The sequence below is a fragment of the Roseivirga sp. AWQ4_251 genome (assembly GCF_056158225.1).
Genome location: NZ_JBSWSW010000001.1, coordinates 2,820,137 through 3,187,999, shown reverse-complemented (window position 1 = coordinate 3,187,999; position 367,863 = coordinate 2,820,137). Strand labels below are relative to the sequence as shown.

344 protein-coding genes, 4 tRNA genes and 2 pseudogenes (1 of these 350 running past the window's edge) are annotated in these 367,863 nt (G+C 39.4%); 157 read left to right on the top strand and 193 right to left on the bottom strand.

The features are described from left to right. The first annotated feature begins 106 nt into the window (after window positions 1-106). The 6 genes from ACXACJ_RS14010 to ACXACJ_RS13985 all read left to right on the top strand — a co-directional run bounded on the left by ACXACJ_RS14010 (window position 107) and on the right by ACXACJ_RS13985 (window position 6,518). The gene (locus ACXACJ_RS14010) at window positions 107-2,125 is read left to right on the top strand and encodes a BatA domain-containing protein (protein ID WP_475135055.1); all 2,019 of its coding nucleotides are present in this window, start codon (window positions 107-109) and stop codon (window positions 2,123-2,125) included. A 1-nt stretch (window position 2,126) separates the two neighbouring features. Beyond that, the gene (locus ACXACJ_RS14005; protein WP_475135054.1) at window positions 2,127-3,386 is read left to right on the top strand and encodes a dihydroorotase; all 1,260 of its coding nucleotides are present in this window, start codon (window positions 2,127-2,129) and stop codon (window positions 3,384-3,386) included. Beyond that, a complete protein-coding gene (locus ACXACJ_RS14000) occupies window positions 3,379-3,909 on the top strand; it encodes a DUF4199 domain-containing protein (RefSeq protein WP_475135053.1) in 531 nt (176 codons plus the stop codon). The genes ACXACJ_RS14005 and ACXACJ_RS14000 overlap by 8 nt, the downstream gene beginning before the upstream one ends. A 117-nt stretch (window positions 3,910-4,026) precedes the next feature. Further along, a complete protein-coding gene (locus tag ACXACJ_RS13995) occupies window positions 4,027-4,575 on the top strand; it encodes a DUF4199 domain-containing protein (protein WP_475135052.1) in 549 nt (182 codons plus the stop codon). A 3-nt stretch (window positions 4,576-4,578) separates the two neighbouring features. Then, complete coding sequence (locus ACXACJ_RS13990; RefSeq protein ID WP_475135051.1) at window positions 4,579-5,541, top strand: glycosyltransferase family 2 protein; 963 nt, start codon at window positions 4,579-4,581, stop codon at window positions 5,539-5,541. Next, window positions 5,538-6,518 carry a glycosyltransferase family 2 protein gene (locus ACXACJ_RS13985; RefSeq protein WP_475135050.1) on the top strand — a complete coding sequence of 327 codons (981 nt, stop codon included), beginning with the start codon at window positions 5,538-5,540 and terminating at the stop codon, window positions 6,516-6,518. Before ACXACJ_RS13990 ends, ACXACJ_RS13985 begins: the two co-directional genes overlap by 4 nt. On the opposite strand, the gene ACXACJ_RS13980 is transcribed toward ACXACJ_RS13985, so the two are convergent. Continuing rightward, the gene (locus ACXACJ_RS13980) at window positions 6,497-7,264 is read right to left on the bottom strand and encodes a class I SAM-dependent methyltransferase (protein ID WP_475135049.1); all 768 of its coding nucleotides are present in this window, start codon (window positions 7,262-7,264) and stop codon (window positions 6,497-6,499) included. The two genes, ACXACJ_RS13985 and ACXACJ_RS13980, sit on opposite strands and share 22 nt — an antisense overlap. 337 nt (window positions 7,265-7,601) lie before the next feature. On the opposite strand from ACXACJ_RS13980, the gene ACXACJ_RS13975 reads away from it, so the two are divergent. The 3 genes from ACXACJ_RS13975 to ACXACJ_RS13965 are packed head-to-tail and all read left to right on the top strand — an operon-like array spanning window position 7,602 to window position 12,033. Continuing rightward, window positions 7,602-9,113, top strand: coding sequence for an efflux RND transporter periplasmic adaptor subunit (locus ACXACJ_RS13975; protein WP_475135048.1), 1,512 nt, complete (start codon window positions 7,602-7,604; stop codon window positions 9,111-9,113). 8 nt (window positions 9,114-9,121) lie between these two features. Further along, the gene (locus ACXACJ_RS13970; protein WP_475135047.1) at window positions 9,122-10,498 is read left to right on the top strand and encodes an ABC transporter permease; all 1,377 of its coding nucleotides are present in this window, start codon (window positions 9,122-9,124) and stop codon (window positions 10,496-10,498) included. A gap of 14 nt (window positions 10,499-10,512) precedes the next feature. Further along, on the top strand, window positions 10,513-12,033 hold the full coding sequence (locus ACXACJ_RS13965; protein WP_475135046.1) for a TolC family protein: 1,521 nt from the start codon (window positions 10,513-10,515) through the stop codon (window positions 12,031-12,033). Between the two features lie 37 nt (window positions 12,034-12,070). Here ACXACJ_RS13965 and purB read toward each other — a convergent pair whose 3' ends face one another. Then, window positions 12,071-13,414, bottom strand: coding sequence for an adenylosuccinate lyase (purB, locus tag ACXACJ_RS13960; protein WP_475135045.1), 1,344 nt, complete (start codon window positions 13,412-13,414; stop codon window positions 12,071-12,073). Window positions 13,415-13,603: 189 nt separating this feature from the next. On the opposite strand from purB, the gene ACXACJ_RS13955 reads away from it, so the two are divergent. The 3 genes from ACXACJ_RS13955 to egtD all read left to right on the top strand — a co-directional run bounded on the left by ACXACJ_RS13955 (window position 13,604) and on the right by egtD (window position 17,083). Then, window positions 13,604-14,725, top strand: a complete 1,122-nt coding sequence (locus ACXACJ_RS13955) for a 2Fe-2S iron-sulfur cluster-binding protein (RefSeq protein ID WP_475135044.1) — start codon at window positions 13,604-13,606, stop codon at window positions 14,723-14,725. Between the two features lie 109 nt (window positions 14,726-14,834). Then, a complete protein-coding gene (gene egtB / locus ACXACJ_RS13950; protein ID WP_475135043.1) occupies window positions 14,835-16,109 on the top strand; it encodes an ergothioneine biosynthesis protein EgtB in 1,275 nt (424 codons plus the stop codon). Window positions 16,110-16,111: 2 nt separating this feature from the next. Further along, window positions 16,112-17,083 carry an L-histidine N(alpha)-methyltransferase gene (gene egtD / locus ACXACJ_RS13945; RefSeq protein ID WP_475135042.1) on the top strand — a complete coding sequence of 324 codons (972 nt, stop codon included), beginning with the start codon at window positions 16,112-16,114 and terminating at the stop codon, window positions 17,081-17,083. 29 nt (window positions 17,084-17,112) lie between these two features. Here the strand turns inward: egtD and paaD are convergent, their stop codons facing one another. The 5 genes from paaD to ACXACJ_RS13920 are packed head-to-tail and all read right to left on the bottom strand — an operon-like array spanning window position 17,113 to window position 20,586. Continuing rightward, on the bottom strand, window positions 17,113-17,610 hold the full coding sequence (gene paaD, locus ACXACJ_RS13940; RefSeq protein WP_475135041.1) for a 1,2-phenylacetyl-CoA epoxidase subunit PaaD: 498 nt from the start codon (window positions 17,608-17,610) through the stop codon (window positions 17,113-17,115). Window positions 17,611-17,636: 26 nt separating this feature from the next. Next, entirely contained in the window at window positions 17,637-18,392 is a 756-nt protein-coding gene (gene paaC, locus ACXACJ_RS13935; protein ID WP_475135040.1) for a 1,2-phenylacetyl-CoA epoxidase subunit PaaC, read from the bottom strand. Beyond that, entirely contained in the window at window positions 18,389-19,009 is a 621-nt protein-coding gene (locus ACXACJ_RS13930; RefSeq protein ID WP_475135039.1) for a phenylacetic acid degradation b, read from the bottom strand. The genes paaC and ACXACJ_RS13930 overlap by 4 nt, the downstream gene beginning before the upstream one ends. Before the next feature lie 4 nt (window positions 19,010-19,013). After that, window positions 19,014-20,000: a 1,2-phenylacetyl-CoA epoxidase subunit PaaA gene (gene paaA / locus ACXACJ_RS13925; protein WP_475135038.1), complete on the bottom strand. Its 987-nt coding sequence runs from the start codon at window positions 19,998-20,000 to the stop codon at window positions 19,014-19,016. A gap of 4 nt (window positions 20,001-20,004) precedes the next feature. Next, window positions 20,005-20,586, bottom strand: a complete 582-nt coding sequence (locus ACXACJ_RS13920; protein WP_475135037.1) for a TetR/AcrR family transcriptional regulator — start codon at window positions 20,584-20,586, stop codon at window positions 20,005-20,007. Window positions 20,587-20,652: 66 nt separating this feature from the next. Between ACXACJ_RS13920 and ACXACJ_RS13915 the strand changes: the two genes are divergently transcribed. Next, window positions 20,653-21,150 (top strand): hypothetical protein, encoded by a 498-nt coding sequence (locus ACXACJ_RS13915; RefSeq protein WP_475135036.1) that lies wholly within the window; start codon window positions 20,653-20,655, stop codon window positions 21,148-21,150. A gap of 63 nt (window positions 21,151-21,213) precedes the next feature. Here the strand turns inward: ACXACJ_RS13915 and ACXACJ_RS13910 are convergent, their stop codons facing one another. The 6 genes from ACXACJ_RS13910 to ACXACJ_RS13885 all read right to left on the bottom strand — a co-directional run bounded on the left by ACXACJ_RS13910 (window position 21,214) and on the right by ACXACJ_RS13885 (window position 27,572). Beyond that, complete coding sequence (locus ACXACJ_RS13910; protein ID WP_475135035.1) at window positions 21,214-22,161, bottom strand: hypothetical protein; 948 nt, start codon at window positions 22,159-22,161, stop codon at window positions 21,214-21,216. 30 nt (window positions 22,162-22,191) lie between these two features. Then, entirely contained in the window at window positions 22,192-23,082 is an 891-nt protein-coding gene (locus ACXACJ_RS13905) for an outer membrane beta-barrel protein (RefSeq protein WP_475135034.1), read from the bottom strand. 24 nt (window positions 23,083-23,106) lie between these two features. Then, window positions 23,107-23,904 carry a hypothetical protein gene (locus tag ACXACJ_RS13900; RefSeq protein WP_475135033.1) on the bottom strand — a complete coding sequence of 266 codons (798 nt, stop codon included), beginning with the start codon at window positions 23,902-23,904 and terminating at the stop codon, window positions 23,107-23,109. Next, on the bottom strand, window positions 23,894-24,475 hold the full coding sequence (locus ACXACJ_RS13895) for an RNA polymerase sigma factor (protein ID WP_475135032.1): 582 nt from the start codon (window positions 24,473-24,475) through the stop codon (window positions 23,894-23,896). Before ACXACJ_RS13895 ends, ACXACJ_RS13900 begins: the two co-directional genes overlap by 11 nt. Window positions 24,476-24,691: 216 nt before the next feature. Beyond that, the gene (locus ACXACJ_RS13890; protein ID WP_475135031.1) at window positions 24,692-27,226 is read right to left on the bottom strand and encodes a PspC domain-containing protein; all 2,535 of its coding nucleotides are present in this window, start codon (window positions 27,224-27,226) and stop codon (window positions 24,692-24,694) included. Window positions 27,227-27,236: 10 nt separating this feature from the next. Next, window positions 27,237-27,572 (bottom strand): PadR family transcriptional regulator, encoded by a 336-nt coding sequence (locus ACXACJ_RS13885; protein WP_475135030.1) that lies wholly within the window; start codon window positions 27,570-27,572, stop codon window positions 27,237-27,239. Window positions 27,573-27,848: 276 nt separating this feature from the next. Between ACXACJ_RS13885 and ACXACJ_RS13880 the strand changes: the two genes are divergently transcribed. Both ACXACJ_RS13880 and porU2 read left to right on the top strand, forming a co-directional pair. After that, a complete protein-coding gene (locus ACXACJ_RS13880; protein WP_475135029.1) occupies window positions 27,849-29,012 on the top strand; it encodes a putative type IX sorting system protein PorV2 in 1,164 nt (387 codons plus the stop codon). A gap of 3 nt (window positions 29,013-29,015) precedes the next feature. Beyond that, window positions 29,016-34,091, top strand: a complete 5,076-nt coding sequence (porU2, locus tag ACXACJ_RS13875) for a putative type IX secretion system sortase PorU2 (protein ID WP_475135028.1) — start codon at window positions 29,016-29,018, stop codon at window positions 34,089-34,091. Between the two features lie 21 nt (window positions 34,092-34,112). Here porU2 and ACXACJ_RS13870 read toward each other — a convergent pair whose 3' ends face one another. Together ACXACJ_RS13870 and ACXACJ_RS13865 are read right to left on the bottom strand one after the other, a co-directional pair. Beyond that, window positions 34,113-35,156 (bottom strand): acyltransferase family protein, encoded by a 1,044-nt coding sequence (locus tag ACXACJ_RS13870; RefSeq protein ID WP_475135027.1) that lies wholly within the window; start codon window positions 35,154-35,156, stop codon window positions 34,113-34,115. 6 nt (window positions 35,157-35,162) lie between these two features. Further along, a complete protein-coding gene (locus ACXACJ_RS13865) occupies window positions 35,163-35,762 on the bottom strand; it encodes an ankyrin repeat domain-containing protein (RefSeq protein ID WP_475135026.1) in 600 nt (199 codons plus the stop codon). 226 nt (window positions 35,763-35,988) lie between these two features. Between ACXACJ_RS13865 and ACXACJ_RS13860 the strand changes: the two genes are divergently transcribed. Both ACXACJ_RS13860 and ACXACJ_RS13855 read left to right on the top strand, forming a co-directional pair. Then, on the top strand, window positions 35,989-38,061 hold the full coding sequence (locus ACXACJ_RS13860; protein ID WP_475135025.1) for a helix-turn-helix domain-containing protein: 2,073 nt from the start codon (window positions 35,989-35,991) through the stop codon (window positions 38,059-38,061). Window positions 38,062-38,072: 11 nt separating this feature from the next. Then, window positions 38,073-38,333, top strand: a complete 261-nt coding sequence (locus ACXACJ_RS13855) for a hypothetical protein (protein ID WP_475135024.1) — start codon at window positions 38,073-38,075, stop codon at window positions 38,331-38,333. Here ACXACJ_RS13855 and ACXACJ_RS13850 read toward each other — a convergent pair. From ACXACJ_RS13850 to ACXACJ_RS13835, 4 genes are all read right to left on the bottom strand, one after another. Then, the gene (locus ACXACJ_RS13850; protein ID WP_475135023.1) at window positions 38,317-39,426 is read right to left on the bottom strand and encodes a PAS domain S-box protein; all 1,110 of its coding nucleotides are present in this window, start codon (window positions 39,424-39,426) and stop codon (window positions 38,317-38,319) included. The two genes, ACXACJ_RS13855 and ACXACJ_RS13850, sit on opposite strands and share 17 nt — an antisense overlap. A 125-nt stretch (window positions 39,427-39,551) precedes the next feature. Beyond that, window positions 39,552-39,638, bottom strand: a tRNA-Leu gene (locus tag ACXACJ_RS13845). A 68-nt stretch (window positions 39,639-39,706) separates the two neighbouring features. Continuing rightward, entirely contained in the window at window positions 39,707-40,003 is a 297-nt protein-coding gene (locus tag ACXACJ_RS13840; RefSeq protein ID WP_475135093.1) for a putative quinol monooxygenase, read from the bottom strand. Further along, entirely contained in the window at window positions 40,003-40,770 is a 768-nt protein-coding gene (locus ACXACJ_RS13835; protein ID WP_475135022.1) for an SAM hydrolase/SAM-dependent halogenase family protein, read from the bottom strand. Before ACXACJ_RS13835 ends, ACXACJ_RS13840 begins: the two co-directional genes overlap by 1 nt. A gap of 93 nt (window positions 40,771-40,863) precedes the next feature. On the opposite strand from ACXACJ_RS13835, the gene ACXACJ_RS13830 reads away from it, so the two are divergent. The 8 genes from ACXACJ_RS13830 to ACXACJ_RS13795 all read left to right on the top strand — a co-directional run bounded on the left by ACXACJ_RS13830 (window position 40,864) and on the right by ACXACJ_RS13795 (window position 51,890). Next, complete coding sequence (locus ACXACJ_RS13830) at window positions 40,864-41,835, top strand: PhoH family protein (RefSeq protein WP_475135021.1); 972 nt, start codon at window positions 40,864-40,866, stop codon at window positions 41,833-41,835. Next, complete coding sequence (locus ACXACJ_RS13825; RefSeq protein ID WP_475135020.1) at window positions 41,807-42,241, top strand: GNAT family N-acetyltransferase; 435 nt, start codon at window positions 41,807-41,809, stop codon at window positions 42,239-42,241. Before ACXACJ_RS13830 ends, ACXACJ_RS13825 begins: the two co-directional genes overlap by 29 nt. A 143-nt stretch (window positions 42,242-42,384) precedes the next feature. Further along, window positions 42,385-45,564, top strand: coding sequence for a TonB-dependent receptor (locus tag ACXACJ_RS13820; RefSeq protein ID WP_475135019.1), 3,180 nt, complete (start codon window positions 42,385-42,387; stop codon window positions 45,562-45,564). A gap of 81 nt (window positions 45,565-45,645) precedes the next feature. Then, the gene (locus ACXACJ_RS13815; RefSeq protein WP_475135018.1) at window positions 45,646-46,989 is read left to right on the top strand and encodes an alkaline phosphatase family protein; all 1,344 of its coding nucleotides are present in this window, start codon (window positions 45,646-45,648) and stop codon (window positions 46,987-46,989) included. Between the two features lie 99 nt (window positions 46,990-47,088). After that, window positions 47,089-49,176, top strand: a complete 2,088-nt coding sequence (locus tag ACXACJ_RS13810; RefSeq protein WP_475135017.1) for a ComEC/Rec2 family competence protein — start codon at window positions 47,089-47,091, stop codon at window positions 49,174-49,176. After that, window positions 49,173-49,946 carry an enoyl-CoA hydratase/isomerase family protein gene (locus tag ACXACJ_RS13805; RefSeq protein WP_475135016.1) on the top strand — a complete coding sequence of 258 codons (774 nt, stop codon included), beginning with the start codon at window positions 49,173-49,175 and terminating at the stop codon, window positions 49,944-49,946. The genes ACXACJ_RS13810 and ACXACJ_RS13805 overlap by 4 nt, the downstream gene beginning before the upstream one ends. A 280-nt stretch (window positions 49,947-50,226) precedes the next feature. Then, window positions 50,227-50,808, top strand: a complete 582-nt coding sequence (locus ACXACJ_RS13800; protein ID WP_475135015.1) for a TetR/AcrR family transcriptional regulator — start codon at window positions 50,227-50,229, stop codon at window positions 50,806-50,808. Between the two features lie 2 nt (window positions 50,809-50,810). Beyond that, window positions 50,811-51,890 (top strand): 3-oxoacyl-ACP synthase III family protein, encoded by a 1,080-nt coding sequence (locus ACXACJ_RS13795; protein WP_475135014.1) that lies wholly within the window; start codon window positions 50,811-50,813, stop codon window positions 51,888-51,890. 13 nt (window positions 51,891-51,903) lie between these two features. Here ACXACJ_RS13795 and ACXACJ_RS13790 read toward each other — a convergent pair whose 3' ends face one another. Then, complete coding sequence (locus tag ACXACJ_RS13790) at window positions 51,904-52,155, bottom strand: DUF4834 family protein (RefSeq protein WP_475135013.1); 252 nt, start codon at window positions 52,153-52,155, stop codon at window positions 51,904-51,906. 1 nt (window position 52,156) lies between these two features. Next, window positions 52,157-54,970 (bottom strand): carbamoyl-phosphate synthase large subunit, encoded by a 2,814-nt coding sequence (gene carB, locus ACXACJ_RS13785; protein ID WP_475135012.1) that lies wholly within the window; start codon window positions 54,968-54,970, stop codon window positions 52,157-52,159. 191 nt (window positions 54,971-55,161) lie between these two features. Here carB and ACXACJ_RS13780 point away from each other — a divergent pair, with 191 nt between their 5' ends. Both ACXACJ_RS13780 and ACXACJ_RS13775 read left to right on the top strand, forming a co-directional pair. Beyond that, a complete protein-coding gene (locus tag ACXACJ_RS13780; protein WP_475135011.1) occupies window positions 55,162-55,584 on the top strand; it encodes a hypothetical protein in 423 nt (140 codons plus the stop codon). 322 nt (window positions 55,585-55,906) lie between these two features. Further along, window positions 55,907-56,374 carry a hypothetical protein gene (locus tag ACXACJ_RS13775; protein ID WP_475135010.1) on the top strand — a complete coding sequence of 156 codons (468 nt, stop codon included), beginning with the start codon at window positions 55,907-55,909 and terminating at the stop codon, window positions 56,372-56,374. A gap of 78 nt (window positions 56,375-56,452) precedes the next feature. Here ACXACJ_RS13775 and ACXACJ_RS13770 read toward each other — a convergent pair whose 3' ends face one another. The 3 genes from ACXACJ_RS13770 to ACXACJ_RS13760 form a co-directional block, all read right to left on the bottom strand. Further along, complete coding sequence (locus ACXACJ_RS13770; protein WP_475135009.1) at window positions 56,453-59,503, bottom strand: efflux RND transporter permease subunit; 3,051 nt, start codon at window positions 59,501-59,503, stop codon at window positions 56,453-56,455. A gap of 4 nt (window positions 59,504-59,507) precedes the next feature. Continuing rightward, complete coding sequence (locus ACXACJ_RS13765) at window positions 59,508-60,563, bottom strand: efflux RND transporter periplasmic adaptor subunit (RefSeq protein WP_475135008.1); 1,056 nt, start codon at window positions 60,561-60,563, stop codon at window positions 59,508-59,510. A 106-nt stretch (window positions 60,564-60,669) separates the two neighbouring features. Beyond that, a complete protein-coding gene (locus ACXACJ_RS13760) occupies window positions 60,670-61,839 on the bottom strand; it encodes a hypothetical protein (RefSeq protein WP_475135007.1) in 1,170 nt (389 codons plus the stop codon). A 165-nt stretch (window positions 61,840-62,004) separates the two neighbouring features. Here ACXACJ_RS13760 and ACXACJ_RS13755 point away from each other — a divergent pair, with 165 nt between their 5' ends. Both ACXACJ_RS13755 and ACXACJ_RS13750 read left to right on the top strand, forming a co-directional pair. After that, complete coding sequence (locus ACXACJ_RS13755; protein WP_475135006.1) at window positions 62,005-65,142, top strand: efflux RND transporter permease subunit; 3,138 nt, start codon at window positions 62,005-62,007, stop codon at window positions 65,140-65,142. 189 nt (window positions 65,143-65,331) lie between these two features. Then, window positions 65,332-65,862: an FKBP-type peptidyl-prolyl cis-trans isomerase gene (locus ACXACJ_RS13750; RefSeq protein ID WP_475135005.1), complete on the top strand. Its 531-nt coding sequence runs from the start codon at window positions 65,332-65,334 to the stop codon at window positions 65,860-65,862. A 51-nt stretch (window positions 65,863-65,913) separates the two neighbouring features. Here ACXACJ_RS13750 and ACXACJ_RS13745 read toward each other — a convergent pair whose 3' ends face one another. After that, entirely contained in the window at window positions 65,914-67,701 is a 1,788-nt protein-coding gene (locus ACXACJ_RS13745) for an ABC transporter ATP-binding protein (protein ID WP_475135004.1), read from the bottom strand. A 152-nt stretch (window positions 67,702-67,853) separates the two neighbouring features. Here ACXACJ_RS13745 and ACXACJ_RS13740 point away from each other — a divergent pair, with 152 nt between their 5' ends. From ACXACJ_RS13740 to coaE, 7 genes are all read left to right on the top strand, one after another. Continuing rightward, window positions 67,854-68,957, top strand: a complete 1,104-nt coding sequence (locus ACXACJ_RS13740) for a Glu/Leu/Phe/Val dehydrogenase dimerization domain-containing protein (protein WP_475135003.1) — start codon at window positions 67,854-67,856, stop codon at window positions 68,955-68,957. 66 nt (window positions 68,958-69,023) lie between these two features. Continuing rightward, window positions 69,024-70,202, top strand: a complete 1,179-nt coding sequence (gene nusB, locus ACXACJ_RS13735; RefSeq protein WP_475135002.1) for a transcription antitermination factor NusB — start codon at window positions 69,024-69,026, stop codon at window positions 70,200-70,202. Window position 70,203: 1 nt separating this feature from the next. Continuing rightward, window positions 70,204-70,509, top strand: coding sequence for a YtxH domain-containing protein (locus ACXACJ_RS13730; RefSeq protein ID WP_475135001.1), 306 nt, complete (start codon window positions 70,204-70,206; stop codon window positions 70,507-70,509). Window positions 70,510-70,519: 10 nt separating this feature from the next. Further along, window positions 70,520-71,047: a DUF1573 domain-containing protein gene (locus ACXACJ_RS13725; protein WP_475135000.1), complete on the top strand. Its 528-nt coding sequence runs from the start codon at window positions 70,520-70,522 to the stop codon at window positions 71,045-71,047. 16 nt (window positions 71,048-71,063) lie between these two features. Continuing rightward, window positions 71,064-71,387 carry a preprotein translocase subunit YajC gene (gene yajC / locus ACXACJ_RS13720; protein ID WP_475134999.1) on the top strand — a complete coding sequence of 108 codons (324 nt, stop codon included), beginning with the start codon at window positions 71,064-71,066 and terminating at the stop codon, window positions 71,385-71,387. Window positions 71,388-71,393: 6 nt separating this feature from the next. After that, window positions 71,394-72,368: a YbbR-like domain-containing protein gene (locus tag ACXACJ_RS13715; protein ID WP_475134998.1), complete on the top strand. Its 975-nt coding sequence runs from the start codon at window positions 71,394-71,396 to the stop codon at window positions 72,366-72,368. Further along, entirely contained in the window at window positions 72,361-72,969 is a 609-nt protein-coding gene (coaE, locus tag ACXACJ_RS13710; RefSeq protein ID WP_475134997.1) for a dephospho-CoA kinase, read from the top strand. Before ACXACJ_RS13715 ends, coaE begins: the two co-directional genes overlap by 8 nt. Here coaE and ACXACJ_RS13705 read toward each other — a convergent pair. Then, window positions 72,936-73,196: a hypothetical protein gene (locus tag ACXACJ_RS13705; protein WP_475134996.1), complete on the bottom strand. Its 261-nt coding sequence runs from the start codon at window positions 73,194-73,196 to the stop codon at window positions 72,936-72,938. The genes coaE and ACXACJ_RS13705 overlap by 34 nt on opposite strands. Window positions 73,197-73,234: 38 nt before the next feature. Then, window positions 73,235-73,609: a hypothetical protein gene (locus tag ACXACJ_RS13700; protein ID WP_475134995.1), complete on the bottom strand. Its 375-nt coding sequence runs from the start codon at window positions 73,607-73,609 to the stop codon at window positions 73,235-73,237. Window positions 73,610-73,935: 326 nt separating this feature from the next. Here ACXACJ_RS13700 and ACXACJ_RS13695 point away from each other — a divergent pair, with 326 nt between their 5' ends. After that, window positions 73,936-74,766, top strand: coding sequence for a hypothetical protein (locus ACXACJ_RS13695; protein WP_475134994.1), 831 nt, complete (start codon window positions 73,936-73,938; stop codon window positions 74,764-74,766). On the opposite strand, the gene ACXACJ_RS13690 is transcribed toward ACXACJ_RS13695, so the two are convergent. Then, window positions 74,767-75,093, bottom strand: coding sequence for a hypothetical protein (locus tag ACXACJ_RS13690; protein ID WP_475134993.1), 327 nt, complete (start codon window positions 75,091-75,093; stop codon window positions 74,767-74,769). Between the two features lie 395 nt (window positions 75,094-75,488). Here ACXACJ_RS13690 and ACXACJ_RS13685 point away from each other — a divergent pair, with 395 nt between their 5' ends. After that, window positions 75,489-76,826, top strand: coding sequence for a phage integrase SAM-like domain-containing protein (locus ACXACJ_RS13685; RefSeq protein WP_475134992.1), 1,338 nt, complete (start codon window positions 75,489-75,491; stop codon window positions 76,824-76,826). A 248-nt stretch (window positions 76,827-77,074) separates the two neighbouring features. Then, window positions 77,075-77,287, top strand: a complete 213-nt coding sequence (locus ACXACJ_RS13680; RefSeq protein WP_475134991.1) for a hypothetical protein — start codon at window positions 77,075-77,077, stop codon at window positions 77,285-77,287. 1 nt (window position 77,288) lies between these two features. On the opposite strand, the gene ACXACJ_RS13675 is transcribed toward ACXACJ_RS13680, so the two are convergent. Further along, on the bottom strand, window positions 77,289-77,816 hold the full coding sequence (locus ACXACJ_RS13675; protein WP_475134990.1) for a hypothetical protein: 528 nt from the start codon (window positions 77,814-77,816) through the stop codon (window positions 77,289-77,291). An 89-nt stretch (window positions 77,817-77,905) separates the two neighbouring features. On the opposite strand from ACXACJ_RS13675, the gene ACXACJ_RS13670 reads away from it, so the two are divergent. The 4 genes from ACXACJ_RS13670 to ACXACJ_RS13655 all read left to right on the top strand — a co-directional run bounded on the left by ACXACJ_RS13670 (window position 77,906) and on the right by ACXACJ_RS13655 (window position 81,359). Then, a complete protein-coding gene (locus tag ACXACJ_RS13670; RefSeq protein WP_475134989.1) occupies window positions 77,906-78,847 on the top strand; it encodes a toprim domain-containing protein in 942 nt (313 codons plus the stop codon). A 258-nt stretch (window positions 78,848-79,105) separates the two neighbouring features. Then, on the top strand, window positions 79,106-79,309 hold the full coding sequence (locus tag ACXACJ_RS13665) for a hypothetical protein (protein ID WP_422006856.1): 204 nt from the start codon (window positions 79,106-79,108) through the stop codon (window positions 79,307-79,309). A 347-nt stretch (window positions 79,310-79,656) separates the two neighbouring features. After that, a complete protein-coding gene (locus ACXACJ_RS13660; RefSeq protein WP_475134988.1) occupies window positions 79,657-79,989 on the top strand; it encodes a plasmid mobilization protein in 333 nt (110 codons plus the stop codon). After that, entirely contained in the window at window positions 79,986-81,359 is a 1,374-nt protein-coding gene (locus ACXACJ_RS13655; protein WP_475134987.1) for a relaxase/mobilization nuclease domain-containing protein, read from the top strand. The genes ACXACJ_RS13660 and ACXACJ_RS13655 overlap by 4 nt, the downstream gene beginning before the upstream one ends. Here ACXACJ_RS13655 and ACXACJ_RS13650 read toward each other — a convergent pair. Then, on the bottom strand, window positions 81,356-81,610 hold the full coding sequence (locus tag ACXACJ_RS13650) for a hypothetical protein (protein WP_475134986.1): 255 nt from the start codon (window positions 81,608-81,610) through the stop codon (window positions 81,356-81,358). The genes ACXACJ_RS13655 and ACXACJ_RS13650 overlap by 4 nt on opposite strands. A gap of 62 nt (window positions 81,611-81,672) precedes the next feature. Here ACXACJ_RS13650 and ACXACJ_RS13645 point away from each other — a divergent pair, with 62 nt between their 5' ends. Beyond that, window positions 81,673-82,017, top strand: coding sequence for a hypothetical protein (locus ACXACJ_RS13645; protein WP_475134985.1), 345 nt, complete (start codon window positions 81,673-81,675; stop codon window positions 82,015-82,017). 8 nt (window positions 82,018-82,025) lie between these two features. Here ACXACJ_RS13645 and ACXACJ_RS13640 read toward each other — a convergent pair whose 3' ends face one another. Next, entirely contained in the window at window positions 82,026-84,470 is a 2,445-nt protein-coding gene (locus ACXACJ_RS13640) for a type IV secretory system conjugative DNA transfer family protein (RefSeq protein WP_475134984.1), read from the bottom strand. 646 nt (window positions 84,471-85,116) lie between these two features. On the opposite strand from ACXACJ_RS13640, the gene ACXACJ_RS13635 reads away from it, so the two are divergent. Then, the gene (locus ACXACJ_RS13635) at window positions 85,117-85,341 is read left to right on the top strand and encodes a hypothetical protein (protein ID WP_475134983.1); all 225 of its coding nucleotides are present in this window, start codon (window positions 85,117-85,119) and stop codon (window positions 85,339-85,341) included. Window positions 85,342-85,359: 18 nt separating this feature from the next. On the opposite strand, the gene ACXACJ_RS13630 is transcribed toward ACXACJ_RS13635, so the two are convergent. Then, window positions 85,360-86,511, bottom strand: a complete 1,152-nt coding sequence (locus ACXACJ_RS13630) for a hypothetical protein (RefSeq protein ID WP_475134982.1) — start codon at window positions 86,509-86,511, stop codon at window positions 85,360-85,362. A gap of 112 nt (window positions 86,512-86,623) precedes the next feature. Here ACXACJ_RS13630 and ACXACJ_RS13625 point away from each other — a divergent pair, with 112 nt between their 5' ends. Continuing rightward, entirely contained in the window at window positions 86,624-86,914 is a 291-nt protein-coding gene (locus ACXACJ_RS13625; RefSeq protein ID WP_475134981.1) for a hypothetical protein, read from the top strand. A gap of 147 nt (window positions 86,915-87,061) precedes the next feature. Here ACXACJ_RS13625 and ACXACJ_RS13620 read toward each other — a convergent pair whose 3' ends face one another. The 3 genes from ACXACJ_RS13620 to ACXACJ_RS13610 are packed head-to-tail and all read right to left on the bottom strand — an operon-like array spanning window position 87,062 to window position 88,154. Further along, window positions 87,062-87,613: a hypothetical protein gene (locus tag ACXACJ_RS13620; protein WP_475134980.1), complete on the bottom strand. Its 552-nt coding sequence runs from the start codon at window positions 87,611-87,613 to the stop codon at window positions 87,062-87,064. Next, complete coding sequence (locus ACXACJ_RS13615) at window positions 87,610-87,921, bottom strand: type II toxin-antitoxin system RelE/ParE family toxin (RefSeq protein WP_475134979.1); 312 nt, start codon at window positions 87,919-87,921, stop codon at window positions 87,610-87,612. The genes ACXACJ_RS13620 and ACXACJ_RS13615 overlap by 4 nt, the downstream gene beginning before the upstream one ends. After that, window positions 87,921-88,154: a type II toxin-antitoxin system ParD family antitoxin gene (locus ACXACJ_RS13610; protein ID WP_090256938.1), complete on the bottom strand. Its 234-nt coding sequence runs from the start codon at window positions 88,152-88,154 to the stop codon at window positions 87,921-87,923. Before ACXACJ_RS13610 ends, ACXACJ_RS13615 begins: the two co-directional genes overlap by 1 nt. 108 nt (window positions 88,155-88,262) lie before the next feature. Between ACXACJ_RS13610 and ACXACJ_RS13605 the strand changes: the two genes are divergently transcribed. Then, window positions 88,263-89,132 (top strand): hypothetical protein, encoded by an 870-nt coding sequence (locus ACXACJ_RS13605; protein WP_475134978.1) that lies wholly within the window; start codon window positions 88,263-88,265, stop codon window positions 89,130-89,132. Window positions 89,133-89,336: 204 nt separating this feature from the next. Continuing rightward, window positions 89,337-90,131 carry a hypothetical protein gene (locus ACXACJ_RS13600; RefSeq protein ID WP_475134977.1) on the top strand — a complete coding sequence of 265 codons (795 nt, stop codon included), beginning with the start codon at window positions 89,337-89,339 and terminating at the stop codon, window positions 90,129-90,131. On the opposite strand, the gene ACXACJ_RS13595 is transcribed toward ACXACJ_RS13600, so the two are convergent. Next, the gene (locus ACXACJ_RS13595) at window positions 90,128-90,685 is read right to left on the bottom strand and encodes a hypothetical protein (protein WP_475134976.1); all 558 of its coding nucleotides are present in this window, start codon (window positions 90,683-90,685) and stop codon (window positions 90,128-90,130) included. The genes ACXACJ_RS13600 and ACXACJ_RS13595 overlap by 4 nt on opposite strands. A 351-nt stretch (window positions 90,686-91,036) precedes the next feature. Between ACXACJ_RS13595 and ACXACJ_RS13590 the strand changes: the two genes are divergently transcribed. Further along, the gene (locus ACXACJ_RS13590) at window positions 91,037-91,321 is read left to right on the top strand and encodes a helix-turn-helix domain-containing protein (protein ID WP_475134975.1); all 285 of its coding nucleotides are present in this window, start codon (window positions 91,037-91,039) and stop codon (window positions 91,319-91,321) included. 63 nt (window positions 91,322-91,384) lie between these two features. On the opposite strand, the gene ACXACJ_RS13585 is transcribed toward ACXACJ_RS13590, so the two are convergent. The 5 genes from ACXACJ_RS13585 to ACXACJ_RS13565 all read right to left on the bottom strand — a co-directional run bounded on the left by ACXACJ_RS13585 (window position 91,385) and on the right by ACXACJ_RS13565 (window position 94,831). Then, window positions 91,385-92,302, bottom strand: coding sequence for a peptidase associated/transthyretin-like domain-containing protein (locus ACXACJ_RS13585; RefSeq protein ID WP_475134974.1), 918 nt, complete (start codon window positions 92,300-92,302; stop codon window positions 91,385-91,387). Then, entirely contained in the window at window positions 92,289-92,912 is a 624-nt protein-coding gene (locus ACXACJ_RS13580) for a hypothetical protein (protein ID WP_422006819.1), read from the bottom strand. The genes ACXACJ_RS13585 and ACXACJ_RS13580 overlap by 14 nt, the downstream gene beginning before the upstream one ends. Further along, window positions 92,909-94,045 carry a 6-bladed beta-propeller gene (locus tag ACXACJ_RS13575; RefSeq protein WP_475134973.1) on the bottom strand — a complete coding sequence of 379 codons (1,137 nt, stop codon included), beginning with the start codon at window positions 94,043-94,045 and terminating at the stop codon, window positions 92,909-92,911. Before ACXACJ_RS13575 ends, ACXACJ_RS13580 begins: the two co-directional genes overlap by 4 nt. 321 nt (window positions 94,046-94,366) lie before the next feature. Then, window positions 94,367-94,570 (bottom strand): hypothetical protein, encoded by a 204-nt coding sequence (locus ACXACJ_RS13570; RefSeq protein WP_475134972.1) that lies wholly within the window; start codon window positions 94,568-94,570, stop codon window positions 94,367-94,369. Between the two features lie 30 nt (window positions 94,571-94,600). Beyond that, a complete protein-coding gene (locus ACXACJ_RS13565) occupies window positions 94,601-94,831 on the bottom strand; it encodes a hypothetical protein (RefSeq protein WP_422006814.1) in 231 nt (76 codons plus the stop codon). A gap of 475 nt (window positions 94,832-95,306) precedes the next feature. Between ACXACJ_RS13565 and ACXACJ_RS13560 the strand changes: the two genes are divergently transcribed. The 6 genes from ACXACJ_RS13560 to ACXACJ_RS13535 all read left to right on the top strand — a co-directional run bounded on the left by ACXACJ_RS13560 (window position 95,307) and on the right by ACXACJ_RS13535 (window position 101,776). Then, a complete protein-coding gene (locus ACXACJ_RS13560; protein WP_422006812.1) occupies window positions 95,307-95,624 on the top strand; it encodes a hypothetical protein in 318 nt (105 codons plus the stop codon). 91 nt (window positions 95,625-95,715) lie between these two features. Continuing rightward, the gene (locus ACXACJ_RS13555) at window positions 95,716-96,177 is read left to right on the top strand and encodes a JAB domain-containing protein (protein WP_475134971.1); all 462 of its coding nucleotides are present in this window, start codon (window positions 95,716-95,718) and stop codon (window positions 96,175-96,177) included. An 11-nt stretch (window positions 96,178-96,188) separates the two neighbouring features. Beyond that, window positions 96,189-96,392 carry a helix-turn-helix transcriptional regulator gene (locus ACXACJ_RS13550; protein ID WP_475134970.1) on the top strand — a complete coding sequence of 68 codons (204 nt, stop codon included), beginning with the start codon at window positions 96,189-96,191 and terminating at the stop codon, window positions 96,390-96,392. A gap of 273 nt (window positions 96,393-96,665) precedes the next feature. Further along, entirely contained in the window at window positions 96,666-97,925 is a 1,260-nt protein-coding gene (locus ACXACJ_RS13545; RefSeq protein WP_475134969.1) for a tyrosine-type recombinase/integrase, read from the top strand. Between the two features lie 138 nt (window positions 97,926-98,063). Next, window positions 98,064-100,733: a hypothetical protein gene (locus ACXACJ_RS13540; RefSeq protein ID WP_475134968.1), complete on the top strand. Its 2,670-nt coding sequence runs from the start codon at window positions 98,064-98,066 to the stop codon at window positions 100,731-100,733. Then, window positions 100,730-101,776, top strand: coding sequence for a nucleoid-associated protein (locus tag ACXACJ_RS13535; protein ID WP_475134967.1), 1,047 nt, complete (start codon window positions 100,730-100,732; stop codon window positions 101,774-101,776). Before ACXACJ_RS13540 ends, ACXACJ_RS13535 begins: the two co-directional genes overlap by 4 nt. An 11-nt stretch (window positions 101,777-101,787) precedes the next feature. Here ACXACJ_RS13535 and ACXACJ_RS13530 read toward each other — a convergent pair whose 3' ends face one another. The 6 genes from ACXACJ_RS13530 to ACXACJ_RS13505 all read right to left on the bottom strand — a co-directional run bounded on the left by ACXACJ_RS13530 (window position 101,788) and on the right by ACXACJ_RS13505 (window position 107,662). Next, the gene (locus ACXACJ_RS13530; protein WP_475134966.1) at window positions 101,788-102,045 is read right to left on the bottom strand and encodes a hypothetical protein; all 258 of its coding nucleotides are present in this window, start codon (window positions 102,043-102,045) and stop codon (window positions 101,788-101,790) included. Continuing rightward, a complete protein-coding gene (locus ACXACJ_RS13525) occupies window positions 102,045-102,314 on the bottom strand; it encodes a helix-turn-helix domain-containing protein (protein ID WP_475134965.1) in 270 nt (89 codons plus the stop codon). Before ACXACJ_RS13525 ends, ACXACJ_RS13530 begins: the two co-directional genes overlap by 1 nt. Before the next feature lie 9 nt (window positions 102,315-102,323). Then, entirely contained in the window at window positions 102,324-103,406 is a 1,083-nt protein-coding gene (locus tag ACXACJ_RS13520; RefSeq protein WP_475134964.1) for an AlbA family DNA-binding domain-containing protein, read from the bottom strand. A gap of 4 nt (window positions 103,407-103,410) precedes the next feature. Continuing rightward, on the bottom strand, window positions 103,411-105,927 hold the full coding sequence (locus ACXACJ_RS13515) for a sacsin N-terminal ATP-binding-like domain-containing protein (protein ID WP_475134963.1): 2,517 nt from the start codon (window positions 105,925-105,927) through the stop codon (window positions 103,411-103,413). A gap of 260 nt (window positions 105,928-106,187) precedes the next feature. Beyond that, a tRNA-His gene (locus ACXACJ_RS13510) sits at window positions 106,188-106,263 on the bottom strand. A gap of 61 nt (window positions 106,264-106,324) precedes the next feature. Continuing rightward, a complete protein-coding gene (locus tag ACXACJ_RS13505; protein WP_475134962.1) occupies window positions 106,325-107,662 on the bottom strand; it encodes a dihydroorotase in 1,338 nt (445 codons plus the stop codon). A gap of 70 nt (window positions 107,663-107,732) precedes the next feature. On the opposite strand from ACXACJ_RS13505, the gene ACXACJ_RS13500 reads away from it, so the two are divergent. After that, on the top strand, window positions 107,733-109,043 hold the full coding sequence (locus ACXACJ_RS13500) for a DEAD/DEAH box helicase (protein ID WP_475134961.1): 1,311 nt from the start codon (window positions 107,733-107,735) through the stop codon (window positions 109,041-109,043). Between the two features lie 59 nt (window positions 109,044-109,102). Further along, window positions 109,103-109,978, top strand: coding sequence for a DUF4097 family beta strand repeat-containing protein (locus ACXACJ_RS13495; protein WP_475134960.1), 876 nt, complete (start codon window positions 109,103-109,105; stop codon window positions 109,976-109,978). A 39-nt stretch (window positions 109,979-110,017) separates the two neighbouring features. Here the strand turns inward: ACXACJ_RS13495 and ACXACJ_RS13490 are convergent, their stop codons facing one another. The 3 genes from ACXACJ_RS13490 to ACXACJ_RS13480 are packed head-to-tail and all read right to left on the bottom strand — an operon-like array spanning window position 110,018 to window position 112,462. After that, a complete protein-coding gene (locus ACXACJ_RS13490; protein WP_475134959.1) occupies window positions 110,018-110,716 on the bottom strand; it encodes a hypothetical protein in 699 nt (232 codons plus the stop codon). A gap of 36 nt (window positions 110,717-110,752) precedes the next feature. Then, a complete protein-coding gene (locus ACXACJ_RS13485; protein WP_475134958.1) occupies window positions 110,753-110,923 on the bottom strand; it encodes a hypothetical protein in 171 nt (56 codons plus the stop codon). Between the two features lie 51 nt (window positions 110,924-110,974). Then, a complete protein-coding gene (locus tag ACXACJ_RS13480; protein WP_475134957.1) occupies window positions 110,975-112,462 on the bottom strand; it encodes a M28 family peptidase in 1,488 nt (495 codons plus the stop codon). 190 nt (window positions 112,463-112,652) lie between these two features. Here ACXACJ_RS13480 and gcvP point away from each other — a divergent pair, with 190 nt between their 5' ends. Beyond that, a complete protein-coding gene (gene gcvP / locus ACXACJ_RS13475; protein WP_475134956.1) occupies window positions 112,653-115,556 on the top strand; it encodes an aminomethyl-transferring glycine dehydrogenase in 2,904 nt (967 codons plus the stop codon). 97 nt (window positions 115,557-115,653) lie between these two features. On the opposite strand, the gene ACXACJ_RS13470 is transcribed toward gcvP, so the two are convergent. Further along, window positions 115,654-118,623, bottom strand: coding sequence for a family 78 glycoside hydrolase catalytic domain (locus ACXACJ_RS13470; protein WP_475134955.1), 2,970 nt, complete (start codon window positions 118,621-118,623; stop codon window positions 115,654-115,656). Window positions 118,624-119,169: 546 nt separating this feature from the next. Here ACXACJ_RS13470 and ACXACJ_RS13465 point away from each other — a divergent pair. Beyond that, the gene (locus tag ACXACJ_RS13465) at window positions 119,170-121,056 is read left to right on the top strand and encodes a RagB/SusD family nutrient uptake outer membrane protein (protein ID WP_475134954.1); all 1,887 of its coding nucleotides are present in this window, start codon (window positions 119,170-119,172) and stop codon (window positions 121,054-121,056) included. 110 nt (window positions 121,057-121,166) lie between these two features. Continuing rightward, on the top strand, window positions 121,167-123,203 hold the full coding sequence (locus tag ACXACJ_RS13460; RefSeq protein ID WP_475134953.1) for an MBG domain-containing protein: 2,037 nt from the start codon (window positions 121,167-121,169) through the stop codon (window positions 123,201-123,203). A gap of 194 nt (window positions 123,204-123,397) precedes the next feature. On the opposite strand, the gene ACXACJ_RS13455 is transcribed toward ACXACJ_RS13460, so the two are convergent. Both ACXACJ_RS13455 and ACXACJ_RS13450 read right to left on the bottom strand, forming a co-directional pair. Further along, window positions 123,398-123,961 carry a hypothetical protein gene (locus tag ACXACJ_RS13455; protein ID WP_475134952.1) on the bottom strand — a complete coding sequence of 188 codons (564 nt, stop codon included), beginning with the start codon at window positions 123,959-123,961 and terminating at the stop codon, window positions 123,398-123,400. Then, window positions 123,958-124,299, bottom strand: coding sequence for a PadR family transcriptional regulator (locus ACXACJ_RS13450; protein ID WP_475134951.1), 342 nt, complete (start codon window positions 124,297-124,299; stop codon window positions 123,958-123,960). Before ACXACJ_RS13450 ends, ACXACJ_RS13455 begins: the two co-directional genes overlap by 4 nt. A 143-nt stretch (window positions 124,300-124,442) precedes the next feature. On the opposite strand from ACXACJ_RS13450, the gene ACXACJ_RS13445 reads away from it, so the two are divergent. The 3 genes from ACXACJ_RS13445 to ACXACJ_RS13435 all read left to right on the top strand — a co-directional run bounded on the left by ACXACJ_RS13445 (window position 124,443) and on the right by ACXACJ_RS13435 (window position 129,204). Then, complete coding sequence (locus tag ACXACJ_RS13445; RefSeq protein WP_475134950.1) at window positions 124,443-126,767, top strand: TonB-dependent receptor; 2,325 nt, start codon at window positions 124,443-124,445, stop codon at window positions 126,765-126,767. Then, the gene (locus ACXACJ_RS13440) at window positions 126,764-128,023 is read left to right on the top strand and encodes a DUF4374 domain-containing protein (RefSeq protein ID WP_475134949.1); all 1,260 of its coding nucleotides are present in this window, start codon (window positions 126,764-126,766) and stop codon (window positions 128,021-128,023) included. The genes ACXACJ_RS13445 and ACXACJ_RS13440 overlap by 4 nt, the downstream gene beginning before the upstream one ends. A 65-nt stretch (window positions 128,024-128,088) precedes the next feature. Further along, complete coding sequence (locus tag ACXACJ_RS13435) at window positions 128,089-129,204, top strand: PepSY-associated TM helix domain-containing protein (protein ID WP_475134948.1); 1,116 nt, start codon at window positions 128,089-128,091, stop codon at window positions 129,202-129,204. A gap of 70 nt (window positions 129,205-129,274) precedes the next feature. Here the strand turns inward: ACXACJ_RS13435 and lipA are convergent, their stop codons facing one another. Together lipA and ACXACJ_RS13425 are read right to left on the bottom strand one after the other, a co-directional pair. After that, window positions 129,275-130,156 (bottom strand): lipoyl synthase, encoded by an 882-nt coding sequence (gene lipA / locus ACXACJ_RS13430; RefSeq protein WP_475134947.1) that lies wholly within the window; start codon window positions 130,154-130,156, stop codon window positions 129,275-129,277. A 69-nt stretch (window positions 130,157-130,225) separates the two neighbouring features. Then, window positions 130,226-130,951 (bottom strand): hypothetical protein, encoded by a 726-nt coding sequence (locus ACXACJ_RS13425; RefSeq protein ID WP_475134946.1) that lies wholly within the window; start codon window positions 130,949-130,951, stop codon window positions 130,226-130,228. 60 nt (window positions 130,952-131,011) lie between these two features. On the opposite strand from ACXACJ_RS13425, the gene ACXACJ_RS13420 reads away from it, so the two are divergent. Further along, window positions 131,012-131,416, top strand: a complete 405-nt coding sequence (locus ACXACJ_RS13420; RefSeq protein ID WP_475134945.1) for an OsmC family protein — start codon at window positions 131,012-131,014, stop codon at window positions 131,414-131,416. Here the strand turns inward: ACXACJ_RS13420 and ACXACJ_RS13415 are convergent. Then, window positions 131,406-132,086: a hypothetical protein gene (locus ACXACJ_RS13415; protein ID WP_475134944.1), complete on the bottom strand. Its 681-nt coding sequence runs from the start codon at window positions 132,084-132,086 to the stop codon at window positions 131,406-131,408. The two genes, ACXACJ_RS13420 and ACXACJ_RS13415, sit on opposite strands and share 11 nt — an antisense overlap. Before the next feature lie 27 nt (window positions 132,087-132,113). Further along, window positions 132,114-133,793 (bottom strand): energy-dependent translational throttle protein EttA, encoded by a 1,680-nt coding sequence (ettA, locus tag ACXACJ_RS13410; protein ID WP_475134943.1) that lies wholly within the window; start codon window positions 133,791-133,793, stop codon window positions 132,114-132,116. Window positions 133,794-133,895: 102 nt separating this feature from the next. On the opposite strand from ettA, the gene ACXACJ_RS13405 reads away from it, so the two are divergent. From ACXACJ_RS13405 to ACXACJ_RS13390, 4 genes are all read left to right on the top strand, one after another. Then, the gene (locus ACXACJ_RS13405; protein ID WP_475134942.1) at window positions 133,896-135,134 is read left to right on the top strand and encodes a DUF349 domain-containing protein; all 1,239 of its coding nucleotides are present in this window, start codon (window positions 133,896-133,898) and stop codon (window positions 135,132-135,134) included. Between the two features lie 126 nt (window positions 135,135-135,260). Next, window positions 135,261-135,482: a DUF2795 domain-containing protein gene (locus tag ACXACJ_RS13400; protein ID WP_475134941.1), complete on the top strand. Its 222-nt coding sequence runs from the start codon at window positions 135,261-135,263 to the stop codon at window positions 135,480-135,482. A 185-nt stretch (window positions 135,483-135,667) separates the two neighbouring features. Then, window positions 135,668-137,419 (top strand): GMC oxidoreductase, encoded by a 1,752-nt coding sequence (locus ACXACJ_RS13395; RefSeq protein WP_475134940.1) that lies wholly within the window; start codon window positions 135,668-135,670, stop codon window positions 137,417-137,419. Window positions 137,420-137,423: 4 nt separating this feature from the next. Next, the gene (locus tag ACXACJ_RS13390; protein ID WP_475134939.1) at window positions 137,424-138,047 is read left to right on the top strand and encodes a gluconate 2-dehydrogenase subunit 3 family protein; all 624 of its coding nucleotides are present in this window, start codon (window positions 137,424-137,426) and stop codon (window positions 138,045-138,047) included. Window positions 138,048-138,121: 74 nt separating this feature from the next. On the opposite strand, the gene ACXACJ_RS13385 is transcribed toward ACXACJ_RS13390, so the two are convergent. From ACXACJ_RS13385 to ACXACJ_RS13340, 10 genes are all read right to left on the bottom strand, one after another. Then, window positions 138,122-138,853 (bottom strand): 3-keto-disaccharide hydrolase, encoded by a 732-nt coding sequence (locus ACXACJ_RS13385; protein ID WP_475134938.1) that lies wholly within the window; start codon window positions 138,851-138,853, stop codon window positions 138,122-138,124. A 1-nt stretch (window position 138,854) separates the two neighbouring features. Beyond that, window positions 138,855-139,904, bottom strand: coding sequence for a sugar phosphate isomerase/epimerase family protein (locus ACXACJ_RS13380; RefSeq protein WP_475135092.1), 1,050 nt, complete (start codon window positions 139,902-139,904; stop codon window positions 138,855-138,857). Window positions 139,905-139,909: 5 nt separating this feature from the next. Further along, window positions 139,910-141,055: a Gfo/Idh/MocA family protein gene (locus ACXACJ_RS13375; RefSeq protein WP_475134937.1), complete on the bottom strand. Its 1,146-nt coding sequence runs from the start codon at window positions 141,053-141,055 to the stop codon at window positions 139,910-139,912. A 33-nt stretch (window positions 141,056-141,088) separates the two neighbouring features. Further along, window positions 141,089-142,327 carry a nucleoside permease gene (locus ACXACJ_RS13370; protein ID WP_475134936.1) on the bottom strand — a complete coding sequence of 413 codons (1,239 nt, stop codon included), beginning with the start codon at window positions 142,325-142,327 and terminating at the stop codon, window positions 141,089-141,091. A gap of 39 nt (window positions 142,328-142,366) precedes the next feature. After that, on the bottom strand, window positions 142,367-143,149 hold the full coding sequence (locus tag ACXACJ_RS13365; RefSeq protein WP_475134935.1) for a 3-keto-disaccharide hydrolase: 783 nt from the start codon (window positions 143,147-143,149) through the stop codon (window positions 142,367-142,369). A gap of 52 nt (window positions 143,150-143,201) precedes the next feature. Further along, the gene (locus ACXACJ_RS13360; RefSeq protein ID WP_475134934.1) at window positions 143,202-143,870 is read right to left on the bottom strand and encodes a 2-C-methyl-D-erythritol 4-phosphate cytidylyltransferase; all 669 of its coding nucleotides are present in this window, start codon (window positions 143,868-143,870) and stop codon (window positions 143,202-143,204) included. A gap of 183 nt (window positions 143,871-144,053) precedes the next feature. After that, window positions 144,054-145,364: a dihydrolipoamide acetyltransferase family protein gene (locus ACXACJ_RS13355; RefSeq protein WP_475134933.1), complete on the bottom strand. Its 1,311-nt coding sequence runs from the start codon at window positions 145,362-145,364 to the stop codon at window positions 144,054-144,056. A 75-nt stretch (window positions 145,365-145,439) separates the two neighbouring features. Continuing rightward, a complete protein-coding gene (locus ACXACJ_RS13350) occupies window positions 145,440-146,687 on the bottom strand; it encodes a competence/damage-inducible protein A (RefSeq protein WP_475134932.1) in 1,248 nt (415 codons plus the stop codon). A gap of 12 nt (window positions 146,688-146,699) precedes the next feature. After that, window positions 146,700-147,878 carry a trans-sulfuration enzyme family protein gene (locus ACXACJ_RS13345; protein WP_475134931.1) on the bottom strand — a complete coding sequence of 393 codons (1,179 nt, stop codon included), beginning with the start codon at window positions 147,876-147,878 and terminating at the stop codon, window positions 146,700-146,702. 93 nt (window positions 147,879-147,971) lie between these two features. Continuing rightward, entirely contained in the window at window positions 147,972-148,283 is a 312-nt protein-coding gene (locus ACXACJ_RS13340; protein WP_475134930.1) for a hypothetical protein, read from the bottom strand. Window positions 148,284-148,385: 102 nt separating this feature from the next. Here ACXACJ_RS13340 and ACXACJ_RS13335 point away from each other — a divergent pair, with 102 nt between their 5' ends. Further along, complete coding sequence (locus tag ACXACJ_RS13335; RefSeq protein WP_475134929.1) at window positions 148,386-149,165, top strand: DUF6503 family protein; 780 nt, start codon at window positions 148,386-148,388, stop codon at window positions 149,163-149,165. 93 nt (window positions 149,166-149,258) lie between these two features. Here the strand turns inward: ACXACJ_RS13335 and ACXACJ_RS13330 are convergent, their stop codons facing one another. Next, window positions 149,259-149,759 (bottom strand): DUF4293 domain-containing protein, encoded by a 501-nt coding sequence (locus tag ACXACJ_RS13330; RefSeq protein ID WP_475134928.1) that lies wholly within the window; start codon window positions 149,757-149,759, stop codon window positions 149,259-149,261. A gap of 155 nt (window positions 149,760-149,914) precedes the next feature. Between ACXACJ_RS13330 and ACXACJ_RS13325 the strand changes: the two genes are divergently transcribed. The 5 genes from ACXACJ_RS13325 to ACXACJ_RS13305 all read left to right on the top strand — a co-directional run bounded on the left by ACXACJ_RS13325 (window position 149,915) and on the right by ACXACJ_RS13305 (window position 156,191). Then, the gene (locus ACXACJ_RS13325; protein WP_475134927.1) at window positions 149,915-151,114 is read left to right on the top strand and encodes a thiolase family protein; all 1,200 of its coding nucleotides are present in this window, start codon (window positions 149,915-149,917) and stop codon (window positions 151,112-151,114) included. A gap of 69 nt (window positions 151,115-151,183) precedes the next feature. Continuing rightward, complete coding sequence (gene truA, locus ACXACJ_RS13320; protein ID WP_475134926.1) at window positions 151,184-151,930, top strand: tRNA pseudouridine(38-40) synthase TruA; 747 nt, start codon at window positions 151,184-151,186, stop codon at window positions 151,928-151,930. Then, a complete protein-coding gene (locus tag ACXACJ_RS13315; RefSeq protein ID WP_475135091.1) occupies window positions 151,930-153,708 on the top strand; it encodes an ABC transporter ATP-binding protein in 1,779 nt (592 codons plus the stop codon). Before truA ends, ACXACJ_RS13315 begins: the two co-directional genes overlap by 1 nt. Next, complete coding sequence (locus ACXACJ_RS13310; protein ID WP_475134925.1) at window positions 153,705-154,232, top strand: hypothetical protein; 528 nt, start codon at window positions 153,705-153,707, stop codon at window positions 154,230-154,232. Before ACXACJ_RS13315 ends, ACXACJ_RS13310 begins: the two co-directional genes overlap by 4 nt. Before the next feature lie 366 nt (window positions 154,233-154,598). Next, a complete protein-coding gene (locus tag ACXACJ_RS13305) occupies window positions 154,599-156,191 on the top strand; it encodes a T9SS type A sorting domain-containing protein (protein WP_475134924.1) in 1,593 nt (530 codons plus the stop codon). A 122-nt stretch (window positions 156,192-156,313) separates the two neighbouring features. Here the strand turns inward: ACXACJ_RS13305 and murA are convergent, their stop codons facing one another. From murA to pyrE, 6 genes and pseudogenes are all read right to left on the bottom strand, one after another. Continuing rightward, window positions 156,314-157,621: a UDP-N-acetylglucosamine 1-carboxyvinyltransferase gene (gene murA / locus ACXACJ_RS13300; protein WP_475134923.1), complete on the bottom strand. Its 1,308-nt coding sequence runs from the start codon at window positions 157,619-157,621 to the stop codon at window positions 156,314-156,316. A gap of 3 nt (window positions 157,622-157,624) precedes the next feature. Further along, on the bottom strand, window positions 157,625-158,266 hold the full coding sequence (locus ACXACJ_RS13295; protein ID WP_475134922.1) for a DUF4290 domain-containing protein: 642 nt from the start codon (window positions 158,264-158,266) through the stop codon (window positions 157,625-157,627). 179 nt (window positions 158,267-158,445) lie between these two features. After that, window positions 158,446-160,732: pseudogene (locus tag ACXACJ_RS13290) on the bottom strand (ATP-dependent helicase). A 432-nt stretch (window positions 160,733-161,164) separates the two neighbouring features. Further along, window positions 161,165-162,088: a peptidase associated/transthyretin-like domain-containing protein gene (locus tag ACXACJ_RS13285; RefSeq protein ID WP_475134921.1), complete on the bottom strand. Its 924-nt coding sequence runs from the start codon at window positions 162,086-162,088 to the stop codon at window positions 161,165-161,167. 493 nt (window positions 162,089-162,581) lie between these two features. Further along, on the bottom strand, window positions 162,582-163,679 hold the full coding sequence (locus tag ACXACJ_RS13280) for a glycosyltransferase family 4 protein (RefSeq protein ID WP_475134920.1): 1,098 nt from the start codon (window positions 163,677-163,679) through the stop codon (window positions 162,582-162,584). Between the two features lie 7 nt (window positions 163,680-163,686). Further along, the gene (gene pyrE, locus ACXACJ_RS13275; RefSeq protein ID WP_475134919.1) at window positions 163,687-164,337 is read right to left on the bottom strand and encodes an orotate phosphoribosyltransferase; all 651 of its coding nucleotides are present in this window, start codon (window positions 164,335-164,337) and stop codon (window positions 163,687-163,689) included. Window positions 164,338-164,436: 99 nt separating this feature from the next. Here pyrE and ACXACJ_RS13270 point away from each other — a divergent pair, with 99 nt between their 5' ends. Further along, a complete protein-coding gene (locus ACXACJ_RS13270; RefSeq protein ID WP_475134918.1) occupies window positions 164,437-165,159 on the top strand; it encodes an NUDIX hydrolase in 723 nt (240 codons plus the stop codon). Here ACXACJ_RS13270 and coaD read toward each other — a convergent pair. From coaD to ACXACJ_RS13245, 5 genes are all read right to left on the bottom strand, one after another. Beyond that, entirely contained in the window at window positions 165,147-165,602 is a 456-nt protein-coding gene (coaD, locus tag ACXACJ_RS13265; protein WP_475134917.1) for a pantetheine-phosphate adenylyltransferase, read from the bottom strand. The two genes, ACXACJ_RS13270 and coaD, sit on opposite strands and share 13 nt — an antisense overlap. Window positions 165,603-165,629: 27 nt before the next feature. After that, window positions 165,630-166,091: a DUF3822 family protein gene (locus ACXACJ_RS13260; RefSeq protein WP_475134916.1), complete on the bottom strand. Its 462-nt coding sequence runs from the start codon at window positions 166,089-166,091 to the stop codon at window positions 165,630-165,632. Further along, a complete protein-coding gene (locus tag ACXACJ_RS13255) occupies window positions 166,039-166,488 on the bottom strand; it encodes a DUF3822 family protein (RefSeq protein WP_475134915.1) in 450 nt (149 codons plus the stop codon). Before ACXACJ_RS13255 ends, ACXACJ_RS13260 begins: the two co-directional genes overlap by 53 nt. Window positions 166,489-166,499: 11 nt before the next feature. Further along, complete coding sequence (locus tag ACXACJ_RS13250; protein ID WP_475134914.1) at window positions 166,500-167,084, bottom strand: hypothetical protein; 585 nt, start codon at window positions 167,082-167,084, stop codon at window positions 166,500-166,502. Window positions 167,085-167,162: 78 nt separating this feature from the next. Beyond that, entirely contained in the window at window positions 167,163-167,654 is a 492-nt protein-coding gene (locus ACXACJ_RS13245; protein ID WP_475134913.1) for an NUDIX domain-containing protein, read from the bottom strand. A 37-nt stretch (window positions 167,655-167,691) separates the two neighbouring features. Between ACXACJ_RS13245 and ACXACJ_RS13240 the strand changes: the two genes are divergently transcribed. Both ACXACJ_RS13240 and ACXACJ_RS13235 read left to right on the top strand, forming a co-directional pair. Next, window positions 167,692-168,141, top strand: a complete 450-nt coding sequence (locus tag ACXACJ_RS13240; RefSeq protein ID WP_475134912.1) for a PaaI family thioesterase — start codon at window positions 167,692-167,694, stop codon at window positions 168,139-168,141. Next, entirely contained in the window at window positions 168,142-169,542 is a 1,401-nt protein-coding gene (locus tag ACXACJ_RS13235) for an ATP-dependent DNA helicase (RefSeq protein ID WP_475134911.1), read from the top strand. Window positions 169,543-169,564: 22 nt separating this feature from the next. Here ACXACJ_RS13235 and ACXACJ_RS13230 read toward each other — a convergent pair whose 3' ends face one another. Beyond that, window positions 169,565-169,942, bottom strand: a complete 378-nt coding sequence (locus tag ACXACJ_RS13230; protein ID WP_475134910.1) for a DUF423 domain-containing protein — start codon at window positions 169,940-169,942, stop codon at window positions 169,565-169,567. Then, on the bottom strand, window positions 169,939-170,619 hold the full coding sequence (locus tag ACXACJ_RS13225) for a YggS family pyridoxal phosphate-dependent enzyme (protein ID WP_475134909.1): 681 nt from the start codon (window positions 170,617-170,619) through the stop codon (window positions 169,939-169,941). Before ACXACJ_RS13225 ends, ACXACJ_RS13230 begins: the two co-directional genes overlap by 4 nt. 117 nt (window positions 170,620-170,736) lie before the next feature. On the opposite strand from ACXACJ_RS13225, the gene ACXACJ_RS13220 reads away from it, so the two are divergent. Together ACXACJ_RS13220 and ACXACJ_RS13215 are read left to right on the top strand one after the other, a co-directional pair. After that, complete coding sequence (locus ACXACJ_RS13220; protein WP_475134908.1) at window positions 170,737-172,290, top strand: GH3 family acyl-acid amido synthetase; 1,554 nt, start codon at window positions 170,737-170,739, stop codon at window positions 172,288-172,290. Next, window positions 172,290-172,928: a LysE family translocator gene (locus tag ACXACJ_RS13215; RefSeq protein WP_475134907.1), complete on the top strand. Its 639-nt coding sequence runs from the start codon at window positions 172,290-172,292 to the stop codon at window positions 172,926-172,928. Before ACXACJ_RS13220 ends, ACXACJ_RS13215 begins: the two co-directional genes overlap by 1 nt. Here ACXACJ_RS13215 and ACXACJ_RS13210 read toward each other — a convergent pair. Genes ACXACJ_RS13210 through ACXACJ_RS13200 form a run of 3 tightly spaced genes read right to left on the bottom strand, consistent with a single transcriptional unit; the run spans window position 172,925 to window position 175,737 of the window. Further along, the gene (locus ACXACJ_RS13210) at window positions 172,925-173,974 is read right to left on the bottom strand and encodes a VWA domain-containing protein (protein ID WP_475134906.1); all 1,050 of its coding nucleotides are present in this window, start codon (window positions 173,972-173,974) and stop codon (window positions 172,925-172,927) included. The genes ACXACJ_RS13215 and ACXACJ_RS13210 overlap by 4 nt on opposite strands. Further along, complete coding sequence (locus ACXACJ_RS13205; RefSeq protein WP_475134905.1) at window positions 173,967-174,866, bottom strand: hypothetical protein; 900 nt, start codon at window positions 174,864-174,866, stop codon at window positions 173,967-173,969. Before ACXACJ_RS13205 ends, ACXACJ_RS13210 begins: the two co-directional genes overlap by 8 nt. Next, complete coding sequence (locus ACXACJ_RS13200) at window positions 174,859-175,737, bottom strand: DUF58 domain-containing protein (protein WP_475134904.1); 879 nt, start codon at window positions 175,735-175,737, stop codon at window positions 174,859-174,861. Before ACXACJ_RS13200 ends, ACXACJ_RS13205 begins: the two co-directional genes overlap by 8 nt. Window positions 175,738-175,878: 141 nt before the next feature. Here ACXACJ_RS13200 and ACXACJ_RS13195 point away from each other — a divergent pair, with 141 nt between their 5' ends. Together ACXACJ_RS13195 and ACXACJ_RS13190 are read left to right on the top strand one after the other, a co-directional pair. Further along, the gene (locus ACXACJ_RS13195) at window positions 175,879-176,229 is read left to right on the top strand and encodes a DUF4296 domain-containing protein (RefSeq protein ID WP_475134903.1); all 351 of its coding nucleotides are present in this window, start codon (window positions 175,879-175,881) and stop codon (window positions 176,227-176,229) included. A 14-nt stretch (window positions 176,230-176,243) separates the two neighbouring features. Then, window positions 176,244-178,622, top strand: a pseudogene (locus ACXACJ_RS13190) (endonuclease MutS2). Window positions 178,623-178,692: 70 nt separating this feature from the next. Here ACXACJ_RS13190 and ACXACJ_RS13185 read toward each other — a convergent pair. From ACXACJ_RS13185 to ACXACJ_RS13160, 6 genes are all read right to left on the bottom strand, one after another. Continuing rightward, on the bottom strand, window positions 178,693-179,166 hold the full coding sequence (locus ACXACJ_RS13185; protein WP_475134902.1) for a hypothetical protein: 474 nt from the start codon (window positions 179,164-179,166) through the stop codon (window positions 178,693-178,695). A 66-nt stretch (window positions 179,167-179,232) separates the two neighbouring features. Further along, a complete protein-coding gene (locus tag ACXACJ_RS13180) occupies window positions 179,233-179,853 on the bottom strand; it encodes an ABC transporter ATP-binding protein (RefSeq protein WP_475134901.1) in 621 nt (206 codons plus the stop codon). After that, entirely contained in the window at window positions 179,853-180,635 is a 783-nt protein-coding gene (lpxA, locus tag ACXACJ_RS13175; RefSeq protein WP_475134900.1) for an acyl-ACP--UDP-N-acetylglucosamine O-acyltransferase, read from the bottom strand. The genes ACXACJ_RS13180 and lpxA overlap by 1 nt, the downstream gene beginning before the upstream one ends. Next, entirely contained in the window at window positions 180,632-182,020 is a 1,389-nt protein-coding gene (locus ACXACJ_RS13170) for a bifunctional UDP-3-O-[3-hydroxymyristoyl] N-acetylglucosamine deacetylase/3-hydroxyacyl-ACP dehydratase (RefSeq protein ID WP_475134899.1), read from the bottom strand. Before ACXACJ_RS13170 ends, lpxA begins: the two co-directional genes overlap by 4 nt. 24 nt (window positions 182,021-182,044) lie before the next feature. Continuing rightward, window positions 182,045-183,064 carry a UDP-3-O-(3-hydroxymyristoyl)glucosamine N-acyltransferase gene (lpxD, locus tag ACXACJ_RS13165; protein WP_475134898.1) on the bottom strand — a complete coding sequence of 340 codons (1,020 nt, stop codon included), beginning with the start codon at window positions 183,062-183,064 and terminating at the stop codon, window positions 182,045-182,047. A gap of 17 nt (window positions 183,065-183,081) precedes the next feature. Continuing rightward, complete coding sequence (locus ACXACJ_RS13160; RefSeq protein ID WP_475134897.1) at window positions 183,082-184,317, bottom strand: HD domain-containing protein; 1,236 nt, start codon at window positions 184,315-184,317, stop codon at window positions 183,082-183,084. Window positions 184,318-184,368: 51 nt separating this feature from the next. On the opposite strand from ACXACJ_RS13160, the gene porX reads away from it, so the two are divergent. From porX to ACXACJ_RS13145, 3 genes are read left to right on the top strand one after another with little or no spacing between them, the layout of a single operon-like run. Next, window positions 184,369-185,934, top strand: a complete 1,566-nt coding sequence (gene porX / locus ACXACJ_RS13155) for a T9SS response regulator signal transducer PorX (RefSeq protein WP_475134896.1) — start codon at window positions 184,369-184,371, stop codon at window positions 185,932-185,934. Next, entirely contained in the window at window positions 185,934-186,365 is a 432-nt protein-coding gene (gene tsaE, locus ACXACJ_RS13150) for a tRNA (adenosine(37)-N6)-threonylcarbamoyltransferase complex ATPase subunit type 1 TsaE (RefSeq protein ID WP_475134895.1), read from the top strand. The genes porX and tsaE overlap by 1 nt, the downstream gene beginning before the upstream one ends. Beyond that, a complete protein-coding gene (locus ACXACJ_RS13145; RefSeq protein ID WP_475134894.1) occupies window positions 186,358-187,584 on the top strand; it encodes an alanine dehydrogenase in 1,227 nt (408 codons plus the stop codon). Before tsaE ends, ACXACJ_RS13145 begins: the two co-directional genes overlap by 8 nt. On the opposite strand, the gene ACXACJ_RS13140 is transcribed toward ACXACJ_RS13145, so the two are convergent. Continuing rightward, window positions 187,581-188,003, bottom strand: coding sequence for a BLUF domain-containing protein (locus ACXACJ_RS13140; protein WP_475134893.1), 423 nt, complete (start codon window positions 188,001-188,003; stop codon window positions 187,581-187,583). The two genes, ACXACJ_RS13145 and ACXACJ_RS13140, sit on opposite strands and share 4 nt — an antisense overlap. Window positions 188,004-188,048: 45 nt before the next feature. Continuing rightward, window positions 188,049-189,062, bottom strand: coding sequence for an AraC family transcriptional regulator ligand-binding domain-containing protein (locus tag ACXACJ_RS13135; protein ID WP_475134892.1), 1,014 nt, complete (start codon window positions 189,060-189,062; stop codon window positions 188,049-188,051). A 106-nt stretch (window positions 189,063-189,168) separates the two neighbouring features. Here ACXACJ_RS13135 and ACXACJ_RS13130 point away from each other — a divergent pair, with 106 nt between their 5' ends. Beyond that, window positions 189,169-189,612: an SRPBCC family protein gene (locus ACXACJ_RS13130; protein WP_475134891.1), complete on the top strand. Its 444-nt coding sequence runs from the start codon at window positions 189,169-189,171 to the stop codon at window positions 189,610-189,612. 22 nt (window positions 189,613-189,634) lie between these two features. Then, window positions 189,635-190,105 (top strand): 3-oxoacyl-ACP synthase, encoded by a 471-nt coding sequence (locus ACXACJ_RS13125; protein WP_475134890.1) that lies wholly within the window; start codon window positions 189,635-189,637, stop codon window positions 190,103-190,105. Window positions 190,106-190,127: 22 nt separating this feature from the next. Here the strand turns inward: ACXACJ_RS13125 and ACXACJ_RS13120 are convergent, their stop codons facing one another. Beyond that, window positions 190,128-191,723: a M1 family metallopeptidase gene (locus ACXACJ_RS13120; protein WP_475134889.1), complete on the bottom strand. Its 1,596-nt coding sequence runs from the start codon at window positions 191,721-191,723 to the stop codon at window positions 190,128-190,130. Window positions 191,724-191,903: 180 nt separating this feature from the next. Here ACXACJ_RS13120 and ACXACJ_RS13115 point away from each other — a divergent pair, with 180 nt between their 5' ends. Next, a complete protein-coding gene (locus ACXACJ_RS13115; RefSeq protein ID WP_475134888.1) occupies window positions 191,904-194,117 on the top strand; it encodes a DUF6851 domain-containing protein in 2,214 nt (737 codons plus the stop codon). A gap of 9 nt (window positions 194,118-194,126) precedes the next feature. Here ACXACJ_RS13115 and ACXACJ_RS13110 read toward each other — a convergent pair whose 3' ends face one another. The 6 genes from ACXACJ_RS13110 to ACXACJ_RS13085 form a co-directional block, all read right to left on the bottom strand. Beyond that, on the bottom strand, window positions 194,127-195,545 hold the full coding sequence (locus ACXACJ_RS13110) for an amidohydrolase family protein (protein ID WP_475134887.1): 1,419 nt from the start codon (window positions 195,543-195,545) through the stop codon (window positions 194,127-194,129). Window positions 195,546-195,614: 69 nt separating this feature from the next. Then, on the bottom strand, window positions 195,615-196,106 hold the full coding sequence (locus tag ACXACJ_RS13105) for a hypothetical protein (protein ID WP_475134886.1): 492 nt from the start codon (window positions 196,104-196,106) through the stop codon (window positions 195,615-195,617). Continuing rightward, window positions 196,081-196,779, bottom strand: coding sequence for a hypothetical protein (locus tag ACXACJ_RS13100; protein WP_475134885.1), 699 nt, complete (start codon window positions 196,777-196,779; stop codon window positions 196,081-196,083). Before ACXACJ_RS13100 ends, ACXACJ_RS13105 begins: the two co-directional genes overlap by 26 nt. A gap of 11 nt (window positions 196,780-196,790) precedes the next feature. Further along, window positions 196,791-197,135: a hypothetical protein gene (locus ACXACJ_RS13095; protein ID WP_475134884.1), complete on the bottom strand. Its 345-nt coding sequence runs from the start codon at window positions 197,133-197,135 to the stop codon at window positions 196,791-196,793. 11 nt (window positions 197,136-197,146) lie between these two features. Next, window positions 197,147-198,754 carry a hypothetical protein gene (locus ACXACJ_RS13090; protein WP_475134883.1) on the bottom strand — a complete coding sequence of 536 codons (1,608 nt, stop codon included), beginning with the start codon at window positions 198,752-198,754 and terminating at the stop codon, window positions 197,147-197,149. A 1-nt stretch (window position 198,755) separates the two neighbouring features. Next, window positions 198,756-199,148 (bottom strand): hypothetical protein, encoded by a 393-nt coding sequence (locus ACXACJ_RS13085; RefSeq protein WP_475134882.1) that lies wholly within the window; start codon window positions 199,146-199,148, stop codon window positions 198,756-198,758. A 258-nt stretch (window positions 199,149-199,406) separates the two neighbouring features. Here ACXACJ_RS13085 and ACXACJ_RS13080 point away from each other — a divergent pair, with 258 nt between their 5' ends. Both ACXACJ_RS13080 and ACXACJ_RS13075 read left to right on the top strand, forming a co-directional pair. Next, a complete protein-coding gene (locus tag ACXACJ_RS13080; RefSeq protein WP_475134881.1) occupies window positions 199,407-200,264 on the top strand; it encodes a sterol desaturase family protein in 858 nt (285 codons plus the stop codon). Further along, entirely contained in the window at window positions 200,264-200,761 is a 498-nt protein-coding gene (locus ACXACJ_RS13075) for an MOSC domain-containing protein (RefSeq protein WP_475134880.1), read from the top strand. The genes ACXACJ_RS13080 and ACXACJ_RS13075 overlap by 1 nt, the downstream gene beginning before the upstream one ends. Here the strand turns inward: ACXACJ_RS13075 and ACXACJ_RS13070 are convergent. Then, window positions 200,758-201,066, bottom strand: a complete 309-nt coding sequence (locus tag ACXACJ_RS13070) for a hypothetical protein (protein ID WP_475134879.1) — start codon at window positions 201,064-201,066, stop codon at window positions 200,758-200,760. The genes ACXACJ_RS13075 and ACXACJ_RS13070 overlap by 4 nt on opposite strands. A gap of 136 nt (window positions 201,067-201,202) precedes the next feature. Here ACXACJ_RS13070 and ACXACJ_RS13065 point away from each other — a divergent pair, with 136 nt between their 5' ends. Continuing rightward, on the top strand, window positions 201,203-201,919 hold the full coding sequence (locus ACXACJ_RS13065; protein ID WP_475134878.1) for a TIGR04283 family arsenosugar biosynthesis glycosyltransferase: 717 nt from the start codon (window positions 201,203-201,205) through the stop codon (window positions 201,917-201,919). 97 nt (window positions 201,920-202,016) lie between these two features. On the opposite strand, the gene ACXACJ_RS13060 is transcribed toward ACXACJ_RS13065, so the two are convergent. From ACXACJ_RS13060 to ACXACJ_RS13050, 3 genes are all read right to left on the bottom strand, one after another. Further along, window positions 202,017-203,555 carry a T9SS type A sorting domain-containing protein gene (locus tag ACXACJ_RS13060; RefSeq protein ID WP_475134877.1) on the bottom strand — a complete coding sequence of 513 codons (1,539 nt, stop codon included), beginning with the start codon at window positions 203,553-203,555 and terminating at the stop codon, window positions 202,017-202,019. A 199-nt stretch (window positions 203,556-203,754) separates the two neighbouring features. Further along, on the bottom strand, window positions 203,755-206,439 hold the full coding sequence (locus ACXACJ_RS13055; protein WP_475134876.1) for a valine--tRNA ligase: 2,685 nt from the start codon (window positions 206,437-206,439) through the stop codon (window positions 203,755-203,757). Between the two features lie 129 nt (window positions 206,440-206,568). Continuing rightward, on the bottom strand, window positions 206,569-207,930 hold the full coding sequence (locus tag ACXACJ_RS13050; protein ID WP_475134875.1) for a methyltransferase RsmF C-terminal domain-like protein: 1,362 nt from the start codon (window positions 207,928-207,930) through the stop codon (window positions 206,569-206,571). 72 nt (window positions 207,931-208,002) lie between these two features. Between ACXACJ_RS13050 and fahA the strand changes: the two genes are divergently transcribed. The 4 genes from fahA (at window position 208,003) to ACXACJ_RS13030 (ending at window position 211,311) form a co-directional block, all read left to right on the top strand. Further along, the gene (gene fahA, locus ACXACJ_RS13045; RefSeq protein ID WP_475134874.1) at window positions 208,003-209,277 is read left to right on the top strand and encodes a fumarylacetoacetase; all 1,275 of its coding nucleotides are present in this window, start codon (window positions 208,003-208,005) and stop codon (window positions 209,275-209,277) included. 64 nt (window positions 209,278-209,341) lie between these two features. Beyond that, on the top strand, window positions 209,342-209,743 hold the full coding sequence (locus ACXACJ_RS13040) for a DoxX family membrane protein (RefSeq protein ID WP_475134873.1): 402 nt from the start codon (window positions 209,342-209,344) through the stop codon (window positions 209,741-209,743). Window positions 209,744-209,792: 49 nt separating this feature from the next. Then, complete coding sequence (locus ACXACJ_RS13035) at window positions 209,793-210,680, top strand: flavin reductase family protein (RefSeq protein WP_475134872.1); 888 nt, start codon at window positions 209,793-209,795, stop codon at window positions 210,678-210,680. A gap of 34 nt (window positions 210,681-210,714) precedes the next feature. Beyond that, window positions 210,715-211,311 carry a porin family protein gene (locus ACXACJ_RS13030; protein WP_475134871.1) on the top strand — a complete coding sequence of 199 codons (597 nt, stop codon included), beginning with the start codon at window positions 210,715-210,717 and terminating at the stop codon, window positions 211,309-211,311. A gap of 83 nt (window positions 211,312-211,394) precedes the next feature. Here ACXACJ_RS13030 and bioB read toward each other — a convergent pair whose 3' ends face one another. After that, window positions 211,395-212,498, bottom strand: coding sequence for a biotin synthase BioB (gene bioB / locus ACXACJ_RS13025; protein WP_475134870.1), 1,104 nt, complete (start codon window positions 212,496-212,498; stop codon window positions 211,395-211,397). A gap of 128 nt (window positions 212,499-212,626) precedes the next feature. Between bioB and folK (ACXACJ_RS13020) the strand changes: the two genes are divergently transcribed. Together folK (ACXACJ_RS13020) and folK (ACXACJ_RS13015) are read left to right on the top strand one after the other, a co-directional pair. Beyond that, on the top strand, window positions 212,627-212,896 hold the full coding sequence (gene folK / locus ACXACJ_RS13020) for a 2-amino-4-hydroxy-6-hydroxymethyldihydropteridine diphosphokinase (RefSeq protein WP_475134869.1): 270 nt from the start codon (window positions 212,627-212,629) through the stop codon (window positions 212,894-212,896). After that, window positions 212,889-213,131 (top strand): 2-amino-4-hydroxy-6-hydroxymethyldihydropteridine diphosphokinase, encoded by a 243-nt coding sequence (folK, locus tag ACXACJ_RS13015; protein WP_475134868.1) that lies wholly within the window; start codon window positions 212,889-212,891, stop codon window positions 213,129-213,131. Before folK (ACXACJ_RS13020) ends, folK (ACXACJ_RS13015) begins: the two co-directional genes overlap by 8 nt. 64 nt (window positions 213,132-213,195) lie before the next feature. Here folK (ACXACJ_RS13015) and ACXACJ_RS13010 read toward each other — a convergent pair whose 3' ends face one another. From ACXACJ_RS13010 to ACXACJ_RS12985, 6 genes are all read right to left on the bottom strand, one after another. After that, window positions 213,196-213,984, bottom strand: coding sequence for a hypothetical protein (locus tag ACXACJ_RS13010; RefSeq protein WP_475134867.1), 789 nt, complete (start codon window positions 213,982-213,984; stop codon window positions 213,196-213,198). A 145-nt stretch (window positions 213,985-214,129) separates the two neighbouring features. After that, window positions 214,130-214,993: an alpha/beta hydrolase gene (locus ACXACJ_RS13005; protein WP_475134866.1), complete on the bottom strand. Its 864-nt coding sequence runs from the start codon at window positions 214,991-214,993 to the stop codon at window positions 214,130-214,132. Window positions 214,994-215,049: 56 nt separating this feature from the next. Beyond that, window positions 215,050-215,973 carry a sugar phosphate isomerase/epimerase family protein gene (locus ACXACJ_RS13000; protein WP_475134865.1) on the bottom strand — a complete coding sequence of 308 codons (924 nt, stop codon included), beginning with the start codon at window positions 215,971-215,973 and terminating at the stop codon, window positions 215,050-215,052. Window positions 215,974-216,243: 270 nt separating this feature from the next. Next, entirely contained in the window at window positions 216,244-217,116 is an 873-nt protein-coding gene (fabD, locus tag ACXACJ_RS12995) for an ACP S-malonyltransferase (protein WP_475134864.1), read from the bottom strand. 41 nt (window positions 217,117-217,157) lie between these two features. Continuing rightward, window positions 217,158-217,580: a thiol-disulfide oxidoreductase DCC family protein gene (locus ACXACJ_RS12990; protein WP_475134863.1), complete on the bottom strand. Its 423-nt coding sequence runs from the start codon at window positions 217,578-217,580 to the stop codon at window positions 217,158-217,160. Between the two features lie 26 nt (window positions 217,581-217,606). Next, entirely contained in the window at window positions 217,607-220,444 is a 2,838-nt protein-coding gene (locus tag ACXACJ_RS12985; protein ID WP_475134862.1) for a T9SS type B sorting domain-containing protein, read from the bottom strand. Window positions 220,445-220,628: 184 nt separating this feature from the next. Between ACXACJ_RS12985 and ACXACJ_RS12980 the strand changes: the two genes are divergently transcribed. From ACXACJ_RS12980 to ACXACJ_RS12965, 4 genes are all read left to right on the top strand, one after another. Beyond that, window positions 220,629-221,303: a succinate dehydrogenase cytochrome b subunit gene (locus ACXACJ_RS12980; protein ID WP_475134861.1), complete on the top strand. Its 675-nt coding sequence runs from the start codon at window positions 220,629-220,631 to the stop codon at window positions 221,301-221,303. A gap of 12 nt (window positions 221,304-221,315) precedes the next feature. Then, window positions 221,316-223,325, top strand: coding sequence for a fumarate reductase/succinate dehydrogenase flavoprotein subunit (locus ACXACJ_RS12975; protein WP_475134860.1), 2,010 nt, complete (start codon window positions 221,316-221,318; stop codon window positions 223,323-223,325). 45 nt (window positions 223,326-223,370) lie between these two features. Next, complete coding sequence (locus tag ACXACJ_RS12970; protein WP_475135090.1) at window positions 223,371-224,129, top strand: succinate dehydrogenase/fumarate reductase iron-sulfur subunit; 759 nt, start codon at window positions 223,371-223,373, stop codon at window positions 224,127-224,129. A 216-nt stretch (window positions 224,130-224,345) separates the two neighbouring features. Continuing rightward, on the top strand, window positions 224,346-229,751 hold the full coding sequence (locus ACXACJ_RS12965) for an Ig-like domain-containing protein (protein WP_475134859.1): 5,406 nt from the start codon (window positions 224,346-224,348) through the stop codon (window positions 229,749-229,751). A gap of 90 nt (window positions 229,752-229,841) precedes the next feature. On the opposite strand, the gene ACXACJ_RS12960 is transcribed toward ACXACJ_RS12965, so the two are convergent. Beyond that, complete coding sequence (locus tag ACXACJ_RS12960; protein ID WP_475134858.1) at window positions 229,842-230,084, bottom strand: NifU family protein; 243 nt, start codon at window positions 230,082-230,084, stop codon at window positions 229,842-229,844. A gap of 10 nt (window positions 230,085-230,094) precedes the next feature. After that, window positions 230,095-231,192 carry an Mrp/NBP35 family ATP-binding protein gene (locus ACXACJ_RS12955; RefSeq protein ID WP_475134857.1) on the bottom strand — a complete coding sequence of 366 codons (1,098 nt, stop codon included), beginning with the start codon at window positions 231,190-231,192 and terminating at the stop codon, window positions 230,095-230,097. Window positions 231,193-231,380: 188 nt separating this feature from the next. Between ACXACJ_RS12955 and dnaG the strand changes: the two genes are divergently transcribed. From dnaG to surE, 4 genes are read left to right on the top strand one after another with little or no spacing between them, the layout of a single operon-like run. Next, window positions 231,381-233,303 (top strand): DNA primase, encoded by a 1,923-nt coding sequence (gene dnaG / locus ACXACJ_RS12950; RefSeq protein ID WP_475134856.1) that lies wholly within the window; start codon window positions 231,381-231,383, stop codon window positions 233,301-233,303. Between the two features lie 36 nt (window positions 233,304-233,339). After that, a complete protein-coding gene (ribB, locus tag ACXACJ_RS12945) occupies window positions 233,340-234,503 on the top strand; it encodes a 3,4-dihydroxy-2-butanone-4-phosphate synthase (protein ID WP_475134855.1) in 1,164 nt (387 codons plus the stop codon). A gap of 51 nt (window positions 234,504-234,554) precedes the next feature. Next, a complete protein-coding gene (locus ACXACJ_RS12940) occupies window positions 234,555-235,196 on the top strand; it encodes a hypothetical protein (RefSeq protein WP_475134854.1) in 642 nt (213 codons plus the stop codon). Further along, entirely contained in the window at window positions 235,197-235,973 is a 777-nt protein-coding gene (gene surE, locus ACXACJ_RS12935; RefSeq protein WP_475134853.1) for a 5'/3'-nucleotidase SurE, read from the top strand. A gap of 15 nt (window positions 235,974-235,988) precedes the next feature. On the opposite strand, the gene ACXACJ_RS12930 is transcribed toward surE, so the two are convergent. From ACXACJ_RS12930 to ACXACJ_RS12920, 3 genes are all read right to left on the bottom strand, one after another. After that, on the bottom strand, window positions 235,989-237,185 hold the full coding sequence (locus tag ACXACJ_RS12930; RefSeq protein WP_475134852.1) for a DUF4221 family protein: 1,197 nt from the start codon (window positions 237,183-237,185) through the stop codon (window positions 235,989-235,991). A gap of 82 nt (window positions 237,186-237,267) precedes the next feature. Next, window positions 237,268-238,326 carry a hypothetical protein gene (locus ACXACJ_RS12925; protein WP_475134851.1) on the bottom strand — a complete coding sequence of 353 codons (1,059 nt, stop codon included), beginning with the start codon at window positions 238,324-238,326 and terminating at the stop codon, window positions 237,268-237,270. 167 nt (window positions 238,327-238,493) lie between these two features. Then, window positions 238,494-238,865, bottom strand: a complete 372-nt coding sequence (locus ACXACJ_RS12920; RefSeq protein ID WP_475134850.1) for a hypothetical protein — start codon at window positions 238,863-238,865, stop codon at window positions 238,494-238,496. 227 nt (window positions 238,866-239,092) lie between these two features. Between ACXACJ_RS12920 and ACXACJ_RS12915 the strand changes: the two genes are divergently transcribed. Together ACXACJ_RS12915 and ACXACJ_RS12910 are read left to right on the top strand one after the other, a co-directional pair. After that, window positions 239,093-241,051 (top strand): tetratricopeptide repeat-containing sensor histidine kinase, encoded by a 1,959-nt coding sequence (locus ACXACJ_RS12915; protein WP_475134849.1) that lies wholly within the window; start codon window positions 239,093-239,095, stop codon window positions 241,049-241,051. After that, window positions 241,048-241,695 (top strand): response regulator, encoded by a 648-nt coding sequence (locus tag ACXACJ_RS12910; RefSeq protein ID WP_475134848.1) that lies wholly within the window; start codon window positions 241,048-241,050, stop codon window positions 241,693-241,695. The genes ACXACJ_RS12915 and ACXACJ_RS12910 overlap by 4 nt, the downstream gene beginning before the upstream one ends. Window positions 241,696-241,741: 46 nt before the next feature. Here ACXACJ_RS12910 and ACXACJ_RS12905 read toward each other — a convergent pair whose 3' ends face one another. From ACXACJ_RS12905 to ACXACJ_RS12875, 7 genes are all read right to left on the bottom strand, one after another. Next, a complete protein-coding gene (locus tag ACXACJ_RS12905; RefSeq protein WP_475134847.1) occupies window positions 241,742-242,011 on the bottom strand; it encodes a hypothetical protein in 270 nt (89 codons plus the stop codon). Between the two features lie 515 nt (window positions 242,012-242,526). Then, the gene (locus tag ACXACJ_RS12900) at window positions 242,527-243,180 is read right to left on the bottom strand and encodes a response regulator (RefSeq protein WP_475134846.1); all 654 of its coding nucleotides are present in this window, start codon (window positions 243,178-243,180) and stop codon (window positions 242,527-242,529) included. Beyond that, window positions 243,180-243,959 carry a sensor histidine kinase gene (locus ACXACJ_RS12895; RefSeq protein WP_475134845.1) on the bottom strand — a complete coding sequence of 260 codons (780 nt, stop codon included), beginning with the start codon at window positions 243,957-243,959 and terminating at the stop codon, window positions 243,180-243,182. Before ACXACJ_RS12895 ends, ACXACJ_RS12900 begins: the two co-directional genes overlap by 1 nt. Next, window positions 243,941-244,582, bottom strand: a complete 642-nt coding sequence (locus tag ACXACJ_RS12890) for a hypothetical protein (protein ID WP_475134844.1) — start codon at window positions 244,580-244,582, stop codon at window positions 243,941-243,943. The genes ACXACJ_RS12895 and ACXACJ_RS12890 overlap by 19 nt, the downstream gene beginning before the upstream one ends. A gap of 8 nt (window positions 244,583-244,590) precedes the next feature. Next, window positions 244,591-245,478, bottom strand: a complete 888-nt coding sequence (locus ACXACJ_RS12885) for a hypothetical protein (RefSeq protein ID WP_475134843.1) — start codon at window positions 245,476-245,478, stop codon at window positions 244,591-244,593. A gap of 288 nt (window positions 245,479-245,766) precedes the next feature. Next, window positions 245,767-246,156, bottom strand: a complete 390-nt coding sequence (locus ACXACJ_RS12880; protein WP_475134842.1) for a glyoxalase superfamily protein — start codon at window positions 246,154-246,156, stop codon at window positions 245,767-245,769. Further along, window positions 246,153-246,500 (bottom strand): VOC family protein, encoded by a 348-nt coding sequence (locus ACXACJ_RS12875; RefSeq protein WP_475134841.1) that lies wholly within the window; start codon window positions 246,498-246,500, stop codon window positions 246,153-246,155. The genes ACXACJ_RS12880 and ACXACJ_RS12875 overlap by 4 nt, the downstream gene beginning before the upstream one ends. Before the next feature lie 152 nt (window positions 246,501-246,652). On the opposite strand from ACXACJ_RS12875, the gene ACXACJ_RS12870 reads away from it, so the two are divergent. Further along, complete coding sequence (locus tag ACXACJ_RS12870; protein ID WP_475134840.1) at window positions 246,653-247,378, top strand: membrane or secreted protein; 726 nt, start codon at window positions 246,653-246,655, stop codon at window positions 247,376-247,378. A gap of 4 nt (window positions 247,379-247,382) precedes the next feature. On the opposite strand, the gene ACXACJ_RS12865 is transcribed toward ACXACJ_RS12870, so the two are convergent. From ACXACJ_RS12865 to yidD, 3 genes are all read right to left on the bottom strand, one after another. Then, the gene (locus tag ACXACJ_RS12865; RefSeq protein WP_475134839.1) at window positions 247,383-248,066 is read right to left on the bottom strand and encodes a potassium channel family protein; all 684 of its coding nucleotides are present in this window, start codon (window positions 248,064-248,066) and stop codon (window positions 247,383-247,385) included. 11 nt (window positions 248,067-248,077) lie between these two features. Next, entirely contained in the window at window positions 248,078-249,874 is a 1,797-nt protein-coding gene (locus ACXACJ_RS12860) for a TrkH family potassium uptake protein (protein WP_475134838.1), read from the bottom strand. Between the two features lie 202 nt (window positions 249,875-250,076). Further along, entirely contained in the window at window positions 250,077-250,334 is a 258-nt protein-coding gene (gene yidD, locus ACXACJ_RS12855) for a membrane protein insertion efficiency factor YidD (protein WP_475134837.1), read from the bottom strand. 224 nt (window positions 250,335-250,558) lie between these two features. Here yidD and ACXACJ_RS12850 point away from each other — a divergent pair, with 224 nt between their 5' ends. The 4 genes from ACXACJ_RS12850 to ACXACJ_RS12835 all read left to right on the top strand — a co-directional run bounded on the left by ACXACJ_RS12850 (window position 250,559) and on the right by ACXACJ_RS12835 (window position 254,301). Continuing rightward, window positions 250,559-250,822 carry a hypothetical protein gene (locus ACXACJ_RS12850; RefSeq protein ID WP_475134836.1) on the top strand — a complete coding sequence of 88 codons (264 nt, stop codon included), beginning with the start codon at window positions 250,559-250,561 and terminating at the stop codon, window positions 250,820-250,822. Between the two features lie 197 nt (window positions 250,823-251,019). Then, window positions 251,020-251,733 (top strand): LytR/AlgR family response regulator transcription factor, encoded by a 714-nt coding sequence (locus ACXACJ_RS12845; protein WP_475134834.1) that lies wholly within the window; start codon window positions 251,020-251,022, stop codon window positions 251,731-251,733. A 241-nt stretch (window positions 251,734-251,974) separates the two neighbouring features. Next, on the top strand, window positions 251,975-253,276 hold the full coding sequence (locus ACXACJ_RS12840) for a hypothetical protein (protein WP_475134833.1): 1,302 nt from the start codon (window positions 251,975-251,977) through the stop codon (window positions 253,274-253,276). A 2-nt stretch (window positions 253,277-253,278) separates the two neighbouring features. Further along, the gene (locus tag ACXACJ_RS12835; protein WP_475134832.1) at window positions 253,279-254,301 is read left to right on the top strand and encodes a Kelch repeat-containing protein; all 1,023 of its coding nucleotides are present in this window, start codon (window positions 253,279-253,281) and stop codon (window positions 254,299-254,301) included. A 414-nt stretch (window positions 254,302-254,715) separates the two neighbouring features. Here ACXACJ_RS12835 and ACXACJ_RS12830 read toward each other — a convergent pair whose 3' ends face one another. Both ACXACJ_RS12830 and ACXACJ_RS12825 read right to left on the bottom strand, forming a co-directional pair. Further along, entirely contained in the window at window positions 254,716-254,865 is a 150-nt protein-coding gene (locus tag ACXACJ_RS12830; protein WP_475134831.1) for a hypothetical protein, read from the bottom strand. 633 nt (window positions 254,866-255,498) lie between these two features. Then, window positions 255,499-255,572: transfer RNA gene (locus tag ACXACJ_RS12825), tRNA-Ile, on the bottom strand. 131 nt (window positions 255,573-255,703) lie between these two features. Between ACXACJ_RS12825 and ACXACJ_RS12820 the strand changes: the two genes are divergently transcribed. After that, complete coding sequence (locus ACXACJ_RS12820; protein WP_475134830.1) at window positions 255,704-256,330, top strand: HAD family hydrolase; 627 nt, start codon at window positions 255,704-255,706, stop codon at window positions 256,328-256,330. On the opposite strand, the gene ACXACJ_RS12815 is transcribed toward ACXACJ_RS12820, so the two are convergent. Genes ACXACJ_RS12815 through ACXACJ_RS12805 form a run of 3 tightly spaced genes read right to left on the bottom strand, consistent with a single transcriptional unit; the run spans window position 256,327 to window position 259,320 of the window. Beyond that, on the bottom strand, window positions 256,327-256,626 hold the full coding sequence (locus ACXACJ_RS12815) for a rhodanese-like domain-containing protein (RefSeq protein ID WP_475134828.1): 300 nt from the start codon (window positions 256,624-256,626) through the stop codon (window positions 256,327-256,329). The two genes, ACXACJ_RS12820 and ACXACJ_RS12815, sit on opposite strands and share 4 nt — an antisense overlap. A 2-nt stretch (window positions 256,627-256,628) precedes the next feature. Continuing rightward, window positions 256,629-258,506 carry a T9SS type A sorting domain-containing protein gene (locus tag ACXACJ_RS12810; protein WP_475134827.1) on the bottom strand — a complete coding sequence of 626 codons (1,878 nt, stop codon included), beginning with the start codon at window positions 258,504-258,506 and terminating at the stop codon, window positions 256,629-256,631. A gap of 1 nt (window position 258,507) precedes the next feature. Beyond that, window positions 258,508-259,320 carry a PASTA domain-containing protein gene (locus ACXACJ_RS12805; protein WP_475134826.1) on the bottom strand — a complete coding sequence of 271 codons (813 nt, stop codon included), beginning with the start codon at window positions 259,318-259,320 and terminating at the stop codon, window positions 258,508-258,510. A gap of 220 nt (window positions 259,321-259,540) precedes the next feature. Here ACXACJ_RS12805 and ACXACJ_RS12800 point away from each other — a divergent pair, with 220 nt between their 5' ends. Then, window positions 259,541-259,933, top strand: a complete 393-nt coding sequence (locus tag ACXACJ_RS12800) for a hypothetical protein (RefSeq protein WP_475134825.1) — start codon at window positions 259,541-259,543, stop codon at window positions 259,931-259,933. Between the two features lie 81 nt (window positions 259,934-260,014). Here the strand turns inward: ACXACJ_RS12800 and ACXACJ_RS12795 are convergent, their stop codons facing one another. The 6 genes from ACXACJ_RS12795 to ACXACJ_RS12770 all read right to left on the bottom strand — a co-directional run bounded on the left by ACXACJ_RS12795 (window position 260,015) and on the right by ACXACJ_RS12770 (window position 266,234). Next, window positions 260,015-260,998, bottom strand: coding sequence for a bifunctional methionine sulfoxide reductase B/A protein (locus ACXACJ_RS12795; protein ID WP_475134824.1), 984 nt, complete (start codon window positions 260,996-260,998; stop codon window positions 260,015-260,017). Window positions 260,999-261,097: 99 nt separating this feature from the next. Beyond that, complete coding sequence (locus ACXACJ_RS12790) at window positions 261,098-262,243, bottom strand: glycosyltransferase family protein (protein ID WP_475134823.1); 1,146 nt, start codon at window positions 262,241-262,243, stop codon at window positions 261,098-261,100. Window position 262,244: 1 nt separating this feature from the next. Continuing rightward, window positions 262,245-263,093, bottom strand: coding sequence for a UDP-2,3-diacylglucosamine diphosphatase (locus ACXACJ_RS12785; RefSeq protein WP_475134822.1), 849 nt, complete (start codon window positions 263,091-263,093; stop codon window positions 262,245-262,247). Window positions 263,094-263,225: 132 nt separating this feature from the next. Continuing rightward, the gene (locus tag ACXACJ_RS12780; RefSeq protein ID WP_475134821.1) at window positions 263,226-263,468 is read right to left on the bottom strand and encodes an acyl carrier protein; all 243 of its coding nucleotides are present in this window, start codon (window positions 263,466-263,468) and stop codon (window positions 263,226-263,228) included. A gap of 50 nt (window positions 263,469-263,518) precedes the next feature. Further along, window positions 263,519-264,868 carry a sensor histidine kinase gene (locus tag ACXACJ_RS12775; RefSeq protein ID WP_475134819.1) on the bottom strand — a complete coding sequence of 450 codons (1,350 nt, stop codon included), beginning with the start codon at window positions 264,866-264,868 and terminating at the stop codon, window positions 263,519-263,521. Further along, entirely contained in the window at window positions 264,858-266,234 is a 1,377-nt protein-coding gene (locus ACXACJ_RS12770) for a sigma-54-dependent transcriptional regulator (protein WP_475134818.1), read from the bottom strand. The genes ACXACJ_RS12775 and ACXACJ_RS12770 overlap by 11 nt, the downstream gene beginning before the upstream one ends. 793 nt (window positions 266,235-267,027) lie before the next feature. Between ACXACJ_RS12770 and ACXACJ_RS12765 the strand changes: the two genes are divergently transcribed. The 3 genes from ACXACJ_RS12765 to ACXACJ_RS12755 all read left to right on the top strand — a co-directional run bounded on the left by ACXACJ_RS12765 (window position 267,028) and on the right by ACXACJ_RS12755 (window position 270,519). Next, complete coding sequence (locus ACXACJ_RS12765) at window positions 267,028-268,281, top strand: efflux RND transporter periplasmic adaptor subunit (RefSeq protein WP_475134817.1); 1,254 nt, start codon at window positions 267,028-267,030, stop codon at window positions 268,279-268,281. Between the two features lie 56 nt (window positions 268,282-268,337). Next, a complete protein-coding gene (locus ACXACJ_RS12760; RefSeq protein ID WP_475135089.1) occupies window positions 268,338-269,033 on the top strand; it encodes an ABC transporter ATP-binding protein in 696 nt (231 codons plus the stop codon). Between the two features lie 115 nt (window positions 269,034-269,148). Further along, window positions 269,149-270,519, top strand: a complete 1,371-nt coding sequence (locus ACXACJ_RS12755) for a TolC family protein (RefSeq protein ID WP_475134815.1) — start codon at window positions 269,149-269,151, stop codon at window positions 270,517-270,519. Here the strand turns inward: ACXACJ_RS12755 and ACXACJ_RS12750 are convergent. The 4 genes from ACXACJ_RS12750 to rsfS all read right to left on the bottom strand — a co-directional run bounded on the left by ACXACJ_RS12750 (window position 270,516) and on the right by rsfS (window position 274,640). After that, the gene (locus ACXACJ_RS12750) at window positions 270,516-271,352 is read right to left on the bottom strand and encodes a hypothetical protein (protein WP_475134814.1); all 837 of its coding nucleotides are present in this window, start codon (window positions 271,350-271,352) and stop codon (window positions 270,516-270,518) included. The two genes, ACXACJ_RS12755 and ACXACJ_RS12750, sit on opposite strands and share 4 nt — an antisense overlap. Beyond that, window positions 271,315-272,076 carry a UDP-2,3-diacylglucosamine diphosphatase gene (locus tag ACXACJ_RS12745; RefSeq protein ID WP_475134812.1) on the bottom strand — a complete coding sequence of 254 codons (762 nt, stop codon included), beginning with the start codon at window positions 272,074-272,076 and terminating at the stop codon, window positions 271,315-271,317. The genes ACXACJ_RS12750 and ACXACJ_RS12745 overlap by 38 nt, the downstream gene beginning before the upstream one ends. Before the next feature lie 95 nt (window positions 272,077-272,171). Further along, window positions 272,172-274,226 carry an ATP-dependent zinc metalloprotease FtsH gene (gene ftsH / locus ACXACJ_RS12740; protein WP_475134810.1) on the bottom strand — a complete coding sequence of 685 codons (2,055 nt, stop codon included), beginning with the start codon at window positions 274,224-274,226 and terminating at the stop codon, window positions 272,172-272,174. Window positions 274,227-274,292: 66 nt separating this feature from the next. Then, window positions 274,293-274,640, bottom strand: coding sequence for a ribosome silencing factor (rsfS, locus tag ACXACJ_RS12735; RefSeq protein WP_475134809.1), 348 nt, complete (start codon window positions 274,638-274,640; stop codon window positions 274,293-274,295). Between the two features lie 108 nt (window positions 274,641-274,748). Here rsfS and ACXACJ_RS12730 point away from each other — a divergent pair, with 108 nt between their 5' ends. The 3 genes from ACXACJ_RS12730 (at window position 274,749) to ACXACJ_RS12720 (ending at window position 277,627) form a co-directional block, all read left to right on the top strand. Beyond that, window positions 274,749-275,456, top strand: coding sequence for a biotin--[acetyl-CoA-carboxylase] ligase (locus tag ACXACJ_RS12730; RefSeq protein WP_475134808.1), 708 nt, complete (start codon window positions 274,749-274,751; stop codon window positions 275,454-275,456). Window positions 275,457-275,523: 67 nt separating this feature from the next. Beyond that, window positions 275,524-276,831 (top strand): adenosylhomocysteinase, encoded by a 1,308-nt coding sequence (ahcY, locus tag ACXACJ_RS12725; protein WP_475134807.1) that lies wholly within the window; start codon window positions 275,524-275,526, stop codon window positions 276,829-276,831. Window positions 276,832-276,925: 94 nt separating this feature from the next. Further along, a complete protein-coding gene (locus ACXACJ_RS12720; RefSeq protein ID WP_475134806.1) occupies window positions 276,926-277,627 on the top strand; it encodes an O-methyltransferase in 702 nt (233 codons plus the stop codon). Here ACXACJ_RS12720 and ACXACJ_RS12715 read toward each other — a convergent pair. From ACXACJ_RS12715 to ACXACJ_RS12705, 3 genes are read right to left on the bottom strand one after another with little or no spacing between them, the layout of a single operon-like run. Further along, window positions 277,624-279,279, bottom strand: a complete 1,656-nt coding sequence (locus ACXACJ_RS12715; RefSeq protein ID WP_475134804.1) for an ArnT family glycosyltransferase — start codon at window positions 279,277-279,279, stop codon at window positions 277,624-277,626. The genes ACXACJ_RS12720 and ACXACJ_RS12715 overlap by 4 nt on opposite strands. Window positions 279,280-279,284: 5 nt before the next feature. Further along, window positions 279,285-280,058 (bottom strand): glycosyltransferase family 2 protein, encoded by a 774-nt coding sequence (locus tag ACXACJ_RS12710; protein ID WP_475134803.1) that lies wholly within the window; start codon window positions 280,056-280,058, stop codon window positions 279,285-279,287. Continuing rightward, complete coding sequence (locus ACXACJ_RS12705) at window positions 280,058-281,158, bottom strand: glycosyltransferase (RefSeq protein WP_475134802.1); 1,101 nt, start codon at window positions 281,156-281,158, stop codon at window positions 280,058-280,060. The genes ACXACJ_RS12710 and ACXACJ_RS12705 overlap by 1 nt, the downstream gene beginning before the upstream one ends. Window positions 281,159-281,533: 375 nt before the next feature. On the opposite strand from ACXACJ_RS12705, the gene ACXACJ_RS12700 reads away from it, so the two are divergent. Further along, window positions 281,534-282,103, top strand: a complete 570-nt coding sequence (locus tag ACXACJ_RS12700) for a DUF3109 family protein (protein WP_475134801.1) — start codon at window positions 281,534-281,536, stop codon at window positions 282,101-282,103. A 112-nt stretch (window positions 282,104-282,215) separates the two neighbouring features. On the opposite strand, the gene accC is transcribed toward ACXACJ_RS12700, so the two are convergent. The 9 genes from accC to pdxA all read right to left on the bottom strand — a co-directional run bounded on the left by accC (window position 282,216) and on the right by pdxA (window position 290,021). Further along, the gene (accC, locus tag ACXACJ_RS12695; protein WP_475134799.1) at window positions 282,216-283,562 is read right to left on the bottom strand and encodes an acetyl-CoA carboxylase biotin carboxylase subunit; all 1,347 of its coding nucleotides are present in this window, start codon (window positions 283,560-283,562) and stop codon (window positions 282,216-282,218) included. A 58-nt stretch (window positions 283,563-283,620) separates the two neighbouring features. Then, a complete protein-coding gene (gene accB, locus ACXACJ_RS12690; protein ID WP_475134798.1) occupies window positions 283,621-284,091 on the bottom strand; it encodes an acetyl-CoA carboxylase biotin carboxyl carrier protein in 471 nt (156 codons plus the stop codon). 32 nt (window positions 284,092-284,123) lie between these two features. Continuing rightward, window positions 284,124-284,687 (bottom strand): elongation factor P, encoded by a 564-nt coding sequence (gene efp / locus ACXACJ_RS12685; RefSeq protein WP_475134797.1) that lies wholly within the window; start codon window positions 284,685-284,687, stop codon window positions 284,124-284,126. Window positions 284,688-284,738: 51 nt separating this feature from the next. Beyond that, entirely contained in the window at window positions 284,739-285,737 is a 999-nt protein-coding gene (locus ACXACJ_RS12680; protein ID WP_475134796.1) for a beta-ketoacyl-ACP synthase III, read from the bottom strand. A 189-nt stretch (window positions 285,738-285,926) separates the two neighbouring features. Then, window positions 285,927-286,118, bottom strand: a complete 192-nt coding sequence (gene rpmF / locus ACXACJ_RS12675; protein WP_475134794.1) for a 50S ribosomal protein L32 — start codon at window positions 286,116-286,118, stop codon at window positions 285,927-285,929. 24 nt (window positions 286,119-286,142) lie between these two features. Further along, entirely contained in the window at window positions 286,143-286,694 is a 552-nt protein-coding gene (locus tag ACXACJ_RS12670; protein WP_475134793.1) for a YceD family protein, read from the bottom strand. A gap of 188 nt (window positions 286,695-286,882) precedes the next feature. Next, entirely contained in the window at window positions 286,883-288,526 is a 1,644-nt protein-coding gene (locus tag ACXACJ_RS12665) for a SulP family inorganic anion transporter (RefSeq protein ID WP_475134792.1), read from the bottom strand. Between the two features lie 80 nt (window positions 288,527-288,606). Further along, window positions 288,607-288,930 carry a hypothetical protein gene (locus tag ACXACJ_RS12660; protein WP_475134791.1) on the bottom strand — a complete coding sequence of 108 codons (324 nt, stop codon included), beginning with the start codon at window positions 288,928-288,930 and terminating at the stop codon, window positions 288,607-288,609. Window positions 288,931-288,998: 68 nt separating this feature from the next. Continuing rightward, entirely contained in the window at window positions 288,999-290,021 is a 1,023-nt protein-coding gene (gene pdxA / locus ACXACJ_RS12655) for a 4-hydroxythreonine-4-phosphate dehydrogenase PdxA (protein WP_475134789.1), read from the bottom strand. A 147-nt stretch (window positions 290,022-290,168) separates the two neighbouring features. Here pdxA and rsmA point away from each other — a divergent pair, with 147 nt between their 5' ends. The 7 genes from rsmA (at window position 290,169) to ACXACJ_RS12620 (ending at window position 295,759) form a co-directional block, all read left to right on the top strand. After that, a complete protein-coding gene (rsmA, locus tag ACXACJ_RS12650) occupies window positions 290,169-290,951 on the top strand; it encodes a 16S rRNA (adenine(1518)-N(6)/adenine(1519)-N(6))-dimethyltransferase RsmA (RefSeq protein WP_475134788.1) in 783 nt (260 codons plus the stop codon). Continuing rightward, window positions 290,936-292,294, top strand: coding sequence for a magnesium transporter (mgtE, locus tag ACXACJ_RS12645; protein ID WP_475134787.1), 1,359 nt, complete (start codon window positions 290,936-290,938; stop codon window positions 292,292-292,294). Before rsmA ends, mgtE begins: the two co-directional genes overlap by 16 nt. A gap of 6 nt (window positions 292,295-292,300) precedes the next feature. Next, window positions 292,301-293,251, top strand: coding sequence for an NAD(P)-dependent oxidoreductase (locus ACXACJ_RS12640; protein ID WP_475134786.1), 951 nt, complete (start codon window positions 292,301-292,303; stop codon window positions 293,249-293,251). A gap of 194 nt (window positions 293,252-293,445) precedes the next feature. Further along, entirely contained in the window at window positions 293,446-293,922 is a 477-nt protein-coding gene (gene greA, locus ACXACJ_RS12635) for a transcription elongation factor GreA (RefSeq protein WP_475134784.1), read from the top strand. 4 nt (window positions 293,923-293,926) lie between these two features. Then, on the top strand, window positions 293,927-294,319 hold the full coding sequence (locus tag ACXACJ_RS12630; protein ID WP_475134782.1) for an HIT family protein: 393 nt from the start codon (window positions 293,927-293,929) through the stop codon (window positions 294,317-294,319). 134 nt (window positions 294,320-294,453) lie between these two features. Then, entirely contained in the window at window positions 294,454-294,999 is a 546-nt protein-coding gene (locus tag ACXACJ_RS12625; protein ID WP_475134780.1) for a hypothetical protein, read from the top strand. A gap of 103 nt (window positions 295,000-295,102) precedes the next feature. After that, window positions 295,103-295,759 (top strand): lysostaphin resistance A-like protein, encoded by a 657-nt coding sequence (locus tag ACXACJ_RS12620; RefSeq protein ID WP_475134779.1) that lies wholly within the window; start codon window positions 295,103-295,105, stop codon window positions 295,757-295,759. 12 nt (window positions 295,760-295,771) lie between these two features. On the opposite strand, the gene ACXACJ_RS12615 is transcribed toward ACXACJ_RS12620, so the two are convergent. Next, window positions 295,772-296,860 (bottom strand): PAS domain-containing sensor histidine kinase, encoded by a 1,089-nt coding sequence (locus tag ACXACJ_RS12615; protein WP_475134777.1) that lies wholly within the window; start codon window positions 296,858-296,860, stop codon window positions 295,772-295,774. A gap of 151 nt (window positions 296,861-297,011) precedes the next feature. Beyond that, window positions 297,012-297,575 (bottom strand): crossover junction endodeoxyribonuclease RuvC, encoded by a 564-nt coding sequence (ruvC, locus tag ACXACJ_RS12610; RefSeq protein ID WP_475134776.1) that lies wholly within the window; start codon window positions 297,573-297,575, stop codon window positions 297,012-297,014. Between the two features lie 35 nt (window positions 297,576-297,610). Between ruvC and ACXACJ_RS12605 the strand changes: the two genes are divergently transcribed. The 16 genes from ACXACJ_RS12605 to ACXACJ_RS12530 all read left to right on the top strand — a co-directional run bounded on the left by ACXACJ_RS12605 (window position 297,611) and on the right by ACXACJ_RS12530 (window position 316,771). Next, on the top strand, window positions 297,611-298,723 hold the full coding sequence (locus ACXACJ_RS12605) for a glycosyltransferase (RefSeq protein WP_475134775.1): 1,113 nt from the start codon (window positions 297,611-297,613) through the stop codon (window positions 298,721-298,723). 9 nt (window positions 298,724-298,732) lie between these two features. Further along, entirely contained in the window at window positions 298,733-298,987 is a 255-nt protein-coding gene (locus ACXACJ_RS12600) for a hypothetical protein (RefSeq protein ID WP_475134774.1), read from the top strand. Window positions 298,988-298,991: 4 nt separating this feature from the next. After that, window positions 298,992-300,212 carry a PP2C family protein-serine/threonine phosphatase gene (locus tag ACXACJ_RS12595; protein ID WP_475134772.1) on the top strand — a complete coding sequence of 407 codons (1,221 nt, stop codon included), beginning with the start codon at window positions 298,992-298,994 and terminating at the stop codon, window positions 300,210-300,212. Further along, window positions 300,199-300,819: a polysaccharide deacetylase family protein gene (locus ACXACJ_RS12590; RefSeq protein ID WP_475134771.1), complete on the top strand. Its 621-nt coding sequence runs from the start codon at window positions 300,199-300,201 to the stop codon at window positions 300,817-300,819. Before ACXACJ_RS12595 ends, ACXACJ_RS12590 begins: the two co-directional genes overlap by 14 nt. Before the next feature lie 38 nt (window positions 300,820-300,857). Continuing rightward, window positions 300,858-301,925, top strand: a complete 1,068-nt coding sequence (locus tag ACXACJ_RS12585; protein ID WP_475134769.1) for a glycosyltransferase — start codon at window positions 300,858-300,860, stop codon at window positions 301,923-301,925. Continuing rightward, window positions 301,904-302,695, top strand: coding sequence for a TatD family hydrolase (locus tag ACXACJ_RS12580; protein ID WP_475134768.1), 792 nt, complete (start codon window positions 301,904-301,906; stop codon window positions 302,693-302,695). Before ACXACJ_RS12585 ends, ACXACJ_RS12580 begins: the two co-directional genes overlap by 22 nt. Continuing rightward, the gene (locus ACXACJ_RS12575; protein WP_475134767.1) at window positions 302,692-303,741 is read left to right on the top strand and encodes an asparaginase; all 1,050 of its coding nucleotides are present in this window, start codon (window positions 302,692-302,694) and stop codon (window positions 303,739-303,741) included. The genes ACXACJ_RS12580 and ACXACJ_RS12575 overlap by 4 nt, the downstream gene beginning before the upstream one ends. An 89-nt stretch (window positions 303,742-303,830) precedes the next feature. Beyond that, window positions 303,831-303,917 (top strand) — tRNA-Ser (locus ACXACJ_RS12570). Between the two features lie 94 nt (window positions 303,918-304,011). Continuing rightward, entirely contained in the window at window positions 304,012-304,812 is an 801-nt protein-coding gene (locus ACXACJ_RS12565) for a MotA/TolQ/ExbB proton channel family protein (protein ID WP_475134765.1), read from the top strand. 26 nt (window positions 304,813-304,838) lie between these two features. Then, the gene (locus ACXACJ_RS12560; protein WP_475134764.1) at window positions 304,839-305,201 is read left to right on the top strand and encodes a hypothetical protein; all 363 of its coding nucleotides are present in this window, start codon (window positions 304,839-304,841) and stop codon (window positions 305,199-305,201) included. A 6-nt stretch (window positions 305,202-305,207) separates the two neighbouring features. Continuing rightward, window positions 305,208-305,870, top strand: a complete 663-nt coding sequence (locus ACXACJ_RS12555; RefSeq protein ID WP_475134763.1) for an ExbD/TolR family protein — start codon at window positions 305,208-305,210, stop codon at window positions 305,868-305,870. Between the two features lies 1 nt (window position 305,871). Next, window positions 305,872-306,333, top strand: a complete 462-nt coding sequence (locus ACXACJ_RS12550; RefSeq protein ID WP_475134761.1) for an ExbD/TolR family protein — start codon at window positions 305,872-305,874, stop codon at window positions 306,331-306,333. A gap of 308 nt (window positions 306,334-306,641) precedes the next feature. Further along, the gene (locus ACXACJ_RS12545) at window positions 306,642-309,620 is read left to right on the top strand and encodes a SusC/RagA family TonB-linked outer membrane protein (RefSeq protein ID WP_475134760.1); all 2,979 of its coding nucleotides are present in this window, start codon (window positions 306,642-306,644) and stop codon (window positions 309,618-309,620) included. A 14-nt stretch (window positions 309,621-309,634) separates the two neighbouring features. Further along, complete coding sequence (locus tag ACXACJ_RS12540; RefSeq protein WP_475134758.1) at window positions 309,635-311,221, top strand: RagB/SusD family nutrient uptake outer membrane protein; 1,587 nt, start codon at window positions 309,635-309,637, stop codon at window positions 311,219-311,221. An 11-nt stretch (window positions 311,222-311,232) separates the two neighbouring features. Continuing rightward, the gene (locus ACXACJ_RS12535) at window positions 311,233-313,008 is read left to right on the top strand and encodes a SusF/SusE family carbohydrate-binding protein (RefSeq protein WP_475134756.1); all 1,776 of its coding nucleotides are present in this window, start codon (window positions 311,233-311,235) and stop codon (window positions 313,006-313,008) included. Window positions 313,009-313,153: 145 nt separating this feature from the next. Beyond that, window positions 313,154-316,771, top strand: a complete 3,618-nt coding sequence (locus ACXACJ_RS12530; RefSeq protein WP_475134755.1) for a DUF4961 domain-containing protein — start codon at window positions 313,154-313,156, stop codon at window positions 316,769-316,771. A 27-nt stretch (window positions 316,772-316,798) separates the two neighbouring features. On the opposite strand, the gene ACXACJ_RS12525 is transcribed toward ACXACJ_RS12530, so the two are convergent. After that, window positions 316,799-317,536, bottom strand: coding sequence for an NUDIX hydrolase (locus ACXACJ_RS12525; protein ID WP_475134753.1), 738 nt, complete (start codon window positions 317,534-317,536; stop codon window positions 316,799-316,801). 235 nt (window positions 317,537-317,771) lie between these two features. Here ACXACJ_RS12525 and ACXACJ_RS12520 point away from each other — a divergent pair, with 235 nt between their 5' ends. Next, window positions 317,772-318,794 carry a carboxylesterase family protein gene (locus ACXACJ_RS12520; protein WP_475134752.1) on the top strand — a complete coding sequence of 341 codons (1,023 nt, stop codon included), beginning with the start codon at window positions 317,772-317,774 and terminating at the stop codon, window positions 318,792-318,794. Window positions 318,795-318,813: 19 nt separating this feature from the next. Further along, window positions 318,814-319,728, top strand: coding sequence for an alpha/beta hydrolase (locus tag ACXACJ_RS12515; protein ID WP_475134750.1), 915 nt, complete (start codon window positions 318,814-318,816; stop codon window positions 319,726-319,728). Window positions 319,729-319,783: 55 nt separating this feature from the next. Here ACXACJ_RS12515 and aroF read toward each other — a convergent pair whose 3' ends face one another. The 11 genes from aroF to ACXACJ_RS12460 form a co-directional block, all read right to left on the bottom strand. Continuing rightward, window positions 319,784-320,794, bottom strand: a complete 1,011-nt coding sequence (gene aroF, locus ACXACJ_RS12510; protein WP_475134748.1) for a 3-deoxy-7-phosphoheptulonate synthase — start codon at window positions 320,792-320,794, stop codon at window positions 319,784-319,786. Window positions 320,795-320,905: 111 nt separating this feature from the next. Then, on the bottom strand, window positions 320,906-321,679 hold the full coding sequence (gene trpA, locus ACXACJ_RS12505; protein ID WP_475134747.1) for a tryptophan synthase subunit alpha: 774 nt from the start codon (window positions 321,677-321,679) through the stop codon (window positions 320,906-320,908). A 74-nt stretch (window positions 321,680-321,753) separates the two neighbouring features. Then, window positions 321,754-322,935: a tryptophan synthase subunit beta gene (gene trpB, locus ACXACJ_RS12500; protein ID WP_475134745.1), complete on the bottom strand. Its 1,182-nt coding sequence runs from the start codon at window positions 322,933-322,935 to the stop codon at window positions 321,754-321,756. Window positions 322,936-322,939: 4 nt separating this feature from the next. Continuing rightward, a complete protein-coding gene (locus tag ACXACJ_RS12495; RefSeq protein ID WP_475134744.1) occupies window positions 322,940-323,368 on the bottom strand; it encodes a GNAT family N-acetyltransferase in 429 nt (142 codons plus the stop codon). 129 nt (window positions 323,369-323,497) lie between these two features. Beyond that, window positions 323,498-324,043: a hypothetical protein gene (locus ACXACJ_RS12490; protein WP_475134743.1), complete on the bottom strand. Its 546-nt coding sequence runs from the start codon at window positions 324,041-324,043 to the stop codon at window positions 323,498-323,500. Beyond that, window positions 324,043-324,636, bottom strand: a complete 594-nt coding sequence (locus tag ACXACJ_RS12485; RefSeq protein WP_475134742.1) for a phosphoribosylanthranilate isomerase — start codon at window positions 324,634-324,636, stop codon at window positions 324,043-324,045. The genes ACXACJ_RS12490 and ACXACJ_RS12485 overlap by 1 nt, the downstream gene beginning before the upstream one ends. Before the next feature lie 116 nt (window positions 324,637-324,752). Then, the gene (gene trpC / locus ACXACJ_RS12480) at window positions 324,753-325,559 is read right to left on the bottom strand and encodes an indole-3-glycerol phosphate synthase TrpC (RefSeq protein WP_475134741.1); all 807 of its coding nucleotides are present in this window, start codon (window positions 325,557-325,559) and stop codon (window positions 324,753-324,755) included. Window positions 325,560-325,610: 51 nt separating this feature from the next. Next, window positions 325,611-326,597 carry an anthranilate phosphoribosyltransferase gene (gene trpD, locus ACXACJ_RS12475; RefSeq protein ID WP_475134740.1) on the bottom strand — a complete coding sequence of 329 codons (987 nt, stop codon included), beginning with the start codon at window positions 326,595-326,597 and terminating at the stop codon, window positions 325,611-325,613. A 27-nt stretch (window positions 326,598-326,624) separates the two neighbouring features. Beyond that, window positions 326,625-327,002, bottom strand: coding sequence for a four helix bundle protein (locus tag ACXACJ_RS12470; protein WP_475134739.1), 378 nt, complete (start codon window positions 327,000-327,002; stop codon window positions 326,625-326,627). Between the two features lie 42 nt (window positions 327,003-327,044). Then, window positions 327,045-327,620 (bottom strand): anthranilate synthase component II, encoded by a 576-nt coding sequence (locus tag ACXACJ_RS12465; RefSeq protein WP_475134738.1) that lies wholly within the window; start codon window positions 327,618-327,620, stop codon window positions 327,045-327,047. Window positions 327,621-327,778: 158 nt separating this feature from the next. After that, window positions 327,779-329,188, bottom strand: coding sequence for an anthranilate synthase component I family protein (locus tag ACXACJ_RS12460; RefSeq protein WP_475134737.1), 1,410 nt, complete (start codon window positions 329,186-329,188; stop codon window positions 327,779-327,781). A gap of 303 nt (window positions 329,189-329,491) precedes the next feature. On the opposite strand from ACXACJ_RS12460, the gene ACXACJ_RS12455 reads away from it, so the two are divergent. Further along, window positions 329,492-330,337: a M28 family metallopeptidase gene (locus ACXACJ_RS12455; RefSeq protein WP_475134736.1), complete on the top strand. Its 846-nt coding sequence runs from the start codon at window positions 329,492-329,494 to the stop codon at window positions 330,335-330,337. A gap of 132 nt (window positions 330,338-330,469) precedes the next feature. Continuing rightward, the gene (locus ACXACJ_RS12450) at window positions 330,470-331,201 is read left to right on the top strand and encodes a hypothetical protein (protein WP_475134735.1); all 732 of its coding nucleotides are present in this window, start codon (window positions 330,470-330,472) and stop codon (window positions 331,199-331,201) included. A gap of 90 nt (window positions 331,202-331,291) precedes the next feature. Here ACXACJ_RS12450 and ACXACJ_RS12445 read toward each other — a convergent pair whose 3' ends face one another. The 4 genes from ACXACJ_RS12445 to ACXACJ_RS12430 all read right to left on the bottom strand — a co-directional run bounded on the left by ACXACJ_RS12445 (window position 331,292) and on the right by ACXACJ_RS12430 (window position 337,777). After that, window positions 331,292-332,503 (bottom strand): ABC transporter permease, encoded by a 1,212-nt coding sequence (locus tag ACXACJ_RS12445; RefSeq protein WP_475134734.1) that lies wholly within the window; start codon window positions 332,501-332,503, stop codon window positions 331,292-331,294. Then, complete coding sequence (locus ACXACJ_RS12440; RefSeq protein WP_475134733.1) at window positions 332,500-333,750, bottom strand: ABC transporter permease; 1,251 nt, start codon at window positions 333,748-333,750, stop codon at window positions 332,500-332,502. The genes ACXACJ_RS12445 and ACXACJ_RS12440 overlap by 4 nt, the downstream gene beginning before the upstream one ends. Window positions 333,751-333,927: 177 nt before the next feature. Further along, on the bottom strand, window positions 333,928-336,396 hold the full coding sequence (locus ACXACJ_RS12435; RefSeq protein ID WP_475134732.1) for an ABC transporter permease: 2,469 nt from the start codon (window positions 336,394-336,396) through the stop codon (window positions 333,928-333,930). Window positions 336,397-336,550: 154 nt separating this feature from the next. Continuing rightward, window positions 336,551-337,777, bottom strand: a complete 1,227-nt coding sequence (locus ACXACJ_RS12430; protein WP_475134731.1) for a DEAD/DEAH box helicase — start codon at window positions 337,775-337,777, stop codon at window positions 336,551-336,553. A 68-nt stretch (window positions 337,778-337,845) separates the two neighbouring features. Between ACXACJ_RS12430 and ACXACJ_RS12425 the strand changes: the two genes are divergently transcribed. After that, the gene (locus ACXACJ_RS12425) at window positions 337,846-338,076 is read left to right on the top strand and encodes a heavy-metal-associated domain-containing protein (RefSeq protein WP_475134730.1); all 231 of its coding nucleotides are present in this window, start codon (window positions 337,846-337,848) and stop codon (window positions 338,074-338,076) included. A 76-nt stretch (window positions 338,077-338,152) separates the two neighbouring features. On the opposite strand, the gene ACXACJ_RS12420 is transcribed toward ACXACJ_RS12425, so the two are convergent. From ACXACJ_RS12420 to ACXACJ_RS12405, 4 genes are all read right to left on the bottom strand, one after another. Then, window positions 338,153-339,625: a TrkH family potassium uptake protein gene (locus ACXACJ_RS12420; protein ID WP_475134729.1), complete on the bottom strand. Its 1,473-nt coding sequence runs from the start codon at window positions 339,623-339,625 to the stop codon at window positions 338,153-338,155. Beyond that, on the bottom strand, window positions 339,625-340,965 hold the full coding sequence (gene trkA, locus ACXACJ_RS12415; protein ID WP_475134728.1) for a Trk system potassium transporter TrkA: 1,341 nt from the start codon (window positions 340,963-340,965) through the stop codon (window positions 339,625-339,627). The genes ACXACJ_RS12420 and trkA overlap by 1 nt, the downstream gene beginning before the upstream one ends. An 82-nt stretch (window positions 340,966-341,047) precedes the next feature. Next, complete coding sequence (locus ACXACJ_RS12410) at window positions 341,048-342,181, bottom strand: mechanosensitive ion channel family protein (RefSeq protein WP_475134727.1); 1,134 nt, start codon at window positions 342,179-342,181, stop codon at window positions 341,048-341,050. A gap of 21 nt (window positions 342,182-342,202) precedes the next feature. Beyond that, entirely contained in the window at window positions 342,203-343,411 is a 1,209-nt protein-coding gene (locus tag ACXACJ_RS12405) for an S-adenosylmethionine:tRNA ribosyltransferase-isomerase (protein ID WP_475134726.1), read from the bottom strand. A 110-nt stretch (window positions 343,412-343,521) separates the two neighbouring features. Here ACXACJ_RS12405 and ACXACJ_RS12400 point away from each other — a divergent pair, with 110 nt between their 5' ends. Then, window positions 343,522-343,656 carry a 30S ribosomal protein THX gene (locus tag ACXACJ_RS12400; RefSeq protein ID WP_475134725.1) on the top strand — a complete coding sequence of 45 codons (135 nt, stop codon included), beginning with the start codon at window positions 343,522-343,524 and terminating at the stop codon, window positions 343,654-343,656. Window positions 343,657-343,708: 52 nt separating this feature from the next. On the opposite strand, the gene ACXACJ_RS12395 is transcribed toward ACXACJ_RS12400, so the two are convergent. Genes ACXACJ_RS12395 through ACXACJ_RS12370 form a run of 6 tightly spaced genes read right to left on the bottom strand, consistent with a single transcriptional unit; the run spans window position 343,709 to window position 349,054 of the window. Continuing rightward, entirely contained in the window at window positions 343,709-344,449 is a 741-nt protein-coding gene (locus ACXACJ_RS12395) for a ThuA domain-containing protein (protein WP_475134724.1), read from the bottom strand. 15 nt (window positions 344,450-344,464) lie between these two features. Continuing rightward, a complete protein-coding gene (locus ACXACJ_RS12390; RefSeq protein WP_475134723.1) occupies window positions 344,465-344,959 on the bottom strand; it encodes a VOC family protein in 495 nt (164 codons plus the stop codon). Window position 344,960: 1 nt separating this feature from the next. Beyond that, window positions 344,961-346,805 (bottom strand): NAD(+) synthase, encoded by a 1,845-nt coding sequence (gene nadE / locus ACXACJ_RS12385; RefSeq protein ID WP_475134722.1) that lies wholly within the window; start codon window positions 346,803-346,805, stop codon window positions 344,961-344,963. Next, window positions 346,806-347,537: a ribonuclease III gene (gene rnc, locus ACXACJ_RS12380; RefSeq protein WP_475134720.1), complete on the bottom strand. Its 732-nt coding sequence runs from the start codon at window positions 347,535-347,537 to the stop codon at window positions 346,806-346,808. Between the two features lie 2 nt (window positions 347,538-347,539). After that, window positions 347,540-348,790: a beta-ketoacyl-ACP synthase II gene (gene fabF, locus ACXACJ_RS12375; protein ID WP_475134718.1), complete on the bottom strand. Its 1,251-nt coding sequence runs from the start codon at window positions 348,788-348,790 to the stop codon at window positions 347,540-347,542. Between the two features lie 24 nt (window positions 348,791-348,814). Next, complete coding sequence (locus ACXACJ_RS12370) at window positions 348,815-349,054, bottom strand: acyl carrier protein (RefSeq protein WP_053223003.1); 240 nt, start codon at window positions 349,052-349,054, stop codon at window positions 348,815-348,817. Between the two features lie 121 nt (window positions 349,055-349,175). Between ACXACJ_RS12370 and ACXACJ_RS12365 the strand changes: the two genes are divergently transcribed. Then, window positions 349,176-349,604, top strand: a complete 429-nt coding sequence (locus tag ACXACJ_RS12365) for an IPExxxVDY family protein (RefSeq protein WP_475134716.1) — start codon at window positions 349,176-349,178, stop codon at window positions 349,602-349,604. A gap of 1 nt (window position 349,605) precedes the next feature. Next, on the top strand, window positions 349,606-351,042 hold the full coding sequence (gene pyk, locus ACXACJ_RS12360; RefSeq protein WP_475134715.1) for a pyruvate kinase: 1,437 nt from the start codon (window positions 349,606-349,608) through the stop codon (window positions 351,040-351,042). Here pyk and ACXACJ_RS12355 read toward each other — a convergent pair. From ACXACJ_RS12355 to ACXACJ_RS12335, 5 genes are read right to left on the bottom strand one after another with little or no spacing between them, the layout of a single operon-like run. Then, window positions 351,039-352,601, bottom strand: a complete 1,563-nt coding sequence (locus ACXACJ_RS12355; RefSeq protein WP_475134714.1) for an NFACT RNA binding domain-containing protein — start codon at window positions 352,599-352,601, stop codon at window positions 351,039-351,041. The genes pyk and ACXACJ_RS12355 overlap by 4 nt on opposite strands. Beyond that, window positions 352,601-353,362 carry an MBL fold metallo-hydrolase gene (locus ACXACJ_RS12350; RefSeq protein ID WP_475134712.1) on the bottom strand — a complete coding sequence of 254 codons (762 nt, stop codon included), beginning with the start codon at window positions 353,360-353,362 and terminating at the stop codon, window positions 352,601-352,603. The genes ACXACJ_RS12355 and ACXACJ_RS12350 overlap by 1 nt, the downstream gene beginning before the upstream one ends. Further along, entirely contained in the window at window positions 353,359-353,634 is a 276-nt protein-coding gene (locus ACXACJ_RS12345; protein ID WP_475134711.1) for a hypothetical protein, read from the bottom strand. The genes ACXACJ_RS12350 and ACXACJ_RS12345 overlap by 4 nt, the downstream gene beginning before the upstream one ends. After that, window positions 353,631-354,020, bottom strand: a complete 390-nt coding sequence (locus ACXACJ_RS12340; protein ID WP_475134709.1) for a response regulator — start codon at window positions 354,018-354,020, stop codon at window positions 353,631-353,633. Before ACXACJ_RS12340 ends, ACXACJ_RS12345 begins: the two co-directional genes overlap by 4 nt. After that, a complete protein-coding gene (locus ACXACJ_RS12335) occupies window positions 354,021-354,773 on the bottom strand; it encodes a response regulator (RefSeq protein ID WP_475134707.1) in 753 nt (250 codons plus the stop codon). It lies immediately after the preceding gene. 41 nt (window positions 354,774-354,814) lie between these two features. Here ACXACJ_RS12335 and miaA point away from each other — a divergent pair, with 41 nt between their 5' ends. Next, entirely contained in the window at window positions 354,815-355,759 is a 945-nt protein-coding gene (gene miaA, locus ACXACJ_RS12330; protein ID WP_475134705.1) for a tRNA (adenosine(37)-N6)-dimethylallyltransferase MiaA, read from the top strand. Here miaA and ACXACJ_RS12325 read toward each other — a convergent pair. Continuing rightward, window positions 355,733-356,179, bottom strand: coding sequence for a LemA family protein (locus ACXACJ_RS12325; RefSeq protein WP_475134704.1), 447 nt, complete (start codon window positions 356,177-356,179; stop codon window positions 355,733-355,735). The genes miaA and ACXACJ_RS12325 overlap by 27 nt on opposite strands. Before the next feature lie 140 nt (window positions 356,180-356,319). Here ACXACJ_RS12325 and ACXACJ_RS12320 point away from each other — a divergent pair, with 140 nt between their 5' ends. Further along, the gene (locus ACXACJ_RS12320) at window positions 356,320-357,633 is read left to right on the top strand and encodes a glycosyltransferase family 4 protein (protein WP_475134703.1); all 1,314 of its coding nucleotides are present in this window, start codon (window positions 356,320-356,322) and stop codon (window positions 357,631-357,633) included. Here ACXACJ_RS12320 and ACXACJ_RS12315 read toward each other — a convergent pair. After that, window positions 357,630-359,105, bottom strand: coding sequence for a lipopolysaccharide biosynthesis protein (locus ACXACJ_RS12315; RefSeq protein ID WP_475134701.1), 1,476 nt, complete (start codon window positions 359,103-359,105; stop codon window positions 357,630-357,632). The genes ACXACJ_RS12320 and ACXACJ_RS12315 overlap by 4 nt on opposite strands. 60 nt (window positions 359,106-359,165) lie before the next feature. Between ACXACJ_RS12315 and ACXACJ_RS12310 the strand changes: the two genes are divergently transcribed. Continuing rightward, window positions 359,166-360,779 carry a LamG-like jellyroll fold domain-containing protein gene (locus tag ACXACJ_RS12310; RefSeq protein WP_475134699.1) on the top strand — a complete coding sequence of 538 codons (1,614 nt, stop codon included), beginning with the start codon at window positions 359,166-359,168 and terminating at the stop codon, window positions 360,777-360,779. On the opposite strand, the gene ACXACJ_RS12305 is transcribed toward ACXACJ_RS12310, so the two are convergent. After that, the gene (locus ACXACJ_RS12305) at window positions 360,780-361,307 is read right to left on the bottom strand and encodes a class I SAM-dependent methyltransferase (protein ID WP_475134697.1); all 528 of its coding nucleotides are present in this window, start codon (window positions 361,305-361,307) and stop codon (window positions 360,780-360,782) included. Between the two features lie 12 nt (window positions 361,308-361,319). Continuing rightward, the gene (locus ACXACJ_RS12300) at window positions 361,320-362,540 is read right to left on the bottom strand and encodes a glycosyltransferase family 4 protein (protein ID WP_475134695.1); all 1,221 of its coding nucleotides are present in this window, start codon (window positions 362,538-362,540) and stop codon (window positions 361,320-361,322) included. 69 nt (window positions 362,541-362,609) lie between these two features. On the opposite strand from ACXACJ_RS12300, the gene wecB reads away from it, so the two are divergent. After that, the gene (wecB, locus tag ACXACJ_RS12295; RefSeq protein ID WP_475134693.1) at window positions 362,610-363,701 is read left to right on the top strand and encodes a non-hydrolyzing UDP-N-acetylglucosamine 2-epimerase; all 1,092 of its coding nucleotides are present in this window, start codon (window positions 362,610-362,612) and stop codon (window positions 363,699-363,701) included. A 43-nt stretch (window positions 363,702-363,744) separates the two neighbouring features. Further along, entirely contained in the window at window positions 363,745-364,671 is a 927-nt protein-coding gene (locus ACXACJ_RS12290) for a proline iminopeptidase-family hydrolase (protein WP_475134691.1), read from the top strand. A 29-nt stretch (window positions 364,672-364,700) separates the two neighbouring features. Here ACXACJ_RS12290 and ACXACJ_RS12285 read toward each other — a convergent pair whose 3' ends face one another. Further along, a complete protein-coding gene (locus ACXACJ_RS12285; RefSeq protein WP_475134690.1) occupies window positions 364,701-365,753 on the bottom strand; it encodes an App1 family protein in 1,053 nt (350 codons plus the stop codon). 27 nt (window positions 365,754-365,780) lie between these two features. Here ACXACJ_RS12285 and ACXACJ_RS12280 point away from each other — a divergent pair, with 27 nt between their 5' ends. Then, window positions 365,781-366,650 (top strand): diacylglycerol/lipid kinase family protein, encoded by an 870-nt coding sequence (locus ACXACJ_RS12280; protein WP_475134689.1) that lies wholly within the window; start codon window positions 365,781-365,783, stop codon window positions 366,648-366,650. Here ACXACJ_RS12280 and ACXACJ_RS12275 read toward each other — a convergent pair whose 3' ends face one another. The 3 genes in view from ACXACJ_RS12275 to ACXACJ_RS12265 are tightly spaced (each overlapping or abutting the next) and all read right to left on the bottom strand, a layout consistent with a single transcriptional unit that may run on beyond the window. After that, entirely contained in the window at window positions 366,651-366,902 is a 252-nt protein-coding gene (locus tag ACXACJ_RS12275; protein WP_475134688.1) for a hypothetical protein, read from the bottom strand. Beyond that, on the bottom strand, window positions 366,899-367,399 hold the full coding sequence (locus tag ACXACJ_RS12270) for a hypothetical protein (RefSeq protein WP_475134687.1): 501 nt from the start codon (window positions 367,397-367,399) through the stop codon (window positions 366,899-366,901). The genes ACXACJ_RS12275 and ACXACJ_RS12270 overlap by 4 nt, the downstream gene beginning before the upstream one ends. Next, window positions 367,396-367,863: the 3' portion of a phosphatase PAP2 family protein gene (locus ACXACJ_RS12265; RefSeq protein ID WP_475134685.1), read on the bottom strand. The gene runs 93 nt beyond the window's last position; only the last 468 of its 561 coding nucleotides appear in the window; its start codon lies off the right edge, out of view; it ends in the stop codon at window positions 367,396-367,398. The genes ACXACJ_RS12270 and ACXACJ_RS12265 overlap by 4 nt, the downstream gene beginning before the upstream one ends.

The window sequence follows — 367,863 nt, the reverse complement described above, 5'->3', positions numbered from 1 at the left end:
GCCTGCCGTCTTGCATTGACCAGCAGAGAAGGGAAATTTTTATTGGACCTTTACTGGTTTCGAACTACTTTTTTAATTAGTTAGGGATGAAATACCTGACTAAACATTGAAATTCATTATCTATAACCTTTTCGTCTTTTCTAATCCTAACATTTTATGGGGTTTATCAGCATTGATTGTCCCTATTGTGATACATCTTTTTAATCTGAGGAAAGTAAAGAGAGTGCAGTTTTCTAATATTTCTCTATTGAAAAGAGTTCAAGAAGAAAGCTCGGCAAAAAGGAAGCCTGTTGAATTGCTTATACTCATCTCAAGGATTTTATTTATTGCTTTTTTGATTTTTGCGTTTGCTCAACCTCTCTTTAAGGACAATAACAATGATACAGTATTGAATGAAGATGCCTTAGTTTACTTGGATAACTCATTGAGTATGGATATGCCAATTGGTACACAACAGACTGGCTTTGACTTGGCCTATGCATTTTCAAATGGTATTGTGGATGCTTATCCTGAGTCTTCTAGGTTTCGGTTTCTGGAAAATGGTTATGGGAATTCGCTTAATACTAATTTTACAGCTTCTTCTATAAAGGATAGATTCACAGAATTGGAATTAACTGCCGCTAATAGATCCCTTAATGAGCTTCAATCTAGAATTTCTTCGTCAGGTTTTAGAGGAGATGTTTATTTGGTGTCTGACTTTCAGAGAGGTGATGGCTCAGGGTTTGATGCTATTGAAGGAGACAGTATTCGTCAGTATTATCTTCTTCCAATAATGGAGGAGACTGGTTCGAATCTCTATTTCGATACTGCTTATTTAGAAAACAGCTTTCTTCTAGGGGCGATGAAGAATAATCTAAATGTGGTTGTGAAAAATGAAGGGACAGAGAACATGGAAGGTGTAAATGTTAGACTATTTTTTGATGATCAGCTAGCTGCAACGGCTTTGTTAGATGTTTCTGCCAATGGAGTGACGGAACATAGCTTTGAGATTAATAGAGAAGAGAGCGGTTTGGAGCATGTTAAGATTACTCTGGATGACTTAAGGGTGGCTTTCGATAATGAAATATATTTAACACTAAACAATATAGAGCGAGTTAAGGTGAGCGAGGTTCGATCTTCTACTTCTAACTTGTTTGTTAAGAACTTATATGATGACAATGAGCTTTTTAACTATGAGAGTTTCGATGTTTCGAACTTGGATGTTAATGAGCTTTTGCAATCTGATATTATTATTCTTAATGAAATTCCAACCTTCTCAAATCAACTACTGGCCTCCCTCAAAACCTTTTTAGACAATGGAAAAACGTTACTAGTCATACCTTCTTCAAATACTAATTCTTCTTCTCTTTCGGAGCTTGGTTTAAGAGTGGTTATGGATTCTGGAGAAAGAATGCAGCTGTCTCAGCCTGATTTTGAGAATCCTTTTTTCAACGGAGTATTTGAAGAGTTGGATGAAGCCATAGCAATGCCTGAAGCTTCTTCTAAATTTAGATTGTTGAACAGTAGCGTAAGTTTGTTGAGCATGAAGAATGGAAGAGCTTTTTTGTCCACTGCCGAAATTAATCGCGGAAATGCATTTTTCTTTGCTAGCGATTTTAGCATTTCTTCAACCAGCTTCCCCAATCATTCTTTGTTTGTGCCTGTCATGTATAAGTTGGCTTTGGGGAGCAAGGCTAATCTTTCGCGTTTATATTATGTCACGGATGAGCAGACGATCACTTATCCTCTGAACGGTCCGCTGAGTTCGAATGATATCGTAAAACTGGAGCGTGACGGAGAAGAGATTGTGCCAGATCAGAGGTTGTCTGGTCAGAATTTGATTTTAGAAATACCTAAAGATGAGTTGAAAGCAGGTCATTATGTGATCATGAATGGAGAAGCAGAAATTGGGACGATAGCTTTTAACCAGCCAAAGTCAGAATCTAGTCTTGATAGATATTCTTTGGAAGAACTTGAAGAGATTGCGAATGCCCATAACCATATCACTTTGATTAATGCTGAAGATGGCGTTGATGTGGACCGAGCTTTAACAGCTGGCGTAAAAGGCATTGAACTGTGGAAGTACGCTCTCATTTTGGCGCTTCTTTTTCTTTTTGCAGAAATAATTTTAATCCGATATTTGTAACATGGAATTTTTAATCCGTGGTACCAAGGTAATCGACCCTTCTTCACCCCATCATTCTTCAATTAAAGACATTCTTATTCGCGATGGGGTAATTCAAAAAATTGATAATCATATAGACTTTGACGGCCAAATTATTGAACATCCAAACATGGAAGTTTCGGTAGGTTGGTTTGATATGAGAGCCCATTTTACTGATCCTGGTAAAGAGCATAAGGAAGATTTGGAATCGGGGTCAGAGGCTGCGGCTGCAGGAGGTTTCACCAATGTTATGCTTCTGCCAAATACCGATCCGGTAGTTTCTAATAAAAATGCGGTTAGCTATTATCAGAAGTGGAATAGAAATGCTTTGGTTACTTTACATCCTTCGGCAGCAGTTACATTGGGATGTAACGGAAAGGAACTGACAGAAATGATTGATTTGCATTCTGCCGGAGCTGTTGCTTTTACCGATGGAACTGAGCCTATTTGGCATACAGATATTCTTCTGAAAAGCCTTCAATACCTTCAAACCTTTAACGGTGTTTTGATCAATAGGCCTGAAGATAGAATGTTGACGGCTTTTGGTACCATGCATGAAGGAAAGGTGAGTACTTTATTGGGCATGAAAGGAATGCCTGAGCTTGCTGAAGAAGTAATGATCGACAGGGATATTGAGCTTTTAAAATACGCTGGAGGCAAAATCCATTTCAGTTTGCTATCGTCTGCCGGTGCTGTAGAAAGAGTAAGAAAAGCTAAAGCTGAAGGTCTGAATGTTACTGCCGATGTCGGTGTTCATCATTTGCTTTTTACCGATGAAAATCTTTCTGATTACGATACAAACTATAAAGTGAACCCTCCTTTCAGGTCTGAAAAGGATAGACAAGCCTTGATTGATGGTGTGAAGGATGGAACGATAGATGTTATTGTTAGTGATCATCAGCCGCATGATCAGGAATGTAAAAAGCTTGAATTTGATTTGGCCGATTTCGGTATAATCGGATTGCAGACTTTTTATTCAACTTTGAAAAGTGTTTTTGGAGACGTGACGGATGAAATTATTGAAAAAATCACAGTTGCCCCAAGAAGAGTTTTGGGACTAGAACGTCCATCGATTAAAGAAGGTGAACAAGCTTGTTTGACTTTGTTTTCTTCAGAACTAAACTGGGAGTATAACGAATCAACAAACTTGTCGAAATCACAAGCTTCTCCATTTTTGAGCCAAGTGTTGAAAGGAAAAGTAGTTGGAGTGGTGAATAACGGAGAATTAAAACTTAATGATTAAGATAGATCCAGCGCTAGCGCGCCATTCATTTAAGTACGGAGCAATAACGGCTGCCTTTACCATTTTTGCCTTTGTGGTGTTCTATTACATTGGTCAGCAGCCATGGCACAACCTGATTTCTTTTATTCTAGAAATTGTTATTGTTGGTGTTTTCTTGTTCATGGCGATTAAGGAGTTTAGAACCATGAACCATGGAGAACTTCGTTTTTACCATGGAATGACGGTTGGATTCATCGATTATCTGAGTGCCGCTGTACTATTCAGCCTTTTCTACTTCATTTTTATTAAGTGGATTGAACCTGGTTTTTTGGATAATTATATTTTGCTGGCTCAGGAAGATTTAATGGCTAGAAAGGAAATGCTGATTGCTGCTTTGGATGAGGAAACCTTTAACACGCAGTATAACTTGGTTTCAGAAACCTCAGCTGGGCTATTGGTTTTGGATGCGCTAATCAAAAGAGTTCTTATTGGCTTGGTTATAACTCCGGTTTTCTCGATTATTTTGAGAACTCCTCAACGGTAAAATATATCGCTGATCTTTCTCTAGGTTCGCTCAAGTAATTTATTGGCATATTCACCGGAATTCTGAATTACTTCCTGAAAAATGTTAATTTCAATTCATCAACCTTAATTTTTAACTATGGAAACAGATAAAAAAGTATTGATTAATTTTTCGCTTAAAGCAGGTTTGGTTATCGGTGCCATTTTTGGAGGTATAAGCATTCTTGCATATCTCATTAACGAGAACTTGATGGCCAATATGTGGTTTGGGATTTTCTCTTTAGTCCTCCTTATCGTAGCCGCTGTAATTGCCGCTTTAAAACTACGTACTGAAGTTGGTGGAGATATTAGTTTTGGAAATGCGTTTATGGGCATTGCTTTGATTGGTTTTACTTCATCAGTTGTAAACTGTATTTTCTCAATTCTATTGCACCATGCTATCGACCCAGATTTAGGGGGAAGATTGATGGAAATTACCATTCAAAATACTGAAGCCATGATGCGCAGATTTGGAGCTCCAGAAGATCAAATAGGCCCTGCTTTGGAAAAAGCAAGAGAGGCCGATTCTTATGGAGTAGGTTCTTTGATTATGGGTGGAGTTGTTTGGGGAGGAATTGTGGGTAATGCAATTATTAGCCTTATCTTGGCAGCCATTGTAAAACGAAACCGTTCTGAGGAAGAATTTTAGATTTTGATACAAATTTCAATAGTTATACCGCTTTTTAACGAAGAGGAATCACTACCTGAATTAGTAAATTGGATAAGCCGTGTCATGATTGAACACGGCTTAACTTATGAAATAGTGATGGTAGACGATGGAAGCACTGATGGATCGTGGGTTCAGATACAGTCGCTTTCGGCCAATTTTCCCATAAAAGCCCTCAAGTTTAATCGCAATTATGGAAAGTCTGCTGCCTTAAATGTAGGTTTTAAGCATACTAAAGGGGAAGTGGTAATAACTATGGATGCGGATTTACAAGACAGCCCAGATGAAATCCCCGAGCTTTATGCCATGATAAAGGGAGGCTATCATATGGTTTCAGGTTGGAAGAAGAAACGGCACGATCCCATTTCTAAAACCATTCCATCCAAATTTTTTAATGGCGTAACCCGAATTTTATCAGGAATTAAACTTCACGATTTTAATTGTGGGCTGAAGGCATACGACCATAAGCTAGTGAAAACACTGGATGTTTATGGCGAAATGCACCGCTATATTCCAGTAATTGCCAAGCGTAACGGCTTCACCAAAATTGGAGAAAAAGTTGTAGAGCACAGGGCTCGAAAATACGGAACTACCAAATTTGGCCTCGAACGTTTTATCAATGGGTTTCTGGATTTGATGTCCATCTCCTTTGTTTCTCGATACAAGAAAAGGCCCATGCACTTTTTCGGAACTTTGGGTACGCTTTCCTTTTTAGCCGGTTTCTTGTTTGTTGGATGGATTTCATGGAAAAAAATTGAAGCTATTTACATCCTGAAAACCAATGAATATCGAGATGTTATCGATCAACCTTTGTTCTTTTTAGCCTTGGCCGCCATTGTTATTGGTGTGCAGTTATTTTTGGCTGGATTCCTTGGTGAAATGATGACGATGAATTCCCAGCATAAAGATGATTACATCTTAGAAGAGACTATTGGCGTAGAAAAATGAGGTTGTATTCCGTAGTTATTCCTGTTTATAACCGACCTCAGGAAGTTGATGAATTGTTAGAATCACTGACTTATCAAACCTTCAAGAATTTTGAGGTTTTGATTATCGAAGATGGTTCGATAGAAAAGTGCGAGTCAATGGTTCGGAAATACGCGGATAGACTAGAGGTACATTACTTCTTTAAACCGAATTCCGGGCAAGGATTCAGCCGCAATTACGGATTTGAAAGAGCAAAAGGTGATTACATCATAGTCTTCGATTCAGACTGCTTGATTCCCTCTAACTACTTTCAAGTTGTTGATGATTATTTGAATGCAAACCCACTGGATGCATTTGGAGGCCCCGATAAAGCACATGCTTCTTTTTCTCCTCTTCAAAAAGCAATTAGTTATTCTATGACTTCTCCTTTTACCACAGGAGGTATTCGGGGCAATAAAAAACATGCTGGAACCTTCCATCCAAGAAGTTTCAATATGGGCATTTCAAAAGAAGTGTTTCGTAAAACTGGCGGTTATAAAATCACTAGAATGGGTGAAGATATTGAATTCAGTATTCGGGTGATTAATGCGGGCTTCAAAACTGGGCTAATTGCTGATGCCTTTGTGTATCACAAAAGGAGAACAAGTTTTAGTCACTTTTATAAGCAACTTCATTTTTTTGGTAGAGCTAGAATTAATGTGAATCGATTTTTTCCTGGTGAATTAAAATTGATCCATGCCATGCCAGCTTTTTTTACTTTAGGTTTATTGGTTTGGTTGCTCTGCTATTTTGTTTTTCCTATTCTATTCAAAATAGGTGCGGGGTTAATTGCGCTTTATGTCTTGGCTCTTTTCTTACATTCTAGCTTCATCAATAAAAGCATTAAAGTAGGAGCCATGAGTGTAATTGCCGGTTTTACCCAATTGATTGGCTATGGCATGGGTATGATGTCAGAAATTATAAGTCCTCGTGGAAATCAGCCCTTCGCGCAAAAATAGATTATCTCATTAGCAGGTAAGGCATATTTCTGAACGATCTCCTTGGGTAATTCCATTACAAATCTGTCCTCTTTTACGGTAAAGCCCGCTTTGGCAAGCCTATCTCCATAATCTAAGCCATAAAGTCTTTGGTGATCATTTTGCCAGAAAATCCTTTCTCTTTCTTTAGGATCGGTGATGGTTGGGTCTTCCAAAGTTTCCGTTCTTGTGTAATCTTGAGGAGATTGAATAATGGCCCAGCCGCCAGGTTTTAGAACTCTGTAAATTTCACTCATGGCTTTTACGTCATCATCCACATGTTCCATTACGTGATTACAGAAAACTACATCAAATGTGTTTTCATCGAAAGGAATATCATGCACGTCCATTTTCACGTCTGCCAAAGGGGATTCAAGGTCAGCCGTTGTGTAATCCAAATTCGGCATTGCTTTGAACTTGTCAATAAAACAGAGTTCTGGAGCTATATGTAAAAGTTTATGAGGCTTAGTGAAGAAATCCGTTCTATCCTTTAAATAGAGCCACATAAGCCGATGCCTTTCTAGGGAAAGAGAATCAGGACATAGCGCATTTTCTCTTGGCTTTAAACGTCCATACGGAAGAAATTTTCTGTAGCTGATTTCGCAAATTGGGCAGGTTACATTTTTCCCTCTCATAAATAAGCTCACCACTTTAAGAATATGGTGGCTGAAAAGTTGGAGATACTTTCTTGGGACCTTGCGAATAACTAAGCTGATCAGCTTTTTCATGAAAATTGCTTTTGCGCAAAGATATAAGATAAGATCAAATACACGGCTTGCCATTAACAGGAACATGAAAGGGGTCCGAACGGCATATTTACCGCTCTAATAAATAGATCAAATTCCGATTAAACTATTGGGGTGTTTAAATCATCTAAAAGCGGATAAGGGAGATGGAGAATCTGAAGTTATCTGCAAACCTCTACAGACCAAATTGGCTGTTTCTGAAACATTTAGGGGTTTTTCGCTTTTACTTTAGTGGCTACATACTTCTTTATATGGAAGTATAGTGAAAACTATTAAACCTAATTTCGCACAACATTTTAAAACTATTTATAGAAGCGTCATGAGAAAAAAGCTCATCATTACTGGAGTGGTATTAGTCGTAACATTGATTGTTGCCCTAGCGTTTTTCAATCCTGATTCAACTGAAGAAGGTGTAGCATTATATGCTACTGCAGAAAAAGGTGAATTTACTGTAGAAGTAACCACAACTGGTGAACTGTCGGCCGAAAGATCAACAAAAATTATGGGTCCAATTAATGCCAGAGATTATGGTATTAGACAAATTACCGTACAACGATTGGTAGAAGAAGGAACCCAAGTGAAACAAGGAGACTTTGTTGCTCAGTTGGATCCAGGAGAATTGTACGATAAAATTCAAACTGAAAAAGATCAATTGGATGCCCAAATTGCTGAATTTGAGCAAGCCAAATTAGATACTGCCCTTACACTAAGAGCAGAAAGAGATCAATTGATTAACCTTGATTACCAAATTGAGGAGAAACAACTTCAATTAGATCAGTCTCAATACGAGCCTCCAGCCACAGTGAGAAAATATGAAAACGAGCTTGAGAAACTGAAAAGAGATAAAGAAAGAGCAATCGATAACTATAAGCTGAAAATTCAGCAGGCTCAAAATAAAATGATCGAAGAAACTGCTGATTTAAGAAGAAGACAAAATCGTTATGACGATATGCAGTCACTTCTTGGTGATTTCACGATCAACGCACCTCAAGCTGGTATGGTAATTTATACTAAGCAAGGAAGCGAAAGAATTGTAGAAGGTTCTCAAATCAACGTTTGGATGCCAGAAGTTGCTGAACTTCCAGACCTTTCAAGTATGATTTCTACAACCTATGTTAATGAGGTGGATATTCGTAAAGTAAAAGCTGGTCAGCCAGTTGAAATTGGCTTGGACGCTTTCCCTGATAAAAAATTAACAGGTCGTGTAATTAGAGTTGCTCGCGTAGGTCAGCAAAACCCTAACTCTGACGCTAAAGTATTTGAAGTAATTGCAAGAGTAAACGAAAGAGATGGAGAATTAAGACCATCTATGACAACAAGTAACATCATTGTTACTCAGAAATTGGACGAAGTTATTCACGTACCATTGGAGTGTTTACATGTATTTCACGATTCAATCAATTACGTAGTGAAGAAGAACGGTTCTTTGCAAGAAGTTAAAGTTGGTTTAACCAATAGCAACGAGGCTGTAATTGAATTGGGAGTTGAAGAAGGTGATGTACTTTACTTAAGCAAGCCAGAAACTGTTGACGGAAAAGAACCAAAACTTCTTCCTGAGCTAAATGGCAAAAGAATGCAGAAATACGAGCAAGCTCCTCCAGCTGAAGAGGGTTCTGGAGAATGGATTATGTCTGATGGTACTCCAATGCCTGATATGATGATTCAGAGATTCAAGGAAAGAGGAATTACCGATCCTGAGAAAGCAAGAGAAATGATGCAGCAAATGGGAGGTGGCAGACAAAGACCTCAAGGTGGTGGACAGAGACCTCAAGGCGGAGGTTCTAGAAGAAGTGAATCTGCTGGAGAAACATCAGGTCAGCCAAAGCAGTAACTAAGGTTATGAATAAACAAAGTTTATTATCAAACTTTTATATAGCTCTCGAAGCCGTAATATCTAACCAAGTAAGGTCTATCCTTACGGCTTTGGGGATTATATTCGGGGTGGCAGCGGTAATCGCAATGCTTGCCATCGGGAATGGTGCTCAGAAAGAAATTCTGGAGCAAATAGAATTGGTAGGAGTGAACAACATCATTGTTCAACCTAATATTGAGCAGGTGGAGCAACAAATTGGTGGCTCTGACGAAGAAGATAAGAAGAAGTTTTCTCCTGGTTTAAAATTATTGGACGTTGAAAGTATTCGTAATACTATTCCTGGTGTTCAGAAACTTAGTCCTGAGATTCTTTTAGAGACTTACATTATCAAGAATGGTGTTCGTAGATCTTCAAAACTTGTTGGTGTAGAGCCCAGCTACTTTGAGGTGGCAAACTTTGAGATAGACAAGGGAGAAATGTTCAATGAACAACAACTAAGAGTTGGAACTCCTGTGTGTATCATTGGTAAAGCCATTCAATCTAAATTCTTTCCTCAGGAAGACCCAATTGGAAAGAAAATCAAAGTAGGATCTCAATGGCTAGAAGTTATCGGAGTACTTAAAGAGAGATATATTTCTGATAAGGCTATTTCTAACTTAGGAATCAGAGACTATAATATGGACGTTTATGCTCCAATTCAAACTGTGTTAATTCGCTATGTAAATAGAGATTTGGTAACAGGTTCTGGGTTGAAAAAGAGCTTTGGAGGCGGAGGCGGATTCAACTTCGGTCGTGGCTTTATGATTACATCAAGCAGTAGTGACGAATCAAGTAATACTCCTCCATCAAATTACCACCAGATTGACAGGTTGGTAGTTCAAGTAGAGCAATCTTCTAAATTGAGCTCAACTGCTGAGGTGCTATCTAGAATGTTAGAAAGAAGACATTTTGGTGTGGTTGATTATGAAATTACCATTCCAGAACTTCTTTTGAAACAACAGCAGCGAACTCAAAATATATTTAACATCGTATTGGCTGCAATTGCTGCAATATCACTTTTGGTAGGCGGTATTGGTATTATGAATATCATGCTGGCTTCCGTAATGGAAAGAATTAAAGAAATTGGTTTAAGACTTTCTATTGGAGCAAAAACTACAGATATTGTATCACAATTTTTATTTGAAGCTGTGCTTATTTCGGTTACTGGCGGTATAATAGGGGTAATACTAGGTATAGTTTTAGCGTATACTGTTTCCTCTCTGGCGGATTTCCCTACAGAGATTAGTTTTGCCTCAGTTGTTATCTCTTTTGGTGTAGCTGCTACAGTTGGGTTAATTTTTGGAATAACCCCAGCAAGAAGAGCTGCCAGTCAGGATCCAATCACATCTTTACGTCACGAATAGTTTTGAAAAATATTATGAAGAAAAAGGTCATTCTACTAGTAATCTTTTTGGTCGGTCTAATTCAATTCTCTTTTGCTCAAGAAAAACGTGTGCTCACATTAGAGCAGGTTATTCAAATGGCTAGAGAGAATTCGAGAAGTGCAAAAAGAGCAGAAACCCAAAGAAATATGGATTTCTGGAGTTTTCAGGTGTATAAATCGCAAATGAAGCCGCAATTGGTTTTGAGGGGGACATTGCCAAGTTATACCGATAGGTCTATCCCTGTAGCTCAACCTGATGGTACAGTTTTGTTTAAGAGAGTAAATCAGAACAACTCTAGATTGGCTTTAGGTTTTGAGCAAGTTTTGCCATGGACGAATACCACTGTTTCTTTTGATACGAATTTATCAAGGTTCGATAACTTTGTTACGGGTTCCGAAACTACCTTGTATCAAGGTGACCCAGTGGGAATTTCTATTGATCAGCCTTTATTTACTGTAAATCAATATAAGTGGAATAGAAAAATTGAGCCATTGAAGTATGAGCAATCTAGGAAGCAATATGTTCAGGATTTAGAAGATGCTTCTAGAACGGCTGCTCAATATTTCTTCCAATTATTGATTGATCAGAAGAACTTACAGATCGCTCGTCAAAATGAGCAAGCGAGTGATACGGTTTATAAGGTTGAGAGAGGTAGATATAACATAGGTACTTCTACAGAAGATAAGCTTTTACAAACTGAGTTGAACTTGTTAACAGCTCAAGGCGATGCTCAACAATATGAATTGGATGTTCAGTCTAATTCCTTGAGATTGAGGAATTACATTGGTCTAACAGAAAATGTTCAGTTGGAATTGGTGCCACCAGAAGAAGTTCCTGAGTTCAGTATTGATTATGGGATAGCTCTTGAATATGCTAAGATGAACCGTGCTGAATATATGGATTATCAAATTCAACGACTAGAGGCAGAACGTAGTGTGGCAACAGCAAGAGCAACCAGGTTTAATGCGAGCTTATCTGCAACTTATGGTTATAATAGTACCCAGCAAGGAGCATTATCTGGTGTTTATAATGGTGATAATAATTCTACTGGTTCAACAGTAGCTTTAACCTTCGCTCTTCCAATTCTTGGGGGAGGAAGAAATAAAGCAAGAATGAATCAGGCCTATGAACAACAGAAGCTTACAGAATTCACTGTAGAGCAAAACATGAACAATTTCGAGCAAGAAATTTCTACTGCAGTAAATAACTTTGAACAAAAAAGAAGACAGATTGATTTGGCTGCCAAAAGACAAGAGATCGCCCTTAAAAGGTTTGAAATCACGAATGGTCTTTACTTAGCAGGAAAAGTTGATATTCTTGACTTGAACAATGCTAGAGATACAAAAGACGTTTCAGTTAGAAGTTATATCTCAGCGCTACAACAATATTGGGTAGCATATTATGAGATGAGAACATTAACCCTCTATGATTTCTTGAATAATCAAATTCTTTATAACCCTCTTTTAGAGTACGATCCTAAGCTCGATGAGATGGTTGAAAGAGAAGGAAATTAGATGATATAAAAAAAAAGCCCCAAATGGGGCTTTTTTTTTATATTCCAGTGTAGTTGAACGGACTGATATTTTTCAGTTCATTTTTTATTTCACCTGAGACATCCAAGGTTTCTATAAAGCTGCTAATTGTTAAAGAAGTTATCTTCTCGTTAGTTCTGGTCAACCCTTTTAAAGCTTCGTAAGGCTTAGGATAACCTTCTCTTCTTAGAATGGTTTGGATAGCTTCAGCTACAACCGCCCAGTTATCTTCTAAGTCAGCTTCGATGGCCGCTTGGTTCAATTCAAGTTTGTTAATGCCTTTTTCTAATGACTTCAATGAAATTAAAATGTGCCCTAATGGAACTCCAATATTTCGGAGTACGGTAGAATCCGTCAAGTCTCTTTGAAGACGAGAAATCGGAAGTTTAGCTGACAAGTGTTCCAATATTGCGTTTGCAATGCCTAGATTCCCTTCGGCATTTTCAAAATCGATTGGATTTACTTTATGGGGCATAGCTGAAGAACCTACTTCACCTGCTTTAATCTTTTGCTTAAAGTAGTTCATAGATACATACTGCCATACATCTCGGGAGAAATCAATTAAGATGGTATTGATTCGCTTTAAAGCGTCACAAAGAGCTGCTAAATGATCGTAGTGCTCAATTTGAGTTGTCGGATGACTTCTTTGCAAACCCAGAGAATCTTTCACGAAGTCGTTACCAAAAGTTATCCAATCGGTATTAGGGTAGGCAACATGGTGGGCATTGAAATTGCCGGTTGCTCCGCCAAATTTTGCGGCAAAAGGAATATCTCCCAATAACACCAATTGTTCTTCAATCCTGCTTACGAAAACCTGCATTTCTTTACCCAGTCGCGTTGGAGAAGCTGGCTGCCCATGGGTTTTGGCCAACATCGGCACTTCTTTCCATGTTTCTGACATGTTCTTAATCAACTCTCGCGTACCTACAATGGCAGGCTCAATTACTTCGTGCATTGCTCTTTTGATTGAAAGAGGAATTGCCGTATTGTTTACATCCTGAGAGGTTAATCCAAAATGGATAAATTCCAATTGCTTACCCAAGCCAAGCGCTTCAAATCTATCTTTCAGAAAATATTCAACCGCTTTAACATCGTGATTGGTTGTCTTTTCAATTTCTTTGATTTCCTGAGCATCTGCTTCTGAAAATTCTTGATATATCGCTCTTAGATTTTCAAAAATATCAGGGTTTACAGCTTCAAGCTGGGGCAGAGGAATTTCACATAATGCGATGAAATATTCTACTTCAACTTCCACTCTATATTTAATGAGGGCATATTCTGAGAAATATTCAGCCAAAGGGGCTGCTACTCTTCTGTATCGGCCATCAATCGGTGAAATGGCAGTTAATGAGTTTAAATCCATGTTTTCGACTTAAAAAGAAAGCGCAAAGATACTAAAATGAATTGGCTTAAGGTCTTGAGAGTTGAACTCATTCGAAGGTATGCAATCTAAAAATTCATTGTTAGGGCAGAGATGCTTACTTTTGCGCCTTCGGAACCACTTTTCTTTTAGTAAGTTAAAGAAGTGAGGAAGAAGTAAACTTAAAAATGTATGGCGTTCGGACTATTCAATAAGAAAAAGAAGGAGGAAGAGAAGCAAGTTCCTAGCGTAAAAGCTGGGCACCTTAATTTGAAAATTAAAGAGGTAGTAAAAGAAACTGCCGATGCAATAAGTATTTACTTTGAACAGCCTGAATCAGGTACTATTCAGTATAAGGCGGGTCAGTTTTTAACCTTGATTGTCAATATCAATGGAAAGCAGGAAAGACGAGCATATTCGCTTTGCACCTCTCCATTTGTGGATCCCAATCCTGCCGTTACGGTAAAAAGAGTTGAGGGTGGATTAATGTCCAACTTCCTTAATGATAATGCTAAGGCAGGTGATGTTATTGAGGTAATGGAACCGATCGGAAACTTCACTACAAGTTTCAATGCTTCAAACAGTCGTCATGTTGTGCTTTTTGGTGGCGGAAGTGGTATAACACCACTTATGGCCATAGCAAAATCGGCATTGAATCAAGAGCCTAATACTCAAGTTTCCTTGATTTACGCGAATCGCAATAGTGATTCCATCATATTCAAATCTACTTTGGAAAAGCTAGAATCTGAATTTACAGGAAGATTAAGTGTGGTTCATGTTTTGGGAGAAGCTCCCGCAGAATGGAAAGGTTACACTGGTCTTTTAACTCAAGAAACTATTGCCGCTGCTCTTAATAGTCTTCCAAGTAAAGAAGGGGCAAATACCGAATATTTTATGTGTGGCCCTGGTCCAATGATGGAGATTGTAGAACAATCTCTTGCTGCCTTGAATATCCCTAAAGCCCAAGTTCATAAAGAAAGTTTTACTTCGGATTTAAGTAAAAAGCAGGATGCACCTTCTGCAGCTTCAGAAGAAATTATAGCCAGAGAGGTCACCGTAATTTATGATGGTGATGAATATAAATACACCGTTGAGCCAGGCGAAACCATTTTGGAGAAGGGGTTGGATGAAGATATAGACTTGCCTTTTTCTTGTCAAAGTGGACTTTGTACGGCTTGTAGAGGCAAATGTCTTTCAGGAAAGGTGAAGATGGACGAAGATGAAGGCCTTTCTGAAGCAGAATTAAACGAAGGCTACGTTTTGCCTTGTGTTAGTCACCCGCTTACTGATGATGTGGTGATTGAAATCGGCTAACTGACAATTTTACATTTTTATAACATTCACGATAGGTAGTGAGTAGTATATTGTGTGAGAAGAATGGGATTGTTCTTCTGCGTAACAAAAACTGTCACTACTTGTCGATATGAATGCCCTGCCACAACATGAGATTTTCCTCTCTGAAATATTAAGTAAGTACAATCAAGTCAGGCAGTTATCGCTTGAATTGTGTTCGCCATTGCAGCCTGAAGATTTTGTTGTTCAGCCGGTTGTGGATGTTAGCCCTCCGAAATGGCACCTCGCACACACCACTTGGTTCTTCGAAAACTTTGTGTTGAAAGCGGCCATGTCCGACTACAAGGTTTTTGATGATGATTACCATTTTCTTTTCAACAGCTATTATGAAACAGAAGGAGAACGTTGGATCCGCTCCGAAAGAGGAGTGTTGTCGCGGCCATGGGTGAATGAAATCATGACCTACCGAAAGTATGTCGATGAACATATGACTCAGTTTTTGTCTGGAAGCTATGAACTGAGCGATGAAATACTAGATGTACTGACTATTGGCCTCCATCATGAGCAGCAACATCAGGAGTTATTGGTGTATGACATCAAGCATATTTTGGGTATAAATCCTCTTTTTCCAGTGTATAAATCTTTCCAAAAGGAAGAAAATAAACCTGATTTGGAGGAGAACTATTTAGAAGTAGCCGAAGGAATTTATGACATTGGTTACTCAGGAAATCAGTTCTATTTCGATAACGAGCGAGGTGTTCACAAGGTGTTTCTGCATAAATATAGGATTCTCGATAGGCTTATTACCGCTGGTGAGTTCATGGAATTTATTGATGCTGGAGGTTATCAAGATTTCAGCCACTGGCTTATGGAAGGTTTTGAGTGGGTGAAAAGAGAGAAAATTAAAGCTCCTTTTTACTGGCTTAAAGAAGAGGGGAAATGGAAACATTTTACGCTGGCAGGTTTGGAAGATGTGAACCCAAATGAACCTGTAACACATATCAGCTTTTACGAAGCGGATGCATTTGCGAAGTGGAAAGGGAAAAGATTGCCAACTGAATTCGAATGGGAAGTGGCTTGTCAGTTGTTTGAGCCAGAAATTCCAGATGAAGCGAATTTTGTTGATGCTCGAAACTTTAGACCCATGCCGAGAAAGGGTAAACATACACAGTTTTACGGTGATGTATGGGAGTGGACGAACAGCGCGTACCTGCCTTATCCGTATTATGAAAAGCCCGAAGGAGCGATTGGCGAGTATAACGGAAAGTTTATGGTGAATCAAATGGTGCTTCGCGGAGGCTCTTTCGCTACCAGTAAAGATCACATTCGTTCGACTTATAGAAACTTTTTTCACCCACACCTTCGTTGGCATTTCACTGGCCTTCGCTTGGCCGAAACCATCTAACCATGAACAACAATTCCGCAACAGCTCTTTCTTCTTTCGCAATTGATGTAGATCGAGGGCTTTCAGAAAAGATAAAGACACTGCCTTCCAAGTATTTTTATGATGAAGAAGGCGATCAGCTTTTTCAGACCATTATGGGGCTGGGAGAATATTATTTAACCCGATCTGAATTCGAGATTTTTGATCAGCAGAAGCAGGTTATTTTGGAATCTTTTCTGGGTGAAGATGAGAACTTCAATCTGATAGAATTGGGGGCTGGAGATGGAACCAAAACCAAGGTGCTGATCAAGCATTTTCTTGAATCCGGAGTGGATTTTACTTATTCACCTATAGATATTTCTCAAAATGTATTGGATCAACTGAGCGAAGGTTTAGGGCGAGAACTGCCTGAATTAAAAGTAAATCCCGTTCAAGGCGATTACTTTGATGCATTGGGTAAATTGAATCAGAAGGAAAAGCAGAAAGAAGTTGTGCTTTTTCTGGGTTCGAATATTGGGAATTTTGCTAATGGCTTGGCGCTTCAGTTCTTGCAAAAGCTATCCAATAATCTAAAGGTTGGAAATTTGCTCTTTATTGGTTTTGACCTGATGAAAAATCCTGAAGTGATTTTAAATGCCTATAATGACAAGCTTGGAGTTACTAAGCAGTTCAATTTGAATTTGTTGAAGAGGATAAACAATGAATTGGGAGGTGATTTTGATGTAGATAGTTTTCAGCATTTCCCTACTTACAATCCCATTTCTGGCGAAACGCGTAGCCATTTGGTGAGCACAAAAAAGCAGCGTGTTTACATTGATGTTTTAGAAAAGCATTTCGAATTTGATGCTTGGGAGGCTATTCATACGGAAGTTTCACAGAAATATTCTCCCAAAATGATTGAAGACTTTGCTGTAAAGGCTGGTTTTAAAATCGTAAAAAACTTCACCGATCAGAATGAGTATTTTGTAGATTCTCTTTGGGAGAAAGTTAAGTAGAGAAGTTTTCCTCAAGGCTAGTAAAGAAGCTAAAGCGGCTTGAATTGCTCGAAAGCTTGGTGGCAGTTGTTACAATAATGCATGGAGCGGCACAAAGCAGGCCCAAAAGGAGTTTTCATCTTGGTATTTGTGCTGTCGCAATAGGGGCATTTGGCATGCTCGATTAACTCGATGTCTACAATGAGGTTGTGCTCAGGTGGAGGAGCCAGCCCAAATTTCTTTAAGGCTGCCCTTCCTTTTTCTGATATCATGTTAGAGTTCCACTGCGTTTCAAACGAAAGCTTTACTTCAAAGTCTTGAATGCCATTTTCCGTTAATACAGTTTCTACATCGTTTTTCATTACATCCATAGCAGGGCATCCAGCAAAAGTTGGTGTCATATCAACCTTTACTTTGCCCGAACCTTGGATTTCGATATTGGTGATAACTCCTAAATCGTTGAGTGAAAGCACAGGAATCTCTGGGTCTTTGACCGCATCTAGCCACGACCTGATTTCATCGACAGATAAATCCTTTGTGTTACTCATGTTCTTAGAACTTCAATAGGTTTAGATTACCACTCTGCTGTTGGGTCTTCTTTGAATACCTCCGACATCTCATCGAGCAATGGCTGTAGATGCTCGCTGTGTTCGCCTTTTCTTCCTCCTAATACGGCTTTCACCGTGCTTGTTTCAGGGATTTGAAGTTTAGTTTCGGAAAGAATATTCTGAATTTGCTTTAGCCATTCTTCTTTTAAGGCTTCTTCGCCAATGAAAATGCCTTCAGAAATCAATTGATTTTCATAAGGGCTAGTTTCAAAAATCCCCAAAGCGTAAGGAAAAGCCATGTTGAGAGAGTGTTGAAGTTTTTCAATACTTTCTTCCGTAGCAAGCCCCAATTGTTTTACCCAAATGTTGGCGTGCATGGTGTGATACTTGATTTCACCTTTGATTTTTCTTGCCAACTGTGCCAAGGGCTCGTAGCTAGAAGAAGACAAATGAGTGAATCGAAGTTGCTCAGCTGTATCGAATAAGAAATGTCGAATTAAACTGAAGTCGTATTCGCCATTAGGTAGCTCTACAAATTGACAATTGTGAAACTGATCAGCGTTGCGCATAAAAGCCACTGTGTCTGGATCAGATTCGCCCAACTCGTGAAGGAGTTTGTAGATTTGCCAACTTTGACCAACCTTATCTTGAGCCATGGAAGAAAAGGCAATGTCTTCTTCCAAAAGAGGCCCAAAGCCAGTCCATTCAGAGTTTCTGTGGCCTAAAATAAGTTGATCGTCTGCTAATTTATATAAGAATTCTTTTAGTGCTTCGGTATTCATGCTTCGGCCTGTTTTTCTTTGAACGCTTTAATTTTATCTGCCGCTTTATAGTCTATCGCATCACGATATTTCTTCTCAGGCAGGGTGTCCCAAATGTCCTTGTCTTCTTCGTCTGAAGCGAGAACATGCTCCGACTTGATGATCCAAACATTGAAAACAGGCTTGTCGCTTTGAAGCTCAGCCTTAGCAGCCGCTAAAGCATCGTTATAATCTTTGGCAAGAACATTTCCAGCATATTTATGCTGTTTGCCTCGCTTCATCAAATGGAAAATTTCAAAGCTCTCAGCTTCAGAACGAGAGGCAGAACTGGTTACTAAATCGTAAACATCTTGGTTGTTGTCGGTATATTCTGAAACCTTGATGTTTTCGGTTTTCACCACACAAAGAGCATTGCAAAACATTCCTCTTCGGCTGTATTGCTCCTTCGCAAAAAGGAATGCCATTTCTTCATTTGGAGCGTGAAGAGGACCAGCGTGTTCAAATGGTTTTCCTTCTTTCACTTGAATAAAGGCCTCGTAGGTTTCAAACTGATCGAGGTTTTCTACCTCAATGGCAAGAGGCTGGTTCGAGTCAATCCCTAATCGAGTGACTCTTGGGTCTAGCGATTTTAAGTTCATGATGCTAAGCTAATGGGGCTACATATTTGGCTTTTGGGGCAAGAAGGGCAGCTCGTACCCATCGACCTCTTTCTTCGGCAGTTTTTCGCACGGCCAAACGTTCCTTGTTGCAAGGGCCATCTCCGTTGATTACACGCTTGAATTCTTCCCAGTCAGGCTCGGTAAATTCCCAAACGCCTGTTTCCTGATTTTTCTTCAAGTTTTCATCTGGAATGGTTAAGCCTAATTCCCAGATTTTCGGAACGTACATGTCTAAAAACTGCTGCCTGCATTCATCATTAGAAGCCATTTTCACCTTCCATCTCATCAGAATTTCCGAGTGAACTGAAATTTTATCAGAAGGGCCGAAGAAATGCATCATTGGTGCCCACCAACGGTTTACAGCAGCCTGCATCATTTCGCGTTGTTTTTTGCTGCCTGTAGCCATGTGAATTACGCAGTGGTGTCCATATTTAAGGTGGAATGATTCTTCTGCACAAATTCTTTCCAACGCTCGGCAATATGGTCCGTAACTTCCTTTAGAATTGGCGATTTGGTTAACGATTGCACCAGCATCTACTAACCAAGAAATAAAGCATGAATCGGCCCAAGTGAAGGCTGGGTAATTGAAGATGTTAGAATATTTTGATTTGCCATTGATCAAATCCATAATCATCTGCTCTCTGGGTTTGCCCAAAGTTTCTGCTGCTGAATAAAGCAGTTGAGCGTGGCCAACTTCATCTTGAACCTTAGCCATCAAAGCTAATTTTCTTTTGAAACCTGGGGCTCTAGTAATCCAAGTTCCTTCAGGCAAAGCACCAATGATTTCAGAGTGAGCATGCTGCTCAATCATTCTGATGAGTTGCTTTCTATAAAGCTGAGGCATCCAGTCAGTAGGCTCAATTTTTTCACCTCTGTCTATTCTGGCTTCAAACTCAGCAAGTTTTATTGGGTCTTCATCAGAAAGCGCGGTGGCTTTCATGGTTTCGAATACATTTCCTCCTCCGTACATATTCTTATTTTTTTAATCCGTTCAACAAAAGCCTTGATAGCCGAGCGCCAATTTCTTCAGGGCTTAAACTACCTTCCGGCTTATACCAATTGTGGGTCCAGTTGAGAGAAGAAAGGATGGTAAGCATCATAAACTTCTCGTCTACTTCTTTAAACTCATTAGAAGCCATTCCGTCACGAAGAATTTTCTTAAATCTTCCTTCGTAATCATCGCGCATGCTCAAAAACTCTGAAAGTGAGGGCTCGCTCAAATGTCTCCATTCGTTGAAAAATACTGCAGAAGCATCGGTGTTTTTGGTGATTACCTTTACGTGAGCAATCATGGCTTTTTCCATTTTTGCTGCTTGGCTTGAGTTTTCAAGTTCTACTTCTTCCCAGGCAGCAAAGAATTCTTCTGCCATTCGGAAACAAATCTTTTGTAGAATTTCCTCTTTCGATTTAATATGCGAGTAAAGGCTGGCGGCCTCTATTCCTAAATCTTGAGCCAAATCACGCATCGAAGTAGCCGCATAACCTCTTTCTTGAAAAAGAACGGTCGCTTTTTCTTCAATTTGTTGCTTTCTGCTTTTCTTTACAACAGTTTTCATACTTGGCAAATATATACATACTAACGTTCGTTAGCAAGTGTTCATTGTGCTACAAAATTGTACTTCATGATTCGACTTCAAGATCCTGATTTTAAAAAAGATAGCTTCTTTAAAAAGCTTGAAACTACTATTTACTTAATGTTTGTGGCGCCTTTGGGGTTTTTCGCGTATGCTTTTTTGGAAAATGAAAAAAGTGGAGGCTTAAGATCGGTGATTATGGAAAAGCCTGACCTGATGTTTCATGGTGTGATGGTAATCGGAATTGGCTACGTTTTGATGCGCACGGTACTTACTTGGAAGAGAGATTTATTGAAAGCTCTGAAAACGACACCCGAACTTGATGTGAAGCTTCAACGACTGAAAAAACCATTTCTTTATAGAAGCTTTATGTGGTCCATCGGAGCGTTAATTGGCGCTTATGGACTTTATGAAAAAGGGGATATGATTTACGCTTTGGTGTTCAGTGTTTTCTTGATTCTGATAACTGCCAATAGACCTAGCCCGACTTATTTTTCTAGATTTTTAGGACTAAAAGGAGAAGAGAAAGAGTGGATAGAAAGTTAGAAAAATAGAGGCGGATGCTTCTGGTTTTGATAGACCTGAAACATCCGCCTGTTTTATGCTTTCTTAGAAAATAATACCTACTGTAATTGGGTTCAGCTTAGGCCCTTTGCCATCTTCAAATAGTTGGTTGAAATCGTAGTTCATAAACATGTCGATGCCGTTGATTCCCACTTGAAGTCTGGCGCCATATCTAAAATCGTTTACATAAAAGCTGCCTTTATCTTTTACTTTATCTCTATCACCATCTGTCCTTTCAATGTATTTGGCCTTTTCGCCCAATCGTAGCCCAACGTAAGGTCCTACACCAATTCTGAATCCTCTTTTTCTGCTGAAAGATACGCGAACATCATCTTCCTCATACTTTCTTACAATTCGTTTTCCTTGGCTGAAATCGATCATGGGAACTGCCATTACATTCAAATAGGAAACTTTCAATTTGCTTTTAAGCGCGCTGCCAATGTTGGTTTGTTCTGTGAAATTAAGCTCTCCACCATTAGGGTCTAGCCGTGTGGCAGCGTTTTCAAACTTGTAGTTATACCAGCTGAATCCCGCGCCCCAATCTAAGTATAGTGGGCCAGAAACATAGGTTACGTGGTCCCAATTCAGACCAATGTAAGTAGAGCCGATTGGCTTTACGCGGTAAAGGTCGCTTGAAGAAGGGAATTCGCCATCGCTTAAGAAATTGTTCAGGCCGATTTCAAAATTAATGCTTCTTAATGTGCCATGATCGTGACGCTCGTAATACTCGAAGTTCCTTGGTCTGCCTCTGCGTGATCGCCAGTCGTAATCCCAATCGTCTTCAATTTCTAGGTTGAAGCCTAAAAATCCCACTCTAAGGTAAAAATCATTATCGCTGATAAAGATGTTGTTTGAATCGTTTTTGGGTATGCTGATGGTAGTGTCGATGCGTTGCATGTCATCGTACCGACCCCAACGCCATTGGGCTTGCAGGTTTGAGTTTGCCCATAGTATTCCCAGGGCAATTACTAATATTTTGTATTGCTTTTGCATGATTGCGATATTTTAGTTCTTGAATCTGTTTTAGAAAATCACCCCAAAAGTGACCGGTGTTAGTTTAGGGGCGTTCACATCATCTTCGAAAAGATTGGTAAGGTCGTAGTTGAAGAACAGGTCGAAGAAATCCCATCCCATTTGAGCTCTTACGCCATATTTGAAAGGGTTTAGCAACAAGCTGTCGTTTACTTTGTCCTTTTGTCTGTCGCCATCTGCGTCATCATATTTGTATTTGGCTCTGCTGGCAATACGGTAACCAGCGTAAACACCGGCTCCAATTCTGAAGGAGTTGTAACGACCAAAAGAGAAACTAGGAACGAGGTGTGCATTAAGGTAGCCAACGCTGATTTTGCTCTTGATGCCCGACCTATCTACGCGTTCGTTGAATTCAACGGTTCTATTTTCTTTGTCCACATCCATTACAATTCTGGTGTTTTCAAAGCTGAAATCTTGAATGCTCAGGCCAACTCCCCAATCTAAATACAAGGGGCCAAACACTTTTGTAATGTTATCGAAGTTTATAGCTCCGTACCAGGAAGTCAAAGGATTGAGGTTGTAGTCGGAACTGCTGCTTGGCAGTTCTCCATCTTCCAGATAATTGTTAAGGCCAATGTAGAAATTCAAAAAGCTGTCGGTGCCTCTTCTTGGATAATATCTATCGATATCGAAGCTTCTTTCCAGAAAATCCTTTTCCTCTTCTTTTTCTTCTTTGGCAGCCTTTAAAGTAGAGGTTTTAATGGCTGACTCCGAAACACTGAGGTTTGGGTTTAATAATTCAGACTGAATTCCTTTTGGGGTGTACCCGTAGGTTAAATCAGTGCTCAGGTTGCTCTTTCCTTGAAAAATGTTCTGAGCGTTTGCTAGGCCCATGCTCGATACGACCAATATGAGCATGGCGATAAGTTTTCTTGCAGACATTGTATTATTTATTTTGAGTTGTAATTATTCGAATTGACTATTGGTGGTGTTTTGATTGGTATTTGTGCGTTCACCACTTTTGCTCTGTGGCTCGCTTTCGGTATTGCCATATTTTAGTTCGCTAGAAACGAATTCGTTTTTGGTAGTTCTTAATTCCGAAATGGTTTCTTTAGCAGTGTGCACACCTTTGGCTACACTGATGATTCCGTCTAACACGCTGAATTTCTTCTTCTTAGTGGTCTCGATTTCTTCATTATAAATTTGATTGCTGTAGAAATCGGTAAGCGTGATTGGCATTACGGATTGATGCTTGATTTGAGCAAGTGAATTCACTTTTAGGTTTAGATTGATATCGATTTTTTCAAGCTGAAGCACTTGGTGATTTACTTCAGTTAAATTCTTGTTCAAGTTTTTAACTGATGGCTGTTGATCCAAGCTTGCAACCAGTTGAGGAGAAGAAGAAAGCTGTTGAATAGGAGCAACAGTTTCTTCTTCTTGTTGATCGATTTGATCAACTTCCTGCTGGGTAGTTGTTTGAGTTTGATTTTGAGGTTTTTCCTTAGGGCTCTGTTCTTTTTCAAGACTTTGTTCCTTTGGAGTATTCTTAGCTTGGTATTGCTGTTGTTTTGAAGGTCTTGTAAGAAGAATTCCCCCGATTGTGAAAACAATCACAATGCTTGCGGCTATGCTTAGCCAGAAATAAACGCCTTTTTTCTTCCCTTCTAGGTTCCCTTCAATTTTTTCCCAAGCGTTTGATGGAGGTGTTGTTTTTTGATGGCTCAGCTTTTGACGAAAAAGCTCATCGATGTTATTACCCTTCATTTTGCATTAATTTATCATTCATACTATCCTCGGCCACAACCAGCATTTTCTGTAAATGCGCTCGGGCTCGGCTCAATTGAGATTTGGAGGTGTTCTCGCTTATTCCCAACTGCTCAGCGATTTCCTTGTGAGAAAATCCCTCAATGGCGTAGAGATTGAAAACGGTTTTGTAACCGGTTGGCAACTGATCGATCATTTTTTGCAAATCTTCAACTTCTAAATTGTTGTGCATTTGCTGGTAATCGGGTTCTCTGTTTGCCTTTTCAATTTCCACTTCCAAAAACATGCTTTTGTTTCTGCGAATGTAGGTGAGCGATTCGTTCACCATGATTCGCCTGACCCAGCCTTCAAAACTGCCTTCGCCAGAAAACTGGTCGATTTTTTTGAAAACTTTCGTGAAACCACAAACCAATATGTCTTCAGCCTCTTGTAGCTCAATGACGTACCGTCTGCAGACAGAATACATCAGAGGGGCATATTTTTCGTATATGTCTCGCTGTGCTTTTCTATCTCCTTTTCGGCAAGCTTCTATGAGCCTCTCTTCAGACTTTGACCTTTTGATTTGAAGCATTTTTTGGTTGATTCACAAGGTAGATGTATGAATGATAAAAAGGGTTGCATGCCTGTTTTAGAAAAAATAACTTTTAAAACTCCATGCCTTTTGCGTGCGGGGTAAAGTTCTTGATTTTTAAGGTTTTAATAAAGAATAAGAACGGGCATTTTATTTCGGATTACTCATTTAAAAATTGAAGTCATCGAAATAAGCCCGTTCTGTCAGGATAGATTTTTAGAATTTACTTATGGTTCCAGATCGGTTTTGATCTGTAATATTCAATGTTGGGTTGCCTTTGTAGCGAATGGACGAAAATCCACCTGCTGCTGCATTTAACTCTCTGTTGACAGTCAATCTGGCTCGGCTGTCGTTATTGGTTTCAACTTCGGCAAACTCAATAGAAGCATCGTAGGCGTAAAGTCTAGAGCCTTTTTGTAAATCGGCTTTCAGTTCTTCCACTTTGCTGCTTAGGTTAATTCGGCTGTTGTCGCTCATAAATAAATCCAAGCCTTTAATGTCCGAATCAATCGATAAGTTGGCATCGCCAAACGTCCAGATGGTTAGAAATTCGGTTTCGAAGTCTTCTATGCTCAAATCCGCTTTGCTATCTACTCTGATTTTTTCAATGTTTGGAGCGTACACATTTAAGGTGATGTCCGCAGATTCGTTTTCAGTTATCCTTAAATCTCTAGCGGATAAGTTCAGTTTACTGCCGTTAGGTGAGATTTCGATATTGTCTACCAATCTTTTTCTGCCTTCTAACTCGATTTTGAAGCTATCGGACTTGATTAGGTTTACCCTGAATCTGTCGCTCAATTCAATTTCAGAAAAAGGAGATAGCGTGAAGTTTTTGGTTTCTGTTGAAATTGATGTGGAGGAAGCATTTTCTTCTTCGCAAGTCAAGCATTTTAAGTCGCCATCTTCAAAAATCCAGGTGCTTTCAAACATGTTCCAATAAGAATAACCTCTGCTGAAGCGATAATATGTGCGTAATAAGTTTCTTATGCTTCTATCGATCTTGAAAGGTCTTCCTTCAGGAATATAGAAAGTGATATTCACCTCTTGAACTCTGAAATGAGCATCTTTTGAAAGCGTCAATTCTGAATCGAAGATGATTTCATTACCCTCTACCGCGTAGTTGTAAGTTGCCATACGCGCATTGCGTTCTGCATCTTCTAAGTTGCGGCCTCTGGCTCTGAACCTTTCTTCTACTCTAAACTGATCGTCTTCGCTTACGCGGATGTCCAAGTTGGTTAGGTCCGACACGAAATGATCATTGTTGTAATAATCATCGTTATCGTGCCATCTTTCTTCCCAACGATTCCATCTAAACTCATTTCTGCGCAAATCGCCATAGTTGATTTGGTTAGCTTTTAACAGAAGCGTGTCTGCCTGAACGCTGAATTCTTCAGTATTTCTGTAGCCGTTTTCTGATCTGAAATCTCTGACCACGTTTGGCAAAGTAGCGAAAGTCCCGAGGATGGCGATGAACCAAATCCCTAAAATGCTCCAGCCTACGGAACTGCTCATTACTCTTCTTTTCGCGATAACGGTAATACCGGCAATCAATAAATAAAGGAATGGTATGAAAACCGTGATCATCAAGAATAAGATGCCAATGCCTGGTACTGTAGCTTGGAAAATTTCTACAGGAAAATAAGCCAAGTCAGAATCCCAAATGAACCAATCGCCATTATAGAGGCCGAAGAATACGCCAGCAATCGCGATCAAAGTAACGATAGCCGAAAGGGCTGTCATTGAAATTAATGCACCAGTTAAAATTCTAATTACAGCGACAATAAACAGCATCAGCGGAGCAAAAGCCCTTCCTATACCCGTAAAGATTTTCCCGATTAATCGGAAAGGGAAGAGTAAGAGTTTAGTAAATGTACCTTCTCCTTTTGGGCCGAAGTCTGGCTCTTTGCTTCTTTTTATGTTAGAATCAATATTGGACAAGGTGACCTGCTCGCCTTTCATCTGCATTTTGTCCGTTATGGTAAATGCAGATGGCGTGATGATCCATAAAATAAGATAGGCCAAAATTCCAGTGCCAAACCCAAATGCCAGAACAATAAAGATGATGCGGATAATCAATGGTTCTATGCCGAAGTAGTTCGCCAAACCGGAAGAAACACCACCTAAAACTCTATCGTCAGGGTCGCGGTATAGCTTCTTGATTTTCTTATCTTCTTCTAAATATTCGCTACCAGGTGTAACCGCCCACATTACAAAATAGGCTATGAAAACCAATGAAGATGCTGGGCCTGCAAACACCAATCCGAAGAGTACGAACAAGATGCCGATGCGTAACCAAAGCGGATCGAAATTGTAATAATTGGCAATACCAGCGGCTACACCGCTCAATACTTTTCTTTGCAAGTCTCTATAAAGGCGAAGAGGGCGTTTTCTCTCCGACTTTTTCGAATTGTTATCGTTGAAAGTGCTGCTTTTCGCTTTTGTTTTTTCTTTCTGATTTGTTTTCGGTTCTAAATCATCCTCTTCTTCAATGGCTTCAAAATCAGAGATATTTCCCATGGTTTTGATCAAAGAATTAACGTCTTCAGCAGAAACTACCTGATTGCCGTCTTTTAATTTTTCTAAAAATATTTCGGCAATACGGCTTTCTATATCAGCAATAATTTCTTCGCTGTCTTCATAAGAAGAAAAATACTTGTTGATAGAATCAAGGTACCGTTTCAGGGTTTCGTACCCATCTTCCTCTATATGGAATATGATGCCACTTATATTGATGCTTATGTTCTTTTTCATGACAGCAGGATTATGAATTGTTTTTTGAGATGATTTGAGATGTTGAGTTGACCAGTTCGTTCCAGGTGGAATTCAGATTTTCCACAAATGCCTTACCTGTTTCGGTAATGGTGTAGTACTTGCGCGGTGGGCCTGAATTTGATTCTACCCATTTATATTCAACCAGTCCCGCTTTGCGAAGCCTGGTGAGCAAAGGGTAAAGTGTACCTTCAACCACCATGATTTTTGCAGAAGTAAGTTCTTCTAGCATATCCGATGCATAGACTTCCCCTCGGGAAATGATATGCAGAATGCAGAATTCAAGAATTCCCTTCCGCATTTGGACCTGTGTGTTTTCTAAATTCATCTCTTAACCTTTAAGATGGTTTGACCTTTTGATATACAAATGTACGAAAGAAGGTACTATGTGTTGCATAGTACCTAATAAAAAATATTACCTTGTTTAATAAATTGTTAAAAACCACCGTTTTAAGGTGTTTTGGAGTAATTTTACTTACTTTGTAAAAAGTATATTAAAATATTAGTATATTAAAATATTTATGCTCTAAAAGAGTTGTGTTTCAGGCGTAGCCAGAAGAAACAAATATGTTAATATTGAATACAAGCGGGGTTCGAACTAATCGTGATAAAAAATCTTAATAAATCTATTGTAGGGATGTTGCTCGTCCCTTTGTTTTTAATATCACCTAAGCTATACAGCCAAAATGCACCTAAATACAGCAACGAGTTTCTGTCTATAGGTGTGGGAGCTAGGGCTTTGGCTATGGCAAACGCGATGACTTCGGTGGCCGATGACGTTACGGCAGGTTACTGGAATCCTGCAGCACTCACCGACATAGAATATAGAACTCAGGTTTCTGCTCAGCATGCCGCTTATTTTTCGGGAATTGCCAATTATGATTATTTAGCCTTGGCGCGAGCTATTGATACCGATTCTCATATCGCGTTTTCCGTTATCCGTTTGGGGATTGACGATATTCCCGATACCCGATTTTTGTTTGATGACAATGGCCGACTGAATTACGATAACATCAAATTCTTTAGTGCGCAAGACTATGCCTTTGTGCTTTCTTACGCACGTGCAGTGGGGCTTATTTTCGGTAGGCCGTTTGGTAAGGGGGTTACTATCGGTACCAACTTCAAAGTGATTAGAAGAAAGGTTGGGGATTTTGCAGATGCATGGGGTTTTGGTCTTGATGCTTCTTTAAAGTATAGACATTACAATTGGGATTTTGGGATTATGTTGAGAGATGTGAGTACCACTTTCAACGCTTGGTCTTTTAATCAAGAAAGTCTAGCTGATATATATAGCCAAACCAATAATGTGCTGCCAAACAACTCTTTGGAGCTCACTTTGCCTAAGTTGATTTTTGGTGCTTCTCGCTCATTTAAATTCACTGAAAAAGTAGGCATGTTAGCTTCTGCCGATTTCGTTTTCACTTTCGATGGAAGAAGAAATGTTTTGGTGAAGACTGAAATTGCATCTTTCGAACCTTTACTTGGTCTTGAATTCAATTACGAAAAGCAATTTTTTGTCCGTGCGGGCATCGGTAATTTTCAACGCATCAAAGATTTTTCTTATGAAAATGGAGGTACAGGAAATACCTATTGGTCTTTTCAGCCCAACATGGGCTTAGGTATCAACCTGGGAGATTTGGTAATTGATTATGCCTTGACTGATATTGGGAATGTAGCAGAATCACCTTATTCACATGTGTTCAGTTTGACATATTCTATGGATGCATTGCCTGGTATTTACGCAAAAGACAAAAGAAAAGAGAGGTAGGAGATGAGAAAGCTAAGTTGGTTGATTTTCTTTTCGTTATTGATTTTTTCTTTCCGATCGAATGCACAGGTTATTGGGAATGAATGGATCAATTATGATCAGTCTTATTTTAAGATAAAAACAGGCTCTGATGATATTCATAGATTAACCTATGAATCTTTAAATGCAGCCGGGTTTGATTTTGGAGGTGTAAGCTCAGGTAATCTCCAGCTTTTCCATAGGGGAAAGGAAGTGGCTGTATTTGTAAATGATGGTGGCGATGGTAATTTCGGAACTGGCGACTATATCGAATTTTACGGCAAGAGAAATGATGGTACTCTGGATACTGAGCTCTTTAAAAGCCCTGGTGATCAGATTCATAAATATTATAATCTGTTTTCGGACACGACAGCCTTTTTCCTGACTTCAAAAGCTGGAGTGCTGGGAAAACGAATGGAGGTACTTAATGAACCGGCTACCGGGCTAACACCTGCAATAGCCCATAACAATGAAATTCTGCAGGTTTACACTTCGGAATTTTCTTTTGGTCAATATTACCCTATTGGTAACCCTAATGGCGAAACCAAGCTAGGAAGGTACGATCGGGGTCAAATGTTTGTGAGCGATACCATTATGCGTAATGAGTTTACCATAAGGAGTGGTAAAACTTTTAGGGACTTTGTGTTTAATAATGCCACACTCGGGGTTGCGTCTGAAGGAACCCCCAGGCTTTCGGTACAAATAGTAGGGTTTAATAATAGACTACACAACACTGCCATATATGTAGGGCCTGATACCGAAAACCTGAGAACCATTGCGGAAGATATTGAATTGAACTACAGTAATTATGGTACAGTGACCAGGCAAATTGAGTGGTCCGACATAAGCTCAACCGGCCGCTTAATAGTAAGGGTTGAAGCGGTTGGGTTTCCTGAAATTCCGGATGATAGGGTTGCGGTTGGCTTTATGCAGCTGGTTTTTCCACAAGAGCTGGATGCCCAGGCTCGTGAGAAAGTAACCTTCTATATGCCACTGGTTCAAACCAACCAGCTTATGCAGATTGAGAACGTAGTTGGGGAAACAGATCTGTTTGACATTACAGATTATAGGAATGTGCGAAAAATAAGTACACAATTGGCAGGTAATGTACTTTCCGGGGTAGTAAGGTCCAATAACCAACCTAGAAGAATTTTAATGAAAAGGAGGGACAGGTTTGTCAACGCAAAAGTTGAACCTGTTTCTTTCGGCTATCAAAATGTAGCTTCCAATAATTACCTTATCATTTCGCATCCAATTCTTCATCAATCCGTGGCGGGCCGTTATGACGACCCCTTACAGGCTTATATTGATTATAGGGGCTCAATTGAGGGGGGTAACTTTAATGTACTTTATGCAGACGTGACCAAGCTATACAACGAGTTTAGTTATGGAGAGTACTCACCGCTGGCCATTAGAAGATTTGTGAGACACGTTTATAACAATAGCGATCCGCAATATGTCTTTTTAATCGGTAAGGGCAGAAGGGTAGATAACCAGGTACAGCGTCTCCCCGATCCTTTGGTAATTGCCAGAAAAGACCTTGTGCCTACTATAGGTGCCCCTGGCTCTGATATTTTGTACACACAAGGGTTGGATGGTGTAGCTAATATACCCACCATTCCAATTGGACGACTTTCCGTAAATAATGCCACTGAAGTAGCTAATTATTTAGATAAAGTAAAGGAAAAGGAAGGGGCAATAAAGGACTCCCCCTGGACTAAAAACTTTGTTCAGCTTAGCGGGGGGCTAACTACTGATGAGTTAATAAGGTTCAAAGGCTTTATTGAGGGCTTTGGCGATCAGGTGAGTGCCGATTATTTGGGTGCTAATGTTAATAATGTTTCTAAAAACACCAACAATGCGGTTCAGCGGTTTAATATTTCAGAAGAAGTAAATAAAGGTGTCGGTTTGATTACATTCTTTGGGCATTCATCATCTACATTCACCGATATTGACATAGGAACGGTTTCCAATCCGAATAATGGATATAATAACCCGGGCAGGTATACAGCCTTTTTGGTCAATGGGTGTCGCGGTGGCGAGATTTTCTTTGGTAATTCTTTCGGAGAAGATTGGCTGGCTGCGGAAGGCAAAGGAGCCGTTAACTTTATGGCTCATTCTGATGTTGGAACGCCAAATTCACTTCGGGATTATACCCGTGAGTTTTATGGTCTTTTGGCCGATACGCTTTGGATGACTCAGTCTATAGGCAATCTTCAAAAGGAAACTATTAAAAGGTTTCTGGCCAATAATGTACTGATAGATGAAGTAGATATAGCAGCAGTGGAGCAGATACTGTTACAGGGCGATCCGGCTATCCCTTTGTTCGGTCATGACAAGGTAGACTATACCGTTAGGCCAGAAGATATTTTCCTGCGCTCTCGTGATGGTCGCGAGATTACAGCTTCTTCCCCCTTCTTTGAGTTAGGAGTAGTAGTAAATAATGGTGGAAGAACAACCACATCACCCCTTTCGGTTTCTGTTAACAGACGATTGGAAGACGGTACTGTTGTTAACCTGCCAAAGGTTACAGTAGACCCTGTGCGTTATCAGGACACTATTTTTTATGAAATAAGTAATCAGGGCCTCAACTTTTTTGGCGAAAACTACTTTGAGGTCATTTTAGATTCGGATAACGAGGTAAACGAGGGAAGCGAGTTGAACAATACCGCTGAAGCTTCTTTCTTCTTCCCCGCCAATGGTACTTTTAATACAGCACCTTTTAATTTTCAAATCGTAAGTAACACGCAAGTTGATTTAGTGGTACAGTCGGCCAACCTTAGGCTGAATGACAGGAATTTTGTAGTAGAGATCGACACGGTGAATACATTCGATAGCAACTGGAAAAAAACCAATACAATTTCAGGAAAAGGTATTGCTACCTGGCAAGTACAACTGGTTGATGCCTCGGTAAGCGATACGGTACGTTATTATTGGCGAAGCGTATTTGAAGACGAGCAACAACTGGAAACCGTACCTTGGTCCAATGCCACTTTTACCTACATTAAAGACAGTCCTAGGGGTTGGGCGCAGACTGAATTTGATCAATTTGAAAATCTGAGATTGAGCTCGGTCAGCAAAAGCGAAACAAATGACACATGGGTGTTTGCAGGTACTAATACTACTGTTGAAGTGGAAACTTACGGTTCCGAACACCCAAGCGGCCAGCGGGCTTCCGATGTGGTAGTGAATGTAAACGGGCAGGCTATTATCCCTGCCAACCCTTGTGGTTTAAGTACCTTTAATGCCATTGCTTTTAATAAAGACAGTGGCCAACCCTATTTTGTGCTGCAAACCGATGGGGTATTCGATGAAGACGACCCTTTGAAATGTGGCAGAGCACCTAGTTACATTAACTCGTTTACCAATGAGGCCTTGTCCGATGTTAATGTAGATCCGGCACAGAGCCTCATGAAGCAATATATTGACGGTGTGGACAATGAAGACTTTGTGCTGATGTTTTCAGTTGGGGAGTTGCGTTATGATACATGGAGAACAGATGTGAGGGATGATTTGGAAAGGGTAGGTGTAAGCCGTTTTACCCTCAATAGCTTACAAACTGGTGAACCATATATAGTTTACGGTAGAAAAGGACAGGTAGCAGGTCAGGCGCAGGAAGTAGTAGGGGAGCCTATTGGCTCTAACGATAATGCCCGCCCGGCACGTATTACCTTTGATGCATCCATTGTGGCCAGTATTGATAGTGGAAGTGTGCAGTCGCCCACAATCGGCCCTGCAAGTGCTTGGGGAAGATTCACCAAAAAAATCAATGTAGGTACTACGGATGAATTGACCTTCAATATTGTTGGGGTTGCCCTTGACGGAACTGAAACAGTGCTCTATAATAACATTGCTTTTGATGAAGCTGATTTGAGTGGAATCAACCCTGATCAATATCCATTTCTACGTTTCTATGTGGTGATGAAGGACAAAGATTTAGCTACACCACCGCAATTGAAAAACTGGACGGTGACTTTTGATGGTGTTCCAGAAGGTGTGGTTTCTTTACAGAACTCTCAAAATTCGAACATTGAGTTAGAAGAAGGTGAGCCTTTCGAAGGTCAATTCAGATTCACCAATATTTCAGAATACAATTTTAAAGGTGCGCTTTCGGTGAGTTACAGATTGTATAATCAAAACACGAGAGAAGAATCTTCAGGAAGCCTTGAAATTCCGGCTGTGGCTGCTGGCCAATCTGTTGATTTTATGATTCCCGTGGCAACCAAAGGTAAAATTGGCTTAAACGATTTAGAACTCTTCGTGAATAATGGTGGTGAAATTGAGCAGTATTACAATAACAATGTCATCCGTTTAGAAGGCTTCTTCAACGTGCTTCGCGATAAAACCAACCCATCTGTAGATGTTACTTTCGATGGTGTAAATATCTTGGATGGCGATATTGTTTCTCCGACTCCGATTGTGGCTTTAGAATTAAGAGATAACAATCAATATCTGTTCAAAACGGATACGCTTGGAGTTGATATCATGATGGGACAGCTTTGCGATGGTTGCCAACTGAAAAGAGTGAGTTTCTCCAGTCCAAATGTCAGTTTTACACCGGCTAGCGAGAACAATAACTACCGAGTTCAATTTCAGCCGGAAGGCTTAGAAGATGGAATTTATTCACTGCAAGTAGAAGCTACAGACGCTTCAGGAAATCAATCTGGAATTGGGCCTTACTCAATTACTTTTGAAGTGGTGAACGAATCTACCATCACTAATTTCTACCCGTATCCAAACCCATTTTCAACAAGCACCCGATTTGTGTTTACGGTTACGGGAACGGAAGTGCCTGATCAGGTTATTATTCAAATTATGACCATTACAGGCAAAGTAGTGAGAGAGATTACTCAGGATGAACTTGGCCCAATACGAATTGGAAATAATATTTCTGATTATGCTTGGGACGGTCGAGATGAATTTGGCGATCAACTGGCTAACGGTACTTACTTGTATAGGGTGAAGTTGAAAACCAATGGGCAAACTTTCGGTCAGCGTGTTACTGCGGGCGACAAAGGTTTTAACAAGCAAGGCTTTGGTAAGCTGGTTATCTTAAGATAATCCAGCTTTGACCTTTTTGCCTTATTTGAATTTCAATCCGAAAAGTGGTCTCAGGTACTTTATTCTTCTAATCACAAATTCGTAGAAGCAGAAGCAGCCGAATCCGGTGAATAAAATCATAAGCAAAAACTGAAGTACTACCGGGATTTCTATCGGGAAAATAATAGCCGAACCCAGATACAAAAAGAACATGTGAATGATGTATATGGGGTAAGCCGCTTGACTTAAGTAGGTCAAAGCCCTGCTCGGTCGGTTAAGGTGTTTGTAACCAAAAGCGAATACTGTAAATACCCATGAGCAAGTTTCAACCGCCATTAAATAGTCTGGCGACTTGAGTTGGAACATTTGGTAGCGCAGAACATATAAACCTACTGAAGTTATCAGAAGCGGCCATCTGAGTTTTAAAAGCATCTGCCAAAAACCATTGCCACTGTAAACGCAACAAAAACCGAACAGAAAAGCTAAGAAACCAATCGCGAAACCATGCCATGTTAAAGCGTAGACTTCATAAGGAACCGGCTTTACTAAAGTTACTTCGAGAATAATTCCGCCCACGGTAATCAATAGCCCTAATGGCGATTGAAATATCTTTTTGATCGTCAGTCCGAATTTTTCGTTTTCCTTTTTCTTCATTAAAAAGAAAAGAGGAGAGAGGATTAGCACATAAACGAAAATGTTACCTAAAAACCATAGATGCGCTGGATGTGGCGTGTAGCTCAAAGGCTGCTCATAATATCTCTGCCAAAGGAATAGGTGCAACGGCACAATAGCTACAATGCCAAAGAGAAAAGGAACTAAAATTCTCTGGGCCCTTTCTACCAAAAGTTGTTTCCAGTTTCGTTTTCTAATGGCGAAGTAAACGCCCATTCCCGATACAAAAAACAGTAACGGAATTCTCCATACATTCAGCATGGACATCGGAGCCCAAACAGCCACTAAGGGCTGTTTGCTCTGTATAAACCCGATGTAGATGCCCCAAGGTTGAAAGCTTATGGCGATGTGATATATCAACAACAAGCCAATTGCTATTACCCTGATCCAATCAATGTCATACCTTCTGTTCATGCTCACTTATTGTAAAAGCTTGATTACTTCCGGACGAGTATTCTCGATTCTTTCTAGGTCAATTTTTAACCCGATAGGCTCAAGCTGAAGCGCCATCATTTGATAGATGCTTTTGGTTTGTTCAAAAGGTCCTTGAATCGACTGAAGCGCTGTCATAGAATAGTTGTTCTGAACGCTTTTGTCAGCACCGTTTTCTAAAAGAAGCGCAACCATGTCTGGTCTTGAGAAAAAGGCAGCCGTATGCAAAGCTGTAGAACCATCATTATTGGTGGCGTTCATGTTAGCACCCCCGTCAATTAAGAGTTTGGCTATTTCTTTATTGCCAAAAAGTGCGGCAGTAATCAATGGTGTTGAACCGCTCATGGGGTCTTTTTCATTGAGTTTTGAACCGGCAGCAATATGTTGTTTAATAGCCTCTACGTTGTTTTGAATTACGGCAGTTTGTAAGTCTATATTAGGTGCTTTAACCTTGGCCGTTTTACCTTGTTCTGTTTGAGTTTCTTCCGAAGAACTGCTCTTAGTTCCGCATGCCTGTATAGCAAAGAATAAGATGAAGATTAATAATAGAGCTTTGTTGTTGTTGAATTTTAACATTGGTGTTTTCATGTTTTTAAACTTTGATTTTGATGTTCACAAAGTTGGTTTAAACGCTGTGGAGGCCGTTATCACAAATGCTGACAATGATATGAAGTATCAGGAAAGGGGTTGAAATTATGGCGCAATCGTATAAATTATGATGCAACACCCCTTTTTTGAGCTTAAAATTGGGTGTGGAAAGAGGTTGTTACTTGTCTGATAATTCGCCTCTTTTGTAACTGGATTTTTTCGAAAAATGGCGGAACATCTTCAAGGTGAAAATGATTTTTTAAACCAACTCAAGCAGGTTGTAGAAAGCAATCTTTCTGATGAAGGCTTTGGTGTCTCAGAATTTGCTGACGCTATTGGGATGAGCCGTTCCAATTTACTTCGTAAGGTCAAGAAGTTGACCGACCTTTCCGTAAGTCAGTACATTCGCCAAATCCGCCTTGAGCATGGTATGAAAATGCTGAAGGAAAACTCTAAGAATGTATCTGAAGTCGCCTTTGCTGTTGGCTTTGCCAGTACTTCATATTTTGTAAAATGCTTTCGCGAGCATTATGGCTTTCCTCCGGGCGAAGCAGGGAAAAGGAGTTTAGAGGAAGAGCAAGTTGAAGTAATAGAAGAAGATGAAAATCTGGTTCCGGTTTCTTCAAAAAGAAAAAGCCTTGTGGGTGCGGTTCTTATTGGTGTAGCGCTTGTCGTTTTGGTGGCTATCATTTGGTTAAGGCCAAGAGTGATTCCCCAGGATTTGGAGAAGTCTATAGCGGTTTTGCCATTCAAAAACGACAGTAACGATTCCAGCAATGTCTATCTCATCAATGGCCTTATGGAATCGACATTGAACAACCTGCAGAAGATTAAGGGGCTTCGGGTAATTAGCAGAACTTCTTCCGAAAAGTATAGAAATTCAGATAAGTCAATTCCTGAAATTGCTGAAGAATTGGGGGTGAGTTACTTTGTGGAAGGGAGCGGACAGAAAATAGGAGATAAGATTCTGTTGAATGTTCAGCTGATCGAAGCTTCTACAGACAGTCATTTATGGGCAAGACAATACACAAGAGAAGTCACCAGTATTTTTGATCTTCAACAAGAAATAGCCAAGAGCATTGCAGGCGAGGTTCAGGTAATTGTAACTCCGCAAGAGCAAGACTTGATTGAGAAAACACCAACTTCAAATATAGAAGCTTACGATGCTTACTTGAAGGGTTCCGAATATCTATGGAAGCGTGATGATGAAAGTTTGCGAAAAGGCATCGTTCAATTTGAAAAAGCGCTTGATCTCGATAACAAGTTCGCTTTAGCATATGCAAGTTTGGCTATGTGCTATTTCCATCTCGATATTTTTAAAGAGAAGAAGGAGTATTTAGAAGAGGTCAACAATTACTCAGATAAAGCTTTGTTGTACGATCCACATTCGGCTTTCAGTTTAATGTCGAAGGCCATGTATTATATGAGCATAAAGGAGTATGATCAAATGACCCCGTATTTGGAGAAGGCCTTGGAATACAACCCAAATTCTGCCGATGTAATCAATATGCTTTCGGAATATTACGCCAACTATAATCCGAACACTCAGAAATACCTGGAGTACGCTTTAAAAGGAGTGAAGCTCAATGTGGCGGCTTATGATTCGACCATGACAAGCTATTTTTATCTTCATTTGAGCAATGCGCTGATTCAATCGGGCTTTGTAAATGAGGCTTTCACTTATGTGAACAAATCTTTGGATTTTAATCCGCAGAATCCTTTTTCCAGTTACTTGAAGGCTTTTATCATTTATGCTCAGGATGATGATTTAGCAACTTGTACGCGAGCTTTGGTTAGGGAATGGAAGAAGGACACGACCAGATTGGATATTCTTCAAGACGTGGGGAAAGCTTATTATTTTCAACATCGATTCGATAGCGCCTATTATTATTACTCCAACTTTTTGCAGCAGCGAGAAGCAAATCAAATGGATATTTACCGAAATCAACATGCAATTATTGCCGTGGTGTTTCAGGAAATGGGCATGAAAAAGGAGGCCGAGGCTATGATGGCCGACTTCAAAGATTTTGCTGAACACGATCAATCCATTTATAAGGATTTGCTGCTTGTGGCTTACTATTCTTATTATAATGAAAGGGAAAAAGCCATAGAGCACTTGGCTAAATTTTCAGAAACGAATGGTTATATGTATTGGCTGGTGCTTTTTGGTGACGATCCGTTGATGAAAAACATCGAGGATTTGCCAGAATATAAAAGGCTGATGAAAAAGGTTCGGGATAAATTCTGGGCAAACCATGATTTGGTAAGAACCCAGTTGGAAGACGAAGGGCTTATTTAAAGAGAAAATTTATGTTCGATAGTAGAGAGTACCCAAAGCCTTTGGCAGAACAGGAATTTGAGCAATGGCTTATTGAAGGCCGCGAAAGCAAGATGAGCTACGAATATATGCTCGTAGTGTGGGACGATCTGGAATCGGAGTATCATCCTGAATTTGTAGAAGACAGAAGTAAAATCCGCAAATACCCGCTATGGGGAGAGTCTGGCGGGCACAGTTCTATTGTTGCCGTTTATGATTTGTATTCTGAAGCCAGAATTAGTGTGAATCAATAAACGTTTGAGCAGACATTTCCTTGGTTAAGTCTTTGGTCACTTTAGTGAAGCCAATTACTTTTTTGTTGTCATCGTGAATGGCTGTAATTAAAATACTTCCCCAAAATCGAGTTCCGTCTTTTCGGTAGCGCCAACCTTCATCTTTGGCCTTTCCTTCGTCCGTGGCTTTATTGATAAGCATGAGCGGACGGCCATTTTTCCTGTCTTCATCAGAATAGAAAAGGCTGAAATTCTTACCTATAATTTCGCTGCTTTTGTATCCCTTGATAACTTCCGCCCCTTTGTTCCAGTTTTCAATATTCCCGTTTCGGTCCAGCATTAAAATGGCGTAATCTTCAATTTCCTCAACCATTCGGTTGAAACGAAGAATCTTAACGTCTTTATGCGACATCGATTCGTTCGCCATAACTTGAATTCTGGAGTCAAGTTGGTTGGCAGATTCTTTCATCATTTCCAACCAAGTGTCATCTACTTTATGGGCATCTTCTTTTACTAAATTCACCAAGCCCATAATGGAAGTAAGGGGGTGCCTTAAATGATGCGATTGTATGTAGGCGATTTTTCTTAGTGATTCATTTTTAGCTTCTGTTTCGTCAATTTGCTTTTTTAAAAGCTCATGGTTCAGTGCTAATTCTATAAGGTTTGTGGCTTGGCGTGAAAGAATTACGAGAGTTCTCTTTTGTAATTCTGTGAGTTCTCCGGGTTCTGAATCAAAAAGACTTAACGTGCCAAGTCTAATTCCATTTTTTAAGGTAAGAGGTGCGCCAGCGTAGAATTTCAAGAAAGGATCCTCTTGAACAAAAGGATTGCTGTCAAATCGCTCATCTTTACTAGCATCAGGAATGATTAGTACATCGTTTTGCTTAATGCTGTATTGGGTAAAAGAAGTTTCTCGTGGGGTAGGGCCAACATGTGTAATGCCTGCTGTGGTTACCTTAATCCAATTAAAGTTGTTGTCAAGTATGCTAATAAGCGCAATAGGCTTTTTGCAAAGTTGAGAAGCTAATTCAACGATGTCTTGAAATTCACTTCTATTAAAGTCTAGCAACAAGGCTTCCCTAACGGCACTTAATCTCTCTTCCTCTTTAGTCATGTCTCTCCTAATTTGCAAAAGCTAGTCAAACTCGGTTGTGTATTTGAAAAGCCCCGAATCTTAGATTCGTATAAATAAAAAAAACCCCTCAAGTATCCATCTGATTTGGCATATTGAGAGGTTTTTGGTACCCAGGGCCGGGGTCGAACCGGCACGATCGTGAAATCATTGGTGTTTGAGACCAACGCGTCTACCAATTCCGCCACCTGGGCTGTTGCAAATTGCGGATGCAAAAATGAGTAAAGATTTTTTATTAACCAAGTCTTAAGCCAAGGAAAGTTTAAATTACCGTAATATATTTTTTTGAAGAGAAGGCAATTGGCTTATCGGCAAATCCTTTTTTCGTGTTTTTCCATACCTCAGCAAATAGTTCCGAATGGCGGTATTTGTTCAGTGCTTCTTCACTTTCCCAAATGCTATATGTGCTGAAAATGTGGTCTTCATTGTAGTCTTTCAGCAATTCTAAATGAGTACAGCCTTCAAAGTGCCTGATTTTCTCCTTGCTGTTTTCAAACAGTTTTAAGAAGTCGTTCACCGCTTCTTCCTTAAAAGTCATTCTTACAATTCGAATTAACATCATTCATCAAATTTGATTGAAATAGGGCTGTCATGCCCCAAGCCAAGCAACATGGCCGCGTTGCCTTCATTCAGGCCAATTTCCAAAACACCTTGGCTATTGAAAATAAAGCAGGCATCGCCAGGTTCTACATCAAAATAGTTCTGATGAACCCTTCTTACCTTTTCCTTTCCAAAGTGAATGGTGTATTCCCTGTTTCTGCTTAAAATGTCGAAATCCAACTTTTTGATGTTGGTAATCAAATTGCCAAAATGGTCGACATAAATGACATGGCCAGAGATTTCGCGCTTAGTGGCCCTTGGCTGGCGTAGAAGCATTTGTACATAATCTGTGCATTCATTCCCCATTTGGGTCAAATCTGCTCCGGAAAGCAGGGCTTGTGCATGTTGGGCGATAATTTTTTTCAAAGGAAAAATTCCAGATTCTTCTAATTGAAATTTCACGACCAACTCAGGGTCTTTATCACTTAACAGACTGATAATGCCATTATTTGGACCGATAAAATAATGGTTTTCTATTTTAGCAGCTAAATACGCATCTTGCTGTGCTTGGCTCGCGTTCATTCCTAAAAGGTGGATACTGCCTTCGGGAAAATCACGAAAAACAGACCGAACCACAAAAGCCATATGTGCCATGTCGAGCGGTGCTATGGAATGGCTAATATCGATGATATTTAGGCTTGGTTCTTGAGATATTAGAATTGCCTTTATGGCTGCCACATAGTGGTCACGAAGCCCAAAATCGGAAGTGAAAGTGACAATGGCCATAAGGGACTATTCGGTTAAAATATCTAAGTTTGTGAATAGCAAAAGTATTGAAATTTTTAAGGCTTAATCAACTAATAAACCATAGTTAGGCATTTGGTAGAAAAATTAATTACACTCGAAAACATCGCCATGGTAGACTTCCTTGGAGTTGCCAACGAGAACATCAAAGAAGTAGCCTCGGCTTTTCCTAAAAGCAAGATTGTGTCGCGCGGCAACGAAATCCTAATTCAAGGAAATGCTTCTGAAATCATTCAAATCAACGACATACTGAACTCACTTGTTCAGCATTATCACAAATTTGGTAAGGTTACACATGAAAATGTGAAGTCGTATATCAAGCGTGAAGCTGAATATATGAATGGCCACGATCAAGATGACGTTGTGGTGTACGGCACTAAAGGAATGGTTATTAAGCCGAGAACTGCCAACCAAAAGGAACTCGTAAAAGCCGTTTCAGAAAATGATTTGGTTTTTGCTGTTGGGCCAGCAGGAACCGGAAAAACCTATATTTCCGTGGCTATGGCCGTTCAAGCGTTAAAGAATAAAGAGGTCAAAAAGATTATCATTACGCGCCCAGCTGTAGAGGCGGGTGAAAATCTTGGCTTTTTACCTGGCGACTTGAAAGAGAAAATCGATCCGTACTTGCGCCCAATCTACGATGCATTGGATGAAATGATTCCTGGAGAAAAGTTAAAGTACTATCAAGAAAATAGAGTTATTGAAATTGCGCCTTTGGCTTATATGCGAGGTAGAACGCTCAATAATGCTTTTATTCTTTTGGATGAAGCGCAAAACACCACGGCCATGCAAATGAAAATGTTTCTGACGCGGATGGGACCAAACTCTAAAGTGATTGTTACCGGAGATATTTCCCAGATTGATTTACCGCGCCACCAAAAATCTGGTTTGGCAGAATCATTGAAAGTACTAAGTGGAGTAAAAGGGATTGCCAGAGTTAATTTGAGTGCCAAAGATGTAGTGAGGCACAAACTGGTGAAAGAAATTATTTCAGCATACGATAAACATCAAGATACTAATGATAAGGGTCAAGAAAGTAGAAAATAAGGAAGAGCTAGATCAGGCTTTTGCCATTCGCGAAAAGGTTTTTATTGAAGAGCAAGTTTGCGATAGAGATGAAGAGTTCGATCGGTTCGATGAAGAGTCTGTTCATTTTATTGCTTACAAAGACGGAGTTCCTGCCGGAACTGCCCGCTATAGAAGAACTTCAAAAGGTGTAAAATCTGAAAGATTTGCCGTACTCACAGAATTTAGAGGCGAAGGTGTAGGAAAGCGATTGGTTCAAAGTGTTTTGGCAGATATAGAGCACACAGTGAAGGAACCGGGCACATTGCTCTACTTACATGCCCAAATTCATGCCATGCCGCTTTATGCCAAATATGGCTTTAAAAAAGTGGGAGAAATGTTTGTTGAGGCGAACATTGAGCATTTCGAAATGCAGAAGGTTCTATAATTCTTTTCTTTATTTCCCCAATATTAAGCTTTTGTAAACCTCTTTCTGGGCTTCGTTAGGCTTTTGTTAACCTTTGGAGCGATGTTAAATTTTAACATTTGCATCCCTCGACACCGAGATAGTTTCGCACAAAATCTATCTCAATGAAACAAAACCTTTACTTAATCGAATCCAGAGGGAGGCAATTGGGCATCTGTCTTCTTCTGTTATTGTGCATTGCCCTAAATTCTTTCGGTCAGGCTACTGACGCAACTATTCAAGGTATTGTAAAAGCCAGCGATGCCGGAACTTTGCCGGGCGCAACGGTAATGTTGAAAAACACTTCAACTGGTTTTCAAACAGGAACTATGACAGGAGCCAATGGCGAATTCAGGTTCTTGCAAGTGCCTTTGGGTGGTCCTTACGAAGTAACAGTTACTTTCGTGGGTTATGGTCCTCAAAAGAAAGAGGGCTTTATGGTAAACCAAGGTGACCAATTGAAATTGAATTTCACCTTGAGCGAGTCTGTTACTGAAATGGAAACCATTGTAGTGACAGGAGAGCAAATCAGATCTTCTATCGACAGACAAGGAGAAACTACCCTGATTGATGCTCAGCAAATTCAAAACCTTCCTACTGAAGGTAGAAATTTCACCAATCTTGTGAGTTTGTCACCATTGCAAGGCGGAGGAGGCCTTAATTTAGGTGGTCAAAGAAGAACTTCAACCAACGTGACCATCGATGGTTTGAACGCAAGAAACACTTTGACTGCCGGTGAAATTGGCCGTGGACCTTACACTATTTCTCAGGAAGCAATCAGAACTTTTGAAGTTTCAACTAACGATTATGATGTAACCCAAGGTCGTCAAGCAGGGGGAGCTGTGAAGGCGGTAACTAAGTCGGGTACAAACAATTTTGAAGGAAGTGCTTTTGTGTACCACAGAAACGACAAACTTCAGAACCAATACGACATCAGAGAGAACAAAAGAGATGTTGACTTTAACAATACTCAGGCTGGTTTTAGCTTAGGCGGGCCAATCATTAAAGATAAAGTGCATTTCTTCGCAGTTTACGAGCAGCAAGACTTTAGCACTCCGCTTTTCAATGCCGACATTAAAAGCGAAGATGACGAAAACAGATTAGGAATTACCAAAACTAATTTGGACAGATTCCTTTCTATTGCAAGATCTAAATACGGTGTAGGAAATAATCAGCAGGTTGGTCAGTTTCAGCGTTCTTCAAAGGCCAATACTTTCTTTGCGCGTGTAGACTGGCAATTGAACCCAATCCACCGTTTGACGATCAGAAATAACTACAATAAGTGGTTCGATCCATTCAGTGGAAGTGATAACTCAAACATCGAATTGGCCGAGTCTTTCCTTGACTTCAGCTCAAATGAAAATACTTTCGGTATTTCACTTCGTTCAGCGTTCAGCTCAAACTTCACTAACGAATTCAAGGTGCAGTATCAGCACGCTGAAAGAGCATATTCACCTCGTGCAGAACTTCCTTCAAGCAACATTCCTAGAGCGATTGTAAACGTTCAGTCTGACTTGCCAAACGGTTCTTCTCGTACTATTTCCGTTCAGTTGGGAGGTCAGCGTTATTCTCCAGAAACCAACTTGGAAAACCAGATTCAGTTCACAAACGTGGCTTATTTAACCAAAGGCAACGTGAACTTTACGTTCGGAACGGACAACATGATTACTTACTTAGAAACCTTGCTTTCAAACGAGCAAAACGGACGTTTCTATTTCGATTCTATGGACGATTTCGACAACCTAACGCCTAGCCGTTATGCAAGAGAAGTGCCTTTGAAAGGTTTGCCAATCGTGAAGCAAACTGTTATGGACCTTTCATTGTTCGCTCAAGCTGAATTCACTCCACATACCGATGTTGAAGTAACTGCTGGTGTTCGTTGGGATGCTACTATCTTCAACAAAGCTGCAGAATTCAATCAAACGGTTTATAACGAACTTGGAATTAGAACGGATAGAAGACCTCAGGATTTGAACAACATTCAGCCTAGAGTGCAAGCTATTTGGAATGTAGGAGGAAAAGATAAAGATATCTTGAAAGTTGGTGGAGGGTTGTTCAATGCTCAGCCACACTACTATGCTCAAGTAAACAACATTCAGAATTCAGGAACACTTTTAGGTGCGATTGACGTAACAGGAAACAACGTTCCTACGCCTGATTTCCCTGGTTACAGAGAAAACCCAAGTTCTGCTCCTGGAGTACCAGAAGGAACCAAACCTTTCAGTACAATCAACGCAGTTGGTGATGATTTTCAAGTGCCAACTACAGCTAAGGCTAACGTAAGCTATACTCACTATTTCGGAGATCGTTATTCACTTTCTTTGAACTTCTTAACCAGTAAAACCACAAATAACTATGTATACCAAGAAGCAAACTTGGTAGAGCAGCCATTCTTCGTTACGCCTCAGGGAAGAGAAGTGTTTGTGCCTGCTAATACCATCAGTGCTAGTGGATTGTCTGACTGGTTGGATGGAAGAATTTCAAGCCAAGTAGGTAGAACTTTGGTGTTGCACTCTGACGGTATTTTGAAGCAAACTGCCTTAGTAGTCGGTGGTTCTGCGAGAGTTGGAAAAGACGGTTACTTCAATGCAAGTTATACTCGTAACATGGCTAAGGATAACTCTTCTTACAACTGTTGTGTGGCTAACACTTCTACTTTCTTGCCAGTAACGGGCGACCCAAGAGAATTGAACTACGGCATTTCAGACAACAACTTTAAGCAGAAGTTAGTAGTGAACATGGCAACGCCTTCTTTCCACGGTTTTGTGTTAGGAGCAACAATTACAGGTGAAGGTGGATCTCCATTCAACTTTATTGTAGCATCAAACAGAAGCGCTAATGGTGACTTCGTTACTTCAAACGACCAGGCTTACATCTTCGATCCTAACGATCCAAATACGCCTCAAGCAATTATTGATGGTTACAACGAGATTTTGAACAATCCTGATGTTCCTTCAAACTTCAAAGATTATTTGAAAGATAGCTTTGGCAAGTTTGCAGAAAGAAACGGTGGTGTTAACCCATTCTTCGCAAACATCGACCTTAGGTTGCTGAAGAAAATCAGCTTACCAAGTGGTCACGGATTAGAGCTTTCTGCAGACCTTTTCAACTTCGCCAACTTCTTGGATAAGTCTAAAGGTAATACTCATAACTACGGTACCAATCAGCAATTGATGAGAATTCAAGGGTTTGACCAGGCTACTAAGGCTTACAATTATTCGGTACAAACAGGAACAGCAAACCAACCAATCAGCGGTACTCCTTGGAGATTGCAATTGGGGGTTCGCTACACCTTCGGAAAATAAAGTTTCAAGATTAGTGGATTAGTATTTTGATTAGAGCAGGTTGCTAAGGCACCTGCTCTTTCATTCCTTAAAAAGATTTAAATGAAAAAGCATATACTTCTTATCGTAGCTCTTTTTGCCTCATTGGGTTTAAAAGCGCAACAACCTTCGGAACACGTTATTTTGGTTTCGATTGATGGCTTCAGATCTGATTTTTACATGGAAGCAAAATGGCCTGCGCCAAACTTGCATTACATGGCAGAAAACGGAGTGAAAGCAGAAGGTGTGAGAGGCGTTTATCCGTCTGTTACATATCCTTCTCACACTACTTTGATTACTGGTGCTAAACCAGGAAAACACGGGATTTACTACAATTCTCCTTTCGAGCCTCAAGGGCAAACTGGCGCTTGGTATTGGTATGAAAAGGAAATTAAAGTGCCAACGCTATGGGATGCTGTTAGGGCAAAAGGTATGAAGTCGGCAGCGTTTATTTGGCCTGTTTCTACTGATGCTCCAATCGATTATAACATTCCTGAATTCTGGTATTTAGAAGGTGGCTACGATAGGGTTGAACCTATGAGAGACAAGGATTTTCCTGATGGCTTAATGGAAGAAATGGAAAGAGAAGTTTTGGGTAAAATGACGCCAAAGAACTTTTCAGGAGATTATTACAACCGCGAAGATAGAACTGGAGAAATGGCTGCTTATGTATTGGAGACTTACAAGCCTAATCTTATCACCTTACACTTAATTGCTACAGATCATGTTCAACATGCTGAAGGTAGAGAAGGTGAAAATGTTCCTTTTGCTGTTGCTGCTGCCGATAGAGCTATTGGTAAAATTAAGGAAGCCGCTGAAAGAGCTGGTATTTTGGATAAAACCACCATCATCATTAGTGGAGATCACGGTTTTGTAGATGTGCATTCTTCTTTAGCTCCAAATGTTTGGCTGGAAAAGGCGGGTTTGATTGGTAAAGAAAAAGACAGAGGCAATTGGAAAGCTGCTTTCCATACCTCTGGCGCTGCAGCTTTCTTACATTTGAAAGACGCGAATGACATGAAAACCGCTAAAAAAGTTGAAGAGATTTTGGCTGCTTTACCTGAAAAAACCAAAAAGCTATTTAGAGTAGTAACTAAAGAAGAATTGAAAGCCGTTGGAGCGGATCCAAACGCTTATTTGGCCATTGCACCAATTCCAGGTGTGGCTATGTCTGGCTCAGCTACAGGTGATGATATAAAACCTGCTTCGGGTGGTACTCACGGTTTCTTCCCAGATTTCAAACAAATTCAAACTGGCTTTGTGGCTTGGGGTGCTGGTGTCTCTCAAGGCAAAGTAATTCAGCAAATGGGTTTAGAAGATGTGGCTCCTGTAATTGCTGCCTTGTTAGGTCTTGATTTCGATGCTCCTGATGGAGTATTATTCCCTGGTATTTTAAAGAGAAGATAATTCTTGTTTGTGTAATCGAGTCCCTGTCCTAAACCTCAATTTGGACAGGGGCTTATTTTTTAGCTTGATTATGATAAATCAAATAATTAATTTGATTATGTGATTTTTAATACTGCTCCCTTTGTAAGATTTTCTATTGCCTTTATTCTTGGGATCGTCTTCTGTCACTATTCACCCAATTCACTAGTTTTTACAACTATACTGCTGGCCATTTCTGTAGCTGCCTATTCAATCTTAAGTAGCTTCAAAACTAAGGCGAATCAATACTATTTGTCTGCATTAGCGCTCTTCATACTTTTTCTAACAGGGATTTTAGGCTTAAAACTTCACCGATTAGATAATCGCGCGGATCATCTCAATACTTTTTCAGAACCCATAGTTGCCTATAAAGCTTCGGTTTTAGAAGAACCCAACGCAAAACCGAATTCCATCAATTTAAGACTTACCGTTGAGGCTGTTTATACGGATCATTGGCAAAGCGCTAGCGGGAAAATCAATGCTTATGTAGATAAGAAGGTTGGAGACAAAATTCGGTTTGGCGATCAACTTTTTGTGCATGGAACGCCTCAACGAACGGAAGGGCCGGCAAACCCTGGTGAATTCGATTTTAGAAACTATTTGGTGTACAACAATATCTTTCATCAGCATTTTGTTGGTGCCAACTTCGAGGTTATTGGAAACCAAACTCCGTGGTGGAAAATTCCAGAAGATTACGCCATCAAAGCAAGACGGTTTTGCGCTCAACTACTTACTGAAAGAATTGGAGATAGAAATGCCAGGGGTGTTTTGCTCGCATTGACTTTGGGCGTAAAAGATGAGCTGGACAATGATTTACAAGCTTCCTTTTCAGCTGCTGGCGCAATGCATGTGTTGGCCGTTTCTGGCCTACATGTCGGTATCATTTACGCCATTTTTCTATGGTTCTTCAAGCGAATAAAACTGGATTCTTGGAAAAGAAGATGGTGGATGGCCTTAGCCAGTATTTTGGTCCTTTGGAGTTATGCTTTCATCACAGGACTTTCGCCATCAGTATTAAGAGCCGTGACTATGTTTGCTTTTGTGGCCATTGCCAAAGCAAAAAATGCCAACAGTAGTATCTATAATACATTGGCAGCCTCCGCTTTTGTGTTGCTATGTTTCAATCCTTATCTCATCATGAGTGTAGGTTTTCAGCTTTCCTTTTTAGCCGTTTTTGGTATTGTGTATCTACAGCCTCGTTTCTATCGACTGATAGAGTTTGAAGGTTGGTTGCCCGATAAAATTTGGGAGATTAGCTGTGTTTCCTTGGCGGCACAAATCGCGACTGCTCCTTTAGGTATTCTTTACTTTCATCAGTTTCCCTCATACTTCTTGCTGTCGAATCTTTTCATTATTCCTGCGGCCTTGGTAATGTTGGTTTTAGGGATTTTGGTTCTGGTTTTAGGTGGTATTCCCTTTTTGGGAGAAGGCCTAAACTGGTTTACGGAAGACTTTGTGAAATTGGTGAATTACCTTGTGCATGGTGTAAGGAAATTGCCAGGGAGTACTTGGGAAGGTATTCATTTGACGACCGCGGAGAGTTGGTTGATATACGCTGTCATTGCCATGCTCATTCTCTTGTTTAGAAATAGGGAGTTCATTTATGTCTGCTATGCTTTTGTCTTTAGTGGCTTGTTTGCCATTAGCCAAATGTTGCATTGGCGAAATTATCAGAATGCAGAAATGAGCGTAATGAATGTGTCGGGCCAAACTGTTTTGGATTTCAGGAAGGGGAATGAAAGCAAGTTGATAGCCGATAGTAGTTTTATGGCTGATGCCGATAAGTTTCAGTTTAACGTTGAACCGAAAAGGCGTTTAGCGGCTAGTAGTCTGGTTCCTCAGAACGATCGCTTGAGCCTTCAAGAAAATTCCTTCTTCGGAAATCCATTAATCACTTTTCAGAATGAAACCTTCTTGATTCTAAAGGATGATGCTTTTCTCAAACAGTCTTTCGAAGAGCCTATACCGGTTAATTACCTAGTATTGTCTCACGAAAGTTTATGGGATCTTAATGAACTGACAGGAAAGATTGAGTTTGAGCAGTTATTGATCGATCGTTCTAATCGTAAGTTTTTGGCCGATAAACTTACAAATCAGGCAGAAAGCCTAAATTTGAAAGTACACTCTCTATACAGGGATGGGTACTATTCAAAGCTATGGAAGGAATGAAATACGTAAACTATGCTGTGGCAAATCGCATTGCCACAATAACCTTAAATCGACCTGATAAAAGAAATGCACTGAATGCTGAGGTAGTTTCTGAGTTGAAATCAGCCTTTGCAAAAGCCGAAAGTGATGAAGCAGCCAAAGTGATTATTCTCAAAGCTGAAGGCGATGCTTTTTGTGCGGGTGCCGATTTGGCCTACTTGCAGCAATTGCAGCAAAATACTTATGAAGAGAATTTGGCCGATTCCAATCATTTAAAAGAGCTTTTTCAACAAATATATCTTCACCCGAAGGTGGTAATAGCACAAATTCAAGGGCATGCCATTGCAGGCGGATGCGGTTTGGCTACAGTCTGCGATTTTTCTTTTTCGGTTCCTAAAGCCAAATTTGGCTATACGGAAGTTCGTATTGGCTTCATTCCTGCAATCGTCAAAGTATTTCTTTTAAGAAAAATTGGGGAAGGAAAGGCCAAATCTCTGTTGCTTACAGGTGAATTGATTTCTGCTGAAGAAGCTCAACAAATGGGATTGATCAATAGAGTTGTGGAGGATTATGAATTAGAAGAAATCGTAGAAGAGTTCGCTAGAACTTTAGTTGAAAAAAACTCGGGACAGTCCATGGCTTACACCAAACAGATGATTGCAGCGGTTCAATCTATGAGTGTAGAAGAAGGACTTAATTATGCCGCAGAGCAAAATGCGAAAGCGCGTGGTTCCGAAGACTGTAAAAAAGGAATTGCGGCTTTCTTGAATAAGGAAAAGCTGGAGTGGTGAAATTCACCTTTTTCAGTAAGGAAATTTAAAGAGGAAGATTGCTAAAATTGAAATCTAAGCAATTGATTTTTCTGTTCCTTGTCGTCAAAATAACCAAGCTACATCAACATTTAAGGCCCATCAGGAAATCGCTCTTAATGGGCTTTTTGCTTTTTGTAAAGCTAAAATGCCTTTCACAAAATTTAACAGAGAGTAAGTCCTCGAAAAAACTTGAAGCGGTTGGATTTGCATGAAAATATTTTTTCCTTGCGAACGGAATGAACGTTCATTCCGCTTTTAAATGATTGAGAATAAGCTCGATAAACGGACCGCTATTTTAGAGACTACTTTGGATATTATTTCAGAGTCAGGCTTTCATGGTACGCCCATTTCGCTCATTGCGCAAAGAGCTGGAGTAGGCGCAGGAACGATTTATCGCTATTTCACCAATAAAGAGGAGCTTATTAATGAGCTTTTCAAAGAAATCAAGCGCGAGATTATTCGTGCAATGCTCAAACAATACAGAGAAGAAGGGACTTACAAAGAAAGGTTTATGCACCTATGGAAGAACATGGTCAATTATTTCATGGAGCACCCCAAAGAATTTCAGTTCATTGAGCAGCATCGCTATGCGCCTTACATGAGCAACCTTACTCGCGAAGAGTCTTTTATGATTCTTTCTCCCATCATGATGTTCTTTATTGAATCAAAAAGGGCAAAGGCCATGAAAGATCTTCCGCTGTATACCATCATAGCCCTGCTTTATGGGCCAATTGTGTCATTACTCAAACAACACATCGACAATAATCAAAATCTTTCAGAAGACAGGATCGACCAAGCAGCAGAAGCGTGCTGGGATGCTGTTAAGTTTAAATCAGAGTAGTTATGAACGATCTTAAGGTGATCATTAACGGAGTGGGAAGTTACATTCCGGAAGTTGTTGTGAAGAATGAGGATTTTCTTGGTGCAGAATTCTACCAAGAAAACGGAGAAAAGTTTGAGGCTGAAAACGCTGAGATCATTCGCAAGTTCGAAAAAATCACGGGGATCAAAGAAAGAAGATATGCCAAGAAGGGGCAGCTTTGTTCTGATTTGGGTTTAGAGGCAGCTAAAAAAGCCTTGGAGAGCAGTTCTGTAGGTGCTGAAGAGCTAGACTACATCATATATGCACACAACTTTGGCGACATGGCCGATGACACCAACCGAGTTGAAATGGTACCAAGTTTGGCCGCTAAAGTAAAGGCTGGATTGGGCATTAAGAATCCGGCTACTTCTTGCTACGATCTTATTTTTGGTTGTCCAGGTTGGTTGCAAGGAGCCATCCAGGCCACACAGATGATCAGGTGCGGTGATGCCAAAGCGGTAATGGTGATTGGAGCAGAGGCGCTCAGTAAAATTGTCGATCCTCACGATCGTGACTTTATGATTTTTGCTGACGGAGCTGGTGCCGCTATTTTTCAAGCTTCTGAAACAGCCAATGGTGGTTTTTTAAGTCAATCTTCTCGTACCGATGCCTTGGTTGAATTGGGTTACCTCGATATGGGCCCCTCTAACAATCCTGAATTAGCTGTAGATGGAGGTAAATTCATCAAGATGAAGGGAAGGAAAATCTACGAGTACGCTCTTGTAAATGTAGCTCAGGCCATAAAAGGAGCGATTGAAAAAGCTGGTTTAGAGCTTTGTGACATCAGTAAAGTATTGATTCATCAGGCCAATGAAAAAATGGACGAGGCCATTTTGCAGAAGCTTTATAAACTTTGTGGAGAAAAGCCTGATACCGCCTCTCTGATGCCTATGACCATCCACGATTTAGGGAACAGTTCTGTAGCTACTATTCCTACGATGCTAGACTTGATTGTAAAAGGCAAATTGGAAGGTCATGAATTAAATTCAGGGGATAATATCGTGTTTGCTTCTGTTGGGGCGGGTATGCATATTAATGCAATGGTGTATAGAGTGCCATAAAAAAAGAGGTGGATTAATCCACCTCTTCGTAATCTACATATTCTCCTCCTTTAAAATCATCGGAGCTTTTATTCCTCTTCTGTTTTGGGGCGTAATCAACATTGATCTTTCCTTCGTTCTGACGTTGTTGATAGTAGCGCTGTTGTTGCGCTTGCTGTGCCCTTTGCTGGCTTCCAGATAGCCCGCCCATAAAGAAGCGAAGCACATTTCTGATAATCCAGCTAAAGACAAAAAAGAAGAGTAAAAATTTTAATAAGTATCCCATTTTAACGGCTCAAGTACAGATTCCTTTTAGAATAGATGTCTAAGAAATAATCATCCATCAGATCATCTATAAAGTAAATTGCCTCACCAGTCGATTTCATTTCAGGTCCTAATTCTTTATTTACATTAGGGAATTTATGGAATGAGAAAACAGGTTCTTTGATTGCATAACCTTTCTTAACCGGTTTGAAATCAAAGTCTTTGACTTTCTTCTCACCCAACATTACCTGAGTTGCATATTTCACATATGGCTCTTGGTAGGCTTTTCCTATAAACGGAACGGTTCTAGAGGCTCTTGGGTTCGCTTCAATGATATAAACTTTATCATCTTTTATGGCGAACTGAATATTGATCAGACCAACGGTTTCTAGCGCCAGTGCAATTTTCTTCGTGTGGGCTTCAATCTGCTGAATTACGAAATCCCCTAAGCTATAAGGAGGCAATACAGCGTATGAATCTCCTGAGTGAATTCCAGCTGGTTCAATGTGCTCCATGATTCCGATGATGTATACATCTTCACCATCACAAATGGCATCTGCTTCTGCTTCAATAGCGCCTTCAAGGAAGTGATCGAGAAGAACTCTGTTGCCAGGGATATCCTTTAGAATATTCACCACATGTTCTTCCAATTCTTGCTCGTTGATTACGATTTTCATACTCTGGCCACCCAACACATAAGAAGGACGAACCAAAAGAGGGAAACCTAATTCTTTCGAAAGCTCTAGCGCTTCGTCTGCATCTTCAATCACTCCGAATTTAGGGTAAGGAATGTTGTTGGCTGCAAGCAAGTCAGAGAATCTACCTCTGTCTTCGGCTAAATCGAGAGCCTGATAGCTCGTTCCGATAATTTTAATGCCGTAGCGGTCTAGTTTCTCAGCTAGTTTAAGTGCGGTTTGACCACCTAACTGAACAATTACACCTTCTGGTTTTTCGTGAAGGATGATATCGTAAATGTGTTCCCAGAAAACTGGCTCGAAGTAAAGCTTATCTGCAACATCGAAATCAGTTGATACCGTTTCTGGGTTACAGTTGATCATGATGGTTTCGTAGCCAGATTCTTTAGAGGCAATCAGACCATGAACACATGAGTAGTCGAACTCAATTCCTTGTCCAATTCTATTTGGGCCTGAGCCTAGAACAATTACTTTTTTCTTGTCGCTACTTACCAACTCATTTTCTTCATCGAAAGAAGAGTAATAATAAGGTGTCTGTGCTTCGAACTCAGCCGCACAAGTATCTACAAGTTTATAAACACGCTTAATGCCCATTTCATGTCTTTTCTTGAATACTTCACTTTCAAGACATTTAAGCAAGTGCGCTATTTGACGGTCGGCATATCCCTTTTCTTTAGCTACTTTGAGCAACTCACGAGGAAGGGTGTCGAGCGAATATTTTTCTATTTCATTTTCTAAGTGGATCAACTCTTCAATTTGCTGAAGGAACCACTTGTCGATTTTGGTCTTCTTCTGAATGGTTTTGAACGGAATACCAAGTTTGAAAGCATCGTAAATGTGGAACAATCTGTTCCAGCTAGGATTTTCCAAACTGTGAAGAAGAGCCGCTTGATCCGTTAATTCTTTGCCGTCAGCACCAAGGCCGTTTCTTTTAATCTCTAGAGATTGACAAGCTTTCTGAAGTGCTTCCTGGAAGTTTCTTCCAATTCCCATGGCTTCACCAACAGATTTCATCTGAAGGCCAAGTTTTCTGTCAGAACCTTTGAATTTATCGAAGTTCCAACGAGGGATTTTTACAATTACATAGTCAAGGGCAGGCTCGAAGAAAGCAGAAGTGGTTTTGGTGATTTGGTTTTTCAATTCATCCAAATTGTAACCAATCGCTAGTTTAGCAGCAATTTTTGCAATAGGATAACCCGTTGCTTTTGATGCCAAGGCAGAAGACCTAGAAACCCTTGGGTTAATTTCGATACCGATAATGCTGTCGTCATCAGGACTAACCGAAAATTGGACGTTACAACCTCCTGCAAACTGACCAATTCCGTTCATCATGAGAATGGCCAAGTCGCGCATTTTTTGATAAACAGTGTCAGGAAGCGTCATGGCAGGCGCTACAGTGATTGAATCGCCTGTGTGAACACCCATTGGGTCGAAGTTCTCGATAGAACAGATGATAATTACGTTTCCTAAATTATCTCTTAGGAGTTCTAATTCGTATTCTTTCCAACCTAAAATACTTTGCTCAACCAAAACTTCGTGAATTGGAGAGGCATTAAGTCCTCTGGTTAGTGCTACGTCAAATTCTTCCGCGTTTTGAACAAAACCGCCTCCGTAACCGCCAAGCGTAAATGAAGGACGGATTACTAAAGGAAAACCAATTTCTTGAGCTATTTCTTTTCCTTTTAAGAATGAAGTTGCGGTTTCTCCTTTACAAACAGAAACGCCCAATTCATTCATTTTAAGACGGAATTTCTCCCTGTCTTCAGTGGTCTCAATCGCATCGATATCAACGCCAATGATTCTAACATTGTATTTTTCCCAAATTCCAGCTTTGTCGCAATCAATGGCAAGGTTTAGCGCGGTTTGCCCACCCATAGTAGGTAGAACTGCGTCTATGTCGTGCTTTTCTAAGATTTCGATTATTGACTTCTTGGTTAGCGGTTTCAGATAAACATTATCTGCCGTAACCGGGTCGGTCATGATGGTGGCTGGATTTGAATTGATAAGTGTTACTTCAATTCCTTCTTCTCTAAGTGATCTAGATGCTTGGGAACCTGAGTAGTCAAACTCACAGGCTTGTCCAATAATGATAGGTCCACTTCCGATGATAAGGACTGACTTGATGCTGTTGTCTTTTGGCATGTGTAATTAAGAACGAGAGATTTTACTGAGGTATAAATTGGCACAAAGTTATGGCGAAAAGGTTATAATCAAAACCGCGTTGGGTTTTTAAGCCAATTAATCTGTTGAATAGCGGAAGAGCGCTTTTGAATGCAGATATAATTGAAAAAAACTTTAAATTCATCCTATCTTTTTTACGATATAACTGGACCATGAAAAATCTAACTTTACTTCCAAGAATCCTTGTTTGCCTAGTTTTGGCAACTGTTTTGGGTGGCTGTGCGGCTAGCACAGGCGCTAGTACTTCGAGTGCTTCGGCTAAGAAGTCAGAGAAAAAAGCTTACAATCCTGTAGGGAATTGGCAATACACAGTGCAAACACCAAATGGTGATAGCTACGGTGTGATGGTGGTTTCTGGAGGCAATGGCGTATATGAAGCAACACTTCAAACTGATCAATTTGGTGATTTGGTTGTGAAGGATTTTGCTGTAGTCGGTACGGGTTTCACAGGTAATATCGAAGTAATGGGAACTACCGCTGATTTGGCCGGTACATTTGAAGGAGAAAAAATGTCGGGTTCGGTTACAATGGGAATGGATTCTTTTCCATTGCAAGGAACAAGAAAAGCGAAATAAGAAAATCTGAGATTAATTGAACGCCTCAAAGGCTGGTGGTTTCTTTCCAGATAAATTTTGGATGGAAATGATCGAGTTTTTGAGGCGTTTTCTTTTATGCAAGTTTGATCTTGTGGATTGGTTTTGAAATTTAATTTTTAGGGTTTGAAAATGATATTTCAGTATTCAAAACGCAAAATATAGGTGATTTACCTAGTCTATATTTGAGGTTTTTTCCCATTGTGGGACGGCATGAATAGTGCTATTCTTCGTTTCTGGCTTCTGAAGGCCTGTTTTGAGTTTGGTTCGAGTTTTGGTATGAATAGGTGAAACTCTTAGAGACATGAAAAATCAGACCAACTCAACAATAAAAGGACTTATCGCATTATCACTTCTTTTGATGGTAAGCTGCCAATCAAAAACTATCACAACTGACGGTTTTTTTGCGCAAGGTTCAAAGGAAATTAAAGAATCATTAGTCGGGAAATGGGAAATAACCAGTGCCGATCCTACTCAAGGAACCGTGCTTTATGAATTCACTCAAAAGGACGACAAAACAATGAGCTTGAAAGTGAAAGGCGAGGAGAAAAAGATTTTAGATTTTAACTCTGAGGGACTGAATCATTTCACTTTTAGCTATGCAGAAAATGGTAAGCCAGTTTTAGTGGTGGGTCAATTTAATGCGAACGATAGAAAAAGTTTGGTTTGTGTTCAAGAAACTGATGATGCAGCATCTGACTCTAAATTCATGAAATTGGAAAGAAAGATTCCAGTGAGAACAGTTACTGCTTCTATTAATAATAAGAATTGATTGTTTAGGGTATAAGTGTGTTTTGTGTGGGTAAATTTAACGGGCTTCCATTCGGAAGCCCGTTCCCATTTATAGAGGTTATTTTTTGCTGATTACCCAATAGGCCAAGGGTACAAAGAAGAGAGCCGTAAATGTTCCAATGGTCAATCCGCCAATTACTGCATAAACAAGTGGTCGCTGTAAGTCTGCTCCCAATCCAGAAGAAAAAATGACAGGCAAAAGTGCAAGGATTGTTGTAATGGAAGTCATCAAAATTGGCTTCAGTCTAATTTGACCTGTTTTCGCGATAGCTTGCTCTAGTAGATTTCTTCTTTCTTCTTTGTTTTTGGGAGAATGAGTAGCAAAGGTTTCTTCTTTAAGTCTGTTTATGGTATCAATTTTTAAAATGGCATCGTTCACCATAATTCCTAGCATAACGATGATACCAATGGCAGACATTACATTCAGTGTTCCGCCTGCCAGCATTAAAACCAATAAAGCTCCAGCAATTCCCAAAGGCAAGGTGAAAATGACGATCAGCGGCTGAATCAGCGATTCAAACTGAGCAGCCAGAATGAAATAGAGCAAGAGCACTGAAATGCCAAGGATGAAAATCAGTTGTTTCAGGTTCTCTCTTCCTTCGAAATAACCGCCATCAAAATCAACGGAAAGTCCGTAAGCAGTGGCTTTAGCGGGTAATTCATTCATCAGTTTTTGAACAGAAGCTTCATTGAGTTCTTCCCATTCCATACTCTGATAAATCCCCGTTCTATCCGCAGTTTTGGCCTTCGCATCTTTTACATAGCTGAACTTTACGAAGTTGGATAAAGCGTACTGCTGATTTTTGCGTCCGGAAACACGAATTCCGTTTAATTTGCTTCTGAAATCTTCTGAAGAGCGCTGAACCCGAATAGGTGTCACCTCACCGAATCTTCTAATTTCCGTAACCAAGTATCCGTCTAGGGCTTTTGAGAGTGCTTCTTTGATTTCCGATTCTGGAATTCCATAGGCCGAAAGCGCTTTTGTATCGATAATGGCTTCCATCGATTCTCCATACAAAAAGCCGCTTCCTGCTTGGGGTGATTGGTTTACGATGGTAGAAACTTCCTTGCTTAAACTATTGTAAACTTCTTCGTTTAAGCCTTCATTTCCTGCAAGCTTTTTCCATTTCGCAACAAAGTATTTGTTTTCAGAAGCGAAGATTTGATCAAAGGCATTTGGTGCATCTTGAATTTGGAAAGAAGCATTCGGGAATTTACTGCGAATCTGACTTTCTAATTTAGCTTCTAACTGCTGCTTTTCTTGGTCGGTTTCTGACTTGAAATATACCTCTGCGCTTTCAACAGAATTGCCCTGTTCTGCCAATAAAAATTGCTTGAGGCCAATGTCTGATTCATTCACTTTCGGTGCGTCTACAAACTCAAGGATGTGCGTGATTCTTCGTTTGTTCTCTTGAGCATCCAAAGGCTCATTCCATTGAACTGTGAGTAATGTTTCTGTTTTTTCTATTTCCGGAAGTCCTCTTTTCTCGGCTGAATTGAGCAAAAGATAAGCCGTTGGAATTAATGCCAGAAGAATGATTAAGCTTACGTACTTGAACTTCCAAACCACAAAGAATATGGCTTTGTAAAGCTTCAGAATTCCCTTGAAAACAAGGCTGTCTTCTTTAATGTTCGCGGTGCTTTTCTCGAAAAACTTACGGTAGAGCAAGGGTAAAAGCACAAAAGCTACCATAAGCGAAGTTGCCAGAATGATGGCCACCGAAAGTGCCTGATCGTAGAAAAGAGCTCCGGAAAGCCCGTTTAAAAATACAAGTGGTACAAACACTGCAAGGGTGGTTAGAACGGAACTGATCAATGGAGCCATAACTTCGTTTACCCCTTCAATACAGGCTTCAATGATGTCTAAACCGTCTTTTCGCTTTCTGGTAATGTTATCAATTACAATGATGGAATTGTCAATGAGCATTCCCAAGCCAAGGGCGAGTCCACTTAAAGAGATGATGTTGACCGAAAGATCGAAAGCATAAAAAAACAGAAAGCTGATCAGTAAAGAAATGGGCAAAGTAAGGCCCATGATAATGGGCATTTTTAAATTCCCCATAAAAAGGAAAAGGACTGCAAAAGCAAAAACTCCTCCGTAAATTAGACTGGTTTTTAGGTTGTCAATTCCCGCATTTAAAAGCAGTGATTGATCTTGGGTAATTTCGAAGTTTGCTTGAGGGTAATCAACTTCGAAGATTTTTACGGCATCGTAAATAAGAGGCATTAGCTCGGTCATTTTTGCATCTGCCTGTTTGTGCACCGTAATTACTAAAGCTTCATTTTCTCCTCTTAAATGGTAACCTAATCTTTTTTCTGGTTCAAAAGTAATGTCGGCCACTTCTTTCAAGGTAATTACATCACCTTCAGGATTAACCATGGGAAGGTTTTGGATTTCCTCAAGGTCATCTAGGCGATTGGCCATTTTTACAAAATATCGATACTGACCATCTTTTACGGAAAGCTGCCCAACCTCTTGATTTGCACCTTGTAACACCTGAGAAATTTGCCCTTCGCTGAGATTTAAACCGTTCAGTTTTTCCAAGTCAGGCACAATGCTGATGAATTTGCCCTGAAATCCGTTGATGTCTACAATTGAAACTCCCTGGATTTGCTCAATACGCTTTTTTAAAACCCTGTCGGTAAGTTCAGAAAGCCCCGTGTAGTCTATTCCCGCTTTGGGAATTACTTGAATTCGTGCAATGGGAATGTCGGAAGTATTGATGCGTACCACCTGAGGCCTGTCCATGTCTCTCGGTAGAGATTCTTGAAGGCGGTCTATTTTTTCATTGATTTCAATATAGGCCAAATCCATTCGTGTTCCATATTGAAATTGAAGCCTGATGGTTCCGGTTTCGCTGTTGGCAATACTTTCTACGGATTTAAGGTTATTGAGCGTATTGAGTTCAGACCTAATCGAGCTCAGTATGCTATTTTCAATAATGGAAGGTGGATTATTCGGGTAGTTGACCTTGATGACAATCGAGGGTACTTCAATATCGGGCAAAAGCGAAACAGGAAGTTCGCGCAAAGCCATAAAGCTGAAGAATATGATGCCCAAAAAACTTAAAAATACGGCTACCGGCCGATGAATCAGGAATTTTACCATGAGCCTATTTGTTGGAGTCTTCCAAGTTAGCTATGCTAACTGCAGCATCGTGCGCAATTTGTATGTTGTTGCTGATGATCACTACATCGCCATCTTTCAGGCCATCCAGTACTTCAATGTCTTCGCCATTGTCCAAACCAACGGTAACATATTTCCATTTAGCCAATCCGTTTTCTAGGGTGAAGATTACGGTTTTTCCACTTTTAATTACCACCGCTTCTCTTGGTACGATAATATGTTCCGCTTGGGGTGCTCTGATTACCGCTGTGGCATTCATACCAGGAAGTAACCCTTGAGTATCTTGAATTTGGAGTTTCACTTGAATCATTCCGGATTCATCTACTCTTGGATTAATTTCTGAAACTCGGGCTACGAATGATTTATCTCTTATCGATAATGGGAAAATATCCGCTTTCAGGCCAGTTTTCATAAAGTGAAAATTGGTTTCCATAATCTTGGCTGTGAGTGTTAAGTTACTCGGGTCGTAGATGGAACAGAGCGTGTTTCCCGAAGAAACCAAACCTCCTTGTTTCGCTTCAAGGTCTACAATTGTACCATCTATAGGAGCTCTAATAATTGTGTTTTCAAGAGCGATTTGAGCTTCTTTTAATGCGATTTGAGCTTCGGCTAAACCAGCTCTAAGTTTAAGAGATTTCAGCATTTCATCATTGAATTTGCTATAGCCAAGCGAATCGTTTTCAAATTGCAGTTGAGCTTTTTGGTAGGTGATTTGGGCTTTCTCTAAATTAAACTGCTCTTGTTGGTTTTTAAGCTCACCAAGAATTTGCCCTTTCTTAACCCTTTGACCGTTCGAAATATTGAGTTTTTCTAAATAGCCACTGCCTTCAAAATTAATTTTGATTTCGTGCTCAGAGGCTATGTCGCCAGTAGCGTTTACCAAAAATTCGAATGGGCGATAAGTAGCAGGAGCAACTTGTACCTCGGTGGGCTTAACTTCCTTGCGGAGCGCCTCTACGTCTACTTCCTCTACTTCGGCTTTTTCTTGTTTACAACCTAAGCTTACTAAAAGAATTGAGGCGAATAAAAAAAATCGTTTCATAATTGCCTAAAATAGTGCTAAAACCTGAATGACAAAACTAATTTGGTAGTTAATTCAATTTCATTGAAAATATATTGATCCAGCTTTATGCGGCTTATAGAAGCTTTCATTTTTCAATAGAAATTTTAATGTATTCAAAGAAGAGGGAATCTTCTATTCCTGCTTCGTAATTGAACTTGTTAATGTCTTTATTAGTATAAATTCCTTCTTCTCCCAAGAGTAAGTAAAGCATTGAGCTACTAACAGGAATTACCCCAATTTTTCTAAACTCAGCGTCTAAAACAACTATTTCTCTTTTTACTTCTGAAAAATCTCGATCAATAAAATTCTGATCGCTTATGTGAGTTCGAGCTACTCTTAAATATATTTTCAAATCTGGGTGGTAAATCAGCTTGCCATAACTGTCGCTCGTCCAATAGTAAAAGCTGGTAATGGAGCTCGGGTTCACTGATTTATTGTTCAAATCCATTTCTGAAATTTTACTTACCAGTTCACTTTTAGCTAAAAAGCTTTGGGTTGAACCTTTGAAATCTGTTACGTAAATGGAATCACTAATCGGAAAGTTGATAATGAATTTGTCGATATCAGGATTGTAAATGATGTCCATTTGATCGAATTGTTGTGAGAAATTACTCATTCCATATTCAGAAGGATATGGGAAATCTAAAATTTCTGTTTCCCCAGAACCCAAATTAATCTTGGCCAAATGCCGAGCGTTTCTTCTCAATGCCAAGGCTTCTTCTCTGGATTTCTCCATGATGTTGTAGCCAAATTGTATAATAAGGCTCCCTTTACGGTAAGCTAGGGGAGTGGAAGCGCTAAGTGTTCCTAAAACAGTGGTGTCGGCAGGGTAAGAAAACTTTTGATAGAGTTCTCCATCGCTATTGAATAAGGAAATGGTTGGCGATTGTGGCCTGAAAAGAATGATAGTGTCATTGTTCACCACCTTCATTCCACCTCCAAAGTTCATTCCTGCGATTGAATTCGGACCTGCGGTCGGTAATTTCAATACGCTTTGCTGAGTTGCTTCAGTCAAATTGAAGTTGTGGAGGCTGTTGTTCTCAAGGTTGAAAACGAAAAGCCGATATTGATTATCTATCAGGCCATCATCATAGATATAATTCACAAGAGGGGTGGTTTGATCAATCCCTAAAGCATAATCTTCAATTTGATAGCTCAGTTTAGGTGATTCCTCATCTACATTTTCTTTCGATTCTGAATGGCACGATAGGAGAAGTAATGCCAAGAATAGCATTGTAAAAGTTGACGTTTTCATGTTGATGGTCGGTTTAACGAAAAAGTTAATTTCCTACCTAAGATAATAGTCGAATTGCTATTTACGAAATATTTCGTAGTTTAAATTTATAATGATTTTTATTTTAGTTTCTACCTAATAAAGACTTAATTAAGGGTTTCACACAGTTCTGCATGATTTTTTAACATGAAGCGTCCGTTCCGAATCGTAATTATTTTTGTGGTTTGCGCCTTAATTGGTGTCGCTCTGATCCCGAGGCTTCAGGTTAATTTTACGCCAAATTACACGCAGCCCATGGTTACTATAACCTATGGGCTCTCTAAGTCTTCTCCTGATATTGTGGAAAGGCTGGCGACATCTCCTTTGGAGAATGCGTTGGCTCAAATGGAGGGAGTGAATAGTGTGACCAGCATTTCTAGGGAAGGGTCGGGCACCATCCAGCTCTTTTTTGATAAGGGTGAAGACATGGAATTTCGCATGTTCGAAATCAATTCCATCATCAGGAATATTTATAAAAAACTACCTGAGAATTTAAGTTACCCACGTGTCGACCAAAGTGGAGGCAATGCCAATGACGATGAGGAAGAAAGGCCAATGCTGACTTATTCCGTTAATGGGCCATTTGCTTCTTACAAAATTAAAAAGGACGTAGAAGAATTTATTCTTAAACCTCTTTCGGCCATAAAGGAGATTAAAGAAACTGCCATTACAGGCGCTACCGATTTACAAATTACTGTAGCTTTCGATGCTTTGACTTTAATGAGATATGGACTTTCTAAAGGTTCTATTGTCAGCAGTTTGGGGCTTTTTCATGACCAAAATTACCCTGGGCTAATTAAGAACCCAGCGGGTCAGCAATTCTATTTTAGAACGTCAGCGGAGCTCAGCAGTTTAGAAGCATTGGAGAATGCCGTAGTCGCTCAGGTCGATAATATGGATATTCTTTTAAAGGATGTTGCTGATGTTTTTATCGAAGAGCAGGAGCCAACAGGTTATCAGCGGATCAACGGGAAAAATGCCATCAATTTAAATGTCACAGCTCGTAAAGGAGTGAATAAATTGGTTGTGGCCGATATGGTAAAAAGCAAGATTCAAGAGCTTTCTCAGGGTTTGCCCGATGGTATTGAGCTGTTTTTAGAGCGTGATGATTCTGAGTTTTTAAAAGAAGAAATGGATAAGATTTATCAGCGAACTACGCTTTCTATTCTAATTCTTCTGGTTTTCATTTTCGCCATAAACAGAAATGTAAAATATCTATTTACACTTTTCTTGGGTATTGCAGTTAACTTATGCATTACCGCTATTTTCATTTATGCCCTTAAAGTTGAACTTCATATTTATTCCATTGCTGGGCTAACCATTTCTTTTGGGCTAATTGTGGACAATGCCATTGTTATGCTCGATCATATGTACCGAAAGCGTAACAAGCACATTTTTGTGGCGCTACTGGCGGCATCGCTTACTACAATTATGGCTTTGCTCATGGTGCTGCTATTGCCCGAGGAAGATCGAAGAGATTTGACTGACTTCTCGATAGTCGTGGCGATTAATTTGGGTGTTTCATTGCTAATCGCGCTATTCTTTACGCCAGCACTTTACACTTTAATGTTTAAAGAAAAGCTAGTTAGAGCGAAATCATCGGGTTTAAAAAGGTTAAGAAGAAAGGTGAAGTGGTTTCGTGGTTACACCAAAACTATCCACTTTTTTGTGCGCTACCGTAAAGCCTTTATCATTTTGGTGATTTTGGGTTTTGGCTTGCCGGTTTTCAGAATGCCAGTGAATTGGGAGGGTCAAGAATGGTACAATAAAACCATTGGAAGCGATACTTACCAAGACGACATTAGGCCAATCACCGACAAAGTTTTTGGAGGAGCCCTTCGGAAATTTGTCACAGAAGTTTACGAAGGCTGGCATTTTAGAAGTCCAGAGAAAACCAGATTAACTGTTTCCGCATCTTTGCCTTTCGGGACAACTTTGGAAGATGCTAATTATGTGATTGGCAAGGTTGAAGAGTTTCTGGATGGAGTAAAAGGAGTGGATAAATATGTAGCTACGGTTAGAGAAAGAAGTGGAAGGGTAGAAATCACTTTCGAAGATGAATACGAATTTTCAGCCTTACCATATCAACTGAAAGGAAGATTGCAGGCGAGGTCAATTGATCTTACGGGTGTTCAATGGGGGATTTATGGCGTGGGTCAAGGATTTTCCGCTGGAGGTGAAAGAGGTGAAAATCCGAGTTATCGCGTTAGAATGAAGGGCTATAATTTTGACGAACTCGAACGTCAGGCCGAGATTTTTGCAGAAAAATTAGAGAAGCATCCTCGGGTTCAGCAAGTGAAAACCGATGAGGCCGTTGGTTCTAGCTATTACTATGGCGGAGTAAAAGGGAGTGAGTATGTTTTGGATTTTGATATAGAGAAATTAGCTGATGCTGGTATTAGCCGCGGTAAACTTACTTCTGTTTTGATGGACTTCACAAAACCTTCGGGAGCTTCTGCCAGTGCCAACTTTAATAATGAGCGATTGCCAATTTATGTTCGTTCATTTGGAGCGAAAGACTTTTCAAAATTCGATCTTCTGGAGCAGTCTCTTCCTATCGATACCTCTAGGTTGGTAAAAGTGAGCGACTATGCTAAGCTTACGTTTGAAGAACGAGCGAATTCTATCAATAAAGAAGATCGTCAATATTTGCGAGTCGTTGGTTTCGATTATCAGGGCTCTGGGAAATTTGGGGGCCAATATAGAGATAAGACCATTGAAGAGATGAAGCAAGAATTGCCCGTTGGGTACGAAATTGAAGCTTCTTCCTATTCCTATAGTTCAGGAGCCAAACGACAATATGGTTTATTGGTGTTTTTGATTGTGGGCATTTTCTTCATTTGCGCCATTCTCTTCGAAAACTTGAAGCAGCCTTTTTATATCATTGTCACCATTCCCATTTCGTTTATCGGTTTGTTCCTTATTTTTTCGTTGTTCGATTTTCCTTTCGATCAAGGAGGTTATGCTGCCTTTGTAATGTTGGGAGGATTGGTGGTGAATGCCTCCATTTTCGTGGTTAACGATTTAAACAACACCAGTCTGAAGCATTATAACCGATCTGTTTTGCGTTCGACCATGGGAAAAGCTCAGCCAATTTTGCTTACCATCCTTTCTACCTGTTTTGGGTTAATTCCTTTCCTATTGGAAGGTGAAAACGAGGTCTTCTGGTTTGCATTGGCCATTGGCACCATTGGCGGATTGGTATTCTCCACTGTTGCTGTGTTTGTTTGTTTGCCAGTTTTTTTATCAAACAGAAAATCTGTACTGGCAAAGGCTAAGTCGTAGAAAGTCAGTTTTTTCAGTTAATCCCTGAAATGTCAATGTGCCGCCTTACCTTTACGGTAGAAAGCTTTTATGTTTTCTTTTGCAACTCTCTGCGGCCAATTTGTGTCCAAAGAGAACGAGGTGAAATTTACTTTGACCTCAAAAGGAAAAAAATAGAATTCAGAAATTTTGATGAAAGAGAGAATGAAAATGCCGAGATTATTATTGGGAGTATTGGCGATTGGGCTGTTGACACAGTCTTGTTTGAATGATGATGGTTTTAATTACAATGCAGCAGAGCAATTAGAGGCCGATTTGGAAGCGATTGATGCTTATGTGACGGCTAATAGCTTAAATGTTGAGATTGATTCGGAATCAAAAATTCGCTACATCATTCTTGACGAGGGTGATGGCGCTACTCAAGCTGAAGTGGGTGACACAGTTTATGTGGACTATGAGTTGTATCTGTTGAACGGAAAATTTATTGACACCAGTATTGAGCAAGTAGCTAAAGACAACAATGCTTATAATTCAAGCCGAGAGTACGAGCCTTTTGCCTTTATTATTGGCCGTGGTGCTGTAATTCCAGGCTTTGACTACTCTACCCGTTTATTGAATTTGAATGGAAAAGGAACATTCTTGATTCCTTCTTTCTTGGGCTATCAGTATTTGCAGAGTGGAAGCATTCCTCCAAATTCGAACCTTAAGTTCAATATTCACCTAACAAAGATTGATAAATAAGTTAAAAGGGATCATTTAGAAAAAGGGCTTCAGATTTCTGAAGCCCTTTTTCTATTCTGTAGTTTCTTCTTGTTGAAGTTGTTTGTCGTACAATTCTTTATACACTCCGTTCTTAGCTAATAGCGATTCATTGGTGCCTTGTTCTATTACTTCACCATCATCCAGAACGATAATTTTATCCGCTAGTTTAGCCGATGAAACTCGGTGCGAAATAATCACAGAAGTTCTGCCTTCCATAATCTTGGCCAAGCTGTTGAGAATGGTGTTTTCAGTTTTTGTGTCCACGGCAGAAAGTGCGTCATCTAAAATCAAAATTTTAGGATTTCTTACAATCGCTCGGGCAATGGAAGCTCTCTGTTTTTGCCCTCCAGAAAGCGTAATTCCTCTTTCTCCAAGCATGGTTTCAAAACCTTTCGGGAAGTCTTGAATGTTATTGTATAGGTCGGCATCTTTTGCGGCCTGAATTATATCCTCTCTAGAAATATCATCAGCGCCAAAAGCAATGTTGTTGGCGATGGAATCGCTGAATAGGAAGACATCTTGAGGTACAAAACCTGTTTGCGATCTCAAACGGGCAATGTTATAGCTTTTTATACTTCTTTCGTCTAGGTAGATGTTGCCCGAAGTAGCATCGTACATTCTGCCGATAAGGTTGGCAATCGTGCTTTTCCCAGAACCTGTGGTGCCGATTACTGCAATAGATTCTCCCGCTTTTACTTCAAAGCTTACATTCTTCAAAGCTTTGGTCCCTGATTCAGGGTAAGTGAAGCTTACATTCTCGAATTTTATATTGCCCGAAAGTTCAACGTCCAAGTTCTCTTCGGAAGTAATATGGTTTTCTTCTTTTAAAAACTGATTGATGCGTTTTTGGCTGGCCGCAGCCCTTTGAATAATACTTGTAATCCATCCTAAGGCCGTTACTGGCCAAGTAAGCATGTTTACGTAAATTACGAATTCAGCTATGTTTCCGTAACTAATTCTACCATTGATAACTTGGTTTCCACCTATATATATGGTGAGAATTACACTGAGGCCAATTAATCCCATGATTAGGGGAAAGAACAAAGAGTTTACAAAAACCAACCTTAATGATTTGTGTTTGTAGTCTTCACTTTCTTTCAAAAAGTTATTCACAGAATCTTTCTCCCTTACAAATGCCTTGATAACCCGGATGCCTGAAAATGCTTCTTGAATAAAGGTAGACATGCTCGAAAGACTTTCTTGAATTTCCTCTGATCGCTTATTGATCACATTATTCACGAAGTAAATGCTTACAGAAAGCAGAGGGAGCGGCAAAAGAGCATATAAAGTTAATTCTGCGTTTACTTTAAGCATTTGGTAAATCACCATTGGGAAAAGCACCAATAAGTTTATGCCGTACATGATCCCAGGGCCGAGGTACATTCTTACTCGGCTAACATCTTCTGAAATACGGTTCATTAAATCTCCCGTATTGTTTTTTCTATAGAAACTTAGCGGAAGGCTTTGGTATTGAAGGTAAACCTCGTTTTTAAGGTCGTATTCAATTTTTCTACTCATCACAATGATGGTTTGCCTTACCAAAAACAGAAAGAAACCTCGTAATAAAGCCATTACAATAATGGTGGCACCTAAAATCAATACGCCAACTTCCAATTGGTTGAATAACGAACTACTCAAGTTTCCGCCATCAAAAACATGATATAAAGCGTAACTTTCAGTAACATAGTCGATTGCATAGCGAACGACTTTGGCTGGCCAAATGGCAAAATAGTTTGAGGCAATTAGGTAGATTATTCCCAGTATGAGCAAATGCTTATACTTATACAGGTACTTATTTAGGTGGCTTAGCTCTTTCACGTTTTGAGTTAACACAGGCTCGCATAAATAGGTTGCCTGTCGTGAGTTATTCTTTAGAATTATTCAACTTTTCACTTACTTTTGCCCACAATAGAAATGGCCAAATCTGCAAGAGATAAGGCAAAGATAAAGTAAACTACAATTTGACAACAATGGTGGAAGTAAACCAGAAAGAAAAAGTGAAGAGCATTTCAATTTTCGAAGAAGCTGCCAGGCTAGGTCACGAACAAGTGGTGTTCTGCCACGATGAGCCCACAGGTCTCAAAGCCATTATCGGTATTCATAATACAGTTTTAGGCCCTGCCTTGGGCGGAACCAGAATGTGGAGCTATGCTTCGGAAGAAGAAGCTGCCATTGATGTGCTGAGACTTTCGCGTGGAATGACTTACAAAGCAGCAATATCGGGGCTAAACCTTGGAGGAGGAAAAGCTGTGATTATTGGAGATCCTGCAAAATTGAAGAATGAAGCGTTTTTGCGCAGGTTTGGAAAGTTTGTAAACAGCTTAGGCGGTAAATACATTACTGCTGAAGATATGAATATGAAAACCAGTGACATGGAATATATTGGTATGGAAACCAAGCATGTTACAGGTCTTCCTGTAGAAATGGGAGGTAGTGGAGATCCTTCGCCAGTAACCGCTTATGGGGTTTATGTAGGCATGAAGGCTGCCGCTAAAAAGGCCTATGGTTCTGATTCACTTTCAGGCAAAAAAGTATCCGTTCAAGGGGTTGGTCAAGTAGGAATGTACTTGGTAGATCATCTTGTTAAAGAAGGTGCTCAGGTTTTCATTACCGATATTAATCAAGATAAATTGTCTAAAATTTCTGCTAAAACTGGAGCTACAGTAGTAGGTATGGACGAAATTTATGATCTTGATGTAGATATTTATGCGCCATGTGCAATGGGCGCCACCATCAATGACGATACAATTAGCAGATTGAAATGTTCGGTAATTGCTGGTGCTGCTAATAACCAATTGAAAGAAGAGGTTAGGCATGGCAATATGTTGATCGATAAAGGAGTGATTTATGCTCCAGATTTTGTGATCAACGCTGGTGGCATTATCAACATCTCTGGAGAGTTGAAAGGTGCTTACAATAGCGACTTAGCGTACGCTTGGACAGAAAAAATTTATGACACATGCACCAATATTTTGGATAAGGCGGATAGCGATGGAATTCCTTCACAGGAAGCAGCTATGTTGCTTGCTGAAAAGCGCATTCAAGACGTTGGTAGAGTAAAACTTTCATTGTAATATAACCTCAGGGAGTTGCTAAAACTCCCTGACACTTTTAATTTAGCCGTTCTTTAAAATTCTGAAATGCTCAACCGAAGATCTCTTAGGGTAAAAGCGATGCAATCTTTATTCGCTTATGGTCAATGTAAAGACGCCAACTATAACATTGGCTTGGCCGAAATCGATGAGGCTTTTTTGCCTGACCTAAACTCGATGGAAGCCCCTGACCACGACCTGCTGAAAAAAAACAGACAACAGGCAAAACGTTTATTTGCCAATAAAATTAATGGGACTGCTCTGGATCCTTCCGAGGTTATTGACCCTGCATCTCAAAAAGCGGCTAACGATGCCCACAAATCTTACTTAGTTCGCCAGCGAAAAGATATTGACCACCAGCTTTCTTCAATGCTTGAAGATGCAGAATCGCTAGTTGATAGATTTTTGGAAGTTATCAGTTTATTGGCCGCTTGGTCGGAGTATTCTAAAATTGAGACCGATAAAAAGTCGAAATTAACCCCAGAAAGAATTTTAGCCGGAGACTATAACTTTTCTAAAAATAAAGTAGTTGAGTTTTTCAATAACTCTTCTAAAGTTCAGGTGGCTTTGGTAAAAAGAGATTTGAGCTGGGAAGAAAATGAAGACAATGTTAAAACTTGGTATAAAGAGGTTTTAAAGAAAGACGAAACCTATAACGAATATCGCAGAACGGCAAATCCAAGTTTTGAGGAAGACAAAGCCATTGTGGAACATATTGTGAAGCAAGTGGTGTTTAAAAACGAGATGATTTTGACCTTCTTCGAAGAGCAAAACATCTTCTGGAAAGAAAATAAAGCGATAGCTAGAAGTTTAGTGAGCCGCTCAATCCGTGATTTGGAAGAGAGCAGTATTCCTAAAGAATTTGATTTGCCAGACTTCTCAAACAATTGGGAAGAAGACAGAACGTTCTTCGAAAAGATATTCAAAACCGTGGTAGAACACGATGATGAGTATAGTGGCATTATAGCTTCAAAAACCAAAAACTGGGAAGTAGACAGGCTGGCGATTACCGATCAGATTATACTGAAAATGGCGATTGCCGAAATGTTGAATTTCCAGAGTATACCTGTTAAGGTTACTATTAATGAGTATATTGAACTTTCGAAAAATTACAGTACCCCAAAAAGTAAGCAGTTTATTAATGGCGTTTTAGACGTGATTAGCGTAGAACTGAAAGATTCAGGAAAACTGAAAAAGAGCGGAAGGGGATTAATGGATAATAAATAATATGAATAGAGGATCAAGTAATTTATTGGCATTTGTGGTTGGAGCGGCAACCGGGGCAATTCTAGGTATTTTATATGCTCCAGATAAAGGTTCTAACACAAGAGATAAGCTTTCTTATCAATTAGATAAGTATAAAAAGCAGTTGGAAGACCTATTGGAAGACTTGGTCAATGGTAAGAGTGAAATAGCTTCAGAAGCGAAGGCAGAAGGACAGAAGGTAGTGTCGGAGGCAAGATTGAGAGCCGAGCAACTTTTGAGCGATGTTGATGACCTTATTGGTCAGATTAAATCTGGAGATAAAAACTAAATATAGAACTATGAAAACTAAACTGACCCTATTGAGCTTTGTGGCATTGGTGCTGATGGCATCTTCATGCGGAAATGCTGATATGGAAAAAAGAATTGCCAATTTAGAAAGAAGAGTAAACCAGTTGGAGAATGGCGGAGTGGTTAGAAATAACGGCACCACTACAACTCCATCTACTACAGTTTCTGCAGCTCCTGAACAGCAATTGGGAGGTAACGCGGCTTTCAAATGGGAAAACACTTTGCATAACTTCGGAACTATTCAACAAGGTGAAGTTGTAAACTATACTTTCAAATTTACTAATGTAGGTACTGAAGATTTAATCATTCAAAGTGCTTCAGCATCTTGTGGATGTACTGTTCCAAGAAAACCTGATGGCCCAATTGCTCCAGGACAATCTGGCGAAATTGCAGTAAGATTTGATAGCAAAGGTAAAAATGGTCAGCAGAGCCCTGTAATCACTATTGTGGCTAACACCAATCCAAAACAAACTAGACTTAGCTTAAGAGGGTTAGTTCAAACCTCAACAGCACCATAATTAATCAAAAAAGTAAATGTTAAAGAGTATTCTATTACAATCCACTGCCTCTGGTGGTGGTTTTGGTATGCAGCAATTGATCCTTTTTGGAGGTATTGCAATTGTTTTTTACATCTTCATGGTTAGACCTCAACAGAAGAAGCAAAAGGAACAAAAGAACTTCATCAACGAAATTAAAAAAGGCGATAAAATCGTTACCATTGGTGGTATCCACGGTCGTATTGCCGAGCTCGATGAAGAAACGATTACCCTTGATGTGGAGAAAGGTGCGAGAATCAAATTTGAGAAAAGTGCAATATCTCTTGAGGCCAGTAAAAAGTTAGCCGATAGTAAATCATAGAAGTGATTGAGAAGCGCTGAAGAAATAATTGAAAAACTTCGAAAGTCTTTCAATGCACCAAGCACGAAAGACGAAAAAGCCAAGGTGGTGGTAATTTGTATTATAATTTCCACCACCTTTTGGTTTTTCAGCGCGTTGAATAAATCCGATTACGTTACCCAAATCAACTATCCTCTAAAGGTTAGTTACAACGATTCGCTTTACATTGCCACCAAGGAATTGCCAGATCATTTGCCGCTAGAGGTAACAGGTGGTGGATGGGATTTGATGACGCGTTCTTTTGGTTTCAGTATGGAGCCTTTAGAAATTGAGCTTGAAAACCCCATACGAGATAGTTTTAGACTTTCTTCAGTCTTACGTCAAGAAATTGCGCCTAAGCTAGATCCCGTGCTTATAAATTACATTTTGGAAGATTCTGTTGTCTTCCATATCGATAAAAGAATTACCAGAACCTTAACTGTTGCTTTTGACAGTTCTTCGGTAAAGTTGGCGCCTAATTATAAAGTAACTTCTCCTGTCGTTTTATCTCCTACACAGATTACCGTGCAAGGCCCCGAATCCTTGATCAGTAAACTTGATAGTCCATTTGTGATTCGTCCTGGAGAAAAGGAATTCTCTAGCGATGTGAATGAAAAGTTTACGCTTTCTAACTTAGGTTCCGATCTCATAAAACCGAACGTTGGGGAAGTAAATGTAAAGTTTGAAGTAACAGAGTTTCTTCAGAAAAGTATTGATTTACCCGTTTATAGGGTGAATTTTAAAAAGAACAATGTGGGTATTGTTCCTTCAAGAGTTTTAGTGGCTTATGAAATTTCTGAAAAGGAAGATCGAACCATCGATTCGACCGATTTGGTACTCATGGTCGATTTTTTGAATATGCAGAAGCGAGATTCAACCATTCCAATCGAAGTTACTTTGAAGTCTCCTATTGTGCTTAATCCTGAGTTTTCACCAAAAAAAGTAAAGGTAGTTTATGAATAGGCCTTTTGTGATTGGGATTACTGGAGGTATTGGATCTGGTAAGAGTACGGTTTGTCAAATTTTTGAGCAGCTTGGCGTGCCTGTTTATTATGCCGATGACAGAGGTAAACTTTTAATGCATCAAGACCTTAATTTAAAAAAGCAGGTTGTTGCCGAATTTGGAGATGAGAGCTACTTTTCTAATGGAGCTCTCAATAGAACCTATTTGGCTGGGCGAGTTTTCAATGATCCAATCGAGCTTGAAAAGCTGAATAAGCTTGTTCACCCAGCGGTAGCGAAGGACTTCGTTAAATGGGCTGAATCTCAAAAGTCTCCTTTTGTTCTTAAGGAGGCTGCGTTGTTAATAGAGAATGACTCTTATAAGCAGCTGGATCGGCTTGTTTGTGTAATGGCCTCGGAGAAGATAAGAACCGAAAGAGTGCTCTTGAGAGACTCACAGAGAAGTGCTCAGCAGGTGGCGGATATTATGAGCAGACAAGTTGATGATAAAGCGAGAAAAGCTGCTGCTGATTTCCTTATCGATAATAGTGGAGAAAAACTCTTGATCCCTCAAGTTATCAAGCTATATCAACAGTTTGAAAGACTTGGTAAGGAAATCTGATCTTCATAGAATTTCATTCGGCTATGCCCGAAATCCAGCAAATCAATTTTTTCTATCCTGTCTAATTTGTGGTTGTAAAAAACTTCTAGATAATAGTCGTTGAGAAGGTAGAGGTTGATTTTGTAACCATAATATCGAATAGCAACTATGAAAGTGCCATTATGGTAAAGCTCTTTGATCTGTTCATCAAAGCTTAACTTGAAGAAATCGAAAAACGAATGAGCCATAGGCCCAAGTTAATGATTTGAAATTATTGTTTCGGAGATTAGAACCTCAAAGTATGATAAAGGCGACTGTTTTTTTGCATTACTGTTTTATAAGCAAAAATGTAGATACCTTTTGTGGTATAGCTGTTTTTAGGCGATTTAAATACCGTAGGTAGCTTAGAGGCATCTCTGATGGTGTCCATTGCTTCTTTGAATGAACCTGTTCTCCATGATTTGAAATGTTTGCAAGTCATGTCTTGCCTAATCGTATTTTCTACTGCTAAAATGTTTTCTGCGTCTGCAATGCCGATATTCCAAACGAACCCTTGCTGCTGGTATAGGGTGTTGCTGTCAATCCATTCTTTTAGGGGTCTGTAAAAACAGGATAGGTGTGATGGAGAGAAGCTTTCTGAAACAGATAGAACTGTATTCATAAATTGAACCTGATTTTAGGTGTAAAAAGTTAAGTCAGCTTTGCGTTCAATGAGTTGTTGAACTACAGTTGTGAATTAAAGGGTTAAAAAACTTAAAATCAAGTGATTAAGGATTTAAAATCGGCTGCAACGAAAAAGTTTTAAAAAAGTTGGAAAAAAATGCTTAGGGCTGAATGTGATTTGGTGGTGTTTAAGGAATAAGAAAGAAAATTTTGTGTTAATCCTTGACCTTAAGAAAAACTAAGCTCAATGGTTTGTGAATAATTAAAGTCTTAGTTACATTTCGAAAATCACATGAAACAATATGTGGTTGAGACTCTTTTTTAATGCCGTTCTACTTCGTAAAGGGAGGTGTCCCTTTCAATGGTCAGTTTCTAGACAAGTGTGATATGCGAAGTTTAAGTGAAGCAAGTTTTTTAAAAATAGTAGAGGGCAAGGACTACGAATTCTTGATTAGTGGTTTTGATTTCAAAATGTCTCAATCTATTAATGTTGTCGGACATCATTACTTTTCACAACACAATCTTCATTTTAAAGAAAGTTGGTTTAAAAATGTTTTGCTGAGCAATGTGGCGATTGACTGCCGGCTTACTTTTGAAGACTGTCATTTTAAAGACTTCATTGTTGAAGAAAGCCAAATTAATTTCTTGGCTTTTGTTAGGTGTAGGTTCGAACGGCTAATCATCATAAACAATTCTGAAATTGGTGATTTGGAGATCAAAGCCTGTTCAATCAATCACCTTGATTTTAGCGGAAATCCCAAATTTAACCTTCTTCATATTGGCTGTAGTAACCAGTTGGATATGGCCACCATTACCAGCAGTGGTAGTTTAAATGAAGACAATTCCGTTTTCTTTCTTTGCCCTGAGGTTTTCAATTCAATCGAAATTGAAGAATTCTCTGTTGGAACTATGGAGATTGGTACTTTTGGCGAGTACGGTCAGTTGGTGCTAAACCATATTTTGGCAGACCAAATTGTTTTAAAGAACTGCAAGAGTGGAAAATCTACTGTTTTATTTAGCCATTTAGCCCCAAGAAATGCGGAAAAGGCTAAGGTGCAAATGCAGAACTCAAAAATTGATCGTTCGCTTTTTGAGCAATCGCTCAAAAAATCCTATCCGACCATTGAAATGAAGGACAGTGAGGTGAAGGCTTAGTTACTCAACTCCCTCAACGTGTATCCTATAGAGGTTTTTAATCCCTTCTCTCAATCTTTTATTTTGCTCTATAATATTTTGCTCCGTTGGTCCCAATTTTGACTTTATAGGGCCTATGTTCAGGATAAACCAGCTGATGTTGATTTCAGGATACGCTTTTAATATAGACTGAAGAGCATCGTAGCCAGGTTTGATTTTTTCGTCTACATAAGATTTAACGGTAGGAGCCGAAAGGGAAGTTTTTCTTGCAAATTCTGCGGCATTACCCTTTTCGAAATGATCAATAATCCATTTTATTTTTTGTCCCGGATGCTGCGGTGAATCCATCTCTTTTAATTAAAAAGTTGTTTATTTCATCAAGTAGTGAAAGAGGTAATTAGAAAAGGTCAATTTAGATATAAATCTAATGGTTTTCAATTGGAATGGTACAAATTCTTAAGTCAACAAATGAAACTCATTAAAATTGATGAAGGAGATTCATTAGATGGGTGATTGGTTCTGAAATAAAAAAACCAGTCACTTTCGTAACTGGTTTTGAGGGTGGAAGATGGGACTCGAACCCACGACCTCCTGAACCACAATCAAAACCAATCATATTCATTCAAATTAAAAACGCTTTATGTGTGGTTTAAAGGCGCTTTTTGCTTAGTATTAAACTGAATAAAGCTGAATAAAACTCAAAAAAGCACGCAAAAAGCACGCAAGTTTTCTAAAGGAACCTCATGGCAAAAGTCAAAGTAACCTTGGATTCACGGCAAAATTGCCGTGATAAGGATGGTAAATACCCATTGGTTTTACGCATCTCGCATAAGAGCAGGACTCGTGATATAGGCTTTGATATCCATTTATATCCTGAATTGTTTAATCCTGATAAAATAGAATTCAAAGGTATTCACAACGCTGTAAGGAATACAAAGAGAGTCCAGAAGGTTTATGCGGATATTGATCTTTGGCTTGATGAAAACAAAGCTGAGATTAAGCTGTGGGATATTTCTAAGCTGAAGGACAAAATTGAAAGAAAGTTCTTCAAGAAGCAATCCGAGCTCATGCTGTTTGAACATGCTGCTGATCTTTTCACTAGGTTTCGGCTTAAGGGTAAGTATTCTACAATTGCTTCCTATGAAGATGCTTTGAAAGTTTTTGTGAAGTTCAATCTTAAGCGTCAAGGTAAGAATGATAGGGTGATAATAAAGAGCCTGTTTTCCTGGGATCGGAATAAGGATGAATACAGGGTTCTAGAAGACTATCAATTGCACGACTTTCCAATAAAAGTGATAGATAAGGATTTCGCAAAGCGCTTTGAAGCTTATATGAGCAATAGGTTTAATGCCAAAAACTCTGTGTTCATCCATTTGAGAAGTATTCAGTCTATAATTAGTGATGCTGAGGATTCCTTTGATGAACTAAAGGGGCATAAACCATTTGAGGGAATTAAGAAGGTCAGTCTTCCAAACAAGCCTGTAGTTTTGACAAAGCTGGAAATCGGCAAAATCAGATCACTCAAGAGTGAATTTGACCGTGCTAATCCAAAATATCATGCCATCAATTATTTTCTATTCATGTTTAATAACATGGGCATGAACTTTATGGATTTGGCACTAGCAAAGGTCGGATGGTTTGATGGTGAACGCTTCAATTATACTCGAAAAAAAACGGAAGAAGAAGGCGATAATTTCTCTATTAAACAGAATGAGGAGAATATAGAGATCATAGATTTCTATAAGGAAGATAAAAAGCCTGGTCAGTATCTTTTTCCTTTAATTCCTGAGGATACCCCAGAGGAGCGTGTTTTTCGGGTGAAGGGGCAAAAGGCAAAATGGTTCAATGATCATTTCACTGAAATTGCCAATCACTTGGGAATCGAAAAGAACATAACGACCTACACAGCCCGAGATACCTGGACTAATATGGGCTTGGGTTTGGGTATAGACATTCGCAAAATATCAAAGGGTCTTGGTCATGCCCGTGTGGAGACCACGGAAAAGCACTATGAGCAAAACATGCAATTCAATCTACTGGATGAAATGAATGCTTGGATCACTGGCTCGAAAGAGCCGTGATCTATAAAAGCGAATCTTATAGATCACTATTAATAAAATTTTGATTGATAAATGCAACGTCTCTAAACGTTGTACATGTACTTCTTTTTAATATTTCGAAGGTTTTAAATGAATGCTGCGCAGGCAAAGTCTTTATCTCTATTGGGTGTCTTACAAAGAAAAAGACATAGCCCTGACGAAACCCTATTTACTCATAGAGCATGAGGTGATATTGATAATCATTATCAATAAATAATAGGAGTTATAAAGTGTCTCGTAAGAAAATTGTTGCCTTGGCTATTGTTTTTGGATTGTCCGCTTGCAATCAATCTGAAGAGTTGTTTCTAAATGATACTGTAAATAAAGAAAAATCAGAAAATAACGATTGGTCTGATCTAAAACCCGAAAAAAGTCAACATTTAGATATGGGCTTCAATCTTACCAAATATTTAAAAGATCGGATTCATTCATTAATCCGTTAATTCAGGTTGCTTTTAACAAACCAAATCTCAGACCATTGATAGCGATAAACAAATTACGGAATTCATCATCATTATATGCAAAAGGATTGGTGCTTGCCTTTTTGTCTAATGTTTTCAAGGCGTCTACATTGTCTTTATCTCTCCTAAGTTGTATCACGCCTAATTGCTCGTTGGCATCAAGGAAATAATAAGTATCTGTATATTCCCCAAACTCATCATTTTTTATTCCACCGACAATTCGAAAATTTTCAATTTTATATTTTTTATGATACTCATAAGCTAAATCGTTGCTGACGCATTTTGGGTTATCAAACTTGTTGCTAAACAATTGCATGAAGTTCAAAAGTGAATCACGGCTCACGGATTTCGTAAATTCAAAACCTTCTAATAATTTTTCGGTGTCTTGAGAGTATATTAAATCTACGACATTTTGATAATCTTCTTCCGGATCGTTTCCCCCAATTTTATCACAGCCTAAAAAAGCTTGTGTAAGAAGTAAAACGATAAAAACTCTGCTTACAGTCTTCATATAAAATTTGATTTTGGACTACATTATTCAACCAGTCTATTAAAGTTAAAAATCATCAGAGGGAAAAACAACATAAAGGACACTGAGAAATGAACATAGAGCAAGCCAAATCATTAGACCTCCTAGATGTCTTGCAGAGACAAGGACATAGCCCTATTGAAATCCGAAAGGGTGGAGCCGAGTTGTGGTTTCTCTCGCCTTTTCGGGAAGAGCGCACACCGTCCTTTGTGGTCGATGTGTCGCAAAATATCTGGAATGACTTTGGCGAAGCTGGGAAAAATGCACAAAGCTGTGCAGGTGGAAAAGTCATTGATTATATGATGCTCTACCACAATACAGATGCCAAGGGAGCACTAGCAACTATCAATGATTTGTTCGGAAAAACAGCAAGAAAGCAAACTGTAAAAAGGAACACTCAAAAACCCATTGTCAAAACCAACAGCCTTGAAATTGTCTCAGTGAAGAAAGTGTTTTCGAGTGCTCTCTTTCAATATTTAGAAAGCAGAAAAATCCCGAGAGAATTTGCTCTGCCCTATGTCAAACAAGTGCAATACCGTCATGTCGAAAACAACACTAAGGGCTTTGCCCTTGGGTTTGAAAACAGCTCTGGTGGATACGAGCTGCGCAACAAACAATTCAAAGGTCTAGTCGGCAAACGTGATATTACAATCATTCGTGGTCGACAAAGTGGTCATAATCTCCAGCTTGTTGAGGGGCCTTTTGATTTTCTCTCATTGCTTTGTATTTACGGCTACAAACAACCCCAATCCGATGTGATCATCTTGAACGGCACAGCCATGATACAGGCTGCAATCAAAGAAATAGAAAGGTGCAATTATCGGGTAGGTCAATGCTGGTTTGACAATGATCAGGGTGGCGAAAAAGCCACAGCGATCTTAAAAGATGCCTTTAATGATTCAGCTTTTAAGGTCAAATCTATGAACCACAAATATGCGCAGTTCAAAGACGTTTCACAGATTCATGAAAGCTTAGGTTTACAAGAAGCCAGACAGCGTTTTGGACTTGGTTGAATGAGCCAATGACCGTAGGTGGAATGCTAAATCTTTGTTTGTTCTTTTGTCTGTATGCATAGACCAACTTTCACCTTTTCCGGTTAATCCGATCAGACAGACTACATCCCTGCGCTAGGTCTACAATAAAAAATTTCCCCGTCCGCTTTGCACTTCGTTTAAGCGGACTTCCTCGCGAACCAAATTTTTTCTTTTGCCCTGCACTTTGCAGGTCTGTGTTCTGCTTCCCGTCATTAACCCAAACAAAAGGAGAAAACCATGACAACAGAAATCAAAAATAATCAGCCAAGCCACTTCGTATACCGCGTGGATGGGCAAGGTCAAAATGCCAAATGGACGAAAGTTGGAGCTGTTTGGCCGACAAGAACCGGCTACACACAAATACTAAACGGACTTGAGAAAGACTTACGTTTTGTGATTCAGGAAGTCCAACAAGACGAACCAGATTACAAAGCCGAATAAACAACCGATCTTCCCCAAGAGCTGTCAGGATGTTCTGTCCTGACAGCTTCTTTTTGTTTTTCTTTTGGCCAGCAAGCGCGTGATTTTTGAAGCGGATAATTGAACCGTGCTTATGAATTGGCTGCTTTTCGAGTCAAGATTAAGCCGCATCTCAAAAGAGGGTGTGGTGCAAAATAGGCGCAAACTGATGCAATAGGAAACGAACTGAAAACGTTAAGAAAGTGCAGAGTAGCAAGATACGTTTTTGTTATACAAAAACTCTCTTGGCAAGGGAGATCAGACCTCCCGTTGCATCCCTCCGGTATGACGCAAAAGGGCGTCATTTAATTATTCGAAATGAACCATTTATGGCACGACCAAAAAAGGAAGATAGCGAAAAATTAACCAAATCACTGCCACCTGTTCGGTGCAGTGAGAAGGACTATCGTGCCATTGATGCCCGAGCCAAACAAGTGGGCCTGTCCATGAGTGAGTTTATTCGCGAAGCCGCTTTGGGTCATAAAATCATTGTGCGTCAGTCGAACACAAATTTCGATCTTGTTCAGGAGTTGAAAAGAAGCGGTAATAATCTGAATCAGCTTGCCAAGCTCTATCATTCTACAAACAAAGAGCCGTTCGAACTTCGTGAAGCTCTGAGAAAACATGAGCGTGTACTTCATAAAATATTCGAGGTTTTATGATACCAAGAATTGGGGCAAGAGGGTATAGCTTTAAGGGAGCAGGACAATATTTCCTTCATGATAAAAAGGCGGATACGAAAGAACGAGTGGCTTGGACTCACACCCACAACCTGACTACTGAAAACCCGGAGCTCGCAATGAAAATGATGGCTTATACAGCCATCAATAGAAACAGGCTAAAGCAGGAGGCGGGTGTTCCATTAACGGGTCGCAAAGGGATCAATCAACCAGTCTATACTTTTTCGCTGGGTTGGTCGCCCGACCAAGAACCAACTCCTGAGCATATGCGATTAAAAGCACTGGATGCATTGGAACTTCTTGGCCTTAAAAACCATGAAGCCGTCTTTGTCGGACACAGTGACACGGCACACCCTCATGTTCATGCTATTGTCAACCTGGTCAACCCTCAGGATGGCAAAACTCAACGACCACAGAATGATAGACTGAAACTCTCAACCTGGGCAGAGGCATACGAGAAAGAACACGGAAAAATTTACTGTGAGCAGCGGGTTATTAATAATGAAGAAAGGAGGCAAGGTAAGAAAGTTAAGCATCGCAGCGACAAAGTTGAAAAGGCTGCGAGCATCCAAAGTCTCTACAATCAAGCCAAAGACGCATACGACTTTCAAAAGGCTTTGGAGAAAAAAGGTTACACCTTGGCGAGCGGGGACAGAAGAGGTTATGTTCTGGTGGACCAAGCGGGCAAAGTTTCAAGTCTCTCCCGCCAATTGAAAGGCCAACGTGCCAAAGATATTAAGGAGCGGCTTTCTGAGTTATCTGATTTACCACATGCCCAGATTCTTTCAGAAGAGCGTCAGTATTTCATGAGAGATCAATATGAAATCGAACGTCAGAAGAAAATCGTTGATGCGGCTATTGATGCGGAAGAAAAAAGGGTTGAAAAACGAAAAATTGACCAAGAGAAAACCGATATAGGCCATAAAGATGTCAACTCCAGTTTTGCAATTGAGATAGATAAAGTGAGGTTGCAAGAGAAAATTAAATTGTGCAATCAATGGCGTAAAGAACAGGCTTTAAGAGACTTCTATAAGCGTGAGGATTATCAAGAGAAGTTAGATGCTTTGAATGAACAAATCAAATCAGTTAAGGTTTCGGAGAAAAGAGTAGAACTTCTCAAGAAATTAGAGCAGATGAAGAAAACTTTGGAAGGCATAGACGAAAGAATGAAGGAGCAGAATGTCGATCCTATTGCTCCAAATAAGAGAGATTTCCTACAAAAATCTAGAGATAAAGTTGATAAGGATTTAAGCGGATCAAAAGAAAAGATAGAAACGGAAAAAGACAGATTGAGAGATCAATACCAGAAGCCGGATAGAAGTGCCGAGAGAGGTGGAGGATTGGATATTTAATGCATGACGTCACTTTTATCGCTTGAACTCAACTTGATCGCAGACCTAACACCGTCTAGCATTTGACCATGCTTCTTTGCTGCTTTTATAGGGTCACCCTGGCCGAAAGTTTCAATAAGATTTAGAACCATTTGGGTCATACACTCTAGGGTTTCTTCATCTGGCTCGTCTTGCTGTATAGGTGAAAACTTTCTAAGGCACTCGAGATACTCTTTTACCTTAGCTGTTTCTTCTACAGTAAATTTTGACATGTGGTCTCATATTTTCATATTTATTAGTTGTAGTATAACATATCTGTTAGATACAAAGCAAAATGCCAATAGATAAAGATAGTTTAGAAAACCTCAATAGGGAGTTTGAGCTTGTTGTTGAGAGGGAGCAAAAGAAGCTAGAGGAAAAACTTGAACTCGAATTGCAAGGTCTAAGGCCAAGTAAGCCGCTAACACAAGAGGACAAGGCGAGGGTCGCGTCTAATTTTTGGAGTAGGGAGAGACCTAAAATGGATGCTAAGATTAAAAAGGTCGAAACTCAGATGTATCAAGACTATGGTGGCAGTAAGGACGTGGTTGATAAACAACTTCGTGATTATCAAGAGAGGCGAGAGAAATTTCGTCAACAGTTTCAAAACTCAAGGGATTCAGATGGTATTTCGCGCTAATGCGAATTTCATGAAGTGTAATCTGGGTCTTGGTCAAACATACCAGTGAACATAGAATGGTTGTAATAAGGGACTTTTTCTAGAACCAATGGTGGTTTACCCGCACGTAGAACGTATTGCCAGTTACTTTCTACAGAAACATCAATAGTCACTTCATTGGCTGTTCTGAGTTTCGCAACCCGTTCTCTCTGGTCATTTCTAAACAGGCCTTTTGTTCTTCTCTCTCCAAGAAATTCACTTACAAACTTTGCGGTGTCTCCATAGATGCCAAATGTTTGAATAGCTCTGCTATTATTAATGAATGAGTTGAAACTGTCTTTATAAGTGTCTTTTAGTTTTCCAATTTCTTGGATAATAGGCCAAAGGATCAAGTTATAGCCTGCGAGAAGACCAAAGGCTTTTTCTACCTCTTCCATTCGGCCTAGTGAGAGAAATTCATCCATAATCATCAGTACAGGAGTTTCAGACCTTTTGCCTGAGGAGACCTCAGATAACGCTAGGTTAATAAAAAGTCGAAGAAATCGATTGTAGGTAACTAGTTTGTTCGGAGGCAATACCAAATATATGGTGGTAGGGGCTTCTTTAAGTTCGGCAAAGTTAAAGGTGGATTCGGATAGACAGTCAATCATCGTTGGGGAGGAGAGCCATTCAGTGTGCTTGTCGGCATTACTTAATATGCTGCTCATTTCATTAGTGCCTAAACCCCTCATTATTCTCGAACCTGCATCCTTAGCCAAATTCCCTGCTTTATCATTCATGATCATATCAAGCCACAACTCTTCCTGATCCTTCGGGGGGAGATTAAGTAAATCTCTAATCTTTGAAATTGAAGGCGTGCCTGCCTGATCAGAACTTACCAAGTGAGCAATGAGTCCAGCAATAATTGTTCTAGCCCCATCATCCCAATGTTTTTCTTTTTGTTCTGTATCAGGTACTACTAAGGCCTCACTTATGAGGTTGATTTGCTCTCTAACAAAGGGGGAATTGGGGTTTAGGGTTGCTAGTGGGTTAAACTTTGCCTTTTCACCCTGAACAATATTGAAAGGGTCGATTATATGCACATTTTGCCCCATTTCCCTTCTTCTTTTCGCTGTTACAGCTGCATTTGTACCTTTGGGGTCAATAACAAGCGCAGATCCTTCCCAAAGGAGCAAGTTAGGTATTATGGCCGTAGTTCCTTTTCCTGCTCTAGTCGCAGCAACGGTCAACATGTGTCTTTTGTCTTCTATACCCAAAAGTAAACGGGGGTTGAATAGAGATTTGCCTAAAAAAATACCATGTTTCTGATTTTTAAAAAGATTAGACCATTCTTCAACAACTCCGGCAAAACGTGATGATCCGCCCAAGCCAAAACGTCCTTGCTCTATAACACGTAAGACTTTTTCTATTAGAGCAGCAAGCTTTGTTCTGGCGAGTTTACGAATGATCAAATATAGGATTACTCCAAATAATAGTGCAATAGTCAGGTTTTTGATGAGGGATGGAATTAGGAGGGAAGCCGGCTTTGACCGTACTAATTTCCAAGTGTAGTGAGTCAAGGAATCTTGAAAACCGATTGCTCCTTCATCGATTTCTGCGAAATAGTTTCTTGTTCCTAATCCATTATACTCTTGTCCAATTATCTTAAGAACCTGGTCACAAGTTTCGACATACCTATCAGAGGCAGCTTTGTATGATGCTTGGAGCGCTTTATACTTTAAAAGTTTCGTTGTGGGAAAAGCATCTGAAAGAGCTACCTGTGATTTTGAACTCTCACTAGTTTTTCTTTGTGGGATTATGAATTTATTTTTTGGGGGATAGTATTCAATTTTTTTCGGACTACTTTCCTTCGGAGGTATCTGTAAACTCCAATTGTACTTGGACTTGGTTGGTTCATTAATATAAGGTACAATGAAATCCATGCTCTCAGGTATGTATATTATTCTAGTTGTATTGGCTTGACGATTAACGGAATTAGCTAGTGAATAAATGAAGTTATTTCCTTCTGTGGCAACCTTGACCAGTTCTCTGTAGTCTTCCTCTCGTTTAAGGGTTAGGTCTTCGTAGTCAAGTCTGAGGTCATATATAGCGTCTTTCTTTAGGTCATTAAAAATAATTGAAGCATTTATTGGGGCTATAATAAGGAGGTGGCAAAGGGAGCTGAAAAGTAAGATTAGGCCGAGTTCTGAGCAAAAACCTTGTAGTCTCCTCAAAGGCTTTGTAACGGAGTACCTTCTGGCCCAAGGCATCATAAAACTTAATATTGGTCCAGTTAACTTAATTACTAGGTAAATAAGTAGCATCCAAAAGGTGAACCGCATTAGTAGCAGAATGCTTCTATCACCTTCTTCTTCAAGATCTAGAAGCCCGGTAACCATGCCCTCAGTTGGGAATGGTAGTGTAACTTCAAGGATGGGTTGTAAAAACCAAACTAGGAGGATGAGGCCAGTTAGCCACAGAATTTTTTTGAGCATGTGTGTATTTATTAGTTAAAAATATTCAGAATCCTCTAAAAGTCCTAGGCTTATTGAATCAACAAGAAGATTGAATTCTAAGTCGCTCGAAATACATTTCTAAGCCAAATCACAAGGGTTACTGATGCAATGAAATGCCTGATTGTAAGGGTGGTATGTCAATTGTTACAGCATTAGAGATTAATTCAACTTATGATAAAATCGTAAATAACAGGATTCAAATAGGCATTGGACTTTGTCATAGTTTCAAAACCAGCTCAATATGAGTTTTTCTTGCTGTTAAGTCAGAACCATTCTTCTCTGTAATTCCATGTTTCGTTCCATAGGTTAGTCCAATTTTACGGGCTTCCTGATTGCCCTTTAAAATGGGTTGAGGCTCTTTGTCTATGTGGTCAATTTCAGAACAAATTAGAGTCTTAATTTCTTGTATTGTTTATGAGTGATTAATAATCAATTGATTATGTGTTTGTGTAGTGGTTAATTGGAAGAGGAGAATATTTTATTTGACATAGTGCAACAGGAATGCTAACAGTACCTCTGGCATTTGTTCAATTAGTGGTTTAATACCTCAACTGGTAGAAATGACTAATTCCAATAAATACTTTGATGGCTAGGCCACAGGGTAGTTATTCTCTAGGAGGCAAAGGTGAAGAAGATACGGAAAGTTTTCATGGTTGCAGCTTTTGGAAGTGCAGGCTTCTTGGTCGCAATTGAAAGTACAAAACCTAAAGATGATCCGATAGAGGGGTATAATATACAGTTTTCACCCCTTATAGGGCCATATAGAGACTATGTTTCTAAATTAGATGGAGTTGATGTTATAAGGCAAATGGCACATAACATTGGCTTATTGGAGTTCAAGAGAGATTAGAACTCATTTAAAGATTATCTAATGAATTTGCAATTCAACAAGTTCATCTGAGGTTTGATTCTCTAAGGTGTCATCTGAAATTAAGGTCATTACGGCCCTAGCTTTTTGAGAGGGCCTAGACGACTGTTCATTGTAGGGGTATAAGTCAATAGCAATAAGCCCTTTGTCAATTCCGGACTTTTTTAAGATAGTTTCTAGATCAATACTAATGACGGTTTGCCCCGTTGTTCCACACCATGTTTGGTGCGATTCATATATAGTGGTGCTCAAACCTTCTGGTGATAATTTACATACCCTATAAGGGATAACTAATTTGCCCAACATCTTTTTATCCCACAAAATCGCAAAGCTTACAAACGGGTTCCTTTTTGGAGTATAAGATGCTTTTGACTTTACCAGTGTAGGCTCCAAATACCAATTTCGATATTCAATCAATCCAAACTGTATGTCTTTAAATTGTAGTTTCGGATTACTTGGATCAACTTTCATTTTTTTATCATTCCACTCAACAGTTTCATTATGCTTCCAATAGAGAGAGTGTAGACTTGAGGCTGTATATAATGAGCATAGACCGATGGCCAAGATGGTAAATAACACTCTTGCAAAAGTATGAATTATCACTTTGGTGTTCTTTGGGAGCTTTATTTTGGAGCGCTCAATTTTGAGTATATTTCGCCAGATCTCCAGAAATAGAATTGTCAGAAAGAAAAGTATAATTAAAGCAATACCCAGCTCTTTCTTTGCCTCAGCTATATAGATGATGCCTCCGCTAGCGCCAGTAATTACGCCTAAAAAGTTCATATGTTTTGAATGAAAAAAAGCGGAGCTGAGGGAAAGTAAGTACCCAATAATTACTGTTAAGAACAGTAAAATAAGATAGAGCATTAGCAAGAAGGCTACTAATGCTGACAGAATTATTATCAAAGATAATGTGATAACTACTACTTTGTTGTGTGATAAGCCTTCAGCTAATGGCGAATGATTAGATGAAGCAGTATCAGCCAATATACCGCCAGCAAATAAAGCCAAACTTGCAAAAAGGGTTTTTGGTAGGCTGTTACTTAGATACCGAGAATAAATATCTGGAAGAGTTTTTTGACTTAATCTTGTAACTGTATTTTCAATACTTTTTGAAGCAAATTGGTATCTTTCTGATGAGCCAATGATCATGAGTATTAAGCCAGAGGCGGTTATTATAAGCCCTATAATTTCAATATGACTTATGAAGTATGAATAAATCTTTTATGAATGTTCGATATTGTTTAGTTTCAAAATAGAAATTATGACTGATTTCTTCACATATCTTGAGTATCAATTCACAAATGGATGTGAAATATATCCACTCAAAATGGTCGTTTTGTGCAATATATTTACAACTGCATTATGGGCGAAGTTAAGAAAAAAGAAAAACTGGATTAGTGTGTCCATATTGATTTCCGCCTTTTTTACTGTTTTATCTTTAGTGCTTTTTAGAGCCCTTAATGATCCACTAACAGTTGCTTTTGTAATTTTGGGTTTCCCTTTCTTTGCTCTCTGGCAAGCGGTAAAGAGGCCTACTTTGATCCAAAATTAAAATATTATTTCGTTTGACGTAGAGGCTTTTGCTATTCCTTTTCAATGGTATTGCTCGAAGCTTTCATAGTTTTGTCTTATACCAATAGTTGGATTGCTCAGTCTCTTCTAACAACCTCAAAACCGTAAAGGTGGGGTGCTAATATCTTCAAATCCGAATTTCGCTCCCCTTTATCGTACAGGTGCGTTTTTCCAGTTCTTTCAAAACTGCATTCATAATTTCCGGATCTCCACTCTTCGTCTTTCCGCTCTTCCAAGCCCTCACTACATGCGGTTTAACATTGATCTTGGCTTCTTTGACCAGGTCTTCAGCTTTGACTCCAGTTCTGAACTCTTCCCTTTTCAATTTATCTAGAAACTCAGGGGTAATTGGTTCATAGCCGTATGATGGTGGCTTATAAATGGCTTTTGGCTTTAGTGTCTTCTTTTCAGAGCCTCTCGATATTGTCTTTTTCGACTTCTTATCTGGTGTGTCTTGCCAAAGTTTCAAAGCCAACCTGATATGCTCTTCTCTGGCTGTTTCTGCCTTTCCGTTTTGTCCAGTAATCCGGTAGATGATCCCAGAAGTTAGACCAGATTCACGTGCTTCTTTATTGCCCTTTAAGATACGTTGAGGGCCAATACCCGTACGCTCAATTTCTGACTTAATAAGGTCTTGGATTTCTTTTGTAATAGGAATGTAGCCATTTCTTATTTTCACTCATTTTCCCCCAAAAAGTTGATCATATCACGGCTTCCGTGCAGAACACGGATAACGCGTATATAATCATCGTTAACAGAGTAGAAAACGACATGCGCTTCCTTGGCTATGCTTCTTAAGCCTGCCTTAAGCTCTGGTCGCAGCCGGCCCAACTCGGGATTATCCAAAAGCATGTGAAAAAGCTCATCAAGACCACTTAGGTAAGCTACAGCTTGATCCATTCCAAATTCTTGTACTGTGTAGTCGAATATATCTTCAAGGTCATGGTCAGCGGATTGAGAAAGCACATAGTGCCTTAATTGCCCCATCAGTGCTGCCCCTCTGATTTTTTGGCCTGAATAATATCCTGAACGCTCCTTTTGCTGTCAGGGCTGTTCCAGCCTTTTTCTATTTCCAGACGCAAATCCCTGATTACTTTGTCACGGTAGAGCTGGTGCAAGCGAAGGGCATCACGCACCAATTCGCTGGCATTCTGATAATCGCCTGATCCGATCTGTGCGGCTATATATTCCTGTTGTTTGTCTGTAAGGCTAACATTCATAATGACTCCTTTGTCTATACTTCAATATATCAAATATGTCCAAAATTAGCAAATATGGATATAATCTAAAACTGGACGCCCGCCCCTTTATTATGGTAATATACTTCGATGAAACAAGCTGCTCGAAAGTATCTAAAACCAATTTTCAAAGCGATTTCCAAGCATGGCTTGGGTAACCCCCACACGCCATATGAGGCCGAATTGCTTTGTGCCGGAGTAAAGCCGGTGGCAATTATGTCGCCCAATGATATTGATGCCAAAATGCAGGCGCACATTGATTCAGGGGCAATTGTTAAGGTCGGAGAGAAGTCATTCGAAAAGACTTATCGCATCTATCACACCCCCGAAGTGATGGATAGCGCAGCGCAGGTTTCAGGGATTCTAAAGTCTTTCTTTAAAACAAGGGTTCAGCCTGATGCGAATGATGTGAGTTTGGTTGTTGATTTCTATAACCTTCCAAAAGATGGTAAAAAGGCCGAGGACTGGGCGCAAATATTACATTCGAAAATGTCAGCGTTCCAAATAGCACTATATGAGACGAAAACCACCCCGAATATGATTGCTGTGCTAAAAGGCTCTATTCCTGCATTAGAACCGATCCGGGTCGATGAAGGCATGCCGATAAGCGATGAACTGGAACAATCCGTGGAGCGCGGTGATTTGAACGCGAGTGATTTTCAGATAGAGGAACTGGTACAGGTATATGCGCAGAGCAATAAGGTTGCCGAGGGAAAAGAGCTATATGCGCGTTATTACGGTGTCGGGAAAGAGAGTTATCCATCCTTGCATGGCCTTAACAGCCACAAACGAATTGCCCAATTGTTGGGATTTACCGACAATGATTTTGCTTGGTTTGCTGGTGCCAAATACCAAAACCCATTGATAAAATCAGTGCTACTCCACACAGAGGATATCCGCAAATGGGCCAGAAAACAGTATTTATTGTCCGATGTTCCAAATGAGCTGAGGAATGAATAATTAGCCCACGCCATCACCCTGGAACACCCTTAAGCATTAGATAAAATTTTAGACAAATACGGTGGTTTAATAACCTTTTGTAAACCATTGAAAATCAAGAATAAATAGATAAAATTTTAGATAATATTAAATCCGTATTTACCTCACTTTGTTACCATTATTGTGTCTGAAAAGGACAATTGGGGCAATTGTAAGGGGAAAACAATGTCTAGCAACGATATCAATAAGGCCCAACAAGAGGCTGATAAACTAAGCAGGCAACAATTCGATTTGACCTTGAATGGTCAGGCCGAGAATGCCGGTATTCGTGAGGTGTCTTCCGCAGCTGACGGTAGTACTAGTAATGAAGAAAGCAAAGAACAGAAGAAACAAAAAGCCTTAATGGACTTACTGTATATTCAGGGGCTTCAAGATCAAATGGGCGACCTGCTCGATGACATCAAGGGTAAAATGGATGAATACAGGCAAAGTCGCGACCGCCAAAAACGCATGAATAATAGTGTAGAAAATGGTGACTTTGATACGTTAAGAACAATCTTCATCAATGACTATCATATGGATGCAGATCAGGTGGATGCGATGAGCCCTGAAGAATTGATAGAAGAAGCTCAAAGACGTAATCAGGGGGAATTGAACACTCAGGCTGTTTTAAGGGCTGAAATCCGTGATTTAGCCTTGGAATATAAGGAGCGGGCAGAAGAGCTCGGGGAGACACGCCCTGCTTTAGCCGAAGCGGAGATGGAAAAACTTGATGAAATTAAATACAGGGCGAGTGCGCTGGGTTTTGATTTTGATGGAATGTTAAAGGATGTGGCTAGTGAAAATGATGCTGTGGATTTTCACGCTGTAAATAACGCTTCAGAATTCTCACTAAACGTGAATGTAAAATTTAATGAAGTTGCATCACAAGAAATCTCGGCCTTTGATCGAGGGGTGGATAATGAGCAACAATTAGGTGCATTTGGCCAAAAAGCAATGACACCACCAGTGTTCAATTAATTCAAGCTAACTATCAATGTGGGGCTAACACCGTCTTTAAGAACGTGTTTGTCTCCATGTCTTTCAACAAAAATGTTTCCTAAGGCCTGGATTGCACCCGCGCCACCAATTTGCTCTGGCGTAAAAGTATTGTAACCCTCTTTGGTCTTATAGCGAAGCCCATCCATATAAATAGCGGCAACCGTATTGCCTGGTACATCACCTTGCTCATAAGTCACTGTTATATACATAGGCTTGTCTGTAAATTTCCTGTCTGCAAACGCGTTGGCCAGTATCTTCGCATATTCTTCCGCAGACATTTTACCTTCATTGCGCCCAATAATATGGATCGCCATCTTTTTATCGTAAGATGCAAGTGTTGCATCGCCTGCATCTCCCTCAAAAATAACAGGGGAGGTTAAAACCTGTTTCTTAGCGGCTTCAACCTTCGATTTACCAGAAGCATCATTGAAGGCAATGCGGTTGTCGTTGGCCGTATTTTGCGCCTGAGCATTCAGGGTGAATATCAACCCCAATGCGGCTACGCCTGTTGCTATCTTTTTTGCGGGATTCATAATCCTTATCCTTTTTTACTATATTATTTGTATCATTTATTGACTCGTTTGCGCAACGAAATCATTAAAACCTCTTAAAATCTTAATCATTCTTGTGTGTGCAGTTTTGGAAGATAGGGGGAGCCGCATTTTGTGACTCCCCCGACCATTTTCCAGGCTTTGCACATCACACGCTTTAGAGATAGTTATATCCCTTGCCCTGACAGTCTGGACAGGTCACCATCCCTTTTGCAGGGCTATGTATTGCGCCTGTTCCAGAGCACATTGTACATTTTACTTTTTTCATGACGTTGTGTTTAAGTAGTGACTTATAAGACACAAGATAGGTAATTTTTATTACTAGTGACACATATGTCGCTGACTTTTATGACTCTTTTCTTCTCCTTGATCGGAAAAATGCAGGACGAAAAGGCGATGGATGACCAGCTTAAGGCGATTGGAAATCGGTTAAGGGAATTAAGGGTGAACGGGAAGCACAAGTGTGGTTATGCTGTGTTCGCAATTCAACATGCCAATATTCAGCCGAGACAATATTGGCGTCTCGAAGCGGGAGAAGCAAACTTCACTATAAAGACCTTGCTTAAAGTTCTGGATGTTCACGAATTGTCACTTGAAGAATTCTTCAAGGGGCTTTGATAGCTACCTGGAGGGGAGTTTTATTATTTGGGGTCACATGCAATTAAGCCCTAGTGTTTTGAGTCAATTGGATGGGTTAATAATAATCGAAACGGCAGGGGATGGGGCGTGGCTTCTTTTCACAACAGATAACCTGTCCTTGTCTTGAAATACAGGATAAATGTTTTTCCCTGGTTTAGGGTCGGAGTATATGCCTATGCTAGCTCCGTACTTCAGTCCCTGAGGCGTTTCATAACTGAATTTTCCTCCTTTGTCAAGAGGGGTTAGTAGGCAGTAGATGCCATTTTCTGGAATTCTGATATTAAGATCCGAAAGGTCAAGTTGAAACCATCCGCTTTTACTGGCTTCAATTATGATTGGTTTTTGATGAATATCTTTAAAGAGCGAGCGAGGTTGGCTTCTAGAGAACTCGAATTCACCTGTGAACTCTAGAAGTCTTAACATTAAAGGAGCCTCAGGAAATCCAGTATTGCCAATATAAATGTTGAATGATTTTAGGTGGGCTCCATTTTCTTTGTTTTTGGTTTTGAAATAGGCTCCCCATGAGAACCCTGCACTTGATTGGTAGCCTCTTGTTTTATTGTCCAACATGGCTACGCTAGATTGAGAGTCTCCTATTTCAACCTCTTTGCTTTTAGTAGATGTAATGACTACATCCGGAAGCTCATAGTTTTCTTGGCTCAGGTAAATTCTTTGTATCTTCAATATGTCACTAACTACTATTGTGGTGTCCTTGTATCCTAGTGAACTAATGAAAATCTTGTTGTTTTCTGAGCCGTTTGGGAGCACCAATTTAAATGAACCGTTTTCTTGTGAGGTTGTTCCGTATTTATTTGTCGTGATGTCTATTAAGGTTGCATATGGTATTTTGTAGTCTGAATTTTCCTCCAGAAGAAGCCCTTCTATGACTAAGTTTTGTGCGTAGGTGTTGAACGAAAATAAGCACAAAAGGCATGTTAATAAAACTCTATAGAACATCATATGTTTGTTGTAATGCGCTAATGAAAAACTCGAAATTTTTATTGGTGCTTTTCAGGGCATGGTATGCTCCACGTATCTTCTTTCTTTTATCAACAATTAGGAGGTTTGGGGTCCCTGATAAGTTTTCGTGCATTAAGGTTGGCCAGTCATCAACAAGGAAAATGTTGTTTTGCCATTCTTTAAATTCAGTTGAATTCCTCAGATATCTAGATGTGTACCCTTTGGTGAGGAGTATAATGTTTTCAGGCCCAAGTAATTTAGCTACTTTATTTATGTTGAGGAGTTCTTTTTGTATACATGCCTCACACATTCCATTTTCAATGAATAGAATTCCTTTATGATCGTTGAGTATGTTGTATAGTTGAGTCTCATTGGCTTTGCTTAAAGAATTAACGGGTATATTCTTTAAGGAGTCAAAATTAATCATCCAGTCGTATAATTGAATGACTTGATAGTCTGACAGCAGGTTTTCCTGTCTGCTTAGTAACCTGTCCTTTGCCTTAATTTCCTCGGAGTATTTCTTGCTAGAATGGTGGAGTTGAGCGCTATATACACACAGACCAATAATCGAGACTATCAAAAATGTAAAAAGAACTTTTGAGATTTTCATTTTAGATAAATTAATATTGGGAGCTCTGTGCTTAGGCTTTTTTGAAAGGTTTCCTGATAATCAACCGGTATGTCTTCAGGGTCTATGCTTTCAGGCAGGATTAACGACACATAAAAATCCTCAACTATACCTAATGGTATTGGTGTTTTTATTGACGTGCCATCAAATACTATTTCAGAATAGTGGAGCTGTTTAGATGTTTGGGTATCATGAATAAGGAAGTGGTAAGAGTCAATGTCTGCCCCATACATATACCAGAACTTAAGAGTGTTTTGAGACTCTAGAGGAAATCGTGGCCAAAGAACATATTTGTCCCTTGTTAAGGCTTCTTCAAAATCATTAGCTTCTTCCATACTATAAAGCTCTTCAGGAACCTCCCAGTCATTAAAAGCCAAATCATATATTGGTACCAACCCGCCATTGCTAACTTCATGAATTAACCCATTGAAGGGGTGTGCATAAAGAAGGTCTTTATTCTTTTTGCCAATAGTGCTGTGGTATGAGAGCTCTATTACTGCATTTTGCATATCAGATATGCCATCTTTTAAGGTTTCAAACTCTTTGTTCCATATTTCAAGTCCAAAGAGCTCACTTTTGTTCTTGGAGTCATCTCGAACTGCTAGTATGTCACCACCATCTAAACGTTCGAAATTCATTAATAACGCATTCTTTCTGGTACTGCCTAGAAACTCAAGGGTAGGGAGTTTGTATCTCAGAAATTCGAGTTTTCCTCTATCGTAAAGGATTAACTCGTCTTCTGCTGTATTAACAGTAAATGCGTAGGGAGAAACATATTCACCAGGCCCCCTGCCAATTTTCTTTAGTTGATTTATGAAGTTTCCTTTTTTATCGAGGATTATTATTGACTTTGATTGAAAGGGGTCTAGCAGATATATCCGTTTATCGTCTGACTTAATTTGCTCAATGTTTCCAAAGAAAACGGAGTCCGGAACTGTTATATTAATAGCTTCGAAATCAGGGAATACTTCGCTGAGATTGGCTTTTTGGGCTTCTGTTGGGTTCAGAGGTATTCCAAGAGGGGAGAAATTGTCTTCTGGTTTTGTATTACATCCAGCTAAAACGAAGAAAACGGTTAAGATCAGAAATGTAGATGAGTTCTTTTTTAGGTGCATGGTTATTCTTGAATGAGTGAGCAGTAGTTGATAAATTTATTTGGCGGAGGCTTAAAACTAAGCCTCCGCCTTTTGTTTAGAACACTCCTATTGGGATGTCTGGGAAGCCTGGCCCTCCAACAGTACAGTAGAAGTCTGGTTTGGATTTACAGCCTCTTGCTAGAAATCTGTTTTTGGCATCAGTGACTACACAGACGGTATCACCACATGTAATACCTTCGTCTGTTTGAGCCTTAAACTCATGTGTAAGAAATAAGGACCCCGTTGCGAATAGTATTAATGCGGGGGCAATTATTAGTTTCTGATATTTTTTCATGTCTATTAATTTTGTTCTGTTTCAATTGTAACCATGCAAACAAAGTTTGGCTTTGGTTTACAGGCTTTTCTTAAAAACATCTCCTTCATGTCATATCCGATAATTACATCGGAATCCTCTAACAAATCTGTTTGAGCATTTGTGCTTGGAGATGTGGCGAGGGCAACTATAGCTACAAGAGCTATTGTAATGCGTGCTATCTTTTTCATAATAGGATTTCTTGGTTTTGATAGAGTTTTCTAACCTACACTTGGAAATCCAGGCCCACCGACTACACAGTCAAAATCTGGTTTAGACTTGCAGCCTCTAGCCAAAAATCTGTTTTTAGCTTCGTCTACAACGCATACTTCTGTTCCGCACACTATACCATCATCTTGAGATAAGTCTTGTTGTGCACTTGCCTGAGAGCCAAGTAAGAAAGTAGATCCAAAGAAGGCTACTACAAAAAGAGTTGAAAATAGTTTTTTCATGGAATTTGTGTTTAATGTTTAAATAAAGAAATAAGTGCTAAGATTTTGCTTCGAAAGCATATATCTGAAATCAGATATTTGTATTGAATAATCCAGATTATTATATATTCAATTATAAAATCTGATTATGTAAAAAGCAAATTATTGATGATAAAATATGTTTTATTTTAGTGATAATACTGAGGCTTGTTTTATATAATAATAAAAAAATGTATTAGTGTGATTACTTTGTTTTTATGAAAAAGAGTTCTCGTTCGGTTCATAGTCGCTTGACTGTTTATTTTCTTGCGCATTGATATTAGGAGGAGATTATTGAAATTCTTTTTTGTGACACTTTGACAAGCGTGCATACCCATGTAGGAATTTATTCCTTATTTATTGACTTTCATGTCTATACTAGATACGACCCCTGTTCTGCTTTTTAAGTCCGACAGGGGTTCCCCTGTTTCCACAATTAAACCTTCAGGAGACTACTATGCGCAATAGTTTATACTATGGCGAGATTGCCGCTCGCATTTCTGCTTACCTTTATCAAAATCCCGATCATATTATGCAAATCGACAGGATTATCAGCCGTGATAATGAAGCCGATGATACGATCTGGACAATATCAGCAACAGCTGCTCGCGTGTTTGATAGTTTAGAAGATTTATCGGAAGACCAAAGTGTAGACTGGCTAAAGGCGCTTGATCAATATTCGGAAGAGGTTTTGGATTTTCTTCTTGTGGACAGCAAGCCAACTACAATTGACCTGATATCAATGGCTATCCGAAGCATTCAGGCGGTTTCTTAGAAGTTGGTTATTGGGGTTTGGTCTGAGCTGTATGGGAGGCTCACCAAACCCCAATTTTTGTTGCTAACCAAAAGAAAAGGAGAAAGTCTATATGTCAGATTTAACCTCAAAATTTGAGGAGGTTCAACTTATTTATAAAAATCGGGTAAAAGCCAGTAACCGTGTAAGGATAACAAGTTCAGCGGATGTCTATTCGATTCTTAAACAGAATTGGGATCTTTCACAAATTGAACTGCTGGAAGAGTGTAAGCTCCTTATGTTGGATAATAGTCTTAGGGTAATGTCTATTGCATCTATCTCAAAAGGAGGCATGACTGGTACGGTGGTTGATCCCAGGGTCGTGTTCTCAATTTCACTTAAAAGACGTGCACACCGGATAATTCTGGCACACAATCACCCGAGCGGCAATCTTAAGCCGAGTACAGCTGACCTCAGCCTTACTAGGCAGATTAAAGAGGGAGGGGAGCTTTTGAATATTCGTCTTGATGATCATTTGATAATTACTTCGGATGGGTATTATTCAATGAGTGATGAGGGGAGTTTGAGTTTCTAGATATGAATCAAATGAAAGGAGAGTTTATGGGGCAGCGTGTCATGAAATTGCCAGAAGTTATGAGAAAGACGGGGTTATCTAAATCCAGTATTTATGCTTATAAAAATCAGGGGCTTTTTCCATGTCCAATCAATATCGGTCCGCGAAGTGTAGGTTGGATAGAGGAGGATATTAGCAATTGGATTGAAAGGAAAAGAGACGGGGTGGAGATTTAAAGTTTTACTCGTCTGTATAAGCCTGATATAATTGAGGGGATGTACCAACAGTTACATCCCTTTTTTGTACAGCGAACAAATTTGGGGGTATTTCTGGGGGTATCGGATTTTTCAAAAGGCTTTAAAAGTGTTTTTGGTCAATAGCTTAAGTGACCAATCCGCATCCGGCCCGGGGAGCCATTTACTCTTCCAGAGACGTCCGATAAAATCCCCCAAATTCCCTGTTAGCAACGGTTACACAAGAATTCTTGTTCTAAAGAAGTCCAGAGCCGTTTGCTCAATTCCAAAGCTTTAGGGGGTATTTCTGGGGGTATCGATGAAACAGACGAAAGGATGGTACCCCCAATGCAACTTACTGATCTACAATGCAAAAAATTTAAACCCGAAAATAAGGCCTATAAAAAGGCTGATGGGAAGGGGCTTTTTATGTTCGTAAAACCCAACGGTTCTAAGCTATGGAGATATAAATACAGGGTTGAGAGAAAGGAAAAGCTTTACAGTATAGGTGTTTATCCGGAATTCTCACTTGCTGAGGCGCGTGAAATTCACCAAGTTTTACACAAGCTGGTGGCTCAAGGCATTGACCCCCGCGAGCATGATAGAGAACAAAAGCGGAAAGAGCTTGAAGATAGAGCGTTGACATTCTCCGTTTTGGCCAGTGAATGGCTTGAAAAGCGCAAGAAGGAGGTCAAGCCAAAAACCTATAATGAAATTGAAAAAAGACTAGAGAAGTATGTTTTGTCATCAATTGGGGATATTCCCATGAGAGATTTGATACCTCAAAACATTCTCTCAATGATCAAGAAAATTGAAGGCAGAGGAACATATGAGCTTGCCAGACGAGCTAGGCAGTATTGTTCTCAAATTCTAAGATTTGCCTTAGCGCACGGAAAAGTAGAGCGAGACTTTACGCTTGATATCAGTGATGCTTTGGTTACGCATAAAGTCAGGCATCAACCCGCGTTGACGACTCCAGAGGAAGTTCGTGAGTTCCTGCTAGCCTTTCACCGCAATGATGCACGTTTGCATACTCAGACGCGCCTTGGCATGGAAATGCTTATGCTGACATTTGTACGTCCAATTGAAATGGCTGAGGCTAGGTGGGATGAGTTTGAATTTGATCAAAACCGTTGGGTCATTCCCGCAGGTCGGATGAAAATGGGATATGATCATATAGTGCCATTGTCCAGTCGTGTTGTAGAGATTACGACAAAGCTGAGAGAACTCAATGGTGATTGTGAGTTTCTATTTGTCAACCATCGTGACCCTCAGAGGCCGATGAGCAGGGATACATTTTCAAAAGCGGTTAGGTTGCTTGGGTTTCAGGGAAGGCATACCGCACATGGTTTTAGAGCTATGGCTAGAACACTTATTCATGAACGGCTGGGTTATGATGAAACACCGATTGAACGCCAATTAGCACATAGAGCAAAAGGGCCTTTGGGTTCTGCTTATGACAGAACCCAGTTTCTAAATGATAGAGCCAAAATGATGGAAGATTGGGCTGAATATCTAAGAGACTTATATAAATAGAACATTACGTCATACAATTGCAAAATGTATTTGAGCGTGTTCTCTCCCTTGGTTTCGATTGCAGGAAGTTATGTGGATATGATAATTTTAGAATATTATGGTTAACTTATAGTCCTAATTCTCTTTAAAAATTTCAATATGAGCGGCAATCACTCGATCCGAGGTTATCTTGTCCAAACTTTAATTAGCGTATTAGATTCTCTGGATCATCAAAATTCATGGACATCCATTACTCTTGAGCCCGTTAATGAATCTGAAAAAGTTGACATTCTTTGGGAATATTCTGATGCAACAACAAAGGTTACACAGGTTAAGTCTACGATCAATACTTTCAAATATTCTAATGTAGAAAAATGGTGCGGAGAATTAGAAAGTGGGAGCCCTGACGCATCGGAATTTGAGTTGATTCTGGTAGGGCATTGCCAAGCAAAAGTTTTGAAAAGTGAGAAAATTGGTAATGTAACTATACCTAATCCAAAAGCACTCAATATTGAATCTTTACTTGAAGAGGCTTCTAATAAATTGGATCATTATTATGAAGAAAGGGGTAGGCCAAAAGTAAATGCTTCCCTCCGAAGAATTCTTATTGGAAATCTTGTAAGTCATTTAGAGTTTAGCTCGATTAGTGGAGAGCTACTCACACGTGATGATTTTAATAATAAGTTGCTTGATTGGATCAAACAGGTAGAAAATCAAGTCGAATTGAATCCATTAATGGCTTTGACTCCGCCCAGAGAGACTCAGGATTCAGCAAAGATTGAACATCTCATCACTGGGAAAATTTTAAGCATGATAAATTGGGCGGGGTTAAGTGAAAACCTGAAGACGAATGTCGTTGATGAGGAGACAGGCGAAGAAACAGTATACTTGACCAATTTTGCAGGTTCTTGGCTAAGTAAGATTAAAGATGAGACACGAGATTATTCTATTGTCCATGCCCGTCTAGATCATAGTTATGATCTTGATTCTGATGAGCTTAGGGATGAGTTGTTCAAATTTAACTCAGTGTTTCGTTCGTCTTTTTTGCCAAATATCAAATCCAAGTATGATTATAATAAAACCGATATTTACGCCCTTCTTTTTTGGTATAGTTCTGACATAAATGAACATCAAGCCAGTTTAAGGATGCTCGACTATGTTAAGGACAAATATTTGGATGACGAACTTGTTTACACTATAGTTGATAACAATCAAATCAACTTTTTGGTGTCCAGTATAGTAACGGCAAATAATCATAGCTCAGGTCTCAGGCTCAAGTTTCTATACCCGCAAACTGAGGCTAATGTGAGTCTTAAAAATGTTGGTCAACATGACTTAAAAATGCCTCCGCAGTTCCTTAATTCAAGTATCATTCCTATAGTGAAAGAGGACAGGAATAAGATAAGTATTCTCCTGTTTTGCAAAGACCCTTATGATCCTGAGCACTTGAAAAAGCTAGTTTGGCTGATTATTAGGCTTACCAATAGTTTTGGAAATGAGTACATAATATATTTTCCTGATTTCCACTCAGATTTTAAGAACGAAGCTTTAGAAATAATTTCGCAGTTTGAAAATGAAGAGGTCAGTCAGAAGCTCAGTGTCGAGAAGTTTGAGAGCTTGAGTGCCGATGTTTTAGCGAAATATCCGCTACCTGAAAACTTAAGAAATGCTACTTATGAGCAGGACTCCTCCATTTCCTCAGAGCCTCAAAGAATCAACGAAGTTTTTTTAAATCAACTTCCTTATGGTGATGTTTTGAAACCCCTATTAACTACTCAAGCCGTGACAGCAAAGGACATTAAACTCTTTCTAGAAAAAAAAGGGATTTTTGTGAAACATGCCGATCGTAAGAGATTGATTGATATAATGTGTACAAGGTTATTTAGTCCTAGAGAGATTGAGGACTTTAAGGCAATGATAGATGTGAAAGAAAGGCCGTTGAAGTCTGTTCCTGAGTTTAGGAAACTTTCAAAGTCAACCTCAATTGAAGAAGTTGTAAAAGCACTTCCTAGTCTCGTAAGGGGAGAAGTTTTGCAAAGCATGGATGTCTCAATTGCTGGTGATCTTGAGTTCAAAGTAAATCCAGAACACAAGGATGAATACATTTTGGATATTACGACCTCTGTAAAAGATCTCTCAAACCAGCTATCGCTGAATACAACCTGGGGAAAAGTCTTAATTTCAATGACCGTTGATGATAATGATTTACTTTTAATCAACAATATTAAGACATCTACTAAAAACGATAAGTTGATAGCAAACAGAATTGTTAAAACTATAAATCAAGAATTGGAAGATAGTAATGTTATAGAGCCTAATAGAGTAAAGGTTTGGTTTGCACAATTTCAAAGCAATATTGATCGCGTTAATTTTTTGCTTAGTTTTTCTGATATTTCTAGTTCATCCATGTTTAAGGCTCAGGATATTGAAAGGATCAAATTTAAGTATGATGAAGACCTTGATGTTCCAGATGAGTTAAGAGATAAAACCGAACACGAATTAGTCACATATTTAAGCGGAAAAGGTCTGGCGGGATTAGCAGAGCTCTCAGAAGATGCTATTAAGCGAATACTTCTTTTAGATGAGGTTCAAATTTTATATGAATTTGACGCACTCAATGTTAAAGATTTGAAATACAAGGTTAAATATAATTTCTCAAATGCCATTTTTAATAAAAAAACATTTGATGGGGAGTTTGCATCAGAATGTTGGTTGATTAAAAACCACAAAACCAAAAAAATTAGTAACCTCACAAAACTTGAAAGGGAATTGTCTAATGAAGTTGAAAGACTGAAATTAGAAAAACTTAAGAAATTCAATTTAATATGATAGACTTTTCAAATAGTCGTTTATTTGGCCTTTGTGCTCATAGGGTTGGTAACAAGTTGCGAGGTGAGGAAGTCGATTTATCAAAGCAACAAGTTGAAATTGAAAATCAAGAAATAAGGAGTGTTTTGATGACTTATTTTTTATCTCCATTTAGAGGAGAGGAGTTTTTTAATTTTTCGCATCAAACAGATTTGAAATACAACGAACTTTATGATTTTTCTAAAAGGGTGTTTAATAACCCGGGCGATATCCTTCAAATCTCAAAGGAAGTAGCAAAACACTTATATGAATCATCAATTCACCCAAAGGTTAGTCGAGGTGAACTGTATGTAGCATACTTTACAGATTGCATACTGGGAGATGAGTTAGTAGATGCAATTGGGTACTTCAAATCTGAGTCCAGAGAAACCTACATGAAGGTTGAACCTACAACTTTAGCTTTCAATGTTATGAGTGATCGTGGCATTAATATTAATAAACTTGATAAGGGATGTTTGGTGTTCAATACTGAGGCTACTCGTGGTTATAAAGTTGCTGTAGTTGATAACTTAAACAAAAGCAAGGATGCGCAATACTGGACTCGTGATTTTTTAAACATTACTCCTGCCAATGATAACTACCATCAAACCGAAGGTTTTTTATCTATTACCAAGGATTTTGTTACTAATCATTTACCTCAAGAAGTTTCATTAGAAAAAGCCGATCAAGTAGATTTATTGAATAAATCAATGAGCTTTTTTAAAGAAAATGAGAAGTTTGATCGCAAAGAATTTGTTAGTTTCGTTTTTGAAAAACCAGAAATCATTAATCACTTTCAAGAGTTTGAAAATAGATTAAACTCTGATGGAGAGACGGGAATACCGGATGCATTTGATATTTCACCGGTGGCAGTTAAAAAGAAAGGTCGAGTTTTTAAAAGTGTCTTAAAGCTTGATAAGAATTTCCATGTCTATATACATGGAAATCGAGACCTGATAGAAAAGGGAACGGATCCAAATACTGGTAAGAAATACTACAAGATTTACTACGATGAGGAAACGTAAATAGCCAATGACTATCGCCCTCTGCCTTTCTTTGGTTCTTTGTTTCTTAGTTGTTTATGCATTCGGTTGCGAAAGTCATCTCTTTCTTTGGTAAGTCCATATTCCTTTTCAAATTGTTTGCGACCAGCTTCAAAGGCTTCTGTAATTTCTTTTGGCTCACCCTTTGGAACGGTCATATTCTCAAAGACCTCAGGCATTGTTGACCTGAGATGGTAGCCACGATTGAACCATTTCTTATAATCTTCTGAAACGTTTCCTTTTTCTTCCATTAGAATGTGTCTTTAGCGTGTTTCTCCAAGTAATCATTAATGGAGTCTCGGTCGTATAGAATTATTTTTCGGCTGGGCTGTGTAAACCGGATTTTGCCCTCATCTCTTAGACCTTGAAGCGTAGATAGGGCTTTTATATTGAGCAATTTCATTGCATCAGAACCGTCAATCCATTTTTGTTGGCGTTCGTTGAGACGTTGATCAACGTGCTGAACCAGTTTATCAACCAATTCAAAAAAGGCATCCTCACTTAAACAGATAACTTGCATATGGTTTTATTAATTATCAAGTGTGGAAAGATTGAATTTTTCAATGGCTGATTTGTCTAGTGAATTTACCAATTCTATCATAAAATCCATCTTATTAAGTACCTCGTCTAAGGACATTCTGTGCTCTTGGTTCAGTTTATAACCTGAAGGGAAGAAGCTTAAAAATTTGTCATCAACTATTCCGTTTTTGTGCGAGTATAAATGCCTAATTTGTAAGATTCGCTCAATCTCTTCCTCCTTTGCGCTGTCAAATACTCCGAGACACCTTATCTGGTCATTGTTATTGGTAAATCCTTTGACACTTCCTCTCTGTAGTTTAGATAACTTTTTTCTTGACCAATACTTTATAAATTCTTCTATGTCTTCACAATCCAAGACTTCTTTAATAGAGATCATTTCATTAGTTTTTAATGATTCTGGCTTGGCTAAGTGAATTTCATAAAGAAGGTCAGACAGGTATAATTCAAAGTTGTCGGCAGAGGTTGAGAAGATCATTCTCATAAGTATTTTTCCTTCTGAATTATTTGTGGGCTCTTTGGGAGAGCAGGGGTATAAAGAAACTTTTACGTCATCCATTATTTTTAAACTGCTTTGGAAATGCTCTAAGTATTTAAGTTTCGCGGCAGTCGATTTTTGTTGGTATTGATGTAGTTTGTTTGACAATTTGACAAGCCCCCTATAGGCGTCACTTCGAAGAAAGTTTTCTCCAGTTTTTGGGTTTATGATTTTGCTACCTTGGCGGATATAGAGTTGATTTTGTAAGTAAATCTTCTCTGAAGCTTTGTGTATTTTAATGGCAAAAATTGGTTTCTCATGGAGTGAAATCAACTGGTGGTTTGTAAGAGGTTGAGGATCCAGTAGTGAAAGGGCCTTTTGATATATAGAAGATATGTGAAAATCTCTACTAAACCCTTCCTTTTCAATTTCACCACTGTCTTTTCGGACACCAAGGATTAGGAATCCCCCCTTAGTATTTGCGAAAGAGGACATGATTTGTGCCATTACCCGTGACGGTGGTAATATAGTTGAGTACTCTAAAGTCTCGCTTTCAGGTAGTCCGATTAGATCTTCTACTTCTTTACTTATATCCATGGTGTTATACTGGGAATTTTCTAATCTTGGTTGCTTTTAAAAAGTGACCAAAAGTGATGATAGAGGGCTCAGTACCATCGTCAATCCAGAGTTCAGAACCTTCTTGATCAAGAATGTCTTTTTCAGCTCCATAGTAAATGATTACTTCTCCTTTGTAGGCTGGTCTAACTACAATAGATATATACTGGCCATCTTTTTTAATATCTGATAATACGGTTGGAGCAATTTCTTCCATATTCTCAAGGTTGTATCGGGGGTCTTTCATCAGATGTTCTTTTACGGATGTTTTTGCTCTTTCAATATGACCCTGAGCAATAACAAACATATCATGAGTAGGAACTAAGTCATGACTAAAATAGGCCTCTATGTCTTTGTCTTTTAAAGCTTCTTGCCATTCCTCAAGGTTTGTAATCCCCATCTGAGTAAGTATTTTTTCAGTAACTGGAAGGAGGCCAGATTCAGTCACTTCTTTTTCTTTTAAAATGTTTTTAAGCTCAGATATATCCTGAACATTATAGTCTCTCAAAAGATCATCAAGTTGTTCTGCTTTATCAGAGTTGTTAATTAAGGTCTCTTCATCATAAAGCAGATGTCTTTTCTTGTAGAGCTCACGAAAATACTTTTGCGCATCTTCTTCATTTTTTCGCAACCAGTTTAATAATAGAGAAAGCCCATCTTTAAAGTTAAATGTTCTATCCCTGTCCGAAGTTATGTCGAAAACTAGATTGTTAATTTCTACTGCCGCATCACTAATTCCTTTTGTTCTATCTTCTCCAAGGTCGAAGGATATTTCTTCTGCCAGTAGATTCTGGCGCATGTCTTTCCCTAAAAGTTCTAGTATTTTCTTTAGTTCTTCACCAATTGTTCCATCATCCATGAATAATGAATTGGCTTTTCTAAATTCTCCTAGCTGATTGGGAAAGATTTTGAATTGAGCCAGAATGTCATTGAAGTGAGAATTCTCACTATATATTATCCGGTAGTACTCATTTAACCATTTGTAAACTGACTCATTTAGACCATTCCTAAGTTCATGGATTGTTGCCTTTTTTTGAATAGTTGTTGCAATGACTGTTGTGGTAAGCATAGGACAATCAGACCATCTTATTTTATTCCAAATTTCAATTTGTTCCTCCTCTGGTAGCATTTTAGGAATCCATCTTACACAAAGGTTCCAAATACTACTTCTGATTTCCTTTTTAATAGCCGAGGGAAACCAGATATGCACATCGTCCCCATTTCTAATGTTTTTATACTCCCCGGTGGCTGATTTTATGATTTTCGAGGTTAAGAGAATGTTTCTTGTTGGGCCAAGTACAGATTTCTCAAACCAGTTGTTACTTACCCAATTTAGAGGACTTGAAATGGACTTAATATTTGCCAAATGATGTAAGCCTCCCCAGTGTTTGTCGCTAGCCAATTGGAGCAATTTTTTGTAAAGCTCCAGGGCTTCAATTACAATTTCTTTATTCTGATTTGCTTGGGGGTTTTCTCTTGAAGACTCAGTTAGAAAAACACCATCGCGAGGTTCTGTAGGATTAAAATCAGGACTATTGATTATTACAGGGAATGGGAACGCTTCAGAGCCGACAAGTGGGAAGTCACAAAATAGACGTGGTACTGATTTATCAAGCTCCAAGAAGTTTAAGCCGTCTTCCGTTTGAATAACCGGAGAGGCTATCCAGGTTTCGTTTTGGGTTGAGAACAAAAAGTCCCTCTTTTCAATACACTCGTTGTTTTTTGTGTTCATGGTATGAAAGCTTATGAGCTTAAATCCACTCCCAACATCGATTGGCTTGTCAGAATTTTTAAATAGCAGGTTTTGATGTGTAAGCTTGATGGAATTGATCTCCTCTAGGAAAATAAATGTATACGGTAAGCACTTTTTTAGATCTTTGATTCCTGATTTAGCAGTTTGAATACTTAGGTCGTCTTCTAGTCTATAAGAAAAGGAAGTATTAAAGTTATTTTCATCGTAATTCTCGTGAATTGGAAATGAGTTTAAATTTAGCACAGAGTCCATACTCTTTTGAATCGATGCTTTGATGTCTTCTAGGTCATAAGCACTTCGGTCTAAAATTAAGTTGAATGCTCTATAGTCTAGCTCAGGTTCTTTGGCTATTCCTTCGATATCCACTATTTCTGATAGGAGATGTGTAGATATAAAACCTGTTCCAAATTTCCCTGATTGCCTGAGGCCATCGATAGGTGCTTCTGGTTGATCTTTTGTAGAGATTTTTTCAATTATAAATCTGATATTGTCCGCTCTAAACGGTTGTCCGTTATGACTGAATTTGAGAACGTTATCGAAAAGTTCGTCAAACTCAATTCTAATATCAATTCCTTTTGAGTACCCTACATCCTTAGCGTTCTGAATAAGTTCCCAAATCCACCTTCGTGGGGCGGTTGGAGATTCCGCGGCTTGTGCTCTAAGTTCCATCATTGCGGTCTTAATTGAACCAGCAATGATTTTGTTCATAGCATCTCCACGTAAACTCAGAAGTTTTTCTTTGTAATTCATTGTGTTTGAAATTGTAGATATTGTGATCTCTTATAAAGAAGATAATATAATAATGCTTTGATGGTGTATATAGGGACCGATTTTTTCCTGGGCTGTATTCCTGCCTGTGAAGAATACCATTGCGTGATTTGAAGTAAATTGGTTGACAGTGAGGGTTTTGTGTGAGTTATTGTTTTTATTCTATGAACGGAAAAGCACGCAAAAAGCACGCAATCTTAAAATAAAAAAGCCAGTCACTTTCGTAACTGGCTGACTATTAAGGGTGGAAGACCGGACTCGAACCGGCGACCTCCTGAACCACAATCAGGCGTTCTAACCAACTGAACTACAACCACCGTTTAATTGGGCTTGCAAATGTACGTTTTCGCTTTGAATTTGCAAACACTATGAAAAGAATTTATCGATTAAATTCTAAGCGCTGCCCCGATTCTTCACTAACTAGTTCTCCATTAGCGTAAACCCTTCGGCCAGAAACTATGGTTTCTACTACTTTTGATTTGAATCTGTGTCCTTCGAATGGAGACCAACCGCATTTGGCAAGGATGTTTTCGCGGCTTACCGTCCATGGAGAGCTTAAGTTTACGAGTGCCAGATCCGCATAATAGCCTTCTTTCAAATATCCTCTTCTGTCTATTTCGAACATATCCGCTACGCTATGGGCAGTTTTCTCAACAATTTTTTCAAGTCCAATTTTGCCAGCATGGTATAAATCGAGTAGGCTGACTAAAGAATGCTGTACCAACGGCCCTCCAGATGGTGCTTTAAAGTACGAATTCTGCTTTTCTTCGAGCGTGTGAGGAGCATGGTCTGTGGCAATCACATCAATTCTGTTGTCAATTACAGCTTGAAGAATAGCGTCTCTATCACTGGCTTTTTTAACGGCCGGGTTCCATTTGATCAAAGTACCTTTTTCTGCATAATCTTCATCCGTAAACCATAAGTGGTGTACGCAGGCTTCAGCAGTAATTCTCTTTTCTTTTAAAGGAATCGTATTGTCGAAAAGAGATAATTCCTTGGCGGTTGAAATATGAAGAATGTGTAGACGAGCGCCTTTCTTTTTGGCCAAATCAACGGCAAAGGAAGATGATGCATAGCAAGCTTCTTCGCTACGGATAATTGGATGTTGATCAATTGGTACGTCTTCCCCGAATTGAGCTTTGGCTTTGGCAATATTGGCTTGAATAATTTCTTCCGATTCGCAATGCGTGGCGATCAACATTGGTGCATTTTCAAAAATACCTTCCAAAGTGGTCTGATTATCAACCAGCATATTTCCTGTTGAAGAACCCATAAATACTTTAATACCACAAACTTTCTTGGGGTCGGTTTTTAATACTTCGTCCAAATTGCTGTTTGAGGCCCCCATAAAAAAGGAATAGTTCGCCAAGCTATTTTTTGCTGCAATTTGATATTTATCTTCCAGCAGAGCTTGAGTGAGCGTATTGGGGACGGTATTGGGCATTTCCATAAATGAAGTAATTCCGCCTGCAACCGCAGCACGAGATTCTGTGTAAATGTTGGCTTTGTGAGTTAAGCCCGGTTCACGGAAATGAACTTGGTCATCAATCAATCCAGGGAAAATGTGGAGGCCAGTGGCATCTATAGTTTCATCGGCCGAAAGGTGTTGAAGATCTTTGTCTATTTTTTCAATAAAGCCATCCTTAATGAAGATATCTGCTTCAAAAATCTGGTTTTCATTGATCAAGGTTCCGTTGAGAATAAGTATAGAAGCCATATGCGCGTTTTTTATTGTTCGATGGGTTAACGTAATTGCAAGTTATTACCAAAAAACTCCTCCGCAATCGATGGCCGAAGAAAACCTTTTATTCGAAGATTTAAAACTGAGCAGGCAATTCTTGAATGCTATTGAAGATTTGGGCTACGAAAACCCAACTCCAATTCAGCAAAAAGCCATACCTGTAGCCATGGCTGGACACGATTTGTTAGGGATTGCCCAAACAGGAACAGGAAAAACAGCTGCTTTTGTTCTGCCAATTTTAACCAAGCTGAAATATGCTCAAGGGGATCATCCAAGGGCCTTAATTTTGGCGCCTACTCGCGAATTGGTGATGCAGATTCATGAGAACGCAAAACAATTGGCAACTTACACCGACTTGCGTATTGTGAGCCTTTATGGGGGAATTGGTCCAAAGCAACAAGTAGAAAGCATTGAAAATGGTGTTGATGTTATAGTGAGCACGCCACAGCGTTTTTTGGATATTTATCAAAAAGGAGTGCTGTTGACCAAGTTCATCAAAACCATGGTGCTCGATGAGGCCGATAAAATGATGGATATGGGTTTTATGCCCCAGATTAGAAATGTGCTTGAGATTGTGCCCACTAAACGCCAGAACATGCTTTTTTCGGCTACTATGCCCGATAAAGTAGTAAGGCTTACAGAAGAGTTTTTAGAATTTCCGGAAAGGATAGAGGTAGCTCCCCAAGCTACAGTGATTGAAACTATTGAACAGCAACTTTATAAGGTTCCGAATTTTAAAACGAAGATCAATCTGCTCGAATATTTTCTGAAGAAAGAAGAGTTTAGCCGTGTTATTGTGTTTACAAAAACCAGAACCAATGCCGACAATATCTCCAAATTTATCGATAGGAAGGATTTAGGCCCTGTTAGAGTTATTCACGCCAATAAGGGGCAGAATACACGAATTAATGCCATGGCCGAATTTAAGGAAGGCGATATTCGGGTTTTGGTTTCCACGGATGTGACTTCTCGCGGAATGGATATTAGCATGGTGAGCCACGTAATTAACTTTGATGTGCCTCTGATTGATGAGGATTATGTGCACAGAATTGGAAGAACGGGCAGGGCGAATAATGAGGGTATTGGCATTACCTTCGCCAATGAATTGGAAATGTATGCGGTTGCTAAGATTGAAAAGTTGATTCAAATGGAAATCCCTCAACATGGAATTCCTGGCAGTGTAACCATCGAAAAAACGCCATTTATTGAGTCACAAGAAATGGCTCGAGAAATCGATAATATTCGAAAGAAAGCCGATCCTAATTTCAAAGGTGCTTTCCACGAGAAAAAGAAACGCTATCCTAATAAATCGAGCAAAAAGCCAGCTAAACCAAAAGGGCGAGGCAAACGGAGGTAGTTTGGGTTCTGTTGAGAGAATTTTTAAATTGAATTATCAAAAACAAAAACTCAAACAACATGAAAACACAACTATTTAAGGCTGGTATTTTTGCCTTAGGCCTGTTGGCTTTTACTCCAACGAAAGCCCAAGATTCAGGCGAATTTCATTTAGACGAAGTTTATCAAATTAGTGCACAAGGAACCTTACACCTTCTTTCGGAAGATGCGGATGTGCGCATAATCGGCAGTTCTCGTTCTGATGTCCACGTGAAAATCGATAGAATTCACGAGCATAAAGGCATTGTTTCTGGCAGAGAGAAATTTGATGTAGAAGTTGAAAACCGTGGTGGCGATCTTTATATCACGGAGAAAGAAGAGGGGAATGTAGCTTTTAAAATGGGCTACAGCCGAACTGACTACAAAATAGAAATTCAACTTCCTGAATCTGCTTCACTTCGAATCGTTGGTGAAGACGATGACTATGTAGTCAGAAATGTGAATGGGAAAATCGATATGGAATCTGAAGATGGCGATATCGAAATTATTGAGTGTCAAAGTATAGACTTGGCGTTTCGCTTAGAAGATGGCGATTTACGCATTGATGGTGGTTCGGGTGAGCTCTATGTGGAAACCGAGGATGGAGATGTTGATATTAGAAATGGCGCGTACAAAAGAATAGATATGGATGTGGAAGACGGAAATGTTTATTTGGAAACTTCCTTGGCCGATGATGGATCTTACGATTTGAACACAGAGGATTCCAGAGTGGAATTTATGGTGCTCAATGGGGGAGGTGAATTTTTTGTAATGAAAGATGACGGAAGTGTAAGAGCTTCTTCAGAATTCGAAACCCTTCGCGAAACAGATCACCGATCGGAATTGAAGCTTAACGGTGGAAATGCTAAAGTTGAAATCCGCACCAATGACGGTCGTGTTCGCTTGAGCAAGCGTTAATAATATTGAAAGGCTACCTTTGGGTAGCCTTTTTAAATTCTAAGCTCTAGGTTGAAGGCTTTGATCTTCTTGATCGATAACCCATGCGCTCACTAATGCACCTCCTAAAAAGTAGCTTCGGTCAATTGCTCCGGTATTGTATCTTTCTTTCAGTTTAAGGTTTTCAAAGTCTTCAAAAAGAGGCTCAAGTCGATTTAGGTAATTGAAGTACTGAAGGTCGCCAAAGCCTTGTGCGGTTTGCCATTGTAACATCGATCCTACTAATTTTCTTTGACTTTCAATGCCATCATTAATCAGGCCGAGCATTTTCTCTTCTATTTCATTTAAGCCTGTTTGCTTTGAAGGAAATCTCTTGAGTTGCGCCCGAAAGGCATCAGCCACATAGGGAAACTCGTTCGAGGGCAGTAAGGTGAAGGTTTCCAAATCTGTTGGGTCTTCTGAACAAAAGGCGGTAAATGCATCTTGAGCATAAGCGAAATCCCGAGGCCCCATGATTCGCCTGCGATTGAAAAGGCTTTCGTACTCAGAGGTGGGTATTTCACCAAGCCCAACAAGCTTTTCGTAACCTTCTTCTTGGCCAACACATATCAACGAAACTTTCGTTTCTTTCAACTCCTGACGCCCAAACCAGCTCAAAAGACCTATCATGTTCACTTGGCAAAACAAGTCGTACTCAAACCAAAACACTACTTCCTTATAGTTCTGGAATTGCTTGATTTTATCAAATTCATCAAGCACATCTTTTTGGTAGTCGCCTTCTGGTATGCTGAAAAATTAAGTCATGAAGTCTTTTCTCAACTTCCAAAAATCAGAAGAACCAAAGTCTTCTTGAACAGGGCCATCACTTAAAACTTCTCTCCAAACTACTGTTTCGCCTTGAATACCTGATTCCAAAAATTTGGATTTGGTGCTGTCTCCGTTGAGTATGTGTAAAGTTGTTTCCATAAAAAAAAGCTACCCGAAGGTAGCTTCTTTATTCCAGAAATGTGGAAAGAATTATCTAGAACCGTAGTCCATGTCATCCTCTCTGTCCACAGGAGTTCTTTTGTCTCTATTAGCCAAAATCCAAGCAGTATGGAATACCAATTGAGCTCTTTTCGCCATTACATCAAACGCAATTTTCTCAACAGTATCTGTTGGTCTGTGGTAATCTGCGTGTGTTCCGTTGAAGTAGAAAATAATTGGAATACCTTTTTTAGCAAAGTTGTAATGGTCAGAACGATAGTAGAATCTGTTTCTATCGTTAGGATCATCATAACGGTAATCCAAGTCAATATTGGTGTAAGTGATGTTTGCGTATTCAGAAATTACTTTCAAGTGGCTAGAAAGTTTTTCAGAACCAATTACATACACGTAATCTCTGTTGCCAGACTCTTCGTGCTCAGGATCAATTCTACCGATCATATCGATGTTCAAATCGTTCACGGTTTTGTCTAGAGGGAAAAGAGGGTGGTCAGAGTAATACTGAGAACCTAAAAGTCCTTTTTCTTCACCAGTTACGTTCAAGAAAAGGATGCTTCTTCTTGGTCTGTGACCTTCGTGAGCCGCTTGAGCAAAAGCTTCAGCAATTTCCATAACGCCAGTAGTTCCAGAACCGTCATCGTCAGCACCATTGTTGATTACAGTGCCATCTTCGCTCATACCGATGTGATCGTAGTGAGAAGAAACTACTAGGATTTCGTCTTTCAAGTCAGTTCCTTCAAGAAATGCAACCATGTTTTCAGTGGCTAATTCTTTAAGTTTCTCTTCAACTTTGAATCTTACGTCTCTTTCTTTGATAGAAGAAGGAGAGCTAGCAGCAGCATCTAATTTAGCGGTAGTAGTGCTCAAAAGTTTAGCGGCATCGTCTTTAGTAATGTAGAAAATGATGCTTTCGTTGCCTTGAGCTTCTTTGTCGAAACGAAGTCTTCCAAGAAGAGCTCTTCTCGCTTGGCGAGGCAAAGTTTGCTTAAACTGCTCATCATCACTACTAGCAATGAAAATAGCTTTAGCGCCAGAAGCATTCAATTTCTGAAGAGCTTCTCTTGAGTTACCAACAGCAATTACACCCTTACCAGTAAGGTCCATGCCATCAATATTTTCTCCATTTCCAACATAAACGGTAGGTAGCTTCATTTCTTTGTCCATGTTGGCTTGTCCAAAGAAGATGATGTCTTTTCCATTCATTAATTTTTTGCCTTTCACTTTTATGTACACGTCTGACCAATCTGACTGATACATTGTGAATTTTTGACGGTAAGCACCATCTACTGGGCCTTGCAAACCAATTTTTTGGTAAAAATCTTCTAAGAATTTAGAAGCCTTCTTTTGTCCTTCGGTTCCTGTTTCTCTTCCTTGGAAGTCGTCTGAGGCTAAAACAGATAGCTTAGCCTTCATGTCAGCAGGAGTAATTGTTTCGGCATACTTTTCTGCCGTTTTATCTTGAGCCATCAACCCTTGAGATAAAAGGCAAACAGCAGCAGAAAGCGTCAATAATTTCCTCATTGAATACTTAGTTTAATGTTGCGTTTTATATAATCTGCCAAAGCTAGAAAAATATTTAAAAGCGCAAGATCGATCTTACGCTGGCGGTACTCTTTTTTGAACTGATTGCTAAGGAATTCCAAAGCTAGTCTCTTACATTTGCACCATCTTTTGAAAGAAGAGATTTTGCACCTTATTGGAACATCAGAATATGACGAAAATTGATTTAAGAAAGACACAGAAGTTTGAAGATCGGCACAATGGCCCCGACCAAGTGGAAGCGGCTGAAATGCTGAAAGAGATTGGGCTGTCTAGTGTTGATGCGTTGATTGAAGAAACTGTGCCTGAGGGCATCAGAATGAAGGAACCTCTGAACTTGCCTTTACCAAAATCTGAGTTCCAGTTTTTGAAAGATTTGAGACACATTGCTGCTCAAAACCGCCTTTTCAAATCCTATATCGGAATGGGCTACTACGATACCATCGTTCCGGGTGTAATTCAAAGAAACATTCTTGAAAATCCAGGTTGGTATACTGCTTACACTCCTTATCAAGCAGAAATTGCTCAAGGCCGATTGGAAGCTTTGATCAATTTTCAAACCATGGTGATGGATTTGACCGGAATGGACATTGCCAATGCATCGTTGCTAGATGAGGCTACCGCTGCTGCTGAGGCCATGTTCATGTTTTCTGGTTTAAGAAAGAAGGAAAAGAAAAATGCGGCTACATTTTTCGTAGACGAAAACACCTTTCCACAGACTATCGATTTGCTGAAAACCAGATCAGTTCCGGTTGGAATTAAATTGGAAATTGGCAAAATCTCAGAGTTAGATTTAACAAATCCTGACTTATATGGTGTGCTTTACCAATACCCTGCCGGTGATGGTAAGGTAAGCGACTTTAAGTCATTTATAGAAAGCGCCCACGAAAACAACGTGTTTGTAACAGCGGCAGCCGACTTAATGTCATTGGCTATTTTAACCCCTCCGGGTGAAATGGGAGCCGATGCGGTTGTGGGTACCACCCAACGTTTTGGTGTGCCAATGGGCTATGGCGGTCCACACGCTGCCTATTTTGCTACAAAAGAAGAATTTAAGCGTCAAATTCCAGGTAGAATCATTGGTGTTTCTATCGATAGCCAAGGCAATAAGGCTTACAGAATGGCGCTTCAAACTCGTGAGCAACATATTAGAAGAGAAAAAGCAACTTCAAATATTTGTACTGCACAGGTGCTTTTGGGCGTAATGGCCGGAATGTACGGTGTGTATCATGGTTCTCAAGGCATTAAACATATTGCACTTAAAATTCATGGTTTCGCGAAGCTTTTAGAAAAGGGCTTAGCTTCTTTGGATTTCAAGCAAGAGAACGAATTCTACTTCGATACACTTCGAATCAGTTGTGATACTTCGCATGCCGATAAAATCAAAACCATTGCTGAAGTAAACGAAATGAACTTCAGATACTTCGAAAATGGGGATATCGGTATTGCAGTTGATGAAACCACAAGAGTAGACGATGTTCAATTGATCTTGGAAGTTTTTGCAGAAGCAACTGGCCAAGTATTGAACTTCGATATGGATTCGGAAGCAGCAAGCCTAGAAGTTGAACTTCCTGCTGCATTGGAAAGAACCTCGGATTTCATGACTCACCCGGTTTTCAACCAATATCATTCTGAGCATGAAATGTTGCGCTATATCAAAAAACTTGAAAACAAGGATTTATCATTGGTTCACTCCATGATTTCTTTGGGTTCTTGCACTATGAAGTTGAATGCAACGGCTGAAATGATTCCAGTTACTTGGCCAGAATTTGGAGGCATTCACCCATTTGCTCCAAAATATCAGACTAGAGGTTACCATATGATGTTCAACGATTTGGTAGACTGGCTTTCTGAAATTACTGGATTTGCAGACGTTTCTCTTCAGCCTAACTCTGGAGCTCAGGGTGAATACGCTGGATTAATGGTAATCAGAGCATATCATGAAAGTAGAGGCGAAGGTCACAGAAATGTGGCAATTATCCCTTCTTCGGCTCACGGAACCAACCCTGCTTCTGCGGTTATGGCGGGAATGAAAGTGGTGATCGTGAAATGTGACGAAAGAGGAAATATCGATTTGGAAGATTTGAAACTAAAAGTAGAAGAGCATAGCGAAAATCTATCTTCACTTATGGTTACATATCCTTCAACACACGGAGTTTTCGAAGAAAGTATCAAAGACATTTGTGCCTTAGTTCACGAGCATGGCGGACAGGTTTATATGGACGGAGCAAACATGAATGCTCAGGTTGGTTTAACAAGTCCAGGTATTATTGGGGCCGATGTTTGTCACTTGAACTTGCATAAAACCTTCTGTATTCCACACGGTGGTGGTGGCCCTGGAATGGGACCAATTGGAGTTGCGGCTCACCTTGCTCCATTCTTGCCAGGTAATCCAGTAGTAGAGTCAGGTGGAGAAGAAGCAATTACTGCCATTTCCGCAGCACCATGGGGTAGTGCCAGCATTTTGACGATTTCTTATGCTTACATCGCTATGATGGGCTCAGAAGGCTTAACCAATGCTACCAAAACAGCAATTTTGAATGCTAATTACATCAAAGCAAAGTTAGAGAAGGAGTTCAGGATTTTGTACGCAGGTTCAAAAGGCCGTTGTGCACACGAAATGATTGTGGATTGCCGCGATTTTAAAGCTTACAAAATTGAAGTTGAAGATATCGCTAAGCGCTTGATGGATTATGGATTCCACGCACCAACCGTTTCTTTCCCTGTGGCTGGTACGTTAATGATTGAGCCGACTGAATCTGAGTCGAAAGTAGAATTGGATAGATTCTGTGAGGCAATGTTGAGCATTCGACAGGAAATCCGCGAGATTGAAGAAGGACAGGCAGACTTAGAAGACAACGTTTTGAAAAACGCGCCTCACACAGCAGCCATGGTTTTGGAAGGTGAATGGAGTAGACCTTATTCAAGAGAAAAGGCTGTTTACCCAGCTGATTACGTGAAAGAAGCTAAATTCTGGCCAACCGTTGCCAGAATTGATTCAGCTTATGGTGACAGAAACCTGATGTGTAGCTGTATTCCTGTTTCAGATTATCAGGAAGAAGAAGCGATGGCTTAGTTTACCTGAAAGCAAAGTAATAAGATGACTGCCTCTGATTTTAAATCGGGGCAGTTTTTTTATGTCTACAATTTTATGTTTCTCGTTAAAAGAGGGCCTATTCTATAAACTTAACACGTTTCAGAAGAACTTTGGAACTGCCTTCAATATCTGTAAGAACCATTCTAATAATGACCGCTTGCCCATTGAATTGTGATAAATCTGTAATGAATGATTTTTCTTGTCGCGGAATATTAATGGAGCGTTCTTCTATGAGAAATCCCATATGATTAATTACCTCCCAATTTGCGTGGATGACATCCCTGTTCTTTGTGATCAGAAAAAGCGAGTTTTTGTCAACGAGTAACTCTTCGATTGGGATATTTTGAGGTGAAGTCAATTGGGGGAAGCTGTGTTTTGTTTGCTTAGCGCTTGAGATCAGAAACGAATAATGTCCAGCGTTAAAGTGAAGCTTAAGATTTTCATCTTCAAAAGGGAGGTGTTCTTCTGGAATTGTTTGGCTCAGTAATTCTATTATCTGATATTTCTCTGGAAGTGTGAGCGTTGCATAAGAACCAGCCGGTATGGTTACAGAGTATATAAATGTTTCTTCAGTTTTTGGCGTAACATTCACTTTTATAATACCATAAGGGGATTCATGCTCTGCATTTATTTCTCCTAAGGAGGAATCAAATTGTGGCTTTAAATCAATGAATTTGAAGCCAGGGTCTTCTTCATTTGGGTTAATACCCCCTAGGTTTTTATACATCCAACCATTGATTGTCCCCAGAAAGGCATGATTAGAAGAATATGGGTAATTACCCCAGTAATTCCATGATTCAGGCATAGAAGTGAGACCTAATTTAACCCAATTTCCCCAAGAAGGAGATTGAGTTTCTTTCAGCATGTTTAATGCTAAATCAGGCCTTTTGATTTTAATCAGCGCATTTGGGAGCGATTTATTTCCTAAAGCGCCAACGTCTAAAAAACCATTATTACTTAGAATGTTTTCGACCAACCTTTGGCCAACTTTTTCCAGTTGGTCTTCGGGAACTATGTTGAAATCAATGGCAATAGCTAGTGCTGTTTGGGTACCACTACTATATAGTCCACTTTTAGGTTGGTAAAACTCTTGATTGATTCGGTTTTTAATGTCTTCGCTGAGTGAAGAAAAGTATACATGGTCGTTATACTTTTTTAGTGTAAGTGCTATTTTGGAAAGAGTTTGAACGGCTTTAAAAAAATAAGCTGAAGAGGTGAAATGATTTTTTGTCGATGTCTTGGCCGGAGACCAATCCCCAAATCCTCCATATTGAAGTAGGTTTGCGGAGTTGTGAATATAGAACGATGCAAATTTTTTCATGGCAGAGTAATTCTCTCTGAGAATAAAGTCGTCCCCTGTCATCAAATAAACATCCCATGGAATCAGGATGATAGAGCTTGTCCAGTCAAAGGCGTAGTCTCGCCCAAAACCGGCAGTAGGAATAATGCTTGGGAGCGGGCCATCGGGTTCTTGAGCGTCTTGATGGTCGCGCATCCATTTTTCGTAAAAAAGAATAGCATCGTAGTTGTAAAGACCTGTTTCACTCATCATATGGGCGTCTCCAGTCCATCCATTTTTTTCTCTTTGAGGGCAATCTGTTGGAATGCCTACTGCATTAGATAGGTATGAGTTGTTACTGATTTTCCATATGCCATTTACAACTTCATTAGCTGTGCTAATTGATCCTAATTGAGGAAAGCTGTTGTGTGTTTCGAAAGCTTTTAGATTTTTGATTTCTAGATCAATGGGCTTTGATCCCCTTATTTCAACATATTGAAATCCTTTATAGTTGAATTTGGGTGAAAAGGAAAATTCCCCACTTTTAAGTTGAAGAAAATCAGTTTGAAATTGCTCAGTTATATTGTCACTTTGAAAGTCTTTAGAAAATTGGTTGGTGTTGACACTTCCATTAGGGAAAAGTACCTCTCCGTGTCTGATTTCAAGTAATGTATTGTCTTTTACAGATGCCGTTATTTCGCTAACGCCAGCAATATTTTTAGGGAATTTGAAGACATAATGGTCTGCGGAAAGCTTATTTATAGATATGGGATTGAGCGTGTCAGTTTTCATGACTGGCGGCATTCTGGCGGCAACGATGTTAGAAGTTGGGGCTTGCATCGCTTTCGCGTTTTCCCAGTTGGAAATGTCATTGTTTGGGTTACTCCAGTTTTCAATTTCTAAATTGAAATCATAGTTTTCGCCCAAGTAAATGCTATTAAATGCGATTGGGCTTTGGTGAATTTTCCAGCTCTCGTCTGATGTAATAACTTTTGAAGTTCCATCCTCAAATTCTAATCTTAAGTTCAAAATGAAGCCGGGTCGATCACGCCAAGGTGCTTTGTCAAAAGCCCATGCGGTTTTTGCCTGATGATTGAACCATCCATTACCTATAATTAAGCCTAGTGCATTTAGACCTTCTTTAATGCTTTTGTCAAGGTCATAGGTTTTAAAAAGAACCCTTTTTGAATAATTGGTAAATGAAGGAGCTAAAAAGTCTTTTTGTATTTTTTGTCCATTAGTTTCTATCCAATGATAACCAGCTGTAGCAATATAGAGCCTAGCTTTTTTTACTGGTTTATCGACTTCAAAATGTTTTACAAAATAAGAAGCGGGTCGATATTCTAAACTTTTTCCATCGTTGATCCATTGACCTTGCCAAGAAGAATCTTGAAGAAATGCAGTTTGAAAATAGCTGGTTTCTGAGGGGTAAGGAGAGCCATCCTTGTCGGTTGCCTCAATCTTGAATGTATAAGTTTTGAACGATTTAAGAGGAGGTCCAGCGTAGGTGAATAGTCTTAAATCTTTTGTTACATACCCGCTACTCCAAACTTCTTTTCCTTCCAATGAAACAGAAATTTTGAAAGAGGTTTGTTTTGCCCCATATCGCTCATCATAGATTTTCCATGAAAACCGAGGTTTTTCAACATCGATTGAATTTGGAGTTTCTAAATGCTCGCATTTTAGGTTATAAATACCAATAGTCTGCGCATTTATGCTTGAAGCAGCAATAAGGAATATAAAGATTAGTAAAGCCCCAGCTTTCATTTTTCAGTATGCTATTAGCAAAATATGAAGGCTGAATATAAGCTATATAGAGCAATTGGGGAGTAGCTATTTATGAACTAACACAAAAAGTTTAGTCTGTCAGTTTGGTCATTAGCTTTAAGGGCGTTGAAATCATTGATTTGTCATTCCTTGGTTAAGTTTCTGAAGGTCTAACCTTGTCCTAGAGTGAGTTTTGTGCAGGCAAATAATCTCATTAGGCAAATTTTGAATTTCATTTTGTTTATCAATTTCACGAATCTAATTAAAAACTTATTGCTAAGAGAAAAGGGAGGTGATAACAGAGGGAGATGGCTTAAATCAAGCCTTTATAGAAGCCAATGATGCTCATTGAGATTAAGTTGTTTTGTTGTTCATAAAAGCTAATTGAATCAACTTAACTGATTAAATTTATATATATATTTCGCTATACATATATATGTCCATATAGGTATTAGTTTAATAAATATTTTAATAGTTTAATTAATTATCGAGAAATACATAATTAGATAATATGTGTAAAATATTGTGTAAAAGAATAAACAAATAATGAAGAAGTTAGCTATTTTAATCATCCTATCAATTTGTTCTGCATTCAACTCGTTCGCACAGACTGATATAAGTGAGCATTTTGTAAAGTCTTGGAGGATTTTAAGACAAGATAATTCGATGCCTTTGTCAGTTGCAGCAGAAGAACTCAGTTCTTCTTGGACAAATTGGGGAATGAGGGATTTTGGTTCAATTCCAAGAATTTCAAGTACAGATATTGATGAGACAGTCTACAGGTTGAATTTGAAAATATGGCGTGATAGTTATGAGAATTTAGCTGCAAGTATTCAACTTTTGGAAGAGCAGCACGAAGGAAGTATTGATTATAAAAGAAACATCGCTTTTATCCATTTTGTTACTGGGTATACTTATGGAATCATAGCTAATCTTTTTAATCAAGGATATACATATGATTTTGAGAATTTAGTACCCGTTTATGAACTTCAATCTCATGAGGCAATATTAGAGTTAAGTAAAGAGCATTTTGAAAAGGCAAAGGAAATATCTAGGGATGCTAGTTTTACTTTACCCTCTAGTTGGATTAATGGTAATGTTATTTCGAGTGAATACTTCATTAATGTAATAAATACTTATGAGGCAAAGTTCATGATGAATTCATCAAGAGGAGGGAATGATGTGGATTGGGGGGAAGTGATTGAGCTTCTAAATAATGGAATTAATAAAGACTTAGTTATTCAAGGGGATGGAAATGAGTATCGTTGGTGGTCGAGTGTTTTAATGTATGGTCAGGATCCTTCCTGGGCGAGAGTTAGTCAAAGAGTGATTAATATGATGGCAAATGAATCAACCAAATCTGTTGGAGGGGTATATCCTTATCCTGATGGTATTACTAATTTGCCCGAAGTGACTAGTGAGGACAAAAGGTTTAATCAATACTTCCGATATAATGCTAGTGTGAATTTTCAGGCTCTCAGAGGTTATTATTTCTTTTCTAATTATTCTTTCCATCGATATGAGGAGTTTAGAGAGAGCCGTACGACAGAAGTACCTGAAATCGATTTATTAGAAAAGGATCTTTTGTTAGCGGAGGCTTACCTGAATGTTGGTAGAAATGAGGAAGCATTGGACATAGTGAATAAATCTAGAGCAAATGGAGAGTTAACAGCTTTAGCAAGCACAGTGGGTACTGATGACCTTCTAGCTCATCTTTACTATGAGAAGACTCTTGCTAGTTTTGGACATGATGTTGCATATTTTGATAAAAGAAGATGGGGGACTCTGTATCCCGGGACTTTCCAAGAACTTCCAATACCATCAGAAAATAATGAATTAGCTAGAATAGAGATATCAAAACCCTATAATAGTGTTGAGCATTTTCCAATTGATGGTGTTGTTGAGGTCGTTGTCTATGATAGGTATAATAACATACCGACTCACCGTATAGATGTTAGTAAGGTAGGGTTTGAGTTAATCGATTCTAAAGGTGTTGTTCAGAAGTTTGACGCTCTACTTGATATCGTTTATTCTAGTTCTGATAACGCGCAACGTGGATCGTTTACCTTGTCTGATTATGTTAATCTTGAGAGTGAGGAAAGCTATTCTTTAGTTGCCCAAATTAGAAATCCTTATGAAGCTAGTGATGTGACATCAGATCAATTTGAATTAAAGATTGCAAATTTAAAATCGCTTAATTTCTGGTCTGATTATGAATTGGATGATCCGTTTAGAGACAATTCTTCTGAATCAATTCCTAGGAATTCTTTTGAAGACGCTGATCGAATTATTAATGTTTATAAAGAGTTCATTACAGAGTTTAATAAAAGTACAGGTAAATGGCGTGAAATAGCTGATGATATAGAGGTAATAGGACCGTTCAATGCAGTATACGGAGGGGGATTTTATTTGCACCTGCGATTACTTCTTTAAGAAATACGAAGGACCAAATAATTACAAGGGAATCTAATAATATAGTTGTTTTTGATTTTTCCCAAGATGAATGGGTAATCAAAGAAGATAATCAAGTTAATTTCACTTCATTGCTCAAATGTTTTTCCTGTATTGATGCTAATGAAAATGGTGTGTTTTATGTTGGCCCAGGAGAGGGGGAGAATTTAGTCAACCAAATCAGCATAGGAGATACTGAAATTAATACCATATACAGTGAGCCTTATTCAAGTAATAATTCCCTTTTATTTGAGTCATTAGAAATTGCTAATAATAGCATATTTATTGGTGGAAGAAATAAAATATTAAGAATTGAATTTGACGAATTATTTAAGACACAACAGAGCTTTGACAATTTGTATGAAAAGTTATTCTCTCAAATAGAAGCAGATGGATTAGGTTACGAGAATTTGAAATTATCTTACTTAAGTGGTGATATTCAATATAATCGAGGAGTTGTTTCTAGTTACTCTCCCGATGGGGACCGACTGTATATTGCCTTTCTTTTAAATAACAATTCTTCCATCTATTTTTATTTTGACGGACTTAATTGGAAAGCTTTACATAGAGGAAATCATGGACTGGATGCTTTTCACAGATGGTTTGGAGATCAACAAAATGCATTCGTAGCCACGGACAACTTCACAGGAAGTAACATGCATTGGTTTGTTGATGGAGTACAACAAAGCATGGGCAAATTGGCTCCTTCAGATATAGTTAGAATATCTGAAGACCGAATTATTTTTAAAAATGAAACTTTCAATTTTGGGGATAATTTACCTGAAGTACTCGATTTAGTTCTGTCAGGTACTCCTACGGTAGGTGAAGATTTAGTGGCGACATATACATATGCAGATGCAGATGCAGACACGGAAGAGGGGACTGTTATTGAATGGTTAAGATCATCTTCTCATGATGGATCTGATGCAGTTGTTATCGAAGGGGCGACAAGCTTGAATTATACTTTGACAGACGATGATATTGGAATGTTTATAGCTGTTAAAGTTACTCCTAAGAATGCTGTTGCGGATGGAGAGTTTGTTGTAAGTGAATATATGGGGCCAATTAAAATGGTTCAAGTCATCACTTTTGCCGAATTAGCGGATAAAATTTATGGAGATATTCCCTTTGGACTAAATGCTACTTCTGATGCAGGGACAGTAATTTCATATGAAAGTTCTAACCCAAGTATTGCTTCAATATCGGGAAGTACTGTAAGTATAATTGCTTCCGGGAAAGTGGATATAATAGCAAAACAAGGAGGTAATGATAATTATCTTGAAGCAGAAGAGGTTGTCAGAACTTTACAAATTAATAAGGCCATTCTTAATGTTTCTGCAGAAGATGCTATCATTAATAAGGGAGATGCTATTCCTGACTTTACGATTAGCTATTCGGGGTTTGTGAATGATGAAAATGAATCAGTCTTAACGGCTTTACCTATGGCCTCAACAAATGCAACGAATACAAGTGACCGAGGAAGTTATCCAATTACAGTTACCGGGGGTGCAGCGGATAATTATAATATTACGGTTGTTAATAGTACGCTGACCATTACGGGGCCTGTGTATAGTTTGCCAAGTACCATTACATTCGATGATTTGACAGTTGGAGATACAAACTCAAAAGAGGTGATTATTGAGAATACTGGCGATGGTGTATTGAATGTTACGGGTATTGCGCTGCCAGTCGGTTATACAGTGAACAAAACCACTTTCGATGTAAATGCAGGAGTCAATGGGGCATTTATGATAACCTTTACCCCAACAGATGATCAAGTTTATTCTGGTGATATTACGATTGCCTCTAATAATGGAGAAGAGACTATATCGGTTACGGGAGAAGGTCTAATCGTTACTGGAATAGATGATGACCAATTAGATTTGGAGGAAGTAAAGATTTACCCAAACCCGACCTCGGATTGGATAATTATCGACCTCAGTGCATCACCAGCCAGACAATCAACTTTAAGTTTGGTAAATCCACAAGGAGCAACTACATGGCAAAAATCAGACATTACGGATAAGAAGGTTAAAGTAGAAGTCTCTACATTCAGTTCAGGTCTATATTTGTTGATAGTTGAGACAGAGAAGGGAACAGTAATCAAGAAGGTTATGGTCAAGCATTAATAGGGCAGAAGAAAAATAAATAAAAATTCATTTTTTTATTTTAGAGTATTGTATCTACTGGTGCTTCTTCTACTTAAAAAGTCAAAATGACGATCCAGAAACTGATGGATTTACCTTTCAAAATCTGGTTTAGAAATGTTATTAGGAATTAGGATATAAAAAACGAAAAGGCTGCCATTGGCAGCCTTTTCGTTTTATGCGGTTAGTTCCAGCTGGCCTTTTTGGTAGCGACAATAGAACTGATAAGGCAAGAAGGTTAAAGCAAAGACTATAAATGAGATCAGAAATATGTTTTGACTCAATATTATCTGCTCATAGGACTGGGCTTGTTCTTTCATGTAAGCCTCGGTATAAATAGTCCCGAACTCCTTATTGTCAATATCTGGATATTGCATTCTTAAGCCAATTTCCATGTTTTCTAATTTCTTATTGGAAAAGGAAGAGTTAAACAATAAAACCAGAGATATACAAAGGCATACAGTACTCATATATCCTCCGATATAAGCTATTTTCTTAATCATGATATTGTGTTTTGGGGTGGTTAGAATTTTTAAATCTCTTTCGAGTTGATAGGGCGAGTTAGGAAGGAGCTTTTGTTTGGCTCCTTCAAAACTCGTTTGAAAATCCAGCTTTTTGCTGTCCATAGAGAATTCAATCTCCGTTGCCAGATGATCTGTGAGATCATCCATCAGTTCCAGATCGGTAAAGCCCTGAGATTTCAGGTAGTCTTTGATGTGCCTTACATGATCTTCTGTCATGATAAGGCTGTTTTAGATTTACCGAACAATAAGGCAAGAGTACTCTGAAAGTCCATTACTTCTTGAATAGCAGGGCTTACTACGGTCTTACCTTTCTCAGTAAGGCTGTAGTATTTCCTGATCCTGTTGCCCACATTAACTGACTCGGTTTGCAGATAGCCTTCCTTGGTCAGTGCGTGCAGACTGGGATAAAGTGAACCTTCTTTAATGAGTATTTTGCCTTCGGAACTGGCCTTTACGTGCTGTACAATCTCATAACCATACATTTTTTCATGGTCTGCTAAAAGCTTCAGAATGATGGGTTTGAGGATGCCTTTTAATAGTTCTCGTGAATACATAGTTTAATTATACATCATAATTCTATGTATTACAAATGAAGGGATTAATGTTCCAATCTTATTTAAAAATAATTGCTGTTTGGGTTGAAGTTTAAATGACTATAGATTAGAATTGCACTCTTATTTAGAATTAGTCTTAATAAATGAAGCAAATTTTTTGGGCCATATTTTTTCTGCCTATCTCAGTTTGGGCGCAGTCCGATTTAAAGGGTATTGTAGCTGATGAGCAAAACGTTTCATTGCCTGGGGTTTCAATCTGGGTGGAAGAAACCAGTTTTGGAACAGTGACTGATGAAGAAGGAAAATTCGTAATTAAAAATTTAAAAGAAGGTGTTTATCACCTTAGGGTGAGCTTTGTCGGTTTTCAGACAAAACGGATTGAGGTCTCTCATAAACGTGGATTGGAGATTAGAATTAAACTGCAATCAGAAGTTACGGAGCTGCAGTCGGTAGAGGTAAATTCTGATAGAGAAGCAACCGAAAAACAGACTTCGGGTTTTAATGTAAATCAGATTTCCGCTGAACGATTTCACGACCTCAATATGGATGTGAACCAGATTTTGGGAACGCTTTCGGGTGTGAATATTCGTGAAAAGGGTGGCTTAGGCTCAGGGTTTGAACTTTCATTAAATGGATTGTCAGGAAATCAAGTCCGTTATTTTATCGATGGAGTGCCTTTAGAGTTTTATGGCTCTGCTCTTGGGCTCAATAATTTTCCTTCCAACCTCATTAAGTCTTTAGAGATTTACAAGGGTGTAACTCCTGTAAGTTTAACTTCCGATGCTCTAGGTGGCGCAGTGAATATTCAAACGCCAGATATGAGGGATGATTTTCTGGATGCATCCTATTCCTTAGGTTCCTTCAATACACACCGGGCTTCTCTCTTCGCTCAAAAAAACACAAAAGGCGGTCTTCATTTAAGACTGATGTCATTTTACAATCATTCCGACAATGATTATAAAATGAAAAAAGTGCCTGTTACCGATGAATTTGGTAATATTTTGGGTACTCGCGAGGCACGTAGGTTTCACGATGCTTACTCTTCTGCTTCTATCAATGGCCAAATTGGTTTAGTCGATAAAACCTTTGCAGATGAATTCTCAGTTGGGTTTACATATGCAGGTAACAAGAATGAAATTCAACATACCGATGTTTCTATTAATCGTGTCTATGGTGGATTAACTAGCGAAAACAGAACCGCCATTTTTACCGCTAAGCATCGCAAAAGCTGGAAGCAGTTTGAATGGAAAACAGATGCAAATCTGGGTCAGGTTACAGAAACCTATTATGATACGCTACAGCAGCGCTTTAATTGGGAGGGCGAATCGAAACCCATTAATACGGCCGAATATTACAGCGATCCTTCTATAGTTGAGTTGAAGGACAATTTCTTTTGGGCAAGAACAGCTCTGAAATATGAAATCAATCCAAACCAGAGCCTGTCGGGTCAAATTTCAATAAACCACCTTAAGCGGAAAGGGAAGGACGAAATCAATCCTCGGGTGAGTGCTCTATTTAATCCTAATTTCCTGAACAAGAATTTCGCAGGGCTCTCTTACGATTTTCGTTCTTCCAATGAAAAGATCAAAGCCTCTGTTTTTAGCAAGTTTTATAACTATGAGGCAGAAATACATACGGATGAATATGTAGGGGATGAACTCAAAGTGGTAGAAACGTCATCTTCCATTTCAAAAGTGGGTTACGGCTTAGCTTTTAGTTACCTGTTGAGCTCTAGTCTATTAGTAAAGGCTTCGTATGAAAAAGCTTATCGACTACCCGAAGCCTTCGAAATTATGGGAAATGGGCTTTTGATTTTGCCGAATGCAGATTTAAAGCCTGAAAGCAGCAATAACATCAATCTTGGGCTTATTCTAAACGAATCCCTTGCTGGTAACAACCATTTAAAATCAGAATGGAATGCATTTTATCGTCCTACTCAGAATAAAATCTGGAGGGTGGCTCAAGGCGTGTTGTCTACCTATCAAAACATTCAAAACACGAGGGTGATTGGTTTTGAAACCGCAAATTCATTCAACATAAACAACAAATACCTCTTTACGCTGAATTTAACTTACCAAAGTTATACCGATCAAAGAGAGTTCAATCAAGGAATTGCTAATCGCAATTATGGAGAGCGAATGCCTAATGCACCTTACTTCTTTGGCGATTTTGGACTTCAGTATAATCTGCCCTTAGAGAAGTCGCGGCTATCATTTATGTGGAATACGCATTATGTACACGATTTCTTTTTGTATGCCGAAAGTAATGGGAGCAAAGCGAATAAGCGTGTGATTCCTACCCAGTTCCTAAACGACTTCAATGTGAATTACTTGTTCGCAGAAGGCAAGTACAGTGCTTCTTTTTCTGTTACCAACATTTTTGATAAAGAAGCATACGATAACTGGTCGCTTCAACGACCCGGAAGAGCTTTCAATTTTAAACTTAGATACTATATAAATCAACTATGAAAAATCAATTAAGGTATATTCTGTTTGCTGTGCTGGCTTTAAATGTAGCTAGCTGTAGTGACGATGACGGAGGTACTACCACACCAGAATTTGAAGGTGGAATAACCGTTACCTTGAAAACTACTGGCGACCAAGAACCGGAATATGTGGTAACCAAAGATGATTTAATGCAGGGTGTGATTTCTGCAGAAGGTTCTGGCTACGAATCATTCGACTGGAATTTTTCTTACACTGTGGGCAAAACGCTATTTGTGTTGGGTTACACTAATTTCGAGGCTCAAGCTTATCAAGTAAATGATGAGGGAGAGGTAGAAGAGGTTGCTAATTTTCTTTTAGAAACACCTCTGGAAGTTTTTGGTAATGTAAATAACGAAACCATGTTGGCCATTGATGCGCCAAGAGATGGATCGCATAACACCAGAAAGCTGTATTCAGTTGATGCTGAAACAGGCTTTATTACGGGTATTAAAGATATTAGCATTTATAATGTTGATACCGGAACACCAGGAGATGGTGTGGTTGCTTGGCCTTCAGCACTCCAAGTTGTGGGCGACAAATTGTTCATCTCTTTCTACTTGGTAGACGATCAGGGCTATTATTACACACCAGATCCTGACAAGGCTTATGTGGCTGTTTATTCGTACCCAAATGTTGAGGCTGAACCTATCAAAGTGATTCAAGACGAACGCACTTCAAACATTGGTGTAAATGGTTCTTCAAACGGACTTCTACAAACCGATGGTGGTGACATTTACTCTATGTCTTCAGGAGCTTATTTGGCGGGTTTCTTACCTGTAACTTCTAAGCCATCAGGTGTTTTGAAAATCGCCAATGGTTCTACTGATTTCGATCAAAGCTATTTTTTCAATGTAGAAGAAGCTGATAATGGCGGCATTTTATTTTGGATGGACTACGTAGGAGGAAACAAGGCCATAGCGCGTGTTTTAACCGAAGATGTTGACCCAGCGGATGATCCTGATTATTCAGAATATTGGGGAGCTTTCGGAAGGTCTGTGTTCAATCAAAAGTTGGTGATTCTTGATTTGGTGAATAAGACTGTTACTCCTGTGGCCGATGTGCCGCTTCATGCAAAGCGTTACTCAACTCCGGTGTTGGTTGAAGATGGAAAGGTTTACGTAAGCATCGAAACCGCCAATGACGCCTACGTTTATTTGGTTGATGTTGAAAATGCAACAGCCCAAAAAGGAGCTAAAATTGAAGGAAAAACCATTAAAGGTTTCTCTAATCTTTATTAATACAAAACTCACTTATCACCGAAGCCAACACAAAGCTTCGGTGATTCTTTTTAAAATGCTCAGCCTTGTTTAAGCGAAAAGGATTCCGTCTTGTTCATTTGTTTATCGGCTTAATAGCTGGTGTTATTGTTTTTCTGGAAGCGCTCACGGGTGCGCTTTGGGTTTTTAATGAAGAAATCAACGGATTCTTTGATCAAGAACTCGTAATTCAGCCAGAAGATCAACCGTTTATTTCTCCTTCAAAAGCAGAACAAATTGCTCACGATGCTCTTCCTGATCGGTTAATACACGGCATACTTTATCCAAATGCAGAAATTGCCCCCGTTGAAGTTATTTTTTATGAAGACGAACCTGAATTTTATACTTCTCTGTTTTTAAACCCTTATTCGGGAGAAGTTCTTTTAGAGAAGGATCAATTGAAGGGTTTCTTCCCATTTATTTTAGATGGGCATCTCAATTTGTGGCTGCCGCCAAACATAGGAGCTCCTTTGGTTTCTTATGGAACATTGCTTTTTGTGATTTCCATCGTAACAGGAATCATTCTCTGGTGGCCAAAGAATAAAAAGGCCAGAAAGCAACGTTTTAAGTTCGATTGGAAAACTACCACACGGTGGAGGCGGAAGAATTTTGATTTACATACCGTAATTGGTTTTTACGTTTCTGCTTTTGCCTTTGTGTTTGCAGTAACAGGCTTGGCTATGGCTTTACCTTGGTTTACGAAAGTCTATTACGCAGCTGTTGGGGGCGATAAGCAGACTGAGTTTATCATTCCTGTAAATGAGTTTTCTGTTCAACCTATTGGAAAAATAGACCAATTACCGCAATTGCTTCGGGCCGAATATCCGTCTGCAAGAGACTTTGAAATCCATTTACCCTATGCCGATTCTGTCAGTATATATGTGGAGGTTTCTTACAAAGATGAAGTGTATTATGATTCGGATTACCTCTTTTTTGATCAATATACGCTTGAACCAGTTTCAACACCCAGTATTTACGGAGCTATGAAAGATGCGGCAATCCCCGATCATCTGCTTCGAATGAATTATGATTTGCATATTGGTGCAATAGGAGGCCTGCCAACAAAAATCATAATGTTTTTGGCTTGTATGATTGTGGCCAGCCTGCCCGTCACTGGATTACTCATCTATTTTGGAAGAAAGAAAAAGGCGAAGTCAGCTTAAATGCTATTGAATTCTGAGTATAAAAAAAGCCGCTGTGAAGCGGCTTTGTCTTAATAAATTTTATCGGAGTTTAAACGTGTACGTGTTTTTCTGCATGGTAAGATGATCTTACCAAAGCGCCAGATTCAACGTATTTAATTCCCCTTTTTAAGCCTTCTTCTTTAAAGAATTCGAATTTATCTGGGTGAACATACTCAATCACCTCATGGTGCATTTTTGTAGGTTGAAGGTACTGACCTAGTGTAAGTACATCTAGCTTAACAGCCGCCAAATCATCCATCAACTTGAATACTTGGTCGTCAGTTTCGCCCAAACCTAACATTGCACCTGATTTCGATCTCTTTCCGTATTCCTTAATACGCTGAAGCTCTTCTAAACTTCTTGCATACTTAGCTTGTGGACGAACCCTTCTGTATAAATCTTCAACGGTTTCCATGTTGTGCGAAACTACTTCTTGGCCAGCATCAATCATTCTGTATAATGCTTCCCAGTTTCCCTTTACATCAGGAATAAGTGTTTCAATAGTGGTTTCAGGACTTAACTTCTTGGTCTCAACCACGGTTTGATACCAAATTTCAGCGCCTCTATCTTTAAGCTCATCGCGGTTTACCGAAGTAATCACGGCATGCTTAACGCCCATTAATTTAATGGCTTCAGCAACTCTTTTTGGTTCTTCTAAGTCATATTCTGGAGGTCTTCCTGTAGCCACTGCACAGAACGAGCAGCTTCGTGTACAAACATTCCCTAAAATCATGAAGGTTGCCGTTCCAGCGCCCCAGCATTCACCCATATTCGGGCAATTACCACTTTCGCAAATGGTGTGGAGTTTATATTGGTCAACCAGCTTCCTTACTTTGGCATATTCCTGACCAACAGGAAGCTTCACGCGCAACCAGTCTGGTTTGCGTCTCTTGGTTTCTTTTTCTTTGGAAATTACTGGTAATTCAATCATAGCTTTCTCCTCTGACTATCAAAAGCACAAAGGTACATGAAAGGTTCCTAAAAATAGCTTGAGTTGCAATTATCTTCTCTTGCCAAAATAGAGGGCAATGAAAGCTTGGGTATAAAGGCTTTTATTGTCAGCATTAGAAAGGATTTCGATTTTACGGGTAAATCCTTCAACAATAAATCCGGTTTGAATTCCGAAGACTCTATTTTTAGTAGAGTTTGTTTCAAACGTTAGGGAAGCTTTTAAATGTGCGCCAGGCACAATTTTCGACTCAAACAGACCACGGAAAGCTCCTGAATTTCCCGAAATAGTTGAGAAAGGAATTTCTGGGGAATATTTAACGGATCTACCGCCCATGTTTACATAGTATGGTGTTTCAAGGCCAATGGTTGGGCCTCCTGAAATCATTCCAGAAATTCTTACACCTTGTTGTGGTGCCTTTTTGAATAATATTTTTTCTCTTCCGTAATTTGGTCTAAGAGAAATTAAGAAGTTCGATTTGCCTATAACAAAAGCATTACCAGTAATGGTGGTTTGTTTAAATTCTCTTGGATGACGTGTATTGGCTAATTCAAACCCATAATGCATTAAGTTATTGTCGTCAATGGAATTGGAATGACGAAAAAACAAAGAACTGATAAGGCCACTATTGGTGCCCGTTGAGGCTCCATATACATTTTCTATATCATAGCTTTCGCTGTCACGACCTTTGCCTATGGTCTGTCTGGCTTGAGCAAAGCATAAGGTCCCTACGGAGAATAAAAGCCCTATAAAAAAAACTTTGCGAGTTAAATGCATGCGCGTGTTGTAGCAATGTTTGAGATGCCTAAATTAACGAAAAAAAATAGTCATTAGTTCATGATCACTGTCAAATCTAAATACGCAGGTGCGTTGAGCACTGAAGCTACTCATGTAAAGTCTGGAAATTCAATCGTAACAGATGCTCCAGTGGATAACAATGGAAAAGGCCAGGCTTTTTCGCCAACCGATTTGGTGGCTGCTGCCTTAGGAAGCTGCATGATGACCGTTATGGCCATTGCTGGAGAAAAGAAAGGGCTGAATATGAGCGGAATGGAATTGGAAACCACAAAAATCATGGCAGCCAATCCAAGAAGAATTTCTCGAATTGAAGTTCAATTTTATTGGGAGAACTGCCCTTTGAATGAAGAAGAGAAGGAGTGGATTAAAGAAGTTGGTTTAACTTGTCCAGTAGCTCAAAGCTTAAGCAAAGATTTGGAACAGGATATAACCTTTAATTTTTAGTGATCAGCCAATTAATCACCTTGCCTATGTCTTCTGGGTTGGTAAGTTTGATTTTGTTCTTCCTCATAAACGCTTTTAATTCTTTTTGATCAACATAATCTTTGAAAAAGTTGACAAATTCAATTTTGCTGTTATGAGGGATTACAGTCCATTTTTCATTAAGCTTTGAATAAAGTTCAAAGGACATTTCTACTCTGTCATATGGATTGCCCACATCCATTGTTGGATCATAATCTCTGGGCTTGAATTCTAAAAAATACTTAACCATTAAAAATTCTGAGTTGTTAATCTTTTTGAAAAAGCCTCCATATTCGCTTTCAGGCCATACAACTTTAATATTTATGAATTCCTCATTACCTTCAGTAAAGGTGAATTTTTTAATCTCATTTAAATCGTAAGCTTCTTCGCCAGGTGATTCAAGCCTTTCTGTTTCAACATTGTACTTAAAGAAACCTTCTTTAGAGTTTCCATCAAAGAGTTCTATTTTTGTTAATCTAGAATTAGAATCTAAGTAAGGATCATGGGGTATTGTAACCCCCATAGGTATTCTACTTCTTATGGTGTATCTTCCATTTGCTCCTTCTCTAAAATCAATATTGTTGACTTGAGATAAAGCTCCAATGCTAAACATTGGAGCAAAAAAAACAAGTAAGATTGCGATCTTCTTCATTTTAAGAATATAAAATAATTATAGCGTTTATCCTAATTTCTTGTACTTAATTCTTGTTGGGCCAACATCTCCAAGGCGTTTCTTGCGATTTTCTTCGTAGTCAGAGAAGCCCCCTTCGAACCAATATACTTGCGAATTTCCCTCGAAAGCAAGAATATGAGTACAGATTCTATCGAGGAACCACCTGTCGTGAGAAATGATTACCGCGCAACCTGCAAAGTTTTCTAAGCCTTCTTCTAGTGCTCTTAGTGTATTTACATCCAAGTCGTTGGTAGGCTCATCCAGTAGCAACAAATTGGCGCCTTGTTTTAAAGTTAATGCCAAATGCACGCGGTTTCTTTCACCTCCAGAAAGCTGTCCAACCTTCTTGTTTTGGTCGGTTCCGCTGAAGTTGAACTTGCTTACGTAAGCTCTGGAATTCATTTCTTTTCCTCCCAAAGAGATGAGTTCGTTGCCTTCCGAAATTACTTCCCAGACCGATTTATTAGGATCTAAAGAGTCATGTTCCTGATCAACATAAGCGATATCTACGGTTGGGCCTACTTCAAAGTCGCCAGTATCAGGCTTTTCTTTTCCAGTAATCATGTTGAACAGCGTGGTTTTACCAGCACCGTTCGGACCAATGATCCCCACAATTCCTCCTTGCGGCAGCGCGAACTCTAGGTTTTCATAAAGAAGTTTGTCTCCGAATGCTTTTGAAACATTGTGTGCTTCAATCACTTTAGAGCCCAATCTTGGCCCTGGAGGAATGTACAATTCTAGCTTAGCTTCTTTTTCTTTAGCTTCTTGACTTAGCAGATTGTCATATGCGCTCAAACGGGCTTTTGCTTTCGCCTGACGGCCTTTTGGTGCCATTCTTACCCATTCTAATTCGCGTTGTAAAGTCTTTTGTCTCTTAGATTCTGTCTTTTCTTCATCAGCTAATCTCTTCTGCTTTTGATCTAACCAAGAAGAATAATTTCCTTTCCAAGGAATACCTTCGCCTCTGTCTAATTCAAGAATCCAACCTGCTACGTTATCAAGGAAGTAACGGTCGTGAGTAACGGCAATTACGGTGCCTTCGTAGCGCTGTAAATGCTGCTCTAACCAATGAACCAACTCAGCGTCCAAGTGGTTGGTAGGCTCATCGAGAAGGAGAATGTCAGGTTGCTGAATCAAAAGTCGGCAAAGGGCCACACGTCTTTTTTCACCTCCTGAAAGGTTCTTTATAATGGCTTCCGATGGAGGAGTTCTTAATGCATCCATTGCTCTTTCCAAGCGGCTGTCCAAATCCCAAGCACTTAATTGGTCGAGTTTTTCCTGAACCTTGCCTTGCTCTTCAATAAGTTTGGTCATCGCGTCTGGATCGTCCAAAATCTCAGGCTCAGCAAACTTTAGGTTGATTTCTTCAAATTTAGCAAGCAGATCAACGGTTTCTTTCGCTCCTTCTTCTACAACTTGCTTCACTGTTTTTTCAGGATCGAGCTGTGGTTCTTGCTCCAACATTCCCACGGTATAACCTGGTGAGAAGACGACTTCACCTTGATAGTTTTTGTCGATTCCAGCAATAATTTTCAGAAGGGATGATTTACCTGAACCGTTCAAACCTAGCACGCCAATTTTGGCACCGTAGAAAAACGATAGGTATATATTTTTTAGGACTTGCTTTTGAGGAGGGTAGATTTTGCTAACCCCAGCCATCGAAAAAATAATTTTCTCGTCACTCATAGTCTATTTTTAACTTATTTGAAGCAAATATGCTAAAAATTATGTTCGAGAATTTTCGGTTGAGCTTATTTAACTAATTTCGGGCAAAATTGAATTGGAGTTTTGGAAGAACACGACTACGGATTTATCGCTGAGGGTAAGGTGTATAGAAAGCCCTTTCTAACTTTTGAAGAAAAAGAAATTGGCGAGGTGAAAGAAAGCAACGAAGATGCCCTGAATTATTTTTCTGAAAGATTTGCCTTAGCTCAGTCGCAAGTGGCGGAGGTAGAGCAGAAAATTAATGAAACAGAGAATAAAGGATCGTATTTAATGAAGGTGCTTCATTTGAAGGATACGCTTCACCAATTCGATGCTCTTGGAGATTTTGCCTCATTATATCAAAAGTTGGATTTGCTCGAAGAGCAGCTGAACGGTTTCATTAGGCAGAACCGGGCCAAGAATTACGAAATTAAAACCGCGCTTTTAGCCGAAATGCAGGAGGCTACAAAAAGCAACGAATGGAAATCGGCTACAGAAGCAGTAAAGGAAGTTCAGAGAAAATGGATAAGAACTGGAGCTGTTGACGATGAAGTGAAAGAGCAAATTGAAGGTGACTTCAAAAAAATGCTTGACGACTTCTTTGCTAGAAAAGCTGAGTTTTATGCCGATTTGGAAAAAATGATGGTTGAGAAAGAAGCCGATTATGAAGAATTCCTTAAAAATGCTTCCGACCAGTTCAATGCTATTGCTCAATATACTGTTCTCGTAGAAAAAATCCGTGAGCTAAAAGAAGCTTGGAAAGGCTTGGGGAGAATCAAAAAGGAATCGAGAGATAAATACTGGGCTCAGTTTCAAGGAATCATCACCAACGTGTTGGCAAAAGCCAAAAAGGAAAAGAAGGCCAAGGTTGGAAAAGATAAGAGCGAAAATATTGGTGCAAGACAAGAGTTTTTAAAGGAACTCGAAAGCCTAAACGAGGGTTTAGTGCCCAAAGCAAGTGTAAAAGAGCTTAAAAATAAATGGAAAGCTTTAGGCCCAGTGCCTAAAAAGGAAATGGATAAAATGCATCCAGACTTCCTATTCCTGATTGATCAGATTTCTGAAAAGCAGTTTATCGATAATTTGGCCGCCAAAAAATTAAAAGGAAAAGCCAACGATACTGAAAAAGAAAAAATGAGAACTCGCGTTCTTTATGACTTGCTAAATAGGGATAGAGCCGAGTTGAGCACCTTTAAAGAGAACTTGGAGAAGTTCAATACCAGTTCTGGATTAGACAGGCTGATTGATGGCAAATTGGATTTGCAAGAAAGAAAGGTTCGCGTAAAAGAGGCTATTCTCGAACAAATAAAGAAGCGTCCATAGTCTTGTTTTTGAGGCTGTTGGGCGAAAAATAACATTGAATTTAGGCGGGTAAAATAATTGACCAGTTGAGTTTGATTTTTACTTATTAATTGTATTCTTTTGCACGCCATTAAAAAAGGATAAGAAATGTATTGGACACTTGAATTAGCTTCTTACCTAGAAGACGCCCCTTGGCCAGCAACTAAAGACGAGTTGATTGACTTTTCAATCAGGTCAGGAGCTCCGCTTGAAGTGGTTGAAAACCTTCAGGAATTGGAAGACGATGGTCAGCCGTTTGAAAGCATCGAAGAGATTTGGCCTGACTATCCTACAAAAGACGACTTCTTTTTTAACGAAGACGAATATTGATTAAACCCCGTTGAACGGGGTTTTTTTATGCCTCCTATGCTGTAAGTATTTTTCCGTTACCAGTAACCATCTGCCATTTAAGGCTAAAAATTCGAATTTATAGTTTGAGATTCATTATATTTCTTGTCGATCCAATGAACGCGCTGGATACGATTGCACTGTGAATTTAAACTAAAGCGAATTCGATGAATTTAAACCTAAAATCTAAACAACAAAGGACCTTCGATGCCATTGTTGTGGGGTCAGGGATTAGTGGAGGCTGGGCAGCTAAGGAGCTCAGTGAAAACGGTCTCAAAACCGCAGTAATTGAAAGAGGAAGGAAAATTGAGCACATCAAAGATTACCACACCGCCAATATGGACACGTGGGATCTGCCTAACAAGGGAACTACTCCTCCTGATGTGATCGCTAAAGATTACCCAAAACAAAATAGAACAGGCTATACCACAGCCGAAGCTCACAGACATTTTTTCGTAAAGGATAGTGAGCATCCATACCAAGAAGATACCCGATTCGACTGGATGAGAGGTTACCACCTTGGTGGTCGTTCCATTACTTGGGGACGCCAAAGCTACAGATTGAGTGATATCGACTTTGAGTTTAACTTAAAAGAAGGTCACGGAGTAGACTGGCCAGTACGTTACAAAGATATTAAGCCATGGTATGACTATGTTGAAAAATACATTGGTGTAAGTGGTGAAAATAGGGGTTTCAAACAATTGCCTGATGGTCAATTTTTGCCTCCAATGGATTTGAACTGTGTAGAGCAGCATTTCCAAAAATCAGTAGAAAACAAATGGGATAATCGTTGGGTAACTGTAGGGCGTACTGCTCACTTAACTCAGCCTTTAAATGTTAACCAGCCAGACCACAAAAATCCAGGAAACAGAACTCAGTGTATGTTCCGTGACCGTTGTATGCGTGGTTGTCCTTATGGTGGTTATTTCTCAAGTTTATCATCAACGCTTCCTGCTGGTGTAGCTTCTGGTAACCTTACTGTTATTACTGATGGTATCGTTCACGAAGTTATGTATGACGACAGCACTGGGAAAGCTACTGGTGTTAGAGTAATTGATCAAAACACTAAAGAATCAACTGAATACTACGCTAAAGTTATCTTCTTGAATGCTTCAGCGATTGGTTCTGCTTCAATCCTTCTTCAATCTAAGAGCGATCGTTTCCCTAATGGTTTGGGTAATGACAGTGGCGAGCTTGGTCACAACATTATGGACCACCACTTGGGCGTAGGTGCTTCTTCAAGAGTTGAAGGTTTCGAAGACAAGTATTATAAAGGTAGAAGAGCAAACGGTATCTATATTCCAAGATTTAGAAACTTGGGCGGTAGCTCTAACATGCCAAACTTCGTGAGAGGCTACGGTTACCAAGGTAGCGCTTCAAGAGAAGGTTGGGGTAGAAACATTGCCGAAATGAGAAATCAAAGAGTAGGCGGTGCTATTAAAGATGCCTTGATGTACCCAGGTGGATGGACTATGGGCTTCATGGGCTTTGGAGAAACCTTGCCTCAGCATAAAAACCACATGAGACTTGATTACGATAATTTGGATTCATGGGGACTTCCTCAAGTGAGATTTGACGCTGGTCATTTCCACGATAATGAGTATGAAATGCGTAAGGATATGGCTAGTGCTGCTGCAGAGATGCTAGAAGCAGCTGGCTTTAAGAATATCAGCACATACGATAATGGCCCTAACATGGGACTTGGTATTCACGAAATGGGAACTGCTCGTATGGGCCGTGATCCTAAAACGTCAGTATTGAACAAGTTTAACCAAGTTCATGCAGTACCGAATGTATTTGTAACTGATGGTTCATTCATGACTTCTTCAGCTTGCCACAACCCATCATTGGGTTATATGGCCTTCTCGGCTAGAGCAGCTAACTACGCAGCAGATCAACTTAAAAAAGGAAACCTCTAAGCAAATGGAAAGAAGACAAGCATTAAAAAACTTAGGATTTGGTTCAGCAGCCGTTTTAGTTTCAACTACATTTCTTGGAGCTCTTCAAGGCTGTGCTAAAGCACCTACTGTAGATTGGGTACCAGTTTACCTAACTCCAGAAGAAGCTGCTCAGTTGGAGAAAATTTGTGAGGCAATTGTGCCAAAAACAGATACTCCAGGTGCAACTGAAGCTGGTGTAGCTCAATATATGGATCAAGCACTTTCTGTATTGTACAAGGATAAGGAAGCAGACTACTTCAAAAAGGGAATGGCTGTTTTCGTGAAAAACTTTGACGATAAGCAAGATGTGAAATTCGATAAGGCAAGCACTCAGCAGGTTACCGATGTAATCAATGGATACTTCCAGAATTACGATGCGGACAGAAGCATTATGGATACCTACAGAAAGGAGTTTGGTAAGGATGGCGAAAAGTCAGACCAGTTTGTGGAAACCTACTTTGTGAACAACGTAGTAGGTGGGGCTTTCAGAGCTTACTTTACTTCAGAATTGGTGGGCGAAACCGTAATGCCATACGATCCAATTCCAACTAAATACGAAGGATGTTTACCTTATAAGGAAGGACAAAAATCTTGGGCTAGCGTTTAAGCCAATAGATTAAGTATAAAAAAAATAAGGTGTCCGATTCGGACACCTTATTTTTTTGCCATTTCTGAAATGGTTTATAATTCTCTGATCCAGATATTTCTGAAACGAACTGGGTTGCCATGGTCTTGAAGAACAATAGAGCCTTCTCCATGAGCTTCATTTTTTGGGAAACCAATGTATTCCGTAGTGCCCAATAATCTCTGGTGGTTTTGGACAACCACGCCATTGTGAATAAGGGTTACATATCCATCTGAAGTTTTGATGCCATCTTCGTTAAAGCGAGGAGCCGTATAAATGATGTCATACACGTTCCACTCACCAGGAGCAACCGTAGCATTTACCAATGGAATGCTTTGCTTGTAAAGAGAACCAGCTTGTCCGTTTGAATAAGTACGGCTAACGTAGCTATCCAAAACTTGAACTTCATATTTCTCTTGAAGAAAAACACCTGAGTTGCCTCTTCCTTGGCCTTCGCCAACAATTTCAGTAGGGGCAGTCCATTCAATATGCAATTGAATATCACCAAACTTTTTGTTGGTCATAATGTCGCCCTTTCCTTTGGTTACTTCCATGTAGCCATTCTCAACTTTCCAAGTAGCAGGAGTTCCATCACCTTTTGATTTCCATTGTAAAAGGTTAGAACCATCAAAAAGTACGATGGCGTCAGATGGAGCAGCTCCATTTTTTCCTGGGTTGATCTTTCTTGGAACCGGTTCCCAAACCTCAGTCACTTCGGGTTTGGTGATTTGCGCCATTAAGCTGGCACAGAAAACCGTAAATACGAATAGTAAACTTAATTTTCTCATGTTATTTAATTCCTAATAGGTTTCTGAATTCTTCATCGCTAATACCGGCATCAGCAAAATCATCGAAGGTTTTTTCTGTAGCTTCAATAATAAATTGGCTGATGTAATCGGCTCCTTCGCGAGCTCCTTGTTCTGGAGATTTAATGCAGCATTCCCATTCTAAAACTGCCCAGCCATCGTATCCGTACTGAGTAAGTTTCGAGAAAATGCCTTGGAAATCTACCTGTCCGTCTCCGATTGAACGAAAACGTCCTGGTCTTTCTTTCCAGTCTTGATAACCGCCATATACACCTGATTTTCCATTTGGATTGAACTCGGCATCTTTTACATGGAACATTTTTATGAACTCATGATAATGATCGATGTAAGTCAAGTAATCCAGCTGTTGCAAAACAAAGTGAGATGGGTCGTAGAGCAATTTAACTCTATCGTGCTTTCCTGTTGCCTCATAGAACATTTCAAATGAAACTCCATCGTGTAAATCTTCACCAGGGTGAACTTCGTAGCAAACGTCCACACCGTTTTCATCAAAATGATTTAAGATAGGAAGCCATCGGTTTGCCAGTTCAGCAAATCCTTTCTCTACCAAACCTGGAGGACGCTGTGGCCAAGCATAAAAGTAGGGCCAAACAAGAGCTCCGGAGAACGTTGCATGAACATTTAGTCCAAGGTTTTTAGAGGCTACTGCCGCTTTTTTTACTTGGTCGATTGCCCATTCATTACGCTGGCTTGCATTTAAGCCTTTAGGAGCAAAGCCTTTGAAAAGTTCTTCATAAGCAGGGTGAACAGCCACCAGCTGGCCTTGTAAGTGAGTAGAGAGTTCGCTCACTTCCAGGTTGTGTTCGGCTAGGGTTCCCTTTAATTCATCGCAATATGTTTTGCTTTCCGCGGCTTTATCCAAATCAATTAATCTGGCATCCCAAGTTGGAATTTGAACAGCTTTATAGCCTAAGTCACTGGCCCACTTGGCCATATTGCTCAGGTTGTTGAATGGAGGTTTGTCGTCCGCAAATTGTGCCAAGAAAATGGCTGGTCCTTTTACTGTCTTCATCATCCTTAATCAACTATATCTGTCCAAGTATTTTCATTTTTAGCAGAAGCCAAAACAGCTTCAATAAACTTCATACCCCTTACGCCATCGCGAATAGTAGGGAAGGCACCGTCAATAAATACTTCGCCACGAATGGCTCTGGCAGCGCCTGAGTAAATGTTTGCCATAGAATCGAAAATCCCCTCTGGATGGCCAGGGGCCATTTTGGTGCTAATAGCAGCAAATTCACTGTTATAAGCATGGCCTGGCTTCAATACCTGAAGAGGTTTATCTTCTTGCAAATGATATAAGTAGTTCGGGTTTTCTTGCTCCCATTTTAAAGAGCCTTTGGTGCCATACACTGCAATGCGAAGGTTGTTTTCTTCAGCTGTAGCAATTTGGCTGGCTCTTACAATACCTCTTACTTCATCTTCAAATCTCAAAAGAGCAGTTCCGTCTACATCTAGCGCGTTATCTGGATAAAGCGTATCTAAGTCTGAAAGCACTTTTTTTGTAGTAAGGCCGGTAGTGTATTCAATCATGTTGAAAGCATGAACCCCGATATCGCCCATACAACAGCTTTGGCCAGCTTTTTCAGGATCAAGTCTCCAAACTGATTTTCTCTTTTCTTTATCATGAATCACTGGATTGATCCAGCCTTGATAATACTGAGCATCTACTTTCTGGATTTTTCCAATTACGCCTTCAGCAATCATAGCTTTCATTTGGCGAACCATAGGATAGCCCGTGTAAGTGTGCGTTAAAGCGAAAACTACTTTGTATTTGGCTACAAGCTCTTCCAGTTCAGCTGCTTCGGCTGCAGTATTGGTTACTGGCTTTTCGCAAATCACATGGAAACCTGACTGAATCAGTTGTTTCGCCATAGGATAATGCAAGAAGTTTGGCGTCACCACAACAACGGCTTCGATGCGCTCATCTTCAGGCAAGTTTTTCTCACCTTCAATAAATGCATCAATGTTAGGGTAGGTGCGGTTTGTGTCTAATTCTAAATGGCGAGCAAAGTCAATGGCACGGTCATAGTCCGTGTCAAAAGCTCCGCCAACCAAAGTATATTCTTCTCCGATATAAGAGGCAATTCGGTGGACAATGCCAATAAATGAGCTATGGCCTCCACCAATCATTCCTAATCTGATTTTTCTTTTTTCAGACATAAAGTTTTGAGGTTTTAAATTTTAATATCTTCTCTAACCTTGTTTGTAAGCTACTTTCTCGTTTTTGAAGGTAAGTGCAAATAAGATGAACACAATTACTGCAAAACCTGCTGGTAATAACCAGATGTTTGTCCAAGTATGTGTGCCGTCAGCGTTGGTATACATGCCAGAGATTTGTCCGGCAGCCCAGAAACCAATAAGCATACCTACACCATAAGTTGCCAAAGTAATAAGGCCTTGAGCGGCACTTTGGAATTTCGCTCCTGCTTTTAAGTCAGTGTAAATTTGTCCTGAAACGAAGAAGAAGTCGTAACACACTCCGTGAAGGGCAATTCCTATTAAAAGCATCCATGTTCCTGAATCAGCATTTCCGTAGGCAAATAGTACGTAGCGAATAGCCCAAGCTAGCATTCCGAATAACAAGGTTTTTTTGATGCCGTATCTTGTTAAGAAAACAGGCAATAAGAGCATGAATGCCACTTCTGAAATTTGACCAATCGCTTGTTTACCAGTGGCGTTGTTCATTCCAATTTCCAAAAGGAAAGGGTTGGTTTGCTGGTAATAGAAAGCCAACGGAATACAAATCAATACAGAAGAGAAAAAGAAAATAGCGAAATTCTTATTGGCTAATAATTTCAATGCATCTAAACCAAGGATGTCAGAAATTTTGATTTTTTCACTCTTATCAACTTGTGGAGGAGTTTTTGGTAAAGTGAAACTGTAAAGGCCAAGAATAGCAGAACAAATAGCTACCATTAAGAAAGTGTTTTTAAGCATACCCTCTTGAGCGCCTGCTTGAGAATCCCAAGCAGCAAAACTGATTACAAAACCAGCTACAATCCAACCAATCGTTCCGAACACTCTGATTTTAGAGAATTGCTTTGAAGGGTCGGTTAACTGTCTGAAAGATACTGAGTTTACAAGTGCAAGCGTTGGCATATAAAGAATCATATAGGCCAAAACGTAAGGGTAGAAGTTTGAGAAATCAGTGGCCTGATACATCATGTACATCAATACGGCACCAATTAAGTGCAATACGCCAAGAATTCTTTCGGCATTAAAATAACGGTCGGCAATAAGTCCGATGATGAAAGGGGCAATGATTGCACCCCAAGATTGGGTAGAAAAAGCCATACTCGACTGGGCGTCTGTAGTATGGAGGTTGTTTAGTAGGTAAGATCCAAGCGTAACAAACCAGCCTCCCCAAATGAAAAACTGTAAAAACATCATCACGCTCAGTCGCGCGGTGATTCCGGTATTTGTTGTCGTCATAGTCGGTTATTAATCAGTTCAAATAAGTGTATTTAATTGTTATTCTTTCGATAAATCTTTGAGCAAAACTTTCCTGAATTGTATAGGGTGGCTTTCGCTTTGCAATACAATATACCCCTCGGTTAGGGCTTTGCCATCTGGCTTTGCTTCAGGATTGTAATGGTCTACATTTCCACCTCCAATGGTCGGTTTTGTATAATGTATTACCGTGTCGCCATTTACAATGTGTGCAATGTATTCGTCTCTTTTCACCAAAACTTCCATGGTAACCCATTGGTCACCATCTAAGGTAGGACCAGTTCCGTCAATACAATGAGCGGTAATGAGTTCTCCATCCATTACCACATTGGTTCCTGGTGTACACAAATTTCCGTTTCTACGCTCTCCGTTGCCCAAACCTCCAAGAAATTGAGCTTCTAATGAAATTGGGAAATCTTGATCGATGCCCATGCTTTCAGCAGATTGTGAATGAAGCATTACTCCGCTGTTGCGCGTAGCCCAGCCTTCTCCGCCTAGGGCTTGTTCTCCAATAAATCGGTATTCAATCCTTAATAAGTATTCTGAAAATGGTTTTTCGTAGAAAAGGTGGCCAAAGCGATTGTTGAAGGTGTCGTATTGATCGTATGAAACGGTAAGTAAGCCGTCTTCCACCCTAAAGGTGTTGCCAAAGTTATCGCCAGCTTTGTAGCCTGTGATTTTTGGTGTCCATCCTGTGAGGTCTTTACCATTGAATAATTCGATCCAATCGTTTTTTTTCTCACAAGAAATTAGGGACAGGAACAACAGTCCCATCAATGGGGAAATGAGTAGTGCGCGTTTCATTCCTAAAAATTAAGTGCAATAAGTTAAGGAAAATCTTATTGAATTCAACCGACTATAATTCGGATAGCAAGGCTTTTGCTATAAGTAGGTCTTCAGCCGTGGTGATCTTAATGTTTCTGTAGTCGCCCTGAATCAAATTTATGGTTTCACCTAAATCTTCTAAAACAGTGGCGTCATCTGTAAAACTTTCTTTGTATTCGGTATCGAAAGCCTTTTTGATCAGTTGAGTTTGAAAGGTTTGCGGAGTTTGGATCAACTGAAAGTGGTTTCGGTCGGCCACTTGGTTGAAGTTGCCTTTCACTGTTCTAATGGAGTCTTTCAGTGCAACACTTACAACGGCATTGCCTTTTTCGGCAGCAACTTTAAAAGATTCTTCAATAATGGATTTAGTGATGAACGGCCTTACGCCATCGTGAATCGCGACTAGTCCTTCATCTTCAATTTGAGAAATTCCATTCTTCACAGAATGAAAGCGAGTTTCCCCACCTTCAACAATTTTATGTTCTAAATCGAAATTATGTTGGGTGCAAAGCGATTGCCAAAACTCAATTTGCGTTTGAGGAAGAACCAAAATCAATTGGATATCTGAAATTGCTTTGGCGTAGGCGTCAAGGGTATGCATTAAAATGGGCTTGTTGCCTATTTCAATAAATTGCTTGGGTAAGCTCGATTTCATGCGGGAACCACTGCCGCCAGCCACAATTACTGCGTATTTCTGCATGGCCGAAAATACAAAAACAAAGTGAAAGGAGAGCTTTGGTAGAGGTGCCAAAACTTCTTTAGGCAAATATCAAAAAGGGGAGAAAACGAAAAAGCTATTCCAAATAAGACCGTTCCAGAGATTACTCTTAGAAACTTCAGTCTTAATTTGAAATAGCTTAATAAATGTTTTTAGAGCTGCTTCTTAAAGCCCTTGCTTGATGTCGAATCTTTCGAGGAAGTCGGCAACTCTTCTTACAAACATTCCGCCCAATGAGCCATCTACAACTCTGTGATCGTATGAATGCGAAAGGAACATTTTATGGCGAATAGCGATGGCATCACCTGCTGGGGTTTCAATTACTGCAGGCTTTTTAACCACAGCTCCCAAGGCCAAAATGCCTACTTGAGGTTGCATGATGATTGGAGTTCCCATTACATTTCCGAATGAACCTACGTTTGATACGGTATAAGTTCCTCCCTGAAGATCGTCTGGTGTAAGCTTGTTCTCACGAGCTCTTCTTGCCAAATCGTTCACCTTTTTGGTCAGTCCAACTAAATTGTATTGGTCGGCTCTGTGAATTACAGGTACAATCAAATTGCCCGAAGGAAGGGCTACCGCCATACCAACGTTGATGTCTTTCTTTTTGATGATGCGGTTGCCATCAACCTGAACGTTGATCATTGGGTAATCCTTAATGGCTTTCACTACCGCTTCAATAAAGATTGGCGTGAAAGTAATAGGCTCACCTTCTCGTTCTTTGAAAGTGTTTTTAACACGATTTCTCCAAGATACAATGCCTGTTACGTCAGCTTCTACAAAAGAAGTTACGTGTGGAGAAATGCGTTTAGAATCAACCATGCGCTCAGCAATCATTTTACGCATGCGATCCATTTCTATAATTTCGTCTGCGCCAGAAATTGAAACCGGCATAGGTTGAGGAGCTCTTTGTGTAGTTGCAGGGCTCACTTGAGCTTGAACTGCAGGAGCAGCACCTTCCGCAGGTCTATTTTTAACGTATGAAAGAATGTCTTTCTTGGTAACTCGTCCTTCTCTGCCCGTACCTGGAACTCTTTCAAGTTCACTCATGGCAATACCTTCTTCTCTAGCAATGTTCATTACCAAAGGAGAATAAAATCTGTCGCCAGCTGGTTTTTCCAACACGGCAACTTGGCCATTTGAAGATTGAGCCAAAGTAGCAGTTTCTGCTTTTTCTTGCCCGTTATTGTTTGAAGGAGCAGGTGTATTTGCTGCTGGTGCGCTAGCAACTTCTGCTTCAGTTTCGATTCTTGCAATTGGAGCACCAACTGGTACTACATCACCTTCTTTAACAAGAATTTCTTTTAAGATTCCAGCATGAATGGCGGGTACTTCAGTGTCTACCTTATCTGTAGCAACTTCTAAAACAGACTTATCGGCTTCAATTGTGTCGCCTTCCTGCTTTAACCAAGTCAGTACTGTACCTTCCATTATACTCTCGCCCATTTTGGGCATTACCATTTCTACAAGTGCCATAACCTTAATTTTGAAGCGTTAAAACGTTTGCATTAAAAAGACAAAAATAGCATTTAACCAAATATTATCAATGTCTTATGCTGTCAAACTTTTTCTTACCAAATTTAGTACTGTTATTTCTGTTAATTCGATATTTAATACTCTGTTTTGTGAAAGTTGCAGTTTTTTAGCGATGGTCTTTTGACCGTCAGCATATGCAATCCAAACTGTACCCACTGGTTTGTCTGGCGTGCCTCCTCCTGGGCCTGCAATACCGCTGCTCGCTGCCCCAATATCGGCATTAAATTTTTCTCTTACCCTTTCGGCCATTTCAATCACGCATTCTTCGCTTACTGCGCCATGGTTTTCAAGGGTGTCAGCTTTAACACCTAACACATCAATTTTAAATTGGTTATGATAAGGCACAACTCCGCCTTGAAAATATGCCGAAGAGCCAGCAATTGTTGTGATTTTATGTTGAACAAAGCCTCCGGAACAACTTTCCGCAAAGGCAATGGTCTTTTGTTTGGCCAAAAGCAGCTGGCCAATCGCTTCTTCTAATGTGGTTTGATCATAGCCATAAATGTATTCTCCAGCCAGTGGAATGAGCTTTTCAATCAAGGATTGAACTTCGTTTTGAAGAGCTTCTCGATTTTCTCCAACTGCGGTCAACCTAAGCTTTACATGTCCAACACTTGGTAAATAGGCGAGTGAAATGTGCTCTGGAAGCGAATCTTCCCAGTCTTTGATTTTATCGGCAAGAAAGGATTCGCCAATTCCAACGGTTTTAATGAGCTTATGGAAAATAATAGGGGTTTGAAAGAACGAACGTGCCTTTGGCAACACGGATTCCTTCATCATGTTCTTCATTTCATGCGGAACACCTGGCATTGAAACAAACACTTTCCCATCTCTTTCATACCAAGTTCCAGGTGCTGTGCCTATTGGGTTGTGAATTACTTCAGCCAATTCAGGTACAAGCGCTTGCCTTTGATTTAAAGGGGTGAATTCTCTGCCTCTTCTTTCAAAAAACTCCCTTACGTGGTTGAGAACTTGTTCGTTCAGTATGATTTCGCTGCCGAAATACTTTGCTAATGTCGGCATGGTGAGATCGTCATTGGTAGGGCCCAAACCACCTGTAATCAATACTAAATCTGCTCTTTCTTCTGCTTCCGCAAAAGCGGCAAGAATATCTTCTTCATTATCGCCAACAGTAGTTTTGCGAACTACTTTTATGCCCAGTTGGTCAAGCTCAGAGCTCATCCACTGCGCATTCGTATCCAGAATCTGACCGTAAAGAATCTCATCTCCAATGGTCAGGATTTCTGCGCTGATTTTTTTCATTTTTCTGAAAGTTTATTGAGCAGACTTTAATGCCTGTTCAATATCATTGATGATGTCGTCAATATGTTCTAAACCTACTGAAATTCGGATCAGTTCCGGACTGATGCCGGCTTTTAGCCTTTCTTCTTCCGTGAGCTTAGCATGCGTTGTTGAAGAAGGATAAGTCACTATAGTTCGGCTGTCGCCAAGGTTGGCTGTAAGCGAACACATTTTTATATTATTAAGGAAAGCGCGTCCTTTTTCAAGTCCTCCTTTGATGCCGAAAACCACAACGGCTCCGCCCATTTTCATTTGAGCTTTTGCAGTTTTGTACATAGGGTGTGTGGGTAGAAAGGGATATTTAACCCATTCCACCAAGTCGTTGTTTTCTAAACGTTCGGCAAGTTTTATGGCGTTTTCGCAGTGGCGTTCCATGCGTACGGCCAGTGTTTCTAAACTCTTGCTCAGTACCCAAGCATTGAAAGGAGAAAGTGCGGGGCCGGTACTTCTGCTGAAAGCATAAATTTCATCAATTAAGTCTTTTCTACCCACGGTAACACCGCCCAAAACTCTTCCCTGCCCATCCATGAATTTTGTGGCTGAGTGGATAACCAAATCGGCACCAAATTCAATAGGTTGTTGTAAATAAGGAGTAGCGAAGCAATTGTCTACAATCAGCAATAAGTTGTTCTTCTTAGCAAAACTCCCTAGCCATTCTAAATCCACAATATCAACTCCTGGATTGGTTGGGGTTTCAACATAAACCACCTTAGAGTTTGCTTTAACTGCGCTTTGCCATGAGTTGGTGTCATTAATGTCTACATAAGTAGTTTCGATTTGCCACTTCGGTAGAATTTTATTGAACACAGTGTGGGTAGAACCGAAAATAGAACGGCAGGAAATGATGTGATCTCCTGACGAAAGAAGCGCAGCAAAAGTGGAAAAAACAGAGGCCATACCAGAAGCAAAAGCGTATCCTGCTTCAGCTTTTTCCATTTTGCAAACCTTGTCTACAAATTCTTGAAGATTAGGATTGCTGAAACGGCTGTAAATATTTTTGTCATTTTCTCCGGCAAAGGCAGCACGCATTTCTTCGGCATCCTGATAGGTAAAGCTGGATGTTAGGTACATAGGAGTAGAATGCTCTTGAGCATGTGTTCCTTCTATTTGAGTACGTACGGCTTGCGTTTCGAAATTATAGTTTTCTGACATGGGCTTGGGTAATTAAGAGCCCTAAAGATACATCTGCAACGGGCAACTCAAAAGGTTTTGGTCGGATCAGGTCGTATTTGTTCTGCCAAACTGCTATTTCATTTTTGCCAAAGCAACTTGAGCTAATAAGAGCCATTTCTCTGAATATTCTGAACTCACTACAAACCAATCTTTTAGCGCAGGTTTGTTTTTAAATGGATTGAAGAGTTGATATTTATGAATGCCTTCAGATTCAGGGTCGAAATCACGACCGAGCCTAAAAACCATGCTATTCTGATAAAGGAAAGCAAAGTTTTTCCCTTGGTATTGAATGCCTGTAGAAACCAGCATTTTGCCTGTGGTGATTCCTTCGTTTTCTTGCGAAAGAGCATTGTGTATTTCATCGAAAAGCTGCTTTTCATCCATAAATCTTCTGAGCTTAGGTAATTACTTTGTTTATAGTAAGTTGGCTGACGCGAGTACAATTTAAAAATTTAGAACTTGTGTTGAATTTAACCCATACTCGAAATGAAGAAATATCTATGGCTTTCTGCAGTAGCGCTATTGATGGCCTGTGGAGGTTCAAAAACCGATAATGAGAACAATCAGGCTGTTCTTGCGGAAAAAAACGAGAGTCAATATCCTAAAAGCTTGGTTGAGATATTTAATGCGCACGGAGGATATGCTCAATGGGCTAAAATGAAGCAACTTTCTTATGATATGCCCAATGGTCAGCATCATTTGATTGAACTACAAAATAGATACACTCGCATAGAATCAGATAAGCAGACGATTGGATATGATGGACAGCAAGTGTGGGTAATGCCGGAAGATTCCAACGCTTCCAGAGTGAATATGACCTATAATCTTTATTTCTACTTTTATGCCTTTCCTTTTGTGATTGGTGATCCCGGTATTTTCTATGAAGAAGTTGAACCAAAGGAAATCCTAGGCAAAACTTACAACGGACTTAAAGTTACTTATGGAGATGGGGTAGGCGCTTCTCCAAAGGATATTTACATTATTTATTCCGATCCTGAAACTCATGAGATGGGCTGGCTTATGTATACGGCTACTTTTGGGGCCGATCAAGCAAGCGACAGATTTAACTTAATAAAGTACGATCAGTGGCAAGATGTAAATGGAGTGCTTCTTCCTAAAGTCTTAAAGTGGTATCAGTTTGGAAATGGAGAAGTTGGTGACGCTCGAAATGAGGTGATTTTTGAAAATGTAAAACTATCTACTGAAGAACCTTCCATGGATTATTTCACAATGCCAGAAGGTGCTAAAATTGCATCAGGGCAGTGATTCTGGGGGTATTTCAGGTTTCTCTCCTTCAATAAAGAAAAAGAGCCATTCTATTTAATAGAATGGCTCTTTTTCTTTCTGGCGATGTTATTCTTATCTGATTCTATCTACTGATTTAACTAGTTTTTCGTCTTTTCTAATAAAACGATTGGCAATGGCATTTAACACCAAGCCCACTGCTGGTAGAAAGAAACCCAATTGGAAATTTCCTTGAAGTTCAGGGTTCACCAAGTTTTCAAACTGATTCACCTTATAAAAAGATATGCCTAAGAAAGTAACCATTAGCAACGAATTCAAAGCTGCTAATTTCATTTGGTTCAATCTGTTTTTATACTGAAAAATAGAGAACAAAGCCACTAAAGCGGAAAGGACGGCCAAAGCAGCCAAGTACCAATTTCCGCTGGTTTCAACAATTTGATCATCACTTTTATCGGCCACTCCTTGTCCAAAATCAATGATTTGCATGTCGATGGCAGAAAATACAATTCCTTTAGTTTGTTCTGGGTTTGCTTCGCCCCAAATGTAATAAGCTAGGGTCATTCCCATGCACAATGAAACTCCCAACAGTAATAGGCTTTGAATACGCTGTATCATATTTATTGTCTGATTGAGCGGCAAATATAGCCAAATCGATTTACGATTAGGCTTTTAGAATTGCGATTTAGGAGAAACAAACTTTATACCCTTGCCGAAATTAGCTTACTTCGCGTTGAACAAAACACCTATTTGTTTCAAAACATTAATACCCTATGGAAACCGCATATATAGTTGATATTCTACGTACCCCTGTTGGCAAATTTGGAGGTACACTCGCTTCTGTAAGGCCCGATGATCTGGCTGCTCATGTTATCAAAGCTTTGATGGACAGAAATCCGTCTTTAGATCCAAAATTGATTGAGGATGTGATTTTTGGTGCTGCAAATCAAGCTGGTGAAGACAATCGTAATGTGGCGAGAATGGCCCTTTTAATGGCTGGTTTGCCTATTGAAACGGGAGGAGTAACCGTAAATAGACTTTGTGCATCAGGCTTACAATCCATTATGGATGCCTCACGGGCATTGATGTTGGGAGAAGGAGCGGCCTATATTGCTGGTGGAACTGAAAGCATGACCCGCGCTCCATTTGTAATGGCTAAATCCGAGTTGGCTTATGGTCGCTCTGCGGAAATATATGACACCACCATCGGGTGGAGATTCCCGAATCCAAAGCTTTCAGAATTGCACTATCCTTTTGCTATGGGAGAAACGGCTGAAAATGTGGCTGAAAAATGGAATGTGAGTAGAGAAGCTCAAGATGAATTTGCTTTTAATACCCAGCAGAAATATCAAGCCGCATTTCAGGCTGGTAAATTTTCAGATGAAATTGTGCCTGTTTCAGTTCCTCAGAGAAAAGCTGACCCCATAATTTTCGAGCATGATGAACACCCCAGGCTTTCCTCTTTAGAAAAATTAAGTACGCTGAATCCTGCTTTCAAAAAAGAAGGGAGCGTTACTGCTGGAAATTCTTCAGGCATTAACGATGGCGCAGCAGCAAGTTTGATCGTAAATGAAGCTACTTTAAAGGCCTTCAATCTTACGCCAATGGCTCGAGTAGTTTCAATGGCAGTTGCCGGTGTTTCTCCGGACTGTATGGGCGTTGGGCCAATTCCTGCTACTCAAAAGGCATTGAAAAGAGCAGGATTAACCATTAATGATATCGATTTGGCCGAAGTGAACGAAGCTTTTGCAGCTCAAGCCATTCCTTGTATGCAAGAATTAGGTCTGAATCCAGAAATCGTAAACGTGAATGGAGGTTCAATCGCAATTGGACATCCATTAGGGGCAAGCGGAACGAGAATTTCAGCTACACTTCTTCATGAAATGAAAAAACGAGACGGAGTTCATTATGGCTTAGCTACCATGTGCATTGGCGTTGGCCAAGGAGCCGCCATTATTTATGAGAAATTATAAATGAGCTTTTCAGGCTTTATCTTCTAAGTTTGTGTCTCAAATTTCAGAACGTTTCAATTAAGGGTTTTCATGCGCTATTTTCTCGATATAAGCTACAACGGAATGGCCTATCACGGTTGGCAAATTCAACCTAACGCGCATACCGTTCAAGCTGAGTTGGAAGAAGCACTTACCAATTTGCTTAGAACTGAAACCGATGTTTTGGGCAGTGGAAGAACCGATACGGGGGTTCATGCTTCTCAGCAAATTGCTCATTTTGATAGCGCTGAGGATTTGGATTTGGAGCAATTCGTTTATAAACTGAATAAATACTTAACGGCAAATATTGCGATCAATGGAATGCGGCAGGTTCAACCTGATGCTCACGCTCGTTTCGATGCTTTAGAAAGGGCTTATCGTTATGTGATTAAGCCTAACAAAAGCCCTTTTGGTCAAAATTTAAGCTATTATTTCAGTAGGCCTTTAGATGTTGAAGCGATGAATCAGGCTGCTGAAAAGCTGCTGGGAAAACAAGATTTTGAAAGTTTTAGCCGGGTAAAAACGGAAGTAAATAATTTTATTTGCACAATTAATCATGCACAATGGCAAACCGAGAACGATTCTCTTGTGTTTAGCGTTAGTGCCAACAGATTCCTTCGTGGCATGGTAAGAGCATTGGTGGGGACACTACTCGAAGTGGGCCTTGGGAAGATGACTGTAGGTGATTTTGTAGAGGTAATCAAGCAAAAAGACCGCAGAGCGGCAGGTAGGGCAGTTCCCCCTCAGGGGCTTTATCTTTGTCGTGTTAAGTATCCTGATGAACTTTTTATAAGCTAATCCTTTTGGAAAAAGAACAGATTAAGAGCGGTAATATTGTTGATTTTAAAGTGTTGAAGCGACTTTTTAAGTTTGCCAAACCTTATATCAAGCAGTTTTACTTTTTGGTATTTCTTACCTTCTTTTTGGCAGTATTGGTGCCAATTAGGCCAGTGATTGTAGCCGAAGCTATTGACAAGTATGTGCCTCAAGGCGATTATTCAGGTCTTGTGATGATGCTTGTGATTTTGCTCATTCACCTTATAGTGTCGGCTGTGGTTCAATATCTACATACCTATTTATCGGGTTGGGTGGGGCAAACCATCATTAAAGATATTCGCGTAAAGCTTTACGATCATTTGTTGAAATTAAAGCTGAAATTCTTCGATAAAACTCCTATTGGAAGGCTGGTAACAAGAAACGTTTCCGATATCGAAACGCTTTCCAATGTGTTTAGCGAAGGTGTGGCCGCGCTTATCGGTGATTTGTTGCAGCTTATTTTCATTATGGGCTTTATGCTCTATATCGACTGGAAACTTACGTTAATCAGTTTGTCAACTCTGCCTTTGCTGATTTTCAGTACCTACGTTTTCAAAGAGAAAATCAAAGTGACTTTCAACGAAGTGAGAAACGCGGTTTCTAATCTCAATTCCTTCGTTCAAGAGCACGTAACGGGCATGAATATCGTTCAGATTTTCAATGCTGAAGAAAGAGAATATGAGAAGTTCAAAGAAATTAATAAAGAACATACAAGGGCCAATATCAAGTCGGTTCTGTATTATGCAATTTACTTTCCGGTGGCCGAAATCATTCAAGCCGTTGCTATAGGAATGTTGGTGTGGTATGGCGCTCGTGGCATTTTAGTGGCTTCGGGAACTGGCCCTGGTGTTGTTATTTCTTTCATTATGTATTTGCAGATGTTCTTTAGGCCTATTCGAATGATTGCCGATAGGTTCAATACATTGCAAATGGGAATCGTAAGTTCAAACCGAATTTTCGATCTCTTAGATAGCGATGAACACATTGCCGATGAAGGAACTTACAAGCCCGATAACTTTAAAGGCTCGGTTGAATTCGATAAGGTTTGGTTTGCTTATAATGAAGAGGAATACGTTCTAAAAGATATTTCTTTCAAGGTAAATGAAGGCGAAACCATTGCTTTGGTAGGTGCTACTGGAGCTGGAAAATCATCAGTGATTAATCTGTTGAGCCGTTTTTACGAAATCAACAAAGGCTCAATTGCCATCGATGGTCACGATTTAAAAGAGTATGACCTTTCCGCATTACGCGAAAAAATTGGAGTAGTATTACAAGATGTATTTCTATTCTCAAACACCATTCGATATAATATCACTTTAGGTAACCCTGACATTTCTGACGAGAAAATTAAAGAAGCGGCCGAATTAGTTGGTGCGAGAAAATTTATTGAAAGACTGCCCGGAGGATATGATTATAATGTGATGGAGCGCGGCTCCACCCTTTCAGTAGGGCAAAGGCAGCTAATCTCTTTTGTGCGAGCCATGGTTTATGATCCGCAGATTATCGTATTGGATGAAGCAACCTCTTCTGTGGATTCCGAAACCGAAGCTATGATTCAAAATGCGATTGAACAGTTGATGAAGGGCAGAACAGCGATTGTTATTGCACACCGCCTTTCTACAATCCAAAATGCAGATAAAATTATAGTTTTAGATAAAGGAGAAATTAAAGAAATTGGCAACCATCAACAGTTGTTGGAGCAGAATGGCTTCTATGCCAATTTGTATAAAATGCAGTATAAAGAAGTGATTTCAGCATGAGAAAGTACGTTTACATAGCGCTCGCTATTTTGGTTGTAGGAGGAGTTGGTTTTTATGTGTATTTGGGAGGTCTTAATTCTGTGGAAATCACGGTTGAATCGGTAGATGGATACAAGATTGCCGGTCGTGATTTTTTGGGCGAAGCCGATGATGAAAATATAGAGAAATACTTTTTCGAGGCTAAAGAATTGACTCAATCAGGCGCGTTAAAAGGTTCTTTGGCTATTTTACATTATAACGACACAACCCTAGAGAAAAAGCAAATCCACTTATTTGTAGGTGTAGTGTTGGATAGTGATTTCTCAGGAAATTTACCTGCGGAATACGAACTGAAAAATGTAGCCTGCAATCAAGCTATTCGAGCCACCATTGAAGCGCATAATGCAGTAATTCCAGGGCCTGATACCATAGAAGAAAGACTGAAAGAGAAAGGTGCGGAAGCTAATCTACAACTCACTTCATACACCATCGAAAAATACATTTCCGAAAACCTTCTTGTTATAGATTGGCCTGTCAAGGATTGAAGAGGCCTATTCACTAAATGCTTATAGGAGATCCAATAAGCAAATTAATATTCAGCATTCATTTATCTTAGAAGCCTATTCCTCCCCCTTTTTATTGAAGCGGAATTAGCTCTGTTATAAACAGATTCCCTAAATGGTAAGGAGAGGTAAGATTGATTTTAGTTTATTTCTAACTAAACTAATGCTGATGAATTGATTTTTATTATTAAAATAGTAAGATAAATATTTGCTATTTTTATGTTATAAACATAGATTGGATTTGAGTTTTTTGCCTATCTCATGTTTTTTTAGCCAAATGTTTTGTCTATGTTTTTTCTTCCCTTTAATAAAAGAGGTGCTCTAAAGTTTTTATTAGGAGTCCTTGTTTTGATACCCTATCAGCTGATCGCTCAAAGTACAATTTCTGCAGGTGATATGGCCATCATAGGCTGGAATGCGGATGGAGATGATGATGTCCTCCTTGTTTCTTTTGTTGAAGTTGAAGCGGGTACAGTTTTGTATTTGACCGATAAAAGTTGGACGGGTGATTCCTTTTCTGGTTCCGAAGGCTACAATCAATATACCGTGCCAGAAGGTGGTATTTCTGCAGGAGATGTACTTTTAATCACCAGTTGTAATGATAATCCCACTTCGAACAATGGAGGTGCTGTAATCGAAATTAGCGGATTCAATCTTTCCGGAAGCGGGGATGAACTTTATCTTTACACGGGTACAGATGAAGATAGCCCCATCGATTTTTTGTTTGCCTTGACAACCAAAAGTGGTTGGGGAGAAAATGAACTTTTAAATACAGGACTAACAGAAGGGCTTACGGCTTTATCTATTTGGGGCGCTAATGATGACAATGGTGAATACATAGGTAGTAGGAGTGGGACGCAATCCGAAATTTTGGATTTGATCAGAACTGCTGAAAGCTGGAATACAACTGATGGCTCTGGAGATCAAAGTATAGATTTTTCGATTTTGAGTTTTACGGTTTCTTCCCAATCGAATGAGTCACTTTTGTTGCAGTCGTCTACGCCTCAAGATGGAGCTACAGATTTTTCGGATAAGGAAATAATATTGTCGTTTAATCAGCCTGTTTTTAAAGGCATGGGTAGTATTGTGATAAAGGATGCTTCTGATGATTCCGAATTAGTGAAGATGGGAGTAAATCACCCTGCGGTAAATATTGATGGTTCTACAGCGTCAATCAAGCTGCCGTCATTTCTTCCGTTGGATAGAGAATTGTACATCAATATTTCTTCAAAGGCCTTCAAAACTAGTCAAGGTGTGTTTTTTGAAGGTATTTCAGACAATTCAACCTTGGGCTTTTTTACAGAAACTACTCCAAAAATTCTTTCCAGTTCTCCAGAAGATGACGAAACAGATTTTGCATCGAGAATTGTTACCCTAACCTTTGACAGAAACGTTTATAAAGGAGTTGGAACTATATCTGTCCATAATTCTTCTGACAACAGTGAGGTTTGGAAAAAGGGAGTAAACCACCCATCAATTTCAATTTCAGAATCAGAAGTCTCTATTAATCTGGGAAGTAGAATTACTATAAATCAAAACTTATACGTAAAAATAGGTGAACGTGCTTTTTATGACGAAAACCATAATTTTTTCCTAGGAATTGATGATGCTGCAACTTTAAACTTCAGTACAGCCTCTTCCCGAAATGCAGGAACGGCTTCGCCATTCTCTCTTTCGGGTTTAAAGTCTTCTATTAAGGCTGAGGGAATTAGAGTTTATCCAAATCCAGCAAACCAAATCGTAAATATTAGTTTAAGAGGGATAGGAGGTGAATCAGCTGTGTCGATTTTGAATATGGAAGGAAGAAAGGTCTTTTATAGAGAGAATGTGCAGGAGGATTTCGCTCTAGATGTGAGTTCTTATGATAAAGGAATTTTCCTTGTTTCAATTTTAACTACTGAAGGGGAAAGGATTGTTCAGAAATTGGCAATTGTGAAATGATATGGTAAATCTTAACCTCTATTGAAATAGGCTCATGAAAAATTAACTCTTACAGATAAAATGCGAAATAAAAAGGCTTGGTTGAAATTCAACCAAGCCTTTTTTGAAATGAAATGCTTTTTTTATCCCTGTCTCGTGATCTTGGCGCCCAAAGCGTTTAAGCGTTTGTCGATGTGTTGGTAACCTCTGTCAATTTGCTCCACGTTATCTATCACACTGCTGCCTTCGGCTGAAAGAGCTGCGATCAACAAAGCTTGTCCTGCTCTAATGTCAGGAGAAGTCATGCGAATACCTTTCAGCTTCTGCATTCTGTTAAGGCCAATTACAGTGGCTCTATGTGGATCGCACAAAATAATCTGAGCTCCCATGTCGATCAGCTTATCTACAAAGAACAAGCGGCTTTCAAACATTTTTTGGTGTACCAAAACAGTTCCTTTTGCTTGGGTTGCCACAACCAAAACAATACTTAGTAAGTCAGGGGTAAGGCCTGGCCAAATCGCATCGGCAATGGTCATGATGGAGCCATCAATAAAGGTTTCAATCTCGTAACGGTCTTGCCCGGGAATAAAAATGTCATCACCTCTAAATTCCATTTGGATCCCAAGCCTTTTGAAAGTGTCCGGGATAATGCCCAACTGATCGATTCTACAATCTTTGATAGTGATTTCGGACTGCGTCATGGCTGCCATACCAATGAAACTTCCAATCTCAATCATGTCAGGAAGCATGGTGTGTTCTGTGCCGCCTAAAGCTTCTACACCTTCAATGTGAAGTAGATTTGAACCTACGCCAGTGATTTTTGCTCCCATTCGGTTAAGCATGGCGCAAAGCTGCTGAAGGTAGGGTTCGCAAGCCGCATTATAAATGGTGGTTTTGCCCTTGGCCATAACGGCCGCCATCAAAATATTGGCAGTTCCTGTTACCGAAGCTTCATCTAAAAGCATGTAGGTGCCTTTCAAATGAGAGGCATCGATGTGATACATACCCGTTTCAGCTTCGTAAAGAAAGCGTGCACCTAATTTTTGAAAACCTATGAAGTGGGTGTCGAGCCTTCTTCTTCCAATCTTATCTCCGCCTGGCTTGGAAATCTTTCCTTTTCCATATCTCGCCAAAAGAGGCCCTAAAATCATGATTGACCCACGGAGCGAAGAAGCTTTGGTTCTGAATTCTTGAGTTTCTAGATAATCGATGTCTACATCCTTTGCGCAAAAACGATAGCTTTCATTGCCTAAGAATTTAACCTCAACGCCCATGGCATCAAGTAATTCGATGAGTTTGTTTACATCTCTAATGTCCGGAACCTTATTTATGATAACTGGCTCTGGAGTTAGTAAAACAGCGCAAAGGATTTGTAGGGCTTCGTTTTTGGCACCTTGAGGAATGATTTCACCTTTAAGTTTGGTGCCGCCTTCGATCAAAAATGAGGACATTGATTAATTTCTTCTGCGTTTCGAATAATTTTTTCTTCTGTTGTTTTGATTCGAATTGCTCGAATTTGATCTTCTTTCTTTAATAGTCGTGTTGAATAGGCCTTCTTCTTTCACCTTTTCTAGGTTAACTTCCAACTGACCTTTCGACATTTGTTTGATTTGCTGAGCAATAACTTCGTCTTCCGTAGCATTGTCTTTGTTCCAGCTTGCAGAGAAAGTTTTCATCAATCGGCCAATATGGACGATGGCAGCTTCTTTCGATTCTGGATCTTCCATTTCTACCGCTCTTTGAATCATCACTTCAAGATTTCGGCCGTAGTGACGGTAGCGGATTTCATTGGTTTTATATTCTACACGTTGAGGCTTTTTACCAATAGCACCTTTTTCAGGCATTGGAAATGGGGCTTCAACTTCTAGATCGAAGCGTGATAGAATGTAAAGGTCATCCCACACCTTTTGATCGTATTCTGGGTTTTCGCGAAGGTTTGGGTTGATTTGGCGCATCAACTCAGTAATGGTTTGAGCATATTGATTGCGCTTCTCAGGATCTTCAACCTTTTTAATGTATGAAACGAGTTTTTGTACGTTTCTGCCGTATTCTTTCAGGATTACATCCTGCCTTTCGGTGTTATATTCTAAACTCATCGGGTATTTTTTCTAAACGAAATTAATAATTATTGCCTTATCAACAGGCGTTCTTTAAAGTAGGTCAATTATTGTACATCCAAAAGCAGTATTATGTTTTATTGGTGTTTATACTGATTGACGAATGCGTTAATATCTGTAACAATTTTTAGCTTCAAAAGGCGGATTGTTGAGCAGTTCTATTCAACAATTCTCAGCTTTGCGAAGCTCAATAATAGTGTTTTTTCTCCAAAGTTTTCAAAAATCACTTTAGCCTTTCTGTTGGCTCCTTCAGTATCCATTTTATAAACCTTTCCAAAGCCAAATTTTGGGTGCTCAACTTTCATCCCTTCTTGCAATTTTGAAGTGTCGCTTGGAATAAAATTGGCCGAAGGTTTATGGTATTGAGGTGGCTTTTGAGGAGTTTTATTTCTGTTTGCAATTAGATTTCTAGCGTAGTTTGAAGTAACTCCTCCTGGAGAAGAAGGTGACGAACTGGTTCTGTTTGGTGAACTCAATTTTGGTTCTCTGCTGCCATAACGCGTATTTACTTTGATGTAGCTAGGGTCAACTTCTTCTATAAATCGGCTTGGTTCGCAGTTCATTAGTCGGCCAAAACGGTAACGCGAAAGCGCATATGAGAAGAAAAGGTTCTCTTTAGCCCTTGTGATGGCCACGTAGAAAAGTCTTCTTTCTTCTTCCAAATCGGCTCTGCTGCTCAACATCATTTGACTAGGGAAAAGATCTTCTTCCATTCCCACAATGAACACGTTTTTAAACTCAAGTCCTTTGGAAGCGTGAACCGTCATAAGGGTCACTACATCGGTATCTTGGTTTTTGTCGTTATCCTGATCCGTTAATAGCGCGATGTTCTTGCATGAAGGTGCTCAACGATTTGTCTTCCAGTTCAGGTGTATCCACAAATTCTTTGATACCATTCAGTAATTCCTGAACGTTTTCGTATCGGTTAAGTCCTTCTATGGTTTTGTCGTCATAAAGTTCCTTCAGTAAACCCGAATTTTTGGCAATATGACTCGCTGCTTCGTATGCGTCTTTCGATTCAGCATAAATCTTGAAACTCTTTACCTGAGTTACAAAATCGTTGACAGCATTGGCTACTCTCCCTGGAAGAAATGAATTGATATTCACCAGAACTTCCCAAAGCGGAATGTCGTGTTCAAAAGCTGCAACTACAATTTTTTCAACAGAAGTTGCCCCAATTCCACGCTTTGGGAGATTAATAATTCTTCGGAAAGATTGTTCGTCATTGGTGTTGATGGCGAAGCGCAAGTAGGCCATCAAATCTTTGATTTCCTTTCTTTGGTAGAAGGACAGGCCGCCATAAATCCGATAGGCAATTCCAGACTTCCGAAGCGCTTCCTCTATGGCTCTTGACTGGCTATTGGTTCTGTAAAGAATAGCGAAATCTTCATTTTTGTACTTCTCGTTAGCCTTTAGTTCAAAAATTGCTGAAGAAACAAATCGCCCTTCTTCATTGTCGGAAACAGATTTAATTAAATTGATTTGGGTGCCTTCTGTATTGGCCGTCCAAACGGATTTTTTAAGCTGGCTTTTGTTACGGGCAATAACTGAATTGGCCGCGTTTACAATGTTTTGTGACGAGCGATAATTCTGCTCAAGCTTGATAACCTTTAGGTCAGGAAAATCCTTCTCGAAATTGAGGATGTTATCGATACTCGCTCCACGGAAAGCATAAATACTCTGTGCATCATCACCAACTACAGCAATATTTTGACTTACCGCTGAAAGCTTTTTCGTGATAACATATTGAGAGACGTTTGTATCCTGAAACTCATCTACCAACACATACTTGAAACGGTGTTGGTACTTGTTCAACACATCTAAATGATCTCTGAAAAGCACATTGGTATTGAAGAGCAAGTCGTCAAAATCCATTGCATCTGCTTTTTTGCAGCGCAGGGCATAGGCTTTATAGAGCCTTCCCATTTCTGGTTTCATAGCCGAATCATCGTCAGCTTTATAAAGAGGGTTGCTCGTATATTCCTGCCAAGAAATCAGGCGGTTTTTGGCTCCTGAAATTCTGCTGAGCACGGTATTTGGCTTGTAGACTTTGTCGTCCAAACCGAATTCCTTTACAATATTCTTAATCAGTGATTTAGAATCATCTGTGTCGTAAATGGTAAAGTTGCTTGGATAACCGAGTTTGTCGGACTCTGCTCTTAAAATGCGAGCGAAAACAGAGTGGAAAGTGCCCATCCAGAGATTTCGAGCATTTGAGCCCACAACTTGCTCTATACGTTCACGCATTTCTTTGGCGGCCTTATTGGTAAAGGTAAGTGCCAAAATATTGAAAGGGTCTATGCCCTTTTCTTGCATCAGGTACGCAATTCTATAAGTTAAAACACGAGTTTTTCCCGATCCAGCACCCGCAATAATCATTGTAGGGCCATCGGTATTTACTACGCCTTCGTATTGAGGTTCGTTTAACGTTGATAGATAATCCATTCTGCACTTATTTCAGCTTGCAATTTAAGCTTTGATTCTAGTTTTGAGGTAATAGCGACTGGAAGAATTGCTCATAATTCCTTAGCCTATTTTTCATTTTGAATATGAGGAGAACTTGCCAATGAGAATGAAATAGCTTTGTTTCTAATCATTCAAGAGTTTTTTGATTTTTAGAATGTTGATTTTCAGGTGTTTATGTGTTATGGACGCGCTGAGCTTTATCTTTCTATTCTGAACTCCCTTTGATTTAGACCACTTACGTATTGGTTAGTAAAACTGATTTTGAATAAGGCCAACTAGCATATCTAGACAACAACTTATGTGATTTATAAGTTGTTGGTCCATAAGTCATCTCTTGAAAACATTCTCAAAAAGAGATGAGGGGTACTTTATGTTTAGTCTCTAGGGTTAAACTTTAAGTATTCTGTTAAATCACTTTTTCAATTCTGAGTATTCAAGATATATGGCCGGAATAGGGGTGCTAACCCGTGCTACGGCTAAATATAAGATGATACCATCAAAAGATAGGGCCTTGTAAATTTCTTTAGGTTTTCTTTCGGCAAAAGCCGCGAGATTTATGCCAGCTGTAGTTTCGTCAATGCTTCTAGCTTTTGATTCTTCCAATGATTCAAGACTGGTAAACATGATGAAAAATGGCCTTGAGTCAACATAAATATCAAGGTTGTATAGGTCAAAAGTGTTCCAGCCAGGTTTAACCTCTTTAACTAAAAGTAGAGAGCCTGTCATGTCATCGAATTGGTCTATCCCATACCCCTGATTGTTTTTCAGTTTGTCCTTAGATCTTAAAAGTCTAATTGTAAATGCTTGATCAAGAGGGCTGTTTTCGGTAACGTAAAAATGGATTTTGTCGATTAGTCCTGTAGTTTTTTTGTGTGGTTGAACGTAAACTCCTTCGCTGTAACCTGGTTTTTCGCCAATCGAATCGCTGTAATAGCTGCTGTCTGTTTTTTTCAAAAGCTGAGTAGATTCACCTATAAATTTGCGCTCGTACCTTTCTCCTTTAACTTCCACCTCACCAAGGTCAAATGGCTTTTCTTTGAGGGTAATACCTCCTGTTTTGGCTAATTTTACGAATTCCCTAAGTGTAGTTTTCAATTCATAAAACCCAAGCGCATTAATCTGTATTTGGTCCTCGTAGTTTTGTCTTGTTTTAAGGTGGAAATCCCCGTGTTTATCGCTAGTCGTGCCATGATTATTTGTGGTGATATTGATAATGCTAGCATATGATATAGGGTTTCCTTTACTGTCAATTAATTTGCTCTCAATGGATATCGTTTGTTGGGGCATCAGGCCACCGAGCAAGTAGAAAAGTAGAATGGTCAGAGTTTTAGTCATTTTTTAGTAGGTGCTGTTCTAGGTACTTGCAGAAGAATATCAAAAGCTCGATTGTAGTTTAGTCTGGATGATGAAAAAAGCAAGCCTTATTCTCTGTAACATGATTTCAGGACAAACCCCTGATTTCCATAAACAGGCTTAATCATGTCGAATCGGTTAGCTCTTTATGTTTCCCAGTCTAAAAACTCAAAAGCAAAACTTCTTAAGACTTCTTTGTATTACTCGATTATAAGTTTAGTGCGTGAAAATTATTTTTGGAATTAATGTACTAATTAATATTTAAAAATTATAAAATATAAGCGTCCCTCATTGATTATAATTGTCGTTTTTGGGAGATTAAAAAAAAATATATCTATTTGATAATAAATGAGTTGTGTAGAGGTTGATGTCAGGCAAATGCCAATTAAGTTGAAAATGTAGCTGTTTAATCTTGGCTATGTTTTCTTAGTGGATATTCCAAGGTTTTAGAAATCTTGCATTTATAAAAATGGCATTAGACAATCAGTTCAAAAAAGAATTGCTCATAATTCCTAACTGTATTTTCCATGCTGAAGGTGTGGAAAGCAGCTTGTCTTCCATTTTTAATTAGCTTTTGACGAAGCTCAGGTTCGTTAAGAACCATGGTGATTTTTTTAGCTAAGCCTTCAGTGTCTCCGTTTTCAAATAGCAGACCGTTTTCTCCATCCTTCACCACATCAGGAATACCCCCGAAATTAGTGGCTATTACGGGACAATCCATAGCCATAGCTTCAACCAAAACTAATCCGAAGCCATCCATAGTGGAGGCCAATATATTAAGATCGAAAATTTGATAAAGGTTCAGGATTTTATTGCCAGGGATTTTGCCCAAACAAATAACCTTGTTTTTAAGAGCAAATTGATCAACATAAGGCTGAATTTGCTCTTGAGTAATGCCTGCAAAAACCAGTTTTATATTTGGGTCGTTCAGTTTGGCAACGGCTTCAATAATCTGTGGCTGTTCTTTAAAACGCGACACACATCCAACCACTTTTTCATTGGGTTGAATATCAAGTTGTAAACGGAATGCATCTACATCTTCTTGGTTCCATTGTTTAAGTCTTTCCGCAGGAATACCGTTATGAATAACTTTAAGATGACTTTCCGGGTAGCCCTTTTCTACAAAAATTCTTTTCAGGCCATCGCTAATCAGAATGATGCTTCGTGTGAATTTTACATAGAACCATCTTTGAAGAAACCCGCCTGAACTTAAAGGGTTTTGTCTTCTTGTATGAAGAATTTCTACATTGAGCCCATAGCGAAGTTTAGCGAAAATGGTGGTGTATCTATCATAACTCGATTGAGCATTGATAATCTGAATCTTATACTTCTGAACAGCATCTCTGATTTGTCGCCAGTTTTCCGTGTCAAATTTCCCTTTGAAAGTCATAGGGATTCTATGAACAGAGCTTCCCTCAAGCAATTCCCATAAGAGCACATCGGTACTACAGCCTACATAAACTTCATGACCGAGTTCGGCCAATCCTTTACTTAAATAGGAAATTGAATTGGTGGATCCTGCCAATCCACCCTGATATGTAATGAAAAGTATTCTGAGCCGCTTTTCCGTCATAGGCCAATTAACCTTGCCATTGGGCAGGATCTTTTCTCCATTCTTCTAATGAGGCAACATCTTCTTGGGTTACATATCCCATTTCAGTGGCTTTTTCGAGCATTATAGAATAGTCGCTCAAGCAATACAATGGAATACCAGCTTTTTCGAAGTTTTCATCGGCTAAAGGAAAGCCATAAGTGAAAATGGCCAACATGCCTAAAACCTCGTAGCCAGCAGTCTGAAGTGCTTCAGCAGCCTTGAGCGAACTTCCTCCGGTAGAAACCAAATCTTCAATTACCACTACTTTTTGACCAGGCGCCACTTTGCCTTCAATCAGGTTTTCCATGCCATGGCCTTTTGGTTTCGATCGAACATAGATGAATGGTAAAACGAGTTCATCGGCCAATAATGCGCCTTGAGGAATACCCGCGGTTGCCACCCCAGCAATAGATTGCGCTTCAGGGTAATGCGCTTTACAAGCTTCGGCTAAAGCCTTTTTTATGAAAGTTCTGGTTTCAGGAAAAGAGAGAGACATACGGTTGTCGCAGTAAATTGGCGATTTCCAGCCCGAACTCCATGTGAAGGGTTGTTGCTTGTTTAATTTGATAGCTTCAATTTTCAGTAGGTCAGAAGCCACTTTTAGGGCCGTGTCTTTGGCGTTTCCGATTTTTTCCATGCCACGAATTTAAGTGATTTTTTTTCCGAAATTTATAAACCCATCACAGGTATTGTTCCTGAAAAAAATTTCATATTAGCAAAAATTAGTTACCGCCAGATGAGGATATACATCAAGGACAAACCGCTTCGCATTAAGCATTCGGAAAGTATTATAGACCAATCGAAGTTCGATTCGGTTTTAAATGCTGACGATACATTGCTCAATGAGAAGCGATTTAAGGGGAAGGTGTTGATTACCAATGCAACACAGGAGATGATAAAGTCTCTGCTTTTTATCCTTCATCATAAAAAATTGAAAGGGTTAAAATCGGTCACGCTGATTTCTCCGGATTATGAAGGAACCGTTCAGTTGATTAAGAGCAAATTTAAAGTGATTAAGGCTGCTGGAGGAGTTGTTACCAAACAAGATAAGGTGTTGATGATTCACCGTTTGGGGTGCTGGGATTTCCCTAAAGGTAAGATTGAGTTGGGAGAAAGTATTTCCGAAGGAGCCAAAAGGGAAGTGGAAGAAGAATGCAACGTAAAGGTGAAAGTGAAGAAGGAGCTTTGCGTTACATGGCATACTTATGTGCGTGGCGGAAAGGATATTCTGAAGAAAACCACTTGGTTTACTATGGATTGTGTGGACGATTCAAAAATGAAACCACAGGTAGAAGAGGATATTGAGGAAGTGAAGTGGATGAGCGCTAAAGAAGCCGATGTAGCACTTTACAATGCTTACCGATCGATAACCCACGTTTACAAGAAGTTCAAGAAAGCAACTAAATCAAACAAAAAATCCGTTCAGTCAACTTCTTCTGATGCCAATCAGAGTTTGTAAGGAAGAAACTCCTGCACATCGCCACCGTATCGGTGAACTTCGCGAATAATTGTAGAACTCACCGAAGCTAAAGTAGGAGAAGTGATTAGAAACACAGTTTCCAATTCTTTATTGATGTGCTTGTTTACTTGCGAAATGCTATTTTCATACTCAAAGTCTGTGGTGTTTCGCAAGCCTCTGATTAGATATTTGGCGTTGAGTTTTTCAGCTAAAGTAGCGGTAAGTTCATTATAAACAGAAACCGTAACTTCTGGAATGTCCTTAAAGGTTTCTTCTATTTTTTGGACCATAAAATCAATGTCGAAGTAGCGTTTTTGTTTCGCGCTATTGTATCCAATTCCTATAATCACTTCATCGAAAAGAGAAAGTGAACGCAGAACAATGTCTTCATGTCCTTTAGTGAATGGGTCGAAAGAACCAGGGAATATAGCTGTACGCTTCATGGCGTGATGGACTAAGTCCTTTAGAGGTTAAGAAGCAAAGCTGCCAAATATTTCGGCATACTCATACACTTCAATTTCATCGAACTGATGACTCATTTTGAAATTTTCTGGGCGAGAGCCCAAATTTACATTTTTGAAGTATTTGCCTAAAAGAGGCTTTAATTCTCCAATGCGACTTTTTACTCCCCAAAGGAAAATTGGCGTTTCTTGTCCTTCATCGCTAAACTGCTGTATGGACATTAAAATCACTTTAGGAAGTTGTTTGAGATCAGAGATTTTAAATTGATTATAAATCATCAATTTCTGACCACTAAAACCAGCCAACTGAAGACTATGCTGATTACAGTTTAAGTAAAGAGCCGGTTTTTTTATCAGTTGGTTTTGCAGGTATTCCAAGAAAGAAGAGCCTTCATGAAAGATATGGATTTTGGCTTTTTTATACTTTTTGAAAAACCATTCTTGAATGGCTGGCTTCATAACCAAAAACATAAGTTGCTGCTAAATCTTTATGGCGTTTAATGGCGTAATTGTCTTCCTCAGGATCACTATCCGCATTTAATTTGATGTAGTCGTAAGCTGAATCTTCATCAAAAAGAAAGCTCGGAACCAAGCAGAATTTATTGTTGCGGATATGAATATGAATCGTTGGCCAGAAGCCAGCTGGAACAAGCTCATGCTCATGGTGGAGTTGATCCAGAAAATCGATTATGGAAGAGTGGAGAATGTGATTTTCGAACAAAAGAAGTTTTTTCTTCTTCTCATCAAAAATCGTGATTTGGCAATCATTAGCACCAATAAAAAACGAAAGACGACATTGCTCAATATGATCAATGTCTAGTCTTTCGTCTTTAATTTTTATGAGTTGTTCGCTTTTAACTGTACTCACAATGTATGTTTTTACCAGTTACCAGCGGTAGAAATTTCTGTTCTTGAACCGAAACGTAATGGTCTTCTGTTTTTGATTTCGTTATCTTCTGTTCTAGTTCTATCGAAAGGGAAAGTATCTATAACTTCGATATAATCTACACTTACGCCAGATCTTATAGAATCTTTTGCGTAAAGAGAGAAGAATTTATCTGGTGCATGTGGTAATCTTGGAAGATTAGACATGTCATAGTTAGGTCTGTTTTTGAAAAGAGAATCTCTTACAGTTTTGTAACCAAGTGTGTCGTAGAAGATTTCTACTTTCTCTTCGCCATATTCTTGAGGAGTAATCTTTTCAGTTCTTTGGATCAACCAGATTTTACCTGTGTCTGCAAAACCAACAAGTTTTTCCCAAGTGTCAGCATAATCTCCGTAGTTACCCAAGTAGGTAGTTTCTACATCGCGGATTAATTCTAATTTGGCTTTTACTTGATTTTCTACTCTTTCAATTTCCTTACCATGTTGGATGGTGGCATTGATACTGTCGTAGAGTAGGTATCCTACAACACCAGCGCCAAGGAACAGGACTACGGTTAAGATTTTAGTTATTGGGCTCATTTTTTAAGGTTGACTTTTTGCAATTATAACTATTTTATTAGGTAACTGAAATTATTAGAACTGCTATTTTATGCATTTCTAATGAAATTTGAAATACCCCTTCTGTTTTAAAAAGCCTTCGAAACTAGTAATATTTTGGATAATATAATGCAGTTCTGCATTAGGTATTTGTTTTATTTCTGCTAACGGCTTGAATTCCGTTTTAGTGATAATCTGATGGTCGGCACCCATTTCAGGGTCGGCACCAGTTTTAAGCTGTCCAGCCACGCTCCTTACTTTAAAAAATAATTCGATTCCATGCAGCGGTGGATCCAAGTATTCATGAACAAAAAGAAATTCTTCAACCGCTATTTCAAGTCCAGTTTCTTCCAAGAATTCCCTCTTTAGGGCTTGAGAAGCATCTTCGCCATATTCCATTCCACCACCAGGCGGAGCCCAAAGCGAACCTTTTTCGCCCAAGGCTAAATGGTGAACCAATAAAAGTCCTTCGTCAGTAATCAATATTCCACAAGCCCGAACCCGAAGTTTTTCTCCATAAGTAGCTTTGATTTTGGATTCGAGTGAGGTCATGCTGAAGAGATACTATATTTGCTCAAAATTTGAAAGGATGATAAAGATATTCAATCCCAACTTTAAATCAAGAATCGAAAAATTTCTTGAAAGGCAATATTTTATGAAGTTGGTAGGCTTTGATTTGAATGTGATTGAGGAAGGAACTACCGAGGGATGGCTTGACTTAAAGCAAGAACACCAGCAGCAAACAGGTTTGGTGCATGGGGGAGTGACGGCTACTGTGGCAGATATTGTTGCGGGTTTTGCGGCTTATACGGTTGTGCCGGAAGATCATCATGTGGTGACTGGTGAAATCAAGATTTCATATTTTGCAAAGGGTAAAGGCGATAGACTTCATGCTATTGGTAAGGTGATTAAACAAGGCAGAAAATTGAATTTTTGCGAAGCCGAAGTATGGTGTTATAATGGCGAGAAGAAAACATTGATAGCCAAAGCAACGACCACAATGGCGACTATTTTTCCTGAAGACTTAGCAGCAAAATAATTGGCAAAACCTTCCGCCATATTAAAAAGCAAATTTCCTTTTGAGCCCACCGAAGGTCAAAAAAGGCTCTTTTCTTTGTTTGATGAGTTTTTGTTGAACGAAGAACTGCACAAGCCCACTTTGATCATCAGAGGATACGCTGGTACGGGAAAAACAACGGTGGTGGGAGCAATCGTTAAAATGTTACCCTTTTTCAATATGCGCTATGTGCTTATGGCGCCAACTGGCCGAGCAGCCAAAGTAATGTCGGGCTATTCGCAAAGAACTGCTTTTACGATTCACAAAAAGATTTTTCAGCAGACTTCGGAGCCAGGAAGTGGTCTTCAGTTTTCTCGTCAAAAAAATTACCATAGCAACACATTATTCATTGTTGATGAAGCTTCTATGTTGTCAGATCAGTCGGATTATGGCACGCGCGGGCTTTTAACGGAACTGATGGATTATGTTTTTGAGAAGGAAGGAAATAGGCTATTGCTCATCGGTGATACGGCTCAGCTGCCCCCAGTGGGTAGCACTGAAAGCCCAGCACTGGAAACGACATACTTAAAAGCAACATTCAAAACGGATAGTTTTAGCACTGAGCTTACGGAAGTAATGCGCCAAGAAGAATCTTCAGGTATTCTATACAATGCCACACAACTGAGGCGTGAGCTTCCGAAAGAAAAGTTCGACATCAAATTTGTTACTGGGGCTTTCAAAGACATTTTCAAAATGACCGGAGAAAGGCTTGAAGATGGTTTGCGCTATGCTTACGATAAATATGGGGTAGATAATACGGTGATTGTCTGTCGATCCAACAAAAATGCAGTTCAGTATAACGAATATATCCGCAGAACCATTCAGTACCGAGAAGATGAGCTAGAGGCAGGTGATATTCTGATGATCGTTCGTAATAACTACCATTTTTTGCCCGAAAATGCACCGGGTGGTTTTTTGGCCAATGGCGACTTTGTGGAAGTAATGAAGATTGTCAGATTTGAAGAGTTTTATGGTCTTCGCTTCGCCACTTTATATGTGCAGCTTTTGGATTATCCAGATTTGGAACCTTTTGAAGCCAAGGTGATTTTAGACACGCTTCATTCTGCGGAAGCTTCGCTCAATAATCAACAATATAAAGCACTTTACGAACAGGTAGTGGCAGATTATGCCGATGTAGAATCGAAGGTGGAACGGATGAAATTGATTAAAAAGGATCCGTATTTGAATGCTCTCCAAGTCAAGTTTGCGTATGCATTAACCTGCCATAAATCACAAGGTGGACAATGGGACGCGGTTTTTGTAGACCAAGGTTATTTGAATGAAGAAATGGTCGATCGAGACTATGTGAGGTGGTTGTATACAGCCGTTACCCGAGCTTCCAAAGAATTGTTTTTAGTGAATTTCCATGCCAGATTCTTCTAGCATAGAAATTCATTTTAATCATTTAAAGCGACTTAGAAACTCCTAAAATCAGGAATACCCATCCTGCAATAAAACCTAAACCACCAATTGGAGTAATGGCTCCCAGCCAGGTCATGTTTGTAAGCGAAAGGGTATAAAGCGAACCGCTGAAAATTAGCATGCCTAAAACGAAGCTAATGGCTGCATAGTTGAAATAGCTATTCTGAAAATTCACCATCAACAGCCCTAAAAGAAAAAGGGCCAAAGTGTGATAGAACTGGTATTTCACACCAGTTTCAAACGTCTCAAGCCTGTTGTTGGCAGTTAAGGTGCTGGCTAATCCGTGGGCACCAAAGGCACCAATGGCTACTGAAAGTGCCCCGAAAATCCCTGCTAAAATCAATACTGTTTTTGCACTCATGCGTTTGTGTAATTTCTGTGTCCAAAAATAGCACTTCCAATTCGAACCATTGTACTGCCAGCTTCACAAGCTTCTTGATAATCGCTGGTCATACCCATTGAAAGTTCTTGCATGGAGATGTTTTTCGCATCTGTTTCCGATTTGATTTGCTCAAACAGTGACTTTAAGCCTTCGAATTCCTTTTTTACTTGAGCCATATTATCCGTGTTTGTAGCCATGCCCATCAATCCCAAAATGCGGATGTGCTTGAGGCTAGCGAATTCTTCACTTTTCAAATAATCCAGAAGTTCTTCTTCCGAAAAGCCAAATTTGGTTTCTTCTTTGGCAATATGTACCTGCAGCAAACAATCTATGGTTCGATTGTTTTTTTCGGCCTGCTTGTCAATTTCTTTGAGAAGGCGATCACTATCCACCGCATGAATTAAATGAACGAACGGAGCAATGTACTTCACCTTGTTGCGCTGCAAATGGCCAATCATGTGCCATTCAATGTCTTTGGGCAGGGTTTCCCATTTGCCAACCATTTCTTGCACCTTATTTTCGCCAAAACTTCTTTGGCCAGCCTCGTAAGCCTGTAACAAATCCTCGTTAGGCTTAGTCTTACTCACGGCAATGAGTTTTGCGCCATAAGGCTTTAGTAATTGAGCGTATTTTTCTATGTTGATTGCTATACTCATTTGAGCCACCTTAATTTCAGTAGTACTTTTGTTTTATCTTTGAACCCTTGCGTTGCCGCCAAAGTTAACGCAAATTAGCTTTGGACACGTTCAAGTCAAAAACCAGAATAGTAATAGATGCCAATATTAGGAACAATATTAAAAAAGGGAATCAAGCTTCGCGAAACCCTTGAACAAGATTATACCACTCCATACGAACTTCAAAAGAAAGAACTTTCCAAACTTTTAATTAGTGCCCGAAATACTCAATTCGGCCGAGAATATGATTTTGTTAGCATTTTGGAGTTTTTCAGGAATTTCGGTGGCCATGATTTTTTAGAAAAGTTCAAAGAGAATATTCCTGTTTGCGATTACGATAAAATCAACGAACACTGGTGGCATAAGAGCAGGGAAGGAGAAGAAGACGTTTGCTGGCCTGGAAAAACCAAGTTTTTCGCCTTGAGCTCTGGTACCTCTGGCGCAGCATCAAAATATATTCCCGTAACCAAAGATATGATTCGCCAGATCAGGCGAACTGGTACTCGACACATTTACACGCTTTCTAAATACGATTTGCCAGATAAATTCTTTCAGTCAGGTATGTTGATGTTGGGAGGAAGCACATCCTTGAATTTTTCAGGCAACTATTATTATGGCGATTTGAGTGGCATTACCACAGGCCAACTGCCATTGTGGGTTCAGGGTTTTTCGCGCCCAACGCCAAAAATCAAAAAGAATAAAGATTGGGCCACCAAACTGGAAGAAATCGTAGAATCGGCACCGAAATGGAATATCGGGATGATTGTGGGCGTTCCGGCTTGGATGCAGATTTTGCTTGAAAGAATTATTGAGCGCTACAATGTGAAACACATTCACGAGATCTGGCCAAACTTAGAAGCTTTTGTGCACGGAGGTGTTTCTTTTGAGCCATATAAAAAGGGTTTTGGCGAATTGCTCGGAAGACCAGTTCACTACATTGAAACCTATTTGGCTTCAGAAGGATTTCTGGCTTTTCAAGCCGAACCAAACAAACGTTCTATGCGCTTGGTGCTGAACAACGGCATTTTCTATGAGTTTGTGCCTTTCAACGATAAGAATTTCGATCAAGATGGAGTAATTGTTGAAAACCCTGAAACGGTGATGATCGATCAGGTAGAAGAAGGTCAGGATTATGCCCTTTTGATTTCTACTTGTGCTGGTGCTTGGCGATATCAAATTGGCGACACCATTAAATTCGTTGATAAGCGAAATTCAGAAATCATCATTACAGGTAGAACAAAGCACTTTTTGAGCCTTTGTGGAGAACACCTTTCCGTAGACAATATGAATCGAGCCATTGAATTGGCCGCAGAGGAATTAAACATTGGTGTGAAAGAATTCACAGTAGCGGGAATTCCTGATGGTACGCTCTTTTCGCACCATTGGTATGTTGGTACCGATAGTGAAGTAGATAAAGATGTGCTCTGCGAAAAGGTAGATCAACACTTGAAAGAACTGAATGATGACTATGCTGTGGAAAGAAGGCATGCATTGAAAAATGTGATTTTGGATGTTCTTCCCACAGAAGTATTTTATGATTGGATGCGTTCTGAAGGAAAGGAAGGAGGGCAGTCGAAATTTCCTCGCGTGCTTAAAAAAGAAAAATTAACCAGCTGGTTGAAATTTGTTTCAGAAAACACCGAGCTGGGCTAATGCATCCACTTACCAATGGAATATTGTTTGGGCTGCTTTTATGCGTCTTAATTGGGCCTGTATTTTTTGCCCTGCTACAGAATAGTATCGAAAAGGGGTTTCGTTCAGGGGTGTTTATGGCTATTGGCGTAGCCCTTAGCGATGCCTTTTACATAATAGTCACATATTTGGGTGTGTCTCAGTTTGTGAACAGTGATACGTTTAATATGTGGCTTGGCGGAATTGGAGGCGGTATTATGCTGGGCTTCGGCATTTTTTACTTACTAAAACCTGTGCCTGTAACTGGCGTAAAAGCCGATGCAAACGGAAATACACAATGGTTTCGTCAAGTTGTAAAGGGCTTTTTTCTCAATGGCGTTAATCCTTTTGTGCTCTTTTTTTGGATCGGTATTGTGAGTAAAATCTCATTGGATTTTGAGTATAACAACAATCAAGCAATTACCTTTTTTGTAGCGCTTGTTTGCACTGTTTTTTCAGTGGATGTACTGAAAGCTCATTTTGCCACCAAGCTTCGCGAAATTGTAACTGCGCGTTTTATGCGCATTATGAATCGCGTTGTGGGCGTTGCGCTTATCCTTTTTGCGATGCGTTTGTTGAACTTTGTGCTCGAAGGTTTTGGGATTGAACTGTTTGGTTAATCTTCTAAAATGTTGCTTACAAACGTGCTTTTTGAAAGCATAAATAGAATAAAGAAAACCAAACCCCATTTGGCATAAATAGGATAGAAATCGGTAGTGTTTTTGTAGCGGGTTTCTTTGATCTCAGCTTTTTCATATTGATCAATGAGCCCAAAAACATTCGCTAAAGCAGCATTGTCAGAAACACGGTAAAACTGACCTTCGCCAATCTTGGCAATCTCTCTTAGGTTCGTTTCATCCAATGTGTTTTCTACATAGTTAGGGCGACCAAAAAAGTCTTTTCCGTAAGGTACTTTTCCATCTTTACCAATGCCAATGGTGTAGATTTTAATTCCGTAAGCAGCAGCCAATTCAGCCGCTGTAATTGGGTCGATATTACCAGCGGTATTATCTCCATCACTGAGCAGAATCATTACTTTACTGGCTGCTGTAGACTCTTTCATTCTAACAGTGGCCATACCAATTGCACTTCCAATGGCAGTCCCTCTGTTTTCTATCTTATCGAAGTCAATTTCATTGTCAATAAAGTTGTAAAGAAGGTCGTAATCTGTGGTTAAAGGAGAAAGCGAATACGCGTCTCCTGAGAAGATCACAATCCCAATTCTATCTTGAAAACGACCTTGAATAAAGTCGCGAGCAGTTTTTTTGGCTGCTTCAAGTCGGTTTGGTTTGAAGTCTTCAATTTGCATGGATTCTGAAATATCAATCACCAGCATAATGTCGATACCTTCAGTCCATTGCTCAACCTGTTCGTTGGTTCTTTGTGGGCGGGCTAAAGCCAGTAAAAGCATGGTAAGGGCCAAGGCAACAAAAAGGTTTGGGATAATTCTTAAGTAGCTCGACCAGCTTCTTTCAATGTCCTGCTTGGGAAGAGCAACCGCCAATCTCTGTTTGATTTTTGTGCCAATCAACCATTTTAAAAAGAAGATGAGCAACAAAAGAGGAATGGCGAATAGAAAAATCTTAAATGCCCAATCAAAGGATTTAAATGCAGTAGGTGTAAACCACTCTAGTGAAAACCAATTGTATTTAAACTCGTCAAGCATTTTTAATTACTTCTGTAATGTGATTGTATCGGTCTTGGGTGAAGTCTTTTAAGAACTCAAAATCGTTTTGCAAAGCAGAAACAGCCGCTTTACTGTAAATGTTCTTATCGATAGACTTCAGTGTTTCTTCTAAGCTGGAACTATCCAGAAGAAGCACAATTTCTTTGGTGGTAAGCTTGGTCATTGGCAAGTTTTCAAGCTTTTCCATATAACTTTTCCAGAAGGCCAAAGTGTGTTCAATATTGGCTTTGGTTGTGTCTTGACTCAATTGGTCAATCTTTTCGTCAAAGCTAATTTTGAATTTCTCCAAGCTCTTTTGCATTCTGTATAGCTTAATGCGCTTATGGATTTCCTTGCCCCAAACGAGCATCACTACCAAGGCGATTACGCCTAAAATTATCAATCCAATAATGGCATAAGGATAATTGAATTGAAGGGAAACAGGTCGGTAATAAGCGTTTTCTTCCAGATTTACAGAGTCGGGTAATTGAGTGACTACTTGATCCAAAATTATGGAATCTGGCAAACTGAAATTCTCGATACTATCTTCCCCAACCATTAAATATACAGGGAGCGAAAGCTTCTGCACCGTGTCTATTTCGAAAGTGGTTAAGTAGTAAACCGCGCTGTCAATACTGTTTATGGTGTCGGAACGGGTGTCGAAATAAGATTTACTCACCAGTTCGAAAGGAGCAAAATTGTAGGTTGAATCTGGGAAAATAACAGGCCTGTTCTTTTTGTCAATATAGCTGAACACAAAAGGAACAGGTTCGCCTATTTTGACGCTGTCTTTCAAGAAAAAACCTCTGGGTTTAATTTCTTGAGCATAGGTTGCCTTAACGCCTGAGAGTAATAAGGCCAATAAAAAGGTAAATCTTATAAGCTTAATCACGTTTCAGGGATTTATTTCTCAGTTTGAAAAGTTTGATGAGTTGTGGAACGTAATTGTCTTTAGTATTAACTTCCAAATAATTGATCTGATGCTTTCTACAAAAGTTTTTAAGGTCACTTTTGTTCAAAGAATATCTTTTTTCAAGCTTATTTCTGAATTCTTTCGATGAAGTATTCACCCAGACTGTTTGCCTACTTTCTTTATCGTAAATAGGTACAATCCCTAAGTTTGGCAAGTTTGTTTCGCGGTCGTCTTTCAATTGAATTACTACCAAATCGTGTCTTCGAGCTAAAGTCTGAAGATTGCGCTCGTAGCCTTCATCTATAAAGTCGGAAATTAAAATCACTACGCTTTTCTTAGTAATGGCTTCTAAGGCCATTCCAATTGCTTTGTTGATGTTGGTTTTTCCCGATTTTGGTTTTAGCGAGTAAAGCTCATGAATAATGGCATAACCATGCTTATTGCCCTTGCCTGATTTTACAAACCTTTCTTTTTGGTCTGAAAAACAAATTAGGCCAACACGGTTTTGCTCTTTTATGGCCGAAAGCGTAAGTACAGAAGTAATTTCTTTACCGATATCAACCTTTTGTGCGCCAGGATTACCAATTTCTTGAGATCCACTCACATCCAAAAGGAAGAAAACAGTTTGTTCCTTTTCTTCCTTAAAGGTTTTTACAAAGGTTCCATGTCCTTTGGCCGAAACATTCCAATCGATGGTACGGGTATCGTCTCCATAGTGGTATTCCCTAACGCCATCAAACTCCAGCCCCGATCCTTTAAAAATCGAATGGTAGTCGCCCTGCATCTTTGAGTTGATAGCCTTGCGGATTTGAATTTCGTACTTTCTAAGCTTGGAAATGATGTGCTCCATAACAAAAGGCCAAAAATAGAATTAAATCGGGTTTATTCAGTGTCTAGAATCTTAAATTTGGTTAACGGACATTCTGCCACTGTGCAGAATACGTTACCTTTACAACTTAAGTTAAAAACGAAAGTAAAATATAACTGAAGCGTGAGTGTAAAAAAGCTTTTTTTGTTGGCGGTAGCATGTTTGTTTGTGGCTTGCAAGTCTGAACACAAAGTGCCCGAAGATTTGATTGCAGAGGGCAAAATGATTGAGCTCATTGTAGACATTAGAGAGGCAGAAGGTAAAGTGGGCAGTTTGAACCTTCCTGCAGATTCTTCAGAAAAACTTTACAAGTTGGTTGAAAGAAGAATTTTTGAGGAACATAATGTTGACAGCACCGCTTATAAAAATAGCTACCAATATTACCTGCTCAACGCAGAAGAAGGCCTCAAAATTTCCGATGCCGTACTCGATAGCCTTAAGGTGAGGCAACAAATTAATAACAAGAAAAAATAGCCAGACATTACTGAATGCTATATCCCCGAAATCTAGAAGAAAAATTAGGGTTTGATAAAATTAGAACCCTTTTAACAGAAAAATGCGAAAGCTCACTTGGTCGAAATTATGTAGACAAAGTGAAGTTTTCTTCCGATAAAAATCACATCGATCGCTGGTTAGAACAAACCCATGAGTTTACCAGAATTATCAGCAGTGGAGAACTGTTTCCAAACTCAAATTATATCGATGTAGCGGCTCATCTCAAAAAGGCTCAAATCCATAATTCTTTTCTTTCTGAAGAAGAGTTTTTCGATCTGCTTTTGGTTTTTAAAACTGTAGACAAGTGTTTGGATTTCTTTCAGGAAAAAAGAGATGAATATCCTCAGTTGGCCGAACTTACCCATCCCGTATTGTGGAACGATGAGTTGCTTTGGTCTTTGGAAAGGAAATTTGACGAACGAGGTAAACTCAAAGACAACGCCTCTGACTTACTTTTTGAGATCAGAAAGGGCATCCAAACCGAGCGGCAACGCCTAAGAAGGGTTTTGGATAGCATTCTGAAAAAAGCTCAAAAGGAAGGTTTTACACCGGAAGATGTTTCCATTACCATTCGTGAAGGCCGCATGGTAATTCCGGTTTTGGTAGAGCACAAGCGTAGAATAAGAGGCTTTATTCATGGAGAATCTGCAACAGGGCAAACGGTGTATTTAGAGCCGGGCGAAGTGCTGGAAATCAACAATGAGGTTCGTGAACTTCAATATGCTGAGAAGCGAGAAGTGATCAGAATTCTTACGGAATTAACCGATGAACTACGACCTGAACTTGAAAATCTTTCAGGTTTGATGCAGTTCTTGGGTTTGATAGATTTTATCAGAGCCAAAGCCAGAGTGGCAATGGATATTGATGCGGTAAAACCTCAATGGAGCGAGTCCAAAGGTTTTGATTGGCACGATGCTAGGCACCCTTCTTTGTTGCTTTCATTCAAGGCGTTGGGGAAAAATGTAGTGCCGCTTGATATTTCACTAAGTGCTGAAAATCGAATTTTAGTTATTTCTGGTCCGAATGCTGGAGGAAAAAGTGTTTGCTTGAAAACAGTTGGACTTCTTCAATATATGTTTCAGTGTGGGCTTTTGGTTTCTGTAGACGAGCGCTCACGTTTTAGTCTGTTCAAAGATTTGTTCATCGATATTGGCGATGAACAGTCTATAGAGAACGATTTAAGTACGTACAGCTCCCATTTGGTGAACATGAAAAACCTTCTGGGGCATGTGAATAAATCCAGCTTGTTTTTGATTGATGAGTTTGGAACGGGTACAGAACCTCAATTTGGAGGTGCCATTGCAGAAGCTATTTTGGATGAACTTAGAAGTTCCAAAGGGATGGGCGTTATCACAACGCACTATGGCAACTTAAAAGAATACGCAGACAAGAATAGTGGCTTGGTAAATGGCGCTATGAAGTACGACCTAAAAGAACTTCAGCCTTTATATCATCTGGAAATTGGCAAGCCCGGTAGCTCTTTCGCTTTGGAGATTGCCCGAAAAATCGGCCTGAATAATAAGACCTTGGAATACGCCAAATCTAGAGTCGGCATCAAGCAAGTTTCTGTAGATCAGCTTCTAGGTCAATTGGAGAGCCAGCAATACGAACTGCAGAAGGCTGAGCGAAGAATAAAGGTTAGAGAAAAGGAATTGGATGAGCTCACGAGTTAATATTCCGAATTGAAAAGTCATTTGGAAGGCCAGGAGAAGAAGATTCTCAATAATGCCAAGCGAGAAGCCAAAGCTTTGTTGGATGAGGCCAATCGCGAGGTAGAACAAGTGATTCGTGAAATTAAAGAAGCTCAAGCTGAGAAAGAAAAGGTAAAACAGGCACGCCAAAAGCTTGAAAAGGCAAAAACCAAAACGAAGGTAATTTCCGAAGAACCTGAAAAGGTAGAAGTATCAAACGGAGAAATTGAAGCGGGCAGTTATGTGAGAATTAAGGGCCAAGAAACGATCGGTAAGGTTCTTTCCATAAAAGGAAAAGATGTAGAACTTTCTATTGGCGCTTTGACCTCGATCGTAAAGCTAAACAGGTTAGAAAAGGTTACTAGAAAGGAGAGAAGAGAAGTTGGTAATTCAGTGGCTCCGAAGGGAAGTATTTCTCTAAATGATAAAATGGCCAATTTCAACACCAAACTCGATATTAGAGGTTACAGAGCAGAGGAGGTAATTCCTAGACTAGAACAGTGGGTGGATGAGGCTATTCTTTTGGGAATGAACGAACTTCAAATTTTGCATGGTAAGGGAAATGGCATTTTACGACAGATTGTTCGAAACCATTTGGGAACTTACAAAGAAATTCATCAAATGAAGGATGAACATGTAGACCGAGGAGGTGCTGGTATTACCATTGTAACCATGAAATAACTTTAATTCATTATAACAAAAAAGGCTTTCAACCACGGTTGAAAGCCTTTTTTGTTAATGTTTTTTCTATTTATTGTTTCTGCAAATTGAAAACATATGTTCCGCTTAGGCCTGCTGCTAAACCACCTGGGCGTGTGTAGTTAATCGAAAGTGAGAAAGTGCCAGATGCTGCATTAAAGTTGCTGATAGTTACAGGGTTGCTTGAATCTCCATCCAAAATCACTTGATTGATAGAACTTCCCAAAGCCCATGTTCCTGAAGATTTGAAAACAGGGTCATTATCTGTTGTAGTGTAAGTGTTAGATGAAGTGCTTGTCTTAAGAGTCAATGTGAAATTATCATATTCGTCATTAGGCTCACCATCTCTAGTTACTGAAACAGCTTCATATGTTACACCAGTTGTTCCAGCTAAATCAATCAATCTTTGTTCTTCTGGAGTAGGGGTTGGAGTGTCATCTCCGCCACCACCACCACCTCCGCAAGAAGAGAGCGAAAGAGAGGCTATAGCGAGAAAAATTAGGGCGATGTGTTTAATCTTCAGCATTGTAAATTCTTTATAATGTCAATTATAATTATAAAAACTTAAAGTAGTAATCCGTTTGGAGAAAACTTATTTAAAATCTGGAATATGAACGACCTCGTTACAGAAATCGTATTCATATTTCTGATTTGAGCTTATGATCAAAAGTTTCTTGGAAAGAATCGCTTTTACGTTCTGTAGATACCAAGCCGTTCCTTGTTCATCTAAGTTCGAGGTGGGTTCATCTAAAAAACAGATTGGGCTTTCAGAGAAAAATGCAAGGCCCAATTTTAGTCTCTGCTTCATTCCAGAAGAGAAATTCTGAATCAACTTGTCCTTGTCTTTTTCCAGATAAACCTTTTCCAAAAAGCCTTCAATGGTGAGGCCACTTTGTAGGGTTTTAAATTTGAAATGAAAAGTCAGAAATTCGAGCAGGGTAAATTCTTCGATCAGTTCTAAGTAAGGGGTTACTATGTCGAACTGTTTATAGTAGTTGTCGAGAGGAATTAGGGTTTCCCCCTTTTTGTATTCTATTGTGCCTTCTGTGGGAGGGAAATATCCTGTGAGTAGTTGAAGAAGGGTTGATTTTCCACTTCCGTTCGGGCCTGTAATTGCATAGGATTTGCCAGGCTCGAACGAAAAGGATAGGTTTCTGAAAATCCATTCTTTGGCATATTTCTTACCAAGATTTTCAACCTTAATTAACATCATTATCTAGCGGTGTAGCCTTTCATAACACCTCTGTCAGAATTTCTAAAGAAGTTGATGATCTCATCTCTTTCCTTAGAAGGAGTCATTTCTAACTCAACCAAATCGAGTGCTTTGGAATTGTTTAGGCCTTTCAAGAATATGTATCTGTAAACTTCTTGTATTTCGGCAATTTTCTCATTGCTGAAACCTCTTCTTCTTAGCCCCACAGAATTGATGCCTGCGTAGCTCAATGGCTCTCTTCCTGCTTTGGTGTAAGGAGGTACATCTTTTCGAACTAAGGAACCACCAGAAACCATAGTGTGAGCACCGATTTTTACAAATTGGTGAACTGCTGCTGCCCCACCTACAATGGCCCAATCTTCAATGGTTACGTGACCGGCCAATTGAACCGCATTTACTAAAATACAATTATCGCCAATAATGCAATCGTGGGCTACGTGCGTATAGGCCATAATCAGGCAATCTTTCCCAATAACGGTTTTTTTGGTAGCGTGTGTTCCTCTATTTAAGGTAACACATTCCCTAACCACAGTGTTGTCGCCAATTTCTAAAACCGTTTCTTCTCCACCAAATTTTAAATCTTGGGGAATGGCTGAAATAACCGCTCCTGGGAAGATTTTTACGTTCTTTCCAATTCTGGCGCCTTCCATGATAGTAACATTGGGGCCAATCCATGTGCCTTCATCGATTACGACATTTTTGCTGATCGTAACAAATGGTTCAATTACCACATTGCGGGCAATCTTGGCTTCTGGGTGAATGTATGCTAGCGGTTGATTCATTGATTCTTAACAATTCTTGCTGTCATTGAGGCTTCGCAAACGAGGCTGTTTCCTACATATGCGTAGCCATTCATTTGTGCGATGCCACGTTTGATCGGGGCGGTAAGTTCGCACTTAAATTTAATGGTATCGCCAGGGATTACCATTTTACGGAATTTACACCTGTCGATTCCTAAGAAATAGGGAGTGTAATTTTCAGGATCAGGTACAGTGTTCAATACTAGAATTCCTCCAATCTGAGCCATGGCTTCCACTTGAAGTACGCCTGGCATAACAGGATTACCTGGGAAATGCCCCATAAAGAAGTGCTCGTTCATGGTTACGTTCTTAATTCCACAAACCACTTTTTCGTCTAGATGAATGATTTTGTCAATCAGCAAAAATGGATACCTATGAGGTAAAATTTGCATGATTTGATTGATGTCCATCACTGGTTCGATCTTGGGATCGTATTGAGGAGCAGAGTTTTTGGCAGCTTGCATTTCCTTTTTAAGTTTTTTGGCAAAAGCAACATTTGCTGCGTGCCCAGGGCGAGCTGCTAAAATTTGTGCTTTTATAGGGCGACCCGCTAAAGCCAAATCTCCCACAACGTCTAACAGTTTGTGGCGAGCGGGCTCGTTTCTATGTCTCAACTCTACATTATTCAGAATGCCTTCTTTTTTGACTTCAACTTTAGGTTTGTTGAAAAGGCCAGCTAAATAATCGAGTTCTTCATCCTTAACTACTCTATCAACAACCACGATGGCATTATTTAAATCGCCTCCTTTAATAAGGTTGTTTTTATAGAGCATTTCAAGCTCGTGCAAAAAACAGAAAGTTCTGCTCGATGAAATTTCCTTTTTAAAATCTCCGATATGATTGAGAGAAGCGTGCTGGCTACCCAAAACTGGAGAATTGTAGTCTACCATTACAGTGACTCTGAAATCGTCTAATGGTAAAGCTGCAATCTCAACGTCTCTGTCCGGATCTTTATAGCGAATACTCTCAGTTACTTCATAGAAGTCTCTCAATGCATTCTGTTCTACAAAACCAACGGTTTCTAGTGCATCAATAAACATGCGTGAACTTCCATCCAATATTGGAGGTTCAGGGCCATCTATTTGAATGAGAACGTTATCTATTTCCAGCCCGACCAAAGCGGCTAGGGTATGTTCAACTGTATTGATTCTTGCACCGTTGTGCTCAATAGTGGTGCCTCTTGAAAGATCCACAACGTAATCAACATCAGCATCTACAATAGGCTGATGTTCTAAATCTATCCTTTGGAATTTAATTCCGTGATGGGGTGGAGCAGGTACAAACGTCATGTTTGAAATTACTCCGGTATGTAAACCTACGCCCGATACCGTTACCGGCTCTTTGATCGTATGTTGTTTGCTCTTCATGCTTTTTTCAAAAATTCGCCAAAGTTAACGCTTTTTTTCCAGTTCATTGACCCTGTGAAGTAGTTCTGGAAGTTTTCTCAATGCGATACTTACTTTCAAAAATTCACGGTGATCCATGATAGGGCTACCTGTATAAATGCCCTGTTGTTTTATAGTTTTTGGAACTCCCGATTGAGGTCCAATAATGGTTTTATCGGCAATGGTTAAATGGCCTGTAATACCGGCTTGGCCCCCGATCATTACATTTTCGCCAATTTTTGCACTACCCGAAATGCCTACTTGCGAAGCAATGGCTGTATTCTTTCCAACTTCCACATTGTGAGCTATCTGAACAAGGTTGTCGATTTTTGCTCCTTTGTGAATAATGGTAGAACCCATTGTAGCACAATCCACTACGGTGTTTGCCCCTATGTCTACATTGTCGTGAATAATCACATTTCCTGTTTGGGGAATCGCCTTGTAAGTTCCATCAGGTTGAGGGGCATAGCCGAAACCATCGCTGCCCACAACTACTCCTGAATGTAAAATACATTGGTTTCCCACTTTGCAATTGGCGTAAATCTTCACTCCAGAATGCAGGGTTGTGTTCTCTCCAATTTCAACATTATCACCAATGAAGCAGTGTGGGTTTATTTTAGTTCCCTTTCCGATTTTTACATTTTCTCCAATGTAGGAAAAAGCACCCAAGTAAACATCTTCGCCTATGGTGCTGCTTTCGCTTTGGAAAGAAGGTTGTTCAATACCGGTTTTTACTTTTTGAGTAAGCTTTTGGTATTCTTCTAATAGTTTAGAAAAGCTGGAATATGGGTCGTCTACACGGATGAGTGCGGGTTCAATTTCCTTTTTTAATTCAAGGTCTTTTTTTACAATAATGGCACTGGCTCCAGTAGAGTAGATGTAGTCAGTATATTTGGGGTTGGCTAAAAAAGCAATGCTGCCTTTACTTGCTTCTTCAATTTTTTCAAGCCTGTTAACCTTTTGATTTCCATCTCCTTCTACCTTTCCTTCAATAAGTTGAGCGACTTGCTGTACTGATAATTCCATTCATAAAATTTTGGATGTCACAAAGATATGTCTTTTGGCCAGCAACGATAATATTTACGGACGATTTTACTCATGGCTTTGATGTTCGGTAAATCAGCGGCTTCAGTAACGCTTCTTACCTTACCCGATTTCGAGTATATCAGAATTTCTTTGTCCGAATCTGAGGTCAGGTAAGCATTGTTGGTGAGCTTGCCATGCATAAAGAAGTACTTCACTTCTTTGGGGTCTATATTGTAAGCTTCGGCAATTTTAGCTTCGTTGGCTTTGATTTCCTCACGGCTAGGTGGTTCATTGGAGATTTGAATTCTAAACAGGTTTCTATTCAACAACATGCCACACAGTTTTGAAAGAATTGGGTCGTCATGATGCACCCACATTTTAACTGCTCCCCAAAGATCGTAGTCATCAAGCTGAAGAAATGCCTCTAAGATTTTAGCGTCTTCTGCAAAACTCTCAATTCCAATTTTCTCTTTTAAGAAAATGCCTAACGCTGGAGTATAGAAAAGGTCGTCATTTTTTCTTACCAACTTTCGGGCTCTCTTAATGATGCTGATGAGCATTTTCTCAGCACTAACACTGGCTTTGTGCAAGTAAACCTGCCAGTACATTAGTCTTCTGGCACTTAAAAAGTTTTCAATGCTGTAAATTCCTTTTTCTTCAACTACGAGTTGGCCATCTTTTACATCGAGCATTTTAATGATTCTGTCGGCTCCAATGGTTCCTTCAGAAACACCCGTAAAAAAGCTGTCTCTTTTAAGGTAATCCAGCCTGTCAATATCCAATTGGCTCGAAACTAGTTCAGTCAGGAACTTCTTATGGTAATTGCCATTAAAGATTTCCAAGGCCATGGTTAACTTTCCGTCAAATTCCATGTTAAGCCTTGAGATAATCATGCGTGAAAGGTGTTCGTGAGGAACATCTTCCAATAGGCTAAATTCAAGGGCATGAGAAAAAGGTCCATGACCTACATCGTGGAGTAAAATGGCTAGCGAAGCAGCCTCAAATTCTTCATCGGTAATTTCAACTCCCTTGTTTCTAAGGTTTTCCAGCGTTGCGCTCATCAGGTGTTTAGCACCCAGTGCATGATGGAAACGCGTATGGTGGGCTCCTGGGTAAATCAACTCAGTAAGGCCAAGTTGTTTTATTCTGCGCAGGCGTTGAAAATAGGGGTGATCAATGATATCGAAAATGAGCTCGCTTCTGATAGTGATGAACCCGTAAACCGGATCATTGATAATCTTTCTTTTGTTCAAAGTTTGTGCTTTAATTCCTTTAAATTCGACCCTTATTGCTAAAGCGAAGCTATGCAAAGATATAACATTTTATGGGCAGACGATGAGATAGACCTGCTTAAGCCGCATATACTTTTTTTAACTGACAGAGGTTATGATATAACTCCTGTAGCCAGCGGGGCCGATGCCCTGGAACAAGTGGAGAATAAACTCTTCGATGTTGTTTTTCTGGATGAGAATATGCCGGGCATGACTGGCCTTGAAACGCTGAAATATATTAAGAATAAAAGGCCTTCTTTGCCTGTGGTGATGATTACCAAAAGCGAAGAAGAAAGTATAATGGAAGAGGCTATCGGCTCGCACATTGCCGATTATTTGATAAAACCGTTGAACCCCAGCCAAATTCTGCTTTCTGTAAAGAAGATTTTAGATAACAAAAGGCTGGTTACAGAAAGAACCAATCTTGAATATCAGCAGGAATTCCGAAACATCAGTATGGCATATAATGAATATATGGACCATAATGAATGGGTTGAAATTCATAAGAAGTTGGTGTATTGGGAACTGGAAATTGATAAAACGGAAAATAAGAGCATGGCTGAAGTGCTCGAAATGCAGAAGACCGAGGCCAATAGCAATTTTGCCAGCTTTGTAATGGACAATTATGAAGATTGGCTCAACGATGCTGATATTGATAGACCTTTGCTTTCAAATAATCTATTGAAAAACAAGGTCTTTCCTGTGGCACAGAAGTCTCCAGTTTTCCTCATTATCATCGATAATTTGCGGTACGATCAATGGAAAGTTATCGAAGAAGATATTTCTCCCTATTTCAATGTCGAAAGCGAAGAAGCCTATTATTCTATTCTTCCCACAACTACGGCTTATGCCCGAAATTCCATTTTTTCAGGATTAATGCCTTTAGAAATGTCCAAGAAACATCCTGATTTATGGGTTGGAGATGAAGGTGATGACGATGAAGGAAAGAATAATAACGAAGAAGAATTCTTAAAAAGGCAGTTGGACAAACTGAGATTGAACCTCAAAACCAGTTACCATAAAATCATCCATTCGGCTCAGGGCAAGCAGCTGAATGATCAGTTCAATAATCTTCTGCAGAACGATTTGAACGTGGTGGTTTACAATTTTGTGGATATGCTTTCTCATGCAAGAACCGACATGCGAATGATTCGTGAATTGGCTGCCGATGAATCTGCATATCGTTCGCTTACCAAATCCTGGTTTTTGCATTCCCCTTTATTCGATCTGCTGAGAATGATTAGCGATAAGGGCATGAAGGTGATGATCACTACGGATCATGGAACCTATAGAGTGAAAAAGCCCTATAAGATTGTGGGGGATAAAAACGTGAACACCAATTTGAGGTATAAACATGGTAGAAATTTGGGTTATAAGGAAAGTGGCCTTATTTACACCGTTCGTGAGCCGGAAAAAATTCATTTGCCACGCCCAAATGTTTCTACTTCATATGCATTCACTACCGAAGATTTATTTTTCGCTTACCCCAACAATTACAACCATTACGTGAAATATTATCGCGACACTTTCCAGCATGGTGGCATTTCCATGGATGAAATGATTATTCCTTTTATTTCGCTAAATTCGAAAAGGGCTTAATGGAAACTCAAACGCTCATATCCCATGGGTTGAATGACCTAAATCAAGTGGCAAAAACTATTGCTGAATTTGGTTCAGGCTATAGAATTTGGCTGTTGATGGGCCATATGGGAGCAGGGAAAACCACACTCTCCAAAGCTATTGGTGAAGAACTGAAAGTGATGGATATTGTGCAAAGTCCCACGTTTTCTTTGGTAAATGAATATGCAACCGAAGATGGAGGAACCGTTTACCACTTCGATTTTTACAGAGTAGAAGAGGTAGAGGAAGCCTTAAATATTGGTGTTGAAGAGTATTTTGATAGTGGCCATTTGTGTTTGATAGAATGGCCAGAAAATATAAGTGAGCTGATTCCTGATGAATACTTGAAAATCGAAATTGAAGTACAGGAAGATGATACGCGCAAAATTAAATTAACCAAACATGACTGAGGGAAAAAAAACGGGCTTTGCCGCATTGGCTCAAGAAGGTAGCCTTTATCCACAGGAAAAGCTGATGATGGCAAAATCAGGACAGAAATCGCTTAAAATAGCCATTCCTACTGAAGTTTCTTTTCAAGAAAATCGTGTTTCCTTAACTCCAGCGGCTGCTGGAATTCTGATCAATAATGGTCAAGAAGTTTGCGTAGAACAAAATGCGGGTAAAAACTCATTTTTTCCCGATGCGGAATACAGTGAGCTGGGCTCGCAAATTATGTATTCTAAAAAGGACATTTTCGAAGCCAACATAATTGTAAAAGTAGAGCCTCCAACACTTGAAGAAATCGAGTTAATGAAACCTGGTTCTACACTCTTTTCAGCTCTGCAAATAGGGAGGGCTTCTTCCAAATATTTTGAAGCCCTAAACCGAAAAAAAATCACGGCCATCGGCTTTGAAATGCTCGAAGATAAAGTGGGCGGTTTGCCCATTGTAAACGCCATGAGTGAGCTGGCTGGAAGTATGGCCATTCCGATTGCATCTGAGTTGATGAGCACTATTAATGGTGGAAAGGGGATTATTTTAGGGGGAATTACGGGTGTTCCTCCAACTAGGGTAATTATTCTAGGTGCGGGAACCGTTGGCGAATATGCTGCCAGAGCGGCTCTTGGTTTGGGAGCAGAAGTTAGGATTTTCGATAATGAAATTTACAAACTGCGAAGAATCAAGCATAAACTTGCCAATCAAGCCTTCACTTCCACGATAGATTCGGTAACTCTGGCTCAGTCATTAAGATCGGCCGATGTTGTGATTGGTGCTTTGAGAGCTGAAAAGGGAAGAGCAAGATGTGTGGTTACAGAAGAAATGGTTTCTCAAATGAAGCCAGGTTCGGTAATCATCGATGTCTCAATCGACCAAGGAGGCTGTATTGAAACTTCTGAATACACCAGCCACGACAAACCAACTTTTAGAAAATACGAGGTAATTCATTATTGCGTGCCCAATATTGCATCTAGAGCTGCGAGAACCGCATCTACAGCTTTGAGCAATATTTTGACCCCTGTATTGCTGAAAATTGCCGATGTAGGAGGGGTAGATGAAATAATGAGCACTTACAGCTGGTTTTGTAAGGGAGTTTATGCTTATAAGGGAAGTACAACCAATTTGAGCATTGCCAAGAAATTCAGCCTTCCTTATAAAGATTTGATGTTGCTAATGGCTGCTCGTTTTTAACGAGAAGAAAGAATATGCTGACTTATGGTGGCGAAAATCTCTTTCGGCACACTGCTTTTTTCGTCTTTATTTAAGAGTTCATCGAGTTCGCTCAACCCAATGCGATTGTGCAGTGCTTCTTGATTATCGAATTTTTGGTAGGCCATGGTCCAATTATCAAACAATCTGTCTTTGATTTCTTGCATATGAATGGTGATAACATTCTTATGTCGCGTATCCTTTTTGATTTTTTCGTAGAGTTCATTCAACAAGTTGAATTCTCCTTCTAGGATTTGAAGAAATTGCCCGTGGTGAAAAAGCAAGCAGCCAGTAATCTCATGCTCTTCGTTAAAATTTCGCGCTGTGGCCAGTATTTCATCAATCTGTTCATCGTTCAAATCAGGAGTGGCTTGGCTGTGGTAAATGATTTCGAAAAGCATAGTTCGTGTTTTAATTAGTTCGTGTTCTCCTTGTGATCAGCTTTATCAAGATAGGTTTCTTTTTCTAAACTCGTTTGGCGTTTGTCCAGTCATTCGTTTAAATGAGCGAATAAAATTGCTGGAATCCGCATAATTCAGCAAAAAGGCAATGTCGTCAATCGATAAATCTTGCCTTTGCAAATAAGAAAGAGCGAAGTCCTTTCTTAATGAATTGATTATCTCCTTAAATGTTTTGCCTTCTTGCGCTAATTTTCGTTGTAAGGTTCTGGTACTTAGGTTTAAATGATCTGCAACTTGCTCAATATTGGGGAATTGAGGTTTTATCATTTGAGCGATCGAGGTTTTCACTTCTTCAGAAAAACCACTTGTTTGCCTTAGCCGCGATATTTTTTCTTCGGCATGAGTTACCAAGATTCTCAAAAGATGGTAATCGCTGGTTAAAATGGGCTGTTCTATTTGCTCTTTTTCAAAGAAAAGGGCCGTTTCTGCTTTACCAAAACTAATCGGGCATTGCAGAACTCTTTCATACTCAGAAATGTCGTTAGGCTTCGAAAAGGCAAAGTGGATATGATGTGGCAGGTATGGTTTGCGTGTGAGCTCCTGATATTGTTTTAGCGTGAAAACTATTGCGCCATCTGTGGTGTGTTTTACAGCTTCTGGCGACTGAGAAAGCCACACATTTTCAGGGGTGAAGGTTAGTTTATAGAAATTCTTTTCTTCGGTAAGTTGAGTGGGTAAAGAACTGCAAGCTAGCAGTGAGAATTCACATGTGTATTCAATAGCCTGCTTTACTGAATCACAATTTTGGGTGATTTGCGCAATTAGACCTGCGGCAGCCAAATGCATCGATTCTCCAAAGTGGAGGCCTAAAAAATCATCTTTGGTGGTTTCTACAGCTCTTTCTAAAATTCGGTTATACTTGATTGAATCAAGCTGAGGGTTTTCATGAAAAAGACTTGATGCAGTTTCTTCAGCTATGCTTAAAAGTTCTTCTTTTTGAGCGCCTCTTTTGGCGGAAAACTCAATTAAGCTCAATACAAATCGTCCGTTAAAGGCCATGAATAAAAGTACTGAAATGGCGTCAAATGACAATAGGTTGTCATGCTAGGAATGCCTTGAAAAGGTGTTTTTGATGTGATTTGTAATATCAAAATTTAGAGCTAAGATGAAGAAAATAGAAACCAGAATTGAGATCGCAGCAAAGGCTGAAATGGTTTGGAGCGTTCTTATGGATTTTGAAAAATATGGAGAATGGAATCCTTTTTTAGTGAAAGTTGAAGGTGAGCCAAAAGAAGGAGCTTTTCTTGAAAACAAAATTCAACTGAATGAAAGGAAATCTATGACTTTCAAACCAAAGGTTTTAAAAGTGGAGCTTAATCAAGAATTCCGATGGCTTGGAAAGTTTTTGGTGAAAGGAGTTTTTGATGGAGAACACTATTTTATTCTTGAGGAAGATGGTAAAGGTTCAACCACATTAATTCATGGAGAAAAGTTTTCAGGCGTGCTGGTTTCTTTGCTTTTCAAAAGCATTCAGAAGGAAACAGAAGCTGGCTTTTTAGCTATGAACCAAGCTTTGAAATCGCGAGTAGAAGAGAGAAGTAGAGGATAACGGATTTTGTTCCAGTAAAATCTTGAGCGATCTTTCGGCCATGAAAGCTTTGAAGGAGGAACTTTATAAGTTGTGTGTTGCCAGGGTAGACGAACGTTTGTTGAATGCTGAAAATGCTATGAGAAATATTCAAGCGGCAGCGAACGAAGAAACTAAAAGCAGCGCAGGCAACAAGTATGAGACGGGTAGGGCAATGATGCATTTGGAAAAGGAAAAACTTGCCGAGCAGCTTGCTGATGCTTCCAAAATGAAAGTCGCATTGGGTAAAATTGAGCCTGAGAAAAGTAACGATAAAATCGGTTTGGGCAGTTTAGTGAAAACCCCTCAAGCCATATACTTTATAGCCGTTTCCCTCGGTCTGGTTAAGTTGGGCAATCAATCTGCTTTTGTGATTTCACCCATTTCGCCCATCGGTCAGGCTATGATTGATAAGAAAAAAGGGGATGTTTTTTCGTTTGGAGGTAAAACGGTAGAAATAGAAGAGGTTTGGTGATAATTACCAAACCTCAAATTTATTATTTTTTAGAAATGCTACCTTCAAAAAGTAGCTTCACATTAGGGTCTAGAACAACTGCAGTTGGTGTTTTCGATACAGTGACACTCCAGCTTTCTTTTTTATTTCCTACTGGAATAGTTTTGATTTCAGAAGTTCCGTCAGCGTATAGGATTTTCACTTCCATATTAAAACTGAAGTTCTCTTTCTGACTTTGGCTAATTTCTACATTCAGCTTGTTCTGTTTGTAGTTCCAGTGAGCTTCCAATTCTGGCTGGCCCGCTTGAAATACCCATTGCTGAAAAAAGCTGTCAAGATCTTCTCCTGAAACAAATTCAAATACTTCTTTCAGGTCGTCTGTTAAAGCATTGGAAAGCTTGTATCGATCATAGTACATATGAATCGCTTCCCAGAATTTCTGATCGCCAATTTTGTTTCTCAGCATATGCAGAACCCAACCACCTTTCTGATACGAGTTGGTGTTCAGTAAATTCATATAATTATCGACAGCAGTATTCACGATCGGTACTCTTTGCTGTTTACTAAAGTCGATTACTTGCTTACGGTTCTGAATGTTGGTTTCATTCGCTTTTTCAATCCCATACTTTTGTTCCATATAAAGTATGGTGAAATAGGTGGCGAATCCTTCGCTTAGCCAAGCATGATGCCAGTTGGCTTCTGAAGCAGAATTGCCAAACCATTGATGTGCTATTTCATGTGCTAAAAGACCTTCTGAAGAGCGAGTTCCATCTATGGAGTTTTCAGAATAGAAAATATTACTGGCGTTTTCCATACCACCGAACTGTGTTTTTGATTGCACATTGGCAAGTTTGGCATAAGGGTAGGGGCCAACATGATTGATAAACCAGTCTAGGATAGGTGCGGCAAGCGCGTAATCATAAAAACCCTTTTCACGATCTTGAGGATACACCCAAGCTGAAACAGTTGTGCCGTAAACGTTGTCGATGTTTTGGATGGCGAATCGAGCAGCGCCAATTACCATTACTTTAGTTGGTATTTGGACTTGCGATTTCCAATGAGTTAATGTTGTGCTTTCATCAATGTTTGTTCTTTCAACCAAGCTACCATTGCCTATAACTTGGTAATGGCTAGGGGCTGCTACAATCCATTCGACAGTAGCTTTGTCGGAAGGATGGTCTACAATCGGTAGCCAGTGATGGCCTCTATCAGGCCAATTATCTCCGAAGAAGGTTCTGTCTCCATATTTGTTCTTCGAAATGATAAGCCCTGTTTGTGGTATGCCTTCATAATTTACGCTGAAGGTTTTGGTCTCATTTTCTTTTCCGTTGTATGAAATGGAAAGCTGATTATTGGCATGCTTAAATGGTACTTTTTTACCGTCAACCATCACGGCAGAAACTTTCATTCCTTTGCCTTGTGCATTTGTGTTAGCCAAATCTAGACTAAAGTCTTCGATCTGCTTTTTGAATTTGATAGTTACTTCTGTTGTTCCTGTAATGTTGTCGTTTGCATCAGTTAAGGTAAGTTCAAACAGATAATGCTGCACATCAATTTTGGAAAAGCGATCGTAATGCTTTTGCGCAAAAGCAGCTGTGCAAAGAAACAAGCTAAGTAAAGCAAGGGTGATTTTTTTCATAAACCGGATTTTGGCTGAATCTAGTAAAAATGACTTTTCGCCCAAAACCCTATTTTTTTTCTATTGTGATTGAATTCTCAAAAATGTTCTTTTCAAAAACCACCATTCAATTCTTTTGAGTGTCTTGACAATAAAAAAAGCATATTTTTGTAAAGGGTTCTTCTCTAAGACATTAAGATTATGACAGTTGTATTCAGAGTTGCTTTTTGTATTGTTCTTTCAGCGTTTTTTGTTTCCCAGATAAGCGCCCAGGAGCATTCGGTAGCTCGCCAATGGAATGAAGTCCTTTTGGATGGCATTCGGGGCGATTTGGCCAGACCAACGGTTCACGCAAGAAACCTTTTTCATATTTCAGCGGCCATGTATGATGCTTGGGCTGTTTACGATGATAAAGCTTCTACCTACCTAACCGGCAAAACGCTTCATGATTTCACTTGTGATTTGAATGACTTTGTTCCTTTAACCAATGTTTCAACCAAAGAACAACAAGAAGAAGCTATCAGCTATGCTGTATTTAGGCTCATTTCTCATCGTTTTGCTTTTGCCCCCCAGCACGAGAGAATTCTGAAAGAAGCAAATGACTTGATGGTTACTTTAGGTTATGATGTTAGTGTAACAACAACTGATTACACTACGGGCTCACCAGCAGCATTGGGGAATCATATAGCTCAATGTTATATCGATTACGGTATGAATGATGGTTCTAATGAAGAGTTCGATTACGTTAACTTTTATTATTCTCCATCAAACCCTCCTTTGGATCCAACCAAAAAGGGAAATCCAGATATCGTGGATATGAACAAATGGCAGCCTTTGGCCTTGGCCGTTTTTGTAGATCAAAGTGGAAATGTAATAACAGGAGGCGCAAGAGACTTTTTGAGTCCTGAATGGGGGAATGTTATGCCTTTTTCATTAGAAGAAGCTGATAAAACAGCTTATGAAAGAGAAGAAGGTAGTTATAATGTATTTATAGATCCGGGAGCACCTCCTAGAATTGAAGCAGAATCTTCCATTGAAGGAGAAGAAAATGACTATAAATGGAATTTTGAACTTGTAGCCATGTGGAGTTCACATTTAGACCCTACCGATGGGGTAATGTGGGATATTTCTCCTGGAAAGCTTGGCAATATTCCTGCCTTACCAACTACAAGTGAAGAATACAGAGCTTTCTATAATCAATTTGACGGTGGAGATCCGGGAACTGGATACGATGTCAATCCTGTGACTAACCAGCCATATGAGCCCAATTTGGTTCCTAGAGGTGATTATACTCGGGTTTTAGCAGAATTTTGGGCAGATGGCCCTGCTTCTGAAACGCCTCCAGGCCACTGGTTTACGATTCTGAATTATGTGAACGATCACCCTCTATTGGTGAAGAAGTTCAAAGGAGAAGGTGAGGTTTTGGATGACTTGGAATGGGATGTGAAAGCCTATTTCATGCTGGGTGGAGGAATGCACGATGCTGCTATTACCGCTTGGGCTATTAAAGGTTGGTACGATTACATTCGCCCTATTAGCGCTATTCGTGGTATGGCCGACAAAGGACAATCTAGTGATCCTTCTGATACAGAAACCTATAATGAGAATGGAATCACTTTGAAGGAAGGCTTTATTGAATTGGTTAAAGAGGGTGATCCTTTGGCAGGTGCCAATAATATGAACGTTGGCAAAATCAAAGTAAGAGCTTGGAAAGGTCCAAATTTCATTACCGATCCTGAAGTAGATGAAGCAGGAGTGGATTGGATTTTGGCTGAAGACTGGTGGCCGTATCAGAGGCCAACCTTCGTGACGCCTCCCTTTGCAGGCTTTATTTCAGGGCATTCTACTTATTCTAGAACAGCGGCTGTGATTTTAGGTCTATTTACAGGGGATGAGTTCTTCCCTGGGGGAATGGGTGAATTTCTTGCTCCTAAAAATGAGTTCTTAGTATTTGAAGAGGGCCCTAGCATGGATATTACATTGCAGTGGGCTACATATAGAGATGCTTCTGATCAAACCAGTTTATCACGAATTTGGGGAGGAATTCATCCGCCAGCAGATGATATTCCAGGTAGAATCATTGGTGAGGAGTTAGCGCCTAAAGTGTTTGATTTTGCTGAAAAATATTTTGAAGGTGTAGTAACATCTATTGAAGATGAATTTCAACCTATTGATGTTAGTTTAGGGCCAAACCCGGTAGATACTGGTAGTGCTGTTGAAATGAGTTTGCCTTACAGAACTTACTCGTTAATGGCTTGTATCAGAAATCTGGATGGTAAGTTATTGAGAGAAATCCACGTTGACCCAAGCGAGAGTAAACTAAGCATTAGTACTGACGGTCTTGTGAGCGGTTTGTATCTCTTCCAAGTGAAAAGCGAGACTTGGGCCAAAACAGTCAAGGTCTGGATAAAATAAATGGGATGTTTAATACATCCCTACTTTACCTTTCATTGATTCAAAAATCTTTTGTGAATCGAAAGCGACACCATCTTTGAACACAAGTTCCATTTTTCTGATGTTGCTTACGTCCGATTCTAAATCTCCGTTAATCAATACAAGATCAGCTTGTTTCCCAACTTCTATCGAACCTACTTTATCGGCTCTTTCAAGGTATTGAGCACCATTCAAGGTAGAAATTTTTATGGCTTCAGTTAACGTGAAACCAGCTTCAACAAATAGCTCAATCATTCTTTGATTTGCATAGCCGGCAATTGTTCTTCCAGCTCCTGTAGGATCGGTGCCAGCGAGCAAAGTACCACCCATTTCGTAGAATTTCTTTTCCCAGGCCATTTGTTTTCTGAAGTTGGCAAACGAAACAGAATCTCGGCCTTGCTGCCTGTTATGGCTTCTAATAAGCCCTTCTTTAATTTCTGGGCTCATGGCATCTAAACCACCTCCCAAAACGACTTCTCTATCGGTGTATGGTTCGAATACAGTGAGGGTGGAAGTTATGGCAACATTCTTTTCAATGAGAAACTTCATTAAATCATTCATTTCAGGGCTGTCTTGGTCAAGGCTGGTGAGCGATTGACCTCTTTTAAAAGCAGGACAGAAGTTTTCAACTTTATCGTCTACAAAGTCGGAACTTTGGAAAAAGCCATGTTCAATATTGTCAATCCCAATTTCAGCGGCTTCTCTATAAGTTACGGAGCAAATATGGCCTGTTACTTTTTTGCCTTTCGCATGGGCCGTTTTTACCACGCTTTCTAAATCTTCTTTTGTTACATGCTGATAAACTTTGAAAGAGTTGATGCCTCGATCTGACCAATAATTTACCATTTCAGCAGCTTCATCCGAACTGTTAATCACGCCCACTTCAGGAACCGCAGTTCCTTCTCTTTCAATAAAAGGGCTGGTTAAATCCATTTTTGGTCCAAGCATTTTTCCTTCTTCAATCCATTTTCGGATGTTCAAATCGGTTTGTGGTTCAATACTGCCGGCTGTGCGCATAGTAGTGACTCCACCCGCCAAATAAAGTCGCGGAAAGGTAAAAGTCATTTGAGAAACGCTGAACACTCCATCGTAAGGTTTAGGGTAGAAAATATGCTCGTGTAACATTACCAGACCAGGAATTATGGTTTTTCCTGTACAGTCAATTTCTTTAGCATTGGTTGGTATTTTTATCTTTGCCTCATCATTCATTTGAGTGATTACGCCATTCTCAAATATGATGGTTTGGTCAGTTTTTATCTCGCCACCTGTGCCGTCAATTACTTTGGCGTGAGTCAGTGCTATTACATCCGTATTGATGGAAACATATGGTTTTACCGCTCTGGAAAACTCCTGTGAACGAACTGTTAAAACAGAGAAAAGTATCAGGGCAATGGCGATGCAATATTTCATTTGCGTTGGATTAGCTTGAAATATAGTAAAAGCAAACTTGTGGAAGTTAGCTTTTACAAGAGTGGTGGCTCAAACCGCGGGGGATGTTACCGGTACTTTTTTCGTTTTGCGGTTCAAAAAGTACAGCGCAATCTTCAATATAAATTTACCTCCATAGCGAATAATGTATTTGAATGCCGGCCCTCTAAATCGATGAAGTAAAAATGCTACTACTGTGCTGCCAATAAAGAAATAATGGCCTTGATCTCTGTAAAAGAAGGTCAAACCAAAGCTTATCAAGTATGAAATTACAATAGTGGTGTTTTTCACATAGTTTCGAAAACGTGAAATCGCACCTTGAAAAGCAATCAACTTGCCGTTGTGTTCTGCTAGGCAGTCCGTGTCAATGCCGGCCATATGGCTGGAACCGTCAATTTCTGAAAGAATATCGCCATCCAGAAAAATGGTAGTACGAAGACATGGAGACGTCTTCGGAGTGTCGATTCTGTACAAACCATCTTTGATGATTGTATTGAACAGATCGAGAAAACTGATTCTATGACTTGTTGCTGAAAATTTCACCTACTACTCTAACTACAATTTGAACCATGTCTTGCCAATATTTCACTGCTAAGTTGGTGTGTTGCTCGTGAATATCGATTAGCATTTGATTTCTGTTCTTTACAAAATCTTCGCCTACGCGGGTTATAATATCTCCATCAATACCAACTCTGGTTTGAAATACAATTTGCTCAGAACCCAAATCATGAAAGCGCTTTAATTTGACTTTCATATGTGTGCTGATGTTTTCTAGCCCAAGATTTCCCGGAACAGTTAAATCTTGATCCATCAAGTTTGTGTTGGCGGTAGGTTCTTTTTCATAGAATTTTTTGGCAGAAAGCGCGCTATGAATCATTTGACAGAACGATTGAATCCGAAGAAAAATGATGTAATCCTTTTCGTTCAAGCGTTGCTTGTTTGCGTCCATGGATTGTTGCAGCAGATTTAATTCAGCTGAAAGCTGGTTTAAAGTCTTCACAGCGGTTGGGTCGAACCGATAATCAATTGGGTCGTCAGCACGACTTAAAATCAAGGTAATTCGCTCAACGTACATGGTAAAAAGAGAAGATAGAAGCTCCTCCATTGAATCTGGAGGAGGAGTTCCTGTCATTCCACTTTTGATAATGGTGTTGATTTCGATGTGGGTTAAGTCATCGAGAACTTTTGAAATAGCGTTTTGCTTAGTCTTTGCCATTTACTTCAGCCTTATTTATTGGCGTCCCAACTTTTAACCGTGTTGATGATTTCACCAATCACTTTGATGTTGTTTTGAATGATTTGATGGCCTTGTGTTTCGCGAGACTGATGAAATTGAACCAATTCAGGGAAGTTTTTATAGAAACTCTCAGCAATCTGGGTTTTTATATCGCCATCAATCAGGTTGATTTGACTAGTAATTCCTGTGATCGTCTGGCTTTGGTCAAGGCCTAAAGTGGTAACATCATTAGCAGTTGTGTATTTTAAGTCTGCACCCATTATGGTTTCAATATTCAAGTTGATTAAATCATCAATGTTATTCTGTGCTTTGTCAATTAATTCTTGAAGTGTCATGATTCTTGTTTTTATGCTGTTTCGAGATGAAGCGTTTGAAAAGACGCTTTGATGTTTTTAAATGCTTTTACAATGTTGATTAATAAAAGAGGCCAGCAAATGGCGCTCAACGATTGCCAAACCAGCTTCAGCACATTGGCCACTACGGTTAATGAGAAACCTATGGTGCTGGTTAAATAGCGATTGTGTTGAATGTGTTTTTGAATTACTGAAGTATTAAGGCCGCTAACCAAACTGGTTACGTCTCCATCAATACTGAATTTTGATATAGCAAAATCGTTATTGTCATCGGATGGCGTAAAAGTCAGTTTTCGGCCTAGAACAAATTTTATGCCGTCTACAAAGGCATGAATTCCTGTCTTTAGATTCTCAAAGAAGTCTCTAAATGTACTCTTTAGGAGTTTCCAAAATTTGGTAACCTCATTGGCAATCCACTTGAAAACTTTTTTTACTATGCCAGCCAGTTTTTTAATGAAGTTTATAGCTCCATAGTATATTCTCACCAAAAGACCTTTTCGCTGTTCTGGTTCTTGATTTTGACTCGTTTGGCTGCGGAGTTTTTCCAAATTGGATTCAAACTGCTTTTGATCTTCAGGCTTTGCTTTTTCGACTTGAATGCCTAAACCTTCCCAGAAATTTGAAGGTTTTTGCTGTTGTTCAACAGCATATTCTTGTAGAAAGAACAAAGCATTGAAAAGAAAGAAACTGTCGGTTAAGTAAGTGAGAACCCGAAAGGATTTGATATCTCTGTCGGAAGCAGCATTGTAAAAATCAATACAATCCAACGTGCTCTGAAGGCTCACGTTCCCCAAGTCAGAATCTAAAAGTCCATCGTAAAATCCGTCTTTCCACTGATGAACTTGCACCAAGCGAAGCACAAATTGCTTAAAAGGTTCTCGGCTTTCTTTGTCCAGAAACAAAGTATCGATTCGATCAGCATTCTCTTTCAAAATGTTCTTTTTTAGGTAAATAAAGAACTCTGACCGATCTCCGAAATCTTCGATCAATTGCCTTTTGAATGCGCCTTTTCGGTCTAACTTATGCTGAAGGTCTTCATTAACCTGTTGCGTTTTAATGCTCAGAATAAAGTCTTCTTCAGGATGAACCTTTAAAAGCTGTTGTGTAAAGCCTTCAATATTGCCAATGGCATTAATGGCTTCCAGATTTGAGGTTTTAGTGAACTGAGATAAGATTCCGAGTTGAATCAAACTCAAATGCGAAAATGGACTTTTAACCGTAAACGGTTGAATCCAGAGCCCTACCACATCAAGTCTGTAGTGTATAATTCTGGAGTAAAGATTAACAGAGTTTTTTTGCGGTAAAGAAGCCAATTGAACGCCTTCATCAATATCGGTTACTCTTCTTAAAAAGTGAGTAACAAAGGCTTCTGCTCCAATTTTTTGGTAAAGTTCTAGTTCTTTTTGGCTGAAGAGCGAAGTTTGAGAAAGCTCTTCTAGAAACTGTTGTTTGGCCAAACTGATTTGCTTTGGGAAAAACGCATTGATTTGAAGCATAGGCAAGTAGCCAAGCTCCATCAGGTGCTGGGTGTCTTCGTGAATATTGCCAGCAGATTTTTGTTCTTCTGCTTCCAATAAGCTCATCAGTGCCTGAGCCTCCATGTTAGTCGATTAGCCCTTTTACCAATTCAATGATAGATTGACGAGCTTCTTTAGAAGACTTCAACATTTCTTGGTGCAGTTTTAGCAATTCGCTGTCTTGGCTGTTCAAATTGCCTTTGACAAACGTGGTAACGTCTGAGTCAATTTTAACATTTGTGTAAGCAACCAAGCGAAGGTCTACATCGCTTTGTAGCGCCATAGTTCGTAGTACATTTTCTATCTCGGCCTTATCCTGATTGTTTTTAATCACATTGCTGGCTTTGTACTGAAAATCACCTGAAAATGTGGTTACTTCTAAAGTAGCAGCATCTTCAATGGCGCTTCCTATTTTAGAAAGAAGACCTTTAAAACCAGTTTTAAGGTCGTTTTTTCCATCGTCTACTTGATCGGGCATGGTTCTGTATTTTTAATGTTGAAAAATATTTCGAAATGGGATTATGCTTAAAGCTTTTATTTTCAGCCAGTCACACCAGCTAAAAGACAATTTTAAAAAGTTCGTTCATAGCGAATGAGTATTAAAAAATCGATATAAGATAGAATCTTAAAAATGGAATTGCAATATACAAGGTTGTGGAAAGTATAAATTCAATTTAAAATGATTGTTGAAAGATGCCTGAGTTGATTTAATGCGTAGTTAGTGATAAATTATTGCATGGAATCGATTGTTCATTTTTTCAATAATATCCCAACCGAGTTTCGGGCAGGTATATTGATTGGGGGTATTGTGGTTTTCTGGGTAGTGGAAGGCACGCTTCCTTTGTTTGCTTTTCAGTATAAAAAAGTGAGGCATGCGGGCTTAAATCTTTTCTTCACTTTAACCACTGCAATCATAGGGTTTGGCTTGGCTGGCGTTTTATTGGCTGCTTCTGACATGGTGGCTAACAATCGATTCGGCCTTTTATACCTAATTGAGTTGCCTTTATGGGCTCAACTTGTGGTGGGTTTACTTTTGTTAGATTTTATTGGTGCTTATCTGGTTCATTGGACAGAACATAAGGTGAAGTGGATGTGGAAGTTTCATGTGGTTCATCATAGCGACACTACGGTAGACGTAACTACTGGTTTGCGGCATCACCCAGGAGAAACTGTTTTCAGGATAGGTTTTACCATTTTGGCGGTAATCATTGTAGGTGCTCCTATGTGGATTATCATGTTTTATCAGAGTCTTTCGGTCCTGTTTGCCCATATTACACACGCGAATATCAATATGCCTAGAAGTGTGGATCGGGCTTTATCTTGGGTTTTCGTAACTCCGCTTATGCACAAAGTTCATCATCACTATGAACATCCCTTAACCGATACTAATTATGGCAACATCTTCTCTTTCTGGGATCGGATTTTCGGTACATTTGCCCAAGTAGATGACTCCAAAGCTTTGGTCTATGGAATCGATACGCATATGGATGCCAAGGAAAATGATAGTATGGGGAATCTTCTTAAAATCCCTTTTCAACCTTATAGGCAACCAGAAGAATTCAAAGCAGGAGATACCAAAATCGAGAAGGCTTAATGTTGCCCGTAGAGAAAAAGACAATTTCATATTTAACTGCTCAATTTGCTCAAAAGGGTAGTGTGGAAGGTATTTGTGTTCGAACAGAAAAAAGAAAACTACCTAGCTTGGTTACAGAAGTTGAGGCCTTGGAGGGGATTGGCTTAGCGGGAGATCATTACAAATCTAAAGGAGGAAAAAGGCAAGTAACACTAATCTTGGCAGAACATATCCAAACTGTGGCTTCACTTACGGGGAAGAACGATATAAGTCCCTTGTTGCTGAGAAGAAATATTGTGGTTTCTGGAATTAACCTTTTGGCCTTAAAGGATAAAAAGTTTTTGCTGGGAGATGCACTATTGGAATATACAGGAGAATGTCATCCGTGTTCACGCATGGAAGAGAATCTTGGCGCGGGCGGCTACAACGCCATGCGAGGGCACGGAGGAATAACCGCCCGAATATTAAAGTCTGGTTCAATCAAATTGGGTGATAATTTAATTCCGGTAGAAGATTAACTGTCTTCTAATGGAATTCGCTTAATCAACTCAACATTCTGCGATTGGTCTTTTCCTCCACTCATTACAAGCGTTCCTCTTAACCCACCTTCTTTGGTTTCAATTGCCATCAGTTCCGATTCGTCATCAGGGTCAGTCATGCCATCGAAAACATAGGTGTCTACAATTCTCAATTCTTCAGGTTGGTAGATTCGCTTTTCGTTTAGGGATTTTATCCCGCCTTTTTCAGCCACAAATTGTTCTTTAAAACCATCCTTGGCCAAATCATTCATTACTTGTGAAAGTGTTCTATCTGTAGTTTTCATACTCGTTTCAAATTTGGTATATACTACTAACTCCCCAGTTCGCTTTCAGTTTGATCAAATGTTTGGATTTCTTCTTCTTTCGGCAATCTTCAACACAAAAACAGGTCGTATGTAGTTATGTAATATTTCAAGGCGCGTGAAACTTAGCATCATCATACCGACACTTAATGAATCCAAAATCATTGAATCGCAAATAAGGCGTTTGTTGAACGAGTGTGAGGGGAAAGATGTTGAACTGATTGTAGCGGATGCAGAAAGCAAGGATGGCACAGCCGAAATAGCCAGAAATGCGGGAGCAACCGTGGTTTCAGTTCCTGTGAGTAGTAGAGCAAAGCAAATGAATGCTGGGGCTCAAAAGGCAACGGGTGATGTATTGTATTTTGTTCATGCCGATCTGACTCCGCCACCTAGCTTTTTTGAAGATATCGAAACAGCTATTTCCGAAGGACACCGATACGGCTGTTATCCTGTTACTTTCGATAGGCCTGTTCCTGGCTTGAAGTTCAATAGTGCTTTGTCAAAATATCAGGGAATATTCTTCCGTGGAGGCGATCAGACACTTTATATCACTCGGGATTTCTTCGATCTCATTGGTGGGTTTAATAATGAAGTCGTGATTATGGAGGATTACGAAATTTTGTTGAGAGCTCGCAAACATGAGAAAATCCATATCATGAAGGGTGAAGTGATTATTTCAGCTCGAAAAATGGAGCGCAATAACTATTTCAAAACGAATGTGATTAACGTAACGGTTTTTGCTATGTTCTTTTTAGGCTTTTCTCAGAAAACTCTGGTGAATATTTATCAGAGGTTTGTGAAGGGAGCGAAGTATAGTGTCGAAAGTACTGAGTAGATAGAGAATTTTGAGTAATTATATTCAAAGCCTAAAATTCAATTTTAATTCAGACACAAGGAAGTGTCAGTTTCCTTATGTCTGAATTATATCATGTTTAATTTAGGAAGAATTGATGCGTGCTGATTCTTTTTGTTTTATGATTAATCAGTTTCAAAATGTATTTGCCCTTTTTTAATTCCATTAGGTTTATTTGAAACTTAGCAGTATCAAAGTCTCCTTCAAGTACTTTACTCATTTGAAAATCGTAAATTTCGTACTGAACAAATTCTTTATCTTTCTTGAGTGATTCATTACTTTCTTTACTTTTTTGTTCTATGGTTAAAATGTCAGAAGTAGGGTTGGGGTAAACTGAATATGAAAAGGAGCTTTCCATCAATGCGCAGTTTACAAACTCTACCTCAGTTCCCCACCAGTCCGTAGTGCCACAATCGTTAGTTCTTCTCATTTCAAAAAGGTAGTATCCTGGTTGTGATGGAGTGTAGTTCAAGGTACCGCTATCGCTATACCTCCAATTGGAAGTGTATAAAACTTGTGTAGTTGGAATGAACTTAGAGAGTTTAACTTGATGTGTTTCTCCAAGGGTAGGGAATAACTCATAATCATTCCCCGCATGGCTTGTGCAGTAATAGTCGGTGTCACCTATGCCGTTTGTAAATACAACACTTTCTATTTCTGGTTTTCCGAAATGCCTCGTTCTCGTTAAAGAAAGTTGTTGCCCGCAGGAATCTTCTATAATTGCGGTTACCGTTACAAATCCATAGGCTCCACTAAAGGCGGGACTGACCGTGGCTTGATTTCCATTAGGGGAAATTGAAAACCAATTGCTGTTGCTTATGCTCCATGACACTACACTAGTGTTGGAAGGTAGATTTGCAACCGAGAATATTGATGCTCCACAAAGATCACCAGTTGGAGATGAAATGGAATAGTTGTAGTTGGCTAAAGATTTTAATGATACATATGAGGTTAAGGTGGGTTGACTATGGCCTTTGAAGACTGGTGTTACACTGACGTTACTTGGATTAGAGATTGAAGGTGTTAGTTGAATTGAATTTTGTGAAGTAGTGATAGATGAAATTGGTGTACCATTGTAAAGCCATCCCGATCCTATGTTCCAATTGTAAGATATTGTTCCAGAGGTGCCTCCTGTCTTTCCTACTGTAAAGGTCTTTGGGCTTGATGATCCACATTCAATAGTGGTATTCGAAGGTGTAATGAAAAAGGTGGGAGGTATATCTTTTATGATACTATACTTACAGGATTCATATGATTGAAACTTGGCATATAGTTTTCCTCCCGATGACTCATAGTTGTCGTAAGCAAGGTTAAGAACCATGTTTAATTCTACAGAGCTAGTTCCTCCAGATACAGTGGCGGTTGTAAGGGAGTAAGGGATTTCAATGTTATCCTTATATGTGTAAATATCAACATATCCACTGGATAGGTTTCCTCCTCCTTGTTTTTCCAATTTCACTGTAGCTAGAAAAGGGGTTATGGGCTCTAAGCCTAGATCAATGGTTCCGCAACTACTAATAGTGGTAGAGGTGGCATTATTCTTCATAGTTAATGTTACGGTTACCCCACTTTGAGAAAAGGCATTATTTTTTGAGGTAAATGACAAAAAAAGTATCATGAAAATCATTTTCAAATACTTAAATAATTTATTGGTATATTTCATTTAATTATTTTTAAAGTTAAAATAATTAAAAAATATATATTGTGATAATTTTTGTAGAAATTTATATTTAAGTATGAATTCAGGTCGTGTTTTTAACAAAAAAAGCAGCCTTTTCAGACTGCTTTCCTTTAATTTTTATTCGGTTTGTTCTTAATTAATTCAATGAAGCTAGCTTGTCTTCCAAAACCTTAATTTTGGCTTCGGCATCGGCTTGTTTTGCTTTTTCATTGGCGACTACCTGTTCAGGTGCTCCACTTACAAAGCGTTCGTTGCTCAGCTTTTTCATTACAGAATTTAAGAAGCCTTTGGTGTATTCTAGTTCTTTCTGAATTTCCTCTTTTTCCTTTTCGACATCGATGGAACCTTCAGGCATTGGAACGAAGAACTCGTCAGACTTAATGACAAAGCTTAAAGCTCCTGCTACTTTATCTGAAGTGAAATGGACCTCACTTACATTCGCTAATTTCTGAATGATATTCACAAATGGTTCGTAAGCATCAGCTTGCTCTGATTTAATGTATAACTCAAATGCTAGCTTTGGAGAAAGCCCTTTGCTTGTTCTCAAGTTTCTGATTTGAGAAACCAACTCAAATACGATTTCCGATTGCTTGTTCAGGTCATCATCTGAGCCACCAATGATTGGCCAAGCCGATACAATAATGTCTTGACTTTCGGCTCTTTCTCTCAGATTGCTCCATATTTCTTCAGTAATGAAAGGCATGAAAGGATGAAGTATCTTCATGATTTTTTCGAAGAAGTTGAGCGTAACTTCATAAGTGGCAAGGTCGATAGGTTCACCATAAGCAGGTTTTACCATTTCGAGATACCAAGAACAGAAGTCGTTCCAGATCAGTTTGTAAGTGGTCATCAGAGCATCAGAAAGTCTGAATTTGCTGAAGTGGTCTTCGATTTCGGCCAAAGCTGCATTGAACCTTGAATCGAACCAACGAACTGCAGTTAAATTCTCTGTGCCTTTTGAATCGCTACCAACTTCCCAGCCTTTTACCAAGCGGAAGGCGTTCCATATTTTATTCGCGAAGTTTCTGCCTTGCTCTACCAACTTCTCATCAAAAAGCAGGTCGTTTCCGGCAGGGCTAGAGAAAAGCATTCCCGTTCTCACACCATCCGCGCCAAATTCTTTAATCAAATCCAAAGGATCGGGTGAGTTCCCCAATGATTTGGACATTTTTCTGCGTTGCTTGTCGCGTACAATTCCTGTTAAATACACGTGTTTGAAAGGCTTCTCATCGGTGTATTCATAGCCCGCAATAATCATTCTGGCTACCCAGAAGAATAGGATTTCAGGAGCGGTTACTAAAGTAGAAGTAGGGTAGAAGTAGTCTAACTCTGCATTCTTTCCTTTAATGATTTTGCCAGTTTCTTTATCGAAATATTCATCATCAAAGCCATTGAAAACCGCCATTGGGAAAAGCCAAGATGAAGCCCAAGTGTCCAAAACATCAGCGTCTTGTTTTAAGGCTTCAGCTGTTAAATTGGTATTCCCAGATTTGGTTTTTGCCAGTTCAAGAGCTTCTTCAAGGGTTTCTGCAACTACATAATCATTGTCGCCTTCACCAAAGAAGTAAGCTGGGATTTGTTGTCCCCACCAAAGCTGACGAGAAATACACCAATCCCTCACGTTTTCCATCCAGTGGTTGTAGGTATTCTTGAATTTAGAAGGAAGAAGCTCTACTTCATCGTCCATCACCACCTTGTGCGCAGTTCTGGAAATTTCCTTCATTTTGATAAACCACTGCAAAGAAAGTTTCGGTTCAATTACCGTGTCAGTTCTTTCAGAGCGACCTATGCGCGTTGTAAATTCTTCAAAACCCAGATAATAGCCAGCTTCTTCCAAATCTTTCACTATTACTTTTCTGGCTTCGAAACGCTCCATCCCTACATATTTAGGCACACCGCAGTTTTCGTTCAGTTTCCCATCAAAGCCGATGGTGTCAATGATTTCAAGGTTATGGCGTTGGCCAATTTCGTAGTCATTAGGATCGTGAGCAGGTGTAACTTTCAAGCAACCTGTACCGAATTCAATTTCTACATAATCATCCGCAATGATTGGGATTTCGCGGTTTACAAAAGGAACAAGCGCCTTTTTGCCAATCAAATGTTGGTAACGCTCGTCTTTTGGATTTACAGCAATGGCCGCATCGCCCAAAATGGTTTCAGGACGTTGTGTGGCAATAATTACTTTCTCATCGGAATCTTTAATGCTGTATTGGAATTTATAAAGCTTAGAAACTTCATCCTGATCAGCATAAATAACTTCTTCGTTCGAAACTGTAGTTTGTGCTTCCACATCCCAGTTTACCATGCGAAGATCTCTATAGATATATCCTTTTTTGTATAAGTCTACAAAAACGCGGATAACGGCTTTGTGGTAACCCTCATCCATGGTGAAAGCCGTTCTATCCCAATCGCATGAAGCTCCAAGTTTCTTCAGCTGTTCTAGAATAATTCCACCGTATTTTTCTTTCCATTCCCAGGCATGCTCCAAAAACTCATCCCTAGTTAGGTCTGATTTTTTGATGCCTTTTTCGCGAAGCATTTTCACCACTTTGGCTTCCGTAGCAATAGAAGCGTGGTCAGTTCCTGGCACCCAACAAGCCTCTTTACCTTCCATTCTGGCCTTTCTGATTAAAACATCCTGAATGGTATTGTTGAGCATGTGGCCCATGTGAAGAACACCCGTAACGTTTGGTGGAGGAATGACTATGGAATAAGGCTCTTTTTGCGGATTAACTTTCGCATGGAAATAGCCCTTGGCCATCCAATGTGCATACCATTTGTCTTCTACCTCGTTGGGATTATACTTCGTTGAAAGTGACATGTAAAATGAATTCTGAAATTGAGGGGCAAAAATAGGGGTATTACTTCTAAGTTCTAGGCTCGAAGTGTCAAGATTGCAGAAAATGCCTTATGACGTTTGGTTTTTGAGTGAGAAGGAGTGATAAATCAATCAACTTTGATCGATTTCCATTCGGATTCGCCAATGGTTCGGGTAGTTATTGTTTATGCGATGACCGATTCTTTTGGCCCACCCCAAACCTTGGTTTTGATAGGTGATGAGGTTGAAGCCCTCGTTCATCCCTTCAAAATCGAAAGAGTCTTTCCGCAGAAAACGAAGAGCATCTTCAAGCTGACAATCATAAGTTGAGAAACTTTCGGCTTTGATAATGGTGGATAAAGCCAAAGCTGGTTCAAAAACAGGCTTGTTTTTTTTGATGGCGGCTACATTCAGCCCTTCATAAACAATGGACAGCTTGTCGTTGATCTCGTGAATTTCCTTTTTCCAGATTTGAGGAATGGCAATCACCGTTTCATTGTGCTTTATAAAAGAGAACGCTTCAGCTTTGTGAATATAGTTTTCTATGAGTTCTTCTTCTTGTTTGCTTGCATAATTCGGTTGCTTTCTCTGCTTCTTGATTTTTTTAAAGCTTCCTTCAGATTTTTGAACTGCCGCGATAAAAAAACCTTCGCCTTTTACATGATGAGGATAAGCATGAAATCCCTGAATTCTATTTACTGTATTGGCTCGAAACCCCCATTCTTCGGGAAGAGAAAAGGATATTCCTGTAGCACCCATTTCTTCGCTCAGCCATTTCAGGTTCTCTTCATTTTCTTCTTCGTTATAGGTGCAGGTACTATAAATCAGAATTCCGCCAGGTTTTAAGGCTTCCCAAATGTTGGAAAGAATCCGCTGTTGACGTTGGCAGCACAGGCTCACATTTTCTGACGACCATTCATTCATTGCTTCAGGGTCTTTTCTGAAAAGTCCTTCTCCCGAACAAGGAGCGTCAACCACAATTAAATCGAATTGAATGTTCAGATTTTCAAAGTGCGAGGGGTCATTATTCGTAACAACGGCATTCGGATAACCCCACTTCTGAATGTTTTCAGCAAGAATATTCGATCGGTGACGAATCACTTCATTGCTTACCAAAAGACTGTCATCATTTAGCAAGCTTAGTAGGTGAGTAGATTTTCCTCCCGGAGCAGCACATAAATCTAAAGCCAGAATTGGCTCACTGAGATCAACCGTCTGTTTTACCACTTCTTCCAAAACCATAGAACTCGCCTCTTGCACATAATATGAGCCTGAATGAAAAAGTGGATCAAGTGTAAACACGGGGCGTTCGTTCAAATAAAGCCCCTTTTCTGCCCAAGGAATAGCCAAACTATTCTCGAAATGGGCCGTTTGTTTTCTGGGGTTTTTCCGCAAACTAACAGGAGAAGGTTCTTGCAGAGCTTTTTGAAAATGGTCAAAATCATCTTCAAGTTGAATTTTCATTCGGCTTTCAAAAAGGCTTGGGAGTTTCATTCAGAATGATCAACGGTGGGCGGCTAAATTAATCAATGATCACTACCTTTGAATAGAGTAAACTTAATTTTTATGGAAATAGAAGCAAATAATCCAAAGCTAAAATCATGGGTATCGGTGCCAGAAGGCTCTGACTTTCCAATTCAAAATCTGCCGTTTGGTGTTTTTCAAACCGAGTATTTAAAACCTGGTGCAGGCGTTGCCATTGGAGATTTTGTATTGGATTTGACCTACTTGTATGAGAATGGTTTTTTTGATGGTTTAGGATTGCCAGCCGGAATTTTCAATCAAGCTTATCTCAATGATTTTATGGGATTGGGAAAAGCAAAAACCAGCACAGTTAGAAACAGGATTTCGGAGCTTTTGAATGAGGAAAACGAAGAGCTTAGAGATAATTTAGCGGCTAAAGAATTAGCATTGGTGCCTATGGAGGAGGTTGAAATGCTCATGCCTGTTCGAGTGCCAAATTATACTGATTTTTATTCTTCTGAAGATCATGCTCGAAATGTGGGCACTATGTTTCGTGACCCTAAAAATGCCTTAATGCCGAATTGGAAACATTTGCCAGTGGCTTATCATGGTAGAGCATCTTCAATTGTGGTTTCAGGAAAGGATTTCCATCGACCAAAAGGACAAACCAAAGCTGATGATGCTGAAATGCCATCGTTTGGGCCTTGCCGATTGTTGGATTTTGAATTAGAAATGGCTTTTATCACTTGCAAGGAAAACCCCTTGGGTGAACCTATTTCCGCAGAAAAGGCTGCTGACTACATTTTTGGTTTTGTTTTGTTGAACGATTGGTCTGCTAGAGATATTCAAAAGTGGGAATACGTTCCGCTTGGGCCGTTTTTGGCTAAGAATTTTGCTTCTCATATTTCACCTTGGATTGTTACGATGGATGCCCTTGAGCCTTTCAAAGTGGCAGGGCCAAAGCAAGATCCTGAGGTTCTTCCTTATTTAAAAACCAAAGGTGATTTGCATTATGACATTAGACTTCAGGTAGGTGTTAAGCCAGAAAAGGCTGATGAAACTGTTGTGAGCAATTCAAATTTCAAATACATGTATTGGAATGTGAATCAGCAATTGGCACATCATACAGTTAATGGTTGCAACATGCAGGTTGGTGATTTATACGGATCGGGAACGATCTCTGGGCCAAAACCAGAAGAGTTTGGGTCGATGCTAGAAATTACATGGAGAGGGGAGAATCCGTTGAAAATGGCTGACGGTACCGAACGCAAGTTTATCCAAGATGGGGATACCGTAATTATGCGTGGTCATGCTGAAAAGGATGGCGTAAGAATAGGTTTTGGAGAAGTTGCCGCTAAGGTTTTGCCAGCCAGATGACATAACGAATTTTGAAGGAGGGCGTATGCAGGGCAAATGCAAGTTTTAAACCAATAAAAACGCTATGAAAAAATCAAAAACGAAATCCGTAATTTCTTGGATTCTGCGCCTTGTGGCCGCCCTAATTATGCTTCAAACCCTATATTTTAAATTTACAGGAGCAGAAGAATCGATTTATATTTTTTCTACTCTAGATATGGAACCTTGGGGCCGCTACCTCGTTGGAACTGTCGAATTGATAGCTGGTGTCGCATTGCTGACCAAATGGTATGGTTTGGGAAGTTTGCTTGGAATTGGAGCCATGTCGGGAGCCATTTTCTTTCACCTTACCAAGCTTGGAATAGAGGTTCAAGGTGACGGAGGTTATCTTTTTGCTTTAGCGCTCACAGTGTTCGTAAGTTGCGCGGTAATTTTGATTTTAAATTTTAAGGAAATAAAGGCGCTTCTGCTTCCAAACAAATCATAAAAGATAGTGTTAGGAGAGGCAGAATGCCAGCCGTCTTTTTCATTCATATATGACAATAGATCCTAAGGAAATCTCGACAGGAAAGCTTCATGGCTTAATGCTAGGCACCATTGGACCGCGTCCCATCGCTTTTGCAAGTACGGTTGATACTGAAGGAAATGTGAATTTGAGTCCGTTTAGCTTCTTTAATGTGTTCGGTTCAAATCCTCCAACTTTAGTCTTTTCGCCTGCTCGAAGAGTTCGAGATAATACAATAAAACATACTTTAGAGAATGCCCAAGCTACAAAAGAAGTAGTCATTAATGTGGTGAGCTACTCTATTGTTGAGCAAATGTCTTTATCCAGCACCGAATATGAGCGTGGTGTGAATGAATTCATCAAATCAGGCTTAACGGGAGTTCCTTCTGAAAAAGTTACTCCACCTAGAGTAGGCGAGTCAGTAGCTGCATATGAATGTGTAGTGAAAGATATCATTGCTTTGGGAGAAGAAGGCGGAGCAGGTAATCTTATCATTTGTGAGGTTGTTCATATGCATATCAATGATGAGATTCTTGATGAAAACGGAATGCCTGATCCCTTCAAAACTGATTTAGTCGGGCGAATGGGAGGCGATTGGTATTGCAGAGCAAACGAGAATTCCTTGTTCGAACTTCCAAAACCAAACCGAAATTTAGGAATCGGTTTTGATCAAATTCCGGAAAGAATACGTAACAGTATTGTGCTTACAGGCAACAATTTGGGCAGGTTGGGCAATATAAGTCAGTTGCCAAGCGATGAGGAGGTTTGGGCTTTTGCATCGCAACCTGAAATAGAAGAAATAAAAACTCGTTTTAAAAATGACCCGGAGTCAATGGAAGAACAATTTCATCAATTGGCGCAAGGGTATTTACAAGAAAATGAACTCGAAAAAGCTTGGTTAACTTTATTGCAAGCTTAGGAGTTTGTTACCCATAACAACAAATCAAATAGAAATGAAAAAACTACTTATTGTATGTGCATTAGTGTTTGTAGGTCAACAGGCATTTTCACAGAACATCGCTTTCGGTCCAAGATTTAGCTTATTGTCTACCAACATGAATTTGAAAGACAATGCAGCTCAGGTAAAAGAAGGAGATGCAGAATTTGGATATCAGTTTGGTGTATTCTTGAGGTTCAACGCGCTTGGCTTATATGTTCAGCCTGAAGTGCTTTTTACGGATACTCAATCTAGTGTTACTGTAGATCAAAGCGGTGCTCAAAATGTTAAGCTTGGCTTCAACAAAATTGACGTTCCGGTTATGATTGGTTATAAATTTGGTCCACTTCGTTTAAATGCTGGTCCTACTTTCAGTTTTCTTACAAAGGCTGAGCAAGAAGGGCTTACAACCACAATACAGGATGTGAAAGATAATTATGAAGACTTTACTTTAGGCTACCAAGCTGGTGTTGGAGTGGATTTGTTAAGGTTCTTGATCGATGTGAAATACGAAGGAAACCTGAGTACATTTGGTGATTCAATCGGAGGCTTTCAAACCGACCAAAGACAAAGCCAATTGGTTTTTGGCGTTGGCTTTAAGCTGATTAAATAAGAAATCGTAAAAATGAATTTTGAAAAGCGGCTTCATTTATGGAGCCGTTTTTTTATTAGTTCGATGTTAAAAAGAAAGGAAGCTTATAAAGCTTCCTTTCTTTTTTTGTTGGCCTTTTTAGTGGCTTCTACATTCTTTTCAATTCGGTGACCTGGGCGGCTCCATTTTGCTTTTTCGTTTTCAGCTGGAGTCATTTCGTCAGGGTGTACCGGTGTTGGTTTTGCACCTTTCGCATATGGTTTCATAGGCTGAAGTCCTAAAATGCCAAATAACTCCATGTCCTCATTCACATCTGGATTTGGAGTAGTCAACAATTTATCTCCTGCAAAGATTGAACCTGCACCTGCCAAGAAACAAAATGCTTGACCTTCTTTGCTCATTTCAGTACGGCCAGCAGAAAGGCGGACTGTGGTTGAAGGTAAAACAATTCGTGTGGTAGCAACCATTCTGATCATATCCCAAATCGGCACGGTTTCTTGCTCTTCTAGCGGAGTTCCTTCAACGGCAACAAGCGCATTGATAGGCACAGATTCAGGTTGTGGGCTAAGAGAAGCCAGTGCCACTAGCATTCCGGCTCTATCTTCAATAGATTCTCCCATTCCAATGATTCCTCCAGAACAAACAGTTACGTTTGTTTTGCGCACGTTTTCCAAAGTTTTCAAACGGTCTCCAAAACCACGTGAAGAAATGATTTCTCCATAATATTCTTCCGAAGAATCAAGGTTGTGATTATATGCGTAAAGACCTGCTTCGGCCAATCGTTGAGCTTGGTTTTCTGAAAGCATACCCAAAGTACAGCATACTTCCATGTCCAACGAATTAATGGTGCGAACCATATCAAGCACCTGATCGAATTCAGGGCCATCTTCTACGTTTCTCCAGGCAGCTCCCATACAAACTCTTGATGAGCCTGACGATTTTGCTCTTAAAGCCTGCGCTTTAACCATATCCACCGTCATTAAATCATTGGTTTCAATGTCGGTATGGTATCGGGCAGCTTGTGGGCAATAGGCGCAGTCTTCAGGGCAGCCTCCTGTTTTGATAGAAAGTAAAGTACTGATTTGTACTTCTCTTGAATTATGGAATTGGCGGTGTATTGTTGCGGCTTCGTATACAAGCTCTAGAAGTGGCTTGTTATAAATGTCGATGATTTCCTCTTTCGTCCAGTCGTGTCTGATCTCACTCATTCGTCATGCAATAGATAAGTGGGCAAATTAAAGAGGTTCGGGGGCAACTGCAATAAGCAATTTCTTTATTTGTTGATTTTGGAACAAGCCAACTGACCTTTGAAGTAAAAAAGGCTGTTTTTCAATGATTGGGAAAGTCTATCTTTGCTGCCATGAACGGAATTTACTTACTGCTGGGGACTAACCTGGATAATAGAGAAAGAAATTTGCAATTGGCCAAAGAACATTTAACAGCCAATCAAATCATTATCAAAAAGGAATCTTCCGTTTATGAGACCGCAGCTTGGGGGTTAGAAGATCAGCCTAGTTTTTTAAACCAAGTGCTAGAAGTAGATAATCCGTGGAGGCCAGAGAAATTGCTTTCTCTTGTAAACAAGGTAGAAGCAGAGCATGGGTAAAGTCAGAAATGAAAAATGGGCTGAACGCCTAATCGATATCGATATTCTTTATTTTTTCGATAGAATTATTGACTCGCCAGAGCTGAAAATTCCTCATCCTGAAATTGCGAGTAGAAGATTTACCTTGGCGCCTTTGGCTGAGATAGCCGCAAATGAAGTTCATCCAGTTACTGGTTTAAAGCAAGTTGAAATGTTGGATGAATGCCCCGATTTACTTCCCGTAACCAAACTATAAGTTCAATTAAAAAGTAAAGGCATCCAGATTTCTGAATGCCTTATTAATTCTTTCGGAATAAGCGTCAAATACCACACTTCCAAATGGGCTGATTTTCTCCAAAACCTTGTTCGTAGAACATTTGCTCGGAAGTAGCGCCACCCAAACTTAAAGAAGTAGGAAGCCCTTCATTGTTGTATTCGTATTCATAAGAGCACGGATTGCAGGATATGTCCAACGTTCCAGTGTAATCTTTTGCTTCCATTCTCTTGATATTGTTAAGAGAAGAACTTTCTGGCGCTTCAATAAAGTATGGATTGGCCAATCTGTAATTTGGGTGATCATCATAAGAGTAAAAGAACTCAAATCGTAACTGATCCTCATTGTCTAAATGTTGAACCTTAGTAAGGTTTCCATTTTCCCAACTTAGTTTTTTAGTGAATTGATCCTGAGTGTCTGGGTATTTGTAGACAATGGTTGAAGGCAGGGCATTATCGCCATAGGTTGGTTCGATAATAAGGTTCAAAACAAACTGACTATTCTCGAAATAATACTTTTTGATTTGGGTAATCTCATTATTTAAATTGTAAGCCACCGTTATTTTGTCTGTGAATTCCCCGTTGTAATAGTGAAAGGCTTCAGTAACCATGTCTCCGCTATAAAAATATTTCCACTTGGCAGTTTCAGTGTTTATCGTGCTGTTAACCTCTTTTACTCGGTTATCATCATTATAGGAAAATGTGATGTACTGATCGCCTTGTTGGATTGCTGCTAAACGAGTGTCTTCAAAAGGAGGATCGATGGGGTCGGGTTCTTCTTGAGAGCAACCTATGATAGCTAATGCCAAAAATAATAAGCCTAGTAACTTTTTCATCAGATATGATTGTTTAAGGTTTTCAATATTGGTTTCGGCTAATTTGACACAGGTATTTTTACAAAGGTTGTAAAGAGTGGAAAAGCTGGAAGAGAGGAGAAAAAGTCTTGGCTATTCCTAGAAGTAAAATAGCCAAGAATTGAAATTAATATTGATGGAAAGCGTCAGACACAAATTCGAGCACTACAGGTAAGGACTTACGCCAGTAGGTCCATGTATGGCCACCTTGTCTTACTCTATATTCGTGTGGAATCTCCTTTTTGCGCATCGCAACATGGGTTAAACTATTTCCTTCATAAAGGAAGTCATCATCACCGCAATCGATAAACCAACGGATGGATTTAAGTGCTTTTAGGTCTCCTTTTTCTATCAGAGAAAGCGTATTGTGCTTTTCAAAATAAGTTTGAGCCTCAGCAGGATTATAACTTACGTTTTGCCTGTCCAAGCCTGATTTAAACTGATCGAAGTTTAATGGGCCAATGTAAGCGCTTAAAGGGCATGCCGAAGAAAAGAGCTCAGGATGGTGCATGGCATACATGAATGTACCTCCGCCACCCATGGAGAGTCCAGCAATGGCTCTAAATCTTTTTTCACTTTTTATTCTGTATTCCTTTTCAACGTAAGGCATCAATTCTTCAAAGAAAAAGTCTTCGTATCGCCAATCTCCTTGAAGGTTGTTGAAGTAGCCTCTTTGGCCAGTGTTTGCATCCGGCATCACAATAATCATTGGCGTTGCTTTGCCTTCGCTAATGGCTTTATCGGTTATGCTCAGCACTTCACCGAACTGTACCCAGCCTGTTTGGTCATCTCCAGCACCGTGGAGGAGGTAAAGGACAGGATAACTTCTTTCCGAAGTTTCATAATCGGGCGGTAAGTAAATGGCGAACTTTCGGTCCATTTTTAGGATAGAACTGTTAATGGAAAGGTTATCGTAAACTTTTCCTCTTTGGGCCATTGCCGAAACTGAAATCAGTAGACAAATTCCCATCATTAATGAGCGCGTTTTCATTATTCCATAGATTTAAAAATGAGAAGAGGCAAATGATTTTGCCTCTCGAAACTTGTTTATACTTCTTTTTTCATTCGCTCCAATAGAGCTTTTGTTTTCTTAATGCCTTCTTCTGGACTTAGGTTGTTGCCTTCGTATTCAATGCCTACATAACCTTTAAATCCTGAGTTTTTGATAATCGTGAACAACTTCTTGTAGTCGTAATTAACCTCGTTTCCTTGATTATCGAAGTCGAAAGTTTTGGCACTAACACCCTTGGCGTATGGCATGATTTCTTTTGTGCCTTTATAAACATCGTAAGCTTCTAGGCATTCGTATTTTGGCCCTCTTTTCAAGCAAAAATTGCCAAAGTCGGGCAAGGTTCCGCAGTTCTTCATGTCTACTTCGGCCATAACTTCAGAAAGCCATCCACCGTGAGATGAAAATCCACCATGTGGTTCAATAATTACATTGATATTGTGATCTTTTGCAAAATCACAAAGCTTCGACATTCCTTGAATTGCCGCTTTTTTCGAGGCTTCATAATCACCATTTCCATGTGCATTGACACGAATGGCATGGCAGCCCAAAAATTCTGCAGCTTCAATCCATTTATAATGGTTTTCGATAGATGCATTCAGCGCTTTTTGGTCAGGATTGGCCATGTCACCCTCGCCATCAATCATAATCAACACGCTTTTTACACCTTGATCGGCAGCGCGCTTTTTCATTTCATTCAGGTAGTTTTTGTCCTTGGCCTTATCCTTAAAAAACTGATTTACATATTCAATGGCTGAAATATCAAACTCCGTTTTTGCTCTTTTTGCAAAGTCCAAGTGATTCATTTTGCCAGCAAAAAGGTCATAATTAAAGCACCATTGTGCTAATGAAATATCAAAATCAAAATTGGGTTTGGTGGCGGCTAAAGCCGAGCCTCCAACTAGAATTCCCGTGGTGGCTAAAGCCGTTTGTGTTAAAAAATCTCTTCTGGTGCGTTTCATTCCATGTGTGATTTGATGTGCATGGAATTTGGTTAAAACTGAAGTAATAACCAATAAGAAATTTTCCTGTGGTTAATTGATTATTGAACTGAAAACGCTGGAAGTAGGATTTTGAGGATAAAAAAAAACCGTTTCAGAGGCTTATCAAAATTGTGATTCTATGCCCAAAAATCTGGTTTTTAGAACCATGGAGTTTAATTGTGAACTCCTGAAGACCCTGAAACCAGTTCAGGGTGAAGATAAACAGCTTCTGAAACGGTTATAGAGAAGTTAGATGCTTGAAACTTCAGCTTCTCTGTGGATTTTCTTTACTAAACCTTGAAGTACTTTCCCTGGTCCGGACTCAATGAAATGAGTGGCACCATCGGCTACCATAGACTGAACGGACTGAGTCCATTTTACCGGAGCTGTAAGCTGGATTTTCAAGTTTTCTTTAATCTCTTCAATATCTATAGAGGCCTTCGCGGTTACATTTTGATAAACAGGGCAACTAGGGGCTTTGAATTCAGTTTCATCAATGGCTTTTTCCAATTCTTCTCTGGCTGGTTCCATTAAAGGCGAATGAAAAGCACCGCCTACAGGTAGGGGAAGGGCTCTTTTTGCACCAGCTTCTAATGCCGCAGCGCAAGCTAATTCAATTCCTTTGTGAGAGCCGGAAATCACCAATTGTCCTGGACAGTTATAATTGGCAGCCACAACAACTTCATCTATTGAATTGCAAATTTCTTCTACTTGCTCATCGGCCAAACCTAAAATTGCGGCCATGGTTGAAGGGTTGATTTCACAAGCTTTTTGCATGGCTAAAGCACGCTGAGAAACGAGTTTAAGGCCATCTTCGAAAGATAAAACGCCATTGGCTACCAAAGCTGAAAATTCACCCAAAGAGTGACCAGCAACCATGTCTGGTTTAAAGTCTTCAGAAATTAAAGCCAATACCACCGAATGAAGGAAAATGGCAGGTTGGGTAACTTTGGTTTGCTTTAGCTCATCGGCAGTGCCTTCAAACATAATATCGGTAATTCTGAAACCGAGAATGTCGTTGGCTGATTCTAAAAGCTGCTTCGCCTTTTCAGATAAGTCGTATAGATCTTTGGCCATACCTGGAAACTGAGCTCCTTGGCCTGGGAATACATATGCGTTCATAGTTTTTCTCTTCTTGAATCGACAAAACTAAGCAATAATCGCTAAGCTCCCACAAACCTTTTTTTCAGTTCTGGTGTAGGCATTCGGCATGAATCTCTTTTTCCCCACCATTTATATCGATTTCGAGAGATGATATCGTAAACAGCATGACGAATAAAAGGAGGGACAATGATGAAAATATATAGCAAAGGCCAAAGACCGCTAAGTTTTTTCGCTATACGCAAGGCTGCTGAACTCTTTTTGAAAACCTTTCCATTGCTGAGAAGAACTATGCTGTCAAAATCAGAAGTGTTAAAGCCTAACTCCTTAAGCTTTTCTTGTCCATAATTTGATTGCAAAGCGGCAAACCTAAAATTTTCATTGGGGTCATGGTCAATGATGAAGTTTATAGAATTGTTGCAAAGATTACAAACTCCATCAAAAAGAATGATATCATCTGGGTTCTCTGAATCTTTATTCTGCATGTTTGAATTTATCCTATTTAGATGATTTACCTGACGATCTTTACCCAATTTTTAAACTCCATTTGACGTTTGTTGGGATCGAATACGTCAAAATTAACAATTGCCCTATAATAGTAAGTTCCCTCAGGTAGTTCTTTACCGTTTTTATCTTTTCCGTCCCAATCGATAAAATAGTTAGGTTCGTTTCCGTCTTCAGTATTGTAGCTGAATAATTCCTTACCTCCCCATCGGTTGAAAACTTGGAATTCTACGGATTTCACAAACCTTGGACATTTACCAGAAGGTTGGTCAAATGCTCTGAAAGTGTCATTTAGACCATCTCCATTTGGAGTGAAAGTGTTTGGCAATTCATAGTAAGGGCAGTTGTCGAAGCAAATGGATTTACTCAAAGTACTTTCGTTATTCGACCTATCTATAGAACTGATTTTATAACAGCCTTTAAAGGATGAAAGTCCTGTATGCGTAAATGTCATGTCGCGCGTATTTCCCACTAGCGTGAAAGTGCCTTCTTCACCAGAAGGAGAGAAATAAATATTGTAGCTGGCAATGTCGCCATCTTCATTGTTCACCGTCCAATTAAGGGTGTTTGAAAAGTTAGCATATGCACAACCTAAGAACTCTAAGTCAGGACAGTTAGGGCTTTCTAAAATAATCAGATCACCAATCATGGTCGTATCTCCAGGGATTTCTATATCAGGTTCGTTTGGCGGAATGCTATCACTAGGTTGAATGCAGAGAATTTGCGACTTGTTAAGTAGCGGAGCTGGTATTTTGTCATTTCCATAGCTACCGAAAGTTGTCACACGGTAACAATATTCTCGATCGTCAAAAAGAGGGATATTGTTGAATCTTCCATCGTCCAAATATTTGAAACCAAAATTCACAACGTTTACACTGTCAATCAATTCGAAAGTATTTACATCGTTTCCAGCAGCGTCTGTCCGGTTTCTGTAGATGTAGTGATAAGGATGATCTTGCGTTTTGTTAGACCAAGGAACTTCGGCTTGCCAATCCAATTCAACGCTCTGAACCAAACCATATGCACCTAACCAAACACTGGAAGCCATGGCTGAGCTGTCAATTAGGTTGTCGCCAGAATCATAAAATCTTACCTGATAGTGATATGGAATTTCTTCAGTATTGAGGCCCGTATCGGTAAAAATAGTGTCGGTTGTAGAAGTTACAAGAGTTCTTCCTGTAGTGCCATCGAACCCTTCGTAACGAATTAATTCATAACGGAATGGAGGAGGGAAAAGCGCTTGGTCGATTTCAAGAGGTGAAGTCCATTTTATAAAGGCTTCACCATTTGTAGTACTTGTTTCTTCTATTGAAACGTTGGTAATGGCTGGAACATCAATAGGTATGAGCGTACAAGTTTCTGCTGAGGCATAACTTGTTCCACCTTTTGGCAGAGGAAACTCCGCCACAATTCTGTAGCAATAATTTACTCCCGGTCGAATATCGTTGTCGTCAACGTAGCTGTTTTGATTTATCGGTACCTGATCAATTAATTCATATGAGCCTTCTGGAATTCCTATTTCACAATTTTCAGGATCAAAATCATAACTATCTACCCTGCGGTAAATTTTCATTATCGGATTATAATTTCTGCCAACATAACTATCCCATGTAAGCTGAATTTGTCTTGCATTTCCTATAGCAGAATTTAGGCCTTCTGGCGCTGGTGCTACCACGCGAATGTTCCAGGTCTTGAAGTCAATTAAGGAAGGTGCATCTGGGTCGGATGGCTTATCAGAAATTTTAAATTGAACCTCATAAGGTCTTGACTGAACATGAGCTAAATCGGTCTGCCAAGAGAACTCATATTCGGAAGGTTCAGGTCTGTAATCTGATTCAGGAGTGAAGGTGGCTGGATTAGGGTTTACGTCAAATATTCCACTATAAGCATCAATTCTTACTTGGTTATTGTCTGGGTCTGTTCCACGAATAATGGCTTCGAGTAAAGTGCCGGCTTCTACACAAGTGTCTTGAGGCACTTCCAATTCTGGTCTTTCATTGTCACAATCTTCAACCAAAATTTGCATATCACGAGTTACATATCCAAGCAGCTCAAATTGTTCTGTGATTTCAGAATAGCGCCATTCTTCTACAATAAATGCCGCATTGTATTCTCCTGCCACTTCTGGGGCATCCCAAACAAAATCTCCAGTAACTGGATCGATTTCGAAAAGAGTAGGGGTGCCACCGTTTTCACGAATGGTGGAAATAGAAGGGTCATTTAATGGTACATAATTGTTGGCAGGAACTCCTCTATCCTGTAAAGGGACTACCATTTTGTAAGCTAAACTGTCACCGTCAGGATCGTAAGCGCCTGGATTATGGATAAATCTTGAACCCACACAAGCTCTATCGATTGGCGGTACAGTGAGTTGAGGAGTTGCATTAATATCGAAGCCTGGGTCAATTCTTAAAACCGTTTCAATATGAAAAGGCGTATTTATGGAACTACCACCATTGATGTTTAGAATCTGGTCGTTCCGGTTTTGTTCTGTATAACTGATGAGATAAACCCCAGGAGCATCATAAGTATGTTCGAATTGGAGAATTGTCATTCGGGTTTCATTTCCTACCAGCTGTTCTTCACTATAAACAGCAGCATCGAATAGCGCTTGACGATTGCCACCAACAGTTCTTCCTTGTCCGAAATTGAAAACACCACCATCGCCTACTTGTACAACTGAGCCTGTATCAGAATAAATGACTAGGGTAAATCTATATTTTAAGCTAGATTGTGAGATTCTGACTGCTGTGATTTCTCCAGCTCTTAAATGCGAGGCCGAAGCTTCCAGTCCAGCTATGGACAATAAAAAAATGATGATTAGGGCTTTTCTACTCCAATTCATTCGAATCAATGGTTTATGCTTAAACGCAATATCAATAATAACTTGTACTTACGAACAAAAAAACTTGCTATTCTGTTACCGTACCGACTGTGTAATTTAGAATGTGTTCAAATAAAGGAGCCATTTGATTGATAACGATTGCGACCTTAACTTTGACTCACAAATTTAACCTTTAATTGACTTAATGAGCTGGCTAAAACAAACCTTCTCGAGTTCCATAGGCAGAAAGTATGCTATGGCGCTCTCAGCCCTATTTCTGATCATCTTTTTACTTCAACACTTTGTTATCAACCTTACCTCGGTTTTAAGTGCTGAAACCTTCAATGAACTCTCTCATTTCATGGGTACAAATGTATTAGTGCAGTTTGCTTTACAGCCTGTGCTGATCATTGGTGTGGTTTACCATTTTGTAATGGGTTTTATTCTTGAAGCTAAGAACAGAAATGCGAGAGCTATTAAATATGCTATGAACAAAGGGAGTGAAAACTCATCGTGGTTTTCTAGAAATATGATCTATTCTGGTCTAGTAATTCTTGGTTTCTTAGGCCTTCACTTCTACGATTTCTGGATTCCAGAAATTACACATAAGTATATAGAGTTTGCTCCTGAAGATCCGGGAAGATATTATTATGAATTGGTAGAGAAGTTTCACTCACCTGTGAGAGTTGGCTTATATGTACTTTCATTCGTGTTCCTTTCATTGCACTTGATGCACGGTTTCCAATCGGCATTCCAGTCTGTGGGAGCTCGTCACAGCAAGTACACTCCATTCATTAAGAAATTTGGAAAATTCTATGCCATTGCTATTCCAGCTGGCTTTATTTTCATCGCTCTTTACCATCATCTAACCGCTCTTTAATCTTAAGCAGCTATGACGAAATTAGATTCAAAGATTCCAGCTGGTCCTCTGAAAGATAAATGGACCAACCATAAAAATAACATCAAACTTGTAAACCCTGCTAACAAACGCTCAATCGATGTAATTGTAGTAGGTACTGGTTTGGCAGGAGGTTCTGCTGCGGCTAGTTTGGCAGAATTAGGCTATAATGTAAAGGCATTTTGTTATCAAGATTCTCCAAGAAGAGCTCACTCCATTGCTGCTCAAGGAGGTATCAATGCCGCAAAAAATTATCAAGGTGATGGTGACTCTACTTACCGTTTGTTCTACGACACGGTAAAAGGTGGTGATTACCGTTCTAGAGAAGAAAATGTTTACCGTTTGGCAGAAGTTTCTGCTAATATTATTGACCAATGTGTGGCTCAAGGAGTGCCATTTGCCCGTGATTACGGAGGGCTTTTGGATAACCGTTCTTTTGGTGGTGTACAGGTTTCAAGAACTTTCTACGCAAAAGGACAAACCGGACAGCAGCTTCTTTTAGGTTGTTATTCGGCCATGTCTCGCCAAATTGGTAAGGGTAAAATCAAGATGTACAACCGTCACGAAATGCTCGATGTAGTAATTGTTGACGGAAAGGCAAGAGGGATTATTGCTCGAAACTTAATCACTGGTGAAATAGAAAGGCATTCTGCACATGCAGTTGTAATTGCTTCAGGTGGTTACGGAAACGTGTTTTTCCTTTCAACCAACGCAATGGGTTCCAACGTTTCAGCGGGCTGGAAGGTGCATAAAAAAGGTGCATTCTTTGCTAACCCTTGCTACACTCAAATTCACCCAACCTGTATTCCTCAGCATGGAGATCAACAGTCTAAATTGACTTTGATGTCTGAATCTTTGAGAAATGACGGTAGAATTTGGGTTCCGAAGAAAAAAGAAGATGCTGAAGCGATTCGTGCTGGCAAATTGAAGCCAACTCAAATTGCAGAAGAAGATAGAGATTATTACTTGGAAAGAAGATATCCTTCTTTTGGTAACCTTGTGCCTCGTGATGTAGCTTCTCGTGCTGCTAAAGAAAGATGCGATGCTGGTTACGGAGTAGGAACAAACGAAACAGGTGAAGCTGTTTACTTGGACTTCTCTTCGGCTATCATGCGTTACGGAAAAGAGCAAGCGAATATTCACCATATTCACGATGCTTCTGAAGCTAAAATCAAGGAATTGGGTGAAGCCGTTGTGGAGAAGAAGTATGGTAATCTTTTCCAGATGTACGAAAAAATCACAGCGGACAATCCATATAAAACTCCAATGAAAATCTACCCAGCAGTTCATTATACCATGGGTGGTGTTTGGGTAGATTATAATTTGATGACCACCATCAAAGGTTGCTACGCGATTGGTGAGGCGAACTTCTCAGATCACGGAGCTAACCGTTTAGGAGCTTCAGCTTTGATGCAAGGTTTGGCCGATGGATATTTTGTACTTCCATATACAATTGGTGATTATTTGGCTGACGACATCAGAACAGGGGCTATTCCTACAAATTCTCCAGAATTTGATGAGGCTGAAAAAGCCGTGAAAGATAGAATCGAGTTCTTTATCAATAATAAAGGAACCAAGTCTGTAGATCATTTCCACAAGCGTTTAGGCAAAGTGATGTGGAATAAAGTTGGTATGGCTAGAAATGCTCAAGGACTTACTGAAGCGATTGAGGAAATCAAGCAAATCAGAGAAGAATTCTGGAAAGACGTAAAAGTGCCAGGAACAGCGGATAGCATGAACCCTGAGTTGGAAAAAGCAGGTCGTGTTGCCGATTTCTTAGAATTGGGTGAACTCTTTGCAAGAGATGCTTTATTGAGAGAGGAGTCTTGTGGAGGTCATTATCGCGAAGAACATAGCACAGAAGAAGGAGAGGCCATGAGAGATGATGCGAACTTTACGCACGTTTCTGCTTGGGAATTCAAAGGCGAACCTTCGGAAGCTATTCTTCATAAAGAAGAACTGGTTTATCAGAATATTGAATTGAAGACCCGTTCATATAAATAATTAATTGAGAATTTAAGATCAGAAAATATGTCAACAGCAAACGGATTGAATCTTACACTGAAAGTTTGGAGACAAAAGAATGACAAAGACCAAGGCAAAATGGAAACCTATCAGGTTTCTGATATTTCGCCTGACAGTTCATTCCTTGAGATGATGGATATTCTCAATGAACAGTTGATCAATAACGGAGATGACCCAGTTGCTTTCGACCATGATTGTAGAGAAGGTATTTGTGGAATGTGCTCTATGTATATCAATGGGGAAGCACATGGCCCAGGGCGTGGTATTACCACTTGCCAGCTTCACATGAGGGAATTCAAAAGTGGCGATACTATCTATATTGAGCCATGGAGAGCGAAAGCCTTCCCCGTAATCAAAGACTTGGTGGTTGATCGTGGCGCTTTCGATAGAATTATGGCAGCGGGTGGTTTCGTGAGCGTTAATACCTCGGGAAATACTCAAGATGCTAACGCTATTCCAGTTCCAAAGGTAAATGCCGATAAAGCTTTCGATGCCGCTACATGTATTGGCTGTGGAGCTTGTGTGGCTACTTGTAAAAATGCTTCAGCTATGCTTTTCGTTTCAGCTAAAGTTTCTCAGTTTGCTCTTTTACCACAAGGTCAAGTAGAAGCTAAGGAACGTGTTCTGAATATGGTTAAGCAAATGGACGATGAGGGATTCGGAAACTGTTCTAATACTGGGGCTTGCGAGGTTGAATGTCCGAAAGGAATTAGCCTTGAAAATATAGCTCGAATGAACAGAGAATATATGAAAGCGAGCATCGCTGGCGAGCAGGAAGTTTAGGATTCTAATCACATATTAGAAATATAGAAGCCTCGTAAGAGGCTTTTTTTATGCCCGTTATTTAGAGTAGGTTGATTTTTATGTTTTTCAGTTTATGTTTAGAACAAGTGAGATTGATAAATATCAATTAAAAATGTTTTTAACAATATTTTTTTGAGTTCAAAAGAGGATATCCTAAATGAATAAAGTACTTTGGCGGACTTTTAATTTTAAGATATGAGGTCTCTTTTTTTCTCCTTTCTCTGTTTGTTTCTTGGCTTTTCTGACATTTCTCAAACGAATGTTTCTAGAACCATAAGTTCCAACACAACCTGGGCTAAGGCGGATTCTCCATTAGAAGCTGAGTACGGTCAAGTGGATAACATTAACATTACAGTTGAAGATGGTATTAATAATGTAAAGTCCTACTTAAACTCACTGACTGTCCTGCCTGTAAATGAATATAAGCCAGTAATTAATGGGTTAGAGATTCTGTTTGGGCCAAAGTATGAGATTTCGGGTACACCTGTTGAAGAAAATATTTGGGGGGTTGAGTTGCAGGTAAGTTATGGGCAGTCAAAGGATGACTTATCTCAGATGTCTATTTTAATGAATATAAACTCATCTGATATGCCCATAGTAAAGGGGCTTCCTCAAACTTTTAATTATGTGGAAGATGATCCACAATTTGATTTTGACCCAATTCAGGTTGAAGGAGATGATCCAGATGAGATTTTTGAATTTGAGATATATCAAAATTATTTGACGGGTAAATTAGCCTCTTCCAAAGTTCAGCTTTCTGATTTTTGGAGCGAAAATATGTATAAGGGAGAGCTTCCCTTAAACGAGATTAACCAATTATTGTCATCACTTTCATTTTCACCTTACTTGAATGTTGATGAAGGCTCGAAAGTTGAGTTTAAAATCAGAAGAAAAGGAGGGCAATTGACTTATATAGGAGAACTGTTGCTCAATGTAACTCCAATAAACGATCAACCAATAATAGAAGACATTGGGTTACAAAGGGCATTTGTAGGTGATAGTATTTCTTTCTTCGCAAAGTTTAACGACCCGGAAGAGGGGAGATTGCTTGATTTCTCTGTAAATAGTTTACCGACCTGGATGACCTATCATAATTCAAAGGCAAGAGATGAATTGGTTGCAGGCTTGTCAGGTCAAGCCATTGGATTCAAGTTGGGTAAGCCTTCTGAGTCTCAGTTTTACGCTCCAAAATACATGCACTTTGATCATGATGGTAACCTCTTGTTTACTGATGAGGGATTAGATGCCGTTTTTAAACTAGATTTTGAAAAGGAAGAAGTTACAATTTTCGCGGGCACAACGCAGGAAGGAAATAAATTGGGTCCTAGGCTTGAAGCCCAATTCAGTAAACCTACAGGTATAGAGATTACAAGTGATGGGACGGTGTACGTAAATGATGCTGGCAATAATCAGGTAAAGGCCATATTACCTTCTGGAGAAGTAAAATTAATTGCTGGAAATGGGCAGGCAGGTGATTTAGAGGGGCCATTCTTGAACGCTTCCTTTAATTACCTAAGAGAAATATTTGTAGATGAAAAAAATGGCTGGATATACGTTAATTCAGGTGGAAAAATAAGGCCTCTTTTTCTTCTTAGTCAGTATGCCCATTCTCTACTATTTCCCAATTATTCTTTTTCGGCTACCAGTCTGCACCTGGACAAAAATGGAGATTTACTGGTAGGTAGCTTTGGTTTTATTTATCACTATGATCGTTTCGGTACACTACTTAGGTATTACGGAGCTGGTGGTATGACCGAGCCTGGAGATGGATCATTTGACGTTGCTAGAATAGGGGTAGTAGCATCTATTGCTGAGAATGAAGAAGGGCAAATACTCTTTTATGATCAGTCGAGCAAAAGCATTAGAAAGATAGACAAAGAGTTGGAAGTGATTAGTACGATTGCTGGCGCTAGTGATGGAGATTACCGCTCTGGGATTGATGATCAAATAAGACTAGATGTCAATGGAAATATATTAGTAAGAGATGGTGAAATATTTTTTGCACAATCCTCTGTGATACGTAAGCTGGTGACTGATGAACATCTATTTTATGGAACTCCTGAAGTCTCGGACATAGGATCTCATATTGTAGGTTTTGAAATTGAGGATAGCGAGGGTTTTAAAACTCAAGGACAAATAGATGTTGAAGTTTATGCTAATGATAGACTTGATATACATGGACTTGATACCCTTCTATTTATAGGGGAAAAACAAGAAGTATTCCCTATTCCTAAAATTGAAATACTTAGCTCCAATATTAATTCAGTTGAGTTAGTAATTGAAAGGTTAAATAATACGGATATATCATTAGGTACATCTCCTAATGATCTTTTGGAATTTGACCAAGATAATGAAAGGTGGCTTTTAACTGGCTCATCGTTAGAATTGAATGAATTATTAAAAGGACTCAAGGCTTATTCAACAAGCTTTGAGGAGGAAAGACTTTTATTTTCATTCAAAAAGTCTGGTGGAATACTTGAAAACTCAGGTTCGGTTTTGATACTTGTAGAACCAGAAAATGACTTGCCTGAATATTTGGGAAATACCACTTATGAAGTAGTTGCGGGAGAAAATTTAGAGATTGATTTTTTAATTAGTGATCAAGATAATGATTATGTGTCATTGCATCTTTCTGGCTTGCCTTCTTTTGGTAAAGCTGATTCAACCTACTTACTGCAAAAATATTTAAACCCTATATATTCCAAAAATCTACCAGATTCAACTAGAGATAGACTGTTTATTGATCCTACAGGCCTCGCTAAAAATTCATTAGGGGAGATTTATTTCGCAGATAAACAGAGAAATCAGGTGATGAAAATCACTTCTTCATCGAGCTATGAGGCGTATGTGGGCTCAGGTATCAGAGGATATAAAAATGGGACTCGGCTTGATGCTGAATTCAACTTACCATATAGGCTTACTTTTGATTCTGAAGACAACCTAATCATATCAGATCGGCTCAATGCAAGTCTAAGAAAAGTAACTGCTGACGGACAGGTAGAAACTCTAATTGGACATGGTAGTAGACCCAGTATCATATCATTTGTAGGGCAGGATGGGTACATAGATTCCGCACAACCCTATGATATTTATGGATTTGATGTTGATAGTGAGGGCAATCTATATACAGGGACAGTATTCTCGGTGGGCAAATTAAATACAGATGGTTATTACGAGCATATCGCTGGATTACCCAATTATACTGGTATAGATGATGTGGATGGAGATAAGAATACTTCTCGATTGGGAAATGTAGTTGATGTAGTAGCTCTGGCTAAAGACTCTCTTTTGATATGGGATGCTCAATATTATAAGCTAAAGCTCTACAACAAAGGTATTACTTCTACTTTGTTGGGGAATGGATATGGATTAAAAGATGGCGACTTTAATACTGCCAAGATAGGTGGTGTGAAGGCTTCTGAGCAATTAAAGGATGGAAGGATAATCTTCGGAGCTGAATACAGTGGTACTATACGTATGCTTGACCTTAGGAATGATAGTATCTATACGATAATAGGTCAAAGCTATCCTGGGAGTGAATATGGTTTAGCTTCCGATTTGCCATATGATGTAGCCAAAGATTTTCTGGAATTGGATAATGGTGATATACTTATTGCTGCACCAGGAAGAATTGATAGACTAACTTATACAACGCCCAAGGTTAGGTTTACACCTACTCTTTCAGATTTAGGGGAACACAAGTTTACATTGAGCGTTTCCGATGGTAAAGGTGGTATTGTTGAAGAAGAAATCACTATCAACGTTTTAGTCCCCAATATGGCTCCTGAAGTCACTGAAATTGACGATTTGGCTGCAACCTTTGGAGATGATGATTTGACTATTCAACTATTCAACTATTTCAGTGATGCAGAAAGTGCAGATGATGAATTGACCTATGAAGTGGTTTCGATAGATGTTGAAACGGTGGTGACTGCCAATGCTATCAGTTCTACGGATGGTGTTCTGAATCTGAATATTCAAGGAGCAGGAGAAGCAAATGTAACCGTAAAAGCTACTGACGTAAAAGGTGAATCAGTTACTTCAACTTTTTCCGTAGCCATTGCCAAAGCAGAAGCTGAGATTGATCTGGGAGAACTGGAATTCATCAATGATGAAACCGAAAAGCCTGTGACAGTGTCGACTGTGCCAGCTGGCCTGAACTACACGCTTACATATGATGAAGAAACAGACGTTCCTTCAACTTTAGGAGAGTATGTAGTAAAAGTGGTGATTGATGAAGCCAATTATAAAGGTGAACTAATTGCTACACTCAAGGTGCTTAACATGGCTCCAGAGGATGTTTTGCTGAGCAACACTTTCGTGTTTGAGAATTCAGAGGACCATGAAATTGGCAGTTTCACCGCAACGGACCAGAACCCTACAGATAGCCATACCTTTAGCTTGATTGATGGTGAAGGAGATAATGGACTGTTCAGCCTTTCCGAAGGGAAGCTCTCAAGTAAATCTAGCTTCAACTTTGAGGAAAACACGGAATATACAATCAAGGTAATGGTCGCGGATAACTATGGTGCAAGTTTTGAAAAACAGCTCACCATCCAAGTACAAGATGTTAACGAAGCCCCAACCATAGATTCTTATGAAGAAGTACAGGTTGTGAAGAACCTTGGAGAATTAACGCTTCAACTTTCGGGAATTTCAGCGGGAGAGGATGCTGGTCAAACGGTGTCTATTGAAGCAGATGGTGAAGGTGTGGTAAGTGCTACATCCGTTACCCTAGGTGAAGATGGTTTGGCAATCCTTAATTTCACTTCCGAAGCTGGCGAAGAAGGTGAAGGAATCATTACAATAACCGTCAAGGATGATGGAGGTACGGCACATAATGGTTCGGATACTAAGGTGTTAGAAATTCCTGTTAAAGTGCTTTCCGCCAATATTGGAGTAAATTCCGCCACCAATTGTGGGCCGGGCCAAGTAACCATGACTGCTTCAGGAGCTGATAATTATGCATGGTATAGCACTCCATTGGAGGGAAGCCCATTGCAAGAAGGTGAAAGTTATGAACTGGAACTTGATGCTTCAGCCACCTATTACGTAGCTGGTATTTTCTCCGGAGAAGAATCGAAGTTAAGAGTACCTATTACTGCAACTATTTTTGATCAACCGGAAAGTCCTCAGGTGAATAATTCTGATGGGACTCTTTCAGTAACGCAGCAAAGTGACATGAGCTATCAGTGGTATTTGGATGGGCAACTTATAGAAGGAGCTACTGACAATACATATATGCCGAATGCAAATGGCAACTATTCGCTTCAAATAACAAATGAAAACGGATGTCAAGCGGAATCGGAGAGCATTGAGATGATCGTAACTGCCATTGAAGAAGAAGCGAGTACCATTCCTGTAACGGTTTATCCTGTTCCTACCAGCGATTACATTAATTTGGAGTTTGAGAAGCCGTTGGCAAAAGGAGCAACTATTCGACTGATAGACAATAGCGGAAGAGAACTTGCATTGAGGTTAATCTCCGTGCCAACCCAGAAGGTAAGTTTAGACATTAGAAGCTTTGCTTCTGGTTCACATACAGTATTGATCCAAGATGGAAATCGCTTTGTCAGGAAGAAAGTGATTATAAAGAAATAGAATCACCACAAAAAGAAGAAGGCCGAGTTTAACTCGGCCTTCTTCTTTTATGCTTTATGAGTTGAATAATTAATTCAGCTTCCCTTAATCTTAAACAGTAGCTACGTTAACAGCTACAACAGATTTTATCTCTGGAATATCTCTTTTAATAGCCTCTTCAACGCCAGCTTTCATCGTCATTGGAGACATTGGGCAACTCTCGCAAGCACCAACCAATTCTAGTTTTACCACCATGTCATCGGTGATTTCTAACACCTTTACATCGCCACCATCAGCCACCAAAAAAGGTCTGATTTTTTCCAAAGCTGCTTCTACTCTTTCTAACATAGCCATAAATGTACATTTAAACTTTTAATTCTACTCGCTTTGTTTCAGCTAATTGTGCATTTCTAATCGCAACTTGCTGAGCGGTTTGTTGTGCCAAAGTCTTAAAGGCTTCGGCCGTAATAAAGTCTTGCATTACTGCAGGATATCCAATATCACCGGCTTCGCGAATGCCTTGCACCAATGGAATTTGGCCAAGGAAATTCACTTTATGTTTGTCGGCTAATTTTCTGCCGCCATCTTTCCCGAAGATATAATACTTGTTATCTGGTAATTCTTCAGGCGTAAAATAAGCCATGTTTTCAACCACACCTAAAATCGGCACATTGATTTGTGGTTGCATAAACATAGCTAATCCTTTTTGGGCATCGGCTAAAGCTACTTTTTGAGGAGTAGTCACCAAAACAACTCCCGTTACGGGAACAGTTTGTACCAAAGTAAGGTGAATGTCGCTTGTACCTGGAGGTAAATCGATCAGTAAATAATCAAGTTCACCCCAATCGGTGTCACCAATAAATTGCTTTAAAGCGCTGCTCGCCATAGGGCCACGCCAAACCACTGCATTTTCAGCTGGGGTTAAAAATCCTATTGAAATAAGCTTTACGCCATATTGCTGAATAGGAATAATAAGATTTTTGTCTCCTTCCTTTCTTATGCCCGGTTGCTCATGCTCGCAGTTGAACATTGTTGGCATTGAAGGCCCAGAAATATCAGCATCAATAACGCCAACTTTAGCACCTGTTTTGGCTAAAGCTACAGCCAAATTTGCGGTTACCGTTGATTTTCCAACTCCTCCTTTACCGGAAGCTACCGCGATAATATTTTTTACATTCGGTAATAATGGAGCATTGTCTCTTGTACTCGTTACATGAGAACTCATCAAAATGTCTACTTCAAAGCCAGTCCCAATGTGTTCTTCGATAGCCTTCAAACAGTCATTTTTAATAACTTCTTTTAAAGGGCAAGCTGGGGTGGTTAACATTACAGTAAACGACAAATGGTTGTCCTTAATCTCAATATCCTGGATCATGTTAAGGCTCACCAAATCCTTTTTGATATCGGGATCATCAACATGCCTTAGCGCGTTCAACACATTTTCTTTCGTAAGTACTGCCATATTTTCAGAATTGCGGTGCAAATTAAAGGGTTTTATTCAGTCTAAATAACAGCTTGGTTCGAAAAACGTTCCTCTTGCCCCATTTGCTTTGTTGGAGTTTGAATTGAAATTATAGGTAGTTCCATTCCTTAGCTACGTTTCTTCATGCCAAGCGAACTAAAAACGGCTATATTTGAATTTTTGAAGGGATGGCCATAAGCGATAGCACGATACAAGAAATCAAAAACCGCATCGACATAGTCGAGGTGGTAGGAGACTTTGTTGCCTTAAAAAAAGTGGGCGCGAATTATCGTGGATTGAGCCCATTTACGAATGAAAAAACGCCTTCCTTTTACGTATCTCCTTCAAAGGAAATTTTCAAATGCTTTAGCAGCGGAAAAGGAGGCGATGCCATCAGCTTTGTAATGGAAGTGGAGGGCATCAGTTACATTGAATCGCTCAAATATCTGGCGGCAAAATACGGCATTGAAGTTCAAGAAGAAGAGCAAACCGATGAGCAGCTCTCAGCTCAAAATGAGCGAGATAGTCTTTTTATTGTACTGAAGTTTGCCGGTGATTTTTTCAAAGAAGTTCTCTGGGAGAAGGAAGAAGGGCGAAGTATTGGCTTGAGCTATTTTAAAGAGCGAGGGTTTTCTGAAAGTACAATCAAGAAATTTGATTTGGGCTACAGCCTCGATGCTTGGGATGGCTTAATGAAAGAGGCCAAAGCAAAAGGGCATTCCGAAGAAATTTTAGAGAAGGCCGGACTTATTCTTAAGTCCGAAAATAAGGTTTACGATAGGTTCCGGGGCCGAGTGATGTTTCCAATCCATAATGTGGCTGGGAAAGTTATTGCCTTTGGAGCCCGAACGCTTCGCAAGGATAAAAAACAGCCTAAGTATATAAACTCGCCAGAGACTGGGGTTTATCACAAGAGTAACATCGTTTATGGTATCCATCAGGCGCGCCAGGCCATCCGTAATGAAGACATGTGCTATTTGGTGGAAGGCTACACCGATGTGATTTCCATGCATCAAAGCGGGGTGGAAAATGTGGTGGCTTCTTCCGGAACATCATTGACCAAGGAACAAATCCAGTTGATTGGCCGATATACCAAAAACATCACGGTGCTATATGATGGTGATAACGCTGGAATAAAAGCTTCTTTCCGTGGAATAGACTTGATTTTAGAGCATGATTTGAATGTTCGTGCTGTCGTTTTTCCTGAAGGCGAAGATCCTGATAGCTTTTCTAGAACCATGGGTACGGAAGATTTCAAAAACTATTTGAAAGAGAATGCTCAGGATTTTATCACCTTCAAAACAAATGTGCTCACAGATGGTGGAAAAAACACCGATCCTACCAAAAAAGTGGCAACCATTCGAGAGGTTGTCGATAGTATCGCGCTGATTCCCGATGGAATAAAACGCTCTGTTTATTTACAGTCTTGCGCCCATATTCTGGATATCGATGAGCAGGTTTTAATCTCAGAGCTGAATAAAATTCTTATTCAGAAACAAAGAAAGGATAAAACCAAGGCGGTCGAAAATCAACAAGTTGAAGATGAACTGAATGCACTTCTTCAGAGTAAAGAAGCTCAAGAACCTGTAACTTCAACACCTTACTATGTAGAGAGGGAATGCTTGCGGATGATTGTCAATTATGCGAATGAGCCTTTTGATGAAGATTTGACCGTGGGTGAATTCATTCTTCAAGAAACAAGCGACATTGTTTTTGAAGATCAAATGATTGCTCAAATCGTAGAAAAGGCTTTTTCTATCATCAACGAAGGTCAAAAAATTGAAGTCGACCAATTTATAACACCTGAAAATCCGAAAGTAACTCAACTTGTAATAGACTTAATGGACGTTAAAAACTTCATAAGCGAAGGTTGGGAGCAGCGCCATAGAATAAGTACTTCTCACGAAAGTGAAGATTTGAACCTTGCTACTTACAAAGTGGTTCTGAGGTTGAAAAGAAAGAAGTTAGAAGGTTTATTGGAAGAAAATGATGAAGCCTTGAAAGCATCCAAGGATTTCTCTGAGCAAGACGATTTGATCAGAATGCGCATGCATCTGAAGGCCTTATATGATCAGGTCACCAAAGAGCTTGGTATTGTAGTTTCTAAGTAACTTTTCCTTATTACCTTTACCCCATAAGTATTGAATATGTCTGATAGAATGGAAGTAGAGCAGCCCGTATCTGATAAAATTGAATTGAACACCATTGAAGAGGCGATTGAAGCCATTAGAAATGGAGAGGTAATCATTGTTGTAGACGATGAAGACCGCGAAAATGAAGGTGATTTTATTTGTGCTGCCGAAAAAACAACTCCAGAAATCATCAATTTTATGGCCACTCATGGTCGAGGTTTAATTTGCGCTTCCTTGGTAGAAGATCGTTGCGATGAACTGGGTTTAGAGCTTATGGTTGGCGCAAATACAGCAGCTTACGAAACCCCATTTACTGTTTCTGTCGACCTTATTGGGCATGGTTGTACTACAGGTATTTCTGCTAGTGATAGAGCCAAAACAGTTCAGGCTTTAGTAGATCCACACACCAGGCCTGAGGAATTGGGCAAACCAGGGCATATTTTTCCTCTTCGAGCTAAAAGAGGAGGCGTTTTAAGAAGAACCGGCCATACTGAAGCTACAATAGATTTTGCTCGTTTGGCTGGGTTGAAACCAGGTGGCGTTTTGGTAGAAATCATGAATGAAGATGGCTCAATGGCTCGTCTTCCAGATTTGAAAAAAGTGGCTGAAAGGTTCAATTTGAAGCTGGTTTCTATTGAAGATCTGATTTCCTACAGGCTAGAAAAGGAAAGCTTAATAGAAAAAGTAGAAGGCGTAGATTTACCTACCGAATATGGTGATTTCCATTTGCAGGCTTATCGCCAAACCAATTCAGAAGAAATCCATTTGGCAGTAGTAAAAGGCGAATGGGAACCAGATGAACCTGTTTTGGTTCGTGTTCATTCTTCAAGTACTCTGGGCGATATTTTTGGTTTCAATGGAGATACAGGCAATCCAATCAAACATGCACTTCGTATGATTGAAGAAGAGGGGAAGGGTGTAGTTCTCTATATGAATCAGGGCTCTAGAGGAGGCGGATTGTTGGATGAACTCAAGGCACTAAAAGCTTCTCCTTCTCCTGAGGGTAAGTTTGGTCAAAAAATGGATCAAAAAGACTACGGTATTGGAGCTCAAATTCTAAGAGATTTGGGTATTTCTAAGATTAAGTTAATGTCCAACCATCCTAGAAAACGTGTTGGTTTAATAGGTTATGGTTTGGAAATTGAAGAATATGTAGAGATCAGGAAGAATAAGTCCTAGATTTTGAAACAATTTTCACAGCATACGTTTTCATCTATTAGTATGAGATTCATGTTGATTATTGCGGGGCTGGCTATTTTAAGTTTCAACCAAAGCTTTGGGCAGCAATTGCCATCTGAAATGTGGCACAAAGGTGAGGTGAAACTCTTGGATCAATCTCTTCGTCAAGGTATGCTGAAATATGATTTGGTGCGCGAAGCCGTTCAAATTAAGGTAGAAGATAAAACCGAAACCTACGATGCAAGCCAAATCATCTCCTTTCGTTTTTTGCAGGCTTCAATCAATGCAGTCAGAATTTTTTATTCCCTTCCCTACGAAACCCAATTTAATTATGTAAGGCCTCAGTTTTTTGAGATTGTCGTTGAAGGTAAAATGAGTTTGCTAGTGCGTGAACAAGAAATGATCACCAGTGCAAATACGAGCAGTTATAGTCGTGGGAGATATTACAATGATCCATTTTACAATCCTGCAACAAGAGGAGCTGTGAGTAGAAAGTATTTAAGTTATAAAATCTATTTTGCCGCTCAAGATGGCGTGATTACAGAATCTACAAATAAGAAGAAAGATATTTTGGCTCTGTTTGATGGTGACAAAACGGAATTGAAAAAATATATCAAAAAAGAGAATCTAAAGCTTGATCGCTTGGCTGATGTTGCGAAATTGGTGCAATATTACAACAACGATTTAAGCTAAATGTCAAAACCTCTTATTCTCATTTCAAATGATGATGGTATAACCTCGAAAGGGATCCGTGTGCTTGTAGAAGCCATGGCGGAACTCGGAGAGGTAATAGTTGTAGCACCAGATAGCCCTCAGTCAGGAATGGGGCATGCCATTACCATTGGTCATCCCTTAAGATTAATTGAAACCGATATTTTTGATGATTTAGGCGTTTTGGCATACAAGTGTTCGGGTACACCAGCCGACTGTGTGAAATTGGCTAAACATCATGTGTTGAAAGAACGAAATCCTGATTTGGTGGTAAGTGGAGTAAATCATGGCAGCAATTTGGCGGTGAGTGTTCTTTATTCGGGAACCATGTCTGCTGCTATTGAAGGAGCTATAGAGGGTTACCCATCCATTGGTTATTCATTAGCAGATTTCTCTCTTAAAGCAGATTTTTCTCATTCCATAGAGTTGATACAACACATTGCTAAACAGGTTTTGGAAAAAGGCTTAACAAAAGGCGTTGCTTTGAATGTCAATATTCCACCTAAACAAAATGAGAAGATAAAAGGCATTAAAATCTGTCGTCAGGCAAAGGCACATTGGGAAGAAGAATTCGACCATAGAAGAGATCCTTATGGCCGTCCTTATTTTTGGCTCGCAGGTAATTTTGTAAATAATGACAAGGGAGAAGACACCGATGTTTGGGCTGTTGACAACAACTATATTTCTGTTGTGCCTTGTCAATATGATCTTACAGCACACCACACAATGGCTCAAATAAATGATGAGTGGGAGATTTGATGTCTCCCTTTAATCTCATTTTTGAGTGATTTCAAAAGACTTATATACTTTCTCATTTTCGGAGTCAGGTTCGGCTATTGGAAAATGTGCCTTATTTCCTACTACAAAAATATCGTAAGTTACCCGAGAGTAATTTAGGTCTTCTATAGATATTGGAGCCAGTCCAGATTTTTTAGTCTTTGTGTCGAAAACGATGAGTGATGCGCCAATTAAATCGGGCACTTCTTCATTCGTTTCTGGGTCAATCTTGATTTTACTTCCATGGGAAAATACCCGGTAAATGTATCTGTTGTCAGTCGAAGAAAGCATTGATTTAAAAACTGGAGGTTGTTTGGGGTTTGGGCCTATACTAATTCCTCCGCCTTCTAACTTTGTTATTTTAGAAAGTGAAAAATAACCATCTAAGTCCGTGGAAGGAATAGCTGGATTTCCTGCAAAATATTTTCCCTTAAAAGTTTCGCCTTCAAAGTAATATAGGCTGTCAGAGATTTGAGAGCTTACGTATAAATAATCATAATCTCCTGCAAAATAGAATGTCATTGTGCTAATGCCTCCAGATTTCGACATTTCTCTGATTCTTTCAGCTTTTTCTTCATAGAAAGGAAAGATTGACCTTTCGTCTAGATAAACTTCTTCGATTTCTTCTTTTTCAAAGTCATAAATACATCTCAGCCAACTCGTGTCTTCTTCGCTTGGAACTCGGATAACATAGCTTGTATACAGTTTTCCATCTTTATAGGTAGTGCTTGGATTGAAAGACAGCTCATGTTGGCTAAAGGAGAAGGAATCGTGGGCTTTAATTCTTTTCAATATTTTCCCTTCTCCATCTAAATGATAATAAAATTGCATGGTGTTGATGAAGATGTTGTCGAGATCGGACACCCAATAATCAAGGAAATAATAAGGGTTTTCTACCGCATTTGGCCCCTCTTTGTCGAGTTTGATTTTGTGAGATAGCTCTCCGGTTTCATACTTGTAGAAGTATATGCTGTGGTTGTTGTGATTGAAGAAGTGATAGTATGTCACATCATTGAGGACGCTAATTTTTGGTGCAATTCGATCGAAAGCCGTTTCGTCATCTAGTTGAAAAACTTTGTCTGCTATAGGGGTTAGTGAATAATTTAATGCTTCTGATTCTTCGTTGTTCGAAGATCCACAGCTGAAAAGTACTGCGTTAAAGCACAGAGCTAAAAAAAGTATTTTGAATTTCATGTTTAGAGCTTTGAATCAGTACTTAATATAGTGAAAAGTAAACTAAAAATCAGAACACAAGTTAAGGAGGCAATGTGATTTATTAGCTTCCGGTTGTTAGCCATAAAGTCAAATCAGCAGTGTTGTTGGCATTAGGGATCAGTTCTAGTTTTAAATCGAAAAGCTTCTTGTCTCCAGATCCACGTTTAAGCTGAAGAGAACCTGTTAAAGCTCCGTTTTCCTTATTTTCAGACAGCGCTTGAGGGATAAATACTTTCACTTTTTGGTCAAGACTATTGATGTTGAATTCCTGAGCTACAATGGATAATATGTCGTAAAAGTATACAAGCCCGTCTTGGGCAGAGATATTTTTAAATAGCTCCACTTTGATTTCAATCTTTAAGTTGAGGTTGAAAATCTTGTCATCACTGGCTAAAGTTCTGGCAAGCGTTTGAGGATTATCCCCAAGAAGTTGAACGGTACATTTGTTCCAGGTATCATCTACTTTTTCTCCTATTAATGGGCTTCCATCAATTATACTTGAACGCGCACCTAGTTGTTTTTCTATCAGACTGTAGATGTTCGAGTAGAGTGTGTGATAATCTCCACCCATGAATTCATAATAGCTTACTGGGCTATCAAGATTGAAGATGTAGTAGTTTCCATTTAGGCCAACAACGGTTGCCTGAAGAATAATGCGTTTTGCGAAGTCTCCAACCAGAAAATGGACAGTGTAGGTTGAAAGATTATCCTTATTAGGGTCGGGAACGGAAAATGGGCCATCACTTTTGCTTTCATGATTTTCGACTTGCATAGGTACATTGGCCCAAAGTGAAAATTCCGATAATTCGATTTCAGCTTTGGAGAGGTAGGTTTTCAGTTGACTAGTACTTTCTTTATAGGCTTGAGTGGTAGAATTTAATCCTTCTCGAATGGCTGTTTCTATTTCGGCTTCTGTTAATGGTTTTTCAAGAGTTGGAATAATGGCCTTATTAAAGTATGTCCGCATTACTTCCTCATTTACCAATGCAGAATCGGTTTGTTCTAAAATGTCATCGACCAACTTTTGGCCCAAGGGCTTAAGGTAATCTAAGGTTTGGGCTTGCTGTTGAAAGCTGAAGGAAACAAACGCTAGTATGAATAAAGTGAATTTAGATTTCATGTGCTTTGAGTTTGGAAGGTTAAGAAAAGAGTGGGAGCAGAAGCTCCCACCACCCATTGTGGGCAACTCCACCTCAAAGCATATGGAGTATGCTTTGAGGGAATGAATTACTTTACTCTAAATTTCACTCGATTTCTTTCCTTTTGAGCCGAGTGAAAAATGGTCAGTTAATAAGCCTTTGAAATCTTTTTGAGATGGATTTCCGATCGCCTGTTATCCTCGCTTACTTTCACCAAAACCAGCTCTTTACGGTTCATTTTTGTGATTTCCCAAACCTCTTCTTTATAAGTGTCGGGGTTCCAAATCAATTTTCCTTCCTTAATAATGTATGGGTTTTCTTGCTTCCCTTTTGTGTAGGTGAGTTTCTCTTCATCAAAAATGATGTTTCCTAAGTCTGGGTCTTTTTTGGTAAGGTCAATGCCTCGATTAACAGCAAGTGTGATTTGCCAAGTACCTAGAATGTGTTTTGTGTTTTGAGCTTCACTCACCATGGTATGTGATAAGAAGAAAACGAGTAAAATGACTTTGTGAAAATGCATTGCTTTGAGATTTTATGAGCCTCAAAGTTCCTTCCCAAAAAGGGCGATTAATCTCCCTGAAATGGTGGTTTTTATCATGGTTTTCCATGAGATTATTAAATTGGAATATGATTTTCTAAGAAAATAAGTTTTTGGATTAAGCTTCATTTAGCTATTTTAATCCACAACTCCGCTGCCAGCTGCTAAGTGTATTTCGTTTGAAAGTGATTTTTTAGAAATTTTTTCCAATGAAAACAAAACTTGGTTGGCTTACTTTATGCCTCTGCTCACTGATTTTTGCGAATGCTTCTGGACAAGAAGATAGTCTTCATGCTGTACTGAAAACGGCTCTGAAAAAAGGAGAGCTGATTGAAGTTGTCAATGGCTATAAAATGCTAGGGCGCTTTTATGAAGCCAATTTACTATTTGACTCAGCATTTTTCTATTACAACAAGGAGGGCTCTTACATCAAAGACCAATTTTCTGGTGAAGCTTACGACACCTTGATGGGCAAAGTGTACATGGACTTCAGTTACGTTTACCTCAATGAAAGGCAAAACGATTTAGCTGGTAAATACTTGGATAGTGCCGAGCAAGTTTATAAAAGCGCAAAAAGCAACGGCAACATTACCCGTGTTTTGAACAACCGAGGAATGATGCTCAATGATATGAATGAGTTTTCCAAGGCGGTGATTCATTTGCTCGAGGCTTTGGAGTACACTAAAAATGAACCTGAAGGAAGAAATAGAAACGCGATTCTAAATAGCGTTTACATCAATATTGGTAAGAGCTATTTAGGGCTTGAAGATTGGAAAAACGCGATTAAATACACAAAGCTTGCTACTAAATACTATTCTCCAGCGAAAGTCAGTAATGGGCATGCTCATTTAAATTTGAGTAATGCTTACATCAATTCCGATTCTTTGGATTTGGCGCTGAAGGAGGCCAAAATTGCCGAAGCGATTTATGACAGTACCACATTTGTGTATGGTAAAATCGCTGTACTGAATAACGTTGGTCAGGTGTATCTCAAGCAAAAGGAATACGATAAGGCCAATTCGTATTTTCAGGAAGAAATTAAGCTTTCGGAAGAAGTGCAATATCCTTTGGGGTTGATCGAAGCATGGATCAATCGCAGCGAGATCCTTGGCGTGAAAAAACAATTCGATTTGGGTATTCAAGAAATGAGAAGGGCTGAAGAGCTCTGTAATCTTTACGATGATAAATTCTATTTAAGAGCAGTAAAGGAAAATCTAGCGGAGCTCTATCAATTAAAAGGGGATTATAAATCTGCTCTAAATGAGTATCAAGAATTTAAAGTGCTGAACGACTTGCTGAAAAATGCGGATAATGTGAAGAGTGTTAATGACTTGATCATTAAATACGAAACTGCAGAAAAGGAAAAGCAGCTGGCAGAACAAGAGGTTGAAATTCAAACGCAGCACGCTACACTTTCAGCCCGAAATACGCAAGTTACCTTACTTGTATCCGGACTTGGATTGCTTCTTTTGGGTGGAGCATTATTTTATAACCGCAACAGAGCCAACCAAAGAGCTACGCTTCAGGCTGCCATAATTTATGAAAAGGAAAAGGGTTTAGAAGCTGTAGTTTTCGCAACAGAAGAAGAAAGAAAACGAATCAGTAAGGATCTGCACGATGGTATTGGTCAGCAGTTGAATGCTTTGAAGCTGGGTTTGAAATCCGTAGAGAAAAAATTGGAAGGCGATACGAAGGAAGAGGTTGCCCAAATTGCTACGCAATTTTCTAAATCTGCCGATGATGTTAGAAAAATCAGCCATCAGATGATGCCAAGAGCTTTAATGGAAGATGGTCTTGTGAAAGCTATTGAAGATTTACTTCGAAATACATTTCAGTTTTCTGACTTAACCTATGAATTCGAGCATCATAAAATGGAAGGGCGACTTGATGAGAAAATCGAAATAAGCCTTTACAGAATTCTTCAGGAGTTGCTAAGTAATATTATCAAGCACTCTGAAGCCACGGAAGTGTACGTTCAACTTATGAAGTTGAAAGATAAAGTCACTCTATTGGTAGAAGATGATGGCAAGGGTTTTTCAGAAGAAAAATCCGATGGACACGGACAAATGAATATTAAGAGCCGCTTAGACCTGATTAAGGGAACCGTAAACTACGAACCTAGCCCACAAAGTGGAGTAGTGGCCATTGTAACAGTGCCAGTGTTATGACGAAAAAAAGCAGATTGATTATTGTAGACGATCATCAGATGATCATAGATGGTTTATCACGAATTATTGCGGAAGAACCTGATTATGAAATCATTTCTACGTATTCAAACCCAAAAGAGGCTTTACAGAAAGTGCCCATTTTAAAGCCTGATATACTGCTTTGCGATCTTGAAATGCCCAATTTGAACGGGCTGGAGTTGGTAATGAAAGTAAAGGAGGAACTTCCAGAATTGAAGACGATTTTGCTCACTATGCATTTGGATCATGCTACTGTAAAAAAGGCCATGAAGATTGGCTTTGATGCTTATATCTTGAAAAATCTGGATGAACATGAACTCAAACTTGCTCTCCAACAGGTTTCCCGTGGGCAAAAGTATTTTAGCTACGAGGTTACTGAAGTCCTTTCCGATAAATCCAAAGTTATGGAGGTATCAAAAGTGGCTAAAACAGCCAGTTTAACGCCAAGGGAAAGGGAAGTTTTACAAATGGTGGCCGAAGCTTATTCCACTAAAGAGATTTCGGAAAAGCTATTTATCAGCATTTCTACCGTTGAAACCCACAGAAAAGCCCTAATCAAGAAGCTTGAAGCCAAGAACGTAGCAGGTTTGGTAAGAATAGCCGTAAGTGAAGGTTTGGTGGGCTAAAATACTGGTTGCAGGAAATTTTCCCGCAACCAGATGTCTCACTCAATTAAGCAGAATAAACAGCAAAAGTGTTTATTTGATTGTTGCTATCAAGTGTGCCCCAAAAGTTGGCTTTGTTAGTTAAGCCAGTCAAAGCGGTTTCTAGGCCGCCATCCAAATTGGATTTTAGTACATATTGCCCTGGGTTCTGTCCTCCTGCAATTCCAATAAGTACTAAACCTTGTTGAGATGAAACAAAAGAGATTTTACCAGTTACGTAGGTAGGTCCTGATTGGGCTTCCGCCATTGAAACAGGAATATTCTGTGATGTTGACATGTTATTAAAATTTAACTCCTACTCATAAGGCTTTTCGGTTTACCGCCTCTCGTTTTTGACTGACGAGAACAGTCCGTTTTTTCTAGTGGGTTCTGCTCCACTTTCTAAAAATTCTGGACAGGAAAAAATGAGATGAAATGGCAGTTGTGTTTTCTGTTAAAAGCACTTTGCTTTAGCCTTTCTCTCGGGCTGATCCATGTTGTCCTGATGACAATGTTTTGAGTGTTTGTCGGTCACTTTCAAAAGCTTTTGTATTTCAAATTTGGGGAGAATATGCAGGCTATGTCAGAGGTCAATCGCCTGAAAGATGAAATGGGGGAATCACCTTGTAAGAAATAAATAAAGGCTGTCTCAAAAGATAAAAGCAAATAATTCTGGTTCTGAAAGTCAGAGATATTTCAGAATTCTTCACTTTGAGTTTTAAAAATACTACCCCCTGAAAAAGTTTAGGGAGAAGTAAACTCACTTTCGAAACAGCCTCGTCACTATTGATTGAGGATTTGGGTTTTTCGGTCCTAACCTTCCAAAAAACCCTTTCTAACGCCCTCCATTACCAGTTTGGCTGAATTATGGACGTTAAATTTTTGTAATAAATTAGTTCTGTGGCCATCTACAGTTCGGCTACTTATAAAAAGCTTGTCAGCGATTTCCTTATTGGAATAGCCTTCAGCAATAAGTTCAAGAACCTCTTGTTCTCTATGGCTCAACGTGATGCTCTGGCCTAGTTTAGGCTCTTGTCGGGTTTTGCGTTTTAGGCTTGAAAGCATGGCCTTCGAAACCTCATTAGAATAATACATGCCCGTAGAATAAACTGTTAAAAGAGCCCTTTTCAACTCTTCCCGATTACTGTCTTTTAACAAATAGCCATTGGCTCCGAGCTCCATGAGATATGAAATCATCCTTTCCTCTTTGTGCATGGTAAGAATCAGCACTTTCAGGTTAGGGTGGCGCTCATTTATTCGCTTAAAAGTTTCAATTCCGTTGAGTTTAGGCATGTCTAAATCTAACAGCAGAATATCAGGTATTGTGGTCTCCAGTGTTTCCAGAGCTTCTGTGCCGCTTTCTGCGTCAAAAATCAATTCAGTTTCTTCTATGCGCGACATCAGTAGTTTAATGCCTTCCCGAAAAAGGGCATGATCATCTACCAATCCGACTTTTATCGTTTCCATTATCTTTCTATTTGTATGCTTATGAGTACTCCGCCATTTTGGGGAGCACCAAACGATATTTTTCCTTTCAAAGCATTAATACGGCTTTCAATATTCTTTAAGCCTAAACCTTTTTTTAGGTGGTATTCTTGCTCCATTCCTCTGCCATTATCTTGGTAATTAAGGCTGAAGGAATGCGCTTGAGCATTCATGGTTAAGCGAATTTCTGTGGCTTCAGAATGTCGAAGCCCATTCGTTAAAAGTTCTTGAACAATCCGATAAATACTCAATTCCATGGCTTGTGGTAAGCGATGTGCGTACGATGCTTTAAATTCAATATTGATGGTAGAAGCTTTTTCGATTCGTTTGATTAACTCAGCAATAGCTTCCGATAAACCAAGATTTTCCAATACAACAGGGCGCAAATCCGAAGAAACCCTTCGGATAGACTTTATCGTTTCGCCCAGCATTGCATCAATTTGGTTGCCCATTTCATGTTCAGTTTGAGTTGTCTCTTCGCTCCAATGCTGCAGATACATTCGAGCCGTGGTTAGCAATACTCCAACGCCATCGTGCAATTCTCTGCCAATTCGGTCGCGCTCATTTTCTTGACTTTCCAAAGTGGCCTGAAGCAATTCCAGCTGATGCATTTCTTCTGCCTGTTTATGCTTTCTTTCCTGTTTAAGTAGCTTTCGCTGGTAAACTACTACAAACAGAATGATGATAATTGAGAGGAAGAACATGCCGATCATCCCAATCACTAAGGCATTAACTTCTGCGGTTACTCCGGATCCATCCATAACGCAATATTGAAACAGAGGTATTGAATGATGTTGAAGAGAATGTGAATCACCCAAACATTGATTGAGTAAGCCAAATCGAGCTGAGTAAGCCAATCGCCAGAAACGAAAAGGACGAGACTGCTGGAGAAATAGATAAGTATGCCTATGTTGATCCAGAAAAAGCTACTCCTTTCAATTCGGGAATAAACCATTTTGCTCAGAATTCTAAAAAAGAGCAAAACAGAAAGCAGTACAAGTGCTATGCTGGAGGTTGTGATCACATTCGTATTCAGTTCTTGCACATTTTGTAAGAACAAGAAATTTAGAATGCCAAACAGCGTCATTAAACCAATGCTGATTTTAACCCATTTTCTTTCTTTCGGATATAAATGCAAAGACAAAATCGTTGCGAACAACCCGTATTCTACAAGCGCATAAATATGGAATACGATATAGTTTCGGATTTCCAGTTCAAGTAATATTCTCGATATGACCTCAGTGGTTAAGGTAAACCCAAAGATTAAAATCAATAACCTTTGGGCTGTTCCTAACTTTTTAAATCGGATTCCACCTACAATTAAGCCGATTACTAAAAGGCTTAAAGGAATGGAAAGGATGAGATCATAAGTCGATTTGTCCATATGAATTTTTAGCGAGGGCAATTACCAAACGGAGGGCATGGCTGCATGTATTGATATAAAATTTGAACCGTTTCATCTTCTTCGCCCGAATCGAGAATGTTGACTACGCTGAGTTTATCGAAAAGCAAATCTTTATGTACATCAGCAAAAGCCTCGGTTGCTGAAGTCTTTCCGTCAGTTCTATATTTCAGCCTGAATTCGGCTACGGTAACGTAAGAAAAGGTATTGTCCACATCTACCTTGTTCAGGTCTATACCAAAGTGGAAGCCGATAAATGCAAGTTTGAATTTGTCTGAAGTACCAGAAAGATACTTTACCAACATTTCGTGCATATTGGCATTCAATGTTTTGGAGAAATTATATCCCAAAAGTTTGCTCAATTCAGGGCTGTCGGTGCTGTCTTTTCTTACTCTGCCTGTAAAGGCATCTTCCATCGAGCTGATTTTTGAATTTCTCCATGTTCTGGTTACCATATCTAGATAAGTTTCCGGCACCTGAAATGAGCCTGTTGATGATACCGCGCTGCCGGTTTTATAGCTGTGCTTTTCTTTTACATAAGGATTGCTTTCATCTATAAATGCTAGGTTTAGTTTACAAACGCCTTTATCATCGAACAACCTCAAAATGGGCATCACTTTTAAATGATCTCCTTCATCCAAACTAAAGCTTATTTTAAAGTCCCAATTTGAATTAACGGCAATTGAATCTTTGGAAAGGATTTCTTGGATGTTTTCTCCGTCCAAATAGAGGTCTCTTACCTTGTACAAGTCTCCATTAGAGCGAGATTTTATGGTGGGCTTTCGGGGTAAGCCAAAAAAATTCTTTGGTAGGTCTACAATGTTACATGCATGCCAATTTTCCACAGCCTTGTCGGCTTCTTTTTCAGATAATTTCATGGTATTTTGGTTTTGATGAGGTAAAAAATTACTTGAATATACACTTTGTGTTAGAGTATTTTCAGGGGAGATGGTATTGAACCTTCAAAACAATGTAATCACTGGGGTGTAATAGGGGATTTACCCCGGGGCGTAGAACGGTTTTATATCAGTAGGCAAGCATAAAAAATGCTAAAGAACAATGTTGATCTTTAGCAAATGACTTCTTAAAACCTGAAAATGTGAGAGAAGAAATAAACTGATTTAGAATCGAGTGCTGTTGCCAATAAGTTTATGCCCCAGTTTCGTTTATGGTTGTTCTCCAAACACAATTTTGAATCCATTGCAATCTATAATACTGAATTCCAAATTGCCATAAATTCTCTTGGTAAGCCCTTCTGAGATTTCTACTTCGGAAGCTTTGTATTCATCAAAAAGTGCTTCAATATCTTTTACCCAGAAATACATATCAAAACCTACTTTTCTCAAAGGAAGATTAGATTTCTGAACCTGATCGTTATCGGCTTTTCCAAAATGAATCTGTAGGCCATCCCGCTCTACCATGGCATAAACGGGTGGTTCTGCGAAATAATCCACAATAGAAAAACCGAGTTTGTCGCGGTAAAACTCAGCGGTTTCAACCACATTTTGAACGACCCATTGTGGGGCCGAAGCGAGAAATTTAGCCTTTTCTTTCATGATGTAGCCCTTAAATCTTTACCAAATTGAAGTAGATATCCGTTGTTGTCGTAAATGCCGAATTCCCTCATTCCGTAGTCAAAATCTTCCATGGGGTAGCAGATTTTGCATTTGCCTTTTAGCTTTTCCCAAAGCTCTTCAACGTTTTCTGTATTGATATAAAATGAGCCAGTGAAGTTTGGTTTAGAAAATTCTACATGTGCATTCGGTAGTGAAAGCATTATTTCTGTTTCGTCTTTCACAAGTATGGCCCATCCCGCTTGCTTGTCGTAGTTTTGGCAATTGAAACCTAAAATTTCAGTATAGAACGAAATGGTTTCTTCCATCTCATTTGTCCAAAGCATAGGGCAGATTTTTGAAAAAGTCATGTTAGATTTTTATGTCCGTGCTCAAAATCTGATTTTTCTTTTTGCTCTCAAAACTATTTTTCTGCTTAAATAAAGATTATTGATTATTCGGTTGGTTTTGAATAGCTTGTGAATACAATCTATGCCCTATGAAATCTTTTTTAATCAGCCTCTTCGCCTTTTTTTCTTTGCTCCCGTGTTCAACTACCAAAGACTCTTTAGACGATTCTATAGGTGCTTGGGCAACCACATATACTGAAAATGGAAGGCCAGTGAAAGCTGTTGCCATTTTGAGTGGAGGTTATACGAGTGTGGCCGCTTTTTATACCGATGACAATTCATTCTATTATACCATGGGCGGTTCGTATAAAATCGATGGCAATAAGGTTACCCAAACTTATGAGTTCAGTACGCTAGACCCAAGTTTGGTGGGCAAATCAGAAACTGCTGAGTTTGAATTGAAAGGCGATGAATTGAAGATTGGCGAAAGTCCACTGGTTTGGAAAAGAATAGACAATGGAACAGGTGGTGATTTGGCGAACGCATTCCTGATTACAGGAAGAATGCGCAATGATGAAATCAGCCGTAGTACTCCTGGAGCTCGAAAAACGATGAAAATTCTTTCAGGAACACGTTTTCAGTGGATCGCCTACAATTCAGAAACTGGTCAGTTTTCTGGAACGGGGGGAGGAACTTACACTACGAAAAATGGTAAGTACACAGAAAATATTGAGTTCTTTTCGAGAGATGTAAGTAGAGTGGGAGCTTCTCTAGAATTCAATTATGAAGTTAAAGACGGAGAGTGGCATCACAGTGGTTTGAGTAGCACAGGAAATCCGATTTACGAAATCTGGACTCCCCGTGCGATGTTGTAATGGCCTAGTCTTCAAGCAATCTTTCGATGTCGTCTATGTGGCCATAAAGCACTAGAATGTCTCCTTTTTCCAGAACAGTGTTGGAAGACGCAACGCCTTGAACTTTACTGGTTTTCTTTGGGATACCAATATGGTTCTGTTCCTCACAAACCTTTATGGTGGTTAAAACAATAAGGTTGTAATGCTTTTTAAAACCTACATCCATAATGGTTTTTCCAACAAAGCGCTCTGGAAGAGTGGCTTCTACAATGCTGTACTCGCCTGTTAGTTCGAAAGAATCGACAATGCCACTTATGTTCAATCGTTTGGCCCAGCGCGTTGCCGTTTCCAGCTCAGGATGAACAATTTCATCGACACCCATGGCTTCCAAAACAGTTTGGTGTAAAGGGCTAATCGCTCTGCTAATCAGTCTCTTTACCTTCATTTTTTTCATCAAAGCCGTTGTCATAACATTGGCACCTTCGTCTTCACCAATACAGATGAGTACGGCATCAGCTTCTTTCAAAGGCAAATGGCCCACGGCCTGAGCGTCCGTGCTATCTAAGCAAACGGAGTGAGTGATGGTTTCCTTAACGGCATCCACCTTGCTCATGTGATTATCAACACCAACTACTTCGTGACCCACCTGAGTGAGTTTTTCTGCCAATGAGGCCCCGAAGTTTCCTAATCCGATGATGACATATTTCATAGATCAATTTTTTAGTTAATCGAAATTTCTTCTGTTGGGTAGCGGTATTTTAAGGATTTCACCTTGTTTAAAACCGCAATTAAAATGGTTAACATGCTTACTCTACCTATAAACATAGTAGCAATGATAACGAGTTTACTGGCCGGGGTTAAAATGGAAGTAATTCCTAAACTCAGCCCCGATGTGCTGTATGCTGAAAAACATTCAAAGGCAATTGGCATTAAAGGAATGTTCTTCTCAAAATATGATATAAAGAAAACGGAGAGTCCAATAACCACCAGCGACAATGATATAATGGCGAAGGCGCGCCTTACTGATTGATCGCCAATTTCTCTTCTAAATACTTCAATTCTATCTTTTCCTCGAGCCAAACTCAAGTAATTGAGCGTAGCAATGGCAATTGTACTGGTTTTAATACCACCTCCGGTTGATCCTGGCGAAGCACCAATCCACATCAGCAGAATTACCAGCATTACGGTTGGGAATTCCATGGCAGAAGTGTCAATAGAGTTGAAACCTGCGGTTCTAGGAGTGGCAGCACCAAAAAAAGCAGTCACAATTTTGCCAAAGAATCCATGTTCTTGCAGGGTGTTGTTGTACTCAAAGAACATGAAGAAAATGGTTGAAATCACTAATAAAATAGAAGTAGTGATAAGCACAATGCGTGTGTTGATGTTCACCACCCACGGCACGTGCAGTCCCTTCTTCTTACGACTTTTAGGCAACAAGCGATTTTTGAAAAGGTGCTTGAAGTACTTGAAAGAGTTGAACAGAATAGGGAAGCCCAAACCACCCACAATGAACAAACCTGAAACCAATAAATGCAATGGGTAATTAAATCGGAAACCTGTTTGATAAAGGCTATTGCTCAGGGTAGAAAATCCTGCATTACAAAAAGCCGAAATGGAATGGAAAATAGCAAAGAATGTTCTGTCGGTAGGTGACGGAATCAATTCTTTATCTAGGCTGGCAAAAATGGAAACCGCCCCAATCAATTCTATGATAAAAGTAAGCAGAATGATTTTCTTCAAGGTTCCGAATACGTCTGCAATTTTATCGGTATTGGTCATTTCTTTAAGCTGAAGCTGGTTTTCGTAGCTAGAGCCGCCTCTGAAGAAATAGCTGAAATAACTAGTGAATGTCATAATTCCCAAGCCACCAATTTGAATAAGAATCAGAATAATGGTTTGACCAAAAGTGGTGAAGTAAGTTCCCGTATCTACTACCGCGAGTCCTGTAACACAAACAGCACTGGTGGAAGTGAACAGCGCATTAAGAAACGAAATGCCTTCGTGAGTTGCCTTAGGAAGCATCAGCAAAAACGCTCCAAACAAAATGATTAGGGAAAAACTGAGTACAAAAAGCTGAGCTGGATTGAGGTACTGTCGCTTGAAGTTGATCTGAAGAGAAGAAAACTCTCTGATAAAAACCAGGAATAGCGTACTGTAAACAATGTTCCAATGTTTGAAAAAATAAATATCTAAATGGCCAGTAAGGTTGAACAAAACCAAAATTACCAAGGCCAACATCAGTCCATCGAAAAGCCAGATTTTTGGTTTGGGGCGAAGTTTTTTGAACAGATAACGTAAAATCATCCCGATCATTCCGCCATAAAGTGCTACAACATAAACCACATTTAAAATGTGCTGGGCGCTATCCGTTTGGTCGAAACCGAAATCGTAAATGATGGTAAATACGCTAATCAAGCTTAGCAAAACAGGGATTTTAATAATCGTATGAACCTGTTTTTTCCAAGATTTCTGTTGGAAGTATCGCTTGAGCTTAAATTTGATCTTTTTTAAACGCATTTATTCTGCTCAGATATCTGTAGGCGAGTTTGAGTGATTTTCCTTTTCAGGGTAATCAACCAAAAGTTGGCTTTCTTGTTTGGTTCGGCCTTCTTTTGTGTTTTTTGCTCGCCAAAATTCTTACAAATATCTGCTTCCTAAATTGAAAGCAAAGAGATATTTCAAACGAATTGTGCGTGTGGCTCTTTTTGAGCCTCAAAGGCTATTTTTCAGACTGATATTCTGTTTTTTCTTCCCGTTTAGGAACAGGATCATAACCATGGCCTCCCCACGGATGGCAACGGCTGAAACGCTTAATGCCCAGCCAAGTGCCCTTAAAAGGTCCCCATTCCTGAATGGCTTGAACGGTATATGCAGAACATGTAGGAGTGTATCGGCAGCTTGCACCAAAAAGAGGGGAAATCGTATATTGATAAACTCGAATAAGGAAAATAAAAAATGCTGAGAATATCCGTTTCATAGATTTTAGCCTGCGCTAAGTTAATCCGATTTACTTAAAAAGGGTTCAAGAGTGCATTCAGAATTTGTTTTGAAGTGAAGTGTTTCAAAGGAAAATGAAAGTCTATAAAAAGACAACACGCAAGTTTTTTTGAAAGCTCAGAAATCTCTGTATATATTGAATAAGTACTTTTTAATGTTGAAAAATAAACTTCTTAAATGAAGTGTCTGATTTGGTTTTGCATAATGTTCGTTCTGGTTTCATGCTCAAATAAAAGTGAGAAAATAGAAAGCAAGTTAGCGTTGCTGGAAGGTGATTTCAGCGAACTTAAGGGAGCAAAACTTCTTTCGGATTCCATTGTTCTGGTTCTGAACTGGGAGGGTGAAATTTTAGAGAAGTTAAAGCTGGATTTTGAAACGAAAATAATTGAAGTAGATCAAAACTCTGAATTTCTCTATGCTATTGTGGAAGATGAAGACTTCACAAGGCTTTACCGGTATAAGTTGTAGTCAGGTAGTGGTTCGGAATTTGAATAATTATAGATCTATTCGCAGCCTTCATACCTCACTATTTTTATTTTTCAAATCGAGTTAATGAATTTTAACTCCATGGGTTAAAGATGGTTAAGAAAGCCAAAGGTCGTTAAACGGCTGTTTACCTTCGCTTTCCAAAAGGCCAATTACCAAAGCAACTTTAACTCAAAACCATGAATCCAACGCTTAAAAGAAACCTAAATAGTCTTATTGTTGAGTTGAGTCAGAGGTTCGGGAATGACATTGAAGAATTGGTCAGCGATTTTGATCAGGTGGAGCTCGTTGGTCGCTGTTCGTCCATTTCGGACATTTATCATACGCTTCAGTCATTAGAAATTGACCTTATATTGATGGATGCAAAGAGCGCGGTAACGGCCAATGCACCTGGTGTAAAACGAGATTTCCCTCACCTTCATATTATTCTCATAGGTCAGGAGGCTGAAACGGAATTAGAAGTGTTTTCTGATTTGATCTTTGATTTTCTGCCCTTGCCGCTTACCAAATTCAGGCTGAAATTGATTGTAGATCGGCTTTGCGAATACCTAAATCAGCAGCAAAGTTTGGCTTTTTATCATGGTCAAGAACAAAAGCCTTTTATTACCATTCAAGCCAAAGGAATTCAGCATAAGCTATTTCTTTCGAATATCTATTTGGTAGAAGCCAATGGCGAATACGTGAATTTCCACACTTTGGAAGGTAAGTTTATGACCCTTGGCGCTCTGAAAAAAGAAATCGACAGACTTGATTCCGATTTTGTTCAAGTACACCGATCATATATTGTCAACACTCAGTTTATAGTGGCTAAAACGCGAACTAAAATCAGGCTTGCGGGAAATAAGGTGATTCCGATTGGCATAACCTACCGTAATAAGCTTCCCCTTAAATAAGTTTGGGACTTATTTTAAAGTCTATTTGCTTCACAAATCAATCCTGATATTTCTGATAAGAACTGCTGTCAGCACAAACCCTAACTCTATTCAATAAGTCAACACTTCTAGAAAGTTTGTTAACAGGCTTTAACAGAAGTTTTTCATTCGTTGAAGTTTTCCGAAAGCTCATTGAATAGAGCCAGTAGCATAACAAGGGTCAGCCTAAGTTCGCATGTAATTCATACAAAAGAAGCGAACAATGAAGGTAAAGGGATGGGTTTTGGCCCTGTTTTTTGTGGTGTGCTGTTCATGCGAAAAGTCTGGCGATTTCGGTTTGGGGTTGGATATTCCCTTTTTCGATACTGCGGTGCTCGACACCTTTCAAGTTCATGCCACTACGTATGCGGTAGATTCTATAGTGACTTTGGGTCGAAACCGTCTTTTGGCAGGGCAGACCTCAAATGCCGATTTCGGAGATTTTGAGTTGGTAGCCTATTTCAAACTGGGAATTGGCGATCCGTTGTATTTCGGAGGAACTGTTCAGCAATATGATTCTGCGTTTTTGGTGCTCTATTTGGACGATTACGATTTTCAGACAGCAGACAAGCCCATCACTTTTGAACTTTACGAAATCAATGATGACTACAGCAGTGATAATAGCTACTTCGATTTTACAGAGCTTCAGCTCATGCCTTCCCCACTTGCTTCTTTTTCAATAAATCCTGAAGAAGCATTGGATAGTGTGGTGGTGAATATGAACGATTTAGGCGAACGCTTTTTCGATTTTGTTCAAGAACAAGTAAGCGTTTCCGAAACGGATGATTTTTTAGAGGATTTTGAAGGCTTAGCCATTCGACTGAAAGAAGGAGAGGGGATTGTGGGTTTCAAATCTGGAGTTTCTACTCAGAGCCCCTTTTTGAGAATGTACTATCATCAGGAACAAGAATATGTAGAATCAATCTTCTATGATTTTCCTCAGGCTCGGGCAGATATGGCTTACGACCATTTTTCTTTCGATAGAAGCCAAACTCCATTTCATCAACTCGCTCCTGATTCTCCTTTGGCTTCATCGGAAAATGGTGGTTTTTCGCTCATTCAAGGAGGAGCAGTGGCCGGAGTAGAGCTTGTTCTTCCTACAGTGAACAAATTGTATGAATATGGCAAAACTCATGTGGTGAATGCAGCAATCCTTAAAATTGAAGCTTTTCAGAATTCATATTTTCAGAAAGAAGAGCTTCCAGATTCTTTGGCGCTTTATATCATTGGCCCAGATGCCGTAATGGATGAGGCTATTTTTGGTTCCAGTGGCGGTATTCAGTCCGTTCAATATGCCAAGCTCAATTATGATGACGAGTTCAATGAGTACGCCTATTACGAATTCAGTTTTCTGGAATACACTTTGGCGGAATCCAGAACATATACTGGCTCGGATTTAAGAATTGTAATGGCGCTTCCTGCCACCACACTAGCAAATGATTTAAGAGGAGTAAAGCTGGCGGATTCTCGCAGCGAGTTACCGGGCATTAGCCTCAAAGTATACTTAACCAAATTGATTAATTGAATATGATGAATGTGTTGAAAACGACACCGTCTTTTTCCCTTGCCTTTTTATGGTATGTTTTGATGGGAATGTTGGTGCTGAGCAGTTGTGAAACTACGGGTGATGGAACACCAGAAGTGGGGAACTGGGTAGAGAAATCCGATTTTGAAGGCTCTATTCGGAATGGGGCCGTGGCCTTTTCTGTAAATGGGTTAGCATTTGTGGGTACTGGTTACAATGGAAAAGATAGGCTCAATGATTTTTGGCAGTATGACCCAGAGAAGGATGCTTGGAGAAGAGTGGCAGATTTTCCAGGAGCTGCCCGTAGTGGAGCGGTAGCGTTTGCTGTAAATGGAAAGGGCTATGTCGGTACTGGTTATGACGGACAAACCGAACTCTTCGACTTTTGGGAATACGACCCGATTTTCGATCAATGGAAGCAGATTAGTTCATTTCCTGGGCCAGAAAGACGAAATGCAATCGCGCTTTCAATCGGAGATGCTGGATATGTAGGTACTGGTTTTGATGGCGAAAATGACCTAAAGGATTTTTGGCAATACAATCCTTCAACGGATACTTGGGCGCAGAAAACGAGTGTGGGCGGTTCTAAAAGAATTGGAGCCTTCGGCTTCGTGGTTGATGGCAAGGGATATATTGGCGGAGGAGAACACAATGGTTCTTTCGAGAACGATCTCTGGTATTACGATCCAGAAACGGACAACTGGACAGAAATGAGTGAACTTGATGATGATGATTCTGGAGATGCCAGTGTTCTACGTTCTTATGCTTCCACCTTCGTGCTCAACGGCAAGGCCTATCTCACGTTGGGCTTAGGCAGTGCAGGTACTTTAGCAGATACTTGGGAATATAATCCTACTTCGGATGCCTGGACAGAATTGACAAGCTTTGAAGGAAGGGCTCGGTATTCAGCGGTTCATTTTCAAATTGATGAAATGGGTTATATAGTTACGGGCATCAATGGTAGCTCCCGTTTTGACGATATATGGCTTTTCAATCCATTGGACTCTTATAGTTCTGAGGATTAATCGAATTAATTCTTTGTATTTTAGTTCTGTACATTCAAGTTGCCTCGGCAGCACAAAGCCCTTTTTTTAAGGGCTTTGTTTTTTAATAAATTTCTCCTTTATATAAGTACAAAGCAATAAAGAGTTATGTGATGTGAAAAACTGGGGTTTTAGCTCATAAGAAGAACTTTCTAAGTATATAGTATAACTCTTTTGTCATACTTTTTTAAATAAAAGAGGTCTTTGCCCAGTCATTTTTTTCTGAGTATATTTTTTATTCATATTGAAAATCATCAATTCCGTAAATTTCAATCGTTGCTTTTTAAACTGTTGCTGTAGCATGGCCCCAAAAATAAAATCATCACTCGCTAAAAGGAATTTTTGTTGAATAAGCTCAAGCTAAAACGATGGTGCAAAGTGGCTCTTCAAGTACTGTTAGCTGCTTTTGCTATCCGTTTTGTACTGAAAGAAATAGATTACAAAGAAATCGGAAATGCCTTGAAGGAGGTCAACTGGTTGTGGCTTATAACCGCATTTTTCATCTTTAATTTCTCCAAAATACTTAGTGCTTTTAGGTTGAATCATTTTTTCAGAGCATCGGCTTAATATTGAGCTTATCAAAGATCTTTAGCCTTCAAGTAAACTATGAGCACCTGTTAAACAACAAGATGATAAGTAAGGTAATCAAAGGAATAAAAAGGAAAACTCATAATCCGATAAGCCATATCGAGGCAAGAGGTTCAATTCTAAACGCAGAAGGAGCAATTGATTTGGTCTCGAATATTTTGTCAGTGAAAAGATGCCCTGATAATGACAACTAAAGGTAGGATACTTAAATGAAGCATTGAGATCACATTGGCGATCTTGAAACTGATCGTATCTTTTCTCACATCTTTTCTTCTGAAAAATTTCAGTGCACTGTCTTGATTCCAAAAATAATAAAAGCTTAGAACTGTAAAAGCAAGGTATATAATGCTCCAGAGGGGTCTGTTTTTTTCAATGTCAGTTAGACCGATTAGCAGTATCATGTTGAGTAAGCTCAAAAATGCAGGCGCAATTGATGAATGTGAATAGACTGCGTTGAAAGTAGGTCTGTCTGAATTGATGTAAAAGGGTTTAATTAGAAACCATGTATTGATATGTATAGCAGAAAAGTAATCTACGGTAAAATCTTTTAGCATAAACAAAAATAGCACAACCTTTCGATTGTGCTATGTGTGGGCCCACCTGGGCTCGAACCAGGGACTTTCTGATTATGAGTCAGATACTCTAACCAACTGAGTTATAGGCCCTAAGGGAGTTTGTGGTTTTGGATTCAACGTTTCAAGTTTGTCAAAAACTATGAACTATTAATTTTGAACCAAAGCTCCTTTGAAAATTGGAGTGCAATGTTACATATTTGTCTTTAATTAAACAACAATCTATGGCTCCCGATCTTTCAAAAATCAAAGCAATTATTTTCGACCTTGGTGGTGTAATCATAAATTTGGATGAATCTGCCACTTTAAAAGCTTTTGCTGAACTTTCGGGAAAGTCGGTAGATGAGATTAAACTGCTTTCTAAAACAGCAGATTTTTTCAAGAAATACGAAATAGGTGAAATTGATGACCCAACTTTCAGAGCACACTTGAGAGAGGGTTTGGGAGTAAATGCCGAAGATAATGACTTGGATGGCGCTTGGAATGCCATGCTAGGGCAAATTCCAGTGCAGCGATTGCAGAAATTGGAACAGCTATCTAAAAAATATCAATTGTATGTCATGAGTAATACAAATGATATTCATGCTCGTTTTTTCCTGAGACTGGCCAGTTTGGTGTCTCCACACAAAGCATTTCATGATTATTTCACCCAAGTGTATTTTTCTCAAGAATTGGGAGAAAGAAAACCTAATCCAGGAGCTTGGCAGCCTATTTTAAACGATCACCAGCTTACTGCTTCTGAGGTGCTTTTCATCGATGATAAGCTGGAAAACATTGAGGCTGCCATGAAATTGGGTATGAATGGTTATCATAATATCACGCCCGATGATTGGGTGAATGCAATCAGTTAAGCTTCCGCTCTGTAGGCTTCAATGCCACCAATTACATTGCGTACGTTAATAAAACCTTGAGATTGCAAGTATTTTTGTGCACGGCCAGCCCTTGCGCCTGATTTACAATGAATAATTAATTCTTCGGATTTTAGGTGTTCAATTTCTTCCAAATGCTGGGGAAGTTCGCCTAGCGGAATAAGTTTTGCACCAATATTATCTTCATCATATTCCCATTCTTCGCGTACATCAAGTACAAAAAGATCAGGATTCTCATTAAGTCTTTCTTTCAGCTCTTTTGCGGTAATATCTGCCATTTCTAATAGTTTAAAATGAGCCGTTTTGTGTAAAACTTTCCCTCCTTAACAACTCGCAGCAAATATATACCTTTTTGATTTTGGCTGAAATCAACTTTCCAACCATCTGAAATAGATTCTGCGGAAAATACAGCCTGTTGCCCCCAACTATCGAAGAGTTGTATGCTCTCCACTTCGCCTTGAATCACAAACTGACCTTGACTTGGATTGGGAAATACATCGATTCTAGCTTCTCCCTGTTGTTCTGGAGGAGTGTAATTGGCGGCAATTTCTTTATCGAATCTAGGGCGCATCAGTAAACTGCCTTTCACGGTTTCGTTTTGTTGCCAACTGCCATCTACGTTGAAGAACATTTCCTGTCCTAAGTCTTGGTTTTTATCCAAGCCAACTGCCAGAAATTCATTGGTTGCTTGTTGAAAACCTATATAGAAAGTGCCTTCTACAAAAACTGGATTCTCCAATTCGTAAGCGAATGTTGCTCCGATTTCAGGGGGAGAAACCACACTGTATGAAGCCTGAAAAAGGGTGTCTTCCACTTGCCCGTTCAATTCTATATCTTTCCAGACGGTTAATTCAATGGGTTGTCCGGCTTGAGTAGTGAAAGGGAAATTAATGTCAATATGCGTTAATAAAGCTCTTTCTTCAGCATAAAATCGATAAGCCAATTTACCCCCGCTTTGATTTATACCTGCTGCGAAATCAGGATCTCCATCATCATAAGCGAAAAAATCATCAATCTTAGTGGTTACTTTAACCGTGTCGTTCAGTCGATAATCAATCTGATAGCTGAAAGTGGTGTCGTTTGTTGACGAAACACCTTCAATAAAATAATTGTCTCCCGATTTGATGTAGTACGTGGTTTCTAACCAAAGTGAATCAGCTTCCTCATCTAAATTTTCAGTACTCAGGGCAGGTGAAGTGAAAACTCTTCTGTCGAATGGACCTGGTGGAGGATTTGCTACGGTTTCATCATTTAGTACGGCCACTTGGGTTTCAGTGCCTAAATCTTTTACAATAGTGGTAAACTGAATAGGCTGAAAAAAGTCGTTTAAGTTTACGAATTCAGTTTCAGTTTCAGCTAAATACTTTGAAGAATTTGCCCAAAACTGTTCCGTTGGCATAGCGGAATATGGACTTGTCAGAAAGGACGGTCTTTTAGTAAGGGCTCTGTCCAAATAAGCAATGTCATTTTCGTATCGGCTGTCATTCAAATAAATGTAGTCCACCAACCACGTGTCGAAAGCACCGGCCAGCCGCGAATAAGATTTGAATCGAAATTGAAAATCTTCATAGAAAAAGCTTGAAGAAACTTTTAGAAGCACTTGATGGAAAGTCTCTGTTTGTTGTTCTATTCCTCCCAATTGCTGCCATACGCTCTGCCATGTGCCATCGGGTTTTTTAAATTGAACTGTCAGAGAATCTTGACTGTCGGGCAGTTCTCCATTGCCAGTGGCTTGCCAAAAGAAGCTTAAATACACAGAATCCACTTGATCTAAAGCTAAAGTGCTTAAGTCTATACGGGCAGAAACCAAACTATCGGTAGCGCCATTCAGCAAACTTGTTGGGTTGTATGGACGGCCATTGACATCTACGCCATCAAAAACAGCGACATTTAGGCTCGGGGCAGCAATGCCAATGGAACTGCTAATTCGAACGTTATCTCCTGAAGCCCAAAGGTTAGCATCTGGAACGCGCTTAGAAGTAGAGAAGTCATCCCAGAAAGGCAAAGTTAAACTGGCCTGTTCCGCATTTTTCCCTGCTACCTGAGATTGAATGCTTCGGATACTTTTCTTTTTGTAAGGCAGCGGCCGCTCAGAAATCTGTGCCATAGCACTTACGGCCAGACACATGAATGGTATGAACAACAGCTTCCTTAACATGTTATCTCATTTTTAAATCAGCTGGAGTCTCATTGAGCATTTCTTCGTTTTGGTTTGGATCATCCCCATTAATCCATATTTCGATTAAAGCTCCTGTTTGGATTTCAACACCTGCTGGAGGCAACTGCTTATAAACCGTATTATAAAGTGCCGAATCCACCTTAATGAAATTAATTACATCCAATTTTAAGTTCGAAGCTTGAATTTGGAATTTTACTTCATCTAAAGTTTTGCCCAAGAAGTTTGGTGCAGCAAAACGCTGAACTCCTTCTCCGTCTCCAATGATTAAGTCTACGGTAGAACCTTTGAAAACTGAAGATCCCGCTTCAATGTCTTTCCCTTCAATTTTTTGTGCTAAAACGGCATTGTTGGCAGGGTTTGGCTCGTAAGTGATCTCTCCCAGTTTCAAGCCATTGGAATTGAGAATATCTTCCGCATTTTCAACATTGGTATTGATCAGGTTGGGCATATTGATTTTGGGAGGAACCATAGCATTCAGCGAAAGGTATATTTTTCTGTCTTCTTTCACTTTTGAACCCGCCTTGGGGTTTTGAGAAAGAATGGTCAAAGGGGCGTATTGCTCAGAATAACCGGAGTCCTCAATGATTTCATAACGAAGGTCTCTTTGAGTAATAAACTCATCAATATCGTCAAATGACATGCCTACCATTTCGGGCACTGTTATAGTTTCGTTATGGTTGGTTGAAGAAGGTAAGTAGATATAGAAAAAGAAGAGCACGGCTATTAAACCGATGCCAATCATAATGAGTAAATTTTTAAGAAATGATTTAAAAGTAAAGCGTTTATCACTCATAGTTTTTATATCGGTTGAAGCAATCGGAGCCTGCTAGTTAAAAGTCCGGTGACAAAGATAATCATTTAAGAAAACGGTCAAATGATTAATAATTGCATTTGTGATTTATGGTTTTTTGCAATAAAACTACGGGATGAATATAAAGTTTGAACCAGCAATTTAAATACAACGAAAAGTCAGTGGAATGTGTCTAATCCTTCGTAAACCAAACTACTTTACCATGAAATTTCCACGCTTATTTTCTGCCGTTTTAGGCTGTTCAGTTTTGCTCTTATTCACTCAATGTAGGAATGACGATGGAATTGATGTGCGATGCGGAAATGGTGGTGCGGTTGTACATTCTGTTACTGATGCTGAAGGAACGGTTTCTTATAACGAAGATTTAGATAGTTTCTTAGTCCATTACCATGTTTCAGGAACTGTAGACGAAGTTTGGACAGGCGTAATTTGCCCTAATGTTTTATCCTCGTTTGCCGTGGCCGATGGAATGTACATTCGTTATTCTGGCAACTTTAAAGACGATAATGGTGATCTGTCGGCTTATCAAGTTATGGGAGGTCAGACCGTATATTACTTAGAGCTTACAAAGGCTGAGCAATTAGAAATTGAATAGTCTTTGTATGATGTAAGTTTTTGAATTTCAAGAGTTTTAAGTCTAAAACTCCTGAAACAAGTGTTTTGAACTTATGCTCAATTAGGCATTGTCTTTCAGCCTATCCTTAAACATATTTCTTAGCTTTTTGACCTTAGGATCAATTACAGCTTGGCAATAAGGCTGACTTTCATTTTGATTATAGTAGTTCTGATGATAGTCTTCTGCCGGATAATACGCTTGTAAAGCGCTAATTTCCGTAACTACGGGATCGCTGAAATATGCTTTCATTTCAGCTTTTACTTCTTCTGCAATTTTTTGCTCTTCTTCATCTCTAAAGAATATTACCGACCTGTATTGTGTGCCAGTATCATACCCTTGCCTGTTTAGCGTGGTAGGGTCGTGGGTAGAAAAGAAGATTCGAAGCAGGTCAGCGTAAGTCAATTCTTCAGGATTGTAAGTGACCTTGATCACTTCCGCATGACCTGTTCTGCCGGTGCAAACTTCTTTGTAAGTTGGGTTTTTTATCGCACCTCCGGAATAGCCTGATTCTACTTTAATTACGCCTTTTATGCGTTGGAAAACGGCTTCAGTACACCAAAAGCATCCACCTCCAAAAACTGCGGTTGCTTCTGTTTTATCTTCTTCGATTAGTTTCATTGAAGCCGAGTTGATGCAGTATCTTAATCCGCTTGGCTCGGGACCATCAGGGAAAACATGGCCTTGGTGAGCATCGCAGGTATTGCACATGACTTCGACCCGAACCATGCCGTAACTTGTATCTTTTTCGTACTTGATGGCATTTTCTTTTACAGGTTGTGTAAAACTTGGCCACCCTGTTCCAGATTCAAACTTTACTCTTGAATCAAACAGAGGTGTGCCGCAACAAACACAACCATAAAGTCCTGGTTCGTGCCTTTCGCAGAATTCTCCGGTTCCCGCTCTTTCCGTGCCTTTTAATCTGGCAATTTGAAATTGTTCTGGGGTTAGAATGGATTTCCATTCTTCGTTTGTTTTTTCTACTCTTTTGTCAGGAGCAGGAGTGCCGTTGTTGGCAAATTTGATTACATCAATCCAAGTAAGCATATATCCATTTTGATTCGCAGGTAGAACAACAATCTCTACCCCGAGGTTTCAATATAGCTTAATAGTTCTTTTTAATGCGAAAAACTGAGATTTCGCTTTTTAATTTTCGCTTGTGGCTAGTTTTAGAAAAGAGAAATTGAAAAGAAAGTAAGGTTTTGTCTTTAATGGAATCGACTCTTCAATCTCTTCAAGAATAATGCTCTTATTCATCTTCACCCAATTTCTAAAGTGATCAGGTTGGGCATCGTGAGTAGATAAATATTTCAAGAATGGTTCTAAAATAAATTGTTTGGAAGCAATGCCAGCATTGGCTAAAACGGCATCGAGCGCGTTGCAGGCTTGCTCATATTGTTTTTCAACAGGAACCATCATTACAGGTTTCCCCAAGTACATCGCTTCGCAAATGGATTCAAAGCCAGCTGTAGAAACATAACCTAGGCAACCTTCCATATAGGAAAGGAATTTCTGATCATTGATATGGTGAAAGGTTAGGTTTCGCCATGGCGACCATTCATCTTTTTCGTCTTTGTTATCCCAAAAACAGTGAATCTTGATTTTTTTGTTTTTTTCGTGCCATTTCATCAGCTCATAAGCATAGCCTTGATTTACCACATACGCGAGTATATAACCTTCATTTTCTGGTTGAAGCTCAAATATTTCTTCTCGAAGTAGAGGAGGAGCAATCGCCAAATCTTGATCAGGATTATGAAGGTTTCTGAAGGAAAGAGCAATTTTTTTGTGCGCTCCCAGAGAAGAGAGCCAGTTGGTGATTTTGAAGCACTTTTTTTGGATCGGAAAGCCTTCGGCAAAAGGAAAAGCTTCGTGTTGAGCTAAATATTGATGAGCAATACAGATTCTTTTCGCAGGCGGGTTGAATAGCGCGAAGTAGCAACCTGTAAGGATGTCGTAGAAATTGATGATTACATCGGGCTTTTCTTTTTTAACTATGGAATTGATATGACGAAGTTCCAATCCAAATTTGACTATCCCGAAAAGGTTGAAAGTAATGGTCTTCCAAAGGTTGATCGACTTTTTGCCTTTATCATAGTAAAAATTAGGGCTAGCAAAGGTATGTACGGGTGCTTGAGCCTTCTTTTTAAAGAATGGAGCAACCTCGCGTCTATCGCTGGTTCCAATTAATATGGCAGAAACTTGATGTCCTGCATCAATCAGGATCTGCTCTAAAGCCAAGGCCTGAGTCATGTGGCCGCGACCTTCTCCTTGAACCAAGAAAAGCACTTTCATATTAACCTACTTCTGTTTTCGCCTCTAATCCTCCCTTTTCAAAATAGCCTTGCAAGTTTATGGTTTCGGCTCTATTGGCTACCATTTCAGTCTTTTGGGTTTGCTCAGCTTTTTGGGTTTCAGTATAGTAAACCAAGCTCCACTCACCATTGTTATCTTCCACCAGAGCAGTCAAGGATTCTACCCAGTCTCCTGAATTGAGATAGGTTATGCCGTCAATTTCTTTCATGGCAGGTTGGTGAATGTGTCCGCAAATGATGCCATCACAATCTTTATATTTTGCCATAGCAGCTAGTTGCTGCTCGTAATCATCAATGTATTTTACGGCTTGCTTTACCTTGGCCTTTACGGCTTGGGAAAGTGAAAAATAAGGGAGCCCCTTCTTAAGTCTGCGGTAGTTGTATTGCCTGTTGAGCCAAAGCAAGAAGGTATAGCCTACGTCCCCCAACTTAGCTATCCATCTAAACTGACTGGTTACGGTGTCGAAAATATCTCCATGAACAATAAGGAATCTTTTGCCGAAGGATTCATAAATCATATCCCTTTCAATGGTCAGGTTTCCCATTCTGAAAGGAAGAATTTGATCTAAGAAGTCATCATGATTACCTCTGAGGTAGGTGACTTTTGTGCCGTCTTGCTCAATCATTTTAAGAAGACGCGTGAAAAAACGGGTATGCTTGCGTTTCCATTTTCCTGATTTCCTGAGCTGCCAACCATCTATGATGTCGCCATTCAGAATCAGGTTTTCACATTTGTACTGCTTTAAAAATCTGACAAGTTCTTTGGCTTTGGAACCTTTAGTCCCAAGGTGAACGTCAGAAATTACGATGGTTTTACAGGTATTCTTCACGGTGTAAGGGGGTATGATTCAATTAACAAATTGAATTTGATCCCACCATCAACCGGGGTTTACGAAATTAATATCTTAACGTAGGAAAACTTGTATTTTCTTAATATATGGATAACCTCATTCAGAGGGTTGTCAATTTTGATTGACTTTTTTATGGATATATTCAACCGCCTGACCTACGGTCTGAAGTTTCTCTGCATCATTGTCTGGAATTCGAATGCCAAATGTCTGCTCAAATTCCATTACGATCTCAGCATAGTCCAGCGAATCGATTCCTAAGTCTTTGATGAAATTGGCGTCCAAAGTAGCCTCAGTAGGAGCAATCCCTATTTTATCAATTAAAATTTCTGTGATTTTGTCTTGAATTTCGCGCATTGGCTGGTCTCTAAAAATGATTGGGGAAGATAGTCGATTTATCCAAAAATCTAAAACCTTAGTGTAAATTCGGTGCCTTCGTTCATTACGGACTTTACCGTAATACCGCCTCCATGTTTTCTCATAATTTGCTTCGATAAACTCAAACCAATTCCCGATCCCTGTTTTTTCGTGGTGAAGAAAGGAATGAAGATTTTGCTTAGCGCTTCTTCATCAATTCCGCAGCCATTATCTCTTATAGTTACAGTTGGGCGATTGTATTCGTTCACAAAACCTCGAACTATTATGTGTTTTTCGTCAGAATTTTCTTCAAGTGCGTGAATGGCATTCTGTAGAATGTTAATTAGCACTTGGTCAATCAATTCTTTATCAATATTGAACTGCAAGTCTTTAGGCTCTACTGAAATATTCAGTTTTACCCGTTTGGCTTCAAGTTCATGTCGAAGTAAAACCTTAACATGATCTAGCACCCTTGCCACGTTTTCTTGGCCGATGTGCGGCTGAGGAATTTTAGTCAGATTCCTAAAATCGCTAACAAAGCGAATCAAACCTTGGCTTCTTCTTTCAATAGTTTGAACCGCCAAGTAGATGTCTTCCAATTCTTCCTTTTCAATCGGAACATCATCATCAATATTGTCAACAAGATTATCCTTTACCGTAGCTGCTAAGGAAGAAAGAGGCGTTACAGAATTCATGATTTCGTGGGTTAAAACACGAATTAAATTCTGCCAAGCATCCATTTCCTTTTCTTCAAGTTCGCTTTGAATGTTCTGAACAGACACGAGTTTGAATTCTTCACCTCTGAGAACCAATTCGATTACGTAAATGGAAAGTTGAATTCTGGAGCCTTCTTGTGTGAATTCGATAAGGTCGCTGCCGCCTGTTTTTAGTTTAACCAATGATTCCACCAGTCGTGGACTCACTTTACTCAATTCAAAGATACTGGTGATGGTGTCAACGCCAATCAGCTTTTTGGCAGCGCTGTTTATGATTTGAATTTCTCCTTTTTTATTGAAGGTGATAAGTCCGATACCTACGTGCTGAACTATAGTTCTGAAGTAATGATAATTGGCTTCTTTATCAGCTCTAATTTCCCTGAATTTCCTCAGTACATTGTTGAATTCAGTATTGAGTTGATCTACCGAAGCAGACTGGCCCTTGGTAGGGTATGTTGTGGTGAAGTCGTCATATTTGATAGAACTCAGAAACGTAGCAATTTCGCGGTTTGTTTTTTCTAATGTTCTGATTAACAAGTAAATCTGTAGAATAATAGCCAGGCAAATGAAAAATAGATTTACTTGGTTTTGGGCCTCAAAAGCAACATAAGAAAGCAAAAAGATACTTCCGACTAACAGAAGCACCCTTGCAATAATGGCGAACCTTAAGTTTTTAAAGCCCATGTTTTTCTAATCTTCGATAGAGCGATGCTCTGGTAAGTCCTAATTCTTTGGCTGCTTTTGAAATGTTGCCAGAATGCTTATTGATGGCCTTTAGGATTACGTTTTTTTCTACTTCATCCAGATTGAAATTTTCAACAGCTTCATTCATAGTGTCTTGCTTCTGAACTAAGAAGAAGAAGTCGTCAGGCATAAGCATATTGCCTTCGCCCATAATAATAGCACGTTCTATAGCGTGTTGAAGCTCTCTAATATTTCCTGGCCAAGAATACTTCTGCAGCTTTTTGAAAGTTGAAGCCGCTACTTTCTTTCTCTCTTTTCTATACTTGTCGCAATACACTTTGACGAAGTGTTCAGTCAGGAGAATAATATCGTCCTGGCGATCTCTAAGTGGAGGAAGATGGATTTCCACGGTGTTGATTCTGTAGAGCAAATCTTGACGGAAGGTGTTATCCTGAACCATTTCGTAAAGAGGCATATTGGTAGCACAAATCAGCCGGATGTCAATCGGTACAGATTTGTTAGAGCCAATTCGGGTAACTTCTCTACGTTGAATGGCGGTTAAAAGCTTAGATTGAAGAGGAAGGCTTAAGTTTCCGATTTCATCAAGAAACAATGAACCTCCATTGGCTACTTCAAAGCGCCCTGTTCGATCTTCTTTAGCATCGGTAAAAGCTCCTTTTTTATGGCCGAATAACTCGCTTTCAAAAAGAGTTTCTGTAATGGCTCCCATATCTACGCCTACAAAAACGTTCTCTTTTCGCAGCGAACGTTGATGGAGCGCTCTAGCAACAAGTTCTTTTCCTGTTCCGTTTTCTCCTAAAATCAAAACGTTCGCATCAGTACCCGCAACTTTATCGATAATGGAGAAAACATTTTTCATGGCAGGGCTATCACCAATAATGTCTTTAAAGGGCTTGCTTAGCTCGTCTTCAAGTTGCTTTTTAGCACTTTTGAGCTTGTCTACTTCTTTATAGGATTGCTTCAGTTTTACTGCAGCGGAAAGGGTAGCAATCAACTTTTCGTTTTGCCAAGGCTTTAAAACGAAATCGGTGGCGCCTTCTTTCAATGCTTTTACGGCCATTTCTACATCACCAAAGGCGGTGATCAAAACGACTACGGCTGTTGGGTCGGCATCTAATATTTGCTCAAGCCAATAATAGCCTTCTTTTCCACTTGTAATGTCTTTACTGAAGTTCATGTCCAATAGAATGACATCATAGGTGCCGTTATTCATCAAGAATGGAATTTTCTTCGGATTCTTTTCGATGATAACTTCCTTGGCATGTTTCTTTAAAAGAAGCTTTGCTGCAATCAATACATCTTCGTCATCATCAATGATGAGTATTTTTCCTAATTGGTTTTCCACAGAATTTCAGTTTTAAGAACTTTTAATCTCTAGCCTATAATAGTGCCAAAGCAGAATATCAGGGCTTTAGGTCTAGTTTTTGTCATAAACTTGTCCATTTTCGATCAAAAAATGTAACGTATTCGGACACTATAAAGCTAGTAACAATTCTTGATTCTCCTAAGTGGATTAGTTTTTTAGAAAGCACACTCGCGATGAAACCTCTATTTGAAGGGAAGGGACTGAAGGCAATTTAAGGTTGTTTAGAGAGTTTTTGATAGCCGTTTAACCTAATTTTTATACCTATAATTAGGTATTGTGGCTTGTAAACAAGGAATTTATGTCGCTACACAAATTATTGGAACTTTCACTTTGTATAAGTGATTTATGTATTATATATTGCACACGTTGTTTTGAATTAATTAGACATTAATTCAGATATTTTGAGTTTTTGACCTTTGGGCTCGATTCTGACCAAATCGAGCCTTTTTTTATGCCTCAAGGTTAATGCTCCACAATTCTCTTCAAAAGACACTTTTTTATCTGTTTTCTGTTCTTCATGAGAGCGTGAATATCTACCTATTAAATCAATTAAAAGGAGACTTGAACGGAACGCTCTATGCCAGGGGTATAGTATTTTTGAATTTTTAACAAAACTGTTCATTTCCGATCAATTCTTGTTCTGTAAGTGTACACTTGCCAAACTTTAAGGAGTATAGTGTTTTGTCTAAAGTGTTGATAAATAGGTTTTTGTATTTGTGGCATCCTTGTTGAATAAAGCTGGCCGGAAAAGAAAACACCACTCAAAATGTCAATGGATAGAAAAATCAAGAAGAAAAAATGGACCGCTAAGCGAATTTTTACCGGCTTAGGAATTGCAGCAATTGTTTTCCTTATCAGCTATGTATTCTTTTTTGCGGATAATTCTTCCAAACTTAATGTCGAGCTAGACAAGATCAACGTAGCCGAGGTTACAGAAGGAGCTTTTCAGGAGTTCATACCGGTGGAGGGAACGGTCAACCCAAAAACCACAATATTTTTGGATGCCATTGTTGGCGGAAATGTAGAACAGAAATTTTTAGAAGGAGGGGTTGAGGTAGAAGAAGGAGACACAATTCTTAAGCTTGAGAATAACAATCTTCAAATGAGTTATATCAATGAACAAACTCAGACTAACCGTTTGAGAAATGACATTGAAAATACCAACCTTAGTCTTCAACAAAGATTGTTCGAATCGAAATCACAAATCATCAACCTTGACTTTGATATTGATCAAGCGAAAGATCTTTATGAAAGAAATCAAGTTCTTTATAAGGATAAAGTAATTTCTGAGCAGGAATATCTGAATTCTAAAAGAGCTTATGATAGACTTATGGCAAGAAGAGATAATGAAATCGAATCTGCCAAATTTGATTCAATAACCGCTGTTAACACCTTAAAGCAGAATAAAGAGCGTTTGGAGACTTCTAAAGAAAGTTTGGAAATTGTACAGAGTAATCTGAACAACCTTTGGGTTACTGCTAGAATTTCTGGCTTACTTTCTACCGTGAGCGTAGAAGTTGGACAAAATATTAACCCTGGTCAAACTATTGCTCAAATCGATGATTTAGATGGATTTAAAATCATCGCAAAAGTAGATCAGCATTATTTGCCAAGGGTTTACGAAGGCTTGAAAGGTAACTTCGACTTTAACGGCAACACTTACTCACTTACCATCAGAAAGAAATTCCCAGAAATTAATAATGGTCAATTTGATGTAGAAATGATTTTTGGTGATAACGTGCCAGAAGCAATCAGAAGAGGACAAACCATTTCAATCAGATTACAATTGAGCGAAGAAAGAGAAGCTGTTTTGATTCCAAGAGGAAGCTTCTTCCAAACTACGGGAGGTAACTGGATTTTTGTGGTCGATGAATCAGGTGACTTCGCAGTGAGAAGAAAGATCAGCATTGGTAATCAAAATACACGTCAATACGAAGTTTTGGAAGGTCTACGACCTGGAGAGAAGGTAATTACTTCATCTTATGACGGTTACGATGACAAAGACAAGCTTATTATCAAAAAATAGTTTAAATTAATTCACAACAACCTTTAACTTTTATTACAATGGAAAACAACAAGAAAATTATCACTACTAAAGGTCTGAAAAAGTTCTACTATACTGATGAAGTAGAAACTACAGCTTTGAGCAACGTAAACCTTGAAATCAAAGAAGGTGAATTCGTTGCTGTGATGGGGCCTTCAGGTTGTGGTAAGTCCACTCTTTTGAACATTATTGGTCTACTCGATAACCCATCTGAGGGAGAGTTTTATTTTTATGATGAAGAGGTCTCAAAATATTCTGAACGTCAAAGAGCTGAATTAAGAAAAAGAAACATTGGTTTCGTTTTCCAAAGCTTTAACCTTATCGATGAGCTTACTGTATTCGAAAACGTAGAACTTCCTTTGATCTACTTGAAATACCCAGCAGCAGATAGAAAGAAAAGAGTAGAAGAAGTGCTTGAGCAAATGCAAATTATGCACAGAAAAGATCACTTCCCTCAGCAACTTTCAGGTGGTCAGCAGCAAAGGGTAGCGGTTGCAAGAGCAGTAGTAGCTAAGCCGAACCTAATTTTGGCGGATGAGCCTACTGGTAACTTGGATTCAACCAATGGTCAGGAAGTAATGACGCTTTTAAGCCACTTGAACGAAAACGGAACCACCGTAATCATGGTAACTCACTCAGCTACCGATGCTGAATATGCGCATCGTGTAATCAACTTGTTTGATGGTCAGATTGTATCTGAAAACATCAATTCCAAGGAAAACTCTCTAGTTTAAAACTCACAATATCTTATAGAATTAAGTAGCTCCGTAGGCATGCGGAGCTACCTTTTAAACACGCTTTTTGGCAGTGCCTTGGATACGTATTGCCTTTTGGATAGAAAACGAAATCATGAAAAAAACAATTTATACGCTATTAATCGCGGTTTTATCCGTGGCTACGGTAAGTGCACAGCGTACGCTTACTTTAGAGGAATGTATAAATATTGCTTTAGAAAATAATTTGAGCATTAAGCAGGCGCGGAACAACGCAATAAGTGCTAAGGCCGGTTATACACAAAGTAAATTTAACTTTTTACCTTCTTTAAGTGCCGGTGCAAGTCACAACTGGAATGAAGGTTTGAACTTCGATACCAATTCTGGTCGATTGGTAAACACAACTACTTTGAGTGGTGGAGGTTCGGTAGGTGCTAGTATGAATATTTTTAATGGTTTTCAGAACCATTTAACCTTAGCTAGAAATAGATTTTTGTATGAAGCAAGTGAACAAACTGTTGAAAGCAATATTCAAATAACCGAAGCGAGTATAGTGTCTGCATTTCTTCAAGTAATTTCAACCAAGGAGAATTTGAAAATTGCTGAAGAAACGCTTGGTCTATTAAAAGAACAGCAAGAAAGGGAAGAGAAGCGGGAGAAAGCGGGAGTAGGTAATATGGAGCAGGTTTACAATTTCCGTTCTCAGGTGGCTCAACAACAGTTACAAGTAGTTACGCTACAGAATACACTTAGAAGTGGCAAATTGACATTGACTCAACTCCTTCTTTTGGATCCAAATGATCAATATGAATTTGTAGGCATCTCTCAAAGTGATAGTGATCTGGAGGCTGAAATAGATGCTTTCAATGACATCTATGAGAAGTCTATGGAGTATTCGCCTTCTGTAAAGTCTGCTGAATTGAGCTTGGAAGCTACTAAGAAATCATTCAAAATAACCCAGAATCTATGGATGCCTACTTTTTCGGTAAGTGCACGATATGGAACTAGCTGGTCTTCAAATGTAGTGAACGTTTTAGAAAGAGATGGTGAGGGAAATGCGCTAAGAACTGAAGTGATGGACCTTAATACCCAGTTCAAAAACAACAAGAGTAAGAGCGCTGGTTTCAATTTGAACATACCGCTATTCACGAATTTTAGAAACCGCACTCAAATGCAGCAGACAAAAATTCAGGTAATGAATGCTGAGCTGAATGTTCAGCAAGCCAAGAATACCTTGACGAATCAAGTACAACTGGCTTATTTGGACTTGGTAAACGCTAAAACGTCTTATGCTGCAGCTAAGGAAAGCTTACTGAATTTGAATACTTCTTTTGAGTTTTCGAAAAGTAAATACGATAATGGAACAATCGACTTTGTTACCTATTTGCAAAGCCTAAATGGAAAGAATAGGGGAGAGTTATTGCTGGTACAGGCGAAGTACACGATTCTTTTCAGAAAGCTAATTCTTGACATCTACACAGGGCAACTTGAATTAGGAAGCAACTAATCCATTTCGAAAATATCCAAACGATCGGGTTTGAACAGATAAACCCTTTTGTTTTCCATAAGAATAAAGGTGTAAGAGGGGTCAGGTAAACTGACCTCTTTTGTTTTTTCAGTGTATAGGTCGTAAAAGTTGATTTTGCCTTCATTAAGGAAAATCAATTCTGAGTTTTTGAATGAAAAATAAGAAACTCCTTTAAAGGGAAGTGTTTCCATATAGTTTCCTAGGTTATCGAAAACCAAGATTCCATTTTTTAAATCAGAAATAAAGAGAAGGTTTTGGTATTCTCTAAGAAATGAGAACTCGTAATTCTTTAAACCTAAAGTCAAGTTTAGGTTAGTTTCAATTAGCGTCTCATTATTATTTAGGTCTATTTTTTTTAAGAGTAAAGCTTGAGCATCGAGCAACCAAAGATTACTGTCAACAGAAAGTGTGGCCATGCTTGCATATGAAGCCAAATCGATATTTTCCAGATTATATCTTTCAGAGTTAGCCAAAAAACGATTGAGAAAAATATATTCTTGAAAATCTCGATAGAAAGCAAATACTTTCAATCCTTGCCAAGCCTCGATTAAGTTGGCAGTGCCTTTTTTGGTGGGAGAGAAGTGATTCAGCAGTTTTCCTTCCTTATCATATTGGTCTATAGAGCCATCAATGGAAGATGTATACAATTGACCTTTTCTGTCGATGGAAACACCAGCTATTGTTTTAGAATTTAAAGGAACAGACTTTAACTTTTTTAGCGATTGAGCATTTAGAGAAATTGCAAAACCCAATGACAATGCTGTTAGAAAGAGCTTAGCTTTCAAAAGTTTTAAGTAAAAAAGTTTCTCCATCGAATTCACCATAGGTGCAATAATTAATCCATTCTCCTAAGTTAACATATCGGCTATTCTCGCCAACTTTTAAGTCCAATGGTAAATGTCTGTGCCCAAAAATGTATAAATCTCGGTGTTGCTCTTTTTCTTTTTTATTGGCGTAGTTCCAGAGCCATTCATTTTCACCTAAAAAGGTCTGTTCTTTTTCATGGCCCTGAGCTCGACTTTTTCTTGACCAGAAATTAGCCAATCCAATCCCCAAATTGGGGTGAATCCGGTGGAAGCACCATTGAAAGAATGGATTTGTAAAGATTTTCTTCAGCCTCTTATAGCCTTTGTCGCCAGGGCCTAAACCATCGCCATGGCCAATAAGAAGGTCTTTTTTATTAATCTGAATGTTTATGGTTTTTTTGTAGACTTTGCAGTTCAGCTCCTTTTCTAAATAGCCGAACATCCATAAATCATGGTTGCCAGTGAAAATGACGAGCTCTATGCCCTTGTCGCTTAATTCAGCCAGTTTGCCGAGAAAACGAGAAAAGCCTCTTGGTGCAACAGTTTTATATTCAAACCAAAAATCAAATAGGTCACCTACCAAAAAAATGATTTGAGCGTCCTTCTCTATTTCATTCAACCATCTAACAATCTTTCTTTCCCTTTCTAGGCTTTTTTCGAATGTCGGAACTCCTAAATGGAAGTCGGAAGCGAAATAGGCTTTTTTGCCTGGAGCTAATTGAATGTTCATGTGGTTTAATGAAGGCACAAAATTGCAAACTCTGTTGAAATAAAAAAATCAGGCCGCGAAGCCTGATTCTATAAATCTTAAAAGTGATTAAAGTCTTAATCTTCTTTTTGAGGTTCTTCTTCGTGAGCCTTTGCTTCTTCCTGAGTTTCTGCATCAGGAACAGATTTCTCTTTTACTTGACCGTTGGCAGAAGTATAAGCTTCGTAAGTGGTTTGCTTATCGAAGGGTCTAGGGCCAATCAATCCTTCCAAATCAGATTGGAATATGATTTCCTTTTCCAAAAGTTGTTGGGCAATCACTTCAAGTTGCTCCTTTTTATCCGTCAACAACTGTTTTGTTCTAGAGTAAGCCTCATCAATAATTTTCTTAACCTCTTCGTCAATGGTTTTGGCCGTTGCTTCCGAATAAGGTTTGTTAAAATTATAATCGGATTGCTTAGAGTCGTAGAAAGAAATGTTCCCGATTTTCTCGTTCATACCATAAACGGTAACTATGCTATAGGCTACTTTCGTTACTCTTTCCAAATCGCTTAGAGCGCCTGTAGAAATTTTACCGAAGATGATATCTTCCGCAGCTCTACCTCCAAGTGTCATACACATTTCGTCCATCAACTGTTCTGTTTGATACAAGAACTGTTCTTTAGGAAGATACTGAGCATAACCGAGTGCTGCCACACCACGAGGAACAATACTCACTTTAACCAATGGATCGGCATGTTCTAAGAACCAGCCTGCCACAGCGTGACCTGCTTCGTGATAAGCCACAATCTTCTTCTCTTCAGGAGAAATGATTTTGTTCTTTTTCTCCAAACCACCAATTACTCTATCAATAGCATCTTGGAAGTCGGCCATATCAACAGCCTTTTTGTCTTTTCTGGCAGCAATAAGAGCTGCTTCGTTACATACGTTTGCGATTTCAGCACCTGCGAAACCAGGAGTTTGCGCAGCTAATTTCTTAGCATCAATATCTTTTTCAAGCTTAATAGGCTTCAAATGCACTTTGAAGATGGCTTCTCTTCCAGAAATATCTGGCTTATCAATACTAATTTGTCTATCGAAACGACCTGGTCTTAATAAAGCTTGGTCGAGTACGTCAGGACGGTTCGTGGCTGCCAAAATGATTACTCCAGAATCAGTAGCAAAACCATCCATTTCTACTAAAAGAGAGTTAAGTGTGTTTTCTCTTTCATCATTAGAACCTGGCATTTGTCCTTTACCGCGAGAACGACCTATCGCATCGATCTCATCAATAAATACGATACATGGTGCTTTTTCTTTGGCTTGCTTGAATAAATCTCTCACTCTAGCGGCACCAACTCCTACGAACATTTCAACAAAATCAGAACCTGAAAGTGAAAAGAAAGGAACGCCAGCTTCACCTGCTACTGCTTTAGCGAGCAAAGTTTTACCTGTACCCGGAGGGCCAACTAATAATGCACCTTTAGGGATTTTACCTCCTAGTTTGGTGAATTTTGAAGGGTTCTTTAAAAACTCGACAATTTCTTTTACTTCTTCTTTAGCTTCATCTAAGCCAGCTACATTGTCGAAGGTGATTTTTACTTTGTTTTCAGCATCGAATAAAGCAGCTCTTGATTTACCAATGTTGAAAATTTGACCACCAGGACCAGCATTGCCAGTCATTCTTCTCATCATTAACCAGAAGAACAATACGATGATGATTAAGAAACCATATGTGCCAAGAAATTCCATGAAAGTTGCCTTCTCATCGAATTCTACTGGTACTTGCTGTTCTTTCGGGATATTGTTGTTTTTAAGAAGTTCGGTGTAATAATCTTCAAAGCTATCTGCGCTAGGGAAGTAATTTCTCAATACATATTGAGGCCCTGTAGAAAGTCCAAAAACAGAGTTTTGATCTAATTCAGTTTTATATTTTGCATTGCTTAGCGCATCGGAATTCAGTGATATTTCAACCGTTTTTTGATTGGTTATAAAAACGATTTTCTTAACATCATTTCCTTTAATCATACTCTCGAATCGCACAGGGGTAATCGGGATTCCAGAATCTTGGTTGGTAAAGAATGAAATAGCGAAAACCAAGATAATCAATGAGATAAATACCCATACCTGATTATTTGGTCGCTTGCCTCCCGGTTTAGGAATGATGTTTTTCTTTCTCGGACTGTCTGGCATTGTTTAATTTTATAAGTTCAAATCTAACGTTAAACGCTATGTGAGGAATAAAGTTGAAGAAATTTACTACCCTACGGTAGTTACTTTTGCATCTCCCCAAAGATCCTCAAGAGCATAAAACTCTCTTTTGTCGCGTTTGAAAATATGAGCTACCACGCTAACATAATCTAAGAGAATCCACTCTCTGTTTGTAAATCCTTCTTTGCGCCAGGGTAACTCTTTAGAAGCTTCTTTCACTTCTTTCTCTACAGATTCGGCAATGGCTTGAAGTTGGGTGTCAGAGTTTCCTGAACAAATGATGAAAAAGTCACTAATAGAACCTTTTACTCCTCTTAAGTCAAGAACCTTAATGTCCTCGGCTTTGCGTTCCTCCATCCCCTTAATTACGATTTGGCTCAGTTCTTCTGAATTCATTCAGGTTTTTTGTGTCTAAAATTGTTTTTTCTTTGCGGGTAAAACTACGAAAATTCATTGTACAAAATCCTTGCTAATACTTTATTTCTGGGCAAAGAGATCAATTACATGCCAAGTTGTCACTCAACCAATGATGAGGCGCTGAAATTGATCAAAAAACCTGACACCCGAGAAGGGCTTGTCGTTATGACTGACCATCAGACAGCCGGCCGTGGCCAAAGAGGGAATCAGTGGTTATCAGAAGCAGGTGCGAACCTAATACTGAGCCTAATTCTAAAGCCTAATTTCTTAAAAGCTTCCGATCAGTTCTTTTTGAACATGGTTTCTTCATTGGCTGTTCAGCGAGCCATTCAACTTGTAGCTCCACAGGTAGAAGTTAAGGTGAAATGGCCCAATGATGTGCTGGTGAATGAGAAGAAAGTGGCTGGTATTCTCATTGAAAATTCTTTGCAGAAAAGTCACATTCAATGGTCGGTAATTGGCATTGGACTTAATGTAAACCAATCTCAGATGAATTTTCAGAAAGCTACTTCTCTGAATCTGCAGACTGGAGAAATACTGGATTTGCAGATTTTGTTTGAGCATTTGATGGCTCAACTGGAGTATTTCTATTTGCAACTGAGGTCGGGAAAAAGAGATAGTCTAAAAGAGGTTTATCTTCAGAATTTATTTGGCTATCAAGAAACAAGGCCTTATCGATCCGAATACCATTTTCAAGGAATGATTACCGATGTGTTAGAATCTGGGCACTTGAAAATGTCAACTCCGCAAGGGATTAAAACTTTTGATTTTAAAGAAGTTGAGTTTTTGTACTGAACAGGGAAATCATTTTGATCTTCTTTAGCTGAAATGGTATCTTTGCATTTCAAATTTAAATCAAGATATGCAAGAAACTGGTCTAGAATACAAGGTTAAGGATATTGCCCTAGCTGATTGGGGAAGAAAAGAAATTCAATTGGCAGAGGCCGAAATGCCCGGCTTAATGTCTCTTAGAGCAGAATTTGGCGAATCACAGCCTTTGAAAGGAGCAAGAATTGCGGGTTGTTTGCACATGACAATCCAAACTGCTGTTCTTATCGAAACGCTCGTTGCGCTTGGTGCTGAAGTAAGCTGGTCTTCATGTAATATTTTTTCAACTCAAGATCATGCCGCTGCTGCCATTGCCGCTGCAGGTGTTCCTGTTTATGCTTGGAAAGGCATGAACGAAGAGGAGTTTGACTGGTGTATTGAGCAAACTCTTTTTGCTTTCCCTGAAGGCAAGCCATTGAACATGATTTTGGATGACGGAGGAGACCTTACCAATATGGTTCTAGATCGTTATCCTGAATTGGTAAATGACATTAAAGGACTTTCTGAAGAAACCACTACAGGGGTTCACAGACTTTACGAAAGAATGAAGAAGGGCACACTTCCAATGCCTGCCATCAATGTTAACGATTCTGTAACCAAATCTAAGTTTGATAATAAATACGGTTGCAAAAAGTCTTTGGTAGATGCCATTAGAAGAGCAACTGACGTTATGCTTGCTGGTAAAGTTGCTGTTGTAGCTGGTTATGGTGATGTAGGTAAAGGTTCTGCTGCTTCGTTAAGAGGTGCTGGCGTTCGCGTTATCGTTACCGAAATTGATCCAATTTGTGCGCTTCAAGCTGCTATGGATGGTTTCGAAGTTCTTAAAATGGGTACTGCTATTCCAAGAGTAGATATCGTTGTTACCGCAACGGGTAACAAAGACATTATCCGTGGAGAGCATTTCAAAGCTATGAGAGACAAAACCATCGTTTGTAATATTGGTCATTTCGATAATGAAATCGATATGGCTTGGTTGAACAAAAATTATGGTAGCAGCAAGGTTGAAATCAAGCCTCAGGTAGATTTATACAATATTGAAGGAAACGAGATTATTGTTTTAGCTGAAGGTCGTTTGGTGAACTTGGGTTGTGCTACGGGTCATCCTTCTTTCGTAATGTCCAATTCCTTCACAAACCAAACCTTGGCCCAAATCGAGCTTTGGACAAATACTGACGCTTACGAAAACGCAGTATATACCTTGCCTAAACATTTAGACGAAAAAGTAGCTTCTCTTCACTTGGCTAAAATTGGCGTGGAGCTAGAGCAGCTTTCTGAAGAACAAGCAGAATATATTGGTGTAACCGTTGATGGCCCTTACAAGCCTGAACACTACAGGTATTAAAATTTAATTTTATTCGAATTGAAGCCTCTGATATTATTCAGAGGCTTTTTTGTTTTACACCTACTTCTATATATTAAGGGTTTACTTATTTTTTATGGAAACTTTATTCAGCATTTATAGAAAGGGGACAAGGAGAAAAATAAAGAAATGGTTAGGGCATGAACCTTCCGATCCCTATATGAAATTTAAGGAAATAGATTTTTTTACTGAACTCCTTAGGAATTTTGAACCGCAAAGATGCTTAGAATATGGAGGAGGAATTAGTACCCCTTATTTCTTACAATATCTCCCTGAAACTGCGCAGTGGTACTCAATAGAGAACAATCGCAAATGGTTTGATTTGGTAAAGGAAAAAATCAAATCCGATAGAATCCATTTGAATTTGGTGGATGTTGAGGAGAATAAAGACCAACCAGCAGAAACTGATTCGTATGTACATTTTGCTGAAAAAATTGGCGGCCAGTTTGATTTGATCTTGGTAGATGGAATTAATAGAGAAAACTGTATCGATATGGCTCCAAAATACTTAAAAGAAGGTGGCTTATTGGTGGTTCATGATGCAAATAGAGTACAGTATCATTCTCATATTAAGCAATTTAAGCATTGGAAGATAATTCAAGATTTTCGAAAAACTGCTGGAGGATTCGCGTTAGCAAGCAATAATATAGATTTAGATAATTTGGTTCAATGGGAAAGGCATAGCCAACTTTGGAAGGCTGATTCGGTCATTTCAAATTTTTTCAAATTCAAATTTATTGTAGGTAACGGAAAGCCATTTAAGTTAGATGAGGCTTAGTCTCTGTAAATTAACTTGAAACGCGCAAAATCAGAATAGTCATTGTTTTTAGCCTTCAAATTCGCTTTTACTAACTTGGCAAACTGCGATTCACTGGCAAAGTCGTAAATCCATCCTTCCCATAATACTTTTGCTTTTGGGAAGGAATCTGCATGTTCTTCTCTGATAAGTGCCAAAGTGGCCTCTGGATATTCTACTATGTCTTGCAAAGTGTCTTGCCTTATTACAGGACGTTTTGCGTAAAAAGGCATATTGTGTATCAGGGTTCCGTCAATCTGTAAAGGAGTTTCCGCGCTGATTTCATTTGATGAGTTAATAATGCTTCCTAATGCCTTGTAAGGTCTAAGTTTTTCTAAAGGTTTTAAGTAAGCCCCAACAAGAATGTAAGCAGTTAATATCGCGTAAAACGGCACTGCTAGAAGTAGATTGTTTTGTTCAATTCTGCTACGATTGAGTATTAAGAAAACTATAATTGCTGCGGATAGAAGTGGAATTGCGTAGTACCCCAATGCTAATTGGAAGTAATAGACCATTCCAAAGGAGGCTACAAGGATAAGAAATGCGGGTAAAAAAAATGTAGCCTTCCATAGAGAAGAAAACAGCTTTTTCCCCTTTGGAATATTGATCATTGCCGCTGTAACAATCAATGCCATGGCAGGGTGGGCTTGAATAAAATAGGTTGGGATTTTGCCTTTGGCCACGCTGAATATGACCAACATGACCAGAAACCAAGAGAGGGCGAATCCGATTTCCTTTTTGATAAGTTTGTACCGAAATGCGTAAAAGAGTAGAGCGCCAAAAAAAGCAAGTGAGTAGGGAAGAATGCCCCATGAAATAACACCAAGGTAGAAGAAAGGCCTCATGCTTTTTTCATTTCGGGTAAAGGCTCTTTCAAAGGTCTCGTGTTGAAAAATTCTCCAGAAATCATCACCATAGGATAAGTACATGTAGACAACCCAACTGAGCCCAATGATCAATACAATAGGAATTCCAAAATGGAGTTTGAGCTTTCCTAAACTTTTAAACCATTCGCGAAGATTGAATTGAGCTTCAATCAATAGGTAAAGTCCTACGATGCCTCCAATAATTATGATGTACGGATAACCCTTTGTTAAAACCGTCAGGCCTAAAGCCACATAGAATAAGTAATAGAACTTAGCGCTATTTCTTAAATGGGCCTTTAAGAACCAATAAAGGGTTAGAGTGAAGAAGAAGGTTAGGGGAATTTCGGGAGATGCATACTGTTTTACTGCAATAAGTTGAACGCTTACGGCCATGATAACCATTGCGTAAAGCCCTCCCTTGTTTCCATAAAGCATTTTCCCTAACAAATAGGTTATCCAAACCGATCCCAAGGTCATTAGAACAATAGGTAGCCTAATCCCGAATTCATTTAAACCAAAAATGGCTGAGCTGATAGCTATGGCCCAGTATGTAAGAGGAGGCTTATTATAACGTGGCTCATAATTGTATTTGATGTCCACAAAATTTCCGCTTTCGAACATTTCTCTAACCGATTCAGCGTAGAAACTTTCATTTGGTGTCCAAATGGCATTGGTGCTGAAATGATAGAAGTATACGCCTGCTATTATAAAAAAAAGAAAAGCAAGTTGTGTCTTATGAGAAGCTTGGAATTGGAGGCTTTTCAGCATAGAGTTCATTGTTTTGTGCTCTTCTTTTTATTGAGTTCACGAAGGTAAACATACTTCAAAAATGAAGTGTGAGCGCTGGTTATGGCAATTACCAAACCATAGAAACCATCTAAAAAACCAAGTTTTAGAAAATAGCTTTTAAATAAGAGCAGCGAAGAACTACCCAAAGCTTTTATCGCGGATGATTTCTTTCCTTTCTTGTACATAGCATTGGCCGCAATTTGAGCATATTTAGCGGCTCTTAATGCATGATCTTCAATTCTATGAAAAGAATAATGGAATAGGTCTCCTTTAAGTTTTTTGCTTGCTACCCCTGCTTTTAAGACTACTGTGTCATGAGGGTTTTCTCCTCCCCATTTACCATATTGTTTGTCCCAAAGTCGAGTTTTTGCATCAGGATACCACCCACTGTGTTTAATCCACTTACCGCAAAAATTGGTTAATCTATTGAAATGATATGCCTCAGCTTGCCAATTTCTCTTAACCTCAAGAATGCTTTTTTGAAGTGTTTCAGAGAGTTCTTCATCGGCATCTAATGAAAGAACAATTTGATGTGTTGCTTGGGCAACTGCGTAATTCTTTTGTTCTATATGGCCTGAGAATGGATTTTCAACAAAGCGCACGCCATGTGCTTCGCAAATCTCTTTGGTTTTATCAGTAGAAAATGAATCAATTACAACGATTTCATCGCAAACCGGAAGCATAGATTTCAGGCAACGATCAATATTCATTTCTTCATTATAGGTGATAACAAGCCCGCTAATTTTGATTTTGCTCATCACTTAACTTTTGAAGTTTTGGTTGATGTCAACTTTAAGCAGTTTTCGAAATCATTCATAATTTGATCCAACTCGAATTTGTTAACAATGGTTCTGCCATTTCCCCCCATCTTAGTCTGAAGCGCTTTGTCTTTGCTAAGGGTTGCTAGCCTGTCGGCAAAAGCGGTTGTGTCTCCAAAGTTTACCAAATAGCCGTTCACACCATCTTCGATCAATTCTGGATTACTAGTGATATTGAAAGCCACTTGTGGTTTTTTGGCAATCATTGCTTCGGCTAAAACGTAACCAAAACCTTCCCATTCAGAAGTTAATGCGAACACATCAATGCTATACATAAAGCTATTCATGTCGTCAACAAAGCCCAATAGCTCGATTTCATTATTTAATTGTTCGGTTTCTATTTTCTGTCTAAGCGATTCTTCTAACTCACCTATGCCAGCGATTACAATTTTAAACTGAATCCCTTTTTGCTTTAGTGCTTTGGCAATCTCTATGAATTTGAACTGACCCTTCTGCTGAGTAAGTCGTCCTGCATTGCCTATGATAAAGCCGTCTCCAAAATCATGCTTATTCACAGGTAGGTTTTCGATGGCCTGTATGTCTAAGCCTTGATATACGATAGCTACATCTTCGGTCGATATACAGTTAAGAGTTCCCAACATTTTCAGCCTTGTTTCCTTTGAATTGGCTATGATATGGGTGAGCACATTTCCGTAAATGATTCGATTTATAAAACTGTTCTTTACAGGTGCGGCTAGGGCTCTATAAAGAACTATTCTTTTTACACCTGCGAGTTTGGCTCCAATGGCTCCCACTTTTGTGTCGTGAGATGCAGATATAATTACCGCTTCAATTTCATTCTTTTTGAAAAAGCGGATAATCTGCCAATACTTCAGAGGATTTAGGAAGGAAAGATTCTTTAAGGTAATATTGAAAGTCTTGAACCCAGCTTTCGAAGCTCTTTGAGCCAAAGGACTATTTTCACTAACTGCGAAATGAACGTTATATCCACGTTCCCGCAGCTTAAGCGAATAATCGTAATGTATTTTTTCACCACCGCCCCAGAATCTTGTGGAATTTAGAAAACAGATATTTTTCATTTAGGCAGATGGCTTTTGTTGAGTATAAAATTGAAAGGCAAAATATTCTTACTATTTAAATTTGCAGGTCAAAACCTTTCCGTGTCTTTTCTGGTGCAAAAATAATGAATTCACCGTTTAATCTTTGTTAGTGCTAAGATTAAGAACTGGAGAAGCACTTTTTATTACACAGAAATAGAATAGGAATTTGAAGGGAGAGAGATTAGAAAATAAAATAGTTGTTATTCTGCTTTTAAAAAAGGAGTTAAAGAGCCAATTCAAGTTTATTCAAAATCATACCTTTGTAATCAGCAATTGTGAACGGGGCAAGGGTTTATTTTCATTTCTGTAAGAAGATACATGCCGACAGCAATTATAGTTAACAGTATCTGAGTTATGATTCTAGTAGAAAACGCGGTAATAAGTGACGATATAAAAGAGCAGTTCTTTGTTTGTGATTTGGATGCATGCAAAGGGGCTTGTTGTGTGGAAGGCGACCTGGGTGCTCCTCTGGAAGATCATGAACTCAAAGAATTGGAAGATGCTTTTGAAGCTGTCAAGCCTTATTTGAGCGAAGAAGGCTTAAAAGCTATTGAAAAGGAAGGTCTTTATATTAAAGATTTTGAAGGAGACTATTCAACCACCACTATTGGGAATAGAGAGTGTGCTTTTGCGCTTTATGATGAAAAAGGAATTCTAAAATGCGGAATTGAACAGGCTTACCGAGATGGCAAAACGACCTTCAAAAAGCCGATTTCATGTGAGTTATATCCGATTAGAATCACGAAATACGATCATTACGAAGCCTTAAATTACGATCGTTGGTCTATTTGTTCCGCTGCTTGTACGTTAGGTGAAAAATTAGGCGTGCCAGTGTATAAGTTCCTCAAAGATGCTTTGATCAGAAAATACGGTGAAGCTTGGTATCAAGAGCTTTGCAATGAAATAGAATCATCTGATTCTTAAGGTTAATCTTCTTTCTTCCAGTCTGGTCTATTCATGTTAGTAGTTGAGCTTTCTGGTTGAAAACAAAAAAAGCCTCGCAAGGAGGCTTTCAATATCAATAACAGCAGGCTGTTTATTTCAATACAGAGAAATCAAATGTTTCTAAGAACTTTGTTGTGAAGTGACCTGATTTGAAGGTTTCATCATCCATCAATTTGATATGGAAAGGAATTGTGGTTTTAATTCCTTCAATCACAAATTCTTCCAAAGCCCTTTTCATTCTTACCAAAACTTCTTCTCTCGATTGAGCTGTAACAATTAGCTTAGCAATCATTGAATCGTAATTTGGCGGAATGCTATAGCCAGCGTAAACATGGCTATCAATTCTTACACCATGACCACCAGGTAGGTGTAAATTGGTGATTTTTCCAGGGCTTGGTCTAAAGCCATTTGCAGGGTCTTCTGCATTAATTCTACACTCCATAGAATATAATTTAGGGAAGTAGTTTTTGCCCGAAATTGGCTCGCCAGCAGCAACTTTGATTTGTTCTTTGATCAAGTCGAAATCAGTTACTTCTTCCGTAATCGGGTGTTCTACCTGAATCCTAGTGTTCATTTCCATGAAGAAGAAATCTCCATGCTTGTCTACCAAGAATTCAACTGTTCCTGCGCCTTCATAAGCAATAGCTTCAGCGGCTTTAACGGCTGCAGCTCCCATTTTCTCTCTTAGTTCTTGAGAAAGAATTGGAGAAGGGGTTTCTTCAACAAGCTTTTGGTGTCTTCTTTGGATGGAACAATCACGCTCTGAAAGGTGGCAAGCTCTACCTGTGCTGTCGCCTACTACCTGTATTTCTACGTGACGTGGTTCTTCTACGAACTTCTCAAGGTATAAGCCGTCATTTCCGAAAGCAGCAGCGGACTCCATTCTGGCATCGTCCCAAGCTTTTTGGAATTCGCCATCGTTTTTCACGATTCTCATTCCGCGGCCACCACCACCAGCGGTTGCCTTAAGAATAACTGGGTATTTAATTTCGTTGGCGATTTTTAATCCTTGTTCAACAGAATCAAGTAGGCCATCAGAACCAGGAATGGTTGGAACGCCAGCTTTTTTCATGGTGTCTTTAGCGGTAGCCTTATCGCCCATTTTATCGATCATGTCGGGGCTAGCACCAATGAATTTAATGTTGTATTCTTCACAAACTCTTGAAAACTCAGCGTTTTCAGAAAGGAAGCCATAGCCAGGGTGAATGGCATCGGCATTTGTGATTTCCGCAGCAGAAATAATGTGCGGAATTTTAAGGTACGAATCTTTAGAAGGAGCAGGGCCAATGTTTACTGCCTCATCTGCAAAACGTACGTGCAAACTGTCTTTATCGGCCGTGGAATAAACTGCCACGGTTTTAATGCCCATTTCTTTACAAGTTCTTATAATGCGTAGGGCAATCTCGCCACGGTTGGCTATGAGTATCTTTTTAAACACTGCAATCGATTTTGAGGATTGAGAAATAAAAAGGGAGCTAAACACCCCCTAATTTCAATTATGCTGGATCTACAAGGAACAGCGGTTGGTCGTATTCTACTGGAGAAGCGTTTTCAATTAACACTTTTACGATTGTTCCTGAAACTTCAAACTCGATTTCGTTGAAAAGCTTCATGGCTTCTACGATACAAACTTTATCTCCTACTGAAACTTTGTCTCCTACATTTACAAAAGAAGCATCTTCTGGTTTAGGAGAACGGTAGAAAGTACCAATCATAGGAGATTTGATTTCGATGTACTTGCTGGTGTCGTCTTGAGCAGCTGCTTTAGGTGCTTCTGCAGGAGCTGGAGCGGCTGCAGGTGCAGGTGCTGCTTGTTGAACAGGTGCTGCTACGGCTGGGCTCGCAACAATTTTACCTTCAATGTCTCTTTTGACTTTAATCTTGAACTCTTCAGTTTCAATATTGACTTCAGCCAAACCAGATTTGGCAATGAAGTCGATCATGTTTTTAATTTCTTTCGGGTTCATAAGGTTGTGTTTTTTCCTCCTTGGTTTGAGCTCTATTTTACGCGCTCTCCGTAAGAGTTGGTTCTGGTGTCTACTTTAATTTTGTCGTCTTGGTTAATGAATAAAGGAACTTGAATTTCAGCTCCGGTTTCCAAGGTAGCGGGTTTAGATGCGTTTGTGGCGGTGTCGCCTTTAATACCAGGTTCGGTATAAGTTACTACCAATTCTACATATGCAGGAAGTTCAACCGTAAGTACCGATTCAGTTTCAGCATGAAACATGATGTCAACTTCTTGGCCGTCTTTCATCAAATGCGGGGCGTTGATCAATTCTTCCTGAACGCCTACTTGCTCAAAAGTTTCAGCGTTCATAAAGTGGTAGCCCAAATCATCTTTATATAAGAATTGGTGAGGTCTTTTTTCTACTCTGGCGGTTACTACTTTGTGGCCTGAAGAAAAAGTATTGTCCAAAACTTTTCCTGTTCTAAGGCTTTTGAGTTTGGTTCTTACAAAAGCAGGTCCTTTTCCAGGCTTAACATGCTGGAATTCAGTGATGGCATACAAGTCGTTGTTGTATTCTATCACTAGACCATTTTTAAAATCTGCTGTACTTGCCATAGGTTTATTTCAAACTAAGTTACAAATAATCAAGAATGTGCCTAAAGATTTTTACGATGGGTCGTATGCCCATTTAAGGTAAACGGCTCCCCAAGTGAAACCACCACCGAAGGCGGCAAGAATGAGGTTGTCACCTTTTTTAAGTTGTTTTTCGTAATCCCAAAGACAAAGAGGAATAGTTCCACTGGTGGTGTTTCCATAGCGATGGATGTTCAACATCACCTTGTCTTCACCAATTTCCATTCTTCGGGCTGTGGCATCAATAATTCTTTTGTTGGCCTGATGAGGTACAAGCCAACTTACGTCTTCACCAGTCAATTGGTTTTTCTCCATGATTTCTGCTGAAACATCTGCCATATTGGTTACGGCAAATTTGAAAACTGCAGATCCTTCTTGGTAAACGTAATGCTCTCTGTTGTCGATAGATTCGTGAGATGCTGGTTTTCTACTTCCGCCCGCTTTCATATGTAAATGCTGGGCTCCTGAACCGTCAGATCTCAGGATGGTATCCATAATACCAACTTCTTCTTCTGTAGGTTCTAGTAAAACGGCTCCTCCGCCATCGCCAAAGATGATGCAAGTGGTTCGGTCTTGGTAATCAATAATGGACGACATTTTGTCGGCTCCAACTACTACTACCTTTTTATATTTTCCAGTTTCAATGAACTGGCTTCCTGTAGTCAAGGCATAAAGAAACCCAGAACAAGCTGCTTGTAAATCATAGCTGAAGGCGTTTTTAGCTCCAATAGCATCTGATATAATATTGGCCGTGGCCGGAAAAAGCATGTCTGGGGTGGTGGTGGCGCAAATGAGTAGGTCTATTTCAGATGGGTCGGTGTTGGTTTTTTCTAACAAACCCTTAACGGCTTCAATGCCTATTACCGATGTTCCTTGACCTGCGCCTTTGAGTATCCTTCTTTCTTTAATACCCGTTCTGGTGGTAATCCACTCGTCTGTAGTGTCTACTATGGTTTCGAGTTCTTTGTTGGTGAGTACATAATCTGGTACCCAGCCATTTATGCCCGAAATTTTAGCTCTGATTTTAGTCATTAAATACGTTTTAGATGAAGTTTACGCAACTCCACTTCTAAATAATGCGCCAATATAAGGCTAAGTCAATGAGATTCAAATTATAGATTTCACTAAACTCTGAACCGTGTTCGGAATGGAGTGTCTATAAATAAATATTGCTCCTGAATCCGCATTCAGGAGCAAGTATTTCAATTGCCTTATGTAATCTTAGGCTAAAACTTCTTTTTCCATTACAACTTTACCTTTGTAGTAAAGTTTACCTTCATGCCAGAAAGCTCTGTGTGGCATGTGCATTTCGCCTGTGGTTGGGCAAACTACCAATGATTTTGCACTCAATTTCTTGTGAGTTCTACCTTTGTCTCTTCTGGTTCTGGAGGTTTTTCTCTTAGGATGCGCCATTTTTCTACAATTTTATAGCTTATGCTATTCTTTATTTTTCAAATTCTTTAATGCTGCCCACCTAGGGTCAACAGCTTCTTCATCGTCCTGCTTCTGATTCTCGTCTTCATCTTCTTCTGAAGAATAGATCATAATCACTTCTTCTTCGTCATCTTGATCTTCATCATCAGCAAAACGTGGATGAAGTTTTTTCATAGGGATTTCCAATCCAATAAATTCAAACATAATGGAGGCCACATTCAGTTTTTGACTATCACGTGGTATAACCATTACTTCATCAGAAAGCTCATTCCATTCATCTCCTAATTTGTAGATGTAGTCTTTTTCCAAATGAATTGGAAAATCGAACAAATCGAGACTTCTGTCGCATTGTAGCTCTACAGTGCCATCGATATGGAATTCAGTCTGAATCATTGTTTCGGACTTGTTCAATAAGACTTTAGCTTTAAGGTTTCCCTTACTAACAATCTCATTTTCAAACAACTCAAAGAACTTCTCATCTAAATCGAATTCAAAATCATGCAGCCCATTGCTAAGCTTAAAGATTTGAATTTCATATCGTCTGAGTGGTTTCAATTCTCCCTTCTCAAATTCAGGACTGCAAAGGTATGAAAATTCAATGAATTCGTAAAAGGGTGTGCGTGAATTTGATATAGAAAAAATCTACTTTCTTTTTATGATGGTTTGCGCAAGTGGCTGAATGTAAAAAAGCAGCCCAAAATCAGGGCTGCTTTACATGAATAATTAATCGCTCTACTTCTTAATTATTGAGTTGAAGATGAATCTACAATCTTCAACTGACTGTCTTTAGGTAGTTGGGCTATTTGCTCAGCTTTTAGCGCCAACTCTGAAAGGGAATCTTTGTACCCTTTTAAATTAAGCTGTTCTAAGAAGATAAAGTTCAGTTTTATGTTCTTATGCTTAGCCGCCTCCTTAAAGTCGTGTAAGATTTCTAATACATCGTATTCAATATGAACCGTTTTGGTTGCATCAATCAATACCTGACTGTTAGAAGGCATGCTGTTCAATTCTTTAAGAATTGGAGCCTTGTTCAAAAATGTGACATTTTCTGAAAGGATAACTCGAAAATGCTTGTCGTCTGCATCTTTAGTAGTTTTTAACACATAAGGACTTTTGTAGTTCTTTAACAGAATAAAGAAAATGGCTACGCAAAGACCAATGCCGATTCCCACCAGTAGATCTGTAAACACAATTGCAAATACGGTGACTACAAAGGGAATAAATTGCAACCATCCTTGCTTGTAGGTTTGAATAAAAATGGCAGGTTTTGCCAATTTATAACCTACTATAAAAAGAATGGCGGCTAGGCTTGCCAAGGGAATCATATTCAGGATGTCAGGAATAAGCATGGCTGAGGTTAAGATTAAAATGCCATGAATAAGGGCAGAGGTTTTAGTTTTTCCTCCCGATTGAATGTTGGCTGAACTTCTAACAATAACCTGAGTGACTGGCAATCCGCCAATAAGGCCAGAAACCATGTTGCCAATTCCTTGCGCTCTTAGCTCGCGATTTGTGGGCGTTACTCTTTTTTCAGGATCAAGTTTGTCAGTTGCTTCTACACAAAGCAATGTTTCCAAACTAGCTACTATTGCAATGGTAAATCCAATAACCCAAACTTGAGGGTTGGTGATGGCAGAAAAATCAGGAAGTGTAAATTGACCAAAAAAGCCCATTAAGTTTTCGGGTACAGGAATGGAAACCATGTGTTCGGGATCTATGGAAAGAGAAGTGCCTTCAAAAGCACCTCCTAAAATAATGCCTGTGGCAACCACTACCAGTGGGCCTTGAATAATTTGGAACAGCCTGACTTTTTTGATGAACTTCTGTTCCCACAAAATAAGAATGGCTAGAGAAATGGCCGCTATTGTCATTGCGCCAGGAGATACATAATCCAGCATATTGGATAGTTCGGTAAATGTGTTTTCTCCATCAGCCTGACTGAAATCGAGATCTCCTTCATAATCGCGGTCATAACCAAAAGCATGTGGGATTTGCTTTAGAAAAATAATGATACCAATGGCAGAAAGCATTCCTTTGATCACTGAAGAAGGGAAATAATAGCCGATGATTCCTGCGCGAGCGATTCCTAGTAGAATTTGCAAAGCTCCGCCAATAATTACGGCAACTAAAAATATTTCGAAAGCACCTAGTTCGTTGATAGCGCTTAATACAATGACAGCCAATCCGGCAGCAGGCCCAGAAACCCCAAGACTTGAGCCGCTAAAAGCAGTAACGACAATGCCGCCAACCATGCCGGCAATAATGCCTGAAAAAAGTGGCGCTCCAGATGCCAAGGCAATGCCTAAGCAAAGAGGGACGGCTACCAAAAAAACGACTAAGCCAGCAGGCGCATCTTTATTAAGATGTTTGAATAATTCAGATTTCATGATAAATGAATAAAGCTCTGATACCATTGAAGAATCAGAGTATGTTTTAGGAAAAGGAAATGATAAGTGAAGTGTGGTAATTAAGCCTTTTCCGGTGGTGGGCTTACTACTTCTTTAGAAATGCTCGATTGCACGTTTTCTTTATAGAAGTATGAAAAAAATGATTGTGAACTAAACCAACTAATTTCGTATGAGCTGGCTATGAAATCATCGCTAAACTCTTCAAGGTCGTCTGAAGATTCTTCTTCATCGCTTTCTTGTTCAAAATCAACAAGTTCAGATTGAGTATCGTCCCAGAGCTGTCTTCCGAAGTGCTCTATCACAAATGCACAAACAAACACCATGAGCAAGTATATTGCTATCGTGTGTTTTAGTCGTTGAGCATAAGAGTTCTTCAAAATCATCAGGGCCTTAGGGGAGTTTCTGTATTAATTTACGAAAGTTGCTGGTTTTCAGCAAGTCATAAATCTACTTACCCTATTCTATTTTTAATTACATCCATGGCCATGTAAAGGGCCGAACGCAAGCTCGAATGGTTTGCAATGTTTTTGCCGGCTATGTTGAATGCCGTTCCATGGTCGGGTGAAGTTCTGACAATAGAAAGGCCAGCCGTAAAATTGACACCGTCTTCAAAGGCCAAAGTTTTGAACGGAACCAAACCTTGATCGTGGTACATGGCCAAAATTCCATCAAATTTCATGAATGAGTTGTTGCCAAAAAAACCATCGGCAGGGTAGGGGCCAAACACCAATTGACCTTTCTCTTTGAACTCGTTCAATACGGGTTTTATCACTTCAATTTCTTCAGAGCCCAAAAGTCCATCTTCGCCAGCATGTGGGTTAAGCCCTAAAACTGCCACTTTTGGTTTACTAATGGCAAAGTCTTTCTTCAATGAGCCTAACATCAGCTCTATTTTTTGCTTTAGCTTTTCTTGGGTTAGCTCTTCTGAAATTTTGTTTAAAGGAATGTGCCCCGTTGCAACACCAATTTTTAGGTTTTCATTGCATAAGAACATCAGGCTTTCCTTGGCTCCGAAGGTTTCGGTGAAAAATTCAGTGTGACCAGGGAACTGAAATTCCTCGCTTTGAATATTGTGTTTGCTAATCGGGCCAGTCACCACACCGTCAATCAGGCCTGATTTTAAATCTTCTACTGCGCGTTGCAAAGCCGCTAACGCGCATTTTCCGCCTTGTTCGTTTTCTTCTCCAGGATTTACCTCAAAATCATCGTCCCAACAGTTGATTACGTTTGGCTTTCTGTCGTTAAAATGATCGCCATCTTTGTATTGATAGAATACAAAATTGTTGATGTCCAGAATTTTCTTGTAGTGAGAAAAAGTCTTACCATGACCGTATAAAACCAAAGTGGCATAATCATATAATTTCTGCTCAATTACAGTTTTAATGATAACTTCTGGCCCAATTCCATTGGGGTCGCCTATGGTGATTCCGATTACGGGTTTCTTAATGTTTTCTTCTTCCTGGTGTCTGTTCATGCTCAAAGAATTTCCTGCTTTTGCGATCTTTAAAAAAAGTTAAAGTAGGTTTGGGGTTGAAAATGGAATTGGGTCGAAATTCAATTTCAGTGTCTCGCTTCTATTTTCAATTTTCTGCAAATTAACGTTTTTTCTAGAACAAGTTCCATGTCATCTGTAAGGCCCAAAAAACATCTTGGTCAACATTTTCTAACCGATTTGAACATCGCAAAACGTATTGCAGATGGGCTCTCGGGGCATAATGGATATACTGAAGTTTTGGAAATTGGCCCAGGAATGGGCGTTTTAACTCAGTTTCTTTTACAGCAAGATTTTCAAACTTCAGTAATAGAAATAGATAAAGAATCAGTGGCTTATTTAAAGCAGCATTATCCTGCTTTGGAAGATCGCATCATTGATGGCGACTTTCTGAAACTCGATATGGAAAGTTTGTTTGATAGTCCTTTTGCAGTAGCGGGAAACTTCCCTTACAATATTTCTTCTCAGATATTTTTCAGGATTCTAGACTTCAAACATAAGGTGCCCGAAGTGGTTTGTATGATTCAGAAAGAAGTGGCCGATCGGTTGATTTCTCCTCCTGGAAACAAAACTTATGGCATTCTGAGCGTGCTCCTTCAGGCTTATTATGATTTGGAATATTTATTTACCGTAAAACCCGGTGTTTTCAATCCTCCGCCTAAAGTAAATAGTGCCGTAATTCGCTTAAAACGGAATAATGTGGAGCGTTTGGATTGCGATGAAAATTTATTTCGAAGTATTGTGAAAGCGGGCTTTCAAATGCGGAGGAAAACATTGCGCAACGCACTAAAACCGATAAATTTGCCAGACGAGCTGAAGGATGAGAAAGTACTGGATTTAAGGGCCGAAACACTTTCTGTTCAGCAGTATGTAGAACTGACAAACCTGATATCATCGTGTCGGAAATCATAAAGGAATTTGAGCTTTCCAAAGAATACTTAGAGGCCCTAATCAAGGCCATCGAAGCTAAGGACGACCGCTTTATCCGCGAGACGATGGAAGGGGTGAATCCGGCCGATATCTCTTCTCTTTTAGACGAGGTTGAAGGTATTGATGCGAAATATGTGCTCGATGTGCTTGATAATGAGGTGGGAGCCGAAATTATCGAAGACCTTGAAGAAGATACCAGAACCAAATTTCTCGAGAATTTTACGCCAAGAGAAGTAGCTGACTACATTACTGAAATGGAGTCGGATGATGCGGTGGATATCATCAATGAGCTTCCTGTAAAAACGAGGGAAGAGGTTATTTCCGAAATTACCGATCCCGATACGGCTGCCCATATTCAAGAACTGATGCGCTACGATGAAGATTGCGCAGGTGGTTTGATGGCCAAGGAAATGATAGTTGCCAATTTGAATTGGAACATCGTTCAAACCATAGAGGAAATCCGTAGGCAGCGCGAAAATGTGGACAGGATTTATTCTGTGTATGTGGTTGACGATCGCCACAAACTCTTAGGGAAAGTCTCGGTTAAGGATATTCTGCTGGCCAATGATAATACTCAAATCAAAGATATTTTTGACGATGATGTGATTTCGGTAGAAACCTACTTAGATGAAGAAGAGGTTGCCGATATCATGCAGAAATACGATTTGGATGTGGTGCCAGTTGTCAATCTTCAGGGCAAACTTGTAGGGAGAATTACCATCGATGATATTGTTGATGTAATTACCGACCAAGCTGAAGAAGACATGCAGCTGATGTCTGGTCTTTCTTCAGATGTAGAAGAAGACGATACCGTTTGGCAAATCCTAAAAGCTAGACTTCCTTGGCTTATCATTGGTTTGATAGGAGGCATTGTGGGAGCTTATGTGATCAAAGGATTTGAAGAGGAAATGGAAAACATGGTGGGGCTAGCACTGTTTATCCCTCTAATTATGGCCACAGGCGGTAATGTGGGGATTCAGTCTTCTACTATTGTGGTACAAGGTTTAGCCAATAAATCTGCATTTACGGATACACTGGCCAAAAGGCTCTTGAAAATGGTGGTAGTTGCCATTTGCACAGGCCTTGTTTTGGGGCTTATCAGCTTTCTGTTTGTAAACCTATATGCTGAATCTTATCTGGGCTTGGTTGTAGCTGTTGCACTTCAGGCGGTTATTTTACTGGCTTCGTTTATGGGCACCGCAACGCCATTAATTCTCCATAGATTTGGCATTAATCCTGCCGTTGCTTCAGGGCCTTTTATCACCACCGCAAATGACATTTTAGGCATTACAGTTTATCTGTTTGTCGCCAATTTATTACTCTGATTATTCATGCAAAAAAAGTGTTTGATTATAGACGACATGCACGAAAGCATTGTGCAGTCACTTGCTCAAATTGGAATGGAAGCCAATTATCAGCCCAATATTTCTAGAGAAGAATTACTGGAGATAATTGGTGATTATCATGGTCTTTTGATTCGAAGTAAAACTGAAGTAGACCAAGAATTGGTTGATGCCGCCACTCAGCTTGAATTTATTGGTAGAGCGGGAGCAGGCCTCGATAAAATTGATGTGGAATATGTAGAGGCTCGCGGTATCGAAATTCTAAATGCTCCCGAAGGAAATAGAGATGCTTTGGCAGAACATGCCATGGGTTCGCTGCTTTCTTTGTTGAATCACTTGAACAAGGCCGATAGGGAGGTTCGAGAATGGATTTGGGATAGAGAGGGTAACCGAGGTGTTGAGCTGAGCGACAAAACTATTGGCATTATAGGTTATGGTTATATGGGGCAAGCGTTTGTTCAGAGATTGCGTGCTTTCGACTGCCGAATTTTGGTTTACGATAAGTTTAAAAAGGGCTTCGGAACTAAAAAAGTAGAAGAGGTAAGTCTGGCAAAACTTTTCGATAAGGCTGATATTCTAAGTTTACATGTGCCATTGACTCCCGAAACCAAAGGTTGGATAAATAAGGAATTCATCAAGAGGTTCAAAAAGGATATTTATTTGCTGAATACAGCCAGAGGCGAAATTCTTCCAACTCAGGATTTACTTGATTTGATGGATGAGGGTAAAGTTTTAGGGGCAGCTTTAGATGTGCTTGAAAAGGAGAAATTTGATAAATTGACAGAAAAAGAAAGGCCGATTTTTGAAAACCTTTTCTCAAGAAAGAATGTAGTATTATCGCCTCATGTGGCAGGATGGACTTTTGCTTCTTACAAAAGAATAAATGAAGTTTTGGTTGGTAAAATCGCTTCTCATTACCGAATTGAATGGGAGGGTTAAACCAAATTCATTTCCTTTAAAGCGAAAAGTTTGGGCTTTTATGCCTGTTCATAAGGGGTTTAGGAGCCTAGCTAAATTTTACTTAAATTTGCATTTACTATCGCCTGAACGGGCGATTTTGTATTTTAGGCAACGGTTTCTTTTCGAAGCCGTTCTTTGTTTTCTATAGATTTTAAAAATTAAATAATAAAAATATGGCTGGAGTTTCATACTATACTGAAGAAGGCTTGCAGAAATTGAAAGATGAACTTCAACATCTGAAGACTAAGGGCAGATCAGACATGGCCAAACAAATTGCTGAAGCCCGCGATAAGGGTGACTTGAGTGAGAATGCAGAATATGATGCTGCTAAAGATGCTCAAGGATTGATGGAGATGAGAATTGCTGAGTTGGAAGGCCTTGTAGGGAACGCTCGCGTAATGAAAGACGAAAACGTAGACCTGTCAAAGGTTTCTATCCTTTCTACCGTAAAAATCAAGAATGTGAAAAACGGTATGGAAGTAAAATATACTTTAGTTTCTGAGAAAGAAGCTGACCTTAAAGCAGGTAAAATTTCATACGAATCTCCTATCGGGAAAGGTCTTTTGAATAAGAAAATTGGTGAAATTGCCGAAGTAAAAGCTCCAGCAGGTACTATGGAGTTTGAAGTTTTAGATATCACATTAGAGTAATATTATGGCTAGTATCTTCACCCGAATCATTAATCGAGAAATTCCTGGCCATATTGTAGCCGAGGATGAAAACAACATCGCATTCCTTGATATCAGTCCTTTGAAAAAGGGCCATACGCTTTGCGTTCCTAAACAGGAAGTCGATTACATTTTTGATTTGGATGAAGATACTTACTCAAGCTTGCAGCTTTTTGCCCAAAAAGTAGCTAAAGCAGTTGGAACTGCCATGCCTTGTAAAAGAGTTGGAGTGGCTGTAATTGGCTTAGAAGTGCCTCATGTTCACATTCATCTGATCCCTCTCCACAACGTTTCTGATATTGATTTTAGTCGCCCAAAACTAAGTCTCGATCAAGAGGAACTTGCCGAAATAGCCGAGAAAATAAGGGCTGTTTATTAGCCTTTTTTTTGAATATTTTGTTAATGCTGTTGTATAATTCAACTGAAATTTGCTAACAACAGAAAAACACAGTTTGCATAATCTGGTATTTTTAAAAATAGCATTATCTTCCTTAGATTTTTTAATAAATAATTGTGGAAGAATTGTTAAGCCCCGAGTTGCCGATTTCAACATCCTGTAGGAATTGTTCAGCACAGCTAAAGTCAGAAGAAGTTTTTTGTGGTCAATGTGGATATCCAGAAAATGGAACTATTGAACAGCGCGATAAATTTCAGTCTAGATTAGATGCGAAAATGCGTTTGTATAAAATCATCAAGAAGGAGATTAAAAATGCCAAAACTACATTGATTGTATTGGGGTCTCTCTGTATGTTGGGTGGTCTTGTTTTTACGTTTGTTTCAGAAGATCTTGCGGGAGGCATTTCATTCTGTATTATTTCTATTATTTACTTCGGTCTAGCGATTTGGTCTGATAAACAGCCATTTGCAGCTCTCTTAACTGCTTTGATTTTATACATCACACTTATTTTGCTGAATGCCGTAATTGATCCAATAACGATTTTCAAAGGTATTATCTGGAAAATATTGATCATTGGATATCTGATTAAAGGAGTTAACTCTGGAAATGAGGCTAAAAAAGTAATGAAGGAATTGGAAGATCTGGGATTTAAGGATGCATGATCAAACTGAGGTAGAAATCTATGAAGAGTACGGCCCAAGGGTAAAGTGCTCTGAATGTCACTCTGAATTTTTTAATGATTTTAAATTTTGCCCAAGCTGTGGGTTGAAGAAAGGAATAAAAGATTACTATGTGAATAGTGGAGAGAAGGTCACAAATAGTCCTGATTTCCTTTCCTTTTTTATCTATAGTTTAATTAACATCGGGCTGCTGGCTTTTTATAAGTTTTCAGGAGTTTTTCCTGATGACGATGGGAGCTATTTTATGCTCTTGATAATATTTACGGTTATAGACATTTCATTTTTGTTGTATAACGGCTTTTCATCTATTCCTTTTTCTTTCAAAGAAGTCAAATTATTGAGATTGTTAGGTCTCTTGGGGATTTTAACTGTGGCTGCTTTTGCGGTCAACTTTGTTGCTAATTTTTTGAACACCAATATTTTTGATCTTTATGTAGAAGATGGCTTGGAGAATTGGAGCTTATGGGCTTCAATATTATTGGTGGGAGTATATCCTGCTGTTTTTGAAGAAATCGCATATCGTGGATTTCTTTTTAAAAATATTGAAAGGCTTTCTTCTCCTAAAACGGCCGTATGGGTTACGAGCATAGCTTTTGGGTTAATTCACTTAACCTTTATAAGCTTGATTTGGCTGATTCCTTTAGGGTTTATTTTTGCAAGGTATAGGCACAAGTACAATACAATTTGGTACGGAGTTATAGGTCATTTCTTTTATAATACCTTAATAACTCTTTTGGGGTAACTATAGGCTCTGTTAATCTTCAAAAGTAATAGTGAAGGTTGTTCCTTCATTTACTTTGCTCTGAACATCTACTTTGCCTCCAAGGCTGGTTACGTGATTATAGATTAGGTATAAACCAACACCTTTACTATCACCATGTTGGTGGAAGGTTTGGTTCAATCCAAAGATTTTGCCTTTGACTTTATCCATGTCAAAGCCCATTCCATTGTCGGTAAACACGAGTTGCTTTGAGCCACCTTTTTCCCGAGTGGAAATTTTTATGCTTGGCGTGTTGTCGGGGTTGGCGTATTTAATGGAGTTTGTTAATAGGTTCAGCAAAATGCTTTCTAAATAAGCTTCGTTAAACGGAATAGAATTGAAAGCTGAAAAGTCGAATTGAATAGAAGCGTTTGAACTTTCGATTAAAGAGCCAATTGTTTTGAGAACCATATCGAGAACCTTCTCAATATTGATGTTTTCAACCGTTGCTTGGCTATGAACTTGTTGGCTCAGGTTGTCTAAATAATTATCTAATGTGTGCTTAATCTGCTGAGCCGACATTTTTAAATGATGAAAACATTCTTCAGCTTCTTTAGTAGGAAGGGGAGTTTCATCCAAAATACCGATCAAGGCGAGCAAATTATTCACTGGAGCTCGAAGATCATGAGACGTAGTGTATGAAATCCGCTTAATTTCCTCGTTTACTTCGGTAAGCTGATCTATCAATTGAGTCCGCTCCTCTTCCAGTTTTTTCTTGTATGTAATATCCTTGGCAATAGCATATACTAGTTTTTCACTTTCGATAGGCATTGAAGTCCAGGAGAGCCATACCGTTTCACCTGTTTTGGTGATGTATCTATTCTCAAAATGGAGTAAAGGGTTTCCGGCTAAAAGGCTCTTTCTGTTTTTCTCAGTTTGACTTTGATCCCCTTTGTGGATAAAATCGTCAATTGGACGTGAGAATAATTCTTTTTTTGTGTAGCCTAGAACCTTTAAAACAGCAGGATTCACTTTTTTGAAATACCCATCGTAGCCAGCGATACAAAGTAGGTCGTGCGAGAGATTAAAAAAAGGTTCGGTGGGTAATAACTTCGGAATATCAATTAAATCCTTCTCGTTCATGGCGCCTCTTTATTGATTAACAGAGCAAAGCCTGTAATCGTGCGTATCGATTAAAAAATATTTTGGAAGCAAAAGTATAACTTAAAAGGATTCAGCACATTAGAAATGTATAAAAAAATATGTTGTTCTGAATTAAAGAATTTGATGCCGTTTATTTGACCCTATTTGGGTTTTCTGAAATAAAGGCTTTCCAGCTTTTGTTACCGCTCTGCTGGTTGCCTCCTTGAAAGTGGTGGCAAAGTGCCACAGCAAGAGCATCTGTTGCATCCAATAGCTTGGGTAGCGTTTCTATTTTCAATAAAGTTTGAAGCATAGAAGCCACTTGTTCTTTAGAAGCATTTCCATTTCCTGTTACAGACTGCTTCACTTTTTTAGGAGCATATTCGGTAATGGGGATTTCTCGCGCCAAAGCAGCCGACATGGCAACACCCTGCGCACGTCCCAGTTTTAACATAGATTGAATGTTCTTTCCAAAGAAAGGTGCTTCCAAAGCCATTTCATCAGGTTGAAATTCCTCAATCACTGAGGTTACTCTTTCGAAGATTTTCTTCAATTTAAGTTCGTGCCCTTTGTATTTGCTTAGGTGAATTACCCCAAACTGCAAAAGCTTGATTTTCTTACCTTTTACTAAAATGAGACCATAGCCCATTACGCTGGTTCCCGGGTCTATCCCCAAAATGATTTTTTCCTGAATGTCAGCTTTTGTTAAAGGCATGGTGCAAGTTAGAAAGCTTTCGATTTTCTTCGTGTATGTTTTTTGCTATTCTGATTGTTCTTATAGGCTATGCGTTGGTGCTCATGTGTGCGGTGGCCATATATGTGAATATTTCAGCGGAAGTCACCAATAAAGAAAAAAGTTTTGAGGGCAAGGTTTCGGTAATTGTTCCTTTCAGGAATGAAGCGGCCAATTTGACTAAGTTGGTCGAATCGCTCAAACTTCAAGTTTATCAAGACTACGAAGTTATTTTCATCAACGATCATTCTGTCGATAATTCCCTAGAGGTACTTCAGCGAGCTTTGATTGGAGTCTCTTTTTCTTATCGAATTTTCAATTTGAAAGAAATAGAAGGTAAGAAGGCAGCCATTGATTTTGGGGTTAGAAACTCTTCTGGCGAAGTGATTCTAACTACCGATGCCGACTGCTGGTTCGATCAGTTTTGGATATTAAAAATGGTTGAGCCCTTTGTTAAAGAGCAGGTGCAGATGGTGGCGGGGCCAGTAGTATTGGAAGGTAAAAGCCTCTTTCAGAAATTTCAGAGGGTGGAATTTGGAGCAATTATGGCCGTTTCTGGCGTTTTAATTACTTCCAAAAAACCAACAATGGCTAATGGAGCTAATTTGGCTTATCGCAAAAGTGCCTTTGAAAAAGTAAATGGTTTTGAAGGCATTGATCAAACCCCGTCAGGTGATGATGAATTGTTGATGATGAAAATTGCCAGAATCTATAAAAAGGCAGTGTTTTTTTCTAAAAGCAGTCAGTCAGTTGTTCATACAAATGCACTAGATAATTTTATTGATTTTGTTCAGCAACGGAAACGCTGGGCTAGTAAATGGAAGGTTGGTAATCGGATTTCTACTATCGTTTCGGCTTTAGCCGTATTTACTATTCAACTTTCTTATGTATTAGGTTTGGTAATGTTGTTTTCCGATGAAAACTACTTAAAGATGTATTGGCCGGTTTTCGCATTGAAAATTATGTGCGAGTTCTTCTTAATCCGAAGTTTTTTTAATTCAGTAAACCAAAAATGGCCTATTCTCCATTTCTTTTTACTTCAAACCTTTTATCCTTTTTATGTGCTTTATTTTGGCGTGGTCTCTAATTTTGGGAACTTCCAATGGAAGGGTAGAAGTTTCAGGATTTAATGCAATAATATGACCGAGCTTGAGTTTGATGTGTTGGATGAGTTGTATTTTGTTCAGCCGTTTGAGGCCGTTTTAGAAGAGACCGATTTGGCCGAAGGCGCATTAATTGAAACACTCTCCTCCTTAATCGAAAAGGGCTGGGTAAAATGCTTTGCCGATAGGCAGGCCAATCACCCAATCGATAGAAAGGAATTAGGCACAGACTGGAAATCCTATTTTTATCTTGCCACAAAAGAAGGTTTATTAGTTCACAACGGTCGCTAAGTATATGCTCAATACGCTTCAGAGGAAATTTTATAGAAAGGAAATGGAGGTGAATGCTCTTTTGGAGATCACCCAGGCTGTTAATAATAACCTGCCAGAAGAAGACCTCTATAAGATTTATGAATTTACCCTTCGGGCGAATTTGCAACTGGCTAAAATGGTGCTTTACGTTAAAGATGAAGATTGGGAATGTAAGGTGCAGTTTGGAACCAAACGCAATTTTCATGAAGTAGAGCTTGATGAAAGTTGTTTGAGCTTAACCTCAATTGTGGAGGTTCGCGAAGCAGAATTGTCCATTCCTTGTTTTAGCGAATTCGATATTATAATTCCTGTAATGCATAAGGATAAACTCCTTGCATTTGTGTTTGTGAAAACGCTGGGAGAAGAAAACGAAGTGGATACCACTTTCATTCAGGCGCTGAGCAACATCATTCTCGTAGCGATTGAAAATAAGCGTTTGGCGCGAAAACAGTTGGAACAGCAAGCGGTTCAAAAAGAAATGGAAATTGCGCGAAACGTTCAGAATTATCTGTTTCCCGATTCGCTACCCAACACAAGTGAACTTGAAATCAAAGCTTTTTATAAGCCTTGCAAAACAGTAGGGGGAGATTATTACGATTTTATTCCCATTCCCGATGAGAATCAGTTTATGGTATGTATTGCCGATGTTTCTGGCAAAGGAATGCCCGCTGCTATCCTGATGTCAAATTTTCAGGCTGTATTGAGAACTTTGAGCAGAAATGCTGAAAGCCCTCAGCAAGTAATTCATGAATTGAATTACCAAACCTGGAAGAATGCCAAAGGCGAAAATTTCATCACGTTTTTCATGGCGGTTTACGATTATGATAAGCGAAATCTACGCTATATCAATTGCGGCCATAACCACCCGATTCTGATAACCGATAAAGGTATCAGTCGATTGCAAGAAGGAACTACCATTCTTGGTGCTTTCGATCCTCTTCCGTTTTTAAATATGGGAGAAGTAAAAGATGTGGATGCGTTCTCACTTTTCATGTTTACTGATGGACTTACCGAAACCTTCAATGGAGAAGGCGAAGAGTTTGGGCCTGAAAGGCTAGAAGAATTTTTGGTGAAACATCAAAACGAAGGCCTGCAAGCCACGCACGATCTTTTGATTGAAGAACTCGATAAATTCAAATCCGGAAATCCCTTTGCTGATGATCTTACCTTCCTATCTTGTAGGGTAAATAATGATTTGGCATAAAACACCCTTTTTCGCTCGCATCGTTTACCCCAAATTACTTTGGCGAATGCCACCTAATGGGCGGTGCATATTTCTCACTTTTGATGATGGCCCCATTCCGGAAGTGACCCCGTGGGTTTTGGATGTGCTCAAGTCGTATAATGCAAAGGCAACTTTTTTTTGTGTCGGACAGAACATCGAAAGAAATCCTGATATTTTCAAAAGGCTTTTAGGTGAAGGCCATTCTGTGGGGAATCACACGCATTGCCATTTGAATGGCTGGAAAACCGAATCGCTTACTTACCTGAAGGACTTCCTGAAATGTGAAGAAGCAATTCGCGAACAAGGCGTTAGAACGAACCTGTTCAGGCCACCATATGGCAAAATTACGCGAGAGCAAAGGAAACAATTGGCTGGCAAAACGATTGTAATGTGGGATGTGCTTTCTGGAGATTTTTCTCAAAGTTTAAATGCCAACACCATTTTAGAGAAGAGCATTAAATATTCTAAATCTGGTTCAATTATCGTTTTTCACGATAGTATAAAGGCATTTAATAACTTGGAGAAGGTGTTCCCCGCATATCTCGAACACTTTAACAAGCTAGGTTTTACCTTTGATTCTTTATGATCATTTGGGCGATTGTCATCTTATTTCTAATCATCCTATTGGCTGAAACTTTATTGATCATCAGTTTCGAGATCAATTTCAAAACCATAAATCCAGATTTTGATCAACTTGAATGGCCAATGGTCAGTGTGCTTGTAGCGGTTAGAAATGAAGAGAAAAATCTGAAAAGATGCCTCGATAGCCTTTTAAGACTGGATTATCCTGCTGATAAATTCGAGATTCTTATCGGTGATGATCATTCCGAAGATGCTACTGCAGCCATTATTAGCGATTATGTTCAACGAGTTCCAAATGTTAAAAGCATTCGGATTGAAGAGGGTTTCAAAGGTTTGATTGCAAAAGCCAATGTGCTGGCTCAGTTGTCTGCAGTTTCCAACTCTGAATTTATAGCCGTTTTAGATGCCGATATGGAAGTTCAGGATTCTTGGCTCAAAACTATGGTTGCTTCAGCCCAAAAAGGTTACGAAATGGTGAGCGGCTATACAGAGGTTGCAACAAATGGAACCTTAGCACGGCTCCAAAATAACGACTGGCTCATCAGCTTACATTCCCTAAAAGCTTTTGCTGATATTGATCAGCCCCTTTCGGCTTTAGGTAATAATATGCTGGTCAGTGCCCAGGCACTTCATAAAGTGGGAGGTTTTGAATCATTGGGAGCTACAAAAGTGGAGGACTTAAAGCTGATGTTGAAGTTCAAGGGCCACGGTTTTAGAATCTTTCAATTGATTTCTTCCCAAGCACGAGCTTACACACAACCCCTCGGTTCATTCAGCAATTTGCTTTTACAGAGAAAACGATGGTTAAGTGGACTCTTCAGTTATAAACCATGGTCGGCTCTAGGCTTTTCCGTGGTTCGGCTGTCTTTCATTCTGCTCTTTGTTGCCTTGTTATTCGCTTCGGGCATGCAATTTTACGCCATCGTGCTCCTTCTTTTTGCCAAATTATGTGTCGAAAATTTGAAATTCATTCAGGTGAGAAGGCAATTGGATGAAGATAACTTCAACTTAACTTGGTTCAAACCTATAATTATTTCGCTTTTAGATACATTTGCGTTGCTATCGCTGGTGTTTAGCCCCAGTATTATGTGGAAGAAGAGAAAGTTGTAGTTATGATAGAAACCCATGCTCATATATACGCTGAGCAGTTTAAGGACGATATTCAAGAAGTTTTAGAAAGAAGCAGGGAAGCAGGTATTTCCAAAATATACATGCCTAATATAGACCATACATCTATTGATGACATGATGGAATTGGAAGACAAAAATCCTGATTTATGCATTGCCACTATGGGTTTGCACCCTTGTTCAGTAAATAAGGATTTCCAAAAAGAGCTTTATATCATAGAAGAATGGTTGAGCAAAAGAGCTTTTGCTGCCATTGGCGAAATGGGAACCGACCTTTATTGGGATAAAACTTTCCTTGATCAGCAAATTGAAGCATTCCATGTTCAGGTAAACTGGGCAAAACAATATGAAAGGCCCATCATTATCCATTGCCGTGAGTCATTAGATATGACTATCGATTTGGTCGAAAAAGTGAAGGATGAAAACCTTACAGGCGTTTTTCATTGCTTCAATGGAAGTTTTGAACAAGCAGAAAGGATTCGTGCGCTGGGATTTCATATCGGTCTTGGTGGAGTTTCTACTTTTAAAAATAGCGGAATGGCTGACGTTATCCCTCAATTGAACCTTGATCATGTGGTTTTGGAAACCGATAGTCCTTATTTGGCGCCCGTTCCGAATAGAGGAAAAAGAAACGAGCCTGCTTACATTAAATTGGTGGCACAATTTATAGCCGATTTAAGGCAAATGAGCCTAGAGGATTTTGTTAATATTACAAGCGACAACGCTAATACACTTTTTAAGGTAAACGGATGATTACCAAACTAGAGTTTTCAGCAAACCCAAGAGCTTCTATACTTATAATATATACAGGTGGAACATTGGGAATGGATTATGACGAACAGGGTTCCTTAGTTCCTTGTGCGTTTGAACATATTGTGGCTCGAATGCCTGTTTTGAATGAATTGGGCATTAACCTTTCCGTTATACCGTTCGATCCTCCCATCGATTCATCAAACGTAACGATTGAGCATTGGGTAGAAATGGCTAAGATCATCTATGAGCAATACGCTGCTTTCGATGGGTTTATAGTGCTCCACGGAACAGATACTATGGCTTATTCGGCTTCAGCTTTGAGCTTTATGTTGCAAGGTTTGAACAAGCCTGTCATCTTTACAGGGGCTCAATTGCCTATTGCATCGCCCCGATCTGATGGAAGAGAGAATTTTATTACGGCCCTAGAAATTGCCGCTGATAAAAGAGATGGTATTCCAGTAGTTTCGGAAGTATGTATATTTTTCAATCATTTATTACTACGCGGTAACCGTTCAAAGAAGGTGGAAAGCAGACACTTTGATGCCTTCGAATCAGAGAATTACCCCATTCTAGCAGAGGCGGGAATCGTTATTGATTATAATTTTTCAGCATTGAAACCTTATGATCAGAATGCTGTGCTAGAACTGAGAACAGAGATGAAAAATGAGGTAGCCATCCTGAAATTGTTCCCCGGTATTTCAGAAGCAGTTGTAGCTAACACGCTCAAAACCTTATCGATAAAGGGTGTTGTGTTAGAAAGCTACGGCTCAGGCAACGTTCCTCACCAGCCCTGGTTTCTGGAAATATTGAAATCCTCTGTAGAAGATGGAATGGTGATTTTGAATGTTTCGCAGTGCAATGGCGGCAAGGTCATTCAGGGAAGATATGAGGCCAGTAGCGCACTAGAGAGCTTGGGCGTGATTAGCGGAGCGGACCTTACCTCTGAGGCAGCCACCACCAAAATGATGTATGCTTTTGGTAAATTTGTCAATACCGCAGATGTAAAAAAATGCCTTATAACACCAATTTCAGGCGAAATGACATGATTTATAATGTTTTACAAAAACAAAATTCGGCTTGCATAAAGGTTATTTTATTGATTTATTTGTCACCTTGCGAATAGCGCGAAGTAAGAGGAGAGGTGTCCGAGTGGTTGAAGGAGCACGCCTGGAAAGTGTGTATACTCGAAAGGGTATCGAGGGTTCGAATCCCTCTCTCTCCGCACTATCAACTAAAAATTTAAGTATAAATTTCTTTTAATCGTAATTATTAATAATTTAGAAACCGTTTTAACCTTTATTAATCAAAACTAGACTATGAAAAAGTTATTCTCACTATTGATGATCTTAGGCGTTTTAGCGATTGGATTCCAGACATACGCGCAGGAAGATACAACCGCTACCGAAGCAACTGAGCAAGTTGTGGACACCTACCCAGAGACTTCTGACTATTCTGATGAATTAGCAACAGAAGGAGAGGATAGATCATTTCAGCAAATTGTAAAAGACAAGTTCATTGAAGGTGACCCTACATTTATGGCTCCTGTATTGATCTGTTTGATCCTTGGTTTAGCTATCGCTATCGAAAGAATCATCAGCTTGAACTTGGCTACTACTAACACTAACAAACTTTTGAGCAAAGTTGAAGACGCTCTTGAGTTTGGAGGGGTTGAAGCTGCTAAAGAAGTTACAAAAAGTACAAGAGGACCAGTTGCTTCTATCTTCACTCAAGGTTTGATGAGAATGTCAGAAGGTATCGAAATGGTTGAAAAATCAGTTATCGCTTATGGTTCAGTAGAAATGGGTCGTTTGGAAAGAGGTCTAGTTTGGATTTCTCTTTTCATCTCTTTGGCTCCTATGTTGGGTTTCATGGGTACTGTAATCGGTATGATTGGTGCATTTGATGCTATCCAAGCTGCTGGGGATATTTCTCCTTCATTGGTTGCTGGTGGTATTAAAGTAGCTCTTTTAACAACTGTAGGTGGTCTTATCGTAGCGATCATTCTTCAATTGTTCTACAACTACTGTGTATCTAAAATCGATTCTATCGTAAATTCAATGGAAGATGCTTCTATCTCTTTGGTAGACATTCTTGTAAAGCACAACTTATCTAAGTAATTAATTAACCTGAAAACAGATTTAATATGGATCAGGAACAGTGGATTGACTTAGGACTATACGCAGCATACATTCTACTTGGAGTAGCTGCTGTAGCCGCAATCGTAATGAACTTTGCCAATGCTATTAGTAACCCTAAAACGTTGGTAAAGAGTGGACTTGGAATCGTGGTACTTGTAATAATCTTCTTTATAGGTTATTCAATGGCCCCAGCCGATATGGATACCATTACTCAGCAAGCTTTTGATGCTAACAAAATGGATCCAACTTCAGATTCTACCATTAACCTTTATAGATTAATTGGTGGAGCTATGACTACTACTTTGATACTTATTATTGTAGCAGTAGTAGGTTTGATTTATTCATCAATCGCAAGACTTGTTAAGTAATTAATTATGGCAAGAAGTAAGAACAGAGGAAGTCAGGAGGTAAATGCCGGCTCTATGGCCGACATCGCATTCCTACTATTGATATTCTTCTTGGTAACTACTCAAATTGCCACCAACAAAGGTCTTACTTTGCTTTTGCCTCCTAAGCAGGAGGATGATCAACCATTAGAGGTTAAGCAGCAGCAAAGAAACATTTTTAAAATTCAGGTGAATTCACTTGATAAACTGTTGGTGGAAGAGGAGCCACTAGAGGATATATCACAGATTAGTGATATGGTATATGACTTTATCATCAACTTTGGAGATCCCTCAGATTCAAAAAAGGGTTCTGACAAAGTAAGTGATAGAGAGACATATGAATCTCTACCCCCTGCTATGAAAGCATATATTAGAAACAACTTGGCTTCTAAAGAGTCTTCTGATGGACCAAGTGAGGCAATTGTTTCTTTGAAGGCTGACCGTGGTAGTAGCTATGAGATTTTCATCGAAATTCTTGACCAGTTGAACGAAGCTTACAATCGCGTTTATGGCGAAAGAGTTGGATTGACTGCTGAAGAGTTTAGAAACTTGAATAAGAATGAGCCAAGAGATGCTGATTTGTACGATCGTGCAAGATCAGGTATTCCAAAGGCGATTTCAATTGCTGAACCAACTAAAGTAGGAGGATAATATGTCTAAGTTTAAGAAAAAGAGTGAGTTGAGTCAGGATATCCCTACCGCAGCACTTCCTGATATTATCTTTATGCTTCTTTTCTTCTTCATGGTAACAACGGTGTTACGAGAAACAGAAGTGAAGGTGAAGCAAGATATTCCTAGAGCTGAGCAATTGGTTAAGTTAGAGAAGAAGAAGTTGGTTACTTACCTTTATGTTGGTGAGCCTAAAGACGAGTCATTCGGTACTGAGTTTTTAATCCAAGCTAATGACGCTTTTATTGCTGTAGATGGAATTGTACAGTGGGTGAATGCTGAAAAGGATAAACTTGCTGAAAATGAAAGAGACCAAATTACTATTTCCATGAAGGTGGATAAAGAAACCAAAATGGGAATTATTGTAGATATCCAAACTGAATTGAGAGATGCTAATGCTCGTAAGATCATGTATGCAACGCCTCAAAAATCTGAGGATAACTAATTCTAAAGAGTATAACTTTTGATTATATATAAAAGGGTTGTCGATCGGCAACCCTTTTTTTATTGCCTTTATCCAGTTGTAAAACATCTCTTTGTGTCTAAATGACACTTTTTTCTTGCAAACGTTTGCAACTCTAAAATCCTTGTTTAGAGTTAATGGGGGCTGTTTTTTACGGCTCTTTATGCTTGGTTATTATATGCGCAATTTGTGCTATATGGGGCAATAGCTAAATTGCTTATGGGTTTTTCCATTGGTCTGGAGAGCTCGAGTAGTTTAAGCAAACGATTACACGAATAATTACCAATTGTATGAATGTGAGATTTTTGATTCGATGGGCAATAAGCTTGATGCTTTTGCTTGTCGTATTTTCAGTGAAATCCCAAACCAAAACGGTTACAGGGATGGTCACAGGAGGGGATGATGGTTTACCAATGCCCCGAGTAACTGTGCTGGAGAAAGGAACCAGCAACGGTACACTTACCGATCTTGATGGTAAGTACAACATCAATGTAAATGATGGAAGCACACTCGTTTTTTCTTTTGTGGGTTACATAACCAAAGAAGTCGTAGTTGGCGCTCAAACGAATGTAAATGTAGTGCTAGATGTGAATACCACTGAACTTGAAGAAGTAGTAGTGGTAGGATACGGAACTGTTACGAAAAAGGATGCTACGGGTTCAATTTCGAAAATCGATAGCAAGGCCTTTAATAAGGGGCTTACCCCTTCTCCTCAGGATTTAATGGTAGGAAGAATTCCTGGTGTACAAATTACTACAAATGGTGGTGCTCCTGGAGCTGGCGCTACTATAAGAATTAGAGGAGGGTCTTCTCTTTCGGCTTCTAATTCACCTCTGTTTGTTGTTGATGGGGTTATCTTTTCTGATGAAGGTACCTCTGGACTTCGAAACCCTTTGAGTATCATTAACCCTAATGATATTGAGTCAGTAACTGTTCTTAAAGATGCTTCGGCTACAGCGATTTATGGTTCCAGAGCTTCTAATGGTGTTGTTATTATCACTACGAAAAGGGGGCAAGCTGGTCAAGATCTTCAAGTGAGTTATACGGGTAACTTTTCAGTAAGTACACTGCCAAAAAGAGTTGATGTTTTATCTGGAGATGAATACCGACAGATGTTTCAGGATAGGGTGAATAGTGGAGTAGATAATAATTTCACTCCTTCCTTGCTAGATAAACTTGGTACTGATAATACGGATTGGCAGAATTTAATTTTTGAGACTGCTTATTCAACATCTCATAATTTGAGTACTAGCGGAAATGTGGCTAACACTCCTTTCAGAGCGTCTTATGGCTTCACGAATCAAAATGGTATTCTTAAGAAGACAAACTTCAACAGACATACATTGGCTGTGTCTGCTGACCCTTCTTTATTGAATGACAATCTTAAAATTAAGATTAACGCTAGAGGAACAATTACAAATAATGACTTCTCTAACGATGGAGCTATTGGGAATGCAGTTTATTTTGATCCTACAAGACCTGTTTACAGCGGAGATAACAACTATGGGGGGTATTTTTATTTTGCTCAACCAAATGGAGATCCAAACCTAAATGCGCCTAGAAATCCGGTTGCATTAATTGATCAAACAAATAACACAGCAGAAGTTAAATCATTCGTTGGGAACTTTGAAGCTGATTACCAAATGCCTTTTCTGCCAAAAATGAGAGCTCATTTGAACTTGGCCTCTACAAGGTCTTCAACAGATGGATTAAATATTGTTTCTGCTGAATCTCCTTCTACGTTCGACCCTGTTAATGGAGGAGGAACTGTTAATACTTATACAGCGAGTCAGCATAATGAGTTATTGGAGTTCTATTTGAAATACAATACCGATTTTGACTTCTTAAATAGTTCATTGGAAGTATTGGGGGGGTATTCTTGGCAACACTTCTATCGCACTAGCGATTCTGAGACCACTAACGGCAGCGGTTCTTTCGTTATTGATGCTTACGATTCATATCCCTCAGAAAATTATCTGGTTTCATTCTTCGGTCGTGTGAATTATAACATGATGGAAAAATATTTGTTGACTTTTACGCTTCGTAGAGATGGATCTTCTCGCTTTGCTGAAGGGAACAGATTTGGTTTGTTTCCATCTGTGGCCTTTGCTTGGAGAGCAAAAGACGAGTCCTTCTTAACTAATGTAGATGTTGTTTCTGACCTGAAAGTTAGATTGGGCTATGGTATTACAGGACAAGAAAATGTTAGTGGTCCTTATCCAGCACTTGCCCGAGTAAGATATAGCGATCCAACTTCGAGATATGCTTTTGACGGCCAGCCAATCAGAACTGTAAGATTTGAACCTTATGATATTAATCTTAAATGGGAGCAGACTAGCACTTATAATGCTGGTGTTGATTTTGGTTTTTGGGACAACAGAATTACTGGAAGCGTAGATTACTATTTCAGAAAAACAGTTGACCTTCTAAACACAATTCCAGCTCCTGCAGGAACTAACTTCTCAAACTTGATCACTACGAATATTGGTAGTTTAGAAAATCAAGGGTTCGAATTTGCTATCAATGGAATTGTTGTTGACAAGGGAGACTTAACATGGGATTTAGGTTTCAACTTAACCCACAATACAAACAAAATCACAAAACTAACGGCAGTAAATGACCCTAGTTATTTGGGTGTTCTTACTGGTGGCATAGGAGGCGGTGTTGGTAACACCATTCAAGTACATAGTGTTGGATATCCTACCAATACCTTCTTCGCTTACGAGCAGGTTTATGATGAAAATGGAAAACCAGTAGAAGGTTTATATGTTGACCAAAATGGAGACGGAATTATCAACGATTTTGATAGAGTGAGATCAGAGAATCCTAATGCTAATACTTATATGGGATTTAATTCTGCAGTGAATTACAAGAACTTCTCTCTTTCTCTGAATGCTCGTTTGAATTTGAATAATTACGTTTATAATAACGTAAAAGCAGGTGCTACTTACCAATCTGTGTATAGCCCAGAAGGCTTCTTCAATAATGCACCTACTTCTATTTTCAATGCGAATTTTGCTGGCCCTCAGTACTTAAGTGACTACTACATTCAGAATGCTTCTTTCTTTAGGTTAGACAACGTGACTTTAGGTTACAGCTTTGGCCGAGTAATGTCAAACTTGATGGACTTGTCTGTGAATTTTACAGTGCAAAATGCATTTGTAATCACGAAATACGATGGGCTAGATCCAGAGGTTAATGGCGGTATTGATAATAATATCTTCCCAAGACCAAGAACCTTCCTTATTGGTGTAAGCGCTAGATTCTGAAAATGACTAAGACAATGAAAAAATTAATAAAACTTACATATGCGTTTCTTGCCATTTCTTTGGTAAGTGCTTGTACGGGTGATTTGGATGTAGTTCCGCTAGATCCAGATGAGCAAACGGTAATTTCGCTTTTTCAAGATGAAAATGCCTACCGTCAATTCGTGGCTAAACTTTACGCTGGCCTTTCTACTACAGGGCAACAAGGGCCTGCCGGAGCGGGTGATGTTGGCGGTATCGATGAAGGATTTTCATCATACTTGCGTCAGTATTTTTATCATCAAGAACTTACCACTGACGAAGCAGTAATTGGATGGAATGACCAAACGATACGCGATTTTCACGACTTGGATTATGGCGCAGGAGATATTTTCATCAGAGGAATGTATTCTCGATTGTTCTATCAAATCACTCTAGCAAATGAATTTATTCGTCAATCTGCTGATGGTTTGATTAATGAGCGTGTTTCATCTGAAACTGATCGTGAGGAAGTGAGATATTACAGAGCTGAAGCCCGTTTCTTAAGAGCTTTGAGTTACTATCATGCTATGGATTTATTCGGAAATGTTCCTTTTGTAACTGAAGACGATGAAGTAGGAGCGTTTTTGCCAGAGCAAATTTCAAGAGCAGATTTGTACGCTTATATCGAATCTGAGCTTCTTGATATTGAAGATGACCTTAAAGCACCAAGAACCAACGAGTATGGCAGAGCGGATCAAGCAGCTGTTTGGATGTTGTTAGCTAAGTTGTACTTAAATGCTGAAGTGTATGTTGGGGCAAATAAATATACCGAAGTAGTGACTTACACCAGTAAGGTGATCAACGCAGGCTACACTTTGGATAATAATTATGCACACTTGTTTATGGCCGATAATGATCAAGCGGATGGTGTGATTTTCGGAGTAGTTCATGATGGCCTTACAACTCAGTCCTATGGAGGTACAACATTTATCGTTCATGCCCAGGTAGGTGGTAATATGACTGCTGCTAATTTTGGAATTGACGGAGGTTGGTCAGGCTTAAGAGTGACTTCTCAATTCGTTGATAAATTCAGCGATATCTCTGGTGATACAGATTCGAGAGCAATGTTCTATACCGATGGACAAACAAAGGAGATTGAAGAAATCCCAACCTTTACCAGTGGCTATGCACTTACCAAATGGTCGAATAAAACAGAAGCAGGAGCTGCTGGCTCAGATCCAACTTTTGTGGATACCGACTTCCCACTATTCAGATTGGCCGATGCATATTTGATGTATGCAGAAGCAGTTTTAAGAGGCGGATCTGGAGGTGATAAGCCAACAGCTTTAGGGTATATGAATCAATTGAGACAAAGAGCCTATGGCGATAATAGCGGTAATATTACAAGTGCCGACCTAACCCTTGATTTCATATTAGATGAAAGAGCTCGTGAATTATACTGGGAGTGTACCAGAAGAACAGATTTGATCAGATTCAATAAGTATACTACAGCAGATTATTTATGGGATTACAAGGGAGGCGTTAAAGAAGGAAAATCTGTAAGCGATATCTACAAAATTTTCCCATTACCATCATCAGATGTAACGGCTAATCCAAATCTTAAGCAAAACACAGGTTACTAAAAGAATAAGACATGAAAAATATTAAATCTTGGATATTCGGTCTATTCAGCTTGATGCTTCTGGTAACCTTTACCAGTTGCGAGGAAGAGGAAGTAGGCCCAACAATCGATTTAACAGGAGCAAACTTTGTAAGTGCAGAATTTACAAACCCTGCTTCAGCGAGTGCTCAAGAATTGAGCTTTGAGAATGCTGTTAATGAGTTCGAAGATTTTGCTTGGTCTGCTTCGGACTATGGTGTTCAAATTGCAGTTCAGTATACTCTTCAGGTTGCTGCTACTGATGCTTTTGATACTAAGGTGAATTTGGGTTCTGTTAATGCTACGAGCCTCGCGGTAACCGTAGCTCAAATCAACAGCGCAGCTATCAATTTAGGTTTAGAACCTTTCGAAGCAAATGATCTTTACTTCAGGGTAGTTACAGAGGTTCAAGGAGCTGATGTTGATGACTTGATTTCACAAAGTATTGTGAGAAATGTAACGCCATACATAACCGATTTTCCATCGCTTTATATGATTGGAAGCGCACTAAAAGGTTGGGATACATCTTTGGCGGTTGAAGTATACGGTACCGGGCCAAATGAGTATTCTGCAATTGCAGAATTTAACACAGGTGCATTTAGGTTCTTCGAACAAGCAGATTGGGATGCTGCTTCTTACAGCTATACTTATTTTGAATCAGGAACAGTAGATGCAAACTTTGAAAATGCAAATGATGATGACAGCAACCTTCAATTTATAGGTGCTGCTGGTTTCTATAGAATTACTGTAAACATTGCCGATAAAACTATCGCAATGGAAGAAGTGACTCAGCCCACGATGTTTATGGTAGGAGAAGGTGTGCCTGCAGCGGGTTGGTCATGGGATTCTCCGGTAGAAATGACATGGGTTCAAGATGGTATTTTTGAAGCTACAACCACTTTTGCCAATGGTGCATTTAGATTCTTTACAGTAGAAGGTGACTGGGGATCAGGTAGAAATTACCCTTATTATGTTGGCGAGGAGTTCGATATTGATGGAAACTTGGCCAATGCAAATGATGGTGATAGCAACTTCCAATTCACTGGTGATCCAGGTGAGTATAAAATCACAGTGAACGAAATCGAAAAAACGATCACTATGACTGCTGCCGGCTCTGCTGGGCCATCAATGTTTATTGTTGGAGATGGAACGCAGGCAGGTTGGAGTTGGGATACCAGAGTAGAGATGCCTCAATTGAATGCAGGTGTTTTCACGGCTGTGGTGCAACTTAATTCTGCTGGCGCTTTCAGGTTCTTTACTCAAGATGGAAACTGGGATTCTGGTCATAACTTCCCTTATTACGAAGGTGAAGGATATACCATTGATTCTCGTTTTGTTAATGCTAATGATGGCGACAGTAACTTTAAATTCACAGGTGCCGATGGAACCTATACTGTTATCATTAATGATAACGATAAAACCATTTCAATCATTGATGGCGAAATCATTGGTGCTTCCATGTTCATTGTGGGTGATGGAACACAAGCTGGCTGGAGTTGGGATACGCGAGTTGAATTCTATCAAGTAAACGCTGCAGGCTTGTTTAAAGCGAGAGTACAACTGAATAATTCTGGTGCTTTCCGATTCTTTACTGCCGATGGAGATTGGGGCTCAGGATTGAACTATCCTTATTATGAAGGTGAGGGGTATACAATCGACAGCAATTTGGTAAATGCAGCTGATGGTGACAGTAACTTTAAGTTTACGGGAACAGAAGGTACCTACACGATTATTTTAGATAATAATTCTAAAACAATAACCATTCAATAATTAAGCAAAATAAAGGGGTGACTTCAAGGTCACCCCTTTTTACTAAATTCCAATGAATGGATTGATAATCGCCCGTAAGGGCTTCATTGGTTTAAAGAGAATGAGCATTTTGTTTACATCACCAACTTCAGGTTAAAATCAAATCATGAAAAAAATTCTATACCTCAGTCTGTTTTTCTTTCTGTTTTCAAGCGGAGCAATGGCTCAGATAGTGAAAATTGAACCTGCCGATGCCAATATCGATCAGGAAATTAAGGTCATTTTCGATGCCACAAAAGGCAATGCCGGCCTCGTTGGCGCTTCCAAAGTGTACATGCATTCTGGGGTGGTGACCAGCGGACCTTCTGGAACCGACTGGAGCAGTGTGGTTGGTAATTGGGGTAATGATGATGGTGTGGGTGCAATGACCAAAGTAGAAGGTGAAGAAAATCTTTGGGAAATTACACTGGGAGCGAGTGCTAGAGCATACTACGGTTTAGATGAAGGACAAACAGCCTTCAGGTTGGCGATGGTTTTCCGTAATGCAGATGGCTCAAAAAAGGGAGCAGGAACAACTGGCGCTTTTGAAGGTGGAACGGTGACAAGCAACGGAGATATTTTTATCGACCTGAATGTTCCAAAATTCATCGTCTTAAAGGCTCCCACGCAAACCACATATTTTTTAGAAGAAGGAGAAACCATTGAAATTTCAGCTGAGGCTTCTGCCGAGGTCACTGCCATGAATGTTGCTATTGATGAAGGCAATGGTTTTGAGGAAAAAACGAATGTAACTTCTGGCAAAACCATTCAATACACCTATGCACCTCAGCATTCCGTTGAGGCCATAATTAAGATTTCGGCAACAATTGAGGGTGAAGATGTTGACGTTTCAAAGACGATCAGCGTAAGCTTGGTTTCAGATACTGAAGAGGCTGCATTGCCAGAAGGGCTGAAGAAAGGAATCAACTATTCTGCTGATGAAACTAAGGTTACCTTGGTGCTTGAGGCTCCAGGAAAAGAATTTGTTCATGTAGTGGGGGACTTTACCAATTGGTTGGTGAAGCCCGAATACATGATGAAAAGAACGCCTGATGGCGAATTGTTCTGGATAGAAATCAGTGGTTTAACGCCTCAACAAGAATATGTTTTCCAATATTGGGTGGAAGGAACCATCAAAATTGGCGACCCTTATGCCGATAAAGTGGCTGATCCTTGGAATGATCAATACATTGAAGCTTCTGTAAATGACGAAATTCCAGAATACTCCAGACAGGATTTGGGAATTGCTACAACTTTTAAAACGGGACAGGCTTCATTTGATTGGGCTGCTTCAGAAATGAATTGGGAACGACCTGAATCTGATGATCTCGTGGTTTACGAGTTATTGGTAAGGGATTTTGTGAAAACTCACAGCTATAAAACACTGGTGGATACCCTTTCTTATCTTAAAAACTTAGGTGTCAACGCCATTGAATTGATGCCGATTATGGAGTTTGAAGGAAACGAATCGTGGGGGTACAATCCTTCTTATTTCTTCGCCCCTGATAAATATTATGGCACCAGAGAGGATTTGAAAAAATTTATTCAGGTATGCCATCAAAATGGGATTGCTGTGATCATGGATATGGTTTTGAATCACGCGTTCGGCCAAAATCCAATGGTAATGATGTATTTCGAAGGTGGAAAACCATCAACAGACAGTCCGTGGTTCAATCGCGATGCAACTCACCCATATAATGTGGGCTACGATTTTAATCATGAAAGCACCTATACTCAGGCTTTTGTGGATTCTGTGAATGCTTACTGGATTAGTGAATATCATGTGGATGGTTATCGCTTCGACCTTTCCAAAGGTTTTACACAAACCAAGAATCCGAACAATGTAGACGCATGGTCAAAATATGATGCTTCCCGTGTCGCTATTCTCAAGCGAATGGCCGATCAAATTCGAAATACCGATGAAGAAGCTTATATTATTCTGGAGCATTTTGGTGATAATCAGGAAGAAACCGAATTGTCTAACGCAGGAATGATTCCTTGGAGAAATAAGGGATATGATTACTATCAAGCTTTAGGTGGCCATACTTCAACAAGTTTTACGGGTGCTGAGGCAACTACACATATTTCATTCATGGAAAGTCATGACGAACAGCGCCAGCTTTATGAGGCTTTTCTTGATGGAGGAGCAAATGGTGACTACAACACTAAAGACACAACCATTGCTCTGGAGCGTTTAAAGATGAACGCTGCCTTCTTTTTTACCCTTCCTGGCCCAAAAATGATTTGGCAATTTGGTGAATTGGGATACGATGTAGACATCAATTTTAATGATAGAGTAGGGAATAAGCCTTTCCCATGGGGTGATGATGAGGGTAGCTTAGGCTATTTCGAAGACCCTTTGAGGAAATACACTTACGATGCTTTTGCAGCCATTCTGAATTTGAGAAAGTCGCACCTCAACGGCTTAACAAATGCCAGCTATAGCTATGACTTTAATGGAGCTGAACGAAGAATCGTGATTGATAGTGATGATTTGGATGTATCCATCATAGGGAATTTTGGTTTGAGTGCGAGTAGTATTTCTGCCAACTTTACTCAAACAGGAACGTGGTACGATTTATTTTCGGGTCAAGAAGTGGAAGTTTCCGAAACGGGAGCGTCTATTACATTGCAACCTGGAGAATTTCATATTTATACTTCAGAAAGGGTTTCAGAAGGCCTTCCTCAAGTGGTTCAAGTCTATCAAAATCCGGTTACTGTGAGCCCAGCATCTTTTCAAGCAACAGATGAAATTACCATCACCTTCGATGCTAGCAAGGCTGATCCCGATGGAACGGAGGGTTTGGTTGGAGCTGAATCTGTGTTTATGAATGCCGGGATTGTTTTCGATGACCTGACTTCGCAGGTTTTAGGAACGGAAGTGATAGGTAGTGCTGGAGTTATGACCAAAGTAGAAGGCGAAGAGGACAAATGGCAAATAAAACTGACTCCTTCAGAATACTTTGATATTTCTAAAGGAGAACCCGTAAGAATAGGAATGACTTTCAGAGATGCTGCTTCGGAGAATGTAGGAAAGGGCTTTAGAGGATCGACCATTTTTGTCAATATGCAGGTAGAAGGAAAGTTGATATCTATCAGTCCTCTGGAATTCGACCAGAATACAGAAATCACTTTGACCTTTGACGCAAGATTTGGAAATCAAGGCTTATTGAATGCATCCAAAGTATACATGCATTCAGGAGTAGTTACCACCACAGACGGTACGGATTGGACCAGTGTAGTAGGTAATTGGGGGCAAGATGATGGAGTTGGGCAACTAACCCAAAGCAGCACAAATTCAAATCAATGGTCTATTACTTTCGTGCCTGCTGATTACTATAGTTTGTCTAATGTAACAGCACATCGTTTGGCAATGGTGTTTAGAAATGCCGATGGAACTCTAAAAGGAGTGGGGGTAGAAGGCGATTTTGAAAATGGAGTAGTCCTCGCTAATGGAGATATTATTTATGACATTCCAGGCCAAGTAACAGGTTTGGACGAAGAGTTAAATGGCTTTTCATTCTATCCCAATCCTACATCCAGTGTTATTCGATTTAAGGGAGAAATTCCTGGACGAGTTCGATCAGCTCAATTGTATGATTTGAAAGGAAATGTAGTTTTGAATCAATCGATGGAAGGCTCATTAGAATCGATTGATGTAAAGGAAATTCCCGCAGGTCTTTACGTGTTAGGAATCCTTACGAATCAGAAAAAATATACCATGAAAATACTCATTCAGAAATAACTGAATGAGTAAACACAAAAATACAAGCTACCAATTGCTTTTGAAACCATTTTCAACTGCCAATTGGTAGCTTTCTTCTTCAAATTGATAAAGAATTGGGGCTTTGTGAGCTACGCCATTCCGCTTTTTATCTGTGGCTTTTAGTATTCCATAACCCAATATTTTCCTTCTGAAATTTCTTCTGTCCAAGGTCTTCCCTAAAATGGTTTCGTAGAGCGCCTGAAGCTCGGGCATCGTGAAATAATCAGGTAGCAGATTGAGGCCAATAGGTTGATGATCTAGTTCTTTCTGCAAAACACTATGAGCTTTTTCAACAATTTCATTGTGATCCAGCATCATGGGAGGAAGATCTTCAATGTCCATCCATTCACAAAATTCGGAAGTGTTGTCAGGTTTTGCGGCTTCAATTTTGGAGTATTCAACCAAGGCATAATAGCCAACCGAAACAAATCGCTGATCGAGAAAAGGGACCACTTCTGCCTCGATAATTTTGTTCCTGAGCAACATTTGAGCATGCCCCATTGGAGTGCGGTTCTTATTTCCGAAAGTGTAGAATTGCCTTAAAAAGATTTCGTCTGAGATTCCCGTTCTCGATTTTAAAACCCGATTGGCTTCTTGGTCAATATCTTCATCGTTCCGAATGAAGCCTCCAGGAAGCGCCCAAAGCTCAATATTTTTAAGCTTCATCAATAAAACTTTAAGGCGATTGTCATGGAAGCCGAAAATCACGCAGTCGATGGAAAGGCCAGGAATAATAGGATTCACAGTTAAATCTCGAGATTAGTTTTTCTTGCAATTTGCTAAAAAAATAGAATAGAATTTTATCTTTGTGTCAATAGGACACAATGAAAGGTTGTTCCTATTGACAAACTAGCTCACTTATTTTTATCAATCACATGTAGCGTGTGCATTTTTGTGAATTGAAATTTCTTCCATTCATTTTGAAAAAAAGACAATTGAGCAGATAAAATTGAATCCAAAAAAATTAAGATAACACCACATGAAACGCGCTTATTTCTTACTAATCATGACTTTAATGTTCTCGGTTCAGGCATGGAGTCAGGTGTCACAAAAACATCAGGTTGAGGTAAAAAAGGATGTAATTTTTGCTTCTCCTGATGGATTTGACCTCACATTGGATGTTTATACCCCGAAAACTGGAAAGTCTAGCTATCCTGTTTTGGTAGTGATTCACGGTGGAGGTTGGCTAATCAACAATAAATCCATAATGGATGAAATGTCTCAATACGTTTCTGGTAATGGAGAATATGTGGTTGTGAATGTAAACTACAGATTGCTTGGCGACCAAAACAACACCGTTACAATGAATAAGATTGTTGAAGATGTTTTTGGAGCTGTACTTTGGGTGAAAGATCATATTGCAGAATATGGAGGAGACCCTAAAAAAGTTGCCGTTACAGGCGATAGCGCAGGGGGACATTTAACCGAAATGGTGGTTTTAGCAGGAGATAACTTAACTTCTCATGGATTTACCCAAAAGCCTTATGGTTTTAAGCCAAGTTACCTTCCTAAAGGAAAAACAGCTGAACAGGTAGCTAAAGAGGGAGGCTTGAAAGTTCAGGCGGCTATTCCAAGTTATGGAGCGTTCGATATTTTAGCGGCTGCGCAAGGCGGTTTCGAAAAGGATGCAAACTTCTTTTGGCAAATGGGAGGCGCTAAAGCCAGAGGTTTGTTTGGTGCAGAATTCAATGCTGAGAATAACCCCGAAATGTATAAGGCCGTTTCGCCAATTTATTTAATTCCGAAGGCATCCGAAAAGAAACTTCCGCCACAATTTTTCCATGTAGGAAGTAAGGATACAACCACTCCTCCTGTGGCAGTAAAAGCATATTTTGATAAACTGAAAGAAAACGGACAGCCTGCTGAGTTTTGGCTATACGAGGGTAGAAATCATGCTTATTTAGATTCAGGTTCAAACGAATTTTTAGGGAATAGTTTTGAGAAAGACGCAATTGAACCTTTGAATAGAATGATCCAATTTCTGGATGGAGTTTTTTATTAAGCCTTAATTTTTTACACCTATGAATTTATTGAACAGAATGGGCATCATTCTACTCTTAATCTCATTGAGTATTGGAGCAATGGCCCAACAAGGTACGGTGACTACAGCGGAAGTCGTTCAAAGCAAAATATTGGGAAGAGACATGTCCTATTCGGTTTATTTGCCGCCAGGCTATGAAACTTCCAACAGGCCTTATCCTGTACTTTACCTTCTCCATGGTATGACGGGGAATCATGTAGATTGGGCTGCCAAAGGCGAGGTGAGAAGCATTACCGATAAAGCTATCAGTTCGGGAGAAGCTCCTGAAATGATTATTATAATGCCTGATGGCCTTTTTGATGCTTTCTACATCAACAACTACGACAAATCAATTCGCTGGGAAGACTTTTTTTATGAAGAGTTCATTCCTCAAGTTGAAAAGAAATATAGAATTATGGCTGACCGAAATACTAGAGCCATTTCGGGTCTTTCAATGGGCGGTTACGGAGCACTTTATCATAGCATGAAACATAAAGAAATGTTTAAATCTGTTTATGCCATGAGTGCTGCGGTTTTAGAAGTTGAGCCTTTGAAAAAGGGAGAAGAGCCTAGCGGATTTAATAGAGAATTCAATTTAAAAACTTGGGGGCCAACAAATAAGGAAGGCTTACCAACCAATTACAAAGTGCATTCGGTGCACGAAATGATTAAATCAATGGAGCCCTATCAAGCTCCAAACCCTTTTATGGGGGGAGGTACTGGTTTGCCACAGATTTTTATCGATTGCGGGGATGATGACTTTCTCCTAAGGCAAAATACCAACTTGGTCCATCTGATGAAGGAAAAGAATGTTCCTTTTGAATTCAGAGTGAGAGATGGTGGCCATACTTGGGAATATTGGCGAACAGGCCTGGCAATGGCGTTAAAGTTTGTTGGCGATTCGTTTAGAAATTAGGTTGTAGTGTTTTTCATAAATTAGCCCATGGCATTTGCCATGGGCTTTTTTCGTTTTAAAAACTCTCTCTCAATTCAAAAGTCTTTCTCATGCGGTGGATGAGTTTGGCAGATTCAGGGAAGTTCAACGTTTGTTGACCATCTGAATAGGCTTCCTCTGGCTTTTCGTGTGTTTCGTAAATCACTCCATCGGCACCGGCCATAATGCTGGCCAATGCGATAGGTTCTACGAAGTCGCGAATACCGATACCGTGCGATGGATCAGCGATTACCGGTAAGTGGGTTTTCTCCTTCAATACCGCAATGGCGTTTAGGTCCATCGTGTTTCGGGTTGCTTTTTCATAGGTTCTAATGCCTCTTTCGCAAAGCAAAAGCTTTTCGTTACCACCACTGAAAACATATTCAGCAGAAGAAAGCAGTTCATCGATGGTTCCTGAAATACCACGTTTGATCATAACAGGTTTATCCACTTTACCCAATTCGTCAAGAAGGTTGAAATTTTGGGTGTTTCTTGCGCCCACTTGATAGATATCAGTATAAGGATACATTTCCTCAATTTGTGAAACCTGCATTACTTCGGTAATGATTTTAATGCCAGCTTCTTTGGCCAGTTTGTACCACAATTCAAGGCCTTCTATACCCAAACCACGGAAAGAATACGGTGAGCTTCTTGGCTTATAAACACCTCCACGCATGATCGAAATGCCTTGTTCTTTCAAGTGATCGATGGTTTTTCTGATTTGGTCTTCACCTTCGATAGAACATGGCCCAGCCATAATTTGGAAACCACCTTCTTCAATTGTAATACCATCGCCAAGATCGATAACGGTTGGTTTAACCTTCCATTTGCGCGACACCAATTTATATTCATCGGAAACAATATGGATGTCGCGAATGCCTTCCATATGACCGATTTCACGGATGTCAAAATCTTTCTTTCCAGTTCCGACCAAGTAATCACCTTTTTGAGTTTTTACTTCAGTAGGCTTGTATTTGAGCCCTTTTAGTCGGTTGACAATCGCATCTTTTTGAGCCTGCTGAATGTCCTTTTCTAATTGTATAATCATAATGGGTCAATTGTCAATTGTCAATGGTGAATAGCGAGAACTATGAATTTGACTATGACTTTATTTTTTAACGTTCGTCCTAATTTTTGAATCTCAATACTGATTTACAGTTTACCCAATTACGGATTTCACAAAACCAGTTATGTTTTCATCTAAGTTTCCTTCTTCGGAAATGGCTTTAATAAATGCACTTCCAATAATGGCTCCGTTCGCGTTTTCGCAGGCTTTGTTGAAAGTTTCTGCATTGGAAATACCGAAGCCGATCAAAGTTGGGTTCTGCAAATTCATGGCTTTGATTCTGGCGAAATAAGCGGTCTGATCTTCACTGATTCCAGATTTGGCTCCTGTAACACTGGCTGATGAAACCATATAAATGAAACCGTTGGAGTTCTTATCAATTTCCCGAACACGCGCTTCAGAAGTTTGCGGTGTAATCAAGAAGATGTTGTACAGTCCATGTTTATCGAAAATGGGTTTGTAGACCTCGAGATATTCAAACATGGGCAGGTCGGGCAGAATCAGTCCGTCAATGCCAATTTCTTCACATTTTGCACAAAAGGCTTCAATTCCATATTGAACAATAGGGTTCAAATACCCCATAAGCACAATCGGTAAATTTACCTTTTCTCGAATTCCTTTCAGTTGCTCCATCAAGATGTGCAAGGTCATGCCGTTTTTAAGCGCTATACCATTACTCTCTTGAATGGTTGGGCCGTCTGCAACAGGATCTGAGAAAGGAATGCCTACTTCAATTAAGTCGGCTCCTGCTTGTTCCAAGCTCTGCATAATGTTCACGGTGTCGTTCAACTCGGGATAACCCGCTGTGAAATACACGTTCAATATCCGCTTCTTTTTAGCCTTAAATAATTTATCTATTCTGTTCATTTTAATTGGTATTGAGTTTAGGGTACTGAGTATTGAGAAAGTCTAGGTACTCAATACTCAGTACCCACTACTTGTCAGTACTTTCCCCATTTGATATAAGTCTCAAGGTCTTTGTCGCCACGGCCCGAAAGATTTACGACTACCACATCAGAACTGTTAAAGCTCATTTTCTCAAGAGCAGCCAAGGCGTGTGCCAACTCAATGGCCGGAATAATTCCTTCCAAACGACTTAATTGAATGCCCGCGGTCATTGCTTCTTCGTCTGTTGCGCTGTAAAATGTTCCTCGTCCCGACTCAAATAAATGGGCATGGACAGGGCCAATGCCTGGGTAGTCCAAGCCTGCGGAAATAGAGTATGGCTCAACCACTTGGCCATCTTCTGTTTGCATCAAAAGGGTGCGGCTTCCGTGTAGAATCCCTGGTTTACCGAGTACCGTAGTTGCAGCAGATTCACCGGAATCATTTCCCAAACCAGCAGCTTCTACGGCTACAAGGTTTACATCCGATTCGTTATAATAATGGTAGAAAGCACCGGCAGCATTACTTCCACCACCCACGCAGGCGACTACATAATCTGGCTTTTCAGTACCTTTTTTCTCAAGCAACTGTGCTTTAATTTCTTTGCTGATTACCGATTGAAAGCGGGCAACCATTTCAGGATAAGGATGAGGGCCAACTACCGAACCAATGATGTAATGAGTATCAGTAGGGTTGTTGATCCAGTGACGCATGGCCTCGTTTGTAGCATCTTTTAAAGTTTTGCTTCCGCTTTTGGCAGGTCGAACTTCCGCACCCAGAATTCGCATTCTTTCCACGTTAGGTCGCTGACGAGCCATGTCTACTTCGCCCATATAAACAATGCATTCCACGCCCATTAGTGCACAAACCGTAGCGGTAGCCACACCATGTTGCCCAGCACCTGTTTCGGCAATGATTTTCTTCTTGCCTAGCCTTTGCGCCAGTAGAATTTGGCCAATGGTATTGTTTACCTTATGAGCTCCTGTGTGACATAAATCTTCGCGCTTTAAGTAAATTTCAGCACCATATTTTTCAGAAAGCCTTTCGGCCAAATAGAGAGGAGTAGGGCGACCTACATAATCGGTAAGCAGTTGGTTAAACTGTTGTTGAAATGCTGGGTCAGCTATGATTTGCTCATAGTTTTCCCTTAGTTCTTCCACGTTAGGATACAGCATTTCAGGGATGTAAGCCCCCCCAAAATTGCCATAATAACCGTTTTTATCTACTTGTATTTTCATTTCTTTAGTTTTTATACACATCAGGGTTGTGCTTTTGCATGAGCAAATTCTGATTAGATATTGGCGTGAATCCGAATTGCTGATATAGACCGTGTGCATCTCGGGTAGCCAGCAGATGCCTCCGGAGTCCTTGTAAATCTGGATGTTCGGCATAGGCCTCCATCAAACGTTTTGAAATCCCAGAGCCTCTGTGCTCAGGTAATACGAAAACATCAGCCAGATAGGCAAAAGTGGCTTTATCAGTTATAGCTCGGGCAAAACCTACTTGATTTCCAGCTTCATTGAAAGCGCCAAAGCAGATGGAGTTTTCGATGGCTCTGGTCAGCGTTTCCATAGGAATGCCTTCCGACCAATAAGCCTTGCTCAAAATGCCATGGATCAAAGGAATATCCAGCTTTGCTTTGTCTGTTGATATGTAATACTCCGTTTTCAATGCTTATTTTTTATTCTACTTTTTTTCTTTCTTAAAGAGATACTGAAACTCCCGAGGCTTCGGCACAGAATGACTGTCCATACCCTCGCAATGACGATACTAAATCAGATTTTACAATCATAGTCCATCTTATAAAGTCAAAAACAGCACAACTTTTTCTGTTATAAAGAACAATATGGCACCGACCAAAGGAATTAACCTTAATCTTGTATTGAGTTGGAAGATTTTTGCTGGCCTTCCAAAAAAGAGATAGACAAGAAAAATCATTTCAACAACCTTTTTAGTCAGAACCAATACTACCACATTCATATCTTCAATAGCCAATTGATTAGATGTATCTATCAAAAAATCAATTAAACTAAGAAAGTAAATACTGGACAAAAGCGCCCAACCGACAGTTTTGAGTTTAAGGAAAAGACAACAACCGATGAATTCTATTAGGCCTACAGTCAAAATTCGAATAGATAAGTATTGATACCAGAATATATAATTTATAGGGCCATAATTGAGGCCAGTTATTCCCGTATAAATCGTAAGTATCGAAAATAAAATGGCTACTAATCCGATGATTAGAAAACTAAAATTTACTGGCTTTCGAGTTTTGGGATAAAAAAGGCTCATTGCCTTTTCTCTTGGACTTAAATTAGGATTGCCATATTTAAAATCTTTGCTCATTACAGTTTGGATTTTAATACTCTAATTTTCTCAACATCCTTTAAACCAGGTTCGATTTCAAATTTTGAATTGACATCAATAGCGAAAGGTCGAGTTTTAAGCTTACCGATGAATTCTATGTTTTCAAGGTCAATTCCTCCGCTTAAAAAGTAGGGTTTTTGACCTTCATAGGCATCCAACAGTTTCCAATCAAAAGCCACCCCGTTGCCTCCTCGTTCTTTACCTTTTGTGTCGAAAAGGAAGAAGTCAACACTGTCTTGGTAATTCCTTAATTGTTCGAAATCAAAACTTTCTCCAACGGAAAATACTTTGATTACTTTAATGCCTCTAGACTTAATCTGATCACAAAACAACGGGCTTTCGTCTCCGTGAAGCTGAACCATATCCAAGTAAAAATCCTCGATTTTTTCAATAACAAAATCAATCTCAGCATTTACAAAAACACCTACTTTTTGAGTTGTTGAAGGAAATGATTTTAACAAACCGGCATTCAGTATTTCAGCAGCATTTCTCTTTGATTTTTCAAAGAAAATAAAGCCCATATAATCAGGTTTCAATTCAAGTAATTGACTGATATTGGTGCTTTCTCGCATGCCGCAGACCTTTAGCTTCATTTTGGTTATCGGTTATCAGTTAAAGCAAATTCCAATTCAGACTTAAGGTTCCAAAACATCCTGATTTTCTGCTTTCTCTTTACTTTATTTATGGCTTATCGATTTACAATAAGCTGCTTTTGTAGAGCTTCAATGAACTCAGCGGCAGCTCGCTCTGGTCGGCCTGACTTCATAAAGGTTTCACCAATTAAGAAACCGTTGTAACCGATGGCTTTTAGCTCCACAATGGTTGCAGGATCGCTAATGCCGCTCTCAGATATTTTCACAAAGTCATTCGGGATTTTGTCTACCAGTGCTTTAGAAGTTTCTACCGTAGTTTCGAATGTTTTTAAGTTGCGGTTATTTACACCAACTACATCCAAATCAGGAGTTAAATTTGGCTCCAATTCTTCTTCGCTATGAACTTCCATTAACACTTCCAGACCTAAGCTTTTAGCGAAAGCCGCCAATTCTTTTAATCTCTGAGGCTCCAAAGCTGTTGCAATCAATAGAATGGCGTCTGCTCCAATCGATTTTGCTTCCACAATTTGGTATTCATCTATGATGAAATCTTTGCGGAGCACAGGGCAGAAGTTGAATTTTCGGGCTGTAGAAAGATCTTCGTTTTTACCTCCGAAGAATTCGCTATCCGTTAAAATGCTAAGAGCCGAAGCGCCTGCTTGCATATAGCCAATCGTGGTTCTTTCTACTTTTGCATGCGCGTTTATGATGCCTTTTGAAGGCGATTGACGCTTGAATTCTGCAATAATGCCTGATTTATCTTCTCTCAGTAAATATTTTTTTAGAGAAACCGGCTTACCTAAAAAGTAGGTGCTTTGCTCTAATAATTTGGTTGGGAACGAACTCTTTTTCTCTGCTACTTCCTTTTCCTTTTGTGCGATTATTTTCTGTAGTATATCCATGTCAGTCAATGGTCAATGGTCAATGGCTAAAAGCTATCGACTATGGACTTCTTATAATTCCAAAATTCTTTTAAATGTTTTTAGGGCTTTACCCGACTCTAATGATTCTTTAGCTCGTTCAATGGCTTCTTCGGTGCTGTAATCTTTACCGCATTGCAAGGCCATGGCCGAGTTGGCAATCACTACTTCGTTTTGAGCTTTTGTGCCTTCTCCCTTCAATATGTTTTCGAAGATTTTAGCCGATTCTTCTACCGTTTCTCCTCCGAAAATGGCTTCAGCTTTAATTTCTGAAAAGCCTAAATCTTCAGGCTGAACAATTTCTTCATCCTTGTGCGTGATTTTTTTGAAGGCGCCTGTCAAAGAAATTTCATCATAACCGTCCAAAGCATTTAGAATCACAAACTGCTTATCCGTTTTTTGATAGAGATAACCGTATAAACGAGCGAGTTCTAAGCTGAAAACCCCCACCAATTGTTTTTTCGGGAAAGAAGGGTTTACCATTGGGCCGAGCATATTGAAGAAGGTTTTTACACCTAAATCTCTTCTGATTGGCGCTACGTTTTTCATGGCTGGGTGAAAGAGTGGAGCGTGTAAAAAACAGATTCCACATTCATCCAAACTCTTCTTTAGTTTGCCAATGTCATTGGTGAATTCATAGCCAAAATGCGCCATAAGGTTAGAAGAACCCGAAACGGAAGAAACGCCATTGTTGCCATGTTTGGCCACATTTTGCCCAGCTCCAGCAACGATAAAGGATGACAATGTGGAAATATTGAACGTGTTTTTTCCATCTCCACCTGTTCCGCATAGATCGATAGCATCGTATTCTGGAATTTCAACAGGAACGCACAGATCTAGCATCGCATCTCGAAAACCTTCCAGTTCTTCCACAGTAATGCTTCGCATAAGATATACCGTAAGAAAGGCGGCCACCTGGCTTTGGTTGTATTTTCCCTGTGCCAGATTCGTCAAGATTTCCTTGGCAGTGTTTCTGTCCAGTGATTTATATTCTATCAGTTGATTCAGTATTTCTTTCATTCTTTTCAGTTATCAGGATATCAGAAATTAGTTATCAGGGTTTGACCGTTTTGATTTGATCAAATAATTGATGTAACCATTCACAATTCGAATACATTCTTCAGCTTGTTGGTCATATTGTGACTCCATTTCTGCACTTATGTATCTTTCATCGAGTGCGACAGTCAAGTGATCTTGAATCTCCGTAAGCGATCCTCTGGCCACTCGACAGAACTGGATGTTTTCTTGGTAATGAAATCTTCCATATCCTTCCGCAATATTTGCGGTTACCGACCTAGAAGCCCTCAATAATTGATCTGTAAGCTTATATTTTTCGTCTTGAGGAAAAGACCTTGTCAAAACAGAGATTTCCTTTCTTAATTCTCTCGCCTTTTTCCACGCTTCTAATTCTTTAAAGCTTTTCATAGCCCTTATTTCTGATTCACTGTTTGACTAATTCCTGTTTCCTTAAGACTCATTAATCCAATTCTCTAACAATTTGTGTCCATGCTCAGTCATAATTGATTCAGGATGAAATTGCACGCCCTTTACATCGAATTGCTTATGGCTAATGGCCATGATTTCTCCGAATTCATCAACTGCAGTGATGTCGATTTCATTCCCAAGTTTTTCCTTATTTACATTCCAGCTGTGGTAGTGGCAAATGGTGTATTCTTCAGGAATTCCCTGAAATAAACGGTCATCAGTTTTGGTCACTTTCACTTTGCTCGATACGCCATGCAGCACTTCAGGCATGTTGTACAATTCAGCGCCATAAGCTTCTGCAATTGCTTGATGCCCCAAGCAAACGCCCAAAATACTTTTAGTCGCTCCATATTGCTTAATCAAATCCGGCATAATCCCAGCTTCTTCTGGAATTCCGGGGCCTGGAGAAAGCAAAATTTTATCGTATGCTTCTACAGCCTCAAGACTGATTTTGTCATTTCGAAAAACCTCCATTTGACTGCCGTGCCCCAGTTCTCGGAGGTAATGCACCAAGTTGTAGGTGAATGAATCGTAATTATCTAGTACAAGTATTTTCATTGTTTTCTTTTCCGTTATAAGGGATTAGTATATCAGTTATCAGGGTTTGACCGTTTTGATTTGATCAAGTAATTGACGTAACCATTTAGTGTTTTCATTGCCTGATTGCTTTTCCCTTTGTAACTGATTCCTGTTCTCCTGTTGCCTTATATACTGAATCATCGAATCCCTTCTGCCATTTCAATGGCTTTTCTCAAGGCTCCCAGTTTGTTGTTTACTTCCTGCAATTCAGATTCGGTATTGGATTTGGCTACCACACCAGCGCCTGCCTGAAAATGAAGTCGGTTATTTTTGCTAAGGAATGAGCGAATCATAATGGCATGGTTAAAGTTTCCATCAAAGCCCATATATCCGATTGCACCTCCATAATAGCCTCTGCGTGTGGTTTCATTATCGTTGATCAATTGCATAGCGCGCACTTTTGGGGCTCCGGAAAGCGTTCCAGCAGGAAAAGTACCTACTACCATATCAGTTGAAAGCACATCCTCATTTAAGGTTCCGGTAACTTTGGAAACCAAGTGAATCACGTGAGAATAGTATTGGATTTCCTTATAAGTATCTACTTGAACATTCGAACCTGCACGGCTCAAATCGTTGCGCGCTAAATCCACTAGCATTACGTGTTCCGAGTTTTCTTTCGGGTCTTGATGCAGTTTTTTCGCCAATTCTGCATCGGCTTCGTCATTTCCTGTGCGCTTAAAAGTGCCCGCTATGGGGTGAATCGTGGCGGTTCTGTTGTTGATTACCAATTGAGCTTCTGGTGAAGAACCAAAAATTTTGAAGTTGCCATAATCAAAGTAGAAAAGGTAAGGCGAAGGGTTAATCGACCTCAAGGCTCGATAAACGTTGAATTCATCTCCTTTGAAGCTTTTTTGGAACCTTCTGGATAATACGATCTGGAAAACATCGCCTCTGTGGCAGTGATTGATTCCCGTTTGAATGATGTCCAAAAACTCCTGATTCGTGTAGTTTGATTCTTCTTCGCCCGTAGTTTTGAATTCGTAAGAAGGAAAGTTCTTGTTATTCACCAAGTTGACAATCGCTTCCAAGCCTTTTGGCGATTCACCTTCTGGTGTATGTTCAAAAACGTAAAGCTCATTTTTGAAATGATCGATGGCGATTACATAGCGATACACATGATAAAGCATATCGGGAATGCCATATTGATCGGCTTTGTTTTCGTTTACTGAAATGTTTTCAAAATACTTTACCGAGTCGTAAGCAATATAGCCGAACAAGCCATTATTGATCAGTTTTAAGTCATTCTTATCTGATTCAAAACTTTGGGCAAAAGCATTGAGTTCTTCGGCCACTTCGTGATTTTCAATGTTTTTAGAAACCTCGGTTTGATTTGGCATTTCGATGGTCAGCTGGCCATCTTTCAACTTGAAACTGGCCAAAGGATCGCAGCAGATGTAAGAGGCACTGTTGTCATTGCCATGGTAATCGGAGCTTTCCAACAAAATTGGGTTCTCAAATTTGTCTCTCAATTTCAGGTAAATGCTCACTGGCGTTACGGTATCGGCCAGTAGTTTTTGATAAGTAGTATTTAGTTTCACCTTGCTCATTTTTCTTTGGTTAAACTGCCTAAAACGAAAAAAGCCCGCATGAACTGCGGGCTTTTTTGAATCTATATTTTGGATTTTACATAAAGCGATCGTTCACGTTAACTGAGTTTAGTTACGTGCCACCACCATGCGTTATGTACTCTGTTTGTCTTCATTTGATGGCTCAAATCTAGGAAAGGATTTTTTTAAAGCAAATGGAATTTTGAGAATTTACAGATTTGGTAAAAGAATTAAAGACTGACTTCAGTAAGTTTGATATATGGCTGACAAGTCAGCTTGATGTTGGACTTTTAACAAAAATGTATGCTTCGCAATTCCTTATTTTTCATTCTATTTACTTTTTTCGCAGTTCAGTCGTTCGCTTATCAAAACCCTGATCAAGTAGAAATTCTATCAAAACTTACTGGGTATTCTGCTATAAAATCGGGTGTAACACTGAAAGATAGAAATGCGCAAGAATCACGAGAGATTGCCGCTGAATTTCTTAAAGAAAAACTTGCTGATTTTTGCGATCAAACCGAAATCGAACATTATAGCGAAACGGGAAACAATGTAGTTGGTACCATAAAGTCAACTACTGGCAGTGACGAATGGATTGTTTTTGGTGCTCATTATGATAGTGTGAAGGATTGCCCTGGTGCTAACGACAATGCTTCTGGAGTGGCTTTGGTGTATGCTGTCGCCAAACATATAGCGTCATTGCCTAACCGTAAGTACAACATGAAAGTGGTTTTCTTTGATGAAGAGGAAAAAGGGTTGGTAGGAAGCAAGGCCTATGCTCAAAAATTGGTTGACGAGCAACTCCATGTGATTTCCGTTCACACCGTAGACCAGCTTGGTTGGGATAATGATGGCGACAAAGGAATCGAATTGGAGATGCCAACAGAGGAGATAAAAAATCATTACCTAAAAGTGGCTAAGGATTTTGGATATGAATTTCCGATTCAGATGTCGACCGTAACTTCTACTGATCATCGTTCTTTCCGTAGGGCTGGTTTTAACGCTACAGGCATTACAGAAGAATATAAAAATGGAGATACCACGCCTCATTACCACAAACCAACCGATACTTACGAAACCATCAATTTTGATTATTTGACTACAATTACCGCTTATGTCGAGAAGGTATTTGAAGATTTGATGAGGTAGGATTGAGTAAGTGTATGGTGTGAAATCAATTGATATTCAGTGGTTTGTGATAGGGTGAGGCTAAATTATTTTGATTCTAATGTTTACATTTCTGGCATTTTAATTGTCAATGTAGGAGAAACACTTTTAACCATGCAAAAACTCAAATTATCATTTCTCATTTTATTATTAGGCTTGGGCTCACCAGTTATGGCTCAAGACTTTCTTGCTCCTTACACAACTTTTATCAGTAATAAACCTTGCTATGTGATCACTCAATCCGGTGATAGTATTGCTGGAAAATTGAGGTCTGCCACAGAATCAAACGGCTTTATTAAACGCATTAACATTGTTGATAAAGAAGGGGCTGTTCACAAATTCAAAGCAGAAGACCTTGTCCGTTTTGCCACACAACCTGGCACTTTTGCCAAAATAGAAGCAATTTCAGATAATACTTTGAGCATTCGTCAAGTCGTGAATACGGATTTTGAATCAATTTTGGAACGTGATTGGATAATTTATGATGCTCAGCTTCTGCCAAGAAGAAAGGGAAAGTATGGAATGTTACAATTGTTAAATCCAGGCTTTGACCAGCATATCAAGGTATACAATCATCCATATGGATCACGTTCAATGCCCGTTCGACTAGGAGGTGTTCAAGTATTAGGGGGAGAACACAGGACTTATTTGGTTGTGAAAGATGGGGGAAAGGCGGAAATCGTAAGAAAGGCATCTTATGAAAAGTTCTTCGGAGATATGTTTTCGGATGCTCCAGAAATGGTAAGGGATTTAAAAGAAAAACCAAAATTCAACGACTTTGCTCAACACATCTTTATTTACAATGATCTGAAAGGCGTTTATTACTTTAAAGCAGATAATCGATAAATAATAGTGAGATAATCTTCTAATGGTCAAAATAAAAACGGCTGCTCAAAATGGGCAGCCGTTTTCGTTGTGTTGAGTTTGATTGTGAGTTTATTCGTAGCGCAAGGCCTTAACAGGATTTTGTTGCGCTGCTTTTAGCGAATGAAAACTTACTGTAACGAAAGAAATCAAAAGTGCTAAAAGACCAGAACCGGCCGCAGCTACAATAATTACTTCTTGAAGATTCATTCTGTAAGCAAATACTTCTAACCAGTTGTTTATGAGGTAGTAGGCGACTAGTGTGGCTATCACAAAGCCAATCACTACCAGAAACATTATATCTTTAAAGATAAGAAATACAAGTTGAAGGACAGAGGCTCCCAATACTTTTCTTACCCCAATTTCTTTGATTCGTGTGGCAGTTGTGAAAGAAGCTAAGCCCAATAAGCCCAAGCAGGAAATTAAAATACAGATGTAAGAAAGGATTCCAGTTAGCTTACTTTGTTTCTGGTCGCTTTTGTAAAGCTGGTCGGCCTGAGTGTCCAAAAACTGATATTCAAATGGATGTTTCGGATCTAATTGCGAAAACTTATTTTCTAAGAAGTCAATGGTTTTCTTGGTCGTTCCTTCTTTTATATGAACCATTAAAGTTGGCAGGGCATTAGGTGAAGGCCCTTGGATTTGATATCGATAAATTGCGGTTGGTTCTACTTCAACATGAAGTGAAAACGCATTGAAATCCTTAACTACACCAATAACTCTAGCTGGTTCAGCAAGCCCGATAGGAGAGACCCGCTTCCCGATCGGGTCGGCCCAACCCATTTTCTCTACAACAGCCTGATTAATAATTACCCCTTGAGTGATGTCTGTAGGCATATCTTCATTGAAATCGCGACCTTGAACGATTTCCATTTCCATGGTTTTAAGATAATCCTTTCCTACACGTAAAACATTGTAGGTGTCTTGTGTTAAGGTATTGTCTTCCTGATCTACATTCAACAATTGTCTTCCTGCACCTAAAAGGCTATTTCCAACGTTTTGGCCAACTCCAACCCCAAAAGCATCGGTGATGCCTACAATGTTAGGGTTCTGCATCAATTCTGACTTTATGAATTCTATTCTGTTGCGAACCGTGGTGTCTTGAGTGGGAATTAGAACTACGTTGTCCTTATTAAAACCTAAATCTTTATCTCTCATAAAAGAGATTTGGTTATTCATAAGCAAGGTAGAAAGCACCACACCAATGGAAATGAAGAACTGAAAAGCAACCAGGATCTTTCTAAGAAAAACACTTTTTGGGCCTGTTTTTACACTGCCTTTCATAGCCACCAAAACTGAAATGGCGGAAAGGTAGAATGCAGGGTAGATCCTGAGAATAATCCGATAAGGACAGTTACGCCAAGCGAGCCCCAGAGTAAAAGTGGGTTATGTACAAAATCTAATTTTAAATCTTTATCGAGAAGATCGTTCAAATTGGTGCCATGAATGAAAATATTAACCATCAAGATGGCCAACAATAACGAGAGAAAAGTGATTACTACAGATTCGCTCAAAAACTGACTTCGTAGTTTACCTTTGCTTGAGCCGAGTACTTTTCTGACCCCAACTTCTTTACTTCTGTTAGTTGCTCTTGCGGTAGCCAAATTCATGTAATTGATACTAGCCAAAAGCAGAATGAAAACTCCAATGGCAGTAAAAGAACGGGTGTAGGCCTTGTTTCCCGTGGGTAAGTCGTATTGAACTTTAGAATTGAAATGAATATCGGTTAAAGGCACCAGTCTAGGTCGGAAATTGGAATCGCCTAAGCCAGCTTGACGGGCTAAAGGTTCCATGTATTTCTCGAAAAAATCGGGGAATTTCTCATAAATGGCTTGAACATCGAAGTTCTTAGGAAGCACCAAATAGGAGTAAAGTGAGATATTCCAAAGTTGCTGTGCTTTTTGATCGTTGCTAAGAGGAGGCTGGCCTGAAGTGACCGTTGAAAGGGAAATTAATCCTTCAAAAGTGAGGTGAAGGTTATCTGGTAAATCTTTGATTACACCGGTTACCTTAAAATTATTTCTGTCAGTTTCCAGAACCTGATTCATAGGTTCTTGACTTCCAAAAATCCTTTTAGCAGCTGTTTCCGTAAGTACAATGCTGCGCGGCTCTACCAAAGCTGTGGCAGGGTCGCCAGAAATAAATTCGTGACTGAAAACATGAAAGATTGAAGAATCTGCATAGTAGAGGTTGTCTTGGTAAATGTTCTTATCGCCCAATCTGAAAAGCTGACGGCCCGCATTCATGAATCTTGTGAAATTTTGAATTTCAGGGTACTCTTCAGCCATCATTTCGGCCAAAACAAAAGACGTTAAAGCAAACTCGTCATCTTTTCCATTGATTTTGAAACGTGATTCCAGTCGATAGATTTGCTCATGTTTTTCATGATGTTTATCGAATGTTAAATCGCTTTGAACATATAAGAGGATAATCATCGCCACAGCCAAACCAATGGCAAGTCCAAAAATATTCAGAAAGGAATAAAACTTGTTTTTCAGGAGAACGCGAATGGCGTAAGTTATGCTCTTCATGTCGCTAGCTTTAGTTAATGTATGGACGGTTCAATCCAGCGGTTTGTGACCATGAAGTATGCCAAAGACTTATTTTGAATGTAAGCCATTCATAGTCAATGGGTAAGTTTCAAGCTAAATGGAGAAAATGTACGAATCCGCACTGGATTTTGAACGGATTCGTACAGACTTTCAGTGTTATTCGTAGCGAAGTGCCCGAACAGGATTTTGACTTGCTGCTTTTATGGAATGGAAACTTACCGTTAGAAAAGCAATAAGAATGGCAATTATTCCTGAAATCAAGGCGGATATGGTCAAGGTTTCCGTAAGATTCATGGTGTATTGAAAGACTTGAAGCCATTGGTTAATCACATAGTAGGTAACGGGAATTGAAATCACAAAACCAATAACCACCAACCAAAGTATGTCTTTGAAGATCAAGTAAACCAATTGATTAATATTGGCTCCTAAAACTTTTCTAACCCCGATTTCTTTAATTCTTTGAGAAGTGCTGAACGATGCTAAACCGAGTAAACCTAAACAAGAAATGAAAATACATATGTAAGAAAGAAGCCCTGTTAACTTACTTTGTCTAACGTCATTTCTATAAAGCTCTTCAGCCCTGGTGTCCAAAAATCTATATTCAAATGGCTTATTCGGGTTTTGTTCAGCCATTACAGCTTCAATATGATCCATCGCATTTCTGGTCGATTCGCCATTGATATGAATGTGTAAGGAAGTAATCCAACCTGGCTGAGTTCTGAAAAATGGGCTTGTGTTTTTATGGAAAATAACGGTTGGCTCTACAGCGGTATGAAGCGAAAATGCATTGAAATCCTTTACAACACCAATTACTTTAGGCAAGGGGTTTTGGAATGAGAATCCAATACTTTTTCCAATAGGATTGGCCCAACCCATTTCTTTCACCATGGTTTCATTTACAATCACGCCTTGTGTTTGATCAGACGGAAGATTCTTGTCGAAACCTCGGCCGTCTACCAATTCCATATTCATATTCTGAATGTAGTCATCACCCACAAATAGAACAGGATAAGTTTCATCTGTTGTTACCGAATCGGCTGATTCGATTTTCACTAGAGAGCGTGAAGCGCCAAGCAAGTTATTTCCCAAGTTGGTGTCACCGCCTACAACAATAGCATCCGTTACTCCGGTGATATTGGGATTTTGCATTAATTCCGCTTTCATAAACTCCAAGCGGCTATTTAGCGAAGTATCTTCAAGCTGAATAATAACCATGTTGTCCTTGTTGAATCCCAAATCTTTATCATTAATGAACTCGATTTGATACTTCATTAAGAGGGTAGAAGTGATGACACCGACTGAGATAAAAAATTGGAAAACGACCAAGACCTTTCGCATGGCCATGCTGCCTGGGCCGCTTTTGGCAGCACCTTTAAGCGCTCTTACGGTAGAAGTAGCGGAAAGATAGAAAGCTGGATAAATGCCAGAAAGCATACCGATTAAAAGTGTAATGGAAAGTGATCCCCAAATCAGCCATGGGTTTGCAAAGGGTGAAAAAACTAGGGATTTGCCCATAAGGTTTTCTGTGCCCAATCCATTGACCAAAAGTGCGGTTAGGCCAAAAGCCAAAATGAGTGACAGTAAAGCAATGATGATGGCCTCACTTAAAAATTGGCCAATTAACTTTCCTCGGGAAGAACCCAGTACTTTGCGAATTCCAACCTCTTTGGAACGGCCAACTGACCTTGCCGATGCCAAATTCATATAATTAATGGAGGCTAGAATTAGAATGAAAATACCAATGGCGGTAAAGGCATATGAGTAAGTTCGGTTGCCTGTGGCTAAATCGAATTGTGGAGGGTGGGCATCAAAGTGTATATCTGCTAGGGGAGTTAAACCAGCTGAAAATGAGCCATTGAAATTGGCCATTTTAGCAATGGGAGCCATGTGTTTTTCGTAGAACTCAGGAAACTTGTTGAGCAAAGTTTGTGGCTCAAATTCTTTTGGAAGTTGGATGTAAACAAAATCACTTGGCGACCATAATCCTCCTTGCTTTTGAAGGTCGGGTAAATCGCCCTGAGCAACTTCCAAAGTTCTGTAAGAAAGTAAGCCTTCAAAAGGCATGTGCACATTGTCTGGTAAATCTGCCAAGATCCCTGTCACTTTATACTGACCAGCTTTGGTTTTCATCACTTGACCTAATACATCGGTGTTGCCAAAATGTTTTTTAGCCAAGGATTCTGTTAGAATGATAGAATTGGGTTCATCTAAAACCGATTGCGGGTCTCCTTCCAATAATGTGTAATCGAAAACCGAGAGCAGGGAAAAGTCAGCATAGTAGAGGTTGTTTTCATAAAACATTCTATCTCCGACTTCAAAAAGCATTTTTCCCGCAAAACGGAACCTCACATAATTAATTACTTCGGGGTAGTCTTGTTTGAGTGCCTCAGGAAGAAATTGAGAAGCGAGGGCATAATTGTCATCTTTTCCATTAAAGTTAAAGCGAGAATCAACACGATAGATTTGCTCATGTTTGCTGTGTTGCTTGTCGTAACTGAGGTCGTGTTGAACGTAAAGAAAAATGATCATGGCAACGGAAAGAGCCACTGCCAGACCCAGAATATTGATGAGCGAGTAGAATTTGCTTTTCAGCAATACTCGTGTGGCGATGATAAAATTGTTCATAGTGTTTTGAGTTTTGATAAAATGAAGATCAAAAAACTATGAAACAGGTAGTTACAAAAAATGGTGAGCGTTTTGATTTTCGCCCTGTATGGATTTTTATCCCATTGGGCGATTATCAAATCTTGCTGAAATCTGTTTCTAAATCAGAAACAAATCATTTGGTGTTCTTTCTTCGGCCGTTGGGTTTTCTTCTAAAACCACCTGGTTTTCCTTTTCTAACTCTGGTTTTTGGATTGTATTCGGGACCTTCTCCTAAAAATTCTGGAAGAGGAATTTTGCGAACTTCTTTTTCAATGAGCTGTTCTATTTTTGAAAATTTGAACATGTCATCTTCATTCACAAAAGTCACGGCTTCACCTTCAGAAGACGCTCTGGCTGTTCTTCCAATTCGGTGAATATAATCTTCAGCATCATTGGGTACATCGTAATTAATCACCATGTCGATGTTGTCGATATCAATTCCTCTCGAAATTACATCCGTTGCTACCAAAATAGGGAGTTTTCGACTTTTGAATTCCCTTAAAATTTCCTCGCGTTCGCTTTGCTCCAAATCAGAAGAAATAGGTTTAGCATTCATTCCTTCCTTACGAAGTTCTTTGGTCAGTTCGCGAACTTTGATTTTGGTAGAAGCAAAAATGATCAAGCTTGGGATATCGTTATAACGTAGCAGATGTTTTACCAAGCCGATTTTCTGATGATCGTAAGTAACAAAGGCTACCTGAGTTACTTTTTCCGCTGGTTTGCTAACCGCAATGCTGATTTCTTCAGGTTCTACTAAAATATCTTTGGCCAGCTTGCGAATTTTTGGAGGCATGGTAGCCGAAAACATTAAGTTTTGTCGGTTCTTAGGCAAATGGTTGATGATGCGCATCAAATCATCGTAAAAACCCATGTCGAGCATTCTATCGGCTTCATCTAAAATTAAATGCTGAAGCCTGTCGATTTTAGCATAGCCCAAGTTCAAGTGCGAAATCAATTTGCCAGGTGTGCCAACAATAATATGCGCTCCTGTGGTCAATGCCTTCTTTTCTCTCGCAAAACCATCGCCATCGCCACCACCATAAATTGGCAATGAAGTAGCCGGAGTAAAATACCCTAAACCTTCCAGTTGCTGATCAATTTGAACGGCCAGTTCGCGAGTAGGACAAATGATGAGCGTGTTTATTTCACCATCAGGAATGTCTTCAGCGCATATTTTGTGAAGAATAGGTAAAAGAAAGGCTGCTGTTTTTCCCGTCCCGGTTTGGGCTACCGCAATCAGGTCTTTATTTTCAATGATGACAGGAATGGCTTGTTCTTGAATGGGAGTTGGGTTTTCAAAACCCATAGCGGCCAAACCTTCCAGCACACTTTCGTGGAGCTTAAGTTCTTTAAATGTCAAGTGTAAATTATCTTTATGTCGAGTTGAGTCGTTTTACTCTCCCGAGTTCTATTTAAAGCGAAAAATAAATGAAAAAAGCCGTATATAAAACCAATATTAACTGTGGAATGTGCCTTTCTAAAGTAAAACCATTCTTAGATGAGGCCAAAACTGTAGAAGATTGGTCGGTTGACTTAAGTAGTAAGGATAGATTCTTGACCGTTTCAGGCGAAAACCTTGATCAAGAAGAGGTTGAGAAGCTTGTGAAAGAGGCTGGTTATACCGCAGAAAAGAAAAAGAAGGGATTATTTGGAAGATGATCTTCTCTGATCTCAAAAAGGAATTAAATAAAAACCCTGAATTCTTTCAGGGTTTTTATTACTCAATACTCGAGATTTAATTTTTTTTCCAGAAATGTGGTGAAAGGAGCATCAAAACGGTAAATAGCTCTAATCTTCCCAAAAGCATCAGAATAGAAAGTAGCCATTTGCCGGGAGCTGGAATTCCGAAGAAGTTATTAACCGGCCCAACATCGCCAATACCTGGCCCAACATTCCCTAAACTTGTGGCCACAGCACCAAAAGCGGTGTCAAAATCCACGTTCATACTTGAGAGTAAAATGACTCCCAGAATCAAAATAAGAATATAAATCATAGTGAAAGCTAGAACATTAAATACAACGCTCTGCTCAATTGCTTTTCCGCTTATACGAACAGGAATAACGGCCGAAGGGTGAAGTTGTCTTTTCAGTTCAAGAAAGGAATTCTTAAAAAGAACCACGTGCCTGATGATTTTAATACCTCCAGCAGTAGAGCCCGCAGAACCACCCACTAACAAAAGTATAAAGAACAGAACGGTAAGGAATGGAGCCCAAGCCGTATAATCTGCTGAAACAAAACCTGTTGTGGTAATCAAAGAAACTACTTGAAACAATGAGTCTCTGAAGGATTTTTCGAGGCTATTGTCAGTAACTACAACCACAGCAACCGTTACAATTACGGTAATGGCTATGGTAAAAAGGCTATAGACAATGAATTCTTCGTTGCTGAAAACCTTTTTGAAATTTCTTTTTAAGGCAAAATAAGTCAGGGTGAAACTGGTTCCTGCCAAGAACATAAATACGATCAGCACATATTGAATGAATGGACTGTTGTAATAGGCCGCACTGGCGTTTTTGGTAGAAAAACCACCTGTTGCCATGGTCGTCAGAGAGTGATTGACAGCATCGTAAAGGCTCATCCCTCCAGCATAAAGCAGTAGAGTTTCAACAATGGTAAGCCCAACATAAATGAACCAAAGTCTTTTTGCAGTGTCCTGAATTCTGGGTTGAAGTTTGTCTGGGCTAATGCCTGGCGCTTCGGCTACAAAAAGCTGCATGCCCCCAATACCTAAGAAAGGCAATATAGCAACAGCAAGCACGATAATCCCCATACCTCCAATCCATTGAGTAAGGCTTCGCCAGAAAAGAATGCCTTTTGGAACAGCTTCAATATCGTTTAAAATTGAAGCGCCAGTTGTCGTATAGCCCGACATGGTTTCAAAAAAGGCATTGGTGAAGTTGGGAATGCTTCCGCTAAAAACAAAAGGCAAAGCACCAAAAATGGACATGAAAATCCAACCTAAAGTTACAATCAGGTAACCGTCTTTCTTTTTTAAATCTCTATCGGGTAAATGGCGAGTGAATAGATAAAATCCTCCTCCTGTTAGGGCCGTAGTTGCTGCTGCTAATAAAATGGCCAGCCAGTCGTTTTCGTCATGATAGAGTGAAACAGGCAAGCAAAGCACCATAAAGGCAGCATTCATTAAAAGTAGAATGCCGAGAATTTTGGCAATTACCTTAATGTTGAATTTTGATTTGGCCCCCCCCATCAGATGAAATACGATTCTACCTTATGGATACATTCTGGTTTAGAAAGTACCACAACGCGGTCTTTAGGCTGGAATCTGAAATCTCCAGGTGTTGTATAACCTTGACCATCTCTAATTACACCACCAATAATGGCGGATTTAGGGAATTGTAGGTTTCTTAATTCGTGTTGCGTGATTTTGGATTCTTCTTTCACTTCAAACTCAAGAATTTCGGCATCTACACCGTGAATACTGGTAATAGAAACAATTTCTCCTTGACGAATATGACGGAAGATAAAGTTCGCAGCGATCAGCTTTTTGTTGATCATGGTGTCTACTCCAATGCTTTGAGATAAATGGATGTAGTCCATGTTTTCTACCATGGCGATTGTCTTCTTAACACCATTATTCTTGGCCACAAGGCAAGAAATAATGTTCGTTTCAGAGTTACCAGTTACGGCAATGAATGCATCAATGTCGGAAATGCCTTCTTCGTGTAGTAAATCAACATTTCTACCATCTCCATTGATTACCATGACATCTGGTAGTTGATCTGCCAGCTCAAAACATTTCTGCGGATCGCGCTCAATGATTTTGATATTGTATCGGCCACTTAAGATTTTAGCGGCATGGAAACCCACACGCGAACCTCCCAAAATCATTAGACTTTTTACAGGTTCTTTTTTCTTACCCGTTAAGAATAGAAGTTTTTCAACACCGTCAGGTTGAGCTACGAAATAAGCGTGGTCGTTTACTTCAAAGCGAGTATTTCCGTAAGGAATTAGCGTTTCGTCATGACGCAGAATGGCTACCGTCATGAACTTCTGTTCAGGGTTGATCTTAGCTACCTCTAGCATGGTTTTTCCATTCAGAGGGCTGTTTTCTTCAATGTTCACTCCAATAAGAGAGAGCAGTCCCTTTTCAAATTCAAAGCTGTCGGTAAGGGCGACCTGCTTTAACAATCGCTTTATTTCACGAGCAGCCAGAGATTCTGGAGAAATGATATCGTCTATACCTAAATGCTTTAGGTTTAACTTATCTTTTTGGTAAAGAAATTCGGTGTTGGAAATACGAGCCACTGTACGTTTGGCTCCTAAGTGCTTGGCTATGATGGCAGTAGCAATATTTGCGTCTTCCGAATTGGTTACGGAAATCAGCAAATCTGCTTCTGAAACGCCAGCTTCTTCCAAAACACTATATGAAGTGGAATTGCCTTTAATTGTAGATGCATCTACAATATTTGCAGCATACTTAAGTTTTTCTTGAGCTTGATCGATCAGAACAATGTCTTGACCCTCATTGCATAAAAGCTTGGCTAAATGAAAGCCAACATTACCTACCCCAGCTATAATTACCCTCATTGCTTTCTAATACAAAACATTACAAAGTTACTGAAAAAAGTCGGGGTGCAAGTAACGTTTTTTGTGGATTAGCTGAAAACGTTTACTGGCTTTTTTGAGTTCCCTCCAAACCCGATCTTATGTGAATATCTCTTTGAGGGAAAGGAATCTCTACATTGTGTTCTTTGAATTTTTCAAAAATGAGATAATACAGCTGACTTTTGAGCACTACTGGTTTATTGATATAAGTGCTTGTCCAAACCATTAAATCGAAGTTTAAAGAGTTGTCGCCATATTCAATAAAGAGAACATCTGGCTTTGGATTTTGCAAAACATCGGGATGCCTATTGGCAACATCTAATAATATTTTCTTTATGGTTGCTGGGTCTTCATTATACGAAACGCCTACAGGAATATGGAAACGAATATTACGATCGTTGTGGCTCCAATTGATAACTTGCTTACTGATGAAGTCTGAATTTGGAATAATGATGGCGATATTATCGTTGGTATTTACCGTAGTAGCTCTGGAAGAAATACGAACGATGTCTCCATTGATGTTGCCCACTTCAATTCTGTCGCCTACTTTAATGGGGCGCTCGAAAAGAATGATTAATCCAGAAATGAAGTTGTTAGCAATATTTTGAAGTCCGAAACCAATACCTACCCCTAAAGCTCCTGCTAAAACGCTTAAAGAACCCAAATTTCCAATGGTCCCCTGAACTATGATAATTCCTCCGACTAAAATTACCACGTATTGAATAATGGTGCCTATGGATTGACTTACTCCGATGTCCTCGGTGTAGCGCTTCATAAATTGACCAACGAAGATCGATTTAAACTTTCCGCTTAAAAAGATGAGTATGGACAGAAAGAAAATCGCTCTTACCAACGAAAATAAACTGATGGGGTGCTCTGAACCTTTGTTGAAAGTGTAGTTGAGGTTTTTGTCCAAGCCAATGGCGGCCAAAGTCACGGCCAATCCCACAACCAGCACTACATATTTTGTAGTATTCCCAATAGAAAGAATGGTTTTTCGATCGTGAATATACCTTGCCAGAATTCTGTTGATAAGAACAATCCTAATAAGGTTGCCCAGAAAATTAGTGACGATCAAAAAAATAATGGGAAGAAGGATTTCTGTAGTCGTAATGCTGACGTTCAGAAAATTAATGGATTCACCTAAAAATGGAACTTTTGAGTTTATATACTCAACCAGCTGTTCGTAACCTTCCATGTGTCTAATTTAGAACATTTTTTATTTGGGCATAAGCAAAGATGAGTCTCCATAACTCAAAAATCTATAATCATTATTTAAAGCCTGTTGATAAATGTTTTTCCAGTCTTCACCAACAAATGCTGCAACAAGTAAAATCAGGGTACTTCCTGGTTGATGGAAATTAGTAATTAGGCCATCACAAACCCTAAATGTATACCCTGGGAATATGAAAATTTCAGTTGTGCCTACAATTTGACTGAGATTGTTTTGCCCCATCCAGTCGAAAATAGCGGTGAATGCTTCTTTTCTGGTAGGGTGATTTGCTCTTTCTTCGTACGGTTCTAGCTTCTGAATATCAAAACTTTCGTTTCCATTCATTAGTCTTACACCAAACCAATAAAGACTTTCCAGAGTCCGCATAGATGTGGTTCCAACCGAAATTATTTTTCCTTTGGCATGAATCACATCGGCTATACTTTCTTTAGTAACCACCATTTGCTCCGAATGCATGGGGTGTTCCATCACATTGTTGGCCTTTATGGGCTGAAAAGTACCAGCGCTCACATGCAATGTTAAAAAGGATTCTTTGGTGCCTTGTTTTGCAAGTTTTTCTAGAATTTCTGGCGTAAAATGAAGGCCTGCAGTTGGCGCAGCTACAGCTCCATCGTGTTGAGAATAAACGGTTTGGTAACGTGGTTTGTCATCTTCCTCGGCAGCTCTATTCAAGTAGGGCGGTAGGGGCACTTTTCCGCTGGCTTCAACAATTTCGGAAAATGAAATATCATTGTTATTCCATGAAAATGAAATAAGCCTTTCATCTCTGTTTTGTAGCGAAGCTTTCAGCTGAACGGATTTCCCTTCAATTTCCAGTTCTAGAAATAGAGGTTCGTCTTTCCATTTCTTTAGGTTGCCAACCATGCACTGCCAAGTCACAGTTTCTCGCTCCTCCATTACTATGCTCAAAATGGTAGATGGAGCCATAGGTTTCAGAAGGAAAATTTCGATTTGAGCTCCTGTGGATTTATAGAAAATAAGCCTCGCGGGAATAACTTTAGTATTATTGAAAAACAAGCTGCTATTTGAAGGAATCAGTTCTATGATATTCCGAAATCCTAAATGATCGATTTTGCCATTTTTGTAATAAAGCAATTTCGATTGGTCGCGTTTGGCCAATGGATGTTTCGCAATTCTTTCGTTGGGTAAATCGTAGGTGTACTCGCTAAGCCTGACTTCTTCTTTCATTTTCATAAGCAACCCCAAAGTTATAAATCAGATGCTTAGGTTAGGAATGCATAATCGAATTCTAAACAATTTCCTTTGTTGAGGATTTATTAAGTATAACTAAAACAATTTTTAATATGGGAAAAGGCGACATGAAAACGAAACGCGGCAAAATAGCCAAAGGTACATTTGGTGTTAGCCGCCCCAAAAGAAAAAATCAGCCTGAGAAAGTGCTGAACCATAAAGAAGCAAAGGCGAAAGCCAGCAAGTAAATTTGTTAAAATAGGTGATTTTGGAAGGTCGTTTTCTAAAGAGAACGGCCTTTTACTTTTCATCTAAAACCCACTGAATTCCTCCTAGAAGGTGTTTTAGAAATACAGGGTCTGAATAATACTCGGATTTATGACCTAAAGCGGTGAAGAATTGCCTTCCTCCATCAAATTCATGAACCCAAGCGATAGGGGTGTAATCTCCGAATCTATTTCTATGGAAGTCCTCTTTAGTTTCGTCTTTTACGGTTCTTAAATCGGCTGCTAAAAGAACATGGATGTCAGGATTCAAATGATCTAAATAATAGCATTCATCTTCCCAATGCCATGTTTCTCCCAAAAAGTCTGTGGCAGGATTATCTTGATCAACGACTTTCATATCGAAGGCTTGAAGGGCAGGATGACGTACAAATTTCCCGCCTACCATGGCCCAAAACCATGGCCATTGTCTTTCCGAACCAGAAGCTGAATGTATGCCTACAAAACCACCTCCGTTTTGAATGTATTTTTGAAAAGCATCTCTTTGAGCTTGGGAAGTGAAAGCTTCATTGTTCGAATTCGAAAAAATGACACAATCTATATCTTTCAGATTTTCCGGAGTGAAAAATGTAGGGTCGTCCGTGGATTGCGCTTCATAACCGTTTTCCTTCGCCAGTTTTTTTAGTGCTTTAACACTTGCTTCAATATTGTCGTGCACAAAACCTTCTCCATTTCGTGTGTAAATCAACAATGATTTCTGAGCAAAAACTGAAGTAGAAATCAAGAAAAACAGAAGGAGAGTGGAAGCAAATTTCATGAAAAAAGGTTTGGTTTAAATTTCGGCTAAAAGCCCTCTGATGTCGAGGTGGCGTGTATACATTTGCAGCGATCCATCACTGTTTTTTGGCCATTCTTCAACTGGCTTGTCCCAATACAATTCAACGCCATTTTTGTCAGGATCGTCTAAATATAAAGCTTCTGAAACCCCATGATCTGCAACTCCTGTCAGCGGATATTCATGTTCTTGAAGCCTTTGAAACATTACAGCTAAGTCTCTTCGGGTAGGAAGCAAAATCGCAGTATGGAAAAGCCCTGTTGCGTTTTGTGGAGGAGTAGGGCCGTTTTTACTGAACCAAACGTTTAATCCAATGTGATGATGATAACCACCAGCAGAGATAAATGCTGCATCGGAACCATAGGTGGTGATAAGCTCGAAGCCTAAAATTCCACAGTAAAAATCTAATGAGCGTTGAAGGTCGCTGACTTTTAAATGAACATGACCTATTCTGGTTTCGCTTGGAATTTTAAAGTTCGATTCTGAATTCATATTACAATTTGTCTAGTTCGGCTAGTTCTTCTTCAAAACCAGCTGATAAAATTGGAAAGCGGCACCAAGTTCTTGGGTCCACGTTGAATTCATCTAAATGAAAAGCGGGAGCTAAACGTTCCCTTTTCCATTGATTTCTGCTCCAAAGTCCATAGAATTTTAAAATATGTGCTTTTAAAATATCGCTTGGCTCAAGTCCCTTTGTTTTAAGTGTATTGAAAACTTCAACTGGTGAGCGATGGTCTCGAATGGCTAACTTTTCAATCTCAAGCATAATTGAATAAGGCATTAAATCATCCTCATCGGTTTGCTTTTGATCTTTAGGGCGAAGCTCCGCAGTGGGCGCTAAGGCATTAATCGCAGACAACCCTGAATAGCCCAATTCTTTTTCGGCATAAACCAACCACTTTCTAATAAAGACTTTGTCAACACTGGAAATGGGTGCCAGGCTGCCGCTAGTGTCTCCATCCATGGTTGCATAACCCACATCGCCTTCACTTCTGTTAGAAGTTGTTAAAAGAACTCGGTTTTTAATGTTAGCCATCATCCAAATGATTGGACTTCGGCTTCGTGCCTGAATATTCTGAAGCGTAATATCGTCTGTTTTCCAAGTCAATTTTCGATCTAAAGCATTTTCTATTTTTTCGCGATAAGCGGCCACGGGTTCATCTATATTCCAGTGGAAGAATTCTGCTCCTATTGACTTTGCCAATTCTTGGGCAGCATTTAGTGTATCGTCAGAAGAGTTGATGCTGCCTTGGTATGCGGTAAGTAGAATTTTACCCACGATCTCCTTTTCGCTCAAGTCAGCCCAGTCTGTTTTTCTTATGCCTGATAAAAATTGCCTTTTGCCTAATTCAGCAATGCCAGCTTTTACCATTTCGGCAACCATAACTGCACAAGTTGCGGAATCAGCTCCTCCGCTGAGCGACAGCGCGTAGCCATTGCTTCTGCTTTTCCGCATGTAATCGTATAATGCAAGTGCCGATGCCTTGGGGAATTCTATTTCTTTGGGTTCTACTGGAGCAAGATTTTGGGCTTGAGTTTGTCCCTCATGATTAACATCTGCCCAGATTAGCTGGTGAGGCGCAAAGGAAAGAAGTTGATTTCTCAATACTAATTTTCCTTCTTGGGCAATCATCATTTCCCCATCGTAAATCATTCTGCCAGCCTCATTGCCTAACAGATTAGCATAAACGTAGGTGCATTGAAAGTTCAATGACGAATTTTCTACTAAGGCAATTCTGTTATTGGTTTTTCCCATGGCAAAATGGCTTGCACTTGGATTTAAAATCAGGTTTACTCCTTTTTCAACAAGTCTGCATGCCGGCCTTACTATTCCTCTCCAAGCGTCTTCACAAATCTCAAAGCCTATTTTCCAGTCTTTAAAATCGAAGGTTAAGTCGCCAATAGGGTAGGCTTTGCCATCAATTTCTATTTCGCCAACTTCTCCAATAGGCCAGGGATTGAACCAGCGAGGTTCGTAATGCACACCATCCAAAGCCATGTATTGTTTGGCGTAAACACCAATAATTTCTTTGTTATAAACTACAACAGCACAGTTGTATAGTTTCTCATTATAGAAAAGAGGTAGATTGAAACTTGTGAACAGACCTTCGGTTTCTTCAATGAGTTCAGGCAGGTAGGTTTTTGCTTTTTCGGGCAACCAGTGGCTAAGGAATAAATCTTCGCAGCCGTAAGCGGTTATCGATAATTCAGGCAAACATAGGATTTCGACCTGCTCTTCTCTGGCTTGTTTTAGCACATTTTTTAAGTGCAGAATATTGTTTGTCCAGTCAAGTGGGGTTTGATTGACCGTAGCAACACCAATTCGGTAGATTCCCATCTATTCAATTTCCAGTTTATTGCAGGCTTCTCTGGAGGCATCCTGCTCTGCCTTTTTCTTGCTTAAACCATGACCTTTGGCAATCGGTTCATCATCAATTAAAACCTGCATGATAAACTCCTTGAAATGGCCTTTGTCTTTGGTTTCTAAGTGCTCAAAGCTAGTGGTTTTGCCGTTCTTTTGAGTCCACTCAATAAGTTTGCTTTTGTAATTTTTTGTAGTGCTTACAATTTCCTCAATGTCGTAATGAGGCATAAGCAATTTCTTGACAATAAAGTTGTAGCAGCGCTTGAAGCCTTGGTCTACGTAAACTGCACCTATAAGGGCTTCTAAGGTGTTGCCGTAAATGCTTTTGTGAGAATTGGGAGTTCTTCTGCGTGAATCAAATTTTACGATATGATTGACCCCAATTTTTTTTGCTAGTTCATTTAACGAATCTCTACTTACAATTCGAGATCTGACCTCAGTTAAAAAACCCTCTTCTTTGTAAGGGTATTTTTTAAAAAGGTAATCGGCTACCACTAAACCTAGTACGGCATCGCCTAGGAATTCTAGCCTTTCGTTCGATTCCTTAAATCCCTTTTTAACCGATTTTGCTACAGAAGTATGTTGTGTAGCAATTTTGTATGGCTTTAAATTAAAAGGCTTATTGCCTACAATCTGTTTGATTGAGACAATAAGCTCTTTATCTTCTTTCGAAAGGGGTTTAATTCGGTTTAACCACAACCGCACTCTCAATCTGGTTTTCTGAAAACAACTGATGTATTGTGTCCTCCAAAGCCAAAAGTATTGCTAAGGCAGGCGTTGATCGTTCTTTCTTGAGCCTTGTTGAATGTGAAATTCAACTTAGGGTTAAACTGATCATCATCAGTAAAATGATTTATAGTAGGAGGCACAATTTGATTTTCGATAGCCAAAATACTTGCAATGGCTTCAATGGCTCCGGCAGCACCTAGTAAGTGGCCGGTCATTGATTTAGTCGAACTGATATTCAAATTGTAAGCGTGCTCTCCAAAAACTCTTTCAATCGCTATGGCTTCACTTACATCTCCTAAAGGAGTTGAAGTTCCATGCACATTGATATAGTCTATTTCTTCGGGTTTCATGTGAGCATCTTCCAGAGCATTGTACATTACACTGGTAGCTCCCAATCCCTCTGGGTGAGGGGCTGTGATATGATAAGCATCGGCAGACATGCCGCCACCCATAACTTCAGCGTAAATTTTCGCTCCTCTGGCTTTTGCGTGCTCATACTCTTCCAGGATAATTGCGCCAGCGCCTTCTCCCAAAACAAAACCATCACGATCTTTATCGAATGGTCTAGAGGCAGTTTGTGGGCTGTCGTTTCTTTCTGAAAGGGCTTTCATGGAATTAAATCCTCCCATTCCAGCTTCTGTAACTGATGCTTCCGAACCACCAGTAATCATAACTTTGGCCTTGCCTAACTTAATGTAGGTCATGGCATCAATCATGGCGTTAGTTGCCGAAGCACAGGCAGAAACGGTTACGAAATTCGGTCCTCTAAATCCGTATTTGATCGAGATCATTCCAGCAGAAATGTCAGCAATCATTTTAGGGATGAAGAAGGGATTAAATCGGGGAGTTCCATCACCCTGAGCAAAGGAGGTTACTTCGTCTTGGAACGTACGAAGCCCTCCAATTCCAGAACCCCAAATAACACCAGCTTTGGCCAAATCTATTGTCTCCAAGTTTAAACCTGAATGTTCAACAGCTTCGGTAGCAGCGATAAGAGCGTATTGGGTAAACAAATCCATTTTGCGCACTTCTTTTCTATCGAAGTAGTTCAACGGATCGTAATCCTTTACTTCACACGCAAACTGGGTTTTGAATTTTTCTGGATTGAAACGGGTGATAGGCCCGGCTCCACTAACACCTTTAATCAGGTTCGACCAATAAGTATTGAGGTCGTTTCCTAAGGGTGTAAGTGCGCCAAGACCTGTTACTACAACTCGCTTTAATTGCATATAAGAGTTGTAAGAGAAAAATTATTAATTACTAACGTTAGCTTCAAGGTAAGAGATTGCATCTCCAACAGTGCCAATGTTTTCAGCTTGATCATCTGGGATAGAAATATTGAATTCTTTTTCGAACTCCATGATCAACTCAACAGTGTCAAGTGAATCTGCTCCAAGATCGTTAGTGAAGCTCGCTTCAGGAGTCACTTCTGATTCTTCTACTCCAAGTTTATCAATAATGATATCCTTTACTTTAGATGCTATGTCCGACATTTTAGGAAAATTTTAGTTAAAACGTGGTGCAAAGAAATGCAATTTAACAATAATGTCAAACAAATTTTTTAATCTTGTCGTTGGCCTTCTGATAGGCAAGAAAGGCGTTTTTTAGGGTTTTATGGCAAAAAATAGGTTAGATATTTCATACGAGATTGATTTCGATTTGGTAGCAATTAACGCTACTACTAAGGAGTACAAGCTGGCATGGATTCTAAATAAGGACCTTCAGTGGCAGTTGGCAAAAATGCCGAATATCGAATTGGAGTTTACCAGAAACAAAGCGCTGAGCATTTCTAACTACTTATATAAAACTGAATATCAGACATTCAGACTACTTAAGAACCGCGCAGAGAATTTAAACGAACAATTTAATGCTTACTTAATCCCCGAGTTAAAGAATTTCGATTACTTTGTGATGTTGGAAAACGAATCTGACAGTTTTGATTTAAACGCTTTCATTTCAAAAATCAAACAAATACCTTTCGTTCAATTTGCGGTGACCGTAGATACTGCCGCACTTAAATCAAAAGACAATTTAATATTTTAAAATGGGTCATAAATCTATTGTTAATAAAGCAAAGATTGTTGCTACTGTAGGTCCTGCGAGTGATTCAAAGGATATGTTGAAAGAATTGATTCACGCTGGTGTGAATGTTTTCAGGCTTAATTTTTCACACGGAGATCATGCTAACAAGGCGGACATCATCCAGAGAATCAGAGAGCTGAATGACGAGCTTGGAACTCACGTTTCAATTCTTCAAGATTTACAGGGGCCAAAGATCAGAGTTGGAGAAATTGAGGGTGGCGAGGTAATGATTCAGCCTGGGCAAGACATTGTAATTACTACGGACCAAATGGTGGGCAATAGCCAAAAGGTTTCTACGGTTTACGAAAACTTGGCTAAAGATGTAAATCCTGGTGATACTATATTAATTGATGATGGTAACCTTGAGCTTACTGTAAAATCTACGGATGGAGCTGATGTTACTTGTACCGTAAAATATGGAGGTTCTCTAAAATCTAGAAAAGGAATAAACCTTCCGTTTACCAAGGTTTCTGCACCTTCACTTACTGAAAAAGATATTGAGGATTTAGCATTTGGACTTGAGCAGGAAGTGGACTGGATTGCTCTTTCTTTTGTTCGTTATGCCGAAGATATCCGCGATTTAAGAGCTAGAATTGAAAAGGCTGGTAAGGATTGTAGAATCGTAGCCAAAATTGAAAAGCCAGAAGCGCTTCAGAACATTGATGAAATCATCGCAGAATCTGATGCTTTAATGGTTGCTCGTGGAGACCTCGGTGTTGAAATCGTAATGGAAGAAGTGCCGATCGCTCAGAAAATGATGGTTGAGAAATGTAATTTAGCAGCCAAACCAGTAATCATTGCTACCCAAATGATGGAGAGCATGATTAAAAATCCGAGACCTACTAGGGCAGAAACCAATGATGTAGCCAATGCAGTTTTGGATGGAGCAGATGCTTTAATGCTTTCGGCTGAAACAGCTGCTGGTAAATATCCGGTTCAAACGGTAAGAAGTATGGCCAGAACCATTGCGGCAGTTGAAAGTTCTTCTTTCGATATTTATAACAACTTCTATGAGCCACAAACAAGTAGTGACACATTCTTGAATGACAACGTGATGTTGGCTGCTTGTAGATTAAGCGAAAGAGTGAAGTCTAGCGCGGTTTTGGGAAACACAGTTTCAGGATATACTGCGTTTAAGCTTTCTTCTCACCGCCCTATGGCCGATATTTTCATATTTACGCCTAACAAAAGACTTTTGACTAAGCTTGCTTTGGTTTGGGGTGTTAGAGCATTTTACTACGATGCTGGCGATTCAACTGATGGCACTTTCAAAGATCACGAAGACATTTTGAAAGAGAAGGGTCATATTGAAAAAGGAGATGTATTCATTACAACAGCAAGTATGCCTTTGAAAGAAAAGGGCAGAACAAACATGCTGAAATTGAACATAGCTGATTAAGCTTCTGAAGAAGGGCCTTTGGCAGGAACCATAACCACGTTTTCGCGGCTAACAAAAACCTGACCTGGAGCACTGCCTTTTTTCTTACGAACATATTTAACAGGAGTATGAATAACCGGTACCAACGTATCGGTTTTTCTTTTTGAATAGTAGGCTGCTAACTCCGCGGCTCTTTCCAGAACGGTATTTGGAATAGTTTGCCCTGATTTGTGCTTTATCAAAACATGAGAACCGGGTACATCTTTAGCATGAAGCCAAGTGTCTTCCTTGAAAGAATGTTTCAAAGTGAGCTCATCATTCGATTTGGCATTCTTCCCAACCCAAATCTGATAACCATGTACTTCAAACGCTTTGTAGGGTTTGTTTACCTCTTTTTCTCCGCTTTGCTGATGAGCAAAGTGCTCTTTCATGAATTTGCGAAGAGACTTCAAATCGTTAATGGGAGTCAGCTTTTCTTGAAGCGAAAGCATTAGTGCTTTTTGTTCTTCCTTATGAAGGATGTTTTCAGTCAGTTTATCAATCTCTATCCTCCGATTTTTTGATTTGCGATAGAATTGCTCGGCATTCTTTTGTGGGGAAAGGTCTTTTTTAAGCTTAATCTCAATTTCTTGGTTATTGTAAAAATTGAAGAGTTTGGCTTTGGTCATCCCAGGCTTTAGATTGTGAAGGTTCGCCATTATAATGTCTGCAATTTCATTAGGTGGTGTTGCCGACTCGATCTTGGTTAGCTGTTGCTCAGTTTTGTTTATGTAGTTTGTGGCTTGTTGAATTTGCTTTGCAATCAATTGATTCGCTTCGTTCTTCTCCTTTTCAAAACGAAAATCATAATGAAAGCTTCGAAAAAAGTAATTGAGAGCTTCAATTGGATCTTGAATTTCCTGATGAATTTCTCCAAACTTTATTAAGCTGAGTGAAGGTTTGCCTTCAAGTTTACTGATGAAAAACGGATTGTTTTCCAGCTCTTCAATTAATCTCTCTAAAAACTGCCATTGAGAGGTTGGGTTCAATTCCTTAAATTCAATGGAGTCGAGATAATTATGGACTAGCTTTCCAAGTGTTGGATAGAAGATTCTAAAATCTGGATTTGAAAGAAATAGATGTTCCTTTCTTTCAATGGGTCGCTCTAAGTTTTCGAATTGTAACTCGTAGTCTTTCGCTAACTTCTTTTTGAATAATTGAAGTGGAGTACCTCCATTTTTGAAAATGATATTTGAGCGGTTTCCATGCATTTTAAAGAGTAAAATGCTTCCATTCTGAAATGCAATATGAAAAGCCCTTTCGTTTTCGTACTGATGAATATGAACTACGTGATTCCCTATCAGCTCAGGGAAAATATTAACGTTATTCTTTTTGCTTCTAGCGAAGTTTTCAGGGAAAGATAAGGCTGTGAAATCGCTTTGTAAAGTTGCTCTTATGTAGAATTCTTCCTTGTTTTCAAGAAGGAAAGCTAAAATCAGTTCATCCTTTTCTTGGCTGAAAATTTCTAAGATTTGAGCATCGCGTAATATGTCCGAAAGTTGGCGGACTAATCTTTTTAAAACGTAATAATTGAGGTGCACTAAAGGTTTAATTTAAGGCCATCGTAAGCTAATTGAATTCCCTCCGGTAATTCTTCGCTAATAACGTTGTGCTTGCCCATTTTATGGCTGATGTGCGTAAAATAAGTTTTTTCGGCCTTCACTTCTTCTGCGAAAGCGATGGCTTCTTCCAAAGTGAAATGACTTATATGGGGCTCTTTTTGCAGTGCATTAATTACAAGAATCTTGCTGCCTCTTATTTTTTCTTTTTCCGCTTCACTTAAGGTTTTGGCATCTGTAATGTAAGTGAAGTCTTTAATGCGATATCCAAAAACCGGAAGTTTATAATGCATCACTTCAATCGGGATTATCTGAATGCCCTCCGCAAAAAATGGTTTGTTCTCTATAACATTCACTTCCACTTGAGGAACACCTGGGTATTTCGATTCAGAAAACACATAGGCGAATTCTTGTTTAAGTTGATCGATCACGTTTTGCTTGGCAAAGACGGGCATGTCTTTATTCTGAAGAAAATTGAACGAACGAATATCGTCCATCCCAGCGGTGTGATCTTTGTGTTCGTGGGTGAAAATTAAAGCGTCAAGATTCTGAATGCCTTCCCTAAGAACCTGTTGCCTGAAGTCGGGGCCAGAATCAATAATCAAACTTTTGCCTTCAACTTGGATATGAATAGAAGACCGGAGCCTTTTATCCCTGAAGTCTAAAGAACGACAAACCTCACAAGAACAGCCTATTACAGGCACTCCTTGTGAGGTTCCGGTTCCCAGAAACGTAACTTTCACAGTTTGATTTCGGTTTGAGACAATTCCAGAAGCAATTTTTTGTTCTTTTCGCTCAATTTGGAATGGTCGATATTGATGGATTTAAGGATGTCGATAAGGCAGCTGATTTTTCCTTCAGTAGTAAAGTATTTGTTCACTATGGCAATTCTTGTATCGTTCAATACGCAATAGCCTGATTTGAAGCTGCCTTTTTCGTATCGCAAAATGTATTCAGATTCAGCGAAAATATCTTCGAGTTTGCTCAAAAACTGTTTCGTGTATCTAATATTCATTCAGGGGTGGAAGTGTATTTTTTTACTAGTTCTATCAGTTTGTCGTAGTCTAGTGGCTTTTGCATATAGTCATTAATGCCAGCCTCGAAGAAAGTGCTTTCAGGTAAGTTTTTGGCATTTCCTGAAATTCCGATAATCGGCACTTTGCCTTTTTTACTTTTAAGGGCCCTAATCTGTTTTGTGGCTTCAAGACCATTTAACACAGGCAAGTTAAAATCCATGATAATTAAATCATAGTCTCCTTTCTCGTATTTGTCTAAAACACTTTGGCCATCTTTTGCAGATGTAATCTTACAATTTTCGAATAATAAAATCTTCTTTAAAAGATTCTGGATTACGGAACTGTCTTCCGCTACAAGTACATTTTTGTAGTCCACTTCTGTCATCTACTCACTTTTTAAAAACCTCTCATAATTATCTGCAAACTCACCAAATAAACTTGTAAGTGACTCAATCCGACCATCTTGTAGACTGCCAGATTCCTTGAGTTCAGTTTCCATTTGTTCGGTGTGTATCGCTAAAGAATCCAAGCCAAGAGAGGCAGAATTCCCTTTGATAGTGTGCAAGATACTCAAAATTTCTTCATAATCTTTTGAGGAAATGTAGGATTTTATATTTTCAATAAAGGTTTTTGTTTCAGCTTCAAAATCTTTATAAATGCTTAATAAATCGTGATAAGTGGCAAAACGCTGTAAATCTTGGTAGGTTTTTTTATTAAAAAAATCAGAAGAAAAAGCTTGTTTAGAGTCGGTAGATAGGTTATCGCTTTCGTTTTTTTTCAGCCAGAGATCAATTTTATTTTTGAGTACTTCTGGTTTAATAGGTTTTATGATTAAATCATCGAAACCAACGGAAGTGAAGTATCCTTTTTCATATTCATTTGAAAAGGCAGTTTGTGCAAAAATTATGGATCTACAATCCGGGAAACGATTGCGTATCAGTCGCAAACATTCAAAACCATCTATCTCTGGCATCTGAATGTCCATCAGTATAACATCAGGCGAATCTGTTTTCAGGATTTCTAAGGCTTCGTAGGCGTTTCGGGCATTCAACAATTCTGTATCTTTCCCAGATAATACTGTATTGGCGTATTTACGATTTACTTCGTTATCGTCTACAATGAGTATAGTCCTTTTCAAAATGGTGTTTTAGCTCCAGAAAAATTAAATTAATTGATATTATGCCACTTAAGCAAGAATCGATCCTTAAAAAAACTAGCTTTTTAGTAGTGGTTGTAGGGCCGACTGCCGTAGGGAAAACAAATCTCTCCATCCAACTTGCAAACCAACTTAATGCGGAAATCGTTTCTGCGGACTCTCGTCAATTTTATAAAGAATTAGAAATAGGTACAGCTAAGCCTGATGCTAATGAATTGGCTAGTGCCCATCATCATTTAATTAATAGTCTTTCCATTCACGATGATTATGACGTTCGCAAGTTTGAAAAAGAAGCACTTTCAATATTGAATGAGAGATTCGCGCATCATCAATTTATGGTTATGACTGGTGGTTCTGGATTGTTTGTGGATGCGCTTTGCTATGGGCTTGATGATTTGCCAGAAGCAGATATGGAAATCAGAGCGCAATTAATGCGAGAGCTGGACACGAATGGATTGGAACCACTTTTAGAAGAACTAAAAGAAAAGGATGATCGCTACTTCGAACAAGTGGATAGACAAAATCCGCAACGTGTGATTCGTGCTTTAGAGATGATTCGTACAACAGGTAAGCCATTTTCTTCTTTTAGAAAAGGAAAGAAATCAAAAAGACCATTCGATATCATTTGGATTGGGCTAACAATGGACAGAGACAAGCTTTATGAGCGAATCGATCTTAGAATGGACATGATGATTGAACAAGGCCTATTCGAGGAAGCTGAGCGCTTTTATGCCCACCGAGATTTAAATGCGTTACAAACTGTCGGATATAAAGAAATCTTCGGCTACTTATCAGGAGAATATGATAAGGAAGAAGCCGTTCGACTTTTGAAGAGGAATTCTAGAAGATATGCCAAGCGACAACTTACTTGGTTTAATAAAAACCAAGAAATCAAATGGTTCAACCCTCAAGAACTCCCTGAAATTTTAGATTATATAAAATCAAAAACGTCTGAATCCGAAAACTGAAGCGACCATATTGGCTGGAGCTTTACCAATAAAATTATTATAGTCTGAAGAAACGGCTTGAAGTTTATTGATAAGCTGCTTTTGCCTTGCGTTAAGTGATTGAACTTTGAGTTTTAAATTCTCATCAGAGCAATTTTCAACAGCTTGGTTGGTTTCTTCAATCAAGCTTTCCTCTTTATTGAAACTTTGGAACCTGTCTGTTGAGGTACGTTTTAATGCATTGGCGGCAGCAGAAACCTCAGAATATGGGTGTTCTCTGTCGTAAGCTAAAATGACGTTTTTCCTTTCTCTGCTTACTTCGGCCATCTCGTCAATCACACGATTTAAATTGGCTTTTCGAGGTTTGATTTGGTTGTAAGTGTAAATAGAAAAAAGCAGGATGAGGCCTAAAAGAGCCACTACAATTGGTAAAAATCCCATGGTTGTTTGTTTTGAGTAAGACCTAAAATTGACCGAATTAAATTTTTTTTGCCAACAATTGCAAAAGTATCTATCTGCGCGGTTTTCAAATAGAAATGTACTGTGCTGTTTTCCGTTTTCTTTTCATCTTTGGCCAGTAAATGGAAAACGAAACCAAAAAGATTCTCATAATAACATATTACTGGCCGCCAAGTGGGGGAGGTGGAGTTCAGCGATGGTTAAAGTTTTCTAAATATTTACCCGAATTCGGTTGGGAGCCTATCGTTTTTACGCCTGAAAACCCCGATTTCGACTTAAAAGATGAAAGTCTATTTAAGGATATTTCTCAGCAATTAGAAGTTCTGAAATTTCCTATTTGGGAACCGTACTCTATCTTCAAAAAGCTTTCAGGAACTAAAGAATTAAAGCAAGGCCAGGTATTGGAAGGAGGCAAGAAAGGCCATTTTTCAAAGTTGGCGGTTTGGATAAGAGGTAATTTGTTTATTCCTGATCCTCGACTTTTTTGGGCTAAACCTTCCGCGCAATATTTAGGCTCTATTCTCGAAACCAATGGTATTAAAACCATAGTAACCACAGGCCCACCTCATTCTATGCATCTTGTGGGCCTAAAGATGAAAATGGCTAACCCGGCCCTTACTTGGATAGCCGATTTTAGAGATCCATGGTCTCAATGGGACATTCTTCCAAAATTGAAGGTTGGGAAGTTCGCTTTAGCTCAGCATAAAAAAATGGAGCAAAAAGTAATTCGAGCTGCCGATTGTGTGCTTACCGTAAGCCCGAGTTGGAAGAAAGATTTTGAAAGATTGGGGGCCAGAAGAGTGAGGGTTGTTACCAACGGATATGATCATCAAGATTTTCCTTCAATAGAATCAATTACTGACCTAAACGACAAATTCAGGATAAGCCATGTGGGGATGCTCAATAGCATGCGAAATCCTTTATGGTTTTGGCAAATATTGAATGATTTAGCAGGCGATGAGCAATTCAGAAAAGACCTTGAATTGGAGTTTGTGGGCATCCTTAGCGTTGAAACCCTGAAAGCATTTCAGGATTTGAAGAACCTGAACGATTCATTGGTCCAAGATAATTACTTAAGTCATTCAGAAGTGTTAAAACGCTATCAAAAGTCTTCTGTGCTTCTTTTGCTTCAAAATGATTCTGAAAATGCGAAAGGTCATTTACCTGGAAAGCTTTTTGAATATTTAGGAGCGCAACGGCCAATTCTGTGTATAGGAAATAAGAAGAGCGATTTAGCCGAAATTTTGGATAGAACTTCTGCAGGAAAGGTGTTCGATGCTGAAAGTGAAGCTGAATTGAAGCAATTTATCGAAGCCGCTTATCGCAATTGGAAAGAGGGAAAGGTTGCCCTTGCTTCAGAAGGAGTAGAAGCTTTCAGCCGAAAGGAATTGACAGGGCAATTGGTGTCAATTCTAGAAAGTTTAGGTTCTCGTTAGTTTTCCGTTCTCTTCTTTAGAAATTTAGAAAGGGTTGAGTTGATCTCTTCAGAAATATTCAATCCTAAGGTTAATCCTACAAGAATGATCGTTATGAGCCCAGAACGAACGATCATGTCTAAAATGGTATTTTCAAACTTTGGTAAAAGGGAGTTGGTCAATAAAGTCAGTAAGATGATCCCCGCAAATTTAAGGCTGTTCCACGTAAAGGGTTGAATTTTAAACTTCAACCAAACAAAAATGAATTTGCTGATATTAAAAACCATCATAGCTAAAAATGAAGCGATGGCTGCTCCTTCAATACCAAATTCAGGAATAAGTAAAGCGTTCAATCCAATGGTTAAGGCTGCTAAAATAGCCACAGCAATTACATTGAATCTGTAATATTTAGACATAACAATGATTTCTCCATTGGTACCGAAAATCATATCGCTCAGCTTGCCCAGACCAATAAACAAAACCACGTTGATACCTTGAATGTAGATTTCACTGTTTGGAATAAACGAATACAAGCTTTCTAAATTTGCCCAAATCCCTATGAGAAGAAGGCTGCCAATGATCATTTGGTTGATAGACGTTTGTTTGTAAAGCAATGAAATGGCAGGCCAGTCCTCTTTGTCGAATGCTTGGGAAATCAAAGAGGTGCTGATTTGAGTAATCGAACGTTTTGGCATTTCAATCACCACCCCAATAAAAAATGCGATGGTATAAATGCCCGTTGCATCGAGCCCAAGAGCCCCACTCACCATGATGCTATCAATCTGAAGGACGATTTGTGTGCCTCCAGCGCCAATTAACATATAAAGCGAATAAGTAATGATCTGTTTGAAAAGGCTGATATTTAAAAAGCCCAAATTGAAACTGAGCTTAAAACTGTTGAGTTGGGTCAAATAAATGATCATACTGATAATCATTAGTAGATAAGCCACTAACAACAATTTCAGCATAAGATCGAAAGATATAAACTCGAAGCCGTATAGAATAACAATTACAGTGGTGGTGAGCCTAAACTGAATATCGCGAATGAAAGTGGGGATCACGATTTTAAGCAGACTTCGTGAGTACGCTTCCAATAACTGAAATTGAATAAGGCAAAAGCTTACCAAAAGCGTTAGTCCGAAGTATTCTAAGAATAAATTCGATTCTTGAGCAAAATAGTCGCTGATAGGTTGTTTAAACAAAAAAGCAACGCCAACTAAAACGATAAAGCCTATTGAGCCTCCAAATAAAATAAAGCTCAAAAAACCTTTGTTTTCGTTCAGTTTTGGAAAGAATTTGATCAATCCAGGGCCAAGTCCTAATTGGCCGAAAGTTGCCATCAAAAAAGCGCTACTTTGAATTAATCGGAAAAGCCCGACTTGATCAGCTTCTAAAAAATAGGGAAAGAGCCAGAGCACATTTACGTACCCAATCAAAACGCCTATATATGCAATTATAGACGAGCGAACGCTTTGTTTAATAACAATTCCCAAATCACAAGTTTAGCTGCGAAAGTAATATATTTATTGGCCTTTATTGACTTTAATTAAGCCATGATAAGATTTTCATTTTTCCTTTTCTTAACTACTATTTGTTTTTTATCCCTCAAAGGTCAAACTGCCAATATTGACGATGGAATTTATTTGAATCTCAATTTTAATCAGAGCTTAGAGGATATTTCTGGAAAAGGAAATGATGCAAATCATTTAGGGACATTTTTCAGTATGGATCGTTTTGGGAATTGTGAATTTGCCCTTGGCTTTGATGAATATCTGCAGCTATGTGAAATTAAAAGTAGCGCTTTCCACAGTTTAAATGATTTCACGGTTTCTTTTTGGGCGAAGAAATCCACCTCTGGGTTTGCAACTTTGTTGAGTGTCGCAAATAATGCTCGCGATAATGAGTTTAATATCAATATAACGGAAAATGGGGTTGTGGCTTCAAATATTAGAAATCTCCCTAATGTTCCAGGGATTAGAATTGACGGAAATATGAATGTTGGAGATGGGGAGTGGCACCATATTGTAATCACACGAGATGGAACTTCAGGATTAGCTAAAATATATATAGATAATAATTTAGATAGTTCTAAAAATATGCCATTGGGAGTAATTCAAGTAGGTAATGGTGGTTTTGTGTTAGGGAATGATCAAGATTGTTTGGCAGGATGCTATAGTACAAATCAACAATTTAAAGGTGCGATTGATGATTTGAGAGTTTACAACAGAGTATTATCTGAAAATGAGATTGACGTTTTGTTTAAATATTCTGATGGAGAGATAAATAATACGTTCTTAGGTTCTTACGAATTAATTCAAACTTGTGAAAGTAGTGTTCAACTTGACTTGAAAAGGAATTATGATTCCTTTAAGTGGAATACTGGTAGTTCGTCATCAAGTCTTAGGGTAACTGAATCTGGTAGATTTATAGTCAAAGGTTGGATCAAAGATTGTGAATATGCTGATACTGTTGATGTAGAACTGAATAGTTTACCAGAATTAACTGTGGTGGCAAGTTCGACTGATCTTACCTGTTCTGAATCGGTGGTTTTGGAGGCTACCCAAGGTTATGATGAATATGTTTGGCAGGATGGCACTACGGGAAGAATTTATGTTGTGACCGAACCAGGTAATTATGTGGTTAACGGAAGCAATTTTTGTGGAGCTAACGTTTCGAATATCGTTGAGGTATCAAAGGAGGAAAGGTCTGTTTTGTCGATATCTGCCACAAAAACTTCCATTAGTTGTGGTGAGGTTGTTCAGATAATGGGTTCTGGAGGTTTCGAAAAGTATACTTGGTCAAATGGAGAAGAAGGTGAGTCTATAGCAATTAGAAAACCTGGAAACTATGAAGTTACTGTAGTAAATGAATGTGGTGATCGTTTGAGTCAATCCATACTTATTGCAGGTGAAGAACAAGCGGATTACTTCATTCCAAATACCTTTACTCCTAACGGAGATGGCAAAAATGAGAATTTTGAAATAGATCAGCGGCTTTTGGGCGCTTCAATAAGCATTGTTAATCGATGGGGAACTCAGGTATACAGTAGTGAGAATTATCAAAATGATTGGAACGGAGCAAACTTACCTTCAGCATCCTATTATTATCTAATTCAGAATGAGTGCTTGTTTACTCCTGTGAAAGGGTGGATTCAGATTGTAAGATAGCTATTTTCTAGATGCTTCAACAATATAGTAGCGCGGAGTGAATCTTCTGAGAATTGGGCGAAAACCTATTTTTTTGATTGGGCTGGTCCATTTTTCGGTGCGTTCAATTTTCCACCCCGATTTTACTAATAACCAATCAAATTGCCAATCTTCGAATTCGTGAAAGTGTTGGTCCCATTGGTCTTTTTTATTTCTGTATGCTTTGGCAAACCATAAATCCAGAGGTACTGAAGCATAGAGTTTTGGAGATTCAATGGCCATTAATATTCCCATTGGGTTAATAAGGTGCTCCAGAACTTCGAATATAGTTACGGCATCATAACCTTTCTTAGCAAGAATTTCTGGGTGAAAATCGAAGTCTTCTCCATATGCATTATCTACTTGGTATCCTTTTTCAATTAAAAAGCGAGACATGTCATTAGGTGTTCCTAGGTCAAGAATTTTACTCCCTTTGGGAAGGGTAGCCTCTAAGAAAATAAGTGTTTTTTCGAATCTGCTCCTTTTGGTAATTTCTTTATTCTTATCCATTCTTCTTTTGACCTAAATTGAAAAATACATTTTTGAAAGTTTTAAGCCTTCGTTTTCCCAATTAAAACCTTCTTTTGTTGTTCGCAGGTTGCCATTTGTTCCCAAGGTTTTAGCTAAATCACTATTCTGAAAAAGAGTTAGGGTTTTTTTAGCAAAATCTTTGGCATTATTAGCCTCAAATACAAGCCCGCTTTGTAGTTCTTCAACCACTCTTTTCAAAGGAGGAGCATCGCTAACAATTACCGGTTTTCCTACCATCATTCCTTGATAAAGTTTGTGCGGTATGGTATTGTCCGTGTGGCCATTTCTATTGTGAGGAATCAGATTTACATCGGCCAGAGCCATATATGAAAAGAATTTATTGAATGGCTGATAACCATTAATTTTTACCTGATTTCCAATTCCATTCTCTTCAATTATATTTCGAAGCCACTTTTCTGTGTCAGTAGAAAGTTTTCCTGTGATTTCAAGCTTGATTTGGGGATAATCTTTCAAATAAGCCATTCCATTAACAACCGTATCGACACCACGGTGTGGGCCTACATTTCCCGTGTATGCGAGTATGAAATCGCCATCTTCCTTTGTATATACTTCTGGAAAAAGTTCTTGATTCAAAAAATCAACGGTTTCGGAATTCGTGATCACTGTGATTTTCTCATAAGGAATTTGATGAACATGATGAACGCGTTCTTTCATCTCGTCTACTACAACAATAATTTGATCACATTCTTCGCAGGCTTTTTTCTCGTATTTCAACCATTTTTTGTAGCCGAAAAATATGTTGTTTTTTAATCTAATTAATGGATTGGCTTTCCATGCAAACCATACTTTAAGGGCCTCTGGGTAGTTCTCATGAAAGTCAAGAACGACTTTAGTTTCGGGCTGCTGTTTTTTTAGTTTCAAGGCGGTCCCCGCAAGCGGAAGATCGTGCACATGAATAGCGTCAAACTTTTCCCGACTATTTAGCCAATAGAGTTTTTTGTAAAAAATGGGTTGAAAAAAGCCAAGTAACACAAGAAGGATATCCCATATCCCTCGCCAAAAAAAGGTTTGTGCAAGTTCAATTCTATGTACCTGGATTCCATTCACTAACTCTTTACTGGCTTCCCCTTTTCGTTGAAGACAGATAAGGTGAACTTCTATTCCTGCTTCAATCAATGCCGATGCTTCTTTCGATACCCTAATGTCGTTTGGGTAGAATTCGTGAAGAAGCATGCAGATTTTTTTGCTCATAAGCCCAAATTTAAAGGTCAATCTTTGATTATAAGAGTAAGGCTCGTTTTTTTACACAAAAACTCATTTATGCATTTGACTTTGATCGCTGGTGCTCGACCAAATTTTGTAAAGATTGCTCCAATTATACATGCTATCCATGCTTATAATGGAAAGAATGATGAGAAAATGGAATACTCACTCGTTCATACCGGGCAGCATTATGATCAAAAAATGAGTGCTTCTTTTTTTGAAGATCTTGAAATTCCAGAACCAGACTTTAATCTTAATGTCGGTTCTCATTCTCACGCTCAACAAACCGCTAAAATAATGGTGGCATTCGAGGCTTACCTTAATGAAAATTCTACCGATTGTGTATTGGTTGTGGGTGATGTGAATTCTACGATAGCATGCTCAATAGTGGCGAAAAAAATGAACATAAAGGTGGTTCATGTGGAAGGCGGGCTTAGGTCTGGTGATATGCAAATGCCAGAAGAAATAAATCGTTTACTTACCGATTCAATATCTGATTATTTCTTTACCACAAGTTCATTTGCCAATAACCATCTTAAAAGAGAAGGGGTTAGCGATGATCGAATTTTCATGGTTGGAAATACAATGATTGACAGTTTAGTAAGATCGTTGGGAAAAATTAAAAAGCCCACGATAGATTTCAATATCAATACAGACTTTTATCTGTTGACTTTACACAGGCCATCAAATGTGGATGATTCAAGTAAACTTGAAAATCTACTGGAGAATTTGAATGCGTTGTGTGTTAGTGAGAAGATTTTATTTCCTATACACCCAAGAACAGCTTCCAAAATAAAAGATAAAGCAGCTTTTTCGAATATTGTTTTCTTAGAGCCCCTTCCTTATTTAGAGTTTCTATTTTTAATGAAATCAGCGAAAGCTATGATTACCGATTCAGGGGGAATTCAAGAAGAAACTACGTTTCTTCAAGTCCCTTGCTTAACACTTCGAAATAATACGGAGCGCCCGGAGACTATAGAAATAGGTAGTAATATTCTTATTGGAGACGATATGGATTTACTTAAAAAATCAGTTTTAGAAATTAGGAATGGCAACTGGAAGAGTTCACAAATTCCTCCATTATGGGATGGATTGACCTCTGAGAGGATTATTGAAAATTTGGCCAAAATCTTAAGTTCAAAGAAGTGATTTTTAATCATATTTGAGTTAAGATTAAGAAAACCAATGAATTATGATGAATCATAACTTTCTGCGAGCTTCGTTTTTTCTTCTGATTTTTCTCACAGCTTGTGATCGAAAGAAGGAGGTTCAGGTTGAAGATGGATTTTTAGAAATTAATGGTTCTGAGGTTTATTATAAAACCATGGGCGAAGGCAATCCCATGATTGTGGTTCATGGTGGGCCGGTTATGGATCATTCTTATTTTTTGCCTCACTTAGAAGAACTTGCTCAAAATCATTTGCTCATTTTTTATGATCAACGTGCTTGTGGCAAATCTTCCGTAGAGATTGATACAGCTTCTATGAGTTTGGATGGTTTCGTTGAGGATATTGAACAAATTAGAAAGGCGTTAGGACTCGAAAAGATTGATTTGTTGGGGCACTCTTGGGGAGGGTTGTTAGCCATGAAATATGCCATTGCCTATGGAGAAAATATAGATCATTTGATTTTATCTAATTCCATTGCACCAAGTGTATCGGACTGGCAAAAGGAGGGAGCAGCAGTTAGTGAAAGAGCAACCGATCAAGACAGAAAGGATCGACAAGCCATTATGGAATCCGGTGCTTTGCAAAGTGAAGATCCTTCCGAAGCCATTAAAAACTTGCTTAAGATTTCCTTTAGGCCTCAAATGCATGATAGTTCAAACCTGAACTCATTAAGCCTTTATGTGCCGAAGGATTATATGCTTCGAAGTCAAGTGTTTGGTTTGTTGGGTTCCGATCTGCAAAATTTCAATTTATATCCCGACTTGAAAGGTGTGGCTTGCCCTACCTTGGTGATATATGGAAGCGATGAACCTGCCTCAAAATTGCATTCTTCTAAAATGGCAAAATCCTTTTCGAAAGGAGAGTTGAAGGTTATCGAAAATTCAGGACATTTCCCGTTTGTTGAGCAGCGCGATGAGTTTATCAATGTCGTAAATGACTTTCTGAATTAAAACCATACTTATCTAGCTCCAGAGGTTGATTACTCAATGAATCCATGTTTTAGAGCATGATTATAGGCATCTATACTGTGCTTGAATTGAAAGGCGGTTATGCCTCTTTTTCGTATAAGTTCTAAATATCCTTCAGCTTTTATGCGATGTGATTTTTTTACACCACGTATGTAAACAGCTTTAATCCTTTCAGGATGAGCCTCTGCAAGTTCAGCATAAATTCGCGGGTCATGCTGCCCATTATCCCCAAGTAGAATGAAGGAATGATCGGGGTAAACACTTAAAATCCTCTGTATTTTCTTGTGCTTATGATCATGGCTTCCATAGCCTGAACTGAAAAAATCGGCTAAACCATCTTTGATTTCTTTCAGTTGTAAAACCCCCTTTGGCAGTTCATTGATTTGGATAAAGTTGACAAGGAATTCATATAGATTCCATTCGCTGCTGGATACGTAGAAAAACGGATTTTGAACTTTATTGAGAGCATTGTAGAATTTCACAACTCCTTTTACAGGTTTGCGTGTTTCAGCATTTTTGGTAAGAATGGTATAAAGCTTTCGCAGTTTCTGCGTGGTGTGAGACACCAAAAAAGTGTCGTCAATGTCTGAAATTAATCCATGCTCGAAATCGTATGCTATTAGAATTTCAGTTTCTACTTTAACTTCTTCTTGCCCTTCCACCAATTCATCCATGAGGGTTAAATGCGCTTTTTGCCAACCTTCAGGTAAATGAAGATCGGGAATGTAGAATTCAAAAAAACCTTGGGCATTAGACTTCGCTTTAAAAGTCTTATTGTTGAGTTCCAATGCTACAGTAGCGCCTTCTACTGTGTTGATCATAAACATTTTCAAAAGGGCGATTAGGTTATGCCACATTGAGGCGTGTTTATGCGGTTTTTTCATGGCCATTCCTCTAAAAACATGCCCCTGAATATAAATGCCACCTTTGCCTCCAAAGCCTCTGTGAGCTAACAGAAATGGGTAGTCAACATAGCGGAATCTACTTTTTAACCATTTTTTAAACCAATTGCCCCTAATCGGAGCTTTATTATATGATGTCCAATTTGGACTCTCTGAAATCATCTGTTTTAAGTCAAATTTTTGAGCTGAATGAGCAAACTGTTATTCGTAATAAATCCTATTTCTGGAGATAGAGATAAAACACCTATCATTTCTTCAATCGATTCATGGGCTAAAAGTTCGAGCCATGAGGTGGAAAAATGGGAAACAACAGGGGGGAATGACCATGAGAAACTGGAAGAGAGGATTGAGAATTGGAATGCCGATGTTGTGATTTCGGTTGGTGGCGATGGCACAGTGATGTTGTGTGCGCATGTTTTGAAGGGCTCGGAAAGAGCTTTGGGAATAATTCCCGGAGGTTCGGCAAATGGCATGGCTACGGAACTTCAGATTCCTGATGATGTGGAGGAGGCCTTAAATGTAATTGCAGCTGGCAAAACCATTAATGCTGATATGCTGTGTTTTAACCGTGAGCACTTTGGGTTGCATATTAGTGATGTGGGTTTGAATGCTGGTTTGGTGAAGGATTTTGAAAATGGGGAAAGGAGAGGTTTTTTAGGCTATGCCAGTGGTGTGATTTCTCAATTGATGAATTTGGAGCGGTTTAAAGCTAAAATCACGCTCGATAAAGAAGTTGTAATTGAAGAAGAAGTACTGATGATTGCCTTTGCAAATGCTCAAAAGTATGGCACTGGCGCTGTGCTAAGTGCTAATGGAAAAATTGATGACGGAAGATTCGAATTATACGTGCTCCGAAGAATGGATATCGCGGGTTTGGCAGGTCAGTTTTTCGAATTCTTTAATGAAGAATCAGATTATTGTCAGGTGCACCACGCCAAACATGTATTGGTGGAATTGGACAGGCCTATTCCGTTCCAAATCGATGGAGAATTGAAATCAGATAGCTCGAGTATAGAAGTTGAGATTCTGCCGGCCTGTCTTAAAATGATAGTTCCTTAGCTAGTCTTCTCTAGTGAAAAAGTCCTTTTTAAGATAAAGTTGAAACTCTAATGGACTACTCTCCTTGAATTCATCTACTTCTAAGTCATCGTAGATTTCCTCATCATATTGCATCTCCGTTTTCTCAATTTTTCCATCAGGGTGAATGATTAATTCTGTTCCTGAATAGTCAATAGGATTTACAGAAACCAAAACTTGGTAATCCTCAAAAACTCGTTTAAAATACTTGAAAACTATGGCGTCTTTTTTCATTCTATTTTGCTTAATACTGCCTGTTGAACAGATTTTACCTTTTGCGTAAAGATTTCGGGAGCCTTAGGATCATTACTCTTCTTTACTAATTCTTTGTTTTCAGATGCTATTGTTTTGAAGTGAATCTTGCCATTCATAAGGTCATAGCTCATCAAAAGTTCATCCGTTGAAGTTCCGAACCAGCTATAAAATCCAGAGTTCATATAGTTGAAGGAAAACCGAACTCCGTTGTGCTGATCGAGAATGTAATTATTATCGCTGATCGGAATTGCATAAAGCGTGTAGGCCCTAAGTTCATTTCCGTAGTTAATATTCCAGATCCAGCTTGAATCACTTTTTGCAGCAATTTCTAAGCTCATACTGACGGTTTTTTGCAGGCCGTCTTCATTGTAAAAGCTTAATTCACCTTTCCATTTTCCCTCCCAATTTTCTGGAAATTGAGCACTCGCTTGAAGACTTAAAAGGAATAGAAAAAGGCTTATAACGGAAATTTTCATATCGTTTTGTTTTTGGTGAGAAACTTAAAAAGCCAAAAACAGATCATAGCCGATAGAATGCCAACTATAGCTCCTCCAATAACATCGCCAGGGTAGTGTACTCCCAAGTAAATCCTTGAATAAGCAACCACTGCAGCCCAAGGGAAAAGCCAAAAGATGTGTTTCAAATGGTTTTTTAAGTTTAACCAACAAAACATGGCAATGGCAAACATGTTTGCCGAATGTGAGGAAACAAAGCCATATTTTCCTCCGCAACCATCTGGTGCGTGTACTAAATTTGAAATTTCAGGATCGTGGCAAGGCCTAAAACGAGCAACCCAAGGTTTTAATAAACCCGATGCAGTTTGGTCACTGATCAGAATTAACAAACCTAAGCAAAGCGCCATATAGCCATATTTTTTCTGGTATTTGAAAAGCCAATAAACCAACAGAAGGTAAAGTGGAATCCAAATGAGCCTATGGCT

Excerpts from the sequence above, each read along its gene's own strand:
- ACXACJ_RS14005 (WP_475135054.1), top strand. The coding sequence starts at position 2,127 with ATGGAATTTTTAATCCGTGGTACCAAGGTAATCGACCCTTCTTCACCC.
- ACXACJ_RS14000 (WP_475135053.1), top strand. The coding sequence starts at position 3,379 with ATGATTAAGATAGATCCAGCGCTAGCGCGCCATTCATTTAAGTACGGA.
- ACXACJ_RS13995 (WP_475135052.1), top strand. The coding sequence starts at position 4,027 with ATGGAAACAGATAAAAAAGTATTGATTAATTTTTCGCTTAAAGCAGGT.
- ACXACJ_RS13985 (WP_475135050.1), top strand. The coding sequence starts at position 5,538 with ATGAGGTTGTATTCCGTAGTTATTCCTGTTTATAACCGACCTCAGGAA.
- ACXACJ_RS13980 (WP_475135049.1), bottom strand. The coding sequence starts at position 7,264 with ATGAAAAAGCTGATCAGCTTAGTTATTCGCAAGGTCCCAAGAAAGTAT.
- ACXACJ_RS13975 (WP_475135048.1), top strand. The coding sequence starts at position 7,602 with ATGAGAAAAAAGCTCATCATTACTGGAGTGGTATTAGTCGTAACATTG.
- ACXACJ_RS13970 (WP_475135047.1), top strand. The coding sequence starts at position 9,122 with ATGAATAAACAAAGTTTATTATCAAACTTTTATATAGCTCTCGAAGCC.
- ACXACJ_RS13965 (WP_475135046.1), top strand. The coding sequence starts at position 10,513 with ATGAAGAAAAAGGTCATTCTACTAGTAATCTTTTTGGTCGGTCTAATT.
- purB (WP_475135045.1), bottom strand. The coding sequence starts at position 13,414 with ATGGATTTAAACTCATTAACTGCCATTTCACCGATTGATGGCCGATAC.
- ACXACJ_RS13955 (WP_475135044.1), top strand. The coding sequence starts at position 13,604 with ATGGCGTTCGGACTATTCAATAAGAAAAAGAAGGAGGAAGAGAAGCAA.
- egtB (WP_475135043.1), top strand. The coding sequence starts at position 14,835 with ATGAATGCCCTGCCACAACATGAGATTTTCCTCTCTGAAATATTAAGT.
- egtD (WP_475135042.1), top strand. The coding sequence starts at position 16,112 with ATGAACAACAATTCCGCAACAGCTCTTTCTTCTTTCGCAATTGATGTA.
- paaD (WP_475135041.1), bottom strand. The coding sequence starts at position 17,610 with ATGAGTAACACAAAGGATTTATCTGTCGATGAAATCAGGTCGTGGCTA.
- paaC (WP_475135040.1), bottom strand. The coding sequence starts at position 18,392 with ATGAATACCGAAGCACTAAAAGAATTCTTATATAAATTAGCAGACGAT.
- ACXACJ_RS13930 (WP_475135039.1), bottom strand. The coding sequence starts at position 19,009 with ATGAACTTAAAATCGCTAGACCCAAGAGTCACTCGATTAGGGATTGAC.
- paaA (WP_475135038.1), bottom strand. The coding sequence starts at position 20,000 with ATGTACGGAGGAGGAAATGTATTCGAAACCATGAAAGCCACCGCGCTT.
- ACXACJ_RS13920 (WP_475135037.1), bottom strand. The coding sequence starts at position 20,586 with ATGAAAACTGTTGTAAAGAAAAGCAGAAAGCAACAAATTGAAGAAAAA.
- ACXACJ_RS13915 (WP_475135036.1), top strand. The coding sequence starts at position 20,653 with ATGATTCGACTTCAAGATCCTGATTTTAAAAAAGATAGCTTCTTTAAA.
- ACXACJ_RS13910 (WP_475135035.1), bottom strand. The coding sequence starts at position 22,161 with ATGCAAAAGCAATACAAAATATTAGTAATTGCCCTGGGAATACTATGG.
- ACXACJ_RS13905 (WP_475135034.1), bottom strand. The coding sequence starts at position 23,082 with ATGTCTGCAAGAAAACTTATCGCCATGCTCATATTGGTCGTATCGAGC.
- ACXACJ_RS13900 (WP_475135033.1), bottom strand. The coding sequence starts at position 23,904 with ATGAAGGGTAATAACATCGATGAGCTTTTTCGTCAAAAGCTGAGCCAT.
- ACXACJ_RS13895 (WP_475135032.1), bottom strand. The coding sequence starts at position 24,475 with ATGCTTCAAATCAAAAGGTCAAAGTCTGAAGAGAGGCTCATAGAAGCT.
- ACXACJ_RS13890 (WP_475135031.1), bottom strand. The coding sequence starts at position 27,226 with ATGAAAAAGAACATAAGCATCAATATAAGTGGCATCATATTCCATATA.
- ACXACJ_RS13885 (WP_475135030.1), bottom strand. The coding sequence starts at position 27,572 with ATGAATTTAGAAAACACACAGGTCCAAATGCGGAAGGGAATTCTTGAA.
- porU2 (WP_475135028.1), top strand. The coding sequence starts at position 29,016 with ATGAGAAAGCTAAGTTGGTTGATTTTCTTTTCGTTATTGATTTTTTCT.
- ACXACJ_RS13870 (WP_475135027.1), bottom strand. The coding sequence starts at position 35,156 with ATGAACAGAAGGTATGACATTGATTGGATCAGGGTAATAGCAATTGGC.
- ACXACJ_RS13865 (WP_475135026.1), bottom strand. The coding sequence starts at position 35,762 with ATGAAAACACCAATGTTAAAATTCAACAACAACAAAGCTCTATTATTA.
- ACXACJ_RS13860 (WP_475135025.1), top strand. The coding sequence starts at position 35,989 with ATGGCGGAACATCTTCAAGGTGAAAATGATTTTTTAAACCAACTCAAG.
- ACXACJ_RS13855 (WP_475135024.1), top strand. The coding sequence starts at position 38,073 with ATGTTCGATAGTAGAGAGTACCCAAAGCCTTTGGCAGAACAGGAATTT.
- ACXACJ_RS13850 (WP_475135023.1), bottom strand. The coding sequence starts at position 39,426 with ATGACTAAAGAGGAAGAGAGATTAAGTGCCGTTAGGGAAGCCTTGTTG.
- ACXACJ_RS13840 (WP_475135093.1), bottom strand. The coding sequence starts at position 40,003 with ATGTTAATTCGAATTGTAAGAATGACTTTTAAGGAAGAAGCGGTGAAC.
- ACXACJ_RS13835 (WP_475135022.1), bottom strand. The coding sequence starts at position 40,770 with ATGGCCATTGTCACTTTCACTTCCGATTTTGGGCTTCGTGACCACTAT.
- ACXACJ_RS13825 (WP_475135020.1), top strand. The coding sequence starts at position 41,807 with ATGATAAGGGTCAAGAAAGTAGAAAATAAGGAAGAGCTAGATCAGGCT.
- ACXACJ_RS13820 (WP_475135019.1), top strand. The coding sequence starts at position 42,385 with ATGAAACAAAACCTTTACTTAATCGAATCCAGAGGGAGGCAATTGGGC.
- ACXACJ_RS13815 (WP_475135018.1), top strand. The coding sequence starts at position 45,646 with ATGAAAAAGCATATACTTCTTATCGTAGCTCTTTTTGCCTCATTGGGT.
- ACXACJ_RS13805 (WP_475135016.1), top strand. The coding sequence starts at position 49,173 with ATGAAATACGTAAACTATGCTGTGGCAAATCGCATTGCCACAATAACC.
- ACXACJ_RS13800 (WP_475135015.1), top strand. The coding sequence starts at position 50,227 with ATGATTGAGAATAAGCTCGATAAACGGACCGCTATTTTAGAGACTACT.
- ACXACJ_RS13795 (WP_475135014.1), top strand. The coding sequence starts at position 50,811 with ATGAACGATCTTAAGGTGATCATTAACGGAGTGGGAAGTTACATTCCG.
- ACXACJ_RS13790 (WP_475135013.1), bottom strand. The coding sequence starts at position 52,155 with ATGGGATACTTATTAAAATTTTTACTCTTCTTTTTTGTCTTTAGCTGG.
- carB (WP_475135012.1), bottom strand. The coding sequence starts at position 54,970 with ATGCCAAAAGACAACAGCATCAAGTCAGTCCTTATCATCGGAAGTGGA.
- ACXACJ_RS13780 (WP_475135011.1), top strand. The coding sequence starts at position 55,162 with ATGAAAAATCTAACTTTACTTCCAAGAATCCTTGTTTGCCTAGTTTTG.
- ACXACJ_RS13775 (WP_475135010.1), top strand. The coding sequence starts at position 55,907 with ATGAAAAATCAGACCAACTCAACAATAAAAGGACTTATCGCATTATCA.
- ACXACJ_RS13770 (WP_475135009.1), bottom strand. The coding sequence starts at position 59,503 with ATGGTAAAATTCCTGATTCATCGGCCGGTAGCCGTATTTTTAAGTTTT.
- ACXACJ_RS13765 (WP_475135008.1), bottom strand. The coding sequence starts at position 60,563 with ATGAAACGATTTTTTTTATTCGCCTCAATTCTTTTAGTAAGCTTAGGT.
- ACXACJ_RS13760 (WP_475135007.1), bottom strand. The coding sequence starts at position 61,839 with ATGAAAACGTCAACTTTTACAATGCTATTCTTGGCATTACTTCTCCTA.
- ACXACJ_RS13755 (WP_475135006.1), top strand. The coding sequence starts at position 62,005 with ATGAAGCGTCCGTTCCGAATCGTAATTATTTTTGTGGTTTGCGCCTTA.
- ACXACJ_RS13750 (WP_475135005.1), top strand. The coding sequence starts at position 65,332 with ATGCCGAGATTATTATTGGGAGTATTGGCGATTGGGCTGTTGACACAG.
- ACXACJ_RS13740 (WP_475135003.1), top strand. The coding sequence starts at position 67,854 with ATGGTGGAAGTAAACCAGAAAGAAAAAGTGAAGAGCATTTCAATTTTC.
- nusB (WP_475135002.1), top strand. The coding sequence starts at position 69,024 with ATGCTCAACCGAAGATCTCTTAGGGTAAAAGCGATGCAATCTTTATTC.
- ACXACJ_RS13730 (WP_475135001.1), top strand. The coding sequence starts at position 70,204 with ATGAATAGAGGATCAAGTAATTTATTGGCATTTGTGGTTGGAGCGGCA.
- ACXACJ_RS13725 (WP_475135000.1), top strand. The coding sequence starts at position 70,520 with ATGAAAACTAAACTGACCCTATTGAGCTTTGTGGCATTGGTGCTGATG.
- yajC (WP_475134999.1), top strand. The coding sequence starts at position 71,064 with ATGTTAAAGAGTATTCTATTACAATCCACTGCCTCTGGTGGTGGTTTT.
- coaE (WP_475134997.1), top strand. The coding sequence starts at position 72,361 with ATGAATAGGCCTTTTGTGATTGGGATTACTGGAGGTATTGGATCTGGT.
- ACXACJ_RS13705 (WP_475134996.1), bottom strand. The coding sequence starts at position 73,196 with ATGGCTCATTCGTTTTTCGATTTCTTCAAGTTAAGCTTTGATGAACAG.
- ACXACJ_RS13700 (WP_475134995.1), bottom strand. The coding sequence starts at position 73,609 with ATGAATACAGTTCTATCTGTTTCAGAAAGCTTCTCTCCATCACACCTA.
- ACXACJ_RS13695 (WP_475134994.1), top strand. The coding sequence starts at position 73,936 with ATGCCGTTCTACTTCGTAAAGGGAGGTGTCCCTTTCAATGGTCAGTTT.
- ACXACJ_RS13690 (WP_475134993.1), bottom strand. The coding sequence starts at position 75,093 with ATGGATTCACCGCAGCATCCGGGACAAAAAATAAAATGGATTATTGAT.
- ACXACJ_RS13685 (WP_475134992.1), top strand. The coding sequence starts at position 75,489 with ATGGCAAAAGTCAAAGTAACCTTGGATTCACGGCAAAATTGCCGTGAT.
- ACXACJ_RS13675 (WP_475134990.1), bottom strand. The coding sequence starts at position 77,816 with ATGAAGACTGTAAGCAGAGTTTTTATCGTTTTACTTCTTACACAAGCT.
- ACXACJ_RS13670 (WP_475134989.1), top strand. The coding sequence starts at position 77,906 with ATGAACATAGAGCAAGCCAAATCATTAGACCTCCTAGATGTCTTGCAG.
- ACXACJ_RS13665 (WP_422006856.1), top strand. The coding sequence starts at position 79,106 with ATGACAACAGAAATCAAAAATAATCAGCCAAGCCACTTCGTATACCGC.
- ACXACJ_RS13660 (WP_475134988.1), top strand. The coding sequence starts at position 79,657 with ATGGCACGACCAAAAAAGGAAGATAGCGAAAAATTAACCAAATCACTG.
- ACXACJ_RS13655 (WP_475134987.1), top strand. The coding sequence starts at position 79,986 with ATGATACCAAGAATTGGGGCAAGAGGGTATAGCTTTAAGGGAGCAGGA.
- ACXACJ_RS13650 (WP_475134986.1), bottom strand. The coding sequence starts at position 81,610 with ATGTCAAAATTTACTGTAGAAGAAACAGCTAAGGTAAAAGAGTATCTC.
- ACXACJ_RS13645 (WP_475134985.1), top strand. The coding sequence starts at position 81,673 with ATGCCAATAGATAAAGATAGTTTAGAAAACCTCAATAGGGAGTTTGAG.
- ACXACJ_RS13640 (WP_475134984.1), bottom strand. The coding sequence starts at position 84,470 with ATGCTCAAAAAAATTCTGTGGCTAACTGGCCTCATCCTCCTAGTTTGG.
- ACXACJ_RS13630 (WP_475134982.1), bottom strand. The coding sequence starts at position 86,511 with ATGATCATTGGCTCATCAGAAAGATACCAATTTGCTTCAAAAAGTATT.
- ACXACJ_RS13625 (WP_475134981.1), top strand. The coding sequence starts at position 86,624 with ATGACTGATTTCTTCACATATCTTGAGTATCAATTCACAAATGGATGT.
- ACXACJ_RS13615 (WP_475134979.1), bottom strand. The coding sequence starts at position 87,921 with ATGGGGCAATTAAGGCACTATGTGCTTTCTCAATCCGCTGACCATGAC.
- ACXACJ_RS13610 (WP_090256938.1), bottom strand. The coding sequence starts at position 88,154 with ATGAATGTTAGCCTTACAGACAAACAACAGGAATATATAGCCGCACAG.
- ACXACJ_RS13605 (WP_475134978.1), top strand. The coding sequence starts at position 88,263 with ATGAAACAAGCTGCTCGAAAGTATCTAAAACCAATTTTCAAAGCGATT.
- ACXACJ_RS13600 (WP_475134977.1), top strand. The coding sequence starts at position 89,337 with ATGTCTAGCAACGATATCAATAAGGCCCAACAAGAGGCTGATAAACTA.
- ACXACJ_RS13595 (WP_475134976.1), bottom strand. The coding sequence starts at position 90,685 with ATGAATCCCGCAAAAAAGATAGCAACAGGCGTAGCCGCATTGGGGTTG.
- ACXACJ_RS13590 (WP_475134975.1), top strand. The coding sequence starts at position 91,037 with ATGTCGCTGACTTTTATGACTCTTTTCTTCTCCTTGATCGGAAAAATG.
- ACXACJ_RS13585 (WP_475134974.1), bottom strand. The coding sequence starts at position 92,302 with ATGATGTTCTATAGAGTTTTATTAACATGCCTTTTGTGCTTATTTTCG.
- ACXACJ_RS13580 (WP_422006819.1), bottom strand. The coding sequence starts at position 92,912 with ATGAAAATCTCAAAAGTTCTTTTTACATTTTTGATAGTCTCGATTATT.
- ACXACJ_RS13575 (WP_475134973.1), bottom strand. The coding sequence starts at position 94,045 with ATGCACCTAAAAAAGAACTCATCTACATTTCTGATCTTAACCGTTTTC.
- ACXACJ_RS13570 (WP_475134972.1), bottom strand. The coding sequence starts at position 94,570 with ATGAAAAAGATAGCACGCATTACAATAGCTCTTGTAGCTATAGTTGCC.
- ACXACJ_RS13565 (WP_422006814.1), bottom strand. The coding sequence starts at position 94,831 with ATGAAAAAACTATTTTCAACTCTTTTTGTAGTAGCCTTCTTTGGATCT.
- ACXACJ_RS13560 (WP_422006812.1), top strand. The coding sequence starts at position 95,307 with ATGCGCAATAGTTTATACTATGGCGAGATTGCCGCTCGCATTTCTGCT.
- ACXACJ_RS13555 (WP_475134971.1), top strand. The coding sequence starts at position 95,716 with ATGTCAGATTTAACCTCAAAATTTGAGGAGGTTCAACTTATTTATAAA.
- ACXACJ_RS13550 (WP_475134970.1), top strand. The coding sequence starts at position 96,189 with ATGAAAGGAGAGTTTATGGGGCAGCGTGTCATGAAATTGCCAGAAGTT.
- ACXACJ_RS13540 (WP_475134968.1), top strand. The coding sequence starts at position 98,064 with ATGAGCGGCAATCACTCGATCCGAGGTTATCTTGTCCAAACTTTAATT.
- ACXACJ_RS13535 (WP_475134967.1), top strand. The coding sequence starts at position 100,730 with ATGATAGACTTTTCAAATAGTCGTTTATTTGGCCTTTGTGCTCATAGG.
- ACXACJ_RS13530 (WP_475134966.1), bottom strand. The coding sequence starts at position 102,045 with ATGGAAGAAAAAGGAAACGTTTCAGAAGATTATAAGAAATGGTTCAAT.
- ACXACJ_RS13525 (WP_475134965.1), bottom strand. The coding sequence starts at position 102,314 with ATGCAAGTTATCTGTTTAAGTGAGGATGCCTTTTTTGAATTGGTTGAT.
- ACXACJ_RS13520 (WP_475134964.1), bottom strand. The coding sequence starts at position 103,406 with ATGGATATAAGTAAAGAAGTAGAAGATCTAATCGGACTACCTGAAAGC.
- ACXACJ_RS13515 (WP_475134963.1), bottom strand. The coding sequence starts at position 105,927 with ATGAATTACAAAGAAAAACTTCTGAGTTTACGTGGAGATGCTATGAAC.
- ACXACJ_RS13505 (WP_475134962.1), bottom strand. The coding sequence starts at position 107,662 with ATGGCTTCTATACTTATTCTCAACGGAACCTTGATCAATGAAAACCAG.
- ACXACJ_RS13500 (WP_475134961.1), top strand. The coding sequence starts at position 107,733 with ATGGCCGAAGAAAACCTTTTATTCGAAGATTTAAAACTGAGCAGGCAA.
- ACXACJ_RS13495 (WP_475134960.1), top strand. The coding sequence starts at position 109,103 with ATGAAAACACAACTATTTAAGGCTGGTATTTTTGCCTTAGGCCTGTTG.
- ACXACJ_RS13485 (WP_475134958.1), bottom strand. The coding sequence starts at position 110,923 with ATGGAAACAACTTTACACATACTCAACGGAGACAGCACCAAATCCAAA.
- ACXACJ_RS13480 (WP_475134957.1), bottom strand. The coding sequence starts at position 112,462 with ATGAGGAAATTATTGACGCTTTCTGCTGCTGTTTGCCTTTTATCTCAA.
- gcvP (WP_475134956.1), top strand. The coding sequence starts at position 112,653 with ATGACGAAAATTGATTTAAGAAAGACACAGAAGTTTGAAGATCGGCAC.
- ACXACJ_RS13470 (WP_475134955.1), bottom strand. The coding sequence starts at position 118,623 with ATGAAAGCTGGGGCTTTACTAATCTTTATATTCCTTATTGCTGCTTCA.
- ACXACJ_RS13465 (WP_475134954.1), top strand. The coding sequence starts at position 119,170 with ATGAAGAAGTTAGCTATTTTAATCATCCTATCAATTTGTTCTGCATTC.
- ACXACJ_RS13455 (WP_475134952.1), bottom strand. The coding sequence starts at position 123,961 with ATGACAGAAGATCATGTAAGGCACATCAAAGACTACCTGAAATCTCAG.
- ACXACJ_RS13450 (WP_475134951.1), bottom strand. The coding sequence starts at position 124,299 with ATGTATTCACGAGAACTATTAAAAGGCATCCTCAAACCCATCATTCTG.
- ACXACJ_RS13445 (WP_475134950.1), top strand. The coding sequence starts at position 124,443 with ATGAAGCAAATTTTTTGGGCCATATTTTTTCTGCCTATCTCAGTTTGG.
- ACXACJ_RS13440 (WP_475134949.1), top strand. The coding sequence starts at position 126,764 with ATGAAAAATCAATTAAGGTATATTCTGTTTGCTGTGCTGGCTTTAAAT.
- lipA (WP_475134947.1), bottom strand. The coding sequence starts at position 130,156 with ATGATTGAATTACCAGTAATTTCCAAAGAAAAAGAAACCAAGAGACGC.
- ACXACJ_RS13425 (WP_475134946.1), bottom strand. The coding sequence starts at position 130,951 with ATGCATTTAACTCGCAAAGTTTTTTTTATAGGGCTTTTATTCTCCGTA.
- ACXACJ_RS13420 (WP_475134945.1), top strand. The coding sequence starts at position 131,012 with ATGATCACTGTCAAATCTAAATACGCAGGTGCGTTGAGCACTGAAGCT.
- ACXACJ_RS13415 (WP_475134944.1), bottom strand. The coding sequence starts at position 132,086 with ATGAAGAAGATCGCAATCTTACTTGTTTTTTTTGCTCCAATGTTTAGC.
- ettA (WP_475134943.1), bottom strand. The coding sequence starts at position 133,793 with ATGAGTGACGAGAAAATTATTTTTTCGATGGCTGGGGTTAGCAAAATC.
- ACXACJ_RS13400 (WP_475134941.1), top strand. The coding sequence starts at position 135,261 with ATGTATTGGACACTTGAATTAGCTTCTTACCTAGAAGACGCCCCTTGG.
- ACXACJ_RS13395 (WP_475134940.1), top strand. The coding sequence starts at position 135,668 with ATGAATTTAAACCTAAAATCTAAACAACAAAGGACCTTCGATGCCATT.
- ACXACJ_RS13390 (WP_475134939.1), top strand. The coding sequence starts at position 137,424 with ATGGAAAGAAGACAAGCATTAAAAAACTTAGGATTTGGTTCAGCAGCC.
- ACXACJ_RS13385 (WP_475134938.1), bottom strand. The coding sequence starts at position 138,853 with ATGAGAAAATTAAGTTTACTATTCGTATTTACGGTTTTCTGTGCCAGC.
- ACXACJ_RS13380 (WP_475135092.1), bottom strand. The coding sequence starts at position 139,904 with ATGAAGACAGTAAAAGGACCAGCCATTTTCTTGGCACAATTTGCGGAC.
- ACXACJ_RS13375 (WP_475134937.1), bottom strand. The coding sequence starts at position 141,055 with ATGTCTGAAAAAAGAAAAATCAGATTAGGAATGATTGGTGGAGGCCAT.
- ACXACJ_RS13370 (WP_475134936.1), bottom strand. The coding sequence starts at position 142,327 with ATGACGACAACAAATACCGGAATCACCGCGCGACTGAGCGTGATGATG.
- ACXACJ_RS13365 (WP_475134935.1), bottom strand. The coding sequence starts at position 143,149 with ATGAAACGCGCACTACTCATTTCCCCATTGATGGGACTGTTGTTCCTG.
- ACXACJ_RS13360 (WP_475134934.1), bottom strand. The coding sequence starts at position 143,870 with ATGCAGAAATACGCAGTAATTGTGGCTGGCGGCAGTGGTTCCCGCATG.
- ACXACJ_RS13355 (WP_475134933.1), bottom strand. The coding sequence starts at position 145,364 with ATGGCACTTGTAGAAATGGTAATGCCCAAAATGGGCGAGAGTATAATG.
- ACXACJ_RS13350 (WP_475134932.1), bottom strand. The coding sequence starts at position 146,687 with ATGAAAAAAATCAGCGCAGAAATCCTGACCATTGGAGATGAGATTCTT.
- ACXACJ_RS13345 (WP_475134931.1), bottom strand. The coding sequence starts at position 147,878 with ATGTCAGAAAACTATAATTTCGAAACGCAAGCCGTACGTACTCAAATA.
- ACXACJ_RS13340 (WP_475134930.1), bottom strand. The coding sequence starts at position 148,283 with ATGGATGAAAAGCAGCTTTTCGATGAAATACACAATGCTCTTTCGCAA.
- ACXACJ_RS13335 (WP_475134929.1), top strand. The coding sequence starts at position 148,386 with ATGAAGAAATATCTATGGCTTTCTGCAGTAGCGCTATTGATGGCCTGT.
- ACXACJ_RS13330 (WP_475134928.1), bottom strand. The coding sequence starts at position 149,759 with ATGATACAGCGTATTCAAAGCCTATTACTGTTGGGAGTTTCATTGTGC.
- ACXACJ_RS13325 (WP_475134927.1), top strand. The coding sequence starts at position 149,915 with ATGGAAACCGCATATATAGTTGATATTCTACGTACCCCTGTTGGCAAA.
- truA (WP_475134926.1), top strand. The coding sequence starts at position 151,184 with ATGCGCTATTTTCTCGATATAAGCTACAACGGAATGGCCTATCACGGT.
- ACXACJ_RS13310 (WP_475134925.1), top strand. The coding sequence starts at position 153,705 with ATGAGAAAGTACGTTTACATAGCGCTCGCTATTTTGGTTGTAGGAGGA.
- murA (WP_475134923.1), bottom strand. The coding sequence starts at position 157,621 with ATGTCCTCATTTTTGATCGAAGGCGGCACCAAACTTAAAGGTGAAATC.
- ACXACJ_RS13295 (WP_475134922.1), bottom strand. The coding sequence starts at position 158,266 with ATGAGTTTAGAATATAACACCGAAAGGCAGGATGTAATCCTGAAAGAA.
- ACXACJ_RS13285 (WP_475134921.1), bottom strand. The coding sequence starts at position 162,088 with ATGACTAAAACTCTGACCATTCTACTTTTCTACTTGCTCGGTGGCCTG.
- ACXACJ_RS13280 (WP_475134920.1), bottom strand. The coding sequence starts at position 163,679 with ATGACGGAAAAGCGGCTCAGAATACTTTTCATTACATATCAGGGTGGA.
- pyrE (WP_475134919.1), bottom strand. The coding sequence starts at position 164,337 with ATGGAAAAAATCGGAAACGCCAAAGACACGGCCCTAAAAGTGGCTTCT.
- ACXACJ_RS13270 (WP_475134918.1), top strand. The coding sequence starts at position 164,437 with ATGAGGATATACATCAAGGACAAACCGCTTCGCATTAAGCATTCGGAA.
- coaD (WP_475134917.1), bottom strand. The coding sequence starts at position 165,602 with ATGAAGCGTACAGCTATATTCCCTGGTTCTTTCGACCCATTCACTAAA.
- ACXACJ_RS13260 (WP_475134916.1), bottom strand. The coding sequence starts at position 166,091 with ATGTTTTTGGTTATGAAGCCAGCCATTCAAGAATGGTTTTTCAAAAAG.
- ACXACJ_RS13250 (WP_475134914.1), bottom strand. The coding sequence starts at position 167,084 with ATGAGCCCAATAACTAAAATCTTAACCGTAGTCCTGTTCCTTGGCGCT.
- ACXACJ_RS13245 (WP_475134913.1), bottom strand. The coding sequence starts at position 167,654 with ATGACCTCACTCGAATCCAAAATCAAAGCTACTTATGGAGAAAAACTT.
- ACXACJ_RS13240 (WP_475134912.1), top strand. The coding sequence starts at position 167,692 with ATGATAAAGATATTCAATCCCAACTTTAAATCAAGAATCGAAAAATTT.
- ACXACJ_RS13230 (WP_475134910.1), bottom strand. The coding sequence starts at position 169,942 with ATGAGTGCAAAAACAGTATTGATTTTAGCAGGGATTTTCGGGGCACTT.
- ACXACJ_RS13225 (WP_475134909.1), bottom strand. The coding sequence starts at position 170,619 with ATGAGTATAGCAATCAACATAGAAAAATACGCTCAATTACTAAAGCCT.
- ACXACJ_RS13220 (WP_475134908.1), top strand. The coding sequence starts at position 170,737 with ATGCCAATATTAGGAACAATATTAAAAAAGGGAATCAAGCTTCGCGAA.
- ACXACJ_RS13215 (WP_475134907.1), top strand. The coding sequence starts at position 172,290 with ATGCATCCACTTACCAATGGAATATTGTTTGGGCTGCTTTTATGCGTC.
- ACXACJ_RS13210 (WP_475134906.1), bottom strand. The coding sequence starts at position 173,974 with ATGCTTGACGAGTTTAAATACAATTGGTTTTCACTAGAGTGGTTTACA.
- ACXACJ_RS13200 (WP_475134904.1), bottom strand. The coding sequence starts at position 175,737 with ATGGAGCACATCATTTCCAAGCTTAGAAAGTACGAAATTCAAATCCGC.
- ACXACJ_RS13185 (WP_475134902.1), bottom strand. The coding sequence starts at position 179,166 with ATGCTGAAGATTAAACACATCGCCCTAATTTTTCTCGCTATAGCCTCT.
- ACXACJ_RS13180 (WP_475134901.1), bottom strand. The coding sequence starts at position 179,853 with ATGATGTTAATTAAGGTTGAAAATCTTGGTAAGAAATATGCCAAAGAA.
- lpxA (WP_475134900.1), bottom strand. The coding sequence starts at position 180,635 with ATGAATCAACCGCTAGCATACATTCACCCAGAAGCCAAGATTGCCCGC.
- ACXACJ_RS13170 (WP_475134899.1), bottom strand. The coding sequence starts at position 182,020 with ATGAAGAGCAAACAACATACGATCAAAGAGCCGGTAACGGTATCGGGC.
- lpxD (WP_475134898.1), bottom strand. The coding sequence starts at position 183,064 with ATGGAATTATCAGTACAGCAAGTCGCTCAACTTATTGAAGGAAAGGTA.
- porX (WP_475134896.1), top strand. The coding sequence starts at position 184,369 with ATGCAAAGATATAACATTTTATGGGCAGACGATGAGATAGACCTGCTT.
- tsaE (WP_475134895.1), top strand. The coding sequence starts at position 185,934 with ATGGAAACTCAAACGCTCATATCCCATGGGTTGAATGACCTAAATCAA.
- ACXACJ_RS13145 (WP_475134894.1), top strand. The coding sequence starts at position 186,358 with ATGACTGAGGGAAAAAAAACGGGCTTTGCCGCATTGGCTCAAGAAGGT.
- ACXACJ_RS13140 (WP_475134893.1), bottom strand. The coding sequence starts at position 188,003 with ATGCTTTTCGAAATCATTTACCACAGCCAAGCCACTCCTGATTTGAAC.
- ACXACJ_RS13135 (WP_475134892.1), bottom strand. The coding sequence starts at position 189,062 with ATGGCCTTTAACGGACGATTTGTATTGAGCTTAATTGAGTTTTCCGCC.
- ACXACJ_RS13130 (WP_475134891.1), top strand. The coding sequence starts at position 189,169 with ATGAAGAAAATAGAAACCAGAATTGAGATCGCAGCAAAGGCTGAAATG.
- ACXACJ_RS13120 (WP_475134889.1), bottom strand. The coding sequence starts at position 191,723 with ATGAAAAAAATCACCCTTGCTTTACTTAGCTTGTTTCTTTGCACAGCT.
- ACXACJ_RS13115 (WP_475134888.1), top strand. The coding sequence starts at position 191,904 with ATGACAGTTGTATTCAGAGTTGCTTTTTGTATTGTTCTTTCAGCGTTT.
- ACXACJ_RS13110 (WP_475134887.1), bottom strand. The coding sequence starts at position 195,545 with ATGAAATATTGCATCGCCATTGCCCTGATACTTTTCTCTGTTTTAACA.
- ACXACJ_RS13100 (WP_475134885.1), bottom strand. The coding sequence starts at position 196,779 with ATGGCAAAGACTAAGCAAAACGCTATTTCAAAAGTTCTCGATGACTTA.
- ACXACJ_RS13095 (WP_475134884.1), bottom strand. The coding sequence starts at position 197,135 with ATGACACTTCAAGAATTAATTGACAAAGCACAGAATAACATTGATGAT.
- ACXACJ_RS13090 (WP_475134883.1), bottom strand. The coding sequence starts at position 198,754 with ATGGAGGCTCAGGCACTGATGAGCTTATTGGAAGCAGAAGAACAAAAA.
- ACXACJ_RS13085 (WP_475134882.1), bottom strand. The coding sequence starts at position 199,148 with ATGCCCGATCAAGTAGACGATGGAAAAAACGACCTTAAAACTGGTTTT.
- ACXACJ_RS13080 (WP_475134881.1), top strand. The coding sequence starts at position 199,407 with ATGGAATCGATTGTTCATTTTTTCAATAATATCCCAACCGAGTTTCGG.
- ACXACJ_RS13075 (WP_475134880.1), top strand. The coding sequence starts at position 200,264 with ATGTTGCCCGTAGAGAAAAAGACAATTTCATATTTAACTGCTCAATTT.
- ACXACJ_RS13070 (WP_475134879.1), bottom strand. The coding sequence starts at position 201,066 with ATGAAAACTACAGATAGAACACTTTCACAAGTAATGAATGATTTGGCC.
- ACXACJ_RS13060 (WP_475134877.1), bottom strand. The coding sequence starts at position 203,555 with ATGATACTTTTTTTGTCATTTACCTCAAAAAATAATGCCTTTTCTCAA.
- ACXACJ_RS13055 (WP_475134876.1), bottom strand. The coding sequence starts at position 206,439 with ATGTCACTTTCAACGAAGTATAATCCCAACGAGGTAGAAGACAAATGG.
- ACXACJ_RS13050 (WP_475134875.1), bottom strand. The coding sequence starts at position 207,930 with ATGAAACTCCCAAGCCTTTTTGAAAGCCGAATGAAAATTCAACTTGAA.
- fahA (WP_475134874.1), top strand. The coding sequence starts at position 208,003 with ATGGAAATAGAAGCAAATAATCCAAAGCTAAAATCATGGGTATCGGTG.
- ACXACJ_RS13040 (WP_475134873.1), top strand. The coding sequence starts at position 209,342 with ATGAAAAAATCAAAAACGAAATCCGTAATTTCTTGGATTCTGCGCCTT.
- ACXACJ_RS13035 (WP_475134872.1), top strand. The coding sequence starts at position 209,793 with ATGACAATAGATCCTAAGGAAATCTCGACAGGAAAGCTTCATGGCTTA.
- ACXACJ_RS13030 (WP_475134871.1), top strand. The coding sequence starts at position 210,715 with ATGAAAAAACTACTTATTGTATGTGCATTAGTGTTTGTAGGTCAACAG.
- bioB (WP_475134870.1), bottom strand. The coding sequence starts at position 212,498 with ATGAGTGAGATCAGACACGACTGGACGAAAGAGGAAATCATCGACATT.
- folK (WP_475134868.1), top strand. The coding sequence starts at position 212,889 with ATGGGTAAAGTCAGAAATGAAAAATGGGCTGAACGCCTAATCGATATC.
- ACXACJ_RS13010 (WP_475134867.1), bottom strand. The coding sequence starts at position 213,984 with ATGAAAAAGTTACTAGGCTTATTATTTTTGGCATTAGCTATCATAGGT.
- ACXACJ_RS13005 (WP_475134866.1), bottom strand. The coding sequence starts at position 214,993 with ATGAAAACGCGCTCATTAATGATGGGAATTTGTCTACTGATTTCAGTT.
- ACXACJ_RS13000 (WP_475134865.1), bottom strand. The coding sequence starts at position 215,973 with ATGAAACGCACCAGAAGAGATTTTTTAACACAAACGGCTTTAGCCACC.
- fabD (WP_475134864.1), bottom strand. The coding sequence starts at position 217,116 with ATGAACGCATATGTATTCCCAGGCCAAGGAGCTCAGTTTCCAGGTATG.
- ACXACJ_RS12990 (WP_475134863.1), bottom strand. The coding sequence starts at position 217,580 with ATGCAGAATAAAGATTCAGAGAACCCAGATGATATCATTCTTTTTGAT.
- ACXACJ_RS12985 (WP_475134862.1), bottom strand. The coding sequence starts at position 220,444 with ATGAATTGGAGTAGAAAAGCCCTAATCATCATTTTTTTATTGTCCATA.
- ACXACJ_RS12980 (WP_475134861.1), top strand. The coding sequence starts at position 220,629 with ATGAGCTGGCTAAAACAAACCTTCTCGAGTTCCATAGGCAGAAAGTAT.
- ACXACJ_RS12975 (WP_475134860.1), top strand. The coding sequence starts at position 221,316 with ATGACGAAATTAGATTCAAAGATTCCAGCTGGTCCTCTGAAAGATAAA.
- ACXACJ_RS12965 (WP_475134859.1), top strand. The coding sequence starts at position 224,346 with ATGAGGTCTCTTTTTTTCTCCTTTCTCTGTTTGTTTCTTGGCTTTTCT.
- ACXACJ_RS12960 (WP_475134858.1), bottom strand. The coding sequence starts at position 230,084 with ATGGCTATGTTAGAAAGAGTAGAAGCAGCTTTGGAAAAAATCAGACCT.
- ACXACJ_RS12955 (WP_475134857.1), bottom strand. The coding sequence starts at position 231,192 with ATGGCAGTACTTACGAAAGAAAATGTGTTGAACGCGCTAAGGCATGTT.
- dnaG (WP_475134856.1), top strand. The coding sequence starts at position 231,381 with ATGGCCATAAGCGATAGCACGATACAAGAAATCAAAAACCGCATCGAC.
- ribB (WP_475134855.1), top strand. The coding sequence starts at position 233,340 with ATGTCTGATAGAATGGAAGTAGAGCAGCCCGTATCTGATAAAATTGAA.
- ACXACJ_RS12940 (WP_475134854.1), top strand. The coding sequence starts at position 234,555 with ATGTTGATTATTGCGGGGCTGGCTATTTTAAGTTTCAACCAAAGCTTT.
- surE (WP_475134853.1), top strand. The coding sequence starts at position 235,197 with ATGTCAAAACCTCTTATTCTCATTTCAAATGATGATGGTATAACCTCG.
- ACXACJ_RS12930 (WP_475134852.1), bottom strand. The coding sequence starts at position 237,185 with ATGAAATTCAAAATACTTTTTTTAGCTCTGTGCTTTAACGCAGTACTT.
- ACXACJ_RS12925 (WP_475134851.1), bottom strand. The coding sequence starts at position 238,326 with ATGAAATCTAAATTCACTTTATTCATACTAGCGTTTGTTTCCTTCAGC.
- ACXACJ_RS12920 (WP_475134850.1), bottom strand. The coding sequence starts at position 238,865 with ATGCATTTTCACAAAGTCATTTTACTCGTTTTCTTCTTATCACATACC.
- ACXACJ_RS12915 (WP_475134849.1), top strand. The coding sequence starts at position 239,093 with ATGAAAACAAAACTTGGTTGGCTTACTTTATGCCTCTGCTCACTGATT.
- ACXACJ_RS12910 (WP_475134848.1), top strand. The coding sequence starts at position 241,048 with ATGACGAAAAAAAGCAGATTGATTATTGTAGACGATCATCAGATGATC.
- ACXACJ_RS12905 (WP_475134847.1), bottom strand. The coding sequence starts at position 242,011 with ATGTCAACATCACAGAATATTCCTGTTTCAATGGCGGAAGCCCAATCA.
- ACXACJ_RS12900 (WP_475134846.1), bottom strand. The coding sequence starts at position 243,180 with ATGGAAACGATAAAAGTCGGATTGGTAGATGATCATGCCCTTTTTCGG.
- ACXACJ_RS12895 (WP_475134845.1), bottom strand. The coding sequence starts at position 243,959 with ATGGATGGATCCGGAGTAACCGCAGAAGTTAATGCCTTAGTGATTGGG.
- ACXACJ_RS12890 (WP_475134844.1), bottom strand. The coding sequence starts at position 244,582 with ATGGACAAATCGACTTATGATCTCATCCTTTCCATTCCTTTAAGCCTT.
- ACXACJ_RS12885 (WP_475134843.1), bottom strand. The coding sequence starts at position 245,478 with ATGAAATTATCTGAAAAAGAAGCCGACAAGGCTGTGGAAAATTGGCAT.
- ACXACJ_RS12880 (WP_475134842.1), bottom strand. The coding sequence starts at position 246,156 with ATGAAAGAAAAGGCTAAATTTCTCGCTTCGGCCCCACAATGGGTCGTT.
- ACXACJ_RS12875 (WP_475134841.1), bottom strand. The coding sequence starts at position 246,500 with ATGCTTTGGACAAATGAGATGGAAGAAACCATTTCGTTCTATACTGAA.
- ACXACJ_RS12870 (WP_475134840.1), top strand. The coding sequence starts at position 246,653 with ATGAAATCTTTTTTAATCAGCCTCTTCGCCTTTTTTTCTTTGCTCCCG.
- ACXACJ_RS12865 (WP_475134839.1), bottom strand. The coding sequence starts at position 248,066 with ATGAAATATGTCATCATCGGATTAGGAAACTTCGGGGCCTCATTGGCA.
- ACXACJ_RS12860 (WP_475134838.1), bottom strand. The coding sequence starts at position 249,874 with ATGCGTTTAAAAAAGATCAAATTTAAGCTCAAGCGATACTTCCAACAG.
- yidD (WP_475134837.1), bottom strand. The coding sequence starts at position 250,334 with ATGAAACGGATATTCTCAGCATTTTTTATTTTCCTTATTCGAGTTTAT.
- ACXACJ_RS12850 (WP_475134836.1), top strand. The coding sequence starts at position 250,559 with ATGTTCGTTCTGGTTTCATGCTCAAATAAAAGTGAGAAAATAGAAAGC.
- ACXACJ_RS12845 (WP_475134834.1), top strand. The coding sequence starts at position 251,020 with ATGAATCCAACGCTTAAAAGAAACCTAAATAGTCTTATTGTTGAGTTG.
- ACXACJ_RS12840 (WP_475134833.1), top strand. The coding sequence starts at position 251,975 with ATGAAGGTAAAGGGATGGGTTTTGGCCCTGTTTTTTGTGGTGTGCTGT.
- ACXACJ_RS12835 (WP_475134832.1), top strand. The coding sequence starts at position 253,279 with ATGATGAATGTGTTGAAAACGACACCGTCTTTTTCCCTTGCCTTTTTA.
- ACXACJ_RS12830 (WP_475134831.1), bottom strand. The coding sequence starts at position 254,865 with ATGATTCAACCTAAAAGCACTAAGTATTTTGGAGAAATTAAAGATGAA.
- ACXACJ_RS12820 (WP_475134830.1), top strand. The coding sequence starts at position 255,704 with ATGGCTCCCGATCTTTCAAAAATCAAAGCAATTATTTTCGACCTTGGT.
- ACXACJ_RS12815 (WP_475134828.1), bottom strand. The coding sequence starts at position 256,626 with ATGGCAGATATTACCGCAAAAGAGCTGAAAGAAAGACTTAATGAGAAT.
- ACXACJ_RS12810 (WP_475134827.1), bottom strand. The coding sequence starts at position 258,506 with ATGTTAAGGAAGCTGTTGTTCATACCATTCATGTGTCTGGCCGTAAGT.
- ACXACJ_RS12805 (WP_475134826.1), bottom strand. The coding sequence starts at position 259,320 with ATGAGTGATAAACGCTTTACTTTTAAATCATTTCTTAAAAATTTACTC.
- ACXACJ_RS12800 (WP_475134825.1), top strand. The coding sequence starts at position 259,541 with ATGAAATTTCCACGCTTATTTTCTGCCGTTTTAGGCTGTTCAGTTTTG.
- ACXACJ_RS12795 (WP_475134824.1), bottom strand. The coding sequence starts at position 260,998 with ATGCTTACTTGGATTGATGTAATCAAATTTGCCAACAACGGCACTCCT.
- ACXACJ_RS12790 (WP_475134823.1), bottom strand. The coding sequence starts at position 262,243 with ATGAAAGTGCTTTTCTTGGTTCAAGGAGAAGGTCGCGGCCACATGACT.
- ACXACJ_RS12780 (WP_475134821.1), bottom strand. The coding sequence starts at position 263,468 with ATGCGCGAAATTCAAGACAAAATCACAGAAATTTTAATTGATAAAATA.
- ACXACJ_RS12775 (WP_475134819.1), bottom strand. The coding sequence starts at position 264,868 with ATGGGCTTTAAAAACTTAAGGTTCGCCATTATTGCAAGGGTGCTTCTG.
- ACXACJ_RS12765 (WP_475134817.1), top strand. The coding sequence starts at position 267,028 with ATGGATAGAAAAATCAAGAAGAAAAAATGGACCGCTAAGCGAATTTTT.
- ACXACJ_RS12755 (WP_475134815.1), top strand. The coding sequence starts at position 269,149 with ATGAAAAAAACAATTTATACGCTATTAATCGCGGTTTTATCCGTGGCT.
- ACXACJ_RS12750 (WP_475134814.1), bottom strand. The coding sequence starts at position 271,352 with ATGGAGAAACTTTTTTACTTAAAACTTTTGAAAGCTAAGCTCTTTCTA.
- ACXACJ_RS12745 (WP_475134812.1), bottom strand. The coding sequence starts at position 272,076 with ATGAACATTCAATTAGCTCCAGGCAAAAAAGCCTATTTCGCTTCCGAC.
- ftsH (WP_475134810.1), bottom strand. The coding sequence starts at position 274,226 with ATGCCAGACAGTCCGAGAAAGAAAAACATCATTCCTAAACCGGGAGGC.
- rsfS (WP_475134809.1), bottom strand. The coding sequence starts at position 274,640 with ATGAATTCAGAAGAACTGAGCCAAATCGTAATTAAGGGGATGGAGGAA.
- ACXACJ_RS12730 (WP_475134808.1), top strand. The coding sequence starts at position 274,749 with ATGCCAAGTTGTCACTCAACCAATGATGAGGCGCTGAAATTGATCAAA.
- ahcY (WP_475134807.1), top strand. The coding sequence starts at position 275,524 with ATGCAAGAAACTGGTCTAGAATACAAGGTTAAGGATATTGCCCTAGCT.
- ACXACJ_RS12720 (WP_475134806.1), top strand. The coding sequence starts at position 276,926 with ATGGAAACTTTATTCAGCATTTATAGAAAGGGGACAAGGAGAAAAATA.
- ACXACJ_RS12715 (WP_475134804.1), bottom strand. The coding sequence starts at position 279,279 with ATGCTGAAAAGCCTCCAATTCCAAGCTTCTCATAAGACACAACTTGCT.
- ACXACJ_RS12710 (WP_475134803.1), bottom strand. The coding sequence starts at position 280,058 with ATGAGCAAAATCAAAATTAGCGGGCTTGTTATCACCTATAATGAAGAA.
- ACXACJ_RS12705 (WP_475134802.1), bottom strand. The coding sequence starts at position 281,158 with ATGAAAAATATCTGTTTTCTAAATTCCACAAGATTCTGGGGCGGTGGT.
- ACXACJ_RS12700 (WP_475134801.1), top strand. The coding sequence starts at position 281,534 with ATGATTCTAGTAGAAAACGCGGTAATAAGTGACGATATAAAAGAGCAG.
- accB (WP_475134798.1), bottom strand. The coding sequence starts at position 284,091 with ATGAACCCGAAAGAAATTAAAAACATGATCGACTTCATTGCCAAATCT.
- efp (WP_475134797.1), bottom strand. The coding sequence starts at position 284,687 with ATGGCAAGTACAGCAGATTTTAAAAATGGTCTAGTGATAGAATACAAC.
- ACXACJ_RS12680 (WP_475134796.1), bottom strand. The coding sequence starts at position 285,737 with ATGACTAAAATCAGAGCTAAAATTTCGGGCATAAATGGCTGGGTACCA.
- rpmF (WP_475134794.1), bottom strand. The coding sequence starts at position 286,118 with ATGGCGCATCCTAAGAGAAAAACCTCCAGAACCAGAAGAGACAAAGGT.
- ACXACJ_RS12665 (WP_475134792.1), bottom strand. The coding sequence starts at position 288,526 with ATGAAATCTGAATTATTCAAACATCTTAATAAAGATGCGCCTGCTGGC.
- ACXACJ_RS12660 (WP_475134791.1), bottom strand. The coding sequence starts at position 288,930 with ATGATTTTGAAGAACTCTTATGCTCAACGACTAAAACACACGATAGCA.
- pdxA (WP_475134789.1), bottom strand. The coding sequence starts at position 290,021 with ATGAACAGACACCAGGAAGAAGAAAACATTAAGAAACCCGTAATCGGA.
- rsmA (WP_475134788.1), top strand. The coding sequence starts at position 290,169 with ATGTCATCTGTAAGGCCCAAAAAACATCTTGGTCAACATTTTCTAACC.
- ACXACJ_RS12640 (WP_475134786.1), top strand. The coding sequence starts at position 292,301 with ATGCAAAAAAAGTGTTTGATTATAGACGACATGCACGAAAGCATTGTG.
- greA (WP_475134784.1), top strand. The coding sequence starts at position 293,446 with ATGGCTGGAGTTTCATACTATACTGAAGAAGGCTTGCAGAAATTGAAA.
- ACXACJ_RS12630 (WP_475134782.1), top strand. The coding sequence starts at position 293,927 with ATGGCTAGTATCTTCACCCGAATCATTAATCGAGAAATTCCTGGCCAT.
- ACXACJ_RS12615 (WP_475134777.1), bottom strand. The coding sequence starts at position 296,860 with ATGAACGAGAAGGATTTAATTGATATTCCGAAGTTATTACCCACCGAA.
- ruvC (WP_475134776.1), bottom strand. The coding sequence starts at position 297,575 with ATGCCTTTAACAAAAGCTGACATTCAGGAAAAAATCATTTTGGGGATA.
- ACXACJ_RS12605 (WP_475134775.1), top strand. The coding sequence starts at position 297,611 with ATGTTTTTTGCTATTCTGATTGTTCTTATAGGCTATGCGTTGGTGCTC.
- ACXACJ_RS12600 (WP_475134774.1), top strand. The coding sequence starts at position 298,733 with ATGACCGAGCTTGAGTTTGATGTGTTGGATGAGTTGTATTTTGTTCAG.
- ACXACJ_RS12595 (WP_475134772.1), top strand. The coding sequence starts at position 298,992 with ATGCTCAATACGCTTCAGAGGAAATTTTATAGAAAGGAAATGGAGGTG.
- ACXACJ_RS12590 (WP_475134771.1), top strand. The coding sequence starts at position 300,199 with ATGATTTGGCATAAAACACCCTTTTTCGCTCGCATCGTTTACCCCAAA.
- ACXACJ_RS12575 (WP_475134767.1), top strand. The coding sequence starts at position 302,692 with ATGATTACCAAACTAGAGTTTTCAGCAAACCCAAGAGCTTCTATACTT.
- ACXACJ_RS12565 (WP_475134765.1), top strand. The coding sequence starts at position 304,012 with ATGAAAAAGTTATTCTCACTATTGATGATCTTAGGCGTTTTAGCGATT.
- ACXACJ_RS12560 (WP_475134764.1), top strand. The coding sequence starts at position 304,839 with ATGGATCAGGAACAGTGGATTGACTTAGGACTATACGCAGCATACATT.
- ACXACJ_RS12555 (WP_475134763.1), top strand. The coding sequence starts at position 305,208 with ATGGCAAGAAGTAAGAACAGAGGAAGTCAGGAGGTAAATGCCGGCTCT.
- ACXACJ_RS12550 (WP_475134761.1), top strand. The coding sequence starts at position 305,872 with ATGTCTAAGTTTAAGAAAAAGAGTGAGTTGAGTCAGGATATCCCTACC.
- ACXACJ_RS12545 (WP_475134760.1), top strand. The coding sequence starts at position 306,642 with ATGAATGTGAGATTTTTGATTCGATGGGCAATAAGCTTGATGCTTTTG.
- ACXACJ_RS12540 (WP_475134758.1), top strand. The coding sequence starts at position 309,635 with ATGAAAAAATTAATAAAACTTACATATGCGTTTCTTGCCATTTCTTTG.
- ACXACJ_RS12535 (WP_475134756.1), top strand. The coding sequence starts at position 311,233 with ATGAAAAATATTAAATCTTGGATATTCGGTCTATTCAGCTTGATGCTT.
- ACXACJ_RS12530 (WP_475134755.1), top strand. The coding sequence starts at position 313,154 with ATGAAAAAAATTCTATACCTCAGTCTGTTTTTCTTTCTGTTTTCAAGC.
- ACXACJ_RS12520 (WP_475134752.1), top strand. The coding sequence starts at position 317,772 with ATGAAACGCGCTTATTTCTTACTAATCATGACTTTAATGTTCTCGGTT.
- ACXACJ_RS12515 (WP_475134750.1), top strand. The coding sequence starts at position 318,814 with ATGAATTTATTGAACAGAATGGGCATCATTCTACTCTTAATCTCATTG.
- aroF (WP_475134748.1), bottom strand. The coding sequence starts at position 320,794 with ATGATTATACAATTAGAAAAGGACATTCAGCAGGCTCAAAAAGATGCG.
- trpA (WP_475134747.1), bottom strand. The coding sequence starts at position 321,679 with ATGAACAGAATAGATAAATTATTTAAGGCTAAAAAGAAGCGGATATTG.
- trpB (WP_475134745.1), bottom strand. The coding sequence starts at position 322,935 with ATGAAAATACAAGTAGATAAAAACGGTTATTATGGCAATTTTGGGGGG.
- ACXACJ_RS12490 (WP_475134743.1), bottom strand. The coding sequence starts at position 324,043 with ATGAGCAAAGATTTTAAATATGGCAATCCTAATTTAAGTCCAAGAGAA.
- ACXACJ_RS12485 (WP_475134742.1), bottom strand. The coding sequence starts at position 324,636 with ATGCGAGAAAGCACCAATATCAGTCAATTACTTGAATTGAAACCTGAT.
- trpC (WP_475134741.1), bottom strand. The coding sequence starts at position 325,559 with ATGGATATACTACAGAAAATAATCGCACAAAAGGAAAAGGAAGTAGCA.
- trpD (WP_475134740.1), bottom strand. The coding sequence starts at position 326,597 with ATGAAAGAAATACTGAATCAACTGATAGAATATAAATCACTGGACAGA.
- ACXACJ_RS12470 (WP_475134739.1), bottom strand. The coding sequence starts at position 327,002 with ATGAAAAGCTTTAAAGAATTAGAAGCGTGGAAAAAGGCGAGAGAATTA.
- ACXACJ_RS12465 (WP_475134738.1), bottom strand. The coding sequence starts at position 327,620 with ATGAAAATACTTGTACTAGATAATTACGATTCATTCACCTACAACTTG.
- ACXACJ_RS12460 (WP_475134737.1), bottom strand. The coding sequence starts at position 329,188 with ATGAGCAAGGTGAAACTAAATACTACTTATCAAAAACTACTGGCCGAT.
- ACXACJ_RS12455 (WP_475134736.1), top strand. The coding sequence starts at position 329,492 with ATGCTTCGCAATTCCTTATTTTTCATTCTATTTACTTTTTTCGCAGTT.
- ACXACJ_RS12450 (WP_475134735.1), top strand. The coding sequence starts at position 330,470 with ATGCAAAAACTCAAATTATCATTTCTCATTTTATTATTAGGCTTGGGC.
- ACXACJ_RS12445 (WP_475134734.1), bottom strand. The coding sequence starts at position 332,503 with ATGAAAGGCAGTGTAAAAACAGGCCCAAAAAGTGTTTTTCTTAGAAAG.
- ACXACJ_RS12440 (WP_475134733.1), bottom strand. The coding sequence starts at position 333,750 with ATGAAGAGCATAACTTACGCCATTCGCGTTCTCCTGAAAAACAAGTTT.
- ACXACJ_RS12435 (WP_475134732.1), bottom strand. The coding sequence starts at position 336,396 with ATGAACAATTTTATCATCGCCACACGAGTATTGCTGAAAAGCAAATTC.
- ACXACJ_RS12425 (WP_475134730.1), top strand. The coding sequence starts at position 337,846 with ATGAAAAAAGCCGTATATAAAACCAATATTAACTGTGGAATGTGCCTT.
- ACXACJ_RS12420 (WP_475134729.1), bottom strand. The coding sequence starts at position 339,625 with ATGGGGGGGGCCAAATCAAAATTCAACATTAAGGTAATTGCCAAAATT.
- trkA (WP_475134728.1), bottom strand. The coding sequence starts at position 340,965 with ATGAGGGTAATTATAGCTGGGGTAGGTAATGTTGGCTTTCATTTAGCC.
- ACXACJ_RS12410 (WP_475134727.1), bottom strand. The coding sequence starts at position 342,181 with ATGGAAGGTTACGAACAGCTGGTTGAGTATATAAACTCAAAAGTTCCA.
- ACXACJ_RS12405 (WP_475134726.1), bottom strand. The coding sequence starts at position 343,411 with ATGAAAATGAAAGAAGAAGTCAGGCTTAGCGAGTACACCTACGATTTA.
- ACXACJ_RS12400 (WP_475134725.1), top strand. The coding sequence starts at position 343,522 with ATGGGAAAAGGCGACATGAAAACGAAACGCGGCAAAATAGCCAAAGGT.
- ACXACJ_RS12395 (WP_475134724.1), bottom strand. The coding sequence starts at position 344,449 with ATGAAATTTGCTTCCACTCTCCTTCTGTTTTTCTTGATTTCTACTTCA.
- ACXACJ_RS12390 (WP_475134723.1), bottom strand. The coding sequence starts at position 344,959 with ATGAATTCAGAATCGAACTTTAAAATTCCAAGCGAAACCAGAATAGGT.
- nadE (WP_475134722.1), bottom strand. The coding sequence starts at position 346,805 with ATGGGAATCTACCGAATTGGTGTTGCTACGGTCAATCAAACCCCACTT.
- fabF (WP_475134718.1), bottom strand. The coding sequence starts at position 348,790 with ATGCAATTAAAGCGAGTTGTAGTAACAGGTCTTGGCGCACTTACACCC.
- ACXACJ_RS12370 (WP_053223003.1), bottom strand. The coding sequence starts at position 349,054 with ATGTCGGACATAGCATCTAAAGTAAAGGATATCATTATTGATAAACTT.
- ACXACJ_RS12365 (WP_475134716.1), top strand. The coding sequence starts at position 349,176 with ATGGCAAAAAATAGGTTAGATATTTCATACGAGATTGATTTCGATTTG.
- pyk (WP_475134715.1), top strand. The coding sequence starts at position 349,606 with ATGGGTCATAAATCTATTGTTAATAAAGCAAAGATTGTTGCTACTGTA.
- ACXACJ_RS12345 (WP_475134711.1), bottom strand. The coding sequence starts at position 353,634 with ATGAATATTAGATACACGAAACAGTTTTTGAGCAAACTCGAAGATATT.
- ACXACJ_RS12340 (WP_475134709.1), bottom strand. The coding sequence starts at position 354,020 with ATGACAGAAGTGGACTACAAAAATGTACTTGTAGCGGAAGACAGTTCC.
- miaA (WP_475134705.1), top strand. The coding sequence starts at position 354,815 with ATGCCACTTAAGCAAGAATCGATCCTTAAAAAAACTAGCTTTTTAGTA.
- ACXACJ_RS12325 (WP_475134704.1), bottom strand. The coding sequence starts at position 356,179 with ATGGGATTTTTACCAATTGTAGTGGCTCTTTTAGGCCTCATCCTGCTT.
- ACXACJ_RS12320 (WP_475134703.1), top strand. The coding sequence starts at position 356,320 with ATGGAAAACGAAACCAAAAAGATTCTCATAATAACATATTACTGGCCG.
- ACXACJ_RS12310 (WP_475134699.1), top strand. The coding sequence starts at position 359,166 with ATGATAAGATTTTCATTTTTCCTTTTCTTAACTACTATTTGTTTTTTA.
- ACXACJ_RS12305 (WP_475134697.1), bottom strand. The coding sequence starts at position 361,307 with ATGGATAAGAATAAAGAAATTACCAAAAGGAGCAGATTCGAAAAAACA.
- ACXACJ_RS12300 (WP_475134695.1), bottom strand. The coding sequence starts at position 362,540 with ATGAGCAAAAAAATCTGCATGCTTCTTCACGAATTCTACCCAAACGAC.
- wecB (WP_475134693.1), top strand. The coding sequence starts at position 362,610 with ATGCATTTGACTTTGATCGCTGGTGCTCGACCAAATTTTGTAAAGATT.
- ACXACJ_RS12290 (WP_475134691.1), top strand. The coding sequence starts at position 363,745 with ATGATGAATCATAACTTTCTGCGAGCTTCGTTTTTTCTTCTGATTTTT.
- ACXACJ_RS12285 (WP_475134690.1), bottom strand. The coding sequence starts at position 365,753 with ATGATTTCAGAGAGTCCAAATTGGACATCATATAATAAAGCTCCGATT.
- ACXACJ_RS12280 (WP_475134689.1), top strand. The coding sequence starts at position 365,781 with ATGAGCAAACTGTTATTCGTAATAAATCCTATTTCTGGAGATAGAGAT.
- ACXACJ_RS12275 (WP_475134688.1), bottom strand. The coding sequence starts at position 366,902 with ATGAAAAAAGACGCCATAGTTTTCAAGTATTTTAAACGAGTTTTTGAG.
- ACXACJ_RS12270 (WP_475134687.1), bottom strand. The coding sequence starts at position 367,399 with ATGAAAATTTCCGTTATAAGCCTTTTTCTATTCCTTTTAAGTCTTCAA.